Here is a 452,332-nt window from a genome sequence, read left to right on the forward strand (position 1 = left end):
TCAGTGCGTGAGTCCGCCCGTCGCGTGGCTGTCGCCTGTTTCGGCCGGGTAGAACTCACCGTCGAGGTTCAGATCCTGAAGCCTCAGACGCAGGCTGTCCTCAATGATGCGCACCTGATGGGGATCATCGATATCGTCTACTCCCAGCCAGACACCCGCGACGTTTTGATCGTGGGTGCCCTCGCTGAGCATGTCGTGGGTGACCGCCTGGCTTGCACGCCAGAGGCACAACTCATCTTCGGCATGGCCGCCTTCGGTCAACGCGACCGGCGAAGCCAGCCAGACTTCCTTGTAGGGCCGCAGGTCGGCCTCGGCGAGTTCTTGCAACGTGATCACTGTCTTCATGTCATTGGCTCCTGGTCAGTGCATAACGTGTGACGTACGCCGGGGGAGAGCGTTCCCGAGATCTTTGCCCGCCGGACGAAATGGCCGTTGAACCGAGCGCCGGCTCCGGTGGTCGATCAGAGACTGCGTGATCCATCCTCTGCCGGAGACCCGCAATGGCCTGACTTCAGACGCTGCGCGACATGATCCGTCGGCCATCGCTCAAAGGACTTCAGGTCCTGCCCCACGAACGGGCGGCGCTGCTGCTGGGCTTTGCCTTCCACTTTTGTGTGCTCGCCAGTTATTACCTGGTGCGCCCGTTGCGCGACGCGCTGGGGCTGGAAGGCGGGGCGGACAAGCTGCAATGGCTGTTCAGCGCGACATTTATCGTGATGCTTGTGGCCGTGCCGGTGTATGGCGCTGCGGTCGCCCGGCTGCCGGCCACCCGGTTCGTGCCGCTGGTGTATCGGCTGGTGGCGCTGTCGATGGTGATCTTCGGCGTGCTGATCGCACAGCACTGGGCGACCGTGTGGGTCGGTCGGGTGTTTTTTGTCTGGATCAGCGTCTACAACCTGTTCATCGTCACGGTGTTCTGGAGTGTGCTGGTCGACCGTTTCTCCAACGAGCAGGGACGCAGGCTGTTCGGCTGCATCGCGGCAGGCGGCACATTGGGCACCTTCATTGGCCCTCTGCTGGCCGCGACCATGGCGACTCGGCTCGGACCACTGGCACTGACGCTGGCAGCCGCCGTGTTGCTGGAGATTGCCGTGCGCTGTTACCGCCGCCTGCTCGACAAGACCCGGCCGCCTGCGTCGACGGCACAGAGCGGTTATCAACGACTCGGCGAGGAAAACCGCCGGATGGGCGGAGGTGTGCTGGCCGGCGTGACGTTGATTATCCGGTCACGGTACCTGCTGGGCATGGTGCTGTTCATGCTGTTGCACACCAGCGCGGCGACCCTGTTGTATTTCGAACAGGGTCGGATCGTCGCCGACCGCTACGCCGACGTGGCGACGCGTACGCAGTTTTTCGCCTACGTGGACCTGACCGTGTCGGTGTTGACGCTGGTGTTTCAATTGCTGCTCACGGCGCCGCTGATTCGCCTGGTCGGGATCGGCGGCGCGCTGGCCGCCATGCCGATTGCGACATTGCTGGCGTTTGCCGCCATGGCCCTGGCGCCGGTACCGACCAGCGTCGCGCTGGCTCAAGGGCTGCGACGTGCGGTGGAATTCGCCATCGTGCGCCCGGGGCGGGAAGTCCTGTGGACCGTGGTCAGCCGTGAAGAAAAATACAAAGCCAAAAACGTCATCGAAACCCTGATCTATCGTGGCGGCGACGCAGCCAGTGGCTGGCTGTCGGTAGGCCTTGCGGCCCTGGGCGCAGGGTTCGGGCTGCTGGCGCTGCTGATCGTGCCCTTCGCCGGCCTGTGGGCCTGGCTGTCGGCATGGCTGGCGGCACGACAGGAAGACAAGCGGCGCGACGCCGAGGAGAGGACACTGCCATGACCCGTTCCAGCCTGTTCACCCGAAGACAACTGCTTACACTGGCTGCTGGCGTGTCGGCGGCGCTGGCCTTCGACCGTAACGTTCTGGCGGCCCAGACGCCGCAAAACACCGGCCCCACGGGGCAGCCCGCCAGCCAAGGAGACGCGAAAATGCTCACACGAAACATTCCTTCCAGCGGCGAAGCGCTGCCGATGATCGGTCTTGGCACCTATCGCGGCTTCGATGTCGAGCCGGGCAGTGAAGCGTACAAACTACTGCCGGCGGTGGTTGACCAGTTGTTTCTGGCGGGTGGCACTGTGCTCGACAGTTCGCCCATGTATGGCCGCGCCGAGCAGACGACCGGGGAGCTGCTGTCGATTCATCAGCCGCGTTCACCGGCGTTTCTCGCGACCAAGGTCTGGACGCGTGGGCGCGACGCCGGCATCGAGCAGATGGAGAAATCGTTCCGGCTGTTGCAGACCGACCAAATCGACCTGATGCAGATCCACAACCTGCTGGACTGGAAGATCCATCTTCCGGTCTTGCGCGAGTGGAAGCAGCAGGGGCGCATCCGCTACATAGGCATCACCCATTACACGTCATCGGCGTATGCCGAGGTGGAGGCGGCGCTGAAAGCCGAAGCGTTCGATTTTCTGCAGATCAACTACGCGCTGGATGACCGTGCAGTGGAGTCGCGGCTGCTGCCGCTGTGCCGGGAGCGCGGAGTGGCGGTGATCTGCAATCGCCCGTTTGGCGGCGGCGGGCTGCTGGGGCGTTTGCGCGGCAAACCGCTGCCGGGTTGGGCGGCGGAAGTCCAGGCCAGCAGTTGGGCTCAGCTGGCGCTGAAGTTTCTGATCGCTCACCCGGCCGTCACTTGCGCGATTCCGGGGACGGGCAATCCGAAGTACATGAAGGAAAACGCTGGCGCGGCGATCGGCCCGTTATTGACCGATGCGCAGCGCCAGCAATTGATTGCGTTGGTGGGTTGATGCGCTGTCTGGATTGGCAGCCGCTAACTGTAGGAGTGAGCCAACTGTCTTTAACAGCGCCTCGATCAACGGCGTAACAGCCGACGCCTTCCCGGCTAAAGCCGGTCCTACGGAAAGGTTGCGGCGCCTGTAGGACCTGCTTCAGCCGGGAAGAGGCCGGTACATCCGCCGGCTATGCAGTGGCTGGAAATCAGCCTTCGCGAGCAAACTCGCTCCTACAGGGTGTGTGTCGAGTCAGAGAGCTCGGGAATGCCCGGAGATTCTTGTAGAGGGTGCTCGCGAAGGTGAGTGTCGGTCGACATCAATGCCGCTGATCGCATTCGCCAACGTCGTAGCCTCCGACAGCTCCTACAGGTGACTCAAGACGAGCGGTACCTCAGCGTTTGACCGGCGCGGGCAGGGTCACCAGTTTCACGTATTCATCCCAGAATCTCGGCTGATCCACCGCGAACACCACCTTGGCCTTCTGCGTACCGACCGGCGCGCCTTTTTTGTAGCCCATCGAACGGCCGTAGTCGGGGCCGAAGTGGGTGTCGACATCGACCCACAGATCCTTCGATTCAGTCACCAGCTCGGGGTGCACCAGGAACAGTGCAGGCAGGCTGTCCCAGGTGAAGCTCTGATGATTCGGATCCTTGTCGAACTCAGGCCCCAGCACGGCTTTGTACAGATCGGGGATCACGCCTTTTTGCGACACGATCCGCGTGTACACCGACGCGCCGAAGACGACCTTTTCGCAGACGTCGTTGGGAAAGATGACATGCTCGATGGGCGAGCGCAGGACGATCTTGGCCGCCTCCGGATCGAACCACCAGTTGAACTCGGCCGCGGGCGTCGTGTTGCCGGGGATCTCGATGGCGCCGCCCATGTACACGATGCGTTTGATCAGCGGCACGATGTCCGGCGCGCTGCGTATCGCCAGGGCAATGTTGGTCAGCGGACCGACCGCGAGGATGGTCACCTGATGAGGGTTTTTCCTGACGCTGTCGACGATGAACTGCACGGCGGTCGCGTCACGCAGCCGGGTGTGCGTCGCCAGACCATCCGGCGGTGCGGTCAGCTGAGAAGCCGAGGTTGGCCGTGGGTGCTTGAACGCGCCCGGCCAGCCTGCGCCAAACAGCGCTTTTTCCTGCTCGTACGTGGCGTAGTCGTGCAGCAGCGGGTAGGCCGCGCCGGAATACACGCCGATCTCCTTCTCGACGCCCATGCGTTCGACCGCCTTGAGCGCATCGACCTGTTCCTGATCGACCCAGGCATTGCCGCTGACCAGCGTCATGCCCAGCAAGTCGATGCGTTTTTGCGCGTGCAGTTGCGCCAGCATGATGAATGCCTGGCCATCATCGTTGAGCACGTTGAAATCGGTGTCGAAGATGACCTTTTCCGCCGCATGGACGGAGGTCGCTGACAGCCCGAGGCTGACAGCCAGGGCACAACTTTTCAAAAACGCATGCATGCTCGGTTTCCACCGTTGTTATTGGACGAACGTGATTCGCACTGTAGGAGCGTGGCTTGTGTCTGGGCCGCATCCGGACGATCGGCTGCGCAGCAGTCGTAACGTCAGGCGGCTCGTTTCACCTGATACACCGCATCTGACGGATTCACGACGACTGCGTCGCCGATCGCGGGGCAAGCCACGCTCCTACAGGGTTTGTGTCTGTTTACCGGTTCACCAGCTTGGCCGGCAGCGCCACGACCAGCAGGCTGCTGAGAATCAGGCAGCCGGCGAAGAACCACAAGGCGCCCGCGCTGCTGCCGGTGACATCGATGGCGATGCCCATCATCGAGTTGCTGACCAGCCCGGCGATGTTGGCCAGTGAACAGGCGAGCGCGAAGCCGGTGGCAGCTGCCCGCCCCTTGAGGAAGGTCGCCGGCAGGCTGAAGAACACCGGCACGGCACCGATGATCGCCGCTGAGGCGATGGCGAACAGGACAACGGTCGCGACCACGTTGTGGGTGAAGAACGGGCTCGCCGCCATTGCCACCGCGCCGATCCAGAACGGCACAATGATGTGCCAGCGACGCTCGCGGCGACGGTCCGAACTGGCACCGATCATCAGCATGCCGATCAGTGCCGCGACACTCGGCAGCGCGGTCAGCACGCCGATGTGAAAGGTGTCGGTGACCCCGGCGTTCTTGATGAAGGTCGGCATCCAGAAGCCCATGGCGTAGGCACTGAGCAGGATCGAGAAGTCGATACCGCCGAGCATCCAGACTTTCAGGTTGAAGAAACCGTCGCGGAAACTGTGCTTGCTGTCCTTGCCTTCGGCGTCGTCCAGGCGCAGCTCGCCTTCCAGCAGGTTCTGTTCGGAAGCGTTCAGCCACTTGGCGTCTTTCGGCGCATTGGGCAGGGCCCAGAACGTCAGCACACCGAGCAATACGCTGGGCACGCCTTCGATGAGGAACAGCCATTGCCAGCCGCGCAAGCCTGCGGCCTGATCGAAATGGCCCATGATCCAGCCGGACAACGGACCGCCAATGACGCTGGACAGCGGCAGGCCGATCATGAACAGCGCGATGATGCGTCCGCGCCGGTAGGTGGGAAACCAGGTGGTCAGGTAGAACAGCACGCCCGGCAGAAAGCCCGCTTCGGCAGCGCCGAGGAAGAACCGCAAAATGTAGAACTGCATCGGCGTGCTGACGAACAGCGTGCAGGCCGACAGCAGGCCCCAGGTGATCATGATGCGCGCGATCCAGATTTTCGCGCCGACCTTTTCCAGCACCAGATTGCTGGGGACTTCGAACAGGATGTAACCCACGAAAAACAGCCCTGCGCCCAGGCCGAAGGCGGTTTCGCTGAAGTGCAGCTGATCGAGCATCTGCAGTTTGGCAAAGCCGATGTTGATGCGGTCCAGGTACGCGGCCAGGTAGCAGAAACACAGGAACGGGATGAGCTTCCAGGTGATCTTGTGGTACAGCGCTTTGATCGGGTCCGCGACAACGGTCGCGGGAGTTTCTATGTTCGCAGAGGGCATGGGTGTCTCCTGGCGGTTCTATGACCGTTGAGCGCGACAGCGGCTGATGGTGCCTGCATTTGCAGCGATCTCAAATGGCCTGTTGTGATTTTTGTTTGCCGCACATCCAGTACTTTGGCAAGCACCGGACGGCGACTTCCAAAGGCAGTGTCAGAAGACTGGACGTCGCTTCGCCGGTCCATGGCAAAACAGTGTCCAGTAAGTGCGCGTTCAACCTGCGCGACCAGCGCTCTCTGGCGTGGTTCTGACGGCGGAATGTCCGTTTCTGCCGGGTTTGCGTATTACGTCGATTGTGTAGGAGCGCGTTATTTCCTGAACTGTTCGACAGCTTCCTGCTTGCTCACCACGTCGCCATATTTACTGTCGATATCGAACAGATTCGCTTCATGGGGATCAGGGTGGCGGTCGCCGACGCATTCACGCACCACGATGGTCCGGAAGCCGTGTTGTACCGCATCCACTGCCGTCGCCCGGATACAACCGCTGGTCGAGCAACCGGCCAGCACCACGGTGTCGATGCCTTGTGCGTGCAGCATCGATGCCAAGGAGGTGCCGAAGAACGAACTGGCGTATTGCTTGCTGATCACCACTTCCTCTGGCAGCGGCAGCACTTCTTCACAGAATGCGGCCAGTGGATTGCCCTCGACCATGTCCTTCATGACCGGGGCTTTTTTCACCCACATGCCGCCGTCGGCGAAATGCGCTGGGTGATAGCGAATGTTGGTGTGCACCACCGGGATGCCGTGCTGCCGCGCACAGGCCAGCAGCTCCACGCTTTGTGCCACGGCGCTGACCACGCCCGGTGCGAACAGCGGCGCGCCCGGCTGGGTGTAGCCCTGCATGAAGTCGATCATCAGCAAGGCGGGCTTTTGCCCGAAACCGATGCGGTTGCCCCACACGCCCTGATAGTTGGCGTCTGCGCTTTGTTGGTTGCTCATTCTGTTCTCCTCTCAAATGCCAAGGCTGACCCCTGCAGGAGCGGGGCAAGCCACGCTCCTGCGGTCGAGATGGCCTCACGCCAACGGGCTGCCCAGAAAATCCCCAAACGCGGCAAGGAAACCCGGCAGGTTGTCCCACGGAATCATGTGCCCGGCGTCTTCGACCCGAGTGATCCGTATGCCGGGCAGCCGTTGCTGGATTTCAGCCTCGTCCTCGGCCTGAATCACACCGCCGCGAGTGGCGACGATCAGCAGGGCAGGGACCGGCACGTGCGGCAGGTCCTGATGAAAATCGACGTCATGGAAGTCGTTGAAGGCGCGCACGATCGCAGGCTCGTAGCAGGTGTGCAGCCACTCGGCGCGCAGCTGCAGCTGATCCTCGGTCCAGGTCGGGCAGAACGCGCGCATGTCATCGGCGCTCATGCCGTTCTGGGACTGACGGATCGAATCGACGTACCACGGCAATTTCGAGGGGTATTCGCGACGGCCCGGTCCTGACACCGGCGGGTCGATCAGCACCAGGCTTTTCAGGCCTTGCGGGTTGCGGACCGAGACGCGCACGGCAAAGCGCGCGCCCATGGAGTGCCCGACCAGGTGGTAGCTCGCCAGGCCCATGGCCTGGGCGAACGCACTGATGTCGTCGGCGCAGGTGTCGACGCTGTAATCCAGGTCCGGGCCGGTCGAAGACAGCCCTCGGCCTCGAGCGTCGAGCACGTAAGTGTCGAACGATTTGCCCAGATGCTCGGCCACGAAGCCCCAGGTGATCGCCGGACTGGTGATGCCTGGAATCAGGACGAGCGCCGGTTTGCCCGCGTGCTGCTCGCCGCCGTAGCGCAGATAGTGCTGGCGGATGCCATTGGCCTGGACGTTGCCGCCGTGGATGAACGTGCTCACGCTGCCACCCCCGATTTCAGGTCCTGGGCGTACAGGTCATAGCCGTAGACCCAGGCTGGATCTTCCTGCGTGCGCAGCCAGGTGTTGGCGTTGGACACCGCTTGCACGCGCGAGGCGCGCTCCTTGCGGTTGGCTTCATAAAGGCCGAACGCGGTGCGGTAGTCGCTCAGGCCGGTTTCCTGCAGGCAGCGTGTCAGCATGGCGGCGTCTTCGATGGCCATGCCCGCGCCCTGAGCCATGTGCGGCTTCATCGGGTGGCAGGCATCGCCCAGCAGCACCAGGCGGCCACGACTCCACAGCGGCAGCGGGTTGCGGTTGAGCAACGGCCATTTGGTCACGCTTTCGGTGGATTCGATCAGCGCTTGCACAGTGGGGTGATAGCCGGCAAACGCTTCGTACATTTCTTCCTGGCTGCTGTCGACCCAGTTGCCCTGGAAATCCCATTCGGCATGGGGCACGCCGGTCACGTAGTAGTACTCATCGCGCTTGCCGGTGGTGTGGTAAACCATCATGTGGCGGTCTTCGCTCCACCATTTCACGCAGTTTTCGAAATTCAGGTTGTACTTGGTCAGCACGTCGCTGCGGATCAGCGCGCGGTGGGCGACCCAGCCGCTGTACAGCGGTTTTTCCTGGCCCAACAACACTTCGCGGATCTTGGAATTGATGCCGTCGGCGCCGATGACAATGTCGGCGTCGGCGAAGGTGCCGTCGGCGAAGTTCAGGCGCACGCCATGATCGCGCTCTTCAAGGGCGGTGAGGCACTTGCTGAAATGCACGCTGCCCGGTGCCAGGGTCGACATCTGCAATGCATGCAGATCGCCGCGATGAACGGTGATGTACGCCGCGCCGTATTCTTTCAGCGAAAACTCGCCCAGCGCGATGCGCGACATGTAATCGCCGGTGGCGCCGTCGCGGCTGAACCAGAAGTCCGGGTGCGAGCCCATGTCACTCAGCTGCTGCTCGATGCCCATGCGGCGGAAGATTTTCATGATGTTCGGCCCCATGTGAATGCCCGCGCCAATGCGCGAGAACTCTGAAGCCTGCTCGTAGACGTCGACTTGAAAACCCGCTTTCTGCAACAGCGTGGCTGCAGCAGCCCCACCCAGACCGGCTCCGACGATGGCGATTTTTTGCATAGTTGGCATGGCGCGCTTCCTTCGTGTTTCGTGAATCTCTGGTGAGTACATGTCGACGACGGCGCGTCGTCATGCTGCGTTTTTTAAGTGTATACGCTGAATTTTTCAAATGTGAACAGGTATTTCAAAAAAGACTCAGCGACGTCGCAAATAGGCATGTCACCCTTCGTAACCCGCTGAATTCAACGTATGTGTGCATCGGTAACGAATTGGCGCAGCTATTGCAGACTGCCTTCAATTGATGTCTTATCACTTTTAATTAGCGTGTACGCTTTAAAAAATGCACTAGAGTGAAGCGTGATGCCTTTCAATGGTGCACTTGGCGTCACGCAGAAAGATCAGCCCGAACCACCAGGAGATCAGAGATGCCGGTTAGCGATTGCGAATTGACCCAGATGTTCGAGCATGTGCTGAAACTGTCGAAGGTGGACCCGACCCAGAGTGTCGCCGTCCTCAAGAGTCACTATTCAGACCCGCGCACCGTGCGCGCCGCCATGGACGCCGCGCAGCGCCTGGGCGCCAAGGTCTACGCGGTTGAGCTGCCCTCGTTCAATCACCCCAAAGCCATGGGCAACGACATGACGGCGTACTGCGGCGACACCGCGATGACCGGCAATCTGGCGGCACAACGCGCGCTTGAGGCAGCCGATCTGGTGGTCGACACCATGATGCTGCTGCATTCGCCCGAGCAGGAGCAGATCCTCAAGACCGGCACTCGCATTCTGCTGGCTGTCGAACCCCCGGAAGTGCTGGCGCGCATGCTGCCGACCGTCGCGGACAAAGAGCGCGTGCTGGCGGCAGAACAGGTGTTGAAAGCGGCGCGTTCGATCCACGTGAAGTCCCGAGCGGGCAGCGATTTCCGCGCGCAGCTGGGACAGTATCCGTCCGTCACCGAGTACGGTTTTGCCGACGAGCCGGGGCGCTGGGATCACTGGCCCAGTGGTTTTCTGTTCTCCTGGCCGAACGAGGAGACCGCCGAGGGTACGCTGGTCATCGATGTCGGCGACATCGTTCTGCCCTTCAAGACCTACTCCCGCGAGCAGATCACGCTGGAGATCGAGAAGGGCTTCATCACCGGTATTCATGGCGGTTTCGAGGCCGAATACCTGCGCGACTACATGAAGTATTTCAACGATCCCGAGGTGTACGGCATTTCCCACATCGGCTGGGGATTGCAGCCTCGCGCGCAGTGGACGGCCATGGGCCTGCATGACAAGAACGACGGCATGTGCATGGACGCCAGGGCGTTCTATGGCAATTTCCTGTTCTCCACCGGGCCGAATACCGAAGTGGGTGGCAAGCGTAAAACGCCGTGCCATCTGGACATTCCGCTGCGCCATTGCGACATCTATCTGGATGACCTGGCGGTGGTCCTGGGCGGTGACGTGGTTGCGCCCGAGGCCTCGAAGGCCTGAGACGTTTCTCCTTCATACCAGGATCTGAATCCTGTGAAGCCGGTCCTACGGACGCTGCAAGTTTTTCGTAGGACCGGCTTTAGCCGGGAAGGCGTCGAATGTTACGCCGTTGATCGACGAGGAGGTGAAAACAGTTGGCTCCCTCCCACCGTTTTGACTTGGGTTGACCTGAGGGCTCCCTTTAGCCCGGCGCAACCGTTAATGTAGCCGCCATCTCCCCGGATCCGCCAAACGAGCCCCTCCGTGTCTACCGACCAATCATCCAAAAACAATCAGTCCTACACCTTTTCCGAACAGGTCGGCCACTTGCTGCGCAAGGCGTACCAGCGGCATCTGGCGATCTTCCAGCAGAACGTCGGTGATTCGCAGCTCACTGCCGTGCAGTTCGTGACCCTGTGCGCGCTGCGCGATCACGGGCCCAGCTCGCAGACGGAGCTGGTCAAGGCGACAGCGGTCGATCAGGCGACCATTCGCGGCATCGTCGACCGGCTGAAGGCGCGGGACCTGATCAGCCTCGATCCTGATCCGCAGGACCGGCGTAAAGTGATCTGCAGCCTCACCGACAGTGGCCTGCAACTGGTGCAGGAGACCGTGCCCCGCGCCGCGCAGATCACCGAGCTGACCCTGAGCAAACTCAATCCCGCCGAACGCGTGGCGGTGCTTTATCTGCTGCGCAAGCTGATCGACGAGCCGGACGAGTAATCCGGTCCGTTGAACAACCTGTAAATACGGGTGGGCGGTCGCGTTCGCGAAGACCGTAGAGCAGCCCCTGATGATGATGAATCGACAGGGCCGACCTCTTCGCGAATAAGCGGCTCCCACAGGCTCGTCTGCACTTCCCTCCGATCATTTCGCGCCCTCCATTTTGGCACTGGCACGCTTCCTGCTCTCTTTTCATGAAGTGAACACTTCATCAAATGCCAGGGAGGGCGGGTAACGAATGGGGAAGGCAATATGAGCGAGCAGCTCCTGGCGGCTGAGAAGACCGTGACACTCAAGGTCAACGGTCAGACTTCGTCCGTCACGGCGATGCCTGACACGCCGCTGTTATTGATCCTGCGTAACGACTTGCACCTCAATGGCCCCAAATATGGCTGTGGTCTGGGCGAATGCGGTGCCTGCACGGTGATTGTCGATGGCGTGGCGGCGCGCGCCTGCGTCTTCCCGCTGGCAGGCGCCGAAGGCCGGGAAATCACCACGCTGGAGGGCATCGGCTCCCGCCAGTGCCCGCACCCGGTGCAGCAGGCGTTCATCGATGAGCAGGCCGCGCAATGCGGCTACTGCATGAACGGCATGATCATGACCGCCAAGGCCTTGCTCGACCGCAATCCGCACCCGACCGAGGCGCAGATTCGCAATGAGCTGTCGGCCAACCTGTGTCGTTGCGGCACCCACATCGAAATCCTTCGTGCGGTCATGCGTGCCGCGCGCCATTCGCTTTGAACGGAGCGACCTCCTTGAATCAGCCCACGACTGCGCCCACCCCCACCCGCGACGAACTGCTGGCCAGAAACGGCGTGCTGCTTGTCGTTGACGACATCCTGCCGCCCTCCGGCCCGGTCGCCAAAGGCGGCACCCCCACAGTGAAGCCCAAGGAACTGGGGCTGTTCATCGCCATCGATCAGGACAATACGGTTTACGCCTTCAACGGCCATGTCGATCTGGGTACCGGCATCCGCACGTCCCTGGCGCAGATCGTCGCCGAAGAGCTCGACCTGCAGATGGATCAGGTCACCATGGTCCTGGGCGACACCGAGCGCGCGCCCAATCAAGGCGCGACCATCGCCAGCGCCACGTTGCAGATTTCCGCCATCCCGCTGCGCAATGCCGCCGCCGAGGCCCGCCGCTACCTCTTGGAGCAGGCCGCGCAGCGCTGGGCTGTCAGTGCCGATTCTCTGGTTGTGGAAAGCGGCGTGATCAAAGCCGCCGACGGGCGCAGCGCGAGATTTGGCGATCTGCTGATCGATCGACACGTCGAATTGCGCATCTCCGGCAACGCGCCACTCAAGCGTCAGGAAGACTACAAGCTGGTGGGGCAGGGCGCCGCGCGGGTCGATATCCCCGGCAAAGCCACGGGCGAGCTGACCTACGTTCACGACATGCGCTTGCCCGACATGCTGCATGGTCGGGTGGTGCGGCCGCCGTACGCCGGCCACGACACCGGCGATTTCGTCGGCAACAGCCTGCTGGAAGTCGATGAGTCGTCCATCGCCCATATTCCCGGCATCGTGCGTGTGGTGGTGATCCGTGATTTCGTCGGCGTGGTGGCGATGCGCGAAGAGCAGGCAGCCAAAGCTGCGCGCGAGCTGAAAGTCCGCTGGAAAGCCTGGCAGCACAAGCTGCCGGACATGAGCGACGTCGAGCAGGCCATTCGCGATAACCCGAGCATCCAGCGCGTGGTGCTGGACAAGGGCAATGTCGAGCAGGCGCTGGCCGATGCCAGTGAGCGCATGACCCGCACTTACCTGTGGCCCTACCAGATTCACGGCTCGATCGGACCGTCCTGCGGGCTGGCGGACTACCGCGAAGACGGCATCCGGGTATGGTCCGGCACGCAGAATCCGCACATGTTGCGGGCGGATCTGGCGTGGTTGCTGGAATACCCCGAGGAACGGATTGAAATCATTCGCATGGAAGCGGCCGGTTGCTACGGGCGCAACTGCGCCGACGATGTGTGCGCCGACGCCGTGCTGTTGTCCAGAGCGGTGGGCCTTCCGGTCCGGGTGCAACTGACCCGCGAGCAGGAACACGTGTGGGAGCCGAAGGGGACGGCGCAGTTGATGGAAGTCGATGGCGGGCTGACCGCCGAGGGCGGTATTGCCGGCTACGACTTCACGACCAGTTACCCGTCGAACAACTCGCCAACGCTCGCGCTTTTGCTGACCGGGCGGGTCGACCCGGTGGCTGCCATGTTCGAGATGGGCGACCGGACCTCGATCCCGCCCTACGAGATCGAGCACATGCGCGTCACCATCAATGACATGGCGCCGATTGTCCGGGCGTCATGGATGCGCGGCGTCTCGGCGCTGCCCAACACCTTCGCCCACGAATCCTACATCGATGAACTGGCCTTCGCGGCCGGCGTCGACCCGGTCGAATATCGTCTGCGTTACCTCAACGACGACCGCGCCAGCGAGCTGGTCAAGGCGACCGCCGCCCGTGCGGACTGGACGCCACGCACCCAGCCGATGCAGACCCCGGAAGACGACGGCGTGCTACGCGGGCGCGGGTTTGCCTACGCCCGTTACATCCACAGCAAATTTCCCGGCTTCGGCGCGGCGTGGGCGGCGTGGGTCGCCGATGTCGCGGTGGACAAAAACACCGGTGATGTGTCGGTGACCCGCGTGGTGATCGGGCACGACGCCGGAATGATGGTCAACCCGGCAGGCGTGCAACATCAGATCCATGGCAACGTCATCCAGTCCACCAGTCGCGTGCTCAAGGAGCGCGTGACGTTCGAGGAGTCGACCGTCAGCAGTCAGGAATGGGGCGGCTATCCGATCCTGACCTTCCCGGAAGTGCCCAAGGTCGACGTCGTGATGATGCCGCGCCAGACCGAGCCGCCCATGGGCGCGGGCGAATCGGCGTCGGTGCCCAGCGCGGCGGCGATCGCCAACGCCGTCTATGACGCCACCGGTATTCGCTTCCGCGAGCTGCCGATCACTGCCGAACGCATCCTGGCCGCGATGAAAAGCGCCGGCGACGAGGCCAGCGTCCAGCCGCCCGAATCGCCCAAGGCCAAGCGCTCCAAATGGTTGTTCGGTTCATTGTTTGCAGCATTTGGCGCAGTGTTGGGCGTGGCGGCGACGGCGCTGCCGTGGCGCGCGGAAATTGCCCCGATTGCCCCGCCAGCCGCCGGCACCTGGTCGGCGGCGACGCTGGAGCGCGGGCGATTGCTGGCCTCGGCTGGCGATTGTGCCGTTTGCCACACGAGCGCGGGTGGCGTGACCAATGCCGGCGGTCTGGCCATGCAGACACCTTTCGGCACGCTTTACAGCAGCAACATCACGCCCGACCCTGAAACGGGCATCGGTAACTGGTCGTATCCGGCATTCGAGCGGGCAATGCGTGACGGCATCAGTCGCGATGGCAAACATCTGTATCCGGCGTTTCCCTACACCGCGTTCCGAAATATCGACGACGCCGACATGCAGGCGCTGTACGCGTACCTGATGTCGCAGACGCCGGTGAAGCAGGTTCAGCCCGCCAATGCCCTGCAGTTCCCGTTCAACATGCGACCGTTGATGGCCGGCTGGAACGCGCTTTTTCTGCGCAAAGGCGAGGTTCAGGCCCAGCCACAACAAAGTGCGCAATGGAATCGCGGGCAATATCTGGTCAACGGCCTGGGCCACTGCGCCGCCTGCCACTCACCGCGCAACCTGATGGGAGCGGAGAAGGGCGGCGCCTCCTTCCTGGCAGGTGGCATGGTTGACGGCTGGGAGGCACCGGCGCTCAACAGCCTGTCGAAAGCGCCGACGCCGTGGACGGAGGACCAATTGTTCAATTACCTGAGTACCGGCTATTCCGATGCCCATGGCGTGGCCGCCGGACCGATGGGGCCAGTGGTTTCGGAGCTGGCGAAGTTGCCCAGGACCGACGTGCGCGCGATGGCGGTGTACCTCGCGTCCTTGAACGGCTCCGCCGAGGCTGCGTCGACAATGCCTGCGCCGACAGCGGCTGCGCCGACAATGCCTGCGCCGACAGTAACCGCACAAAAAGTGACTGTGGCGACGGTCTCCCCGCAGTCGCTGAGCAATGGCCAGCGCGTTTTCGAGGGTTCCTGCCAAGGCTGTCATGCCGATGGTCTGGGGCCGAAACTGTTCGGCGTCAGCCCGTCGCTTGCGACCAACACCAACGTGCACAGCGCGCTGCCGGACAATCTGATCAAAGTCATTCAGCAAGGCATCGCCAAACCGGCAACAGCGGACCTGGGTTACATGCCCGGCTTCAAGGACAGCCTGTCGAATACCCAGATCAGCGATCTGGCGGCGTACCTGCGCACTCGGTTCGCGCCCAATGAGCCGCAATGGACGGGGCTGCAGGACAAGGTGGCCTACCTGAAGGCCAATCCCGGCATCCACTGACAGGCATCGAGCGCTTGCAGGCATGGCTCGCAATGCAATCGACGAGGACCCCAGTTGTACAACCGGCGAATGCGATTGCGCTGCTGCAACGCGTTCGCCGGTTCTGTCGAGTGTGCAGGCGCTGAGGTCGAGTGCGACGGCCGAATGCGCCGCGCTCTTGCCGTTGCCGGGTGTCATGCCTGGGCCGGCAACACCATCACCCCACGCACCACCAGATCCTGGATGAACGCCAGCCAGTCCTGCCGCTCGCCCTGGCTGGCCATGTCCTGACCCAGAAACGAGGTGAGGGTGTGCAGGTTCGAGTTATAGAAGTAGCACAGCGAGGCGATCATCAGGTAGACATGCTTGATGTCCACATCCTCCCGGAACAATCCCTGTTGCTGACCCGCTTCGATGATCGGTCTGAGCACGCCGACGGCTTCGCCTGACAGGCGCCGCAACTCGCTGGACTGTCGGGCGTGCTTGCCTTTGTGCAGGTTCTCGATGCTCAGAATCGCGACGAATTCCGGATGAGTCACGTAGTAGTCCCAGACGAATGCCACCAGTTGCCGCAGGGTCGCGACCGGTGTCGACGGGTTCAGCTGCAGCGTGCTTTCGGTGCGGTTGAACTGCTCGTAGGTGTGCTCCAGCACTTTGACGAACAGTTTCTCCTTGCTGCCGAAGTAGTAATAAATCATCCGGTCGTTGGACTCGGCCTCGGCCGATATCTTTTCGATTCGCCCGCCGGAGTAGCCGTCGCGGGTGAACACGGCGATGGCCGCTTTGAGGATGCGCGCTCGCGTCTGATCGGCCTGTTGCGCGCGGATACCAGTGTTTTTGCTCATGATCGTTACAGAATCCGGTACAGCAGGCGTTCGACGCGCACGCGGCTGACGCGCCGCAGAAAGGTGCGTACGCCCAGCGGGTACTCACTCAACGTGTCGAGTTCGTCGAACTTGCCGACGCGATGGGTGTTGCGCATCAGCAGCTCGATCTCCTGAGCGCGCGGCTTGAGCCATTCGCCTTTGGGATCGTCGATCAGCACGGCGTTTTCCAGGTCCAGCTGGAAGGCGCGGGGGTTCAGGTTGTTGCCTGTCAGCAGTGTGTAGCGCTCGTCGGACCACAACCCTTTGAGGTGATAGGTGTTATCGCCGTGTTTCCACAGGTGAATGTTCAACTGATGCCTGGCGATCGCCGTCTGATGCTTCTGCATGAAACGACGCAGGCTGATTTCGTACAGATAAGGCAGCGCGGAAATGACCTTGAACGGCTCGTCCGGATCGATGAAGAAGTCGTTGGCAGTCTTGTCGCCAATGATGATGTCCACTTTGACGCCGCGCTTGAGGGCCCGGTTGATCTCGCGCTTGATCACCAGCGGCATGTTGAAATATGGCGTGCACAGCGTCAGCTGATGCCGGGTTGCGGCGATCAGGTCGCACAGCGTCTTGCTCAGCGGGTTCTTGTTGCCGATGCCCAGCAGCGGGATCAGGCGCAATTCGCCATTCTCGCGGATGCCGTCGTTGACGTCATAACTGGCGCGCTTGAGGCGCTGGCGGAACTGGCGGATTTCCCCGCGCAGGCTGCGCGAGGCGGGCGGGTTGGGCAGGTCCAGCCGGTGCACGGCCTCGGACGGCAGGATTTCCTGTTGCACCAGACGCAGAAACGAATCGGCCAGGCCCTTGTTTTCCAGCAAGTGATACCGATCGAGCCGGTATTTCGCCAGCTTGTGCAGGTAAACGTTGTTGATACTGGCACCGCTGTAGATCACGCAGTCATCGATGATGCTGCCCTTCAAATGCAGCACGCCGAACAGCTCGCGGGTCTGCACCGGCACGCCGTAGACCGGCACTTCCTGTTCGTGCTCGAGGTTTTGCGCCTGATACCACGCCGAATTGCCGGCCTGCTTGCCCGCGCCGATCAGCCCGCGCTGCGCGCGAAACCAGTCCACCAGCACGACGATGTCCAGCGCAGGCCTTGCCGCTTTGGCGGCGTAGAGGGCGTCGAGGATTTCCTGACCGGCTTCGTCTTCCTGCAAGTACAGCGCGACGATGCAGATGCGCCGGGTCGCTGCGGCAATCTTTTCCAGCAGCGTGCGCCGATAGTCAGCCGCACTGGGCAGAAGGGTAATCGCCGCGCTGGAGGATTCGAAACCGCGCAACGCCGCAAGGGTAGAACGTCGGAAGGGAGCCCGCATAAGCCTCTCGATGGGTCGGATCAACAGCGCACGAGCTTACACCAGCGCGCGCCTTGTGGTGGTTTTGGCAGCGGCTTCGTTGACTTGTTCAGGGAAATTTCAGGAACCCGGAGGGCAATGGCGCAGCGGCGCGCAGGGCTGCACACCGGTTGCAGCGCGCTTGCCCGCAGTGGCCCGGGCCGCCGACGCATTTCGGTCGGTGGCGGCCCAGCCTTCGTGGGCAAGAGCTGTCCTGCAGATAAACGGCAATCGGATTACACCTTCAACACCAGTTTCCCGCTGTTCTCACCCTTGAACAGCATCTGCAGCGTTTCCGGAAACGTTTCAAGGCCGTCGACGATGTGTTCTTTGCTCTTGAGCTTGCCCTGGGCGAGCCAGCCGGCCATTTCCATGCCCGCCCGGGCGAAATGCTCCGTATGGTCCATGACCACGAAACCTTCCATTCGCGCGCGGTTGACCAACAGCGACAGGTAGTTGGCCGGGCCTTTGACGGCTTCCTTGTTGTTGTACTGACTGATCGCGCCGCAGATCACCACGCGCGCCTTCAGCGCCAGTCGCGTGAGGACGGCATCCAGAATGTCGCCGCCGACGTTGTCGAAAAACACGTCGATGCCTTTCGGGCATTCGCGTTTGAGGGCGGCGTGAATGTCTTCGCTCTTGTAGTCGATGGCGCCGTCGAAGCCGAACTCGTCGATGAGTGTCTGGCATTTTTCCCGGCCGCCCGCGATACCGATCACCCGGCAGCCTTTGATTTTGGCGATCTGCCCGGCAATGCTGCCCACCGCACCTGCGGCCCCGGAAATCACCACGGTGTCCCCGGCGTTCGGCTGCCCCACCTCCAGCAGCGCGAAATACGCCGACATGCCGGTCATTCCCAATGCCGCCAGATACACCGGCAAGGGCACCCGCTTGGGGTCGACCTTGTTGAAGCCCTTGGGCTCGCCGACGAAGTAGTCCTGCACGCCCAGCACGCCCTGGACGTAGTCGCCGACCGCAAACCCGGGGTGATTCGATTCGATTACCTTGCCCACGCCCAGCGCCCGCATGACCGCGCCCAGTTCAACCGGGGCAATGTACGATTTGCCCTCGTTCATCCAGCCACGCATGGCCGGGTCAAGTGACAGGTACTCACTTTTCACCACGATCTGCCCTTCAGCCGCTGTCGCCACTGGAACGGTCTGAAAGGTGAAGTCGTCGCGGCTCGCGGCGCCGACGGGGCGTCGGGCGAGGAGAAACTGGCGGTTGTTCAAGGCGGTCATGATGGTTCTCGATCAAGAAGAGAAACGCCAGTGATAGACGCGCATGTCGCGCCGGGCAAGTAAAGACGTTGCAGCGAATGCGCCCCGATCCATCTCGATGATGTGATTGGCGCTCTACATCACTGCGGTGCATGCACCTTTAACCGGGCCCTTGATAGTGCTGACGGGCGGCGCAAGGCACTGGCTAAACTGCCGCTGTCCGGCCTCGCGCCATCCCTCTTTATATAAGTACAAAAAGGACGACTCCATGAGCATGACGTTTTCCGGCCAGGTTGCCCTGGTGACCGGCGCCGCCGCAGGCATTGGACGCGCCACCGCGTTGGCGTTTGCCGAGCAGGGCTTGAAAGTGCTGCTGGTCGATCTGGACAGCGATGGCGGAGAAGGAACGGCCCGTTTGATTCGTCAGGCCGGAGGCGAGGCGCTTTTCCTGCGCTGCGACGTGACCCGTGAAGCCGATGTGCAACAGATGATGAGTCAGGCGGTGAGCGCGTTCGGCCGGGTGGACTATGCGTTCAACAACGCAGGCATCGAGATCGAGAAAGGGCGGCTGGCCGAGGGCAGCGAAGCCGAGTTCGACGCCATCATGGGCGTGAACGTCAAAGGCGTCTGGTTGTGCATGAAGTACCAACTGCCGGTCATGCTGGCTCAGGGCGGCGGGGCCATCGTCAACACTGCATCGGTGGCCGGGCTGGGCGCGGCGCCAAAAATGAGCATCTACGCGGCCTCGAAACACGCAGTCATCGGTCTGACCAAATCCGCCGCCATCGAATACGCAAAGAAACACATTCGGGTCAACGCGGTGTGCCCGGCGGTGATCGACACCGATATGTTCCGTCGCGCTCACGAAGCCGATCCGCGCAAGGCTGAATTTGCGGCCACTATGCATCCGGTGGGACGCATCGGCAAGGTCGAGGAAATTGCCGCGGCCGTGCTCTATCTGTGCAGCGACGGAGCGGCCTTCACGACTGGGCATTCACTGGCAGTGGACGGCGGCGTGACGGCGTTCTGATTCAGGCGTCCAGTGCCTTGAGCAGGGTTTTGCCGACATTGAGGATCTCTGCGGTCATGTCCTCGTCCTTGACTGCGCGGGCCAGGCCGATGGCGCCTACCAAGGTGCACATCGCCATCACCGCCTGCGCGCGCTTTTTGGCCGACTGCTTTGCGCTGCTCAGGCTGGCCAGTGTCGCGAATTCTTTTTCAAGCCCCTGAGCGTACATCTCGCGGACCGGATCGCTGCTGCGGGCGACATCATTGACCAGCGCGGCGAACGCACAGCCCGATCCCGGATCGTTCAGGTGTCGTTCGCTCAGGTAACGCTCCACCAGATCGCTCATTGTCAGCGTGGAATCCGGTTCGGTGTATTTTTCCAGAGCACTGGCCCGCTTATCGAAGGCGCATTGCAGGGCCTCTTCAACGAGTTTTTCCCGGGATTCGAAGTGTTTGTAGAATCCGCCGCCCGTTCGACCCGCTTCCTTCATGAGGTCGGCCACCCCGATGCCGTTCAGCCCGACTTCGCGGAAGCGTGCGGCGGCGAGGTCGACGATGTGTTCATGAATGGCAGCCTTCTCGGCCTGTGAGCGCGACATGAGAACCTCCGCTGACAACGTTCTGAGCGATATGGCGATCGATCATACGCCAAATGTGGCACGTCCATGCGGTGGATTGGAGGGCGTACGACATCCTGTTCCGGTACCTCATCCGCTCGCGCAGTAATCAGCTAAGCTGCACTGGCTGTCTACCTTCAGGGAGCTTCGATGGATCATCTGTGGTTCGCCTATCCACTGATCAGCGCCTCGCTGTTGCTGATCATCGACCTGCTGCTCTGGCAATGGCTTCACCCCCGATTTCTGCGGCGCAAGCTCGTGTGCCGGCTGGTGCTGTTCGTCCTCTTCAGCATGGCCCTGCTCGACGGCGGCCTGAGCCCGCTTTATCAGGTGCCGATGGACTGGTCGGTGCCGCGCCATGTGTTGGGTACGCTGCTGACCATTGCCTGGTGGCTGTTCGGCGCACGCACGCTGACCGTGCTGGCAGTGGTGGTGATGGAGCCGCGCATCGGTGGCAAAGGCCATCTGCTTCAGGACGTGATGGGCGCGATCATCTTCCTGGTGGCCGCGGTCGCTGCGGCAGGGTATGTGCTGGATCTGCCGGTCAAGGGCTTGCTGGCGACGTCCGGCGCAGTGGCGATCATCTTCGGTCTGGCGGTGCAAAGCACCTTGGGTGACGTGTTCTCCGGGATTGTGCTCAACGCCACCAAACCGTTCCGTGTCGATGACTGGATTCGCGTCGACGATATCGAAGGCAAGGTGATCGAAATCGACTGGCGCTCCACCCATCTGCTGACGTCCGAAGGCAGCATGGCGGTCATCCCCAACTCCATGGCGGCCAAGACCCGCATCGTCAATTTCAGCCGCCCGGATCATTTTCATTCGGTCACGCTGTCCATCGAGCTCTCGACCCGTCTGCGCCCCAGCCTGGTGCTGGACTCGCTGGACAAGGCGCTGCAGGGCTGTCGCGAGCTGCTGGCCCAGCCCAAGCCCTCGGCGATCGTGGTCAAGTCCGGCATGCGCACGGTCGAGTACGAGGTCACCGGCTACGTCAAATCCCGTGACCGACGCTCGGCGGTGCGCAATCAATTGTTCGATCTGATTCACCGGCAGCTGGCGTCCACTGAAACCCGGCAGGAACAGTTGCGCCCTGCTTCCCGGCAGTCTCAGGTGCTCAATACCGTCGGCGCCTTGCGCATGCTCAGCGACGCGGACCGCGCTCAGCTTGAGCAACACATGCGTCTGGCCGCTTATACCGCCAAGGAGATCGTGCTGGCCGAAGGCGTCGTCCCTGATGCGCTGTTCATCATTGAATCAGGCGTGGTGTCGGTTTCCCTGCTGCGGCCTGAGGGTTGGCTGGAACTGGGACGGATGGGGCCCGGCGAGTTGCTCGGCGAGGGCGGTTTCGTGGACGCCTCGCCGACACAGGCGCGCTTCTGCGCTTACACCGATTGCATGATTTACCGGATCGAAAAGGCCGACCTGGAGCCTTGGCTGGCCGAACATGGGGAATTGCTCGGCGCGTTGGCGGGGCTCGCGAAATTCCGCGCCAAGGCCCGTGCTTCGATGCTCGAAACCAAACCGGCGGTGGTCGATCCGAGCGGATTCCTCAGTTGGTTGCGCAAAAGCGTCAAGCGCCTGGAAATCACTCGCGGCCCGCGCCCGCCCGACAGAATGAGTTGAGATGTCCGACACCCTTCGTGACAGATTCGTCGCCCCGGATCGTTCTGGCCCGACCGCACGCAGCGGCACCGCCCTCTGGATTCGACGCAACGAGTGCTCTACATTGCCTGTTCATTTAAACGCCAGCCGAGTTGCCCACATGCCCGCATCCCCTCCGACCCTGCATCCTCAAGTCCTGCGAGCTGGCGACGCGGTAGCGCTGGTCTCGCCGGCAGGGCCGGTGGCCGAGGCTCGGGTTCAGGCCGCTGTGCGCGAGCTGACGGCGTGGGGATTGCGCCCTCGGGTTTACCCGCACGCACTGGACAGCACGGGATTTCTCGCAGGCAGCGATGCCGACCGGGTGGCGGATCTGAACGATGCGCTCGCCGATCCGGACATTCGTGCCGTGTTGTGTAACCGGGGCGGCTATGGCGTGCAGCGCATTCTCGAGCACGTCGATTACGATGCCGTGCGCCGCGACCCGAAACTGGTGGCGGGCTTTTCCGACATCACGGCGTTGCACGGCGCACTCTGGAACCGGACCGGCCTTGTCACCGTTCACGGCCCGGTGGCCGCGCAACTGGAGCGAGGCGGCGTTTTCGCCAGCACCCTCAAGCAAGCGCTGATGACCACTCAACCCTCGGTGATCACGGCCGACGCAGACGAGCCCACCTTCAGCGTGCGCACCCGTGGCGTTACCGAAGGCATTCTGCTGGGCGGCAACCTGAGCATGCTCTGCACCTGCGTCGGCACGCCGTTCATGCCCGATCTGCGCGATGCGATCCTGCTCATCGAGGATGTTGGCGAACTGGCATACCGGGTCGATCGGTTACTGACACAATTGCGCAACTGCGGAATCCTCCAGCAGGTGCGCGGTATTGCGGTCGGCCAGTTCAGCGAGCCCGGCCACGGCAATAATCCGGTGCGGCCTCCAGATGTACTCAGTGAGCGGCTGGGCGACCTGGGGATCGTGCTGTTGGGCGGACTTTCCATCGGTCACGGCGATCGCAATCTGGCCGTGGCACTGGGCACTCACGCGGTGCTGAATGCCGACGAAGGCACGCTGACCGTTTCAGCGGCGGCCCGCTGACCGACGCGGATCGAGCGATCAGGCGGCCTCACCGTCGAGCCTGAACGGCGCACGAACTGTCACCGCAGGCCGGTTTCGCTCCTTCCTGGCGCGTTACTGAATGACGCAACAGGCCGCTGATACGGGGCCGTCGCGCTCGCTATGCTTTGCTGTCTGCTCTAGATACGGCGGTCACCATTCTGGAAGCGACGCTGGCGTAGCTATTTGCCATTATTCCGACGTCAAAGACTTGTTTTGCAGCTGACCCATTGCGAATCTGCACGAAAATTGAATGGCCGTGCTGAGCTGGCCTCATTGTGTGCGCCTTCAGCTGTCGAGCGGGGATTGAGCGATATGATTTCGGCCGTGAAAACGCGTTTTGCCAATCTGGGTATGGCCAAGAAGCTGGCCATCGGGTTCGTGCTGGTCCTGCTGTTGACCGCCCTTGTCGCCGCCATCGGCGTCTGGTCGTTGCGCTCGATCAGCGTGCATTTCGACAGCCTCAAGGACATGACCGCGCTCAACACCGGGCTCAACCGGGTTCGCCTGCTGGAGCAGGATTACGCCCTGCACAGCGATCCGAAGGTCGTCGATCAGTTGCACGCGGGGCTCGATGGTCTGAATGCTCAGGCCGAGCAGCTCAAAGCCAGCTCTGCCGTGAATCAGCAGGTCATGGGCGAGGTCCAGCAGGCGCTCGCGGCGTATCGCAAATCCTTCGATGAATTCGTCAGCATCAGTCAGAGCAAGGATCTGGCGCTGGAAATGGCCAGTTGGTCGGTGTCCAGCGTCGCCAACAATCTTGACGTCCTGCAGGCCGGGCTCGCGGATGACGGAGCCTACGGCCTGAAAGATTCGCAAGGCCAGCAGGGCGGGGAATTCATCGAACAATCGAATCAGGTCAGCCAGATTTCCAAATTGATGATGCAGGCCATGGACGAAGCCCGCGTGCGGCTGGACAAGAGCCGCAAGACCGGTTCCGGTGAAGAGGCCAAGACAGGCCAGATCGAACAGGCGGTTCAGGCCCAGGAACTGGCCGAACAGCTCAAAGGCGTAATCAAGGACGCCGGCTACCTGACCGTGCTGACCGAGGTGGGCGGGCATATCACCAACTTCAGCGACAAGCTCAACGAGTACACCGGGCTGCTGGACAGTGAAGCCAAGGTTTCTGCGCAACTGGCGACCAACGCCAAAACCGTCGTGCAGCAGGTCAATCAGGCTTACGATGCGGAAGATCAGTCGATGCTGGCGGAGCTTCAGGCCAACTCGCTGAAAATCATCGGCTCTTCGGTCCTTGCATTGTTCGTCGGTCTGATCGCCTCGTTTGTCATCACCCGCCTCATCGTCGCCCCGCTGCGCAGTGTGATCGCCATCGCTCAGCGGATCGCTTCGGGTGATTTGAGCGGCACGGTTCAGGTCACCCGCAAAGACGAAATCGGCCAGCTGATGCAGGCCATGCAGCAGATGGGCGCCGGCCTGAGTGGCATCGTCAGCGGCCTGCAGGCGGGAATCGAACAACTGGCGACGTCGGCGCACTCGTTGTCAGCCGTGACCGAGCAGACCAATCTGGAAGTCAGCACCCAGAAAGAGGAAACCGAGCAGGTGGCCACGGCCATGAATCAGATGACCGCCACCGTTCACGACGTGGCCCGTAATGCTGAGGAAGCGGCGCTGGCAGCACAGACCGCTGACACCAAGGTCGACAGCGGCCAGGCGGTGGTGCGCCAGAGCATGCAGCGCATTGAGCAGCTGGCGTCTTCGGCGAACTCGGCCAGTCACAGCATCGAAAACCTCAGTGCCGAGATCCAGAACATCGGCAAAGTGCTGAGTGTGATCAAAAGTGTCGCGGAGCAGACCAACCTGCTGGCCCTCAACGCGGCCATCGAAGCCGCGCGGGCAGGCGAGCAGGGCAGAGGCTTCGCGGTGGTCGCCGATGAAGTGCGGGCGCTGGCCAGGCGCACTCAGCAATCGACCGAAGAAATCGAGCGGTTGGTGACCAGCCTGCAATCCGGGGCGCAAGCCTCGGTGGCGCAGATCCAGAACAGCGGCGAGCTGGTGAAGCTGGCCGTGAGTGATGCGTTACAGACCGAGAGCGCCCTGGGCAGCATTGCGGCAGCGGTTTCGATGATCCAGCAGATGAATCAACAGATCGCCGCCGCCGCCGAAGAACAAAGCTCAGTGGCCGAAGAGATCAACCGCAGCGTCACCAGCATCCGCGCCAGCGCCGATCAATCGGCCCTGGCCATGCAAGGCAACGCCGCATCCAGCATCCAGCTCGCCTCACTGGGCATGGAATTGAAAGGCATGGTAGGGCATTTCAGGCTGTAATAACGCCTCGCCTGAGCGCGGCATGTCACGCCTGCTGGGCAGGCCAGTAACCGGCAGCCAGACCTGCAGACGCGGTGTCTGCCCTCACTTGCGATAATTCAGAATCAGCAACGTCAGAACCCCTGCCACGATCCCCCAGAACGCCGAGCCGATGGAAAACAGCGTCAGCCCCGACGCGGTGACCATGAAGGTGATCAACGCGGCTTCGCGCTCTTTCGGCTCGTTCATCGCCACCGTCAGGCCGTTGATGATCGAACCGAACAGTGCGAGCGCGGCGATCGACAGCACCAGTTCCTTGGGAAACGCCGCAAACAGCGCCGCCAGCGTGGCGCCGAACACGCCGGCGATGGCGTAGAAAATTCCGCACCAGATGGCCGCCGTGTAGCGTTTGCTGCGATCTTCGTGAGCGTGCGGGCCGGTGCAGATCGCGGCGCTGATGGCTGCCAGCGTGATGCCGTGAGCGCCGAATGGGGCAGTGAGGATCGAAATCAACCCGGTTGCACTGATCAGCGGAGAAGCGGGGACGTGGTAATCGTCTGCGCGCAACACCGCGATGCCGGGCATGTTCTGCGAGGTCATGGCCACCACGAAGAGCGGAATGCCGATGCTGATCGTAGCGCCCAGGGAAAACGAAGGCGTCGTCCAGACCGGCACCGCAACTTCCAGCGTGAACCCGTTGAAGTCGAGCATGCCGAGCATGGCCGACAGCGCCACGCCGACCAGCAAGGTGACCAGCACGGCGTAACGCGGCGAGAAGCGCTTGACGATGAGGTAGGTGAAAAACATCCCCAGCACCATGCCGGTGCGGTGCTGCGCGGCGATGAAAATCTCGCTGCCGATCTTGAACAGGATGCCGGCGAGCAAGGCCGCGGCCAATGAGGTCGGCAGGCGTTTGACCAGTTTTTCGAAGGTGCCGGTCACGCCGCAGATGAACACCAGCAGCGCGCTGGTGATAAAGGCGCCGATGGCCTCCGGATACGCCACATGGCCGAGGCTGGTGATCAGCAACGCCGCGCCCGGCGTCGACCACGCCACAGTTACCGGCGAGCGGTAGCGCAACGATAAACCGATGCTGCAGATCGCCATGCCGATGAACAGCGCCCAGATCCAGGAGGAGATCTGCGCCGGCGTCAGGGCGGCCGCCTGTCCGGCCTGAAAGATGAGCGCCAGAGAGCTGGTGACGCCCGTCATCATGGCGATGAATCCGGCGACGATGGCCGAAGGCGAAGAGTCGGCCAGTGGTCGCAGCGGCGTGTGTGTCGCGTCAGTCATTCGGTGTTCCTGCAAGCGGCGGTTGGATCAGAATGGCTAGCCTATACGCAGTTGTTACCGTTCGTTGCGATACAGCCATACGCGCAATAATCGGCACAGTTGCCAGGCCCGGGTGCGTCGCCCGCACAGGCCAATCACCGGACCGCTGCGCGATGTGAATCCGTTACTCGGGGCAGAGCGACGCGACGGTGATCATTTCACCGCATGCCCCAGTGCCTGATTGACCGCCAGCCAGCCGTCCACCGCCTCCCGGCCAGCTTCGGCGAAGACCTTCTGCAGCAGCTTCACCTGTTCGCGCCGCAGCGATTCCTCGAACCTGGCGCCTTCGGCCGTCAGTTCCAGCAGCCGCTTACGCTTGTCGTCCTCGGGCGCGACGCTGAGCACCAGTTCCATCTCGATCAACTGCCGCAGCGGGGTATTCAACGCCTGTTTGCTCACGCCCAGTACACCGAGCAGTTCCTTGACGCTGAGGCCCGGATAGCGCGCGATGAAAAACACGATGCGCTGGTGCACCCGACTCAGGCCGCGCCGATCAAGCATCTCGTCGGCTTTGGCGGTGAACGCCTGATAACCGAAAAAAAACGCTTCCATGGCAATTTGCTGCGTCGCCGCATTTTTAAGGTCAAGCATATTGACGTATCCGTATGAGTCGTCGTAATTTTGGTCAACCAGTTTGACGTATTTCCGATTATGTCCGCCAGCGGTGATCACATGCCTTTTTCCGAACGCGTTACCCGACTGAAGAGTTCTCTGATTCGCGAAATCCTGGCCGCTGCCCAGCGTCCGGAAATGATGTCGTTCGCAGGCGGTCTGCCGGCTGAGACCATGCTGCCGCACAGCGATTGGTCGGGCATGCCGCGCAGCATCGGCCAATACGGCATGAGCGAGGGCGAGCCGCAATTGCGTGAAGCGCTCGCCGCGCAGGCACGCGCGCTGGGCATCCCTTGTGAGGCCAGCCAGGTGATGATCGTCAGCGGGTCGCAGCAGACACTGGACCTGGCGGCGAAACTGTATATCGACAGGGGCACCGAGATTCTTCTGGAGGGCCCGACGTACCTTGCGGCGCTGCAGATTTTCCAGCTGTTTGGCGCCGATTGCCTCACCGTCCCGTTACTCACCGACGGCCCGGACCTGAAAATACTGCGCGAGCGCCTCACGCGTCACGCGCCTTCATTCGCCTACCTGATCCCAACCTTCCAGAACCCGTCTGCCGTGCGTTACAGCGAGCAGGCGCGGGACGCCGTCGCAGCACTGCTGGACGAGTTCGGCGTCACGTTGATCGAGGACGAACCCTATCGCGAGTTGAGTTTTGACGGCGCCAGCGCGCGGCCTATCGTCAGTCGTCTGAAAAAGGCCAGCTGGATCTACACCGGAACCGTGTCCAAGACGCTGATGCCTGGCCTGCGCGTAGGGTTCCTCATCGCCACGCCCGATCTGTTTCCGCACCTGCTCAAACTCAAGCAGGCGGCCGATCTGCACACCAATCGCGTTGGTCAGTGGCAGGCGTTGCAATGGATCGGCAGCGAGCAGTACCAGCAGCACCTGCTGGAATTGCGCGGTTTCTACCGCATCCGTCGAGATCAGTTCGAGGCGGCGCTGCAGCGTCACTTCAGCGGCCTTGCCGAGTGGAACTCCCCGCAGGGCGGCCTGTTTTTCTGGCTGACGCTCAAACAGAAAATCGACACGCGCACCTTACTCGACAGCGCGCTGGCGCAGAACGTTGCGTTCATGCCCGGCGAGCCGTTTTTCACCGATCCGGACGCCAACCCCGGTTACCTGCGGCTGAACTTCAGCCACATCGATCCGCAACGGCTCGACGAAGGCCTGAGACGTCTGGCGGCGGTCATCACAGACGCGCAGGCCGCCCAGGCAGCCTGATACATTACGCACACGCAGCAGCGGGCACGTTTGCACGAACGAAGGGGAGAGCAACAGATGTACAAGGTTTACGGCGATTACAACTCGGGCAACTGCTACAAAATCAAATTGATGCTCAGCCTGTTGGGCGCGGCGTACGAGTGGGTGCCGATCGACATTCTCAAAGGCGAGACCGAGACCGAAGCGTTTCTGGCGAAAAACCCGAACGGCAAGATCCCGGTTCTGGAGCTGGAAGACGGGACGTGCCTGTGGGAATCCAACGCGATTCTGAACTTCCTCGCCGAAGGTACGCCTCTGCTGCTGACCGAGCCGCGTCTGCGCACGCAGATGCTGCAGTGGCAGTTTTTCGAGCAATACAGCCACGAGCCGACCATCGCCGTTGCCCGTTTCATCCAGTTTTACCTCGGCCTTCCCGAAGAGCGTCTGGAGGAATACCGCTCGCTGCACAAGCGCGGTTACAAAGCCCTGAAAGTGATGGAACAACAACTGCAACGCACGCCGTTTCTGGTGGGCGAGCATTTTTCCATCGCCGATATCGCACTGTACGCCTACACCCACGTCGCTCATCAGGGGGGCTTTGACCTGACTCAATTCCCGGCCATCCAACACTGGCTCGAGCGTGTTCAGCAGCAGCCAGGCTACGTCGGCATGCTGGATTGAGTGTCGGCGCAATTAAAAAGCCGGTCCTGGCAGCAGTGACCGGTTTTTTTATGTCTGAGTACCGTGCAAGCAAAAAGGGTCGTCCGGTATCGGCCAGACGCTCAATGATGAAAAGGGAGATTGCAATGCGCTTCATGATGATAGCGGTGGGCACGTTCATGGCGCTGGGCATCGGCTGTTCTGCCCAGGCGCAGGATTGTGATTCGACTCAGGCGGCGATGAACCAGTGCGCGAGCCAGCAGTACGCAGCGCTGGACAGCGAGTTGAACGCTCAGTACAAGGCGCAGATGGCGTTTCTCACCAGCCCGGCGAAGAAGAAGGCTCTGCAGGATGCGCAGAAGAAATGGATCGCCTTTCGTGACGCCGATTGCGCGTACCAGGTGGGCAAGCGTGAGGATGGCGGCAGCGTGTGGCCACTTGCGCAGGCGCAGTGCCTGACCGAACAGACCCGGACGCGCGTCGAGCAGTTGAAAGCTTATACGGCATGTCGGCAGGAAGGCTGCCCGAAATAAGCGTCGATGACGGCTGTCATGGCAGCGGCGTCGATCGACAGCCGCTACAGGGTTTAAGCCGCGCGAGTGCTGTCAGACTGCCGCGAAGCGCTTATCGAGGTAGTCGATGATCGCCTTGGATTCATACATCCAGACGGTCTGGCCGGCTTCTTCGATCCGCAGGCAAGGCACTTTGATCTTCCCGCCTTCTTTGAGCAGGGTCTGACGGTCGAGCTCGTTGTTCTTCGCGTCGCGCAGCGCCACTGGCACGTTAAGGCGGCGCAGCGTGCGGCGGGTCTTCACGCAGAACGGGCAGGCGTGAAACTGATACAGCGTCAGGTCCTGTGCCGACGCGTCGACGGCCGCCTGCGCTTGCGGCGAACGCTTTTTCTTGCCGGGACGGGTCAGGAAATCCACCAGAATGACGACCTGGCCCAGGCCGACTCTCAATGCCTTCATCAACATGCTCAAACCTCATTCGGCGATCATTACCGCCAGACGGCCGCAACGTCGGCTGCGGCCTTTCAGAAAGCCCGAATCACTTGATCAGGCTGAGGAACTCAGTGCGGGTCGCCGCGTTTTCGCGGAACTCGCCCAGCATCACCGAGGTGATCATCGAGGAGTTCTGCTTCTCGACACCGCGCATCATCATGCACATGTGTTTGGCTTCGATCACGACCGCAACACCCAGAGCGCCAGTGACCTGCTGAATGGCTTCGGCGATCTGGCGGCTGAGGTTTTCCTGGATCTGCAGGCGGCGGGCATACATGTCGACGATGCGCGCCACTTTCGACAGGCCAAGCACCCTGCCGCTCGGGATATAGGCCACGTGGGCCTTGCCGATGAAAGGCAGCAGGTGGTGTTCGCAGAGTGAGTACAGCTCGATGTCCTTGACCACCACCATCTCGCTGTTGTCGGAGCTGAACAGTGCGCCGTTGGTGACTTCTTCGAGGGTCTGCTGATAGCCGCGGCAGAGATACTGCATGGCTTTGGCCGCACGTTTCGGGGTATCGAGCAAGCCTTCGCGGGAAACGTCCTCGCCGAGTTGACCAAGGATCGCCGTGTAGTTCTGTTCCAGTGTCACAGGGGTGTGTTCCGTGTGGGTTCAAGAAAGGCAGGGGTGCTCGCCTGCAAAGGCGCACATAGTAGCGTAGCTGGGCGGGCAGGTGTATGGCGGGCGACCGACAAACCTGCGGCATCTCGACGCCGGGCTGTCTTGCAGGGACCTTTACCCAACCTTTACCCAGCCCATATGTCGAAATGTGTCGGCTCGTTGTCTGATTTAACGGGTGACAGATGCCCGGATGAAGAGAGTGAATATGATGTTTAGCCGAATCGCGAAAATCGCACTGGTGATCGCCCTGACGTCGTCGGTTTCGGGATGTTTCTTTGGCCCCGGCTGGGGACGCCATGGTGGTGGCTGGCATGACCATCGTTACTATGACGGCGGCCATTACGACGGCGGACGGGGCGGCTACGGCCCGGGTCCGGGTTATTACCGCCGCTGATCATCACAGACCGATCAGGTGTGGATGCCCTGATCTCAATCGAGCGCTGAACGCAGGCCGCGACTGGAGGGATTCCTCGTCGCGGCCTTTTTCATGGCATCGTTTCGTATCAACGGTGATACCGGCCGGGTACCAAATGACGACGCGGTTTGACGGGATCGCGCTGTCAGACTGGGCAGGTGATAAATGCCTGCCGTTGAGAGAGTAACGAGAATGTTGAGTCGTATAGCGAAGGTCGCGATGGTCGTCGCGGTCATGTCAGCCATGTCCGGCTGCTGGCCTTTCTGGGGTCCGGGCGGAGGTGGTCATGGCGGTGGGCACGGAGGCGGCGGTGGCGGTCATTACGAGGGTGGCGGCCCTGGCGGTGGCGGTGGCCCTGGCGGCGGCGGTCCGGGTCCGCGCTGATACCGGATCAGCGTCACATCCTGAGCGCTGCCGTCAACGGCGCTGCTCAGGATGCTGGGCGGATGCATCCGGAACGGGGTTGATCAGGCTCCCGAACGGTCCGGTCAGGCGGAATAACTTTGCCGCCTGATCGCATTCGCAATTGATGCCCAGCAGTCCTGGGCCGCGCCACCAACAGTTACTCGTCACGTCCATCCATCATGGTGCGCTTGAGCATCACGTAGACCGCGCCCGCGCCGCCATGGCGGGGGATGCAAGAAGTGAAGCCAAGCACCTGTTGATGCTGGCGCAGCCAGGTATTGACGTGGCTTTTGATCATCGGACGTTTGCCGTCCAGCCGGACCGCTTTGCCGTGGGTGATGCGCACACAGCGGATTTCCAGGCGGGTGGCCTCGGTCAGAAACTCCCACATCGTCTCGCGCGCCAGCTCCACACTCATGCCGTGCAAATCCAGGCTGCCCTCGAAGCTGATCTGACCCAGCTTGAGCTTGCGCATCTGGCCTTCCTGAACCCCGTCACGCGCCCAATACAGCGTGTCCTCGGGGCCTACGTCGATCACGAATTGGTCCGACAGACCGTCCACGGTAATCGTCGCATCGGAACGGACGGTCGCTGCCTGACGCAATCTGGCCAGATTCTTACGGTCTGTTTTGGGTTTGCCCACATCGGCGTGTTCAGTCTTGATGGGCTTTACGCCACGAATCTCGCTTCTGAACAGGGAAAAGTCGTCGTCTTGCATGTTGGTCTCCGCGAAGGACGCCAGTTTAACCAAGTCACGCCGCAATCGGCGCGACTAAAACGATCAAACGGCTGCGGATGCCGCAGGGCAGGGGTCAGTCGTGCTTCTTCATCAGGTGCGGGGACATGTTCAGCTCGCCTGCACGACGGCGGCGACGGCGACTGCGGCGCCAGAGCCAGACGCCGGCGTACAGCAGGAGAAGGCCGACGATGATGGTCACTACGGCGCCTGCCGGGCTGGCATTGAGCTCGCCGAGTGCAGCGGGGTGACCGATCAGGCTGGCCACGCCAGCCATGGCGAGCAGGATGCCCGCGGTGGCGAGAATTGCCGAGATTGCTGCGCCAAAGCGCATTCCCCAGTTGCTCTGGCCTTTCGGGCGCAGGCGACGGGCATCAAAACCATCGGATATTTTCATTCCGATTTCCTCTATGGGTATCGGCGCTCTGACCCGTCTGCGTAGGCGGGGTTCCCGCAGGGTCAGGATTCAAAGGTAAACACGACTGATTAATGGATAGGCGGTTATGTGAAAGGCATCACACAACCTGATGAGTGCATTTGTACGCTTTTTCTTCAGGAACTGCCGGAAAATGATGCGCCGGCCGGGCAATGGGCTGCGGATGGGTCGGATCAGTTCCTGAGGAAAGGTGTCGCGCTCAGATCAGGCTTTCGGTCTGCGTCAGCCTGGCGAAGTTGTCGTTCATGATTGCCATCTCCGCCTGCTGCACCAGCTCGGCCTTGATCACGCCGGTTGGCGTCGGCAGGTCGCGGGTCGCGCAGGCGTCTTCGACCAGCGTACAGCGGAAGCCGTAATCCTTGGCCGCTCGAACCGTGGTGCTGACGCTGGAGTGACTCATGAAGCCGCAGACCACCAGATCCAGACGACCGAGGTCTTCGAGCAGCCTGTGCAGGGTCTTGCCATCGTCAGTGGTCAAGGTGCCGTTCAGTGCGTTGGGCAGGCGTTTCTCGATGATGAGGTCCCCGGCCTGCGGCTGCAGTTCGGGCACGAACTTGCCGCGCTCGCCCTGCGGGTCGAACATGCCGCCGACCGTGCCCAGATGGCGGACGTGGATAATGGGCGACTTCGCGGCGCGGGCTGCGTCGACCAGTTTGACGATGTTATCGATGGCTTCCTGAACCCCGGTCAGGGCCAGCGGGCCGCTGAGGTATTCCCTCTGGGCATCGATGATGATCAGCGTGGCATTACTCAAAGTGGCCGCTGCGTATTCACGGCCACTGAGTTGAAACATGGTCTTGGGACCGTTGTTTGAAACAGACATCTGGGGCTCCTTCGAGTGGGGCTTTTGCCACATTGTCCACTGGCAGAGCGATTCTGTGAATCGTCATGCTCACAGACGTCGCTTTTTTCGCCGGGCTTAAAGCTGTCGAGCAGGTCGCGGTTACTGTCATATTGCCTGCAAATTGTACGAAAGGCTGTTGAAAATTTTCCGGGGTACGCCGGTGTCGGGTTCAGGCATCGTTTGTTGAAGGGATGGCTGCTAGAATCGCCCGTCGTTTTTTCAAGGAGTCTGCTGTGATCACTTCCCGCCTGCGCACCCTGCGCGATCATATCCGTTGGGCTGTCAGCCGTTTCCACGGGGAAGATCTGTTCTACGGCCATGGCACCGACAACGCCTGGGACGAAGCCCGCCAACTGGTTCTGGGGGCGCTGCACCTGCCTTGGGAAATCTCCGATAACTACCTCGATTGCAACCTCGAAGACGAAGAACTGGTGCAGGTGCAGCGCCTGATCAAACGCCGCATCGATGAGCGCGTGCCGACCGCCTACCTGTTGGGCGAAGCCTGGTTCTGCGGCATGTCGTTCATCGTCGACGAGCGCGTGCTGATCCCGCGCTCACCGATTGGCGAGCTGATCGAGCAGCGTTTCGAGCCGTGGCTGGCGAACGAGCCTGCGCGAATTCTCGACCTGTGCACCGGCTCCGGCTGCATCGGCATCGCCTGCGCGGACGTCTTCCCCGATGCCGAAGTGGCGTTGGCGGATCTGTCGTTCGAAGCGCTGGAAGTGGCGAACCAGAACATTGAGCGTCATGGTCTCGATGCGCGCGTCTACACGGTGCAGGGCGACGGCTTCGACGGTCTGCCAGGTCAGCGTTTCGATCTGATCGTGTCCAACCCGCCGTATGTGGATGCCGAGGATTTCGCCGACATGCCTGATGAGTATCAGCATGAGCCTGAGCTTGCGCTGGCCTGTGGCGATGACGGCCTGAACCTGGTGCGTCGGATGCTGGCGCAGGCGGCGGATCATCTGACCGAGAAGGGGCTGTTGATCGTCGAAGTCGGGAACAGTCAGGTTCACGTCGAAGCGCTGTACCCGGAAGTCGATTTCGCCTGGCTCGAGTTCCGCCGCGGTGGCCACGGCGTGTTCATGCTGACCGCCGGGCAGTGCCGCGAGCATCAGGCGCTGTTCGCTGCAAGGATTTGAGGCAGACCTGAACGTCTCGAGAGGGCTCGCTGGCGAATCGTGTATGTCAGGTCGTTGCCGACCTTGACGCCGCGTTCGCCAGCAAGCTGACCCCATCGAAACGATGGGGGATCGGGCTTACCGGTTGGTGGCGATCCAGATCAGCAACCCGGCCTGAAACACGGCGAAAGTCACCAGACAGGCGATGGTGAAGCGCAGACCGCTGTCATCCCGGCGGTATTTGCTGACCTTGTCTTCCGCTTTCTTGATCGTCACTTCCTGTTCCAGAATCTTCTGTTCGGCGGCCTGCAGCATCTGCGCAGCTTCGAGAATTTCCACGATCTGGATCTTGTCGGTGTTCCAGGTGTTGTTCAGATTGCCCACTTTGGCATCTTTGACGCTGCCCTTGAGGTGCTGCGCGTCGGCGTAGGCGACATCAAAGCCCTGGGTCTTGAGAAAGTGGTCCCGACGCAGGCGCGTGTCTTCGTTCAGCGCATCTTTGTTGGCCAGCGCTGTGCCTTCGATCTTGTATTCGGACCAGCGCTTTTGCGCCCAGTGGATGCCTTGCGCCAGCATGAAGCGACCCAGGCCACGGTTCCACGGCTCGATCTGCAAGCCCGATTCAGGGCCGACACGAACGGTGCGGTTGCTGTGGTCTACCCAGACGTCCAGGTGATTCTGTTCTTTGCGGGTTTTCTGACCCGGCAACTGGTAATTCATGCGCAGCAGGCTGAAATCCTTGCTGTGCCGCTCGGCCTTGCCAAATTCGACGAAGCGCAGCGGTCGTCCGCCGGTTGCGCGGTCGGTCGGCAGCGGGGCCAGACGCAGCATCGAGAAATGCTCGGCCTGCACCTCTTCCCACAAGACGGGGGAGGCTGCTTCAGCTTCTTTGGCGTCGGTCGGGGCGACCGGCTCGGCCACACTCATTGCTTCTGTCATCACGGCGATCCTGTTCTCGACATTGCTCGGCAAACACAATGCCAGCATCCCGATATCGGCCGTTTTCGACGAAGCTGAAGGGGAAAACCATGCAGAAACAGTTTGTTTTGCCCCGCAGCAGAGCCTTCGGGGCAGTTGGCTGCGGGGGCGATCGCGTGCGGGTGCAGTTCAGGCGGCGGGCAGGGCGCCGATGAACGTGAGAATCCGGTCGGTGACTTCGCTGGCCAGTGGCAGCTGCGGGTCCTTGTACGATGCCAACTGACGCTTCATGTCCATCGGCACGATGCGCAGCACGTGGTTCATGCCATCGATGATCGCCAGTTGCGAATCCGGCTTGGCCTGTTGAAGCAATTGCGCATCCCCGACGCCGACCTGCATGTCGTTGCGTCCCTGAATGATCAGCGTAGGGATTTTCAGACGGCCGAACGCTGCGGTCGGGTTCTGCCGGAACAGCGAAATCAGGTACGGCTGGACGCTCGGCCGGAACACCACTTGCAGCGGGTCAGGCACGTTGTCGTCGGTCTTGCCAGCCTTGATCTCCTCGATCAATTGCTCGCTGCGCGCCAGCAGAGGCGGCGGCAGACGGTATTGCAGTTGCTCGCGCACCACCTGATCGACCGGGCGGCCCGTCCCGGCAACGGAAATCAGCGCCACGGCGCCGGCGCGCTCGGCGGCCAGGGAGGCAACCAGCGCGCCTTCACTGTGGCCCATCAGAATCAACGGGCCCAGACGCGGATCGGACTTGAGTTTTGCGCTCCAGGCGACGGCATCGTCGACATACTTTTCTATGCTCAGATCACGCTCGTCCGGGGTGGCTGGCCGGCTGGCCGCCACGCCACGCTTGTCATAACGCACGCTGGCGATGTTGTGCCTGGCCAGGATCAGCGCCAGGCGTTTCATGCTGTCATTGCGTCCGCCATCGGTATTGTTGCCGTCGCGGTCGGTGGGGCCGGAGCCTGCAATGATCAGCACCACAGGCACCGGGTTCGGCGATTTGGGCAGCAGCAGCGTGCCGAAAAGCTCGCCGGTTCCGGTGTCCAGACTGATCGGGCGTTGCAGCACCACGGGTGTTCCAGCGTGGGCGAGGGAGGACAGCAGGGTCAGGCTCAAGATGATTGCTCGCAGCGGCCAGAAGCCGCGAATCAGGGGTAAGGCACTCAGCATCTCAAGACCATCATCAATAAAGTGTCAATTGGACGCGGCCAATCGAAGAAGGTTCGAGGATGAACTACGCGCGCAGGCTGCGTATACTGGCGCGCTTGAGTTATCGACTGTTTTTCGGAGCCTCCCGCATGTCCGGCAATACCTACGGCAAGCTGTTCTCTGTTACCACCGCCGGCGAAAGCCATGGTCCGGCGCTGGTCGCTATCGTTGATGGCTGCCCGCCGGGCGTCGAGCTGTCGCTGGAAGACCTGCAACGGGACCTCGATCGTCGCAAGCCAGGCACCAGCCGCCACACCACGCAGCGCCAGGAGGCTGACGAGGTGGAAATCCTCTCCGGCGTCTTCGAAGGCAAGACCACCGGCGCGGCCATCGGCCTGCTGATCCGCAACACCGACCAGAAGTCCAAGGACTACTCGGCGATCAAGGATCTCTTCCGCCCCGCCCATGCCGACTACACCTATCACCATAAATATGGTATCCGCGATTACCGCGGCGGCGGTCGCAGCTCTGCGCGTGAAACGGCGATGCGCGTTGCGGCCGGCGCGATCGCCAAGAAATACCTGGCGACCCAGGGCATCACGGTGCGCGGCTACATGAGCCAGCTGGGCCCGATCGACATCCCCTTCAAGACGTGGGACTCGGTCGAGCAGAACGCATTTTTCAGCCCTGATCCGGACAAGGTGCCTGAGCTCGAAGCCTATATGGATCAGCTGCGCCGCGACCAGGACTCGGTAGGCGCCAGGATCACGGTGGTCGCCGAAGGCGTCATGCCTGGCTTGGGCGAGCCCATTTTCGACCGTCTCGACGCCGAGCTGGCGCACGCGCTGATGAGCATCAACGCGGTCAAGGGCATCGAGATCGGTGCCGGGTTTGCCAGCGTTGCCCAGCGCGGCACCGAACACCGCGACGAGCTTACCCCTGAGGGCTTCGTTTCCAACAACGCCGGCGGGATTCTCGGCGGGATTTCTTCCGGCCAGCCAATCGTCGCCCACCTGGCCCTGAAGCCGACCTCGAGCATCACCACGCCGGGCCGTTCGATCGATGTCGACGGCAATCCGGTCGAGGTGATCACCAAGGGCCGCCACGATCCTTGCGTCGGCATTCGCGCCACGCCCATTGCCGAGGCGATGATGGCCATCGTGCTCCTCGATCATCTGCTGCGTCATCGCGGGCAGAACAGCGATGTGCGGGTGAATACGCCGGTTCTGGGTCAGCTGTAATGCTTTGGCCCGACGCGGCTGCCACGGGCTGTTGAACGTGGCAGCGTTGCCGTACTGGCGACTGTCCAGTTTCTATCTGTTCTATTTCGCCTTGCTCGGGGCCACGGCGCCGTTTCTGGCGCTGTACTTCGATCATCTGGGGTTTCCCAGCGCGCGCATCGGCGAGCTGATCGCCATTCCCATGCTGATGCGTTGCGTTGCGCCGAACATCTGGGGCTGGCTCGGCGACTACACCGGGCGGCGGCTGCCCATCGTGCGCTTCGGGGCGGTCTGCACGCTGGCCTGTTTTTCGCTGATTCTGGTCGACAAGTCCTACGCCTGGCTGGCGATGGTGATGGCCCTGCACGCGTTTTTCTGGCACGCGGTGCTGCCTCAGTTCGAGGTCATCACGCTGGCGCATCTGCAAGGGCAGACCTCACGGTACAGCCAGATTCGCCTGTGGGGCTCGATCGGTTTCATCCTGACGGTGGTGGGGCTCGGACGTCTGTTCGAGTGGTTCAGCCTCGATCTGTACCCGCAGGCATTGCTGTTCATCATGGCCGGCATCGTCGCGAGCAGTTGGTGGGTCCCGAACGCCCAGCCCGTCAACAGTGGCCCGCGCCAGGCCGGGGGCGGCTTCCTCCGGCAACTGCTCAGCCCCGGCGTACTGGCCTTTTATGGCAGCGTCGCGCTGATGCAGCTCAGCCACGGCCCGTACTACACCTTTCTGACGCTGCACCTCGAGCACATGGGCTACACCCGCGGCAACATCGGTATGCTCTGGGCCCTCGGCGTGGTCGCGGAGGTGCTGATGTTTCTGGCCATGAGCCGGATCCTGCAACATTTCAGCGTGCGCCGGGTGCTGATCGCAAGTTTCGTGCTGGCGTCGCTGCGCTGGCTTTTGCTGGGTAACCTGGCTGATCATCTGCCGGTTCTGATCATCGCCCAACTGCTCCATGCCGCCACGTTCGGCAGCTTTCACGCGGCTGCCATTCATTTCGTGCAGCGTAGTTTCGGCGCGCGTCAGCAAGGGCAGGGCCAGGCGCTGTATGCCGCTTTGTCCGGGACCGGCGGCGCACTGGGTGCGTTGTATTCCGGTTACAGCTGGAACTCGCTGGGCGCCGGCTGGACCTTCGCCATCGCCAGTCTGGCGGCCATGGCCGCCGCCATTCTGACTGCATCATGTTTGAAAGAGGACCGCGTATGAATCGCGAAACACTGGCCCGGGACATCATCGAAGCAGGCCGTTTTCTCTACGGTCGCGGCTGGTCGCCTGCCACCAGCAGCAACTACTCGGTGCGCCTGTCTCCGACCCAGGCGTTGCTCACGGTGTCCGGCAAGCATAAAGGGCAGCTCGGCCCGGACGATGTGCTGGCCACCGACCTGGACGGCAACAGCCTCGAACCGGGCAAGAAGCCGTCGGCGGAAACCCTGTTGCATACCCAGCTTTACAGCTGCAAGCCTGAAGTGGGCGCGGTGTTGCACACCCATTCTGTCAATGCCACGGTGCTGTCGCGGCTGACGGCTGGCGATCATCTGGTGTTCGAGGATTACGAACTGCAGAAGGCGTTCAGTGGCGTCGTTACCCACGAATCCCGGGTGGTGGTGCCAATATTCGACAACGATCAGGACATCGCGCGCCTGGCGCAAAAGGTCCAGCCCTGGCTCGATCAGCATCCCGATTGCGCCGGTTATCTGATTCGCGGCCACGGCCTGTACACCTGGGGAGCGAAGATGAGTGATGCTTTGCGCCAGATCGAGGCGTTTGAATTTCTGTTCGAGTGCGAGTTGAAGACGCTGTCAGTCCTCAATCGCTGATGCATCGCCGCTCTTTATTTGCCTGTATGAACGCGCCTGACCGGCCAGCAGAGCCGGCGCGCGCCGACCGAACCGAGGAACCCCGTCATGAGCAGTCTTAGCGTTTATCACGTGTCATCTCCTGAGTTGCCGAACAAGGTCCTGACCCACTTCGAAGACATCGCCTCGACCCTGGCCGAGCACGGCGTGGCATTCGACCGCTGGCAGGCAGCCACGCCCATCGCCCCGGGCGCCAGTCAGGAAGACGTGATTTCGGCCTACCGCACACAGATCGACAAACTGATGACCGAGCGCGGCTACGTCACGGTCGATGTCATCAGCCTCAACAGCGATCATCCGCAAAAAGCCGAATTGCGCGCCAAATTCCTCGACGAGCATCAGCATGGTGAGGACGAAGTGCGTTTCTTCGTGGCCGGACGGGGTCTGTTCACCCTGCACATCGGGGATTTCGTCTACGCCGTGCTGTGCGAAAAGAACGATCTGATTTCCGTCCCCGCGGGCACGCGCCACTGGTTCGACATGGGCGAGCATCCACATTTCGTCGCCATTCGACTGTTTAACAACCCGGAAGGCTGGGTCGCGAAATTCACTGGCGAATCGATCGCCAGCCAGTTCCCGCGTCTGGAAGACTGAGAATCCCATGGCCATCAAAGCAATTCTGACCGACATCGAAGGCACCACCAGTGCCGTGAGTTTCGTCTTCGACGTGCTCTTTCCTTACGCGAAGGCGCACTTGCCGGCTTATGTCCGCGAGCACGCCGACGAGGCGCAGGTGGCGGCGCAGGTGCAGGCGGTGCGTGAAGACAGCGGCGAACCTGGCGCCGATGTCGAGCGCGTGATCGAGATTCTGCTGGACTGGATTGCCGAGGATCGCAAGGCCACGCCGCTCAAGGCGTTGCAGGGCATGGTCTGGCAGCAGGGGTACCTCGCCGGGGAGCTCAAGGGCCACGTTTACCCGGACGCGGTCGAAGCGCTGCGGCGCTGGCACGCCGAAGGCTTCAGGCTTTATGTCTATTCGTCGGGATCGATTCAGGCGCAGAAACTGATTTTCGGCCGTTCCGAGGCGGGCGACCTGTCACCGCTGTTCAGCGGCTATTTCGACACGACCTCGGGTCCCAAGCGTGAAGATGCGTCGTATCGGACCATTGCGTCGGCCATCGGCGTTGCGGCTCATGAAATCCTGTTTCTCTCGGACATCGTCGAGGAACTGGACGCCGCCCAGGCAGCCGGAATGGCGACCTGCGGGCTGGTGAGAAGCGGTGGGTCGCTGGAAGGTCATGCCAACGTTGCCAGCTTCGCGGTGATCGATCCGACGGCGTTCTGACGACACGTTCTGTCAGTAGAAAATGAACGGCCAATGTTTCTGACATTGGCCGTTTTCGTTGCTGGAGGATAAAAAATGTAAGTACGTTTTTGTTCGTTTGTGGGAAGTTGCTTGTTTGCAAGTCAGGCATGCCTGTTTGTTTTGACCCTTGTGTTTAACCCCCACGGACTGTGTAACCCTTCGCCTGTCGGATCCTGACAGCTTTTCAAGACGCGCGGGTCGTGCATGACCTGCACCGTCGGGGAGGCTGGCATCTATTACAAATCAAAGGCCATTCAGGGACGCGAAATGACGTTTTTTAAACGGAGGGGAAGATGAAAAACGTGCAAACAGGGACGCTGAGCCCATTGATCCAGCAAATGGTCAGCAGCATCACTGAACAGGACGGCGACGCCGCCATTGCTAACGCACTGGACTGGCTCAGGGAAGAATGCCGCTGCGAGCGGGCCATGCTCTATCAGTACCGCAACGGCATGTTGCTCAGTTGCATCACCGCCAACGTGGACAGTTACTGGAAAGACCTTTACTGCCAGGGTCGGTTGATGATCGAAGATCCGGTCATACGCTGCTTTCGACACACATTGGGGTTTCTCGACTGGGAAGACGCTTTCAAGACCTACCCGCCGTCATCCGCCTACATGGCGGCCGTTGAAGATTGCCAGCTGTTGCCAGCGTTTTCCTATGGGTACAGCAGCCAGAATCGTGCGAATCAGGGCGTCATCACCATCTGCTCGCTTAACGGCATGGAGCGCCCGCTGTCCCATAACGACCGCTACCTGCTGACGAGTCTGGTGCCCATGTTGCATGTGGCGGGCAAGGGCAGGCAATTGCAGACGCGGGCATTGACGCCCAAGGAGCTGGAAATTCTCAAATGGGCGCGTGAAGGCAAGACGGCCTGGGAAATCGGCCTGATCAAGGAAGTGTCGGAGGCGACCGTCAAGCATCATTTCAAGAGCATCTACGCCAAGCTCGGCGTGACCAATCGCGCTCAGGCAGTGGGCGAGGCGCTGTGTCGAGGCATTATCACCTGACAAGGTGGCCCGTGCCGCGATGTCCTGGCCGCCACCGACTCATCATCCGGACGAAAAAAAACCGCGACGGCACGCATGCTGTCGCGGTTTTGAAAGGGATGCTTCAGGGCGTAGCTTCAGGGTGTAACGGGCAGCAGCTGTCGACTCAGCGAGTGTGGTAAGTCGGCAGGTCGAAGCGGTGCTGACTTTGCAGCATCGAAATGGCCGGCAGTTCACTGGCTTGTGCGGCGAGATCGCGGCGAATCGCGCTGATGACCCATTCGAGCTGAACTGGCGTGTGCAACTGGGCATAGGACACGGAGCGACGAATCTGTTTGCCCTCGTGGTTGCGCAACGACAGCAATACACCGCCGTCAGGACGCGGCTGGGTGGTGACTTCGAAATCGGAGAATACGGAAGCGAATTTTTCTTGAATGAAAGTCATGTCTAGCGGCTCCATTGCTCATGGGATAACAAGCTTGGAAGTACTAGTGCAGTGACTGTGCCAGTATTTGGCTTCAATAAAAATCGTTATAAATCAGTAAGTTACGAATTTTCAGATTTTTTTGTTTCGTGCAATTTGCATGAATGGCTGTTGGGCGTCCTGCATTTTGCGGGAGAAGAGGAGGGCAGTAAGGGGAAAATCGAGCGGTGTTGAAATCTCAGACAGCGTTATCCCGGATTTATTTCCGGACGCTACAGAATATTTCCACCGCGCCGACAGATGGCTATGTGCCGCAAGCGCGTCTCTTTTGACGAGCGAACATCGCTCAAAGCCAGTCTATAAAGGCGATCAATATTTATGCCCCGTCGCTGGTAGACCGAACTGGCATCGTGCAGTGACACGGAACTTGACCTCAGGCCCGGGTCTCTGAGATTTTCCGGCTCACATGATCGATCACGCGCAGGCCGTCTGCGCTACAGGAGTTACGCAATGTCTGAAGCACCTAACGTCCCCGGTTCCGCCACGCGCATGACCGACGAAGAGGCGCTGGAATTCGCCGAGCAGGTGTTCGACCGTGCGCGGGCCGGCGATGCCCAGATGCTGGATCGCTTGCTGGAGAACGGACTGACCCCCAATCTGCGCAACCACAAGGGTGATTCGCTGCTGATGCTGGCCAGTTACCACGGGCATCAGGATGCGGTGAAGGTTTTGCTCAAACACAAAGCGGACCCGGAGCTGCGCAATGACAATGGACAAAGCCCGATTGCCGGCGCCGCGTTCAAGGGCGATCTGGAAGTCGTCCGGATTCTGGTCGAAGGCGGAGCGGACGTTGAGGGCGCGTCCGCCGATGGTCGGACCGCACTGATGATGGCGGCGATGTTCAACCGCACGGCGATCGTCGATTACCTGATCTCCAAAGGCGCCAACCCCCACGTTCAGGACGCCAAAGGCGTCACTCCGTTGATGGCCGCTCAAACCATGGGCGCGACCGAGACCGCAGAACAGTTGACCCGGTTGGGCGTGTCAGGCGCCTGAAGCGATAGAGGCGCGCAGCATTTCCGGCTATTCTGCGCGCCTGTTTTTCGCCAGCGGACCACACGACATGAAAGCTTCACTCATCGAATTCATCAGCAAGATCAGCTCCGGCTGCATGAGCGACGAGGAAATCGAAAAAGTCGCCGATGAGGCCGCCCAGGCTTATGCCGACCCGCAAGGGTTTCTCGACGCCAACCCCGACATCAATTACGACGACACCTTTCCCATTCCCTTGGGCGAGTGGATCGTGGTGGGCAGCCTCCCGGAAACGGTGATGTTTCAGGCGGACACCTACATGGATCTGTTCAGTGAAATCACGGCGTCGTTCGGGCCCAATGTCACGTTCAACATCAAGCCCAAACAATTGGCCAAGGCCGAACCGCTGACCGCACTGAACCGAATCCAGATCCAGCTGGGCAGCATGAATAAAGAAATGGGCGGCTATGTGCTGATGAATCTCAGCGAGCCACTGGACGATGAGTTGCAGACGGTGCTGGTCTACGGCAATGACCGTGCGCGCGTGATGGAACTTGGCGTGGAGCTGGGCATTCTCATCGAACCGTCGCTCGAAGCGCTCAGAGCGCAGGAATGAAACGACAGGCACGGACTGCCTGATTGCGTTGAAAGCCGTGGGGGCTCAACGTCTGGCCCCCGGGCGACTTTTACTGCCGATTTTCAGACATCCAGGTTGGAGCCCGTGACGGGAGTCGACGGTTTCGCCTGCTTGAGGTCATCCACAACGTCCTTGCCCAGGTCCGAGACCGACTCCCAGGCCTGATCCATCGTGGTTTTCACTGTATCGGTGAGCTTGTCACGGGTCTGGCCGAACAGCTTGTCCTCGTGGCTGGTCTTGGGCAAGGCCGCGCCAATTGCGGCGCCCAGGGCAATGCCGATGGCGGCCAATGCCAATGGCTGCTCCTTGAGCATGTAATCGAGCGTGCCCTGCAGGTTGCGGCCCTGATTCAGAAGCGCATCCTGCGTGCGGTCAGCGGTTGACTTCAGCGTGTCGCGGGCATTCGAGGTGCCCGATGTCGCGCGCTCCTTGAGGTCACCCATTGTGTCACTCGCGCCCTCAGCCAGATGGCTGGCCTTTTCGCCGAGCTGGTGGGCCGATTGGCGCAGGTAATCTTTCGCACCGGTCAGCGAGTCACTGACGGCCGCAGCAGCGCCGCCTAACGTTTCGCCCACCTGACCGAGCACCGAAGGCCCGCTGCTGTGCGGGCGGTTGTTCTGACCGAGCATCAGCCAGCCGACGCCAACCGTGGCGAGAACGACCGGGACCGGGTTGTTTTTGATCGAGGTGCCGAGATTGGTGAAGAACTCGCCGCCGTTGTTCCGGGTGAACGCCAGCGCCTGGTCGAACAGCTGCCCCGGCGACAATTTGTTTTCCAGCGCATCGACAATGTTCTCGATATTGGCGCGCCGTGCGTCGATATCGCGCTCCAGCGTATCGGGGCTTCTGGGAACCTCGACATCGGGAACAGCGTCCTGCTCGAACTGCTCTTTGGTCGCAAAACTGCTTTCAGTGCTCATGAGACTTTCCTCTGAATAGCGTCTTTATCCTTGTTGAGGGCATGCATCGTGCGTTCAGGCGCGAGTTGGGACGGTTCGAGTTGTTTCTTGCCTGACTGCACCATCACGAAACCTGCGATCATCGCGACCGCCCCGACGATCAGGGCAGCCAGCCACGGGGCAACGTAGAGCGCCAGACCGTAGACGGCGGCCATGAGCAGAATCACCAGGCCTGCGAGCATGAATACCACGCCCCCGGCCACGGCTGCGGTCGCTGCTTTGGCGGTGTCGATGGAGGTTTTGATCTCGGCTTTGGCAAGCGCCAGTTCTTCACTGATCAGTGCGGGGACCTCATGCGCCAGTTGCCGCACGAGCCCGAGCACCGATTGCTCGCTGTCCGGGTTGCTGCCGCTGCTGCGCGGTACGTCTGGATTGATGGCCATCACAGCTCTCCTTTATTTGCGGGCTTGTCGGTGGACGTCTCGTCTGGCCTCGCCTGGGAGGCGTCGCGGTCGTTGTGATCGTCAAAACTGCCCATCTCGGCCCCCGATTGCTGAATCCCTGGCTCGTGGTCGGCGTCGGCGGTGGGCGCAGACGACATGCTCCAGCCGGGCGGGACCGACTGGCTGCGTATGACATCGTCGGTGTGCGGCGGGCGGACGGCGAGTTCTTCGTCAGCGGCGATTCTGGGGTCGAACGCGTCGTCTTCGGCATCGGCGCTGCGGGCTGTGGACTCAGGTGAAGAGGGCTGTGCCAGATCCGGTGTGCTGGCGCGCATGAAGCGCGAGAGGCCAAAGCCCAACGCAATGCTGCCCGTCAGAAACAGCGCCGGGTTATCGCGGGCCAGCCGCGACACCTGATGCAGCAGTTCATCGGCGCTTTTTCCGCGCAGGCTTCCGGCAAAGCTGCCCAGGCTGTCCGCGACATCAGTGATGTAATGAGACAGGCCCAATGTATCCTTGTCTTGCAGTTGTTCGGCCGCCGACGTCGCACTCCGGGCCAGATTTTCTATCTCGTCCGCCGCGCGCTGCCGATACTCGTCCAGATGTTCAGTCCCTTGTTCCCGCGCCGTGTCGAACAGTGCCTTGGCGTCGTCCTGCAGGGTGTGGAGTGCGTCATTGGGTGGCATGGAGCGCTGCTGCGCGCCGTCGCCGCCTTGGTTGATCGTGGGCATCTTAGTCACCTTCCTTCATAGAAAGAGATGCTCACCGCGGCTTCACTTCTGGCAGTTGCATCTCGCACGGCAGGAAATCTGCACGCTGTAAAGGGTTGAGCCGGGAGTAGAATCAGTAGTTCTGAAGGAGAGACGGACGGCGGCTGCATCTTTCGCAAGGGCGCTGCACACACCCGACGGAACCCTCATCGCGCCGCGCGACTCCTATCTGGGCAAGCCTTCAATAAGGAGCGACACCATGGGTTCCACCTTCAATGGTCTGGTTGGACTGATCATTCTGGCCCTCGACATCTGGGCCATCATCAATGTGTTGAAGAGCGGCGCCGAGACCGGCATGAAGATTCTCTGGGTGCTGTTGATCGTGCTGCTTCCGGTGCTGGGCCTGATCATCTGGGCAATCGCCGGTCCGCGAGGCAACGTTCGCATCTAGACGGTGGCAAGGATTCAGAACATCGACGCCTGATTGGCCTGTTGCGCAGTCAGGCGTTTTTCATGGGCGTCGCTGCGAGATTCGACCTGTCATGGCGGGCGACGTAGAATGCGCGCCTTTCTTGTGGGCGGCCCGCCGTCCTGTCATCAGCTTTAATCAGGGACCCATCCATGAGCGATTATCAAGAAACGTTGTACGAAGGCTACGGCCAACGCTTTCGCATGGAAAAAATGCTCCACGAAGTGCGCACCGAACATCAGCATCTGGTGATCTTCCAGAACCCGCGCATGGGCCGGGTGATGGCGCTCGATGGCGTGATTCAGACCACCGAAGCCGACGAATTCATCTACCACGAAATGCTCACGCACGTGCCGATCCTCGCCCACGGCCTGGCCAAGCGCGTGCTGATCATCGGCGGCGGAGACGGTGGCATGCTGCGTGAAGTCGCCAAACATGCGACCGTCGAGCACATCACCATGGTCGAAATCGACGGCACCGTGGTCGAGATGTGCAAGGAATTCCTGCCGAATCACTCCAAAGGTGCGTTCGAGGACCCGCGTCTGAACCTGGTGATCGACGACGGCATGCGCTTCGTCGCCAACACTCAGGAAAAATTCGACGTCATCATTTCCGATTCCACTGACCCCATCGGCCCTGGCGAAGTCCTGTTTTCGGAAAACTTCTACCAGGCCTGCCACCGCTGCCTGAACGAGGGCGGCATTCTGGTTACCCAGAACGGCACGCCGTTCATGCAGTTGAGCGAAGTTCAGACCACCGCCGGGCGCATGAATGGCCTGTTTGCCGACTGGCATTTCTATCAGGCGGCCGTGCCGACCTACATCGGCGGCTCGATGACCTTCGCCTGGGGCTCGACCAACACCCAGTACCGCAAGCTTTCCCTCGACACCTTGCGTCAGCGCTTTGCCGGCAGCGGCATCGTGACCCGCTACTACAACCCGGAAATCCATCTGGGCGCATTCGCGCTGCCGCAGTACGTATTGCAGGCCGTGAACAAACCGAGCAACGACTGAGGCTCGCGATGTGACGTTGATGCCTTCTGAATGGCTCAGGGGGCAGGACGCTTTGTAAGAAAATGTTTGAACATCATTGAAGCAACGGAATTTTCACCGGTTCTTCGGGAAAATTCCGTCGCTTGAAATCTGCCTGTCTCGCCATCGTTGCCGTCCGGCGCCCGTTCGCTCATGAAGAATGAACGGGATCGGTGGTAAACAGCCAGCGATCACGTAATATTTGCCCCCCGCGACCCCGTCCGGCGTTTCGATGTCACCGGGCGCGAAGGCTTTTGAACTTCAACCTGAATCCAACGGATCCCAAGACACATGGCCAACACGGACGCCCCGGCGCGCGCGCCGCAACCTACCGTCAGATCGCACCTGGCCTACACGCTATTGAGCGGTCTGGTGCTGATGATCCTGTACACCCTTTTGCGCATTGCGCTGCTGGTTTACAACCGTGAGGGGATTGGCGCGACGCCAGCCTCGACCTTCATCGAAGCGTTCGGCAATGGCCTGCGTTTCGACCTGCGTCTTGTGGTCTACATCCTGATTCCGCTGTTGCTGGCCCTGTTCAGCGCCCGCATGATGGCCGCCCGTGGCCTGTTCCGATTCTGGCTGACGCTGGTTGCCAGCCTGACCACGTTCTTCGGCCTGATGGAGATGGATTTCTACCGCGAATTCCACCAGCGCCTCAACGGCCTTGTGTTTCAGTACGTCAAGGAAGACCCGAAGACCGTTCTGAGCATGATCTGGTACGGCTATCCGGTCGTGCGCTATCTGCTGGCGTGGGCATTGCTGACCTGGGTGCTGAGCCTGGTATTCAAAGGCGTGGATCGCCTGACCCGTCCTCGTGGCGGTTTCAATGTTAGCCGTACCGGCAATCGCGTTGTCGCTCCGTGGTACACGCGCGTTGCCGTGTTCGTTCTGTGTCTGGTCGTGGCCGTGATTGCCGCTCGCGGCACGTTGCGTCAAGGCCCGCCGTTGCGCTGGGGTGATGCGTATACCACCGAATCGAATTTCGCCAACACCCTGGGCCTGAACGGCACGTTGACGCTGATCGCTGCGGCCAAGAGCCGTATGTCCGAAGATCGCGACAATATCTGGAAGGCGACGTTGCCGCAGCCTGAGGCTCAGCAGATCGTGCGCGACATGCTGCTGACCGACAACGACAAGCTGGTCGATGCCGATCGTGCAGCTGTCCGCCGCGATTTCACGCCGCCGCAAGCCAATACGCTGCCGATCAAGAACGTCGTGGTGATCCTCATGGAAAGCTTCGCCGGTCACTCGGTCGGCGCGCTGGGGGACGAATCGAACATCACGCCTTATTTCGACAAACTGTCCGAAGAAGGCCTGCTGTTCGACCACTTCTTCTCCAACGGCACGCACACCCACCAGGGCATGTTCGCCACGATGGCGTGCTTCCCGAACCTGCCGGGCTTCGAATACCTGATGCAGACGCCGGAAGGCAGCCACAAGCTGTCAGGCCTGCCGCAGTTGCTGAGTGCGCGTAAATACGACGACGTTTACGTCTACAACGGCGATTTCGCCTGGGATAACCAGTCCGGTTTCTTCAGCAACCAGGGCATGACGAACTTCATCGGTCGTAACGATTTCGTTAATCCGGTGTTCTCCGATCCTACATGGGGCGTGTCCGACCAGGACATGTTCGACCGTGGCGCGCAGGAGCTCAAGGATCGCGAAGCCAAGGGCAAGCCTTTCTATGCCTTGCTGCAGACGCTCTCCAACCACACGCCTTATGCGCTGCCGGCCAACCTGCCCGTTGAACGGGTCACCGGCCATGGCACGCTCGATGAACACCTGACCGCCATGCGTTACTCGGATTGGGCGCTGGGTCAGTTCTTCGAGAAAGCCAAGAAAGAGCCTTATTACAAGGACACGCTGTTCGTGGTCGTGGGCGACCATGGTTTTGGCAACAACGAGCAGATCACCGAGATGGACCTGGGTCGTTTCAACGTGCCGATGCTGATGATCGCGCCGGGCCTGCAGGACAAGTTCGGCAAGCGCAGCAGCATCGTCGGCACACAGATCGATATCGTCCCGACCATCATGGGCCGCCTGGGTGGCGAGACCGTTCATCAATGCTGGGGTCGCGACCTGCTGAACTTGCCTGCTGGCGATCTGGGCTTTGGTGTGATCAAGCCGTCAGGCAGCGAACAGACCGTTGCGCTGGTGACCGGCAACCGCATCCTGATCGAGCCAAAGGAAATGGAGCCGAAGGTCTACAGCTATGAGCTGGGCACCAAGCCCCACGCCGAAGTGATGCCCAACGCGGCGGATGTCGGCGAGTTGCGCAAGAAGCTCGACAGTTTCCTGCAGACCGCTACCAAGAGCCTGCTGGATAACACCGCCGGTGTGAAAGACGCAAAACCGCAGTAAACCTGCACAATGAAAAACGCCCCGGTCTCGGGGCGTTTTTTTTTGCCTTGGCGAACGATGAGTTCCCCGCAGGCACGAATTCATTCGCGATTGAATATTCAGGCGCTGAAGGTGCAGCGCCCGCACAACCCCTTCGCGAATACATCCGCTTCTACCCACACGTGCATGTCGGTAAGTCGCGCTATCAGAGGACCGAGAAGTTGTAGCTGAGAATCACGCGGGTTTCGTCGACGTCGCGGGCGAAGTTTTCGTAGTTGCTGCGGAAGGTTGCGTTGCGCAGGCGGATGCTCAGGTCTTTGAAGGTACCGGTCTGCATCACATACTTGACCTCGGTATCACGTTCCCATTCCTTGCCTTCGCTGTCGCTGCCAGCCACTTTAATGTTGTCGCCGTTGACGTAGCGGGTCATGAAGCTCAGGCCGTTGAAGCCGATCGCCTTGAAGTCGTAGTCGTAACGCAGTTGCCAGGAGCGCTCTTGAGCGGCAGCGAAGTCGTTGATCTGGATGTAGTTGACCAGATACGGGTTGGTGCCATCCAGGTAAGGCATCGACGTGTCGCCGATCATGGTCTGCCAGCCAACGGTCAATTTGTGGCCGGCCACAGCGTAGGCGAGCAGGGTGCTCAAGGCCTGGTTGTCGATCTCGCCGGCCCGGGCTGAGCCGTCATCATGGCTCTTGATGAAATGCACATCGGCGGAGGCCACACCCGGCCCGACCTTTTCGCTGCCGAGCAAGCCGACATAGTGCTGGTGATAGACGTTTTCCAGCGCCGCGTAGTGGTATTGCGCGGTGATGGCGGGCGTGACCTTGTAATCAACGCCGTACATGTCGAAATGGTTGCCCGTGATGTCGCTGGTGTAGCGCTTGTTCTTGCTGTTGAGGCGAATGTCCTGCGAGTCGGTCGAGTCCCGCGCGGTGTAATGATCCAGTCGCGAGGCCATGAACTTGAAGCCAGGCAGGTCTTCGGATGTCAGCATGCCGCCATTGAACATGGTCGGCAGCAGACGGCCATCGTTGTATTTGAGCAGCGGCAGGTCGGGCATCATTGCGCCGTATTTGAACACCGTCTGCGAGTAGCGCACCTTCGCCGCGGCGCCGAACTTGGCGTATTCGCCTTTGGATTTGCGTGGGTTGCGGCCGCTTGACGGCAACAGACCCGTGCCACTGCGGTCCGGGCTTGAGTCCAGTTGAAAGCCCGCCATGCCCAGCGCGTCGATGCCGAACCCGACAGGTCCTGTGGTGTAGCCCGACTGAAAGTTCAGGATGAAACCCTGCGCCGCTTCTTCGCGCTTGGACGCCCCTTGCGGATTGGAGCTGCTGCCATCCCGGAAATCACGGTTGAAATACATCGTGCGCGATTCGATGTTCGCCTTGCTGTCTTCCAGAAAACCTTCGGCGTAAACCGGGGCAGTGACGCTCGCGAACAATGACAGCGTGCCAAGACCGACAAGCGTGCGCGGGCGGGTGCGGCCAATAAGCATGAGGAACTCCAGATCAGGTGGGAATGACCGACGTTGAGCGTGCGCACGTGCGCGATCAGCAAGGCGGAGCATCGGATGGGCGCGCAGTATGGTGATTCGGGCTTTTTTAGCCCATTACACTTTTGTATAGCGCGCCCTCTCTGCAAGGCCCGATTCAGAGCAGTTTCGGCGCAGAAAACGAACAGATGCAGCGCGCGCTGGCAGTGATCATTCCCGTTGAACGTCACTGATACCGCAGGGTCAAGATCAGTAGGCCGTTTCCACGGCTCTCACTGAGGAGACATTGATGAAAGTCTGGACTATTTCGTTTCAGGATAAAGATGGCGTGCAGCAGACCCACGATCTTGAATCCGAGCAGCGTCCAAGCGAGGAGGAAGCTGCGCGGTATTTGCGCCCGATTCTGTTCCCCGTCGTCAGCGAGCTCGATCTGAACGATCTGGACGGTCGATCAAACGCCCCTACGGCGGAAGTCTTGAAAGAACAGAACGCTGTGCAAATCATTTCCATCGTCGAGGCATCATGAGTCAGCCTCGACGATCCATTACCGCCAATTGGCAACACGCCACCAATGGGCGTACTCTGCAATCGAGGCCGGTGAAGCACTTACCCGATTCTGTTCGCGTGGTGCCTGATTTGTAACAGCAGCATCGGCCTTGTCAGCGACATGCTTGAGTCCCGGGCAGCGGATGAACTGCTGCTCTACGCCGCGCAACAGCGGGCGTTTCGGGATCGTTGAAACTCTATCTATCGTTGCATAGGAGGACGTTTCATGAGCACGACCTATCAAGAAGACATCAGCAGTCACGTACTGCGCCGCATGAAAGAAGGCGGTTTCGACTTCGCCAGTATCCATCCAATCGAGTTCTACGCCATATTCCCGGACGAGGAACGGGCGCGTCAGGCGGCAGAAAAATTCCGAGGTGAATCCGTCAACGTCCAGCTCAACGCCCGGGAGGATGGGGCGTGGTACCTGGAGTTGAGCAAGTTGATGTATGCCACGTACGACGGCATAGGAGATTTCGAGCAGGACTTTCAAAGCGCCATCATCGGCCTCGACGGTGAGGTTGAAGGATGGGGCGTGAAGCAGGAGATCAAGCGACTGCACTGAGTGCTGGCCGCTTGCTCAGACGCACTGTGTGACGGTGAGGGTCGAACGAGCGCCGGGCAGCGGTCGAGGCCAGATAGATCAACTGGCGATCGACCGTTTCCATGCGAACGAATCGGCCCTCACGACTTTGCGTCACCCATCTGTTGAAGCATTCGGCAGGTGGGCGGCGGCAAAAACAGGGCAAAAAAAGCCGCTCGGGTGTGAGCGGCGTAAAGGGAATTTCGTGAATAGACGCGCGATGGCAGGAAACGCCCGGGTCCTCTGGACCACGTTCTCTGCGTTGATGGCGCGATTATCCGGAAACAAAATCCCGTCGGGAAATCAACTCTGGCTATGCTGCTAATAGATTTTTCGGCGGCAGGACGCTTCTCTATGAAGCGTAGGAGAATTGGTTAGAGCGCTTCTTGCACAGGAATGGTGCGCAAGCGTCTTCGAATTTATTCAACCAATTGATTTATAAGCGTTTATGCCGCTGGCACGGGCCTTGCGAAGACCCATGTGTCCATGGTGACAAGGAGTACGGCATGATCCGCACCTTTTATGATGAGATGTACGATGTAGACGGCGGTGTCCGTCCACATTATCGGGAATTCGCCCGCTGGCTGGGCGAAGCGCCGCCTGAGTTGCTCGCTCAGCGTCGACGTGAGGCCGATCTTTTGTTTCATCGCGCCGGGATTACTTTCACGCTGTACGGTGACGAGCAGGGAACCGAGCGACTGATTCCCTTCGATACGATTCCTCGCAGCATCCCCGCCAGTGAATGGCGCGTGGTCGAACGCGGCTGCATTCAGCGCGTCAAGGCGCTGAACATGTTTCTCGCCGACCTTTATCACGACCAGCGCATCATCAAGGCCGGCATCATCCCGGCCGAACAGGTGCTTGCCAACGAGCAGTACCAACTGGCGATGCAGGGCCTGAACCTGCACCGCGACCTGTATTCGCACATCTCCGGCGTCGATCTGGTTCGCGACGCAGACGGCACCTATTACGTGCTTGAAGACAATCTGCGCACGCCCAGCGGCGTGAGCTATATGCTCGAAGACCGCAAGATGATGATGCGGCTGTTCCCCGAGCTGTTCGCCGCCCAGCGCATCGCTCCGGTCGATCATTACCCGAATCTGCTGCTCGACACCCTCAAGAGCTCCAGCCCTCTGGATAACCCGAGCGTCGTCGTGCTCACGCCGGGACGGTTCAACAGCGCGTTCTTCGAGCACGCGTTTCTGGCGCGCGAGATGGGTGTCGAACTGGTCGAGGGCGCGGATCTGTTCGTGCGCGATGACCGTGTCTTCATGCGCACCACCGACGGGCCGAAAGCAGTCGACGTGATTTATCGCCGCCTCGATGACGCGTTCCTCGATCCGCTGGCGTTCAACCCCGAATCGATGCTGGGTGTGCCGGGCCTGTTGTCGGCTTATCGCTCAGGCAATGTAGTGCTGGCCAATGCCATTGGTACTGGCGTGGCCGACGACAAGTCGATCTATCCGTTCGTGACCGACATGATCCGCTTCTACCTCGACGAGGAGCCGATCCTGAAGAACGTGCCGACCTGGCAATGCCGCAAGCCCGAGGAGCTGTCTCACGTGCTGGCCAACCTCGGCGATCTGGTGGTGAAGGAAACCCAGGGTTCCGGCGGCTACGGCATGCTGGTGGGGCCTGCCGCCACTGCAGCCGAGATCGAAGCGTTCCGCGCGCGACTCAAAGCCAAGCCCCATGCGTACATCGCTCAACCGACCTTGTCCCTGTCGACCTGTCCGACCTTCGTCGAGAACGGCATCGCCCCGCGACACATCGACCTTCGCCCATTTGTCCTGTCTGGCCGCGAAACCCGCGTCGTACCGGGCGGACTCACGCGCGTGGCGTTGCGCGAAGGGTCGCTGGTGGTGAACTCGTCGCAGGGTGGCGGAACCAAGGACACCTGGGTGGTCGAGGATTAAGGATGCCTGCCAATGCTAAGTAGAACTGCCTCGGATTTATATTGGATGTCGCGGTACCTGGAGCGGGCCGAGAACCTCGCGCGGATGCTCGACGTCAGTTACTCGTTATCATTGATGCCCCAGGACGGGCGCGGCGACGGCTTGAATGAACTCGCCATGCCGCTGTTGATCACCGGAACGCTAGACGATTACCTGGAGCGCCACGGCGAGTTGCATGCCGAACGCTTGCTGCATTTCTTCGCCCTGGACGCAGCCAACCCCGCCAGCATCTTCAGTTGCCTGGCCGCCGCGCGGGCCAGTGCCCATGCCGTGCGTGGGCGGATTACCGCGGACATGTGGGAAAACATCAACGCGACCTACCTGGAAATTCGCGGCATCGCTGAACAGGGCCTCAGCCGTTATGGCATGAGCCGTTTCTGTGAGTGGGTCAAGGAGCGTTCGCACCTGTTCCGCGGCGCGACCTACGGCACCATCATGCGTAACGATGCCTTCCGTTTCATTCGCCTGGGCACCTTCATCGAGCGCGCCGACAACACCATGCGCCTGCTCGACGCCCGCTATGAAATGCTCGAGCTGCGCGGCCCGGCAGCCAATGCGGCAGCAGACAGTTCGGCGGCCGGTTATTACCAGTGGAGTGCGTTGCTGCGCGCGCTGTCGTCATTCGAGGCCTACACCGAGGTCTATCGTGATGCGCCGGGTGCGCGGCAGGTTGCCGAGTTGCTGTTGCTGCGGGCCGACATTCCCCGTTCGCTGCGCGCCTGCCTGGAAGAACTGGACATGATTCTGGCGAGTCTGCCGGGTGCCAATGGTCGTCCGGCGCAGCGTCTGGCGGCCGAACTCGATGCGCGGCTGCGCTACACCGGTATCGATGAAATCCTCGCGGAGGGGCTGCACGAATGGTTGAACGAATTCATTCCGCTGCTGGCCCAACTGGGTAACGTTATCCACACTTCTTATCTGGAGGCTGCATGAGACTCTCGATTAGCCACGAGACCACCTATCACTACGACGATCAGGTCCGCGCCAGCATCCAGTATTTGCGTCTGACCCCACACGACAGCGAGCGCCAGCAGGTGCTCAGCTGGCAACTGGCTTTGCCGCGTCCGGTGCGTGCGCAGATCGATCCGTTCGGCAATATCCTGCACGTGCTGACCATGGACGAGCCCCATGAGGCCATCGTCATCGGCGCGCGGGGCCAGGTTGAGATCGATGAAACGCGAGAGGCCGAGCATGAGAGCCAGTCTTCGCTGCCGTTCCTGCGCTTCACCCGTTTGACCGAGGCTGACGAAGCGATTCGCAGTTTCGCCGCCAAGGAAACGAAAAAACGCACGGATCGCAATGCCTTGATCGACTTGATGCAGGCGTTGAATCAGCACATCACTTACACGCCGGGCGCTACGGCCGTCGACACCAGCGCGGCGCAGGCCTTTGCCAACCGCGCTGGCGTGTGTCAGGACCATACCCACGCATTTCTCGCCTGCGCCCGCAGCTTGGGCGTGCCGGCGCGGTATGTGTCGGGCTACCTGTACAGCGACAGCAGCGAGCACCTGGCCAGCCATGCCTGGGCCGAAGCGTGGATCGACGACGCCTGGTACAGCTTCGATGTGACCAACCGGCTGGCGATTCCGGAGCGTCATTTGAAACTCGCGGTCGGTCTCGATTATCTGGACGCCTGCCCGGTACGCGGCATGCGTCGCGGCGGCGGTTGCGAACAGATGCACGCGAAGGTCGTAGTGTCGCCTTCGGCGCCGATTGCGGTGCCTGTTGCACAGCCCGTGGTGCAAATGCAGGTACAGCGGCAGTCCTGAATGCGATGAAGCGCTTCATTCCGTGGGAGTGGGCGCGCCTGCGAGGGCTGGTTTCCAGAGACTGCATCTCCACAATATGCACCGGCCTCTTCCCGGCTGAAGCCGGTCCTACAGACGCTGTGAGGTATTAGTAGGACCCGGATTTAGCCGAGAAGGACGGTCCTACAGACGCTGAGAGCTTCTCGTAGGACCGGCTTCAGCCGGGAAGGCGTCGGGTGTCATGCCGCTGATCGATGGCGTTGAAGGCATCTGGCTCACGCCCACATCAATTTCCGAGCTTCCCGAATTCCCTGGCCGACACAAATCCTGTGGGAGCGAGCTTGCTCGCGAAGGCGTCAGGCGATACGCCGCTGATCGAACGGGAGTTAAAGAAACCCGGCTCACGCTCTAACTCATGGGCTAGCTGCTGAACCTGTAACCTTTCTGGCAGCCATGTGCTTCAGATAACTCACCACCTGGCCCAATTCCTCATCCGACAGCACCTCTGGCGTGATCGCCGGCCTCTTCGCCTGTGGCCACTGGCGCAGGGCTTGCGGGTTGCGGATGTACAGCTTGAGATAATCGCCGGCGAAGTATTCGGTGGGGTTATGAGGAATGTTCAGGTCCGGGCCGAGCTGCGAATCCCCCGCACCGTTCAAGCGGTGGCACGCGAAACAGTTCTTCTGAAACAGCGCAAACCCCTTGTTCACCGGATCGTCCGCCGCAAGCTTCGCGTCGGGCAGCAGGGCCGGGAAGCGCTCGGCCACCGGACTCAGCAGGCGAATCCTGCCAACGGCGAAGGGCCATTGCTCGGGGCTGATCCGGCTGGCGGCAGGGTCGGTCCACACGAGATAAAACGGCCCTGCGCCGGGCTTGTCCTTGCTCAGCCCGGGCCAAGGGTGTGCGGGGTCTTCGATGGCCAGCCAGGCCCTCGACCCGCTCTCGTGCAGCAAGGGCGCGGCCGGTATTTCGGCCGCGAAGCCGTCGGTGGCGATCGCCTGGAGGTGCGCGTCGACGGGCACCCCTTTCAGCAGCGCAGCCATCGGCACAGCGCGATAGTGCATGGTTCGTTTGTAGGAAACATCGTCGGGAATGTCGATGTCTTGCGCTTGAGGGTGTTCGAGCAGTTGCGCTGTGCTCCACGTGCGCGAGCCATTGCCGAGGTCAATCGTCAACTGAGCGGCATGAACGGGCAGGGCAGTCAGGATGCTGGCCAGCATCAGAAATAAACGCAAAACCGGCTACTCCGCAGGATCGTCAGTGACGTCGTAGAGCGCGTTGTGCAACTCATCGTAGGAACCGCCGTTGATGATGCTGGTGTAACCGGCTTTCTTCAGCTGGTCCTGAGCCTTGCTGGCGCGGGCGTCGCTGGAACTGAAGATCACCAGCACCAGGTTGCGATCGGTCATGACCTGCTTGAGCTGATTGACCAGACGCCGGTCATCGACGCGCACGGCGTTAAGCACCGTCCCCGATTCGTAATCACTCTGGCTGCGAACGTCGATGGCAAGTTTGCCCTCCTTGATCGCTGCCACCGCCGCAGCCTGCTCAACCGGCCCGGCGTGTGCCGCTGCACTCAAGCCCAACGCAAAAACTGCCCACCACTGACGCATGTGTCCATCCCTCTGGCTGAATGCAGAAAGGGTGGCACAAATGCAATTCGCCGCAAGTCCTTGTGATGAGGTCAGCCAAACAATCGGGTCAGATTGGGCAAAATCAGCAGCAGCGTGGTGGCGAAAACGATGAGTCCGGCCTGACGTACTTTTGAGCGTTTGAACATGACGTATGCCTTTTCTTGTTATTCCTGAGCGACAAAAGCTCTCCGGCTTCGGCGATGGCAGAAGCGGGCAGCTGGCAAAGGTGAGTCAAAGAGCAGATGTCCCGATCAATGAATCGCGGACGGCGGGCGCTGAAAGAATCGGTTTTTATTGCGCCTCTGCTACAGACTTAACCTTAGAGCCCGCGTGCAGCGCGCCTTAGATCGCTTGGGTATTTCCCGTTTCACTCTACCTAGTGTAATAGGTATAAGGCGCAATGCCACCGCGCAGACATTCCCTTGCTAGACGCTTTCGGACTAAACGATTCACTTCCTGTAGCGAGCGACCGTTCGTCTGACCCCGAAATGTCCTACAAGCGGCTACCCTACAAGGCGGTCAAGGGCGCTGATCGTTTTGATCATTGCATCCGTGGACATGCCAGCTATGGTAACGGCGGCACGCAGCAGACCTATTTCCAGCAGGCCATTCGAGCAGAGCGCGAGGACAGGATGATCGAGGCGTTTATTTTCGATGCGCTACGCACACCGCGTGGCAGGGGCAAGGCCGATGGCGCGCTGCACAGCGTCAAGCCGGTCGACCTGGTGGCCGGGCTCTTGAAGGCGTTACAGGTGCGCTGTCATCTGGACACCAGTCAAGTGGATGACATCGTGCTCGGTTGCGTCACGCCCGTCGGCGATCAGGGCGCCGATATCGCCAGGACGGCCGCACTGGTTGCCGATTGGGCAATAGAGGTGGCCGGTGTGCAGGTCAATCGTTTCTGTGCCTCGGGACTTGAGGCGGTGAACCTTGGCGCCATGAAGGTCCGCTCCGGGTTCGAGGATCTGGTCGTGGTCGGTGGCGTCGAATCGATGTCACGGGTGCCGATGGGCAGCGATGGCGGCGCCTGGGTGCTGGACCCGCAGACCAACCTGCACACCCATTTCACCCCTCAGGGCATTGGCGCAGACCTGATCGCAACGCTGGAAGGCTTCACGCGCGAGGACGTCGACCGGTTTGCGCTGCAGTCCCAGCAGAAAGCCGCAATGGCCCGGGAACGAGGCGCTTACCGGCGCTCGCTGGTAGCGGTCCGCGATGCCAACGGCATGCTGATGCTGGATCATGACGAGTTCATTCGCGCCGACACCACGCTTGAAGGCCTGGGCAGGCTCAAGCCCAGTTTCGAAGCCATCGGCAAGCTGGGTTATGACGCCACGGCGTTGCGCGTCTACAGCCACGTCGAGCGCATCGAGCACGTGCACACACCGGGCAACAGTTCCGGCATCGTCGATGGGGCGGCGTTGATGCTGCTGGGTTCGGCGCAAAAAGGGCAGGCGCTGGGGCTGCGGCCGAGGGCGCGAATCGTGTCCGCTGCGGTGACCAGCACCGATCCCACCATCATGCTGACGGGGCCTGCGCCGGCGACGCGCAAGGCGCTGGCCCGGGCGGGGCTGAACATCGAGGACATCGACTTGTTCGAGGTCAACGAGGCCTTCGCATCCGTGGTGCTCAAGTTCATCAAAGACATGGGTGTCGACCCTGCCAGGGTCAACGTCAACGGCGGGTCCATCGCCTTGGGCCATCCATTGGGCGCCACCGGCTGCATGATCCTCGGTACGTTGCTCGATGAGCTGGAGGCGCGGCAGTTGCGCTACGGCCTGGCGACGTTGTGCGTCGGCGGCGGCATGGGAATCGCGACCATTATCGAGCGGGTCTGACCTGCCGACGCAGCCTTCGCAGCGCTTGCCGACGGCTGCCCCGGTTGAGCAACCCACATTCGAAACCGTTTCAGGAAGAACGACCGCATGACTGATGCCATCGCGTATGAAATCGGCCCCGACCAGATCGTCACGCTGACCCTGGACATGCCTGGCCAGCAGGCGAACACCATGAACGCTGTCTATCGGCAGGCGATGGGTGAAACCCTCGAACGGCTCCAGCGCGATCGCGACGACATCCTCGGCGTCATCATCAGGTCGGCGAAAAAAACCTTTTTTGCCGGTGGCGACTTGAACGAACTGATCCAGGTCGACACCTCGCGTGCCGCGTGGTTTTACCAGATGACGCTGGACCTCAAGGCCCAACTTCGTGCACTGGAAACCTTCGGCAAACCGGTGGTCGCGGCCATCAACGGCGCAGCGCTCGGCGGCGGCTGGGAGTTGTGTCTGGCGTGTCATCAGCGCATTGCCCTGAACGAAAAGCACGTGCGCCTTGGTCTGCCCGAGGTCACCCTGGGCCTGCTGCCCGGCGGTGGCGGAACCGTGCGTCTGGTGCGCATGCTGGGCCTTGAAAAAGCGCTGCCGTTGCTGATGGAAGGTCGCAACCTGAGCGCCGCGCAGGCGCTGAAAATCGGGCTGATCGATCAGATCGCCAGCGATGCCGACGACCTGATCGCCAAGGCGCGCGACTGGATCCGCGCCAATCCGGCGCCGGAAAAGCCCTGGGACCGACCTGGCTTTCAGATTCCCGGTGGCGGGGTCAGTCATCCTAAAGTGGCGCAGATGCTCGCCATTGCCCCTTCGATCCTGCGCAGCAAGACTCAAGGCTGCTACCCCGCGCCGGAAAAAATCCTGGCCGCGGCGGTGGAGGGCGCACAGGTGGATTTCTCGACGGCGGAGAAGATCGAAGCGCGATATTTCACTGAGCTGACCACCGGCCAGATCGCCAAGAACATGATCGGTTTCTGGTTCCAGCTCAATCAGGTCAATGCCGGGGAGTCGCGGCCCAAGGCGCCTCCGGTCTATCACATGCGCAAGGTGGGCATTCTCGGGGCCGGCATGATGGGCGGCGGGATCGCCTACGTGACCGCGCTGGCGGGCATCGATGTGGTGCTCAAGGACCTCAATCTGGCGGCTGCGCAAAAGGGCAAGGATTACTCAGTGCGCCTGCTCGACAAACAGGTGACGCAGGGACGGATGACCCCGGAGCAGCGCGATGCAGTGCTCGCGAGGATCAAGACCACTGGCCGCGACAGTGATCTGGAAGGGTGCGACCTGATCATCGAGGCGGTGTTCGAGGAGCGCGAGCTCAAGGCGCAGGTCAGCGCCGCTGCCGAGCAAGTGGTGGTACCGAACGCGGTCATTGCCTCCAACACCTCGACGCTGCCGATCACCGGGCTGGCCAGTGCGGTGAGTCGTCAGGAGCGTTTCATCGGCATGCACTTCTTCAGTCCGGTGGACAAGATGCGGCTGGTGGAAATCGTCAAAGGCGCGCGCACCAATGACATGACCCTGGCCCGTGCCTTCGATTTCGTGCAGCAGATCAACAAGACCCCCATCGTGGTCAATGATGCGCGAGGCTTTTTCACCTCCCGGGTTTTTGCCACGTTCACCAACGAAGGCATCGCCATGCTGGGCGAGGGCGTCAATGCCGCGATGATCGAAACCGAAGCGCGCAAGGCGGGCATGCCTGTGGGGCCGCTGGCGGTTTCTGACGAGGTGTCGCTAAGCCTGATGAGCCACATTCGCCAACAGGCGCGCAAGGACCTGGAAGCGCACGGCGAAACCCTCGTCGAGCATCCGGCAAATGCGGTGGTCGAGCTGCTGGTGAATGAGTTTCAGCGTGCAGGCAAGGCTGCCGGTGCGGGTTTCTATGACTATCCGCAGGACCAGCCCAAGCGCTTGTGGTCGCAGCTCAAGGCCAGATTCGAGAAGCCCGAGGCGCAGATCGGTGGCCAGGAAATTCGCGACCGCCTGCTGTTCATTCAAGCTATCGAAACCGTGCGTTGTCTGGACGAGGGCGTGCTGCGCTCGACTGCCGACGCGAACATCGGCTCGGTGTACGGCATCGGATTCCCGGCCTGGACCGGCGGCGCGCTGCAGTTTATCAATCAGTACGGCCGCAAGGATTTCGTCGCCCGCGCGCAGTACCTGGCGGAACACTACGGAGACCGCTTCGCGCCGCCTGCTTCGCTACTGGAAATGGCCCTGAACGGCAAACGCTTCCAGGCACGGTCTGTTGATTGAGGGCCGCGAACCGTCTGCACGCTTTGGACAGCCTCGGTTCAGCCTCGCGCAGCGTCACGACGCAAACGGGTCTTGCCTTGCTCCAGGCTTCAAGGCAGGCTTGGCTGTACGCATTTTCGCTTTGTCGCTTCAGGAATTTCTATGTCGTTACGCATCTGCATTCTAGAAACCGACGTTCTTCGCCCTGAACTGGTCGATCAATATCAAGGTTATGGGCGGATGTTTCAGTCGCTCTTCGCCCGTCAGCCGATTCCCGCCGAGTTTGTGGTTTACAACGTCATGCAAGGGGATTATCCGCCCGATGCCGAGCAGTTCGATGCGTACCTGATCACCGGCTCCAAGGCCGATTCATTCGGCACCGATCCGTGGATTCAGACCCTCAAGACTTACCTGCTCGACCGCTACAAGCGGGGCGACAAGCTATTGGGCGTGTGCTTCGGTCATCAGCTGCTGGCCCTGTTGCTGGGCGGCAAGACCGAGCGCGCGACGCAGGGTTGGGGCGTCGGCATCCATCATTACGACCTTGCCCCGGCCAAGCCGTGGATGACCCCGGCGATGGACAAGCTGACCTTGCTCATCAGTCATCAGGATCAAGTGACCGCGCTGCCGGAAGGCGCGACGGTGCTGGCATCCAGCGACTTCTGCCAGTTTGCCGCCTACCACATCAACGATCAGGTGCTGTGTTTCCAGGGGCATCCGGAATTCATCCACGACTATTCACGCACGCTTCTGGACATTCGTCAGGAAGCGCTGGGTGAGCAGGTCTACAGCAAGGGCATCGCGAGCCTTGAAGAAGACCACCACGGCACCGCAGTCGCCGAGTGGATGATGCGCTTTGTGGCCAATAAGCCTCAGGTGGCCTGATCGTTCGACGCGCGCCCCGTTCGGTCAGGGCGCGCAATGTCGGTCATTCGGGCCGTCACAGCCAGCCCGAGCGCTTGAAGCTCGCAAACAAGATCCCGCACCCGCTGACAATTACGCCCAGCACGACAAAGTAGCCGTAGTGCCAGCTCAGCTCCGGCATGTTCTGGAAATTCATGCCATAGATCCCGGCGATCGCGGTGGGAAACGCGAGAATCGCGGCCCAGGCGGCGAACTTGCGCTGGGTCAGGCTTTGTCGCGATGACTCCAGCAACAGGCCGATCTCGATGGTCTGGCTGGCGATGTCACGCAGGTTGGCGAGGTCCTCCATCTGCCGTTTGACGTGAATTTCCACGTCGCGGAAATACGGCCGCATGTTCTTGTCGATGAACGGAAAGCTGAGTTTCTGCAACTCCTCACCGATCTCTACCATCGGCGCCACGTAGCGGCGCAAACGCAGCAGATCGCGGCGCAGGCTGTGAATCCGGTGAATGTCGGCTTCGTTGAGTTCGGAGCTGAGCACGCTGTGCTCCAGTTCCTCCAGCTCGCAGTGGATGGCCTCGGTGACCGGCTGGTAGTTCTCGGTGACGAAGTCCAGCAGCGCGTAAAGCACGAAGTCTTCGCCGTGCTCCAGCAACAGTGGCCGCGCCTCGCAGCGTTGACGGACCAAGCCATAAGACTTCGAGTCGCCGTTGCGCGAGGTGATGATGTAACCCTTGCCAGCGAAGATGTGGGTTTCGATGAACTGCAGTCTGCCGTTCTCGCGGATCGGCGCGTACGTCACGATGAACAGCGCGTCGCCGAAGGTTTCGAGCTTGGGCCGGCTGTGGACCTCCAGCGCATCTTCGATGGCCAGTTCGTGCAGGTTGAACTGCTTTTGAAGCGTCGCCAGTTCCTGAGCACTGGGCTGCTCAAGGCCGATCCAGACGAAGTGTCCGGGCTTGGCCGCCCAGGCAGCGCCTTCGTCCAGCGTGATGTTGGTGACTTTCTTCCCGGCGGTATAGACGGCAGCCGCAACAACTCGACCCATGGTGATCTGCTTCTTCTTCTGAGGATTCGCTGCGCAGCTTAGCGCGCTCTCCAGTTCAGAGTCGGCGAATCTCAGCGAGTTCGAGGGTTTTGTGTCAGCTGTTCAGCTGCCGTTTGGGCGGCGGGCACCGGGTTGCGCAGTTGCACGTCCATCTGCTCGATGCTCGCGCGCATCTGGCTGTGGCACTGCTCGATCAGCGCCGGGATATCGTCGCCGGTCAGGCCGGTGGTGGAAATGGCCGGCAACGAGCGAATCATCACCTGGCCGCTGTCCCAGGCGTTCAGTTGCATGTCGCGCACGTAGGTGCTGACGCATACCGGAACGATGGGCACGCCGGCGTCGATGGCCATCTGAAACGCGCCCCGCTTGAACGGCAGCAGGCCCTTGCCCAGATTGCGGGTGCCTTCGGGGAATACCCAGATCGAGGTGTCCTGGTGTTGCAGGGTTTCGGTGGTCTGCCTGATCGAATGCCGAGCGCGCAGCGGGTTGCCGCGATCGATCAGTACATTGCCCGCTAGCCAGAACAGCTGGCCGAAGAAGGGCACCCACTTCAGGCTTTTCTTGCCGATGCAGACTGTGCGCGGCGGCACGATATTGCCGAGGATGAACAGGTCGTAATTGGACTGGTGATTGCAAATGATCACGCACGGGCGGGTGCGTTCGAAGTGCGGCGCCATCTGGGCCTTGAGGCGCAGGCGCAGAATCCACATGGCGGGCAGGGCGTACAGTCGCGCGCACAGACGGCTGTTGTCCGGGTTGAAAGGACGGCAGATGCCGATCAGCAGGCCCAGCAAGCCGGCAAGGACAAAGTGCAGACCCATCAGCGACATACGCAGAACGAACAGCATGCAGACCACCCTGGAAATAAAAGGTGGCGCAGTTTACGGATGTGCACTCAAATCGGCAATTGGCCGACGGACAGATGGTTTGACCGTGTTTAAGCAGATGTTTCCGAAGCGTCTCGGACAACGCATCTGGCCATTCCCCCAGGAGCTCAGCGCGCCTGCGGCTGCGGGTGGCAGTCGCTGGCCGTTGCCAACGCGCAGCGCCTGATCATCAGCACGCTGAGTCCTGCAGGAAAAGAAGGTCAGTCAGGCATCATTGAAACTGATGCTGGCGATCCAGTTCGATGGCCTTGTCCAGCGTCTCTAAGAAGTCCTTGCGCACCTTGAGTTTGGTTTGCTTGTGCGCCCTCATGTTGATCTTTTTCAGCTGCAGGGCGACGGTGCGGGCGGCGTCGGTCAGTTCTTCGGCTGTGACGACCTTGTCCAGGAAGCCCGCCTGCAGCGCGCCTTTGGGGTCAAACATCTCGCCATTGATCACGGAGCGACCAAAAGCGCTTTTGCTCAGTCGGTCGCGAGCCAGTTCGATTCCCGCGTGGTGCATGGTCATGCCGATCTGCACTTCGTTCAGTCCGATGCTGAACGGCCCCTCAATCCCGATCCGGTAATCCGCCGACAGCAGCAGAAATGCGCCTTTGGCCACGGCATGGCCGCTGCACGCGACAACGATGGGAAAGGGGTGCGATAACATGCGCCGCGCCAGGGTCGAGCCTTCGGCCACCAGATCCAGCGCGGCCTGAGGGCTGGAGGTCATGATTTTCAAGTCGTAGCCGCCCGACAGAATGCCTGGCTGGCCGGTGATGATGACGACGGCGCGGTCCTTCTCGGCCTGATCCAGAGCGGCATTGAATGCGGCAATCACGTCGTTGCTGATGGCGTTGACCTTGCCGTTGCTCAGAGTCAGTGTGGCGACGCCGTCTTCCAGTTGATAGGCGACCAGATCACTCATGGGGCGAGTCCTTTTTTGTTTTGAAGTGGCGCAGACGTTACTCACCCGTCGAGGCCAGGTAAAGCGTAAAGGGTGACCGATGAGTCAGGGATTCGGGCCGCGTGGAGGGCAGTGAAGGTCGCGGCCCGAAGTGGGGAGGGGGGTGGCTCAGACTTCGAGCGTGTTCAGCTCGCAGTACTCGTCCCAGTCCATGTCAAGCGCCTCGGCGGCCTCCTTGTGCACCGCCAGTCGCAGCGCTGCGACTTCGTCCTCGGATTTGTCGCTGAACCGCAAGGCCAGCTCCCAGGTTTCAAGGTTCACGGCTTCGGCTTCGTCTTCGAAGGCCCAGCGAATCTGGTCTTGCTGATCTTTCAGGCTCAGACCTGAGATTTCTTCCTGCAGAGCCGGGTTGGTCACGATGTATTTCGGCAGGGCAGCTTCGATCCATTCTTCTTTATTCATGTGAGGTAGATCTCCTGTGGTTCGAGCTGACGTTTTTCTGTTGTCGGGATTGTGACGCGAATCGCGATTGTGCTGGATGTGACCGATGCGCGCCACCCACAGGCGGGCCGTCGGTCGGTAGCGGAAATGAAAAGGCCTGCTCAGCGGCAGGCCCTGTCTTTATCTGCCCCGGGGATTCAGCCGATCGCCATGGGTTTCTTGTCGTTGCGATGAGCGTTTTCGCCCAGCAGCGGGTGCGGCCCGTGATCGCCATAAACGCCCACCGGTTCCGGGAAGGTGCGCAGCAGCGTTATGTACAGCAGCGCTGCCAGGCCCAGCGTAATCGGCAGGCTGATGTCGATGCCGCCGGCCAGGTTGCCGAGTGGACCGACGAACTGACCCGGCAGGTTGACGAAGCACAGGCCGACCGCCGCGCTGGGAATCCAGGCGCCCAGGCCGCGCCAGTTCCAGCCGTGCTCGAACCAGTAATGCCCGCCGCTCTGGCCGCGGGTGAACACTTGCAGGTCAGCCGGGTGATAAAAGCCACGGCGGATGATCAGTCCCAGCACCATGATGACGATCCATGGCGATGTGCAAGTGACGATCAACACTGCGAACGTGGACACGCTCTGCACCAGATTGAAGGCGAAACGTCCGATGAAGATGAAGGCGATGGCCGCGATCCCGATCAGAATCGTCGCCTGAGCGCGATTCAGCAGACGCGGGAACATGCTCGACATGTCCAGACCCGTGCCGTACAGCGAGGTCGTGCCGGTGGACATGCCGCCGATGATCGCGATCAGGCAGACCGGCAGGAAGAACCAGCTTGGAGACACCGCGAGCAGGCCGCCGACGTAGTTATTGTCGGTAATGTATTGCGGCGCCTGGGTGGCAACGATCGTGGCCGTGCACAGACCGAACAGGAACGGGATCAAGGTGCAGAGCTGTGCCAGAAACACCGAGGCCATGATGCGTTTTTTCGAGGTATGACGCGGAATGTAGCGTGACCAGTCGCCGAGAAACGCGCCGAACGACACCGGGTTGCTCATGGCCAGCAATGCCGCGCCGATGAACGCGGCCCAGAACCCTTCGCTGCCCTGACTGACGGTGCCGGCGAACCCTGCATCGAAGCTGCCGCTGAAGGCCACGATGCCCAAGAGAAACAGCAGGCTGGAAGCAAACACCGCGATCTTGTTGACCCACAGCATGAAACGGAAGCCGTAAATGCACACCACCAGGACCAGCACGGCAAATACGCCGTAGGCCAGCGCCAGCGTCAGGTCGTTTTCCGGCAGGCCGATCATCCGCTTGGCGCCGCCGATCAATGCATCCCCCGAGCTCCACACGGACAGCGAGAAAAACGCCACGGCGGTCAGCAGCGAAAGAAACGATCCGACGATGCGCCCGTGTACGCCGAAGTGAGCGCCAGAGGAAACCGCGTTGTTGGTGCCGTTGAGTGCGCCGAACAGGCCCATCGGCGCCAGGATGATCGAGCCCAACACGATGCCGAGGATGATCGACCAGACGCCTGCCTGGAAGGACAGGCCGAATAGCACCGGAAAGCTGCCGAGCACGGCGGTCGCAAAGGTGTTGGCGCCGCCGAAGGTCAGGCGAAACAGATCGATGGGAGAAGCGTCGCGTTGATCATCGGGGATCTGTTCGACACCGAATGTTTCGATGCTGGTGGTGGGGTGTGACATGAGATGTCCTGCACGCTGTCGTGTTGTTATGAGGCTGACACGGAATGTCGGCCCGTTTTTCGACCGGACGTCGCCCGGTCGTGGCATTGGCAGTGGTCGGCAGTCCGACCGTAAAAGGGATGTAGCGGTGGTTGGTGTTGGAAAAGGTCAGGCGGCGCCTCTTCGGGCACTCGCCGCGTGATTCAGCGGGTCAGTCCGCCATCGCCGACAAATGCTCATGGCAGGCAAGCCATCGCGTGCCATGCAGACGAAACACAATGGTTTCGCGCTCCTGATAGCGGCTCTCTTCGCTGCCGAAGCGTACATGTGTGGCCACATCGTGCATGAAAATAGCGACATCGCCTTGCAAGCTGATATTGACGTTGCTCGATTCACAGCCCAGCACCGCGAAGCCATCCGCCTGCCAGCCGTTCCATACCTGGCGATAGGCGGCGCGGGACAGCAGCGGGGCGGGAAGGGTGTAAAACAGGAACGTGGCGTCGTCGCTGAAGGCGGCGAAATAGGCTTCGGTGTCGTTGCTCGCGAAGGCTGCGACCAGCGCCTGCGCTGCCTGGCGGACCTGTTCTTCGCGGTGTTCGATGGGAGTCATGGCCGTCTCTTTGTTGTGGTTCTGGCGATGGGGCCTGACTTTAAGCAGCTCTCACATTCGGTAACATCGGTGCCGATAAAAACTTAGTTCAGAAAATCGAGAACTATGCCGCCGAGCAGAGGCAGGCGCCTGCGGCGATCGTCGCGGCCAAAGGCAGAGGTTCAATTGCCGCCGGATTTCACCAGGCCGCTCTTCACCGGCTGACGCACGCGCCCGCCGGAAGGGTCGAAGCAGGCGCTGTCGTAGCGAGGCGCCACGCAAGTGGAGGGCACGCTGGGTGGCGGCGGCCGGATGCTCTGCAGGCGGTCGGCGATTTCTTTTTCGTTGGTGATGATCAGCTTCCTGCGGCGACTGATCTGCAGAATCTCGGTCGCATTCTTGTTCAGGCGATAAGGGAAATCAGCGTCCTCCCACTCGCTGCCGATTCGCGCCGGACCCGCGCGTTGCACGGTGGTCTGGCCCACATAGGTCGGGCAGGGGCTGTAGCCGAAGCTGACCTTGCCCTCTTCGGTGACGCACTTGAACACTTCCCCATGGACCGCGGTGCAGAACACCAACGCCAGGACTGCGGATATCGTGGAAAACCTGCTCATCGAAACCTCCCTGTATGGCGCAAGGCTACCATTGCAGGGAGTCGCTGTCAGCGGTGCTTGACCGGCGTCAGTGGGTTTCGTGATTGGCTTTCTGCACCTTCGCCAGTGCGAGCGCCGCGAACATGTCGGCGTCGCCTTGCAGCACTTTGAGATGATCCTCGACATGGTCCAGGCTCGCGCGCTGGTCTTTCGAATCCACCAGTCGCGTGACCTCGCACAAAGCATTGGCCGTGACCCACAGGCTCTGTCGAAGCTGACCGATGATCTTCACCACGCTTTCCGAACTGTCGAAGTCCTCCTCGGCCGGCGACGCCGCCAGCACCGGCATCAACGGCACCTCCATTCGATTGGTTGACTCGATGCCAGTGACCACGCGGCTGATATCCACCCCGGCCGCCGCGATCCTGAACAGGTAATCCGCTCTGGGCAGACGCTGCCCGCTTTCATAATGACCCTGCGCATTGGCTTCGACGCCCCCAATGGCGCCCAGCGCGCTTTGCGTCAGTTTCAACCGCTTCCTTTCCTGCCTCAAACGTTTGCCGATACCGTTCATCAACCTTCTCCTGCGAAATTCGCACCCTGGTTATGGTTTTAATGGGGTGCGCAATGGTGGCGGGCGATCCAGTGAGGAACCTTCAGGTGCTCGTGATGCTTCACCTGTTGGAAACAAGGGGTAAACATAGACCTTCATACACTCAAGCGGCGAGTTTTCCGATGTCTTGCTACCGCTTGATGAATAAAAGCCCGACAGGATGAAAAATTCCGTCGCATTGGATAGGTGGCGCATTCATATGGATAGCGAGTAGCGGTTCGGCGATGGATTGGCTGTCGTGCAATCACCTTCGGGAGGACGAGAGGCAGGACGCGCGCAGCGTTGGAACAGACACGAAAGGGAAATGGAAACGAAAGTCTGGAAGCCAGAAACACAAAACCCCTGAATTCTCGAGGAATGTCAGGGGTTTTGTTTGCATCGAATATGGCGGTGAAGGAGGGATTCGAACCCTTGAAGGTGTCATGCCACGCCGCGCTACGCCGGTGATTGCTGGGGATTGCAAGTCCATGGCTGGCGTAAAACGGCGCGTTGCGGCGCCTGTTTTGCCCTAAATTTGCCCTAAGGCAATCCCGCCTTGCCGTCAGGCCGAAACCCCATCATCTGCGAGACCAGCCCGGCAAGGCTCTTGGTGTCGCCCGGAATCCACCGGCCGTAGTGCTTCTTCACCATTGTCGTATCGGTATGGCCCAATTGTCGAGCTACCCATTCGATGGGCACGTAGCTTGACAGTGCCTGGCTGGCAAATGTGTGACGACATTGGTTTGGCCCGCGGTGTCGAACGCCCACTGTTTTCAGATGGGCAGTGAACCACCGCAACAGGCTCGAAGCGTGCCACGGTTCGCCACTCTGCCCGTTGCGGAATACAAAGCGTACGTTTTCCCGCTTCACCGTGTTGTTGTCCCGCTGGATGACGTCCACGGCTACGGCAGGGAGTGCTCCGGTGATTTCGAATTGCTGGCGCAAGTACTCGATCGCCGGATCGATCAGCTCAACCCGGCGCAGTCGACTCTTCTCCTCGGAACTTTGTATTCCAAATTCACCCTGGCGCGTCTGACCATGACCGTCCCCTCAACCAGATCCACATCATCCCACTCGAGGGCGATTACTTCAGATGCCGATAACCCGGCTGATTAGTCGAACAGGCTCAGATTCACATCTTGCTGCCTCGCAGGTTTGACTTCGCTGATCGCCACCGGCTCTTCCTGGGAGAAGGGGTCGGCGCTGTCCTCATCCGCATCGCGCTCAATATTCTTGATACGGTCAAGCGGGTTGGATTTGATCACGCCGTCCGCGTAGGCGTCAGCCCAGGCGCCGCGAACCACCGTGAAGATGTCATTCACAGTTTTTGGAGAGAGACCGCCCTTCAGCAGCTTTGCCTGGAACAGTTCGATGTCGCTCTTGGAAATGTCCACGAAGCGGCGTTTTTCGAAATAGGCAGAGACGTGCTTGGCCTTGCTCCGATAGTTCTTGCTGGTGCTGCTCGCCTTTTTCGCTTCCATTACCTCGAGCCAGCGCAGACTGTCTCCATTGTTAACATCATCACTGAGTAACCAACCTCCTTACAGCTTCGTCGGCATCTTCGGCTGGATCGAGGAAATTTGGGTATTCTCGTAACTGCCTGTAGTCTCAACCGATCTGATACGGAGTGATGCCCTTTTATACATGTGGCACCGGTATCATTTCGATGGGGTTAGTCATGAGGTCAACCGCGGATGCTGCTTGCTAAGTAAGCTCAGTTCTCAATAATTTACTTAACGTTGCCCCAGTCAGTGAAGTTGGTACGGCGATTCTATATACGGTTTTTCACATACTCGCTCATCCGGCAGTCGGTCAGCTGTGCTGTGCTGATTGATAACTCAATGGGGCATAGCGCTAACTACAAGTGTATGGTCATGAATCAACAGCACTGCCGATTCCGTTCCCCAATAATGCAGCTAGGGCAGTATGGTGTTATGGATAAAGTTCGAGTCACTTAAAGTCTCGGTTAAAAGTCGTATGTTTATTAATATTCAATATCTGCCGTAGCGTTATGATTCATGATTATTCAACTTGCGATAGGCGTCAAGGGTGCCAAAAATTTGCAAACTTTAACGAGAGTTGCATCTGGTTTGGTAGTTCGGTTATTTGTCAAGATATACTCAAATTTCGGTTATGATCAGAGCTTGAATGAGGCGATGGGAGGTTAAGATTTTGATTGGTCAAACATATGTGGAAAGTTCTCGGATCTTGCTGCACGAATCCAGAGTTGCATCGGGGCTGCGAGGCGGTGCGAATCTAAAAGATAGCTAATTGAGAAAAGTTTATTTGCATTATAATTGATTACAATTGAACTGGATATATTGCATAGAAGCATGGATATCCTTGAGGTGAGTTGGGCTTTCGTTGTTCGGATCCGAATGGTCATGAGTTTTAGATTTGGGAATTTAATTCTTCTCATGGGTGAATAGTGGACGGATATTTTCAGGTCTTGCTGGAAGGAACGAGATGTCGCTATCGGTGTGGCACCTTGACGACGGGGTAAAAATAGTACAAAGTATGAAGGCGTATTGCTGTTTTATTTTAAAATGAGGTGTCGAAATGCATGATGATGTAGTCGATGCGTTAGCTGCTGAGTGGAAATCCGCTGGATTGAGGGAGGGGGATACTATCCTGGTGCATAGTAGCCTTTCGCGAACGTTGCGAAGAGTCATAAAGATGGGGGGCAGCGCTGATCCTAACATTGTTGTGAGAAGCTTTTTACGTGCGATTGGTGATGAAGGGACGTTAATCGTCCCGCTTTTTAATTTTGATTTCACCCAAGGTGTTCCTTTCGATATGCGACATTCGAAGAGCGCTATGGGTTCTTTTACTGAAGCTGTTCGTAAGTGGCCGGAGGCGGTTAGAACGGCTCACCCTATATATTCCTTTGCCGCGGTCGGCAGAAATGCTCTCTTGTTTCAGAATGTCGATAATTTTAGCGGGTATGGAACTGACTCGCCTTTTGCAATTCTTCACCGACTCGACGGAAAGATTGGTGTGATTGATCTTCCCGATCAACACAGCATGACTTTTTATCATTATGTGGAAGAGGCAAATAACGTTTCATATAGATATCATAAAAAATTCACTGGAGAGTGTACCGATCTTAACGGTCTTTCTTCAACTAAAACATACGGGCTATTTGTTCGTGATATCGAGCATGGTGTGCGGACTAGCGTGAATTCGATGGGAGAGCTTTTATGGGAGAAAAAAGCTTATAGCGGGTATCGCCCAGGCCAAGGATGTGGCTTAAGAGTCATCAATGCAAGCGTAGTTTTTGATGAAACCTCTAAAGTAATTCAGAGTGGGCAAGCAAAGGGATTGCTGTATGAAGTTAAATGACGGATTAACGGATGCGCAGGTCGGACAGTACTGTTATGATCTCGCCACTCAGCTGTTTCCAATATGTCGAAGTCTTACTGGCTCTGGAGTTAGGGAGACCTTGTCGATATTAGCAAGTCATATCGATGGTCTCGAATTACGGGAAGTCCCTAGTGGGACCGCTGCATTTGACTGGATTGTTCCAGACGAGTGGGAGATTAGAGCCGCCTATATAGCTGACGAAAGCGGCAACAAATTAGTAGACTTCAAAACGCACAATCTACATGTATTAGGTTATTCCGAGCCCGTTGACACAGTGCTGACTCTGGATGATCTGCAGGAACATCTGTATTCAATTCCAAACCAGCCTGATGCAATCCCTTATATAACCTCTTATTATTCACGGCGCTGGGGCTTTTGCCTTGCTCATAGTCAGCGGCGGACGCTTAAGCCAGGAAACTATAAAGTAGTTATCGATTCTACATTGAAGCCTGGAGTTTTAAATTATGCGGAGATTTTAATTCCGGGCGAGTCACAAGAGGAGGTTTTTCTCTCGACATATGTATGTCACCCTTCGATGGCAAACAACGAGTTATCAGGCCCAGTGGTAACTACCGCTTTAGTTAAGTGGTTGCTGTCTTTGCCGAGCCGGCGCTACACTTACAGAATTATTTTTATTCCAGAAACTATAGGCTCAATAGTCTATCTAAGCAAGAATTATCAGCATCTTAAAGATTACGTCGTGGCAGGCTTCAACGTGTCCTGCATCGGCGATGATCGTTGCTATTCCTATCTTCCGTCGCGTAACGGAAAGACATTGTCTGATCGAGCAGCGAAGCACGCGCTACGCTTCATTGATCCAGACTTCAAACACTATAGTTGGATGGACCGGGGTAGCGATGAGCGACAATATTGCTCTCCGGGCGTCGATCTTCCTATTGCCACTATAATGCGCAGCAAGTATGGTGAGTATCCCGAATATCACACGTCACTGGATGATCTTACGCTTGTTACGCCGTCAGGCCTGGCGGGCGGTTTTGCGGCTCTTCGAGATGCGTTGGAGATAATCGAAGGTGACACAACACTTCGTTGCACAGTTATGTGTGAACCACAGCTTGGGAAGAGAGGTTTATATCCAACCATCAGTACAAAAGATACCGGCCCTCAGGTCCGAACTATGATGGGCTTGATATCTTACTGCGATGGTGACTTGAGCCTCCTGGAGATAGCAGAGAAAATAGGCGAACCATTTAGAAAGCTGCAGGCCTTGGTCGGTCCTTTGTTAGAAAATGGCTTATTAGAGAAGGTTCGATAGCCCTTTATCTATTCGAGCTCCAAGTGCGGATTTTTTTGCGTGTAGAGGAAAACTATGACTTAGTATGAAGATCGCACGCTTCCGCGCCCAAGCCATGGGCCGAGGCCCGTAGAACAGGATTGGATGGACTCTCCCCTTCGCATAGTCAATCCGAAACTAGTTTGCGGACATGGATCTACATGGCGACGGCGAGTCTGGCTGGTAGCTGGTAGCTGGTAGCTGGTAGCTCTGGTGGCTGGTGTGGGGAGAGGTATGCCAACGTTTGCCGAAAGTTCTACCGGTTCGGCTGCTGAATTAAGAACGATATAATCTATCCCCTCCTCCTTGACGCAAAGCCGATCCCGGTCGTCGAGTTCGTAATGTGCCGTCTTGCTGCCGATCCGGCGATTGGTGGCCTATAGCCCGACCTTATTGGCAATGTGATTTACTATTACTACACTATATATTAGGGCCTCTGGCACGGGCTGCAAGGGCGATGCAGAATCTCAAGTTCGGCAGAGTATCTTTCAGGGCGTGCATTATCGAAGTGCAGTGTGGGCTGGTCAGTGTCACCTTCATTCGCGTGGCGCTTCCTGTCGTCGCGGTAATTTTGCATTGCGCTGGCATGCCAGTGCGTACGGCAGATTATCGTCACTAATGAATCCAGCCATCAAAGTGGATCTTGCTGCTTTAGCAATGCGGACGCTGCGCAGGCATAGGCAAACGCCGCCTTAGTGAAACACGTGATTGAATAGAAGGAACATATCAATGTGGAAAGCGATGTTCCGCTCTGTGCCGTTGAAGATAGCGCCCATACGTTGCGCATGGTGGGAACCGTAGTAGTGGCGGAAGCGTGCCGGTCTTTCCGGAGCCGCCAGCCCATGAGTGCATTCTTGATCGAATTTTCGGCAGCAGGTGGAAGCGCGTTCTTGGTCTCAGATCCAGCATATCGTCACTTAACCAGTGTTGAAGGCCACTCAGGTGTCCATAAAAGATGTTCTTCAGTAGGGCAAACTCACCGATTGTCACGCTCGGCTCGTAATAGTGACCGGGAACGTTAAGATGCCGGAGCACTGCAGTCTGCTGAGAGATTATGTCATGTAACAAACAGACTTGAAGCGAGCTCGAAAAGCTTTCGTGTTCAACTTCCCAATCCGTTCGCTAGCACCCTTCAATTCAGCGCGCAGCTTGTCCCGCTCGATCGTCACCTCGTTGTGAATGTCGATGAGCTTAGCCACATTCTTCCGGTATCTACTCAGCTCCTCCTGGAGCATCTGGCATTCCAGCTCGATGAGGTGGATGTGCTGGCGCATCATTTCCTCCTGAGTGGGAATGTCCGGCCAGTCCTCGGCTTCATAATCGATGTTGGGACAGTCCATGGGGAATATCTCGAATACTGGTTGGATATACAGTAATCGAGGGTGCGGGGTGATTGCTAGTCAGATTGACGAGCTGTCGTGGGATAGCGGCGCTGAGCGGCATGAGACGGCGTAGCGTCGCCCGTTTTTGCCCTAAATCTGCCCTAATTTATTTGCCGGAAACGAAAAAGCCCCGACTTTCTCTAGGAAAATCGGGGCTTTAGCGTGAATCGAATATGGCGGTGAAGGAGGGATTCGAACCCTCGATACAGTTTCCTGTATACACACTTTCCAGGCGTGCTCCTTAAGCCACTCGGACACCTCACCGTATCTCTTCAGACGTTCAGTCTGTCGAGGCGCGCTAATGTAGTCGAAAGTTCTGGCGAAGGCAAAACTTTTTTTCAGAATTTTCATGCGGTTAAGCAGAAATGCAGCAAGCCCCGGCTTCTTTGCGAAGTCCGGGGCTTTTTCGTTCCGGGTCAGCCTTGGTATCAGGCGCCGAAGCCACCGTCGATGGTCAGGCTCGCGCCGGTCACATAGCCCGCTTCCGGGCCTGCCAGGTAGGCGACCATGGCGGCGACTTCTTCGGACTTGCCGTAGCGCGGAACGGCCATGAGGCCCAGCAAGGTTTCGGCGAAGTCGCTGTTGGCAGGGTTCATGTCGGTATCGACCGGGCCGGGCTGTACGTTATTGATGGTGATGCCGCGCGGGCCGAGGTCGCGCGCCAGGCCTTTGGTGAGGCCGACCAGCGCCGATTTGCTCATGGCGTAGACACCACCGCCGGCAAACGGCATGCGGTCGGCGTTGGTGCTGCCGATATTGATGACGCGACCGCCTTCCTTCATATGGCGAGCGGCTTCCTGAGTGGCGATGAAGACGCTGCGCACGTTGATGGCCAGGGTTTTGTCGAAGTCTTCGAGGCTGAACTCGTCCAGCGGCGCGATGGCCAGCACGCCCGCGTTGTTGACCAGGATGTCCAGGCCGCCGAAGGTGTCGACGGTTTTGGCCACCGCGCTGCGAATGTCCTCGGCGCTGGCGCTGTCGGCCTTGATCGCCAGTGCCTTGCCGCCTGCCGCTGTGATGCTGTCCTGCAGGGCGCGGGCTTTCTCTTCGGAGCTTACGAAGGTGAAGGCGACGGCCGCGCCTTGTTCGACCAGACGTTTGACGATGGCTGCGCCGATGCCCCGCGAGCCGCCTTGAACCAGTGCTGTCTTGCCGATGAGGTTGGTGGGATGAGTCATGTCGATCTCCTGTTACCGTTGAGAGTGGGTGAATGGTTAAAGTATCTGCCCTGGATTACGTTCCCGGTAGCCAGTAATCGCTATAGTCTGTGTAAACCAGAAGTTGTGAATGCGAACCATGGAATATTTCAGCAGCCTCGAGTGTTTCGTGCGCAGCGCGGAGGTCGGTAGCTTTGCCGAAGCCGCCAGACGCCTGAGCCTGACCCCAGCCGCCGTAGGCAAGAGCGTGGCGAAACTGGAAGTGCGGCTGGGCGTGCGACTGTTTCAACGCAGTACCCGCAAGTTGACCCTGACGGAAGCCGGGCAGCGGTTTCTGGCCGAAGTCGGCAGCAGCCTGAACACCATCCAGCACGCCGTCGCCAATCTGGCCAGCGCGCAGGGCAGTCCGGCCGGGACGCTGAAAGTCAGTGTCGGGACGATATTCGGCTGCCTGTACGTGATGCCGCTGCTGGGTGAATTTCTGAGCCGGTACCCCGCGATCACACCCGACTGGCATTTCGACAACCGCCAGGTGGACCTCATCGGCGGGGGATTCGACGCCGCCATCGGCGGTGGCTTCGACCTGCCTCAGGGCGTGGTGGCGCGCAAGCTGGCCCCGGCGCACCGCGTCCTGGTGGCCTCACCCGACTGGATGCTGGCGAATGCTCACGTTTCACACCCGGACGATCTGAGCGAGTGCGACGGCATCCTGATCCGCTCGCCGCAGACCGGGCGGATCCGCTCCTGGCCCTTGACCCATCGCACTCAGGAGCAGACGCCGCTGCGGCTGAAGCTGCGCATGACCATGAGCGATTCCGAGGCCGCCTGCCGCGCGGCGGTGCAGGGTCTGGGCGTTGCGTTGGTGAGCATGCCCTTCGCCGTGCCTTACCTGCGCGCCGGTACGTTGCAGCGCGTGCTGCCCGACTGGTATGTCGAGGACGGGAACATCTGCATTTATTACAGTGAACACAAATTGTTGCCCGGCAAGACCCGGGCGTTCGTGGATTTCATCATTGAGCAGTTCGCCCGACAGGAGCTGGCGCGGCATTTCAGTGCCGTGTGAGGGGAGCGAGCGTGAGGAAAGAGGGATGCAATGAAGTTTGATAAAAAAGCCGCGCTGGTCATCATCGACATGCAGCAAGGCATCAATCATCCGAAACTGGGACGGCGCAACAACCCGGATGCCGAGCAGAACATGCTGGCGCTGCTTGAGGCCTGGCGTGACTCGCAGCGAACCGTCATACACGTCAGGCATTTCTCCCGCTCGCCGGATTCGGTGTTCTGGCCGCAGCAGTCCGGTGTCGAATTCCAGCCCGAGTTTCTGCCGCACGAAGGGGAAGGCGAGCTGCACAAGCAGGTACCGGATGCGTTCTGCCACTCGGCGCTGGAAGGCTGGCTGCGCGCGGACGGGATCCGCCAGGTCGTGATCGTCGGCGTCGTCACCCACAATTCGGTGGAGTCCACCGCGCGCACCGGCGGCAATCTGGGCTTTGACGTGTTCGTCCCGCACGACGCGTGCTACACCTTCGACGGCGCCGACTTCTTCGGTCAGCCGCGCCGTGCCGAAGACATTCACGCCATGTCGCTGGGCAATCTGCACGGCGAATATGCGCAGGTGCTGGGTACCGAGGACATCCTCCAGGCGCTGGCCTGACTGCGCACGGTCCGCGGGCGCACCTCAGGCAGGCGGCCGGTGAATGGCGCCTGCCCATGAGTCAAACGGGGCGCACCGTCTGCATTACAACGTGAAGCGCGCCATCTGCATGGCCAGATGATCGGCCTGCTCCGACAACTTCAGGCAATCCTCCCTGCACGTCTTGACGTCTTGCGCGGTGGACTGCGCAAGGTCGGCAATGCCTTGCACGTTGCGATTGATTTCCTCGGTCACGGTGCTCTGTTCTTCCGTGGCGGCGGCGACCTGATGGTTGCGATCGGTCAGCTCTTCGACGTGGCCGGCGATGGCATCCAGGGAATCCCCGGTACGCCGGCTGGCTTGGACACCTGTTCCGGTCGCGGCCTGTCCGGCACGCATCGAGGTGACTGCCTGATCGGCGCCGCTTTTCAGTTCGCTCATCATCTGGCGGATCTCCGAAGTGGCGGTCTGGGTGCGGCCGGCGAGCGTGCGAACCTCATCGGCGACCACCGCAAAGCCCCGGCCCATTTCGCCTGCTCGCGCTGCCTCGATGGCTGCGTTCAGGGCCAGCAGATTGGTTTGTTCGGAAATGCTGCGGATAACGCTGAGCACTTGATCGATGGTCGAGATCTGCGTGGCCAGATGTTCCACGGCGCCTGCGGCGATGCCGACGCCGTCGGACATGCTCTGAATGTGGTCGATCGACTCACCGACCACTTGCCTGGCTGACACCGCCTCCCGATGCGTATTGCGCGACACATCGGCCGCTGCCCCGGCATTGCGGGCGATTTCCTGCACGGTCAGGCCCATCTCATGAACCGCGGTGGCGACCATGTCCGTCATCTGCTGTTGCTTGAGGGCGCGGCTCGACGTGCTGTCGACAACCCGCGTGACCTCGACGACGTTGTGACGCAGTTGCTCGCTGGTTTTCAAGGCGTCGCCGATCAGTGCGCGCAGGCTTTCGATGAAGCGATTGAAGCCGCGCGCCAGATCGCCCAATTCATTTTCGCGTTTGTCGTCCAGCCGCCGGGTCAGGTCGCCCTGACCCGCGCCGATGTCCACCAGCGCATGGGTCACCTGACGAATCGGGCGCACGATACCGCGCGCGATCCACGCCACGAAACCGAGGAAGAACAGCACGACCGCGATGCTGATGGCGCAGATGAGCGTCAACGCATCCTTGGCCGGGCCGTAGACTTCAGCCATCGGCACCTCGCTGACCAGTGTCCAGCCCAGCGACGCGACTGGCTTGGCGACGGCGACGTAGTCCTGCCCGTCGCGCTTGAATTCCAGCGCCTGGCCGTTCTCGTTTTCGTTGAGCAACCTGCGGGCGGCAGGCTCGCCGACCAGTTGCGACAGGGCTTCACGGTCATTGAGATCGGCATTCGGATGCACCTTGATCCGGCCGTCCTGGCTGACGAGGTACACCTGGCCTTGTTTGCCGAAACGGAAGTCGCGAACCATCTGCGACAGCGCGCTCATGCCAAAGCCGAGCCCGGCCACGCCGACGACGTTGCCGTTGTGCACGATCCGCTGATTGATGAACAGCGTCGGCACCTTGGTCGTGGCGTCGATGTCGATGTCCAGCGAGCGCTGTTTGTTGCTGTCGAGGAAGCCGTAAAACCAGTTGTTCTCGGCCGGCCCGCGTTGCAGCGTGCGGTCGGCGCCTTTATTGGTGATGTAATGGCCGCTGTCCCTGGCGACGATGAATGTGGTCAGCGCGTTGTGCTGTTCTTTGATTTTCGCCAGATACCGGATAAAAGCCGGTTGCTGCGCGGCGTCTTCGCCATCACCCAGCCATTCGGACACCAGCGTATTGTCGGCGATGTCGCTGGCCGCCGTGAGGGGAGCGGCGAGCAGGCGTTCAAGGTCGTTGCGGATGGCCTCGACGCTGGCCGGCATGGCCTGCTGCAGCAGGTAGCGATCCGTGAGTCTGTTGAGCGCGAACGCATAGATGGCGATCACGATCAGGCTGCTGATCACCAGCGCAGCCCCCATGCTCAATGTCAGCTGCCACTGAATACTTTTTCGCCAGACAGGCATAGAAAACTCCGCAGTAAAGCGCACAACCACGATGGAACAGTGCCGCTGATCTGAGCACGAGCAATTACTGCGCCATTGAGTTGATCGGACGGTCAGGAAATTACCGGGGCTGCGGTGCTGGCCCTTTGATCTCCAGCGTTGCGACCGTTTGGCGGATCGCCCGACAAATAGTCAACGATCAGGTTGTGTACAAAGCGTGAGTACTTTTGGAACAATTCTTAAACGTCGTGCGCGAAAAAGTGGCGGCCGGGGCTGTCCGCCGCCGGGCGTGGGGCGGCGTCTACGCGTGATGCACACCTGCGCGCTTGAGCAGTTGCTTGCAGCGCTCTGATAAATGCACCACGCGCAGATGCTTGCCGGCCTTCTGGTAGCGCTCGCGCAGGGTTTTCAGCGCTGCGATCGCTGAATAGTCGACAAAGCTCAGGTGGCGACAGTCGAGGGTGACGTGATCGGGATCGTTAAGGTGATCGAACTGATCCAGAAACGGCGTGGTGGAGGCGAAAAACAGCGTGCCGTGCAGGTGATAGATCTTGCTGCCATCGGTTTCGACATGGCTGTCGGCGTACAGTTCACGCGCCTGCTGCCAGGCGAAGTTGAGCGCCGCAATGAGGATGCCGAACACCACGGCAGTCGCCAGATCCGTGAGCACCGTCACGATGGTCACGGCGATGATCGCAAGCACATCGTTGAGCGGCACTTTGCGCAGCACGCGCAGCGACGCCCAGGCGAATGTCTGCTGAGCCACCACGAACATCACGCCGACCAGCGCTGCCAGCGGGATGCGCTCGATCAGCGGCGACAGGAACAGCACGAACATCAGAATCATCACCCCGGCGACGATGCCTGAGAGGCGACCGCGGCCGCCTGAGCTGAGGTTGATGACGGTCTGGCCGATCATCGCGCAGCCGCCCATGCCACCGCAGACACCGGAGGCAATGTTTGCGACGCCCAGCGCCACGCACTCGCGATCCGGGTAGCCGCGGCTCTCCGTGATTTCGTCGGTGAGATTGAGGGTGAGCAGGGTTTCCAGCAGGCCAACCAGCGCCATCAGGATGGCGTAGGGCGCGATGATGCGCAGGGTGTCCAGATTCCAGGGCACGTCGGGCAACGCGACATCCGGCAAGCCGCCGGCGATGTGGGCCATGTCGCCGAGGGTGCGGGTAGGCAGGCCGAACAGAAACACCAGCAGGCCGACGCCGAGAATGGCCACCAGCGCAGGCGGCACTGCGCGGGTCAGGCGCGGCAGCAGATAGACGATGGCCATGGTCAGGGCGACCAGGCCGATCATCCAGTAGAGCGGGGTGCCGCTGAGCCAGGCGTCGCCGCTTTTGAAGTGCTCGAGCTGAGCCATGGCGATGACGATGGCCAGGCCATTGACGAAGCCGAGCATCACCGGGTAGGGGACCATGCGCACCAGCTTGCCCAGGCGCAGCACGCCAAAGGCGATCATCACCAGCCCGCCCAGCAGGACGGTTGCCAGCAGGTATTGCACGCCGTGCTGCACGACCAGCGCGACGATGACCACGGCCATCGACCCCGCAGCGCCGGAAACCATGCCGGGACGTCCGCCGAACAGCGCAGTCAGCGTGCAGATGATGAAGGCGCCGTACAGGCCCATCAGTGGGTTGAGGTGCGCGACCAGCGCGAAGGCGATGCACTCGGGCACGAGGGCGAACGAGGTGGTGAGGCCGGCGAGAACGTCGGCGCGCAAACGAGCGGGCTTCATGAAATACCTGGGGAGAAGGGCGCAAAGGGTGGGGATGTTACGGAATGTGAGCGAATCGGGCCAGCCAGACATGGGCCGTGCGCCCGCAACATAGCTGTCGGGGGAGGTGTCGCCTGCGACTGGATGGGTCATGCAGACAAGAAGCGCCACCTGTACCGGCCTCTTCGTGAGCAAGCTCACTCCCACAGGGATTTCCAGGCACACACAAATTCTCTGACCAGACACGAATCCCGTGGGAGCGAGCTTGCTCGCGAACTGACTTCCAGCCGCCAGATCTCCACCAAACACACCGGCCTGTTCCTTGCTGAAGCCGGTCCTACAAGCGCTACAAGCTTTTCGTAGGACCGGCTGAAACCGGATCTACAGATACTGCAAACTTTCCGTAGGACCGGCTTTAGCCGGGAAGGCGTCGGGTGTTACGCCGCTGATCTGACCAGACACAAATCCCCCAAGCGAGCTTGCTCGCGAAGACTGACTCCCAGCCGCCGGATCTCCACCCGACACACCGGCCTCTTCCCGGCTGAAGCCGGTCCTACAGGCGCTACAAGTTTTTTGTAGGGCCCGCTGAAACCGGATCTACAGAAACTGCAAACTTTTCGTAAGGACCGGCTTTAGCCGGGAAGGCGGCGGGTGTTACGCCGCTGATCAAAGGGAGCCCTACTGTGCCTTTACCCGGAAAATCTGCAGGGAAAAATTTCATCCCGGTGTCCAGTCAAGCGCGATTGTGTAACGATGTTTGGCTTGAATGATCACTGCCCACTGTCGAGGACAGACCACGGATGCTCGCCGCGCTCAGACATTACCCTGCCTCAGTCAATCTCCTGCTGTCGTCGTCGCTGTTTCTGACGTTGGGGAGGGCGATCACCTTGCCTTATCTGGTGATCTATCTGTCATCGAACTTCACACTGAGCATCAGCGACATTGGCATGGTGGTGGGCAGCGCCTTGATCGTCGGCTCGTTGCTCAGTCTGTACGGCGGCTATCTGACGGACAAATTATCCAGCTACCGACTGATCCTGTGTTTCACCGGATTTTTCGTGGCCGGCTTCGTCGGCATGTGCGTGACCGGGCAGCTGTGGCTGTTCTTCCTGTTTCTGGTGTCGTTCAACTTCGCCTATTCAGTCATCGACATCGTCGTCAAGGCCGCTTTCGGCAAGCTGCTGCCGGTGGCCGAGCAGAGCAAAGTGTTTTCGGTGCGCTACACACTGATCAACATCGGCTACGCCGTCGGGCCGTTCATTGGCGCAGGGCTGGCGCAGTGGAACATGAAACTGCCGTTCCTGACGTCGGCCGCGCTGGGGCTGGGCTTTTTCGTCGTGTATGCGCTCTACGGTGACCGCCGGCTCAGCTCGGCGGACCCGGCCAACGCGCCGGTTTCGTTCGTGGCGGTGGGCCGGATCCTGCTCAAGGATTACCGGCTGGTCTGCTTCACCGTAGGTGGCGTGCTCAGCGCAGTGGTGTTCGGCCAGTTCACGGCGTACCTGTCGCAATACCTGGTCACCACCAGCACGCCGGAATTCACTTATCAGGTCATCAGTTCGGTGGTCGCCGTGAACGCGGCGGTGGTCATTTGCCTGCAGTATTTCGTCGGCCGCTACATCAGTCACCAGTACCTCAACCAGTGGCTGACGCTGGGCTTCAGCCTGTTTCTGGCCGGCGTCGTGGGGTTTGCGCTATCCACGACCGTGCTGCACTGGTCGCTGGCGGTGGCGGTGTTCACCCTGGGCGAAATCATCGTGTTCCCCGCCGAATACATGTTCATTGATCGCATCGCGCCTGCTCATCTGCGCGGCATGTACTACGGCGCCCAGAACCTCTCCAACCTGGGCGGCGCGCTCGGCCCGGTGCTGTGCGGTTTTGCCCTGGCCACCCAGTCAGCGCACTTCATGTTCTATATGCTGGCGGGCTTTATCGTGGCAGGCGGCTGTTTTTATCTGCTGGGGGCGTCGTACTCCAGACGCCTCGAATCCTCTTCCCGTACGCGGTGACGTTTGTCGATGAGTGCGCTTTCTCCACTGGCAGCCTGGCAGCAGGCCGTCGACACGCAGGGGTTTCAGGCAGACGAGGCGCAGCGTCAGGCTGCCCGCGCGCTTGAGGCCTGCTGGCTGGCCTTGCGCGATGGCAACCGGCATGCGCCGCCGAAGGGCGTTTATCTGTGGGGCCCGGTGGGCCGTGGCAAAACCTGGCTCATGGACCGTTTTTACGAAGGCCTGCAGATCCCTGCGCGTCGCCAGCATTTCCATCACTTCATGCGCTGGGTCCATCAGCGTCTTTTTCAGCTCACGGGTGTGGCAAAGCCGCTGGATGTGCTGGCCCGGGAACTGGGCGAGGAGGTGAGGGTGCTGTGTTTCGACGAGCTGTTCGTCAATGACATCGGCGACGCGGTGATCCTGGGCGGCCTGTTGCGAGCGATGTTCGAGCAGGGCGTCGTGCTGGTCTGCACCTCCAATCAGCTGCCCGAGCAGCTGTATGCCACGGGGCATAACCGCGAGCGATTCGTGCCGGCGATCACTGCGATCAATCACTACATGCACGTGGTCTGCGTGGATGGCGGTGAGGATCACCGACTGCATCCGGGGCAGGCGCAGCAGCGTTACTGGGTCAAGGCCGGGCAGGGGCGCAGCGCACTGGTCGACGTCTTCGAACAACTGAGCAGTGGCGAGTCGGTGTCGATCCAGCCAGTGCCCCTTGGTCGGCGGCATCTGCCGGTGGTGCGCAGCAGCAAGACCGTGGTCTGGTGCCGTTACGCCGATCTATGCGAACAGCCGCTGGCTGCCATGGATTTCATCGAATTGTGCGACCGCTACACGGCCGTGCTGCTCAGCGAGGTGCCGGCACTGAGTGCGCCGCAGCGCGAAGGGCGTATCGCGCGCGGTACCGAAGATGGCGTGGAGCAGGTGGCCGCGGGGGATCGAGAACTGCCGCAGTTGTCACCCTACGACGACGGCGTGCGCCGCTTCATTGCGCTGGTCGACGAATGCTACGACCGCAAGGTGCCGCTCTACGTCGAGGCTGAGCTGCCGATGCAGGCGCTCTACACCGAAGGTTATCTGGCGTTCGCCTTTCGCCGCACGCTGAGCCGCTTGCAGGAAATGCAGCTGGCGCGCTTCGGGCGCTGAACCGCTGCCCGCGACCCGCTGACCAAGGCCGCCTTGCCCTCGGCACGTGCTGTCAGGCCTGGTTTCTGCGTCGCTGCACCAGCACATGTTTGGCCCCTTCGCCCACCAGTACCAGCACCGCCACCCAGATCGGCAAGTAGGTCAGCCATTCGTCGCGGCCAATGGTTTCGCCAAGCAGCAGGGCAACGCCGACCAGCAACACCGGTTCGACATAACTGAGCAAGCCGAACACGCTGAAGGCCAGCAAGCGGCTGGCGAGGATGTAGCTGACCAGCGCCGACGCACTGATCGCGCCGAGGATGGGGATCAGCGCATACAGCTTCGGCATCTGCTCAACCACCGACGGATTGCCCCGGCAGATGAACAGCAGCGCGGCAGGCAGAATCAGCAACATGTCCCACCAGAGGCCGCCCAGGTGGTCGGTCCTGATCCGCCGGCGCAGGACGAAATAGACTGGATAGCCCAGACACACCAGCAATGTTTCCCAGGAGAAACTGCCCAGCCGGAACAGTTCGTTGCCCACGCCGATCAGCGCGCAGCAGGCCGCGATTTTCTGCAGACGGGACAAGTGCTCGCCGTAGACCACGCGGCCTGTCAGGATCATCGTCAGCGGCAGGAGGAAATAGCCCAGTGACACCTCGAGGCTGCGGCCATGCAGGGGCGCCCACATGAACAGCCACAACTGCGCGCCGATCAATGCCGACGACAACACCATCGCACCCAGCAGGGCAGGCGTCTGGCGCACCCGCGCGGCGAGGCCGCGGGCGAGTTTCCAGTCGCCGCTGGACAGCATGAACAGCGTGATGCAAGGCAGGGTCAGCAGCATGCGCCAGCCGAAGATTTCTTCACCGCTCAATGGCTTCAGCAATGAGGTGTAGTAGTACATGACCGCGAAGAGGCAGGAGGCCATGACCGATAGTGCGACACCCTTGTACACGGGGGCTCCTTGGTTCGGTTCTTGTGGGAGAAAACGTCACCTGCTGTCAGGCTCTTTCGGCCTGCTTGCGGGAAACGGCGCACAGTCTATCCGAAGCGTTCGCGGCGGGCGGTCAGCTATCTGGTAAACACCAGATCGGCTGGCAGTAAACGATGCACGTTTGGCAGAGAACGAGACCGCGTGCCGATTGAGCGCGACCCCTGCCTGCCGGAGACTTGTCCTCAACGCGCCATGCCGGCGCGACCGATTGAGGAAGACCGCCATGAGCCAGGAAATCGCCGGTATCAAGATTCCCGACAGCGCACTTGCCCGCGCTACCACCGACTACATCCGCGATCAGGAAGACGATCTGTTGTTTCACCATTCCCGTCGCGTATTCCTTTGGGGAGCGTTGACCGGTGAGCGCAAAGGTTTGAAGTATGACGCCGAACAGCTGTACGTCGGCGCGATGTTCCACGACCTGGGCCTGGTGGAACAGCACCGCAGCCCGGACCTGCGCTTCGAAGTCGACAGCGCCAATGCCGCCCGTGCGTTCATGAAGCCGTTCGGCCTGTCCGAAGGCGACGTGGAGCAGGTCTGGTTGTCGATTGCGTTGCACACAACGCCGGGCGTGCCTGAGCATCTGCGGCCGAACGTGGCACTGGTGACGGCGGGTGTCGAAATGGACGTACTCGGCATCAAGTACGAGCAGTTCAGCGATGAGCAGCGCGAGATCGTCACCCATGCCCATCCGCGTGGCGAGGCGTTCAAGGAATGCATTATCTGTGCGTTTGCCAACGGTTTCCGGGCGAAACCGGACACCACGTTCGGCACAGTCAACGCCGACGTGCTGGTGGATGAAGACCCGACGTTTAAACCGCTGAACTTCGTCGACATCATCCGCAAGTCGCCGTGGAAAGCCTGATTTTCACGCGTCGATAAACCTGGGCAGTGAACGTGTTCGCGAACGCGGTGTGTCAGTCAGCGTTGCTGTGTCTGAATGACCGCCTTCGCGAGCGAGCGCTTGATCGCAGCTAGCGTTCGGCCTGATAACGTCGGGCCTGCCTGTAGGCTGTCACGCCCTTTGAGGCATTCCTGAGGGCAATTCCCGCGACATCCTTCCTTCGGCATCGCCACAACCTTTGTTACGCTTGTTTTTGCCGGCCCATGGCGGCAGGCAGGATTCATCAACGCAGCAAGGGAGCGGCAATGACCTCTATCAGCACCGCAGTGCCCGTTATTCCCGGGCGGCTGGAACAGTTCTCGACCCGCGTCGCCTTCTTCATCACCGGTTTCAGCATCTCTGCCTGGGCGCCGTTGGTGCCCTACGCCAAAAGCCGGCTGGGGCTGGACGATGCCAGCCTTGGCTTGCTCCTGCTGTGCCTGGGCATCGGCTCGATCCTTTCGATGCCGCTGGCAGGGGCGGCAACCGTGCGTTTCGGCTGTCGGCGCATCATCGTCGTGGTGGGCAGCATCGCTTGCCTGTGCCTGCCACTGCTGGCGACGTTGACCCACATGCCGTCGATGGTAGCGACATTGTTCATCTACGGCGCCAGCATGGGCGCGCTGGGTTGCGTCACCAATATTCAGGCGATCATCGTCGAGCGCGCCAGCGGCAAAACCATGATGTCAGGCTTTCACGGTCTGTTCAGTTGTGGCGGCATCATCGGTGCGGCCGGTGTGTCTGCATTGTTGAGCGTGGGCATGTGGCCGTGGCTGAGCATGACCCTGGTGGCGCTGTTCATCGCAGTCGCGTTGTACAAGGCCGCGCCGCATCTGCTCGCGTACGGCAGCGATGCCGGGGGACCTGCCTTCGCGGTGCCCCATGGCGTGGTCCTGTTCATCGGCTTGATGTGCTTCACGGTGTTTCTCACCGAAGGCGCGATGCTGGACTGGAGCGCGGTTTTCCTCAGTGCGCAGCGGGGCGTTGAAGCGTCTTATGCAGGATTCGGTTACGCCGTGTTCGCCTTGGCCATGGCCATCGGCCGGTTGTGCGGCGATCCGGTCGTGCGGCGCCTGGGCGTGCACCGCATCATTCTGTTTGGCGGCCTGTGCGCCGCCATCGGCATGGCCGTGGCGACGCTGGTTCCCACCTGGCAGGCGGCCTTGTGCGGCTACGCGCTGGTCGGGCTTGGCTGTTCGAACATCGTCCCGGTGTTTTACAGCGCCGTGGGGCGGCAGAAGACCATGCCCGAAAACGTTGCCGTTCCGGCCATCACGACGCTGGGTTACATCGGCATTCTCATGGGCCCGGCCGGCATCGGTTTCGTCGCCCACCTGAGCAGCCTGGGCGTTGCGTTCTTGATCATCGCCGTGATGCTGCTGGGTGTGGCGCTCAGTGGCCGCTACCTGAAAGTCTGAAGCGCAAACGGCGGCGGTGCCCGGTGACTCACGCCGGCACCATCGCGAAACCTACGCCGAAGCGGTTCCAGGCATTGATGGTGGCAACGGCCAGCGTGATGTTGGCGACATCCGCTTCGGAGTAATGGGCGAGCAGCGCTTCATACTGGTGTTGAGGCGCGTGATGGACCGGCAACAGCGTCAGGCTCTCCACCCAGGCAAGGACGACCTTCTCCTTTTCAGTGAAGAATTCGGTTTCTTCCCACACGCTGAGTGTCTGCAGGCGCGCTTCGGTCTCGCCGGCCTTGCGCGCGTCGTTGGCGTGCATGTTCACGCAATAGGCGCAGCCGTTGATCTGCGAAGCGCGCAGGCGGATGAGTTCCAGCAGCGAGTGGTCCAGGCCGGATGCGGCCAGCGCGGCCTCGAGGCCCAGCATGGCTTTGTAGGCTTGCGGCGACTTTTGCGCCCAGGCAATTCTCTTGTTCATGTCAGCGTCTCCGATGAAACAGTCAGGAAAGTTCGTAAGCGGTGGCGCTACATTACGCGGGCGAGCGCAGGGCTCGAATAGCCAATGGATCGGGATTGAGGGAGACCAATTGCGCTTTGCGTGGTCTTTAATCCGGGTCGACTGTCGACACGCTGTCACCCACACGACGGCCACACTGTAGGCCTCGCCGCGCCTGCCCTTCGGGTGGCATGCGGGCACAACGTCAGAAGGAGCGAGCCATGTTTGTCGGATTCCAGAAAGACCAGCGTCAGGTCAATGGCGTGCAGATTGCCTACCGCGTCGGCGGCAGCGGCCCGGGGCTGCTGCTGTTGCACGGCCACCCGCAGACCCATGTCATCTGGCACAAGGTCGCCGAGCGACTGAGCCAGCATTTCACGGTGGTTGCCGCCGACCTGCGCGGCTATGGCGACAGCAGCAAGCCTGCTGCCACCGCCGACCACGCCCCTTACGCCAAGCGCGAAATGGGCCGCGACATGATCGAGTTGATGCAGGCCCTGGGCTTCGCTGACTTTTCTGTGCTTGCCCATGATCGCGGCGCACGCGTCGCCCATCGGATGGGGCTGGATCATCCCGGCGTGATCCAGCGCATGGCGCTGCTCGACATCGCGCCGACGCTTGCGATGTACAGCCAGACCAATGAGGCCTTCGCTCGCGCCTACTGGCACTGGTTCTTCCTGATCCGCCCGGCGCCGCTGCCGGAGACGTTGCTGCAAGCCAATCCGGAACAGTATCTGCGCAGTGTCATGGGGACGCGAAGCGCAGGGCTGGCGCCGTTCACCGATGAGGCGTTCGCCGAGTACCTGCGCTGCGCCAGCCTGCCCGGCGCGGCCCGGGGTGTCTGCGAAGACTACCGCGCCAGCGCCGGCATCGACCTTGAGCATGACCGCGCCGACGTTGCCGCAGGCAATCATCTGCAACTGCCGCTATTGGTGCTGTGGGGCGCCGAAGGCACTGTCGGCAAATGCTTCGAGCCACTGAATGAGTGGCGCAAGGTCGCGACGGATGTGCGCGGTCAGGCATTACCGGGCGGTCACTACCTGGCCGAAGAGATACCGGACGAATTGCTGGCGAACGTGCTGCCGTTTCTGCTGGGGCATCAACGCGCCGGCGGGCTATAAAGACGACCGGTCTGGCCGCGGGTTCGGGCGCTGCCCGCGTTTGCCATCACGATGCCGCATCAGTCGCTCGCGCACATGGTCGTACGCCAGGTTGAACACCAGGGTGTACGGCAAAAACAACAGCAGCAGACCGATGTCCAGCACGAAGGCTTCTAGCAGACTGATCGACAGCCACCACGCGGCCAGTGGCACGACGGCGACGATTAGGCCGCTCTCGAACGACAGGGCGTGCAGCGCACGGACCTTGAGGCTCATCGCAAACCCGAAGCGTTCGCGCAGACGGTCGAACGCGGCGTTGAACAGCATGTTCCAGAGCATCGCGACGGTGGAGATCATCACCGTCATCGCGCCCATCTTGCCAAGCGACTGGCCGAGCACCCAGGCAAGGCCGGGTGCGAACACCAGAACGCCGATGATTTCGAACAGCAACGCGTGCAGCGCGCGCTCCCTGAGCGACTTTTTTTCAACGGCCGACGCGGCGACCTTACTGATGGGCATGAGTGCGGATTTCCTTGCTGGGCAGAGGTGCATTGTCGCGACGCGATGGACTAAAGTGAAAATCGTTACCATCGGAAAAACCGATGGAAGAGTGAGAGATGCAGCCATGAGCTATTCCCCCGAAGCCCTGGAAGCCTTCGCCCAGACCATTGCGATGGGTTCATTCAGCGCAGCGGCCAGGCGGCTGGGCAAAAGCCAGTCGACGATCAGCGAGGCGATTTCGCGACTGGAAATCGACCTGGGCGTCGAACTGTTCGACCGTTCGTCAAGGCAGCCGGCGCTCACCGAAGCAGGCAAAGCCCTGCACGGGCGTATCGAAGAAGTGCTCGCGGCGTCGGACAAATTACGGCGCGCCGCCGGACGCCTGGCCGAAGGCATGGAGCCCCGGCTGACGCTGGTGTTGTCGGACGCCAACCAGTTCGCCGAATTCGAGGCGCGCATGGCGGAACTCGATCAGCGCTTTCCCGAGCTGGAGCTTGAATGCGTGTTTGCCGAGCATGGCGACGCGATCAACCTGATCCAGTCGGGCCGGGCGTCATTGGGATTGCTCTCGGCGCAGGCCAGCTATCCGCCGGAAGTCGGCCACGCGACCATCGCCGAGCGCGCCGATTTCGGCCTGTTCGTCTCCCACCAGCACCCGCTGGCCAGCGAAGGCACGGTGGATTACCGGCAGCTGGCGCAGCACCGCGCGCTGCGATTGAACACCATCGTCGACGAAAGCATCCCGACCGATGATCTGCCCAGCGGCGCCCGCCGCACCTGGTCTGCGCCCAATTACCTGTTGTTGATGGACATGGCGATTTTCGGCTTTGGCTGGTCGGCTTTGCCACGCTGGCTGGTGCGCGGTTATGCCCAGGGACGACTCAAAGAGCTGCAGGTGCCCGGCTGGCCACGCAGCTCGGCGGTGGATGTGATCTGGTCGCGGCAGAAAAGCCTGGGGCCGGCGGGGGCGTGGTTGCTGGACACGTTGCTCGAAGGGCGTGGCGACTATTGAGCGTCCGGTGTCATGCAATGTGGATCGGCGATCTTGCTGCTCTTCTGAGCCGTAGCGGGGCAAACGTCCCGGCAATGCCCCGATTCGGCGCCCGCGACTGAACGTATTCAGACGTCTGCGGGCAAGCGCTCCCGCGCAGAATCGGGTTTCATCTGCGGCGCTGCCGTGCTCAATCTGAGGCCGGCAGCACAAACCCCGCCGGCATGTCCTGCGCGAACTCGTTCACCACCTCCCGCGTGAGCCCGATGATGTCTTCCACCAGCTCCATTCCCGCACCGGTGCGCCAGCTGGCGACGATGTCCATCACGGGTGGCAACGGCACGTTTTCGATGCGCGTCAGCACGCCTTGCGCCAGTTCGCCGTGCACCAGGGTGACGGGCAGGGCGCCAATGCCAAAGCCGTCGCGCACCAGCCGGGTGATGGCCGAGGCCGAATTCACGCAGTTGATTCGCGGAGTGATGATGTTGGCCGAGTGCAGCATATTCAGGATGTCCTGATGGGGCCTGGAGTTGCGCGAAAACGTGACGATGCGCTGCTGGGCAATGTCCTCCAGCGTCACGCCCGGGCGGTCGAACGCCGAGCCCGCCGGCACTACCCATTGCAGCGGATAGCGCGCCAGCACCGCGTTGCGCACGGTGTCGAACCGCAGCACGTCGGTCTGGAAAATGATGTCCTGATAGCCCTTTTCCAGTTGCGCACACAGGTTGCTGGCCGTTTCGGCGGTCAGCTCGATTTCCAGATTCGGGTAACATTTCATCAGCCGTGTTACCAGCGCGCTGAGCCAAGTGTGTATCACCGTATCCATCGCGCCGATGCGGATCCGCCCCCGCACCTGGCTGGGGTCCTTGATCGCCGCTTTCATGTTCTGCATCGTGTCCATGATGTGCTCGGCGTACTCCAGCACGCGCAAGCCTTCGGAGGTCAGCGACACGCCTTTGGAGTCCCGCACGAAAAGCCGCACGCCCATTTCATCCTCCAGTGCAGCGATCCGGCTGGAGATGGAAGCCTGGGTGCTGAACAGCTTTTCCGCGGTCAGACGAAAGCTTTTCAGCCGTGCGACCCAGACGAAGGTTTCCAGAAACTTGAGGTTCACCGAGCGATTTCCTTGAACGATTGAGCGTTGCCGACGGCCTGGTCGCAGAGCCATTCTGCCTGCTGTCGCCATCGGCATGGGAGCCGACGTGCGCTACGGACAGCAGGTTGCATGCCACCGCCCCAACAGAAAATTTTATGAGGCATAGCGGGTTTTTCCCGTTGGACGCAGCGTCCAGGCCTGCCGAAAGATGGTCGCAGGCAGGAGAGCGGCGGCCCGTTCGTGCAACCGGGTCAACGCATCACAACAACGAGAATTCCATCATGCAAACCGCTATCAACCTCTGGCCGCTGCTCGGCGTGCTGGTCATCGTCACAGGCTTCGTGCTGCGCTTCAATCCGATGTTGGTGGTGGCACTCGCAGCGCTGGCCACCGGACTCGCCGCGAGCATGCCGCTGGAAACCATACTGGCGACCATCGGCAGCGGCTTCATCAAAACCCGCACGCTGCCGCTGATCATCTTGCTGCCGCTGGCCGTGATCGGCTTGCTGGAGCGCCACGGCCTGCGGCTGCACGCGCAGAACTGGATCGCGCGTTTCACTCAGGCCACGGCCGGGCGTCTGTTGATCGCCTATCTGTTCGTGCGGGAAACCACGGCGGCATTAGGGCTGACCAGCCTGGGCGGGCATCCGCAAATGGTCCGTCCATTGCTCGCGCCGATGGCGGAAGGCGCCGCCGAGTCGCGCTTCGGCAAGTTGCCCGAGGCGCTGCGCATCAAGTTGCTGGCGCTGTGCGCGGCCACCGACAACGTCGGGCTGTTCTTCGGCGAGGACATTTTCGTGGCCTTCGGTGCCATCGCCCTGATGCACACTTTCCTGATCGGTTCGGGTATCGACGTCGACCCCATGCACATTGCTCTCTGGGGCATTCCGACGGCGATCTGCGCGTTCGTCATCCACGCGGTTCGCCTGCATCGTTTTGATCGACGCCTGAGCCGCGAACTGCAGGCAGCGTCGCAGACTGCTGCGACGGCGAAGGAGGTGACGCCATGATCATTTCCATTCAATACCTGTATTGGCTGGCGGGGGTGATCCTGGCCATCACCGCCTTCATGACCGCCACTGACCGCAGCAATCCCAAACGGTGGAGCACGGGGCTGTTCTGGGGACTGTTCGCCGTCGCGTTTCTGGCCGGAGAGCAGTTGCCGCCCGTGTGGGTCGGTGTCGGCGTGATCGTCATGGCGCTGATTGCAGGCTGTGGCGGCGTCGGTTCCGGTCAGCACGATAACCTGCCGGACAAGGCGCGACGCGAGAGCGCAGGGCGTCTGAAGAACAGACTGTTCATTCCGGCGCTGGCCATTCCACTGGTCACTGTCATCGGTGCGGTGCTGCTGAAGAACATCAAGTTCGGCGACGTCTTTCTGCTCGACCCGGCCAACAGCACGTTTGTCTCATTGGGTATTGGCAGCCTTGTTGCGCTGGCGCTCGCCTGCTGGCTGACCCGCGACACGCCTGTGCAGGCCATGCGTGAGTCAAGACGACTGACCGAAGCACTGGGCTGGGCGCTGGTGCTGCCGCAGATGCTCGCGATGCTCGGTCTGGTGTTCAACGATGCCGGGGTCGGCAAGGCGGTGGCGCACCTGGCGACGGCCTACATCAATCTGGATTTCCGTCTGGTGGCGGTGATGGTGTACGTGCTGGGCATGGCCTCGTTCACCATCGTCATGGGGAACGGATTCGCCGCGTTTCCGGTGATGACCGGCGGCATCGGCGTGCCGGTACTGGTGGGGATGTACGGCGCCAATCCGGCGGTCATGGCGGCCATCGGCATGTTCTCCGGTTACTGCGGCACGTTGATGACGCCGATGGCCGCGAACTACAACATCATCCCGGCGGCCCTACTGGAATTGCCCGACAAATACGCGGTCATCAAGGCGCAGATCCCAACGGCGCTGGCGATGCTGGTGGCCAATATCCTGCTGCTGTACTTCCTGATGTAGCGGAGGATCAGGTCGTCGTAGAACCTTCAGATGCGGTGCTTCGGAAAACGCACCGTCCAGCTTTGGCCCGGTCCCGCAACAAGCGGGGCGTCACCCTCTCAGCAGCGGCAGATCTGCGCGACTTGCGCCATCATCTGACTTCTGCGCAAACGATTGCGACCACCGGTTGTCTGTATTGACCAGCGGTCCCAACCTCTCTGAATCAGCGTTCCGAGCGGGCCAGACAGCGATGTCTGGCCGTTTTTGTCTGCGGGTGGCCATTGCCCTGCAAAATAGAGGTTGAATAGTCACAGAAAATGTTATTTAAATAACAAAAATAATAACGCCACGGCCGTTCACTCCTGGAAACGCCGCGCGTGAACAAGGTAAATACACACATGAACAAGATCGCGGTCATCGGCAGCAACATGGTGGATTTGATCACCTACATCGACCGGATGCCGGCGCAAGGTGAAACCCTCGAAGCGCCGAATTTCGCCATGGGTTGCGGCGGCAAAGGGGCCAACCAGGCCGTCGCGGCCGCCAAACTGGGCGCCGACGTACTGATGCTGAGCAAGGTCGGCGATGACATGTTCGCTGACAACACGTTGGCCAACTTCAAGCGTTTCGGCATCGACACTCAGTTCGTACAGCGGGTGCCGGACGTTTCCAGTGGCGTGGCGCCCATCTTCGTGCAGAGCGATTCGCACAACAGCATCCTCATCGTCAAAGGCGCCAACGCCCACCTCAAACCCGCTGACATCGACGCTGCCCAGGCCGCCTTGCGCGACTGCAAGCTGATCGTTCTGCAGCTGGAAATCGAGCTGGAAACCGTCTACTACGCCATCGATTTCGCCAAAGCCAACGGCATTCCGGTTCTGCTCAATCCGGCGCCCGCCGTCAAAGGCCTCAGCCGCGCGCATCTGGCACAGCTCGACTTCTTCATTCCCAACGAAACCGAGCTGGCGCTGATCACCGGCCACGTCGTCGATTCGCTGGAGTCCGCCCGTTCCGCGGCGCTGCAATTGGTCCAGGACGGTATTCGCCACGTGATCGTGACCCTCGGTGAAAAAGGCGCGCTGTACGTGGGCGAGGAGGGTGAGTTTCGCGTCGACGGCATCAAGGTCGATGCCCGCGACACCACGGGAGCCGGAGATGCCTTCATCGGTTGCTTCGCCCGTCACTGGAGCGAAAACGGTGACATGCGGCACGCCATGACCCAGGCAGTTGCCTACTCCGCCTGCTCGGTCACAGGTTTCGGCACACAAAGTTCCTACCCGGACGCTGCCTCGTTCGGGCGCTTTCTCGACACGCTGTAAATCACTCAAGCACTGCCTCGCCTGACCGGCCGGCTTGATCGGCGTGGCGGCGCAGGTTCGCACTTCACGGAGAACAACAATGACAAAGCCTGCGCTCCAACAATCCCCGGACGGGTTCTACCTGAACCGCACGCCCTGGTTTGCCTTCCTGCTGCTGTGCTGTTGCTTCGCCCTCTGGGCGGCCGCCGCGAGCATGAACGATGTGCTCATCGCCCACTTCAAGAAAGCGTTTCTGCTGAGTGATTTCCAGACGGCCTTCGTGCAGTCGGCGTTCTATCTGGGCTACTTCTTCGTGGCGATTCCGGCGGCCATGGTCGTCAGACGTTTCAGCTACAAGACCACCATCCTCATCGGCCTGTTGCTGTACATGGTGGGCTGCTCGCTGTTTTTCCCGGCGGCGTCCATGGCCAAGTACGGGATGTTTCTGATGGCGCTGTTCGTCATCGCCGCCGGCCTGTCGTTTCTTGAAACCGCCTGCAACACCTACTCGACGCTGATGGGACCTCGCGAAACCGGCACCCGTCGGCTGAATATCTCGCAGACCTTCCACCCGTTCGGCGCGATGGCCGGTGTCTATGTCGGCAGCTTCGTGATGTTCAAGGACACCGACGCCACCCGCGAACAGTTGACCCAGATGAGCGCCTCCGAAGCTGCGCTTCAGCAACTGGACATGATCCAGTCCACGCTGTTGCCGTACAAATGGATGATCGCGGTGCTGATCCTGATGTTCGTGCTGATTGCGTTCACCCGATTCCCGGCCTGCAAGGGCAATATCAAAGACGTCGCGAAAAAGAGCAGCATCGGCCAGAGCCTTTCTCGCCTGTGGCGCAATCCGCGCTTTACCTTCGGCGTGCTGGCGCAGTTCCTTTACGTCGGCGCGCAAGTGGGCGTGTGGAGTTTCACCATCCGCCTGGCGATGCAGATGGGCGGGATGAACGAGCGCAGCGCGTCGTGGTTCCTGCTGACCACCTTTGCCGCCTACTTCGTCGGCAAGATGATCGCCAACCTGCTGATGCGCAAACTGCACCCGGCCAAGGTGCTGGCCATTTACGGCGTGCTGACCATCGTGCTGCTGGCGTACACCATTCTGGTGCCGAACATCAGTGCGGTGTATGCGGCGGTGGGTGTGAGCATTTTCCTCGGTCCATGCTGGCCGACCATCTACGGCCTGACCATCGATGGCTTGGGCGAAGACACCGGTGTGGGCGGTTCTTTGCTGGTCATGAGCATTGTCGGCGGTGGTGTGATGCCGATTTTCCAGGGCCTGCTGTCCGACGCCACTCACGGCAACATGCAGATCGCCTACAGCGTGCCGCTGCTGTGCTTCGTGGTCATTGTTGCGTACGCCATCAAATGCATGCGTGACCCGCAACGCGAAACGGCGCCGGCCGGCGCGGTGACTGCATCATGACAGCCATCGACAAGCGCACGACGATCCCGCTGTTTCCCGAGCTGTTCACCGGGGATGAAAAGACCCTGCTGGAGTCCGCCGATTTTCGCGTCCTGGCCTGGACCTACCCCAGCGGCGTGAAGGCCCTGGCGCTGGAGAACAATCGCGGTCGGGTGGTGGTGCTGCCTTATCAGGGCCAGATGATCTGGTCGGCGGTGTTCGACGGCTGCGACCTGACCATGCGCAACATGTTCGATCAGCCACGGCCAAGTCCGACGGTCATTGGCACCTACGGCTGTTTCATGTTTCACAGCGGCCTCTTGCGCAACGGCTGTCCGACACCCGATGACGATCATCCGTTGCATGGCGAAATGGCTTGCGCGCCGATGGACAGCGCCTGGCTCGAGATCGGAGAGGACGCAGAAGGGGCTGTGTTGCGGATAGGCGGTGAGTACGAGTACGTGATGGGCTTCGGCGATCATTATCGCGCGCGGCCCAGCGTTACCCTGCGCGCGGGCTCGGCGCTGTTCGACATCGGCATGGACGTGCGCAACCTGGCCGGCAAGCCGATGGAGCTCATGTACATGGCGCACATGAATTATGCCTACGTCGAGAGTGGGCGTTTCGTCGAACCTCTGGGCGTTGAGCGTACGCGGGTGCGCAGCAGCGTGCCCGCCCACGTGAAGCCGACGCCGGCGTGGTCAGCCTACATGGCCGAGCTGAGCGAGGACCCGTCACGTCTGCAAACGCTGGACACGCCCGGGCTGTACGACCCGGAGATCGTCTGTTTCTTCGACGGCGTGAAGGCGGATGCGAAGGGCGACGCGCATTTCCTGCTCAAGCACGCTGACGGTCCGGCGTTCTACACCCGCTACCAGCCGGACCAGTTCAACCATGCCGCACGCTGGATTCTGCACAACGCCGATCAGCAGGTCGCCGCCTTCATCCTGCCCGCGACCTGCGAGCCGGAAGGGTACCTGGCCGAGAAAGCCAAGGGTAACGTCAGGCTGCTCGCAGCGGGGGAAAGTGCGTCGTTCAGTGTGAGAACAGGCTATCTGGCCGCCGGGGAAGTGCAACGGATCGAGGGCGGTTTGAAACGCTGAGGACGCCTTCCCGGCTAAAGCCGGTCCTACGAAAAGCTTGCAGGGTCTGTAGGACCGGCTTTAGCCGGGAAGAGGCCAGTATCGCCGCCGAAGATGCAGCGGCCGAAATGCAGCCTCGCGAGCAAGCTCGCTCCTACGGGTTTTGCGGATGTCCGGAAATCGGCAGCGCTGCAAAGCCCGGTGGGAGTGAGCTTGCTCACGAAGAGGCCAGTATCGCCGCCGAAGATGCAGCGGCTGAAACGCAGCCTTCGCGAGCAAGCTCGCTCCTGCAGGTTTTGCGGATGCCCGGAAATCGGCAGCGCTGCAAAGCCCGGTGGGAGTGAGCTTGCTCACGAAGAGGCCAGTATCGCCGCCGAAGATGCAGCGGCCGAAATGCAGCCTTCGCGAGCAAGCTCGCTCCTACAGGTTTTGCGGATGCCCGGAAATCGGCAGCGCTGCAAAGCCCGGTGGGAGTGAGCTTGCTCACGAAGAGGCCAGTATCGCCGACGAAGATGCAGCGGCCGAAACGCAGCCTTCGCGAGCAAGCTCGCTCCTACAGGTTTTGCGGATGCCCGGAAATCGGCAGCGCTGCAAAGCCCGGTGGGAGTGAGCTTGCTCACGAAGAGGCCAGTACCGCCGCCGAGATGCAGCGGCCGAAACGCAGCCTTCGCGAGCAAGCTCGCTCCTACAGGTTTTGCGGATGCCCGGAAATCGGCAGCGCTGCAAAGCCCGGTGGGAGTGAGCTTGCTCACGAAGAGGCCAGTATCGCCGACGAAGATGCAGCGGCTGAAACGCAGCCTTCGCGAGCAAGCTCGCTCCTACAGGTTTTGCGGATGCCCGGAAATCGGCAGCGCGGTCACATCACCAATTGCGCGCCGTATCCCTGAATCAGATCGCGATACGGTTTGGGCAGTTTTTTGTCGGTCACCACCACATGGAAGTTGTCCAGCGTCGCGAAATGCGCGGTGCGCACGGCATCGAACTTGGAGTGGTCGGCCAGCAGCATGCAGTGCCGGGCCTGGCGCAGCACCTTCTGTTTCACCTCGACCTCGTTGAAGTTGAAACACGTGACGCCGAATTCGTCACTGACGCCGGCGGCGGAAACGAACGCCCACGTCAGACGGATCCCGTCCAGAATGGTGGCCTCGCTGTGGTGCTCGAATACCTGGTTCTTGCGATGAAAGGTTCCGCCGCAAAGCACGATGCTGCAGTTGGGTTTCTGCTGCAACTTGAGCAGGACATTGAGCGAGTTGCACACCGCGGTGAATTCGAGCGCTTCGGGAATGAAGTCGATGACAAATGGAATCGTCGTCCCGCAATCGAAAAACACCGTGTCGCCCGGCTTGATGAACGCGGCGGCCAGCTTGCCGATGCGACGCTTTTCTTCGACATGGCGGGTGCCTTGCTCGGTGACTTTGTAATCACTGGCCTCGGACGGGTCGAACGCCAGCGTGATGTGGCCGCCGAGCAAATGAAATTTTTCGGGATGACGGCCCAGATCGCGACGCAGGGTCATCTCCGAGACGTCCAGCAAGGCCGCCATTTCGCGCAGGTGAATGGCCTTCTGGTCTTGCAGGGCCTGCTGGATCAACTTGATGCGGTCGGATTTTTTACTGTCCACGGGCGTTCCGGCTGTCAATTGAATGTGGTAAAAAAGTAACATTTACTGTTATATATACAACATAAGCGAAGGCATGTGTTCCCATGCCCATCGCCCGTCTCAGATTCTCTATCAGGAATGACCCGTCATGAAGATCGAACCCGCAGCACTTGCGCAGTATATAGACCATACGTTGCTGGCCGCTGACGCGACGCGCGAGCAGATCGCAACATTGTGCCGCGAAGCGCAAGAACACGGATTCTATTCGGTGTGCGTCAACTCGGGCTACGTGCCGTATGCCGCTTCGCTGCTGAGCGGGCAACCGGTCAAAGTGTGTGCCGTCGTTGGCTTCCCGCTGGGCGCCGGCCTGAGTGACACCAAGGCATTCGAGGCGCAGCAGGCGATTGCCGCCGGCGCTGGCGAGATCGACATGGTGCTCAACATCGGCGCGTTGAAAGACGGTCTGTTCGACGCTGTGCATGACGACATTGCGGCCGTCAGAAAGGCCTGTGGTGACGTGCCGCTGAAGGTGATTCTGGAAACCTGCCTGCTCGATGACGCGCAGAAAACCCGCGCCTGCGAAATCTGCCGCGAACTCGACGTGGCGTTCGTCAAGACCTCCACCGGCTTCAGCCGCAGCGGCGCCACACTAGAAGACGTCGCGTTGATGCGCAAGGTGGTCGGAGCCGGTGTGGGCGTGAAAGCCTCCGGCGGCGTGCGCGATTACGCCACGGCCGTCGCGATGATCGAAGCAGGAGCAACGCGCCTGGGCACCAGTTCCGGTATCGCCATCGTCAGCGGCGCCCCGGCGTCTGGTTCGGGTTACTGATCAGATCTGCCGAAGCTCGACCGGTCTTTCACAATTCTCACTGCAGGAATGAATTCATTCGCGATAAATGGGGCAGGCAAGAGGAGGCGTGTCGGCTGGCCTTGCCTATTCACGAATAAATTCGCTCCTGCAGGAGGCTGCACGCATCCCTTCCGGCAAACGGCACTGACCTGTGCGGGCAATGAATGGCAAACTGCCGGGGTATATTCATTTCAGCCCGGACACGCCCATGCCGCAACTCTCCCTCGCGCAATTCAAGGCTCGCTGGTTTTTCTGGCTGTGCATGGTGCTGATCGTGGTCGGTGTTCCGGTCGGTTGTTCGGCACTGCAGCACAAAGAGCGTGAGCTGGTGTTCATGATCGAGCCGGGGACGGCGAGTTGGTATCACGGCATTCCGGCAGATGTGCAGGAGCTGGAGCTCAAGGCGCCGTCGTTCGGTGTTTCGCAGAATATCCACGCATGGTGGTGGCTGGCGGACAAAAAGGACGCGCCTGCGGTGTTGTACCTGCACGGCTCGCGCTGGAACCTGACCGGGCAGTTCTTTCGCATCGAACAACTGCATGCGCTGGGGTTTTCGGTGTTGGCGATCGACTATCGCGGCTTTGGTCAGAGCAAGGGCCAATTGCCGTCGGAAGCTTCGGTGTACGAAGACGCCCGGATCGCCTGGGAACGTCTGAAACAGCTTCAACCCGACCCGCAAAAGCGCCTGATCTATGGCCATTCTCTGGGCGGCGCGGTGGCGGTCGACCTCGCCGCCGAGTTGGGTCGTGACGCACAGAAGGGGGACGAGCCGATCCAGGCCCGTGGCCTGATCATCGAATCCACGTTCACCAACCTTGCCGACGTTGCATCGTCCGTCGCCAGCACCCGTACATCGCTGCCGGTGCGCTGGCTGGTGTCGCAGAAATTCGACTCCATCGACAAGATCGCCGACATTCACATGCCTGTGCTGATCGTCCACGGCACGGCTGACCAGTTCGTCGCGCCGCGATTCAGCCAGGAATTGTTTCAGGCCGCGCAAGAGCCGAAGAACCTGCTGATGGTGCCCGGCGGCAACCACAACAACAGCATGAACATTGGCCGACAGGCTTACAGCCAGGCAATTCAGGCGTTGCTCAAGGAGCGGGCGCCAGCGGTGCATGCTGCGAATGCGACTGCCGACCCGGTCAAACAGCCGGGTTGAACGCAGGCGCAAGTTTTAACGCCGCTTCCCGGTCAACGGCCGGCGGACGAGCATTCACAACGGCGTGTTCAGATGGTATCTGTGTGCGCCTGCCCACCTTCGCTGACGAGCTTTCGACCATGGACAAGTACTCAAACGGAGAAGCCCACCTGACCCATTCCGATCGCGATTGGGTCATGCGCGCCGCGCCGTTGCCGCAGATGGAGCGGATCGAAGCGTACTTCCACGCTCATGGCTTCGAGATGCACCGGCACGACACCTACGCCATCGGCCACACGTTGTCGGGGGTGCAAAGTTTTCGCTACGGCAAGGAGATGGTCAACAACCTGCCGGGGCAGACCATGGTCCTGCATCCCGATGAGCCCCACGATGGACATGCGGGCACCGAGGACGGGTTTCGCTATCGGATGTTCTACCTTGAACCGGCGATGATTCAGCAGGTGCTCGGGGGCAAGCCGCTGCCATTCATCAAGGGCGGTGTGTCGGGCGATCCGCGTTTGTTCAAGGCGACCCAGGCGTTGCTGCAAGATTTGCAGAACCCCCTCGATCCGCTTGAGTTGGATGACGCAGTCTTTGACATCGCCGTGGCGCTGCAGGACGCCGCCGGCGTGCGCAAAGGGCGGCAGCGCGTCGATTACGTCAGCGCCGAACGCGCACGGGAATTGCTGATGGCCAGCCTGGAGCAGGGCGTGAGTCTGGATGAACTGGAGCAGGCCAGCGATACCGACCGTTGGCGCCTGTCGCGGGACTTTCGCGCTTTGTTCGGCACCAGTCCGCATCGGTACCTCACCCTCAGGCGTCTGGATCTGGTGCGCCATTCGATTTCCCTTGGCGTGTCGCTGACCGACGCTTCGGTCATGGCCGGTTTCTCCGATCAGAGCCACATGACCCGACACTTCGTGAAAACCTTCGGTTACCCGCCGGGGCGCTGGTTGAAAATGTTGGGGGTTCGCCAATCAATCCCTGCACCCCGCGCGACCTAGAGGAACCGGCTTGAACCAGGAAAGCGTCAGGTGTCGGGCCGCAAACTGATGGTGTACAAACCGGCCTGTTCCCGGCTGAAGCCGGTCCTACGGATCCGTCGCGCGATCTGGTAGGACTGGCTTTAGCCAGGAACGCGTCAGGCGTTACGCCGCAAAAGGTGATGTGGACACAAGGGCCTGTTCCCGGCTAAAGCCGGTCCTACGAACAATCGCGCACAGCCGGGCCATCGTGCAATAACGTACAAGACCTGCAGGCACGTGGTGCCCTAATTTGCCGGCTCCCCGAACCCTTGCGGAGCCACCTCGATGTCCACCTCTCAGCCCACGTACAGCCCCGTCAATTTTGCCCACAAATACAGCCTCTTCACCGAACAATGGCAGCCCAAGGTCGTCGCGCAGATGAACGACTACCAGTTCAAGCTGGCTCGACTGGAAGGGGATTTTCTCTGGCACAGCCATGCCGACACCGACGAAACGTTCATCGTGCTCGAGGGCTGCCTGCGCATCGATTTTCGCGACGGCTTCGTCGAGCTCAACGCGGGCGAGTTGTACGTCGTGCCCAAGGGCGTGGAGCACAAGCCCTTCGCCGCACAGGAAGTGAAGCTGATGCTGATCGAGCCCAGCGGGGTGATCAACACCGGCGACGACACTAATGAGCGCACTGCGCAGAATGATGTCTGGATCTGAGCCGTTGAGGCACACCGCCGCGCGGGCAGCCTCGGACGGCAGCACGGACCGCAGGTTTCTCTAGCCAGGCATCAACACCGCAATCAACGCCCTGACCACACCGGGCAGGGCGTCGAGTTCCCTCACCAGAATGCTGCGCTCACGCACCGCCCACGGTTCGTCCAGCTCGATGGTTTTGAGTTTCATCGTCCGGCTGTGTCGCACTGCGGCGGATTCGGGAATGATGCCGATGCCGACGCCGGCCTCGACCATCCGGCAGATCGCCTCGAAGCTCGACACCTGAATCCGCAGCGACAGATGTTGCCCGAGCCGCTCGACGTGATCGCGCAGGAAGCTGAGCAGCGTGCTGCCCTCGTGCAGACCGATGTGCTGAAACGCCAGGGTCTGCTTGAGCGTGACCTTCTTCTGCATGGCCAGTTCGTGACCTTCCGGGACTGTCAGTACCAGCCGGTCGGTGCTGAAGTGGATCACCTGCAATCCGGCCGCCTCGACAGGCCCGGCGATGATGCCCATGTCGGTGCTGCCATCCAGTACGCCGCGCACGATGTCCCGCGACAGGCGCTCTTGCAGGTCGACCGTCACGCCCGGCCGCTGCGCCAGAAAGCCCGCCAGCACTTCAGGCAGGAATTCGGTGACTGCGGTGGTGTTGGCGAAAATGCGGATGTGCCCGGCCGAATCGGTCCCGTAGCTGGTGAATTCGCTCTTCAGGTAATCCACCTGGCTCATGATCAGGCGCGCATGTTTGAGCAGGCGCTGACCGGCCGGGGTCAGCTCGACGCCGCGGCTGTCGCGGTACAGCAACCGGGTGTCGAGCTGGCTTTCGAGGGCCTTGATCCGCGCGCTGGCGGCAGCCGGAGAAAGAAAGGCGCGGCGGGCGCCCTGAGTCAGGCTCGGCGATTCACCGATATGAATGAAGAGGCGCAAGTCAGCCAGGTCGAAGTGCATGGTTGTGTCCGGACGTTGCAAGAGCGTTCAGCATACATGAACGCCGGCTTACGCAAATGCAAATTCACAGAATGCCAAGCCAATCCCATGATCTGCACATAACAACAAACGCAGAGGGTTCTCGCCAATGAGTGCTTCAGATTCGCCAGTGGATTTCAGTGCCTGGACAGGACGAACCGAAGAGGCTCACGACCACTTGAGCCATACCCTGATCAAGCGCATTGCGGCCACCTTCGGCGAGCCCACGCCGGCCAATGGCGACCCGTTGCCAGCCTTGTGGCAGTGGTGTTTTTTTCAGGAACCGGTGTTCGAATCGCAACTGGGCGCCGACGGCCATCCAGCCCGTGGCGGTTTTTTGCCTCCCGCCGACAACCGCAACCGGATGTGGGCGGGCGGTCGGGTGGAGTTCATCCAGCCCCTGAAAGTGGGTGCTGACGCCCATCGCCTGTCGACCATTGTGCACATCGAAGAAAAACACGGCCGCACCGGTGCGCTGCTGTTCGTCACGCTGCGTCACGACTATTCCCAGAATGGCCAGCTGTGCGTACGTGAAGAGCAGGACATCGTCTACCGCGAGCCCAATCCGCCCAAGCTCAGCAGCGGCGAAGCGCCTGCGCCGGGCGACTGGAGCGAAACCGTCGAGCCGACCCCGACGTTGCTGTTCCGCTACTCGGCCGTGACCTTCAACGGCCATCGCATTCACTACGACTATCCCTACGTCACCGAAACCGAAGGCTACCCGGGCCTGGTGGTGCACGGTCCGATGATCGCCACCCTTAACCTGCGTGCATTCATGCGCGCCCATCCCGAGAAACGCGTGCGGCACTTCGCCTATCGCGGCGTGCGTCCGCTGAACGTGCCGACGCCGTTCCGGGTCGGTGGCCGGATTGTCGAGCCGGGCAAGGCGCAGCTGTGGGCGGGCAACGATGCCGGCGTGGCGCAGAGCGCTGAAGTCAGCTTCGACTGACGCCTTCTTCTTTTATATAGCCAGGCCGGGGCATCGCCGCCGAGCCGCTGGTTGCGAGCAGACATGATGAATCCATACGAAAACGAAGACCTCAATGCCATCCGCGAAGGCGTGCGCGCGCTGTGTGCCGAATTCCCGGCCGAATACTGGCGCAAGATCGATGAAGAGAAAGGCTTCCCGGAAGCCTTCGTCAAGGCGCTGACCGAGGCCGGCTGGCTGTCGGCGATGATTCCGGAACAATACGGCGGCTCCGGCCTGGGCCTGGCCGAGGCGTCGCTGATTCTCGAAGAGGTGAATGCCTGCGGTGGCAACTCAGGCACCGTGCACGGCCAGATGTACAACATGTTCACGTTGCTGCGCCACGGCAGCGAAGCGCAGAAAAGCTACTACCTGCCCAAGCTGGCCAGCGGCGAACTGCGCCTGCAATCGATGGGCGTGACCGAACCGACCACGGGCACCGACACCACCAAGATCAAGACCACCGCCGTGAAGCAGGGCGACAAGTACGTCATCAACGGGCAGAAGGTCTGGATCTCGCGCATCCAGCATTCGGACCTGATGATTCTGCTGGCGCGCACGACGCCATTGGCCGACGTGAAGAAAAAGTCCGAGGGCATGTCGATCTTCCTCGTCGACCTGCGCGAAGCCATCGGCAAGGGCCTCACCGTTCAGCCGATCGCCAACATGGTCAACCATGAAACCAACGAGCTGTTTTTCGACAACCTCGAATTGCCCGCCGACAGCCTGATCGGCGAGGAGGGCAAGGGTTTCAAATACATCCTCGACGGGCTCAACGCCGAGCGCACGCTGATCGCTGCCGAGTGCATCGGCGACGGCCGCTGGTTCACCGAGAAGTCGGCTGCGTATGCCCGCGACCGCGTGGTATTCGGACGTCCGATCGGGCAGAACCAAGGCGTGCAATTCCCGATTGCCGAGGCGCACATCGAAATCGAGGCTGCGGACCTGATGCGCTGGCGTGCCTGCGAGGAATACGACAGCGGCAAGAATGCCGGGGCCGCGGCCAACATGGCCAAGTACCTGGCCGCCAAGGCTTCCTGGGAAGCCGCGAATGCATGCCTGCAGACTCATGGCGGCTTCGGCTTCGCCTGCGAATACGACGTCGAGCGCAAATTCCGCGAGACGCGTCTGTACCAGGTCGCGCCGATCTCCACCAACCTGATTCTTTCCTACGTCGCCGAGCATCTGCTCGAACTGCCACGCAGCTTCTGAGGACATCCCGATGAGTCATACCCAGGCATTGGCGGGCTTTCTCGCCGAGCTGACATACGAGCAGATCCCGGGCCACGTGCTCGACCGCACCGAAGACCTGTTTCTGGACTGGATCGGCTCGGCACTGGCCAGCCAGGGCGCCCGACCGATTCCGCTGTTCGAGCGTTATGCCGAGCGCATGGGCCCGGCCGAGGGCGCCTCCAGGATCCTGGTCAACGGCCGCGGTACGTCGGCGTATTTCGCTGCACTGGTCAACGGCGCTTCCTCGCACCTGGTCGAGCAGGATGACCTGCACAACAGTTCGGTGCTGCACCCGGCGACCGTGGTGTTTTCTGCCGCGCTGGCGGCGGCGCAGGATTTGCGCAAGTCGGGGCAGGACTTGTTGCTGGCGTCGGTGGCGGGGTATGAGGCCGGCATTCGTATCGGCGAGTTCATGGGCCGCTCGCACTACCGCATCTTCCACACCACGGCCACGGTGGGCACGCTTGCCGCCGCCGTTGCGGTGGGCAAGCTGCTGAACTTCAGCCAGGAGCAGTTCATCAACCTCTTTGGCAGCGCCGGCACTCAGGCCGCGGGTCTTTGGGAGTTCTTGCGGGACGCTGCTGACTCCAAACAGCTGCACACCGCCAAAGCCGCTGCCGATGGCTTGCTTGCCGCGTACATGACCGCAGACGGTCTGACCGGTGCGCGCAATATTCTGGAGGGCGATCAGGGCATGGCCGCCGGGATGTCGAGCGACAGTGATCCTGCGAAGTTGTCCGATCGTCTGGGTTCGCGCTGGGCGTTGGTCGAGACCTCGTTCAAGTTCCACGCCTCCTGCCGCCACACCCATCCGGCTGCCGATGCGTTGTTGCACCTGATGCAACGCGAAGGCCTGCGCCACGACCAGATTGCCAAAGTGGTCACGCGGGTTCATCAGGGGGCGATCGATGTGCTGGGTCGAGTCGACGTGCCGCAGACGGTGCATCAGGCCAAGTTCTCGATGGGCGCCGTGTTGGGCTTGATCGCCGTGCACGGCAGCGCGCAGTTGATCGAATTCCGCGATCGGGCGCTGACCGATACGGACGTAGCCGCGTTCCGCGAAAAGGTCACGATGGAACTGGACGCCGAGGTCGACGGTGCCTACCCGGCGCGCTGGCTGGGTCGGGTGATCGTGACCACCACCGACGGCCGCACCCTGACCGCTGCGATCGACGAGCCGAAGGGCGACCCGGGCAACACCCTGTCGCGCCCCGAGCTGGAAGACAAGGTGCAGCGCCTGCTGGCGTTCTCCGGCGCCCGCACGGCGGAGCAGGGCAAGGCCTTGATAGAACGCATCTGGCACCTGCGCGATGCGCTGGATCTGGCGGATTTGATTTAAGACATTGGCCTGATCGTTCCCACGCTCTGCGTGGTAACGCCGCCCCCGACGCTCGGCGTCCAAGGCAGTGACGCAGAACGTCACGGGATGCATGCCCACGCAGAGCGTGGGAACGATCAGACTGTGCAAGAGGTTAATGAACATGACTCAACACAATCCCCGTCCGCTGGACGGCATCACCGTGATCAGCCTGGAGCACGCCATCGCGGCGCCGTTCTGCACGCGACAGCTGGCCGATCTCGGCGCCCGCGTGATCAAGGTCGAGCGCCCTGGCGTTGGCGATTTCGCACGTGGTTACGACCAGCGCGTCGACGGTCTGGCGTCGCATTTCGTCTGGACCAACCGCTCCAAGGAGAGCCTGACGCTGGACCTGAAGCAGGACGAAGCCGGTGACATCCTCGAATCGCTGCTGGGTCAGGCCGACGTGCTGGTGCAAAACCTCGCGCCCGGTGCCGCAGCGCGCATGGGCCTGTCTTTCGAGGCGCTGCATGAACGTTTCCCGCGGCTGATCGTGTGTGACATTTCCGGCTATGGCGAAGGCGGCCCGTACGAAAAGAAGAAAGCCTATGACTTGCTGATTCAGAGCGAGGGCGGCTTCCTGTCGGTGACCGGCGGTCCCGGCGAAAACGAAATGGCCAAGGCCGGTTGCTCCATCGCCGACATCGCTGCAGGCATGTACGCGTACACCGGCATCCTCTCGGCGTTGTTGCTGCGGGATAAGACCGGCGAAGGCAGTCGCATCGACGTGAGCATGCTCGAAAGCCTGGTGGAGTGGATGGGTTATCCGATGTATTACGCCTACAACGGCGCACCGCAACCGCCGCGCGCCGGGGCGTCGCACTCAACGATCTACCCGTACGGGCCGTTCCCGACGGGCGGTGGCGGCACCATCATGCTCGGACTGCAGAACGAGCGAGAGTGGGCGTTGTTCTGCGAGAAAGTGCTGCTGAACAAGGCGCTGGCGACCGACGAGCGATTCTCGGCAAACTTCAAGCGCTCGGAAAACCGCGACGTACTGCGCCAGATCATCGTCGAGGGGTTCGCCGCGCTGAGCGTCGATGAAGTGGTGGCGCGCCTGGAAGACGCGCAGATCGCCAATGCCCGGGTCAACGACATGCATGGCGTCTGGGAGCATCCGCAGCTCAAGGCGCGAGACAGCTGGCGCGAAGTGGACAGCCCGTCCGGGCCGCTGCCGTCATTGCTGCCACCGGGTCGCAACGCGGCGTTCACCCCGCGCATGGATGGCGTGCCGGGGTTGGGCCAGCACACGGGCAGCATTCTGGACGAGCTGGGTTTCAGCGCCGAGGAACAGGCGCGGATGACTGCGGCCGGGGTGGTCTAGCCGACTCGCACATTCACCGCAGGCGCTGCCGGGGAGGCGCTCCACCTTGTCCCGCGATCTGTCGCGCAGCGGCAGCTCATGGGACAAACCACGCGCCTGCAAGTGAGGCGGCGCTGCTCAGTCACTGCTTATCGATCAGGAATTTTGCCCATGCCCCCATCCATCGTTCGCTCTGCGCTGTTCGTGCCCGGCAGTCGGCCCGAGCGTTTTGCCAAGGCGCTCGCAGCTGGCGCCGATGCGGTAATCGTCGATTTTGAAGACGCGGTCGAAGAGCCGCTCAAACGCCAGGCCCGCGATCATCTCGCCGCGTTCCTCAAGGCACATCCAAACGCCTCGGTGCTGGTGCGGGTCAACGCCCCGGATCACGCGGAACACGCTGCGGATCTTGCGTTCTGCACGCAACAGGCGGGCGTCGTCGGCGTGCTGCTGCCCAAGGTCGAGAGCGCCGCGCAGGTGGCGGCGGTCCGAAAAAGCGGCAAGCCGGTCTGGCCGATCATCGAAAGCGCAAAAGGCTTGCTGGCGCTGGAGCAGATCGCCCGGGCCGACGGGGTGGAGCGCCTGTCCTTCGGCGGCCTCGATCTGGCGTTGGACCTGAACCTCAACACAGGCACGGCGGCCGCCCGGATGTTCCTCGATCAGGCGCGCATGTCGGTGCAGCTGCACTCGCGCGGCGCCGACCTGCTGCCGCCGCTGGACGGCGTGCATCCTGCGATCAACGACCCGGACGGGCTGCACCGGAGTATCCGGCACGCCAGCGACATGGGCTACGGCGGCGCGCTGTGCATCCATCCCGCGCAGATCCCGGTGATTCATGGCGCATTGGCGCCGAGCGCCGACGATTTGAGCTGGGCACAGAAAGTGGTAGATGCCAGCAAGGCAGCCAACGGCGCCGGGGCCTTTCAACTGGACGGACAGATGATCGACGCACCCGTGCTGCTGCGGGCGCAGCGGTTGTTGGCGCTGGTTCGGGCGTGAGATGAAGACGCGCAGGCTGAACGCCGGTGCAGGCAATAGTGGCACTTTTTCATTAGCCTGCTAATTTTCTCGACACGCGCTGTCTGGCTCGCGGGTGCTGGAAAATCGTGCTGATTGGCTGGCGTTCAGCTTTGCCGAACGCTGGCTTACATAAAAGCTGATTCTACAAACACACCGCGTTGGGCATCGTAAGTTGGCGCTACGCTCAAGCTCTACCGACTGCTCCTACAAAAATAAGCTCCTACAACAATAAGAAGGTGATATCGATGTTGAAGCTGACCAAGGCGCTCTTCTGCGCCGCCGCAGTGTCCGTGGCCGGCATGGCACACGCTGATCCAATCGTCATCAAGTTCGCTCACGTCGTGGCGGAAAACACGCCAAAAGGCCAGGGCGCCTTGATGTTCCAGAAACTCGTTGCCGCCGATCCGGCCTTGAAAGACAAGGTAAAGGTCGAGGTGTACCCCAACTCCTCGCTGTTCGGTGACGGCAAGGAAATGGAAGCCTTGCTGTTAGGCGACGTGCAGATGCTTGCGCCGTCCCTCGCCAAGTTCGAGCAATACACCAAAAAGGTGCAGATTTTCGACCTGCCGTTCCTGTTCAACGACCTGGCTGCCGTCGACCGTTTCCAGCAAGGGCCGCAAGGCAAGGCGCTGCTGACCGCAATGGATGACAAGGGCATTCACGGTCTGGCGTACTGGCACAACGGCCTGAAGCAGTTGTCGGCGAACAAGAAGATGGTCGAGCCCAAAGATGCACGCGGCCTGAAATTCCGCGTCCAGGCCTCCAGCGTGCTGGAAGCGCAGTTCGTCGCGCTGCACGCCAACCCGCGCAAAATGAGCTTCGCCGAGGTCTACCAAGGCCTGCAGACGGGGACCGTCAACGGTACCGAGAACACCTGGTCGAACTACGAAAGCCAGAAGGTCAACGAAGTCCAGCCGTTCTTCACCGAATCCAACCACGGCCTGATCGACTACATGGTCATCACCAATTCCAAGTTCTGGAACGGCCTGCAGCCTGACGTGCGTGACGAGCTGCAGAAGATCATGGATCAGGTGACGGTGGAGGTGAACAAGCAGGCCGAAGCGCTGAACCAGACGGCCAAGCAGAAGATCATCGACTCCAAGACCAGCGAGATCGTCACGCTCACCCCCGAGCAACGCGCCAAATGGCGTGAAGTCATGAAGCCGGTCTGGGACAAGTTCTCCGAGGAGATCGGCCCGGACCTGATCAAGGCTGCGGACGACTCGAACAAGGCGCCTTGAGCCCTCGAGCGCTTTGATCCATCCAGGCATCGCCCCGCGCGGTTGATGCCTGCGGGGCCACCCGGTTGCGGGTGGTCGCCCTCTCTACGTTCGGAGAACTTTTATGCAATCGCTGACGCGACTCTGGGAGCACCTGGAGGAGGGCATGATCGCCTTTCTGCTGGCTGCCATGACGCTGGTGACTTTCGTCTACGTGGCGCTGAACAACATTTACACGCTGTTTTACACCCTCAGCGATCAGTGGGCGGTCAGCAGTGATTTTTTCGCAGGGATTGGCGATCACCTCATGGGTTACGCCCAGGGCATGACCTGGAGCGTGGCGCTGACCAAGGCCTTGTTTGGCTGGCTGATCTTCTTCGGCATTTCCTACGGCGTGCGCACGGCCGGGCATCTGGGCGTCGACGCGCTGGTCAAGCGCACCAGCAAACCGGTCCAGCGAGCGCTGTCGCTGATCGCGTGTCTGGCCTGCATGGCCTACGCCGCGCTGTTTCTGGTCGCCAGCTACAAATGGGTGTCGGCGCTGTTCGTGGCCGGCATCGGTGCCGAAGACCTGGACCGCTATGGCGTCAAGACCGCTTATATCGCGGTCATCGTGCCCATCGGTTTCACCCTCGTGATTCTGCGTTACCTGGAAATTCTCTACCGCATCTGGACCCACCGGCAGACAGGCCTGGGCCTGGCCGATGAGGCGGCGGAAGCGAGCAAGCTGGCCAATCCTGGTGAGGAGCAACACTGATGACGGTTATCTGTTTGTTCCTGTTGCTGTTCGTGTTCATGTTTCTGGGCGTGCCCATCGCGATCTCGTTGGGCCTTTCGGGCGCCGTATCCATTCTGCTGTTCAGCCAGGACTCGTTGAGCTCGCTGGCGATCAAGCTGTTTGAAACGTCCGACAGCTACACCTTTCTGGCGATTCCGTTTTTCCTCTTGTCGGGCGCCTTCATGACCACCGGCGGCGTCGCGCAGCGTCTGATCGACTTTGCCAACGCCTGCGTCGGCCACATCCGCGGCGGCCTGGCGATCGCGGCAGTGCTGGCATGCATGCTGTTCGCGGCATTGTCCGGATCGTCGCCTGCGACCGTCGCGGCGGTGGGCTCGATTGCCGTGGCCGGGATGGTGCGCTCCGGTTATCCGAAGGAATTCGGTGCCGGGATCATCTGCAACGCCGGTACGCTGGGCATTCTGATCCCGCCCTCGATCGTGATGGTGGTCTATTCGGCGGCAACCGAGACCTCGGTCGGCAAGCTGTTCATTGCCGGTGTGGTGCCCGGGATCCTGCTCGGCGTCATCCTGATGGTGGTGATTTACATCGTGGCGCGGGTCAAGAAGTTGCCGGCCCAGCCTCGGGTTTCCTTTCGTCAGTGGCTGACGACGGCGCGCCGGGCATTCTGGGGCCTGCTGTTGCTGGTGATCATCCTTGGCGGCATCTACAGCGGCATGTTCACCCCGACCGAAGCGGCGGCGGTGGCGGCGGTGTACTCGGCGTTCATCGCCCTGTTCGTGTACAAGGACATGAGCTGGCGCGACTGCCCGAAGGTGCTGCTGGAGTCCGGGCGGCTGTCGATCATGCTGATGTTCATCATCGCCAACGCGATCCTGTTCGCGCACGTGCTGACCACCGAGCAGATCCCGCAGCAGATCACCAACTGGGTGATTTCCGAAGGCCTGACCCCGATCGGTTTCCTGATCATGGTCAACGTGGTGCTGCTGGTGGCCGGCAGTTTCATGGAGCCGTCGGCCATCGTGCTGATCCTGGCGCCGATCTTCTTCCCGATCGCGACCAAGCTGGGCATTGACCCGATTCACCTGGGCATCGTCATGGTCGTGAACATGGAAATCGGTCTGGTGCATCCACCGGTCGGCCTGAACCTGTTCGTGACCTCGGCAGTGACCGGCCTCACCTTGGGCCAGACAATCCGTGCAGCCCTGCCGTGGTTGTCTATCCTGTTGTTATTCCTGATTCTGGTGACCTACGTGCCGTTCATCTCCCTGGCATTGCCGAACTGGCTGGGCATGCCGTAGCGACACCGATCCACCCCGAACTGTGAGCGCAGTGCCTTGGCCCTCGTCGACGTGAAGTCTTCGAGGGCTTTTTTACGGCTATTGCCTGGGTAACCGTTTCGCGCAGGGCTGCTTCCTCCCGAGAGTCAGCGCGGGCGAGTGAACCGGCGGGGGCGTGGCGTGGTCGGTTGATTCGTGACTGAAGGGCAAATGTCATTTGTGTCCCCTGTGCTGTTTGCTGGCGGCCGACATGGCGATACTCGCCAGTCTTTGTCAAACCGGATAATGGGCCCACGGATGGCCGTCGCGAGGTTATAACGATGATTGTGTTGCGCCGTTTTGCACTGCTGATGACCGCCGCTGCGTTGCTCGGCGGGTGCGGTGAATCTTCCAGGCTGCCGTTTCAGGCCGGTGTCGGTCCCAAGCCGCAACTGCCCGAGCCCACCACTTCACTGATCCCCACGCTCAAAGTGTCCAAAGCCGTGGGCTGGGCCGGCAACGACACGCCCAAGGCGCCGGAAGGTTTCAAGGTCAACGCGCTGGCCGACAACCTCGACCACCCGCGCTGGCTCTACAGCCTGCCCAATGGCGACGTGCTGGTTGCCGAGAGCAACAAACCGCCCAAACCTGAAGGCTCAAGCGATGGCGGCACCGGGGTGATGGCGTGGATCAAGCGCACCGCCTCGGGCATCGTCATGAGCCGCGTCGGGGCCGAAGCACCCAGCGCCAACCGCATCACGTTGTTGCGCGATGCCGATGGCGATGGCCGCGCCGAGGTGCACAAGGTCTTCATCAGCGGCCTGACGTCACCGTTCGGCATGGCGCTGGTGGGCAACGAGCTGTTCATCGCCAATGCCGATGCGGTGGTCAAAGTCCCGTACAGCGAGGGCCAGACGGAAATCACCGCCACGCCGGTCAAGGTCACCGACCTGCCGGCGGGCATCAATCATCACTGGACCAAGAACATCATCGCCAGCCGCGACGGCAGTAAGCTGTACGTGACGGTGGGTTCCAACAGCAACGTGGGCGAAAACGGTCTGGAAGCGGAGCAGGGCCGCGCGGCGATCTGGGAGGTCGATGTGAAGACCGGCCAGAAGCGCCTGTTTGCCAGTGGCCTGCGCAACCCCAACGGTCTGGCATGGAAGCCGGACAGCGACGAGCTGTGGACCGTGGTCAACGAGCGTGACGAGATCGGCAGCGATCTGGTGCCCGATTACCTGACGTCGGTCAAGGACGGCGCGTTCTATGGCTGGCCGTGGAGCTATTACGGCAACCACGTCGACACCCGCGTGCAACCGCCACGTCCCGACAAGGTGGCCCAGGCAATCGCTCCGGACTACGCGCTGGGCACCCATGTCGCACCACTGGGCCTGACCTGGTCTGACGCCCGCGGGATGCCGGAAAACTTTGCCGAAGGCGTCTTCGTCGGTGAGCACGGCTCGTGGAACCGCAATCCGCAGGCGGGTTACAAAGTGGTTTTCATCGGCTTCAAGGACGGCCAGCCGTCCGGCATGCCGATGGACTTCCTGACCGGATTCCTCAACGCCGACGGCGATGCGCAGGGTCGTCCGGTGGGCGTGATCCTCGACAAGCAGGGCGCCTTGCTGGTGGCCGATGACGTGGGCAACAAAGTGTGGCGCGTCAGCCGGCAGTGATGCCGCTGGCAACGGTCAGCCGGGCGCGTCGGTCATCTGGAAAACCGACGCGCACCGGCAACGCACAGAATCACCGCCACGGTCACGGCCAGCATGCCCATGCTCACCCGTTCATGCAGCAACGTGGCGGCCAGTGCCAGGCCGAAGAACGGTTGCAACAGCTGCAACTGTCCCACCGCTGCAATGCCGCCCTGAACCAGCCCGCGGTACCAGAACACGAAGCCGATCAGCATGCTGAACACCGACACGTATCCCAGGCTGAGCCAGGCGGGCAAGCTGACGTGGGTCAGTGAAACCGGTGCGGTGAACCACGTCAGCGTCAGCATCGACGGCAGCGCCAGCACCAGCGCCCAACAGATGACTTGCCAGCCGCCGAGGGTCCGCGACAGTCGGGCGCCTTCGGCATAACCCAGTCCGCAGACGGTGATGGCCAGCAGCATCAGCAGGTCGCCTGTCGCAGACGCACTCAGCCCTTGGCTCAGCGCATAACCCACCACCAGCGCGCTGCCCAGTGTCGAGAACAGCCAGAAGGCCGGACGCGGGCGCTCGCCACCGCGCAACACGGCAAAGGCAGCGGTGGCCAACGGCAACAGGCCGACGAAGACGATCGAGTGTGCTGAAGTCACGTATTGCAGCGCCAGCGCGGTCAGCAGCGGAAACCCCACCACGACGCCCACTGCGACGATGGACAGTGACAACAATTGCTGGCGGTGTGGGCGTTTCTCCTTGAGTAGCATCAGCATGCACAGCGCCAGCGCTCCGGCGATGGAGGCTCTGGCGACGGTCAGGAACACCGGGGCAAATTCCATCACTGCGATTCGCGTGGCGGGCAACGAACCGCTGAAGATCACTACGCCGATCAGTCCGTTGAGCCAGCCAGAAGAGGCGTTGGCGGGGCCGTGGTTGTGCAGCTTCGATGCTTGATCCATGTGCGTCTGATCCCTTGATGGCCCGATTCGACCGGTTGCGGTCTGCCGATGCTAGGGCGCAGAATCGATACAATCAAAAAATTGTCATGGATACATCGCCCATGCCCCGCGCCCGTTACAAGACCGTCGTTGACCGCTTTGCCGCCGACATTGCCTCCGGTGCCTTGCCGCCGGGCACGCGCCTGCCGACTCACCGGCATCTGGCGGAGCAGGAAGGGCTGGCGCTGGTGACCGCATCGCGGGTGTACGCCGAACTCGAAGCGATGGGGCTGATCAGCGGCGAAACCGGTCGCGGCACCTTTGTCCGGGAAACCGCGCTGCCGCTGGGGCATGGCGTCGATCAGCAGGCCGCTGCGGTGGGCGTGCTCGACCTCAATTTCAACTATCCCGCCTTGCCCGGGCAGGCCGAGTTGTTGCGCACCGGTTTGCGTCAATTGGCCTTGTCGGGGGATCTGGAAGCACTGCTGCGTTATCAGCCCCATGCCGGACGCAGTCACGAACGCGCCTGTTTTGCCCGCCATCTGACGGAGCGCGGACTGGCGGTGGAAGCCGAAGAAGTCCTGATCGTCAGCGGCGCGCAGCATGCCCTGGCGGCCACGGTGCTGGCGCTGCTCAAACCGGGCGACGTGGTGGCGGTCGATGCGCTGACCTATTCCGGGTTCAAGGTGGTCGCCGAAGCGCACCGGCTGGAACTGGTGGCCATCCCGATCACCGACCACGGGCCTGACCTGGACGGGCTGGAACAGCTTTGCCGGCGACGTCGGATCAAGGCGGTCTACACCATGCCCACGCTGCACAATCCGATGGGTTGGGTCATGGACCTGCCGTGGCGTGAGCGTCTGGTCTCGATGGCCCGCGATCACCGCTTGCTGTTGATCGAAGACGCGGCGTATGCGTTTCTGGCCGATCATCCGCCCGCGCCGCTGAAGACGCTGGCGCCGGACCTGACGGTTTACGTGTCGGGGTTCTCGAAAAACATCGCGACCGGGCTGCGGGTCGGCTACGTCGTGGCGCCGCTGAAATGGGTCCCGGCATTGGAACGGGCGATTCGGGCGACCACCTGGAATACGCCTGGCGTCATGACCGCGCTGGTCTGTGGCTGGATCGACGATGGCACGGTCCGGCGTCTGGAGGCGCAGAAGCGCCAGGACGCGAAAGCGCGTCAACGCCTTGCCCGGCAGGTGCTGGACGGCCTGCACATCGTCAGCCATCCGGCGTCTTACTTTCTGTGGCTGCCGTTGCCCGAAGAGGTGCGCGCCGATCAGGTGGCGATGGCGTTGCTGTCCGCCAACGTGTCGGTGTCGACCGCCGAGCCGTTCGCCGTTTCCGGCATTGTGCCGCACGCGATCCGGCTGGCGCTGGGCTCGCTCGAGCGGGACGCGCTGGAAGTCGCGCTGCATAAAGTCCGCCAGGCCATTGCCGAATTTGCCTATTGATCAGTCTGCTAAAGCATAGCGCCGGGCGGCTTTATTCGATTCTGGGTAAAGGTCTGTTTCCGCAGACATACCATTCGCGAAATCGATAGTTACCATCATCCTTCGCGAGTTCTTTTTTTTTCTGGAAGGAGGAGGATAGAGCCATACCGAACTGGCTTGAGAAGGACCCGACGCGATGAGAATTTCAACCCTGCTGACACTTGTCGCCGTACTGGCCGGTGGCTTTGCCGCCACTGCTCCTGCCTCTGCCGCAGACGAACAAGCCTGCCATTTCCAGCCGGTCGCCGACAGCAGCGTGGCACTCAAGCACTCCCAGAGCGTGGGCGTGATCTACAGCGAAAACACGGTCAGCACGCTGGAGTATCTGGAGCGCTATCACTCAGTCGCGTTGAAAGGCGTGAAAAATGGCGCCCTGGACGCCCGCATCCGCGATGCGTTCGTCAGCAGCTCCGACCCGAAACTGGCCATTGACTGGCTCAAAGCGTCGCTGCAGAAGGAGTTCGCTTCGGTCACCGTCTACGACAGCCTCGATGCGGTGGTGCAGGCGCACCCTGATGTGGTCGTCATGCTCGACACCTACAACCGTCTGGTGACTCAGCGCAACTCGCAGGTCGAAGCTCGCTTCGTCGCCAAGTTCTATGACGCCGATCTTCAGTACATCGGCAAGGCCGAGGGCCTGGGCGCCAAGGAGCTGTCTTCGGTGTGGGTCCACGACAAAGCGGCGCCCGAGATCGCCGCCCAGATCAACCAGCAGCGCGAGTTGCAGATCAATGCGCTGAAACAGTTCGACGCCTCGCTCAAGGCGCTGGTGACCACCGGCGCTACCGCCGAGGTCGCCAGCAACTGATCCCGTCACCTTCCGCGACAGGCCACACGTTGCGCTCATCGAGTTGAACGCCATCCTCCCGGCCTGCCGCGCCCGCTCCAACCCTCTTGTCGCTTTCAGTCCAGCCCGCTCACGCCTGGCGAGGCTGCGGTACTTTCGCGATCACTTTGATTTCAAAATCGAATCCATAGAGCCAGGTCACGCCAACGGCGGTGATCGTGGGGTAGGGCGCCTTGCCCCAGAACTCCGGCACCACTTCCCAGATCCTCTCGAAGGTATTCGCCGGGTCGACCATGAACACCGTGACATCGACCACGTCGTCGAAGGTGATGCCGGCCGCGTGCAGGATCGCGTTCAGATGGGTGAAAGCCAGCCGCACCTGCGCGTGCAGATCGGGCTCCGGCGAGCCGTCCTCGCGGCTGCCCACTTGTCCGGAGACGAACAGAAAGCCATCGGACAGGACCGCGGGGGAGTAGCGGTTGCGTTCATAGAGCGCGTGGCGGCCTGGCGGAAAAATCACGTTGCGCTGAGTCATGTGTTGCCTCCATCGATGGGCCGGCTGCGGCCCGCAATTGACGATGAAGCCACTGTAGGGACTTGAACCGGGCGGATAAACGCGCAACCTTAGTCAGCACTGTTTGGCAAACCCAAACAATCACTGATCTTCTGGAGCTTGAATGGACCGCTTCGACGCGATGCAGGCCTTCGTGCGGGTGGCGCAGACCGGCAGTTTCACCAAGGCCGCTGACACCCTGCACATGAGCAAGACCACCGTCACGCAGCTGATTCAGCAACTGGAAGCACGTCTGCGCGTCAAGTTGCTGAACCGCACCACGCGCAAGGTCAACGTCACCGCCGATGGCGCGGTGTATTACGAGCGCGCGGTACGTCTGCTGCTCGATCTGGATGACGCCGAAACCAGCCTGTCGGCCGCCGCTGCAGTGCCTCGCGGGCGTCTGCGTGTCGACGTGCCCAGTCCGTTCGCGCGGATGATCCTGATCCCGGCGCTGCCGCAGTTTCACGCCCGTTACCCGGATATCCAGATCGACCTGGGTGCCAGTGACCGGATGATCGACCTGATCGGCGAGAACGTCGATTGCGTGGTGCGCGGCGGCGAACTCACCGATGAGTCGCTGATGGCGCGCCACATCGGCGATCTGCAGTTGGGCGTCTACGCAGCCCCGGCTTACTTGCAAAGGGTCGGTTCGCCGGCGCACCCGCACGAGCTCGAAAACAGTGATCACCGGGTCGTCGGCTACCGTTGGGCGCGGACCGGCAAGTTGTACCCGCTGATCATGCAGCGCAACAACGAGACCGTGCAGGTGCAAAGCCGCTACGTGCTGTCGGTCGACGACGGCAACGCGTTTCTGGCGGCGGGGCTGGCAGGAATGGGCGTGCTCTGGCTGCCTGACTACATGGCGCGTCACCACGTGGCGAGCGGCGAACTGCTGCCGCTGTTCGAGGAATGGCGTCTGGACACCCTGCCGATGTACGTGGCATTTCCGCCCAACCGGCACATCAGCATCAAGCTTCGCGTGTTCATCGACTGGATCGTCGAGCTGATGGCCGATCGCGGACCGGGCGTTTCCGGGCATCAAGGTGCAGGTGACGCGTCCGGGCAATAAAAAACCGCTGCCACCCGGACGGGCGACAGCGGTTTTGTTACGGCCGCTTACTGGCTGTCTGGCAGCGCGTAGGCGATCACGTAGTCGCCACGGTCCGCCGACTGGCGAGCGCCGCCTGCGGTGATGACGATGTATTGCTTACCGGTTTTCGGCGAGACGAAGGTCATCGGGCCGCCCTGGCTACCGACCGGCAGACGGGCTTTCCAGGCTTCTTCGCCGTTGGCGCTGTTGAAGGCGCGCAGGTAGTAGTCCTGGGTGCCGGCGATGAAGATCAGGCCGCCTTGGGTGGAGAGGGTGCCCCCCAGCGTCGGCATGCCGATTGGCAGCTGCATGTGCATCTTGATGCCCATCGGGCCGGTATCCTGCACGGTGCCGACCGGCACTTGCCAGGCGATCTTGCGGGTCTTCATGTCGATGGCGGTCAGCGTGCCGAACGGCGGTGCCTGGCACGGAATGCCGGCGACCGACAGGAAGCGGTTCTTGTTCACCGCATACGGCGTGCCTTTGAGCGGCACGGCGCCCATGCCGGTGTTCAGCGCTTCACCGCCTGAAGAGGCAATCGCGTCTTTCTGTTGAGGTACCATCTGGCTCCACAGGCCCAGACGCATGTCGTTGACGAAGATGAAGCCGTGCACCGGATCGGTCGACAGACTGCCCCAGTTCATGCCGCCCAGCGATCCCGGGAAGCTCAGCGAAATGTCGGTGCCTGGCGCGGTGTACAGGCCGTCATAGCGCATCTTCTTGAATGAAATACGGCACAGCAGCTGATCGAACGGCGTGGCGCCCCACATGTCCGATTCGGTCAGGGTCTGCGCGCCGATCTGCGGCATGCCCACCGATTTGGGCTGAGTCGGCGAATACGGCTCGTTAGGGATGTTCGACGGCTTGACCGGCACTTCCTTGACCTCGGTCAGCGGTTGGCCGGTGTGACGGTCCAGCACGTAGATCTGACCGGCCTTGGTGCCGATGACCACTGCCGGGACCTTGCTGCCGTCAGCCTTAGTGAAATCGATCAGGCTCGGCTGCATCGGCAGGTCGAAGTCCCACAGGTCGTTGTGGACGGTCTGATAGACCCACTTCTGTTGACCGGTGGTGGCGTTCAGCGCCAGAACCGAGGCGCCGTAGGTGTGGTCGAGCTGGGTGCGTTCAACGCCGTAGATGTCGGTGGACGAGCTGCCCATCGGCAGGAACACGGTGTTCATCGCCGGATCGTAAGACATCGGCGCCCAGCTGTTCGGCGTGCTGCGCACATACGTCTTGTCACCCGCCGGAGCCTGCTTGTCTTCAGGATTGCCCGGGTCGAAGGCCCAGCGCATTTCACCGCTGACCACGTCGAAACCACGGATCACACCGCCAGGCATGTCGGTCTGCACGTTGTCGGCCACGCGGCCGCCAACGACCACGGTGGTGCCGGCCATCAGCGGCGCTGACGACAGTTGGTAGTACGAGTCCGGCACGTTACCCAGCCCGGCTTTCAGGTCGATCTGGCCATTGTCACCAAAGCCTTGGCACAGCTCGCCAGTGTCGGCGTCCACAGCAATCAGGCGCGCGTCGATGGTGTTGGTCAGCAAGCGACGCTGGCAGTTGGCGCCCGCAGGGACGGCAACCGGCGCGGCAGGCGTGCTGTCATCGGTAGGTTGCGCGACAGCGGCGGTGGCGTCGAAATACGCCAGGCCACGGCAGCGCTGCCAGACGGCGGATTTGGCGTTGGTTTCGTGCTTCCACAGCTCTTTGCCGCTGTCAGCGTCCAGCGCAATGATGTTGTTGTGCGGGGTGCAGATGAACACTTTGTCGCCGACCTGCAGCGGTGTCATCTGATCTTCGGCGCCATTGCCGTCGCTGATGGCGACGTCACCGGTGTGGTAAGTCCAGGCCGGAACCAGCTTGGAGACGTTGTCGCGGTTGATCTGATCCAGTGCGGCGAAGCGGCCGCCGCCTTCGTCGTTACCGTAGTGCGCCCAGTCTTTCTGCGCCTTGGCCGGATCGACTTTGGTCAGGGCCGGGCCATCACCGGTCGGCGCCACCGAGGCGTGAGGCTGGAACATGCCCCAGAAACCCGCGACCATGGCAATCGCCAGCACGCCGCCGAGCACATAACCACCGCGACCGCCCGCCAGGCCATTGGCCTTGCGCAGGGTCGGGTAGACCAGCGCCACCAGCAGGCTCAGCACGCCGAGGGCGAACAGGCGCGACACCAGCGGCCAGAAATTCAGGCCCGCATCGGCCACTGCCCAGATCACGGTCAGGATCATGGCGGCGGCGAACAGCCAGGCGCCCAGCAAGCGCTGCCTGAACAGCAGCGCGGAGCTGACGATCAATCCAAGACCGGCAAGCAGGAAGTACCAGCTGCCACCAAGCGTGACGAGGTAGCCGCCACCTGCTGCGAAAAGTAATCCAAATACCAACACGCCGAGCGCGACGACCCAGATGGGCCAGCGACTGGCGGATGCCGAAGGTCGAGACTTAGTCATGTTGCATGATCCTGCTGACACATGAACGTTCGCGAGAACGTCAAGAGTGGTGGGGACAACGTCGTTCGTGTCGATGGCCAACGGATGCGAGCAGTGGCGGCCATCTATCGTGTAATTAACCGGTTAGTTAATTTGCATAAAGATACCAAAAAAACCGTGCCCTGCGGCAAATTGTCCCCGGACACACGGGATAAACACTCTTGTGCGATTGGTAATAATGCGTTGCGTCTGTGGGCTTGACCGCTCTGGATCAGCGGTCTCGGGCCAGATAATCACGCAACCGCGCCTGCAGCCGATCGATCGCGTTGTCCATCGTCAGGTACGCCTCGATCGTCATGACCTGCCAGCGTTGGCCTTCATCGCCGAATATCACCTGGTCGAACACGCCGTCAGCCACATGGGCGACGAAAAACCAGGTGTCCAGCCCGTTGACACCCTGACCGGGATACAACCGCTTCCAGACGATGCTCACCGGGTCCAGGGCCAGGCCGAATTCCTCCAGTGTCTCGCGCAGCGCGCATTGCTCCGGGGTTTCATCGCCTTCACGGCCGCCGCCGGGCAGGTCCCAGAGATTGGGCCAGGGAATGGTGGGCTTGTCGTCGCGCAAATACGTCAGCAGTTCGCCGTCGCAGATGACGGCAATCTTCGCGCCGGAAAAAGGAGGGTGCGGGGCCATGGCAGCGCCTTCTGGAAAGTGTGCGGTTAACTTAGCACCGGCCCGCCCGTCATGTGGAACGATCACCCCGATTGGCTGCCCGAATCTTCAACCGCAACGAAGTTGATGTCACGTCAGTTCAGGCGAGGAGGGGAATGATGAGCAGCCAGGCCATCAGCGAGCGTTATCGTGGCTACATCGACTGTCTTAATCGGCAGGACTGGAAAGTATTGGGCGATTTCGTCGCCGAGGATGTGCAGTACAACGGCCAGCGCATCGGCCTGAGCGGTTACCGGCAGATGCTCGAAAACGACTTCCGCGCCATCCCGGATCTGCACTTCAACATCGATCTGCTGATCGCTGAACCGCCGCACGTGGCTGCCCGATTGAGTTTCGACTGCACGCCGGCGGGCGAACTGTTCGGGTTACCGGTCAACGGGCAGCGCGTACGTTTCAGCGAAAATGTGTTCTACGCCTTCGACGACGGCCGCATCGTCACCGTCTGGTCGGTGATCGACAAGGCCGCCATCGAGGCGCAATTGCCAGGCTGAGCGTCAGTGCAGGGCGCTGGCGCGGTTCTTCGCCACGTCTTCAGGCTTGATCTCAGCGTTGCTCTGGCCGAAACGGCGCAGGACGAAGGTGCTCACCGCTGCCAGTTCCGCATCGCTGTAGCTGCGTGCGAAGTAAGGCATGCGCTGATCGGCACGGCTGGCCAGCGGCGTATGGCCCTCGAGCAGCGTGGCGACGAGGTTTCTGCCGGACGGGTCGTTGACGGTTTTCAGCCCTGCCAGCCCGCCGGCCGGTGATTGCCGGCCGCTGCCATCAAGCCTGTGACACGCCACGCAGGTGTCATTGAACAGCTTCATGCCCAGCCCCTTCTGCAGCGCCGCGTCGTTGACCGCCATTGCCGGGCGCGCGATCCCTTCGGCGCGCGCAGGCGTGCTTTTGAGGTATACGGCGATGGCTTTCAAGTCGGCCGGGTCAAGCCAGCGCAAGCTGTGCTCCACGGCGTCGGCCATCGGTCCGCCTGCGCCGCCGAAGCCTGCCGCGTAGCCTTTGGACAGGTAGCTGACGATCGCCTCTTCAGGCCATGCGCCGATCCCGTACTGGCTGTCGGAACTGATGTTGTACGCCTGCCAGTTGCCCAGTTCGGCGCCCGCCAGCGAGCGGCCGGTGCTCATCGCCTGGAACAGGTTGCGCGGGGTATGGCACTCGCCGCAGTGGCCCGGGCCCTGTACCAGATAAGCGCCGCGGTTCCATTCCGCCGACTGTTTGGGGTCCGGTACGAAGCGTTCGTTGGAGGCGAAGATCATGTTCCAGAACATCATTCCCCAGCGCTGGTTGAACGGGAATGACAGTGTGTTTTCCGGGGGGGCCTGCCTGACCGGTTCGAGGCTGAACAGGTAGCCCTTGATCGCCAGAATGTCCTCGCGCGACATCAAGGTGTAGGACGTGTACGGGAAGGCCGGGTAGTAATGCTTGCCGTCCTTGCCGACGCCTTTCTGCAGAGCGTCGACAAACTCGTCGTCGGTCCAGTTGCCGATACCGGTTTCCTTGTCCGGTGTGATGTTGGGCGAATACAGGCTGCCGAACGGCAGCTTGAATTCGAGGCCGCCGGCGAACGGCTTGCCGCCGGGCACCACGTGGCAGGCCACGCAATCCGCCGCACGGGTCAGGTATTCGCCCTTGCTCATGGCCGGTGTTTCGCTCGCATGGACGCTGACAGCCAGACAGCTGGCCAGCAGTCCGAGCGCACGCTGGAAATATTTCATGATGCGCTCCTCAAACAGTGAAATAGCCGGAACGGCTCAGGGGCAGACGACGCTCGCGAACCCCGGTGGCCGCGAACAACGCGTTGACCAGCGCTGCCGCGGCCGGCACTGCGCCGGTCTCGCCCACGCCGCCGGGCGTTTCGACGCTGTCGACGATGTGCACCTCCACCGGTGGCGCGTCGCTCATGCGGATCTGCCGATACTCGTGGAAGTTGGTCTGCTGGACCTGGCCGTTTTCAATGAGGATTTCGTTGAACAGTGCCGCCGACAGACCGAACAGCGTGCCGCCTTCCATCTGCGAGGCCACCGAGGTCGGGTTGTTGGCAAAACCGCAGTCGATCACTGTGACCAATCGCTTGATGCGCAGGCCCTTGTCGCCCTGTTTTTCCAGCTCGACGACGGTGGCAACGAAGCTGCCGAACACCGCTGTCACCGCCACGCCACGTCCGGATCCGGCCGGCAGAGGCGTGTCCCAGTCAGTGAGTTGCGCGGCTCTGGTCAGCACCGCCTGCGCGCGAGGTTGCGATTGCATCAGCCCGAGCCGGTATTTCACCGGATCGACCTTGGCGTTATGCGCCAGCTCATCGATGAAGCACTCCAGTGCGTAGGTGCTGCGCAGCGGACCCACGCCTCGCCACCAGGAAACCGGGATCACTTGCGGGTCGTGGCGGATATACCGCACTTGCAGGTGAGGCAGGGTGTAGATCGGGTCCTTGGCCACTTCCACGGCGTCGAAATCGACCCCGTCCGGTGGCAGCCCGCCCAGGTATGCCGCCACCACCGAGGCACCCGCGATGCGATGTTCCCAGCCCACCGGGCGCAAGTCTTTGTCCAGCGCCGCGGTCAGCCGGTCAATGTAATGCGGACGATAACGGTCATGCGTCATGTCCTCTTCGCGGCTCCAGATCAGCTTGATGGGATAGCTCAACTGACGGGCGATATCGACCGCCTGAAAGATGAAGTCCGATTCCAGACGCCGACCGAATCCTCCGCCGATCAACTGGTTGTGGATCACCACCTTTTCCACCGGCAGGCCGCAGACCTTGGCGGCGCCCATCTGGGCAAGCCCCGGCGCCTGGCAGCCGACCCACAATTCGCATTCGTCGGGACGTACGTGGGCCACGCAGGTCATCGGCTCCAGCGGCGAGTGGGAAAGAAACGGCTGCTCATAAATGGCTTCGAAACGGCTGGACGCATTCTTCAGGGCATTGGCGATGTCGCCGGCCTGGTGGGCGAAGACGCCGTCGCCAGCGCTCGCCTCGAACAGCGATTTGTCCAGCTGCGCGGAGTCGAGACCGGCATGTGGACCCATGTCCCATTCGATGTTCAGCGCCTTGAGCGCCTGCTGGCACGCCCAGAAGTTGCTCGCGGTGACCGCGACGGCGTTGTCCAGGCGCACGATGTCGCGCACGCCGGGCACTTTGCGCGCAGCGTCCTCATTGCCGACAGTGCGCAGCTTGCCGCCCGATACCGGGCAGGTGAGGGTGGACGCGATCAGCATGTCTGGGACTTGCAGATCGATGGTGAATTTCGCGCTGCCGTTGACCTTGTGCGGCGTGTCCAGACGCTGGGCGGGTTTGCCCAACAGCTTGAACTCGGCGACCGGCTTGAGCGGGATATCGGTCGGCAAGGGCAGCGCCGCGGCGGCGTCGACCAGCTCGCCATAGCCCGCGCTCTGGTTGTTGGGCCCGATGACTCTGCCGTTCTCGGCACGGCATTGGCTGGGCGCGACGTTCCAGCGGATGGCCGCCGCCTGGACCAGCACGATGCGCGCACCGGCGCCGGCCTTGCGCAGCGGCTCCCAGGTGTAGCGCGTGGACGTAGAGCCGCCGGTGGCCTGGAAGGTCAGCAACGGGTCGGTGTACAGCGCAGCGTTGGGCGGCGCCTCGGCGATGGTGACCTGGCTGAGCGGGACTTCGAGCTCCTCGGCGACCATCATCGCGATGCCGGTCTGCACGCCCTGGCCCATCTCGATCTTGGGCGAGATGACGGTCACGGCGCCGGTCTGATCGACGCGCACGAAGGCGCCATAACCTTTTTCAGCGTTGTCGCCCAGATTCGCGCCCTTGATTGCGCCGGCCGCGAAGCTGCGCGACACCATCGGCGGCAGGTAGGTGCCGACGACCAGGCCGCCGAGCAATGCACCGCCCTTGAGCAGCCCTCGACGCGAGAGCATCGTGGCGGATGTTTGTGTATCGGACATGATGACTTCCTTCAGGCCTGACTGACGCTTTTGATGGCGGCACGAATGCGCGTGTAGGTGGCGCAGCGGCACAGGTTGCCCGACATGGCATTGACGATCTGTTCGTCATTGGCCTTGGGATGTTCCTGCAACAGCGCGACGGCCGACATGATCTGCCCGGACTGGCAGTAGCCGCATTGCACGACTTCATGTTCAAGCCAGGCTTTCTGTACGGCCTGGCCGACGGCTTGTTCGCCGACCGCTTCGATCGTGGTCACCTTGCGACCTGCAACCGCACTCACTGGCAATACGCAGGAGCGCACGGCCTGGCCGTCCAGATGCACCGTGCAGACGCCGCACTGCGCAATGCCACACCCGTATTTGGTCCCGGTCAGACCCATCACATCCCGCAGGACCCACAACAGTGGCATGTCGTCGGGGACATCCAGCTGGTGCTCCTGACCATTGATCATCAATTTCTGCATCGCAACCTCTGAAGGTCATCACGGTTGACGCGCATGGCTGGCAGAAGGGTCTTCTGTGGCCTGCGCAGGCTTCGGTTTGTTCTCGTTCGTCCCGTGCCAGGGCCGGGTCGTTATCGTTCTGTTCAGTGGGTTAACAGCACAACCGGTAAGGGTCTATTACTGGTATTGATGTAATCAACTTAGCCATCAATAGCGCTGATGGACCCTATCGATTTTAAACATTTATCATCTTCGAAGTTTCCAGCAAGAATGGGCACCAGAAGCAAACGACAAGACGCTTTGCTTACTTACTGAACATACCTACTTTCTGGAGATTCAAAATGAAATATTTAGCCTTCGCCGCTCTTTCGATGGTCAGTGTATTTGCATCGGCCAATGAAGTTGCCAGCACTTCTGTCAGCGCCCAGCCACTGAGCCAGGTCGAGCAGTATAACCGTCACAAAGGCATCGATGTTGCCAAAGTCATCAGCATCAAAAACGCCCAGGATCCTGAAAATGTCGATGGCCTGGTAAACTCCAAAATGGTCTATGTCGATGGCGCCGGTGTGACTCGCACTCTGGACTACACCATCATGGGCTACGGTCGTCAAAATGGTTGATCGTCACGGCCCTCAAGGCCCGCTGACGGATCGATCCCCCTGAAAAACGCTGCAGTCCATGCAGCGTTTTTTTTTGCCTGCACATCGCGTATGCCGGTCCGGGCGACCTTCAGATTCCCGATTTTCAGCGCAAGAACGAAAGTGCTGCTGCGTTCGACCGATTATCGCCCGCGCGATGCTGCTTACAATAGCACCCTGTTAGCGTCGACAACCCTAACCCATGGTATGAATTGACCCTGATGATCAATCGGGCCTAACTTCGCTCTGGTCACTACCGTTCAATCATTGCATCCCGTCATTTGCCCCTCTGACAAGGCAAATAACTTCCCTGCGCGTGCCTGTCAGGCAAAGCCACTATCAGGCAACGCAACTATTTAGATCCGCGCCTTAATTAAATGCGCCGAATCAGGAATGAATACCATGCACATGACCGACAACACTATTTTCATCACCGGCGGGGCGTCCGGGATCGGCCGCGGTCTGGCGGAGGCTTTTCACAAACTGGGCAACACCGTCATCATCGCTGGCCGTCGCAAGGCGCTGCTCGATGAAGTCACCGCTGCCAACCCGGGCATGCAGAGCATCGAGCTGGACATCAACGACCCCGCCAGCATCAACGACGTGGCGCAGACCCTGATCCAGCGTTATCCGGCGCTGAACGTGCTGGTCAATAATGCCGGCATCATGCCGTTCGACGACGCGGCGGGGCACATCGACGACGCGACGATGGTCGGCACGCTGACCACCAACTTCATGGGCCCCGTGCGACTGACGTCCGCATTGATCGAGCATCTGAAGTCGCAACCGCGTTCGGTGATCATCAACAACACGTCGGTGCTGGCCTTCGTGCCGCTGGCCGGTAATGCGGTCTACTCCGCAACCAAGGCGGCGCTGCACTCCTATTCGCTGTCCCAGCGCTTTACCCTGCGCGACACCACTGTGACCGTTCAGGAAATCGCGCCGCCATGGGTGAACACCGACCTGATCTACAAGGGCGATGATCCACGCGCCATGCCGCTCGATGCATTCATCGCCGAAACCATGGCGGGCCTGGCCACTGACACGCCGGAAGTGATCGTCGACGCCATTCGTCCGCTGCGTGACAACCCGGGCTCGCAGGAACACGGGTTGATTCATGGATTCAATCAGTCGCTGGTGGACAATCCGATTCCGGTAAGCTAATCCCTTATCAGGCGCAGGCTGCGTCGAACGCTCAACGTTCGACGCACGCTAGAAGCGCCGCCTCCGTCTCAGTCACGCATGGAATTCAGGATGGGCACCGCGAAAGCCTCAAAAGCCGCAACCGTTGAAGCCCCGGTGGTCTTTGTCGTCGATGACGACGATGTATTGCGCGGCGCGCTGGGCAGCCTGCTCAGATCGGTGGGTTACACCGTCGCCGAGTTTTCCAGTCCCCAGGCCATGCTCGATCACCCGCTGGTCGAGTCGGCCGGGTGTCTGCTGCTGGACGTGCGGTTACAGGGCTACAGCGGCTTCGATGTGCAGCTGGCGCTTTCGGAATCCGGCAGTGGCATGCCGATCATTTTCATGACCGGCCACGGCGATATTCCGATGTCGGTGCGGGCAATGAAAGCCGGCGCGGTGGATTTTTTCGCCAAGCCGTTTCGTCAGCAGGATTTGCTCGACTCGGTTGCCCGAGCGGTCGAAGACCATCGTCAACGCGTCGAGAAGCAGCGCAATCTGCAGCTGATGCGTCATCGCTTCGAGTCTCTGACGCCTCGGGAGAAACAAGTGATGCATGGCGTGGTGGATGGCCTGCTGAACAAGCAGATTGCCGGCAATCTCGAGATCAGTGAGATCACCGTCAAGCTTCATCGCGCCAATACCATGCGCAAGATGGGCGTCGGCACACTGGCCGATCTGGTCCGGGCGGGGCGGCAACTCGCGCTGTCGTGAATGCCCGCTTGCCGTCCTTCAAACCGCTTGTGTGCTGGCGGTTACACCGGGAAACGTCAGGGTAATTCGCGCGCCTGATCGGCCATCTTCTCTGTTCGCCAGACAAATCGTTCCGCCGATGCCCTCGATGATCGATCGGCAGATCGGCAATCCCATGCCCATGCCCGTCGGCTTGGTGGTGAAGAAGCTCTCGAAAAGTTTTTCCAGATGCTCGGGTGCGATGCCGGGGCCACTGTCGATGACGTGAACTTCAATCGTACCGTTGCGCAACTGCCTGCTCTGGAGTGTCAGTTCGCGCGTCGGCGAATTGGCCGAGGCCATCGCCTGGGCTGCGTTCATCAGCAGGTTGACGATCACCTGTTGCAGAAGCACGCGATCGGCGCGGACCATCGGCAGCGTCGGGGCCAGATTCAACACCGGTTCAACGGCATTCCTGGTCAGCTCGTGACGCGTGAACTGCAGCGATTCGCGAATCACATCATTGAGCGCCACTTCGACTTCTTCTGCTGGCCTGCGCAAGGCCATGCTGCGAATACGCTTGATCACATCATCGGTGCGCTGCGCGTCATCGACGATACGCCGAAGCGCAATCTCGACCTCCTTCAGATCGGGTTCCGGACGCAACAGCCAGCGCAGCCCGGCTTCGGCGTAAGTGGAAATCGCCGCCAGCGGCTGATTGATCTCGTGGGCGATGGAGGCGCTCATTTCGCCCAGGCTGGAAATGCGTGCGACATGCGCCAGCTCGGTCTGCATGACTTCCAGTGCGTGGCGCGCGGCGACCTGCTCGGAAAGGTCGATGATGCCGATCAGGATGATGCCCTTCGCAATGTTTTCCTTGGAGAAACACGCGGTGAACAGACACTCCAGCTCGCGGCCGTCGATGGTTTTCAGGCGCGTGACTTCGATGTTGTTGGGCTGTTTCGCAAGGGATTTGACGACACAGCGGGCGTAGGTCTGCAGGCTCGCGTCGGGCCAGTACCGGTCGACCGAGCCGAGCATTTCCTCACGGTCGCCACGCCCGAACAGCCTGACGCTGTGATCGTTGAGGTCGACGATCCGGGTGTTGCGCAAATACTCGCGAATCACTTCCGGGTGTTCAAGGAAGTAACTTTCCAGGTCCGTCACACCGGATTCGAGCAGGGCTTTGAGGCGCACGCCGACGCCGGTGAAGTCCAGCTCCCAGAATGAGGCCGCCATGGCCTGAAACAGGTTGCGGTAGCGGTATTCGCTTTCCTTCAGGCGCTGCTCGGTTTCTTTGGCCGAGGAGATGTCGTGGGCGGTTTCCAGAATACCAATCGGATTGCCGGCAGCGTCGCGGCGCAACGACCAGCGCGCATTGACCAGGCAGCGATTGCCCGAGCCGGTCGTGCGGTAAAGTTCGCCTTGCCATTGGCCGTCGGCGAGCAGTCGGGTGTAGGGATCTTCGTCGTTTTGCGCCGGCTCGCACTTGAGCATGGTCACCGCGTCGTTGCCCACAGCCTGTTGGGAAGGCCAGCCATAGAGCGACTCTGAAGCGGAGTTCCAGAAATGGATCGTTCCGCCCATGTCTCGTACGAATACCGAATCGTGAAACAGCTCGAGAACTTCGGCCTCCGCGCGAGTAATTGGTCGCGGCATTTTGCCTCCCTTGGGACTGCTTAAAAGATGCCGCAGTACACGCGGATCGGGCATGTCTTCCCCCTTAGGGATGTCGTGCTCCATCACAGGTGTCATTGTGTGGCGATAGAGGGCTGTGGCAGCCCATGTGCGGCCTTTATCCTTACGAGCGCATGATCGTCGAACAATACTAGCGGAGAAATATGCAAATCAGTGCAGCACCTGCACTGCGGCGACGAAAGTGAAACGTGACGCATTCGGGAAGGCGTCATCGGGGTGGGCTGGGCACTCGCGTTGAGCGGCTAGACATGGTTTTTGAGAAAATCGACGGCATTTTCCATGGTCTTCGCATCGCCGAGGATCCGCCGATGCCCCAGCCCTGTCGTGGTGACCAGGGCCGAGGTCGACCAAGCGCTGTGCAGGGCCAGCGACTGCGCCACCGTGACGATCCGGTCTTCGGTGTCGTGAATGATCAGCCCCGGATGGGACAGACGTGCGGTCAGCGCGGGAAGGTCGACCGAATCGAGCGGTACGCCGACGAAGGCCTGCGCCCAGTCGCGAAAGGCCTGGGTCTGTTTCTGATCCAGTCCGTGGGCGCGGGCAGTGCCCATGACCACCTGAGTCAGCGAGGTGGGGCCGCTGATGTGCACGCTGCCGCGTACCGACAGCCCGTTGGCGAATGCCCAGAGCGCCGCAGTCGACCCGGCCGAGTGGGCGATGACGCCGGCCACATCGTCCAGTTGCGAGGCGATGGCCAGCGCGGCGCGGCCCGCGTGGATCATGCTCGACACCGTTCCGGCGGACTCGCCATGGGCCGGGGCGTCGAACAATACGACGGAAAACCCGGCGTCGAGCAGCGGTTTGACGAAGCCCGCCAGGTGCGAGCCTCGACTGCACCAGCCGTGCATCAAGAGAATTCGCGGGCCCTTGCCGAACGTCCAGAACGCGACGTCATCACCGCCGACCGACAACGTTGCGTGCCGCCCTTTGCCGAGGCAATCAAGCTCCTGAGGCGAAGCCGGGACCCGGTCGGGAATGGCGAAGGCCTTGCAGGCCGCCGCGATGCTCGGGTCGGACGACAGCAGGTTGGGGGTCGTATTCATCAGTGAACCCTTCGAGCGCGCAGAGGCTGCTGATGTGTCATTGAGGTTTGGGGAAATCGACGACGGTATCGTTGATCCGGTTGAACACGTTGGTGAACGTGATGACCGCGATCGCCAGAGCGATGTGCACGACCTCTTCGCCGCTGTAGCCAGCTTCCAGAAGGGCATCCACCTGCGCCTGCGGCAGCGTCCCGGGATTGAGCGCCAGGTAGCGCACGAACGTCACCAGCGCATCGCGCCTGGCGTCGCCGGTCGACTGACCTTCGCGGATCTGGTGCAGGGCGTCGTTGGACAGGCCGACCAGTTTGCCGACCATGCTGTGGGCCGCCACGCAATAGTCGCAGCCGGCCAGTTCGCTGATCGTCACTTTCACGGTTTCCTGATCCTGCTTGCTCAGCGGACCGCCGGCCAGGACTTTGTCGACCGCCAGCATCGCCTTCAGCGCTTCTGGCGCCAGGGTGCCGAGGGTGGCATACGCGTTGGGAACCTTGCCCAGCGCCTGCTTGATGCTGGCGAAGACCTCGGCGGTTGCGCCGCTTGCCTGATCTGCCGAAACCGCTGTGAAACGTGCCATTGCCCGATCTCCTGAAGTTTGCCGTTGATTGCGTCGTGAAACTGTATGCAAAGGGCCCGGCTGAAACACTTGTACCAACGGAAGGTGGACCCTAGTCCTTCGTATGAGCAGCGCCGTTGCTGATCGGCAAAACCGCTGAGGCCTTGTCGATACTTGCGCCGTCGCGGCCTGGGGTTTCGTCGGGCGGGCGAGTGAACAGCGGCATTTCAAGCGACAGCGCAACGCAGCGGTCCTTGATCCAGCGATAAAGCTGGCGAATCGCAGGGGAGAACTGCTTGCGATGCGGGCAGATGAAATTCAGCGGAAACGCTTCGCTCAGATGATCGGTGCAGAGCACGACCAGCGCGCCGCTTTTCACGTCCGCGCTGATGTCCAGCCACGACTTGTACACGATGCCGTGGCCGGCCAGCGCACTGCGTCGGATGACGTCGGCGTCATCGCTGATCACGGGGCCTTTGACGGTCACCGACAGAACGCCGTCAGCAGTGGGAAATCTCCACTTGTCGTAGACCTTGCCGTTCAGTTCGTATTGCAGGCAGGCGTGGTGGATCAGATCGGCAGGGGAGTGCGGCTTGCCGTGTCGGGCGATGTACGAAGGCGACGCCGCCAGCACGCGGCGGTTGTCCGGAATGAGCGGCAAGCAGACATAAGTGGCGTCCTGCAGAGTGCCGTAGCGGATCGCCACATCCACCGGTTCGCGGTAGACATCCGCCAGTTTGTCCGACACCGAGAGGCGCAATCCGAAGCCTGGGTGGTTCTGCCGATATTCCAGCAGCCACGGCAGCAACACGTTGCGGCCCAGATCGGAGGAACAGGCAATCTGCAGCATGCCTTGCAACTGGTCTTCGTCGGTGCGAATGCCTTCATGCCCGGCGTGCAGCGCCTGCAGCGCTTCGCGGGCGAACGGCAGATAGAACTCGCCTTCGGCAGTCAGGCGCAGGCTGCGCGTTGAGCGGGCGAACAGGCGAATATCCAGCTCGCGCTCCAGGCGCTTGATCGCAGCACTCACCTGTGCCGGCAGCACGTCGAGCTTGCGCGCCACGGCAGAAAAACTGTCCTGCGAAGCGGCTTTTACGAAGATGTCGAGGTCATCCAGTCGGATCATGGGCGTGAATCTTCTCGTTCTGACGCATCTGCGCCAAGGTTGCGTGTGGCATGCTGGGCGATTACAGGTGGTTGAAAAAGCCATGCATGACGCCAGTAGCTTCACTGCAGCAGTGAAAACGAGAAGGCGAGAATGCGGGCTCACGGAAATAATCCTGAAACAGCCAGCAAAGAAGTAGCATAATAAACCGATTGGTTCACTATGTTTTTTGATTGCCGCTGATCTACGAGAGAGATGTCATGGGCAGACCCAGGAAATTCAGTCGGGAAACCGTCCTCGAAAAAGCCTTGCCGGTATTCTGGAAATACGGCTTTGCCGGCACGTCGCTGCAGCACCTCGAACAGGCGACCGGCGTCAACAAATCCGGGCTCTATTCGGAATTCAAGGACAAGCAGGATCTGTTCTTCAACGCCCTGGTGTACTACTACCAGAACCGCGGTGCGCTGGGGATCCTGGCGCAGGAGCCGCTGGGCTGGGCCAACGTCGAGCGCTTCCTGCGCCTGTGCGAGCCGCAGGAGAGCGGTTGTGTGGGCTGTTTCTCGGTCAATGCATTGCGCGAATTCGCCCTGCTTTCCGACGAAATCCGTCACGTCCTGGCGGAATGCCACCGACGCCTGCTTCCCGAAATCGCCGCGAATATCAGCGCCGAAAACCCTAAGCTGCCACCTCAGGTCATCGCCGACATCGTGATGACATTTTTCTCCGGGGTGTGCGTTGAAAGCAGCCTGCCAAAGGCTGAAAACAGCGATCCGGTGGGGCAATTCATGCAGGCCGTGCGGATGCTCTGAGCAACGCCCTAACCAAAAGTAGTTTTGAACTAATCGTTTGTATATGTTGCAGACTGCTGTTCACTCGATCTATATTGAACCGGTCGGTTCTAAACGGCGTGAGGTGGTCCTGCATTTGGCTGGTTAGCCCGTGCCGCTCGCGCCACACCCAATGAGCCTTTCAACCACAGCTTCGAGCTTCGCAGCCCGGCGACGGCGAAGCCTTGCCTGACAACAGGTATTCATCTGTAAGGAGAATCACCATGGCGTTGAAAATCCACCCGATCAACCTCGGCAATATGCAGCTTGATTCCAGTGGTCTGGTCATGTTCCGCAACCCCGGCCAGCAGGTGACTATTCCTGTGCTGGGCTTTCTGATCACCGGCGGTCAGGAGCCCATTCTGGTTGACACCGGCTCCCGCAGCGTCGAGCAATACGCGGCATTCGGGCTGCCGTACGAAGTCACGCCGCAGATGACGCTGGAATACCATCTCGCTCAGCACGGCCTGCGGATGCAAGACATCCGGCACATCCTGCACACCCACGCACACATCGATCATGTCGGCATGACCGATCTGTTCCCGATGGCGACGACGGTGGGCATCTCCCGCCGCGAACTGGAGTTTGCTGCGTCGGGCATCATGGGCCCGTTGATGTACACCGCTGCCGACACCAAGCACCTGATTGACCGCTTGCACACCCGAGGCGCGATTCGCCTGTTCGATGTCGATGGCACCTTCGAAGAAGAGGTCATCCCGGGCGTTGCCGTGCGACTGGCCGGCGGTCATACGCCCGGCTCATTGTCGATTCTGGTCGAAACCGATGAAGGCATGGCCAACATCTGTGGCGACATCGCGTACAACCTGCAAGACCAAATCATCGACCCGATTCTCGATCAGGCGGCCCACGAGCCGACCATTACCGCTAACCGTGCGATGTCGACGCTGGAAGAGAAAAAAGCCATCAAACGCGCGCTGGCCGACAGCAAATTTCTTCTGCCCAGCCATGACGTTCCGGCCCTGATCAGCGGTGGCAAGGTGGTGGGGTTAATGCACGACGCCATCTCCAACCCGCGCGCGGATGTCACCAAAGCCTGCGCCTATTCGCCGCTGATCGGGGCGTAAGGATGGCGTTCGTGGCCAGTGCGCCAGTCTGCCATTGGCGAGTGTTGCGTTTGAGCGTGGGCATGGCGATTTTCGCGTCTGGCGCCTGCCTGCTGATCAATCATCTGTGCTGAAGTGAGGCAAACATGAGCGATATCTCAGCCCAATCGGCGCCTGCTGGCGTGTTCCGGACGCAACAGCGTCTTTCGCCCCGCATGCGTTTCTACCTGTTGGCCTCGATCACCCTGTCTTTCCTGGCGGGTTCGAGCGTGCCGACGCCGATTTACCCGATTTACCAGAGCGAGTGGCATTTCTCCCCGGTGACGATCACCTACATCTTCAGCGTGTATTCGCTGTCGGTGCTGGTCGCGCTGCTGGTGGTCGGCAGGCTGTCGGACTACATCGGACGGCGGCCAGTGCTGCTGGTCGCCACGCTCGCGCAAATGCTCGCGATGTATCTGATGGGCACTGCCGACGGTCTGGGCGACCTGATCGATGGACGGGTGCTGCAAGGGTTGTCTACCGGCGCGGCTGTCTCGGCGGTCGGGGCCGGACTGATCGATATCGACCGACAGCGCGGGGCAGTCGCCAACGCCATCGCACCGGTCAGCGGCAGCGCGCTGGGTGCGCTGGTCGGCAGTGTTCTGGTGCAGTTTCTGCCGTTCCCCACGCACACGGTTTTCGCGGTACTGGGCGCCATCTTCATCGCTCAGTTCGCGGGGCTGCTGTTGATCAGGGACACGGTCACGGCGCGGTCGGGAATGCTGCGATCATTGATCCCGCAGTTTGCGGTCCCTGCGCAGGTACGCGGTGCCATGCTGGTCGCCTCGGCGGTGTTCGTCGCCGGATGGGCGCTGGCGGGCTTTTATGCATCGCTGGGTCCGGCACTGATCAGAACCGTTTTCGGTTTGCCCGCGTCGCTGATGGGAGGCGTGGCGCTGGCGGTGTTTTCCGGCAGCGGCGTGGTCGCCATTCTGGCCCTCAGAACGCGAACCGCGCGCGAGCTGTCCTGGGCCGGCAGCGCCGGTCTGCTGACCGGCATGGCGTTGTCGCTGGCCTCACTGCACGCGCAATCGGTGACGGTCTTTTTCTGTGGCGTAGCGCTGGCCGGGGCCGGATTCGGCACCGGTTTTCAGGGTGGCATACGCCTGGTCGTCGCCAAGGCACTCGCTCATCAGCTGACCGGCGTGCTCTCGGTGGCGTTCGTCTGCTGCTATCTGGGCATGGGCGCACCGGCAATCGCCGCCGGCTACGCGGTTGCCAGCGGAATCGACATCATCGCCACCGCCCAGGTGTTCGGATCCCTGGTGATCATGCTTGCGCTGCTGGCGATGTTCGGGCTTGTCATGTCGAGGCCAGCGCTGGCGAGTGAGCCCGTTTGATCGGGTTTCGGGACTGATCAGCGCTGAGCGTTGATGAAGTCGATGAACGCACGCAGCGGAGAGGGCAGGTAGCGTCGCCCGGGATAGTAAAGGAACGGTCCGGAAAAACGCTGCCACCAGGGTTCGAGGACAGGCTCCAGCGCGCCGCTGTCCAGGTAGGGACGCAGCCAGTCCTCGAACAGAAAGATAATGCCCAGACCATCGACAGCCGCCTGCACGGCCAGATCGACGGCCCCGCCGATCCTGACGATCAGCGGTCCTGATGGATCGACGCGGACGAGTTCGCCGTCTCGCTCGTATTCCCAGAGCGGCATCGCCCCGCTGGGGAATTTACCGCGCAGGCAACTGTGCTCGAGCAGATCTCTGGGGTGTTCGGGGCGTCCACGCGCAGCCAGGTAGGCCGGCGAGGCTGCGGTCGCGAAACGTTGAGTGCGTGGCCCGATGGGCACGGCGATCATGTCCTGTTCCAAACGCTCGTCGTAGCGGATACCGGCATCGCAGCCAGCAGCCAGCATGTCGACGAAGCTTTCTTCGGCCACCACTTCCAGACGAATGTCGGGGTGGGCTTGCAGGAAAGGCGTGATGAGCGTCGGCAACACCAGCCGCGCCGCGCTGACCGGCACATTGAGTCTGAGCGTTCCGGAGGGCCGGTCACGAAAATCGTTGACCACGTCCAGTGCCGACTCTACTTCGCCCAGTGCCGGCACGATGCGTTCCATCAGGCGCGCCCCCGCTTCGGTCGGCGCGACGCTGCGCGTGGTCCGGTTGAGCAACCGCACGCCCATGCGTGCCTCCATGCGTCGCACTGCATCGCTCAGGCTGGAGGCTGACTTCCCGCTCGCCCGCGCACCTTCCCTGAAACCGCCCGCGTTGACCACGGCAACGAAGGCCAGCAAGTCCTGAATGTCTGTCGCCATTGTTCGCTCATCCGTACAACCCGTGCCGATTGCACCTGATTACCTTGAAGGTGGTCAATGCCTATAGTGCTTGCACACACCGAAAACGAGGACATTACGCATGAACGAAGCGAGCAAGGCGGGCACTTTCCGGTTAGGCGACCGCACGGTCAATCGTATGGGCTATGGGGCAATGCAGCTTGCCGGCCCGCAAGTCTACGGGCCGCCGAAAGACCCACAGGCGGCGATCGCTGTCCTGCGCGAAGCGGTCGACAGCGGCATTAACCACATCGATACCTCTGATTTTTATGGGCCGCACGTCACCAATCGCTTGATCCGCGAGGCCTTGCATCCTTATGCGGACGATCTGGTGATCGTGACGAAAGTCGGCGCATCCCGTGGCGCGGACGCCTCTTGGAATCCTGCGCAGAGTCCCGCCGAGCTGGTGTCAGCGGTGCATGACAACCTGCGCAATCTGGGGGTCGATGTGCTGGAAGTGGTGAATTTCAGGGCCTGGGGCAACATGCATGCGCCCGGCGAGGGATCCATCGAAGCGCAGTTCACCGCGCTTGCCGAACTGCAACGTCAAGGCCTCATTCGTCATCTGGGACTGAGCAATGTCACCGCGCAGCAGGTCGTGCAGGCTCAGGGTATCGCGGACGTGGTGTGCGTGCAGAATCACTACAACCTGTCCCATCGCGATGACGAACAACTGATCGCTGAACTGGGCAGGCAGGGCATCGCCTACGTGCCATTCTTCCCGATGGGAGGCTTCACGCCATTGCAATCGCAGACCTTGTCCAGCGTCGCCGAGCGCCTGGGCACTTCACCCCTCTGCCTGGCGCTGGCCTGGCTGCTGCAACATGCGCCGAATATCCTCTTGATCCCTGGCACTTCATCGGTGACGCATCTGCGCGAAAACCTCACCGCCAGTGATCGGGTGATTCCCGCTGATCTGCTTGCCGAGCTTGAAGCAGCGTGAATGCCGCAGCGGGAACCCGGCGCGGGTTCCCGCCGGTAGCGAGGGTCAGTCCAGATCGGCTGCCGAATGCCGTTCCGCTACTTGCTGGCTTTCCTCGCCCCAGGTCCGGTTGACCCGCAGACCGCGAACCACCGCAGGCCGGTTGGCGATTTCCTCGGCCCAGCGCTGCACGTGGGTGTAGTCCTGCGCGGCAAGGAACTCAGCAGCCGAATAGACCGTATTGCGCACCAGCTGGCCGTACCAGGACCACACTGCAATGTCGGCGATGGTGTAGTGCTCGCCGGCAAGATAACGGCTTTCGCCGAGGCGTCGGTCGAGCACGTCCAGTTGCCGCTTGGCCTCCATGGTGAAACGGTTGATCGGGTATTCCAGCTTCTCAGGCGCGTAGGCGAAAAAGTGCCCGAAGCCGCCGCCCAGATACGGCGCGGCGCCCATCTGCCAGAACAGCCAGTTCAGCGTCTCGGTGCGACCGGCAGGGTCTTCGGGCAGAAACGCGCCGAATTTTTCTGCCAGGTACAGCAGGATCGAACCGGATTCGAACACCCGGATCGCCGGCTCGACACTGCGGTCCAGCAGTGCCGGAATCTTCGAGTTCGGGTTGATGTCGACGAAGCCGCTGCCGAACTGATCGCCCTCACCGATACGGATGAGCCAGGCGTCGTACTCCGCGTCCGTGTGCCCCAGGGCGAGCAGTTCTTCGAGGAGGATCGTGACCTTCACGCCGTTGGGCGTGGCCAGTGAATACAGCTGCAATGGCTGCTTGCCCACCGGCAATACCTTTTCATGGGTCGGCCCTGCGGTGGGGCGGTTGATGCTGGCGAACTGACCGCCGGAAGGCGCTTCGTATTTCCACACTTTCGGCAGGACGTAAGGGGCCTTGCTCATGAACGCTTCTCCTGAGGTTTGACGCGCCTGACGCTGAGCGTGCCGGCAGCGTATCGGATCATGAGACCGTTTCGTCCACGCGGTTGACCGCGGGGTCTGTCGCTGGCCTCGGGAAGGCGACAAATGTTTCACGAATTGTCATCAAACGACAAGACCTGTCTCCATCTGTTGCTCAGTGCACGCCAATGTGACCCTGCGACCGGCTGCCGGACATCAGCCTGGCGATCGCCGGCACGTTGTTTTTCGTGCCGTCGTCCGACGTCTTGGAAAGGGGAGATTGAAGGCGTCGGGGCGTGCGCCGCCCCGATCCTGATCAGGTCACTGGCTGGCGTTCGACAGCGGCGGCGTGCGTGGCGGGATCATTCGCTTGCTGCCCACCGCCTCGAATGCCGAGGCGAAACGCAGCAGCGCCGAGTCGTCGTAGGCGCGACCGGCAAAGGTGAGCCCGACCGGCATGCCGATGTCGGCCATCACGCCCATCGGCACCGTGACCGTCGGCACGCCCAAGTGCCTGATCGCCAGATTGCCGTTGGCGACCCAGACGCCGTTGCTCCAGGCGATATCCGCCGACGCAGGGTCGACATCGGCGTTGGCCGGGCCGACGTCGGCGACGGTGGGAAACAGCACGGCGTCCAGGCCCAATCGCTCCATCCATTCTTCCAGATCGATGCGCCGGGTTTTCTCAAGCCCGCGCAACCCATCGGGCAGCGTGTCGATCTCGTCCCACGGCGTGATCCCGCGCTCGGCCATCCTGACGTATTCGTCCATGCCGGCTGCCAGATCGCCCTCGCGGTTGGGCAGCGTGCCGGGGTCGTGAGGGAAGATCTTCGGACCGTCCACATCCACCAGCCGGTTCAGGTTCGGGTCGCCATTGGCCTGCAGGAAATCGTCGAAAGCCCAGGCGGTCAGGTCCCACAGTTCATGGTGCAGAAACGCTTTCGACACCAGACCGCGATTGAACACGGTCGGCGCGCCGGGACGATCGCCCTCGCAATTGGACACCAGCGGGAAATCCACATCGATCACCTCGGCGCCATGGGCCACCAGCGCCTTGCGCGCCTGCTCCCACAGATCGATCACCGACGCTCGGGTGTTGATGCGCTGCCCGGTCGGGCCGCCGATGCCGGGCGCGTCTGAGGTACCCGCCTCGGGATCGCCATTGATGTACATGCGCGGGATGCCGAAGCGTTTACCGGCGAGCGCTTCGCTCCCGGTGGCCAGCGCTGCGTAGGACTGAGGTCGCACGGAGGCAACCGACGGAATCGGCACCCAGGGCTGCAGGCGCCACAGGTCGCCGCGTTTGTCCGGGTCTTCGGCGACCACGACATCCAGCACTTCGAGCAGGTCGGCCATGGTTCTGGCGTAAGGCACGACGACGTCCATGGTCGGTGTCAGCGGCCAGTTACCACGTACCGAAATCACTCCGCGCGACGGCGTGTAGGCGCACAGGCCATTGTTCGACGCTGGCCCGCGTCCGCTGGACCAGGTTTCTTCGGCCAGGCCAAATGCGCAGAAGCTGGCGGCGGTCGCCGTGCCCGCGCCGTTCGAGGAGCCGGAGGCGAACGGTGCGGTCAGGTAGTCAGCGTTGTAGGGACTTTCTGCGCGACCATACACGCCGCGCTGCATGCCGCCGTTGGCCATCGGCGGCATGTTGGTCTTGCCCAGACAGATCGCGCCGCCTGCACGCAGACGTTCGATGGTGAAGGCGTCACGGCAGGCGACGAGTTTCGCGAACGCCGGGCTGCCGGAGGCCGCCGTCAGCCCTTTGACCAGGTAACTGTCCTTGGCGGTATAGGGAATGCCGTCGAGCGGGCCGAGGGTCTGGCCGCTGGCCCGGCGCGAGTCGCTGGCCCGGGCTTCGTTGAGCGCTTCAGGGTTGCGCACCACGACCGCATTGAGGGCGGTGGCGGTTGCCGGGCCATCGTAGGCGTCGATGCGAGCGAGGTAGGCCTGGACCAGTTCGACCGACGTGGTCTGACCCGACTCGAGCGCGGCACGCAGTTGGGCGATGGAGGCTTCGGTGACTTCAATCATGCGTTCACCCACGGCAGAGTGGCAGGGCGGAGGAGGGCGTCGGCCCGGGTCCCGAGGAACAGGGCGTCATGTGTCTCAAGGCGGTGTGTCATATCGCTTCCCGTTGCGCTGTGTTTCGCGCCTGTGCGTGTGACCCTTGCGTGGTGCGTGCAACAGGTCGGCAGGCTTGCGTTCAGATGGCGCCTATTATGCCTTCACCTTGCAGCTTGCGCATGACGCGGGCGATTGCCGCCATTCGCTATGGCAAAAGGCTTACACGACAGGGAGCCAACTCGCCCTGTACGCGCAGCCTCGAGAAGCTCAGTATTGGATCCATCGACCGAGGCGCTGGATGTGCTTCGCCGGTCACGGATGATCGCCCATTTGCCCGGAAGGCTACTGACAGGACGTTGGAATGGTGTTGATATAAAAGAACCCGCTCATGCGGGTTTTTTATTGCCCGCGATAAAGCGCCAGCGCAAAGGCAAGGGCGCTCGCCGGTGGTCTCATTTGACCGGCTCATGCTATTGAGCGGGCACCCTTCCTTTACGCGTTCGACAAGGTTTTTCGCCCATGGCCTGGCTTCAAGATCCATTCATCTGGACCGCCCTGGCACAGATCGTCCTCATCGATCTGCTGCTGGGCGGCGACAACGCAGTGGTCATCGCAATGGCGTGCCGTCGCCTGCCTCGCGAGTTGCAGACCAAAGCCATTTACGGAGGCATGCTGGGGGCGATCCTGCTGCGCATCGTCATGCTGTTCTTCGCCGTTCACCTGCTGGCGTTGCCCTTTCTGAAGCTGATCGGCGCCGCGCTGCTGTTATGGATCGGCATCAAGCTGGCGGCCAATCAGGAGGAGGGCGAAGAACAGATCGACGGCGGCACGCGGCTGTGGACGGCGATCAGGACCGTGATCGTCGCCGACGTCGTGATGTCGCTGGACAACGTACTGGCCGTGGCCGCAGCCGGTAACGGCAACGTGTATCTGGTGGCGGCGGGGGTCGTCGTCAGTATCCCGATCATCGTCATCGGCAGCCGTTTCGTGCTGGCGGTGATGGCACGCTTCAGCTGGCTGGTGATCGCCGGCGGCGGGCTGATCGGCTGGATCGCTGGCGGTATGGCGGTCAGTGACCCTTCGCTGCAGCCTTACCTGCCGGATGCTGCGTGGCTGCACTGGGCGGCCAGCGGGATCGCCGCCGTGCTCGTGGTGTTGACCGGCATCGGCCTGGGGCGCAGAAGTCAGCGCAACGTTGAGCAGGCCGAAGGCGACCCGGAGCGCAGCTGATCAGCGCTCGTCGGGCCTGCCAGGCGGGAGACAGGCTGCATTTGCGTTCAAGCCTGCTGCATTTGCGCCAGCGGGCCCTTGACGTGCCAGACCCTTCAGTGTGTATTCGGCACTCCTTCGACCATCAGGCGCTGAAATGACTTCCGATCACCGTTCCCACCGTCACGTCATCGGCATGTGGTTAATGGCCGGCGTGGCGCTGGTGTTTGCCAGTCATGACGCCATTTCCAAGACGCTGATATTCTCGCTCCCGGTGATCTTCGTGGCCTGGGCGCGCTACCTGGTGCATTCGGCGCTGGTGACCACGGTGATTTTGCGCAGCAAGGGTGAAAAGGTGTTCCACACCCGACGGCCATGGCTGCATTTGCTGCGGGCGGTCTGTCTGCTGGCCGACAGCCTGACTTTTCTGTTTGGCCTGACCCACGTCCCGATCGCCGAGTCCACCGCGCTGGTGTTTCTCGCGCCGGCCTTCGTCACGATCCTGTCGCCGTTTTTCTTTGGCATCAAGGCTGACCGTTTTCAATGGCTGTCGGTGGTGCTCGGGTTCATCGGCGTGCTGGTGATCATCAATCCGGCCAGCGATTCGTTCACGCTGTGGATGCTGTTTCCGCTGGCCACGGCGCTGTTTTTCGCGTTGTACCAACTGCTCACCCAACTGGCCAGTGAGACCGACAGCCCTTCGGTGTGCAGCTTTTACGTGGGTGTGTTCAGCACGCTGATCCTGAGCGTCATCGTGCCGTTTTACTGGGCGCATCCCGACTGGCTGCAAGTGGGACTGTTGCTGGTGCTGGGCGGGCTCGGCCTGTGCGCGCATTTCCTGATGGCGCAATCCTACCGGTTTGCGTCCTCGTCGGTGCTGGCGCCGCTGGGTTACCTGCAGATCATCTTTGCGACGATCTACGGCATCCTGCTGTTCGGCAATTACCCGGTCGCCAGTTCGGTGTTCGGCATCGGCCTGATTTTCATCAGCGGCCTGCTGGTGTATGGCAGACGCCAGCCCGCGGCGGCTGCGCAGTAGGGGACGGGCACCCAGGCCCGGCCATACGCCGTTCAGGCGTTTTCGTTGCCTGGACGGGTGAACGAATACCGGTCGATGTCGCGCCTCAGTTGCCAGCCCCGGTTATGCCAGTGGCGAGCGGCGGACTCATTGGTCTTCAGCACATCGAGGTGGCATTTATGCACGCCCTGTTCTTCCAGGCTGGCCAGGCAACGCTTGACCAGTGCATCGCCGATGCCCTGACGGCGAAACTGCGGGAGCACCAACAGGTGCTGCAAATACCCGCGTCGCCCGTCGTGCCCGCACATGACGCAGCCGCAGAGGCCCGATTCGGCCTCGGCGACGAAGCTCATGCCGGGATTTCGCTGCAGATATCGCATCGTTGCCTCGCGTGAATCCGCATCGCGCAGGGAGATGCCCGGCGTCTGGCGCATGAGGTCGATGACATCGTCGTAGTCGTCCATGGTCATGGTGCGGATCTTGATCATTGGCGCAGCCTGCATGAAGGTCGGCCGTGCAGATTAGCAGAGTGACCGAAAACCGGTCATGACGCGCCTGGCAGCGGGTTCGGCTCTGACTCGCCTTCGCTGAAAGACTCCCTCTATCACCGATCAATGCTCTGGCTATTAGAAGTCTGGCCGAAGGCGGCTAGTCTTGATGCTGCGTCGGCCGAAGTCCGACCGGTTCGAACCTGATAAGGAGATAAGAATGAGCTCAAGCTTGCTGCCTGGGTCGTGAAACCGGGTTTCGGCGATCATTTCGTCGATCCGCTGTGCTTCATGACCGGCCTGCCCGGACGATGTGCCGGCTGGCCCGCACTCTCTGCTACTGAGTTCACCCATGGTCGTCCTGGCTGCGCAGCGGCGGGCGCCAGGTGAACACGACCAAAGGTAGACCCATCATGGCAACAGAATCGAAATGCCCTTTCAATCACGCGGCCGGCGGTGGCACCACGAACCGTGACTGGTGGCCGAACCAACTGAACCTTAAAATTCTTCATCAGCATTCGTCCTTGTCCGACCCCATGGACGAGGCGTTTGACTACGCCAAAGAGTTCAAGAGTCTGGACTTCGAGGCAGTGAAACAGGACCTGCGCGAGGTCATGACCCGTTCCCAGGACTGGTGGCCGGCGGACTTCGGGCACTATGGCCCGCTGTTCGTGCGCATGGCCTGGCACAGTGCAGGCACCTACCGCACAGGCGACGGGCGCGGCGGCGCGGGGGCAGGGCAGCAGCGCTTTGCGCCCCTCAACAGCTGGCCCGACAACGTGAGCCTGGACAAGGCGCGGCGGCTGATCTGGCCGGTCAAGCAGAAGTACGGGCGCAAGATCTCCTGGGCCGATCTGATCGTCCTCACGGGTAACGTCGCGCTGGAATCCATGGGCTTCAAGACGTTCGGATATTCCGGCGGACGCCCTGATGTGTGGGAACCGGACGAAGACGTTTACTGGGGCGCGGAAACCACCTGGCTGGGCGGCGAGGACCGCTACGGCGCGCACAAGGATATGGAACAGCCCGGACATGGCGATCTGGTTGCCGAGCCGCAAAAGCATGGCGAGGAAGAAAGTCGCACCCTGTCCGGACCGCGAAACCTGGAAAACCCGCTCGCCGCCGTGCAGATGGGGCTGATCTACGTGAACCCCGAAGGCCCGGAAGGCGTGCCTGATCCGGCGGAATCCGCCAAAGACATCCGCGAGACCTTTGGCCGCATGGCGATGAATGACGAGGAGACCGTCGCGTTGATCGCCGGTGGCCACGCCTTCGGCAAGACCCACGGCGCAGGGCCCGCCGATAACGTCGGTCCGGAGCCGGAAGCGGCCGGGCTCGAAGAGCAGGGGCTTGGCTGGCGCAATTCGTTTGGCAGCGGCAAGGGCGCCGACACCATCACCAGCGGTCTGGAAGTGACCTGGACTTCAACCCCTACTCAGTGGAGCAACGAGTACCTGGAAAACCTGTTCGCCTTCGACTGGGAGCTGACCAAAAGCCCGGCCGGGGCGCATCAGTGGAAGCCGAAGGACGGCGCCGGTGCCGGGCAGATTCCTCATGCCCACGATCCTGCCAAGCGGCAGGAACCACGCATGCTGACCTCCGACCTGGCACTGCGTTTCGATCCGAAGTACGAGCAGATTGCCCGTCGCTTTCGCGACAATCCGGAGCAGCTCACCGATGCCTTCGCTCGTGCCTGGTTCAAGCTGACGCACCGCGATATGGGACCGCTGGCGCGCTACCTCGGCCCGGAAATGCCAGCTGAAGAATTGCTCTGGCAGGACCCGATTCCTGAGCGTGATCATGCCGTGGTGGACGACAACGATGTCGCCGCGCTGAAAAGCAAAATCCTCGCCGCCGGGCTTTCCGTCTCACAACTGGTGTCCACGGCGTGGGCGGCCGCTTCGACCTTCCGCGGTTCCGACAAGCGCGGTGGTGCCAATGGCGGGCGGCTGCGCCTGGCGCCGCAGAAAGACTGGCCGGCCAACCAGCCCGAGCAACTTGCTAGAGTGTTGGGCGTGCTCGAGGGCATTCAGCGTGAGTTCAACAGTGCGTCGAACGGCAAGAAAGTCTCTCTGGCGGACCTGATCGTGCTGGCAGGGAGTGCGGGGGTCGAGCAGGCTGCCCAGAATGCCGGCCACGCTGTCACGGTGCCGTTCACGCCCGGGCGCATGGACGCTTCGCAGGAGCAGACCGACGTGGAGTCGTTCGGTTTTCTTGAACCCATTGCCGACGGCTTCCGCAACTACCTGAAAGGGCAATACACGGTGTCGGCTGAAAAGCTGCTTGTCGACAAGGCGCAGTTGCTGACGCTGACCGCCCCCGAAATGACCGTGCTGCTGGGTGGGTTGCGGGTGCTCGACATCAACGTCGGGCAGAGCAGGCATGGGGTGCTGACCGACCGTACCGGGGCCTTGACCAACGACTTCTTCAAGAACCTGCTGGACATGGCCGTTGAGTGGAAAGCGACGTCAGACACCCAAGACACGTTCGAGGCAAGGGACCGCAAGACCGGCGAGGTCAAGTGGACCGGCACCCGGGTGGATCTGGTGTTTGGCTCTCACGCTCAACTGCGCGCCATCGCCGAGGTTTACGCCAGCGCAGACGCGCAAGACAAATTCGTCAAAGACTTCGTTGCGGTGTGGACGAAAGTGATGAATCTGGACCGCTTCGATCTTCACTGACATTGCCTTGAGGACCCAAGCCCGGTCACCGGCCGCCCTTGCATCGGCGCGCCGTTGACCGGGCTTTTTCATGGGGGACGAGTCGATCGGGTCCTGCCGAAAAGGGGCTATACGAGGTGAAAGTGTCAGTTCGGGTTCATCAGCTGGCTGATGCAGGTGCCGATGACTTTGCGGTTCTCTTCGATCGAACGCAGTGACTCTCTGACCGAGAAGGCTACAACCGAACCATTCTGGTCTTCGATCCAGTTGGCAATGCCCTGCAGGGCGTCGGTGAGGGCGCTTTGATTCTTCAACATGGCGTGAAGCAATGTCGGGGTGATTTCGCTGTTTTGCATAACCTGGTCCTCGTGCACTGACCGAATGCGTCAGAGAAGTGAATGATGTGCTGGAACGTTGTACCCACTGCGGCCGGCGTAACGGCAAAAGGCCATGGTCTTCTGTTCGAGCGTCGCCGCTGACGGAAATTCCAACTGTTTCAGCTTTTTTATGAAGTATCTCCTTCATGCCAAGCCGCAGATCCGGGCGCCAATGCTCTGGGCCGCGGGTGGCCGTCAAGCCGCTGCGTCGCCGCGGCCCGCGAGGGCGCAATGGTCATGTGCAAGCGCGCCTCCACGCCGATTCAGACACGCCGGCAGCTGCCCAGCGCTCATCTGATCCGTATTTTTTACCGTTAGCTGAATCTGTACTGAAACAGATGCGCGGCCGACAATGAGCTCAATGCCGGCCATCTCTTCAAGCCTGACCGGAACGCTGCACCTGGCTCGAATTCTTCTGTACCGCAAACTTCGTGTAGGAGGCCCCATGGCCAAGCTCGCAATTTTTCTGGTTGGTTTTCTGGCGTTGACTTTGATGATCGGTGTACTGGCGACCATCTCGCCGACTTGATCGGCGGGCTCTGGAGCGGATTGCACGCTTTAATAAGAACCATTATTATTCGCGCCCTCCGCCCCTCCACTGTCGCCGACCCATGACTCTCAAGCTGCCCCGTGGCAAAGGCTTTCTTGATCATTACGAAGAGCTCGTGGGCACGTGGACCCGTCGTCTGAAAAACCGTCATCAGGCAGAAGACCTGACCCATGACGCCTTCGTGCGGGTTCTGGAATCGGGGGCAGCGAGCGTCGAGCAACCACGTGCCTATCTGCACCAGACTGCGCGCAATATCGCCGTCGACACCTGGCGTCGAGAGGACCGGCGTTCGGAACTGGAGCGAGAATCCCACGACCATGCGGTCACCCAGGCAGACGACCCTGAAGCCTTCATGCATGCCATTCAGCTGGCGGATTCCATCGAGCGTGCGCTGGCCGAGTTGCCGCTCAACTGTCGCAAGGTGTTCATCTGGCAGAAGCTTGAAGGCCTGACGCAGCTTGAAATCGCCGAGCGACTGGGGCTGAGCAAAAACATGGTGGAAAAGTATATGATCCGCACGCTTCGCCATTTGCGCGACCGGCTGGATTCGTCGCTGCCATGAAGCATTGCCTGCGGGAACATGCCCGCCTTCTATCTGCCCGGGATTTTTCATGACGATGGACCGTGAGTGCGCATGCGGCGCAGATGCCGTGCGGGATCAGGCGGCCTTCTGGTTTGCCCGGTCGCGCGACGGTGCCCTCTCCCCGGAAGAGCATGCCGGCTTCCAGACCTGGCTCGCTCAGCATGACCAGCATGCCCATGAGTTCCGCTTGCTGCAGAATCTCTGGGGCGCGGTGGATCTGTTGCCCGATGCACGCCTTCAGGCGCTCTGCACAGCCGACGCGCCTGCAGCGTTGCCGGTGCCCTCAACGACGCGTCGATCATTCATCCGATACGCGGTCGCTGCCAGTCTGGTGGCGATGGTAGTGGCAGGGGGTGCGTACGTCGGCCTGAACCGGCAGCCTGATTACAGTGCCGAATTCGCGACGGTGACTGGCGAGCGGCGGCAGGTGGCGCTGCCCGACGGTTCAGTGCTCGATCTCAACGCGCGCACACGCATCAATGTGCATTTCTTCAACAAGCGCCGGCAGGTCGAACTGGTTCAGGGCGAGGCCATGTTCAGTGTCGAGCACGACACCTCGCGGCCATTCGTGGTGCAGACCGGCAACGGCACGGTAACGGTCACCGGCACTCGCTTCGATGTTCGACGCGATCAGGCGCGGACCTCTGTGGTCGTGGAATCCGGCACGGTCAAGGTCAAAGGCCGCGATGCGGAGCCGGGCAATCAGGTCACGCTCACGGCCGGACTGGGTTCAAGCATCGACGCCGCCGGCAACGTGACGCCGGCGGCTTCGGTGAACACGGCAGCGATTACCGCCTGGCGCAGCGGCAAACTGGTATTCGACAATGCCACGCTGAGTGACGTGGTGGCCGAGGTGTCCCGTTACCGGGAAAAACCGTTGCGGGTTGCCCAAGGAAAAACCGCCGGTCTGCGCCTGACCAGCGTGTTCAAGTCCGACGACACGGACGCGCTGTTGCGAGCCTTGCCAAGCATCCTGCCGGTCGCCGTCAGAACCCTGGCCGACGGCAGTCAGGAAATATTTTCGCGATAGATTCAGGTTTTTTCAGCGTCCTTCGTCTTCTTGTCCAACTGCGATTGCTTAGCATTCATAACAACGCAGATTCGCTCCGTATCTGGAACCTTCAGGACAAGACCCGACGTGAAAAACAACACACTCAATGCGCTTGAACTGGCCGTCAGCCGTGCGGTGGCAGGGCCGCAATCTTCCCGCTGGTTGCCCTGGGCGCTGGCGCTTGCGGTCGGCGCCAGTGCTGGCAACAGTTATGCCGAAAGTGCGCCTGCGGTCATTCATATCCAGGCGCAACCGTTGGGCGCGGCATTGAGTCAACTCGGACAGCAGACGTCTTTGCAATTGTTCTTCAGCCCTGATCTTGTCGTCGGAAAACAGGCACCAGCGGTCGATGGCAATCTGTCGCCCGAGCAGGCGTTGCGCTCACTGCTCAAAGGCAGCGGCCTGGACTACGAAATCTCCGACGACACCGTTGTGCTCAAACCTCAGGGGGCCAGCGCCTCGGCCACACCCGGCAATCTCGAAATTGCCCCCATGGAAGTGAACGTCGTCGGCGACTGGCTGGGCGACGCGGATGAGGCGGTGGTGCAGAACCACCCGGGGGCGCGAACCGTGGTGCGTCGCCAGGCGATGGTCGAGCAGGGCGCGCAGAACGTTGGTGACGTGCTGCGGCGTATCCCGGGTGTGCAAGTGCAGGAATCCAACGGCACCGGGGGCAGCGATATTTCCCTCAACGTCGGCGTCCGCGGGCTGACGTCGCGCCTTTCGCCGCGTTCGACTGTGTTGATCGATGGCGTGCCAGCGGCATTTGCGCCCTATGGTCAGCCACAGCTGTCGATGGCGCCGATTTCGTCGGGCAACCTGGACAGCATCGACGTCGTGCGCGGCGCGGGCTCTGTGCGGTACGGACCGCAGAACGTCGGCGGCGTCATCAACTTCGTCACCCGGGCGATCCCGGAAAAGCTTAGCGGCGATCTCAGCAGCACCATCGAGACCAGTCGTCACGGCGGCTACAAGAACATGGAAACCTTGTTTCTGGGCGGCACCGCGGACAACGGCCTGGGCGCGGCGCTGCTGTATTCCACGGTTAACGGGTCGGGCTATCGTTCGAGCAACAATGACAACGACATCGACGATGTGCTGCTCAAGACGCACTGGGCTCTGACCGAAGATGACGATCTGTCGGTAAATTTTCATTATTACGACGCCAAGGCCGACATGCCGGGCGGTTTGACCCAGGCGCAATACGACGCCAATCCCTATCAGTCCGATCGCGACTACGACAACTTCAGCGGCCGGCGCAAGGACGTTTCGATCAAGTACAAGCGCCAGATCGACGAGTCGACCCAGGCTGAAGTCCTGACCTATTACACCGACAGTTTTCGCGGCAGCAACATCGCGGCCCGTGATCAGCGCACGCTGGGTTCGTTCCCGCGCAGCTATCACACTTTCGGTATCGAGCCGAGGGTTTCCCACGTACTGGACCTCGGACCGACCACGCAGGAAGTCAGCGTGGGTGCGCGTTATCTGAAGGAAGCCATGCACGAGCAGGCGTCGCGACTGGGGCTGGTGAACAACACGCCCGTGGCGATTCCCGGATCAGACGGCCATGTCTATCAGGACCGCACCGGTGGAACCGAGGCGACGGCCTTGTACATCGATGACAAGATCGACATCGGCAAATGGACGGTCACGCCCGGCATTCGCTTCGAGCGCATCAGCACCGACTGGCATGATCGGCCGGTGCCCGGCACCAACGGCGTGCGGGTGCTGGAGAAAGATCGCAGCGTCAACAACAACGAGCCCTTGCCTGCGCTGAGCGTGATGTATCACCTCTCGGATGAGTGGAAACTGTTCGCCAACTACGAGACCTCGTTCGGCAGCCTGCAGTATTTCCAGGTGGCGCAAGGCGGCATCGGCAACGACACTGCCAACGGCCTGCAGCCGGAAAAGGCCAAGACCTATGAGCTTGGTACCCGTTACGACAACAGCACGTGGGGCGCAGAGCTGACGGCGTTCTTCATCGACTTCGACGACGAACTGCAGTACATCAGCAACGACGTGGGCTGGACCAACCTGGGCGCTACCAGACATCAGGGCATCGAGGCGTCGGCCCACTACGACCTGAGCGACCTGAATGCGCGCCTGCAGGGCCTGACCGCCAACGCCGGCTTCACCTATACGCGCGCCACGTACGAGGGCGATATTCCGGGTTTCAAGGGGCGTGACCTGCCGTTTTATTCGCGTCAGGTCGCGACGGTCGGGCTGCGCTACGAAGTCGATCGCTGGACCTACAACGTCGACGGCTACGCGCAATCCAGACAACGCGCGCCTGGCACCGGCACCAATGCGGACGGCAGCTTCAACGGCAACTACATCACCGAGCCCTCAGCTGACGGTCAGTACGGCAACATTCCCGGTTACGTCACCTGGAACCTGCGCGGCGCGTATGACTTTGGCAAGCAACTGTCGAACCTGAAACTCGCCGCCGGCGTGAAAAACGTCTTCGACCACCAGTATTTCACCCGCTCCAGCGACAACAATGCCGGCATCTACCTGGGCCAGCCACGCACGTTCTTCGTGCAGGCGAGCGTCGGGTTTTGACCCTCGTCACATGCAGTGACCAGAGCGCCTTCGGGCGCTCTTTTTTTTGCCGCTGCAGTGACCTTGATCACCCGCCGTTAACGGGCGTTGGGGTGGCGGCCGGGGCGTGCAGTGACATCTGCGCAGCTGCACGGTCACGGCACGTCAATGTCCAGCCGCTTCAGCCGCGAGGCCAGTGTCGTGGGTTTGACCCCCAGCAATTCTGCCGCGCCGCCTTTTCCGAACAGCTTGCCCTGCGCCGCCTTGAGCGCTGCGTGCATGTTGTTGCGCTCCAGGTCGCGCATCTGGTTTTCGGTGAGAAAGCCCTGTTCGAGCAGTGTCCCTTTGGAAAGGTTATCCGGGGTTTTCGGCTCATCCGGCAGGTCCAGGTTCAGGTCCGCGCCGGTTGAGGTGATCAGCGCGCGCTCGATCACATTCTGCAACTCACGAATATTGCCGGGCCAGGAGTAGTTCTGCAGCCGTTCGATATCACTGTTGCGCAGGCGCCGGCCTGGCATGTTCAGACGTTTACCGACCTGCTTGAGGAAATGCGCGGCCAGCGGCGCGATGTCCATCGGGCGGTCACGCAGGGCCGGTGACTGGATCGGAAACACGTTGAGGCGAAAGTACAGATCCTCGCGAAAATGTTTCGCCGCGACTTCCTGGCGCAGATCGCGGTTGGTGGCGGCGATGATCCGCACATCCACCTTGCGCGTGCGCTCCTCGCCGACGCGTTCGAACTGACCTTCCTGCAGAACCCGCAGCAGTTTGCTTTGCAGCTCCAGCGGAATCTCGCCGATCTCATCGAGAAACAGTGTGCCGCCGTCGGCGAGTTCGAAACGGCCGACCCGGTCGCGCACCGCGCCGGTAAAGGCCCCGCGGATATGCCCGAAGAATTCGCTCTCGAACAACTCGGTCGGAATTGCCGCGCAGTTCACCCGGATCAGCGGATGCGCGCTGCGCCGACTGGCCTGATGTATCGCCCGGGCGATCAGCTCCTTGCCGGTACCGGACTCACCGTTGATCAGCACGCTGGCATCGGTGGGCGCGACCACATCGATCTGTTTGATGATCTTCAGGATTGGCGCACTCTGACCGACGATTTCGCGGAAATTGTGCTCGATGTGGATTTCTTCCTGCAGGTAGGCGTTCTGCTCTTCGAGCCGGTGCTTTAGCACCTTCAGCTCTTCCAGCGCGGTCTGCAACTGGCTCTCGGTGGTGCGCCGCTCAGTGATGTCGCGAAACACCACGACGGCCCCGGCGATGCGCCCGTCGGAGATCACCGGCGTGCTGGTGAATTCCACCGGAAAGCAGCTGCCGTCGCGCCGCCAGAACACTTCCTGGCGGCCTTCATGCACCACGCCGTCATGCACCGCCTTGTAGATCGGGCATTCCTCGACCGGGTAATGGCTGCCGTCCTCATGGCTGTGATGATGGATGCGGTGGATGTTCTTGCCGAGCATGTCTTTGGGCGCCCAGCCGAGCATGCGCGCGCCGGCCGGGTTGACGAAGGTGGCCAGGCCATCGCTGTCGATCGCATAGATGCCATCACCCACGGAGCTGAGCAGCAACTGGTTGTCGCGCTCCGATTCCTGAAACAGATTGAGAATGTTGCGCCACTCGATCAGCCCGCCGCGCATGGTGCGTTCGGTGTGCGCCTGATCCTGCTGATACTTCTGCTGACTGGCCTCGCGCATTACCAGGATCAGTTGCGGGCTGCCTTTGATCTGCAGCGTGGTGGCCGACATTTCCAGCTCGATGCGCTCGCCGGTCTTGATGTTGCAACTCAGATCGTCGGTCCAGCCCCGGCCTTTGTCCATTACCGCCTGGGTGAAGACGATGAGATCCGCCAGTTGGTGACCGAACAGCTTGCTCACCGGCAGCGCCAGCAATTCCTGGCGGGGATAGCCCAACAGCTTGCAGGCGGCGATGTTGAGATCGCCGAAATGGTCGGAGAACGGGTTGAGGAGGGCGATGGCCTCGGCGCAGTGCTCGAAGACCATGTGCCGCGACGAATAAGCGAGGTCGGCCCAGCCGATCAGCGAATCGGGCTCGTTCATGACGAAATCTCGTGATTTGCGATTACGAATAATCGTATTTCTACGGGAATGCGTAATTTCCTGAAAGCATCAGAAATGCCCAGGAATAGCGGATCAGATGGCGATTTCTAGGAATATCAGGCGGTTACGCCTGCACTGCACATTCTTTTATTTTCTGGCACGGCGTTCGCTCTGGTCCTTGTGTCACCCGGTGATCGACCCAGACACCGAAAACACCTGAACCAACGGAGCGACGACATGCCAAGCGTAGACATCAACCACTATCAAGATGGCGACTTTCTGGTCAATTACGAAGAGAAGGTCTTCGAGGATGTCAAAGCCGAGCCGGGCGAAAAAGCCCTGCTGACCTTCCACACCATCGCGTTCGAAGGGTCGATTGGCCTGGTCAACATGCTTCAGGCCAAGCGCCTGCTGCGCAAAGGTTTCGAAACCAAAGTGCTGCTCTACGGACCTGGCGTGCAACTGGGTGTGCAACGTGGCTTCCCGACGCTGGGTGCCGAAGCGTTCCCGGGCCATCTGGCCGTGAACAACCAGATCAAGGCGTTCATGGCCGAAGGTGGCGAAGTCTACGCCTGCCGCTTTGCCTTGCAGGCGCTGTACGGCCAGACCGAAAAAGCCCTGATCGAAGGCATTCGTCCGATCAACCCGCTGGACGTCATGGACCTGCGTCTGCTGATGCGCCGCGAGGGCGCAATGATCATCGATACCTGGACGGCCTGACTTCCCGGTGATCGTTCCCACGGGGACCGTGGGAACGATCAACTGCACTGAGCCAGGTGGGAGCGAGCTTGCTCGCGAAGAGGCCGGTACATCCGCCGGAGAAGCAGCGGTTGGCATTCAGTCTTCGCGAGCAAGCTCGCTCCCACAAGTTGGGTGGTTGGAATTGATTCCCGAATCGCTGCAAATCCCGGTGGGAGCGAGCGTGCTCGCGAAGAGGTTCGCCACCGCGCTGAACGAAGTGGCCTCCAGCACTTTTAACGAAACAACAGGACAACCCCATGACCACCATCCGCGCCGCCGCCGTTCAGTTCAGCCCCGTGCTTTACTCTCGCCAAGCCACTGTCGACAAACTGTGCAGCACGTTGCTGGCGCTGGGGCGCGAGGGTGTGCAGTTCGCGGTATTCCCGGAAACCGTGGTGCCGTACTACCCCTATTTCTCCTTCGTTCAGCCGCCATTCGCGATGGGCAAGGAACACCTGCAATTGCTGGAACAATCGGTCACCGTGCCTTCCGATGTCACCCGCCAGATCGGCGAAGCGTGCCGGGAAGCGGGCATCGTCGCGTCGATCGGTGTGAACGAGCGCGAAGGCGGCACGATTTACAACGCGCAGTTGCTGTTCGACGCGGACGGCACGCTGATTCAACACCGCCGCAAGATCACCCCGACCTATCACGAGCGGATGGTCTGGGGGCAAGGCGACGGCTCCGGACTGCGCGCCGTCGACAGCGCGGTGGGTCGCATCGGCTCGCTGGCCTGCTGGGAGCATTACAACCCGCTGGCGCGTTATGCCCTGATGGCCGACGGCGAGCAGATTCACGTGGCGATGTTTCCCGGCTCTCTGGTGGGCGACATTTTTGCCGAGCAGATCGAAGTCACCATCCGCCATCACGCACTCGAATCCGGCTGTTTCGTGGTCAACGCCACGGCGTGGCTGGATGCCGATCAACAGGGCCAGATCATGCAGGACACGGGCTGTGCGCTGGGGCCGATTTCCGGCGGCTGCTTTACCGCCATCGTCTCGCCGGAAGGCAGATTGCTCGGCGAGCCCTTGAGAACGGGCGAGGGCTGGGTGATCGCCGACCTGGACCTGAAGTTGATCGACAAACGCAAACGCATGATGGACTCGGTCGGTCATTACAGCCGCCCCGAACTGCTCAGCCTGCTCATCGACCGCACACCCACCGCCAAGCTCCATGAACGCGCGGCCCACCCGATGATCCCTGCACGCGAGGAGCTCGACCATGCAGACCAATGAATTGCTCGCCGAACTGCAATGCCATGGCGTGCGCTGGCGGGCGGCGCAGAACGGCCTTTCCCGGCAGGGCGGCGCTGGCCCGTCGGACCACAAGGCGCTGACCTTCGGCGATCGGACCATGATGGTGCCGATCCTCAATCAGGCCTCCCAGAGCTCGCCGTATCAGGCGCAGCCGAGCGAGGACGGCAGCCTGGCGCTGATCTTCCGCGAAGGGTTGCAGGTGGGTCAGGTGAAGATGCCCGGCGTGCCGAACTTCTATGGGCTGAGCACCGCCGACGGCATTCCCTACTGGAAGATCGCCACCTTGCACAGCGCCGATGTGCTGGCGACCACCGTGCTGCAACACTGCATCCGCTTCAACGATCGCAGCACGTCGTGTCAGTTCTGCGCCATCGGCCAGTCACTGGCGGCGGGCAAGACCATCGCCCGCAAGCGCCCGCAGCAACTGGCCGAAGTGGCGAAGGCGGCCGTGCAGCTCGACGGCGTCAAACACATGGTCATGACCACGGGCACACCGCAGACGCCCGATCGCGGCGCGGCGATCCTGTGTGAATCAGCGGCCGCCGTGACCGCCGCGGTTGACCTGCCGATCCAGGCGCAGTGTGAGCCGCCGGACGATGACATCTGGTTCCAGCGCTTGCAGGACAGCGGCGTGGTGTCGCTGGGCATGCACCTGGAAGCGGTCACCGACGAGGTGCGCCAGCGCATCATGCCGGGCAAGGCAGAGGTGCCGCTGAGCCGCTATTTCGAGGCTTTCGAAGCCGCCGTCAAGGTGTTCGGGCGTGGTCAGGTCAGCACCTACATTCTGGCCGGGCTGGGCGACAGTGAAACGGCGATCACCGAGATGAGCGAGCGCCTCAGCGCGTTGGGCGTTTACCCGTTCGTGGTGCCATTCGTGCCCATCGACGGGACGCCGCTGGCCCATCACCCGAAACCCGACAGCGCGATGATGGCGCGCCTGTACCCGCAGATCGGCGCGAGCCTGCGTCGGCACGGTCTGCACTCGGAAAATATCAACGCGGGCTGTGCCAAATGCGGTGCGTGCTCGGCGCTGAAGAATCACGAATAGAACGTCGCCACGCCTGATAACAGGTGAGCCTGATGCGAACGGGTTTATCGGGTCGTTTCCTGTCGAAGGCACTGCGCTTCGCCAGCACGCTCGCTTGCACAGGAACGGGCCCGTACTTGAGACATTTGAATCTGGGAGACGGATCATGCAGAACCTGGCCTTTGCCCTCGTCGACAGCACGTTCGAGCCTTTTCGGGCTGGCGAACTGGTCGTCAAGCCTGCGACCGAAAACTGGGAAAAGCAGGCGTATTTCGCCCTGCGTCGCTCGGTGTTTTCCGATGAGCAACAACTGCTGCCGCAGGACAAGGACAGCCACGACTTCCAGGCGATCGCCATTGTCGCGCTGGCCAGCAGTTGCGGCATGGCCGATCAGGTGGTGGGCGCAGTTCGCATCTACCAGCCCGAACCCGGCCTCTGGTTCGGCGGGCGGCTGTGCGTGGCCCAGCCTTATCGCCGGCACAGCATGATCGGCAAGGCGCTGGTGAACGAGGCGGTATCGCGGGCCAAAGAGCTTGGTTGTCAGGTGTTCCGCGCAACCGTACAGGCGCCCAACGAAGGGTATTTCCAGGGGCTGCAGTGGCAGACGCTCGACCATCTGCAGTTGCTCGGCCAGCCCCACTGCCTGATGCAGGCGGATCTGGCGAGCTATCCGCTGATGCCGCGTCAGGTTTCGCTGCGCGCCTTGAGGGTCCCTCGCCATGGCTGACTCATTGGATTTGACTGCGCTGTTGCAGACGCTGCGCAGCACCCCGGCGATGCTGTCCAAACAGGCAATCCAGCAGCCGGCCGCTGTTCTGGGAGCGACGCCGAAAGCCCTTTCACGGGCCGAGCTCTATGCGCTGCCGGGCGACGACACCGCAGCGATTGCCTGCGGTGATCACTTTCAGTTGCTGGCGATCGAGGGCATGTTGCCGGGCTTCGTCAAGATGGCACCCTGGTTCGCCGGCTGGTCGGCGGTGATGGCCAATGTCAGCGACATCACTGCCATGGGCGGTCGCGCGACCGCGGTGGTGAACGCGTACTGGCACCACGACGACAGCGCAGCGCAGGAGATCCTCGCCGGGATCCGCGCGGCGTGCCAAGCCTACGGCCTGATGCTTGCCGGCGGCCACACCAGCCTTGCGCACGGCAATCCCACGGCGCTGGCGGTGGCGATCACCGGTGTCGCCAGCAAGCTGCTCTCGACCTTTCATGTCAGGCCCGGTCAGGTCATCGCCATGGCGGTGGATCTCGAAGGCTATTGGCATGCCGACAGCACGTACTGGAAAGCCTTCGAAGGCGTTCCCGCCGAGCGCCTGCGCAGCAAGCTCGAAGTGCTGCCGCGCCTGGCAGAAGCACAACTGCTGCAGGCGGCCAAGGACATCAGCAACGCCGGCGTGCTCGGCAGCCTGCTGATGCTGCTGGAAACCACCGGCTGCGGCGGCGATATCGACCTGCTGCAGTTGCCATGCCCGTCGGACGCCGGCGCGGATTTCGACTGGGCGCGCTGGCTGCAGGTGTTTCCCAGCTACGGCTTTCTCATGACGCTGGATGAGGCGGACTGGCCGAACGTGCAGGCCGCGTTCGCCTTCGAAGGGCTGCGCTGCGAGCGTATCGGTCACGTCACCGACACGGCCGAGCTCAGCGTTCAGCATGGCCTGCAGCGCCGTACGTTCTGGGACCTCAAGCAACAGCCGTTCACCGGATTCGGCTACGCCGATCTCGACCTCTCACCCTTGTCCGCTACCCAGGAGCACTGACATGCCCGCCGTCAATTTCAAGATTCGCTGGCCCAACGGCAAAGAAGCCGCCGGCTACTCGCCATCGACTGTGATCTACGAACACTTGCAGGAAGGCGCCAGTTACCCGCTGGCCGACTTTCTCGCCCGAATCGAAGGCGGCCTGAACAACGCCTCCGAGCGGGTGAAACAGGTCAAGGGGTTCTACTGCAGTTCGGCAATGGACACCCTCAGCATGCTCAAAGGGCAGGCTCATTATCAGGAAGACGGCCCAGTGCAGATCCTGAGCATGCGCACCGAAGGCGGCGGCCGGGTGACCGGTGCTGGCTGGAGTTCTTTTTAGTCTGCTTTTCAATCGGCTTTTCGATCTGAACCGGGCCTTGTGCGTACAGACGCTTTCCTCAGCCTGCGCATGAAGCCCTCGCCATTCCATCGATGTTTGCCCTACACAGTGCACCTCCCGGAGACCCCGACCATGCCCAGCTCAATCACTCCCCTCAAAATTCCTCACCACAGTGTGATCATCGTTGGTGGCGGGCAGGCCGGGTTGTCCGCCAGCTACTACCTGCAGCAGCAGGGCGTGGACCATCTGGTGCTGGAAAAACACAGCCTGACCCACACCTGGCGCAATCAGCGCTGGGATGCATTCAGTCTGGTGACGCCCAACTGGCAGTGTGCGCTGCCGGGGTATCGCTACAGCGAGGAGCATGGTGGCAAGGACCCTCACGGGTTCATGAAGAAGGACGAAATCAACGATTACCTCGCCGGCTTCGTCAACGCCGTCAACGCGCCGGTGCGAGAAGGCGTTGCCGTCAAGCGGGTGGTGCCGCGGGCGGCGGGTGGTTTCGAGGTGCACACGTCTCAGGGCGAATTCACGGCCGATCAGGTGATCTGCGCTTCCGGCGGCTATCACACGCCGATCATTCCGCGTCTGGCCGAGCGGCTCCCCGCCGGCATCACGCAGATTCATTCCGAGCAGTACCGCAACCCGCAGGCCCTGCCAGAGGGCAACGTTCTGGTGGTGGGGTCGGGGCAGTCAGGGGCGCAGATCGCCGAGGATCTGCACCTGGCCGGGCGCAAGGTGTACTTGGCCGTTGGCGACGCCCCGCGCTGCGCGCGCTTCTACCGTGGCAAGGATGTGGTCGACTGGCTGGCGCAGATGGGCTACTACCAGATCGGCGTCGACACCCATCCGTTGCGCGAAGGCGTGCGCGACAACACCAACCATTACGTCACCGGGCGTGATGGTGGCCGCGACATCGATCTGCGCAAGTTCGCTTTGGAAGGCATGGAGTTGTTCGGCCGATTGAATGATCTGCACGGCGAGACATTGCAGTTCTCGGGCAACCTGCGCGAGAGCCTGGACAGCGCCGATGCGGTCTATAACCGGATCAACGGCTCCATCGACAAATACATCGCCGAGCAAGGCATCGACGCGCCGGAAGGCGGGCGCTATGAGCCGGTGTGGACACCTGAGCAGGAACGCCACACCTTGAATCTGGCCGAGCAGGGTATCACCAGCATCATATGGTGCATCGGCTTCACGCCGGATTTCACCTGGGTCGAGGCGCCGGTGTTCAATGGTCGTGGTCATCCGGGCCATGTGCGCGGCGTGACCACGCAGCCGGGTCTGTATTTCCTCGGGCTGCCGTGGCTGTACACCTGGGGATCGGGGCGTTTCTCAGGTGTGGCGCGGGATGCGGAGTACGTGGTCGAGCACATCGTCGGCGCGGTTGAAGAGCGTAAGGTCGCCAATCGCTGAGTGCTGTCGGCGGCATGGACGCGGGGCGTCCTGTTATCGGCAGGGCGCCGTCTGCCATTCCTGAATGTCGCCGAGCTATCAGCTGTCAAGGATGGGCCGCCCTGAGTGCGCGAACCGCCGCTCATCTGCCAATGCCCGGTTTCACCCTTGACGATCATTTGTAACGGGACAATACTTCGCGCAGATTCATATAGATGACTAGATAAATACAAGAGCGAAGCGCCTCCATGAACCGTCTTTCGAGTGATGTCCGCCTGCCGCTTTACCAACGCCTGCGCGATCAACTGGCTGAGCAGATCGCCAACAACCGCTGGCGCCCGGGTGAAGCCATCCCCACTGAAGCTGCCTTGTCCAGCGAATATTGCCTGTCCACCGGCACGGTGCGCAAAGCCATCGACATGCTGGTCAACGAGCATATCCTGGAACGCCAACAGGGCCGAGGCACTTTCATTCGTCGGCCGCAGTTTCAATCTTCACTGTTTCGCTTCTTCCGCTTTCAGGGGCTGGCCGGTGAGCGTCAGGTGCCGGAAAGCCGCATTCTGTCCATCGAGCCGATGAGCGCGCCGTCTGCAGTTTCTCAGGCCCTCGGCCTGTCGCTGGACGCCCAGGTGATTCGCATGATCCGCCTGCGTCTGCTCGATGCGCAACCGGTATTGGCTGAAGAAATCTGGTTGCCGCAAGTGCAGTTCCAGACATTGCTGGAAACCGATCTGAGTCAGCACGGCCCGCTGCTCTATCCCATCTACGAAGAACTCTGCGGTCAGGTCGTGGCCTACGCCGAAGAGAGCCTCACCGCCGAGGCCGTCAATGATGTGCACGGGCGCCTGTTGCAGGTGCCGGCCGGCAGCCCGGTGGTGGTGATCGAGCGTCTGGCTCGCAATTACGCCGGTCAGCCTCTGGAATGGCGCCGCTCTCGCGGGCACGCCAGCCATTTTCGTTACAGCGTCGATATCAGATAGCCCGACATACCCTTTACCGTCGACCGCCGACCCGTGGGAGTGAGCCAGCTCAATCCCGCAGGGCAGCGAGCGGCCCATGCTTTCAAGCCAACCTGCCACCCAGAGCAGGCTCCACAACAACTGCCGCCTCACAACGTATAAGGACAAGAACCATGTTCAACTGGTATCGCCAAGTCACTCCTCGGGAGCGCAAGACGTTCTGGGCCTGTTTCGGCGGATGGTCGCTGGACGCCCTCGAAGTTCAAATGTTCGGCCTCGCGATCCCCGCGCTGATCGCCGCGTTCGCCCTGAGCAAAGGCGATGCGGGACTGATCAGCGGCGTGACGCTGATCACCTCGGCGCTGGGCGGCTGGGTCGGCGGCACGCTGTCGGACCGTTACGGCCGCGTGCGCACCCTGCAGTGGATGATCCTCTGGTTCTCGTTCTTCACTTTTCTCTCGGCGTTCGTCACCGGCTTCCATTCTCTGTTGATCGTCAAGGCGCTGCAGGGCTTCGGCATCGGCGGCGAGTGGGCAGCGGGCGCGGTGCTGATGGCGGAAACCATCAACCCCAAATACCGCGGCAAGGTCATGGGCACCGTGCAAAGCGCCTGGGCCGTGGGCTGGGGCCTGGCGGTGGGCGTGTTCACGCTGATCTACTCGTTCGTGCCGCAAGACATGGCCTGGCGAGTGATGTTCCTGGTCGGTCTGCTGCCTTCGCTGCTGATCATCTGGGTGCGTCGCAATGTCGAGGAGCCGGACAGCTTCCAGCGCCTGCAGAAAACCAATGCGATTCCGCAAAGCTTCTTCAAATCGCTGGCGGGCATTTTCCGCCCTGAGCTGCTGCGCGTCACGCTGCTCGGCGGCCTGTTGGGACTGGGCGCACACGGCGGTTATCACGCGGTGATGACCTGGCTGCCCACGTTCCTCAAGACCGAACGCAACCTGTCGGTGCTCAACTCCGGCGGGTACCTGGCCGTCATCATTTTCGCGTTCTGGTGCGGTTGCGTGGCCAGCGGCTTTTTGATCGACCGCATCGGCCGCCGCATGAACATCGTGCTGTTTGCCCTGTGCTGCGTGATCACCGTGCAGTGCTACGTGTTCCTGCCGTTGACCAACACCCAGATGCTGTTCCTGGGCTTCCCGCTGGGCTTCTTTGCCGCCGGCATTCCGGCCAGCCTCGGCGCGCTGTTCAACGAACTGTACCCGGCCGACGTGCGCGGTGCCGGGGTGGGCTTCTGCTACAACTTCGGTCGCGTGCTGTCCTCGGTGTTCCCGTTTCTGGTCGGGCACATGAGTGAATCGATGTCGCTGGGCTCCGCCATCGGCATCGATGCAGGCATCGCTTACGGGGTGGCCGTGATCGCCGCCCTGTGCCTGCCGGAAACCCGTGGCCGCAGCCTGGAAGACAGCGCCGCTGCCGCACAGGATTCGACCGGTCGCAAAGAGGCCGCCAGCGCCTGATGTTCCTTCCTGCGCGGCGGCCTGAGGCTTGCTTCAGGACGCCGCGCGATTTTCGATAGATGAGACCCATGTCCGAGACTTTTCCCTCGTCGATACTTGGCATCGACGGCCACGCACACGTATTCAGCAGGGAGCTGGATCTGACATCGGCAAGACGCTATTCACCCGACTACGACGCCACGCTGGCGATGTATCAAGGCAACCTGCGCACCCATGGCCTGAGCCACGGCGTGCTGGTCCAGCCCAGTTTTCTCGGCACTGACAACCGCTACTTGCTCGACGCCTTGCGTCAGGCGCCAGAACAGTTGCGTGGCGTGGTGGTGGTCGATCGCAGCGCAGACCGCGCCACGCTGCAGGAGATGGACCAGCTGGGCGTGGTCGGCATTCGTTTGAACCTGATGGGCAAGGCGCTGCCGGACTTTTCCGATCCGCAGTGGAAAACCCTCTTCAGCCACATCGCCGAGCTGGACTGGCATGTCGAGCTGCATCGCCATGTCGCGGACCTGCCGGGGTTGGTCCGCGCGCTGATGCCGTTCGGGGTGAAGATCGTGGTCGACCATCTCGGCCGGCCGGACGCTCGTCTGGGCCTGGACCAGCCTGGCTTTCGGGAACTGCTCGAACTGGCGCTGGGCGGTCAGCTGTGGATGAAGGTGTCGGGCATTTATCGCCTTGAAGGCGACGAGCGACAGAACCTGACCTTTGCCCGCGAAGCCTTGCCGCTGCTGGCGCAGAGCTTCGGCCCGCAGCGCATGGTGTGGGGCAGCGACTGGCCGCACACCCAGCACGAAGGCACGGTGAGTTACCGGACGGTGACGGAGCAGTTGCAAGCGCTGGAATGCTCGCCTCAGGTGATGCGTTCGCTGCTCATCGAGGCACCGCAGGTGCTGTTTGATTTCGCCCCGGTCGAGGCCTGATCAGGCGGTAATGCGCGGGGCAGGCGTCGGGCCGATCGGGGGCGCATCGTGCGGGAAGGCCAACCGTTCGGGCTTGCGCGGCCGGCGCTGGCGGATCAAGGGCGCATGAGCCGGTCATGACCGTCTCCGGGGCACTGGATCCTGATCCGTCTGGCGCTGGCGCCTTCCGGCACATTGCGCAGCAGGAACACGATCAGCAGGCCGTTTTCGAACGTCGCGCCCTGAACCTCAATGTGGTCGGCAAGATGGAACACCAGCCGAAACGCCCCGTGAGCGATGCCCTGATGCAGGTAGGTCGCACCTTCATCGCAGTGGGGGTTGCTTCCACAGACCGTGAGCACATCCTTTTCAAGCTTCAACTCAAGATCACTGGCGCTCAGCCCGGCCGCGGCAATCACGATCCGGTAATGGTCGCTGCCGTAGCGTTCGACGTTATGCGGCGGATAGCAAAGGGGTGTTTCGCTGTGCAGGGCAGATTCAAAGAATTCATTGAAGCGATCGAACCCCACGGATTGGCGGAACAGCGGCGCCAGTGCAGCAGTGGTGGCCATGTCAAAATCTCCTCAGCGTTTGCATGGTGATTAAGACGCGCGTCGTTTCTCGACGTCGCACTTAGCAGTTAGGCTCACCGGCTGGATTAATCAAGCGCCGCGCTGCAATCTCCCCTCAGATTTACGCTATCGGCGTGCAACATTCTGGCTATGCGCAGCCCAGGCGTGGCGCGTCGATTCCGTTGGGGCGTCTTGTGTACGCCAGCCACCGCCTAATGCGACGGCCAGACCGACACTGGCCTGCAACCGGCTGGTGTCCACCGCCTGCAAGCGTCGTTGTGCGTTCAGGGCGGCGGTCTGGGCGGTCACCACATCCAGGTAATTCACAGCGCCTGCCTGATAGCTGCTGGTCGCCATGCGTTCGGCGCTGTTCGCGGCATCCACCGCGGCCTGTTGGTCCTGCGATTCCTGCTGCAAGTCCTTCAGTTGACCCAGATTGTCTTCCACTTCACGCACCGCTTTGAGCACTTGGCTGTGGTACTGCGCGGCGGCTTCTTCAAACTCCGCCCTGGCCTGGCGTTCGTTGGCGCTGCGCCTTCCGCCGTCGAACAGCGGCATATTGACCAGCGGTCCCAACGCCCAGTACCGATTGGCCGCAGCGAGCAGATTGCCGCTGCCCTGGGTCTGCCCGCCGAGCAGTCCGCTCAAGCTGAAATCCGGATACCACGCCGCCTTCGCCACGCCGATAGTGGCGTTGGCGGCGAACACCCGACGCTCTGCCGCGGCGATGTCCGGACGTTGCTGCAGCAGATCGCCGGGCAATGCTTGAGGGATGTCAGGCAGTTTCAACGGCTGTGCGTCATGCACCAGCGTGAATTCACTGGGCAGCACGCCCACCAGTTCGGCAATCGCGTGTTCGCTGAGGTCGCTCTGGGCGTTGACGTCGTCCAGCTGCGCCTGCGCTTGCGCCAGCTGGCTTTGCGCGCGGGTCAGGTCAAGTTGCGAGGCAATCTTGCCTTCATAGCGATCCCGGGTCAGCTGCAGCGCCTGGCCATAATCGTCGAGCGACGCCCTGAGAATCTTCGCCTGTGCATCCAGCCCGCGCGCCTGAACGTAAAGCGTTGCGAGCTGGCGTTGCAGGCTCAGCCGCGCGACCGCCAGATCATCGGCAGACGCCTGAGCCTGTGCATCGCCTGCGGCGACCTGATTGCGGATCCGGCCCCACAGGTCCATGTCGAAGCTCAGGCTGAGACCGGCCGTGTCGCTGTTGTAGATCGAAGGCTGAGTGGTGCCGCGCAGTGGTCGGCGATCCGACTGGCGCTGACGCAATGGCGCGACACTGGCCCCGACCTGCGGGAACAGCCCGGCATGCAACTGACTGGCGTAGGCCTGTGAAGCATCGTAATGCGCCAGCGCCGCTGCCAGATCAGGATTCGCCGCGAGCAACCGCTGTTGCAGGTCGTCGAGCTGCCGGTCCTCGAACACCTGCCACCACTGGCGCTGGAGCTGGTCGGCGGGCTGTGCAGGGTGCCACGGGCCTGCGTCCTCCTTGTAATGCGCCGGCAGCGACACCGTTGGCGTCTGATAGGCGGGCGCCAGCGAACAGCCCTGCAGGGTTATGGCGATGATCAGGGCCAGACCTTCAAGCCTTGGGCGCATGCTCACCTCCGGCATCGGCCATGTGTACGGGGTCGTTCTCGCGCAAGGCGTCGGGCGGGTTGTCGATCACTTTGTCGGAGGCGTGCAGGCCTTGATCGATCAACAGCCGGTCGCCCAGGTCCATGGCGATATGGATGTCGCGCAGGTGCACATGGTCTGCTGCATCGAGGGTGGCGACCTGTGTGCCTTTGGCGCGGAAGATCAGTGCGCTGGCGGGAATGCTGACGCCCCGACCGCCGGCCGCCACGGGCAGGGTCGCGTCGGCATAATCACCGGGCAACAGCGAACCGTCCGGATTGTCGGCCACGAACTGCGCGAGCAGGGTGCCTGAGCGCGGATCGACCGCGGTGGAGTCGCCGAGCAGCGTGGCGTGGTACGTCACGCCCGGATGCTCAGGAACGCTCAGTTGCACCTGCATCGCGGGATGGATGACGCTGGCGTAATTCTGCGGGATCGGCACGTACAGGCGCAGGCGGCGCGTGTCGGCCATGCTGAACAGCGGACGGCCGCCGCCATCGTCAGCCTTGATCAACTGGCCGATGTCGGTGTTGCGCGCGGTGATCGTGCCGCTGAAAGGCGCGCGAATGGTTTTGTAAGCCGCGAGGTCCAACAGGCGCTGACAGTCTGCTTCGGCGGCCTGAACATCGGCCTTTGCCGCCGTGGCCGCGGACACCTTCTCGTCGACTTCCTGTTGTGACACCGAATGGGTTGCAAGCAGATGCTGCCAGCGCTCGGCGGTGGTCTGGGCGATCCGTGCGTTGGCCTGTTGTTGGGCCAGGTGCGCGCGGGTCAGCGCCAGTTGCTGATCCAGTTCGGGGCTGTCGATGTGGGCGAGCACCTGACCGGCCTGAACCTGCGCACCGATGTCGGCGCTCCAGTCTTTGAGGTAGCCGCTCACACGGGCGTTGATCGCCGCGTTGCTCCAGGCTTCGAGTCGCGCCGGCAAGCGCAGGGTATTTCCCTGAGCATTCTGCGACGGTGAGACCACGGTGACCACCGGCACCGACTGGCGCTCGGTCCAGTCCGCGACGGCGTGTTCGTGGCGGGTGCGCGCGGCCAGGCCGTTGGCGACCAGCAGCGCGGCCAGCGTCAGGCCGCCGATCCCGGTCAGCATGAGGCGTTTGCGCGTAGGGACGTGTTCAGACGACATGGGGTGTTTCTCCATCGATGGCGCTTGCCGGGGTGTCGGCGGATTGAGGTTTCGAGTGGCGGTGCACGAGGCTGAACACCACGGGCACGAACAGCAGCGTGGCCGTGGTCGCCAGAATCAGACCGCCGATGACCGCGCGTCCCAGTGGTGCGTTCTGTTCCTGGGAAAGCGCCAGCGGCAGCATCCCGATGATCATGGCCAGCGCGGTCATGCACACCGGGCGAAAGCGCGTGTAACCCGCTTCCAGTGCAGCGAGCAGGGCATCGCCATGTTCGGCCAGACGTTCCCGGCAGAAGCTGACCACCAGAATCGAGTTGGCCGTGGCCACGCCCATGCACAAAATGGCGCCGGTCAGCGCTGGCACCGACAGCGACGTCCCGCTGAGGAACAGCATCCAGACGATTCCGGCCAGCGCCGCGGGCAGGGCGGTGATGATCACGAACGGGTCGACCCACGACTGGAAGTTGACCACGATCAGCAGATAGATCAGCACCACGGCACCGAGCAGGCCGAGGCTCAAACCGCTGAAGGCTTCGTGCAGCGCGTCGATCTGACCGTGCAGGCTCACCACGGCGCCTTTGGGCCGAAGGTGCGCCATGCCGTCGATGACCTTCTGCACATCGGCGGCCACGCCACCCAGATCACGTCCCTGAACGTTGGCAAACAGGTCCAGCGTCGGTTCGATGTTGTAGTGGGTGACCACTGCCGGGCTGTCCACTCGCTTGATCGTCGCCAGCCCGCCGAGAATCTGCGACTGGCCGTCACTGCCGGTGATCGGCAAGGCTTCGAGGGTTGGCAGGCTGTCCAGCCGGTATTGCGGCGTGGCGGCGACCACCGAGTACGACACGCCGTTTTTCGGGTTGAGCCAGTACGTCGGCGCCACTTGCGAAGTCCCGGCCAGGGAAGCGCCGAGGCTGGTGGTCACGTCTTTCTCAGTGATGCCCAGCTGCTTGGCGCGCAGGCGATCCACGTTCACTTGCAGCGACGGGTAACCGGTGGACTGCTGAATGCGCAAGTCGGCGATCCCGGGAACATGCTCAAGCCGACGTTGCAGCTCCAGCGCATACGCGCGGTTGGCTTCGCCATTGGGGCCGGAGATCTTCACGTCCAGGGGCGCCGGATTGCCGAAGTTGAGAATCTGGCTGCTGATGTCCGCCGGCAGAAAGGCGAACTGGCTGCCGGGGAAGCTCTGCGGCAGGGCTTCGCGCAGGCGTTTGACGTAGTCGGCGGTTGGCGCGTGGCCTTCTTTGAGGGTGACCTGAATGTCGCCGTCCTGTGGGCCGATGGTGCCGCTGCTGCTGTAGGCCATGTCGATGCCGCTGAGGGGAATGCCGATGTTGTCGATCACCGTTTCCAGTTGATCAGCGGGAATGATCTCGCGGATGCGCTGTTCGATCCGGTCAAACGCCGCTGCACTTTCCTCGATGCGTGTGCCCAGAGGCAGACGCACATGCATCGACAGCGCGCCCGCGTCGGTGGCCGGGAAGAAGTCCTCGCCCAGGCTTGGCAACAGCGCAAAACTGGCGAGCACACAGGCGAGAAAACCGAGGAGGAAGACCGTGCGACGCTTCAGCGCCAGCCCAAGCAGGCCGTGGTAGACGTCACGAATCACCGAAAAGCGATGCTCGAACCCTTGCTGAAATCGCAGCGCGCTACGCAGGAAAAGGTTGTGCTGACGGCCGTGCTGATCGCCTTCGTGATGGTTGATGAACGCATCTTCCGGATGGTGGCCAGGGCCGCCTTCCAGCACATGGGGCTTGAGCAAAAACATCGCCAGCGTCGGCACCAGGGTGCGCGACAGCAGAAAGGAGCTGCCCATGGCGAAGATCACTGCCAGCGCCATCGGCCGGAACAGGTAACCGGCGATGCCCTGCAACATGAACATCGGCACGAAGACGATGCAGATGCACAGCAGCGACACGAACGCGGGGCCGACGATCTGCCGCGCGCCATCCATGATCGCGTCCTTCACCGCCTTGCCCTGTTCCAGGTGCCAGTTGATGTTCTCGATCGTCACCGTCGCGTCATCCACCAGAATCCCCACCGCCAGTGCCAGGCCGCCAAGGGTCATGACGTTGAGTGTCTGACCGCTGAGCGCCAGCAGTGCGATGGCCGACAGAACCGCCAGGGGGATCGAAGCCGCGATGATCAGCGTCGAGCGCCAACTGCCCAGAAACAGCAGGATCATCACGCTGGTCAGCAGTGCGGCAATGATGCCTTCGCGGGCAACGCTGCCGACCGATTCCTTGACGAATACCGAGGCATCGCCGAGCAGGGACGTCTTGAGCGCCGGCGGCAGGGTTTCGTTGATCAGCGGCAGCATGTTGCGGATGTCGTCGACAATCGACAGGGTCGAAATATTGCCGTTCTTCAACGCAGGCATGAGCACCGCGCGACGGCCGTCGACGCGCACGACGTTGGTTTGCGGCGGCGAGCCGTCACGCACGTGGGCAACCTGGCCGATGGTGATCAGCGCGCCGTCCACGGTCTTGATCGGCAGGTCGTTGAGTTCGTCGATGGCCTTGGGGCTGTTGTTCAGCAGCACGGTGTATTCGTCGCTGCCCATTTTCGCCGTGCCCACTGGAATGATCTGATTGCCCGCAGCCAGGGCATTGCCCACGTCTTGCGCCGACAGGCCTTTGGCCGCCAGCGCCTGCGGGTCGAGGTCCAGGGTGATCTGACGCTGTCTGCCGCCCATCGGCGTCGGCATCGCCAGCCCCGGCACGGCGCTGAGCGGCAGACGGATGCTGTTCTGCACCAGGTCGCGGATGCGCGCTTCCGACAGCGTCGGGCTGGAAAACGCCATCTGCAGGATCGGTACCGTCGAGGCGCTGTAATTGAGGATCAGCGGCGGCGTGATGCCGGCCGGCATCTGCTTGAGCACGGTCTGCGAGACCGCCGTTACCTGGGCGTTGGCCGTCCGGATATCGACGCCCGGCTGGAAGAAAATCTTGACGATGCCCATGCCCGGCAACGATTGCGACTCGATGTGCTCGATGTCATTGACCGTGGTGCTGAGCGAGCGCTCGTAGGTGTAGATCACCCGACCGGCCATGGCATCGGGCGACAGGCCGGCGTATTGCCAGACCACCGCGACCACCGGAATGCCGATGTCGGGGAACACATCGGTCGGCGTCTTCACGGCCGCCATCGGCCCGACGATACAGATGAAAATCGCCAACACGATGAACGTGTATGGCTTGAGCAATGCAGTCTTGACCAGCCCGAGCATGCCGGAAACCTCCCATTTCGAATCAGCGCAGTCTTGTTGCGCCGACCTAACAGGCAGCTTTCGAGCGAATGAACAAATAGTTAGTCCGGTGCACAAGGAGCTTTCATGGGGGATTCATTTGTTGTTCATGCGGGCGCCGCGCAGCCTTGGCCCCATCGAAATTCACCCTGCGCCACAGGGACTTTTTCAACTGCCGAGGTAGGTGTTCATGAAAGCCAGATCGTTGTTGTTTATCCCCATGTTAGGACTCGTCAGCGTGCTGTCGGCGTGTGCCGGGCCCATGCCCAAAGCCGACCCGAGCGAAGCATGGATCGGCCTGCAGGAAGAGCCTTCCGGGGTATTGATGGCCGAGGATCTGGACGGCAAGCGCCTGAATGACGGCCGCTATTTCCAAGTCAGACCCGGCGCCCACACCCTCGACCTGGACCTGATCGTGGAGCGGGGCGGGGACGACGGGCAAATGAATTGCGAGACGGGCATTCGCTTCGGCCAATTCAAAGCGGGCGAGCATTACACGCTGGTGGAATCGAGCCTGGGCGAAGAGTACCGGGTGAAGCTTGAAGACTCGCAGGGGCACCAGATTGGGCGCAGCAAGGATTTCACCTGTATGCCGGGGTGACCTGACGTTTTCTTCATCAGTTGTTTTGCTTGAGCCCATGGCGGGAACGTCATGGGCTTTTTGTGTGAATGATGCCCAGCGCGTCCTGTTTCGTTTTGTTGAGTCGGATAGGCGTGTCCAAGGCGATCACCAATAATCCCCACCGATTGACGCGTGATGAACTCAACGAAAGGAAGCTGAGAGCAATGGGGCCAGATGATCAGAGAATTGCAGATGAAGCGCTGCTATTCGCTAAAACACATAGAAGGGAGATTGCGAAGAGGCTGACGGATATTGCGATTTATGTGCCGGAAGAGTATCCGGTTTCGATATTTATGGCAGGCTCGCCCGGAGCGGGGAAGACAGAGGCTTCGTTGGAGTTTCTGGCCAGATTCGAAGCCAGATCGGTTCGAATCGACCCTGATGTGTTGAGGGCTGAGATACCTGCCTACACAGGAGGCAATTCGTATCTGTTCCAGCGTGCCGTTTCGGTTTTGGTGGACAAACTTCACGACCAGGTTTTGAAGCAAAATCAGTCGTTTCTATTGGACGGCACGTCGGCGAACTTCGAGACGGTAGCTCGTAATATTCGCAGGTCTTTGAAGAGGGGCCGATTCGTCCTGATTTTGTACGTTTATCAAGACCCTGGATTGGCGTGGAGATTCGTGACTGCAAGAGAGCAGGTAGAGGGCCGTAACATTCCTTTGAGCGAGTTTGTCCGACAGTATTTCAGCGCCCGCGACGTTGTGAACCGACTCAAGATAGAGTTCGGTCACGCAGTCACAGTCGACATTCTTATAAAAAATGAGAGCGGCTCAACACGCCTCTACAAGGAGAATATCCAGCGCATTGACGATCACGTACCTGAAATCTATGATCAATCCTCGCTTGAAAGGATGCTGGACGACATGAGGGATATCAATGAACCCGTCTGAAGAGAACGGCCAGGAGATGAAGAGGTCATTGTCCGACTTCGTGCGCAATGCGACCTCCGAAGAAAAGGAACGCGTCTATCAGGAGGTCATGAAAAAGGCGTGGGAGCGGCAAGATCGGATCATCGAGAAAGCCCGTAACATGTGACCTGAAATCAAAACGACAAAGCCGCCCCTGAGGCGGCTTTGTTGTATCACCCCAACGCCAGCACCTGCCGACATTCCAGCACCAGGCTTGCGCCGCCGGAGGGGCTGTTGCCGATGCGCAGTTTGAAGCCGTGCAGGTTGACGATCGCCGCGACGATGGACAGCCCCAGGCCGAAGCCGCTTTGCTGATTGCCTGTCTCGCTGCGGTAGAAACGCTTGAAAACCGCTTCGCGTTCGGCGTCGGGGATGCCGGGGCCGGTGTCCTGTACTTCGATGAACGTGGTGTCGCCTTCGGCCCGGGCGATGACCAGCACCTGACCGCCCGGCGGGGTGAATTTGATCGAGTTGCTGAGCAGGTTCGACAGGGCTTCGAACAGCAGCGCGCGGTCGCCCACTACCGGCGGCAGGTATTCGGCGACTTTCAGTTGCAGCGAGACGCGGCCTTCCTCCGCCAGCGGCAGGTAGAAATCATGCAGTTCCTGCAGTAACGGCAGCGGATCCAGCTGGCCGAAGGCCGAGCGACGCTGATGATCTTCCAGCTCGGAAATCCGCAACAGGCCGCGAAAGCGCGCCATCAATGTATCGGCGTCGGCGATGACCTGGGCCATTTGCTCGCCTTGCGCGGAGTCTTCCGGCGATTGCTGCTGAATCCGGTAAAGCTGCGCGCGCAGGCGGGTCAGGGGCGTGCGCAGGTCATGGGCGATGTTGTCGCAGACGCCCTTGACCTCGTTCATCAACCGCTCGATGCGGTCGAGCATGGCATTGACGATGTCGGCGAGCATGTCCAGCTCGTCGCGTCGATCGGACACCGGCAGGCGTCGGGTCAGGTCGCCGGTGACGATGGCTTCCGCGCTCGCCTGAATCGCACCGATGCGCCGCAGCGGCCGACGTCGCAGCAAATGCCAGCCCGCAGCGCCCGGGATGATCGTCAGTGAGATGCCCCACAGCAGCGCCCGCAGGATCAGCGTGGTCACGGCGAACAGCGAGCCGTTGTCGCGCACCAGCACCAGCCAGCGTTCATCGAGGGTGTGAATGGCCACCGCATCGCAGCTGGCACGGGGCAGATCGGGGTCGTCAGAGTCGATGCAGGTGTCCAGTTCCTGAATCTCGCCGGTGAGCTTCAGGCCCTCGGGAACCTCGCGGATCGGCCCGCTGATGGGTTTCAGGTCTTTGTCGAAAAGCCCGTAGGCGTCGACCGAGCGCATGTCGAACTTGTCGCTGGTGGCCAGTGCGTCATCGAGCTGCGCGCCTTCGAATCGGGAAAACAGCTGCTGGCGCTGCATCAGCGAATGGCGGGCGAGGGTGTTCAGATAACTGGTGACTTCCCAGTACAGCACCCCCATGAGGATGCTGCTCCAGGCCACGAACAGAAAACTGTACAGCGCCAGCAGTCGGCTGCTGGAGGAGCGCCAGCCCTTAGACGGGTTCGGCAATGACATAACCTGAGCCTCGAACGGTACGTATCAGCGGCGTCAGGGTAGGAGGATCGATTTTCTTGCGCAAGCGACCGATGTGCACATCGATGAGGTTGGTGCCGGGGTCGAAGTGATAACCCCAGACTTCCTCGAAAATCATCATGCGGGTGATGATCTGGCCGCTGTTGCGCATCAGGAATTCCAGCAGCTTGTATTCGGTGGGCAGCAGGTTCAGCGGCTGGCCGGCGCGGCTGGCTTCGCGGGTGATCAGGTTGAGCTCCAGATCGGCGACCCTGAGCATGGTTTCCGCCTGAGTAACGGGGTTGCTGCGGCGCAGCAGGACCTCGACACGAGCAGCCATCTCGTCGGATGCGAACGGTTTGGAGAGATAGTCGTCGCCCCCGGCGCGCAGACCGCGGACCCGTTCATCGACGTCGGACAGGGCGCTGATCATCAGGATCGGCGTGGCAATGCCCAGTGCGCGCATGGTGGTGACAATCGCCAGGCCGTCGACCTCCGGCAGCATGCGATCCAGGGTGATCAGGTCGTAATCTCCGCTCACCGCGCGCACCAGGCCTTCGCGGCCGTTGTCGACCCAATCCACCTGAAGCCCGTGGCTGCTTAACTCAGCCACGATTTCCTTGGCGGTGACGGCATCGTCTTCGATTGTCAGGATTCGGGTCATTGGATGTCTGAACCACGTAGTGACTGAAGGCCATATTTTGCCTTTAAACGTAGCCAAAATTTCTTAAAAATAATTTAAGAAGGGCGAAGGGCATTGTTTTCAGCTCAACACAAGGTCTTGCGACTCTGCGTCATACGCCCTTGCGTCCGTTGTCTTCCCGATCCTGCCCCGTGGCTTGCTTGCGCTGCGGCCCTTGCTTCTTCGGCGCGCCGCTCTCGCTGCGAATCTGCGCATGGCTGATCAACGCGAAGATGAAGCTGCCACCGATGATATTGCCGGCCAGGGTCGGGCCTGCGAACACCATCCAGAACTCCCTCCAGCTCAGCTCGCCGGCGAAGACCAGGTACGACACTTCCGCCGAACCCACGACGATGTGGGTGAAATCGCCCAGTGCCATCAGGTACGTGATCATCACGATGATCACGATCTTGGCGTTCTCCATCGACGCAATCATCCAGACCATCGTCGCGATCATCCAGCCTGAAATGATGCCCTTGGCAAACATCGTGTTCACATCGTTTTCCATGACCTTGCGGCCGATCTCGAGGAAAGCCGCGTCAGTCTTTGGATCGAATATCGGCAGATGGAGCATGACGTAGGCCACCAGCAGGGTGCCGCACAGGTTGCCCACCAGCACCACGCTCCACAGCCGGAACAGGCGACCGATATTGCTCAGGGTGAACTTGGTCATCACCGGTAGAACCGCCGTGATGGTGTTTTCCGTGAACAGTTGCTGACGTGCCAGGATCACCGCCAGAAAGCCTGCGCTGTAACCAAAGCTGGCGATGGCCTTGAAACCTTCGCCGTCGGGGAGTCTGGAATTGAGCAGCCCCATGGCCATCAGCGAAAGGCCCATGGTCAGACCTGCTGCCAGTGCCGACCAGAACAGCGCCGCGACGTTGCGCTCAAGTTCCTGATCGCCCTGCATGCGGATCGTCTCGTGCAGAACGGCGGCCCGGGGCGGCTGGTTTTCATCGATATCGCGTTCTTCTTCGGGCGTCAGGCCCGGGGTCTTGCCGTCTTGTTCAGTGTCCATGCTGCTTCTCTTGGGTAGTCTGGCGGTTTGCTGAGGGAGACGGTCAGTTTTTTCGGTGTACCTGCTGCGCCGTGCTGTTGGTTGAGACACAATCCGCTCCCCGTCGTTCGCCCCTGCGCGGCGGCCTTTTCATTGATTCGGGAGACCCCGCCGTGACCCTTCATATTCGAGACGCTAGCCGCGCCGATGCCGCCGTGATTCTGGGCTTCATCACCGAGCTTGCGATCTACGAAAAAGCCGAGCACGAGGTCAAGGCCAGCGTCGCCGACATCGAGCGCAGCCTGTTTGACGAGCCGTCACCGGCCAAGGCGCTGATTTGCCTGCTGGACGACCAGCCCATCGGTTTTGCGGTGTATTTCCTCAGCTACTCGACGTGGCAGGGCCGCAAGGGGCTGTACCTGGAAGACCTGTTCGTGTCTGCCAGCCAGCGCGGGATTGGCGCGGGCAAGCAACTGCTGCGGCATCTGGCGAAGATCGCCCATGACACCGGATGCGGTCGTTTCGAATGGAGCGTGCTGGACTGGAACCAGCCCGCGATCGATTTCTATAAATCGATTGGCGCCGAGCCGCAGGACGAGTGGGTGCGGTATCGGATGGAAGGGGAAGGACTGAAGCGGTTTGCGTCGGGGCAGGATTGACGAAGAGTTATCGTTTAAATCAGATCCTGTAGGAGCGTGGCTTGTCCCGCGAACGGCTGCGCAGCGGTCGTAAAACCTGTTTCCACGGTGTGTCTGATACACCGAGCAGTCTGGTTTTACTGCCACTTCGCGCCAGTTCGCGGGACAAGCCACGCTCCTACAAAGCAAGCGCGTTGATGTTCAAAAGCGGGTTCAGCCAGTCACATCAGCACTATCAATCCGCACCACACCCGCTGCCGTCAGGTCCTGCCACGCCTTTTCCAGCGACCCGCCGAGGTCGATCGCCTTGCACGCGTCAGCGATCACCCACGTGTTGAACCCGGCCGCTCGCGCATCCAGCGCCGACCACGCCACACAGAAATCCAGCGCCAGACCGACCACGAACACGCTGTCGATGCCGCGCTCCTTCAGGTAGCCGGCCAGGCCGGTCTGGGTGCTGCGGTCTGCTTCGACGAATGCCGAATAGCTGTCGATGCCGGCATTGCAGCCCTTGCGCAGGATCAGCTGGGCATGAGCGATGTCGAGGTCGGCGTGCAGCCGGGCGCCCTGCGTGCCTTGCACGCAATGGTCAGGCCACAGCGTCTGCGCGCCGTAAGGCAGGGTGATGGTGTCGAACGGGCTGCGCCCGGCATGACTCGATGCGAAGGAAATATGTCCGGCAGGGTGCCAGTCCTGGGTGATCACCACGTTGCGAAACTGCGCGCCGAGGCGGTTGATCAGCGGCACCAGCGCATCGCCCTCGGCCACCGCAAGCGCGCCGCCGGGCATGAAGTCGTATTGCATGTCGATGACCAGCAGCGCAGCACGCGGGTCGCCGGGCAACAGGTCGAGGGAAGTGGTCATCCTCTGAGTCCTTGAGCAGTGTCTGGAAACACCGCCATTGACGCACAGGCCCGCGCGGGCCGGTATTCACGTCAGTGGCGGCCGGTTCGTCAGGCGAAGACGCGGATCGGCTTGCCGGCATGCCAGGCCTGGATATCCTCGATCATCTGGCTGAAGAACATCTGGTAGTTGTTCTGAGTGACGTAGCCGACGTGCGGCGTTGCCAGCAGATTCGGCAGGCTGCGGAACGGATGGTTCTCGGGCAGCGGCTCGATACCGAAGACGTCCAGCGCCGCGCCGGCGATCTTCTTCTGCTGGAGAACTTCGATCAGGGCTTCTTCGTCGACAATCGGGCCGCGCGCGGTGTTGACCAGATAGGCCGTCGGTTTCATGCGATTCAAGGATTGCGCGTCCACCACACCGCGGCTGCGGTCGCTGAGCACCAGATTGACCGAAATCACGTCCGACTGCTCGAACAGTGCCTGCTTGCTGACGTAAGTCACGCCGTGCTCGGCAGCGCGCTCGGCGGTGAGGTTTTCACTCCAGGCGATCACCTTCATGTCGAACGCCTGAGCGTAACGGGCGATCTTCTGGCCGATGCTGCCCAGACCCACGATGCCCAGCGTCTTGCCGTACAGGTCGCTGCCGATGCCGATCTGCCAGTTTCCGGCGCGCAGCGAATTGGCCTCGTCGACGATGTTGCGGGTCACCGCCATGATCAGCGCCCAGGTCAGCTCGGGCGCTGCATATTTGTAGCTGTCAGTGCCCACGACCGTGATGCCCAGACGCGCTGCGGCCTTGAGGTCCAGCGCGGCATTACGCATGCCGCCGGTGACCAGCAGCTTCAGATCGGGCAGTTGGCTGAGCAGGGCGTCGTCGAAGATCGTGCGCTCGCGCATCACGCAGATCACATCGAAATCTTTCAGGCGGGCAACCATCGTCGCGGTGTCGGCAGGATAGTCGTGAAGGAACGTGACGTTGCCGATCGGCTTGAGGGCTGTCCAGTCCACCACGTCTTGTGCAACGGATTGCCAGTCATCGAGTACGGCAATTCTCAGCGCGGAATCCTGAGTCATCTATCTAGGCCTCGTTCAAAGAGCACATTGGATTTGTGGCGCTCACAGTACGCCTGAGCAGGAGTAGGAGCGAATTTTTTCGCGATGCGAGGGTGCAGGCAACAGGGGGATGCAAGTGCCCCGGCGTCTTGCGAAGTGGCTCAGTTGAACAGGCCGGCGGCAATGTTGATCGAGAACCCGAGTATCGAGGTGTTGAACAGGAAGCCGATCAGCGACTGCGCCAGCACCACTTTGCGCAGGCTTCGGGTGGCAACGCCGACGTCTGAAGTCTGCACGGCAACGCTGATCGTGAAGGAGAAGTAAAGGAAATCCCAGTAATCAGGGTTCTGCTCGCCGTCGGCGAAGCGCAGGGCGGCCTTTTCTCCGTTCCAGGTGTAGAACATCCGCGCATAGTGCAGGCTGAACACCACGCCGGTCAGCAGCCACGAACCGATAATCGTGAAGCCGGTAAACGCGTAATGCAGCGCCTTGTCGCTGGGTGTCATGCCCTTGATGCCGGCCAGCTCCAGAACGATGGCGGCCAGGCTCGCGAGCGCCGCAACGCTCACCACCATCAGCACCAGACCGGCGTTTTCGTCTTCGACTTCGGCGATGCGTCTGACGTCCTCGGCGTTGGATTTGAACGTGCGCTGCATGATCAGGATCATGTAGATCCACCCGGCCACGTTCCACGCAATCAGGCATTTGCTGGTCAGTGTGATGTCGGGTGCGATGAATGAAGCGGCGATCCCGGCGGCAATACCGAGCCCGGTGGCGATGGTCAGGCGAGGATGAGTCTGGGTCAGATGGGACATGGACGGCGTCGCAGCAGTGGAATGGGCAAACCATAGCATGCGGTGATGGCACCGGCGGGTGAAGAAAAACGGCGCGCAAGGGGTTACGCGCCGGTCGCCAGTCGGCAATTTACGTGGATCGGTTCAAGCGGGCGGGCAGGCCGGGTTCAGCGAACCAGGCATGGCTGCTTGTTGTTGAATTTCCAGTCTGGAACGAGGAACTGCATGGCCACGCTGTCATCGCGCGCGCCCAGGCCCATGCCTTTGTACAGCTCATGCGCCTTGGCCACCTGGTCCATGTCGATTTCCACGCCCAGCCCCGGCTTCTTCGGCACTTGCACGTTGCCGCCGATGATCTGCAACGGCGCTTTAGTCAGGCGCTGGCCGTCCTGCCAGATCCAGTGCGTGTCGATCGCGGTAATGTTGCCCGGCGCAGCGGCGGCCGCGTGGGTGAACATCGCCAGAGAGATGTCGAAGTGGTTGTTGGAATGCGAGCCCCAGGTCAGGCCCCATTCGTTGCACATCTGCGCCACGCGCACCGAGCCTTGCATGGTCCAGAAATGCGGGTCCGCCAGTGGGATGTCCACCGACTGCAACTGGATCGCGTGGCCCATCTCGCGCCAGTCGGTGGCGATCATGTTCGTGGCCGTGCGAAGGCCGGTGGCGCGGCGGAATTCGGCCATCACCTCGCGTCCCGAGTAACCGTTTTCCGCACCGCACGGGTCTTCGGCGTACGCCAGCACCTTATGTTGATCGCGGCACAGACGGATGGCCTCTTTCAGCGACCAGGCGCCGTTCGGGTCAAGGGTGATGCGCGCTTTCGGAAAACGCTCGGCCAGCGCGGTCACCGCTTCGATTTCCGCATCGCCGCTGAGCACGCCGCCCTTGAGCTTGAAGTCCTCGAAACCGTATTGCGCGTACGCAGCCTCGGCCAGACGCACCACGGCTTCCGGGGTCAGGGCCTCCTCGTGACGCACGCGAAACCAGTCGTTCTCGGCGTCGTTTTCCGTGCGGTAGGGCAGGTTGGTTTTGTTCTGGTCGCCGACGTAGAACAGGTAACCGAGCATTTTCACCTGGTCGCGTTGCTGGCCTTCGCCGAGCAGGGCGGCCACCGGCACCTCCAGGTGCTGGCCAAGCAGGTCGAGCACCGCCGCTTCGATGCCCGTCACTGCGTGAATCGTGATGCGCAGGTCGAACGTCTGCAGGCCGCGACCGCCGGCGTCGCGTTCAGCGAAGGTGCGGCGCACGTCATTGAGAATTTTCTGATAGTTGCCAACAGTGCTGCCAACGACCAGCGAGCGGGCGTCTTCCAGGGTCTGACGAATCTTCTCACCGCCTGGAATCTCGCCGACGCCGGTGTGCCCGGCGTTGTCCTTGAGGATGACAATGTTGCGGGTGAAATAAGGCCCGTGAGCGCCGCTCAGGTTGAGCAGCATGTCGTCATGGCCGGCAACCGGAATGACCTGCATCTCGGTGATGACGGGAGTGCTGCCGGAGTTCTGTGTGGTCATGGCTAAATCCTTAGTGGTACGTGAAGCCGTAGCAACGAGGTTTCAGGGATCAGGAATGGCTGGCGGTAGCGCTGACTTTTTCGACCGGCACGGCACCGGGCTTTGGCGTCGTGCGCACGGTGAATACCAGAATCGCGGCGATGATCGAGGTCGCGGTCAAGCCGTAGAGGCCGCCCTGGATGGAGCCGGTCTGCTGTTCGAGGATGCCGAAGGTGGTCGGCGCAACGAAGCCTCCGAGGTTGCCCACCGAGTTGATCAACGCGATGACGCCTGCGGCGATGCGTGCATCCAGGTAGCCCTGCGGGATCGGCCAGAACAGCGACGAAGCCGATTTGAAGCCCATGGCCGCGAAGCAGATGGCGATGAACGCGAAGACCGGGCCGCCGGTGGTGGACATGAACATCCCTGCGGCTGCGATCAGCAATGCCGTCGCGACCCATGCCTGCTGATGCTTCCACTTGGCCGACAACGAGGCGAAGCAGTACATGCAGACGATGGCGATGAACCAGGGAATCGAGTTGAACAGGCCGACCTGGAAGTCGCTCAGATCGCCCATTTTCTTGATGATGCTGGGCAGCCAGAACGTCGCGGCATAAATGGTCAGCTGGATAAAGAAATACATCAGGCAGAACAGAATGATCTGCGGATCCTTGAGCAGCTTGCCAATGGTCAGCTTGACCGGGCTTGCGGCCTCACGGGCACGCTGTTCGGCGTCGATGGCCTCGACCAGTGCGTCCTTTTCGGCGGCGCTCAGCCACTTGGCATCGTGGGGTTTGGAGTCCAGCCAGAACCAGACGAAGAAGCACAGGCCGACCGAGAACATCCCCTCGATGAAGTACATCCACTGCCAGCCGTGCATGCCCAGGCCTTCGATCTGCAGCAGCAGGCCGGAGAGCGGTCCGGAAATCAGCGAGGCGAATGCCGAGCCGCTGAGGAAGATCGCAATCGCCTTGCCCCGTTCGACGCTTGGCAGCCAGCGGGTGAAGTAATAGATCACCCCGGGGAAGAACCCTGCCTCGGCCACACCCAGCAGAAAACGCAGGATGTAGAAATGGGTTTCGGTCTGGATGAACGCCATGCCGGCCGCCACCAGACCCCAGGTCAGCATGATGCGGGTCAGCCAGATGCGTGCGCCGACCTTCTGCAAGAGGATGTTGGAGGGGACTTCGAACAGCGCGTAAGCGATGAAGAACAAGCCGGCGCCAAAGCCGTAGGCGGCGGCGCCGATGCCCAGGTCATGTTCCATGTGACTACGTACGAAGCCGATATTGACCCGGTCGATGTAGTTGACGATGAACATGATGACGAACAGCGGCAGGATGTGCCGTTTGACTTTCGAGACCGCCGACAGCAAGACGGAATCGTCCGCGTCATGCACCCGAGATGAGGATGTATTCACTCTGATTAACTCCCACTGATTATTTTTATGCGGGTTGGAGCTTCTGTGTGTGACAAGGTGTGTGCGCCTTGTTGTTAGTCATCATACAAGTAAGGGCGTCTTCCGCAACCGGTTTTACGGGCCTTGCAGGAATTTTTTTGTAGGAATAATCTTACTTGTCTGACAAGTTGGATGAGTGGCTCTCGGCGTTGAGAAGCCCTGATTTGCGGGGGTTGGGCCTTGTACCGAGCGCTAGCTGATCTTCGCAAGCGGCGGTTGAGCCAGCCGGTCGAGCCCGGAAAAATACAAGTGCGTCGGATGCGGTTCCGGCGCGAAATCTGCCACTGATCGGACAACCTCCATGCCGACGCCAGCTTCTGCTGCTCCGAAAAGACGCCAGCACAACCTCGCCACTGACCTGGTCACCGATCTGAGTCAGCGGATCCTGATGGGCAGCATCGCGCCGGGTGCCAAGCTGCCGTCCGAGAGCGAAATCGTCCGCGAGCATGGCGTCAGCCGGACAGTCGTGCGCGAAGCCATTTCCAAGTTGCAGGCTTCAGGGCTGGTGGAAACCCATCAGGGCAAGGGCACGTTCGTGTTGCCACGTTCGGAGCAGAGCGGCCTGCACCTGAAAATGGAGACCGTGTTCAGCGTGCGGCACATCATCGAGCTGCGCATGGGGCTTGAAACCCAGGCCGTTGCCTTGGCGGCACAGCGTCGCACTCAGGAGCAATTGGTGGCGATGCGCGCGGCGCTGGATGACTATCAGGATCTGCTCGCCAAGGAGGACAGCTGCGTGGAAGCAGACCGGCGCTTTCATCTGCTGATCGCCGAAGCGACAGGCAATCCTTATTTCGTCGAAATCCTGCAGAACCTCGGCAACGCCGTCATTCCGCGCAGCCGCATCGCCTCGAGCGAGCGCGCAGGGTCGAGCCTCACTCACCATGCTTACCTGGCGAACCTCGAACACGAGGCGATCCTGGCCGCCATCCGCCGCCAGGACCCCGACGCCGCACGCGCCGCGATGTGGACACACCTGAGCAACAGCCGCGAACGGCTGGCACCTGTGGAATAAGAGAAATCAGCCTTCCCGGCTAAAGCCGGTCCTACGGAAAGGTTGCCGCGCCTGTAAGACCGGCTTCAGCCGGGAAGAGGTCGGTACATCGCTGGCTATGCAGTGTTTGGAAATCAGCCTTCGCGAGCAAGCTCGCTCCCACGAAATGTGTGTCTGGTCAGAGAGCTCGGGAATGCCCGAGATCCTTGTGGGAGTGAGCTTGCTCACGAAGGCGTCGGTGATACCGCCGGATTATTCAGGACTTGTCCCCAGAACCCCAGCCATGACGCCCGTCTGCCATTCGAAATACGGGTTGTAGGTCAGGCGGGCGAACACTTTGCCCGGTTCGCGGTGGCCCCAGTCGGAGTACCACACGAGCTCGCCGTTCAGGCATTTGCGCATGGCTTCGGTTTCCTGGCCGTTCCAGCAGATCCTCTGGTTGCCGTCCTTGCCGTAGAGAGGGTCGTCCGGGGAGAACATCAGGCCCATGTGCGAGAACTGGGCGATGCGGTACGCCGGCAGGAAGTCATCGCGCACCAACACCCGAGGCGTTTTCGCCGCCGTGGCCGGGTTGTCGCCGTACCAGATGAGGCGGCTGTCGGGATGGTTGAAGCGTGTGTTGAAGGTGTCCAGCACGAAAGCGGTGTCGAGCACCGAGTCGTGCTGGGTGATGGCGACAAACACCGGCTTGTCGTAAGGCGCCTGTTTCAGATGCTTCTGCGCCAGCAGCGCGCTGCGATAGAACTGCGCGAAGCCATTGGTGGGCACGTTCAAGTAGCGCACCGGCGTTTGCATGGGTCGTACGCCGTCGTCGGGCTTGGCCAGCCAGGGGCGGAACCAGCCGATGTATTGCGTGAGCCAGGCGTAGGTGTTTTCGGGTTTGAACGCAGGAGAAAATAGCACCAACCCGGCGATTTCCGGGTGTTCATAGGCATAGTCGAGCACCAGATTGGCGCCGGTGGAGAACCCGCCCAAATACACCGTCGGGACCTCGCGCTGCAGAATCTGCGTCTGTTCGCGCACCACTTGCTGCCATTGCCCCAGCGTGACGTCGAGCATGTCGGCCGGCTTGCTGCCGTGCCCAGGCAACAGCACCGTGCGCACCAGGAAACCCTGTCGGGCGAGCTGCTGGCCGACATCGTTGAACGACCACGGCGAGTCGCCCAGGCCATGTACCAGCAAGATGCCGCGCGTGGGCGCTGCGTCGGGACGCCATTCGCGGGGCGCGTTCCACTCGATCTCGGCAGCATGATCGTCGGTCTGGAAGGTGCGGTTCTGCTGCATCCAGGCGATGGTCTGCTGGCGGTAGTCGGCGAAGCTCGCCTGACCCAGAGGCACCTCGCCGGAGGCGCAGGCCTGCAAGGTCAGGGCGCATAGAAGCAGTGCTGGACGGCAGAGAAGGGCGCGAACGGGCTTTGGCATAGGGGAACGGCTGGCTCGACATGTCGAAAAAAGATTTGGCACTGTGCCATGGCTGGCGTGCGCTGGGTATCTGCAGGCTCGCCATCGGGGCAGGAACTTCACGCAAAAATCAGGCAGACTCCGCTGACTTATAAAAATCATAGCGTGATGTGTATGAACGCCCAGTCACTGTTCTCAATGGAAGCACGCCATGTTCGCCCTTGATCATGCCCTGGCGCAGGACATCGTCGATCGTGCGATGGCGATCCTGCCGTGCAACGTCAACGTGATGGACTACCTGGGCATCATCATCGGCAGCGGTGAGGCGGAGCGTCTGTATACGCGTCACGAAGGGGCGCAGCTGGTGTTGGCCAACCGCCGCGTGGTGGAAATCGATTCGCATACCGCCAGACAACTCAACGGCGTGCGACCGGGGGTGAACCTGCCATTGATGCTCGATCATCAACTGGTGGGCGTGTTGGGCATCACCGGCGAACCGGACCAGGTGCGGGTGTACGCGGAGCTGGTGAAAATGACCGCGGAAATGCTCATGGAGCATCGGCGCCAGCAGGCCGATCAGCAATGGCGCCATCAGCGCAGCGAGGACCTGCTGTCGCGCCTGTTGCTGGGCGACAGCGCCGCGCACCTGATTGTCGAAGCCGAGCAACTGGGTCTGCAGCCACAGCTGCCGCGCCAGGCCGTCCTGCTTGAGCTGCCGCCGGAGTCCAGTCATGCCGGTCAGGTGGCCGCATGGCTCAACGGACGGTATGCCAACAGTTGGTGCGTGTCCTGCGAGCCGGGCCTGATCTACTGGTGCCGCGCTGCTGGCAAGGACCGTGACGATGCGTTGCTGCTGGAGCAGTTCGACGAACAGGGCTGGCCGATGCAACGCATGCTGACGGTCGAGCCTTCGACGGATCTGGCTACGCTGCGCAACGCCTGTGCCGCCGCCCGTGACCTGCTCGATTACGCCCGGCACATTCAGCCGCAGCTTAAATTGCTGCGTCTGGCCAGTCATCGCCTGGCCGTGTTGTTCTGGCGCAACCGCCATGACTGGCTGGCCGAAGGCGTCGCCGAACCGATCGCACGCCTGCAGGGCAATGTGCAGTTGCTAGATACGTTACGGGCGTGGTTCGACTACAGCGGCGAAAGTCAGGCCTGCGCCGATGCGCTGGGCATCCATCGCAACAGCTTGCGTTATCGCCTGGAGAAGATTGCCGAGGTCAGCGGTTGCGACCCGTATCGCACCGGCGACTTGCTGCGCTTGTACCTGGGCATGCAGATGGTGCCTCGCTGAGCCAGACGTACCGCGTCGAGAGGCGATTACAGGTCCATCGCCTCGACCACTTCGACCCGTCCTCGCACGCGCTTTATCCACCTGCGCGCAAGCCCCAGGGTTTTTTGTTCGGATGAACAACGCGCCGACACGCCGATTGTGCGAAGGTCAGGCGGAATGTCCTGAAGATAATGAGAAGATCGCGATCATCGAATAAGGAGAACAATATGAAAATCGTCATCGCCCCGGATTCCTTCAAGGACAGCCTGAGCGCCCAAGGCGTGGCGCAGGCCATCGCCAGCGGGCTGCGAGAAGTGTGGCCGCAGGCCAGTCTTGTCGAATGCCCCATGGCGGACGGCGGCGAAGGCACCATCGAAGCGGTACTGGCCGCCTGCGATGGCCAGTGGATGACGCGTCAGGTCAGCGGGCCGCTTGGCCAGCCGGTGCAGGCGCAGTGGGGCTGGCTGGCACAGACACGCACCGCGATCATCGAAATGGCCATGGCCAGCGGACTGCAGCTGTTGGCGCTCGAGGAACGCGATGCCACCGTGACCAGCACCTACGGCACCGGCGAGCTGATCAGCGCGGCGCTGGACGCAGGCGCGCAGCGCATTATTCTGGCGATCGGCGGTTCGGCCACCAACGATGCGGGCACCGGCATGCTTGCCGCGCTGGGCGCACGTTTCCTGGACCGCGACCACCAGGCCCTGCCAGCGGGTGGTCTGGCGCTGGCGCAAGTTGCATCCATCGATCTGCAGGGCCTGGACTCACGGGTTAAAGGCGTGCAGTTCGAGGTGGCCGCCGACGTCAACAACCCGCTGTGCGGGCCCCACGGCGCATCGCATATCTTCGGCCCGCAGAAGGGCGCGTCCACCGAGCAAGTACTGGCGCTGGACGCTGCGCTGGCGCATTTCGCCGAGTGCTCGAAGGAGGTGCTGGGCAAGGACGAGAGCGAATACCCCGGCAGCGGCGCCGCCGGTGGTATGGGCTTCGCGGCCAGGGCCTACCTGAACGCATCGTTCCGTCCGGGCGTTGAAGTCGTGGCGGACCTGACCGGGCTCGAAGCGGCCCTCGAAGGTGCCGATCTGGTCATCACCGGAGAAGGGCGTTTCGATGCGCAGACCTTGCGAGGCAAGACGCCGTTTGGCGTGGCCAGAATCGCCCGACGGCGCAACGTGCCAGTGATCGTGCTGGCCGGAACCCTGGGTGATGGCTACGCCGACCTTTACGAGCACGGCATCAGCGCCGCGTTTGCCCTGACCAGCGGCCCGATGACCCTGGATCAGGCCTGCCGTGACGCCGCCGTCCTGCTGCACGATCGTGCTCGGGATCTGGCGCGGGTGTGGGCGCTGGCCGCACGGTAAATCTGCGCAGCCACGCTGTCGGTCTGCCCGCAGGCATTGCTTAGCGGGAGGCCGGCGTGTCGTGTCTGGCCTCGTCGAGGAGCTGCCGGATCACCTGTTCCTGAGTGTCATAGCTGCCTTCGCCGAAATGGGTGTAACGGATCTGGCCGTTGGCGTCGATGAGGTAATGCGCTGGCCAGTACTGATTGTCGAAGGCTTTCCAGATCGCATAGTCGTTGTCGATGGCGATCGGGTAATTCAGGCCCAGCTTCGTCACGTTTTTTCGCACGTTGTCGACGACCCGCTCGAAGGGGTATTCCGGCGTGTGCACACCGATCACAACCAGGCCGTCCTTTTCGTACTTTTTTGCCCACTCGTTGACGTGAGGAATACTGCGCTGGCAGTTGATGCAGTCGAACGTCCAGAAATCCACCAGCACCACCTTGCCGCGCAGCGCCTCGTTGGTAAGCGGTGGTGAGTTGAGCCATTGCACCGCGCCGGACAGCGACGGCATCTGACCCTTGCTGCCGAGGTCTGGCACAGTGGCCGCCTTCACGTTCTCGACCACGTAATCGACGAGCTTCGGCACGCCGCTGAGCAATGTCTGCTCCACGCTCGCGGCACGTTGCGACGAGGTCCCGGCGAGCCACTGGCTTTCGGAGCCGGTGGCAATGACGCCCGCCACCAGCAGCGCGACAACGCCGGTGCCGCGCCGCATCCAGGTGGTGACCGGCAGCGACAGTTTCAGTCTGGACACCAGCCCGCGCCCGGCGAAAATCAGCGTGCCCAGCGAAACAGCGCTGCCCACTCCGTAGGCCAGCAGTAGCAGGCTGGTCTGGGCATTTGGCCCTTGCAGCATCGCACCGGTCAGGATGATCCCCAGCACCGGCCCGGCACACGGCGCCCAGAGCAGCCCGGTGGCGACCCCGATCATCAGCGACGCGGCAGGTCCGGACATGCGTCGGGTGGCCGGATCGAGACGATTGCCGAGCGCGACCAGCGGGCGCGTCAGCCAATGACCGACCCTGGCCGAAAGCAGTGACAGGGCGAACAGCACCAGCACCGCCAGCGCGAGGTGACGGCCGATGCCGTTGGCCGTCACCACCCAGTCGCTGCTGACCACCGCCAGGCTTGAGACCACGGCAAAGGTGATGCTCAAGCCGAGCAGCGTCAGGAAGATCGACGACGCCGAACGGTCGGCGCGGGCGAACAGAAAGGGTACGACCGGGAGGATGCACGGGCTGAGCACCGTTACCACGCCGCCCAGAAATGCGATCAGCAACATGTGGAGCTACCTGTAATCAAGTGAGGGCAGGCGTTTACGGCACTGCCCGAAAGGACACCGTGACGGGCGTGATCAATTGTCGTGACAGCCGCCGGAGAGGCTCTGGTAATTGAGCACCTGGGTCTGATCCATCGAGTCCAGGTAGGTCAGCTGCGACGTGACCACGGCGCAGGCCGGGCTGGTGGTTTCTTTGGAAGCGATGACTTTCTTGATGTCCAGATGAGTGCCGTAGGTGTACGTCTGCGGCGTGATCAGGTCTTGCGCCTGAGCCGTCAAGGCACCGAGGCTCAGGGCGGCAAACAGGGTGGCGATCGAAAGATTTTTCCAGTTCATGGCGTTCTCCAGTGCGTTCAAGAGGTGAGTTCGAGTGCGCTTGTGTGTCACTCGATGGAGCCTATTGAACGTCGTGGAGGTATCGCGGATGTGTCGCGAAACGGCCCGATTAAATCGCCAAGTGTCTGCCGGGGCTGCAGATACAGTGCGATACAAAAAGGCCGCGCGGCGATCACCGGTCCGGATCGTGCGCGGCCTGGGCCGAGTAGAGTGCCTGGCAGCTATCGGGCGGGAAGATCGACCGCACTGTCGCCGACGACCTTTCTGACCGGGCCGGTGATCCTGGCCGGCAGCGTCAGCTCGGCGCACAGTCCGCCGCCTTCGCGGTTGAACAGCTTCAACGTGCCTTGCAGGGTCAGCGCCAGTTGTTGCGCGATCGCAAGGCCCAGTCCTGTGCCGCCGGTTTCACGGTTTCGCGAGCTTTCCACGCGATAGAACGGCTTCACGACTTCAGCCAATTGATGCTCTGCGATCCCCGGGCCACGGTCCAGCACCTGGATGAGCATGCCGCCGTCGGGTCGGCTGTCGACGCGGATCTCCACCTGCGAACCGAATTTCAACGCGTTGTCCGTAAGGTTCACCAGCACCCGGCGCAGCGCGTGAGGGCGGGTTTCGATGGCGGCGCCGCTGCCGGGGGTAAACAGCACCTGCTTGCCGGTGTCGAGGTAATCGAAGACCAGGCTTTGCACGAACGCGTCCATGTCCACGCGCCGCCCCGGTTCGCTGGACCCGGCCATGCTCCGCGCGTAGGCCACGCCTTCCTGAACCAGATGCTGCATTTCAGTCAGGTCATTGCACAGCTTGTCCTTTTCCGCCGAGTCATCCATGAATTCGACCCGCAGCTTCATGCGCGTGATGGGGGTCTGCAGGTCGTGGGAAATCGCCGCCAGCAACTGCATGCGTTCTTTGACGTGGGTAGCGATGCGTTCCTGCAAGGTGTTGACGGCCACTGCCGCGTACACCACTTCGACAGGGCCTTCTTCGGCCAGCGGTTCTCCCTGACCGTTTGGATCGAGGCCATCCACGGCGCTGGACAGACGCGTGAGCGGGCGAATCACCGTGCGCACCGCCAGCCATGTGCAGCCCAGCAACAGCAGCAATTGCGCCACCAGCACGGCCGGAAGCCAAGGCGACAGCGGCGAGATGGAAGGGCGCACGTCGATGGTCAGCGGGCTGCCGTCCTTCAGGCGCAAATGCGCCTGATAGTGAGGGCGCACGTCTTTGATGGTGGTGAACGTCAGCGCGTAGTCGCGGCCCAGGGTCGCCAGCATCGAGCGCACCGACACCGGCGCCGTGCTCATGTCCATCGCCGAGCCCGACTGCCCCTCGTCGAGCTGATAGCGATAGTTAGGGTGTTCGAATCGTGGCAGCCAGGCGGCCCGCTCATCGGCAGGCAGGCGTTCGAGCACCGCGACCGACGTCGTGAGGTCCTGCTCCAGATTGCCCAGCATCATCGTCATCGCGCTCTGGTAGCGCTCGTAGAATTGCAAACCGAACGACAGCCCGTGAGCGACGACCAGGCTCACCAGAAAAATGAGCGTCAGTCGCGCGGCGAGCGTGCGCGGCCAGCGGGGCGTCTTCATGACGCGTCCCCGAGGATTTCGACCGGGTAGGTGAACACGTACCCCTCGCTGCGCACGGTCTTGATGTAAGCCGGGTCGCGGGCGTCGTCCAGCAGTCGCTGCCGCAGGCGGCTGACCAGCAGGTCGATGGATCGGTCGAAGAGGTCGGCGTCGCGACCCTGGGTGAGGTTCAGCAGTTGGTCGCGACTGAGTACGCGCTGGGGATGATCGAGGAACACCCGCAACAGGCGGTATTCTCCGCCGCTTACCGCGACGATGGTGCCTTCGCTGTCGAGCAAGTGGCGAGCCGTGGTGTCCAGGCGCCATTTGCCGAAAGCCAGCAGACGACCCGCTTCGCTGACGATCAGGTTGGGCGGCAGCATGCGCGTGCGCCGCAGCACCGCATTGATCCGCGCGAGCAGTTCGCGCGCCACGAACGGTTTGACCAGGTAATCGTCGGCGCCCATTTCCAGGCCAATGATGCGGTCGGTGTCATCGTTGCGCGCAGTGAGCATCAGGATCGGCGTCGCTTTGTGCTTGCCAGCGCGCAGTTCGCGGCAGAGCACCAGCCCGTCGTCGCCGGGCATCATGATGTCCATCACGATCAAGTCCACCGGCGTCGATTCCAGAAACGCACGCATCTGACGCCCATCGGCCACCACCGTGGTGCGCAGACCGTTTTTCTGCAGGTAGTTGCCCACCAGTTCCCTGATTTCACGGTCATCGTCGACGATGAGAATGTGATCTACGTGCTCCACCGGGCTCACCTCTGGCTGTTGTTATCACTCGACGTTTTAGAGACTTGCAGGGCCTGTCGTCAATCAGATCCGGAAGTCATTTCGCATTTATGTATCGTTTTGTATCTGGGCTCTGCGGGGATACACAACGTTGCTTTTCTGCAGGGTCGGCGACACATGCGCGATACCTCGCCAGCGCTTAATGAGCTCCATCGAGACGGGCCAGCCCACTCGAACCACCTCACTCATTGAACGCCTGGAGATCGCACCATGAACTGGAAAAACCTCAGCCTCGCTTCGCTGTTCGCGCTCTTGACCCTTGGCACTGCCGCCGCTCAGGCGCAGGACGTTGTCAAGGCGCACACCTACATGTACGGCGAGCACCTGGACATCGCCAAAGTGCTGTCGGTCAACGAAGCGTCGCCGTCCGTCTGCGGCATCGTCAAATCCCGCCTGACCTACCTGGATTCCGCCGGTGCGGCTCACGCCGTGGACTACCGCAGCATCAATCAGGACTGCGGACAGGACAACTGATCCCGACGCTCGCTGGTCCGGCAGCCACGCTGCACACCGGCGCCCGCCCGGGCCGTTTGCGCCCGTCGCTCATCGACTGACAGGACATCCATCATGTGTACAGTTTCGCCCACGTCTGTCTGGCCGCGCTGCCTGGCAACTTCCGTAAAAGCCGGCGTCCTCGGGTTCGCCATGCTGGCAGGTGGCAACGCCGCCTGGGCCGCTTCCTCAACGCCTGACGCTTCACCCACCGCCGCAACCACCGACGCGTCCGAGGCGATACGGCCTTATCGGATTCACGTCGACGAGGCCCGGCTGACCGATCTGCGTGCACGCATCGCGGCCACCCGCTGGCCGGACAAAGAGACCGTCAGCGACGTGTCCCAAGGCGTGCAACTGGCCCAGGTCCAGGCGCTGGTCAAGTACTGGGGCAACGGCTACGACTGGCGCAAGGCCGAGGCGAAACTGAACGCCTTGCCCGAGTTCATCACCACCATCGACGGCGTGGACATCCAGTTCATTCACGTGCGTTCGCATAACCCCAACGCCATGCCGCTGATTCTGACCCACGGCTGGCCCGGCTCGCAGTTCGAGTTCCTCAAGACCATCGGCCCGCTGACCGATCCTGTGGCCTACGGCGGCAAGGTGGAGGACTCGTTCGACGTGGTCATCCCGTCGATACCCGGCCATGGTTTTTCCGGCAAACCGACCGAAACCGGCTGGGGCCCCGACCGTGTCGCCAAGGCGTGGGACGTGCTGATGAAACGCCTGGGTTACAGCCATTACGTCTCCCAGGGCGGCGATCATGGTTCGGTCATTTCCGACGCGCTCGGCCGTTTGAACCCGCCCGGTCTGTTGGGCATACACCTGAACATGCCGGCCACCGTGCCACCTGAGCTGGTCAGGCCGATCAACAGCGGCGATGCCGCGCCGTCCGGGCTCGATGGCGCTGAACGCAAGGCGTTCGATTCGCTCAGCGGCTTCTTCGGTCGCAACGCCGCCTACGGCGCAATGATGGTGACCCGCCCGCAGACCATCGGTTATCTGCTGGCCGATTCGCCGACCGGCACCGCCGCATGGATGTACGAGAAGTTTGCGGCCTGGACCGACAGCGACGGTCAGCCTGAGAAGGTGCTCGGCCGCGATGAGATGCTCGATGACATCAGCTTGTACTGGCTGACCAACACCGGCGCGTCCTCGTCCCGGTTCTACTGGGAGAACAACAACAATAATTTCAGTGCTGCCGCCCAGAAAACCTCGGACATCAAGGTCCCGGTGGCCATCACGGTGTTCCCTCACGAGATCTATCAGGCGCCGAAAAGCTGGGCACAGCGCGCTTATCCGTCGCTTTCCTATTACAGCCAGGTGAGCAAGGGCGGCCACTTCGCTTCCTGGGAGCAGCCGCAATTGTTCAGCGAAGAACTGCGCGAGGCGTTCCGTCCGCTTCGTACCCGCCTCGACGCGTCCGGAACGCCCGAGTAACGCATCTTTATCTGATTTCAGCCCGTCGCTGCCACTGGCGGCTCGTTATGGAGAACTATCATGAGCATGACCTCGATGAACCCGAACGCCTCAGCCCGTCGTCGTCGGGTGCTGGTTCCGTCACTGATCGCGGCCGCACTGCTGCAACTGGGCGCGCTGGCAGCCGGCACTGCCCAGGCCAGCGCTGCCGAAGTACCCGCCGCCACGATCGACGCCATCAGGCCAGGCACCACGACTTCCTTCGGTGAACTCAAGCACGTCAAGGCCGGTGTGCTGGATGTTTCCTATGCCGAACTCGGCCCGGCCGATGGACCCGTTGTCATCCTGCTGCACGGCTGGCCCTACGATATTCACAGCTACACCGATGTCGCGCCGGCGTTGGCACAGAAGGGCTACCGGGTACTGATCCCGTCCGCCCGCGGTTATGGCGACACGCATTTTCTCTCGGCCAAGACCCTGCGCAACGGCCAGCCCGCCGCGCTGGCATCCGACCTGATTGCCTTCATGGACGCGCTGCACATTCAAAAGGCCGTGCTGGGCGGCTATGACTGGGGCGCGCGTACGGCCGACATCGTCGCGGCGCTGTGGCCAGAGCGGGTGAAAGCACTGGTGGCGGTGAGCGGCTATCTGATCGGCAGCCAGGAGGCGGGTAAGGCGCCGCTGCCACCTGCTGCGGAGTTGCAGTGGTGGTATCAGTTCTATTTCGCCACCGAGCGGGGCCGTCTGGGGTATGAAAAGAACACCCATGATTTCGCCAAACTGATCTGGAAGCTCGCCTCGCCGCAATGGGCATTCGACGACGCAACCTTCGACCGCAGCGCCGGTTCGCTGCAGAACCCGGATCACGTGGCCGTTTCGGTTTTCAATTACCGCTGGCGTCTGAACCTGATCAAGGGCGAACCCAAATATGAGGCGATCGAGAAGAAACTCGCGGCGTTTCCTTCCATCGGTGTGCCGACCATCACCCTCGAAGGCGACGCAAACGGTGCGCCGCACCCTCCGGCGGAGGCCTACGCCAAGCGTTTCACCGGTAAATACGAATACCGCCTGATCACCGGCGGAGTCGGCCACAACCTGCCACAAGAGGCGCCACAGGCCTTCGCCCAGGCGGTAATCGATGCCGATCATCTCTGAGCGGCTGACCAGGAGAAACAGCATGAAACCCAGACATCTGGCGTTGTGGTCCGGCGCGCTGGCATCGCTTGCGCTCACCCTCGGCGGCGTTGCAGCGGCCGACGCCGGTGCCGGTGCCGACGAAGTTTCACCGATCTATGGCGTGCACCTTCCTGAGGGGTATCGCAAATGGGAGCTCATCGCCCCGGCCCTTGAAGCGGCGCCACTGAACGAGCTGCGTGCGGTGGTCGGCAATGACATCGCGGTCAAGGCCTATCAGGACGGCACGCTGCCGTTCCCTGACGGCACGGTGCTGGTGAAGCGCGCCTGGAAGCACGTGCAATCGCCGGAGTTCGAGTCTGCCTCGATCCCCGGTGCCGCCACCACCGTTCAGGTCATGGTCAAGGATTCGCAGAAATACGCAGCGACCGGCGGCTGGGGCTTCGGCCGCTTCGTCAATGGCAAGCCGGTTGATCAGGCGCAGCACGAGACCTGTTTTGCCTGCCACCAGGCGCGCGTCCAGAACCACGATTTCGTCTTCACCCGCTACGCCCCATAACCCGATCCATAACGGAGTTCCCCATGAAAAAAATCATTGCTTCCATTGCCGTCGCGACCAGTCTTCTGGCGGGTGGCACTGCCTTCGCCCAGACTGAAAAACCCACGGTCGTGCTGGTCCATGGCGCCTTTGCCGACGCCTCCAGCTGGAACGGCGTGGTCGGCATCCTGGAGAAGGACGGCTACCGTGTCATCGCGGCCGCCAACCCGCTGCGCGGGGTCAGAAGCGACGCCGATTCGGTCGCCTCGATCCTCTCCAGCGTGCAGTCGCCGGTCGTGCTGGTTGGGCATTCCTACGGTGGCAACGTGATCAGCGCCGCCGCCAACGGCCATGCCAACGTCAAGGCGCTGGTCTACGTGAGCGCCTTCGCCCCGGATACCGGCGAGACGGTCGCGGGGCTCGCCGGCAAATTCCCCGGCAGCACGCTCGGTCCGACGCTGGCAGCGCCAGTCGCCTTGGCCGATGGCGGAAAGGATCTGTACATCCGTCAGGATAAATTCCGCGACCAGTTCGCAGCCGACGTTCCGGTCGCCGAGGCGGCATTGATGGCCGCCACGCAACGTCCGGTGACCGAAGCGGCACTGAACGAGGCCTCGGGCGTTCCGGCCTGGAAGCACATCCCGTCGTGGTACATCTATGGCGACAAGGACAAGAACATTCCAGCCCAGGCCATGGCGTTCATGGCGGAACGCGCGCACGCCAAGGCGGTGGAGGTGGTGAAAGGGGCTTCTCACGTGGTGATGGTCTCGAATCCGGCGCCCGTTGCGCACCTGATCGAACAGGCCGCTGCGAGCCAGTGATTCACGTATTGGCTATCCGCTCGGTGAGTGTTGCCGACAAGCGGGCGCTGAAAATCTGTAGGCGTGAGTTTGCTGGCGAGAGCTGATTTCCAACCACTGCTGGTATTGCGGATGAACGGCGTCTTCGTGAGCAGGTGTGCAGACGCAACCGGGGTCTGAGCAGTCAGGGAAGGCCGGCAGCAGGTCGTAATTGACCTGTCAGCTCAGCGAGGTGTCGCAGAGAAAGGGGAGAGGCCGCCGTTATTATTCTGGCCCGCGCGGGCGGGTTCAGGCGGCCTGTCTCTCACGGGCGGTGTTTACGGATCAGTTATCGCCCAGGCAGTTGTTACCGTTGGTTTCGTAGCGCAGGGTGTGGGCCTTGCCCATGTGATCGACGTAGCTCAAGTCTACCGGGCGCACGCCGCAGAAATTCAGGCTAGGCGTCTTGGTGACCTGCGCGATGTCCAGCTTGGTGCCGTAGGTGTAGTCCTGCACCTGCGGCATGTTTTTCATGTCGGCGTTGGCGGTCAGGGCAAAGCTGCTCAGGGCGGTCAGGGTCAGGGCGATCAGTGTGGTTTTCATAATGGCTTCCTTCATATCGGGGTAATGACTTTCTTGAGCCCGTATGACGAAGCCCGACTAGGGTTATTCCCGCCGGAACGAAAATAAATCCCGAGCGCCTGGAACACGCCGAGGCATGGCCGTACCGGCCTCTTCCCGGCTGAAGCCGGTCCTACAGACGCCCCAAGCTTTTCGTAGGACCGGCTTTAGCCGGGAAGGCGTCGAGTGTTACGCCCCTGATCGAAGGAGGCGACAGTTGGCTAACTCCCAAAAAGATCTGCGGGTATTCCCGAACTCTCCGGCCACACCCAACTCCCGTAGGAGTGCGCTTGCCCGCGAAGACTGGTTTCCAGCCGAAGCCTCTCCGGCGGACACACCGGCCAATTCGCGGGCAAGCGCGCTCCTACCAGGGTAATGCGGGGCTGGCTGGTATCGAGCCACGGCACTTCAGGCGGCTTTCACTTGCATGACCGGAATCGGTTTGCGCATCAGCGTGCCCACCAGGCCTGCCGCGAACAGTCCTGTGCATCCGGCGGTCCACAACACGGTCGCGAAGCCACTGACGAACGCTTGCTGCGCCAGCGGCTGCACCAGCTGCCGGGCGTCGCTGTCGAGCAGGTGCAGCGCGGCGCTCATGTCGCCGGCGACCACCCGCGAGGCGATGGACTGTGCCTGATCGAGCCAGAGGGGAGCGGCGAGATGGAGACTCGTCTGCAGCGCGCTCAATGTGTGGCTGGCGAGCAAGGCACCGTAGGCGCCGACGGCCAGCATGATTGCGCTGAAGCGCATGGTGGTGCTCATGCCCGATGCCATGCCGGTTCGCTCGCGGGGCACGCACGCCATGATGTTTTTCTGCGTGTCGCCGTTGAGCAGCCCGGCACCGGCGCCGGTGACCGCCATGGCCAGCGCGAAGGCCGGGTAACCGCCGACCCCGGTCGCCCAGGCGCACAGCAGATTGCCGATACCGACCAGGCTCAGGCCCAGCGCCATCATCGCCGCCGGCGACAGACTGCGCGACAGCGTCGGGCCCAGACGCGGGCACAGCAGCATGGTGATCGCAAACGGCAACATGCCCAGGCCCGAATCGATGGCGCTGAATCCCAGCCCGTTCTGCAGATAAAACGGCAGCAACGTCATCATCACCTGGGCGCAGCCGGCATAGGCAAACATGCCCAGCAAGGCGCCGATGAAACGTGGCGACCGGAACAGCTGCAGATCGACCATCGGCCGGCGCTGCACGCGTTCCACCAGAAAAAACAGCACCAGCAGCAGGCCACCGCCCGCCAGGCGGGCAAAGGTCAGCGGGTTGTCCCAGCCGATCCGGTTGGCCTCGATCAGGCCCCAGATCAGGCTCAGCAGACTGGCACTGAAAAACAGACTGCCCCAGGGATCGAGGCGCGCCGATTGTTCGTTGCGTGATTCGCCGATGTTGCGCACCACCATGGCCAACAACAGCAGCCCCACGGGCAGGTTGAGGTAGAAGATCCAGCGCCAGCCGATACCTTCGGCAATCAGCCCGCCCACGGTCGGCGCCGCCGTCATCGCGACTCCCATGCACGCGCCCCAGAATGCCCAGGCTTTGGCGCGCTCGGCTTCGTCGTGGAAGACGTGGCCGATGGTCGCCAGCGCCGAAGTCAGCAAAAGTGCCGCGCCGACGCCTTTGATGGCACGTGCGATGTCAAGCATCAGGATGTCCGGCGCGGCGCCACAGCCCAACGATGCAGCGATGAACAGCACCAGGCCCGTCAGCAGCATCTTCTTGCGTCCGAAGCGGTCGGCCAGACTGCCGGCGGGCAGCAGCAGCGCTGCAAAAGCGAGCATGTAAGCGCTGACCACCCATTCGATGTCGGCAAAGCCTGCCCCCAGATCCCTGGCGATGCTCGGCAGCGTGACCGCGACGATGTTGGTGTCGAGCACGATCAATGAACACACGCCTGAGGCGGTGAGCAGGGTCATGCGCGGGCTGGGCTGTGACATTCGATGACTCCGGTCAAGTATTAGGTTGCAGCTAATGAGCAGGTTCAGGTGCGAGATCCGTCGCCAGCGGCTTGGCAGTGGACAGAGGCGATGGGTCGGCTGACGTCGCGCCGCTACTCGGGCTGTCGGCTGAGCACAGAATATTCCGGGATGGCTTATGCTTCGTTACCTGCGCTCAGCATTCTCATTACCCATCAGGTAACGACTCATGGAAATCCGACATTTTCGCTATTTCCTCGCGGTGGCCCGGCATCGGCATTTCACCCGGGCAGCCGAGCAATTGGGGATCGCGCCGCCGACCCTGACCCGGCAGATCCAGGACCTCGAAAGTGCCCTCGGCACGCGGCTGTTCGTGCGCGAACAGCGCGAAGTCAGGCTGACCGATGCCGGCAAGGCGCTGCAGGTGGAGGCTGAGCTGGCGGTACGGCAATTCGAGACCGCGCAGTACAACGTGCAACGCGCCGGGCGCGGTGAGGCTGGCAAGATCGAACTGGGTTACGTGGCGTCTGCGGTGTTTTCCGGCGTGCTGCAGCAGCAGGTTGGCCAGTTTCGCCAGCGCTATGCGGACGTCGAATTCAGCATCAACGAATACCTGATGCCGACCTTGCCGCGCAGGGTCGAAGAGGGCCGCCTCGATGTCGGGTTCATCCGCTCGCCCATGAACCTGCCCGACTCGGTCATTGCGCTCAAACTGCTGACCGAAGGGTTCGCGTTGGCGCTGCCGGACAGCGCCTGGCTGTGCAAGCTCAAGTCCATCAATGCGGCGCACCTGCAGAACGAAACGTTCATTCTCCCGGAGCAGATTTCCGGGACGCTGGAGGTGGCAGCGCAGGGCGGTTTTGCGCCGACGCTTGGGCCGCAGCCGGGCGGGCTGGTGTCGGTCATTGCGCTCGTCAGTCTCGGGCAGGGCGTGGCGGTGGTGCCGGAGTCGGTCGTCGATCACATTCGCCTGCCCAACGTGGTGTACCGGCGCATCGATGACTGCCAGCCCACGTCTTCGCTGTCGCTGATCCACCGTCGCTACGAGAAGGCCCCGGCGGTCATTCGCTTCATCGACCACGTCAGGGAAACCCGGGCGTCTGGATGAAAAAGAATGCCCCGTCGGGCAATTTTGGATTTTCAGCCTCGCCTTGAGGGCGGACAATTGCCCTCACTTTTCGAACAACAAAGGGCGCGTCATGCAAAAGCCTCTGCAAGGGATTCGGGTCATTGAGCTAGGGCAACTGATTGCCGGGCCGTTTGCGGCCAAGATGCTGGGTGAGTTCGGTGCCGATGTGATCAAGATCGAACCGCCGGGCACCGGAGACCCGTTGCGCAAATGGCGCCTGCTGCACGAAGGCACGTCGGTGTGGTGGGCCGTGTCCTCGCGCAACAAACGCTCGGTGACGCTGGACCTGCGCGAGCCGGAGGCTCAGGAGGTGGTGCGCAAGCTGATCGCCGACGCCGATGTGCTGGTGGAAAATTTTCGGCCGGGCACGCTGGAAGGGTGGGGGCTTGGCTGGAAAGACCTGCATGCATTGAATCCACGACTGGTGATGCTGCGCGTCTCCGGGTACGGCCAGACCGGCCCGTACCGCGATCGTCCGGGATTCGGCGTGGTTGGCGAGGCAATGGGCGGCCTGCGGCATCTGTCTGGCGAGCCCGGTCGCACGCCGGTGCGCGTGGGGGTTTCCATCGGTGACTCGCTCTCGGCCTTGCACGGCGTCATTGGCGTGTTACTGGCGTTGCGTCATCGCGACCAGAACGGTGGCGAAGGCCAGGAAATCGACGTCGCGCTCTACGAGTCGGTGTTCAACATGATGGAGAGCCTGATCCCCGAGCACTCGGTCTTCGGCGCCGTGCGGGCACCGGCCGGCAGCAGCCTGCCTGGCATCGCACCCTCCAATGCCTATCGCTGCCGCGACGGCCGCTACGCGCTGATCGCAGGCAACGGCGACAGTATTTACCAGCGCCTGATGGCCTTGATCGAGCGGCCTGATCTGGCGAACGACCCGGCATTGGCCCACAACGACGGGCGGGTCAGGCAGGTCGAGCTGATCGATGTGGCCATTTCCGCCTGGGCCGCCAGCCTTGACCTCGATGACGTGCTCGCCAGGCTCACCGCTGCGCGGATCCCGGCAGGCAAGATCTACGACGCCGCCGACATCGCCAGCGACCCGCATTACCGGGCCCGCGACATGCTGCTCGACAGCCACCTCGATGACGGCACACCCGTGACCTTGCCCGGCATCGTGCCCAAGCTCGGCACCACGCCGGGCGGGGTCCAGCGTCCGGCACCGAGATTGGGCCAGCACACTGACGAAGTCCTCGAACAACTGGGCATCAGCGCCGAACAACGCGCCGCCTGGCGCGCCCGGGGACTGATCTGAAACGCGAATGGATCACGCGCGCCAGCTGCTGAAAGGGGCTGGCGCGTTGCACGTGGATGATTATGTCCCGTAGCAAGTGCGTGCCTCACGCCGGCACGCCATTTCGCAGATACACAGGCATGAGTTCACGCTCCCCACCCAACCCGCAGCCTCCTGGAGTCTTTTTTCATGATCGATCACCTCGACCATCTGGTACTGACCGCTGTCGATGCCGACGCCACGGTGGATTTCTACACCCGCGTACTGGGCATGCAGCTGGAGACGTTCGGCGCGGGGCGCAGGGCGTTCAGGTTCGGCGATCAGAAGATCAACCTGCACGTGCGGGGGCATGAGTTCGAGCCCAAGGCGCATGTGCCGGTGCCTGGCGCGCTGGACCTGTGCTTCATCGCGTCGATTCCACTGGAGCAGGTGATTGCCCGATTGAACGAGGCGCAATGGCCGATCATCGAGGGCCCGGTGGCACGCACTGGCGCGACTGGCCCGATTCGTTCGGTGTACGTCCGTGACCCGGACCTCAACCTGATCGAGATTGCCGAACCGGCCTGATCGTCGCGTTCTGGCGGCTCAGTTCAGTTCAGCTCAGCTCAGCGCAATGCTGCGGGAAGGCGCGGTCAATCGCGGGCGCCACGCCACGGTTTGAGCCACAACGCCAGGGCGACCAGCAGCATCGCGCCGTACGCGCAGCTCAGGCCCAGTTGCAGCCAGATGTTGCTCAGCGGGTGCAACACGGTCGCGGCCAACAGCATGATGGCGGCGCCGAGCAGCCATTGCTGACGCCACGGCAACTGGTTCAACAAGTCCTGTCTGCGCATCAACAGCAGGCCAGTGAGGATGGCGCCACACACGGCGGCCATGGCAATGCCGATCAGCCCGAAGAAAAACGGCAGCACCGCCAGCAGCACCGCGTTGAGCAGGCTGCCGGCCAGCTCGCATCGCAATGGCAGGCGCGTGTCGCCGGCGGCGTAGGCAAAGCGGGCGAGCAGGGCATTCCACGCGCCGAACATCAGAGGCACCGCGAACCACGCCAGCAGGCCGGGCAGCGGGCCGTCCGCTGCCTGATTGGGCAGCAGCAGCGCCACCAGCGCGCCGGCTGCGCCGATCAACCCAGCCACCGCCGGCAGCGTTAACAGGGTTGCGCTGCTCAGGCCCTTGCGCAGCAGGCTTTTGCGCTGATCGCCCTCGGTCCCGCTCATCAGGCCCAGCAGCACCTGATTCAGACTCATCAGAGCGATCAGTGGCAAGTTGATCAGTTTGCGCGCCAGATTGACCCAGGTGACGGCGCCTTCCCCTAGCAAGGAAGCGACCATGCGCTCCAGCAGCGCCAGGCCCTGGCTGGCAAGGTTGCTGCTCAACAACGGGCCGATGCGTTGCAGCAACTCCCGTCCCGCGCCGGGCTCCCGGCTCAGGCGCCAGGGTCTCCAGCCATCGCGCAGCAGACCCGGCAACAGCGCGGCGGGCATCAGCACGCTGCCCAGCAGACAGGCGCACGCCAGACCCGTCGGTGTCGCCTGCTGACGCAACAACGCCAGGTAAAGCACGGGCGGCAGGTTGAACAGCAGTGAACCCAGGCCCGCCAGCACGAATCGCGAACGGGCTTGCAGCGGCACGCACAGCAGGCCGTGCAACAGAAAACCGGGCGCCGACCACGCCAGCCATTGCAGCGAGCCGGCCGCCAGCGCGTAGCCTTGATCGTCCAGCCCCGGCCCGATCAGGCGCACCCAAAGTGGCGCGCCCAGGCTCAGCAACAGGCTCAACCCCAGCCCGCACAGCAGCAGGCGCGGCGCCAGTGCACCGAGCCATTGCTGCTGTTGCAGCGCCGAACGTTGTTGATACAGCGGCAATGCCGCGGCGCTGAGCAGGCCCGCCGCCAGCGCCATGCGCAACGCTTCGGGCAGAAACAGCGAGACCAGAAAAGCGTCGCTGCGTCCGCCCGCGCCCCAGGCCGCCACCAGCAGCCACTCTCGGGCGAAACCTGCGGCCAGCCCCGTGAGTGTGGCCAGCGTCAGCCAGAGCGTTGAGCCGAACACGCAGCCGCCTCAGTGGAACAAAGTGAACAGGCCTTTGCCGCCCACTTTGTAGTTGAGGCCGCGAACCCGTTCGCCCTTGATCTCGGCGTTCGGTCCGCCGACGATGGCGTAAGGCGGCACCGGTTTTGAAACCACCGAACCGCCGCCGACCACGGCGCCTTCGCCAATGTCAGCGCCGAAGGAGAGCAGGGCGCGGCTGGCAATCCAGGCGTAGTCGTGAATGTAGATCGGTCCGCCCACGGCCCAGAATTCCGGCGCCCTGAGATCGTGTCCACCGGCAATGATCAGTACATGCGAGGCGATGGTCACGTGATCGCCGATGATCAGCCCGCCGCGTGCGTCCAGCTGGCAATGCCAGCCGACGGTACTGTCGTCGCCGATGGTCAGCCCGTCGACGCCGAGCACTTCCGTGTTTCGCCACACCGAGGAACCCTTGCCGATCTTCGCGCCGCCCATGCGCAGCCAGAACAGCCTCAGGGTATGGCTCGGAATCTTGCAGATGAGGATGTTGTAGGCTTGCTCCCAGGTGCGCAGCATGCGGTCGCGCAGCGTCGGCCAATTGATGCCGTACAGGGGAATCAGCGCGCCGGGCGTCTCGTTGGCCAGCAGCCGGTAGAAGCGCCGGGCCAGCGGCTGCTCGATGCGCGGCTCGATGTTCAGGTAACTGATGAAGCACAGTGTCTTGTCTTTGATCTGGGTTTCGAAGCACACCTCGTTCGCCAGCATCCAGTCGTACGCGCTCTCCAGCTCCTCGGTGCTGACCCCCATTTTGCGTGCATATTCAGGCAGCGCCTGCCGCAGATTGTGCGAGTGCATCATGCGGTGTTTCATGTTCGTTCCCCCGAATCCAAAGTCGTGACCTGCGCCTTCAATCGCAGGCGCCGGGCTTCATGCAGACTGAGTCCCAGCAGCAGCCAGAACAGCGCAATCAGCACGGTGGTAAAACTGAAATAGTGGTCAAAGAAGCCGCTCAGCAGCGCGGCCATCACGCCGGTTCGAGCACCCAGCCACAGCGCGGTGTCGCGGTTGAGGATGACGATATTGCGCGGCAGGCGCGCTTCTTTCCACCAACTGACTGTCACGGCAACGAACAACAGCATGCCCGGCAGGCCCAGTTTGTAGATGTAGTTCAGCCACAGGTTGGAAATGCCCCACAGGCCGGTGCCCGGAACGGGCGGGTCGACCTTGAAGCCGATGCCCAACGGGAACATTTTCATCGCGTCCGGGAAGTGTGAGTACTCGTCGAACCGCACGGCAGTACTGGCGTCGTGGCTTGTAAACAGTCCGAGCAGACGATCCTGCAGCGGCGGATAAAACATCAGCAGCAGGGCACCGACGAACACGCCGGCCATCAACATTCGCCCCACATACGGCACGCGCTTGCGCGCCATCCAGCACATCACCAGCACCAGGCTTACCAGCGCCCCGCGCGAGCCCGTGAACAACAGACCGGCCAGCGCCAGCACCGCCACGGCGATGCCGAGCAAACGCACCAGGCCTTGGCGAGTGACGGCGATGCAGAACGCCAGCGGCAGCAACATGGCCATTGCGCCGCCGGAAATGTTCGGGTGCGTCCAGGGCGTCGACATCCGCGTCGAAAAGCCGGCCAGGCCTTCGTTGAGGCTGTCCAGATTGCTGTAACCCAGACTGCCGATGATCGAGATGATCGCCGTGGAATTGCCGTTCTTCAGGTACACCGGAATCGACAGCAGCAGCAACGCCAACGTCCCCAGCAACAGCGCCACGGTCATTTGCTCACGGGGTTTTTCGTCGGCCAGCAGGCGCGGCACCAGAAACAGCGGCGACAGGTTGAACAGCCAGCGCACCCAGTTGATCGGCCCGTTGCCCTCGGCGTTGACGGTCAATTGACCGACCACGAACGGCAGCGCGCTGAACAGCATCAGCGCAAGCATCCAGCGCTCGGTGCGCAGCAGGATCAGCGGGCGGTTGTACAACGCGAAGACCCGATGCGCCATCAGGCTGGCCCATACCAGCATCAGCAACGCTTCGGACACCGTGGTGCGGATACCGATCTGCACCGTAGCGTAAGGCAGAAAGGTCGCCAGCACGCCGAACAGCAGCAAGCCGCGCAACGGCCGGCGAATGACCGCCAGCAAGCCCGCGACGCCGATCAGCGCGGCCGTCACTTTCAGCGCCGGCAGCAGCCAGACCAGCAGACCGAACAGCACCGCAATGATCGCGCCTACGGGCATCGCCAGTGGCATCAGCGCAGCTCCTCCAGCAACTCGTTGAAACGCTGGCGGTACGCGTCGACGCCGTACCGCTGCGCCCAGGCTTGCAGCGGCGTGGGCTCCTCGCGCTCGGCCGTCGAGAGCACGCCCATCAGGCGCACCAGCGCTGGCAGATCCTGGGGCGAGAAGCGCGGGCTGTCGGGCGGGGTGACTTCATCCAGCGATGAACCGCTCGCCACAGCCACCGGCGTGCCCACGCCCAAGGCTTCGATAACCGGCAGGCCGAAGCCTTCGCCGTACGAGGGGTGCCAGAGCCGTTCGGCTTGCCGATAGACGTGATGCAACTGACCGTCGCTGATGCCGCTGACGATGTGCAGCCCCGGCGTTTCGCGCTGAGCGCTGCTCAGTCCTTCGCTGCCGCCCACCAGCACCAGATCGGGGGTTTTCGGGAATTGCCGACGCGCGATCTGCCAGGCCTCGACGAACCACGGAATGTTCTTGCGCGGCTCGCGGGTGCCGACGCACAGCCAGTAACGCTCGGGCAACGGCGAGTCGAGTTCGGCGGGCTCACTGCTGAACCCTTCGACCAGGTTGGGCAGCACGCGCACTTTGTCCCGCGCCTGCGGAAACAGGCGCACGGTTTCATCGGCGGTGAACTGCGACGGCGTCCAGATCCGGTCGGCCATCCGCACGGAATACCTGATCGAGAGGTTGTCGGTCTGGCGATAAATCATCGCCTTGAGCTTCGAGCCATGGGCGTTGGTCATGGTCAGCTGGAACAGGTCATGAAGCTGCAGGATGTAACGCAGTCCCGGCGGCTTGCGACCGATCGGCAGGCCCATGTTGAGATTGGCCAGGTACACCTCGACCTCCGCGTCGCGCAGGGCCTGGGGCAGAAACTGCGCCTCGAACCGCAGCCGTTCGGGCAGCCGATGGATTCCGTTCAGGGGCGTGAGCCGGCGCGGGCAGTGGGCGATGCGGCGCACCGGATGATCCTGCGGCGCCACGCTGAACAGCTGCAATTGCACGTCCGGCGCTGCGCGAAACGCTTCTTCCAGCGCAATGTTCTGACGGCCGATGCCGCTGTTGGGAAAGCCCGTGGCGGGGCGATAGTCCAGTCCTACACGCATGCGTGGGTTTCCTCCTGACGGTGAACCCGGGAATAGATGCCTTCCAGCTGTGCCGCCGACACGGACCAGTCGTGGTGCTCGCGCACGTAGGCGCGGCCCGCCTCGCCGATGGCGGTCAGCAGATGAGGCTGTTCGATGGCCTCGGCGAGCAGTTTCGCCAGACCGTTGGCGTCTCCGCAGCCCAGGTAATGCGTGCCGTTGACCACGTTCAGTCCTGAGCTGCCTTGTTCGGTGGTTACCACGGCCAGGCCCGCGGCCATGGCTTCGAGCACCTTGAGTTTGGAGCCTCCGCCTTCACGCAGGGGCGCGAAGAAAATCGCCGCTTCTCTCTGCACCGTGCGCAAGTCCGGGACGAACCCCAGCCAGTCGATGCGCGGATCGGCCCAGCGCTCGCGCCAGTGGTCGGGGAGGGCGTAGCCGCCGATGGTCAGGCGCACCATCGGGTCCAGGTGCCAGACCTTGGGCATGATGTGCTCCAGCGCCCATTCCATGGCATCCAGATTCGGCCCGTATTCGTAATTGCCGATGAACAGCAGCCGACGGCTGTAGCGATCCGGAACGACCTGCGCGTAGTAGTCGCAGTCCACGCCGTTGACCACCACGGCGGTGGCCCGCGAGGTCAGGCGCGCCAGGCCCTTGGCGTCTTCTTCGGTGACCGCGATCAGCTCGCGGGTCTGGCCGAACACACGCGCTTCCCATTGCCGATAGCGCCATTGATCGAACCGGGTAAACGGTCGCGCCCATTCCGGGAAGTGGTGATAACTGGCGGCACCCAGCCCCGATTCGACGTTGTGTTCGGTCATGATGAAAGGCTTGCCGGCCCGTTTGAGCGGCGCTTCGAACGGCTGGAAACTGTAGCTATGTTCGATCTGGATGACGTCCCATTCCTCGCGCAGCAGCGCCTCGAACTGCTGCTGCAGTTGCGGCGCGAAACCGTTGACCGTGGCGAGCATCGGCGGTCGTGCGAAGGCCACCGCCAGCAAGGTACGCAGGCTGCGCAGCGAACGTCGCGGGATGACGATCAGCCGCTCCAGCCACGGTTCCAGGGCCGCCCGGGTGTCATCGTCCAGTTCGGTTTTGGACTGCACCAGCAAGGTGATCCGGTGCCCGCGCGCGGCGAGGTTGCGCAGCAGGTGAAACTGCCGGGTCTTGCCGCCGCTCGTGGTCGGCCATGGCAGATAGGGCAATGTCCAGAGGATGCGCATGGCTACGGCTTCCACACCAGAATTTGCAGGGTAGGGGTCAACGCCACGTCCACGCCTTGCGCGCCGGTCAGCTCGCGCTGGTTGCCGGTCAGCGGGTCATACAGCGTGGCGCTCTTGATACTGGGAAACTTCATCTGCGCACCGCTGGCGCTCCAGGCCATCAGCAAGTGCGAGCCGTCCGGACGATTCCAGGCAATGGCGTACAGGTCATCGGGCACCGAAGAGGCAGGCGGCGGGTCGGCGGGTTGCAGGCTCGGGCCGGTCACCTTGAGGAAATTCTGCAGCGCGGTGTACACCGGTTTCGGCTCGCCGTTCAGGTCGACCAGGCCGTAGCCGCGGTCTCTGGGGCTGGCGCGTTCGTCCAGGTCGCTGAGGTTGAACAGGAAGATGCGCTGATAATCCAGCGCGCTCATCAAGGCCAGACGACGCAGGGTGTAGTCGGCCTGGCCGTTGACGCCAATGATACGCTGCATTTCCACCGGGCCGCTGTAGCTCGACCAGCCCCACTCGGTGGCCCAGACCTGTTTCACGCCCGCGTCATGCAGGCTCTTGTTCATCGCGTTGGCGCGCACCAGAAAGTCCCGGTCGGGAATCGAGTCGCCTTCCGGGTATTCGGAATACGGGTGATAGGCGGCGACGATGTCCTTGCTCGCCAGACCCTGATCGACCATCGATTGCAGCATGTAGCCGGTCGAGCCGCGCATCTGCCCGTAATAGGCCACCCCGGCGGTGACGATCGGCTTGCCCGGCAGCGCGCTGCGGATGGCGTCGGCGGTGGTGGTCAGCAGCTTGTAATAGGCGACCGGATCAGCCTGCGGCAGCCAGATGATGTTGGGCTCGTTCCACACCTGCCAATGGCTGACCTGCGGATAGCGCTGAGCCAGTGCCGTCATGCGCTGAGCGAAGATGCTGTTGTCGCGCGGCGGGTATTGATCGGTGTTGCTGGCGCCTTGCGGCGCGGTGCTGTCGAATGCCGCCGAACCCACCAGGTAGGCGACGGTGTCGTAATGGTGAGCGCTGGCGGTCTGCATCGCCGCATCCAGCGCGGCGAGGTTGTATTGGCCCTGCGCCGGTTCCAGGATGGGCCAGTGCAATGTCCAGCGAATCCAGCCCAGACCCAGCGCATCCAGACGCGTCATCTGCTTCTGGTAGGCCTGCGGCTCGAAGTAATGAAACTGCACGTTAACCCCGAGGAAATCCCGCCAGGTCACCGACCTCGGTGCCTTGAGCAGCGTTGCCGACCAGGCGGCACTGCTCAGGCCCATCGCGCTGAGTAAAGTCATGGCCAACAGCGTCTTGCCCTTCATCAGCGCACCTCGCATGCATGCTGGAACAGTGAGTGAAAACGTTCGGCGGTCTGACTCCAGACCCTTTGGCGTCCCAGTATCTGTGCCTGTTCGGCCCATGCTTCGGCCTTCTGCGGTTGCTCGCAGAGCCGCGCCAGGGCGTCGGTCAAGGCCTGAACATTGCCTTGCGGATAGATCTCACCGTTGCCGTGGGAGACTTCCTCGGCGAACGAACGGGCATCGGAAGTGATCACGCCGCGGCCGCAGGCGGTCGCCCAGGACAACGCGCCGCTGGTGCCGCGCAACGTGCCGAGAATCTTCAGTTTGCTCGACTCGCGATACGGCAGAACCATCACGTGATGAGCCTGAATCACGTGGGGAATGTCAGACGCGGGCAGGTCCAGATGCCAGTTGATCAAGTCGTTCAGGCCCAGCTCGCGAATGCGCTGACGCAATTGCTCCAGATAACTGCCGGAGGGGCCGAAGGCCATTTCCGGCTCGCTGCCGCCGGCCAGCGTCAGGCGCACGCGGGTGCGCAGTTCAGGTGCGTCGGCGAGCAGGCGGGCCAGCGCATCGAGCAAATCTTCGATGCCTTTGCCGCGGTAAATGAAACCGAAATAGAGCAGCTTCAGCGGTTGCAGGGCGGGCAGGGGCATCGGCGGGATCGGCAGGTTGCCGTGAGCGATCACGGCCATCTGTTCCTGACGCAAGCCCATGCGCTGTTGCAGGCAACGATTGCCCGCCTCGGTCAGTGTCACCAGACGGGTCATCTGGCGCGCCAGTTGCCGTTCCTCGTGCAGGCACAGCGGGTCGGCGAGCACTGTTGCGATCTCCGGCAGGGGCGAGCGCAACGACGCTGCCATCGACAAGGGCCACGGCAGCTTGTGTCGACGCCAGACCAGACGTTCGGGGTCGTGCACCGTTGCCGTCAGCGGCAGTCGCGGAAACCGCTCGCGCAGCGCTCGGAGCGCGTGAAACTCGGCCAGACGCCCGCCGCCGATTTCTGCATGCACCAGATCGATGCCTTGCCAGTCGGCGTCGGCCACACGCTGGCGGGCAGCGATCGGATCGTTGCCGATGCCCTGCAAGGGCGTTCGCACACGTACGCCCAGTTCTTCCAGCGCACGCTTGAGGTGGCCTGCGTAGTCAGCGATGCCATTCTGCTCCGGCGGCAGTGGCGCGAGGAGAGCAATCTGCATATCAGTGAGGGCTCCGCACGCGCGAGAGCCAATTCAGGACCCGCTCGGGAATTTCGAAGCGACGACGGTTGAGGATGATCCCGTCAACCCGCTTGAAGGCGGTGGTCAGCGTGGCCAGGGCGTTCTGCAGTTTTGGCACGGTGGAGGTTTCGGCCTGCACCACCAGCACGATCAGGTCGGCGTCGCGCAGGTGCACGAACGCCTGCTGATTGACGAAGAACGCGGAGGCGTCGATCAGCTGGATTTCGCCCGGCTCGGCGGGCCTGCCGTCACCGACCCGGACCGTGTGGCCGTGGTCCTCGAGCAGCTTGCGCAGATGCTCGACGACAAACGTCACGCCTTCGCCGGAATGCGCCGAGGTCAGACCGATGCTCAGCCCGCGTTCGGCCACCTGTTTGAGCGGCAGCACGCTGTACAACCGATACAGGCTGGCAGTGAACGCGCTGGTGCGATGAGGCTGAACGGTTTCCAGGTCCTGCAGACTGCTCCACAGCGGCACGCCGAACTGCGCCTCGATCTTGTCGCCGTCGTGGATGCGCTGGTCCAGCAGATAGAACAGGTACAGCGCCAGCATGCCGACGCCGAGGCTCAGCGGCACCGCCAGCAGGAGCATCAGCAGGCTTTTGGGGAAGACCCGGCTCGGATTGAGCGTGGCCTGTTCAATGATCGCGATGTTGCTGATGCGGCTCTTGTCCAGTTCACGGTCGATGCGCGCTTTTTCCAGGCTGTCGGTGTAGAGAACGTAGTTTTTCTCCTCGGCGTCCAGCTCGTTCTGCAAGCGCGAAATCTGCGGTTCCAGGGACAGCGCCTGTTGACGATCCTTTTCCAGCTGGGCCAGCTGAGCGTCCAGTTGCTGCAGTTGAATCAGCAGGCGGGTGTAGCTGGCCTGCTGGTCGTTGAGGATATTCTGCAGTCGGGTGAACAGCGGGTTAGGCGCAATGTTTTCGGTGCGCTGCACGGTCGGGTTCTGGCTGCTCCAGAGCTGTTTCAGGTTCTTGATTTCGTTGTCCAGGGCCTGCACCGGTGGCGCGCTTTCCTTGAACGAACGCAGCAGTTCCTGACGCTCGACTTCTTTGCTGTTGATGCGGTTTTCCAGATCCTGACGACTCGGATTGAGGGCCATTTCCTTGCCCGAACTGATGAGTCGCGTCTGCTGGTTGATTTGCTGCTGGATCTTGTCGATCCCGGCCTTGGTCGAGGCAATCGAGCGCGCCGTGTTGTTGCGCTCGGTGCGCAGGTCGTTCAAGCCTTGCGCGGTGTCGGCCAGTCGCTGGTTGATGCTGGTGCTGCCCACCTGATCGAGCAGCGCCTGAATCTGCTGCTTGTGCGACAGAATGTTGGCCTGCGTGTCCTTGACCTCCTGCTCGTAAAACGCATAAAGGCTGACCCGGCCGAGGGTGCGGGTGCGCTCGTTCTCGTATTGCTCGACCCAGTTCTTCAGCACGATCTGCGCGACTTCCGGGTCGTTCCAGGTGAACGTCAGCTCCATGACCGAGGAACCCGGGTCGTGACTGACCTTGAAATTCTTCTCCAGATCCTCGGCCAGACGCTCTTCAGGCGTGCGCTTTTCCACCAGACCGATCAGCTCCAGCGAGCCGCGGATGAACTCGACCACGCCACTGACCGTGGCGCGAATGACGCCTTTGACCGACGCCATGAAACCGGTCGGCTTCGGCGCGTTGGACAGCGCCTCCATGTACTGCTGTGCCACCAGCCGGGTGATAGGCCGGCCGGTCAGCATGCGTTCTTCGTCCAGCAGCGGATCGCGCAAGGCACTGGGCATGACGATGGACGGACGGTCGGCATACTCGATCGGCAGGGTGCTGGTGTCGCGGCCAGGCTTGACCAGCAGCAATGCCGTGGATTCATAGCGGTTGGGTAGCAGGAAAGCCCCCAGCACGATGATCGCGAAGGTCGCCACCACGGTAATCTGCACTTCGCGCCGGAAGATGAAAAACAGGCGCAAGAGATCGCGGAATGAGCGGATGCTTATCATGTCGGTAGTCCCTTCCGATTAATTGTTGTCGCGCAAGTTGTAATTCACGCCGAAGCCCAGCGATTTGGAGAACGGAATCAGCTGGTTGAAGTACAGATTCACGCCGTCGATCTTGTTGCCGACCGTAGATTTGGGAACGAACACGACGTCACCACGCTGTAGCAGCACGGGCGCCCGAGGCCCGCCGCTGCCGGCATACAGCAACTTGCTGTAATCGAAGAAATAGGTTTTGTAGAGGCCATCGTCGCCCTGACGCAACAGCGCCACCAGGCGTGCGTCGGCGTCCGGGTTGATGCCGCCGGCACCGACCAGCGCTTGCTCGAGGTTGGTGACCACGGCCACCGACAGGTTGCTCGGATTGCGCACCGCGCCGCCGACGAACACCGTGTTGCTGGGCGCCTGGCTGATGTTGATGGTCAGCGCGGTTTCCCGGTACACCGGCGCCAGCTTATCTTCCAGCACCTGGGTCAGTTGCGGAACGGTCAGGCCGGCCGCTTTGACCGAGCCAATGTAGGGGTAGGAAAAGGTCCCGTCGTTGAGCACCGGGAAGAGGGTCAATTCGTAGATCGAGTTGGCCGTGAACGCGGAAATCGACGGCGCTTCGCCTGTGTTGCGCACAATTCGCAGCGTGTCGCCTGCATGAATGCGTTCCGGTGGCAGCGGTTTGCCTGCCAGCGCCAGCCCTGCGTCCTGTGCCGCCTTGATTTCAGGCGAGTCGGGCAAGCCGATCCGTGCGGGCGTATTGCACGCGCACAACAGCAAGACGCTGGCCAGCAGCAGCGTGTTTTTCATTGGTCCGGAACTCCTGTCATGCATGAATACGGCTCCCTTGCGGGTAAAACAATCATGTCGGCGATACTGCCAAGTCCAATGTTAACGGTGTAACGGTGCAGAGTCTGGTCTTCGTTGGCCCCGCCATCTCTGAAGGGGCAGGGCGAATCAGCCGCTGCGCGCGGCCGTTTTCAGGGGCCGGACAGTTGTCAGACCTTGGCAGCGGGTACTCGGCCATAAACATCAGTGAAGCGCACGATGTCGTCTTCGCCAAGGTACTCGCCGCTTTGAACCTCGATCATCACCAGATCAATCACCCCCGGATTGACCAGACGGTGCGTGTGCCCCGGCTTGATGAACGTTGACTCGTTGGTGTCCAGCATGAATTCGCGCTCGCCGTTGGTGACACGAGCCATGCCGCTGACCACGATCCAGTGTTCGCTGCGGTGGTGATGCATTTGCAGCGACAGCGACGCCTGCGGCTTGACCACGATGCGCTTGATCTTGAAGCGCTTGCCTTCTTCCAGAACGGTGTACGTGCCCCAGGGGCGAGTCACCGTGTTGTGCAACAGGTACGCCGGATGACCCTGGCGCTTGAGCTCCTGAGCGATCACTTTGACTTCCTGACTGCGTTCGGCGTCGGCGATCAGCAGCGCGTCCGGCGTGTCGATGATGATCAGGTTGTCCAGCCCGACGGCGCCCACCAGACGCTTCTTGGAATCGATGTAGCAGTTGGTCACGTCGTGCAGCACGACCTGGCCGTTGCACTGGTTGCCGTTCGCATCGGCCGGCGCCAGTTCGCGAATCGCCTGCCACGAGCCGATGTCGCTCCAGCCCAGTTCGCACGGCACCACGGCGACCTTCTGCGAGCGCTCCATCAGGGCGTAGTCGATGGAAATATCCGGCGCCTTGGCGAACGTCTCGCTGTCCAGTTCCAGTTGCAGCTCGTTGCTGCCTTCTTTGCTGCTGCACTGGGACAGGCAGGTCCGCACTGCGGCGAGCACGTCCGGCGCATGGGTTTCCAGCTCACGCAGCAGCACGTCGACGCGCATGCAGAACATGCCGGCGTTCCACAAATGCAGGCCGCCGTCGATGTATTCCTGCGCAGTCGATGCGTCGGGTTTCTCGACGAAGCGCGCTACCTGATAGGCCTTGTCGCTGAGCGCCTGACCTTTTTCGATGTAACCGAAACCGGTTTCCGCGCGCGTCGGGATCAGACCGAATGTCACCAACCAGCCTTCATCGGCCAGCTTCTGCGCATCTTTAACGGCTTTGCCGAAAGCGGCCACGTCGTTGATCAGATGATCGGCCGGCAGAATCAGCAACTGCGCGTCATCACCCTGGCGAGCCTGGACGTGCAGCGCCGCTGCGGCAATGGCCGGGGCGGTGTTACGGCCGAACGGTTCCAGCAGGAAATCCAGCTGGATCTTGTTCTTGTTCAGCAGCCGGTAATCGTCGACGGTGCGGAAATACACTTCCCGATTGGTCACCGTCAGCAGGTTGTGAACGCCGTCCAGCGTGCTGGCGCGATTGAAAGTCTTCTGCAGCAGACTTTCGCCATCGGGCAGACGCATGAACGGTTTAGGCATGGCTTCGCGCGATACCGGCCAGAGCCGGGTGCCGGCGCCGCCGGCGATGATGCAGGGAATAAGGGTGCCCATCAGTAAGCCTCGCGGGAGAAAAGCACTGCAGGAACAGTGCGCAAAAGGATGTATAGATCGAACCAGACGGACCAGTTTTCGATGTATTCAAGATCGAACTCGACGCGCTTTTCGATCTTCTCCACAGTGTCTGTCTCACCACGATAGCCGTTGATCTGGGCAAGGCCGGTAATGCCTGGCTTGACCCGATGACGCGAGGTGTACTCCTTGACAGCTTGTTCGAACAAAATGCCGGCGGCCTTGGTGGCCGTGGCGTGTGGGCGCGGCCCCACCATGGACATGCTGCCCGCGAACACGTTGAACAGTTGCGGCAACTCATCCAGGCTGGTCTTGCGGATGAATCGCCCGACCCGGGTGACCCTGACATCGTTCTTGACGGTCTGTTTCTCGGCAGTCGCATCGGCCTGGTGGGTGTGCATCGAGCGGAACTTGCAGACCGTGATCAAGCGGTTGTTGTAGCCGTAGCGTTTCTGCCAGAACAGCACCGGCCCGCGTGAATCGAGTTTGATGGCAAGGGCGATCAGCGCCATGAACGGCGACAGCAACACGATCGCAAGCGTCGACAGCACCATGTCTTCAATGCGTTTGAACAGCGGCGACCAGCCCCGCAACGGCACGTCCGATGCGTTGAACATCGGCAGGCTGGCGACTTCGGTGATGCGGTTATGGGCGTGCCGGAACGCGACCATGTCGGGCACCAGCAGAACGTTGACCGGCAGGCGTCGCAGCTCGCGGATGATGTAATCCATGCGGTTCTCGGCGGTCCAGGGCAGGGCCACCAGCACCTGAGTGACCTTCTCCTCGCGGATCAGGGTTTCCAGATCGCGGGTGTTGCCCAGCATCGGCAGGTTGGCCACGGTCTTGGGCAGCCGACCGATGCGGTCATCGATGAAACCCCACACGCCGGAACGGATGTCCTGATTCTCCAGCAGGTACTCGGCCAGGCGCTGGCCGTTCTCGGTGGCGCCAAGAATCACGGCGTTCTGCAGGAAGAACCCGCGGGCCATCAGGCGTTTGAAAATCAGCAGCAGCAAGAGCCGTTCGGCGCAGAACATCGCCAGACTGACGACGAACCAGACCATCAGTTGTTCCTGGCTGATGTAGTCGAACAGGTCCAGCGCCTTGTGCATGAACAGCAAGACGCAGAAAGCCGACGACCACACGAACAGGATCATCTTGAAGCGTGTGCGGTTGCTGAAGATCGATTCGGAATACACCCCGAGTGCCTGAAACATCAGGACGCAGACGATGCCGAAAAAGATCTGCACCATCAAATAGCTTTCGGGGGCGGCGGAGGCGTCAGCCTGCCAATACGCGAGGATCAGGATGCCTGGAAGAATGGACGTCAGACCGTGAACCAGCCGTACAGCGAACAGGAAATATTCAACCAGACTGGTGCGGGTGAGCAACAGACTGTCAACCGGGTGCAGCCGCATAAAACGTCCTCACATCTTCGTTCCATGAATCCATGACGGGCCTACCCGATTGGCAATCGCACTCGGAAAAGTCAATATAATGACTCTTTTGCGGACTGCGGCGAAATAAGCCAATTAATTGTCGATTAAGCACTCTATCCCACTGTATTTCAATCCCACAAGCGAGGAAAAATCCTATTTTTTCCCGATCATTGTAGGACTACTCCCAAACGCAGTTAAGAGATTCCCTCAAATGAGTGCCATCATTAGTAAAGCCGATGAAACTGGCGATGTCATCGGGCCGGATTCAAAAAGGCAGATCGAGCCGCTGTAAACAGTCCGCAGGCCATGCGACCTACGACGCAGGCATCCCGTGGCTGCGGGGTTTTGGTCGGATTCTCGTCATCGGTAAAAAAAAATAATGATCGGGGCTTTTTCTGTACTGCCTGAGGTCAACATCTCACGCAAACGAATCGCACGATGATAAGGAAGGACATATGACGGAGCGCAGGGCTTTATTGATTCTTCACGGCAAACAGGCGCTCAACGAAGACGTGCGCAACGCCGTGGAGCGCAAGCGCAAACATGGCTGGACGCTGGACGTGCGGCTCACCTGGGAAGGGGGCGACGCGCAGCGGCTGGTCAAGGAGGCGCTGGCAGCGGGCCATCGGCAGATCATCGCAGGCGGGGGTGACGGCACCTTGCGTGACGTCGCCGAAGCGCTTGCACTGGCGGAGTCGGATGCCAGCCTGGTCATCTTGCCGCTGGGGACCGCCAATGATTTCGCGCGTTCGGCCGGCGTCCCGCTGGAGATCGAGCGCGCGCTCGACCTGCTGGACGTCCCGGCACGTACCGTCGATATGGGCGCGGTCGATGGCAACCTGTTCCTCAACATGGCCACCGGCGGCTTCGGCAGCCAGGTCACGGCGAACACCTCCGAAGACCTCAAGAAAGTGCTGGGCGGTGCGGCGTATCTGTTCACCGGTCTGACGCGTTTCAGCGAGTTGAAAGCCGCATACGGCGAGTTGAGCGGCCCGGACTTCCATTGGCAGGGCGATCTGCTGGCGCTGGGCATCGGCAATGGTCGACAGGCCGGAGGCGGGCATCCGCTGTGCCCGAACGCGCTGGCCGACGACGGCCTGCTGGACATCAGCATCCTGCCGGCGCCGCAGGAAATCGTCGGCACGCTCAAGAGTCTGCTCGAAGGGGGCCTGGGCATCGACAATCTGTTCATTCGCGCCCGCCTGCCTTGGGTCGAACTCAAGTCGTCGCAGGGACTGGACATCAATCTGGACGGCGAACCCCTCAGCGGCGAGCAACTGCGTTTCGAAGCCCGACCCGGTGCGCTGCGCATCCATTTACCCGCGCATTCGCCGCTGCTCGGGCAGGCAAAGCGCCTGGGTTGATGCAAGACGCCCCACCGGCTGTGCCGCAGGTCGGTCCGGGGTGGGGCGCAGTCAGTGGCGTGCGTTTCGCTCGCGGCGCGTGATGGGGTTCAATCGTCCAGACTGATGATCTGCTCGCGCACGCAGAACAGCACCAGACCCGCCACGTCATAGATCTGCAGGCGTTTCATGATCTGCGAGCGGTGGGTTTCGACGGTCTTCACGCTCAAGGTCAGGCCGTTGGCGATCTCCCGGGTGGACTTGCCTCGCACGATCAGGCGCAGGATTTCCAGCTGGCGAGCTGTAAGGTTGTGGTTCTCGACCGCTTCGACCTTGCTCGACTGCGCGCTGACCAGCGCTTGGTTGATCACCGTGTGCGCGATGGCCGGGCTCAGGTAGCGCTCGTCATTGCGCAATGCCTCCAGCGCCTGCTCGATCTCCGTCGCGGTCGCGTCCTTGAGCAGATAGCCATGTGCGCCGCCTTCCAGCGCCCGCATGATCATCTGCGGCTCGGTGTGCATCGACAGGATCAGCACCTTGCTGTCGGGCAGGGCGTGATGCAACCGCTCGAGTGCATCCAGACCGTTGCTGTCCTTCATGGAGATGTCGAGCAGAATGATGTCCGGCTTCAGCGCCAGGGTCATTTCCAGCAGCTGATTGCCGTCGCAGGCTTCGCCGATGACCTGATAGCCGGGGATGTCCGAAACCAGCGCACGAATGCCGGCACGGATCAGGGCGTGGTCATCGACAAGAAGAAGATTGCAGATCATGGGTGCTTACTTATGTCAGCGCGTCCGCGGGCTCGCGGGGCCCAGGGGAACAGCGCGTGAATGTGAGTGCCTTTGCCGGGCGCGCTGTCGACGGTCAGCTCGCCGCCCAGCAGACTGGCGCGCTCGGCCATGCCCGCCATGCCGCGCTGACCTTGCTGAGCAGGATCCTGAGCAGGCGAAAAACCTGCGCCGTCGTCGGAAATGCTCAGGGCCAGGCCTTCCGGCTGGCGCTGCAGGCGAACGAGCAGGTTCTTTGCCTGCGCGTGGCGGAGCATGTTGGTCACCGCTTCCTGAGTGATGCGAAAGGCCGCCACGGCCATTTCCTCGGGGATGCCCGCCAGTCGCTGGTGGCATTCCAGGCTCCACAGCACCTGCGTATCGGCGAGCGTGCGCAACAGGTGCGCGCGCAGGCTGGCCTCCAGTCCCAGGCTGGTCAGCTGACGGGGATTGAGGATCGCCGAAACGTCGCGGACCTTCGCCAGGGTTTCGTCCAGGATGCTGTTGAGCATGTCGCAGTGGGGCTGAAGCTCTTGCGGCGCGCGGCGTTGCAGCCAGTCGCTTTGCAATTTGGCGGCAGTCAGCATCTGCCCGATGTCGTCATGCAGTTCGCGACTCAGGCGATGACGCTCGGTCTCCTGCACCTGCAACATGTGGTCGGCCAGTTCCTGGGGCTGGAACTGGATGGTCTGATCCGGTCGAGTCATGGCGTAGCAGATGCTCAAGAATGCGGCGACGTTGAGCACCGTCAATAGCAGGGGCAGGCCGCCATTGAACAGATATACGAGGGTATTACCGACGGTCGTCGCCAGGCATAAAAGTGCGGCCCATCGAAACGCGCTGTTCGAGTTCATGCGCTGGAACTTGAAGAGGTTGCTGCTGCCATGCATAGCGGATGAAGCCATCGGATAGTTATAGCGGATACCTGAACAGTCATTGTCAGGTCACTTAAGGTGGTCGAGCGAGGGACGCGAGTCCGCCCACTTGTTACATGTGTCCAAAATCCCGAGATCGGTTTTCAACCAGATTAATGTTGTCGCAAACTTCCGCGCGTGTATCCGCGGTCGGCAATCTTACCTTAAATAACGCGTCGATTAAGCGTTAAGTGTGAATAAGATCAAGGAGATATTTGTCTGGTCAGTCAGGATTTATAACTGGAACGATAGTGCCACAAGTTTGCCGTCGATCTGTTGCAGACTTGTTATCGCCATACTTGCTCGAGGCGAACTTCAGTTTGCCGTGGGCAAGTTGGCAGGCGTCTGAAAGTCGCGGGAATGCCGCGCGAGCGTGCGGTGGTTTGCTTGCGTTGAACAGGCGCCGTGCCGGCGCATGTGCGCTCTGGCCTGAGGCTTCACACGATGCAGGGCGATGCCGGCCGTTGCGTCAGAGTGTGGTGGAGCGGTCCAGGCGTTCGCTCAGGGCGGGTTCTGTAGGCGTGACGGTCATCGGCGCTGACCACTCGACGGTGATCGAATGCCCGCTGTCGAGTTTGCCGATGCCGCAGTTGCAGCCGAACTGCTCGAGCAAGTCGCGTTGTTCGCCATCGTCCAGCGGCAGTGAGCCGTCAAGTGGATCGATGAGTTCGATTTGCCAGGACATCAGCGAGATGCACTGGCGCAGCGACAACAGCGCCTTGGGCTGAAGGCGTCCGGCGGCGCTGGCGAAATACAGCAGATAGCGCAGCTGCCGGGCGAAGCCGGCGACCGACTCGACGGCCGCAGTGTCTGCCTTGCCGGCAAGTTGCTGCAGCGTGGTGAGCAGGCATTCGATGGCGTCCCGGTCGTCGCTGATCAGTTCCAGATGACTGAGGCACTCGTCTGCGCGGCACATGAGGATTTGCGTTTCGCTGAGAAAATCACCGTGCAGCTGATGCCATTCATTGCCGTTCAGCATGTGAGATCACTCTTGATGGATTGCGATATCAGGTCGCGTGGGGCGAGTGGCCCAAAGTTAATGTTGAAGGCATCGGGAAGTCTGTAGGGCATTTCTGATTGTTGGCGAAGGCGAACAGCCGAGCGAGCGCTCGAAAGGAGGAGTGCAGCAGTGCCCCGCGCGATGGTCTGGGCGATCCGGTCCGTCTTCGATGCGGTTACGGGGGATTCGGGAGATTGCGCGAACACGACCACGTACCTGACTCCATTCATTCAATGAGAATGGCGTCACAATAATGGCTAATAGAAACCGGGAATATCAGGTTTGCCCTGATTGTGGTTAGGGATTACCCCTAGGGGAATGGATGAGTCCGGCGCAGCGCATCGGCAAAAAGCCATCATGACGCCGATATTCGGGCTTTGCGGATGCCAGCCAGTAAAGCATGATGTTAATGTGATATCAATAATGCCGAGCGGCATTATATCGACATTAAGGTCTGCACCGTCGCTGCCGATAACAGGTAGGCGGACTTACTTGAACCCTTGCTCCAGGAGCAACAGATGGCTGGCATTCTCGACACGGTAGACCAACGTACACAGCTGGTGGGTGAGAACCGGCTGGAAATCCTCATGTTTCGCCTGGCCGGCCGGCAACTGTTCGCGATCAACGTGTTCAAGGTTCAGGAAGTCCTGCAACTGCCCAAGCTGACCCTGATGCCGCAACGTCATCCGTTCGTGTGTGGCGTGGTCAATCTGCGTGGCCAGACCCTGCCAGTCATCGATCTGTCTCAGGCCATCGGCATGCGCCCGCTGGTGCCGGGCGCGTCTAGCACGATCATCGTGACCGAATACAACCGTTCCGTTCAGGCGTTTCTGGTCGGCGGCGTTGACCGTATCGTCAACATGAACTGGGAAGCGATCCTGCCACCACCGACCAGCGCCGGCCGCCAGCATTACCTGACCGCCATCAGCAAGGTCGACGATCAATTGGTGGAAATCATCGACGTGGAGAAGGTCCTCGCCGAAATCGTGCCTTACAGCGCCAAGGTTTCCCGCGACAAGCTCGATGATCCGGTGCTGGCGCGTGCCCGTGGCCGTGAAGTGCTGCTGGTGGACGACTCCAACGTGGCGCTTTCGCAGCTGCGTGACACCCTCGGCCAGCTCGGCGTGAAGATGCACGTGGCCAGTGATGGCCTCAAAGCGCTGAACATGCTCAAAGGCTGGGCGGACACCGGCGAGGTCATGACCGACAAATTGCTGATGGTCTTCACCGACGCCGAAATGCCCGAGATGGACGGCTACCGCCTGACCACCGAGATTCGCCACGACCCGCGTTTGCGCGGGCTGTACGTCGTGCTGCACACATCACTGTCGGGCAGCTTCAACGAATCGATGGTCAAGAAGGTCGGCTGCGACAACTTCCTCTCCAAATTCCAGCCCGACAAACTGGTCGATGTCGTGCGCGAGCGCCTGATGCTCGACAACTGACGTTCCAGCCCGGTCTGACAGGTTTGAGCCCCTTGCTGTATGGAGGGGCTTTTTTGTATCTGTACCGCGTCGAATCCGGCGCGCTCGTATAAAGTGTGGCGTTTTCACACTGTCATAAAGGACGCGTACATGCTTCATCTCAGCGCGCTGTATCGGTATCCCCTCAAATCCTGCAAGGCGGACTCGCTTCAGCAGGCCAGCTTCGACGAGTTGGGCATGACCGGGGATCGACGCTGGATGCTGGTGGATGAAAGCAGCGGTCGGTTCCTGACCCAGCGCGCCTTGCCGCACATGTCACAACTTTCGGTATTGTGGCATGCCGACGACGGCGTGACCCTTTCGGCGCCCGGGCATGAGCCTGTGCAGATCGCAGTGCCGCTGAACGTTGAAGACAACCTGCGCGGGGTGACGGTCTGGCGCGACACGTTGCGCGTGCCGGACGCTGGCGATGAGGCGGCGCGTTGGGTCAGCGCGTTTATCGGCAAGCCAACCCGGATGGTCCATGTGCCCAAGGAGCGGGCCCGCTTCATGCCATCCGGCTACGGCACAGTGGATGACCGGGTGGGTTTCGCTGACGGTTTTCCACTGCTGCTCATTGGCCAGTCTTCGCTGGACGATCTGTCGCAGAAAATCGGTCGTCCTCAGGAGATGCTGCGTTTCCGGCCTAATCTGGTCGTCGAAGGCGCGCCTGCATTTGCCGAGGACGGCTGGAAACGCATCCGCATCGGCGACCTCGAGTTCCGGCTGCTGAAGGCCTGTTCGCGCTGCATCCTCACCACCATCGATCCGGCGACCGGCCAGCGCAGTGAAGACCGCGAGCCGCTGAGCACGCTGAAAACCTATCGTGAACGGGAAGGCGAGGTGTGGTTCGGCCAGAACATGGTCAACGACGGGCCGGGCGTCATTGAGGTCGGGATGCCGGTTGAAGTGCTCGAGTGAAATGAGCGGCGCTGAGCGGAAGGTCGGCGTCGCGGCCGCGCTGAAGAGAGCTCAACAGCGCGGCCGGATGGGTTACAGGTCGTCGAAAAAACGTTCGTGCCAATCCACCAGCGGCTGCGGGGCGTTGAGTTTCTGGCCGTAGATCACCGCATAAGACAGCACGTTCTGGACGTACTGGCGGGTTTCATCGAACGGAATGCTCTCGACCCACACATCAAACGCCAGATGATTTGCGCCGCGCAGCCACTGCCGCACGCGACCTGGACCGGCATTGTAGGCGGCGGACGCGAGCACACGGTTGCCATTGAACTGCGCGTGGACCTGACTCAGATACGCCGCACCCAGTTGAATGTTCTTGTCCGGATCCAGCACCTGAGCGGGGGAGGCGAGCGGAATGCTGAACTTGCGTGCGGTCTCCTTCGCGGTCGCCGGCATCAACTGCATCAACCCGCTGGCGCCGACGCCGGAGCGTGCGTCGTCCATGAAAGCGCTTTCCTGACGCGTGATCGCGAACACCCAGCTGGAATGCAACCCGCGGATCTGTGCCTCGCGCACCAGTGTGTCGCGGTGGGCCATCGGGAAGCGGATGTCCAGATCGTCCCAGTACTGCGCCTGGCTGATGGTCCGGATCGCCGGGAAGTACCAGCGCATGTCGTACGCCAGCTTCGCCTGGGCGACCATCTCGTCGCGGGTGAAGCGGCGGGTCACGTGATACCACTCGCGGCGTCCGTTCACCACCTCGCCACGCTCGTAGAACTCCAGCGCACGCTGCACACCCGGTGTGTTGCGCACCTTGTTCATCGTCGCCTGGCTCAGCGGCAGCGGCTTGTTGTTCAGCATGTACGGCGTCTGGGTGCGGTCGGCGGCGAGGAAGCCGTAGAAGTCCCGTTCCTTGGAAACGGTCCGGTACAGGTTGGCCAGCAGTGGGCTGTTGGGTTGCGCCAGCTCCAGCGAGCGCGCCTGCCAGTAACGCCAGCGGTTGGTCGTCGCCAGCGTCTGCGGCAGGCGGCGGGTCAGTTCGTAGGCGTCGTTCCAGCGGCCCAGACGTAGCAGCAGGCGCAGGCGCCACTCGGTCACGGTGTCGTCGCGCAGGTCCGGATCGTAACGGGTCATCACTTCCAGCGCACGGCCGTCATAGCTGCGAGCCAGCGTCAGGCCGATTTCCTTGGCGATCTGGACTTGCTCCTCGTGGGAGAAATGCAGCATCGGCGAATAACTGTCCAGAAGCTCCATCGCCCGTTGCGGGTCCTGTTTGGCGAGGCGCCGCAAGCCCAGTCCGACGACATCGGACATGGCCTCGTCCGCGGGCATGAACTGCCCCTGGTTGTTGACCATTTCCGGCTTCTGCGCAACGGCGATGAGCAGACGACCTTGCGCCGCGAGGGTGGTCATGCTGTTGACCAACTGATTGGCCAGCGCATAGTTGCGCGCCTGAGCCGCCAGCTTGGCGCGCTGCCAGCGTTTCTGTTCGGTCAACTGGCCTTCGACCGCCCACTGCGTGAAAAACGCATCGCAGGCCGGAGGCAAGGTCTTGCCGGTCATCCAGGTTTTTTCGGCGTTCGCGTAGCCTTCCGAGCGCAGGTTATGGCTCAGCTGATACTGGCCATACAGGCAGTCGAGCTCGACGAAATTGAGCTTGGGATCGTAATACTGGACAAACGGCTGCCAGTCGCCTCGTGATGCCAGCAGGCGCAACCAGCGCAGCTTCATGAAATTGGCTTGAGGCAGATCGCCATGTTCGGCGAGGAATTTCTCGACTTCCTGATCGCTCGCGCTGTTCAGGCGAGCGGTGAGTTCGTCGTACGCCAGGTAAGGTTCAAGCGGGTAATCGGCCAGCGCACTGGCATAGGTGCGATACGGCCCGGCGTCGCCCTTGGCCAGCGCGCGTTTGGCTTGATCGTAATATTGACGTTGGGTGGTGATATCGACCGCTTGGACGGACTGGGCTGCGGTGGCCGACAGAAGCAGGCAGGACAAAAGGCTGAACAAACGACTGCGCATGAGACTTCCGTGCAGATGAACCGTGAAAAGTGTCGCTAGCTTAGCCTGTTGCCAGCGCTGGTTGAAGCGCTGGCGCGTGGGCGGTTACATATGTTTACTCCTGCGCCTCGACCACGCCTTGATCTTCACCCAGAAAGCCGCCGCTCTGGTGTTGCCACAGCCGTGCGTAGGTGCCGTTCCTGCCGAGCAATTGGGCATGGGTGCCTTGCTCGATGATGCGCCCGTCCTCCATGACGATGAGCCGGTCCATCGCCGCGATGGTCGACAGCCGGTGGGCGATGGCGATGACGGTCTTGCCCTGCATCATTTCGTCGAGGCTTTCCTGAATGGCGACTTCGACCTCCGAATCCAGCGCGCTGGTGGCTTCGTCCAGCAACAGGATCGGCGCGTTCTTGAGCATCACCCGGGCGATCGCGACACGTTGACGCTGGCCGCCGGAAAGTTTGATTCCACGCTCGCCTACCAGCGTGTCGTAGCCGGAATGCCCCTGGCGGTCGCTGAGCTGACTGATGAAGCCATCGGCCTGCGCGTTGGCCGCGGCGCGGCGGATCTGTGCATCGGTGGCGTCGGGGCGACCGTAGGCAATGTTGTCGCGGATCGAGCGGTGCAGCAGGGACGTGTCCTGTGTGACCATGCCGATGGCGCTGCGCAGGCTGTCCTGCGTCACCTTGGCAATGTCCTGGCCGTCGATGCTGATCCTGCCACCGTCCACATCGTAGAAGCGCAGCAGCAGATTGATCAGCGTGGACTTGCCGGCGCCCGAGCGACCCACCAGCCCGATTTTTTCACCCGGCCGGATCGACAGGCTCAGCCCGTCGAGCACCTGGCGCTCGCCGTTGTAGTTGAAACTCACGTTGTCGAAGGTCACCGCGCCGCCTGCGGGCTCCAGAACGCGGGCATCGGCGGCATCCTGCACCTTGGGGCCTTTGGTCAGCGTTGCCATGCCATCCTGAACGGTGCCGATGTTCTCGAACAGCGAGGTCATCTGCCACATGATCCAGTGCGACATCCCGTTGATACGCAGCGCCATGGCCGTGATCGCCGCCACCGCACCGGTGCCCACTTCGTCCTGATGCCACAACCACAGTGCATAGCCGCCCGCCGCCATGATCAGCCCGACCACCAGCGCCTGATTGACGATTTCGAACTGGCTGACCAGACGCATCTGGCGAAAACCGGTCTGTTTGAAATCCTCCATCGCGGCCCGCGCAAAATGCGCTTCCCGTCTGGAGTGGGAGAACAGTTTCACCGTGGTGATGTTGGTGTAGGCATCGGAGATGCGACCGGTCATCGACGACCGTGCGTGGGCTTGCTCCTGTCCGACCTTTCCCAGGCGCGGCACGAAGTACCCCATGGCTAATCCGAACAGCACGATCCAGGCAATGAACGGCAGCATGAGCTTCAGCGCGAAGCCACCCGCCAGCGCAATGATCGCGATGAAGTACACGCCGATCCCCGGCGCGATTTCGATAATGGTGAACAGCACCTCGCGCACCGCCAGTGCGGTCTGCATCACTTTGGTGGTCACCCGGCCGGAGAATTCATCGGAGAAGAACGACAGGCTTTGTCGCAACATCAGCCGATGAAAATCCCAGCGCAAACGAAGGGGCAGATTGATAGCCAGCACCTGGTGCTGCACCATCGTGCGCAGCGCCACCAGGCCGATGCTGGTGATCAGCACGATGCCGATGCCCCACAACACGCGGCTTTCCTGTCCGGCCGCTTCGCCGCCTGCCTTCCAGACCGAGAGCAGATCGACCACCTGGCCGAGGAAGGAAAACAGCCACGCTTCGTAGATCGACACTGCAGCGCTGAGCAGCGCAAGGGCGAGAATGTAGCGCCGCGCCCCTCGTGTGCAGGCCCAGAGAAACCGTGCCAGCCCGTCCGGGGGCGGCGGAACCTCATCAGGCGGAAAAGGGTCGAGCCATCGTTCAAAGATGCGAAGCATGGGGATTTCCGTAGACAGTCAGTGGAGGCAATTCTGCCATTGATCGGACAGTCTGAGTGGGGCAGCGCCCCGGCGAACCCGCCATTTCTCCCGCCGCGCCTGGGTGATCAGCGCGCTCAGGCATCCGTGGAGGGAATAAATCGCAGCACGCCAGAGATCGGATTACCCGCTGTTCCTTTTCTGTCTGAAGGGTGATTGACGCCATCGTTCACTGGAACTTCGGCAAAGTCGAAAGGGCTGACCCCGGCCAGGCACGCTGCATTGACGCCGAGCTGATCGGGATTGGAGCGCCGCCGGTGATGCGTGTAAATCCCGCATGTGCCGCAGAAATAGTGCTTGGCGGTGTGGGTATTGAATTGATAGAGCGTGAGGGCGTGCTCACCCGCGACGAGGCGAAAATTATCTTGAGTCGCCGTGACGACGACCGCTCCTCGCATACGGCAATAAGAGCAATCGCAACGGCGCGCAGTCGCCAGACCCCCGCTGAGCGTCACCCGGAACTGCACGGCGCCGCAGTGACAGGAGCCTTCGAATTCAGTCTGGTTATTGTCCATGATGATGCCTCGAGATAAGCCGGGACTGGATCGTATCAGCCCGTGATGAAGCAGTTGAAGAGGCAAGCCGCGGCACAGAAAACGTTTCGGCGTCACGGCGCCCGGCAGATTGCTGTACCGCCTCGCCAGTCTTCGGCAATGACCGGTTGTGACATGGTCACCCATGCCGGGCGACGCCGTTGCTCGGTGACACTTCGCCTCGTCCTCGTGGCCGGGTATGCTCGGCGTTTGTCTGCCAAGCGGTTGCTGAGGGTGGAAATGGATCAGGGTAACAATGAACGACCTGCCCAACAGGTGGTTTCCTCCTTGCAGCCCCAGGCTCACGAATTTCCGACCGACACCTCGGAGCGTCTGCAGCTTGCGCTGGACGCCGGTGCGATCATTGGCACCTGGGTGTGGGACATCACCCGCGATTGCGTCACCGCCGACGAACGATTTTCCCGGTCCTTCGGCTTGTCCGCCGAAAGCTGCAAGGCTGGCATTCCCATCGCCGAGGCCTTTTCTTCGATTCACCCTGACGACGTGGCGCGCGTGGCGGCCGACATCCAGGAAGCGATGGGGCGCGGCGGCGCGTACCGTTGTGAGTATCGCGTGCGCCAGGAAGACGGCCGTTATCGCTGGGTCGAAGCCAATGGCCGGGCAGAACTGAACGCCCAGGGACAACCCGTGCGCTTCCCGGGCGTGCTGATGGACATCGAGTCGCGTCGCGCCGCGGAAGCCGAGCGAGACCGAATGTCGGCGTTGCTGCGCACCTTTACCGCCGCGGTGCCGGGCGTGGTCTACGCCAAGGATCTTGAGGGGCGCATGCTGGTTGCCAACCATGGCACGACCGAGCTGATCGGCAAACCGCCTGAGTTCTATCTCGGCAAGACCGACCTGGAATTCCTCGAAGATAAAGATCAGGCGCGTCAGGTCATGGAGACAGACCAACGCATCATGCGCAGCGGCAAAGCCGAGCAGATCGAGGAGCGCGTCGACATGCCCGATGGCTCAGCCACGATATGGCTGTCGGCCAAGGCTCCGTTGCTTGACGCGGCAGGCGAGGTCATCGGTCTGATCGGGTCGTCGATCGACGTGACCGCACGAAAATCCGCCGAAACGGCGCTGCGTGATCTCAATCGCACGCTGGAGGCACGCATTGCCCAGGCCGTGGCCGAGCGCGAAGCGGCAGAAGCCGCACTGCGTCAGTCACAGAAAATGGAAGCCATCGGCCAGCTCACCGGCGGCATCGCCCACGACTTCAACAACCTGCTGGCGGGGATCACCGGCAGCCTGGATCTGATCAAGTTGCGCCTGCATCAGGGCCGCAGCGCAGATGTCGAGCGTTATGTGTCGGTGGCGTACGGCGCCGCCCAGCGTGCTGCGGCGCTGACCCATCGGCTGCTGGCGTTCTCCCGTCGACAGACCCTGCTTCCGGTGCACACCGATGTGCATGTCCTGATTGCGGAAATGGAGGAGTTGATCCGGCGTACCGTCGGGCCGACCATTGAGCTGGATGTCGAACTCATGGCGCAATCGAGCACATGCCTGGTGGACCCGGCGCAGGTGGAAAACTCCTTACTCAACTTGTGCATCAATTCCCGCGATGCGCTGCCCGCAGGCGGCAAAATCTCCATCCGCACCTGCAATCATGAATTGGAGGCGGGGCTTGGGCTCGACCCGGAACTGCCGCCGGGCATCTACCTGACGATCTCGGTCGCGGATAATGGCGCGGGCATGGGCCCTGACACGCTGGCCAAGGCGTTCGAACCGTTCTTCACCACCAAACCGGTGGGCGCCGGAACCGGGCTGGGGCTGTCCATGGTGTACGGCTTCGTCCGCCAGTCGGGTGGGCAGGTCAGCATTCAGTCGGACGAAGGCCGTGGCACGACCGTCTGCCTGCAACTGCCGTATCACCCGGCCGAGGTCGCGGCAGGCGCCGAGGTCGACTCTGAGTCTCTGCCCCTGACGGTTGCGTCGGGCGAGACCGTGCTGGTGGTGGATGACGAGCCGACGGTGAGGATGTTCGTCAGCGAGGCGCTGGGCAATCTGGGCTACGTGGTCGTTGAAGCCGCCGACAGTCAGGCCGGCTTGCAACTGTTGCAATCGGATGCGCCCATCGATCTGCTCGTCACCGACATCGGCCTGCCGGGTGGGATGGATGGCAGGCAGATGGCTGAAGCAGGACGGGGCAACAGGCCGGGTCTGCCGGTGCTGTTCATGACCGGCTACGCGCAGCCGCTGGTGCCGGATCAGCAACCGCTGGACCGATCGACGACGGTGCTGACCAAGCCTTTCGCGCTGGAAGAGTTGATTGCCCGCGTCGGCACGTTGCTGGGCCGGTCGTGACGGGCACATGAGGGTGAGCAGCACGGCGCTTATCCCGGACTGAACGGAGCGCCCGCATTTCCAGCCGGATCACGTCTGTCATCGACACGCCTGTCATCGAATAGCCCCCATCGGCCGGGTATCTCAGGTAGAATGCGCGCCCGGTTTTTGGAGAAGCTCATGACCCTGCTCAAATTCAGCGATGTGTCCCTTGCGTTCGGCGCCATGCCGTTGTTGGACAAGGTGTCCTGGCAGATCGCCCGTGGTGAGCGGGTCTGCATCATCGGCCGCAACGGCACAGGCAAATCCAGCATGTTGAAGCTGGTCAAAGGCGTGCAGTTGCCTGACGACGGCAGCGTCTGGCGCGCCCCCGGTCTGAAGATCGGCGAGTTGCCGCAGGAGCTGCCGGTGGCCGATGGCCGTACCGTGTTCGACGTGGTCGCCGAAGGCCTCGACGGTGTCGGCGCGCTGCTCGCCGAATACCATCACCTGAGCCAGAACATCGTCACCGCGGAGGACCTCGACAAGCTGATGCACGTGCAGTCGGACCTCGAAGCCCGTGACGGCTGGCGCCTGCAGCAACTGGTCGACAGCACCCTGAGCCGGCTTCAGTTGCCGGCCGACAAGACCCTGGCCGAGCTTTCCGGTGGCTGGCGCCGTCGCGTGCTCCTGGCCCAGGCGCTGGTCTCCGAGCCTGATCTGCTGCTGCTCGACGAACCGACCAACCACCTGGATATCGGCGCCATCGCCTGGCTCGAAGAAGCGTTGAAGGAATTTCAGGGCGCCGTTCTGTTCATCACCCACGACCGTTCTTTCCTGCAAAACCTCGCTACGCGCATTCTGGAACTGGACCGTGGCGGCCTGATCGACTGGAGCGGCGACTACGCCAGCTTCCTGGTGCACAAGGAAGCGATGCTGGCGGCGGAAGAAACCGCCAACGCGCTGTTCGACAAGCGTCTGGCGCAGGAAGAAGTGTGGATTCGCCAGGGTATCAAGGCGCGGCGGACCCGCAACGAAGGCCGCGTGCGTGCGCTCAAGGCGCTGCGCGTCGAGCGCAGCGAACGTCGCGAGCGCACCGGCAAGGCAAACATTCAGCTGGACACCGCCGATAAATCCGGCAAGCAGGTGATGGTGCTGGAGAACGTCAGCTTCGCCCACCCGGGTGGCCCGACGCTGATCAAGGACTTTTCGATGGTGCTGCAGCGTGAAGACCGCATCGGTCTGCTCGGCGCCAACGGCACGGGCAAGACCACCTTGCTCAAGCTGATGCTCGATAACCTCAAGCCCACCAGCGGCACGGTTGAAGTGGGTACGCGTCTGGACGTTGCCTATTTCGACCAGTTGCGTCATCAGCTCGATCTGGAAAAAAACGTGATCGACAACGTCGCCGAAGGTCGCGATTTCATCGACATCGACGGGCAGAGTCGCCACGTTCTCAGCTATCTGGGGGATTTCCTGTTCAGCCCGCAGCGTGCTCGCACGCCGGTCAAGGCGCTGTCCGGCGGTGAGCGCGCGCGTCTGCTGCTGGCCAAGCTGTTCAGCAAACCGGCCAACCTGCTGGTGCTGGACGAACCGACCAACGACCTGGACGTCGAGACCCTCGAGTTGCTTGAAGAGGTCTTGCTGACTTTCAAGGGCACCGTACTGATGGTCAGCCACGACCGGGCATTCCTCGACAACGTCGTCACCAGCACGCTGGTGTTCGAAGGCGAGGGCAAGGTGCGCGAATTCGTCGGTGGCTATCAGGACTGGCTGCGTCAAGGTGGCTCGCCGCGGCTGTTGGGCGTGACCGAGAGCAAGTCCGGCAAGACCGAACTGAATTCGGCGATCGTCGAGCCTGTGGCAGCGCCTGCCCCCGTACAGGAACCGGCGCCCGCTACCAAGAAGAAGCTGAGCTACAAGCTGCAGCGCGAGCTGGAAGCGCTTCCGGGCGAGATCGATGCCAAGGAGCAGCGGATCGCGGCTGTTGAGGCAGAAATAGCCGACCCTGGCTTTTACCAACGTCCGGCTACCGAAACCGCCAAGGTGCTGGCGTCCCTGGAGCAGCTGACCAAGGAACTCGACGCACTGGTCGAGCGCTGGGCCGAGCTGGACGAATAACTCAGTAACGTCGTGCAACAAAAAAAGCCCGGACCCCATCAAGGGTTCGGGCTTTTTGATGCGTCAGGAATTACTCGGCGCGTTTGACCAGACGCACGGCCAGTACATCGCACGGCGCGCCGTGCAGCACATCATTTGCAGTGGAGCCCAGCAGCAGTGACAAGCCGTGACGGCCATGGCTGCCCACGACGATCAGATCGACGTGATGCTCTTTGGCCAGGTTGTGGATTTCCTGACGAGGCTGGCCATAGGTCAGATGGCTGTCGCCGGTGTGTACATCCGGGTACTTCAGCTTGAGTGCTGCAAGCTTTTCCTTGGCCTGATCGAATTGCTGCTGCTGCAATTGCGACAGGTCCATGGGTACATCGCCGCCAAAGGCCATGGCCATAGGTTCGACAATGTGTACCAGCGACAGCTTGGCGTTGGTCCCCACGGCCAGCTTGATGGCCTTTTTGATAACCGGATCGCACTCTTCAGTGAGGTCCACGGCTACCAGGATATGTTCATAGGACATGGGATGTTCCTTCTGAGGTTTGCGATGGTTTTGATTATGGCTCTTTTCACGCGCCCCTGGCACGCCGTTATGCTTTGTTTGCCACATATCGCGGCAGGGGCATAGACATATGACGGTGTGGATAGTGCTGTCAATCATTGCCGTGGTGTTGAGCCCTCTGGTTTGGCTGCGCCCGTCGCGTTCGCAGAGCGGAAGAATGGCCATGCGCATGGAGGCGCGGCGCATGGGGCTGGCGATGCAGTTGATTCCGCAGGAATGGCCCCATTGGCTGCCGACCGAGCCACCAAGCCCGTGCGCCCAATACCACAGGCCGCGCACGGCACGTGATCCGGACGTCTGGGTGTACTGGCAGACGGCGCCCGGAACGTGGGTCAATCAGTGGCGTGAGCCTTGCGCCGATGCGCGTTTGCAGGCGCAATTCGAAACGTTGCCGGCGGACGTCTATAAGGTCGAAGCGGGCAAGCATCTGATCGCGCTGTACTGGGCCGAGAAGGGCGAAACCCAGGTGCTGGAGAGAATCGCTGCGGTGCTCAAGGCGCTGGCGTGAGGCCGCGCAAGAGCGCGGCAAATCGCAGGCATTAAAAAGCCCGATAGCAACATCGGGCCGGGGGTTGGCCAGGCAGGCCGATAATTCGTGACGCTTTGCGGTGCAGCGCCGCAAAAGACGTGCAAATTCGTTTCACGGCATTTCCGAAAACGACCCGTCTTGATGCGCAGTGCGCTGAATGTAGACCTTATTGGTGCATTTGTCTGCTGCGGATCCAATTATTTTTGACGTTTATACCTTTAGCCGTCGCCTCCACTGTTTAGTAGGCGTGCCGCGTCCCTGTGCTGATCACTGCGCTGAATGGCGCCTGATCACAGGTGTCTTTTACCTGCGATTTGCCGGTTTTGCCCGCTGTCTGCCGAATTGACAATTGTTGGAATATGGCTGAAGGTAGGCGCACCCAAATCAAACGGGCGTATGAATTGAGCGTTTGCCGTAGGAATGCTCTGACAGACGCTCGAATCGTGTCGACGGGGTGCCTGGCGTTTGGTGTCGCATGGCCGGAAAGGTCAGGTGATTCGCCGGATTTCAGCGTCTGACGCGTATTGTTCAGCTTCCATATCGTGGAGATCAGTTGATGATTTACGAAGGTAAAGCCATCACGGTTAAGGCTCTTGAAAGTGGCATCGTCGAATTGAATTTCGACCTCAAGGGTGAGTCCGTCAACAAGTTCAACCGCCTCACCCTCAACGACCTGCGTCAGGCTGTCGAAGCCATCAAGGCTGACGGCTCGGTCAAAGGCGTTATCGTCACCAGCGGCAAAGACGTGTTCATCGTCGGCGCCGACATCACCGAATTCGTCGACAATTTCAAGCTGCCGGACGCCGAACTGGTGGCCGGTAACCTCGAAGCCAACAAGATCTTCAGTGATTTCGAGGACCTGAATGTCCCGACGCTCGCTGCCATCAACGGTATCGCCCTGGGTGGCGGTCTGGAAATGTGCCTGGCGGCCGACTTTCGGGTGATGTCCGCCACCGCCAAGATCGGCCTGCCCGAAGTCAAGCTGGGTATCTACCCGGGCTTCGGCGGCACTGTTCGCCTGCCGCGCCTGATCGGCGTCGACAACGCCGTCGAGTGGATTGCCTCCGGCAAGGACAATCGCGCCGAGGATGCCCTGAAAGTGGGCGCCGTCGATGCGGTGGTCGCGCCGGAAAAGCTTCAGGAAGCGGCACTGGACCTGATCAAGCGCGCCATTTCCGGCGAGTTCGACTTCAAGGCCAAGCGTCAGCCCAAGCTGGACAAACTCAAGCTCAACGCCATTGAGCAGATGATGGCGTTCGAAACCGCCAAAGGTTTCGTCGCAGGCCAGGCCGGTCCGAACTACCCGGCACCTGTCGAAGCGATCAAGACCATTCAGAAAGCCGCCAACTTCGGCCGTGACAAGGCGCTGGAAGTCGAAGCGGCCGGTTTCGTGAAGATGGCCAAGACCTCGGCGGCCGAGAGTCTGATCGGCCTGTTCCTGAACGATCAGGAACTGAAAAAGAAAGCGAAGATTTACGACGAAGTCGCCAAGGACGTGAAGCAGGCGGCCGTGCTGGGCGCAGGCATCATGGGCGGCGGCATCGCCTATCAGTCGGCCGTCAAAGGCACGCCGATCCTGATGAAAGACATCCGCGAAGAGGCCATCGAACTGGGTCTGGGCGAAGCGTCGAAACTGCTGGGCAAACGCGTCGAAAAAGGTCGTCTGACCCCGGCGAAGATGGCCGAAGCGCTCAACGCGATTCGTCCTACGCTGTCTTACGGCGATTTCGGCAACGTCGACCTGGTCGTTGAAGCCGTCGTCGAAAACCCGAAGGTCAAACAGGCCGTGTTGTCCGAAGTGGAAGGGCAGGTTGCCGAAGGCACCATTCTGGCCTCCAACACCTCGACCATCTCCATCAGCCTGCTGGCCAAGGCGCTCAAGCGTCCTGAGAACTTCGTCGGCATGCACTTCTTCAACCCGGTGCACATGATGCCGCTGGTCGAAGTGATCCGTGGCGAGAAGTCCAGCGAAGTCGCCGTGGCGACGACCGTGGCCTACGCCAAGAAGATGGGCAAGAACCCGATCGTGGTCAACGACTGCCCGGGCTTCCTGGTCAACCGTATCCTCTTCCCGTACTTCGGCGGTTTCGCCAAGTTGGTCAGCGCCGGCGTCGACTTCGTGCGCATCGACAAGGTCATGGAAAAGTTCGGCTGGCCAATGGGCCCGGCTTACCTGATGGACGTGGTCGGCATCGACACCGGTCATCATGGCCGCGACGTCATGGCCGAGGGCTTCCCTGACCGCATGAAAGACGACCGCCGCTCCGCTGTGGACGCGCTGTACGACGCCAATCGCCTGGGCCAGAAGAACGGCAAGGGCTTCTACGTCTACGAGACCGACAAGAAGGGCAAGCCGAAGAAAGTTGTCGACGCTTCCGTGCTCGAAGTGCTCAAGCCGATCGTCTACGAACAGCGCGACGTCACCGACGAAGACATCATCAACTGGATGATGATCCCGTTGTGTCTGGAGACCGTGCGCTGCCTGGAAGACGGCATCGTCGACACCGCGGCCGAGGCTGACATGGGCCTGATCTACGGCATCGGCTTCCCTCCGTTCCGCGGCGGTGCGCTGCGCTATATCGACTCGATCGGTGTGGCTGAATTCGTTGCCCTGGCTGACCAGTACGCTGATCTGGGCGCTCTGTACCACCCCACTGCGAAGCTGCGCGAAATGGCCCGTACTGGCCAGCGCTTCTTCGGCTAAGTGCCCAACGAACAGGTGAGAATATGAGCTTGAATCCGAGAGACGTCGTGATTGTCGACTTCGGTCGTACTCCGATGGGCCGCTCCAAGGGCGGCATGCACCGCAACACCCGCGCCGAAGACATGTCGGCGCACCTGATCAGCAAATTGCTGGAACGCAACAGCAAGGTCGACCCGGCCGAAGTCGAGGACGTGATCTGGGGGTGCGTCAACCAGACCCTGGAACAGGGCTGGAACATCGCGCGCATGGCCTCGCTGATGACCCAGATCCCGCACACGTCCGCTGCGCAGACCGTCAGCCGCCTGTGCGGTTCGTCCATGAGCGCGCTGCACACCGCCGCCCAGGCGATCATGAGCAACAACGGCGATGTGTTCGTCATCGGTGGCGTCGAGCACATGGGGCACGTCGGCATGATGCACGGTGTCGATCCGAACCCGCACATGTCGCTGTATGCCGCCAAGGCATCGGGCATGATGGGCCTGACCGCGGAAATGCTCGGCAAAATGCATGGCATCACCCGTGAAGCCCAGGATGCGTTCGGCGTGCGTTCGCACAAGCTGGCGCATCAGGCGACCGTGGAAGGCAATTTCAAGGACGAAATCATCCCGATGCAAGGGTATGACGAGAACGGCTTCCTGAAGATGTACGACTTCGACGAAACCATTCGTCCGGAAACCACGCTCGAAAGTCTGGCGGCGTTGAAGCCTGCCTTTAACCCGAAAGGTGGTACCGTGACCGCCGGCACCTCGTCGCAGATCACCGACGGCGCGTCCTGCATGATCGTCATGTCGGGTCAGCGGGCGATGGATCTGGGGATCGAGCCAATGGCCGTGATCCGTTCGATGGCGGTGGCGGGCGTGGACCCGGCGATCATGGGTTACGGCCCGGTTCCGGCGACGCAGAAAGCGCTCAAGCGCGCGGGTCTGAGCATCGGAGATATCGACTACTTCGAGCTCAACGAAGCCTTCGCTGCACAGGCCTTGCCGGTGCTGAAAGATCTGAAAGTGCTCGACAAGATGGACCAGAAGGTTAACCTGCACGGCGGCGCCATCGCCTTGGGTCACCCGTTTGGTTGCTCCGGAGCCCGGATTTCCGGCACCTTGCTCAATGTCATGAAGCAGAAGGGCGGCACTTTGGGTGTTGCAACGATGTGTATCGGCCTTGGACAAGGCATCTCCACCGTGTTCGAACGCGTTTAACCGGTGTGAGTGTGCAAGCCGGGGCCATGTGCCCCGGCTTTTGTTTTTCTCCGGAAATGTTTTTTTGAAAGTTTTTTCGCGTCAATCCTCGAGGTCCGCACCATGCCGTTACAGCCAGGTCTCTACCGTCACTACAAAGGTCCCGAGTACCGTGTTTTCGGTGTCGCGCGCCATTCCGAAACGGAAGAGGAAGTGGTGTTCTATCAGGCGCTGTATGGCGAATATGGCTTGTGGGTACGCCCTTTGAGCATGTTTCTGGAGTCGGTCGAGGTTGACGGGGAGCAAGTGCCGCGCTTTGCTTTGGTCCAGGCCGAACCTGATCTTTTTTCAAGGGGATAAGGCGAGACCTTGCAGTAGCCTCTGCTTGACCTCACCTTACAGCCACTATATATAGCGGGGCCTCGACGGCTCCAACGTCTTTTTTCTCGCATTAGGAATTTTCCGATCCATGGGCAAATCGCTGGTCATTGTGGAATCCCCGGCTAAGGCCAAGACCATCAACAAGTATCTGGGCAGCCAGTACGTGGTGAAGTCGAGTATCGGCCATATCCGAGACCTGCCCACCAGCGGTTCGGCTAGCGCCGCCAAAGAGCCTGCTGCCAAACGTGGCAAGACTGCGTCCGAAGCACCTGCGCTGTCGCCCAAGGAAAAGGCCAAGCGCCAGTTGGTGGCACGCATGGGCGTCGATCCCGAACATGGCTGGAAAGCCAAGTACGAGATCCTTCCCGGCAAGGAAAAGGTGATCGACGAACTGCGCCGGCTGGCCAAGGATGCTGACACCATCTATCTCGCGACGGACTTGGACCGCGAAGGGGAGGCCATTGCATGGCACCTGCGCGAAGCCATCGGTGGCGACGATGATCGCTACAAGCGTGTCGTGTTCAACGAAATCACCAAGAAAGCCATTCAGGAAGCCTTTTCCCGCCCTGGCGAGCTGGACATCGATCGCGTCAATGCTCAGCAGGCGCGCCGTTTCCTCGACCGCGTCGTGGGTTACATGGTCTCGCCGCTGTTGTGGCAGAAGATCGCCCGCGGCCTGTCCGCCGGTCGTGTGCAATCGGTCGCCGTGAAGCTGGTGGTGGAGCGCGAGCGCGAGATCCGTGCGTTCATCCCGGAAGAGTACTGGGAAGTTCACGCTGACCTTGGCACCGCCAAAGGCGCCAACGTGCGATTTGAAGTGGCTCGCGAAAACGGCGAGGCCTTCAAACCGCTGAACGAAGCGCAGGCCATGGCCGCACTGGAGAAGCTCAAGTCTTCTTCCTACAGCATCGCCAAGCGTGAAGACAAACCGACCAGCAGCAAGCCGTCGGCGCCGTTCATCACGTCCACGCTCCAGCAGGCTGCCAGCAACCGCCTGGGCTTCGGCGTGAAGAAAACCATGATGATGGCCCAGCGTCTGTACGAAGCCGGTTACATCACCTATATGCGTACCGACTCGACCAACCTGTCGGCCGATGCCGTTGCGATGGCGCGCACTTACATCGAAAGCGAATTCGGCAAGAAATACCTGCCGGAATCGCCGAACGTCTACAGCAGCAAGGAAGGCGCGCAAGAGGCTCACGAAGCGATTCGTCCTTCCGACGTCAACACTCACCCGAGCAAGCTGTCGGGCATGGAGCGTGACGCCGAGCGCCTGTACGACCTCATCTGGCGCCAGTTCGTGGCCTGCCAGATGCCGCCGGCGCAGTACCTGTCCACCACGGTCAGCGTGACTGCCGGCAGTTTCGAGCTGCGCGCCAAGGGTCGAATCCTCAAGTTCGACGGCTACACCCGCGTGCTGCCGCAGATGAGCAAGCCCGGAGATGACGACGTGCTGCCGGACATGGCCCAGGGCGACACCCTGAAGCTGATCAAGCTCGATCCAAGCCAGCATTTCACCAAGCCGCCTGCCCGTTATTCGGAAGCGAGCCTGGTCAAGGAAATGGAAAAGCGCGGGATCGGTCGTCCTTCGACCTACGCGGCGATCATCTCGACCATCCAGGATCGGGGTTATGTCGCACTGCACAACCGCCGTTTCTACTCGGAAAAAATGGGTGACATCGTCACCGAGCGTCTGTCCGAAAGCTTCTCCAACCTGATGGACTACGGCTTTACTGCCGGCATGGAAGAGAATCTCGACGACGTGGCGCAAGGCGAGCGCGACTGGAAAAACGTGCTCGACGAGTTCTACGGTGACTTCAAGAAAAAACTGGAAGTCGCCGAGGCCAGCGACAGCGGCATGCGTGCCAACCAGCCGGTCATGACAGACATTCCGTGCAAGGTTTGCGGTCGTCCGATGCAGATTCGCACGGCGTCCACTGGCGTGTTCCTGGGCTGCTCGGGTTACAGCCTGCCGCCAAAAGAGCGCTGCAAGGCGACGGTCAACCTGACGCCGGGCGATGAGATCGCCGAAGACGACGAGGGCGAATCCGAATCACGCGTGTTGCGTGGCAAGCACCGCTGTCCGGTCTGCAGCACGGCGATGGATGCCTACCTGCTCGACGAGAAGCACAAGCTGCACATCTGCGGTAACAACCCGGATTGCGTGGGCTACGAGATCGAAGAAGGTAACTACCGTATCAAGGGCTACGAAGGCCCGAGCGTGGAGTGCGACAAGTGTGGCGGCGAGATGCAACTGAAGACCGGCCGCTTCGGCAAGTTCTTCGGCTGCACCAACTGCAAGAACACTCGCAAACTGCTGAAAAACGGAGAAGCGGCGCCGCCGAAGATGGACCCGGTCAAAATGCCGGAGCTCAAGTGCGAGAAGGTCGACGACACCTACATCCTGCGCGACGGTGCCTCGGGGCTGTTCCTGGCCGCCAGCCAGTTCCCGAAAAATCGCGAGACGCGTGCGCCGCTGGTGCTGGAAATCGTGCCGCACAAGGATGAGATCGATCCCAAGTACCACTTCCTGTGCGAAGCGCCGAAGAAAGACCCTGATGGTCGTCCCGCGGTGATTCGCTACAGCCGCAAGTCCAAGGAGCAATACGTGCAGACCGAAGTGGACGGCAAGCCGACGGGCTGGCGTGCGTTCTACGACGGTGGCAGCTGGAAGGTCGAAGACAAGCGTTGATCGCCTGACGTTGATCACACTGGCGAGCCCTGGCGCTTTGCGTTAAAAGAATCCCTCGGTGTGCGTAAGCGCCCCGAGGGATTTTATTGCCAGGCTTGCTCGTTCGCATTCATTGAAGTGGAGGCCACTGATATGGCTCACGAACTCTATACCCGCACCAATCAGAAGATTTTCTTCGCAGGCCTCGCCCTGGAGGCAATGGCCAAGGCCCGGGACAGCCGTGCCATGAATGCCCAGGGGCTGGAGCAGGCCGAACGCGAATCGGCAGTGTTTCACCTCTATGGTGCATTGCTGGGCTTGTGTCACGAGATCGCCGGGTTTTATCGCCTGCCCCAGGCGGGCACCTCTCGCGCAGAAGATTTGCTGACACCTCAGGTTCTGGAAGCCATTGCTATCCCGGAAATGGCCGAGCTCGTCGAACTGGCACAGCAGCGAGAAACATGGCTGGCACAATTGCTGGCTTCGTACAACGCGCTGTTTTTGCCACCCAGAGCGCCGAAGAAACCCAAAGGTGACGTGACCCAGCCACTGATCATTGCCGTCGCTGTGGAGGAAGACGCGGAACCGGAGCTGAGCCGCGAGGAGATGGAAAGCTGGCGTCAGCAACTGAAAGGGTTGGCAATTCGGTTCAGGGAAGGGCTGAGCGAGTGTTGAGGCCGCAGAGTGATCGATGGGCTAGGGCCTGAGTCATCAGGCTGTTACAATGCCCGCCTTTCGTGGAGAACTGTCCTGATGCCAACCTCTTTTCTGGAAATTGTCGAACTGCCTGACGGTCGCATCGAGCTGCGCCGAGCCGAGGATGAAGGGTCTCTTGTGACCTTGAACTTCTCCGAAGATGCCAAGGCGTTTCTGCAAGGCCAACACGTTGAAGTCGCCAAAGCGATGCTCAGTGTGGGTGTGCAGATGGCCGGTCGTCTGGCCGAGGGTGAGTTGACCAAAGAAGAAGAGGGACCTCGCGTCCTGCATTGATCCGCCAGGATTATCCTCTTGCGTTCATGTCTGTCGGCTTCTCGTCCCAGAGAAGCCCGGAAACATCCCCGAATCCTTCCTCACGCGGTTTGCCGGTTCAGCCCAGGCGGATGTTGAGACTCTGTGCGTCGCCGGTGCGTGCCGCGCTGATCAGTTGCTGACGAGCGCTGCCCGATATCGGATTGATCCAGCTGACCACGGTGTGGCTGCGGCCCAGGCGCAGCGCCTCGCGAGTCAGCTCCAGTGCGCTTTGCATTCCACGAGGATGCATCAGGATAATGCGTTCCCGGTTCAGGCCGGCATCGCGCAGCCATGCCTGTGTCACGCTCGATGGCGGCGCGATCAGCGTCAGCCAGCGGTCATGTTTGTCCTGGCTGAGTTCTCGCAGAATCGGTGCGAGCAGGTTCAGGCAGTTCCCGGCAGCGCCGCGCAATGACAATTCACTAAAGGCTTCCGGCTCACTGTTCCACGGCGTATCGACGACTTCGTCGAGCACCGGGATGTGAAGCCGTGGGACATCGAGCATTGTCGCGACAGGCGCCATGAATGCTTCGAACAAAGGCAGTTGTGCGTGTTGTTGCGGTGTCTGTGGGAACTGCATAAACGTTCTCCTTAGCGGCGAATCACGCCAACGCTCAACCCTTCGATGACCAGATCCTGATCTTTCAGGTTGACTTCGATAGGGGCGAATTCGGGGTTTTCGGCGATCAGCCAGACTTTGCTGCCTTCACGCTTGAAGCGCTTGACCGTGACTTCGTCACCAATCCGCGCCACGACGATCTGGCCGTTGCGGGCTTCACGGGTGGTGTGGACGGCAAGCAGGTCTCCGTCGAGAATCCCGACGTCCTTCATGCTCATGCCGTGTACGCGCAGCAGGTAATCTGCACTCGGATGAAAGAAGGCCGGGTTGATGGCCAGGGATTCTTCGATGTGCTGCTGGGCCAGAATCGGCGCGCCGGCGGCCACGCGGCCAATGATGGGCAGGCCGCTTTCTTCGGTCTTGGCTTCGAAGCCGGGAATGCGGATGCCGCGGGAAGCGCCCGGGGTCATCTCGATAGCGCCTTTGCGCGCCAGGGCCTTGAGGTGTTCTTCAGCGGCGTTGGGGGATTTGAATCCCAGTTCCTGAGCGATTTCCGCACGAGTGGGCGGGTAGCCGTTATCTTCGAGACAGCGCTTGATGAAGTCCAGAATTTCGGCTTGGCGTGACGTCAGTTTGATCATGTGCATCGCTCTGTCTTTTTATACAGTGACTGGGATTATATACAGTGATCGCGTCTTGGCAATCCTCCTTTTTATCGAGCGCGCTGGATGGTCTCGCAGGGGCTGGCTACAGGCCACGGTTTGTATGGTTAAATGGCGTGACTCATTGGACAGAAAACGAACCGTCAGGGTTGACAGGTGATCGACTGAAACGTATGTTTCAAACAAGTGTTTGTCAGGCGAATAACCATGGCCCAGTCGGAAACAGTTGAACGAATTCTCGATGCTGCTGAGCAGCTGTTCGCGGAAAAAGGTTTTGCCGAAACGTCGTTGCGCCTCATCACCAGCAAGGCGTCAGTCAATCTGGCAGCGGTGAACTACCACTTCGGCTCGAAAAAAGCCTTGATTCAAGCTGTGTTCTCGCGATTTCTGGGCCCTTTCTGCATCAGCCTGGATCGCGAACTGGAGCGTCGGCAGGCCAAGCCCGATCACAAACCCACGCTGGAAGAGTTGCTCGAGATCCTCGTCGAGCAGGCGCTGGTCGTGCAGCCCCGAAGCGGCAACGATTTGTCGATTTTCATGCGCTTGCTGGGCCTTGCTTTCAGCCAGAGTCAGGGCCACCTGCGGCGTTATCTCGAGGACATGTACGGCAAGGTGTTCCGCCGTTACATGTTGCTGGTCAACGAAGCCGCACCGCGTATTCCGCCTATCGAACTGTTCTGGCGCGTGCATTTCATGCTGGGTGCGGCGGCATTCAGCATGTCCGGGATCAAGGCATTGCGCGCCATCGCCGAAACCGATTTCGGCGTCAACACGTCCATCGAGCAAGTCATGCGCTTGATGGTGCCGTTTCTGGCGGCGGGCATGCGCGCGGAAACCGGCGTGACCGACACCGCGATGATCAACGCCCAACTCAAGCCGCGCAGCAAAAGTTCTGCGCCAGTCGCCGCCAAGGCCTGAGGCGCAGCCGACGCCGGGTGCGCCGGCATTTGCATCGCACCCGTCGATCCCTCACCATGCCGGCCTGGGCAATGGTTGTTGAAGGATCTTCATATGAGTTCTGGCCTGCAAGGCTCCCTGATGGTGGATATCGCCGGTACCTGGCTGACATCCGAAGACCGTCAGTTTCTGCGTCAGCCCGAAGTGGGCGGCCTGATTATTTTTGCGCGCAATATCGAGAGTCCACGGCAGGTTCGTGAGCTGAGCGCATCCATTCGCGCCATCCGTCCCGATCTGCTGCTGGCGGTGGACCAGGAGGGTGGCCGGGTTCAGCGTCTGCGCCAGGGCTTCGTGCGTCTGCCGGCCATGCGCGCCATCGCTGCTGCGCCCAATGCCGAACACCTTGCTGAACAATGCGGCTGGTTGATGGCCACTGAAGTGCTTTCTGTCGGCCTTGACCTGAGTTTTGCGCCGGTGCTGGATCTGGATTACCAGCGGAGTGCGGTCGTCGGTACGCGGTCGTTCGAAGGCGATCCGGAGCGCGCCGCGCTGCTGGCCGGCGCCTTCATTCGTGGCATGAATCAGGCGGGGATGGCGGCGACTGGCAAACATTTTCCGGGACACGGCTGGGCCGAGGCCGATTCTCACGTGGCGATACCGGTTGACGAACGCAGCCTGGAAACCCTGCGCGCCAATGATCTGATTCCGTTTGCCCGTTTGAGCAAACAGTTGGCTGCGGTCATGCCGGCCCACGTCATCTATCCCCATGTCGATCCTCAGCCAGCCGGGTTTTCCCGTCGCTGGTTGCAGGAGATTCTTCGCGGTGAGCTGGGTTTTGACGGCGTGATCTTCAGCGATGACTTGTCCATGGCAGGCGCGCATGTGGTCGGTGATGCGGCCAGTCGCATCGAGGCCGCGCTGACGGCTGGCTGCGACATGGGGCTGGTCTGCAATGATCGCGCGGCGGCAGAGCTTGCGTTGAGTGCCGCCCAGCGCCTGAAGATTTCACCCGCTGCCCGCGTCGCCAGAATGCGAGGCCAGGGCCTGGCGACCACGGAATACCGTCAGCATCCGCGCTGGCTGTCGGCGTTGAGCGACCTGCGCGCCGCACACTTGATCGATTAAGGAGTTGCCATGACTGTTTACGCAATTATCGGCGGCACCGGCCTGACGCAGCTCGAAGGCCTGACGATTCGTCAGTCGCTGCCGATGAACACGCCTTATGGCGCGCCGTCCGGTGAGATCCAGGTCGGCGACTATGCCGGGCGCGAGGTCATGTTCCTGGCCCGTCACGGCCACCCGCATCGCTTCCCGCCACACAAGGTCAACTATCGGGCCAATATCTGGGCATTGAAGCAGGCAGGGGCCGAAGCGATTCTCGCGGTCAACGCTGTGGGCGGTATTCACCCTGACATGGGCACCGGACATTTCTGTGTGCCTCATGACCTCGTGGACTACACCAGCGGCCGCGATCACACGTTTTTTGCCGACGACCTCGAGCATGTCACCCACATCGACTTCAGTTACCCCTACAGCGAGCCGTTGCGGGCGCGGCTGATCGCTGCGTTGTCTGCCGAAGGCTATCCGTTCAGCGATTCTGGCGTGTACGCATGCACGCAAGGCCCGCGCCTGGAAACCGTGGCGGAGATCGTCCGGCTCGAGCGTGATGGCTGTGACATCGTCGGCATGACCGGCATGCCCGAAGCCGCACTGGCACGCGAACTGGAACTGGATTACGCCTGTCTGGCGCTGGTCGTGAACCCGGCCGCCGGCAAGTCCTCCGCAGTCATTACCATGGCGGAGATCGAACAGGCGTTGCATGACGGCATCGGCAAGGTCAAGGCAACACTGGCTCGCGTCCTCGGCGCTGAATAGCAGCTGCCTTGAAGCGACCTCAAGAGGCCGGTCGCAGGGGCTGTGACCGGCCCCTGCCCAGTTGGCTCAGCGTGCGCGCAGTTGCAATCGCCCTTCATCGTTGAATTCGATCGAGTAGGCGTCATAGCTTTTCAGGGTGGGATGCGCGGTGTCCATTGCGTGGGAATGGGCCGCAGTGATCACCATCACTTTCGCACCCGCCGCCTCTGCGGCAGTAATGCCGGCGATCGCGTCTTCGAACACCAGACACTCTTCAGCGTTTACACCCAGACGTCGGGCCGCCAGTAAAAAGCAGTCTGGCGCGGGCTTGCCGTGGGCGACGTCTTCAGCGGCCACCATGACTTTGGGCAGTGGCAGACCAGCCGCCAGGATTCTGCGCTCGGCCAGTTTGCGCGGCGCCGAGGTCACCACCGCCCAGCGTTCAGCGGGCAGACTTGCGAGAAATGCCGCAGCACCCTCGATCGAGATCACGCCTTCGACATCATCGGTTTCCGCCTGAGCGAGCAGTTCGGCTTCGCGCTCGGGATCGACGCCGGGCAGGTTCAGGCGGCGCAGCGTGTCAATGCAGCGTACGCCGTGAATGGTGGGCAGAAGCTCGTCGACGTTCACGCCCTTATCGAGCGCCCATCGGGTCCAGACCCGCTCTGCGGCAGCGATCGAATTGGTCAGCGTGCCGTCCATGTCGAACAGAAAGGCGGCGAAGGTGGACTGCTCCAGCATGGGTACTCCTCGGTGACTGTTGCGTATGGCAACGATGCTAGCACGTGCCGCGAGCGCTGCCTTTGCCGGAGGCGTCGTGCCGAAGAGGGGCGGATTATGGGGAAGGGAACGCTTGCCTGCGAGAGCGTTTTGTCGTCGAGAGCAAGCCGGATTTCGTAACGGTTGTGCCTGCCGCTTGAGCCGATGATGACTGCTGCGGCTACGCTGGACAGACGCTGAAAGTCAACGCCATATCGTTCAAAAAGTTGTCCACGGAAAACGTGAATATCTCTGTGGATAAGTTGCTGTGAGGCAGTAAATCCAAGGCCTTACTCATAATGATCGTTTAATGATCAGTTCCGCCAATGGCGCCCATGCAGCCAGTCAATGGTCACAAATATGTTCTGTGCCAGCAGGAAGATGCCTGTGTTTGCGCCATCGATCCTGCGGCGTGACGTCTGGTGCTTTCCCGGCTAAAGCCGGTCCTACGGAAGAAGCGCATACGTCAGTAGGACCGGCTTTAGCCGGGAATAGGTCTGAGTGGGCACCATCGTTGGTGAGCCGTGACGATTGGTGCCTTCCCGGCTAAAGCCGGTCCTACGGAAGAAACGCATACGTCAGTAGGACCGGCTTCAGCCGGGAATAGGCCCGAGTGGGCGCCATGGTTGGTGAGCCGTGACGTTTGGTGCCTTCCCGGCTAAAGCCGGTCCTACGGAGAAACGCCCACCGTCAGTAGGACCGGCTTCAGCCGGGAATAGGCTAGGCGGCAGGGTCAGCGAAGGCTGACCGGAGGGGGCGAACTATTGATCGCTGTTGATCGGTGAACCGTAGATCTACGCAGCCAAGCGAAGCGGGGAGGGGGCAATCATTAAAGGAATGACAAAATTCAGGGCCCCGCCGACACGCATTTCCAGCGCTGCCGACGGGGCCGGCTTGAACACTTCACAAGCCTGATCAGCGACTCACGACTCAGCCCACTCAACGTCCGTCAGCCCCAGCTGTTCGGCTTTGGGCTTACTGACTTTCGGGACTTTGTCCGAGCGGTATTTCGGTATCTGCCCAAATCCTGCGTCTACAGATGCCCAATGCCATGCGGATGCGTTATCCATGGTTTCGGCGCTGATGTAGAAGCTTTTGTATTTGCCATGAAGCAGATAATCGATTCTGAAATGCTTGTACTGTGCCACTCTTGCTAACCTCCCTATCAGTCGCTCACATTCCACTGAGTCGCTGCCGTCAGGAAAATTCAGTCAAATAATCCTTTCAATGCCAAACGGTTACGTTTGGTACAGAAGAATGTGTGGCAACTTGAGGATGTGGACGAATGAGTGGGCGGTCGCTGGCTCATCAGAGGAGCCGATGAGCCAGCGAATCGTAGGTCACTTGGTCAGGAATTTGAAGACGGTGGTCTGGTTGTACGACTTGCCCGGATCCAGTCGAGTGGACGGGAAAGCCGGCTGATTGGGCGCATCGGGGTAGTGCTGGGTTTCCAGCGTAAAGGCGCCCCAGTGCGGATAAATCTTGCCGCCTTTGCCTTTCACCGTCCCGTCCAGGAAGTTGCCGGTATACAGCTGCACGCCCGGTTCGCTGGTGAACAGCTGCAGTCGGCGTCCGGATTTTGGATCGACCACATCGGCCGCCAGGTTGCCGACCTTGCCTTTGGTGTCCAGGACCCAGTTGAAGTCATAGCCGCCCTCGGTCGGCTCGGCGAACTTGAGCTGCGGGTGGTCTTCACGGATGCGCTTGCCAAACGCGACGGGTTTGAGGAAGTCCATCGGCGTGCCCGCCACAGGCGCCAGCTCGCCGGTCGGAATCAGCTTTTCATTGACCGGGGTGTAACGCGCAGCGTGCACGACGGCGACCTGATCGAGAATGTCGCCATTGCCGGCACCGGCCAGGTTGAAATAACTGTGGTTGGTCAGGTTCAGCACCGTTGGCTTGTCGGTGGTGGCGTGGTACTGGATGCGCAGCTCGTTTTTCTCGTTGAGGCTGTAGGTCACTTCCGTTTTCAGCGTACCGGGAAAGCCCATTTCGCCGTCCACCGAGACGTAGGTCAGCTTCACACCCACCCAGCCTTTGTCCTTGACCTGCTCAGCTTTCCACACCTGCTTGTCGAAGCCTTTAGTGCCGCCGTGGAGGGCGTTGGTCTTGTCGTTCTGCGGCACCTGGAAGCTCTTGCCGTCCAGGCTGAACTTGCCGTCCGCGAGCCGGTTGCCGAAGCGCCCGATGGTGGCGCCGAAGAACGAGGTGCCTTTGAGGTAGCCGTCCAGGTCATCGAAACCCAGCACGACGTCCTCGGCCTTGCCGTTCTTGTCGGGCACGAGCAGCGACTGGAGCGTGCCTCCGTAGGTGATGACTGTCGCCTGCATGCCGAGGCTGTTGCGCAGGGTGTATTTCTCCACCGTCGTGCCATCCGGCATTTTGCCGAAGGTGCCATGTTCGGCCGACAGGCCGGCGGCATTGGCCTGCAGGGCCGCGGCCAGCAGGGTCAGCCCGATAGCAGGTATAAGCGTCTTCCTCATTGCGTCCTTCCTTTTGTTGTTTTAGGAGCGTTGCGCATGCCAACGGGGCGACCGCACGCAGAGCAGCGTGTCTGCGAACGACGTTTACGCCAATTGGTCATACTATTTGACGATCAGCGAACCGAACGGATGAATATATAGAACAAAAAACTCGATTTAAAAATAAATTGTAATACTATTTGGAGAAGTTTCTGCTTGAGCGATTCGGTGAACAGGTTTAGTCCAGCTTTTCGGGCTTGTACAGCCGTTTGACACCTAATCATATGATCATTAGCCTCCAGTTCGCGGAAAGGCCGCGAGAAGGGGCGGATCAATGAGCAGCAGTTTTCACGCGTCGACAGTAGACCGCCTGGGGGCCTGGATTGCTCGGGGCAGCGTTGCACCGGGGCAGTCGCTGAAGGTGGAGGCGGCGTTGGGTGAGGAGTTCGGCGTCAGTCGGACGGTGATCCGCGAAGCCATCAAGACACTGGTGGCCAAAGGGATGCTGGAGGTCGGCCCGAAGGTCGGAACCCGCGTGTTACCGGCGCGCAGCTGGAACCTGTTCGACCCGCAGGTGGTCGGTTGGCTGGCGGCGACGGGATTGTCGAAAAGCCTGGTGATGGACCTGCTCGACCTGCGCCGTGCGATAGAGCCGATGGCCGTGCGTTGGGCCTGTGAACGTGCGACACCGCAGCAGATTGCCGAGATTCAGGCGGCGTACGTGCAGCTGGCGGCCAGTGTCGCCGACATGGGTGATTACAACCACGCCGATCAGCGTTTCCATGAGGCGGTGCTGGCGGCGAGTCATAACCAGTTTATCGAGCAGATGTTGCCGGCCCTGGGCGCGCTGCTGGCGATTTCGTTTGAAGTGTCCTCGGCGGTGCCGGGGGAGTTGGGCAGGACCCTGCCGCTGCACAAAGAGCTGGCGGATGCGATTGCCAGTCGTGATTCGGCGCGCGGTGTCTGGGCGTGCATGAGTCTGATCGAAAACGCTTGCGAGGTGATCTCTCGCTCGATGGCGCAGCAGTGAACGAATGAGTTGCAAGCGGGCCGTAAGGCCTGGAACAACAATAATAAAACAGGAACATTCCTATGAAGTGGCAGCCGGTCTGTGACCAGCGTTTCACATTGGCCGAAGGGCCGTTCTGGGACGACGCGCAAGCGGCGTTGTACTGGGTCGATATCGCCGGGTTCCGCGCCCTGCAACTGCATCGGCAAGAGGTGCGTCACTGGCAATTCAACGAGCCGGTGTCGGCGTTCATTCCCGCCTCTGCAGGCGATGCACTGGTGACGCTGGCCAGCGGCGTCTATCGCCTGAATCTGAATTCCCCTGCCAACCAGCCCGAACTCACGCTGTTGTGCGTCGCCGATCCGGTCGAAGGCAATCGTGCCAACGAAGCCCGTTGCGACGGTCAGGGCCGGCTGTGGCTGGGCACCATGCAAAACAACCTTGATGCGCAGGGCGGTGATCTGCCGCTCGAGCGCCGCTCGGGCGGCATCTTTCGCATCGATGGCGACGGGCGGGTCACTGCGCTGCTGAGCGATCAGGGCATCGTCAATACGATGCTCTGGCCAGCCGGCGGCGAGGCTCTGCTGTCCGCCGACAGTCTGGACGGTCTGATCTATCGTTACCCGATTCGCCCCGATGGCTCGCTCGGCGAGCGCGATATCTGGGCCCATGAACATCCGCGGGGAACACCGGATGGCTCAGCGCTGGACGCCGAAGGGTACGTCTGGAACGCGCGCTGGGGCGGCGGCTGCATCATCCGCTTCGCGCCCGATGGCCGCGTCGATCGCATCGTCGAGCTTCCCGTCAGCCACCCCACCAGTTGTGTCTTCGGTGGGCCGGACATGACCACGTTGTTCGTCACCAGCGCAAGACCTGCCAGCGGCGCCCTTGAGCTGGACGGCTGTGTGTTGAGTGCCGAAACCGGTATCAAGGGAACGCCATCGCAGCGGTTCTCTGGATGAACGCGGGGGCGCGTTGAAGGGGTGTGACACTCGGTTACATAGGCGTCATTGATAATATGATATGACTGTTTTCAGTCGATCGGCCCCCCTCACTCGGGTCGTCACGACAACCACTGCTGAACGCTGTAGCTATTCAATAAAAATAAGGAGTTAGCTATGTTGAGTCGCCACGGGATTCGTTCCCTGTGCTGTGCCGCTGTTGCCACCGCCATTGTCGGAATGACGGGCGGCGCGTTTGCCGCCGACAAGGTCAAGATCGGTTTTCTGGTCAAACAGGCTGAAGAGCCCTGGTTCCAGACTGAATGGCAATTCGCCGAGAAAGCCGGCAAGGATCACGGTTTCGAAGTGATCAAGATTGCCGTGCCGGACGGCGAGAAAACCCTCTCTGCCATCGACAGCCTGGCCGCCAACGGCGCCAAGGGCTTCGTCATTTGCCCGCCTGATGTCTCCCTCGGTCCGTCGATCGTTGCCAAAGCCAAGGCCAACGACATGAAGGTCATGGCGGTGGATGATCGCTTCGTCGATGCCAAAGGCAAGTTCATGGAAGACGTTCCTTACCTGGGCATGGCCGCTTTCGAGGTCGGTCAGAAACAGGGCGCGGCCATGGCCACCGAAGCGCAGAATCGCAAGTGGGACTGGAAGGAAACCTACGCGATCATTAATACCTACAATGAGCTGGACACGGGCAAGAAGCGCACCGACGGTTCGGTCGATGCACTGAAAAAAGCCGGTTTGCCGGAAGACCATATCCTCTTCACCCCGCAGAAAACCCTCGACGTACCTGGCAGCATGGACGCCACCAACGCGGCCTTGCCTAAACTGCCCAGTGGCGCGAAAAACCTCATCGTCGGCGGCATGAACGACAACACCGTGCTCGGTGGCGTACGCGCAACCGCAGGCGCGGGGTTTGCTCCGGCCAACGTCATCGGCATCGGCATCAACGGCACCGATGCCATCGACGAACTGAAGAAACCTGAAAGCGGCTTCTTCGGCTCGATGCTGCCAAGCCCTGACAAAGAGGGCTACAACACCGCCCTGCAGATGTACGAGTGGGTCACCACCGGCAAGGAGCCGGCGAAGTACACCGCCATGGATGACGTAACCTTGATCACCCGTGCGAACTTCAAGGACGAGCTGACCAAGATCGGTCTGTACAAGTAATCGTGGCGCACATTGGCCGGCCTGATCACACAGGCTGACATCTGCAAGGCCTCGCTTCACGCCCATGGCGCGGAGCGAGGAGGAGGGTGGTTCATGCAACAGGCATCAGCTCAACAACAACAATCGGGCGGCAGTCTGCGCTTCAACGGGATCGGCAAGACCTTCCCGGGCGTGAAGGCGCTGTCAGACATCAATTTCGAGGCTCGGCCAAGCAGCGTTCATGCGTTGATGGGCGAGAACGGCGCGGGTAAATCCACGCTGCTGAAAATCCTTGGCGGCTCGTACCAGCCCAACAGCGGCGACCTGCAGATCGGCGATCAGCACCTGGCATTCAAGTCCACCGCGGACAGCATCGCTGCTGGGGTTGCAGTGATTCACCAGGAGCTGCATCTGGTGCCGGAAATGTCGGTGGCGGAGAACCTGCTGCTGGGGCACATGCCCAATCGCTGGGGCATGGTCAACCGCCGCGCGATGACGCGCCGCGCCCGCGAGCTGCTCAAAGGCCTGGCCGACGAAATCGATCCGGGCATGCGCCTGGGCGACCTGTCTCTGGGCCAGCGGCAACTGGTGGAAATTGCCAAGGCCATGTCGCGCAATGCTCACGTCATCGCTTTCGATGAGCCGACCAGCAGCCTTTCGGCGCGGGAAATCGATCGCTTGATGGACATCATCGTCAAGCTGCGCGACGAGGGACGAGTCATTCTGTATGTGTCGCACCGCATGGAAGAGATTTTCCGGGTGTGTGACGCGGTGACCGTGTTCAAGGACGGGCGCTTCGTGCGCACCTTCGAAGACATGGCTGAGCTGGACCATGATCGTCTGGTGACGTGCATGGTCGGGCGCGACATTCAGGACATCTACAATTATCGCCCGCGCCAGCACCAGGGTCCGAGTCTGCGCGTCACCGGCCTGATGGGGCCTGGGCTGCAGGAGCCGGTCAGTTTCGCGGTCGAGAAGGGCGAAGTGCTGGGCTTCTTCGGGCTGGTCGGCGCCGGTCGTACCGAGCTGTTCCGCCTGCTTTCCGGGCTGACGCGCAGCCATGCCGGCGCCCTGCAACTGGATGGCAAGCCCCTTGAACTGCGATCCCCGCGCGATGCGATTTCTGCCGGCATCCTGCTGTGCCCGGAAGACCGCAAGAAGGAAGGCATCGTGCCGCTGTCCAGCGTCGCCGAAAACATCAATATCGGCGCGCGGCCTCGACATGTGCACCTGGGTTGCCTGATTCAGGGCAAGTGGGAGCGGGAAAACGCCAAAGGCCAGATCCGCTCGATGAACGTCAAGACGCCTTCACCGGAGCAGCAGATGCTGTTCCTGTCCGGCGGCAACCAGCAGAAGGCCATCCTCGGCCGCTGGCTGTCGATGCCGATGAAGGTATTGCTGCTCGACGAGCCGACCCGAGGCATCGACATCGGTGCCAAGTCCGAGATTTATCAGATCATCCACAACCTGGCGGCGGACGGCATCGCGGTCATCGTCGTGTCCAGCGATCTGATGGAAGTGATGGGCATTTCCGACCGCATTCTGGTCATGAGCGAAGGCGCGATCACCGGCGAGCTTTCTCGCGATGAAGCCAACGAGCAACGGTTATTGCAGCTGGCATTGCCGCGCACGCGCGGCTGACAGCGGGTGTTGACAGTGAAAAATAAAAACGAGGTGCGTATGTCTACCGAAACCAGCCTGACGGCTCCCCGCCAGGGCATGAACATGCGTCGATTCTTCGACGATTGGGCGATGCTCCTGGCCGCACTGGGCATATTTGTGCTCTGTGCCTTGCTCATCGATAACTTCATGTCGCCGCTCAATATGCGTGGCCTGGGGCTGGCGATTTCAACTGTGGGCATCGCGGCCTGCACCATGCTGTTCTGTCTGGCGTCCGGGCATTTCGACCTGTCGGTCGGTTCGGTGCTGGCCTGCTCGGGCGTCATCGCCGGGATCGTCATTCGTGACACCGAGAGCGTGTTCCTCGGCGTGTCGGCCGCGCTGGCCATGGGGCTGCTGGTCGGTCTGATCAACGGCATCGTCATTGCCAAGTTGCGCATCAACGCGTTGATCACCACGCTGGCGACCATGCAGATCGTGCGCGGTCTGGCGTATATCTTTTCCAACGGTAAAGCGGTAGGCGTGGGCGAAGAAGGCTTCTTCGTGTTCGGCAACGGGCAGTTGTTCGGCGTGCCGGTGCCGATCCTGATCACCATCGTCTGCTTCGTGTTTTTCGGCTGGCTGCTGAACTACACCACCTACGGGCGCAACTCGCTGGCCATCGGCGGCAACCAGGAAGCCGCGTTGTTGGCAGGCGTTCATGTCGACCGCACCAAGATCATCATTTTCGCCGTGCACGGGCTGATCGGCGCGCTGGCGGGTGTGGTGCTGGCCTCGCGCATGACCTCCGGCCAGCCGATGATCGGTCAGGGTTTCGAGCTCACGGTGATTTCTGCCTGCGTGTTGGGCGGGGTTTCGCTCAGCGGCGGCATCGGCATGATCCGCCACGTGATTGCCGGCGTGCTGATCCTGGCGATCATCGAGAACGCGATGAACCTGAAGAACATCGACACCTTCTACCAGTATGTGATTCGCGGCACGATCCTGTTGCTGGCGGTGATCATCGACCGGCTCAAACGCCGCTGACCCGCTCCGGGTAAGGGCGTACGGCCGTTCACGCGTGCCGTACGCCTGCCGATTTCCTCAGTCGGCCCTTTCTCCTCGGAACCCGCGCAACGCTCAGCCGTGCAGGCGTTGTTCGATCCAGTGCGCGAACCCCAACGTCGCCGTATCGCTCATCGAAGGTCCGATCAGTTGAATGCCCAGTGGCAGACCTTGCGGTCCGAATCCGGTCGGCAGTGCCACACTCGGCAAACCCAGCAGACTCCAGATACGTGAGAACAGCGGATCGCCAGTGGCGGTAAGGCCTGCATCGGCCTCGCCACACGCGCTGGGCGTCATCAGCAGATCGTATCCGGCAAAGCCACGTCCCAGTTGATGACGGGCCGACGCCACGTGCGCGCGATGGCTGACGGTCTGCTCGTAGGTCACGGCGGCGCCGCGCTCGAGCATTGCCCTGAGCCGTTCACTCAGCCATTCAGCATGATGCAAACGCTCATCGGCCAGCGCCTTGAAGGCCTCGGCGCACATCACTTCATCGTGCACCTCGGTCAGCGCGGCAACGGCGTCGGGCAGGCTGACATCGACCACAAACGCGCCAGCCCGGGCCAGACGCTGGACAGTGCCTTCGAATGCCTGCTGCGCCGCTGCGCTCGCGCTGTCCCAATGCGGCGTACGACAGACGCCGATTCGAGGTCTGCTGTCCTCGGGCAGATCACGCCAGGCCGCAGCGTTGGCCATCACCGAGGTCAGCAGCGCCACGTCCGCCACGCTGCGGCCAAAACCGCCTACCGTGTCCAGCGACTCACTGAGGCTTTTCACGCCTGCACGGGAAATCAGGCCGAAGCCGGGTTTGAAACCCACGATCCCGCAGTAGGCCGCCGGGCGAACGATCGACGCAGCGGTCTGCGTTCCCAGCGCCAGCGGCACCATGTTCGCCGCCACGGCAGCTGCCGAGCCACTGGAGGATCCGCCCGGTGTGTGCCCCGGATTGTGCGGGTTGCGAGTCGGCCCGGGGGTGAAGGTGGCGAATTCGGTGGTGACGGTCTTGCCTAACACGATGGCCCCCGCTGCTCTGCACAGGGCAACGGCGGCTGCATCGGTCACCGGCCGATGGTGTTGATAGATCGGCGAACCATACCCGGTCGGAAAGTCACGGGTATCAAACAGGTCTTTTACCCCCAGCGGCAGACCATGCAAGGGCCCGCGTATCGGACCCGCATCCAGTGCGCGGGCGTGTTCGAGGGCGCGCTCGGCGTCGATATGGCGCCAGGCCAAAACCTGGGGTTCTTGATCGCGGATACGTTCCAGGCAGGCGCCGAGCAGTTGCTGCGCGGTCAGTTCCCGGCGCTGGAGCCGTTTGAAGGCCGCGCTGGCGGTCAGCAGACTGGGGTCAGAAGGGGCAAGAGACACGGCGCGTTCCACATCGTTTGGAGAAAGCTGAATCATGCCGCAGGGATCGCCGGGCTGTACATCACCCGGCGCAGGTCATCAGCTCAGTTTCGAGGTAATGAAGATCAGCCGCACCGACGCCTGAGCCAGCGACTGGGCCTCGGCTTTCATGTTGTCGAGTTCGGCTTTTCCCTGTTCATCCAAGGTGTCGTTCGCGCGGGTTTCGATCAATTGCGCCATCTGATACAGCGCGTCGATCAGGCCATACAGATTGCGATGCAACTGATCGGTCACCTTGTGCAAATGGTGATCCACAACCGGCTTCAGCCCGGCGCCGTCACCCTCATTCGCGGCGTTCGTTTTGTCCGTGCGCACGCCGGTGAGCACATAGTTGAGATCGACACCGGCCTCGGCAATGCGCAGCAGGTAGCTGGTCTTGGGCGAGCGCGCCCCGCTTTCATAATTGCCTTGTGCGTTCGTTTCCACCCCTCCGATCGCGCCGAGGGCGCTCTGGGAGAGTTTAAGCCGGTTGCGTTCCTGCCTGAGCCGCACACCGATCCCTGACATGATGAAACTCCTTGATCACTGGCCGAGGCCTGATGATGCGTCTTGCAGCGTGGAGCTCGTAGCATCCCTTTTGCAGGGAGAATTCCAACGAGTGGTTGATGTAAACCAAATGAATAACGGCGTAAGGCGTTCGGACGATAACTCACATTCATTCGAATGTGGATCCATTTTGGTGCTATTTGTCAGACTTTTCTCAAATGGTTGTATGAAAGTGTTACGACTGAATGGATATTCATAAACGGCGCGTATAGCCGATGGGCAGGAGGCAAGGCGGGCCGCCACATTGCATGGCGGCCCGTCAGTTCAATCTTCAGGATCAGGAAGGGCAGCGCGAGGAGGGCTGGCGAGCCCAGTCAGTCGCGGTTCGAGCAATGATATCGGCCAGATTCGACACGGCTTTCTGATGGGCCAGCACCAGGTTTTCCATGCCGGTCCCCGCAGGCTCGCGGATGACGCTGCTGCAGGTCAGCGTCTGGCGTTTGGCCCCGGCGCCGCGCACGCTCAGGTTCCACACCACGTCGATCAGCGCGTATTGATTGAGCACCGACTCGAACCGCCGCACATCGGTGCGCACCGACAGCACCGGCTCGTCGCTCTGCTTGGGCAACCCGGCCAGATCCCGCGAGCCCAGGCGACGCTCCAGTTGTCCGGTCAGCGCGTCGTGAAACTCATCCCCGAGCGGGGCGCCCCAGCGTTCGTTTTCCAGAATCGCCAGGCTGCCGTCGCCCTGACGCACCACCAGCGGCGGCTGATCCACTTGCACGGCCATCAGGACCGGCTGCATCTCGAATTGAAACGGCGCCTGCGCAATATTGGCTGCAGGCTGGGTCGCAGGCGCGATGAGGGTGTAGTAGTGCGTCGGCGTCGAGGAACAGGCGCCCAGGCTCAACGCGCAGGCCAACGTCAGAAAGTGGTTACGCAGGGTCATTGCACAGGCTCCGGAGCGATTTCACGGGATGAGGAAGAACCTTTATACGAGCCGGGCGCCGCGTCGCCGCTGCGTCCCCGAATCAGCGATTCCGGGTGTCGGCTGAGGAAGTCGGTCAATACGCGCACGGAACGCGCGGTGCGCTGGACTTCCTCCATGGCCTGGCCCAGTTGCTGGCGCGCCGGGGAGTCGTCGGCGAATGTGTCGTTCGCGCTGCCAAGGGTTTTCTGCGCTTGCTGCAAGGTGCCACGCATCTGCGGCAACACTTCGCCATTGACCTGTTTCATGGTTTTCTGCAATTCGATCAGACTGCCATTGAGGTTCTTCGCCAGATCGTCGAGTGGGATCTTGCCCAGCTTGTCGACGAAGGCCTGCAACTGCTCCTGAAGTTTGTCGAAACTGCCGCCGACGGTAGGCACCTCAAGCGGCCGGGCCTTGGCGTTGTAGGCAATTTTCGGCGCCTTCGGATCGAAATCCATGGCCACGTACAACTGGCCGGTCAGCAGGTTGCCGGTGCGAACCTGCGCCCGCAGACCGCGTTCGACGAAGCGACCGATGATTCTCGACGTCTGCTCTTCTTCGTCGCCACCGCCAGCCTGTTGCCGAAGCTTGTCGTTGGCCGCGCCCAGTCGTTGCGGGTAAATCACAGCGCCGACCACGCCAGGGAAACTGCCGGTCGCCGGGTCATAATCCAGGTCCACCGACACCACGCGGCCGACGTTCACACCCAGGAAATCGACCGGCGCGTTGACCACCAGCCCGCGCAGGGACTGATTGAAGCGCATGCGGATGTATTTGGGTTCGCCGTCAGGTGGGGCGAGGGCGCTGGCCTGGTCATCGAACAGTTTGAACTCGGCGTTGCCCTCGGCAGGCTTGGCGTCAGGGCTGTAGTTGGGCTCGCGAAACGCAATGCCGCCCGAGATGATCGAGGTCAACGACTGGGTGGAGACCTTCAGGCCGGCGGCGCCCAGCGAGACATCGACGCCACTGGCGTTCCAGAAACGCGAGTCAGTGAGCACGAACTCATCGTTGGGCGAACTGATGAAGATTTCGATGTCCACGCCCTTGCCGTCCTTGGCCAGTTCGTAAGCCACCACCTGACCGACCTGAATACGGCGGAAGTACACCGGGGAGCCGATGTCCAGCGAGCCGAGGTCATCGGTGTGCAGGATGAAGCGCTTGCCGCGTTCGCCGAAGGTCACTGGTGGTGGGGTTTCCAGACCGGTGAAATTCTTCTCGGTCTTGTCCGAACTGCCCGCGTCGGCGCTGATGAATGCACCCGACAGCAAGGTGTCGACGCCTGACACGCCGTGGGCGCCGATGCGCGGGCGAACCACCCAGTACTGCGTGTCGGCGCGAGTGAATGGGGTGGCCGACTGATTCAGTTCGATGGTCGCCAGGATGTGCGTGCGGTCGTCGCTGAGCGCGATGTCGGTCACGGTCCCGATTACCACGTTCTTGTATTTGACCTGGGTTTTCTTCGCCTCCAGCCCTTCGGCCGTGAGGAACGACACCACCACCTTCGGGCCAACGTTGAGGAAGTCGTGGATCACCATCGACAGGCCGATGATGCCGGCCACGATCGGCACCAGCCAGACCAGTGATATACGCGCCTTGCGGGCCTTGACATGCGGGCGCGCGGGGGCTGACGGGGGGAGTGTGTTATCGGACATCTTCAACCTCTGCGTCCCAGATTAGCCGGGGATCGAAACTCATGGCGGCGAACATCGTCATCACGACCACCAGACCAAAAAACAGAATGCCAAGCCGGGGCTCGATGGTGCTCAAGCCGCGGAATTGAACGAGCGCGGCGACCAGCGCCACGACCAGCACGTCGAGCATCGACCAATACCCGATCAGTTCGATGAAGCGATACAGGCGCGAGCGCTCGCGCATGGCCCACTGGCTGCGGCGCTGGCACGTCACCAGCAACATGCCCAGCACCAGAAACTTGATGCAGGGCACCAGCACGCTGGCGATGAAGATCAGGATGGCGATGTCCCACGAGCCACCTTCGGCGAACTCGATGACCCCGCTCATGATGGTGTTCTCGCTGCTGCTGCCCAGCAATGTCGTGAACATCACCGGAAGCGTGTTGGCCGGGATGTAGAAAATCAGCCCGGCGAGCAGGAACGCCCAGGTGCGCCTGAGGCTGTCGGGCTTTCGCGGATGCACTGCCGATTCGCAGCGCGGGCAGGCCTCATCGCTCTCGGCGCAGACATAACTGCACACGTGGCACAGGGTGACCTTGTGTTCCCGCGCGAAGGGGATGCCGTTCATTCCGGTTCGACTCCCAGTTCGTCCCACAGTCGGCGAATGTCCTTGCCGGCGATCAGCACGATCAGCACCATCAACATGGCCATGGCCCACAGACCCACGCCCGGGTGGACATCCAGCATGCCCGCCAGCTTGATGATCGCCACCAGAATCCCCAGCAGACAGACCTCAAGCATGCTCCAGGGCCGCAAGTGTTCCAGGGTGCGCATGCAGGTTCTGAAGCCGGGTGCGATTTCTCCGCGATGGGCATGGGCCAGCACCCAGAACAGCAGGGCGATCTGCAACGCGGGGGCGAAGATGATTGCCAGCCCCGCTACCAGTGCGATCAGGGTGATCTGCCCTTGAGCCAGCGCGTGCACCGAACCCCACAACGTCACCGCGTTATGCAGGCCTTGCATGCTGATGCTGATGACCGGAAACACGTTGGCGAAAATGAACAGGATCCCGGCTGCGACGCTCAACGCCAGCAGTTGCTCGATGCTCATGCGATGACCGCGGTCGAGCACGGCGGCGCAGCGCAGGCAATACGCGGTCTCGCCCTTGTTCAGGGCTTGCGATTCGTACAGCGAGTCACAGTGCTCGCAGATGATCCAGCGCTGTGCTGAATCGGCGTGCGGGGGTGGGCTTTCGGTCATCGGCGCCGTTGTCGTTGAGGGAATGGACGTGTTCACGATAGATCGGCTTTGAGCATACGCATGCACAAAGGCGCTGCAGGCGACGATACGCCGTCGCGGCAGTGCCTGCCGGGTTTGCTTGGGACTGAGTTCATGAACAGCACGCTGTCTGGGTTGGCTTGAGAGATTGACCACAATGCCAGCATCGGGTTCGACGGCGGTTCGCCTGCTCGGCATCTGGGTGGCATGAGCACCGTTCGTAGCGCGCTGGCGTGACATCCCTGCGGCATGTGTCGCTGCAAACGCGACAAGTGTAGCGCGACAGCGCGATCAGCAGGAGGGCATCGTGCGGTTAATTATCTGAAACAAAAGGCTTTCTTCAGCGTGGCACAGCGCTTGCTCTCTCGCTCGACAGCCGGGGCAGCCAAGCGCCCGGTTCTAATAAGAACGGAGAGCCACATGAACCGATTTGGCCAGCATCCGCGCCTGCCCGGCGCCCCCACCCGACTCTTTTTCGCCGCCATTGCCCTGGGCGTCGCTTTCAGCCCGCAGACGTTCGCTGCACAGCCTGCGCAGGTTGATGGGGCGCGAATCAGCGCCGCCGATCAGGAACCGGGAAACTGGATGAGTCACGGACGCACGTACGACGAGCAACGCTTCAGCCCGCTGAAAAAGATCAACGACGGCAACGTCTCGGGACTGGGACTGGCCTGGACCTACAAACTGGACATCGACCGGGGTGTCGAAGCCACGCCGATCGTGGTCGATGGCGTGATGTACACCACGGGGCCGTTTTCGGTGGTGTACGCACTGGATGCCCGCGATGGCAAACTGCTCTGGAAATACGACCCGCACTCCGATCGCAGCCGCGCGGGCGAGGCATGCTGCGATGCCGTCAACCGCGGCGTGGCCGTCTGGGGCGGCAAAGTATTCGTCGGCGTACTCGACGGCCGCCTGGAGGCCATCGACGCGAAAAGCGGGCAGAAGGTCTGGTCGGTGGACACCCGCACTGATCCCGATCGCAGCATCACCATCACCGGTGCGCCGCGGGTGGTGAAAGGCAAGGTCATCATCGGTAACGGCGGTGCCGAATACGGCGTGCGCGGCTACATCACAGCCTATGACGCTGAGACCGGCAAGCAGGACTGGCGTTTCTTCACCGTCCCTGGCGATCCGAAACTGCCGCCGGAGAACAAGGCCATGGAGATTGCCAGCAAAACCTGGTTCGGCGACAAGTTCGTCGAGCAGGGCGGCGGCGGGACCGTCTGGGATTCGATGTCCTACGACCCGAAACTGAACCTGCTGTACATCGGCGTCGGCAACGCCTCGTCCTGGAACCCGCGTCTGCGTTCTGAAGGCAAGGGTGACAACCTGTTTCTGTCGTCCATCATCGCCATCAATCCCGACAACGGCGAATACGTCTGGCATTACCAGACTACGCCCGGCGATGCATGGGATTTCACCGCCACCGCGCACATCATGCTGGCGGACCTGAAGATCGATGGCAAAGACCGGCAAGTGCTCATGCAGTCGCCCAAGAACGGCTTTTTCTACGTGATCGACCGCAAGACCGGCGAGCTGCTGTCGGCGAAAAACATCGTCCCGATCAACTGGGCGAGCGGCGTCGACATGAAGACCGGCAGGCCGATCGTCGATGAAAAGGCCGCCGTCTACTGGCGTGACCCGGAAAAGAAAGCGCTGTTGGTGCAGCCTGCATTCTGGGGCGCCCATGACTGGCAGCCGATGTCCTACAACCCGCAGACGGGCCTCGTCTACATTCCCGCGCACATCATGTCGGCGCTGTATCAGGACGTCGAGGGCCAGCCGCCGCGCAAGAAATTCAAGAGCATGTATCAGTTGCAGGTCAACACCGGAATGATGCCGGAGGACCCGGACGGCCTGCGCAAACTGGCCGACACCTGGACCGGCAAGCTCATCGCCTGGGATCCGCTCAAGCAGGAGGCGCGCTGGGAAGTGCCGTATTCGACGATCTTCAACGGTGGCACGCTGAGCACCGCGGGCAACCTGTTGTTCGAGGGCACTGCGGACGGGCGGGTGGTCGCCTATTCGGCCGACAAGGGCAAGGTGTTGTGGGAGCAACCGGCCAACACCGGTGTGATGGCCGGCCCTGTGACGTATGAGGTGGATGGCGAGCAGTACGTGACGTTCATGGCGGGATGGGGGGGCGCGTTTTCGACCTTCGCCGGCGCGTTGTCATTGCGCGCCGGGGTCAAGCCCAACGCCCAGGTGCTGACCTATAAACTGGGCGGAACGGCGAAGCTGCCTGACCTGAAATATAAATACGCCGATCGCAAGGTCGATCCACCGGCCTTCACCGGCACCACCGAGCAAGTGGACAAGGGCCGCGCGCTGTTCAACGGCCATTGCGACACCTGCCATGGCATCAACGCGATCAGCGGCGGCGTGCTGCCGGATCTGCGCATGCTCAGCAAGGAAAATCATCAGATGTTCCTCGGCATCGTCTATGGCGGCCGGGTCAATGACGGCATGCCGTCGTTCGCCGAGGAGCTCAAGCCCGATGAAGTCGAGCTGGTGCACCAATACATCATCAAACGCGCCAACGACCTGAAGAAAGAAATGGCGTCGGCCAAGACCGCAGCGGCGCAGTAAACGCCCTACCTGTAGGAGCGTGACTTGTCCCGCGATTGCAATGTGTCGGCACCCCATTGCTGTCTGACACATCGCCATCGCGGGCAAGGCGGAGCGCCACCCCGGTCGCTCCTGCAGGGATCACATATCCAATCGATAAAAAGAGGCAACCCCCATGAGCAACCCGCTACCGATCTACCAAAGCTATATCGATGGCGCCTTCAGCGCCGGCGACAACCACATTCAGGTGTTCAATCCGGCCAACGGCGATCTGTTGGGCTCGGTGCCGGAAACCAGCTTGAGCGAGGTCGAGCGGGCCATCGCCGCCGCCCGCTTGGCGCAGAAAGGCTGGGCTCGCAAGCCGGCCAACGAGCGCGCCGGTTACCTGCGCCAGATTGCGACCAAGGTGCGCGAGAACGCCGACCGGCTGGCGCGAATCATTACCGCCGAGCAGGGTAAGGTGCTGGGGTTGGCGCTGGTGGAAGTGAACTTCACAGCCGATTACCTGGATTACATGGCCGAGTGGGGACGCCGTCTCGAAGGCGAAATTCTCACCAGTGACCGGCCTGGTGAAAACATCTTCGTGTTTCGCAAACCTCTGGGCGTGGTCGCGGGCATTCTGCCGTGGAATTTTCCGTTCTTCCTGATTGCCCGCAAGCTCGCCCCGGCGCTGATCACAGGCAACACCATCGTGATCAAACCCAGCGAAGAAACGCCGATCAACTGTTTCGAATTCGCCAAATTGCTCGCCCAGACCGATCTGCCCAAAGGCGTGGTCAACATCGTCTCCGGCAGGGGCGCTACGGTGGGTAACGCGCTCAGCGCCAGCGCCGGGGTGGACATGGTCAACTTCACCGGCAGTGTTGCCACCGGCCAGCGAATCATGGCTGCCGCCGCGCACAACATCACCAAACTCAATCTGGAACTGGGCGGCAAGGCGCCGGCCATCGTGCTGGCGGACGCTGATCTGGATCTGGCGGTCAAGGCGATCACTGCATCGCGGGTGATCAACACCGGGCAGGTGTGCAACTGCGCCGAGCGCGTCTACGTCGAGCGCAAGGTTGCCGATCAGTTCATCGAGAAAGTCAGCGCCTCAATGGCTGCGACTCGATACGGCGACCCGCTGGCAGAGGAAGGGCTGGACATGGGGCCGCTGGTCAACAAGGCCGGTCTGGACAAAGTCGCGCAGATGGTTGAAACCGCGGTGGGCGATGGCGCGCAGGTGATCACTGGCGGCGCGGTGGCCGACCGTGACGGCAAGGGCTTCCACTACCAGCCGACCGTGCTCGCCAATTGCCGTCAGGACATGGAAATCATGCGCCAGGAGATCTTCGGGCCGGTGCTGCCGATCCAGATCATCGATGATCTGGATCAGGCGATCGATTTGGCGAACGACTGTGAATACGGTCTGACGTCCTCGATCTACACCCGCGACCTCAGCGCGGCCATGCGCGCCTGCAACGAAATCGACTTCGGCGAAACCTACATCAACCGGGAAAATTTCGAGGCCATGCAGGGCTTCCACGCCGGCATCCGCAAGTCCGGGATCGGCGGCGCGGACGGCAAGCACGGCGTCTACGAATTCACCCATACCCACGTGGTGTACATCCAGATCTGAGGCGCTTTCATCCGGCCCGGTTGGGCTGCACGATCCGGTATTTTTTCATCTTGCGGTAAAGCGTTGACCGGGCGACGGCGAACTCGTCGGCGACCCCGGTCACGTTCCACTGGTGCCGGCGCAGGGCTTCCTTCAGACGCTGTTCTTCATCGTCTGCGGTGAGCCGTGCCAGCGGCAAGCGGTCGGGCAGGGCACTGGGTACGGCGTGGTCGAGTGCCGCCTGATCGACAATGTCCGCCGGCAGACACGTCGTGTCGATCAGCCCTTCGTCGGCGACTGCCACCGCGTAACGCAGCACATTGATCAGCTGGCGAATGTTGCCTGGCCAGGCGTACCGGCTTAACAACTTCAGGCTGACCGGGTCGATGCGGCAGGCTTGCCCGCCAGGCTGATCACGCAGCACCGAATCGATCAGCATCCGGATGTCGCTGCGCTCGCGCAACGCCGGCAGGTGCAGGGTCATGCCGTTCAACCGGTAGAACAGGTCCTCGCGAAAGGTCTTGCTGGCGATCATGCTGGCCAGGTTCTGATGGGTCGCGGAGATGACCTGGATGTCCAGCGGCATGGGCGTATCGGCGCCCAAGGGCGAAATTTCCCGCTCCGCCAAGACGCGCAGCAGGCGAGTCTGCAAATGCGCAGGCATATCACCGATTTCGTCTAGGAACAAGGTGCCGCCATTGGCGATTTCCAGCTTGCCTTTCATGCCTTTCTTGCTGGCGCCGGTAAAGCTGCCGCTGCGATAGCCGAACAGTTCGCTCTCGATCAGGGTTTCCGGAATGGCTGCGCAGTTGAGCGCCACGAACGGCCCGGCCCGCCGTTGGCTGGCGAGGTGAATCGCGCGAGCGAAGGCTTCTTTGCCGGTGCCGGTCTCGCCGTTGATGAGGATCGGCAGGTCCTTGTCCAGCACCTTGCGCAAGCGCGCCACACTCTGCTGCAGGCGCAGGTCGGCACCACTCAGCCGCTCCAGCGTTGGCGCGCAATGATGCATCTGCGCAGGCCGCGGCTCCGGCGACCGGGCAGGCTGAACCTTGACCGGCATGCGCAGGCCGACCTCCAGCAAGCGCTGGCCGCTGCGCAGACGCGTGGCATTGGCGCCGCCGTTGCACAGTCGCAGCAGTTGTTCGACGTCTACCGGCAGCAGCGCGCTCAATGCTTGCCCCAGCAGCGGGCCGTCGCCGTGGTTCTGATGCTCGACGAACGCCGCACGGTTAGCGCCGATCACCCGGCCCTGGTCGTCCAGCGCCAGCAATTGCTCGTTGGCCAGGTCGCTGATGTCCTCGCAGGGCTTGATCATCAGCGTCAGGGTGTTGCGGTGGCTGTGGCGGAAGTAGGCGTTCTCGATCATCCGCGCGTACATGATCACCAGTTGCAGTGTCAGGTATTGCGCCTCTTTCGGACCGTTGCTGTTCAGGCAGGACGCGTTGAGGCAGCCGCGCACCTGGCCCAGCGAATCGAAGATCGGCGAGACCGAACAGCTCAGGCGATCGTTTTCCCGCAGAAAGTGCTCATCGCGATGAATGATCAACGCGCTGCCCGAGGCCAGGCCGGTGCCGATGCCGTTGGTGCCGACCAGCGATTCATCCCAGCGCGAACCTACGATCAGGCCCGAATCAGCGTAGGCGCTGCCGGTGGTGGGCACCCGCGAGTCGAGCGCGATGCCGTGTTCGTCGCTCAGCAGCACGGCGAATCCGGCCTGACCCACGCGCTTGGCCAGGCCGCTGACGCCTTGGCCGGCGATGGACATGTAATCGTGGTGGAATTCCTGATGGCGATGAATTTCGGCGGCGCTGAGGATCACCTTGTTGGCCCGGCCTGCCGGCTTCAGACCGTGCTCGACCACGCTGCGATACCAGGACTGCACGATCAGGCCATCGGATGGCAGGCTGCGGTCGGCAAAGTAATCGCCGACGAACGCTTTGAGATCAGCAGGTCCGGTGGCTGAGGTCTGCAACGACATAGATGACTCTCCTGATGCGGCTGCGACCATGAGGCCTCAACGCATGATTATTGTTCTGTGTCCTCTGAGGACGGCCGCCGAGGCATTCGGGGCGGCAGGGATAACGCTCAGACTAGCGCCTGTGACGAAATATGCCTGTTACAAAAAATAATTCACGGCGCGCTCCGGGTACAGCGAATGCTGTACCCGATCGCCTGCGGCACGGCGCAGCCCGGGCCAGAGCGGCGGAGCGCGACACCCGGATCAGCGCGCTGCACGGCACCTGTTGCAAGGTCGCGACAGCTGTAGCGCGAGTGTCCCGCCGCGGCGCCGGGGCCGAGGCTGCGCGGGTCTTGCGGTGTCCGGACAACGGCGTATAACCGGAGCTGCCGGGCTGTTCCGGTCAATCGAGGAGGCATCGTCCATGTGGACCCGACCTGCGTACACCGACCTGCGTATCGGCTTCGAAGTCACTATGTACTTCGCCAGCCGCTGAGCATCGAGCCCCGCCCGTGCGCGGGGCTTTTCTTGCCATTTTCGGGCGTCAGAGCTTGGCCCAGAAATCCTCTGCGAAATCGCTCAGTGCGGTGTTGGGACGGAACAGGCGGATCTCGACGGGAATGTCCCAATGCTCGTCCAACGCCCGAACCAGCTTGCCGTTGGCCACTTCCGCCTCCGACAAGGTTGCGGGCAGCCAGGCGAAGCCTTTTCCTTCCTGAGCCATGGACAACAGCACCGCCGCCAGGTGGGAGCTGAAAACAGTGTTCAGCGTCGGCGGCCGGTCTTCCTTGCGCAGCCGCGCGGCGATGATCCGCCCCAGGCCCGACTCGGCCGTGTACGCCAGGTGTGGCGGCGCGATGCCTGGCGCCGCAGGTTCGCTGTTACGGGCGCGCAATGGCACCAACAGATCATGGCCGACGACCTTGGACTGAAACTGATCGGCGGCAAAACGCGGCGGCACGTCGGGATGCTGATGGCACAACAGAAACTGCACTTCGCCGCTCAGCAGCATGTGCTCGCACACGCTCATGTTGTCCGACAGCAGGCGGATCGCCTCCAGCGGCCCTGAGCGTTCGGCAGCGCGCACCCAGCCCGGAAAAAAGGTGAACGACAGCGAGTGAGTGGCGGCGAAATGCAAAGTACGCGCCTGCTTGCCTGCGACCTCGCGCGCTTCCTGACGCATCTGGTACAGGCGCCGGGTCATCTCCTGGGCATTGTCGAGCATGTGCCGTCCGGCATCGGTCAGCGTCGCGCCTTGGGTGGTGCGCTCGAACAGGTCGACGCCAACCCAGGTCTCGAGCGCGCGGATCCTGCGACTGAACGCCGGCTGGGTGACATGCCGAAGCTCGGCCGCCCGGGAAAAATTCCCGCTTTGCGCCAGTACATTGAAATCTTCCAGCCAGACCAATTCCATCGTGATGCCGTCCGCGCATTGAGTGCCGCGTTTTTAGCATTGGCCGCGACAAAAGGTCCAGCCCTAGAGTGGGCTCATCCAAGCGCTGCACCTCTTCACCTAAAACAACAGGAGTCACCCATGCGTATCGTCGATATTCGCGAGAAGACCGTTTCCATTGCCTCGCCGATTGCCAACGCCTACATCGATTTTTCCAAAATGACCTGCTCGGTGGTCGCCGTGATCACCGACGTGATTCGCGACGGCAAGCCGGTGATCGGCTACGGCTTCAACTCCAACGGTCGGTACGGGCAGGGGGCGCTCATGCGTGACCGCTTCCTGGCGCGCGTTCTGGAAGCAGACCCTGAAACGCTGATCGACCAGGAACACGACAATCTGGACCCCTTCGCCATCTGGAAAACCCTGATGACCAACGAGAAACCGGGCGGGCATGGCGAGCGTTCGGTGGCGGTGGGGACGATCGACATGGCGGTCTGGGACGCGGTGGCCAAGATCGAGGGCAAGCCGCTGTATCGCCTGCTGGCCGACCGTTACCGCAACGGCGTGGCCGACGACAAGGTGTGGGTGTACGCGGCCGGCGGCTATTACTACCCCGGCAAAGACCAGAGCAAGCTCAAGGCCGAGATGCAGAGCTACCTGGATCGCGGGTATGACGTGGTGAAGATGAAGATCGGCGCCGTGCCGCTGGCCGAAGACCTGCGCCGGATCGAAGCGGTGCTGGAAGTGGTGGGTGACGGCCAGCGCCTGGCGGTCGACGCCAACGGTCGTTTCGACCTCAAGACCGGCATCGCCTATGCCGAAGCGATCAAGCCGTACAACCTGTTCTGGTATGAAGAAGTGGGCGATCCGCTGGACTACGCGTTGCAAGCGGAACTGGCCAATCACTACGAGCTGCCGATGGCCACGGGCGAAAACCTGTTCTCCCATCAGGACGCGCGTAACCTGCTGCGCCACGGCGGCATGCGCCCTGACCGCGATTTCCTGCAGTTCGACTGTGCGCTGTCCTACGGTCTGGTGGAATACCTTCGCACACTCGACGTGATGAAGGACCTGGGCTGGTCGTCCCGTCGGGTCGTGCCTCACGGTGGGCACCAGATGTCCCTGAACATCGCTGCAGGCCTGCACCTGGGCGGCAACGAGTCCTACCCGGACGTGTTCCAGCCATTCGGCGGCTTTGCCGATGGTATCCGGGTAGAGAACAGCTACGTCGGACTGCCGGATATTCCGGGGGTGGGCTTCGAAGCCAAGTCCGCGCTGTATGCGGTGATGCGTGAACTGGGTGAGGGGGCGTAAACACACCGCTTCGCCCCTGCAGGAGCGCGCTTGCCCGCGATGCGGTGTGTCAGTCACCGGCGATGTGTCTGACACATCGCAATCGCGAGCAAGCTCACTCCCACAAGGGTATAGCGGCATGGCGTGGTCTGGCGTCAAGCACCGAACCGGTGGGAGCGAGCTTGCTCACTCCCACAAGGGTAATGCGGCGGGCGTGGTCTGGCGTCAAGCACCGATCCGGTGGGAGCGAGCTTGCTCGCGAAGATTGATCTCCAGACGCCGCATGCTCCACAGCATGTACCGGCCTTTTCCCGGCTCAAGCCGCTCCTGCAGACGCTGCAAGCTTTTCGTAGGACCGGCTTTAGCCGGGAACGCGTCGGTTGTTACGTCGCTGATCGAAAGGGCGTTAAAGACAGATGGCTCACTCCCACCCGTCCTCCATCGCTCAAGCAGTCCTTTCCCCTCATACAAAAACAACAGTGAGGCAATCCATGGAACAGGCTTCGACACGCTGGTATTCCCAGCTCTACGTTCAGGTGTTGATCGGTATCGTCATAGGTGGTGCCATCGGCTTCTTTCTCCCCGACATCGGCGCCAAGCTGCAACCGTTCGCCGACGGCTTCATCAAGCTGATCAAGATGCTGCTCGCGCCGATCATTTTCGGCACGGTGGTGGTGGGCATCGCCAAGATGGGCAGCGTCAAAGAAGTGGGACGCATCGGCGCCAAAGCGCTGATCTACTTCGAGATACTCTCGACCCTGGCGCTGGTGATCGGTCTGGTGGTGGTGAATATTCTCAAGCCCGGCGTGGGCATGAACATAGACATCAACACCATCAACGGCAGTGCCATCAGCGGCTACACCCAGGCCGCCGCGGCGCAGGGCGGGGTAGTCGAATTCTTCATGAACATCATCCCGACCACGCTGTTCGACGCGTTTGCAAAAGGCGCGATGCTGCAGGTGATTCTGGTCTCGGTGCTGATGGGCGTTGCACTGGTGCAGATCGGCGAACCGGTCAAGCCGCTGGTCAATGTCATCGACATGCTGCTGCAGAGCCTGTTCCGTGTGGTGGCGATGGTCATGCGCCTGGCGCCGCTGGGGGCCGGGGCGGGGATGGCGTTCACCATCGGCAAATACGGCATCGGCACGCTGCTGTCGCTCGGCCAGTTGCTGGTCGCGCTGTACGTCACCACGCTGCTGTTCATCGTGGTGATTCTGGGCTCGGTGGCACGCTGGTCGGGGCTGCCGTTGATGCAGTTCCTGCGGTATTTCAAGGACGAAATTCTCGTCACCCTCGGGACCTGCTCCACTGAAGCGGTGCTGCCGCGAATGATGGTCAAGCTGGAAAAACTCGGCTGCGAGAAATCGGTGGTCGGGATGGTTCTGCCGACCGGTTACACGTTCAATTCCGACGGCACCTGCATCTACCTGACCATGGCGGCGATCTTCGTCGCGCAGGCGACCAACACGCCGCTGACCTTGTGGGATCAACTGACGGTGCTGGGCATTCTGCTGCTGACCTCCAAAGGCTCGGCCGGGGTGGCCGGGGCGGGCTTCGTCACGCTGGCCGCGACGCTGTCGGTGTTCCACGGCATTCCCATGATCGGTCTGGTGCTGTTGCTGGGCGTCGACCGTTTCCTCAATGAAGCGCGCGCGGTCACTAACCTGATCGGTAACGGCATCGGCACCATTGCCATTGCCAAATGGGACGGTTCTTTCGACAAGGCCAAGGCGGCGCGCGAGATCGCTGCGATGAATGACCGTTCCGCGAAACCCGGCAAGCCCGCACCCTCGGTTGCCGATCCGCTGAGTGCGCCCCGCGTCGGAAAGTCGCAGGTCTGAGGCGCAAGGCTGGCGGCCGGCGCAGGGGAGCCGCCGGTCAGCTGTTCGCCGGCCAACCCGCGTGCGTCTGCAGTGATAGACTCTCGCCACTTCAGACGAGGAGCGACAGACGTGCGCAAGATGGCAATGATGGTGGCGGTGTTGATGCTGGCAGGTTGTGATGGCGGTAAGCCGGCTACGCCCGCCAAGGTTCCGGCGACCGATTCGGTCACAGAAGCCGCCACCCCGGCTTCGCCGCAATGGACCATTCGCGTCCATTTGAAGGAAGCCCTGAGCGACATGACCTACTGGCTGGTCGAGCACCATTACCCTTCGTACGTGGTCAAGGTCGATGGCAGGGAAGTGGTCATGATCGGGCCGTTCGAGTCGCAGGACGCCGCCGAGAAAGCCAAGACCGACATCGACGCAGCGCTGGTCAAAGGTCATCGGCTGTCACAGCTGGAAGTCATCCCGCCCAAGCCTTGATGCAGCGACTGCACGATGTAGCGCGACACCTTGCCATGGCTGTGACACCCTCGGTCAACGCGTTCGAATACTCGGGCGCGTAAACCAGGAATCGCCGTTATGGACGAGATTCAACGCCTGAGTGATTTGCTCAATGCCAATCAGCGTTACGAAGAGCAGAAGCAACAGCGTTTTCACGATGACCTCGTGCAGTGGAACGCCAGCATCGACGCGCTTTATCAGCAGGTCGAAGGCTGGCTCAAGCCCTTGATCGAAGAGGGTCAGACCCGCTTCGAATACGATCCGCATCAGGCCCAGAGCAAGGGCTATCCTGACGATAACTCGCCGTTCAGAAGCCGCCGACTGACCTTTTCACTGGCCGCGCATCGGGTCACGTTCGTACCGGACGCCATGGGACCGGCAGGGCAGGTGAGTGTGTCGGTCAACGGGCTGAGCCTGCACGGACAGGAGAAATATTCGTTACACCTGGAAGCCGAACGGCAGGTGTGGATGCTGAAGAAGACTGTCGGGGTCAAGGATTCGGAACCCCAGACGTTTACCGCTGATTACTTCGCCCGACTGCTGCAAGGCGTGGTGCCGCAGCGGCGTTGAGCGGATCGGTAATGTAGCAGGGGAAGGCGGCAAATGCCGAAGGCCGTTGCCACGGCCTTGGGCAAATGCGATATCGGCGTGCCGACTCAGCGACGGCCCAGCAGCAGGCCGACGATCAGGCCGAAGCCAGCGGATACGGCGACGGTCTGCCACGGGTGGCCACCGATGTAAGTTTCGGTCGCTTCGACCGCGGGCTTGGTGCGCTCACGCACATTGCTTACCGAGTCCAGTGCCTGTTTCAGCTTCAGGCTCAGTTGCGCGCGCACGGTCTCTCCCTCTTCGCCAACCAGCGCTGCGCTGTCCTTGAGCAGTTTGTCGGACTCTTCGATGAGGGCCGCCAATTCGCTGAATGCCTGATCCTTGATCTGTTCGGCGGCGTTCTGGGCAACAGTTTTACGAGCCATGGCAATTTCCTTTCAGTTGATAATGGCAGTGAGCAATGGAGTCGCCGGGGCGAGAAAAAGTTGCAGGACATTTCGGACGGAGCCGAAAAAGTGCGACGAATGTCGTCGGGCAACGCCCTCGTCGGGTGTAAGATGCTGACGCTTTTGAGCCCGTACGCGGCTCGGTCATAGCGTTTCGTTTTTGCACACGAGGTAACCGTCATGAGTTTCAACCTGGCCAACAAGTCCCTTGCCGAACGCGCCGCCATCGAGGACGAAAAATCCCGTCTGTTCGAGCTGTGGCAGAGCAATCTGGGCAAGGCCAAGGGCGACGCGGCCCGCTTGATGGGCGAGCGCGCCAAGCGCAAGGGCAAATGGTCGGAGTGGGTGCGCGCCGAGCTCGACGCCATGTCGCCGCCTGAATACGCCAACATGGTCCGCGCAGAAGTCAATCGTCAGGTCGCCGCCGCGCGGGGCTGATGCCCACGGCTGCCTGCGGCTGAATGTGCCGTTGGCGGCCCTGTCAGCCGCGCCCGGCAGGCATCACCAGCTTCCGCTTGCCGGTTGCGGCAGGCTCAGCGTGCCGCTGTCATAAAACCGCATCGTTCCGAGCAAGCCGCCCGCCAGCTTGCCGTGCAATTCATACGGCAAATTGTCGAGGCGCTGCTGCTCGGTCAGCCCGACGGCCTGGCGCAGCGCGGCAAACGCTGACACCGTGACCGGCACCGTCAGCACGCCTTCGGAGAAACGGCCGATGGTGCCTTTCTGATCGCTGACGCCCGACGCCAGCAGTTTGCCGTTCACATCCAGATTCAGCGCCACGCCGTCGTACTCGATGTCGGTGTCGTTCGGGTTCTGCAGGCGCAATTTGACGGCGAAGCGGATCTCAAGATCCTGGCCCTGCAAAGGCTCGATACCCACCACGTTGATGTTCAGCGGGTCACGATTGGGGAACAGCGCGCAGGCGCTCAGCGCCAGGATCAGCAGGCCGGCGAGCAGGGTTCGGATCGGGCGTAAGGGCATCGGACACTCCAGTGAAGCGGGCTGGCCGGGGTGCGGTGCACCCCACTCAACAGCTTAGCGGTTCAACTGTGCGACCTCGCGGGCGCTGAGAGGTTCTGCTGGCGCAGGGAGCGCCGGGTCCTGCAAAACCTTGACCGTAGAGGCCTCCGGGTCGAACTCGGTGAGCTCCTCTTCCTGATGTTCTTCGGGCAGGAAAATGTTCAGCACGATGGCGCAGAACGCCCCGACCGTAATGGGCGATTCGAAGATGTTGTGCAGCGCTTTCGGCAACTCGCGCAGCACCTCCGGCACGGCGGCGACGCCCAGCCCCATGCCAAGTGAAATGGCCACGATCAGCATGTTGCGCCGATGCAGGCCAGCCTCCGAGAGAATCTTGATGCCGGCAACGGCCACGGTGCCGAACATGATCAGGGTGGCGCCCCCCAGAACCGGCTTGGGCATCAGTTGCAGCACGGCGCCGATGACTGGGAACAGGCCGAGCAGCACGAGAATGCCGGCGATGAAAAACGCCACATAGCGACTGGCGACGCCGGTCAGCTGGATGACGCCGTTGTTCTGCGCGAAGGTCACCATCGGCAGGCTGTTGAACATGGCCGCCATCGCCGAGTTGAGGCCATCGGCGAGCAGCCCGGATTTGATCCGGCGGATGTACACCGGGCCACTGACAGGCTGTTGCGAGATCATCGAGTTGGCGGTGAGGTCGCCAGCCGCTTCCAGTGGCGATACCAGAAAGATCACGGCAATCGGTATGAACGCCAGCAGGTCAAAGGAAAAACCGTACTTGAACGGCACCGGCAGACTCATCAACGGCACCTGCGGCATGTGCGCGAAGTCGATGCGCCCCATGTACCAGGCCACAGCGAAGCCAAGGGTCAGGCCGATGATGATCGCGCTCAGCCGCAGCAGCGGGATATTGAAGCGATTGAGCACCACGATCGTGGCCAGCACCAGGCCCGCCAGCCCCAGATTCGCCGCCGAGCCCATGTCGCTGGCGCCGAACCCGCCGGCCATGTCGGTCATGGCGACCTTCAGCAGCGAGAGGCCCATGAGGGTAATGATCGTGCCGGTCACCACCGGAGTGATCAGCTTGCGCAGCTTGCCGATGAACTGACTGAGCGCCACTTCGATGAAGGCTGCGCAGAAGCACACGCCGAAAATGGTCGAAAGCACTTCTTCAGTGCCGCCGCCACGGCTCTTCACCAGGAAGCCGGCGCTGAGGATGACGCTGAGAAAGGAAAAACTGGTGCCTTGCAGGCAGAGCAGACCAGAACCGATCGGCCCGAAGCGCCTGGCTTGCACGAAGGTGCCCAGCCCCGAGACGAACAGCGCCATGCTGATCAGATAGGGCACCTCACTGTCCAGGCCCAGCACGCTGCCAACGATCAGCGTGGGCGTGATGATGCCGACGAAGCTGGCAAGCACGTGCTGCAGCGCCGCGAAGATCGCGGCGGTGAAATGCGGTCGGTCGTTGAGGCCGTAGATCAGATCGGTCGGGCGTGAGGCGCGAGTTGACGCGGAGCTGCTTTGCGGTGTGGTCATGGTTAGCCTGCCAATTGTTTTTATTCGCTCGTGGGCTTTGCAGGTGACGCTGGACTGACCGGAAGACAGAACTTAACTATTAGGTCAGGTTTTGCGACTCTACAACATGTCCACAGCATGAAAAACAATTTATTGAAAAATTGTGTACAAAATAACGGCATGGGTCAGCCAGAACGCCCGTCGTAAAAAGGGCGCGAAGGATGCCAGAAAATGTTTCGCGGGTCTGCGTCGGGCGCTTATTCTGTTGCCTTTGAACCTGACGTCGGCGATCGGCGTCCAACTCGGCGGGTTGTATTGGGCAATACCAGGTCCTGACGGGTCCATCTCTCGACAAGGAGGTTTCAACTGGGGCGTAAAGATCTTCATGAGCACTGCACAGCAATTTCCGTTGACTGATCTGCAAGTCACGTTGATTTCCCGAGCGCTTGCTGACCGCAGGCGATATCAGATTCTCGTTCAGATCGGCGCCAGCGATGAGCCGGTGCCGTGCGCCGCGCTGCTCAAGGTGCATCCGGTGAGCGCGGCGACGGTTTCCCATCATACGAAGGAGCTCGAGCGCGCCGGCCTGATCGCCACGCTGCGCGAAGGCAAGTACGCCAGTTTTCTGATCCAGCGCGAGGTGCTGCACGCGTACGCTCGGCAACTGATGCACATTTGAGCGCGCGCCAGGCGCACACTTGCACTGCCGCACACCGAGGTTGACCGATAGCGGCATATGCCCGTAAATTGGACGGCCTTTTTCCCTTCTCCTGCCTCACGCCAGGCGCATCCGGAGCTTGTTTATGTACCCAGACGTTCAGCTGTTCATCGATGGTCAATGGCGCGCCAGTGAAGACGGTCGCACCCTGGCCGTCATCAACCCGGCCACGGGCGAAACCCTGGGCAGCGTCGCCCATGCCGGGATCGCCGATCTGGACAAGGCGCTGCTCGCCGCCGAGCGTGGTTTCGAAACCTGGCGCAGCACGCCGGCGTACGACCGCTACAAGATCATGCAGAAGGCCGCCAATCTGCTGCGCGAGCGCGCTGACAGCATCGCCAGCATCATGACCCAGGAGCAGGGCAAGCCATTGGCCGAAGCGCGCATGGAAACCCTCGCCGCCGCCGATATCATCGACTGGCTGGCCGAAGAGGGCCGCCGCGCCTATGGCCGACTGGTGCCATCGCGCAACGTCTCGGTCGAGCAGAAAGTCATCAAGGAACCGGTCGGCCCGGTCGCCGCCTTCACGCCGTGGAACTTCCCGATCAACCAGGTGGTGCGCAAGTTGTCCTCTGCGCTGGCAGCCGGTTGCTCGATCATCGTCAAGGCGCCGGAAGAAACCCCGGCCTCGCCTGCCGAACTGATCCGTGCGTTTGTCGATGCCGGCGTGCCGGCCGGTGTCATCGGCCTTGTGTACGGCGACCCGGCGCAGATTTCCAGCTACCTGATCGCCCATCCGACCATCAAGAAAGTCACCTTCACCGGCTCCACTCCGGTGGGCAAGCAGCTCGCCGCACTGGCGGGTCAGCACATGAAGCGTGCGACCATGGAACTGGGCGGCCATGCCCCTGCGCTGGTCTTCGACGACGCCGACATCGACCTCGCCGCCCGTGTGCTGGCAGGCGCCAAGTTCCGCAACGCCGGTCAGGTCTGCGTGTCGCCGACGCGCATTCTGGTGCAGCGCGGGGTGTTTGACGCGTTCGCCGAGAAATTCGTTGGCCTGACCCATGAGGTCAAGGTCGGCAATGGTCTGGAGCAGGGCGTGACCATGGGCCCGGTGGCCAATGAGCGGCGCATTCCGGCGCTGTCGGCCTTGATCAAGGATGCCAGCGACAACGGCGCCACGGTTCACACCGGCGGCAAGGCGGTCGAGGGGCCTGGCTACTTCTTCGAGCCCACCGTGCTCAGCGGCCTGACCACCGAAATGCGCATCATGAACGAAGAACCGTTCGGCCCGGTCGCGCTGCTGGTGCCGTTCGACACCGTCGAAGACGCCGTCAAGGAGTCCAACCGCGTGCCGTTCGGTCTGGCGTCGTACGCCTTCACCACCTCCATGAAAACCGCGCACATCCTCAGCACCCGCATCGAGGCCGGCATGCTCTCCATCAACCACCAAGGCATTGGCCTGGTGGAAGTGCCATTCGGCGGCATCAAGGATTCCGGCTACGGCTCCGAAGGCGGCACCGAAGCCATCGAAGCGTACCTGAACACCAAACTGGTCACCGTGTTCAACCTGTAACACCCGGACCTTGCTGAAACAAAAGCCCACCTTCCGGTGGGCTTTTGCTTGATGGGCGTTTAGTAGTGGCTGGAAATGCCCTCTTCGTGAGCAAGCACGGGCCTCTTCCCGGCTAAAGCCGGTCCTACAGACGCTGCAGACTTTCGTAGGACCGGCTTTAGCCGCGAAGGCGTCGGTTATCAGACCGTTGATCGAAGGGGCGTTATAAACAGTTGGCTCACTCCCACCTGTTTCGCGGCGTGACGCAGCTCGCCAAAACACCACATAACCCCTGTAGGAGCGAGCTTGCTCGCGATGGCTTCATTTCAGCTCCCAAATTTCTACCAGCAGAAACACCCTCATCGCGAGCAAGCTCACTCCTACCTGTTTCGCGGCGTGACGCCGCTCGCCAAAACACCACAAACCTCGTGGGAGCGAGCTTGCTCGCGAAGGCTTCATTTCAGCCACCCAATTTCTACCAGCAGAAATGCCCTCATCGCGAGCAAGCTAACTCCTACCTAATTAGCGGTGTGACGCAGTTCGCCAAAACACCACAAAACCTCTGTGTGGAGCGAGCTTGCTCGCGATGACTTCATTTCAGCCACCCGATCTCTTCCAGCAGAAACGCCCTCATCGCGAGCAAGCTCACTCCTACCTGTTTCGCGGCGTGACGCCGCTCGCCAAAACACCACAAACCTCGTGGGAGCGAGCTTGCTCGCGATGGCTTCAGTTCCGTCACCCAATTTCTACCAGCAGAGACACCCTCATCGCGAGCAAGCTCGCTCCCACCTGTTTCGCGGCGTGACGCTCAGCCAAACACCACAAAACCTCGTGGGAGCGAGCTTGCTCGCGAAGGCTTCAGATCAGCCGCCCAATATCCACCAAGAGAAACGCCCTCATGGCGAGCAAGCTCAATACCACCTGTTGCCCGGTGCGAGACGGCTCCGTGAAATGTCGTCTTATGCTGAGCCGTGAGTGTGTTCATTCAGGGTGTGCCAGCCAGACCGCGTCCCATAGCGGGTAGTCGCCCACACGCCTCACCAGCCCAGCCCTCAAGGGGTTGGCAATGATGTAACGCGCAAATCTCAGCAACGCCTCCTCGTGGCGAACGGCTGTGTCATGGTAGCCGGATTGCCAGAGGCTACCTTGAAGCCCCGCGCGCTTGTTTACCGCTATCGCCGTCTTTGATTTCACCCTTTGCACCGTCTGACAAAGCGAACCGGTACCAAGCGCGACCAGCCAGTGAAAATGATCAGGCATGACCACCCAGGCCAATGAGTCAGCCATGCCTGATTCCTCTGCAGCCCGCAGCTCATCGACCAACAACCTTCCAGTGCGCCAGTCGGCAAAGTCAGTGCGGTGTTGCGCAAGACGTGATGTCACAAGATAAATTCTTCCGGGTTCTGAAAACCTCCCGGTGCGCAGGCTGCGCGAGTGCGGTTGTTCGGCCATTCCCTGACTCCCTGCTAAAGGCTGCCCATAAATCTAGCCAGCGGCCGGGTCGGTCGAGCGGGAGTGTGTTGCCTGATGTTGTGCGTGCTTCTGTACAGTCTATGTCGCCCGCACGGGCCAATTCGCGAGCAAGCTCGCTCCCACCTGTTTCGCGGCGTGACGCCACTCGCCATAACACCACAAAACCTCGTGGGAGCGAGCTTGCTCGCGAAGCCTTCAGTTCAGCCCCCAAATCTCCTCCAGCAGAAATGCCCTCATCGCGAGCAAGCTCACTCCTACCTAATTAGCGGCGTGACGCAGCTCGCCAGAACACCACAAAACCTCGTGGGAGCGAGCTTGCTCGCGAAGGCTTCAGTTCAGCCGCCCAATCTCCACCAGCAGAAATGCCCTCATCGCGAGCAAGCTCACTCCCACCTGTTTCGCGGCGTGACGCCGCTCGCCAAAACACCACAAACCTCGTGGGAGCGAGCTTGCTCGCGATGGCTTCAGTTCCGTCACCCAATTTCTACCAGCAGAGACACCCTCATCGCGAGCAAGCTCGCTCCCACCTGTTTCGCGGCGTGACGCTCAGCCAAACACCACAAAACCTCGTGGGAGCGAGCTTGCTCGCGAAGGCTTCAGATCAGCCGCCCAATATCCACCAAGAGAAACGCCCTCATGGCGAGCAAGCTCAATACCACCTGTTGCCCGGTGCGAGACGGCTCCGTGAAATGTCGTCTTATGCTGAGCCGTGAGTGTGTTCATTCAGGGTGTGCCAGCCAGACCGCGTCCCATAGCGGGTAGTCGCCCACACGCCTCACCAGCCCAGCCCTCAAGGGGTTGGCAATGATGTAACGCGCAAATCTCAGCAACGCCTCCTCGTGGCGAACGGCTGTGTCATGGTAGCCGGATTGCCAGAGGCTACCTTGAAGCCCCGCGCGCTTGTTTACCGCTATCGCCGTCTTTGATTTCACCCTTTGCACCGTCTGACAAAGCGAACCGGTACCAAGCGCGACCAGCCAGTGAAAATGATCAGGCATGACCACCCAGGCCAATGAGTCAGCCATGCCTGATTCCTCTGCAGCCCGCAGCTCATCGACCAACAACCTTCCAGTGCGCCAGTCGGCAAAGTCAGTGCGGTGTTGCGCAAGACGTGATGTCACAAGATAAATTCTTCCGGGTTCTGAAAACCTCCCGGTGCGCAGGCTGCGCGAGTGCGGTTGTTCGGCCATTCCCTGACTCCCTGCTAAAGGCTGCCCATAAATCTAGCCAGCGGCCGGGTCGGTCGAGCGGGAGTGTGTTGCCTGATGTTGTGCGTGCTTCTGTACAGTCTATGTCGCCCGCACGGGCCAATTCGCGAGCAAGCTCGCTCCCACCTGTTTCGCGGCGTGACGCCACTCGCCATAACACCACAAAACCTCGTGGGAGCGAGCTTGCTCGCGAAGCCTTCAGTTCAGCCCCCAAATCTCCTCCAGCAGAAATGCCCTCATCGCGAGCAAGCTCACTCCTACCTAATTAGCGGCGTGACGCAGCTCGCCAGAACACCACAAAACCTCGTGGGAGCGAGCTTGCTCGCGAAGGCTTCAGTTCAGCCGCCCAATCTCCACCAGCAGAAATGCCCTCATCGCGAGCAAGCTCACTCCCACCTGTTTCGCGGCGTGACGCAGCTCGCCAAAACACCACATAACCCCTGTAGGAGCGAGCTTGCTCGCGATGGCTTCATTTCAGCTGCCAAATTTCGACCAGCAGAAACGCCCTCATCGCGAGCAAGCTCGCTCCCACCTGTTTCGCGGCGTGACGCAGCTCAGCCAAACACCACAAACCCCCTGTAGGAGCGCGCTTGCTCGCGATGGCTTCATTTCAGCCACCCAATCTCCACCGGCAGAAACGCCCTCATCGCGAGCAAGCTCACTCCTACCTGTTTCGAGGCGTGACGCAGCTCAGCCAAACACCACAAACCCCCTGTAGGAGCGAGCTTGCCCGCGAATGCTGCAGTTCAGCCACCCAATTTCTACCGGCAGAAACACCCTCATCGCATGCAAGCTCACTCCCACTCATACCGCGCATCTTCCAGCGACGCGGCTGTTCTGCGTTACTGCGCTCTGCGCAGCAATCCGCTGAACTCCCGGCGCCTGGCCTGACTCTGAACCCAAAGATCACTCCGATCATCGGCGCAAGGATCAGGCATGGCTATCACCGGCGTTCAATCCGAAACGGAGCAGGCCAAGGGCAGGCTGTTTGAGACCGATCTGCCGGCGCGGCTGGACCGGCTGCCTTGGGGTCGGTTTCATACGTTGCTGGTGTTTGCCCTGGGCATCACCTGGCTGCTCGATGGTCTTGAAGTCACGCTCGCGGGTTCCGTCTCCGGGGCGCTGAAGGAGAGCCCGGTGCTGCGCCTCACGAATGCGGACATTGGCCTGGCGGGCGGTGCTTATATCTGTGGCGCGGTGCTGGGTGCGCTGTTTTTCGGCTGGCTGACCGACCGGCTGGGGCGCCGCAAGCTGTTCTTCATCACGCTGGCGCTGTACATCAGCGCGACTGCGGCCACGGCGTTTTCTTTCAGCCTGTGGAGCTTCATGCTGTTCCGCTTTCTGACCGGAATGGGCATCGGTGGCGAGTACACGGCCATCAACTCGACGATTCAGGAGTTCACCCCCGCGCGCTTTCGCGGCTGGGTGGACCTCACCATCAATGGCACGTTCTGGATCGGTGCGGCGCTGGGGGCGGGCGGGTCGATCCTGTTGCTGGATCCCGGCTGGATCGGCGCGGACCTGGGCTGGCGTCTGTGTTTCGGGATCGGCGCGGTGCTGGGACTGGTGATTCTGCTGATGCGACTGTGGCTGCCCGAAAGCCCGCGCTGGCTATTGATTCATGGCCAGAGCGAAGAAGCACGGAGCATCGTCGAGAACATCGAGCGGCGTTTTCGCGAGCAGGGTCATGCGCTGCCCGCGCCCAGCGGCCCACCTTTGCGTCTGCATGCCCGAGATCACACGCCGCTGCGGGAGATCTTCGACACGCTGTTCAATACCTACCGGCAACGGGCGCTGGTCGGCATGACGCTGTTGACCGCTCAGGCATTTTTCTACAACGCCATTTTCTTTACTTACGCGCTGGTGCTGACCGAGTTCTATCAAGTGCCGTCGGCGTCGATCGGCTGGTACGTGCTGCCGCTTGCGCTGGGCAACTTCTGTGGGCCGCTGTTGCTGGGGCGGTTGTTCGACGTGATCGGCCGCCGCGTGATGATCAGCCTGACGTACGCCGTCTCGGCGATTCTGCTGTGCATCAGCGGGTACCTGTTCGAGCAGGGCGTGTTGAACGTGCCCCAGCAGGCGATTGCCTGGATGATCATTTTCTTCTTCGCCTCCGCGGCGGCCAGTTCGGCGTATCTGACCGTCGCCGAGACCTTTCCGTTGGAGATCCGCGCGCTGGCCATCGCGGTTTTCTACGCGTTCGGCACGGCGCTGGGCGGCATCGTCGGCCCGACGCTGTTCGGCAGGCTGATCGACAGCCATGAGCGCGGCCCGGTGTTCATCGGCTATCTGATCGGCGCGGCGTTGATGTTGCTGGCTGCGGCGGTGCAGGCGATCTGGGGCGTCTCTTCGGAGCGCAAATCCCTGGAGCAGGTCGCACGGCCGCTGTCTCAGGCGAGTGATTGACAGCGCGTTCTACCCGACGCCATCGCACAGGGGGCTCCAGCGCAGCGGATGCGCCAACCTCGCTGGCTTTGGCGCAGGTGCTTTTCCATGGATGGGCAGTCAGGTGTGTGCCGCACAGCGGACTGGTCAGTTTTCTTCAATACCCCTGCAACGCCCGCCGATTAAGGTTCTCGCTCATCCAATGAGCAGAGAGTTGCAGCAATGAACCTGATGATTTCCATGGCGGCCTTCGCCCTCGCGGCATCTATTTCTCCGGGGCCGGTGAATGTGGTGGCGCTCAGTTGCGGGGCGCAGTTCGGTCTCGCGGCGAGCTTGCGCCATGTGACGGGTGCCACGGTGGGCTTCGTCTTGCTGCTGGTGTTCACCGGTTTCGGGCTGCACGAAGTGCTCGTCCGATACCCCATGCTCACCGATTTCATTCGCTGGGCGGGCATGGCGTTTCTGATCTATCTGGCGTGGAAACTGGCGATGGACGACGGCCAGTTGCAGATCGGCAAGCCCACGCGTCGGCCATCGTTGCTCAGGGGAGCCGCCATGCAATGGCTCAACCCCAAGGCCTGGCTGGCAGCAGTGGCGGGGATGGGTGCATTCGTGGCCGATGGCGAAGCGCGGCTGATCGGCCTGTTTGCGCTGATCTACCTCATCGTCTGCTATTTGTCGGTGGCGTGCTGGGCGTACGCCGGGGCGTTTCTGGGTCCTTACTTGCGCAGTTCCCGGCGCATCCGCGTGTTCAATCGCAGCATGGCGACCTTGCTGGCTGGCTGCGCCGTATCACTGCTGTACGTGTGATCACTGGCGATATTGCCCGGGCGTTGCTGCCAGATGCTTTTTGAACACCCGCTGAAAATGCGCCTGATCGGCAAATCCGCTGCGCTGAGCGACGGCGGCAATCGGCTCGCCCTTGAGCAGTTGCATCTGGGCGTGCTGGATGCGCCGGTTGAGCAGGTACGCATGGGGCGTCATGTGGAAGTGCTGCTCGAAGGCGCGAATCAGATAGGCCTCCGACAGATTGGCGGCCTGACAGATGTCTTCCAGCCGGATCGGCTGCAAGAAATGGGCGTTGATGTAATGCGCGGCGCGTTCGATCCTGGCGCCGGCCTTTCTCACCGGCGGCCGACCCCCACCCAGACGCTCTTGCATCTGCGTGAAGAAGGCGATGGCTTGTTCGTGGCGCGCCATGGTCTGGGCGTGCGGATCGATGAGCACGCGGTGCAGGCGCAGCAGCGCATTGAACAGCTGCGGATCGTCGCAATGAGTGGCGGCTATCGGCTGAAAGCTCTGGTCTTCGCTGACGCCGCACGCGTGCTGGATCCGGCCCAGCCAGGCGGCATCGACGTACAGCATGATGTAAGACCACGGCTGGTCGTCGATAGGGTTGCAGGCGTGGACATCGCCGGGATTCATCAGCACGACCGTGCCGGTGGCGATGGTCTGACAGGTCTTTTCGTGCAGGTAGGTGCTCTGTCCGGCAGTGATCGCACCGATGGAGAACACCTCGTGCGAGTGACGCGCGTAACAGACCTTGCGGCCGTCGGCGATCGAGCGGGCCTGAATGAAAGGTAACTGCGGGTCCCGCCAGAACACCGGTGTCTCAGCGTTGATCACCGGGTTCTGAAGGGCCATGTCAGATCATCCTCTGGCGTGTTTGCAGCTGTGGAAAATGTCCAGCGCGGGCTGGTATTCAGTGGTGTCGACACCGAGCAAGCCTAGCACCGAATGAAACATGTAGTCATGGCTCAGGTCCGGCTGATTCTGCTTGGCCGCCAGGCAATTGCGATCGATGCTGGCATCTTCCAGCGTCTGCTTGCCGAACCACATCACCATCGGCACGTGGGTCTGAGCTTGCGGGGCGATGGCGTACGGCGCGGCGTGCAGATAAATGCCGTTTTCGCCCAGTGATTCACCATGGTCGGACACGTAGATCATCGAAGTGTCGACCTTGTCCTGATTGCGCTTGAGCAGTTCGATGGTCTGCGAGAGGAAGTGATCGGTGTACAGAATCGTGTTGTCGTAGACGTTCTTCAGCTCATCCGAGGTGCAGCTGCCCAACTGATTGGTATGGCAGACCGGCGTGAAGCGTTCCATCGCCTTGGGGTAACGGTCGTAGTACTCCGGGCCGTGGCTGCCGTCGGAATGCAGGACAATGATCGCGTTGTCCTTGAGGGAGTCGATGTAGTCCTGCAAGCCGACCAGCAGCGATTCATCCAGGCAATTCTGGCCGTCGCAGAACGCGCTCGGCTGGTTTTTCGGAATGTCGCTGTGCGGCACGCGCAGGCAGGTGCCCTTGCAATCGCTGTTGTTATCCAGCCACACCACCTCAAGCCCTGCGCGCTGCAGCATGTCCAGCAGGCCTTCATAAGTCTTGCCCTTCTTGTCGCTGTAATCGGTGCGCGGGAATCGCGAGAACATGCACGGCACCGACACGGCCGTGGACGTGCCGCAGGAAGCGACATGGGTGAAATTGAGAATGTCCTGTTGCTTGAGCTCCGGGTTGGTTTCCCGCCCGTAGCCATTGAGCGAGAAATGATCGGCGCGCGCCGTTTCACCGACCACGAAAATCATCAGGCTCTTTTTCGGTCGCTGTTGCGCTTCGGGGCTGAGCACCGAATCGGCGCCGACCGTCTGGATCTGCACCGTTTCCTTGATCGCTACCGTCTGCTTGGTCAGCTTGCCGAGGGCGTAGAGGTAGTTGGTCGGGTTGATGAAGTGAGTCAGCTTGTCTTCGTCGCGAAAGATCGGCGCGTAGGTCGAATAGAACGGACCCACGGCGGCAGCGATCAGCAGAATGCAGCCGATGCACACCAGCACCTTGTTGACCAGCCCCGGCAAGACCCGGCGATAGGTCACTGGCAGCCACCAGATCAGCGCGATCGGCAGTGCGCCGAGCAGACCCAGATAAAGAAACAATTTGCCACTGAGCAGTGCCTTGGCTTCACCGGGGTTGGTCTCGAGCACGTTCTGCATCATCACCGTGTCGATGCTGATGCCGTAATCGTTCATGAAGTACGCCGCTGCGGCGGAGCCCAGGGCGACCAGACTCAGCACGGGTTTGAGCGTGGGGCGGAACGAGAACGGCATCAGCAGCAAGGTGATCGCCGCCCAGAGGAACAACCCGAACGACACGTAGAATGCGACGGCCTTGAGGCCTTGCAGCTGAGTCAGCCCCAGCAGTGCGTGCCAGGTGGCGAGGTTATAGAAGGCGACAAGACAGAGCGAAAACAGCATGACGAGGCGGGTGGAGGTGACGGGTCTGACCAACGAACGCATTTCCATATAAGCGACTACTCGACGCAGGCCTGGCACGCGTTCCGGTGGTCGTATCCGTACGGCGGCACGTCTGGAACGCCCGTTATAAGCAGGCAGATTGATAAGAGGGCGGAATTTCGGGCGGAGTTTTTCAGACCGATTGTGAATACTTTGTGAACGAAGTGTAGACAGTCTGTCAGACCTTCCATTTTTTTTCAGCGGCGGGCATTGCGCGTCGAAACAGGTTTGCTAGCCTGCGAAAATCCACAACCGGTTAGCACGTCACACGGTATTCACGAGTTAGATGGAGGAGGTTTGATGAAGCTCATCGGTATGCTGGATTCGCCGTATGTCCGGCGGGTCGCAGTCAGCCTCAAGCGTCTGGGGATCGCGTTCGAGCACGAATCGGTGTCGGTCTTTCGCGGGATGGAACGGTTCAGCGAAATCAACCCGGTGATCAAGGCGCCGACCCTGGTCACCGACGACGGCGTGGTGCTCATGGAGTCCAGCCTGATCCTCGATTACGTCGAATTTCTGCAAGAGCCCGGCGAGGGCCTGATGCCTGCCCAGCCCGCTCAACGCGTGCGCACACTGCGCCTGATCGGGGTTGCCTTGGTGGCCTATGAAAAAGCGGTGCAGATCTATTACGAGCGCAACCTGCGGCCTGCCGACATTCAGCATGCGCCCTGGGTTGAGCGGGTAAGTGCGCAGTTGAAGACGGCCTGCGCCGAGCTTGAGCGGGAGCTTGAGCGCCAGCCGCTGCCCGCGGACGCCGACATCGGGCAGGACGGCATCAGCATCGCGGTGGGTTGGTCGTTCATCCAGCTGGTGGTGCCGGATCAGGTCAGCCCCGCCGATTACCCGCTGCTGGCGCAGTTCAGCGCCCGCGCGGAAACGCTGGAGGTATTCAAGTCGCTGCCGATGGTTTGATCTTACTGGGCGAGCAGCTTCGCCACGGTGCCGTCGTCTTTCAACTGGGAAAACGCTGCCGCGATCCGTTTGACGGTGTCTTCCGGGGTCGCTGCGCTGAGTGCGACGTAAAGGCCTTTGGACAGCTCGTCGAGGGTGTAAACGGCTTCCAGCTCCTCGAAGGCGACGTTCAGGTCCTTGCACTGCTCCCGTGCTTCTCGTTCAGGCAGCGGCACCAGCGCCACCTGGCCGCTGAATAGCTTGCGCAAGTTGTCCAGATTGGTCGCCGAGACCACCATCTTGTTGAAACCCTTGCTCTCCAGATACTCCTGGCGCGAGTCGTCCCGCACCACGCCGACGCTGTAGTGTCTGGCGTCTTCCAGGGTTGCGACCGCGATGTCCTTGCGAGCGCGCAGCTTGTAGAACATCGGCATGACCTGATCCAGTTCGCCCACCCATTTGAACAACGGCTCGCGTTCGCTGCTGCGGATGATGGGGTAAATCAGTACGTTGGGTTCCAGACGCGCAATGTCGTAGGCGCGTGCCCACGGGTACAGGGCCATGTGGTAATCGGTAATGCCGGCCGTGGCGAGGGTCTTTTCGACGATCTCGCTCGCCACGCCGCTGACCTTGCCGTTCTCCAGCGAACTGTAGGAAGAGTCTTCGGTGACCACCTGCAGCGTCGCCGCGCTGGCCTGAAGGCAGATCCATGCCAGCAGGCTGACGGTCAGAACCGTGCAGTGGCGTTGAATATTTCCCATGTCACTTCCTCTCCCTGATCAGATCTCGCAACGATTACGGCCCTGGCTCTTGGCCCGATACAGTGCGCGGTCGGCACTTTGCAACAACTGGTCGAAGCGCTCCATGGCCGCCGTGTCGAGTTCGGCGACGCCGACACTCAACGTGACGAACGGCGAGACAGGCGACGCGCCGTGTGGCAATTGCCGGTCGACCAGCAGCCCACGCAAGCGCTCGGCCGACGCCAGCGCCTGCGCCGCGTCCTGACCGGGCAGCAGCACGGCAAATTCTTCTCCGCCCAGCCGGGCGACCAGCTCGCCCGAGCGGGAAAACAGCGCGCTCATGGTCAACGCCACTTCCCGCAGGCACTGATCGCCCATCGCGTGGCCATGGGTGTCGTTGTACAACTTGAAAAAATCGACGTCGCACATCAGCACCGAAAACGGCAATCCGTGGCGCAGCGCGCGGTTGAATTCCAGTTCCTTGAGTTCGTCGAAGTGCCGGCGGTTGGCAAGGCCGGTCAAGGGGTCGAAGCGGGTCAGCGCTTCCAGGCGGATGTTTGCCGCTTTCAACTGCGCCGTGCGTTGCTCTACCAGCTCGGCCAACTGATCGCGGCTGGCCGCCAGCGCGATCTCATCGCGGGCCTGGCGCTCGAGGTGGTTGGCCAGTTTGTCTTGCAGGTCGTTGACCCCGGCTTCCAGCAGGTCCAGTTCGTCACCGGCCTTGCCGCGGCGTTCCAGCGACAGGTGCGTCTTGAGGTTCTGCGGCGTCAGTTGTTCCAGATGCCGGGCGATGCGCCGCACGTGCAGCGTCACCGAGCGGTTGAACATGCCCATGATCAACCCCGCCAGGGCGAGCGACTGGATGATCTGCGTCAGCATGATGATGCCGACCTCTTTCCACAGGCGTCTCCAGAGCAGGCTTTCGTCGCCCTCGATCGTCAACTCGCCGACCACCTCGCTGGCGCCCGCGTAAGGACTGACGGTCAATTGCCGGCGCAGGGCGGGGGCCAGCACCGATCCGGCGTGCCCCGCATGCTGGCGCTCGACCACCTCGGGCGCACGGCCCGGACGCAGGATGCGCAGCTCCACCCGACCCACCGGCGCGGCCGTCGCCACACTGTCGATTTGCGCCTGCAGGGCTTCACTGTCCATCTCCCAGACCGCTTTGGACAACGTGCCTTGAAACACCTGATCGATCAGGCTCAGTTCGGCGGTCATGTTGGCAAGGTTGGTGTTCCAGGCGAACCAGGTTCGCACCGTGACCGTCGCCAGGGTGAACAGGATGCAGAACGCCAGCGTGGCCAGCACCAGTCGGCGCGCCAGCGAGCCGCTGCGCGGGCGCGCCTCGGTGGTCTGGGTCAGGTTCGATTCGGACTCCGCAAGCATGCTCAATCCCATTTACGCGCGATGGCGTCGTAGGTGCCGTTCTCACGGATCGCCTTCAATCCGTTCTGAAACAGTTGCACGGTCGCATCCGACGTTCCGGCACTGAACGCCATGTTGAACCCTCCGGTTTCTTCCAGCGCCTGCACACGCAAGGATTGCACCAGCGTGCGCTCTGGGTCGTCACCGACCTGGCGGGCGAGGTAATAAGCATTGAGTTCGTCGGAGATCCACAGGTCGACGTGACCGGTCTGCAGCTTCTGATAGTTGAGTTCGTAGCGGTTGCTGGACTGCAATTGCTGACCGACGACGAAGCGATTGGCGATCAGGTATTGCTCGCCGACGTCTTCGTTGACCGTCGCGGTCTGCCAGTCGCGGGCGTCCTCCAGGTCCATGAGGCTGACCGGGTGGTTGGCTGAGGAATAGATGAACCAGCGCGAGGCCGCGATAGTGCCGACCCATTTGAACAGGTGTTCACGTTCCGGCGTACGCGTGATGGAGTAAATCAGCACGTTCGGGTCATGCAGGGCGAGATCGTAAGCCCGCGCCCACGGCATGGATTGAATGGTCGCCTGCACGTTCACCTGCTTGAGCACCGCCTGCACCACCTCGGTGCTCATGCCGGTCAGAACGCCGTCGCGGGTCATGTTGTAGGGCGGCAGCTCCTCGGTGACCACGCGTATCGGCTCGGCCAGCGCGCCACCCGCGCCCGGACTGACACACAGACACAGGCCCAGCGCGCGCAAAAGCACGCTGCCGATGGTGTGAACGAGCGATTTAAGTGTCATGGACGGCTACCTCAGCGACTGCAGTAGCGACTGTTTTCCGATCCCAACAGGACGGATCAACATGACCAGACTGCCTTGCACATCAGGATATCGGCTGAAAAATCCGCCACTTGAGACGGTTATCTGCCGTTCATCCTGTGGTTGAGGAGTGGGCCGCTGGCGCCGCGGCAAGTCTATAAACAGGACCTGACTGAGCCTGTGGCGTTCTGCCACACCAGCACACGCGGCATTTTTTGATCTGGATCAACGGTCTCGGACTTGGCTGTAGGAAAAATACCCTGCACCCCGACGAGTCCTCAACATGCCCGGTCCCCTCGCGTTCCTCAAACACCCGCTGGCGAAAGAAATCGGTCTGATCCTGTTGATCAAACTCGTCCTGTTGATGGGAATCCGCTGCGTCTGGTTCGACGCGCCGGTCGAGGTCAAGGATGACGGGGTGCAAGCCGGCCTGCATGTATTGGGCGCCCCTCCCGTATCTCCTGAGAAGAACCCAAAATGATTTCGGAATCAGTCGTCGACCTCTCTCGGCTGCAGTTCGCGATGACCGCGCTGTACCACTTTCTGTTCATACCCCTGACGCTGGGCATGACGTTCCTGCTGGCGATCATGGAGTCGGTCTACGTCATGACCGGCAAACAGGTCTACAAGGACATGACCAAATTCTGGGGCAAGCTGTTCGGCATCAACTTCGCCCTGGGCGTGACCACCGGCCTGACCATGGAGTTTCAGTTCGGCACCAACTGGGCGTACTACAGCCATTACGTGGGCGACATTTTCGGCGCGCCGCTGGCGATCGAAGGGCTGATGGCGTTCTTTCTCGAATCGACCTTCATCGGCCTGTTCTTCTTCGGCTGGGACCGGCTGAGCCGCGTGCAGCATCTGTCGGTCACCTGGCTGGTGGCGATCGGCTCGAACATGTCGGCGCTGTGGATTCTCATCGCCAACGGCTGGATGCAGAACCCCGTCGGCGCGGAGTTCAACTTCACCACCATGCGCATGGAAATGACCAGCTTCAGTGACCTGGTCTTCAACCCGGTGGCGCAGGTAAAGTTCGTTCACACCGTGGCATCTGGCTATGTGACCGGTGCGATCTTCGTCCTGGCGATCTCCAGCTGGTACCTGCTCAAGGGCCGCGACACGGGATTTGCGCGGCGCTCGTTCGCCATCGCGTCGGCGTTCGGCATGGCGTCGATCCTCTCGGTGATCATCCTGGGTGACGAGTCCGGCTATGAGATCGGCGATGTGCAGAAAACCAAGCTGGCCGCCATCGAAGCCGAGTGGGAAACCGAACCTGCGCCAGCCGCCTTTACGCTGTTCGGCCTGCCGAACCAGGAAACCCAGCGCACCGATTACGCGGTCAAGATTCCGTACGTGATGGGGATCATCGCCACCCGCTCGGTGGACAAGCAGGTCACCGGTATCAAGGATCTGGTCAGCGAGCATCAGGGCCGCATCCGCAACGGCATGGTCGCCTACGACCTGCTGGGCAAACTGCGCGCCGGTGACAAGAGCCAGCAGACCCTCGATGCCTTCAACGAGGTGAAGAAAGACCTCGGTTACGGCCTGTTGCTCAAGAAGTACACCGACAACGTGGTCGACGCCAACGAGCGGCAGATCAAACAGGCGGCGCTGGACTCCATCCCGCACGTGGCTTCGATCTTCTGGACTTTTCGCGTGATGGTGCTCAGCGGCTCGCTCATGTTGGCGCTGTTCATCTGCGCGTTCTGGGCATCCGCCCGCAAGAACGAGTCGAGCAAACGCTGGTTGCTCAAGTGGGCGCTGTTCAGCCTGCCGCTGCCGTGGATTGCCACACAGACCGGCTGGTGGGTGGCCGAGCACGGCCGTCAGCCTTGGTCGATCGGTGAGGTGCTGCCGGTTCACCTCTCGGCGTCGACGCTGTCTTCGGGAGATGTGATCGGCTCGATCGTGGCGCTGGTGACCTTCTACACCTTGCTGCTGGTGATCGAAATGTACCTGATGATCAAGTTTGCCCGCCTGGGCCCGAGCAGCCTGCACACCGGTCGTTACCACTTCGAACAGCGCGACAGCGACTTGTCCGCACCTGCCCAACAACCGGCGCTGGCCTGAGGAACACACGATGTTCGATTACGAGACACTCAAACTGATCTGGTGGGTGCTGGTCGGCGTGCTGCTGATCGGCTTCGCCCTGACCGACGGCTTCGACCTGGGCGCGGCCATGCTGATGCCTTTCGTCGGTCGCACCGACAACGAGCGGCGAGTGGTCATCAACACCATTGCGCCGCACTGGGAAGGCAATCAGGTCTGGCTGATCACGGCCGGTGGCGCGCTGTTCGCGGCCTGGCCGCTGGTGTACGCCGCAGCGTTCTCAGGGATGTACTGGGCGCTGTTGCTGGTGTTGTTCGCCTTGTTCGTGCGCCCGGTGGGCTTCGATTACCGCAGCAAACTGGACAACACCCGCTGGCGGCAAAGCTGGGACTGGGGGCTGTTTGCCGGCGGGCTGGTGCCGTCGCTGGTGTTCGGCGTGGCCTTCGGCAACCTGCTGCTGGGGGTGCCGTTCCGCTTCGATGAAAACCTGCGCTCCAGCTATCTGGGCAATTTCTGGCAGTTACTGAGTCCGTTTGGCCTGCTGGCCGGTGTGGTCAGCCTGAGCATGCTCGGCCTGCATGGCGGCACCTGGTTGATGATGCGCACCGAGGGCGCGGTTGGCCGTCGTTCACGTCGCGCTTCGCAGTTACTCGCGCTGGTGTTTCTGCTGTCGTTCATCGGGGCGGGCGTCTGGCTGCTGCTCGGTGGCATTCAGGGCTTGAGCATCACCTCGGCGTTCGATGCCGGCGCAGCGCTCAACCCGCTGAGCAAGACTGTCGATGCCGACAACCACGGCTGGATGGCCAACTATCACCAGCATCCACTGACGGTCATCGCGCCGCTGCTGGGTGTGTTCGGCGGCCTGCTGGCCTTGCTCGGCGCCAGTGCGGGGCAGGGGCGCACGGCGTTTCTGGGCAGCAGCCTGGCCATCGTCGGCGCGCTGTGCACGGCGGGCTTTGCGCTGTTTCCGTTCGTCATGCCGTCCAGCCTCGACCCGGCTTCCAGCCTGACGGTGTGGGACGCCGTATCCAGCCATAAAACCATGGGCATCATGCTGGTCGCCGCGTTGATCTTCGTGCCGCTGATCCTCGCTTACACCCTTTGGTGCTACGCCAAGATGTGGGGCAAGGTCACCACCGCCCACATCGATCACGACCCTCACGGCCTGTACTGAGCCGACCCTCGGACAAGGAGACCTTCTCATGTGGTATTTCGCCTGGATTCTCGGCGTGTTGCTGGCCTGCAGCTTCGGCATCATCAATGCGTTGTGGCTTGAGTCAGCCGACAGCAACGCGCTGGAGAACGGACGTGACAACTGATGTGCTGAACGCACCGTTCCGACACGCTCTGGGCAGGGCACTGTCCCTGCTTCTGGCGATTCCGTTGAGCCTGGTGCTGATGATTCATCCCGCGTCGATGCTCGATGCCAGCGGCCATTATTCCCACGGCATGCTGATGCTGATCATGTGGGGCGTGGCCGGTGGTTATGTCCACGGCGTCGGTTTCGAACCGCGGGCGCTGGCCTGGCGGGTGGCGTTTCACCCGCTGCTGGCCTGGGGGCTGATGGGCCTGGGCGTTGCCGTCCTGGCCCAGGCGCGTCAGTGGGTCTGAGCCTTCGCCGCTTTCACCGCAGGGACGATGGACAGGGCAATCAATGCAGCCACTGCGCAGAGCAGCCCTGAAATGAAAAACGCCGGCAGGTACGTGGCAAAGTGGCTGCGTGTCCAGCCGGCACCGAAGGCTGCGAATGCCGCGCCCAGTTGATGGCCGGCGAACACCCAGCCGAACACGATGTTGGCGCGTTCTGCGCCGAATTTCTGCGCGGTCAGTTTCACCGTCGGCGGCACGGTCGCGATCCAGTCCAGGCCGTAGAGCAGGGCGAAGATCGACAGGCCGAACACTGTGAAGTCGAGAAACGGCAGCAGCACCAGCGACACGCCCCGAAACCCGTAATACCAGAACAGCAGCCAGCGGTTGTCGAAGCGATCCGACAGCCAGCCCGAGCCAATGGTGCCGAAAAAGTCGAAGATCCCCATCACCGCCAGCATGCCCGCCGCCGTGGTCGCGGCCAGGCCGAAGTCGCCGCACATCGTGATGAAGTGCGTCTGAATCAGGCCGTTGGTGCTGGCGCCGCAGATGAAGAAGGTCATGAACAGCACCCAGAAGGTCCAACTCTTCGCCACCTCGCGCAGCACGCTCAAGGGTGTCAGCAGCAACTGAATGAAATCATGGGTGCTGGTGGTGGCGGGCTGGATCTCGGTCTCGCCGTACAGCGGCAGTTGCAGGTCGGCGGGCCGATTGCGCATCAGCGCCAGTACGGCGACGCCCGCAATGATGATCGCCGTGCAGATGCAGGCCAGTGCGGTACGCCAGCCAAAATGCTCGGTGAGATTGGCCAGCATCGGCATGAACACCAACTGACCTGTCGCGGAACTGGCCGACAGCAAGCCCATGGCCAGACCCCGATGCCGAAAAAACCAGCGGGTGGCGACGGTCGCGCCGAGCACCATGGCGGTCAGACCGGTGCCGAACCCCACCACCACGCCCCACAGCAGGACCAATTGCCAGAATTGCGTCATGAACAGCGACAGCACCATGCCGCTCGCCACCAGCGTCAACGCCGTCAGCACGACTTTGCGCACGCCGAAATGGTTCATGAACGCCGCAGCAAACGGACCGACCAGGCCAAACAGCGCGAAGCGTACCGCCAGCGCGGAGGAAATCTCGGCAGTGTCCCAGCCGAATTCAGCTTCCAGCGGCCTGATGAAAACCCCCGGCGCGCCCACTGCGCCCGCCATCACCAGCATGGTCAGAAAGGTAACGGCCAGGACGACCCAGCTGTAGTGAATGCGGCGACGAGACAGCGTTGCCGCCAGGACGGACGAGACCATGAGTGTTCCCCGAAGCAGGTAGAGAGTGCCAAATCAAGAGTATGGACGTACGCCAATATGAGGTCGTATCCAAGGCACCCTCGTCAAGGACTTATTTCAAATTGTTTCGAATTCAGGACTCGGTTCGCAGGTTGACTAAACAGAGAAGCGGGCCGCGGCGCAGGTGCGCATGCCAGGAAATCCAACGATCGTTTCAGTAGCTGAAATGCTCGATTGCGTTTTCTGGTTATTCACAGCAGTAACGGTAAAGCGCAGCATCGGCTCCAGTTCTTCCAACCAACCCAATCTGGAGCGCCATCATGAATGCAATCAACTTCTATCACTTCCCGCTTTCCGGCCACTCCCACCGTGCACAACTGATGTTGTCACTGCTGGGCCTCAAGCCAGAGGAGCACTTTGTCGACCTGGCCAACGGTGCCCAGAAAGCCCCGGAATTCCTGGCGCTGAACAAGTTCGGCCAAGTGCCGGTGATCGACGACAACGGCGTGGTCATCGCCGATTCGACCGCCATTCTGGTGTACCTCGCCAAGACCTACGATCCCTCCGGCAAGTGGCTGCCGGCCGACCCGGTCATCGCGGCTGAAGTCCAACGCTGGCTGTCGACGGCGTCGGGCCAGATCAACAACGGTCCGGCCAGAGCACGGCTGATCACGGTATTCGGTGCCGCCTTCGATCCGCAGGACACCATCGAACGCGCCCACGCCATCCTGAAGATCATCGATGAGCATCTGCAAGGTCGTGAATTTCTGGCCGCAGATCATCCCACCATCGCCGACGTAGCCGCCTACAGTTATATCGCCCATGCGCCGGAAGGTAACGTTTCGTTGAGCCAGTACCCGAACGTCCTGGCCTGGCTTGACCGCATCGAAGCGCTGGAAGGCTTCGTGCCGATGCCGCGCACTGCCGCCGGCCTTCAAGCCTGAGCACCTTCGCTACCCACGCTCGGCCCTGACGGCGCCGCACTGCTTCATCCGAGGAGGTTGTGCCATGAATGACATCGCATCGAACAAACCATCACCCTGGCACGACGGCGAGCGGGCGCTGCAAGCGACCATCGGCGTGGCCGAGCGGATGGAGGCTCAAGGCAAGCGTGTCATTCGTGACTACATGCCCGACCAGCACCGCGAGTTCTACGAGCACCTGCCGTATCTGCTGGTCGGGGCCGTGGATGCGCAGGGCTGGCCATGGGCGAGCCTGATCGACGCCGATGCCGGCTTCATCGATTCGCCGGATCCGCGCCGCCTGGACATTGCCCGTTTGCCGGACGCCGATGACCCGATGGGCTCGGCGTTCGCTCCCGGCACCGCATTGGGCATGCTCGGCATCGATCTGCACACCCGGCGCCGCAACCGCATCAACGGGCACATCACTGAAGTCGGTGAAGACGGTTTTTCGGTGGAGGTCGAGCACTCTTTCGGCAACTGCCCGCAATACATTCAGTTGCGCGAGCTCAAGCAAGTCGCTCTGCCCTACGTGGCCGAGCGTGCGCCGGTGCAACGCATGACTGCACTGGATGAAGCAGCGGTGGCGACGATTCGGGGCGCCGATACCTTTTTTGTCGCCAGTTACGTGGACCTTGAAGGCGAGCAGCCACATCGCTCGGTGGATGTTTCTCATCGCGGCGGTCAGGCCGGGTTCGTCAGGGTCGAAGGCGACGTGCTGACGATTCCGGATTTCGCCGGCAACCTGCACTTCAACACGCTGGGCAATTTCAAGCTCAATCCCAAGGCTGGCCTGGTCTTCATCGACTTTGCCACAGGGGATCTGCTGCAACTGGCCGGACGCGTCACCTTGATTCTCGACGGCCCGGAAATCGCCGCGTTTCAAGGCGCCGAGCGGCTCTGGCAAGTGCAGGTCGAGGCCGTGGTTCGGCGGCCTGCGGCCCTGCGCTCGCGCTGGGAGTTTCAAGGGTTTTCGCCCAACAGTCTGATGACCGGTGACTGGCAGCAGACTGCTGCCCGGCTGCAGGCCGACGCGTTGCGCGATCAATGGCGGCCGCTGCGGGTGACGCGCATCGAGGATGAAAGCGCCGGCATCCGCTCGTTTTACTTCGAACCTGCCGATGGCGCCGGCCTGCCGGCGTTCAAGGCCGGGCAGCATCTGCCGTTGCGCCTGAACCTGGCGGATCAGGCCAGGCCGCTGATCAGGACCTACAGCGTATCCAGCGCGCCGTCCGATGATTTTTTCCGCATCAGCGTGAAGCGTGAGGGCCTGGCTTCGGCGCATCTGCATGATCGGGTGCGGGTGGGCGATGTGCTGGAGGCGCGTGCGCCGCAGGGCAGCTTCGTCGTCGATCCGCAAGAGCCCAGGCCGCTGGTGCTGCTGGGAGCAGGCATTGGCGTGACGCCCATGCTGTCGATGCTGCGCGAGGTGATCTACGAAGGCAAACGGACGCGGGGAGGGCGGGCGACATGGTTCATTCAAAGTGCACGTCGTCTGGTGGATCTGGCGTTTCGCGAGGAATTGGACACACTGATTGCCGAGGCTGGAAACCAGCTGACCGCCTTGCGCGTGCTCAGCCAGCCGGAAAGCGGGGCCCGCGCAGGTGAAGACTTCCACGCGACAGGGCGGATTGACCTGGACCTGCTCAAAGCGCTGTTGCCGTTCGACGATTTCGACTTTTACGTCTGTGGGCCGACCAGCTTCACCCAGGCGTTGTATGACGGCTTGCGGGCCATGCACATTCGCGATGAACGGATTCACGCCGAAACCTTCGGGCCCTCCAGCCTCAAGCGCACCCGTGACGAGCAAACGAGCGCCGTGCAGCAACCGCCCGCCGCCACGACATCGGTGCCGGTGCTGTTCGAAAAGTCCGCCAAGGAAGCCCGTTGGCAACCCGAGGGCGGCAGTCTGCTGGAGCTGGCCGAAAGCCGTGGCCTGAACCCTGAATACAGTTGCCGCGGCGGTTCATGCGGCACCTGCAAGACCCGGCTCGTCAGTGGCCAGGTGCATTACCCGGTCCCGCCGGCCGAAATGCCGGACAGCGACCACGTGCTGATCTGCTGCGCAGTCCCGGCCCAAGGGCCGTTGGTGCTCGATCTGTAAACATCCATGCGTGTGCAGGACAGGTTTGAGGAGTCGCCGAAATGAGTGAATGGCCAGCGTTCGAGAAAGAAGACAGCCCGGTTTCGTTTCAGACCACCGAGCAGGAGATTTCATGGCTGCTGCCGCAATCGCTGGCCTCGCTGGCGGGCGAACTGGCGGCGAGCCACGAAGACCACGAAAACCCCGCCACCGCCCGGCTGATTACCTGGGTGCTGTCGGTGTCCAGCTTCCATCGGCAGCGGCAGTAAAGGCTCCGGCCGGTCTGGGAGTGGCACGGTAATCCGCCAGGAACGCCGACGCCGGGGTTGCAATACTACGGCGGGAAATCTGATGATGAGCGGCGATTTTTCCCTCTCATCTCCAGGATTCAAGACATGAAAGTCAGCGCCCGTAACGTGTTCAAAGGTGTCGTCAGCAAGATTCAGGACGGTTCGGTCAATGCCGAAGTGGCGTTGACGTTGCCAGGCGGCGAAGAACTGGTTGCCGTCGTCACCTTGCAAAGCGTCAAGAGCCTGGGCCTTGCCGTCGGCAAGGAGGCGGTGGCGTTGATCAAGGCGCCTTGGGTGATGCTGATGACCGACGCCAGCGGCTTTCGTGTGTCGGCGCGCAACTGCTTGGAAGGCAAGGTCACGCGGGTGAGCGATGGCGCCGTCAACGCCGAAGTGGTGATCGCCTTGGCCGGCGGAACCGAAGTCTATTCTATCGTCACCCGCGAGGCCGTGACTGAGCTGGGTCTGGCGCCAGGCGTCAGCGCCACGGCGGTGATCAAGGCCTCGCACATCATCCTCGGCGTGCCGGCCTGATTGAAATGATCACCGAGGTGCAGTGGTGTCCGTGGAAGGCGGCCACCCGTTCCGGTGATCGGCTCGTTCATCTGCCATTACAAGGACGTAAATTTTGATTACACGCAGAACCCTGATCGGCGCGACGCTGTTGGTCGGCCCCTCATTGTTGATGATCCCTTCACTGGCTGGCGGCGCCGGCCTTTCCCTCGAACAGCGACTGGCGGCACTGGAGCGCCGGCATGGCGGACGCCTTGGGGTCGCCATCTTCGACACCGCCAGCCAACGCATGATCAGCCATCGCGGCGATGAGCGTTTTGCCCTCTGCAGCACCTTCAAATGCCTGGCCGTTGCCTGCGTGCTGGCGCGCGTCGATCGCCAGCAGGAAGACCTGTCGCGCCTTCTGGTCTATGGCAAAGAGCAATTGGTGCCGTATTCGCCGACGACGGAAAAACATGCCGATGGCGGCGGCCTCAGCGTCGGTTCGGTGTGTGAGGCAGCGATCACGTTGAGTGACAACACGGCGGCCAACCTGCTGCTGGACAGTCTCGGCGGCCCGCAGGCGCTGACCGCATGGCTGCGGTCGATTGGCGATCCGGCCACTCGCCTCGATCGTCGCGAACCCGAGCTCAATGAAAACCGCCCGGGCGACTTGCAGGACACCACCACGCCTCACGCCATGCTGCAAACGCTGAACCGGCTGGTGCTCGGCGACGTCCTGTCGCCGGCTTCGCGGGATCAGCTGATTGCCTGGCTGGTGAACAACAAGACCGGCGACGACAAGCTGCGCGCCGGTCTGCCCGAAGGATGGCGGGTGGGTGACAAGACCGGTTCGAACGGCAGGAATGCCAGCAACGATGTGGCGGTGATATGGCCGCCGCGTCGTCCACCACTCTTTGTGACGGTCTACTGCAGCGACGCGAGGGGGAGCAGCGACCAGCTCGATGCGCTGATCGCCGATGTTGGCAGGCTGGTGGCAACCGTTTAAGCGCCGCTCGTTCCCGAAGCGACGCCATGCCGACGCACGAACAGCGGCTTACGGAATCAGCCGCTGTGCGCGCAGTTCATCGAAGACATCGAAAAACGCCTGATCGCTGGCCTGAAACTCTTTGAAGCCCAGCGCGCGGCTTTTCGACATGTCGGTCACCACTTCAATCGGACGACCGAGGTCGGCATCGGTGTGCCAAGGCGAAATCAGGCGGCTGATGTCGGCTTCTTTCAGGTCGTTCTCACGCACGATGTCGGCCCAGGCAGCCTGGTCGTCGGCCATCTGTTTTTCCAGCGGCGACACGTCGGCCGGGAAATCCGCCGGGTGAAGCCCGAAGTAACCGGCGATCTGGCCCCACATCCACTTCCAGCGAAACACATCGCCGTTGGTGACGTTGAACGCCTGATTCGCCGCTGCCGGGGTGGTCGCCGCCCACAATTGCTGTTTGGCCAGCTGACGGGCGTCGGTCATGTCGGTGAGGCTGTCCCACTGCACCCGCGAGCCGGGGAACACGAACGGCCGGCCGGTGGCTTTGCAGATCGAGGCATACACCGCAAGGGTGGTCGCCATGTTCATCGCATTGCCCACCGCAACGCCGGTGATGGTGTGGGGACGGTGCACGCTCCAGGTAAAACCGTCGCGCTCGGCGGCCGCGAACACTTCGTCTTCCTGGGCGTAATAGAAGTTCTCGACGTCCAGACGGCCTTGTTCTTCACGGAACGGCGTTTGTGGCAGCGAGCCTTTGCCGTAGGCCTCGAACGGGCCCAGGTAGTGCTTCAGGCCGGTGACCAGCGCGACGTGCTGGACGCTTTTCTGTGGGCTGAGGGCGTTGAGCACGTTACGCACCATCGCAGCGTTAACCCTGATGTTCTCCGCCTCCGTCGCCTGACGCGACCACGTGGTGATGAACACGTGAGTGGGCTCGATGCCGGCGAGTGCGTTTTCGAGCGCGGCCGGATCCTGAAGGTCTGCGGCGACCGGAATGATGCCCGGTGCCTGCTCCGGGTGGCGGGAGAGGGCGGCGACTTGCCAGCCGTTGTCGAGCAACAGTCGAGTGGTTGCGCTGCCGACGATGCCGCTGGCACCGACGACCAAGGCCGTTTGAGTCATGAATGTCTCCTTGAACGAAAGGCAGTGAATCGGGAAGGGCCGCAACGGTAAAACCCAAGAAGCGGCCTGACGATGGTTGCTGATGTTTCAGAACCCCATCGTCGTCCAGAGGTTCAGCCGGATCCGTTCAGCAGGCGTGAGCGATCAGCCCACCAGCAGCGCCGTAATGTACATGCCGAGGGCGAAGACGATGTGCCCGACGATGTTCTGCAGGCGCGCCACGTTCGGTTGCGGTGCCCGGTTGCAGGCCACCCCGACGCCCATGCCCGGCTGCAGGATGTACCAGCCGGCCGCCACGGTGACCAGCCCGACGATCAGCGCCGGTGTGAACGTCGGTGAATGGGCCCACTGTACGCCCCAGATCAGCAGCAGTGCCGCGGCGAAGACGATGCCGACCACGTAATGCATGACCCAGCCAATGGCCAGTTCGTTGTGGACCTGTGGCGAATCGCCGATACCGTTGCGATGGACGAACTGACCGTTGCGCATGCTGGCGAACCAGCGTCCGACCAGATGCCACGGGGGCGTCGGCAGACCGAGCACGGCTTTTAGCAGGCGCGCCCAGAGGTCCAGCAACGCAGTGCCGCCAATGCCGATGAGAACGGCCAGACTGATGAATTCGAACATGACTCTCCTTGGGCGTGGTCTGTGATCAATGCGGTCGCAGTGGCGGCCCACGTTAGCAGAGTTGCTCACGGCGAGGCGCTCGGCGCTGCGGCCTGCAGCAAAATGTAGCGCGTGTCGGCGTCGCCGTCATGGCATTCGGGGCGCGCGAGGCCTGGCGTGCATCGCTCCCTGGGACAGCGCGCCGCTTCAGCCCTCGAGCCCAACGCGCCGGCGCATCTCGGCGGTGATGGTTTGCTGCACTTGATCTAGGTCCGCCCACGGATCGGTGTCGAGCTCACCCAGCCGCTCATGGATGTTGTGGATGTTCCAGACGTTCGCGCCTTTGATCTCCAGCAGTTCTTCCCGAAAGATCGGCACCGACACCGGCAGACCCTCGCGGGTGCGAGGCGAGTACGCGCAGATGGTGGTGGCGCCCAGCCCGTTGCGCAGGTAGTCGATGAAGATGCGGCCCACGCGGTTCTTCGGCCCGGACACCGCAGAGAACCGATCAGGCAGCAGCTTGGCGATGTGTTTGACGATGGCATGGCTGAACGTCTTCACCGCGTCCCAGTCGTCCTTGGGCGTCAGCGGCACGACCAGGTGAATGCCTTTGCCACCACTGGTCTTGAGGAAGCATTCCAGGCCCAGTTCGTCCAGCACGGCGAGCGTGAGCTGGGTCGCTTCCACCATGCTTTTCCACGGCAGCGCCGGATCCGGGTCCAGATCCAGCACGAAGCGGTCGGGACGTTGCAGATCGCCTGCGACGGCATTCCAGGTGTGCAGTTCGATGGTGCTCATCTGCACCGCACCGATCAGCGCTTCGAGCGTGTTCAGCAGCATCACTGGATGGCCCGTGTATTCTTTGCCCATGGTCTCGACCCCGGGAATCGCCAGGCGATCGGCGTTCTTCTGGAAGAACAACTCGCCGGTGATGCCTTCCGGCGCCCTGACCAGCGCGACTGGCCGCTGGGCCAGTTGCGGCATCAACCAGTCGCGAATGCCGATGTAGTAATCGGCGAGATCGCGTTTGGTCGCACCGCTGGTGGGATCGATCACCCGCTCGGGATGGGTCAGCCTTATCTTGCCTGAGGTGGCCGGCGCTTCGACGGGAGGCGTAGGCCTGGCGACGCGCGGCTTGGCAGCTTTGCCCTTGGCGGCCTTGCCTTCAGTGACCGGGGCAGGGCGCTCTTCGGTAATCGACCGCGCGGGCTTGTCGGTGCGCAGGCCATGAAACACGGCGTGCCTGACGGACCCCTCTTTGGTGATTTCGGCGAACGCGACTTCGGCCAGTAATTGCGGCTTGAGCCAGTGCGCGCCCTTGGCTTCGAAACCCGCGGGCGGATTGACCACTGCCGCCTGGCGAATCTCCAGCGGCAGTAACTGCTGGTAGAGGGTGTTGAGCGTGTCCTCGTTGAAGCCGGTGCCGACCTTCCCGGCGTAGCGCAATTCGCCGCTGTCGGCGTCGTGCAGTCCCAGCATGAGGGCGCCGAACTTGCTGCGCGCGCCCTTGGGGTCGGTGTAGCCCACCACGACAAACTCCTGCCGTCGTTTGCACTTGAGCTTGATCCAGTCGTTGCTGCGACGCGAAACGTAGGGGCTGCCGACACGTTTGCCGATCAGCCCTTCCATTTTCATCTGGCAGGCGCTGTTGAGCAGCGCGTCCGGTGCCTCGCCGAAATCTTCGGAAAACCTCAGAACCTCATCCTCACTGCTCTCCAGTACCTTCGCCAGCGCCGCACGACGCTGCTCCACCGGCACTTCACGCAGGTCCATGCCGTTGAGGTACGGCAGATCAAACAGGTAATACACGATGTTACCGCTGCGCCCGGCTTCGAAGGCGTTCTGCAGCGCCTGGAAATCCGGCACGCCCTCGTCGTTGGCGACGACCATTTCGCCGTCCAGCCAGGCCGACTCCAGTCCGAGGCTGGCAATGGCCTCAGCCTGGCGCGGCAGTTTGTGGGTCCAGTCATGGCCGTTGCGGGTAAACAGCTGCACCTTGCCGTTGTCCACTCGCGCCATCACCCGATAGCCGTCGAACTTGATTTCGTAACGCCAATCGCCTTCCGGCGCCGACTCGACGAGTGTCGCCAGTTCCGGCTTGATGCTGTCGGGAAGCGCAGTGGCGCGCGCTTCGGACAACACCGTGCCGGCTTTCTTCTTGCGTGGGGCCGGCACCTTGGTCACCGGCTTGGGATCGGCCGCTTTGGCCCCGCGTTTGCGGGGCACCAGGGTGCGCTCACTGAGCACGCTGTCGGGCAGCGCCTGGACGATGTCGAACTCCGATTCAGGGCGTGAGAACTCGTCCTGATGCTTGATCAGAAACCATTGTTCCTGCTTGCCCGGAATGTGCGTCTTGACCAGGTTCCAGACGCCGCTGAGTTTTTCCCCCTGCAATTCGAACTTCAAGCGGCCCTTGGCAAACGCTTCTGCCGGCTCGGACAGCGGTTTCCAGATGCCCCGGTCCCAGACAATCACATCGCCTGCGCCGTAGTGGCCTTCAGGAATGCTGCCCTCGAACGTGGCGTAGTCGATTGGATGGTCTTCCACGTGAACCGCCAGGCGCTTGGCCTTGGGGTCCAGCGACGGCCCCTTCGGAACGGCCCAGCTTTTGAGCGTGCCGTCGAGCTCCAGTCGGAAGTCATAGTGCAGCCGGGTGGCGTCGTGTTTCTGAATGCAAAATTGCAGCGCATGCGCGTCCCCGCTCTTTGTCGACGTGCGTTTGCGGGCACTTTTCGGACGTTGCTCACCCGAAGGTTCCGGCGTGGCATCGAAGTCCCGCTTGCGGTTGTATTCCTGAAGTGCGTCGCTCATGTCTCAATCCCTCGCCTGAACGGGCGTTCAACTGCAGTACTAATGAGCGTACAAATGTCCGGCGGTTCCGACCGATGGATCGAAGGTCTGCAGCGCTGACTTGTGCATTCAAACGCCTGCATCAAGAACAAAAGTAAGTCCGACTAAGCGGCGTTTGAATCGTTCGCTGTTCATCATCGAGCGGTCGTCGAAAAGTCGAACTTATGCCTTTCGTCGGCTTGCCCGTAAACGGCGAGAACAGACAACACAGGTCGTCAGTCGAGTTAACTAGCAGGCCGCAGTGTTCGCCCGCGTTCAACTTTAACTACCTACGTCACACGACGAGGAATCGACCATGGCTAGAACAACCGTTGACGATCTGTTTATTCATGAACTGTCGGATGTCTACAGTGCGGAAAAACAAATCACCAAGGCATTGCCGCGCCTGGCTCGGGCTTCGACCAATCCCATGCTTGCAGAGGCGTTCACCTCGCACCTGGAAGAGACTCAGGGCCAGATCGAACGCATCGATCAACTGGTCGAGCAGGCTGGGCTGAAACTCAAGCGCATGAAGTGCGTGGCGATGGAGGGGCTGGTCGAGGAAAGCAAGGAACTGCTCGAGGAAATCGAAAAGGGCGAAGTGCTCGATGCCGCGCTGATCGGCGCCTGCCAGAAGGTCGAGCATTATGAGATCGCCAGTTACGGCACCTTGATCGCGATGGCTAAACACCTGGGCATGACCGAGGCGGCTGATTTGCTGGCGCAGACGTTGGCCGAGGAAAAAGCAGCTGACGAGAAGCTGTCGGCGATTGCCGAGCAAGGTGGCAATCAGGCGGCGACCCTGGCCAAGAAATAAAAGTGTGCTTTCGTTGGTTCATTGGCTTCACCGCGAATCGGTTGCCGTTAGTTGATTGTACGTTTGCGGCTGGCGAAACACTCGATTGAGTTTAATCGTCCGCTTAGTACCATTGGTCGGTATTAAGCCCGGTGTTTTTAACTTTTTCGATGTGTCCGTCGGTCGCAACTTTTGAGGTCTGGCTGAATTGCAACTGTGGCCAATCCTCTGATGATATGAGCGTTGCACTAAACCTCTTTTAAACCGTCCGCGATAGTTGTGCGCGTTGTTATCGCCTGAAAACAAGTTGAACCCGATCTTAGCCTAAGAAGGAATGAACCATGTTTCTGCATAACAAAAGACTGCAATACACCGTCCGTGTCGCCGAACCCAACCCTGGCCTGGCCAACTTGCTCCTCGAGCAATTTGGTGGCGCGCAGGGCGAACTCGCCGCCGCGACCCGCTACTTCACTCAGGCGTTGGCAGAAGAAGATCCAGGTCGCAAGGACCTTCTGCTGGACATCGCGACAGAAGAATTGAGCCACCTGGAAATCATTGGCTCGATCATCGTCATGCTCAACAAGGGCGCCAAAGGCAAGATGGCCGAAGGCGTTCAGGAAGAGGGCGAGCTCTATCGCGACCTCAACGGCGCGGGCAATGACTCGCACATCACCAGCCTGCTTTACGGTGGCGGTGCGCCACTGGTGAACTCGGCCGGGGTGCCGTGGACGGCCGCGTACATCGACACCATCGGTGAGCCGACAGCGGACTTCCGCTCGAACATCGCCGCCGAAGCGCGGGCCAAGATCGTCTACGAGCGCTTGATGAACGTCACCACTGACCCTGGCATCAAGGATGCGCTGGGCTTCCTGATGACCCGTGAAATCGCTCACCAGTTGTCGTTCGAGAAGGCGCTGCATTCCATTCAGCCCAACTTCCCGCAAGGCAAGCTGCCGGGGATGCCGGAGTTCAGCCGCACCTACTTCAGCATGTCCAACGGCGAGCCGAACGTTCGCGGTCCATGGAACAGCGATGCCGAGTTCGAGTACGTCGAGAACCCGCATCCGGCGGTGGATGGCGGCGACGGCACCGCTTCGGTGACCTTGAGCGAGGACGAGTCGGTCACGCTGACCATGATGAAAGAGCGCACCAAATCCGACCTGGGTGCCGATCCGGTGACCGGTGCCGATCTGGGCTCAGGTTATGGTCAGGGCGTCGAGTCTCAGACTGACCCTGTCTTGTAACTACCCAGGGGCCGCAGCGTGATGCTGCGGCCTTTTCTATTTCCGATAGCGAGGATCCGACCCATGGCACCCAGCGCCCGTAACCGCCAAAACCTGGTACCGCAGACCGATGACCGAGTGGCCGACGAGTTTGATCGCAGTGCCCGCAGCTTCGAGTCTCAGGCTACGGCTCTGACTCGCGGTCTGCACACGGCATTGTTCATTCAGAAATTCAAGAAGGGTCTGCTGCGTTCATAGCAGTGCGTGCGTTCTTGGCCCGCGTCATGCGCGGGCTTTTTTTTGCCCGGATTCCGCCTGACGCTCGATCAGCTCACTTCGCCAAGCAGCGCCTGATACCAGGCACTGTAGGGCGTGTTGTCGACCTTGAAACGGTTGAAATCCGGGGCGCCATCTTGCCACCACACCGGGCCGCGTTCGCCGAGCGCGATCTTCGCGGCGTTGACCCGAAGCCGGGCTGCCTTGAGGGCCGCGTCGTCTTGGGCATGTTTCGCGGCCTTCACCGCCTGCCGCGCGGCCATCAGATCATGGACGCGCTGTTGTCGGTCATCGGCGCAAAGGGAGGGGTTGGAGCAACGCCACAGACGGCCACTGACCACGAAGTAGCGGCCGTCCGGCGTAGTCGGGTATTTCACGGGCGCGCCTTGGCTCAGCGCCGTTTGGTGACGGTCAGCACCACGGCGGCGATTCGCTCGGCTTTGCGGTAGGTCTCGGTGTCGAGTTCTTCGCCAAAAACGTCAGGGTCCATCTCGCGGTATGACCACGCCAAATCCTCCCGATCGATGAGAGGACGCGCCTGTTGCAGAAACAGATCGACCCCCTCGACGCTTGGCGCGCCGGTGTACAGCACCAGACTACCGCCGGGCGTCAGCCGTTCGATGGCCTGCGCCATGATGCGCACCGACAATTCCGAGCCCAGGTGCTCGCCGCCATGGCGATAGGCACGTTGCTGGGTGTCTTGCATGTACGGCGGGTTTGCCACGATCAAGTCGAACTCGCCCGTGGTGCTTGCCAAGATGTCGCTGTGATAGGCCGACACATTGTCGGTGCCGGCCAGCGAAGCATTTACCGCGGTAAAGCGCAGCGCCGTCGGATTGATGTCCACCGCAAGCACTTGGGCATCGCGACGCGCCCTGGCAATGAGGATAGCGCCGACGCCGCTGCCGCAGCCGATGTCCACGGCAGTGCGGATCGGGTGCGTCGACGTGCGCAGATGTTCCTCGATTGCCTGGGCGAAGCGATAGGTATCCGGCCCGAAAAACACCGAATCATGGGCGACGGTGGGGAAGCTTGAATGTACGAACAGCAGACCGTCCAGGCTCGACCAGCGCACGTCGCTGACCCACAGGCCGGCGTGCGCGCGCAGTACGCCACTGGCAAGCAGGGGCTGAATGCGTTCGTCAGGCAGCAGCCCGTTTTCGAACGAGCGGCTCCAGCCAAAAATGTCCCGCAGGCTGCGCGCCGTGCGGTTTTCCTCACGCTGATTGACGCGCTCATGGGTCAGCGGCGTAACGGTCACGAACCTATAGTCCTCCGCCTGCAGGTACTGACCCAATTGCAGCAGCGCCAGATCGCGGGTTTCGTTCAAGCGCTCCGCGTCCACGACATCGGCGGTGTCCAGGGTCGGTTCGAGGGTGTAGGTCTGATTCATCGTGTCAGGCTTCCATGGGAAAGGTGCTGGGCAAAGGTTCGGGTCGCGGCCAGCCCGTCGGGCGTGGGGTGCGAATCGGGAGCGATCAGCGCAATCAGCCTCTCCATCGGCTGCACGGTGGCCACCTCAGGCTTGATGTCGGGGGCGACGGCAGGAGTTGCCGCCATGGCCTTGCGGCGGAAGCGCGTACGGAACGGGTTGGCCTGACGCGCCGGGTCGCCGGGCTGCCACTCGCCTGCGATCCAGTCCCGAAGCAGCTGCATCTCATAGCCGTTGAACACGCCGAACATCACCGAACCGGGACCGTCGATCAATTGCCAGAAGCGGCTGTCCTGCGGATCCTGGTTACGCTTGATCCAGCCGCGATTTTCCAGTGCGGTCAGAAACTCCCGGCTCTGGCCGGGGGTGGCGAGCCACTCGTTCACTGTGCGGCCTTCCAGTCGGCAGTAATCGGAATGCATGTGCTGGCCGAAGGTGCTTTTGGCTTCGAGCATGGCAACCACTTCCTGCTCCAGGTCGAACGCTTTGATGACATCGCACGAGCCCTTGCCCAGGTCGTTGAGCAGATAACCGGCGCGCAGCCGCTGCAGAAACGTCGAACGGCTTTCGTCGGTGGGCAACAGGTCCAGCACCGCTTGCACAGCCTTGTGCGCATGACCGGTGCTGGCATTGTCGATGGTGACGTGCAGGGTGAAATAGTACGGGTCGATGCCCAGCTCGCTGAGTTCGAACGAGGTGATCAACAGGTGCAGCGGCAGTTGTTCATAACCCAGGTTGTAGCCGATCACCTCGGGCAGGAATTCGTCCGACAACTGGCCCAGCGCCAACTGGATCGTGCCCTGCAGATACAGCTCATCGGCCAGCGGCGCATCGGCGGCGCAATCATTCTCGATGAGCAGATTGCGGTAGAGCAGCACATGGTTCATGGCCGGATCGCCGTCACCCAGTTCTTCAAGGTAGGTGCGAATCAAGCCGTGGTAACGCCAGTCGTCGGCATGCTTCACGCTGCCATACAGCCAAGCACCGTCCACCAGCTTGCTCGGCGCAACATGCTGCAGGAAGTACAGCGCGTGGGCCTTGTTGGTGAAGAATGAGCGGCCCTTGCCCGCACGTCGGTCATCCAGATACTGCCCGTAGCGCTCCGCCACTGAACGACTGTTCTCGCTGACCCAGTCGGGGAGGGCGTCGAGGTCGTTGGGCAAGTTGCACGGCAGGCCTATGGCCTGATCGAGCTGCCGATGAAGGAATCCACGCACAGCGTCCTGACTGACTTCAGCAGGCGTGCGCAGAAGGCTGGTGTAGAGCGAATGGACCGACGCCTGCGGCGCCTGGGCGGTGGCAGAGCGCTCGGAAAGGAGCTGTAACGATGTCATGGGTGACCTGCTGACTTTTCTTGATATGTACGTCAGAGACAGGCCTGTGGCGATAATTCAAAAGAGTTTGAAAGAGGTCGATGACCGACACGCCGGACGGACAGCGACCTCCTGCCGAGCGACCTCAGCACGCGACGTGTTTCGTGCACAGGATCGCTGGACGGACGGGTTATTTCTGCAGGTCGGTCGGCAAGTAAGACTTGTCCATGATCGCAGCCCAGTCGACGTTGCCTTGCAGTTCACCATTGAGGCGCAGGGCGTCGGCCATGCGTTCCAGCTCGGTGAGGTTGAAATCGCCCTCGCTCCACATGTGCGGGTCAATCATGTTGTCCACCGCTTCTTTGGCGATGGCCGGCTCGAGCTTGAAACTCTTGGCCAGAATGTCGGCGGCCTGTTGCGGGTTGTCGTAGATCGCCTTGACGCCCATTCGCCGGCCTTCGATGATCGCTTTCAGCTTGTCGGGATGGGCCTTGGCGAACTCCCGGGTGGTGATGCCAACGGAGGTGGTCATCGGCGGCAGCAGATCGCTGGATTTATAGAGCGTGTCGTACTGGTTCTTGCGAATGATCGACAGGGGCTCGATCAGTACCGCTGCGTCCACGGCTTTCTGATCCAGCAATGTGAGGCCGTTGACGTAACCGCCGGACGCAACGCGGGTGACACTGCCGGCGTCGACGCCTTTGGCTTTGAGTGACATCAGCAGGAGCATTTCCGACACGCCTTTGGGCGAGGTGATTGCGACCTTCTTGCCCGTCAGCTGACTAATGTCCTTGATCGGTGAGCCCTTGACGGTAACCACCGAAGATTCGGCAACGGAGCGCGTGCCAATGTTGACGATCACCAGGTCCAGCCCCTGACGCTGAGCGGCGAGGGCGGCGGCCACTGCCACTTCACCATAAGGCGTATCGCTGGCCAGGATATTGCGCACGGTGGTGCCGCCACCGCCTGAACCCAGAATGCCAGTGATGTCGATACCGGCTTTCTTGAACAGGCCGTTTTCCATCGCCACCGCGTACGGCAATCCGTACAGACTGGTGCCCCACTGGGTCACCGATATTTCATCGGCGCGTGCGAATGACGCCACCAGCGATAACGCTGCCAGGCCGATGGCGGCAAATGTTCTGGTTGAGCGAAAACGGGATTGCTGTGCGGTCATTCTCGAAACTCCTAATAGCATCGGATGCTTGGGTCATGGCAAGAAATGAGGCTGAGCGTGAGTTCTTTTAGTTTCTGTACGCTATTAAAGGTCTCGGAGCAAAATGCAGGCCAAATCTGCGTTGAGACTGAGCACGAAGTTTTAGTTATTACAACTGTTTGATTTAAAAATGAAAGTTAAGCGATATGTTATGGGGCGCCGATATTCGGCGCACCCGGCGCCTATAAAGGAAACAAGCGTATACATTGTTTTGTGCGCCATATTGGCTCTTTCGGCGACGGTGGGCGGCGTCCTGCTTTGGTGCGAGTCGCCCGGATTCAGCACTACGCTGGAGCGAGTAGTGTGTACCTGATAAAAGTTGGGCCTTGCGGGAGATCCAAAGTTGTCGGCTTAGCCGATAGATGCCTGTCTAATTGAACATTTAATCAATAAATAAATTCATATAAATCAATCGTCTTATTTCATTAAGACCATACTTCAAAGTGGCAGGAAGCTTTCTGGCGTCTATCTTGCTATGTCATTCATATCTAGCGTATGCGTTGTAATTTGAACGCTTTCAGCCTTGTCAGGCTCAAGTCTCACCAGCCGATCTGGAGGAGTGAAGAATGACGTTTGCATTGAAAGGCGGGTCGGTTGAACCGTTGCGGGTGGCCCCGGATACTCGCACACCGCATGTCACCTTGAGTCAGGTGACTCGTTCATTCAAAAAGGCTGGCACCAAAGAGATGTTTGCCGCGCTGGGGCCTATCGATCTGACCTTGAACAAAGGCGAGTTCTTCTCCGTGGTGGGGCCTTCGGGCTGCGGCAAGTCAACGCTGATGGATGTGCTGTCGGGCCTGGCGCGGCCGACCTCGGGTGAAGTGATGTTCGAGGGCAAAGTCATCACCAACGTGCCGGATGGCGTGGGCGTGGTGTTTCAGGAAGACGCCTCGTTCCCTTGGCTCACCGTCCACGACAACATCGCCTTCGGCCTGCGCCGCAGCGGCGTCGAGGGCGCCGAGGTCGAGCGCCGGGTTGCCTACGCACTGGGCTTCATGGGGCTGCGGGATTTTGCCGGCGCGTACCCGGCGCAATTGTCCGGCGGCATGCGTCAGCGGGTCTGCATCGCGCGCACGCTGGTCATGCAGCCGCGGCTCATTCTGATGGACGAGCCCTTCGGCGCGCTGGATCAACAGACGCGTCTGCTGATGGGCGACGAACTGCTGCGGCTGTGGCGTGAAACCGGTGCCACCGTTCTGCTGATCACCCACGCGCTGGACGAGGCCGCAATGCTCTCGGACCGGGTGGGGGTCATGTCATCGCGGCCGGGACTGTTCATCGACATGGTCGAAACCGGCTGGGACCGTGACCGCGACAGCCGAGTGGTGTCGACGCCACGCTTCGGCGAAATCAATGCGCGGCTGTGGGACAAGCTGCGGGTCGAAACCATGAAGGTCATGGGCGCCCGGCATTGACCCGCTTCGGCGATTTTCGGAGGACGTCGATTTGAACATCGAAAGCGTACTGCGCGCCCTGTTGGTCGCAGGCTTCATCGGCTTGATCGAGTTACTGTGCCGCACCCATGTCATCCCCCAGAGCGTGTTGATCGCGCCGTCGCAGATGCTCACCCATCTGGTCTCGGTCGTCTCGGCCGGCGTGTATGGCAAAGACATTCTGTTCAGTTTCACCAACATCGCCGTGGCAGCGCTGCTGGCGATCGTCAGCGGGTTTCTGGTCGGGCTGGCGGTGCATTCGATGCCGCGCTTGCGTGCCGCCCTCGAGCCACTGCTGGCGAGCTATTACGCGGTGCCGACGTTCATCTTCTACCCGGTGTTCATCGTGGTCTTCGGCGTCGGTCACGGCTCGATCATCGCCATTGCCGTGCTGCTGGCAGTGGTCGCGATGATCACCGCGACGCTGACCGGACTCGACCGCATTCCCGGCGTCCTGCGCAAGAGCGCGGCGGTGATGCGCATGTCGCGCCTGCAGACCGCCTGGCGCATCGAGCTTCCTGCGGCGCTGCCGTACCTGTTCGGCGGGGTCAAGCTGGCAGTGGCGTATGCGTTCATCGGCGTGATCGCTTCGGAGTTCATCCTTTCCGGGTCCGGCATCGGCTACGCCATCGCGTTCGCCTACAACAACTTCGAAAGCGACAACATGTACGCCCTCATGTTGCTGGTGTTGATCAGCGTGACGTTGATCAACGCGGCGCTCAACTACTTCGACCGTCGCTTGCAAGCGCGTCGTCAACGGTGACCGGCATGCAGAGAATTCTTCCGACGGTTCTTCTGGTGGTGGCGTTGATCGCTGCCTGGCAAGTGCTGCATCTGGTGATCGGGGCCGGTGCGCTGACCTCGCCGTGGATGACCGTGTCCCATCTGGTCTCGATGATGGCCACGGGCGATCTCTGGTCCAATGTCGGCGCAACCGCCAAGGCGTTCGTCTACGCCATGGGCCTGGCGCTGATCGGCGGCATCGTGCTGGGCGTGCTGCTGGGCGTGAATCGCCTGGCCGGGGCTGTCGCCGAGCCGATCCTGCTCAACCTGTACGCCATTCCCAAAGTCACGCTGTACCCGCTGGTGCTGCTGTGTTTTGGCCTGGGGCTGTCATCGAAGGTGGCCTTCGGCGTGATGCACGGGCTGATCCCGATTCTGCTGTTCACCATGAACGCCATCCGGCAGATGCGCCCGGTTTACCTGCGCACCGCTGGCACCCTGCGCCTGACGCCCATCCAGTCGCTGGTCCACGTGCTCTTGCCGGCGATCCTGCCGGAGGTCGTCGCCGGCGTCCGGCTGGGCTTTGCGCTGACCCTGCTGGGCGTGCTGATCGGCGAAATGTTCGCCTCCCAGCGCGGCCTTGGCTACATGGCGGTCAACGCGATGGGGTTGGGCGATATCCCCACCATCATGGCGGTCGCCCTGTTGATCACGATCATCGCAGTCACCTGCAACAGCCTGATGCTGATGCTCGACAAGAAGCTGCAGCACCGCTAACCGACTCTCACACCGAACTGTATCCACACATAGGGGTAACCACGATGTACGACGTATTCCAGACTGACCGACTCATCGACCTTTGGCTGACCGAAGACATCGGCTATTGCGACCTGACCGCGCAAGTCATGATCGAGCCGGAGGAAACCGGTGCCTTCTACATGAACGCCCGGGAAACCCTGATCGTTTCCGGTATCGAGATCGCTGCCCGTGTGTTCAAGCGCTACGATCCGACGCTGGAAGTGATCGTGCGGGTCAAGGATGGTGAGAAGATCGAAGCAGGCACCGTGATGATCGACGTTCGCGGTAATGCACGCAGCGTGCTGACCGCCGAACGCACCGCGCTGAACATCGTCCAGCGCATGTCCGGGATTGCCAACGAGACCGCCAAGTATGTCGCTGCCGTGGCCGGCAGCAAGGCGCGCCTGATCGACACCCGCAAGACCACGCCGGGCCTACGCATGCTGGAGAAGCACGCGGTCACCTGCGGCGGCGGCCTGAATCACCGTCTGGGGCTGGACAACGGAGTGATGATCAAGGACAACCACATCGCGGTGTGCGGCGGCATCACCCAGGCGGTGCAGCGGGCGCGCCGGCAGTTGCCGGTGCTGACCAAGCTGGAAGTGGAATGCGACAGCCTGACCCAGGTGGCCGAGGCGCTGGAAGCGAACGTTGACGTGATCATGCTCGATAACATGAGCGTGGCCGACATGACCGAAGCGGTCAAAATGGTCAACGGCCGCACCAAACTCGAAGCATCCGGCGGCATCAATCTGTCTACCATCGGCGCGATCTCGAAAACCGGCGTCGATTACATTTCGACCAGCAAGCTCAATCAGGCGGCGGTGTGCGTCGACATCGGTCTGGACGAGGCGGAGTAAGGCACATGGCGCAGGGCATCTTCTTCTTTGTCGTCGGCCCCAGTGGCGCCGGTAAGGATTCATTGATCGAAGGCGCCCGCGCCCACCTCGGTGAGACCGGCCGTTATGTGTTCGCCCGCCGCACCATCACCCGTCCCACGGGGGCGCCGGGCGAGGACCATAACGGCGTCACCGACGACCAATTCAGATCGTCCGTGAGCGCCGGGGAGTTTCTGATCACCTGGGAGGCGCACGGGCTTTCATACGGCTTGTCGACCGATCTGCTGACGGCCCTGAGCAACGGTCGCAATGTCATCGCCAACGGCTCGCGCAAAATGATCCGCGAACTGGCCGGTCTGGTGCCCAGGCTGGTGGTGGTGGAGGTCACGGCCAGCGTCGACGTGCTCGCTGCGCGGATCCTCGCCCGAGGGCGCGAGACTGCACTGCAGGCCCGGGCGCGGGTCATGCGGCAAGTCGAGCCGCTGCCGGTGGATATCGAAACCCTGCGCGTGAGCAACGACGGCACCCTCGAACAAGGCATCACCCGCTTCATGCACGCCCTGGCCAACGCCTCCCAGCGTTTGCGCCTGCGCCGGGTGCCGGTGTCCACCGGCCTGGAACGCGTCGCTTACCTGCCGATGCACAGCGCGGTGCTTTCGGCGGCCGATTACCTGGGCGGTTCAAAAGTGGATTTGCTTGTGGACGGTAAATCCTTGAGCGTGCAGATCCACGGCCTGGACAGCGCCACCTTGCTGGCCGCCGACGAAATAGGCCTGAGCGAAGAGGCCTTTGCGCACTGGAATGTTGCCGAGGGCGCCGAAATTGCCCTGCGCCGGACACCTTCGCCAGCCAGTCGCCAGGCGCTGATCAAAAAGGTCCAGGGCCATGAGCTGGGCGAGGCCGAGTACGACATGCTGCTGCGCGACATCATCGAGGGACGCTACACGGACGGCGAAATCAGCGCCTTTCTGGTCAGCGCCACCCGCGGCCTGTCAGACGCCGAGGTCATTGCGCTGGCGAAAGTGCGGACCCGCTTCACGCCCACGCTGCACTGGGATCGTCCGATCGTGGTCGACAAGCATTCCATGGGCGGCGTGCCGGGCAGTCGCATCACGTTGCTGGTGGTGCCGATCGTGGCCGCCCACGGCATGGCGATGCCCAAGACCTCTTCGCGGGCGATCACGTCGGCGGCCGGCACGGCAGACGCCATGGAGGCGGTGGCGCGGGTGGACCTGACGGTCGAGGACGTGCAGCGCTGTGTCGAGCAGGCTGGCGCGTGCATTGCCTGGAACGGCCGGCTCAACCATTCGGTGGTCGACGACGTGATGAACGCCATCACCCGACCACTGGGCATCGACTCCAATCGCTGGTCGGTGGCCTCGATCCTGTCGAAAAAGCTCACCGCCGGATCCACCCATGTGGTCGTCGACATTCCCTACGGCCCACGCACCAAGCTCAAGACCCAGGCACACGCCCGCGAGTTGGGCGATCTGTTCGAGCGCGTCGGCGCCGGGCTCGGGCTGACGGTCGTTGCATTTGCCACCGACGGCAGTCGGCCCATCGGACGGGGCATCGGGCCGTCACTGGAAGTGCGAGATGTGCGTCAGGTGCTGGATAACGACCCGACGGCGCCGCAGGATCTGCGCGACAAGGCGGTGTTTTTCGCCGGGCAGATTCTGGCCTGGGACCCGGCCGTGGGCAGCGTCGAAGCCGGTCGCGAGCTGGCGGCATCGCTTCTGAGCAGCGGTGCAGCGCGCGCCGCATTCGAGCGGATCATCGATGCGCAAGGCCGAAAAACCCCGGCGCTGCCCGGCAAGATGACGTACGCGGTGCATGCCAACGCTGAGGGTCGGGTCACCGAGCTGGACGGCTGGCGCATCGGCGAAATCGCCCGTCGTGCGGGTGCGCCACTGGACAAGACCGCCGGTATCGACCTGTCTGTCAGGCAGGGCGACAACGTGACAAAAGGGCAGGTCCTCTACGTGATTCACGGCTCCAACGCGGCCGATCTTGAGTCTGCCAGCGTGCTGGCGCAGATGAGCAGCGGCGTGACCATTGCGCCGACGCGGTGAGTCGGCACGCGGGTTGCACGCGTCAGAGGCTGACAACGGAGATGAATGTATGCGTGAACAATTAGCCGCGACCCGGCGTTGGGTGGTCCATGTCGAGAGTCGCTTGATTGGCGGCGCAGGCGGCCTGAATCACGAGGCCGTGCAGCGCCTGGCGGCACAGTTGGCGTCCTTGCGTCAGCGCGGCATCGAAGTGGTCGTGGTGTCGGCCGGCGCCGCCGCCTGTGCAGGCTCGAGCCAGGCCGCGCCGTTGCCGCTGCACGAGACCCAGGCACTGGCGGCCATCGGACAGATCCGGTTGACCAATGCCTGGGCCGACGCCTTGCAGGGCGTCGGATTGCAGTCGGCGCAGATCCTCCTGACTCAGGACGATCTGTCCCATCGCAAGCACTACCTCAACGCCCGCAGCACAATGCAGGTGCTGCTGGGCATGGGCGTGATTCCGGTGGTCAGCGAAAACGGCACCATTGCCAGCCACGGCATCCGCGCCGGCGACACCGACAGCCTTGGCGCGCTGGTGGTCAATCTGGTGCAGGCCGATGCCTACGTCATGCTCACCGAACTTGAAGGTTTCCTGACCCTGGCAGCGGACGCCGCGCACACGCTGATCGACCAGGCCAGTGCAGGGGATGCGGCACTGGATCGCTGCGCCCACGACATGACCGAGCGCTTCGGTTACGACGTGCGTTCGTGGCTGCGTTCGGCGCGTCTGGCGGCGCGCTCCGGGGCACACACGATCATTGCCGACGGTCGTCGACGCGGTGTGCTCGAGGCCATCGCGAGCGGCGCGTCGGTGGGCACCTTGCTGCTCTCGGACACCCATCCGGCGGCCTCGCGCGGGCGCTGGCTATCCAATCAATTGCCGATGCGCGGGGTGCTTGAGCTGATCGCCGGCTCCTACGCTGGAATAACCCAGGAGGGCGGCGTCACGGCGTTGATGATCCTGCGTGTGGAGGGCGTGTTCCAGCGCGGGGATATGGTGATCTGCCGAGGCCCGGACGGTGCCGAGCTGGCAAGGGGGCTGGTCAATTACAGTGCTCAGGAGATCCAGCGTCTGCGCGGGCAGTTCGTCGAGGCGTTTGCGCGACAGATCGGCTATGTCGCCGAGCCGGACATCATCAGCCGCGAAAACCTGGTGGCATTCGCGGCCAACTGAGCAAGCGGCTGAACCTCGCACGGTTCGGGCCCGCCACCGCAGATATGACGCGGTGGCGGCGCTGGATCACTTGGGCAGGAAGGTGCCATCGCGCAGGCTGCGCTCGATGTCTTCCAGGCTGCGCCCGCCGGTCTCCGGCACCAGAAAATAGATGAACACCCACGCCAGCGCGTTCAGACCGGCGTACACCCACATGGCGCCACCGACGCCCAGCCAGTGGGTCATCGTCAGGGCGGTGCCGGTCAGCAGCAGGTTGGAACCCCAGAGCATGGCGGCATGCAGGCCGATGGCCTGATCGCGGATGGCGATCGGGTAGATTTCCGCGCCGGTCAGCCAGCCGATCACCTGAATGCCGCCGGCGTTGAAGACCATGAAAACGATCAGGCAGCCGATGATCCACCAGGCCTGAGTGTCGCCCGCCAGATTGAAATGCAGCACCGCACCCAGCACCAGCAGACTGACCACCGCGCCCGGAATCATCGCCAGGCTCAGGGTGCGCCGGCCAGTGTGATCGACGATCATCTTGCCGACGAAGGTCATCACCAGATACGTCACCGCAACCCCCAAGGCCGACCACAGCGCAGCCGAAGCGCCAAAGCCTGCGTTCTTGAGGAAGGTGGGGGTGTAATAGATCATCATCTCAATGCCGCTCAGCTGGGTGAACGCGGCAATCCCAAGGCCTGCGACCAGCGCCGGCCTGACCCAGCGTTCCTTCAGCGCGGCCCAGCCGACGTTAGGCAACTGGTCACGCTTTTCCACGACTTCCTGAATGTCGGCGATCTCTTCCTTGACCTCGCGGCGAGTCTCGCGCACCAGCGACAGGGCTTCAGCCGCGTCGCGGCGACGGTCGTTCTCCACCAGCCAGCGCGGACTGCCCGGCAGCTTGCTCATGCCCAGCAGCAACAGCAGCGACGGCACCAGGGCAATGCCTATCATCCAGCGCCAGTCGAACAGGTTCTGGCCGGCCACGCCGACAATGGCTGCCAGCAGAATGCCGACGCCGATGGAGACGTTGAAATAGGTCACCAGCCGCCCACGTTTGTCCGAAGGCGCCAGTTCGGCGATGTACGTCGGTACGATCTGGGTCGAGCCACCGACCGCGAAACCCAGCACCAGTCGCGCCGCAGCCAGGCACCAGACGTTGGGCGACAGCGCGGCGGCGAGCACGCCGATGCAGTAGATCGCCGCGACGATCATGATGGTGGTGCGTCGGCCACGGCTGGCCGACAGGCGAGTGGAACAGATCGCGCCGATCACCGCGCCGAGCAGAATCGCTGCGGTCACCCATTCCTGAGCGCGATAGTCGAGCTGGAAGTCATTGGCAATCTGCGGCAGGGCGCCGGAGATGATCCCCGTGTCATAGCCGTACAGGCCGCCGGCGATCGCGGCGACGGTCGCAATGACGGCCATGTAGGTCTGCGGTTTGAGGCCTGTACTGGAGGCCGTGTCAGCGGTCGTGGTCATGGGTCATCCTTTGCTCAGCGATCGTCTGCGCAGAAGGCGTAGACGATGGTGGCACGGTGATGCGTGCCTTGAGGGGATTGACCATTAACCTGCTGAAACGGTTCCGTTGCGGTGGCAGCGGGGTTTTTCAGCGCTCGGCGTATTCAAGAACGGGCGAAGGCCGGTGACATCGCAGACGCCGGCCCTCGCATGCATTTACCAGCGACCGTTACCACGCGAGTGGTCGTAGCCGCGGTCATATCCCCTGTTGTAGCCGCGGTCATGGCCATGGTTGTAGTAGCCGTGGGGCGGCGGTGGGGCAAAACGGCGATATTCCACGCGTTGCACCGGCACGTAGGCGACAGGCTGGTAGCGCGGTTGATAACGCGGCTGTGGCCGGTAATCGTGACGGTGCGATGAGTGGCCGCCGGAACTGGCAATCACCGTCGCGAGGACTGCGCCTACGGCTGCTCCGGCGATGACGGGCACGACCACATCGCGCTCGTTCGCGGATGCCGTTCCTGCGGCAACCAGTAAACCGGACAGGATCAGGGCTTGGGTCATCTTCGAAAGCATGGGTGTCTCCTTTGGCGAGAAAGTGGGTTCGCCATAGACGTATGAAACACCGGATTCGTGTAAACGCAGGTCTGGAACAGGTAAAGGTTGAGTAAATCGGCCTGCTGATCGTGGCTAGACTGGACAGGTCAACCCTGTTCGGAGATCGACTCATGAACAATAAAAATACCCTCTGCCTCTGGTACAACGGCGACGCCCAGGAAGCCGCCCGGTTCTATGCCCAGACCTTTCCCGACAGCGCGGTCGGCGCCGTGTATCTGGCGCCTGACGACTTCCCTGCCGGCAAGAAGGGTGACGTGCTCACTGTCGAGTTCACGGTGATGAACATCCCGTGTCTGGGCCTCAACGGCGGACCGGAATTCACTCACAGCGAGGCGTTTTCGTTTCAGGTCGCGACCGAGGATCAGGCCGAAACGGATCGGCTGTGGGACGCCATCGTCGGCAACGGCGGCAAGGCCAGCGTCTGCGGCTGGTGCAAGGACAAATGGGGACTGTCCTGGCAGATCACGCCTCGGGTGCTCACCGCTGCCATTGCCGATCCCGATCCCGCCGTGGCCAGCCGTGCCTTCAAGGCGATGATGCAGATGACCAAGATAGACATTGCCGCGATTGAAGCCGCGCGCAAAGGCTGACGTTTCAGCGCGGAGTCGGTGCGCGCCTTGCACGACTGGTACGGGGAGGGCGTACCCGTCGTGCGAATCACCCAGCTGAACCTCGGGGCACTGAAAAAAGGGCGCGGGCAGGCCCGCGATAAAATAAACGAATCGATTTGATATTTTTTTCACATTGACTGGTTATAGTGGCTGCCCCGTTGGGGAGTAGCCTGCACTGGACCCACCGTCCAGAGCGTTCGCGTCAACATTCTCGGCAGCAGCCGTGGCGCGAACACCGTTTGGTTGGCGAGACCGACGATGCATCCATGCCTAAGGCCGGGCGTGTGGTTGCGTCGTTGACTCATAGCCCGACCGGACGTAAACCGTGAATCCTTTTTCCCTCGTATTCCTGGCGCTCGCCATGTCCACCGATGCGTTCGCAGCCGCGATCGGCAAAGGTTCCAGCCTGCACGAACCACGCCTGTCCGAAGCACTGCGCACCGGCCTTATCTTCGGTGTGATTGAAGGCATCACGCCAATCGTGGGTTGGGGAATCGGCCAGGCCGCGAGCCGTTTCGTCGAGAACTGGGACCACTGGATCGCCTTCGTACTGCTGCTCCTGCTGGGGTTGCACATGATCTATAACGGTCTCAAACACGAAGAGGCCGAAGAGGAAAAGCCCGACCAGCACTCGTTCTTCATCCTGGCAATCACGGCATTCGCCACCAGCATCGATGCACTGGCGGTCGGCGTCGGGCTGGCATTCGTCAACGTGAACATTGTCGTCGCCGCGCTGGCGATCGGTGCCGCCACCACCGTCATGGTCACGATCGGCGTGATGCTCGGCCGCGTGCTCGGCAACGTCGTCGGCAAGCGCGCGGAGATCGTCGGCGGCATCGTGCTGATGTTGGTCGGCGCCACCATTCTTTATGAGCATCTGTCGGCAGCTTGAAGCCCTGCGCATCGACGGCCCTGGAACAAAAACGCCCCGCCAGCGGATCAACGCTGAGCGGGGCGTTTGCGTCGGGCGCGTCGAGGTTCAGGCGTTGGCCGGGTTCATCACCAGCACGGCACGCAGGCGGACCTTGGCCGACATCATCAGGTCGTAGGCTTCGCGAGCCCGCTCGAGCGGGAACGTCTCGATCATTGGCCGGATCGCCTGCAGACTGGCGAAGGCCAGCGTCTGCTCGTTGTCGGAAACCGTGCCGGTCAGCGAGCCGACGACGGAACGCGCGCCGAAGATCAGGTCGGTGGCGTTGACCGTGATCGGATCAGGCGGCACGGCTACCACGATCAGTTCCCCACGTGGCGACAGTCCCGAAATCGTTTCGGCCATGCCCTTGCCGCTGGGCGCAGTGCCCAGCACCACCTTCGCGCCGCCCAACGCGCGCAGCGCATCGGCGACATTTTCCTGAGTGGAGTCGATGTATTGATGTGCACCCAGCGACTGCGCCAGGTGCGCTTTGTCCGCGCCGCGCGCGACGGCAACCGTGTGGAAGCCCATTTTGCGAGCGAACTGCACGCCCAGATGACCCAGTCCGCCCAGGCCCTGAATCGCCACCACGTCACCCGGCCGTGCCTTGGAATTGCGCAGCGCATTGAATGTGGTCAGGCCAGCGCACAGCAGCGGCGCGGCTTCGGCGGCGTCGAGTTCCTCCGGAACACCCACCAGCCCGCGGGCTTCGGCCAGCATCACTTCGGCGTAGCCGCCGTCGACGGTGATGCCACTGATGACCGGGTTATGGCAGTTCACCGGGTCGCCCTGTCGGCAGGACGGGCAACTGCCGTCTTCGCCTGCCAGAAAGCCCACGCCCACGCGCTGGCCGACGCTCCAGCCCTGAACGCCTTCGCCCAGTGCATCGATGCGACCGACGACTTCGTGTCCAGGCACACGCGGGTAGCTGATGCCCGGGAACTGGCCTTCCACTGTCGCGCTGTCGGAGTGGCAGACGCCACAGGCTTCAACACGAATGCGGACCTGACCGCGACCCGGATCCGGGATCGGCCGTTCGACCAGTTCCAGTTGGCCAGGGGCGGTTGCGACGATGGCGCGGTATGTCAGAGAGGTTGTCATGGGTCACCTTTATTCAGAATCAGAGCCGACGAATGCGCCGATGTGGCGTGCCACGGCGCGGGGAAACTGGAGTTGCGGACCGTGTCCGGCGCGCGGGAAAGTGATGAGTTGCAGGGTCGGCAACTGGCCGCTCAGCGCGTGCCAGTTTTCGACCGGGAAGGCGATGTCATGGTCGCCGCCAACGTGCAGCACTGGCACGGTCGTGTTCTTCAGCAGTTGCAGGATGGCGTCCACAGGGAATACCGGGTTCTTCGGCCCCTCACCCAATTGCGCGCCTGCCCACTCAAAAGGCACGGCCGGACTTGCGTCCTCGCGGGGTGCGGACAGACGTTCCCAGGAGCGCTCGGCGGCAGCCTTGGAGGAGGCCGATGAAGGCTCGAAAAACAGACTGACGAAGTCGTCGAAATCGTTGTCTCTCTTGGCCAGCTCGTAGAACAGCGCCTCGCCCGGTTTGACCAGTTGGCCGGGCGGCGTGGTTGCCAGCAGTACCAGATGACTGACCAGTTGCGGTGCCTGGGCCAGAACGATCTGCGCCGCAATGCCGCCCACCGACCAGCCGCCGATCACCACTTTGCCCAGGCCCAGCGCCATGATCAGTTCGATGACATCCTTGGCCAGTGACGCGGGGCTGTAGCTGCGCTCGCCGGTGGACTGACCCAGGCCGCTGTAGTCAAACACCGTGACCTGAAAACCCTGATTCGCCAGGCTGTCGAGAAACAGCGGGTCCCATGAATCCATCGTCCCGCGGAATCTCACGCAGAGCAGCAGCGGCGTGCCGCTGCCGAAGGTCCGATAAGCGAGTGTTCTGCCGCTGATTTCGATGAACCGGGTTGTGGCCTGAGTGCTCAACGAATGTTCGGTCATGGTGAAGTCGTCCGTTCTTGTTGAATGTCATGGGTGTGCGGTGGAAATGACGCCAGGTTCTTCGCTTGCAGTAAGCGTTACTTCAATAAGCCTATGATTAAAAAGGAAAATATGTTAAGCGATGCGCGCGTTCGCGAAACTTTATGAGCGCGATACATAGCGATGCAGCAGTGCGTTAGTTATCTGCCCTGTACGCGTTCTCAATCAATCAAGTGCCTGACAATCACTCTATCCCATCGTATTTATCTCCTCGCCTATACATTGGAGTAGGTTTTTTCAAGGTGGGTAGCGGTCGGGCAATCGCGCGTACCATTTGAAATGGCGGGCGTTGCCCGCCAGAATCGCCGCCGATCCGGTGCAGGGCGTCGGGCGCGAGAGGTGAAGGAGCGGCGGTTGAACGAACAGACATTGTCCAGACGGCTGGAGCGCGTCGCGGCGCTGGTGCCGGCGGGCGCACGGCTTGCCGACATCGGCTCGGATCACGGCTACCTGCCGGTTGCCTTGGTGTTGCGCGGCGTCATCGCGAAAGCCGTGGCCGGGGAGGTGGCGTTAACGCCTTTCCACAGCGCCCGGCGCGTGGTGCGCGACAACGCGCTGGAGGCGGCAGTCACGGTGCGTCTGGCAGACGGTCTGGCCGCGATCGAGCCGGATGACCAGATCACCGCGATCAGCCTGTGCGGCATGGGCGGGGAGACGATTCGCGACATTCTCGAGGCCGGCAAAGCCCGCCTCACTGGCAGCGAACGCCTGATCCTTCAGCCAAACGGCGGCGAACAGCCGCTGCGCTGCTGGTTGATGGAAAACGGCTACCGGATCGTGTGGGAGGAAGTGCTGCGGGAGAATCGCTTCGACTACGAAATGATCGTCGCCGAGCGTCAGGGCCACGTTGCCTACACCGCACAGGAGCTGTACTTCGGCCCTGTGCAGCTGCAGGCGCGCAGCCCGGCGTTTCTGGAGAAATGGCGGCGCGTGTTGCGCCTCAGGCAACGCACCCTTGAGCAATTCGCCCGGGCCCGCGTGGCGGTGCCCGAGGTAAAACTCAACGAACTCCAGGCCCATGTTCGCTGGATCACTGAGCTGCTGGGCTGAACCCTTGAAGGGGCGCGACCCGGCCGCGGGCCTCAGTTGATGCGCGGGTGCTGCTGGACCAGCTCCTTGCGCTTGGCTTCGAGTTCGGCGATCTGCGCGTCGATGTCCTCGATTTTCTGCTCGATATTGTCGTGATGTTCCTGCAACAGTTCCTTCGCTTCCTCGATGTCCGAAGCCGCAGGCGCCGCGCCACGTAGCGGCTTGTTGGCGGTTTCTTTCATGGTGATGCCGGTGACGAAGCCGATGACCGCGATCACCATCAGGTAGTAGGCGGGCATGTACAGGTTGTCGGTGCTTTCCACCAGCCACGCTGCGGCGGTCGGCGTCAGGCCGGCGATCAGCACCGACACGTTGAAGGCACTCGCCAGCGCGCTGTAGCGGATGTGGGTCGGGAACATCGCGGGCAGCGTCGACGCCATGACGCCGATGAAGAAGTTGAGCACCACGGCGAGTATCAGCAGCCCGGCGAAGATCAGGCCGATCTTGCCGCTGATGATCAGCATGAATGCCGGGATCGCCAGGATGAACAGGGCGATGCTGCCGATCACGATGAAAGGCTTGCGGCCAATCTTGTCGCTGACGAAGCCGATCAGCGGCTGAACGAAAAGCATGCCGACCATGATCGCGATGATGATCAGCACGCCATGGTTTTCGCTGTAGTGCAGGTTGTGCGACAGGTAACTGGGCATGTAAGTCAGCAGCATGTAGTACGTGACGTTGGTCGCCACGACGATGCCGATGCAGGTGATCAGGCTGCGCCAGTGCTTGGTCGCCACTTCCTTGAACGACACTTTCGGTCCGCCTGAAAGGCCTTCACGGTCGCCTTGTTCCAGCTTCTCCACATGCTGCTGGAACGCCGGGGTTTCTTCCAGCGCGTTACGCAGATACAGGCCGAGCATGCCCAGTGGCAGCGCAAGGAAGAAGGGCAGACGCCAGCCCCATTCCTGGAATTGATCCTCGCCGATGACAGTGGAAATCAGCACGACCACTCCGGCGCCGAGCACGAAACCGGCGATCGAGCCGAAGTCCAGCCAGCTGCCGAGGAAACCGCGCTTGCGGTCCGGGGCGTATTCGGCGACGAAAATCGAAGCGCCGGTGTATTCGCCGCCCACCGAAAAGCCCTGCGCCATCTTGGCGAGCAACAGCAGAATCGGCGCCCAGATGCCGATCGATGCGTAGGAGGGGATCAGTCCGATGGCTGTCGTACTCAGAGACATGATCACGATGGTCGCTGCGAGGACTTTCTGTCGTCCGTATTTGTCGCCCAGTGCGCCGAAGAACAGGCCGCCCAGCGGCCGTATCAGGAAAGGCACCGAGAAGGTCGCCAGTGCCGCGATCATCTGCACGCTGGGGTCGGCGCCGGGGAAGAAAACCTTGCCGAGCACGTAGGCGACGAAGCCGTAAACACCGAAATCGAACCACTCCATCGCGTTGCCCAGCGCGGCGGCAGTGATCGCCTTGCGCATCTTGCCGTCGTCGACGATGGTGATGTCTTGCAAGCCGATAGGGCTGACTTTTTTCTTGCGTAATTTCATAGGAACACTCTGTCGCTGATCTGTCGTGCTGCCTTCCGCAGAAGCCGAACCTGCGCCGGTCGGAACACCCCGGCTGGTCGATGCCATTGTTTTGGTAGCACGCTGTTTTCGATCAGATACGAGAGCAGGGCAAAAAATTCACTGTGGTCCGAGATTTTCATCGCGTTGAGACAGGGACAAACGATCCGGGTTTTTCGGTTGTGTCGCTGTCCGGCGGCGACCGGCGATGACCGGAGACAACGGGCAAGGGCAGGGCCCGCCGTGGTATTCTTGCGCCCCGGTTACAACTCCTGTGGAATCCCCCGTGAAATTCATTCACCAGCGCGAGCATCTCAATGAAGACGACATTGTGGTGATCGAATGTTCGAACACCTGCAACATCCGCCTCATGAACGACGCCAATTTTCGCAGTTTCAAGAATGGTGGGCGACACACCTACCATGGTGGCGCGTTTGATCGCTTCCCGGCGAAAATCGTCGTGCCGAGCACCGGCTTCTGGAACATCACCCTCGACACCGTCACCCAGCGCGCCATCAGCGTCACGCGCAAACCCAACATCAAGCATTCGATCAAGATCATCCGCCGGTCCGCTTCGCGTCTGCAGAGCTGAGCGAACCGGGTTGCGCCTGTTGCGCGGGGGCGGGGCGGGGGCAGGGAGTATCGGCGATATCGATAGTGAGCATCACGCTTTACGAGTTCAGTTTCGGCGCCTGAACTGGACAATGGCCTGTATATGAAGACCCTGCCCGAACGGCAGAATTTTTGACAGGACACCGCCCATGCGCACTGTATTCGCCTCCGCCGCCTTGATTGCCTGCTCGCTGCTGGCAGGCTGTGCGACCGCTCCCAACGAGCCGACGCTGACCCTGGAAACCAGCAAGTCTCCCGAACAGTTCGCGGCGTGCGTCGTGCCTAAGTTGCAAGGTCATTCGATGAGCCCGATCCTGTCCCAGCCTCAACGGCATTACCGGATCACCGTGCCAAGTACCGTCGCGGCGGACAACGTCATCGAGGCCTACAAAGCCTCAACCGGCGGGAAGATTTTCGTCTACGAACGCAGCTTGATGGCTTCCGGCTTCGGCCGTGCCGCCAAGGAATGCGTGTGATCCTGCAGCACCCGACGATGCTTGCCGGCTGAAGCCGCCACAGGCTTTGGGGGTGGGGCCGAGCATGCGGACGGTCTTGGCCGCGCTGGCCGATCAGAAATCTTCTTCGCTGATCCGGATGGACAGCAATGTGTTGCTGGCGATGAGGTTGTCGAACGCTGGCTGAAACACCTGCGCAAGACTGGCGAGCATCGAGTCTTCACTGCTCCAGGCGCCCCGGATGGTCCAGCGTCCCGGATCAGGCTGATGGGCCTGCAGCTGGCAGTCCACGCACCCTTCGATACTCCGAGCGCGCCGCACTGAATCCTGCATCAACTGCGCACACCTGGCCGAGAAACCTGGACGGGTCTGAATCAATACGACTCTGGATGACACGTGAGCATTCATGGTGATCCCCTGAAGGCAGCTGGCGCGGTTGGAGTCGGGCGAATGAAGGCGTCGCACGACAGTGATGGGACTGGGATCATGATCCGGCAGCCGCCCTGCCGCTGCCATAGTCGATGCGCATAGGCGATACAGACCTTCGTATAAGCGGCCCGAAACAGGGGAGTTGATGGCGCACTGCCGGCGGTCATGGCCGCGCCGCACGATGGCGCCGCGCGGGCCGGCGAGGGGCAGGTCGGGTCAGCGGGCGTCGTCTGAGGTCACTGGATCGGCAGGCGCGAAAGCCTTCGCCGCAGCAACGGTGTCCAGCGATTCGCGCAGCAGCTGGATCTTGCCCTCGTGGGCCACCAGCCGTCCGGCGTACGACTGCAGGTACAGGCGGCCCGTTGCCGGGACCAGCGCCTCGACGTCGTATTCGGCGAAGGCCTGATCGGGCGTGTCGATCAGAAAGCGCACGCGCTTGAAGCGGAAATCCGGGACTTTAGCCAGCAGCGAGGCAATGAACGCTTCGATCTGAGCGGGTCCTTGCACGCGATGGGTGATGCCCAGCGATTGAAGGTAGGGCAGTTCGAGCACGCCATCGTCTGCGAACAATGCCGCGGCGGCGCGTGGGTCTTGAATGGATTCCAGGTACATCTGCAGCAGTTGGACGGCGTTTTTCATGATCATCTCCTTGAGCCAGTCGGGTCGTGTCGGCCGCGGTGTGGGGCCGACAGGCGTCAAGGTACGGAAAACGCGAGTTGTCAAAAATAGAAACTATGGCAACTCATCGTTTCATTTATGAAAGGCCGAGTGGGTGCCGTACGATGGCGCGCGATCAACGGGGCCAGCGCCACGCCGGTGCCGAGAGGTGCTCGGCGAAAAAGTCGGACAGCGCCTTGATCTTCGCCGGACGAGTCCGCGCCGAAGGTGTGACGAAGTACAAGCCGCCGCGAGTCATGCTCCATTGCGGCAAGAGCGCCTCCAGCCTGCCGTCGGCCAGGAATTCGCTGGCCATGAATTCCGGCAGTTCGGCGACGGCCATCCCTTCCAGCAACATGGGGATCAGCGCATCCGAGTTGGTCACCCGCAGTGGACCGTTCGGCACCACGTCTTCCTCAGTACCGTCTTCATGGGTGAAGCGCCAGACCTGGCTGCGCGCCCGGTACGCATAACTGAGGCAAGGCCGGCTCGCCAGTTCCCGCGGATGCGCGGGGCGCCCGTGAGCCTTGATGTACGCGGGGGACGCCACGAGAAACTGAGTGACGGCACAGAGCCGGCGGGCAACCAGCGAAGAATCGGGCATCACGGCGATGCGCAACGCTGCATCAAAACCTTCCGCGATCAGATCGACCGTCGCGTCGGACAGGTGCAGGTCCACCGACAGTTCCGGGTACTGGCGCACCAGTTTCGGCATGAGCGGCGCGACCCAGCGCAGGCCGAACGACATGGGCACCGCCAGGCGGATCAGCCCGCGCGGCTGCACCGACAGGTCCTGCGCTTCGCTTTCGACTTCTTCGGCCTGGCGATAAATCTCTCCGGCCTTGGTCGCCATGCTCGCGCCGAACTCGGTCAGCGCCAGTTGCCGGGAAGTGCGATTGAACAGCCGTCCGCCCAGGCGTTCCTCAAGTCGCGCCACGGCTCTGGACACGGTCGGCACCGAGACACCCATAAGCCGGGCTGCGGCGGCGAACGATCCTTCTTCCGCCACCTTGGCGAACATCGCTAAACCTTCGAAATCAGGAAGTTTGCTCATTTCATTTCTGCAACGATGGATTGCGGACAATTCTATTTTGAAATGTTTCAGCCGTCGATAAGCTTCTCCCACATCGCAACCACTTACTGACGAAAACTGGAGAAACATCATGGCTCGCAAACTCGAAGGCAAAATCGCACTGGTCACCGGCGGCACGACCGGCATCGGCCTGGCCACCGCTCAACGCTTCGCCGCAGAAGGCGCATACGTCTACATTACTGGCCGCCGCCAGGCCGAACTCGACAAGGCCGTTGCGCTGGTCGGCAACGCCACCGGCGTACGGGTCGACTCGACACGTCTGGAACAGCTCGATGCCCTGTACGAGCAGATCTCTGCCGAGCAAGGACGCCTCGACGTGCTGTTCGCCAACGCAGGCGGCGGTTCGATGCTGCCCCTGGGCGAGATCACCGAAGCGCACTACGACGACACCTTCGACCGCAACGTCAAGGGCGTGCTGTTCACGGTGCAGAAAGCGCTGCCGCTGCTGGCAACGAACGCCTCGGTGATCCTGACCGGCTCCACCGCCGGCAGCTCAGGCACCGCCGCGTTCAGTGTCTACTCGGCTTCGAAAGCCGCTGTGAGGGCCTTCGCCCGCAGCTGGATCCTGGACCTGAAGGACCGCAACGTCCGCGTCAACACCATCAGCCCCGGCGCCACCAAAACCCCGGGCCTGGTTGACCTGGCCGGCCCCGATGCCGCCCAACAGCAAGGTCTGCTCGACTACCTCGCCTCGCAAGTGCCGATGGGCCGAGTCGGCAACCCCGAAGAAATCGCCAGCGCCGCGCTGTTCCTGGCCTCCGACGACGCCAGTTTCGTCAACGGCATCGAACTGTTCGTCGATGGCGGCCAGGCTCAGATCTGAGACAACCCGCGAGGCGGCGCCCGGCGCCGTCCTGCCCAGACTTTTCGGGGACACACACATGAAAACAGCCGCATTTGCAGCACTCGCATTGACCCTTGCCTTCACCACCGCGCACGCCGCGACGCCAGCCACCGCAAGCCCCGTGACGCCTTCGCTGCAAGCGTCGTTGATCGATCACGTCGGCATCAACGTGCCGGACATCGACGCGGCGACGGCCTTCTTCAACGAACTGGTGGGCGCGAAAGTCATCTCCGACGTCCGCCCGGGCGCCATTCCCGCTGAATGGAAAGCCAGTTTCAACTGGCGTGAGTCCAGCGAGCTGCAACGCTTCACCATGCTGCAGCTCAACGGCGGTTCCAAGATCGAGCTGTTCCAGTATCAAGGTCCGCAGATCGACCATCAGCCACCCCATGAAGACGATATCGGCGCGACCCACATTGCCCTGCGCACCACCGATATCGACCGCAGCCTGGCCGTCGTCAAAGCCCGAGGCCTCAAGGTGCTCAACGAGCCGATCACCAATCCCGACGGCATCCGCTGGTTCTACGTGCTGACGCCATGGGGTTCGCAACTGGAACTGGTGTCGCTTCCGGCCGCCAGCTGAACCGGGCTGCTTGCCCACCACCCATTGGCTGCGGTGCATCCGAAAAACCGCGTATGCCGGGGTTGCTGCCGCTTCGCGCCAGTTCGCGGGACAAGCCACGCTCCTACGGTTGCGAGCGAGTGGAATCATCCAATTGATGGCGGATGTTTTCTTTTGGCGTTGCGGCAGGTGTGGGAGCGTGGCTTGTCCCGCGATCGGCGACGCAGTCGTCGTGATTCCGGTGGCCTCGGTGTACCTGAAAAACCGCGTTCGCCACTTCGCGCCGCTTGCTCGGCAGTGCCTGCTGGCGGGTGTGGGCGCGCGCCGAGAAAGATCGAACGCCTGATGCCGTGCGCACTCGAAACAGGGCAGATGGTTTGATTGTCGCCCGACTGTTCTGGCTTGCCGGCCCCGATGCGGGTCGAGAGGCTGCTCGACCAGCCCATACGCATTCTCCAGCGCGTCGCCCGCAGGTCATCTGGCTGCGAACGTCGAGCGACAAAACCCGGACCTGCACATTCCTGACAGCCATGCCTGGCAAGGAACCCCTCATTTTTTGGCCTGTGTCCGACGGTCGATCGAAGCAGAAGAGAATCCCATGCGCCCACAGACCTCGTTCATTTTTGACCTGGACGGCACGCTGACAGACAGCGTTTACCAGAACGTAGCGGCCTGGAAAGAGGCGCTCGACGCCGAAGACATTCCGTTGGCGATGTGGCGCATCCACAGGAAAATCGGCATGAGCGGCGGGTTGATGCTCAAGTCGCTGTCCCGCGAGACGGGCCTGGACATCAGTGAAGAACAGGCCCAGCGCCTCAGTGACAGGCACGCTGAAGCCTACGAGCGGCTGCAGGGCCAGATTATCGCGCTGCCGGGCGCCAAAGCGTTGTTGCAGTCACTGGGCAACGACAATCTGAAGTGGTGCATCGCCACCAGCGGCGGGATGGACACCGCGAAAATCAACCTCAAGGCGCTCGGTCTGGAGATCGGCGACGTCGACCTGATCACCCGCGACGATGTGAACTACGGCAAGCCCGATCCTGACCTGTTCCTGGCGGCGGCGAAGCGCATGAACGTGGACATCGAAGAGTGCCTGGTCATCGGCGATGCGATCTGGGACATGCTCGCCGCCAGACGTTGCAAGGCGACCGGCATCGGCTTGCTCTCCGGTGGGTACGACATCGGCGAGCTTGAGCGGGCAGGGGCGTTGCGCGTGTATGAAGACCCGCAGGACTTGCTGGACCATCTGGACGAGATCGCGTCTCGCCCCTGATGGCCTCGTGCCGGATAAGTGGCAGCGTACACGCCCGTTGACAGTGTCAGCCTTCGGTTGAGTCGGCCGGGCTTTGACCGGCCTCTTCGGCGAGCTTGGCCCGGTCGGCCTTGCTGATATATCTGGGCTTGCGCGGCGCCAGTTTGGCGTTGGCCTTTTTGGCGTGCGCTTCCAGCAGTTGCTTGATCTTCTTGCGGCGATTCATGGCGTGTTCCCGGCTTGGCAGGAGGCGATGATATCAGTTGGCACGCAGCCTCGAAAAACACCTACAACGTGAATCGGCTGGTCATGGTCTTGAGTTGCGATGCCAGCCTGGACAGATCATGGCTCGCCACGCTGGTTTGCTCGGCGCCCTTGGACGTCTGCTGCGACAGGTCGCGGATGCGCACCAGATTGCGATCGACCTCGCGAGCCACTTGCGCTTGCTGCTCGGCGGCGGTGGCGATGACGATATTGCGCTCATTGATGATGCCCACGGCGACCGTGATCTGATTCAGCGCTTCATCGGTACGGCCAGCGCGCTGCAAGGTGTCGGTGGTCTGCTCGGCGCTGGATTGCATGGCATCGACGGTCTCGCGGGTCGATTGCTCGACCTTGCCGATCAGTGCTTCGATTTCACGGGTCGACTGTCCTGTGCGATGGGCCAGGGCGCGAACCTCGTCGGCGACCACGGCGAACCCTCGGCCAGCGTCGCCGGCCCTCGCGGCTTCGATGGCAGCGTTGAGCGCCAGCAGGTTGGTCTGCTCCGCCACCGAGCGAATCACGTCCAGCACCTTGCTGATTTCAACCGTCTGCTGGGCCAGGCTCTGGACGCGTTCGGAGGTGGTGTTGACACGGGTCACCACCGTGTTCAGGGATTCGATGGTCTCGCTCAGTTCATTCTGGCCTTGCTGTGCGGTCTGCGAGGAGGCCTTCGATTCGTTCGATGTCGAGACCGCATTGCGCGCCACTTCGTCGATTGCCGCGCTCATCTGGTTGAACGCCGCTGCCGCCTGATCGATTTCCTGATTCTGCTGGCGCAGGCCTTCGCTGCTTTGCGCCATCACCTGACTCATTTCCTCGGCGGCGCTGGACAGCTGCTCGGTGGACTGGGTGATTTCGCCGATCGTGTTGCGCAGGTTGTTGCGCATCACGCTCAGAGACTGCAGCAGTTGCGCCGGCTCGTCAGAGCCGCTGTTGTCTATTTCGCCGCTCAAATCATTCGCCGCGATGCGCCGTGACGTCGCCAGTGCGACACTCAGTGGCCTGTTGATGCTCAGGCTGAAGCGCCAGCTCAGCACGAGCGAGGCAGCCACCGCCAGCCCGATCGCGATCAGCGCCACCAGCCGCGCCTGACTGTAGGCTTGCGCCGCCTCCAGTGCGGCGTCGTGGGCGTGCTCGCGTTCAAGCCGGTTCAGCAGTTCCGTCTGTTCATTGAAGGTGGTCCCGAACGCTGCCATCGAACGAAGCTGGGCCGCTGCGTCATCCGGGCGACCGGCCTCCATCATGCTCAGCTCTTGCGCCACGCCGCTTTTGTATCCTTCATAGGCTTGGGACAGCTTGCCCAGCGCCTCTTGCTTGGCGGGGGTATCGGCGCTGTTCCGGTAGGCGGCGAGATTCTGGTCGATCAGCTTCTCAAGACCCGCGATGGTGTTGGCCGCGGCAAGATGATCGGCCTTGGAGGTGAAGGTGTGTGACTGATAGGCCGTGATGCGCAAGCGCGAAACGTTGACCCCCAGCTCATTGCTCAGGTTGATGGCCGGAATGGAACGGGTTTCCATCTCTGTCACGGCCTGACGGATCGTGCTCATCTGGGCCACGCAGAACAGGCCAAGGGCGACGAGCATCAAAATGATTGCGATGAAGCACAGGAGGGTCCGGGCCTGGATTTTCAGTTTTCTCAGCATTGGGGCATTCTCGCCAGCAGGCATTACGGTGACACGCCCGAGAGGGCCCGCGGGTGGCGACCATCCATTGCATCTCGGAAGCGGAGTTGTACGGGAAATATTTTCTGTACAAGATTTGTAGAGCTTCGAGGCAAAGATGGCAGGTTGGTTCAGGGCTGTTGAGCGAAATGCGGCGAATGGCCATCATTTGTCGCAAACGCGCATATGGACGTCGCATCTGGATTATTTTTTTGCGTTGAGTGCTTCAGTTCGGCGGGTTTGCCTCAAGAAATTGCCTTGAGGCAAAGCCGTGGAAGTGCTGTTGGAGGTCAATCAGCTCTGGCAGAACCGGATCCGGTTACCAAAAGGATCGTAGACCTCAAGCACCTGTCCCCAGTCTTGCTCAACGATGTCCGGACGCCCGTATCCGTAGCGCCGGGCCTGCAGCTCGTCGCGCAGGCGCTCGATATTGCGCATCGGTACGAAGATCGTCGCACCAGGGCTCGCGTCGCCATGATGCTCGGAAAGATGCAGGAGCAGAGCGCCCCGGCTTATCCCCAGATAAAGCGGCATGCCGGCTTCGAAACGATGCTCGAATTCGACGCTGAAACCGAGAAAATCCAGGTAGAACTCCCGTGCCTTGGCTTCATCGAACATGCGCAGTATCGGAATGGTTTTGTCGAACGTGATGGCCCCGGTTGAATCGTTGCCGGGTAGCATCGCCGATGCAGTGTTCCAGTCCTTGTAGCCCAGTTGATGCGCCACCGTTTCCAGCGCAGCCGCGTGAGTGAGCGTTTGCTCGCGCGCCGCCAGCGAGGCGCGCAGCCCTTTGGCCATTTGTTTGGCCTGTTCGATCGATACCATCGTAGCTCCCTGGGTCAAGGCATATGGGTGCTCGCGTTGCCAGACCTCGACGCTTGAGAGATGCGACAGGAACGGGAAGAACAACAATGCTTTCACCTTTGCGTACGCAGCGAGCGGCGGGCAGCATCGGCCCGGTGTGATCATACACAAAGCTATCCGGCAGGTGGGTTTGCGGGCTCTCTTGACGATCTTGCATAGCGCAATCCTCCTGAATACTTGCCCAATCCTCTGACCTTGCAGGGGTGTGGATAGGAAACGCTTCGCGCGCGAGCTAGAGTTCGTTGATCAGGCGCCCATCACCACGAGCGCTGCCAGTCCTGGCCAGCCGTCGCTTCATGCGTCGAGCATCGGCCGGCGCTCCGGCGCAGCGCCCAGGCGTGACATCGAACAACTGCGTAATGGGACTGTCGAGGCGATCGCGCCAGGATAAACGCACCTTGAGCCACCGGCGGTACGATGCATGGCCGCCCGGAAAAACTAGAAAAAGCACATCAACCGATGATCAGCGGGTGAGCCATGGAACTACGAATCAACCAGAAAACTTACCAGGTCGACGCCGACGCCGACACGCCCTTGCTGTGGGTGATCCGCGATGACCTGGGCATGACCGGCACCAAGTACGGTTGCGGGCTGGCGCAGTGCGGTGCGTGTTCCGTACTGGTGGATGGCAATGTCGTGCGCTCGTGTGTCACGCCGGTGGCCGGTGTGGTGGGACGCGAAGTCACCACCATCGAAGCCATCGAGTCCGACGAGGTCGGCAAACGCGTGGTGGCCACCTGGGTCGAGCATCAGGTCGCTCAATGCGGCTACTGCCAGTCCGGGCAGGTGATGGCGGCGACCGCGTTGCTCAAGCACACGCCGCAGCCCAGCGCCGCCGAGATCGATGCGGCGATGATCAATCTGTGCCGCTGCGGCACGTACAACGCCATTCACGCCGCTGTGCATGACCTTGCCGGTCACAGTGCGAAGGGGGATGCATGATGAACGCGCCACTGGACGCCATCGAGCAGCTCATCGGCCAGAATCTCAACGATCCGGTCAACCTGTCCCGTCGTCGTTTCCTCAAGGGCAGCGCCGTGGGCGCGCTGGTGCTGGGGTTCGGTTTGCCGCTGGGCGCCACCCGGGTGCAAGCGGCCGCGGCGGCACCCGCCGAGCGCGGAACGCAGGTGCCTGCCTTCCTTGAAATTCGTCCGGACAACACCGTGCGCCTGCTGTCGCCGTTCATCGAAGGCGGGCAGGGCACCTTCACCGCGATGGCGCAGATTGTCGGTGAAGAGCTCGACGCCGATCCCGCCACCTTCCTCGTTGAGTGCGCGCCGCCGGGCGACGCCTATTACGTGATGGAGAACGGAATGCGCATCACCGGCGGCAGCATGTCGGTGCGGATGAGTTATCCGACCATGCGCCGGTTAGGTGCCTTGGCCCGGGCGATGCTGCTGCAGGCCGGCGCCCAGGCGCTGAACGTACCGGTCAGCGAACTCACCACAGAGCCCGGCAAAGTGGTGCATGCCGCCTCCGGCCGCTCCATTGCCTACGGCGAGTTGTCGGAACGGGCGATGGATCTGCCGGTGCCCGATCCGGCCAGCGTGCAATTGCGTGATCCCTCCCGCTTTCGCTGGATCGGCAAACCGGTCAAGCGTCTGGACGCCTACGACAAGTCCACCGGCAAGGCGCTGTACAGCATCGATCTGAAGGTCGACGGCATGCTGCATGCCGCCGTGCAACATGCGCCGCGTCTGGGCATGACGGTTGGAGGTCTGCGCAACGAAGAGCAGGTCAAAGCCATGAAGGGTGTGCATTCGGTGCATCGTCTGCCCGGCGCCGTTGCCGTGGTGGCTGAGCGCTGGTGGCATGCCAAGCGCGCCGTTGAAGCGGTGCAGGTCGACTGGCTGGAGGCTGCTGCCGATTCGACAGTGCGCGCCATGCCTGCGGACTTTTCCACCGAAGAGTACTTCAAGCGTCTGGCCGCGGAAAAAGGCCCTGCCCGTGACGATGAAAACGAAGGTGATGTCGCCGCGGCGCTGGCCAACGCCAAGACCCGCATCGAAGCCACGTACCACAACCAATATCTGCATCACGCCCAACTGGAGCCGCCATCGGCCCTTGCACGCTTTGACGCCAACGGTTCGCTGGAAATCTGGCTGCCCAATCAGGCGCCGGAAATGTACCGTGCCGACATCGCCAAACGCACCGGTCTGGACCCTTCGCAAATCACGCTGCATTCGCCGCTGTTGGGCGGGTTCTTTGGTCGGCATTTCCTCTATGACTCCGCCAATCCTTATCCTCAGGCCATCGCTCTGGCCAAGGCGGTCGGGCGCCCGGTCAAGCTGATCTGGAGCCGTGAGGAAGAGTTCCTGCGCGACGTGCTTCGTCCGGTCGCTGCGGTGAATTTTCGCGGCGCGCTGGACAACGACGGCTGGCCGGTCGCAATCGAGGCGGTCAGTGCCACGGAAGGACCGACCGAGTCTCTGGCGGGCAAGCAAGGCGATAAGATCGACCCGACTGCGCTGGAGGGCCTGGCCGGCAAGTCATACGCCATTGCCAACAAGCGCATCGCCCAGATTTACGTCAAGGGGCCGGTGCCACTGGGCTACTGGCGCTCGGTGGGCAACTCGTTGAATGATTTCTTCTACGAAGCCTTTCTCGATGAACTCGCCGACAAAGGCGGCAAGGACCCGTTCGAACTGCGCCTGCACTTGCTGCGCGACAACAAGCGTCTGACGACCTTGCTCAACGCGGTGGGCAACTTGTCGGGGGGCTGGAAGCGCGGGCCGTTTACCGCCGAAGACGGCAGCAAACGGGCGCGCGGAGTGGCCATGGCATCGCCGTTCGGCACTCAGACCGCGGTGATTGCCGAAGTGTCGATCGAGCAGGGCCAGGTCAAGGTGCATGACATCTGGCAGGCCATCGATCCGGGCAGCATCGTCAATCCGGCCATCGTCGAGGCGCAGGTCGCCGGCGCCGTGTCCCTTGGCCTGTCGCAGGTGCTGCTGGAAGAGGCGGTGTACATCGACGGCAAACCGCGCGCGCGCAACTACGACCTGTATCCGATTTTGCCGCCCTCGCGGATGGCGCGGGTGCATGTGCGGATTGTCGAGAGCGGGGAAAAGATGGGCGGCATCGGTGAACCGCCGTTGCCAGCGGTGGCACCGGCGGTCGCCAACGCCGTGGCGGCACTGACCGGGCAGCGGATTCGCAGCATGCCCTTGAGCCGATACACCTTTACCTGACCTGCGCCGGAGTACTCATGAATAACAGCCGATTCGCAAGAACCGCTGGCTGGCTGGCGCTGCTGTGCCTGGTCGCGGCAGGCCTGCTGGCCTGGTACGTCACCCGCGAGCCTGCCTCGTCCCTGGAAAACGATCAGGTCGCGGCCGCCGACCTGGCTCCGGCGCTGGTCGCCCGGGGCGAATACGTGGCACGGCTCGGCGACTGCGTGGCCTGCCACAGCGTGCCGGGCGGCGCGCCTTTCGCCGGTGGTCTGGAAATGGCCACGCCGCTGGGGGCGATTCACACCACCAACGTCACCCCGGACCGCGAGACCGGCATCGGCGCTTACAGCCTGGCCGACTTCGACCGCGCCGTGCGTCATGGCGTGGCACCGGGCGGACGACGCCTGTATCCGGCGATGCCATACCCGTCTTATGCCAAGCTGAGTGACGACGACGTGCGAGCGCTGTATGCCTTCTTCATGAAGGGCGTGGCGCCGGTGCAGCAGGTGAACATCCAGAGCGATATCCCCTGGCCGTTGAACATGCGCTGGCCGATTGCTTTATGGAACGGCGTCTTCACCGAACCTGCGCCGTATGCGGCGAAACCTGGCAAGGACGCGCTGTGGAATCGCGGTGCCTACATTGTTCAGGGGCCGGGCCACTGCGGCAGTTGCCACACGCCGCGCGGGCTAGCGTTCAACGAGAAAGCGCTGGATGAATCCGGCACGCCGTTCCTTGCTGGCGCCTTGCTCGATGGCTGGTACGCGCCGAGCCTGCGCAACGACCACAACACCGGGCTGGGCCGCTGGAACGAGCCTGAGATCGTTCAGTTCCTCAAGGCCGGGCGCAATCAGCATGCGGTCGTTTTCGGCTCCATGACCGAAGCATTCAACAACTCCACGCAGTTCATGAGTGACGAGGACCTGACGGCCATTGCGCGTTACCTCAAGTCGCTGCCGGGCGACCCGGGGCGCGACGGCAGCCCCTGGCAGTACCAGGCAACCTCAGTTGCGGCGCGTCCGGATTCGCCCGGCGCACACACCTACGTGACCCGCTGTGCGTCGTGTCACGGTGTCGACGGCAAGGGGCAGTCCGAATGGATGCCGCCATTGGCCGGCTCCACGTCGGCACTGGCCAAGGAAAACGCATCTGCAATCAACATCACCCTCAACGGTTCGCAGCGCATCGTCGCAGCCGGCGTACCCGACGCATACCGGATGCCGGCGTTTCGTGAGCAGCTGTCGGATCAGGAAATCGCCGATGTCCTGACCTTCGTGCGCGGCACATGGGGCAATCAGGGCGGGGCAGTGGACGCGCAGGCCGTCGGCAAGCTGCGCGAGCGGACCGACCCGGCCAGCAGCACGCCCATCATTTTGCAGATGCGATAAGGAGCCGCACCATGGAAAGCATCGATTTGCTGGTCCTGCGCACGGCCCGTGACTGGCTGCGGGCCGGGGAGCGCGTGCTGCTGGCGACGGTGGCGCGGACATGGGGATCCTCGCCGCGGCCGGTGGGTTCGATGATGGCCCTGCGCAGCGACGGCCGGGTCGCCGGCAGCGTTTCCGGGGGCTGCATCGAGGATGACCTGATTCATCGCTACACCACTGCCCACGGCGGTCCGGGCATGACTGACGGACCGCCGCAAGTGGCGCGCTACGGCGTCAGTGCCGACGAAGCCCACCGCTTCGGCTTGCCGTGCGGCGGAACGCTGGAATTGATTTTCGAATTCAGCCCGTCGTGGCAAGCGCTGGATGAACTGCTGGTTCACCTCGACGCCGGGCGCCTGGTGCGTCGCCGTCTGGACCTGGCGAGCAACGCAGTGACGCTTGAACACAGCGTCACGCCCGAGCAATTCGCCTTCGACGGCCAGGTGATGCTCAATACGCTGGGGCCCGGGTATCGCCTGCTGATGATCGGTGCCGGAGCGCTGGCTGAGTATCTGGCGACCATGGCCTTGTTCAACGGCTTCAAAGTGGCGGTCTGCGATCCTCGCCCCGAGTACGTGCAGACCTGGTCGGTCAGCGGCGTGGAGCAGATCGTCGGGATGCCCGATGACGTGGTGCGGGCGTTTTCCGCCGATCTGCGCACCTGCATCGTTGCGTTGAGCCACGATCCGAAACTCGATGATCTGGCCTTGCTCGAAGCGCTGCAAGGGCCGGCGTTCTACATCGGTGCCATCGGCTCGCGGCGCAACAGCCAGCAGCGACGCGAGCGCCTGATCGAGCACTTCGGCGAAACCGAGGCGTCGCTTCAGCGCCTGCGTGGCCCGATCGGCATTTACATCGGCAGCAAGACGCCGGCAGAAATCGCCGTCAGCGTCATGGCTGAAATCCTGGCGGCGAAAAACGGCGTCGAACTGCCCCACGATGTCAGCGTGAGTCAGGCGAAAGTCGCGCTCGAAACACAGGAACCGACTTACTCCAGCGCAACCCAGTGATCGGTCGCCACCGCCGTGAACCGCTGCGGTGGCGCCACGAAGCCTGCCTGCTTGATCGGGTCGGGCCGCTCCAGCTCCTTGAGCAGGCTTTTGAAGTCGCGGCGTCGACCCACTTCCGGCACTGGCACGGCCGCAAGCAGGCGCCGGGTGTAAGGATGCTGCGGGTTGTGCAGGACCTGATCGCGCGCGCCGATCTCGACGATACGACCGCCGTACATCACCGCGACCCGATGGCAGATCCGCTCGACCACGGCCATGTCGTGGGAAATGAACAGGTAACTCAGGCCATGCTCGGCGCGCAGTCGTTCGAGCAGGTCCAGCACCTGGGCCTGCACCGACACATCCAGCGCCGACACGGATTCGTCGGCGATGATGACTTTGGGGTTGAGCGCCAGGGCGCGGGCGATGCAGATGCGCTGCCGCTGCCCGCCGGAAAACTGATGTGGATAGCGCTCCATCGCCTCTGACGGCAGGTCGACCTGCTGCAGCAACTGGGCGACACGTTCGCGGCGCTGCGGCTCAGGCAGGTGATCGTGGATCAGCAACGGCTCGCCCACCAGATCGAAGATGGTCTTGCGCGGATTGAGCGCGGCGTAGGGGTCCTGGAACACCATCTGCACGTCGCGGCGCACCTTTTGCAGCGCCTCGCCCTTCAGCCCGTTGAGCTCCTGACCCATCAGCCTGACGCTGCCCTGGTAGCTCAGCATGTTCATCAACGCCTTGCCGGTGGTGGATTTTCCGCAGCCGCTTTCGCCCACCAGCCCCAGCGTTTCACCCTGGCGCAACTCGAAATTCACGCCTTCCACCGCGTGCACGGTGCGCGGCGCCTCGAACCAGCCATGACGCAGGGCGAAGCGCACGTTCAGGTCTTTCACCGCAAGCACCAGCGGCGACTCGCCCAGTTCCGCAGGTGGCGGGGCGCTGCCGAGCACGGGGACGGCCGCGAGCAGTTTGCGGGTGTAGGTTGCCTGCGGGGCGGTGAATACCTGATTCAGGGTGCCGCGCTCTTCCATGCGGCCCTGATTCATCACCACGACTTCGTCGGCCATCTCCGCGACCACGCCCATGTCGTGGGTGATCAGCAGCAGACTGGTCGCGAACTGCTGCTGCAGTTCGCGCATGAGTTCCAGAATCTGCGCCTGGATGGTCACGTCCAGCGCTGTGGTCGGCTCATCGGCGATCAACACCTTGGGCTGACAGAGCATGGCCATCGCAATCATGACCCGCTGGCGCATGCCGCCGGACAGCTCATGGGGATACTGGGTCAGGCGCTTGTCGACCTGCGGCATGCGCACCGCATCGAGCATCTCACGGCAGCGTCGATGCACATCGGCGCGGCTCATCGGCTCATGTCGACGCAAGGTTTCGGCCAGTTGCCGGCCCACGGTCAGCAGCGGATTGAGCGAGGTCATCGGCTCTTGAAAGATCATGCCGATCTGCTTGCCGCGCAAGCGCTGCATTTCGCGTTCCGACAGGCTCAGCAGGTCGCGGTCCTCGAACAGGATGGCGCCGCCCGGTACGCTGGCCGCTTTCGGCAACAGCCCCATGATCGCCAACGACGACAGCGACTTGCCGCTGCCCGACTCGCCGGCGATGCACAGCGTACGGCCGGGGTAGAGCGCAAAGCTCAGCTCCTCGACCACTCGACGGCGCGAGGCACCGCCGCCGACGTCAATGCTCAGTCGCTCCACCGACAGGCTGGGCAGGTCGTTTGGCATCAGTTGAATACCACCTTTGGAAAGTAGAACGACACCACCCAGTTAGGCAGGTCGACGATCTCGCTGATGCGCAGGTCGCCGCACACCGAACAGAGCATGTAGGCCTGCTCGGCGGGCATCCCGTGCTCCCCGCACAGCCAGTCGATGGTGTTGGCGACGGCCTGGCGCGCGGCCTGCATCAGGTCCGCTCCTATGCCGGTGAAGGCCTCGTAGCCTGCGCTGTCCAGATGACCGGTGACCGGGCCGGGCGTGCTGAAACGCGGCGTGGCCAGCGGTGTCTGCTTGATCAGGTCGAGCTTGACCACCACGTCCATGGCGCTCTCGATGGCGGTGCCGCAGACTTCGCCGTCACCTTGGGCGGCATGGGTGTCGCCGATGGAAAACAATGCGCCGGCCACTTCGACCGGCAGGTACAGCACGCTGCCCGCGGCCAGATCACGGATGTCCAGATTGCCGCCCACCCGACGTGGCGGCACGATGGAGTGCAAGCCTGGCTCGGCGGGCGCCACACCCACGGTGCCGGCAAACGGTTTGAGCGGCACCTTGGCGAATTCGCCGAAGGCGGCGGGCGCGAGGGTCTGGGTGTCGTAGTGCCAGAGCGCCAGGGCCGGCGTCTGAAACTGATCGGCGAGCAGGCCGAAGCCTGGAATGTTGGCGGTCCAGCCGAAGCCGCCTGGCTTGAAGCTGTCCAGGGTGATTTTCAGCACGTCGCCGGGTTCGGCGCCCTCGACATAGATCGGGCCGGTCACCGGGTTGATCTGGTCGAACGGCATCACGCTGACGTCGGCCACCTGCGATTGTGCGGTGAAGTAGCCGTTGGACGAATCCCTGCAGTTCATCTGCAGGGTCGTGCCGGGCGCCACCCGCTCGACGGGGGTGAAACGATGATCCCAGCCGAAGTGGCTGTTGACGCTGTGAATGGTCTTGACCAGGCAGTTCTGGCACATGTGTGCGTTCCTCATGGCAATGGGGCGATGGCCCGTTCCGCAGCGAAGTGCGGGACAGGCCAAGGGCGATCATTTCACCCAGATGTAGTCGTAGTTGACCGGCACGTGCACCGGATCGACGTACAGCGCGTCGTCGCCGCCCATGCGCTTGGAACGCACGGTGAAGCGCTGCTCGTTGAAGATCGGCACCCAAGGGGCATCTGCCATCACATCGGTGAAGATCTTCTTCCACGCTTCGGTGCGCTCGGCCTGCTGTTCCGGACGCGCCATCGCATCGGCCTTGGCTGCGCGTTCATCCAGCGCCTTGTTGCAGTACAGCGCCCAGTTCCAGCCACCATCGACTGCGCCGCTGCACCCCAGGATCGGTCCGTAGAAGTTCGAAGGATCCGGGAAGTCGGCGATCCAGGCCATGCCGCCGGACCACACCATCGGCGCCTGATCTTTCGAGCTGCCCGCGGCGATCACGTTGGCCTGGGCCAGCGATTTGATCTGCACGCGGATGCCGACCTTGGCCAGGTCCTGCTGGATGGACTGGGCGATGCGCGGCTGCGGATCGGTGTTCATCACGTAGAGTTCGGTGTCGAAACCCTTGGCGAGACCTGCGTCGGCAAGCAGCTTCTTCGCGCCTTCGACGTCGTACGGCAGCCCCTTGTATTGCGTGTCATAACCGGGCATTGCCGGCGGCAACGGCTGGTTGGCGGGCACCGCGCGGCCGTTGATGATGCGCACGATCCGCTCCTTGCTGATCGCCATGTTGATCGCCTGCCTCACCTTGAGGTTGTCGAACGGCGGCAGCGTGGTTTTCAGCGTCACGTAACCGGTCTGCAACTGATTGCCGGTGACCAGCAACGGCTTGGACGCGGGATCGTTCTTGAATTGCAGGAACTGCGCGGGCGGCACGCCGTCGCCGGCGATATCGACCTCGCCCTTGTTCAGGCGCAGCAGGGCGACGGTGGGGTCCTGGCCGATTTCGAAGGTGATCTTGTCGACGTACGGCAGGCCCTTCTGGAAGTAGTTCGGGTTTTTGATCAGCTCAAGCTTCTGCCCCAGTTTCCATTCGCCCAGGCTGAAGGCGCCGCTGCCCATCGGGTGCTTGCCAAAGTCGGCGCCCCATTGCTCGACCGCCTCTTTGGGGACGACCGAGGCGAAGTTGATCGCCATGATGTGCAGGAACGTCGCGTTCGGCGCGCTGAGGGTGATGGTCAGGTGCTGATCGTCGATGACCTTGACGCCGCTGAGCGTCTGACTCTTGCCGGCGGTCATGTCGTCGTAGCCGACGATCGAGCTGAAGAAACCGGCGCCAGGGCTCTGGGTCTTGGGATTGACGGTGCGTTCCAGTGAGTATTTGACGTCATTGGCAACCAGCTCACGGCCGTTCTGAAACTTCACGCCTTTGACCAGGGTGAAGCTGTAGACCAACCCGTCCGCCGACACGCTGTAGTCCTCGGCCAGGCTTTTGACCAGTTCGGTGGTGCCCGGTTTGTAGTCCATCAGGCGGCCGAACAGGCTTTTGATCATCGACCAGTTCTGCCAGTCATAGCCGATGGCCGGGTCCAGCGTCGCGACATCGTTCTGATACGTCACCACCAGATCGCCTCCGCTCTTGGGCGTTTCGGCCCACAGCGGCGTGGTGAACAGCGTGGCCGCCACGGCCAGGGTCAGCGCTTTGATTTTCATTCTTGTGCCCCGTTGTGTTGATGGATTCAGTGCTGCTTGATATCGATGCGCGGGTCCACCAGCGGGATCAGCAGATCCGCGAGCAGGTTGCCCAGAACGATGGCCACCGCAGAGAGCGTGGTCACCCCGACGATGACTGGAATGTCGACTTGCTGAATGGACTGCCAGGCCAGCTGGCCAATGCCGGGCCAGCCGAAGACTGACTCCACCACGACCAGACCGCCCATGAACACGCCGATGTCGATGCCGATCATGGGAATCACCGGCACGATGGCGTTGGGCAGCACGTGCACGAAGATCACCCGCGCCCGGCTCAGGCCCTTGGCCCGGGCTGTGCGAATGAAGTCCTGATGCAGCACGTCGATCATCGAGGAGCGGACCATGCGCGAGTACCAGCCGCTGCCCAGCAGTCCCAGGGTCAGCGCCGGCAGCATCAGGTGGCTGGCCCCGCCGTAGCCGCCGAGCGGGAACCAGCCCAGTTGCACCGCGAAGAAATACAGAAACAGCATCGCAGCGATGAATTGCGGGGCCGAGACACCGACGAAGGAAAACGCCATCAACAGCTTGTCGGCGAAACTGTCCCGCTTGAGGGCAGCGAGCATGCCCAGGCTGATACCGATCAGCAGTTCGAAGCCGATACCGGCGGCCATCAGTTCCAGAGACGGTCGCAGGCGGGCACCGATCAACTCGCTGACGGCGGTGCGCTGGATATACGAGCGGCCCAGATCGCCTTGAAGCAGATGCCCCAGATACCCGACATATTGCTGATAGAACGGCTGATCCAGACCCAGCTGCGCGCGGATGGCCGCCACGACTTCTGGCGTTGCGCTGCGCCCGGCGATCTGCCGCGCGGGGTCGGCGGGCAGCAGGAACAGCAACAGGTAGGTGATGAAGGTCACCCCCAACAGAATCAACAGCGCATAGCCGACCCGGCGGCAGATGAACGGCAGCATCAGCGGCGCCCCTTGAGTGTGGGGTCGAGTTCGTCGCGCAGGGCGTCTCCGACCAGATTGAACGCCAGTGACAGCAGGATGATTGCCGCGCCCGGAATGAACACCAGCCAGGGGGCCGAGGTGAAGTAGGTCTGGCTTTCAAAAATGATGTTGCCCCAGCTCGGCGTGGGCGGCTGCACGCCCACGCCCAGATAAGAGAGCGTGGCTTCGAGCAGGACGGTGGTGGAAATCCCCAGCGTCGCCCATACCAGAATGGTCGGCAGCAAATGCGGCAACAGGTGGGAGAACAGGATGCGCAGCGAGCTGGCGCCCAGCGTGCGCTCGACGGCGACGAAATCCCGCGCGCTCAGCGCCACGGTCTCGGCATAAATGACCCGGGCAATCTGCACCCAGTTGACCATCGCGATCACCATCGCGACGATCCACACACTGGGTTGAAAAATGGCCGACAAGGCAATCGCCAACAGCAGGGCAGGGAAGGCCATCATCAGGTCGGTCAGGCGCATCAGTGCACTGCCCAGCCAGCCCCGCACGAAGCCTGCGGTCAGGCCCACCAGCGTGCCGATCAGCACCGCCAGACCGTTGGCCAGCACGCCGATGAACAGCGAGGTCCGTGCGCCGAAGATCAGGCGCGACATCAGGTCCCGGCCAAGCAGGTCAGTGCCCATCCAGTACGGCGTGGCAGGGGCCAGCGGCGCCCCTTCCATCGACAGGCCCTCGACGAACTGCTCGTCCGGGTCGAAGGGGCTCAGCCACGGCGCAAGCACGGCCAGCGCAATCACCGCCACGATGAACAGCAGCGACACCGCCACTGAAGGCCGGCGCAGCAACGCCTTGAGTGTGTTCATGCGCGGCCCTCGTCGCGGGTCGCCAGGACATCGACACACAGGGCCTCGATGGGGCGATTGAGCTGCATCGACAGGCTGCGCAGCCGTTCATAGGCGGTTGCCTCGTCGATGTGCTGCGTCACCATCAGGCGGGCGAGCGCCTGGCCGAGCAGCGGTCGCATCGCCAGGCGCTCCTGCAGCACGGCAAGCTGTTCGGCATCGGCCCGTTGCCGGTTGCGCAGTCCCACCGCCATCATCAGGGTCGTGTAGACCGAGCCCTGGCTGATGGGTTTGTTGAGCAACGCGGTGGCGCCCAGCTGCAGCGCCCGCTGTATCTGCGACAGGGTTTCGTGGGCGGTGAGGGCCACGATCGGAATACCGGCGGCATCCAGCGTCTTCACCGTCGCAGGACTGGCGAAGTGCTCGATCTCGATGATGGCGGCGAAGCAGCCCTGGGTGTCGCAAGGGGCATCGCGATGCAGCGCCTGCGCCTGAATGCCCAGCCGCTGCAGGCTTTTGCCCAGGCTGGCCTGACTGCGCTCGTCGCAGTCGATCAACAGCAAGTGCCCCTGATCGAGGGCAGGAAACGCTCGTGCTTTCATTTGACGATCCTCAGGCGCGCCGGCTTTCCGTTGTGTCGTTCGACCACGCTGGCGTGTAGATCGGTGACGGTCAGATAGGGGTCGGCTGCCACGGGAGCGGAGGCCGAGTGCAGAAGCTGAAAGCGCCCATCGCGCAGCTCCGCGATGTGACTGGCCAGGGCGCTGTGGTGATTGCGCGCCGACAGGCTCACGGTGCCGAGAACGCTGTCCATGGGATGGTTGAACAGGTGTTCGCAGATGGCCGCGGGCGAGGCGTCGGCACAGGCTTGCAGCGCCTGCGCGAACAGCCACAACGCCGAGTATGCGCTGGTGTAATAGTGCGAGCAGTGACGTGGCCCGTGGCGCTGTTGCCGAAGGCAGAAATCCGGGTTCAGGGTCTCGAAAAACGGGCCGCACGACAGCAGCCGCAAGGCATGCATCGGGCCAACCGCATCGAGTTCGGCCTCGGTCAGGTTGCAGCTGAGCACCGGCAGGCGCAGCCCGTGTGCCTCGCAGGCCTGATCCAGCTGCTGAAGGAAAGCGTACGAGGACTCGCCCACCAGATTGTTGAGCACGAACGAGGGCCGTTCGCTCATCAGCGTGTCGATCAGCGTCTGGAACCCGGTCGCGCCCAGATGCCAGTATTTTTCACCCAGCACCTGAGCGCCGTTGGCTTCCAGCAGTTCCCGGGCGATGCGGTTGCTCTCCCAGCCCCACACGTAATTGGAGCCGAGCAGAAATGCCCGCGTGCCGAAATGGCTCAGGGCGTAATGCAGCAGCGGCAGCAGCGTCTGATTGGGGCAGCCGCCCAGATACAGCACGTTCTCGCTGCTTTCGTAGCCTTCGTACGGGCTTGAGTACCAGAGCAGCGCGTTGTGCTGATCCAGGTCGGGAATGATCTCCTTGCGGCTCGCCGACAGGGTCGTGCCGAAGATGTGCCTCACGCCGGCGCCGAGCAGTTGCTCGACTCCGCTGCCGTATGCCGCCGGCTCGCCCAAAGGATCGGCGCAGATCGCCTCCAGCCTGAAACGGTGTTGCTCGTCGGCATTGATCTCCGCGAGTGCATCCTGCAGCCCGAGCAAGGCGCTGCGGCCCATGCGCCGATAGGTGCCTTCGGTGGACAGCAGAAAGCCGACGCAGACGGCGGGACGAGGATCGGACATGACGTTCATCCATAAAAAAAGCCTGATCGACCCGGCGAAAGGTTGATCAGGCTTCGATACCTGGCGCATTCGATGGCGCAAATGTGGGCGAGACTTAAGGAGCGGACTCCAGCTTGCCGATGTGGCAAGAACCATGAAATAAGCATGCCAACTGTCAAACGCGCTACGTCGCGCTACGTCGCGCAACCGGGGCAGCGATCCCTTGCGGGGTGAGCGCTCCAGGTTGGGGCAATGCGTCTCGACGCGGCCTCAAAGCAGCGCAGCGACGCCAGGGATCGCTGCAAGGCTTCGCGGACTGCGATTCAAACGAGGTCTTCAGGCTGCAGGGTCAGGATGATCTTGCCGACGTTTTCCGATGACTCCATGCGGCGATGCGCGTCGGCGGCGCGGGACAGCGCAAAGGTGCTGTCGACGACCGGCTCAAGGCTGGCACCTCCTTCGAACCGATCGAGCCAGTGTTCGCGGAAGCGTTTGATCATGGCGTGCTTCTCAGGCTGGGTGCGCGATTTCATGACAGTGCCGATGATCTGCAGATGCCGGTAAAGGATCTGCTCCAGCGTGACTTTCACGCTGCCGCCACCGCCCAGGATGCCGACCTGAATCAGGCGGCCGCCCTTGGCCAGTGAGGCAATGTTGCGCTCGAAATACGGCTCGCCGACGAAGTCGATGATCACGTCGACACCCTGGCCCTCTGTTGCCTGTGCGATGACCTCGGCAAAATCCCGGGTCTTGTAGTCGATCGCGACATCGGCGCCCAAGTGCTCGACCCGCGACAGTTTGCTGCCCTCGGTGGTGGCGAACACCGTGGCGCCGGTGGCGTAGGCGAGCTGCACCGCGGCGGAACCGACCCCGCCCGCGGCGGCATGAATCAGCACGCGATCGCCGGCCTTGAGCCCTGCCAGGTGCATCATCGCCTCGTGGGCGGTGACGAACACTTCCGGAATGGCCGCTGCGTGGACGTAGTCCAGTCGCGCCGGAACAGGCATCGCCATGCGGTAGTCGATCCGCGCCAGTTCGGCATAGGCGCCGCCCCCCACGACGCCCATCACCCGATCCCCGACCTGGTAACCCGCGACGCCGCTGCCGGTCTCGACCACTTCGCCAGCGATTTCCAGGCCGATGATCGGTGAGTCGCCGAAGTCGGGGTGTCCGTAGCCGCCGGTGCGATGCGTCAGGTCTGCGCGGTTCACGCCCGCCGCATACACACGCACCAGCAGATCGGTCGGGCGCACCTCGGGCCTTGGCGCGTCGCGCAGTTTCAGCACGTCGGCATCGCCGAAGTCTTCGATGATGATGGCTCTCATGGCTGTTGCTCCGATTCGGTGAGGGTGGCGTTGGCGATGGCAGACGCGGTGATGGCTGCAGGAAATCCTGCGTAGAACGCCAGGTGCGTGATGACGGCAGACAACTCCCGTTGGGTGACACCGTTACTCAGCGCGCGGCGCAGGTGCGCCGGCAGCTCTTCGGCATGTCCCCCGGCAATCAGCGCCGCGACGGTGATCAGGCTTCGGTCACGCAAGGACAGCTCCGGGTCGCTCCATATCTGCGGGTACAGCGTCGCGTCGACGAACTGCGAGAGTTTCGGGGTAAACGCCCTGGCGGCTTCGCGGGGGCTGCTGAAATTGATGTTCGACATGTCCGCGTCCTCAGATCTGGCTGATGAATTTGTGGGTCAGGTAATGCTCGATGCCTTCGATACCGCCTTCCGAGCCGTGTCCGCTTTCCTTCACGCCGCCGAAGGGAAGTTCGGTGGCGACGATGCGGTACTGATTGATGCCGATCATGCCGGCCTCCAGGCCGTCCGCCACGTCGATGGCGGTGCGTGCGCTGGACGTGAATGCGTAGGCAGACAGGCCGTAGGGCAGGCGGTTGGCTTCCTCGAGACCGTCGGCCAGTGCGTCGAAGGGCATCAGGATTGCGATGGGACCGAAGGGCTCTTCATGCATCACCCGAGCGTTCATGGGCACGTCGGCGAGCACCGTCGGCTCGAAAAAGAAGCCCTGGCCTGGCAGCCGTTCGCCGCCGGTCAACACGCGGGCGCCCTTGGCGACGGCATCGGCAATGAGCTCTTCCATCTTGGCCAGCTGGCGCGGGTTGGCGAGGGGGCCGACCTGAACGTGCGGGTGCAGGCCGTTGCCGATTCTCAGCGCCTGGGTGGCGGCCACGAAGTGCTCGACGAAACGCGCGTAAACGCTGCGCTGGATCAGAAAGCGCGTGGACGAGATGCACACCTGGCCGGTACCGCGAAATCGGTTCGCGACACCCTCGACCGCTGCTTTTTCCACGTCGGCGTCGTCGAATACCAGCACCGGCCCATGTCCGCCGAGCTCCAGCGTGATCGGCTTGACGCCTTCCGCCGCCCGGGCGGAGAGCAGCCGGCCGATCGGTACCGAACCTGTGAAGGTGACCTTGCGGATGATCGGTGAAGCGATCAAATGGCGGGACACTTGATCCGGCACGCCGAAAACCACTTGCAGCACTCCTTTCGGCAACCCGGCGTCGTCCAGGGCGCGGGCCAGCGCCAGCGCCGTGGAAGGGCTCTCCTCGCCGGGCTTGAGGATGACGCTGCAGCCTGCGGCCAGCGCTGCGGATAATTTGCGCGACGGGGTAATGGCCGGAAAATTCCAGGGTGTGAACGCGGCCACCGGGCCGATCGGCTGACGTTTGACCATTTGCAGCACGCCCGGACGGTTAGCCGGCACGACGCGACCGTCGATGCGCCGCGCGCTCTCGGCGAACCACTCGAAGTACTCGGCGGCGCGGGTGACTTCATCCATGCTTTCGCCCAGCGGCTTGCCTTCCTCAAGCGTCATTTGTGAGGCAATGTGCGGCGCACGCTCCAGGATCAGGTCGGCGGCACGCTTGAGTATCTTCGCGCGCTGATCAGGCACCGTCCGGCGCCAGACCTGAAAGCTAGCCTGGGCAACCTGCAACGCACGGTCCAGGTCGTCGGTTGTGGCCAGCGGCACACGGCCGATCTCGGTTTCGGTGGCCGGGTTGACGACGGCGGCGGTTTCTCGGCCTTGGGCACCGATCCATTCACCCGCGATGAAAAGGTAGAGCGAGTCGTAAGGCGTATTCATGGGACTGGATTTCCTGTGTGGTCGAAAATTCGTGTCAGGTATCGCGCGCCGACGCAGGCGGGCTGTGTGATCCAGTCTAGGGAGAAGGCCGTGTCCGATTTAGCGGGCGGGAAGGGAATCACTGTTGTGCGCAGAGGTAATATCGAAGGCCGTCCGAGCGATTGCGCCGCGGATGACGGGTCGCCATCATGAGCGGACGTCGCCGGCGATCGGCCGCCCGGGCAGTGCCAGACGGGAAGTGCGGGCACGGGAACATCCGGATCAGATGAAATGTTGCGTCGTCGCTTTGAGCGGCATCGGCAAAAGGAGGGCAGGAGTGGACAAGCTTTCAAACATGTCTGTGTACGTCAAAGTCGTGGAGATGGGCAGCTTTACCGCCGTGGCGAATCATCTCGATTCCACCGTCGGCAACGTCTCGCGCGCCGTCTCGGCGCTCGAAAACATGCTGGACGCCCGCTTGCTGCAACGGTCCACCCGGCGCTTGTCCGTGACCGACGCGGGCCGACGGTTTTATGAGCGTTGCACCGCGATCCTCGCCGATGTCGAGAACGCCGAAGCGGAAGCCAGCAATTCGCTGCTCAAACCCAAAGGCACGTTGCGGGTGCACTGCGTACCGGGGTTGGCGCGTCAGTTGGTGACCTGCGCGATCCTGGAATACCGCCGCGAATACCCGGAAGTGGCGGTGGATCTGCTGCTCTCCCAGCGGATGCCCAATCTGCTTGAAGACCAGCTCGATGTGTCGATTCTGATCGCCCGGGCACTGCCGGATTCGGCCTATGTCAGTCAGAAGATCGGGGTCAGCCACTGCGTGCTGGTGGCGTCGCCCGACTACCTGGCCAGACACCCGGCCCCGGTGGTGCCGGACGATCTTGCCGCGCATCAGTGCCTGCTGCTGGGCACCGTGGATTATGTGCGGGACCAATGGCAGCTCAAGAGCAAGGCCGGCACCGCGACGTTCACGCCTGCCGGAGCCAGCTTGAGCGTGAACGACATGGACGCCATGGCGGTCGCGGTTCGCGAGGGCGCAGGAATCGGTCTGCTCGCCGGATTTTCGGCGATCGACGACCTGCGTTCCGGAAGGCTCGTGCGGGTGTTGCCCGATTACCACACCTACGAGCGCAACGTGTATGCGGTCTACACCTCCCGGCAGTTCGTGGACGCCAAAATCACCCGCTTCATCGAAACCCTGAAAGCACGGGTAGGCAGCCAACTGGCGGCGACTGCACACGCGTTGGTCGGCGAATGAAGCGGCGGTCAGTGCGCACCTGAATACCTGGCGTCTGCGCACGTTAGGTCCGGCGTCGATACTGCTTTATGCTTGCGGCCCAGATTCGTCTCCTCCACTTTCTGCCATCGAGAGCGCCAATGCCGGAGCCCTGTGCGACGTTCACCCAAGGCTCCATTGCGCGGCACGTGCTGACCCTGGTCAGTACCAGCGCGCTGAGTCTGCTCGCCGTGTTTCTGGTGGATATTCTGACCCTGGCCTACGTTGCACGGCTTGGCGATCAGCGCTTGCTGGCTGCGGTGGGGATGGCCAAAACCCTCATGTTCCTCAACGGCGCGTTCGTGTCCGGGGTGATCATCGCCGCCGGTGCCTTGTTGTCCGAACGGATCGGCAAGCATGCACGTAAGCGACTGGCGCGGCTGGTCACCCATCTGTTGCTCATGGCCGTGCTGGCGTCGGCGCTGATCGCGGGCGTGGAATACGTCTGTCTGGGGGCGCTGGGCCGATGGTTCGGCGCGGTGGGTGAGGTCGATCAGGCGTCCCGATCGTTCATCGCGATGAGCCTGACGTCCTGTGTGCCGATGGCGCTGGCGCAGATGTCCGCGCAACTGCTCAAGTCCCAAGGGCACCCACGCACCGCGCTGGCGGTATTGCTGTCCGGAGCGCTGACGCTGGCGATGGCCGATCCTCTGTTCATCTTCGCACTGGGCATGGGTATTCAAGGGGCGGGCCTGTCCTGTCTGGTCGCCGCGACGCTGTCTGCGCTGGTCGGGCTGGTCTGCGTGCGGCGGTATCTGGGGGTGTCCACGAGGGTGCGGTTCAGGTTGTTCAGCCTGCACACACGTCGCACGGCGCGCGTCGCGATTCCGGCCATGCTCGCCAATCTGGCGATGCCGGTGGGGATTACCTACCTGATGGTGACCCTCGCGACGCTGGGCACTTCGGTGCTGGCGGGGATGGCGGTCATCGACCGGTTTCTGCAGCTGGGTTACTGCCTTTACTTCGCCTTGCCCACCGCCCTGGTGCCGGTGCTGGCACAGAATCTGGGGGCCGGGCGCGATGACCGGGCCGCGCGGGCGGTCGGCTTTACACGCCGGTTAGTGGTCCTCTATGGTGTGGCGCTGTGGCTGATCCTGGCGGCGTCGGGGCCGATGATCGCAGATTATTTTCAACTGGCCGATGCCGGCCGCGAGATGTTTCTGGCCTTCTCCCGCTATGGCGCCGGGCTGTGGATTGTGTTTGGTCTGGACTTCGTCGCTCAGTCGACATTTCTGACCATGGGCGGCGCGTGGTGGGTGCCGGTGTTTGGCTGGTTGCGCGGCACCGCAGGCACGCTGCCCTTCGTTTATTTCGGCGCACAGTGGGCCGGCGGTGTCGGTGCTTTGAGCGGCATGTGGCTGGGCAATGCGTCGGTGGCGTTGCTGGCGATCATCACAGCGTGGCTGCTCACCCGGCGGTTCTCGCGCCTGCGCGCCAACAGTCTGAATTGAATCACTGCGTCTGCCGGCAGGGCAGGTGGCAACACTTACAGGTCATGGAGTCGTTATGTCGGTAATGGATGAGCAGCACGAACCGGTCGAGCCGCCTGCGCCCCGGCGTCGCCGCGCGCCCAAGGGAGAAATGCGCCGAATGGCCCTGCTGGATGCGGCCACGCAAGTCTTTGCCAGAGACGGCTATCTGAATGCGTCGATGCGCGATGTCGCAGACCTCGCCGGCATCACCACGGTCGGCCTGCTGCATCACTTTCCCAACAAGACCGCGCTGTTGCAGGCCTTGCTCGACCGGCGCGAGCAGCGGGTGGTGGAGCGCTTCAGCGAACTGGAAACCGAGCCGACGCTGGAAGGATTTCTGCGCTTTCTGCGCATGAGCATGGGGTTTAGCGTGGAAGATGCTCAGGAGTGTCAGGCTGCGCTGATGATCAACGTCGAGAGCCTGTCCGAGAAGCATCCGGCGTTCAGTCGCCATCAGGAGAATTTCGACAAAGTCCATCAGCACGCCCAGGCGCATCTGGAGTCATTGAAGAACGGCGGGGAAATACGCGGGGATGTGGACGTTTCGGCCCTGGCCCAGGAGCTGTTTTCGCTCATGGACGGTTTGCAGATCCAGTGGCTGCGCGGTCGGGCGTCCGTGGATGTGATGGGCGTCTTCGACAATTACCTGCGCCGTCTGGCGCAGGACATCAGGCCGGGGAAACAGGCTCATCCCTGAGCCTGCGAGTCTTCAGTAAGCCTGCGCCGCCGAAACCTGCACGGCCTTGCGCAGCGGGGCGGGCAGCGGGTTGCTGTCGCGGGTGGTCAGTTGCTCAGGATAAAGCGTGGTCAGCGTCTGGCTCAGCGCCAGGTCGCCGGAGTGGGTACCCACGCGAATCTTGAACTTGCCGGCATCGACGTTCCAGCTGTCGGTGCTGTCCACGTAATAGGCAAGCGAACGTGAATCGAGCGGGATGCTGACCGTCTTGCTCTCACCTGGCTTGAGGTACACCTTGGTGAAACCCTTGAGCTCTTTCTCCGGACGATCGACCGTCGGCTTGACCGGCTGCACGTACAGCTGCGCCACTTCGTAGCCCGCCTTGTCGCCGGTGTTGGTCACGGTGAACTTGACGTTCACGGTCGCGCCCGGCGTCAGCACGTTGCTCGACAGCTTCAGGTCGCTGTAGCTGTAAGTGGTGTACGACAGACCGAAGCCGAACGGGTACAGCGGCTTGGTGTGATTCTTGTCGTAGGCACGGTAGCCCAGGTACAGGCCTTCCTTGTACGTCATCTCGGTCAGCGCGTTGTCGCCACGGTACTGGCTCGGATCCGGGTACGAGGCATAGCTGGCGTTGTCTTCGATCTGCTTGTCGATGGTGACCGGCAGCTTGCCCGACGGGTTGACCTTGCCATACAGAATCTCGGCCAGCGCCTGACCGCCTTGCTGGCCAGGGAACCAGGCTTGCAGGGTCGCGCCGACTTTTTTCGCCCACGGCTGCATGTTGGCAATCCCGCCGCCGTGCATGACCACGATGGTGTTGGGGTTGACCTTGGCCACGGCGCTGATCAGGTCCGCCTGCTGGTCGGGCAGATCGAAGCCATGGTCAGAGCCTTCGCCTTCGTTCTCGGACGTGCTGCCGGTGGCGATCACTACAGCGTCATAGTTGGCAAGGTCCGCCGGTGGTTTGAGCGCCGCCCAGCTCATCTGCACGCCTGTCAGGCCGCCCAGCGCAGGGATGAAGTTGCCCTGAATGCGTTGGTATTCCAGTTTCACGGAATAGGCTTTGCCGGCTTTGAGCGATGACGTCTTGCCCGAGGTTACCAGCGCGTTCACGACGTCGGAGGAGTACGGCACGCCGTCGCTTTGCAGCACCAGTTCATCGTTCACCCACAGTTTGTACGGGCCATCGGCGCGCACTTTGAACACCTGCGGACCGGACACGGTGGGTTTGATGGTCGAGGTAAAGCGCGCCGAGAACGCGCCCGCCGTCGGGTTGAAACCGGACACAGTGGTGGTGCCTGCATCGGTGACGTTGGTGCTGGTGGTCCAGTTCAGGTTGATGCCCGGCTCGACGCGGGTCAGCGCCGGATCACCGGAAAAGCCGGTGTTGGCGAAGTACTCGGCTTTCACGCCGGCGTTGTTGATGTCGTTGCGGCCAGTGGACGGCTGATACCACACCGAGCTCTTCGGATCGAGGCTCAGCGCAGGCAGGTAGGTGACATTGGCGCTGCTCGATGCCAGTTGCTGCAGGCCGCTGAGTTCGGTCACGTAGCTGTCGGGCGGCGAGTTGGCGGTGCCGAACGGGGACGCCGGGGCTTCATGGGCCCAGTCACCGATGACGGCGATTTTCGCCGAACGCGCCAGTGGCAGCAGGGGCTTGCCGGCGGAAGTGTTTTCGTTGCGCAGCAGCACCATCGCTTCGCGCGCGGTATTCAGTGCCGCCTGGGCGCCGTATTCGGTGTGCTCCAGGGTCTGGGCGGTGTTGAGGTGTTCCTGCAGACCGTAGCTGACGATGCCGCGCAGGTTGCGCTTGACCTTGTCATCGATGACGTTTTGCGTCAGCTGGCCACTCCACAGGTAAGGCATCAGGTTGGCTTCGGTGAATTGCAGCCCCGACGGCATGTCGATGTCAGTCCCGGCCCATGCACCCTTGAACGCGTCATGAATGGCGTTGAAGTCGCTGATGACCATCCCCTGATAGCCCCATTCGCCCTTGAGCACGTCGGTGATCAGGTGATGGTTTTCGCAGGCGTAGTCGCCGTTGATCTTGTTGAAACCGCACATGATCGAGGCGACGTTGGCGTTCTTCACCATCGACTCGAACCCAGGCAGGTACAACTCGCGCAGGGTGCGTTCGTCGACCTTGACGTTGACGGCCTGGCGATTGGCTTCCTGTTCGTTGCCCACGTAATGCTTGCCGCTGGCCTGGATGCCTTGTGCCTGAATGCCGTTGACCACGGCAGGTGCGAGCACCGCGCCGAGGAACGGGTCTTCACCGCTCATGTACTCGGCGGCGCGACCGCCAAACGGCGTGCGGTAAAGGTTGACGCCCGGCGAAAGCATCTGCTGGCCGCCGGAGATACGGGTTTCGTAGGCGATGGCCAGGCCGAATTCCTTGGCGCGGTTGATGCTCCAGGTCGCCGCCAGTGCCGACTGCGAAGGGTATTGAGCGCCAAAGGTGGCGTTGTTGACGTGCACGCCCATCGAGGAGTCGTAGGCGACCGTGCCTTTGATGCCCCACTTGAGCAACGGCGGGATCATGTGGCCGTCGTTCACGCGGGTGAAATTGATCTTCTCCGAGGTGCTCATGTTGTCGAGGATCGAGCTGACGCGCGCCTCGACTTCGTTGCCGGTGGCAGGCGTCACGGCCGCCAGCGCAAGGTTGGCCTGGGCGACACCGAAGGCCAGCAGGCTCAGGTTCAGGGTGTGGCGAAAAACGGCGAGGGCAGGGGATTTCATGGTTGCTGCTCCTGCGCCGGGGCGTCATCGGTGGCAACCGGGGTATCGATGACAGCAGCGGTGCCTGCGTCGGTGCGCTTGCTCAGTTGAGCAACGCCGCTGATCTGATCGCGTTTCGCCTCGATCTGTTCACGCTGGTGTTGCAGGGAGGCAGCGTCCGTCGCGGCGGAAGTTGAATCCGCGGCCAACACAGAGAAACTCTGGGCGCACAAAAACAGTGTGCCCATGACAGGCAACAGGAGTCGATTCATCTTTATATCTTCTCGATAAAGGGCGGAATAGGTAGCCGATCGCTCGTCGATAAAACAAGCGTGCATGGGCGACCGGATACTAAGTCCGGATGATGCCTTTAAAAGTTCACTGCCGGCAAAGTTATTTTTGTGAAAGCCGATCAATGTGGAATAACCGACCGTTGGTGCCGTTAAAAGCGTCGGGTGCTCTTCGCGTTTCCAAGGGAAATATCTGAATTATTGGTTGATTATTGCTATAACTGACAGGAACTTGGGTTATTATTGCTGAATGCAGCAATCTAAGGGTTTGAAATTGCTATTTAGTAAACATAATTGCAGTTAGGTTTTGTGACCTGATAAGCTATGTCGGCGTTAAGAAGGATTACTTAAAGCGTCTCTTTTAATTAGCTATTTATCCGACGTTAGTTGCTGCCGCTTTGAATAAAAGTGTCCGGCACGGTTGTCGTCGACTTTATTTGTCTTGAACGTGCTCGCGCTGTTTGATCAGAGCGTTCATTAGTGGCTTATTGCCCCGAATACCCAATGTCGAAACAGTGCATGCATATCCCGTTGCAGGCCAGTGTCTGTGACTGGCTGGCGGAACATACTGGCATCAAAGTGGCTGATATCAGCCGCGCGAGAAAGTTGTGCCTGGCCGAAAGCGGCACCGACGACGATATCCTCAGTACCTTGATTCGCCTGGGGGCGGTGCGGGACGAAGAGGTTGCACAGGCGTATGCGACGCTGATGGCGGTGCCGCGCCTGTCGCTGGAGCAACCGATCGAGCCGTTGACTGAGCGGGCCTGCAGCGAGCGGTTTCTGCGTCATTACGGCGTGGTGATGTTCGAGTCTGACTCATCACAGGTCTGCGTCGCCGCCGCTGCCCCGGTCTCGGGCTATGCGCTGGACGCGCTGCGCTACCGGGCCGGGCAGCCGCTGTCGTTGATGATCGCCACGACGGCTGAGGTCAACGGTCTGATCGAGCGTTTCCATGGCGAGGGGCGGACGGCGATGGATGCCCTGATCGAGTCGCTGGATGTCGACGGCGAGGCACTGGAGGACATCGAGCATTTGAAGGACCTGGCGTCGGAAGCGCCGGTCATCCGTCTGGTCAATCTGATTCTGCACAAAGCGGTGCAAGCGCGGGCTTCAGACGTTCACGTCGAGCCTTTCGAAGACCGCCTGCAAGTGCGCTATCGCATCGACGGCGTCCTGGTGCAGGGTGAAGCGCCGCCGTCCGGCCATGCGGCGGCGGTGATCTCGCGGCTCAAGATCATGGCCCGGCTGGACATCGCCGAGCGTCGTCTGCCTCAGGACGGCCGCATCATGCTGCGCATGCAGGGCAAGGAGCTGGACTTGCGGGTGTCCACCGTGCCCACCCGTTTCGGTGAGTCGGTGGTCATGCGCCTGCTCGACCGCGAAACCGTCGGTTTTGATTTTCCGACGCTGGGCATCGAGGGGCCACGGCTGGACACGTTGCTCGATCTGCTGGAGCGTCCCCACGGCATTGTGCTGGTAACGGGGCCGACCGGCTCGGGCAAGACCACCACGCTGTACACCGCACTGTCTCGGCTCAACACCGCCGAACGCAAGATCATTACCGTCGAAGACCCGGTGGAATATCAGTTGCCGGGGATCAACCAGATTCAAGTGAAGCCGGCCATCGGCCTGGATTTTCCCGGCGCGCTGCGCTCCATCGTGCGTCAGGACCCCGACGTGATCATGATCGGAGAAATGCGCGATCTGGAGACCTGCCGCATCGCCATTCAGTCGTCGCTGACCGGCCATCTGGTGCTGTCCACCCTGCACACCAACAGCGCCGCGGCGAGCATCACGCGCTTGCTCGACATGGGTGTGGAGCATTACCTGATCGCCTCGACCTTGCAGGGCATCGTCGCCCAGCGTCTGGTGCGCCGACTGGATCCGCAGACCCGCGTGGCCTTCGAAGCACCGCCGGAACTGATCGCCCGCCACCGGCTGGACCAGTACACCGATCAGCGCCCGATCCTGTTGTATCGCCCGGACGCCAACAGCGTCGGCGGCGGTTATCACGGGCGCAGCGCGATCACCGAGTTGCTGGTGATGAATGACGAGCTGCGGGGCCTGCTCATGCGTCAGGCCGATGCCGCGACGCTGGAACAGGCAGCGCGACGTAACGGTCTGGTCACGCTGTTCGAAGAGGGCCTGCGGCAGGCGCTGGCCGGCACCACGTCGCTGGAAGAAGTGCTGCGCGTGGCCCGCGATGAGTGATCTGCGCAGCTTTCGTTACCGAGCATTGGACGCCGATGGTGCTGCCCACAGCGGCACACTTGAGGCCGCCACCGAGCAGAGCGCCGTCAGCCAGTTGCAGGCCCGTGGATGGCTGGTGCTGAACATCGAAGCCGGCAGTCAGCGCCAGGTGCGGGTCACTCACGCGCTGAACGGCGCTGCGCTGGTCGGCTTTACCCAGCAGCTGGCGACGCTGCTGAGCGCGGGCCAGCCGCTGGAACGCTCGTTGGACATCCTCATTCGCCAGACTCAGGCGCCGCGGACGCGGGCGCTGTTCGAGCGCATTCGCGAGCAGGTCAAGGCCGGCAAACCTTTTTCGCAGGCGCTCGAAGAAGAGGGCGGGCAGTTCTCCACGCTCTACGTGAGCATGGTGCGCGCCGGTGAAGCGGGCGGGGCGCTGGAGAGTACGCTCAGTCAGCTCAGCGACTATCTGGAACGCAGTCAAATGCTGCGTGGCGAGGTCATCAACGCCCTGATTTATCCGGCTTTTCTCATCGTCGGCGTACTGGGTTCGCTGGCTTTGCTGCTGGCGTATGTGGTGCCGCAATTCGTGCCGATCTTCCGCGATCTGGGCGTGCCGATTCCGCTGATCACCCAGGCGATTCTCGCGCTGGGCGAATTCCTCAGCGCGTGGGGGCTGGCGCTGTTGGCCGCGATCATTGCCGTGATCTGGAGCAGCGCCGTTGCCCTGCGCAGCCCGGCCCGACGTCAGCGCCACGACCGTCGCCTGCTGGGCCTGAAGATCATCGGCCCCCTGCTGCAACGCGTCGAAGCCGCCCGTCTGGCGCGCACCCTCGGCACCTTGCTCGGTAACGGCGTGGCGTTGCTGCAAGCATTGCAGGTGGTGCGTCAGGTGTGCAGCAACCGTGCGCTGGTCGCCCAGGTCGAGCAGGCCACCGAATGGGTCAAGGGCGGCGGCACCCTCGCCAGCGCCTTTGGCCAGCAGCCGCTGCTGCCGGAGCTGGCGATTCAGATGATCGAGGTCGGCGAACAGTCCGGCGAGCTCGACCGCATGCTGCTCAAGGTGGCGCAGGTATTCGACGTAGAAGCCAGACGCGGCATCGACCGGATGCTCGCTGCGCTGGTCCCGACCCTCACCGTGGTCATGGCCGTAATGGTCGCCGTGATCATGCTCGCCATCATGCTGCCGCTGATGAGCCTCACCAGTAACATTTGAAGGAAATCGCCATGAAAACCATGAAATCGACCCGTCGTCAGGGCGGTTTTACCTTGCTGGAAATGCTCGCAGTGATCGTGCTGCTTGGCATCGTGGCGACCATCGTTGTGCGTCAGGTGGGCGGCAACGTCGACAAGGGCAAGTACGGCGCGGGCAAGGCGCAACTTGCCAGCCTGAGCATGAAAATCGAGAGCTACGGCCTGGATGTCGGCTCGCCGCCCGCCAATCTGCAGGCGCTGCTGACCAAACCTGCGAATGCGACCGGCTGGGCCGGCCCGTACGCCAAGGCCTCGGACCTCAAAGACCCGTTCGGCCATCCGTTCGGCTATCGCTTTCCGGGCGAGCACGGCAGTTTCGACCTGATCTTTTTCGGCCAGGACGGGCAGCCGGGCGGCGACGGCTACAAGGCCGACCTGGGCAACTGGGAATAACCGCGCCCATGCAAAACCCGACGCGTGCCCGTGGCTTCACCTTGCTTGAGATGCTGGTGGTGATCGTGCTCATCGGCGTGGCCGCGGGGCTGGCGGGATACGGCCTGCAACGCGGGCTGCACAGCGCCGACGAGCGCCAGGCGCTGGGGCAAGTGGTCAATGCCCTGCGTGCGGCTCGCGTGCAGGCGATCGTCACCGGGCAACCCGCCCGCGCGCGTTTCGACTTGCGCCTGCGGACCGTACAGGCCCCAGGCAAACCCGTCAGACACTGGCCGCAAGACTGGACGGTGCAGGTACAGACCGCTGAAGGCCTGGGCGCCGCCTTCGAGTTTTACCCGGACGGCGGGGCCAGCGGCGGCCACGTGTCGATTGCCCGGGACCAGCGCCGGTGGCGGGTGGACATCAACTGGCTGACGGGCGCTGTGACCCTGCGCGACGTGCCATGACCTCAACTCAGCGCGGTTTCACATTGCTGGAAATGCTCGCGGCGCTGGCGGTCCTGGCGCTCTGCGCAAGCGTGCTGCTCGCGGCGTTCGGTCAGAGCGCGCGCGCCTTACAGCAAAGTGCCCGCAGCGATCGGTTGAGTCAGGCGGCGCGTTCGTTGATGGATGAACTGGACAGCTCACCGCTTGTACCAGGCCGTCGTCAGGGCCGTTGGGATGAGGTGCAGTGGACGCTGGAGGTCAGCCCGGAGCCGTCGCTGGCCGGCGCCGCGCGACTGTTGCGGGTCGATGTGCTGTTGAAGACCGACGGCCGCGAAACCCGCTTCAGCACCCAGCGTGTTCAGGCTGCGAGTGCGCTGCCATGAGACGCAAGGGCATGAGTCAGAAGGGCTTTACGCTGCTGGAAATCCTGGTGGTGCTGAGCCTGCTCGGCCTGCTGATGGGATTGATCGGCACCGCGCTGGTCGGCGCCAATCGCGCATCCGCCAAGGCCGGACGCTTCGCAACTAAATTGGATGAGGTACGCGCCGCGCAGGCTTTCCTGCGGCGTTCCATTGGCCAGGCATTGCCGCTCACCGAAGGCGACGCTGCGGCGAAACCGGAGCGGTTCATCGGCCATCGGCAGTCGATGAGTTTCTACGCGCCGCTTCCGGACTCGGTGGGCGGCGGCATTTATCGGCAGCGGCTGAGCCTGGAACGCCAACGTCTGCGCGTGGATCTGGCACGCCTGGACGGGGCTGCGCTGCATCGGTTGGGTGAGCCGCAGCTGTTGTTGTCCGGGGTCGAGGCGCTGGCGTTCAGTTACCGAGGGCTTGCACCGCTGGGCAAGGACAGCGGCTGGCTGAGCGAGTGGCCGTGGCCCGAGCGCTTGCCGCGGACGGTGCGCATTGAAGCGCGGTTGGCCGGCGGCGCGTCGTGGGTCACTGAGCAAGTGCGATTGCGGCTGGACCTGGCAAGCGAGCCATCGCCATGAACGTTCAGCGCGGCGTTGCATTGCTGATGGTGTTGTGGGTACTGGCGGTGCTCAGCACGCTGCTGGGCGCGCTGGCCGCCACGGTGCAATTGCAGAACCGGCAGGCGCAATGGCAGGTGGCGCACACGCGCGCGATGTTCGCGGCCGAGGCCGGTTTGAGCCAGGCCGTCATGGCCTTGCAGGCCCGTGATCCCAAGGCGCGCTGGACGGCCGATGGCGTCCTCCATGAGCTGCGTTTCGATGAGGCTCAGCTGTCAGTCAGCGTGTACAGCGAACGCGGCAAGCTGGACCTCAACGCAGCCTCGACCCAAGACGTCGGCCGCCTGCTGACGTTCTGCGGCGCCGATCCACAGGCCCTCGCGTCGTCGCTGGAAGCCCTGACGCGCCAGCGGCTGGACCCCGTGCCGCTGCGCACCCTCGAGGAGTTTCGGCAGATGCCGGGCATGAGTTACGCATTATTTCGCTGCATGGCGCCCTGGATCACGGTCTGGTCCGGGCAGGCGCAACCGGATCCGGGTTTCACCCCCGTGCCGCTGGCCAAGGCATTGGGCCTGCCCGTGGTGCGTTCGCCGGGTGCCGATCCCGGCCAGATGTTCACCGTCGTCAGTCAAGCGCTTCTGCCAAACGGCGATCGCGCGACCTTGCAGGCGACCCTGATGTTGACCTCGGTAAAGGAGGGCGCCAGGCCGTTTCGCGTCCTGCGCTGGCAAGAATGAAAGCAGTGTTGAATACCCCGCTGAAGCGGCTGGCCGAGTGGGCGAGCCGCCTGGAACATCATTGGCACGTCAGCCGCTTTCGTGGCTGGCTGCGTGCGTGGCTTGACGAGCTGCACGACTTGCTGCCGGCGTCCGTGCGCAGTCGTCTGGCCTCGGGCGCAGCGATTCAACGCATCGGCTGGCCCTTGCCTTCAGTGAGGGCGACGGGGCGTGCGGTGCTGGTGCTGCCCTTCGCCGACGTCATGGCGCAGCGCATCAGCCTGCCTGCGGCGGCAACGGTCGATCTGCAGCGCGTCATGGCTTTCGAAATCGATCGCTACACGCCGTTCAGCGCCGAGCAGGTGCATTTCAGCGCTCGGGTCATTCAGCGCACGGCGGACCGGGCTTTGGTGCTGCTGGTGGCGGTCGATCGCGAGCGGCTCATGTCGATGATCGAGGCGTGCCAGCGGACGGGCCTGGAGTTGCATGCCATCGATGCCGAAGACGCGCGCGGCGAAGCGCTGGGCGTCGACCTTCTCCCGACGCCGATGCGGCCTGCGCCCTCACGCACGGCGCGAACGCATCGCGTGTTGTTGCTGAGCGGCGTGCTGCTGATCGTCGGCCTGATGCTGACTGCGCTCGACCGCCGCCAGACGCTGGTCGAACGCATGAGCCAGGAAGTCGCCGGGCAACGTCAGCAGATGGCCGGGCTTGAGGCGTCGCGTCGCGAGCTCACTGACACTCTGGGCGCGTCCGGTTATCTGGCCCGCTTGAAGACGGCGCGGCCGAGCCTGACGGTGCTGCTGACCGAACTCAGCCAGTGCCTGGGCGACGACACCTGGCTGGAACAACTGGAAGTTCGCGACAGTGGTGACATCAGCCTGAGCGGGCAGAGCCGTCAGGCCAGCGCGCTGATCAATCGGGCGCGCGACTGCCACAGCGTGCAGGACGCGCACTTTCAAGGGGTGATCCAGCCGGATACTCAATCGGGCAAGGATCGATTTTCCCTCGCTGCCCGGCTTCGACAGGAGGCCTCCGATGCGCCGACCCCTTGATCGTAATGCACGCCGGATCGCCGCCCTGAGCGTGCTCGCGCTGTTGTTGTGGGCCGGCTGGTCGGTGCTGATCGACAGCTGGTTCGCGACGCCCATGGCCGACCTCGATCAGCAACTGCAGGTGTTGCAGACCCAGCATCAACGGTACGCGGCGGCGCTCGCCCAGGCGCCCGCGGTGCATGCCGAGCTCGAGCGCGCACGTCAGGACCCGGCCAGTCGCCGCAGCCTATTGCCCGGCGATGACCCGAGTGCAGTCGCCGCCGACCTGATGCAGGTCGCCGTAGACCGGATCAAGCCCGTGGCCGCGTTGGGGCCGGGATGCGACGTCACCCAGCGCGTGCCGATCATTCCCGAGCAGGACAGCGCTCAGGCCTATCGACAGGTCAAGGTCAGCCTGACGCTGGAGTGCGGCACCGAGCCGCTGATGCAACTGCTGCACAGCTTCGAATATGGCCAGCCGTCGCTGTTCGTCGAAGCCCTGAATGTCAGTCGTGCCGTCAATGCGCAACCCGTGGGCACGGCGGGCCGACTGAAGGTCCAGCTGCTGTTGCGCGGCTATCTGACGGCAGCGTCCGGGAGGCCGACGGCATGAGCCTCGATCGCAACACATGGGCGCTGCTCGTGCTGAACGGCCTGTTGGCCGGCGCGCTGGCCTGGTTGTGGCTTGGCGGCGAACCTGACCTGCAGTGGGCGCAGCCCGATGCGCCGCCGCCTGCACCGATCAGGTCCGCCAGCGTCCCGCCGTTGACCGATCTGTCGCCCGGCGCGCGCGAGGTCGCATGGCAACACCCGCTGTTCAGTCCCGATCGACAAGCGGACGTCAGCAAAGCCGGCCCGGACGCCGAGCAGTTGAGCGGGGTTCGCCTCACCGGCGTGGTGGTCGACGGCCAGACGCGCTGGGCACTGCTGCGCCTGGCCAGTCAACGCAATCTGAAACTCAAGCAGGGTGAAGCGCTGGACAGTGGCTGGGTGTTGCACCAGGTCGACGCCGGCAGTGCCACCTTCCAGCGCCAGGGACAGGCGTACACCTTGAATCTGCCAGTGCCGCGCCTTCCTGCGCCCGGCGCGGCCTCCCTGATGACCCTTCCACACGTAACGGCACCATGACTGATATGTTTCGCTGCACTCCGATGACCGCGCGCTTGCGCCCCCCGACCCTGGGACTGACCGCTGCGTTGCTGCTTGCAGGTTGTGCCGTGCCTTCGCGCGACCCTGGCAACGACCCTGATCTGCTGCGCGAAGCCCTGAACGGCACAGGCTCGCAGCGCAGCGAATTGCCTGTGGCAGCGCCTGCCCAGGTCACGTCGGACCCGCCTGGACCGGACACATCCACTAGCGCGCGGCGCCAGATCATCGTCGGCAATCAGCGGTTCATTCATCCGCAGAACTCGGGGCCATCAGCAGCAAGCGAGACGCCAGGCGAGATCGTCTTCAACTTCACCGATCAGCCCATCGAAGCGGTGATCAACACCGTGATGGGTGACCTGATGCACGCCAACTACAGCATCGCCCAGGGCGTGAAGGGCAACGTCAGCTTCTCCACCTCCCGGCCGGTCAACCCGCAGCAGGCGTTGTCGATTCTGGAAACCCTGCTGTCGTGGACCAACAACGCGATGATTCGCCAGGGCGACCGCTATGTGATCCTGCCCGCCGCGCAAGCCGTCGCGGGCAAGCTGGTGCCGCAAATGCCGGTCGCCGAGCCCGCGCCGGGCATGTCGGCGCGGCTGTACCCGCTGCGCTTCATCGCCGCGACCGAAATGCAGAAATTGCTCAAGCCATTCGTGCGAGAAAATGCGTTCCTGCTGGTGGATCCGGGCCGCAACGTCCTGAGCCTGGCGGGCACGCCGGAGGAACTGGCCAACTATCAAGACACCATCGACACCTTTGATGTGGACTGGCTCGAGGGCATGTCCATCGGCGTTTATGGCCTGCAACACGCGTCTGTGTCCGAGCTGATGCCGCAGTTGCTGAAGCTGTTCGGTCCTGACAGCGGCACGCCGCTGGCCGGGATGATCAAGTTCATGCCTAACGAGCGGACCAATTCGGTGGTGGCGATCTCGGGCCAGCCTGCGTACCTGCAGGAGGTGGGCAACTGGATCAAGACCATTGACGATGGCGGCGGCAACGAGCCGCAGATGTACGTGTACGACGTGCGCAACATGAAGGCGTCGGATCTGGCCAGGTACCTGCGGCAGATCTACGGCAACGGTGCGATCAAGGACGACGCCGCTGCCAAAGTCGCGCCGGGCCTGCGCACCACATCGCTGTCCTCGCTCAACGGCACCCGCGGCGGCGCGGGCAGCAATCAGGTGCTCGGCGGCCTGAGCACCACCCGTGACAATGCGACCCGGCAGGATCCGGCCGATGCCGAGGCCGAGCCAACTGACGACGCTGATAATGAGCAGAGCGGTGACGACGCCGCTGACGCCAGCAGCGCTGGAAGCGGCCAGAAAACCCTGGAAGAGAGCGTGCGTATCACGGCGCAGAAGAGCACCAATCAGTTGCTGGTGCGCACCCGTCCGGCGCAGTGGAAGGAGATCGAGTCGGCCATCAAGCGCCTCGATAATCTGCCGCTGCAGGTGCAGATCGAGACACGTATCCTCGAAGTCCGATTGAGCGGCGAACTGGACCTCGGCGTGCAATGGTACCTGGGTAAACTGGCGGGCAATTCATCCAGCACGACAGTGGCGAACACCGCCGGCAGTCAGGGTGCACTGGGCAGTGGCGGGGCCGGCCTGGGCGCCACCGATTCGCTGTTTTACTCCTTCGTCAGCAACAACCTGCAAGTGGCGCTGCATGCCCTGGAAACCAATGGCCGCACCCAAGTGCTGTCGGCTCCGTCGCTGGTGGTGATGAATAACCAGCAGGCGCAGATTCAGGTGGGCGACAACATCCCCATCAGCCAGACCACGGTCAATACCAGCAACTCCGACACCACGCTGAGCAGCGTCGAGTACGTGCAGACCGGCGTCATCCTCGACGTCACTCCACGCATCAATCCGGGTGGTCTGGTGTACATGGACATTCAGCAGCAGGTCAGCAATGCCGACACCACCGGCGTGACCACGGCGCAGCCCAATCCGAGCATCTCCACGCGTTCGGTCTCCACTCAGGTTGCGGTACAGAGCGGCCAGACGGTGCTGTTGGGCGGGCTGATCAAGCAGGACAACGCCGAATCGACCTCCAGCGTTCCGGGCCTGGGCAATATTCCCGGTCTGCGCTGGCTGTTCGGCAGCACCAGCAAATCGAAAGATCGCACCGAGCTGATCGTCCTGATCACCCCACGCGTGGTGGCAGGCGCCCAACAGGCACGCCAGGTCACCGACGATTATCGCCAGCAAATGCAGTTGATAAGGCCTTGAGCCGAGCGTCTGGAAGGGGAGCCTCGTTCGCGCCCGTGCCGGGCAAGCGAGCGGCTGACGCTAGCCGGGCGGGCTGCCCAGCTCGTGGGCGATGAATCTTCCGGCAGTCTGCGCCACCTCGATCAGACGCTTGCGCGGCATGCCGGAGCAGGCGGCTGCCGATAACCCGCGAAGGGTGATGGTCAGGTAGTCGCTGAGGCATTGGGCTTTGTCGGGCAGCGCCTGATCCAGGTACTCGCGGATCACCTTGATCCCTTCGTTGGCCAGGGCCTGGGCCATTTCGCGGGCGACCTCATCATCTGCGCGCAGGCCTTCGGTGATCATGCAGCCGCGCAGAACGTTGTCCTTTGCGTACTGTTTCGCCGCCGCGACGAACAAGCCTGCCAAGGCGTCAGGCACCGTTCTGTCCGGTGCGAGCAGTTTGTCCAGGGGCAGCGCGTTCTCGCTGGCATAGCGCAACATCGCTTTCTCGAACAACTGTGCCTTGCTGCCATAAGCGGCGTAGAAACTGGGCGGCTTGATGTCCATGGCCTCGATCAGATCCGACAGACTGACCGCGTCAAAACCGTGCTCATGGAACATCGCCTGAGCGATGGCGACCCCGGCTTCTCTATCGAAAGCAGGGCGGCGTTGGCGGATTTTGTCAGTCATGGTGGCCTCATCGGTAATGCCGGCAGTGTAACGAGCGCTATATCCAAGGGCAATCAGCGTGCCGATGCATGACGATCTATGTAGCGACCGTTAAATAAGTTGCGTCCTTTTGCCGATCTATGTAGTGTCCGCTATATAAATCGAATTCGTCAGCGATACTCAAAGGGGCACACTGCAATGCAATTTCAGGACAAAGTCGTACTCGTCACCGGTGGTTCTTCCGGCCTGGGCCTGGCCATCGCGCAGGAGCTGGCAGGTCAGGGTGCCGTGCTGGTGATTACCGGACGCCGGCAAGAGCAGCTCGATGCAGCCCTTGCCAGTCTTGGGGATCGGGCGACGGCGATCCCCGCGGATGTCGCGAATGCGGCGGATCTCGCTGAGTTGTTCAAGCAGATCGAGTCGCGCCATGGCCGCATCGATGTGCTGGTCGCCAACGCGGGCATGGGCGAGCTGGCCCCTCTGGGCAGCATCACCGAGGCGCATTTCGACCGCGTCTTCAACACCAATGTGCGCGGCGTCACCTTCACCGTTCAGGGCGCGCTTGCGCTCATGGGCAAAGGTGCGAGCATCGTGATCATCGGTTCCACCGCGTCGATCAATCCCGGTCCCGGCCTGAGCGTATATGGCGCGACCAAAGCGGCGCTCAGGGCGTTGGTCCGCAGCTGGATCGTCGACATCAAGGGCTCGGGAGTGCGTATCAACCTGCTCAGTCCAGGTCCTGTCGACACCGAATCGTTGCGCAACATGCTCGCTGAACACGCCGACAGCGTGATCGAGTCGCTGAGCGAGAAGAGCACGATCGGCCGCATCGGTCAGGCACGCGAAATCGGCTCGGCAGTGGCCTTTCTGGCGAGCGATGCCGCCAGCTACATCAACGGTGTGGAGCTGTTCGCCGACGGCGGGGCTTCGCAGATCTAGCGCTTTGATCAGGTCCCGCTGCGTCGACCGCACGGCCTGAACCCCATCTCATCGATCACCCCTTTTTCGGCGCGTTATGCGATCGCCCGGCGTCCTGCTGCGTGCCGAATTCATGAAACGACAGACCTGGAGTCTCTGCATGACCGATACCATCCACAGTCCCGACCTTCTCAAACGCCTGGCGGCCGAAAGCGCGATCCATCGTCTTCAGGCCCGCTACATCCACCACCTGGACAGCGGCGATTTCACTGGCGTCGCCAAGGTGCTGGAGCATGCCGTGCTCCACGTGCTGGGGAACGAGGCCACCACCGTGGAGGGGCTGCTCGCGTTTTTCCAGGCCGGTCTTCAGGTTCACGGCGACGGGACGCCCGCCACCTGGCATTCGATCACCAACGTGCTGATCGATGTCGAGCCGTGCGGCGAACGCGCGAGCTCGGCGAGCTATTACACCGTGCATCAGCAGGTTGACGGTTTTCCCTTGCAGCCCATCTGCGCGGGCAAATACCTCGACCAATTCGAGCTGCATGAAGGGGAATGGCGGTTCACCCGCCGTGAAGTGACGCTGCGCTTTGCCGGCGACCTGCAGCACCACGTCAAGGGAGCGCAAAGCGAGGCGGTGGCGCAGCACCCCTGAGCCGACGGGATTGAGCCCGGCCCGCACGATGGGCCGGCGTCAATGCTCCACGTCGCACTCGCCCGGCTGCCACGAGCGTCCGCCGGGTACGAGTACCCTCAATCAGCATCAAGGAATCACAGCGTGAATCAACAACGACAGGCGCTCGTCACCGGCGCCAACAAGGGCATCGGTCTGGCCATCGCCAAGGGGCTCGCCGAAGCCGGCTTTTTTGTATGGATCGGCGCGCGGGATCGGGCTCGGGGCGAGCAGGCCGTCGCTCAGTTGCGCGACGCAGGGCTGGATGCTGCGCTGCTTGAGCTGGATGTCGCGAACGCGTCGAGCGTGCATCGCGCCGCAGCGACGCTGGCCGCCGACATCTGCGCTCTGGACATCCTCATCAACAACGCCGGCATCGTGATCGACATGACCAAAGCGCCCAGCGAGGTGCGCATGGAGGACATGAAAGCGGTTTACGAGGTCAATCTGTTCGGCGCCGTTCGGGTCACCCAAGCCTTTCTGCCGCTGTTGAAGGCGGCCGATCAAGCCCGGATCGTGATGATGAGCAGCGGTGTGGGTTCCCTGGCCCTGATTACCGACCCCACTTCGATTTACTCCAGCGTGAATCTCCTCGATTACACCTCGTCGAAGGTTGCGCTCAATGCCGTCACAGTCTCCTTTGCCAAAGAGCTGGAACCGTTGGGTATCAAGGTCAATGCGGTCGAGCCTGGGCATGTGCGCACCGACCTGAATGCCAACTCGGGTTTCCTGACGCCAGAGCAGGGCGCCGAGACGGCGATCAGGATGGCATTGATCGGCGCTGACGGTCCGACAGGCGGATTTTTCGGGGCTCACGGGCGCCAGCCCTGGTAATCACGGCCTGCGTTGAGACAGCGGATGCCTGACTTTCGTCGGTCGGGCTGAACATGGGAAATTCTGGATATGTACAGTCTAACTGTATATATTCTTCGCCAGACAGTGTTAAGGCGGGAGAACCCCATGTCAGCAGTGAATAAAGCGGTCGTTCGTGCGTTCAATCGTCAGGTCATCGAGCAGTGCGATCGTGAGGCTTTCGAAGCGTTGGTCGCGGAAGATTTCGTGAATCACTCGGCTGCCGCTGGCCAGCCCAATGGCCGGGAAGGGCTCTGGCACACTTTCGCCAACGTGCTTCATCCCGGCCTGTCTGAATTGCAGGTCGAGGTGCTCGACCAGGTCGCCGAGCAGGACAAGGTCACGACGCGCAAGCGCATCACCGGGCGGCACAGTGGAGGGCTTCTCGACGTGCCGGCGACCGGTCGAACCGTGTCCATCGATGTCATCGACATCGTGCGGATCGAGGAGGGGCGATACGTCGAGCACTGGGGGATCAACTCGCTGCCCGGCGTACTGGCGGGGCTGCGCTCAGCGTGATTCGTCGCTTTGATTCGCCAGGATCAATTGCTCGAGAATCCTGACAGCCTCGTCGAGGGTGTACAGCTGCGCGGCGCTGGCCTTTTCCTTGAGCTGACGAGCGAGCCAGTCGCTGCGCTGTTGGCGACTGCGTTGCAGCGTATCTCGCCCCTGATCGGTCAGCTGTATCAGCTGTTTTCGGGCGTCCAGCGGATCCGGCGCACGGGAAACCTGGTGCTGGAGTTCAAGCTGCGCCACCACCAGGCGCATGCTCTGATGTTTGACGTGACGCTGCGCGGCCATCGCGCTGATGCTGCTTGGACCAAGACGGTCGAGCAGTCCCAGCGTCTCTGCTTGCGCCGAGGAGGGCGTGTTGGCTGCGCTTCGCACCTCGCGAACCAGGTTGCCGATGACGCGTCTGAGTGCTTCGGCGACATGATCGGCATCTGGCGCAGCGACGTGAGGGTCGCATGAGGGTGGCGCGGTCGAAGAGGGCAAAGCGGTATCTCGTGGGTGACGGGTGCGCACGAGCATACCTCAGTGCGCATGCTCTGCAGTACGCCCGCGATGAGCGCTGTCAGGACAATGGCGCAATGGCTTGCCCGTCAGCGGGCAGTCCATCGGCGGCTCGCTGGCAGCGCCGAACGCTATTGTGCGTGCGGCAGTGACTCGATGAATGCTTTGAGCGGTTCAGCATAAAACTTCGCGTACCCGGTCGTACTGTGGCCGCGGGTTTCCGGGCTTTCCGGAATCAGCAACAGGCGCGCGTGCGGCAGTTGCTTCAACGCAAGGTCCAGGGTTCTGGTCTGTGGCGGATTGCGCTCGTCATCGGCACTGTTGATCAACAGCAAGGGCGCCTTGATCCTGTTCAGGTACGGGGCGGGGTTGTAGTCGGCGGACGATTGCCACTGGTAGATGAAGTCGTTGGCGTCGCCGGGAGGCGGCTGTCTGAGCCTTTCTTCAGCCTGTTTCTCGGCGAGGGCGTGGGTGGGAGCCACGGCATACCAGCCCAGATCGCCGCCGCTGGTGCCGACACTGAACAGGGCGTTGGCCAGACGCAGGGAAGGTGGCTGCGTGGTGTAGTTGCCGTTGTCCCAGGCGGGGTCCTGCTTGATCGACTCGACCAGCAGCTTGCGCATGATCCAGTTGCGCGACGCCATTTCCGAAGGCTGTGAGGCCATCGGCACCAGGCCGTCCATCATGGTGGGATACTCCGTGCCCCACAGCCAGGTCTGCATGCCGCCCATGGAGTTTCCGATGACCAGGCGCAGGTGCTTGATGCCCAGGCCTTCGGTGATCAGCCGGTATTGGGCGTTGACCAGATCGGTGTAGTTGTAGGCGGGGAACTTCATGCGCAAACCATCCGAGGGTTTGCTCGATTGCCCGATGCCAATGCCGTCAGGCGAGATGATGTAGTACCGCGTGGCGTCCAGCGCCTGTCCCGGGCCGAACAGCTCACCGGCAAAGTCTTGCTTCAACACGTCGCTGCCGGGTCGATTGGTCCCGTGCAGGTACAACACCGCCGGATTCTTCGGGTCGCCAACGGTGACGTAGTGCATTTTAAGGTTGGGGAGCGTTTCCCCGGTGTGGAAGGTGAAACTCTGCGCGACCCAATCGCCCTGATTGCCCGGAAAATCGGCGGCACTTGCCAGCGAACAGCCGAGAGCGAGGGGAAGAAGCGCGAACGGATGCAATGACATTGGCCCGACCTTTATTGTTGTGTGCCGGTAGTTTAGTCGGCGGCCGGCAGTCGTGGAGGCGGTAGCCTGTGCGTGTCGACAGCGCGATCACGGATCGCCCTGTCGACAGCAAGCGGGTCAGAAGCGGAATGCCTGACGGCCGATCAGCAGCCAGTGGCCTTTCTGTTTCTGCCAGATCTGGAAGTTTTCGATCTCGGTCGGCACTTCCACGCCGCTGTTCACGGCCTGAGCGGAGAAGTGGTTACGCACCAGTGCGACGTCGCCGTTCAGCTTGATCGTCTGGTTGAGCATCTGCAGGGTTTTGAAGCCGCTGCGACCGGTTTCGATATCGGCGATGAATTCCTGCTTGTTCTGAATCTTGCCGCTCGAGTGCCCGTAGGTCACGTTGTCCGAAGTCAGCGCGTTCAGCGCCTTGATGTCTTTGTGCAGCATGGCTTGAGTCATGTTGTCGACGGCCTTGGCCACATCCTGCTCGTCGGCTGCGGGGGCTGCCATGGCAGAACCCGAGAGCAGACATAGAAACGCCACCACCAATTTGAACTGAGTCATCGATACTTCCTTTTTATTGTAAGCGGACGCGTGACGCGTCCGGTCTGTGTCCACGGCGAGTCCGTGAAACGGGGTCAAGCTCGACCGATCAAAGATCAGTGATCTCTTTATGGCGCGGCACCAGGGCCTTCATCACACACCACGCCACCAGGTAAGCCAGGGCGCAAATGGCGAACATGATCATGTAGCCGGTGTGAATGTCGTTGATCGACTTGTAGTAGTCGAACACCCAGCCGCCGATCTTGGTCATGACCACACCGCCGAGTCCGCCGGCCATGCCGCCGATGCCGACGACCGAGGCCACGGTCTTCTGCGGGAACATGTCGGACACGGTGGTGAAAATGTTGCAGGACCAGGCCTGGTGCGCGGAGGCGCCGATGCCGATCAGCAGCACGGGCACCCAGAAACTGATGTAGCCCAGGGGTTGCGCCAGCAGCACCAGCAGCGGGAACAGGGCGATTACCAGCATCGCTTTCATCCGGCCGTCATAAGGCTTGTCGCCGCGGGCCATGAAGTAGCTCGGGAACCAGCCGCCGCCGATGCTGCCGACCATGGTCATGCTGTACAGCACGAACAGCGGGATCACGATGGCCTGGCCTTTCATGCCGTACTGCGCCGACAGATACGTCGGCAACCAGAACAGGAAAAACCACCACACGCCGTCAGTCATGAACTTGCCGAAGGCGAACGCCCAGGTCTGGCGGTAGGTCAGCAGCTTGAACCACGACACTTTTCTGGCCGGCGTACCTGGTGCAGCCTTGACCTGCTCGCTCTCGTCACTGCGGATGTAGGCCAGTTCTTCGGCGGTCAGTCGCTTCTGCTGATCAGGCTTCTCGTACAGCGCCATCCACACGCCCAGCCAGACAAAACCCAGCAGGCCGATGACGATGAATGCCGATTCCCAGCCCCACATCGCAGCGATCAACGGCACACAGATGGGTGCCGCGATTGCGCCGACGTTGGCGCCGGAGTTGAAGATGCCGGTGGCGAAAGAGCGCTCTTTCTTCGGGAAGTATTCGGCGGTGGCCTTGATCGCGATCGGGAAGTTACCCGCTTCACCGATTGCAAGGATCGCCCGGGACAGCATGAAGCCGGCGATGGACACCGGAATCGCCGCGAAACCCAGCGCCGTGGTAATCGCACCGATGCCCTGGCCCAGCGGCACTGCGAAAGCGTGCATCACCGCGCCCGTGGACCATACGCCGATGGCGACGATGTAGGCGGTCTTGGTGCCGATCTTGTCGACGACGCGACCGGCGAAAACCATCGCGATCGCGTAGACGAACTGGAACACCGAGGCGATGTTGGCGTAGTCGGTGTTGCTCCAGCCAAATTGCGTGGACAGGTCAGGGGCCAGCAGGCTGAGCACCTGCCGATCCAGGTAATTGACCGTGGTTGCGAAAAACAGCAACGCGCAAATCGTCCAGCGGTATTTGCCGACCGTGCGGGTGGCCGCCTGGGTGATGCTTTGCGGATGTGTGGACTCGTTCAGGTTCATGGCATCACTTTTATTCTTGGAGGGGTGATGCTCTCTCGGCCGGTCTGGCGAGAGCGCACGCGTACGTCTCCGAGGCGCAGGGCCTGGAGTCAGACGTCTAACAAGTACTGAATCGTGCAGAGAGGGAGCGTTGGGGCGGGCCGGACGTACCGTGGCTGAACAGAATCAGCGACGTGCCGAGAGGCCGGGTATTGGAGAATGTGAGTGAGCAAGTCGAATTCATGATGGTGACCGACATTTTTATTTTTAGAGGTGACCCGACGTTAAATCGTCTGTCGTCGTACAACGCTATAGTTATAGCGAGCGTTTGATCTGCCTGTCAATCTCTAAAAAGGGCGCTCAGACGCCTGCAACGTCCAGGCGCACGCCCGACGTTTCGGACCCTGCAACACGTCGCGCAAAGATCAGTTGACTAATGTGCATATGCACATATGATGGTCGACATGAAAGAAATCACTGGCCCGGATCTCTGCCACTGCCTCGCCGCTCGGCGCAATGCGAGGTACCTCACACGACTTTATGACCGACACCTGGCTGCGGCGGATTTGTCGGTGTCGCAATTTTCGCTGCTGGCGATGCTGGCGGAATACCCGCAAATTTCGGTATCGGATCTCACCGAATTGATGGTGATGGAACGCACGACCCTGGTGAGAGCCCTTAAACCCCTGCAGCTGGCAGGATTCGTTCATAGCCGCGCCGAGGGGCCACGCGCTGCGTTACGTCTGGCTCTCTCTTCGGACGGGCAGTCGAAGCTGCGCGAAGCCGAGCATTATTGGCAATCGGCTCAGACAGAGCTTGAGCAACAGGTCGGGACGGATCGCGCGGCGTCCGTGAGAGCCTCGCTGCTGGCGGTGGTGCCGGGCATTTGATGTGCCGGAGCCGGGATACGAATAACCGGAACCCGTGACCTGGCCTCCGGAGCCAGGCATCCAGTTCCACGCGCAGAATCCGCTGCGTCGTCCTGATGTGACCGGTGATCAGATCAATCTGGCTGCCTTTAAATCTCGCTTTGCTGACCCTCATGAATCCGCAGGCTGTCCCACAGGCCCATCATCTGCGTGACGGCGGCATCCAGCGCGGCGTGTGGAATACCGTCGCGGGCCAGTGTCGACAGGCCCAGCAGAAAGCTGTCGAACGCGGTGGCAAGCGTCTGGGGCGTCACGGTCGCAGGCAACTCGCCTGTGGCGATGGCGCGCTCGATGCACTTCACGATACCCGCGCGGTTCTTGTTCCTCGCCTGGGCGAGCGGCTCGGAGATCGCTTTGCTCTCGTCAGAGCACGCGCTCATCAGGCCCAGTGACACCAGACAGCCGCTGGGATGATCCGGCTCACACTGCATGGTCGCTGAGCGGCGCAGGGTGAGTTCGATCGCGTCGCGTGGCGGCAGGGTCTCCTCGAACAGGCTGTCGGTGACCCGGCCGTGAGTGGTCAAGTATCGCGCCATCACCTCGCTGAACAGGGCCTGCTTGGAGCCGAAAGCGGCGTAAAAGCTGGGCGCGGTGATGCCTCCGCCCATGTGCGCCTTGAGCAGGCTGAGTGAGGTCGCATCGTATCCATGCTCCCAGAACAGGTGCATGGCCTGAGTGATTGCCAGGTCGCGGTCAAAGGTGCGGGGGCGTCCCATCTGCGCCATGTCGGGTCTCCTTCAGTGGTACTTAAATACTAATCGATACATAAGTCGTTGACCAGACGAGCACCGGTCCCTATATTTATACCGATCAGTATATTAGTAGGTGATCGAATGACGCACGATGAGAAACAGAGCGCCACGCTTCCCTTGGGCGCGTTGCTGGCACTGGCGATGACGGGATTCATCTGCATTTTGACCGAGACATTGCCTGCCGGTTTATTGCCGGAGATCGGGCGCGGGCTGGAAGTCTCCGCCTCGCTGACCGGGCAGTTGGTCACCGTGTACGCGCTCGGCTCTTTGCTGGCGGCCATTCCGCTGACCATCGCCACCCAACGCTGGCGCCGCAGGACGGTGCTGCTGCTGACGATTGTCGGCTTTCTGATCTTCAATTCCGTCACGGCGCTGTCTTCCAGCTATTGGCTGACACTGGTCGCACGATTTTTCGCCGGTGTCTCTGCGGGGCTGGCCTGGAGCCTGATTGCCGGTTACGCGCGGCGCATGGTGACGGTGCAACTGCAGGGCCGCGCGCTGGCCGTGGCCATGGTGGGAACACCCATTGCCCTGTCGCTGGGTGTGCCGATGGGCACCTGGCTGGGCGGATTGATCGGCTGGCGCATGGCGTTCGGCTTGATGTCCGGACTGACCCTCTTGCTGATCGTCTGGGTGCTGGTCAAAGTGCCCGATTACCCTGGCCAGTCCTCCTCTCAGCGCATGGCGTTGCGACAGGTTTTCCTCACGCCCGGCGTGCGCTCGGTGCTGGGTGTCGTCTTCACCTGGATGCTGGCTCACAACATTCTCTATACCTACATCGCTCCCTTCATTTCCGGGGCAGGGCTGGCGGATGACGTGGATCGGGTATTGCTAGCATTCGGTCTCGCGGCGCTGGCGGGTATCTGGATTACCGGGCGGCTGGTTGACCGTCATCTGCGATCGACCGTGTTGGCCAGTCTCGCCGCGTTCGCAGCGGTCGCGGTGTTTCTGGGGCTGTTCTCAAGCGATGCCCTGGCCGTCTACGTGGGCGTCTTGATCTGGGGCCTGACCTTTGGCGGCGCCGCCACCCTGTTGCAGACCGCGCTTGCCGACTCGGCCGGCAAGGGCGCTGATGTGGCGCTTTCCATGAACGTGGTGGTCTGGAACAGCGCGATCGCAAGCGGCGGGTTGCTGGGTGGCGTGTTGCTCGGTCAGTGGGGAATCAGCTCGGTTCCCTGGGTCTTGCTGATCTTGTTGCTGCTCAGTCTGACCATCGCAACGCGAGCGCGCGTCCATGGCTTTGCCGCGGGTGAAAGGCAGTCCGGCGAAATGGTCGTAGGCCATTGACCTGAAGCGACGCGCGACGCCCGCCATGCAGGCGGGCGGCACTAGCGTGAAGCCAGGGGAGGAACGGTCAGCGGTTCCTCATCCATCGCTCGTCTCGGCAGGTCTGCATCCAGATAGAACTCGTCCAGTTGCGGAGGCGCGACCTGGGTACCAGAGAGCATGGCGTGGACTTGTCCGCGGTGATGAATCTGGTGCTGAAACAGGTGCAGCAACAGCCGATCGACCCGCTCCAGCACGATCCCCTCGGGTCGCACCACTTCTGCGCTGCGGGCCAATGATTGCTCATCCAGCCGCTCGCAATACGCCACCAAGCGCGCATCGGTGGCGAACTGAAGCTGCGCGGTCTGAGGGAGCGTCAGCCCGGCGGGAAGATCCCTGCGCTGACCCTCCAGATCAAATTCCAGCGCAGCCAGATAGAACAGGTCCACCTCCACGATATGCAGCAAGGTTTTTTCGATTGAGGGAAAGAAACTGGTGCGCCTGCCCACATATTCCTCGTGGCTCAACCGCAGACACGCCGACAACAGCCGCCGGTTCGACCACTGATTGTTTTGCGCCTGGGCGAGGAAGGTGTTCATGGGTAAACGCCTGCATCCTGCCGCGGATCAGCCTTTGACAACTTTGAGCAATTGTTCGCTCGCCTGCGCTGCAACGGCGCCTGCTTGCATGTCTGCCCAATCTGCAAAGTCTGTATGGGCGGCAACGAACGCATCCCACTGTTCGTCTGCTACAGATTCGAAGTCTTCGATGGTATGCACGTCATAGCCGGCCGACTCGCAAAAGGTGATGAAATCCGGACTTTGGGAATGTCTGGACATGAATGCCGGGTTGAGCAAATCCAGCAGCAAGGAACGTCGGGTTTCTGCAAGTCGCTTGGCGGCTTCCGTCAAGCTTTCATAATGAACGGTGTCTTTGGTTTCCATGGTTCACTCCTGCTATAGCCGTAGGACTTTTCTGATCTGCAGGGTTGACCTCGCGACTTCTGGATTGGTTCGAGGGGGCGGACAGGACGCACGATGGCTGGCAAGAGGGAGGGGCTTCACTGAGCTTATGAACGTCTTGAAGGCTGGACGTATGGGCTGTGTACGTTGATCGATGAAGCTGACATCGAGGATTGGGAAGATCAAGATTTCTGAGAAACGGCCGATCAGTCAGCGGTGTGCCTTATGGTCCGGCTCGGAAAGTGGAGGCAAACGGTGAAAAAGAGTGAGCTCCCCACCAAGACCTGCGCCTGCTGCCAGCTGCCGTTCACCTGGCGCAAAAAATGGGCGCGGTGCTGGGACGAGGTCAGGTATTGCTCGGAGCGCTGCCGACGTGCAGGAAGACATCACAGGTAAATGACGGATGAGAGCGGAATCAAGCGACGCACCGGAACGCATTACTCGAAAAAACCGCAGGCGCGGCATGCCGAATCTGCTTGCGTGTCTGGCAGTGGGAAGTGTTGTCGTGGTCAGCGCGTTTCTGTGGGCAAGCCGGTCAGAGTCTCATCGCCGCATCACTTCAACGGAGCCCGAAGTCCGAGCAGTGGTGACAGAGGCGAACAGCGGCGCTGTCATAAGGAGCACGCCAGCCTCGTTGAGCGCCGAGGCATTCCCCGCAGATCGACAGACCAGCTTCAATGATCAGAACTTTGTCCCGGCTGGCGCTCACAACATCGTCACCTTCCATCACAGCCCGGGTGACAGCCCTCGGGTTGAGGCGCCGGCGAAGGTGAAGCTGACCATTGTCCGTCAAACGCCCAGCATGAGAGATCGGGCTTGCTGGCCTTATCGGCAAGGGAGCATCGAGGCTCGCAACTGTCGACTGTCAGTGGGTCTCAAGCATCGAGACTAGGGCTGAATCAACGCTCGCGCTGCTTCCTGCCTAGCCGAAGACTCGTGGCCACCAGTCGATCTTAAAGATGCGACGGGCTGAGTGGGAACGAGTCATCATTCTGAAACGCAACCGTCAAATACCGCCTGTGCATCAGGAACCGGAACGACGCGGTCGACCACACACCTCTTTGAAAAGCATCGCCGGTAGCAGCGATGCATCCGTATAACCAGAGAGGACTTCACCATGCGTGTGTCTGGCCAGCAAACCCCCGGTTCTTCACACTCCATGGAACTTCAAGAGCGGTCAGGTTCGGCCGCTGCGACCGACCACGCTCGCGTGGGGCAAGGTCATCCCCAACCCGGGCAGGTTGCTGCGGCAGGTGTGAATGAAACCCGTGAAATGAGGCATCTGCTCACGGACTACATGAGCCGCCAGTTTGCGCCTTATCGAGAGCGTCTGGATGCAGAATCGCCCCATCGGGTAGAAATCGATCGGATCATCGAGAGCCGAGTCAACAAACTGATGGAAGAGAACATCTCGTTCGAGGAGCTTCGAACGGTGATGGACAAGGCGAAGAAGATGGACCGCAACGCCTCGGTCGTATCGGGCACGGTTGGCGGCTTGCCGTTTGCCTTGGCGTCGACGCTGCAGGCCGCCATTCCCGCCATCACCGGCATCGGTGCAAACATTCAGAATCCGGTGGCGAAAGCGGCAGCTCAAGGGGCGATCGGACTCGCAACGGCGTCGGTGATGGATCAGGTCGGCGGCGCTTCCATGAAGAAACTTCGAGAAGATGCGTATTACCTGCAAGCGCCCGGGGACAAACTGCATGCGTCGTTGAACGCCGCGCTGGAGACGATCGACACCAAAGCGAACCTGGCCATCAAAAACGGATTGGAGGCGCAGACGTTCACGTTGCGAAATGCGGGCAGGTGGATCGCAGGTCCGGTGGCCGCCGCTTCAAATCCTGCGGCTGAGCCCATTGTCGATACCGTCCTGGCCATTACGGGAGGGTTGGCCGCTGGCGCCGGTACCGGTTATGCCGCACACACGCGTCGCACCGAGCAGTTCACCAGTGGCCCGGCGCTGCTGTTGGGGCGCAGAGATGCCGAGCCCAAAGAGGACCTGAATCAGGAAACCGAGTGGTTCGACACGTTGCAAGCATTGCGGCGCGCAAACACCATGACTACGCCTCTCATCAATGCCGGAGGGCGTCTGGCCGATGCGGGCCGCACACTGTTCACCGATCCGCTCGGGGCGGTGTCGAGAACGGCGAAAGGCACGTTCACCGCGTCTGGTGCAGCCAACGTCAGCACGTTGACCGGTGGCTTCGCCGCGCTGGAAGCCGCCAAAGGCGCTGCGGTAAACGCGTTGAGCGAACACCCTGTCTTGGGTTCGGCTGCAAAACACGCCATCAATACAATAGGCGGCGCCGCAGTTTTCGGTGCCAATGCTGCAAGCGTCGCTGTCGCAGACAAGCTGGTTGAGGATCTGATGTCGCCCGGTGCAACAACTGCCGAACCGGCGGCGGGCGAGACTCAGACCGCCCAGTCAGTGCGAGAGGAAACGGACGGGACACCAGACGACGCATCAGGCCGTCTCAGCAGACGGTCCACTCAGCCATCCCGGCAAGCGGGATCTGAAGCGAATTCGCTGGCACGCACCAGCCTCACCGGCAACCGGATCATGAACGCCGAGAACTCGGCACCTCACTCGATCAAGTCTTCAGCAGGCAGTGTGCGGGCAAGCCTCGACGGCGAGCACGCGCAACCCGCGATCACCGGCGGCCCTTCAAGCCAGACAGAGCGGCCGGGCTCGCCGTCTTCGAGGCCATCCGCCGAGCGCCCGGCTCGACCTTCAGTGCAAACAGAAAATCTGTCGGACGACGACGCCTCCAGCTATTACACCGCGGCAGGGGATTCATCCGATGACGACGAATCCGTCTACTTCACTCCGCCACAAAGCCCGGTTTGATCGGGCCGGATGATCAGGTTCGACACCGTGGCCGCAGTCGTCCGGAACGGGCTGCGGCTATGGCGTCTTGGCACAGCCGCCATGATGGCATGCGTCTGGACTATTGATGGGAGTACAGGTTCGCGGCGATGGCGAAGCCTTTGGCTCTGAAAACAGCGCTGCCTTCTCCGGGATTACCGTCAATGCGACAATTCTGACGAATGTATCTACCCTCTGAGTGTTCATTCCCCCGCCAGGAAGGCGTCAGCGATCACTCAAGGAGCATACGGCGATGCGTAAATCTGAGGTCGCTAACTACTGGCATCCCGCTCCGCAAAAATCCGCGCCATCTCCGCCGCATTCTCAGTCCCCCACGTACACAACGGAATGATCGCCTGCGCCAAACTGCCACCAAGTGGCGTCAGGGTGTAATCAACACGTGGAGGCACTTCCTGATAGTCCGTTCGTGCCAGCACGCGATCGGCTTCAAGGTCTTTTAGCGACTGGATCAGTACTTTGTCACTCACGCCCGGTATCAGCCGTTTCAACTCGCCATAGCGCTTTGCGCCGTCTCGCAGGAAAAAAAGGACCAACGGTTTCCACTTGCCCGAGATGACGCGCAGCGTGGCGTTGAGCCCACATCCGGTGTCGCAGATTTCAGGTGAGGTCGTCATTTTTTAGGTACTTACCAAAATGTGCATACTTGTCGTTAGGTTATCAGCCCCGCATCCTGATTTCCAAGCGAGCCGTTCCCCGGCTTGAACTTGATTTCAACGAAGGATGCACGACATGACCCGATTGAATGGCAAAACCGCAGTGATCACCGGTGGCGCAACCGGCATTGGCCGCGCCGCTGCAAAACGCTTTATCGAGGAGGGCGCTTTCGTGTTCATCTTCGGTCGTCGGCAAGACGCACTCGACGCGGCGGTGGCCGAGCTTGGCCCAAACGCCCGCGCCGTGAAAGGCTCGGTGTCTGAGCCTGCCGACCTTGATCGGCTTTACGCTGCCGTGAAAGCCGAGCGCGGCACCCTCGACATCGTCTTCGCCAATGCGGGTGCAGGCAGCCCGCTACCCCTCGGCAGTATCACTGCCGAGCACATTGACGACACGTTCGACACCAATGTGAAAGGGACGATTTTCACCGTCCAGCAAGCGCTGCCGCTGATGGGCGAAGGCGGTTCGATTATCCTGACCGGGTCGAGCGCGGGCACCACCGGCGCCCCGGCCATGAGCGCCTACAGCGCCAGCAAAGCGGCCGTGCGCAACCTTGCGCGGTCCTGGGCCGAAGACCTTAAAGGCACCGGCATCCGGGTTAACGTCCTGTCACCCGGTGCGACGGCCACTGAACTCGCCAAGGCTGCGCTGGGGGAAGAGGGCCAGAAAGCCTACGCGTCGATGACCCCGCTTCAGCGCATGGCTGATCCCGCAGAGATCGGAGCGGCCGCAGCGTTTCTTGCCTCGTCGGACAGCAGCTTCATGACTGCCAGCGAAGTCGCCGTCGACGGCGGGCTGGCGCAACTTTGATCCACTGCGCCCGACGGGATTCCTCATCCGATCGTCGAAGCCGTCGGGCCTTGGAGAACCCTGGAAAAACCCATGATCGACTGCACGCTCCACAAAAAACCGGACGAGCCACTGCAACAACATTCGGATTGGGATATCGCTCTGTTCACGTTATGGCCGCGACAACTGGCCTCATCCCAGCTCGCTCGCAAGGTGTTGCGCTACCCAGTCCGAAAACGCCCGCGTCTTGTTGGGGGTGCCTGAGGTGGCTGGCGTGATCACATAGACGGCCCCCCGGTCATCCAGTTGCCAGTCCGGAATGACCTCCACGAGGCTGCCTTCCCTGAGGTGGGCATCGACGTACCAGCGTGTCGAGTGCAGAACACCCAGTCCCTCCAGTGCGGCTTCTATCAGCAGTTCAGGTTCCTCGGAAGCAAGAAGGCCGCGAACGGATACGACTTCCCGACGCCGTCCTGGCTGAGTGAACGCCCAACGGTAGGGATTGCTGTTGCGGGTGTTGCACAGGCAGGGAACCCCGGCGAGGTCTTGAGGCGCCTGAAGGTGGGGATATCGCATCAGAAAGGCCGGTGATGCACAAATGACCCGGCGACGCTCTGCCACCTTGCGTGCAACCAGTCGAGAGTCGGCTAATACGCCCAGTCGGATGGCAAGGTCGTAGTGCTCGCCGATCAGGTCAACGAAGCGGTTACTCGTATCGGCTTCGATCGTGACCAATGGATGTGCACGAAGGAACCCCACGATCAGCGGCGTCATCCAGCGTCTGGCAAAACTGCCAGGCAACGAGATCCGCAGATGCCCGCGTACTTGGCCGTCGACCTGCTCTGCCGCTTCCCGGCCCGCAGACTGGAGCCCGTCGAGCAATGGCCTTATCCGCGCAAGATAGCGTTGACCGGCTTCAGTGAGCGCCACTTTGCGGGTGCTGCGGTCGGCGAGACGCACGCCCAGGCGGGCTTCCATCGCACTCAACCTGCGGGACACCGCAGTGGCATCCCGACCTATCTGTCGACCCGCCGCTGAAAACGATCCGGTGTCGGCCAAGGCAACAAACGCCGAAAGCTCATTCAAATCGGAGAAAAAAGATTCCTGCATTTTTCACATCTATGAACGGTAGGATCTTCGTATTCTGTCTCAAAACGCAGCATTTCATAATGTCCTCCTGTCATTTCTGGAGAGCCTTATGAAAGCCATACAGTTAACTGCCCCGTCACTTGATGCGTTCTTGCCCGTCGAACTGGCCGACCCTGCTCAACCGGGGCGCGGAAGGGTGCTGGTCCGCATCAAAGCCGCGAGTTTGAATTTCGCCGACATCGCGGTCGTTCATGGTCAGTATCCCGGTGCGGTGTATCCGAATATTCCCTTGGCTGATGGCGCCGGTGAGGTGGTGGCAGTAGGCGAGGATGTCTGGCAGGTCAGGGCGGGGGATCGTGTGGTCATCCACATCAAACCTCACTGGATTGCAGGCCGCGCCACGGCTGAACTGGCCGGTCCGATGAGGGGCGCCACCGTCCGTGGTTCGCTGGTGGAAGTCGCGGAGCTGGATGCCGCAACCGTGGTGAAGATTCCGGATTACTTGAGTTGGGAAGAAGCGGCTTCGCTGCCCATTGCCGCCATGACAGCCTGGCGCGCGCTCGACACTGCCAACATAGGTCCGAGTTCGACGGTGGCCTTGCTGGGCACCGGGGGCGTGTCCATCTTTGCCCTGCAACTGGCCAAGGCTCGTGGCGCCCGGGTCATCATCACTTCGTCGTCCAACGAGAAGCTGGAACGCGCCCGAATGCTTAAGGCTGATGAAACATTCAATTATCGAGAAAGCCCGGACTGGGACCGATTTGTCTTGGATCGAACGGCAGGGCAGGGCGTGGATCTGGTGATCGATCCTGTGGGAGGCCAAGGCTTCGAGCGGTCGTTGGCCGCTGTTCGCCATGGGGGAACTGTGGCGGCCATTGGTTTTCTGGACGGCGCTGCGCAGCCCGCCAACCTGATGCCTGTGATTTTCAAGGAAATTCGCGTGCAGGGCAGTAATGGCGGCTCAGTCGCCGACCTGGCGTCGGCGATTAGGGCTATCTCTGCCCACCGCATCAGGCCTGTGGTCGATCAAATCTTCGAACTGGACCAGTTGAAAGCGGCCTATGAGCGGATGGGGGCGGGCGCACACTTTGGCAAAATCGCCGTTCGCACCGGCTGGTAGGCGGGGTGGGCAGTTCGGCGGCTGCCATGCACACCGACCGGCTTACCGATCAGTGTGCCCACACCTGCAATCCTTGGCTGGCCGACAGGCTGAGACTGTGAGGGAGGACTGCCAGGAGATACCGGCCTGATCCCTTTCCGAAGAGAGGCCAGCCGTCACTCAGAACACCGACCACCCGATCCGCGAACTCAGCAACTCCAGAGCCGCCATGCCGGCGAGGGAGTTGCCCGCCGCGTTCAACTCTGGTGACCACACGCAGACGGTGAACTGTCCCGGCACGATGGCCACAATCCCACCACCCACGCCACTCTTGCCGGGCAGTCCCACGCGGTAGGCGAAATTTCCGGCTTCGTCATACAGCCCGCTCGTGGCCATGATCGAGTTCACTTGTTGAGTCTGGCGTCGGGTCAAAATCTGCTCGCCGCTGTGCTTGCAAAACCCGTTGTTGGCCAGGAAGCAGAACGCTCGGGCCAGATCGAGGCAATTCATTCGCAGCGCGCAGTAGCTGAAATAACTGCGCAGCACGGCCTCGACTTCGTTTTGGAAGTTGCCGAATGACTGCATCAGATACGCCATGGCCGCGTTGCGTGCGCGGAACTGGTATTCCGAATCCGCCACACGGGCATCCATCAGCACGTGCGGATTGCCCGATAACCGTCGCACGAAATCGCGCATCGACAACGTCGGCGCGGCGAAGCGCGACTGGTTGATATCGCAAATCACCAACGCTCCCGCATTGATGAACGGATTGCGCGGACGCCCGCGCTCGAACTCCAGCTGGACCAGCGAATTGAACGGCTGACCCGAGGGCTCATGACCCAGCCGCTCCCAAATGGCTTCACCCGAGTGGCCGATGGCCTGAACCAGGCTGAACACCTTGGAAATGCTCTGCACCGAAAACGGCACCAGCGCGTCACCCGCACAGTGATAGCTGCCATCGTTGCCATACACGGCAATGCCCAACTGCCGCGCGGGCACATCGGCCAGCGCGGGAATGTAATCAGCCACTTTGCCCTTGCCGATCAAGGGGCGCACTTCGTCGAGAATCTCGTTCAACAGCGTTTGCATGGAAAGCCCTGTTATCAGTCCCCGACGACAGCACGGGGTCGAGTTCTTGACGAAGGGTGAGAGGGAGAGATCACAGGTTTTGTGTGAAGGTGAGAGGGGCTGTTTCCAGAGTGGATGCGGGCAGCGCACACATTGGGTTGGTTGGATGTATGCGTTTTGGGAATAGGGGCGATCTTCGTGTGTGGCGGCTATCGACCCATAGCGGACATCTTTAGCTTGGGCTGCTTCGCAACCCACCGGCGGTGGGTCCGATTCTCGGCCTCCACTCTTAGAAACCCCGTAGATTAGCGTCTACGGTTTTTTATTGAGCGGCATAAAGTATGCTCTACAGGCATCTTATGTCGTCCCTAAAATATTTTTTGTGTAATAGGCATTCACAGTGGTGGGATTGTCGTGCATCATGCGAACGAGCCTAGGTTACAAAATTCTGTAGTTTTAATGGAAGTGAGAAATATATCATATGGATAAGAAGAGTAGTCAAACTGCTGACGGAGTGGTAAAGCTTCTGTACGGAATTGTTTGTAGCGCTGTCGTAGTAGTGTTTGCTGTGTTTTCTTTTTACTTTTACAAATTTGGTGCCTACTCTTTAAGTGCGGACCGTGGTGATTGGGGCACGTTTGGCGACTATTTAGGTGGTACCCTCAATCCGATTCTAAGTTTTTTTGGGTTGATCGCCTTGCTTTTAACCATCGTGTTGCAAGGGAAGGAGTTGGAGTTAACAAGGCGAGAGCTACAGCGTTCCGCAGAGGCGCAGGAGCGCACGCAAGAAGTGCTTGATGAGCAGTCTAATACGCAGATAAAACAACAGTTTGAGGGCACTTTTTTTGCACTACTTGATCAGCATAATCGCTTATTGAGTGATATCAGCAAATCAAGCGTTCTGTATGAGTCGATAATAGAAAAAACGCTTTTGAACGCTACCGCAACTGGAGTGGGTATTGCTGACGGTGGTGATCAGCATTATTTTATTTTTCGGAAAGTAATTAACTATATTAATATAACTAGGGAGCTCCTAAAGTTTAACTTTTATAACGCCCCTGGTGGTGATATTGGCCCATCCTATATAGGTAATCTTGAACAGGCTCCCTATCCGACACGAAGTGAGCGGGTATATGCGGACATTGTCAAGGCTCATCTGACTGATGAGGCTGCTATTCTTATTTCAATTTATGGGGCTTATGAGGCTAGGTTAGATGACCCTCTGGGATCTTTGTATTCACTCGTAAAAAGATATGATATAGCCCAAGAAATTCGAATCCTGCCGGATAGTCCCTTTCTTGAAATCCTGCTTGAGATTAACGGCGAATACCAAGACGAGTATTCCTAACCCCTATTTTTCTTGGTCCAAACTATTCTTGAGTTCCTAAAAAGCCGCGCCATAAACCGCATTCCACACTACCGAAAAGGGGACAGATTTATTTTTCTATCACTGTCCGCTTTTGGCCGAAAGCAGTCGCTCATTCCCCGCTCACGGCTCGTCAAATCGGGGCGCAGCCATCACGCACCTCAACCCATTGAAAGCTCGTGATACTGTCGATTGAAGTAAATCAAACTGCGTGCCTCTTCGCTGACCCTGATCGACACAACCTCGCAGATCATGATGTCGTGTGTCCCCACTTCGGTGATCTGGCTGAGTCGGCAATCGAACGACACGCTGGCGTCTTCCAGAGACGGGCTCCCCGAGGGCCCCGTCGACCAGTCGCCTGCCGCAAAGCGTTCATCCATGGGCGTCTTGCCACCGAACAGGTTGGAAATATCCTGATGCCCCGCGCCGAGGACGTTCACGCACAGCACGCCGTTGCCCTTGAACGTCTGGTAGACGGAGGCGCTGCGGTTGAGACAGACCAGCAGGGTAGGCGGCTCGTCGGTCACGCTGCACACGGCAGACGCGGTGAACCCTGCGCGCCCAGCCTGGCCGTCGGTGGTGATGATGTTTACGGCCGCACCCAGGCGCGACATGGCGTGGCGGAAATCGGTTTTGCTGAGCATGACGTGATCTGCCTTGGGAGTGATGTTGCGCGTAGCGGCAAGTGAGCTGTGCATGAGCGGATACCTGGTTCAAAAGGGTCAGAGCAGGGTGCAGGCCTGATCGAAGTCCAAGCGCGGCAGGCGGTCGTACAGTCGAGTTGTGTCGCCATGGCCCAGGTTAATGATGAAGTTCACGGTCCAGGTGGAGTGACTGAAAAATGCCTCGTTCACCTGTTTCGCGTCGAAGCCTGACAAGGCGCCGGCATCCAGTCCCAATGCCCGGGCTGCCAGCATCAGGTAGGCACTCTGCAACGACGCATTACGAAAGGCCGTTTCATGGGCTGCCTGAGGGCTGTGGGTAAACCAGCTTCTGGCGTCGGCGTGGGGAAACAGCATCGGCAGGTGGTTGAAAAACGCGGTGTCCCAGGCTGCGATGACCGTGACCGGGGCGGTCATGGTTTTCTCCAGATTGCCCTTCGACAGCGCTGGCGCCAGGCGCTCTTTTGCCTCGACGGTGCGCAGGAATACAAAGCGGCCGGGGGAGCAGTTCGCCGAGGTCGGGGCCATTTTCAGCAGGTCATACAGGCGACGCAGAACGCCATCCGGCACCGCTTCATCAGTCCAGCCATTGTGGGTGCGCGCGTCGGTAAACAGCAGGCGCAGCGCTTCGTCGGTCAATCCAGGTTTCATGATGTTCCTCTGGGAATCGACGGGCCGACAGGGGCGCGACCCGTTTCAATGTGCCGGTCACACGCGAGCGATGCGGCCTTCGATGGGGTGGTGCGGGTCCACCGGGCCCAGCGTCGAACTCTTGCCGGGGGACACCAGCGCGTCGCAGAAGTGTTCGTCCTCCAGCGTCCACGGGCACGCCATCGCGGCGAGCGCGTCGTCCCATTGTTCGAACGTTCTCGGGCCTACCAGTGTGCTGGTGATATGGGCGTTACGCATGACCCAGGTCTGGGCCAGATGCGCAGGCTTGCGCCCGGTCTGTTCGGCATAACTCACCAGCTTTGCTGCGACAGCCAGCGATTCCGGACGCCACTCGGCTTCGAGCATGCGCGGGTCGGCGCGGGCGATGCGGCTGTCGGCCTCGGGGGCTGCCCCCTCGCGGTATTTGCCGGTGAGAATGCCCCGCGCCAATGGGCTGTAGCAGACGCTGCCGACCCCGTAGTGCGTCGCTGCCGGCAGGATTTCAACCTCGGCTTCGCGGTTCACCAGGTTGTACAGCGGCTGTGACGCCACCGGGCCGCAAATGCCGGCTTCGCGGGCCAGTCGCACGGTTTCCGCCAGGCGCCAGGCTTTGAAGTTGGAGACTGCGAAATAGCCGATCTTGCCTTCACGAATCAGGTCGGCGAAGGCCAGTACCATCTCGTCGAGCGGCGCGTCGAAATCCGCTTTGTGCATGTACAGGATGTCGATGAAATCGGTACCCAGGCGCTTGAGCGAGCCATGGGTCGCTTCACGAATCCACTTGCGCGACATGCCACTCTGATTAGGCAGATTGCCCATGGGGTTGCCGACTTTGCTGGCCAGCACCCAGCGATCACGCTGATGGGCCAGGGCGCGGCCAACGGTACGTTCCGACTCCCCCTTGTTGTACATGTCGGCAGTGTCGATGAAGTTGACGCCGTGATCAGCCGCGCTGGCGATGATCCGTTGCGAGGTCGCTTCGTCGGCGGCACCACCGAACATCATGGTGCCCAGGCACAGTTCGGAAACCTTGAGGCCACTGCGGCCCAAATAGCGGTATTGCATGTCAAACACCCTCACTCACAAACACAGATGCAGATCGCTCAAAGACCCGCGAGCAACCGCTGCGGCGCCAAACGCTACTCAGGACGGGATCACCGCAGTGCTGGCGATCTCGACCAGAAACTCTGGCTTGACCATTTCCAGCTTCACGCAGAAACGAGCCGGCAAGAGCTTGGGGAAGTAGGTGACATAGATCTCGTTGAAGGCGTGGTAATCCTCCAGATTGCGCAGGAAAATCTGGTTCATGGTGACGTGGTCCATGCTGCTGCCTGCGGACTCCAGTACCACCTTGATGCTGTCGAGCACGCGCCGGGTCTGCACTTGGATATCACCTTCGCCGACCAGACTGCCGTCAACCGGATCGGTGGACAGCATGCCGGCGACATACACGTGGTTGCCGGCCTTGATGCCCCAGTTGAGGTGGTTGAGGCCGGTGGCGGTTTTGCCGATGATCCAGCCGTCCGGGTTGATTGCCTGATTCATGTGTCACTCCTGATTGAGGTGTCGAAACGTGGGTTGAATACGGTTGCCGATGGCCGGTGATCAATGTGCCGCGCCGCGTAAGAACGGTTTGCCCAGATCACCCGGTGCAGCGCCCGCGCGCCCCATGACGATCCAGGCGACGAGGGCGACCACGAAGGGCGTGGCCATCAGCAGTGGGGTGGCGATCTGAATGCCGAGGTATTGCCCCTGAAATTGCAGGGCTTCCAACAGGCCCAGGGCAATTGCCACCAGCAGCGTGCGCAGGGGCATCCAGCGGGCGAAGATCGCAATCGCGATAGCCAGATAGCCGCGCCCGGCGGTCATGTCGTCGATGAATGTGCCGCCCGACGCGATGATGCACAGGTAGGCGCCGCCCAGACCTGCGAGCATTCCAGTGAACAGTGCCGCGCCGAAACGCAGCCCCAGAACCGGCTGTCCGGCAGCGTCGAGGGCCGAAGCGTTTTCGCCCGCCGCTCGCAGCAACAAACCCGATCGGGTGAAGCGGAACATCAGCCACAGCGCCACGGCCAGCAGCACCGCCACGTAGAACACAGGGCTTTGGGAGAACAACGCACGGCCCACTACGGGCAGATCGGAAAGCCACGGCAGCTTCATCATCGTCACCGCGCGCAGCGACCCTGTCGGCGGCGTATCGACCAGTACCATTTGGCGGATCAGCGACGTGACGCCCATGGCCAGCAGGTTGAAACCAATGCCCATGACGATCTGGTTGGCTCGGGCCAGCACGGTACCCAACGCCAGCACCGCTGCCGCGAGTGTCCCGCCGAGCATGCCGATAGCCAGGGCAGCGACAGGCGAACCGGTCATGGCAAGGCCCACCGCCGACGCAACGGCGCCGAACAGCATCAGACCTTCCAGCCCGATAGTGAAAACACCCGCGCGTTCCGACACCAGTTCGCCCAGCGCCGCGAGCAAGACCGGCACACTCATGCGAACACCCGCGGCCAGAAACAGCGCAATCGTTACCGAGTTGAGGTCCATACCGGCTTTCCTTTGGTGAGCATGACGCCGCTGATCACGGCCAGAAGAAGGATCGGCAAGCCGCTGAGTACGTCGGCCAGCGCCGCGGGAATCGACAGCGAACTTTGCAGGCTCAGGGCGGCGCTGTTGATTGCGCCGAAGTACAACGACACGATCACTGCGCCGAAGGGTTCAAGGCCCGCGAGGAAGGCTACGGCCAGACCTTCGAAACCCAGCCCCGAAGAGAAGCCGTCGATCAGGCGGTACTGCACGCCCAGCGCCTCGAATGTGCCCGCCAGTCCGCCGATGGCGCCGGACAACGCCATGCTCGACAGCACCATGTGACCCGCTGACTGTCCTTGCAGACGCACGAAACCGGGGCTTTGGCCGCTGGCGCGCAGCTTCAGGCCGAAGGCGGTGTGTTGCAGCAAAACCCAGATCGCCAGGGCAATGACAACCGCCAGAATCACGCCCAGGTGCAGGCGAGTGCCGTCGATCAGCGGCACAAAGATGCCTTCCCGGGGCAGTTGTGCCGACATGTTGAAGGTCGACCCGACGGGGCGCATCGGCCCCTGAACCAGGTACTTCACGAAGTAGATGGCGACGAAGTTCATCAAAAGCGTGACGATGATCTCATCGGCGCCGCGCCACAGTTTCAACACAGCAGGGATCAACCCCCACAACGCACCGCACAGTGCGCCACTGACGATCGCCAGCGGCATCAGCAACGGGCCGATATTGCCAAACGCGAGGAATGGCAACATGGCACCGATCGCGCCCATCTGCAGCTGGCCCTCACCGCCAAGGTTGAACAGGCCGCCACGGATGGCAATCAATGCGCCGAGCGCGACCAACAGCCTGGGTGTCATGAACACCAGCGTGTCGGCCACGGCGCGCGCATCGCCGAACGCCCCTTCACCGGCAACACGCATCGCTGACAGCACGGGAAAACCAAGCAGCGCGATCAAGGCCACACCCAGGATCAGTGAACCTGCAAATGCGCCGAGGGTGACCCGCAGCGAAAGGGGAAGGCTGAGTTTCGCCAATAGTCGGCGCTGCGCCGCCGTATGTGAGGTGAGTTCAGGCATGGGCCGTCTCCAGAACACGTGAGTGAGGTTGCCGACCCAACGTCATCAGCGGTCCGATCGCTGTGAGGGACATGTCGGCGCCGTTGACTTCACCGGTCACTCGCCCGCCGTTGACCACCAGGATGCGGTCTGACACGCGGATCAGTTCTTCGATGTTCGAGGAGATGACCACCACGCAGGTGCCATTGTCGGCGGCGTGTGCCAGGCGCGTCAGAACCGCTTCGGCCGCGGCCACATCAAGGCCTCGCGTCGGCTGATAAACAACGACGACGGAGGCCGCCTGATCCAGCGCGCGAGCCAGCACGATTTTTTGCTGATTGCCCCCCGACAGCGACCGCGCCGGTGTGGCGTGGGATTGCGTGCGAATGTCGCTGAGCTCGATCATCACCTTGGCCTGTTCGCCAATGGCGCCATGATCCAGCAGCCCGCCGTGACGGAATTCGCCCAGCATGATGCGTGAGTAGAGCAGGTTCTGAGCCACTGAAAGGTCGAGCGAAAGACCCTCGTGATGACGATCCTGGGGCACCAGCGCCACGCTGATCTCCTCAGTGCTGAATCTGAGCGACCCGCTGTCCGGCTGACGCTGCCCGGCCAGCAGATCGAACAGCTCGGTCTGGCCATTGCCTTCGACACCTGCCACCCCGACGACTTCGCCTGCACGCAGCGTCAGGTCGATCTGATGCAGGCCCGGTGAGCCGCTGGAGGGACGCAGCGACACCTCACGCAGTGCCAGGCACTCAGCGCCGGGCGTACGCTCTGCCCCGATCCGGGCTGCGTTGGACACGGCATGCCCGACGATGCGTTCAACCAGTTGAGCCGAGTCTGTATCAGCGATCAGTCCAGTGCCGTTGGTACGGCCACGCTTGAGCACGGTGTAGCGGTCAGTGTTGGCCAGCACCTCGTCGACGTTATGGGTGACCACGGCCACGGCGGTGCCTTGGTCACGAACACGCCGCAGCGTGGCGTACAAGTTGTCGATTTCGGCCGGCGTCAGGATCGTCGAAGGTTCGTCGAGCAACAGCACACGCGTTTCGTTGACCAGCGCCTTGAGGATCTCGACCCGCTGCTGCAAGGCCAGCGGCAATTGCCCGACCACGGCGGCGGGGTCCAGGTCGACGCCAAAGCGTTCGATGAAGGCACGAACGTCAGCGTGACAGCGAAACGCACTGCGCCTGGCGCCCTTGGCGACCAAGGCCAGGTTTTCGCTCACAGTGAACGGCATGACCAGCTTGAAGTGCTGGTGAACCATGCCGATCCCGTTGGCGATGGCATCGGCGGGGCGCCGGTGGACGACCTCGCGGCCTTCCATCAGCACGCCGCCCTCGGTGGGCGCGTGAACACCGTAAAGAATGTTCATGAGCGTCGATTTGCCAGCCCCGTTTTCACCCAGCAGGGCGTGGATTTCACCCGTGTGAAGGGCGAGCGACACGTTGTCCAGCGCAAGAAAGCCATTGGGGTAACGTTTGGAAACGTGGTCGAGCTGTATGATCGGGACTGGCATGATCGTCACTCTTCAATCTTGATCTTGCCGGCCTTCAAGTCGTCCATGACTCTCGCGACCTTGGCTTGAACACTCGCATCGACGTGGGCAAACGGCATGACCAGCGTCCAGCCGTTGGACGCCAGGTTTTCGGTGACAATGCGATTGCCAAGCTTGCCTGCGGCGTAGTCATTGCCGATGTCGGCGTAGGATTTTCTGAAGTTCATCACCGTCGAGGTCATGACCGAGTTGGGATAGGCCTTCGACTGATCGCCGTACGAGCCGATGGTCAGCGCGCCTTCTTCATCGGCGGCCTGCTGGACCCCTGCGTCAGCGGTGTCAGCGGAAGGAATCACGAAGTCGGCGCCGCGAGCGATCAGGCCGGTGGCAATTTCCTTGGCCCGTGCCACGTCCACGAACGAGCCGACATACGCTGAATCCACCTGGACCTTGGGATTGACGTACGTCGCGCCCTTCTTGATGAACTGAATTGTGCGTTCAGCCGAGGGGATCGGCTCGCCAGAGATCACCGCGATGTGTCCCGATTTGCTGGCCGATGCCGCCAGCGCACCGAGCACGAAGCCGTATTCATCCCAGTCCACCGACCACGCCGAGTAGTTGGGCAGGTTGGCGGTGGAGCCTTCATAGGAATAAAGCACGAACTGGGTATTCGGGTAGGACGGCGCGACCTCCTTGATGGCCGCAGAGTAACCGGACGAGTGCGCGACGATCAGTTTCACGCCGTCGGAGGCCAGTTGCCGCAGCGCTGCGGGCGCCGCTTCGTAAGAGGTGTTTTCCAGGTAGCTGGGCTTGAAGCCGTCTTTGTCGGCCATGGCCTTGAAGCCTGCGTAACCTGCGCTGTCCCATGTGCCTTGCGTAACGGTCTGAGTGAACAACGCGGCCACGCGCGGGGCGTCGGCGGCATGGGCCAATGAGCTGAAGCCCAGCGTGGTGGCGGCGATCGCTAAAATGTGATGAACGTTCATGTCGAAACTCCTGGTCGCACCGCGACGATTGGCAAAGAGGCTGGCTTGAAGAATCTGTTCAGTCCGGCGGCAGAATCAGGGTCACGTCGATCTCGGCGAGCAGGTCTGCATCGGCGAGCCCGGCCACCACCACGAACGTGCTGGCGGGCAAGTCGTAGCCTTCGAAGAACGCCGAACGGGCGCGATGCAATGCAGGGATCGTTTCCCGAGACAACGCATAGGTGTTGAGCTTGACCACCGCCTCCGGGCCGACCCCGAATGCAGCGAGAGCCAGGCCGATGTTTTCCCAGATCTTCCTTGCCTGGGCGTCGATGTCGCCTTTACCGACCACGTTGCCGTCAGCGTCCCAGGCCACCTGGCCGGTCAGGAACACCGGTTGTCCGGCTCGGACCACTGCATGGTTGTAGTAGGTCTGTTGCTTGAGGCCTTCGGGATTGCAGGGACCGGTCTTCATCCGCGTGCCGCCTTTTGGTGGGCGCGTGCGTTGGTCTGCACGCCGTTGAGTTCGAGCACTTCCAGCACCTCGGTGCCCACCACTTTCAGGTCATCGATGAAGTCGGGGACGATCACCGTCACGCCGTCGAGCTGCGCGCCCTTGATGATTTCAGCGAGCTTGTTGCCGATGGTTTCCGGCGAGCCGACGAGGGCGGCACGGGTCATGGAGTTGCGTTGTTCGCCTTGGGAAACGAAACGCTGAGCCATGGTGTTTTGCTTGAAGCTCTTGTCGCCGGAGTATTCGCGGGTCTGATTGTCCAGCGCGATGGTGTCGACGCCGGAGTCATAAAGGGCCACGCGTTCACGGGCTTCGGCATCGGTGGCACCGGGGACAATGGTGAACAGGCCGTAGGTCTTGAAGTCCGGTTTGCCTTGTTGGGCGGCCAGTTCCTTGGCCCGCAGACCGGTCTTGATGAAGTCGTCGTGATCGGAGCCCAGCATGAAACTGCCGGTGCAGTGCTGCATGGTGAACAGAAAGCCGCGATCCGAGGCGCCTGCGCAGATGATCGGCGGCGGCGTGATGGGTTTCGGGTTGGACATGCAGTCGGTCAGTTCGTAGTGCTTGCCCTTGTGGTCGACACGGTCCTCTGTCCACAAGCGCTTGAGCACGGTCAGCCACTCTTCGGCCATTTCATAGCGCTCGGAATGGTCGAGGTCTTTCCACAGGCCCATCTGGCCCTGGTCGGTGGGGTTCGAGCCGGACACGATGTTCAGGCCGAACCGGCCCTTGGAAATCTGATCGAGCACTGCCGACATCTTGGCCACGACGGCCGGGTGAAACACCATCGTATGCACCGTGCCCCAGACGCCGATTCGGCTAGTGGCTTCGGCGAGACCGGCCATGGTGGTCATGCTTTCCAACGTGATGTCCCAGTGTTGCGAGGGGCCGCCGTAACCACGCCACTTGGCCATCGACAACGCAAAATCAAATCCCAGCGTTTCGGCCAGAATCGTGACTTGCTTGTTGTAATCGTAGGTCGCGGGTAGCTGCGGGCTGGTGGTGGAGGTGATCCAGCCGCCGTTGCCGACGGGCAGAAAAACACCGAACTCCACGCTTTTGCTGTCGTTGTCGGACATGGTGAACTCCTTGAATCAGAGGGCTGAAGCTTCGGTCTGCGGGAAACCGACGCGAGACAAAAAATCGGAGAGGAGGCCGTTGAACGTTGCCGTTTCGGTCTCCGAAAAACTGTGGCCACCTTTGGGCACGATGCGCAGTTCGGCGCCGCTGATCGCTTCGGCCAACAGACGTGACTGATAGGGCGGGGTGAGGATGTCGTCGTCGGCGCAGGTCACCAGTGTCGGAATGCGAATCATCGAAAGCTGTGCGGTCGCATCGTGGGCCATGATTGCGTCGATACGGCGCAGCACGATTTCCCGGGCCGGGAAGTTGGCCACCGACGCCAGAAGGCCCGGCGACAGCGATTCAGCGTTGGCGCGAATGTGCTCGGGCGGGTAGAGGAACAGCGCGCTGCCGTGGACGTACTCTTCCAGCGATGTGCCTTCCAGAAGGGTGCGGCGCATGCGGAAGCACCAGTTGAAGTGCGCGTCGGATTTCGACCAGCTGGCGTACAGGACCATGCCGGCCAGCAACTGCGGCTCACGGGCAGCGAGCAATTGTCCGATCGCGCCACCGGTCGAGTGACCGATCAGCACCGGGCGATCCAGTTCAAGTCCCTCGATCAATGCTTGAAGGTCATCGGCGAGCGTCTTGATGCTGTAAAGCTCGTCCGGGTGGTCGGATTTGCCGGCGCCGCGCTGGTCGTAGGTCACGACAGTGAAGTGCCGGGCAAACCGTTCGACCTGAGGTGCCCAATAGCCGCCTGCACCACCCAGCCCGGAGACGAACACCAGCGCGGGCCCGCTGCCTTGAATCTGGTAGTGGGTCTGGATTCCATTGGTCAACATGCTCGGCATCTGGCTTCCCCTGGTCAGCTTGGTTGCGAATGTCATTGGCTGATGTTCGCGGATGACTATTTATTGCACGGGGGTTCAGGCGGCACGTAACTGCGAATGCTGCATGCCATGTTGCCCAAATTCGAACACCCTCATGCTTCGCTGGTCAGTGGGAAGCGGCTCTTGAGGAATTTGAGGAACGCGTTGGTGGCGTAGCTGGGGACCCTTTCCTGATGCACGCAAACCGCCGAACGCACGTTTCTGAACGAGTCGAGGTCGATAGGAATGGCTTTGAGCAGCCCGGCATCAATCTCCCGTCGTGCGGAAATTTCCGGTCCGATCGTCACGCAGGCGCCGAGCACAGCCGTGGCTCGCAAAATATCCAGATTGTTGGCTTCGACGATGATGCGCGGCTTGAGTTGACGTGCCTCGGGCGTGCGGTCGAACAGCTGGCGCAAACCAAAGCTGGGGCGAGGGAGGGCGAGGGGACGCTTGCACAACTGCTGCATCGTCACAACGGCTTCGCCGGCCAGCTCGTCGTGCCTGGAGACCAGACAAACCACGGGTTCCTTGCGTTCGGCGACCACGCTGATTTCAAAGCGCAGCTCGGGGTTGTAGATGATGCCGATGTCGGTCTCATCGCGGATCAAGGCCTCGACGATCAGATCGCTTGAGCAGGTGGTCACCTGAAAATCGATGCGTGGGTGCAGTTGCAGGAAGGCTGCAATTGTCTCTGGCAGGAAGCTCGACAGCACGCCCTCCATGGCGTGAATCTTCACTTCGCCCTGATCCAGTGAGCGAAACGCAGCGATGCCCTCGCGTACACGCTCCAGGTCGCGAAACAGGGTTCGGGTGTAACGCTCCAGCATGACGCCTGCAGCCGTCAGTTCCACACCCGTATTGGTGCGCTCCAGCAGCGGTGTGCCCAGTTCATGCTCAAGCAGGGCGATCTGCCGGCTGACGGCGGAGGGGGTGACGTGCAAGCGGTCAGCGGCGCGCCGGATGGCTTTCGATTGCACGACTTCGTTGAAGTAGCGGAAGGCGGTGAAGTTCAAGGCTTTCTCCAGGTCGGCCCTGGAACGCGGGTGCATCTGCCGTTGTGATCTGGTCAACAGGCAAGGCGAACCGATTCGGTGCCCTGCCTCGATCAGGCCATGCAGCACGTTACCCAGGGGGACGAATGGGACGGCAGGCCGAAGGTCCTTGGCCGGATGCTGAGCAGCTCAGCATCGGTGTCTATGCACAAGCCGTGCCCTGACTGCCAGGTTCTGCGCGTTCGGCTGAGGTGATGCGTGCTCAAGCCGGTCGACCGTCAGATCGCTCGCGCTTGCTATGTCCAGGGCCAGGTTTGAATCCCCAGGTCCGAACGCTTCCAGCTCGTTCGACGTTACCGATTCCCGGTATCGCTGCCCTCACATCGCCATGTTAAAAAATGGTAATGATCCGTCTCTGCGGCGTGGAAGCGGCGCTATCTGCTTCGATGAGCCTTTCCTGGTGTGAATTCATGTTAAATAAATTGACTGAAATGTGAAAATGGCATTATGGTCCTCCACCTCGGCAACAAATAATCCAATAACGACGCTTGTGCCAAGGCAGTGCCCGGCACGACAAGCTCTACTCCGAGGTCTACCGATGAATTTCGAGTTACTGTTTGCGAATCAGTCGGCCCCCGTTCGCTATGCCCTGACCGGCGCGAAAGGTGGTTTCTCCCGCACATTGCTGGCACAAACGCTGAAAATGCCAAGGCTGCAGGCAGCAGCGCTGTGCGACCTTGACGTCGACGGCCTGCGCGCGCTGTGCCTGGAGCTGGGTTTCGCCGCCGAAAGCCTGATCCACTGCGCCGATGCTGCCGCTGTTGCCGCGGCGCCCACAGACGCCATCGTGCTGGTAGCCGATATCGAACTGTTGGCCGACGCAACCTACGACATTCTGGTCGAGGCCACCGGCAACCCGGCCGTGGGTTACCGCGCGGCGCGTCGCGATATCGAGGCCGGTCGCCACGTGGCCATGGTCAGCAAAGAAGTCGATTCGGTCTCCGGTATCAGCCTGTCGCGTCTGGCCGCCAGGCACGGCGTGGTTTACACCACCGCGGACGGCGATCAGCCAGCCAACCTGATCGGCTGGGTGAGCTGGGCACGGGTGCTGGGGCTGGAGATTATCGCGGCAGGTAAGTCGAGCGAGTACGATCTGATTTTCGATCCAAAGACCGGCAGCATTACTCAACTCGACCAGACGATCGCTGCCCCGGCCATGGGCGACCTGCTGCAATTGGGTGACGACATTCCGGCCACTCTGGCGGCGCGACGCGCGGCGCTGAACGGCTTGAAGACGTCGGCGACTGCTGACTACTGCGAAATGTCCGTGGTAGCCACCAACACCGGCCTGATTCCTGACGTCGAGCTGATGCATTACCCCATTGCCCGCACCAGTGAGCTGGCCGACATCTACGCCCTGCGGGAAGACGGCGGCGTGCTAAGCAAGCCTGGTGTGATCGAAGTGTTCAACGTGCTGCGCTTGCCCGATGAAGCCAGTTTTGCCGGCGGCGTTTTCGTGATCGTTCGCACGCACGACCAGCCCACCTGGCAATTGCTCGCGCAGAAAGGCCATGTGGTCAGCCGCAATGGCCGCTATGCGTGCATGTACCTGCCGTATCACTTCATGGGTGTTGAAACGCCCATCACGCTGCTCAACGCTGTCCTGCACAAGCGCGCGTCCGGGACCGACAAGCCTAGCCAATGCACCGTGCTTGCAGGCCGCGCCACCGTGGACATCGCTGCCGGCACCGTGCTGAACATGGGCGGCCATCACCATGACGTGACCGGCGTTCAAGCCGTGCTGCTGGCGGCCGCTGACGCGGGCGACGATGTCGCGCCCCTGTATCTGGCAGCCCATGCCACTGCCGCTCGGGATATCAAGGCCGGGTCCTTGCTGACCCTCTCCGACCTCAGCGGTCAGGACGCCGAACTGCACCGCGCATGGTGCGATGGCCGTCAGCCCGTCTGAAGCCGGGCGCCCGCTCGGCGGGCGCCCCCATCCGGCTCAGCACCTCACCTTGAAAACGTGCAAACAGGCTCAACAAAAACATGAATAGTGAACTGTTTATATTTTCGATGGCGGCCGGCGCCATTGTCGTCCTTATCGTTCTGATTACTCGACTCAAGCTCAATCCGTTTCTCGCCCTGACCTTGACCGCCATTGCCCTGGGCCTGCTAAGCGGCGTCAGCTCGGCGGAAACCGTGGACAGTTTTGCCAAGGGCTTCGGCTCGGCGCTGGCCAAGACCGGCCCTGTGATCGGCCTCGGCACCTTGCTTGGCGGCATCCTGCTGGGCTCCGGTGGGGCGGATCGCATCGCCAATGCCTTCATCGGCCAACGCCCGGTTCAATATGCGCCTTGGGCAATCTGCGCCGCGGCTTTGCTGATCGGCATGCCGCACCTGTTCGACGTCAGCTTCATCATGCTCGCGCCGCTGGTGTATACCGTCGCCAAGCGCACTAACAGTCACCTTCTCTACATCGGCCTGCCCTTGGCGGCCGGGCTGTATGTCTCCCATGGCTTGCTGCCGCCCCATCCGGCGCCGACCTTGGCCGTCGCGGCATTTCACGCGAATACCGGGCTGACGATTTTCTATGGTTTGCTGATCGCCATTCCGGTCGCCGTCATCTGCGGGCCCATATTCACCAAACTCGTCAGCCCCTGGTTCGGCCCCGCTCCAGACTTGACGGCCGGCCCTGTGGGCGCGCGGGAAGTCGCCGAAGGTCAGCCTCAGGCGTCGCTGGTGGCTTCGATCATCGCGGTGCTTCTGCCCCCAGGGCTGATGTTGATCGGCACCTTGGGCATCGCTTTCAACCCCAAAGGAAGCGAGCTGTTCGGTTTCTTCAATGCCCTCAACAACCCGATTCTGTCGCTGCTGGTCGCGGTGATTTTCGCCTTCTTCGCGCTGGGGTTGCGCTCGGGCTTCAGCCTCAATCAGGTGCAGAAGATGGCCGGACAGGGCCTGGCTCCGCTGGGTGCGATCGTGATGATTCTGGGGGCCGGTGGCGGTTTCAAGGAAATGCTCACCGCGACCCACCTCGACGCGCTGATTACCCATCACGCCTCCGGCTGGGCGGTCAACCCATTGATCCTCAGTTGGGGCATCGCTGCGTTGCTGCGCATCTGCCTGGGCTCGGCCACGGTCGCCACGGTCGCGGCGACAGGCATCGTCGCGCCGCTGGCGCTGGCCCATCCGGAGCTGTCGCCGGAGTTACTGGTGCTGGCAACGGCCTCGGGCGCGGTGATGCTGTCTCATGTCAACGACTCGGGATTCTGGCTGTTCAAGGAATATTTCCAGCTGACGGTCGCGCAGACGTTCCGTACCTGGACCTTGATGCTGTGCCTGCAGTCCCTGCTGGGCCTGGTCGGCGTGCTCGTCATCCAGGCGGTCATCGGGTAATCGACGTGGGTGCTTGCCTCGAGCTCCAGAGCTCAAGAACTCAAGAGCCCAAGAGCGCAGGAATGCTGGCGAACGCGACGAATTCCCCGATCCTTGGCGACAGTGGGAATGAAGTTACAGCGCCTGCGCGAAGGCTTCGGCAAGCTCCCGCTCATTGCCGATGCCCTTGTACACCCATTCCGGCCTAACGCTGGCATGCCTGGCTGGAATACAACTTTCATATCGGCAGTTGTAAACACTCGACCGGATCTCATCCAAGGCTTTACGATCCGGCGATGACCTGTCGCACATGAGGGCCCCATGACCAAGAGACCATCGTTGGAAGCACGGCGTGAATTCGGGAAATTTCTTTCTGCGGGACGGGCCCGTCTGGACCCCAAGGATTTCGGCCTGCCTGAGGGGCCTCGTCGCACTCCGGGCCTTCGTCGGGAGGAAGTCGCGGTCCTGGCCGGTGTCAGTGTCAGTTGGTACACCTGGCTGGAGCAAGGTCGGGATATCCAACCGTCACCTGACGCCCTGAGGCGTATTTCCAAAGTTCTCAAGCTCGATCACGTCGAGTCTTCGCATCTGTTTGCGTTGTCTGCACTTGAAGCGCCTGCCCCGGCGGCAGGCGGCGGCATCACTCCAGGGCTGGAAATGCTGGTGCGCGCGATCAATCCTGTCCCTGCTTATGTGCGCAACTCCCGACTCGACATTCTGGTCTGGAACGACGCTATCGCTGATTTGCTCGTCGACTACGGCTCATTGCAGCCTCATGAGCGCAACACCCTGCGTCTGTTGTTTCTGTACATCCCGTATCGGACATTGATTCTGGATTGGGAGCAAATGGCCCGCGGAATGATCAGCACCTTTCGCGCCTCCCGGGCACTCGCTCAAGACAAGGCGCCGTTCGACAGTCTGGTCGAAGAGCTCTCGGCCCAGAGCCCGGAGTTTCGAGAGTGGTGGCAGGAGACCGAAGTCAAGGGCTTCGACGAAGGACGCAAGCGGTTGCTGCATCCAGTCAGCGGCTATATCGACTTCACCTACGTGGCGCTGACGCCGGAAGGCAGGCCAGATCTTTCGCTTGTGACGTACATCCCTCGTCACCATGCCTATGACTCTGACTCATAGGATAACAACACGCCTTATTGGCCTTTGCGAACATCCCTAAAGTGGCGTTCATCGCAGCGCACACCGCGTTGCAGCGATACTTTAGAGGTGATCCCGATGACCGCAATGAATCCCGCTTCGACTGCACCCGCCTTTGCGACTTCGCGTAATCCGGCAACGGGTGAACTGATCGCGACGTATCCTTTCCAGACGCCGAGTGAGGTTGAACAGCTGCTGGATACCAACGCGGCTGCCTTCCGCCTGTGGCGTGCCACCCCGATGCGCGAGCGAGTCACAGCTTATCGTCGCCTGTCCGCCACCCTGCGAGACCGTTCGGATGTGTTTGCGGCCTTGATCACCGCCGAAATGGGCAAGACCCTGGCTTCAGCTCGGGCGGAGGTGGAGAAGTGTGCCGCGACGATCGAATGGATTGCCGACAATGGTCCCGCGATCCTGGCTGATGAGCCCGTGAACGTCGAGGGCGATGATCAGGTTCACGTTTCGTTCCTGCCGATCGGAACCATTCTGGCCGTGATGCCCTGGAATTTCCCTCTGTGGCAGGTGATTCGTGCTTCGGGTCCGATCATGCTTTCAGGCAACGGTTTCCTGCTCAAGCATGCCCCTAACGTGATGGGCTCTGCGTACGCCTTGCAAGAGGCCTACGAGGCCGCAGGTTTCCCGAAAGGACTGTTCGCTAATCTCATCGCGGACAACGATACAGTGGCTCGCACGATCGAAGATCCGCGTATCGCAGCGGTCACCCTTACAGGCAGCATGCGCGCCGGGTCGGCCGTGGCGGCCACTGCCGGCAAGGCGCTCAAGAAGAGTCTGCTCGAACTGGGCGGCTCCGACGCTTTCATCGTTCTGGCAGACGCCAATGTCGATCTGGCCGTCAAAGCCGCCGTCGAAGCCCGCTTCCAGAATGCCGGCCAAGTTTGCCTGGCGGCCAAGCGCTTCATCATCGAGCAGCCGATCGCGGAGGCATTCACCCGCAAATTCGTGGCAGCTGTCCGGCAATTGAAGGTCGGAAACCCACTGGACAGCGAGAATAACGTCGGGCCAATGGCGCGCGGCGATCTGCGGGACGAGCTCGATGGCCAGGTTCAGCGCACCATCGCCGCCGGTGCCACCTTGCTGTTGGGAGGCAAAAAAATGGACGGCCCTGGCAACTTCTACGAACCCACGGTATTGGCCAACGTTCTGCCGGGAATGGCCGCATTCGACGAGGAAACCTTTGGACCGGTCGCCGCAATTACCGTCGCTGAAAATGCCGAACATGCCATCGCGCTGACCAACACCAGTGACTACGGCTTGGGCGGCAGCCTGTGGACACAAGACCAGGCCCGCGCCCAGCGCATTGCCCGCCGACTGGAAACGGGTGGGGTTTTCATCAACGGCTTCCCCGCCACGAATGCGCGCATCCCGGTGGGCGGAGTGAAGAAAAGTGGCTACGGCAGAGAGCTCTCGCATTTTGGGCTGCGCGAGTTCACCAACGCGCAAGCCGTCTGGGCCAAAACCGTCGACTGATACGCCTGTCAACTTCCTCATTCTGCAGAGAGATCTTCATGACCAATCGTATTGCAAGCCCGATCCTGCAGCCTGTCACCTTGGGTGGGTTGCAACTCAAGAACCGCATCGTGATGGCGCCCATGACCCGCAGCCGCGCAGATGACAATGGCATACAGCCTGATTATGCCGCCGAATATTATGCCCAGCGCGCAGATGCAGGCCTGATCGTTACGGAGGCGACCAACATTTCGGCCCAAGCGCGCGGTTATACCCGTACGCCAGGCATTTGGACTGATGACCAAATTGCGGCCTGGAAACGGGTTACTCAAGCCGTACATCAGCGCGAAGGCAAAATATTCCTGCAACTGTGGCATACGGGGCGCATGTCGCACCCCGATATGCACGCCGGGGGTTTGCCCGTCGCGCCCTCTGCCATCAAGCCACACGGACAGATTCGCGTACATGAAGGCATGAAGGATTTCGTTACGCCTCGTGCGCTCAGGACCGATGAAATTCCGCTGATCGTCGAGGACTATCGCCGGGCAGCTGAGAATGCCAAAGCCGCAGGTTTCGATGGAGTGGAAATTCACTCGGCCAATAACTATCTGCTGGAACAATTCGTTCGCGACAGTACCAACGTTCGGACCGACCGTTACGGCGGCTCGCTGGAAAATCGCCTTCGCTTCCCGCTGGAGGTCGTCCAGGCTGTCATCGACGTGTGGGGCGCCGAACGAGTGGGCATTCGCATTTCGCCAGTCACCACTACGCCGGGCGAAACCCCGCTGGACAGCGACACCATGCGCACGTTCGGCACCTATGTTGCCGCGCTGTCAAACCTTGGGCTCCTGTACATCCATGAGATCGAAGGCGTCACGCAGCAGAGTCGAGAGGAGGTCAGCGGTGTCAGCTTTGCCGCGCTGCGACAGGCGTTCCGCGGTGCCTACATCGCGAACAATCAATACACACTGGATCTGGCCGAGCAGACGCTGGCAGCCGGCGATGCTGACTTGTTCAGCATCGGACGCCCGTTCATTGCCAACCCTGATCTGGTCGCGCGGCTGGCCAGCGGCGCGCCTTTGGCAGAAGCACCCAAAGCCTACTGGTATGGTGGCGACTCGACCGGCTATTCGGATTGGCCAGCGATGAGTTGAGTGTTCCGCTCAATTCACAGTTGCCCACTCGCTCCCGGTGCCGTCGCTTCTGCGACGGCATTTTCATACGTGGGGCTATCACTTGCAGCCTGGATTGCGAGGCGTCGGCAGAGACGCTGAAGCCTTGGGGGCTTGGGGTGGACGGGGTGGCCTCTCGCCGTAACGCGAGCCTTGAATTTCAACGCATTGACGATCCAATCGCCTGAAGCTCTTTCATTCGCACTTTCTGCCCTTCACAGGATGCTGTTCCCATGGAGGACAAGGCGACCAGGACTCCACCAGCTTATCGATGAAGAGTCGAATTTTTGGAGACAGATGCCGCTTGCTAGGGTAGATCACCCGAATAGGCTCTGCGGCCTCTGCGTATCCAGCGAGCAATTGAACAAGTTTGCCGCTCCTCAAATCGTCGTTAACCACGTAGGAAGGAAGCGTCGCGATACCCAGGCCAGCGACAGCTGACTGGTGCAATGACTCAGCACTGTCCATCTGCAACCTTCCACCATGAGTAACGGACACGGAGCTGCCATTCACGCGAAAATTCCAGGGAAGCAATCTCCCACCGCTCACGAAATGCAGGCACTGGTGCTCGGATAGATGCTCAGGCGTTTCAGGCGTGGCATGTTCAGCCAGATACTTGGGTGAGGCGCAGGTAATCATTTGCTGGTAGGCCACAGTGCGCGTTAGCAACCGAGAATCTTCCTTCGGTGGCCCGATGCGCATTGCCAGATCAAATCCCTCATCGATCAAATCCACCAGCCTGTCCGAAAAGGCGATATCCACGCTCAGGGAGGGCCAATCCTTGAGACAGCACTCAATATGCTGAAGGACATGAAGTCTGCCCAACGCAACCGGCAGACTCATCCGCAGTCGCCCACTGGGTGTCGAACGACGAAACGCGAGAGCATCTTCCACGTCATCCAGATCCTGGAGAACGCCCACGCAGCGCTCATAAAGAACCTGGCCGTCATCGGTCATGCTCAAGCTGCGCGTGGTGCGATTCAGTAGACGTACCTGTAGACGAGTCTCGAGCCTGACTATCGACTTTCCCACCGCAGAGCGCGTGAGGCCCAGTTGCTTTGCCGCCGCCGTGAAGCTTCCAGCGTTTACCGAGCTTACGAACGCGGCGATGTCATTCAGATTATGCAGTTCCATGGGGTCTCGGTAGTCTCAACGTTCGGGCGGCCTTGCACCTGTTATGGGGAACCCTATTCCCCAATACTGAGCATAGTATCTCAATTAGCTAATCCACTCCCTGCGATCAATTGAGGTCATATGAACACCAAAGTCCAAGCAGCCGTCCAGACCTGGGCCAACAGCCTTAGCGATCTGGTGCCCGTTCTTAAAGGAATCGATACCACCACCAAAATGAGCGATATCCGCGACGCTTACGCAAAAATGCTCGCGCAAAATCCCGCGCCAGTTGGCGTTGAATTCGAAGCAGTCGACATGGGTGGCGTACCCGGCACGCTGGTTACCCCGGACGAAATCAAGACGGACGCAGTGGTGATGTACATCCACGGCGGCGCCTACATTGTAGGTCGTCCAGACGGCTACCACGGCATCGGCGGCAACTACGCGAAAATGCTCGGTGCTCGTGTGTACATGCCGGACTATCGCCTTGCCCCTGAGCACAAGTTTCCAGCCTCCATTGACGACACGTTGCGCGCCTACGAGTGGCTGCTTGAGCAGAAGATTCCAGCTAACAAGATTGCGTTTTCTGGCGAGTCAGCTGGCGGCGCGATGGTTGTCAGCGTCATGGTCGCGGCGAAATCGAAAGGGCTTCCATTGCCTGCGGTTGGCTCTTCCATCTCGCCATGGGCAAACCTTGAACACACCGGTGCTTCCATGAGCAACCGTGAAGGTCTGGATCCTCTGAACTCCAAGCCTGTTCTGGACATTCTCGCCAGATCATTCCTGGGCAATACATTGGCCAATCACCCTCTGGCCTCGCCTGTTTTTGCGGACGTCACGGGGCTTCCACCCATCCTGGTGCAGATCGGCGAGAACGAGTTGATGCTGAGTGATGCAATGCGCCTTGCAACTCACCTCGCGGATAATCGCGTTCGCGTCAATCTGGAAGTATGGCCTGCGATGTTCCATGCCTGGCACTTCTACGCCACCATGCTGCCAGAAGGGCAGCGGGCTATGGAGAGTTCCGTTCGCTTCATCGAGGCTGGCTTGGCCGAATCTAACCGCTGAAGCCCGGAACAACCGCGATAGCTTTCTGGTTGTCGCGGTTTTGCTCATTCTGTTGGTCATGCCAGCCATTGGAAAAAAATCCACCGGCGGTGGTCATAAATCTTCAAGCGTCGACTGCGAAGCGCAGGGCTTCTGGAAGGTTCATCCCATGGCTGCTGGCGGGATAATTGATGTCAGTGGATGACCCCAAAGATCGGGACACCTTTGGCGTGGACTTGGATAAATCAGGGACAAAGATGTTCAGCAACTATCAGATTATTACCCTCCCAGCGCTGATCTCAGTGGTACTTCTACTCACCGGCTGTCCGCCACCAGCATCGTTCACTCAGTGGGAACGCGCTTCGACCTCGGTAGAGGGCGTCAAAGCCGCAATGGCAGAGTGTGGAGACCCGGTAGGCGGGTCAAAAAAACATTTCACACGAAACGAAGAGGTGCTTCATTTTCAGTGTATGCAGCGCCTCGGTTTTACTCGTAAAGACGGAATTGAGTACTGCGACATATTGAAGACTACGCCTGCCTGTGTCGAAGAAAGGCAGGGCCGTCCGCTCAGTTTGTCGCAGCTCGAGGGCTTACCGTTTGTCGAAGATGAAGCATTTCATCCCATCAAGCCTCATTCAGGCCGGGACGAACGCATGCAGATCTCGTGGCGTAGAGCGGGAGCGTCACTTCATTTCTCTGCCCAACTGGCCAATGACAGTGAAGCACTGCCGGTGATGTACGCCTGCGGCTATCCAAAACCACTGGGGTCAAATCCAGATGTCGCCAGCATCGGACGCACAGCCATAGTGCAACGCTGCATGATCAATCATGGCTTTGAGCCTAAAACCGAAATCATGCTGGTTTGCCGGGCTTACCCACAAGTGACGGGGTGTGCGCTGACAGAGCCTCGTAGTGATCCGGAGATTTGAAGGGTGCCAAGCAGTGAACTGCGACCTTTAGCCGTTCCACGATCCGGTGAAGCAGCAATCGCTGTTTCGGCCGCTTGGCGGCGGCGTCGAGTTTGGTGACAAAAGCATCGACGCAGCGGAGGGACGCCTGACATCCCTCCGCGAGAGCGCCGCAGTGATTGCTCACGACGGGCTGCCATGCAGAGGCGCCAGGCTGATCAGCCATTCGCCCTCATTCACGATCGGGTGGTTGACGATCATCAGCACGAGCCCGTCATAAGCGGCCACCAGCTCTGCCTGTGGCTCGCCGAAGATGTCCTTCAACACCCCAAGACGCTGGCCCTCGGCGACGTGCTGACCTGCCGAAACGTCCAGATAGAGCCTGGCGCTGATCGGTGCCTCGACTTTGAAAAAGTTGTGCACGACAAGGTTTCGACGTTGTTTGGCTAGCTGCGCAACGTTTGCAGTCAATCCAAGAACGCGACCAATGTTCACCACGCCTTGATAATGAAATTCGATGCACGCTGCATCGAACACGCCGTTGGCACCCCCTTCAGCCATCACGGCATGGCGCCCCAGCCACGGCAGTTCATTGGTCGCGCGGCCGCGATTATTGGTCTGATCCGCCACGAATTCGACGATGCTGTCTGCATCGAACTGATGGGCCAGCGCACGGGTCTGCGCATCGAACTCGGCATCGCCGGTCAACTGGCACATCACGAACTTCGCCACGTCTTCGCGCAGGTCACCGCCATGCAGGTCGATGAACACGTTGGCGTCTTTCGCCCACTCATGCAGCACCTGATGGATCAGCACCTGGCTGAACGACCCCTCAAGGTCCCCCGGCGAGAGGAAATTGATGTTCTTGCCGTCCACCGGGCAGACGAATTCCGAGTGCTCGAACAGCCCCGGAATGTTCAGCACCGGCAGGATCGATACCGACCCTTGTAGCAGCGATTCAGCGAAGTGATCCTTGAGCCGCAGCGCCGCTTCCATGGCGTCCACTTCATTGGGATGCATGCCGGCAATGATCGCGACGTGAGGGCCGGGGAGGGCTGCGTGGATGTCGAAGTAGGGCAACGCCAGATCCCTGATCAGTGGATGGCTGAAGCTGAGCGTGCCCCAACTCAGGTTTCCGCTTTGGCCGAGGATGTGTTTGGTTAGCGCGGTCATGAGGATCGCCTCTTATCGGATGGGGATCAGTGCTGAATGTCGTGTTTCCCAAGGGTGATCATGATTCGATGCGCTCGCGAAGAGCGTGTTCCAACAGGTCGAGCGTACCCGCGAAATCGTCCCAGCCGCGAGGTTGCATCATTTCATCTGTTGAAACGATGCATTGCCGGCACCGTGGCTTCTGATCAAAAGCGGATACATGGATGATTCAGCCAACGCCGATTTGCTCATTCAGCGGCAGGTTCGGCACATCCATCGACGTTCCTGTTCAGGAGCTACAGACATGTCTCTTCGCGCAACAACTTACTTGGCTTTAATGCTCTCACTGGTGTTTGGACTGGAGCAGGCAGTCGCCGATTCTTCAATAAAGAGTTCGCCTCAAATGGCTTACCGCGACGTTGTGGTGGACGGGGTGAAGATTGCTTACCGCGAAATAGGTGATCGCAACGCTCCCGCGGTGCTGCTGTTACACGGCGTCCCCAGTTCCTCGCGGATGTACGACGCACTGATGCGACGCTTGGGTGATCGATTCCACCTGATCGCGCCGGATTACCCAGGCTTTGGCAACAGTGACGCACCGCCACCCGGCCAGTTCAGCTACACCTTCGATCATTACGCGCAATTGATGGAGCACTTCACTGACACCGTAGGCATCAAGCGGTACGCGCTGTTCATGCAGGATTACGGCGCACCGGTGGGCATGCGCCTGGCCATGAGCAGACCTGACGCAGTGACCGCGATGATCTTCCAGAACGGCAACGTTTACACAGAAGGTCTGGGCAAGATGTGGGAGACCCGGAAAGCCTACTGGGAAAACCGTTCGGCCCACGAAGCCAAGCTTCAAGCCGCGCACCTGTCGGTCGAACTGACGCGAGCGCGTCATATCGGAACCGACCCCGATGTCAGTGCCTACGATCCCGACCTCTGGCAGGACGAAGTGGCCTTCCTCAACCGTCCTGGTGAGGCCGCCATTCAGATGGAACTGATCTACGACTATCGCACCAACCTTGCGGCGTATCCGGCCTGGCAGGCCTGGTTGCGCAGCCACGCGCCTCGCACGTTGGTGCTCTGGGGCAAGTACGATCCGGCGTTCATCGTCGAGGGCGCCCACGCCTTCAAACGAGACCTTCCCAGCGCGCAAATCGAAATTCTCGACGCCGGGCATTTTGCGATGGACACCCGACTGGAAGAGGTGGTTGATCGTTCAGCCCGGTTTTTGACTCAACCGTGAGTTCATACCTGAAGCCCGCGAGCTTGGGTCTAGTCGCGGGCGGCTAAAGCGATGGCTTCGCGTGCCAGGTCGACATCCGGCATACGGTAGTGCTGCTCTTCGATCTCTGCGAGGCGCGAGGGTACGATCTCGGTGCTGCTGACACCGTAGAGCTTCTGAAAATTCATGATGAGCGGTTGCCACTTTGCCGGATCGATCCGGTTTTCATGACCCTGCATGAGCAAATCGGGATGCACGTGAACACGGGTTATGCGCACCTCGAAGGCTGAGATCAGGCCCTGGACCTGGGGATCATCGTCCATTATGCCGTGACGCATCATGACGACTGCTTCCAGTTGAACAGGGCACTCAAGCACGCGCGGTGGGGCGACGGTCTGCGAGGCAATCGGGGTCAGTCCGGCCACTTCGAACTTGTGAGGCTCGTACGAATACCCGAGGCGCTGCTTCAGCTCGGGAATCGTCTGGGTGCCCGTCAAACGCGCCAACTTATTAACCGCATCGGCTTGCGCCGGCGACGCCAGGTTCAATACGCATTGTCCGGTCCGGATCATGTTCTGCGGCGTCTTCGATGCGGTCTGAAGGCCTAGCATGCACCGCCATCCGAGCCACCAGGCAGAAGACATGGGCGCCAGATTCGCTGTCCCGTCTTCGTTCTGCGTGCTGATCAGAACCACGGGCGTGCCGAAATAAAGGATCGAGGGTTCGATGGTGACATGAGGATCAATCATGGTGACTCCTTGGGTTAGGGAGTGCCCAATTTGACGTCGACCAGGCGATGAGAAACTCCGTTTCTTGCCATCGAACCAAAGCGCGACCGATCTGAATGCCCGCCGGCGTGGTGCATAGGCGTGTCTGGAACGACCACCGGAGCACCGGCTGATTTAAATTCCCCGAAAATTCCTGTAATACAATACGATTGCTATCGACGGGTCGCATCATGAGGATCGGCCCGCAGGTTTAACGTGGCTCTCATCCAAGGAGGGTCGCCATCAAGGCATTTACAGGTCTTCAGGAAGTCAGCATGAAAGTACTACGTCAGGCATCGTCCTTGCGGCATCAAGTGCAGGATGCACTGCGCAATGAAATCATCTCGGGGCGTTTCAAACCCGGCGATCGTCTGGTCGAGCAACAGCTGTACACCGCGCTCGACGTGAGCCGCACGTCGTTGCGCGAAGCATTGCGGCAGCTCGAAGCTGAAGGCCTGGTGGAGCAGGTGCCTCATCGCGGCGCGTATGTCGCGTCGGTGGATGCCAAAGATGCGGTGCAAATCTATGACGTGCGTGGTGCGCTGGAAGTCCTGGCGGTGCGCAACTTCGTCCGTTACGCCACCGACGAAGACGTGGGCGAACTGAGCGAGGTCTTCGACGAGTTCGCCGAACAGTCGCGCACCACCAGCGTCGATGGCACGGCCTTGCTGGACATCAAACGGCGCTTCTACCACGTGCTCCTCGACATCGAACAAAGCCGCGTCGTCGGCGGCATGCTCGAACAACTCAACAACCGCGTCAGCCTTCTGCGCGCCTTGTCATTGGGCCGCGAAGGGCGCATGCCTCACACCCTCGCCGAACTCAAGGAAATCGTCCGCAACATTCAGCTGCGCGACGAAGAAGGCGCCTGCGCTGCAGCGTTGCTTCACGTCGAGAACGCGTCGAAAAACGTTCTTGAGTTGCTGGCAGCGACAGGAGTGCATGCTGTCGAGTGACGGCTCGCCGCCGGTTGTCGACAGCATGTGCTGCGGCGATATGACGAGCGCTGCAGCAGCAGCGCCATTCACACGACCTTGATGGTCACCTGTTCATCGCAACGCCGAATACTCCGTCGGCGCCATGAACTGCACCTCGATCCGCTCAACGATGATCGCCTGCGCCTCAGTCGCCGCGCGCTTGGCAATCCACTCGGCGTCCGCCTGGAACGCATTCCACTTCGTCTCGCGCTCCGCCAGGCTCTCCCATTGCAACAAATAGGTCAGCGACTGGTTAGTCGCCCCCGTCAGGTTGGTCCAGAAACCGACCTGCCTGATCCCGTACTTCTCGAAAAATCCCAGCGTCGTGCTGGTAAACCGGTCGTGCAATGCCGGCAGACGGCCGGGAGCACAGTGATAGGTGCGCAATTCAACGATCATTTTCCTTCTCCTGTTAAGGGCTGCTGACAACGGATGCAAGCAGGTGCCGCTGGTAAGAAAGCGTAAATTAGCCTATTGACCGATTGTATGACAGTCCTATAGTTTTGTTTCACCTGCTGGTGATCGTCACGCAGGAATTGCTGACGCCGCCTCGACGCCATTGACAAGAACATAAAAATCAAAGGGCACGAACATGACGCAACCGCAACGTATCGGCTTCATCGGACTGGGCATGATGGGCACTCCGATGACGGCCTGTCTGGCCAAAGCCGGATTCGAACTGTTTCTAGCTGACGCCGACGCCGGCCGTCTGCATGAGGTGCAGACGACGCTGAATGCCAGCGCCCTCACCGCTGAAAACGCCCGATCCCTCGACATCCTCATCACCATGCTGCCGAACTCGAACATCGTCGAGAACGTGTTGCTGGGCGAAGGCGGCTGGGCCGCATCCCTGGCGCCCCAGGCGGTGGTCATCGACATGAGTTCTTCGGAACCGGCACGATCCCGTGAGCTGGGGCAGCAGCTCAAGACACTCAACCTGCACTACCTCGACGCGCCGGTTTCAGGCGGGGTAAAGCGCGCCGTAGACGGCAGTCTGGCGATTCTGGTGGGTGGCGATGCCGACGTCATGCAGCGTTGCCGCCCGGTGCTCGACGCCATGGGCAAGAACATTCTGCACATCGGCGAGGCCGGTTCCGGTCATGCGGCCAAGGCGCTGAACAATTTCGTGTCGGCAGCGGGCTTGATGGCCACGGTGGAGGCGCTGCATGTCGCCAAACGCTTCGGCATCGACCCCGGCGTCATGGTCGACGTGCTCAACGCCTCGAGCGGCGGCAGTAACACCTCGCTGAACAAAGCCAGGCAATTCATGCTCAGCGGCACCTTCGGCTCCGGCTTTTCGATGCAACTGATGAACAAGGATCTGAAAATCGCCAAGGGGCTTTCGGACGCGCTGGATTACCCGATGATCTTCGGCCAGAGCGCGATCAAGGTCTGGAACGACGTGGCGCAGGATGCCACGCCCACCACCGACCACACCGAGATGTACCGCATGCTGGCCAAGGAAGGCGAGTGAAGGAGCCCGATCCCATGTCAAACGCTGACAGGTTTTACATCGACGGGCGCTGGGTCGAACCGGCGTCGCCCTCATGGTTCGACGTCATCGACCCGGCCACCGAAACCGTGGTCGAGCGCCTGGCGCTGGGGGATGTCACCGACGTCGACCGGGCCGTGGCTGCCGCTCGCAGAGCGCTGCCCGAATACGCCCAGACATCCGTCGCCGAGCGCATCGCGCTGCTGCAACGCATCGTTTCGATCTACGAGCGTCGTCAGGAGGAGTTCGCCCAGGCGATGCGCGTCGAGATGGGCGCCCCCATCACGTTTTCCCGCAAATTTCAGGTGCCGCGCGGCTGGCTGCACCTCAATCAACTGATCGACGTGCTGCAACGCTTCCAGTTCGAGGAAACCCAGGGCACCACCTTGATCCGCCACGAACCCGTCGGTGTGTGCGGCCTGATCACCCCGTGGAACTGGCCGATCAACCAGATCGTGGTCAAGGTCGGGCCGGCCCTTGCCGCGGGTTGCACCATGGTCCTCAAGCCCAGCGAATATTCGCCGCTGAGCAGCCTGCTGTTCGCACAAGTGCTGGACGAGGCGGGCGTGCCACCCGGCGTGTTCAATCTGGTCAATGGCGACGGGCCGGGCGTGGGCGCGGCGCTGTCGGCACACCCGGACATCGACATGCTCTCGTTCACCGGTTCGACCCGCGCGGGCGTGCTGGTGGCCAGATCGGCCGCCGATACGGTCAAGCGCGTGGCCCAGGAGCTGGGCGGCAAGTCGGCGAACATCCTGCTGGACGACGTCGACCTGCAGGACGCCGTGACCCGTGGTGTCGCCGCCTGTTTCACCAACAGCGGCCAGTCGTGCTCGATCCCGACGCGGATGCTGATTCCGCGCCACCTGATGGACGACGCGATCCAGATAGCCAGGGCTGCCGCAGAAGGCTACAGCGTCGGACCCACGACGGATGAAAACACCCAGCTTGGCCCGCTGGTCAATCGGGCGCAGTTGCGTCGGGTGCAGGCGCTGATTCAAAGCGGCATCGACGAAGGTGCGCAGTTGGTGACCGGTGGGGTTGGACTGCCGCCGGGCATCGACAAGGGCTACTACGCCAGACCAACCGTATTTGCCAACGTGGCGCCGGACATGACCATCGCGCAGGAAGAAATCTTCGGGCCAGTGCTGTCGATGATTGCTTACGACAGTGAAGCGCACGCACTCGCCATCGCCAACGGCACCCACTATGGCCTGGCGGCGTACGTGCAATCAGCCGATCAACAGCGTGCGCGTCAGGTGGCGCGCCAGTTACAGGCCGGCAGCGTGCATGTGAATTACCCGCCCGCCGATTTCGCCGCGCCGTTCGGGGGCGTGAAGCGCTCCGGTAATGGCCGCGAGTGGGGCGAATACGGCTTGCGCGAGTACCTGGAAGTCAAATCTGTAGTGGGCTACGGCAGTTGAGCCGAGCGATCGCATCACGGCACGGCTGAAAAAAAATTTGCCTGTTTCAACTGTATGACAATCAGTCGATCGTACGACAAAGGTGAGAAGAACATGAGTGATAACGCGAGTAACAACGAACGCTTCGACCAAGGCTTCAACAATCGCAAGGAAGTGCTGGGCGATCGCCATGTCGAGAAATCATGGGCCGCGGCCGACGACTTCAACCGGCCCATGCAGAAGATGGTCACGGAGGTCTGCTGGGGCGAGATCTGGGGCGACCCGACCCTCTCGTTCAAGACCCGCAGCATCATCAACATCGCGATGCTGACTGCCATGAGCCAGCACCATGAACTGGGCATTCACGTGCGCGGCGCCTTGCGCAACGGTGTGACCCGGGAAGAAATCCGCGCCGTGCTGATGCAGGCCGCGGTGTACTGCGGCGCGCCACTGGGCCTGGCGGCCTTCCGTGTGGCGTCCGAGGCGATCAAGGCGTACGAGGCCGAAACCGCCAGCTGAACGTTCCACCTCCATGCTTGCGTCCGACAATAACTATAAGGAAAACGTCATGAGCACCTACGCCCCAGCCAGATCGGCGGCTGAAACCGAACAGTCGATCGAGAAGAAGAGAAGGAACGCCATCAAGGGCGCGTTTTTCTCCGAATACATCGACATGTTCGACATCTACTTGCCGGTGGTGGTGTTGTCCCCGGTGTTGTTCTATTTCCAGCCCGCGCAACTGTCGCCCGGCATGGCGGCGATTCTGGCCTCGCTGGTGTTCATCACCACGCTGCTGGGCCGCCCCATCGGCGCCTTGCTGTTCGGCATGATCGCTGACAAGACCGGGCGGCGCATGGCGTCGATCTACTCGGTGTCCGGCTTCGGCGTGGTCACGCTGCTGATCGCGCTGCTGCCCGGTTATGAAAGTATCGGCATTGCGTCGTACTGGTTGCTGGTGCTGCTGCGTTTCGTCGACGGCATTTTTCTCGGCGGCGGGTACACCGGTGCGATGCCGCTGGCGATCGAGTATTCGAAAAAGCATCAACGCGGGTTCGTTGGCGGCTTGATCATCGCCGGCTTCCCGTTGGCCTACGTCAGCATCAACCTGGTGGCGATGCTGATGTTCATGCTGTTCCCCCTCGACGGCCCCGGCTCGCCTTACGTGCAATGGGGCTGGCGCATTCCGTTCGTGATCGGTGCCGTGCTGGCGGGTGTGTTGGCGCTGTATTACGTCTACGCGGTGTCGGAGTCGGAAATCTGGGAAAGCGAAGCGGGCAACAAACCCCGCGAGAAGCTGCCGCTCACCGATCTGCTGCGGGGCAAGAGCGGGCGCAACCTGCTGCAAGTGCTGCTGATGATGACCGGCTTCTGGCTGACCCAGAACATCATCACAATCTTTCTGCCCACCGGCCTGCTGCGCAACACCTTGCACCTCTCGGGCATGGAGGTCACCGGTACGCTGCTGATCGCGTATTCGGTGCTGTTCTTCAGTTACATCGCGTCCGGCATGATCGGGCAGAAGATCGGCCGCCGGCGCTTCTTCATCATTCTCGGTCCGATCATCGCCACGCTGGGCGCCGCGATCATGTACGTCCTGGCCAACGTCCAGGGGCTCACGCTGCCGGTGATCATCACGCTGGTCTGCGTGCTTTCGGTGCTGGTGACCGCGCCGTGGGGCGTGATCGTGACCTACATCAACGAGCGGTTCGTGACCGACGTGCGCGCCACCGGTTTCGGTGTCGGGTTCAGCCTGTCAGTGATCATCCCGTCGTTCTACGCCTTCTACATGGCCTGGCTCGGCGAGTTCATGCCGTTCACCGTGACCCCGGCCGTGCTGCTGGTGATCGGCGGCGTGATCGCGACCATCGGCGCCTACATGGGGCCGGAAACCAAAGACGTGGATTTCTAGAATTCTCTGCACGTGAGGAGCGCTGTCGTGAATAGCAAAACCGTAGGTTTCATCGGTCTGGGCAACATGGGCGGGCGCATGACGCACTGCCTGGTGAACGCCGGGCTGAGCGTGCTCGGCTATGACACCGACGCCGAGCGGGTCAGGGCCGCTGGCGCACAGGTAGCGCAATCGCTTGCCGAGGTGGCGGCCGAGGCCGGCGTGGTGCTGCTGTCGCTGCCGGACAGCAAGGTGGTGGAGGCCGTCGTCGAAGGGCCGAACGGACTCCTGTCGCAGTGCCGCGAGGGGCAAGTGATCGTTGATTTGAGCACCGCGGCGGCGAGTTCGACGATGCGCCTGCACGGGCTGTTCGCCGAGCGCGGCGTGCAGTACGTCGACGCCGGGATTTCCGGCGGCGCGGCGGCGGCGGAAAAGGGCGCGCTGACCTTGATGGTCGGAGGCGACAGCGCGACTGTCGATGCCCTGGCCTGGGTGTTCAAACCCATCGCCAGCAAGGTGTACCTGATGGGCGAAAGCGGCGCCGGCCACACCACCAAACTGCTGAACAACTTCCTCAATGCCGTCAGCCTGGCGGCCACGGCCGAGGTCATGGTCGCGGGCAAGAAGGCGGGCCTCGACCTGCATCGTTTGCTCGACGTGTTGAACAGCAGCAGTGGGGTGAATTTCGCCACGCTCAACCGCTTCCCGCACATCGTCGATGGCAACTACCTCGAAGGCGGCCTGACCGGCAAGTTGATGACCAAGGACGTGGTCCTGTACCTCGACCGCGTCCGCGAACTGGGCGTCGCCTCGCTCAATGCATCGGGTCCGCTGGCCAGCTTCGGCCTGCAAACGGCGCTCGGCTACGGCGACCTGATCAGCAACCGCGTGGTGGACGCCATCGGCGACCTGTCCGGTGGAGTACGCCTGCACGAATCGGCCACAACGAACAACAAAGGAGACAAGGCATGAAGGTTTTTCACGGCGCTGTGGAAGGCGCGATTTCCGAACAGCGTGGCGCGACGTTTACCGGCGTGGTCTGGGCCGACCCGGTCATGCCCACTACGGATGGGGTGACCATCAACAACGTCTCGTTCAACCCCGGGGCGCGCACTTACTGGCATTACCACGAGCAGGGGCAGGTGCTGTACGTGACGTCGGGCAGCGGTTGGATCTGTCTGGAAGGCAGCGAGCCACAGCCCATCCGTCAGGGCGACACCGTATGGATCGGACCCAATGAGCGGCACTGGCACGGCGCCAATACCACCAACTTCATGGTCCACACCGCCACCTCCATTGGCAAGACCGTGTGGCAGGAAGCGGTGGCGGATGTGGATTATCTGCGTGGGGCGGATTGAGTAGTACGGGCTGTTCACTGTCGGAGCGTGGCTTGTCCCGCGATCTGCCGGGGACCGGCAGCCAACCCTGGGCACGCGATCTGACTGATACGACCGGGTCGCATGGTTTCACGACCGCTTCGCGGCCGATCGCGGGACAAGCCACGCTCCTACGCCTGCGCCAGAAGCAGAGTGAGGTGTGATTCAAGCTTTTGATTCTGGCCGGAGGCCGTAGGAGTACCGGGGTAGCGCTCCACCTTGCTCGCGATCTGGCGCGCAGCGGCAGCAACATCAGGCAAACGTGGAGCGTCAGACACACCGCATGCGACCGCCAACAGAACATTGAGGAGACAGAAGCACCATGAGCCTCACCGAAAAACAACAACAGGCCAAAGCCGCGTTTGAACGTTACGGCACCTGGAATGCCGGCTGGGACAGTCTGCTGCGTCTGGACCCCGGCTTTGTCGAAGCCTACGCCGGTTTCGCCTCAGTGCCGTGGCAGAAGAATCACCTGCCAGACAAGGTCAAGTCGTTCATTGCCCTCGTCGCCAGTGCCAACGCCACGCACCTGTTCCAACCCGGCATTCAGGAACACATTCAGGCGGCCATTCAGCACGGCGCGACCCGCGAGGAGCTGACCGAGGTGCTGGAACTGATCAGCACGGTCGGCATTCACGCCTCCAACGTCGGCGTGCCGGTGTTGCTGGAAGTGCTGGAAGAAGAGGGCATGCGCACCGGCCCGCAACTGCTGGATGCGCGGCGCGAAGCGCTGAAAGCGAGCTTCATCGAAAACCGGGGCTATTGGCATCCGTCCTGGGAGGGCTTGCTGGAACTGGACCCGGACATGTTCGAGACCTACGTCGAATTTTCCTCGGTGCCGTGGCGCACCGGCGTGCTGGAGCCCAAGGTCAAGGAGCTGATGTATTGCGCGTTCGACGCTGCCGCCACGCACCTCTACGTGCCCGGCCTCAAGCTGCACATGCGCAACGCACTGCGTTACGGCGCAACGAAAGAGGAGATCATGGAAATGCTGGAGATCGTCAGTGTCATCGGCATCCATGGCGCCCAGCTGGCCGCGCCGCTGCTGGAGCAGGCGCTGGATGCGCCGCGCAATCATCCTCGATAACGCTGCGCCCCGGATTCCTATAACAATAACGAAGAGGAACGCACATGAACGCAGCATCCAGCATTGGTCTGCGCCTGGATCGGCTGTCACTGTCGGGCTTTCACTACCGTTTGCTCGGTCTGATCGCGGCCGGGATGTTTTTCGACTCGTTCGACATTTACATCGCCGGCTCAGTGCTCGCCGCACTGATCAACAGCCATGAATCGACACTGGCGCTGAACGCCACCTTCGTCTCGGTGACGTTCATCGGCATGATGGCGGGGGCGTGGCTGTCGGGCGTACTGGGCGATCGCTTCGGGCGTCGATTCACCTATCAGTTCAACCTCGGCATCTACGGCTTCGCCTCGATTGCCGCCGCGCTGGCCCCGAACATGTACTGGCTGATCTTCTTCCGACTGGTGATGGGCGTCGGCATGGGCGCCGAGATCGTCGTGGGTTACGGCACCCTCAGCGAATTCATCCCCGCCGCCTGGCGCGGTCGCTTCGGCACCATTCTCAACCTGATCATCAACACTTCGCTGTTTCTGGCGGCCTTCCTCGGATGGCTGATCATTCCCCGTTTCGGCTGGCGCTGGATGTTTGCCATCGCCGGGGTGGGAGCGTTGATCGTCTGGTTCCTGCGCAAAAACATGCCCGAATCGCCACGCTGGCTGGCGTCCCAAGGGCGGCAGGCAGAGGCCGAAAAGATCGTCGCCACCATCGAAGCGCGGTGCGGCGTGACCCCCGGCAGTGCCCCGCCCGTGCAGATCACCTCGACCGTCGACACCTCGCCAGCCCGGATACGCGACCTGTTTTCCCGGCGGCTGCTGACCCGCACGATCACGGGCATCAGCGTGCTGGTCGCGCTGTTCACGGTTAACTACGCATTCGTCAGCTGGATCCCGACCTTTCTGGTGCAGCAGGGCCACAGCGTGTCCAACTCGCTGGGCCTGACCACGCTGATGTTCGCCGGCGGGCCGCTGGGTTCGCTGATCGCCTTCGCGCTGGCCGAGCGACTGGGGCGCAAATGGGGGATCGTCCTGTTTTCGCTGGTGGGGATTGGCTTCGGCGTCAGCTATCCGTTCGCCGAATCGGAAACCGCGATCATCGCTGCCGGCTTCGCCATCACCGCCTGCATCTACGTCCTGTCGTCGTTGAGCGTGGCCAGTTACGTGCCGGAGCTGTTTCCCACCGAGCTGCGCCTGCGCGGTGCCGGGTTGTGCAACGCCATCGGGCGCGGCGTGAACATCCTCGTGCCGTACGCCATCGCATCGGTGTTCGCCGGTTTCGGCATTGTCGGGGTGATCACGCTGATCGTCGGCACCCTGCTGTTGCAAGCCGTGATTGTCGGGTCCATCGGCCCGGAAACCAAGAATCGGTCCCTGGAAGACATCGCCACGGCGCCGCTGCCGGTGGCTGCGTCCGAGGCAATGCCGCAAGAAATCAAGCCCTGAATCCCGACCTTATCTGGAGTTTTCCCATGAACACGCCATCGACCGTCAGACCGAACTGGACCGACCCCGAAGTGATCGTGGTGCGGTACGGCACCCGGCAGACCACTAAAAGCGAGTGCTATTACAACTTCCGCGCCTACCGCGAACCGGATGCGGAGATGACCATGGACTATTTTTTCTGGATCTTCCGCAGCGCCGAGCAGACCATCGTCATCGACACCGGTTTCAGCCCGGAAGCGGCCATCGCCCGTAAACGGCAACCCGTCGTCGCGCCCGCGGATGCATTGGCCCGGCTCGGCATCGACCCCAATGACGTCAAATTGCTGGTGCTGACTCACGCCCATTACGACCACGCCGGGAACCTGGGCCTGTACCCCAACGCGAACATCGTCATGTCGCGCAAGGAGTTCGAATTCTGGGGTACCGACATGGGCAAGCGCCCGCAGTACGGCCACCACATCGACCCGCTCGACATCGAACGCATTCAGGCGCTGCACCGCGAAGGCCGCATCACACTGCTCGACGCGCCGCAGAACACGCTGATTCCTGGCATCGAACTGTACGAACTCGGTGGCCACACGCCGGGGCAGATGGCCGTGGTGGTGGAAATGCCTGAAGGCCCGGTGATCCTCGCCTCGGACGCCATTCACTATTACGACGAACTGGAGCAGGACCGGCCGTTCGCGGTGCTCGATAGCCTGGCGGACATGTATCGGGGTTACGAACGCATTCGCGAATGGTTGCAGCGTCCCGGGGCGGTGGTAATTCCCGGTCATGACCCAGACGTGATGAATCGCTTCGCGCCCGTTGACGCGAGCAATCCTTCGTTCGCGGTGCGCATCGACGCCCACGGAGCCGGCGTATGAAGGGGCGCACGGCACTGGTGACCGGGTCATCGGACGGCCTCGGGCTGGCGATGGGCAAAGGCCTGGCCGCAGCGGGGTACGACGTGGTCTTGCACGGTCTGGCTGCGCCTGACACGGTGCGCCAGGCGTGCGAGGACCTGATGCGCGCCCACGATGTGCAGGTGCGCTATGTGCGCGCGGACCTGTCCACGCCAGCGGGTGTCGAGGCGTTGATCGCATCGGCAGGGCGGGTCGACGTGCTGGTGAACAATGCGGTGATTCGACATTTTGCCCCACTTGAAGAGTTCCCCCTCGCGCGTTGGGATCAGGCCCTGGCGGTGAATGTCACGGCGGCGTTTCTGGCGATTCAGCGGGTGTTGCCGGGCATGCGCGAACGCCAGTGGGGGCGGATTTTCAATCTGTCGTCCGCCTACGGTTCGCGGGCCATCGCCAACCGCATCGATTACGTGACCACCAAGACCGCGCTGCTGGGCCTGACCCGCGCCGTGGCGGTGGAAACTCAGGGCCAGGGCATCACCTGTAACGCCGTGTGCCCTGGCTCGGTGCTGACCCCAAACATCGAAAGCCGACTGACCGCGCTGATGGCTGAAAAGCAGCTCGACCGCCAGACCGCGACCGTGGAATTCCTGCACGGCAAACAGGCCACCGGGCGCTTCATCGAGGCCAGTCACGTGGCCGATCTGATCGTCTATCTGTGCAGCGAATCGGCCAGCTCGATCACCGGCGCGACGCTGCCGGTGGACGATGGGTGGATGGCGGGATGAGCCGTGCAAACCAAAGCGCCCGCAGTGGTGACAGCGTCTAACTTCAGAAAATGGATACCCCATGACTCAAACCCTTAGCCATCAACTTGCGGACTTCATCGAACGTGCGACCTGGTCGGACATTCCCGCCCACGTACGACACGAAGCCCATCGCGCGCTGGTCAATTATTTCGCAGTGTCTCTGGCAGGCTGCAGCGACCCGGACGTGGCCAAGGCCGCCACGCTGTTTTCGCGCTTCAACGCGGGTGACGAGGCTCACGTCATAGGTCGCGCCGAGGTCATGGACATGCTCAACGCGGCGTCGCTGAACGCCATGAGCGCCAACGTTTTCGACTACGACGACACGCACATTCCGACGATTCTGCACCCCACGGCGCCCGTGGCCGCAGCGCTGTTCGCCCTGGCGGAAACCCGCGTGATCAGCGGCGAGCAACTGCTGTTGGCGTTCGTGCTGGGCGTCGAAGTCGAATGCCGCATCGCCATGGCCATTTCCCCCGAACACTACCGGCGCGGTTGGCACATCACCTCGACCTGCGGCGTGTTTGGCGCGGCTGCCGGCGTCGGCAAGGTCTTGGGCCTCGATGCCCGGCAACTGGTGTGGGCGTTCGGCAACGCCAGCGCACAGGCCAGCGGGCTGGTGGAAACCCTCGGCAGCGCGGCCAAGAGCATCGGCGTCGGCAACGCCGCGCGCAATGGCCTGCTCTCGGCCTTGCTGGCGCAAGACAGTTTCGCCGGGCCAGATCAGCCGCTGGAGGGGGAGCGGGGCTTTCTGAACGTCTTCGGCGAGCAGCCACGGCTGGACGAAATCAACACCAGTCTGGGCGAGCGCTGGGCCTTGTCGGCCAACACCTACAAGCCTTATCCCTGCGGTGTGGTGCTCAACCCGGTCATCCAGGCCTGCCTCGAACTGGCGCGGGATCGCACTTGGGCGCTCGAAGACATCGAACGCATCGAACTCACGGGGCATCCGTTATTGCGTCAACGCACGGATCGGCCCGACATACGCCTGGGTCGACAATCCCAGGTCAGCGCGCAACATGCCGTGGCCGTCAGCCTGGCGACGGGCAGGGCGGGGCTGGCCGAATTCAGCGACGCAGCGGTCAGTGATCAACGGCTGCGCGCGCTGTACGGGCGCTTGCAGTTCGTGGACGACGCCGATTATCCGGTGGAGTCGGCACAGGTGCGGATCGTCTTTCACTCGGGCTCGGTCCTCACCCGAACCCTCGACGTTTCCCTCGGCAGCCTCGACGCGCCGCTCAGTGATCATTTTCTCGAAGACAAACTGCGCGACCTCGCGGCCTACGGCCGTTCAGGGTGCGAACCGCAACCGTTGATAGACGCGTTGTGGAAACTGGAACACTCAAACGATGCCGGTGCGCTGATGCGCCTGGCGAGTCTCTGACAGGCAGGAAACCATCATGAGCAATCAACCACTGGGCTTCGTCGGCGTCGGCGTCATGGGGCGGCCGATGGCGCGCCGACTTCTGGAGCAGGGCCATTCGCTGGTGATTTACGACAAGGATCAAGGCGCGCTGGATGAGCTCGGCGCCCTGGGTGCGCGGGTCGCGGGCAGCGTTCGGGAAGTGGCCGACAGCGCCGAAATCGTCTTCACCAGCCTGCCGAGCCCGGCGATTTTCAAGGCCGTGGCACTGGGCGCCGACGGGATCATCGAGGGCAATACGGTGCGCATTCTGGTGGACCTCTCCACCGTAGGCTCCCGGGCCGAGCAGGACGTCGCCGAAGGGTTGGCGGCGAGAGGCATCGACACCGTTGACGCGCCTGTCAGTGGCGGCGCAGCGGGCGCGAACAAGGGCACGCTGGCGCTGATGGTCGCGGGCAAACCGGCGGCAGTCGAGCGAGTACGTGGGCTGTTCGACGTGTTCGGCAAAGTGTTCATCGTCGGCGAACTGCCGGGGCAGGGACAGTTGCTCAAGCTGCTCAACAACATGCTCTCGACCACCGCGTTCGCCATCACCAGCGAAGCCTACGTCGCAGGCGTGAAAGGCGGCCTGGACCCCGAAGTCATGATGGCGGTGATCAACGCGGGCAGCGGCAAGAACGGCGCGACGATGGACAAATTTCCCAGGCACGTTTTGCCCGGCACGTTCGACTTTGGCTTCCCGATTTCAAGCGTGTGCAAGGACGTCGGCCTGGCCGTCGAGGAATGCCAGGCGCTGGGCGTGCCGATGTGGCTGGGCAACGCGGCGCGTCAACTGTGGAACGTGGCCGCACAGCAGGACGGCGGCGGACGCGACCTCACCGAGCTGGTACGCACCGTGGAGGGTTGGTCGAATCGCTGAGCCTTCTGCGCGATGGGCATTGAGGGGCTTGGTTTGCGGCGGGAGCGAGGGTCGTCGCTCCCAGGCATCGCCCAGGTGCCGCGGCAGATGACAGTGACCTCAGGTCGCGTGCGATCGCACAGCGTTTATCAGTCGCTCGGTCACGAAGTTTTCAACATCTCCCTCAGTGGCGCCTGCGTCAAATGCAGCACAGCAGGCCGACGTATCTCCGTCGACCAGGCGGTAGACGGCGATGACACTGCCCGGTCCGCATCCTGTGTGTCCACAGAGAGACAGTCCGCCGCCGACTGATCCTTTCATGACGCCCAGGCCGTAACCCGGGCCGATCCAGGGTCGTCCATCGATCGGGCCGCCCAGCGCTCGTGCTGTTTGCATCTGCTCGAGCAACTCGCGGGAAATCAGATTTGCGTGGAAAAGTCGATCCAGGAACAGTGCTGCGTGCGCCACAGAACCGATGAGCAATCCGTGGTAAACCCAGGCGGGATCGTAATCTGCGGGGATTCCGGGCACCGTCGTTTGCAGGTCTGCCTGCGTTCTCGCAAAGCGGACGTCAGACAGACCGAGAGGCGTCAGTGCTCGCTCAGCCACGGCTTCCTCAAGGGGCAGGTCAGTCAGCTGTTCGATAAGCCTGCCAATCAGCAAATAGCCCACGTTGGAGTAGCGCCAGCCCGTCCCGGGTTCGTATCGAAGGCGAAAGCCGTCAAGGCGTTGCATCATTTCATCTGCCGACCACGCGCGTTCTTTATTCGCAACGGCGGCGTGATACTCCGCAAGTTCGCCGTAATCGGCCAGGCCCGCCTCATGCCGCAGCAACTGGCGCAACGTAAAACGCTGGCCGAGAACCTCCGTATCCAGTTCAACAAACCCGTCACGCACCAGTGAAAGCGCTGTAACAGCCAGAACCGTCTTCGTGAAACTCCACCATGGAACCAACGCTTCGGATGGTTCGGGTGTGGCCGGCTGGCCCTGCAGCACTAGAGAAGTGAGCATGGGTGTCCTTGTGGTTGAGTGGGTTGGCGGCTGGACGGGATATGTTGGATGCTCGCTGAATTGAGCTCAATACGACTCGCTTTTCGGCTCGGCACTATCCACGCTGAGTGCTGATCTGTTTAGACAACGATATGCTGGGGGTAAATCTGCACGACCCCTTCACGTAGGCTGATCTTCAAGACCTTCTCATCAAGCACGCTATAGCTCGTGACGGAAACGTTCAGGAGCCTTTAGCATCCAGGTCGCAGTGATCGCACTTGGTGAACATGTGCAGAGAAAGCCGCATGCCCTCTGTTGTTAAATGTCCTCTTCCAACACTTCGTTCTTTCTTGATGTGTCATATGCAAGTTGCGCTCTTTCCAGCGCGGGACCGTAGGCAAGCGACCAGTTGTAAAGGGCGGCGAATGGTTCGCGTAGTGAGCAGCCAAGGTCGGTAATGGTGTACTCGACGCCGATTGGCCGCGTCGGCAGCACTTTTCGACTGATGAGGCCGTTGCGCTCCAGACGCTTCAATGCGTCAGCCAACGCCTTGTGGGTAATGCCATCAAGCCGGCGCTTGAGATCGTTGAACCGTGCCGGTTGCGTGCAAAGGACACTCAGGATCAGCACCGTCCACTTATTGGCGATATGTTCGAGAATAGGCCGCGTCGCGGTGACATCGAGCGGCAGTTCGAGAACGTCTTTGGACATGGGTATACACCTCGATATCTAAGCACCATCAGGTGCGTTCTTGTGATTAGATATAAGAATGATAGCTTGTTCGTCATCATTCACGATGGGAGGACGTATGAGCACTCTTTCAGACAAAATTGCCGTAGTGGTCGGTGGCCATGGTGGTATTGGTGGTGCCATCGCAGAACGATTCGCGACGGAAGGGGCGACCGTTTACGCCACAAGTCGTCGCGCCGAAGAGGGAGGCGTCGAGCTTGGTGCCGGCAGGCTGTACCCTCGTCGCGTCGATGCTTCCGACTTGACGGCGCTCGCTGCCTTCTTCGAGGCGGTGAGCAGTGAGGCAGGACGGGTGGATGTGCTCGTCGTCAACGCCGGTATCTCCGAGTTCGCGACACTCGATGACATCAGCGAGGATCATTTCGACAGGACGTTCGACCTCAACGTGCGTGCGCTGCTTTTTGCCGCCAAGGCCGCAACGGCGATCATGCCGGATGGTGGTTCAATCGTGCTGGTAGGCTCAATTGCCGATGCGATCGGCACCAAAGGCTATGGCGTCTATGGAGCGACCAAGGCCGCCGTACGCTCATTCGCGCGAACCTGGGCCAATGAGCTGGCTATCCGTAACATCCGCGTCAACGTGGTGGCCCCGGGGCCAACCGACACCGCCATGATGGCGGCGGCGTCCGAGGAGGTGCGCGAGACGCTGACGAAGCTGATCCCGCTCGGACGCATGGGGCGGGCAGATGAAATAGCCTCGGCCGCGCTGTTCCTTGCAAGCGACCAAAGCAGTTACATCACCGGAGCCGAGCTGCCGGTCGACGGTGGCATGGCTCAGGTCTGACCTGCGCCGCCTGTCGAACGATATGGCCCGTCCCTTCGCAAGCGCTCGGCGTCCTCGGCAGCGCCCTGGAGCGGGCTCCGTGCCGGGGACCGAGTCGAGCGTTGCGCCACGTAGGGCACGAAGGGCGATTTTCATCCAGATCTCCGACCAGTGTGGTTCGTCAATACCGGCGTTCGATGGGGATTTCAGCCAGCCAAGGCTGCGTGTTGCAGTTGGACGGGGCATCCTGGGCATCAGCTAAAACCGCCCGGATCTGCTCAGCGGTGAGTGGTGTCGGAAGAAATTGTCGGGTGGCTCTACGTTCACGGACCACCGCTTCAAATGCTCGGCATCCTTCGGTCATATTGAGAGTCTCCGTTTCGTTCTATCGCTATACAGCGAGAAGCAGGCACGGTCGGAACACAGTGTGCGAACCCGACCGATAAGCCGCTACATCGGCCTCTCAGGACCGATCAATCTGCTGCATATGCATGTCTGACATACGCTCACCATGCACTGTCAATTTGGAATACTGCTGTTCCATCGCGAGAAGGTCATTGCTTGTCAATTCGATGTTCAGCGCACCCAGGTTCTCAGTCAGGTGATCGACTCTGCGGGTGCCGGGGATCGGAACAATCCAAGGCTTCTGAGCAAGCAGCCAGGCAATGGCGATTTGGGCCGGCGTGCCGCCTTTAGCAGAAGCAACGCTCCTCAAAATGTCCACAACCGGCATGTTCGCCTTCATGTTTTCAGGAAACATGCGCGGGAACGGCCCTCGGAAATCGGTCTTGGAATCGAACTTGGTATGCGCATCCATTTTTCCGCTCAGATAGCCTTCCCCGAGCGGAGCCCATGGAACGAAACCTATTCCCAGTTCCTGGCAGGCGGCGAGCACGCCGTTGTGCTCAGGGTCTCGATGGAAGAATGAATACTCTGTCTGGATGGCTGACACGGGCTGCACGGCATGAGCCCGGCGTATGGTTTTCGCGCTGGCCTCCGACAGGCCGAAATGCAGAATCTTGCCTTCGGCAATGAGATCCTTGATCGCGCCGGCGACGTCCTCAATCGGTACATTGGGATCGACCCGGTGCTGGTAATAGAGGTCGATACGGTCGGTCTGCAACCGTTTGAGCGATTCCTCTACGACCTTTTTGATGTGTTCTGGACGGCTGTTCAAGGCAATAGTGCCGTCGATAGCAAAGCCAAATTTGCTTGCGATCTTCACTTGGTCACGGAATGGCTTGAGCGCTTTGCCGACCAGCTCTTCGTTAGTGTAGGGGCCATATACTTCAGCGGTGTCGTAGAAGGTGACGCCGTTTTCGAAGGCTGTACGAAGGGTATGGATGCCCTGATCGATATCCGCAGGAGGGCCGTAGTTCGCACTGATGCTCATGCAGCCTGCCCCAATGGCGGAGACTTCGAGGTCACCGAGATGACGTTTGGTCATTTTTAGATTCCTTTTGCGAGGTGTTTTCGAGTCCTGCGTATAGCCTTCCGGGGTAGATGAGCCTGCCCATGCAGAAGCACCGACCGCCAACACAGCGCCGGCAAGCGTGGCCTTGGTCACGAACTGGCGACGACCGATTGAACCGAAGACGTCTGCGTTGGAGACCGGCTTTTTGCTGTCCATGAGAACTCCTGGGTGAGTGAATTTGCGATCTGCAAATTAGTGGGCAGTGAAACCGCCATCGACGGGCAACGCACTCGCAACGACGAAGCTGGCTGCCGAGCTGCACAACCAGAGCACGGCAGCTGCAATCTCGTCCGGCTGACCTAAACGCTCAATCGGTTGGTCGCGTTTAACGCCTTCCATCGCTTCTGGAGAGCGCTCAAGGAGATCCGTAAACATTGGGGTGTCAATCACGCCTGGGCACACGGCGTTCACTCGAATTCCGCGAGATGCATATTCGACGCCAGCGCTTTTGGTGAGGCCGATAACCCCGTGTTTCGTGGCGTGATAGGCGGCGCGATCAGCCTGTCCCACCAGTCCGCCCAAAGATGAGCAGTTCACGATGGCGCCGCTGCCCTGACGTTCCATTTGGGCCAGTTCGTGTTTCATGCAAGCCCACACACCGCGCAAGTTGATCGCGTTCAGGCGGTCGAAAGACTCGGCGGTCTCGGCGGTCAATGCGCCGGAATGACCGGCGATACCCGCATTGTTGAAGGCCATGTCCAGCCGGCCGTAGGTAGCCACAGTGTCCTCGACCATCTTGGCCACCTGTGTCTCGTCGGCTACATCGCAAGTGATAGCCTTGACTCTGTATCCAGCAGCGACCAGTTTGCTGGCCTCGCTCTGCAGCAAAGCTTCGTTGATGTCCGCCAACACAACGCTCGCCCCGGCTTTTGCAAAAGCTTGTGCAGCAGCTAAACCGATGCCTGCGCTCGCGCCGGTTACCAGTGCTACCTGTCCGTTGAAGTCGTAAACCGGATTCATGTGAGTGACTCGAACTGAATGTGAAACCAATCTAGCAGCGCCCCCCACAAATGATTAGGGGGTATGATCGGAATGGACCTATATCAGTTTGGTATCAATTATGCGGGACACCGTTAATGACCTGGTTGCATTCCTGACGGTCGCGCGCGAACGCAGCTTCACCAAAGCGGCGGCCCAGTTAGGCACCTCTCAGCCAGCGCTGAGCCGGACGTTGAGGCGGCTCGAAGAGCAGTTGGGAGTGCAATTGCTGACTCGCAGCACGCGAAGCGTGTCACCCACAGAGGCGGGCGAGCGATTGCTGGGCTCGATAGGCCCCCATTTCGAAGGCATTGAGGCTGGGCTGGCCGATCTCTCCGAATTAAGCGGGAAACCCGCTGGGACATTGCGGATCACCTCGGTAGAGCATGCCTCTGCGACGATTCTGGTTCCTGCGGTCAGCAAGCTGATGCTGAACTATCCCGAGATCGCGGTCGAAATCAATAACGACTACGGCTTGATCGATATCGTCGAGCAACGCTACGACGCAGGGATTCGTTTGGGCGAGCAGGTGGCCAAGGACATGATCGGCGTACGTATAGGTCCTGATTTCCGGCAGGCTGTGGTGGGTTCACCTGCCTACTTCAAGCGCAGGCCCAAGCCTGTTACGCCTCATGACCTCACCCTGCATGTCGGAATCAATCTTCGCCTCCCGACATCAGGGGGCCTCTGGTCTTGGCCCTTTGAAAAGGGCGGACGTGACGTGAGAGTTCGGGCGGAGGGTCAGATGGTCTGCAATACAGTCCCCATGATGCTGGACTTCGCGTTAGCTGGAGTCGGGCTGGCGCACCTGCCGGAGGATGTCGTCCAACAACAGGTTCACGACGGCCGTCTCGTACGTGTTCTGGAAGACTGGTGTCCGGTCGTCACGGGGTATCACCTTTACTATCCGAGTCGCAGACAGCCTAAGCCTGCATTCAAACTTCTGCTCGAACTGTTGCGAGCAAACGTCTGACTGACTGCTTCTGGCCGATAGCCGACACTCCAGTTTTCTCATGTTCAGTTCCGGACTTGGGTCAACTGCCGTAAGCTCAACGCCAAAATCAGCCCGCCGCACAGACGGTCAATCCTTTTTCGCGCTTTCTGATACGCCGAGGTGGTCCTGGACTGCGACAACGCCGACCTAATACCGCAACGTCATATTGCTGCATCTCTTCTTCCTTGATTAGTCGGTGCTTGCCCGGCCTACATTGTCGATGACAGCTGATGCTAACCAATGGGCCAGATAAAATTCATGCGGTTTGCCGTTTGAGCCTTCCTTTTCGACATGCATCGATTGGCCAATCAAGCCGGGGTCTTTATCGGCGGCGCCGGATCTCAAACGCTGGCAGGGCCCCGTCTACACCATCACTTCATTGAACCCGGATCAATTTCAAGTTCTGCCACCACTTGTTCGATAAAGCTGCGCAGCTTGGGCGGCATACGCCGGTCGCTCGCATACAACAGGTGAACCGGTCGTGCTGGTGTCTGGAGCTGGGGAAAGAGGCGTACCAGGCGACCTTCACGAATATCGTCTGCGAGCATGATCTCAGCCCCCACGATAATGCCCAAACCGTCGCAGGCCGCAGCACGCTGTGCGCGTGCATCGTTGACTTGAAGCCGACTTTGCCGGGCGAGCTGTTGCAGATTTTCTCCACCCAGCATTCTCCACTCGCCTGACACCGTCGCGGGCCAGGCGTTTGATCCCAGGCAATGATGACCGGTGAGGTCGTCGGGCGACAGTGGGGTGCCGTGCTCGGCGAGGTAACTTGGGGCGGCGCAGGCAATCAGCCGGTAGGGGGCCAATGGACGAGCGATCAGGCTGGAGTCGTCGAGCTTCCCGATGCGGATCGCGACCTCGAAGTCATCATCGACAAGATCCACGAAGCGGTCATTGAGCGACAGTTCTACCTTTACCTCCGGATATCGACGCAGGTAGCGGTTCAACAGTGGCATCAGACAGTAGGTCCCGTAGGTCACAGGGGCGCTGATGCGCAACCGGCCGCGTGGCGCTTCTGTGTAGTTCTCGGCCACGGCGTCGGCGGCTTGGGCTTCGGCCAGCACGCGCTTGCAGCGTTCGTAATACTGCTGGCCGATCTCGGTCAGGCTTTGCCGACGTGTCGTGCGATTCAGCAACTTCACGCCCAGACGCTCTTCAAGAGAGCTGACATGTTTGCCAGCCATCTGCGAAGACATGCCCAGAGCTTCTGCGGCCGCGGAGAATGAGCCGCTGTCTGCGGCTTTGATGAACACGGCCATGCTTTGCAATTGGTCCATTATTCAGTACTCATGGTTTCGACTCTCGCAATCTAAAGCCAATATTTAATCCGTCCAATTTCAAATAGCATCCTGACTATCGAGCTGATGGGCAAGGGCCTTTCAGCAATATCTGGCTGGAAAGCAGGAGTTGAGCAATGCGAATCGGCATTATCGGAGCGGGATTTATCGGTCGGGCAATCGCTGCCCTCGCCATGAAAAATGGGTGCGAGGTCATGCTCAGCAACTCGCGCGGGCCCCATACATTGACCAGCACTGTCGCATCGCTGGGATGTCAGGTCGGAACGGTCGAGCAGGCCGCAACCTTTGGCGACCTGGTGTTACTCGCTATTCCTTTTGGCCGCTACTCAGAGCTGCCAGTACAGGCGTTTACCGGCACGATCGTGCTGGATGCTGGTAACTACTATCCCCAGCGTGACGGTCAGATCGCCGAACTGGACAACCATGAAAGCACCACCAGCGAGATATTGGCGCGGCATCTCTCCGGTGCCAGGGTGGTCAAGGCATTCAACGCCATTCTGGAGCGCGATCTCATTGCACATTCACATCCGGACAGTTCGATGTGGCGCCGGGCATTGCCGATTGCGGGTGATGACGCGGACGCCAAGCGTAGGGTCATCAATCTGCATGAGCGGTTCGGGTTTGATGTGGTCGATGCGGGCGCCCTCGCAGAAGGTCATCGTTTCGAGCGGGCTCGTCCGGCCTATTGCCGGCCGCTGGACATCGCTGGCCTGCGCGAAGCCTTGGCCGACGATGGGCCCGATCAGCCTCAAGGTGCATGGAGAATGTGATGAAGACTGTGGCGCGAAGGTCTGAGCGAGTTGGACAGACTGCACGTAAAGAATCTTCCAGGCCTAAGGTCGCGCCCGTTAGATTCTGGACGATGGCCAAAAACCTCAGAGGTTATTGATCTGGACTATGTGGGTCGCGTGAGCGTCGTCTGTTCGAGTGAAGCCGCAGCGCAGATAAAAAGCGCTCCCCTCTGAGGTGTCGGTGTACAGACGCACACTTTCAAAGTGCAACGCGGCGTGGGCAAGCAATGCGCTTACCAGTCTGCGGCCAACCTGCTGCCCGCGCGATGCAGGCGCCACATACACACGTCGCAACCTTCCTGTACGGTCATGCGTAAACGGATCAACAGACAAACCTGCAATGCCCACCAAGCGCTGGTTCAGATAGGCCGCCATGAGGGCTTCGCCGGGCGCATCGAAGCGATTGGTGCCGGAATTCCATTCTGAAATCAGTCTGGTGAGAAACCTGAAGCCTTCTGCAACTGCCTCTTTCTCAAGGTTAGCCATTTGTGGCGGCAGGTGTATGAGTTGTTGAAGGTTCATGGGGTCAGTCCTCCTTGAATTGGTGCGAAGTCTTCTTTGCCAAGAAATCTTGATGGGCGGGCAGTAGACGCTCAAATGGCAGCTTTCGACCCAAAGCCGGACACACTTGACCAAGGAGGCAGTCCCCTGACGCCGCCAAATCAAAGCTCAGATGCGGCTTTCACAGCGCGCACATAGGGTGCTGAGCTGAATATAAATGGGCCGACGTCGGCGATTATCCGAGGTTCGTCATATCCATTTTCGTAAGCAAATCCCTCCCATATGATCCCGCCACTGAAACTGCGAATTTGCACTGAGTAGGCTCCGCATCCTATGTCTCCGCACTCGGGGCAGATGTAAATGACCACCCGACAGTGCTCTGCCTGTGGCAGGTCGCATCGAATCAGGTTGTCGGCAAATTGGAGACTCTGCTCTGGATAACCTGACACGAAACCACTCATGTAGTCAGAGTGCCCACCGTCAGCCGTCACCAGAATGTCCAGTAACGAACGCCCGTCGATTTGGAAATCAGCAAAGCTACGCTCAACACTGGTACAGCCGTTCGATGCGCTTCCAGGGCGAATCGCATCCTGAAAAGTCATGATGTTGTGCGGCATACCTTGCTCCTTGCTTCAAGATAATCATGATTACACACACATTAGGCTTGAGTGCGGCTAGACCGAAGGGAACTCGCGGATGTCTGCTTCTGGCCGATAGCTGACTGTCTGATTGGAAAGGCCGAGCTGGAAGGGCTGATAGGCAGCCAGTACGCTTGATTCCCTCTAATGATAGGAACCTGAAATGGGAAATGACTCCTCGTTACAGATCGACGCGCCGCTTATGAGGAGTTCGTCCGGCTTTGGAGTCAAGGAGGCTTCGAGCATCAGCGACTGGGCCAAGCGTTTTACAACCACTTCAATCTACACAAACTCACCGATCAGGTCGGATTACACGATCTTTATGAGGCTGACGGTGATAAAGCCTCACGCTTGATCTCAAGGCTTTTCCACTATCATTGAGTGACAGCAATCGATCCATTGCAGTCGTTCAGTTATTGGTTTCCATAGCTCGCGGTCCAGCTGTTCCAAGCATCTTCGTTTCGCGCATAGACAGAAATAGGCAGGAAATTCCGTTGTTTTGGGAAAGTGTTGGACACGAATTCTCCGGACAACGAAATAGCGGGGCTGAGCGCCGCTACGACATTTGTCATAACGACGCTGGCACATTCCCGCTCCCCATCCGTCGGATCACCGTCGAACTCGAATCGCCCACGCAGTCGCCCATCATCAGCGATATCGAACGACACGGACCTCAGGCGTGGGGGAATTTCACCCAGCAAGGCGCGCTGCGCCACGAGACGAACTTCGGATTCGGTTGGAAAAGCTGTCGTTTGCATGACCGATAACTCATATAGATTGTTGATGTCTGCTTCTGGCCGATAGCCGCCGGTGCGAAGTAGCGGCAGCATCAGAGGGCGATTGTCGTGTGCGTTTCGAAAACCACGTGGTTCCACACTGCTCTCAAGCGTCGGTGGAATTCATGGAGCATTCTCGCTGATACACTGCTTTTTGTTCTGACAATTGCCAATCGGCTGGAGTGAAATGGATATCAGAGAATTTTGCCTCGCTCATAAATTTGATATGGGCAAGTGTTCGGTCGCGTCAGGCGGTGGTAGTTTTGGATTGGCTGACCTTGAGACCTCACCGGTCGAGTTTCTATCGCTGGCGGAGGACGATTTTGAACGGGGCGGATTGGCGGCTCTTGTCAACGCTACGGCCAATGCAAAACGTGCCATTGTCAGCCAACTAGATCAATTGCTGACCTCTTTTGGCTATCCGTCATTCAGATGGAACGTGCCGAAGAAGATTGAACGTCTTAGGGCTTTGGGACTACTCGCGCCGAGTCTGTTGCGAAAAGTCGTAGATATGCGAAATGTTCTTGAGCATGAGTACGTAACTCCCGAGATTGGAAGCGTTGAAGAAGCGTTGGATATCGCGAGTCTATTTGTAATGTCCGCATCGGCGATGTTCATTCCATTTGAAGACGTCTTGGAGTTTTCACGTCCTGAGTCAGGTGTGAGGGAGGGGGCGGTCACACATATCACTGCGGGATTGAACCGAAAGGCTGGTAGGGTTTACTACACAGTTTACGCATACGAACCTGGCGAGTATGCGGGGCGTTGCGTTGGTCAGTGTGAGATAGAATCAGGGCATGTCATGTTCGAAGCTATGGTTAAGCTTTCTGCATCGATGATGCTTCGATACAAGGTCAACCAGGCGCTCAGTGATTTTGAGAGAGCCGTTACGTAACCATGAGTGCTCGTGAAATTGGGGCGGCGCCCTGAGTGGCAGCTTTCGACCCAGAGCAGCCGCTCACTCTTGATTGGACTGCGTTCAACAAACCGAACAGCCTGAATCTACCCTCTCTGATATAAGGACTTTCGCTCATGAAAAATATTCAAATCATCGACGGCGCACTCAATTGCGTCTACGACATCTTTTCCTGTGATGAAGCATCATTTAACACCTTGTTTCCTGCGGGCACGGATATCGCGTTCTCATCGGAAATATGGGAAAGAGAAGAAGACGTTGAACTTGAATCTATTTTCCGTAGGCTCTGGGAAAGTCCCGTACCCAAATCCCAAGCGATGGGCATCCATGGGATTATCTTTTATGGGCTCGACGACAAAAAACAGTATTACCCAAGCCGCCGGGATGAGGATGCTATGAACCCAGATGGTTCAGCCATTCGCGCCGGTGGCCGTACATCCGATCTGGCTCAGCCCTAGGACAGCTGGGTCCTGGAGGACGGCTTCCCACCCAGATCGGGTATATCGCTGAGGGTCATGGGGTCAGTAGTCCGAGGCGGTGTGCTTCAAGGCTCACACTCATTGGTTTGTCTTTCAGCACTGGCTTATGCCCAAGCAGGGCAATGGCCTGCTCAAGGCTGTCGTTTGAAGGTACGAGCAGCGCTTGAAGGCTATCAGGGTTAATCACTCCCCAGTTCGACAAATCATGGCAACCGCTACCGGCGCATATTGCCTGATAAATGATTCGGCTAGCATGATTCGCATCGGTGTCGCATTGACCGCCCACGAAGTCCACATTGCTATACCGCAAGATTGTTGAGCGTGGGCCTCGTTCAACTCGGAGGATAACGTCTGCGCCTTCTGTAGAGCGCAATGGCATGGTCGTATCCACCGCGATGGTGACAGTTGCGCCACCGCACTGAAATTGTTCTTGTGCAAATGCGGGTAATGAAAGGATGGCCATGGCAATTGAGAGGGCTGCAATCCGTAGCATGAAAAGAACTCAGTTGTTTGATGAGCAAATCTTATCAGCGCGTTGAGAACTAATGAATTGGATAGATCTTCGCTTTCAGAGACAAGACGGTGACCATTCCTCGCCTTAGCTGCTTGCTCCAAAGCACGGCCGTATTCTCGGTGAATCTTGGACCGAACGCGCTCCCGGCCCACCGCACTCAAAAACCACCGATAACAACCACCCCAGCCACTCACCCACGCTTCAAACCTGCGCCCCAAGCTCGTGTGCAGTGTGTCAACGCAACCCCTTCGCCTCGAACAGCTCGACCAGCCATTCCACGAAGACCCTGACGCGGGCGCTGAGGTGTCGGTTGGGGGAGTAGACGATGTAGATCGGGTTCGGCTCCAGCGACCAGTCTTCGAGCAGTGGTATCAGCGCGCCGGACTCGAAATGCGGTTCGGCCATGAACATCAGCGTCTGCAACACGCCCATACCCGCGAGCGCGGCGGCGAGCAGGGCGTTGGAGTCGTTCACCGAGACAAAGTAATGGGCGTCCACCGAGATGCGCTCCTCGCCTCTGACGAATTCCACCGGCAGGCGTCGTTGGGTGCCGGCAAAAAAGTAGCGAACCATCTGGTGGTTCGTCTCAAGGTCGGTCGGGTGCAGCGGTGTGCCGTGGCTGGCCAGATAGGCCGGCGTCGCGCAGGTGACGAACTTGAGGCTGCCCAGGCGTCTGGCGATCAACGATGGATCGCTCAGGGTGCCGCCGCGAATGACGCAGTCGACCCGATCACCGAGCAGGTCGACGGGCCTGTCGCTCACGCCGATGTCCAGCTGCAATTCCGGGTAGCGCTTCTGGAATTCCGGCAACGCCGGCAACACCAGCATGGTCGCCATGGTCGAGCCCATGTCTACTCGCAACCGCCCGTGGGGGCGAGCCTGGGTGCTCACCAGGTCCGACTCCGCCTCCAGCCACTGATCTACCACCCGCACCATGCGCTCGTAATACGCGGTGCCGTCATTGGTCAGCGAAATGCGCCGCGTGGTGCGGTTGAGCAGCTTGACGCGCAAGTGGGCTTCCAGCGACTGGATGTGTTTGGTGACGGTGTTGCGTGGCAGGCTCAACGCTTGCGCTGCCTTGACGAAGCTGCCTGCCTCGACCACCTGAATAAACGCTTTGACTGCCGTGAAATAGTCCACGTGATGATTCGCCTTTCGAGATAGAGTCAGCAGGCATTAGCCCGTTTAAAGGAACAGTGGTGTCCTTTTTAGCTAATTTATCCCGCGCTGGCTATCTCATACATTGGCTCCACCGAAACGAAGCCCGCCATTCCGGCGGGCTCCAAGTGGAGATCAGACAGATGACTCAGCAACTGCAAGGCAAGGTGGCATTGGTCACCGGCGGCTCTCGCGGCATCGGCGCCGCCATCGCAAAACGTCTCGCCGCAGAAGGCGCTCATGTCGCGTTCAGCTACGCGAAATCCGCCGAGCAGGCGCAGCAAGTGGTCGCCGACATAGAACGTCATGGCGTGCAGGCGCTGGCCGTTCAGGCTGATCAGGGCAACCCGGCGCAAGTGACTGCGCTGGTGAGGCAGGTCCATCAGCATTTCGGTCGCCTGGATGTCCTGGTCAACAGCGCTGGCGTCTTTGTCACCGGCCCCGTTGGTGATCCCGACGCCGACATCGCAGCGTTCGACCGTCAGCAAGCCGTCAATATCGGTGGCGTCGTGACTGCTGTGCGCGCGGCAGTCGGCCTGATGAGCGACGGCGGGCGGATCATTTCGCTGGGTACCACCGGCGCCGATCGCGTGCCTTTTCCCGGCGCAGCCGATTATGTCGCGACCAAAGCGGCCGTTGCGGCCTACACCCGTGGCTGGGCCCGGGACCTGGGGCCCAGGAACATAACCGTGAACGTCGTCCAGCCGGGCGCGATCAACACCGAGATGAACCCTGAAACCGCCGACCATGCACCGTTCCTTGCCGGCCTGGCCGCATTGGGTCGCTACGGTCAGCCAGAGGACATCGCCGCTGCCGTGGCCTTTCTCGCTGGGCCCGAGGCGTCCTACATCACCGGCGCGACCCTCAATGTCGATGGCGGCCAGAGCGCCTGATCGACTCCTGAGCCCATGATCCGGTCAGCAGTGCCGCCATTCATCGCGCGGCACCGCTCGATCCCAGGCTTGGGTTTTCACTGACAACATTTCCATCGCCGAGGCGGCCATGACTCAACGCATCCGGATTTACCAGCAAGGCGCACCCGCAGTCCTTCATTACGAAACCTTCGACCTGGAGCAGCCCTCCCGTGAGCAGGTGCTCATCCGTCACGAAGCCATCGGCGTCAATTTCGTCGACACGATGTTCAGGGATGGTACGTTCAAGGTGCCGCTGCCGTTCAGCATGGGCGTAGAGGCGGCAGGTGTCGTCGAGGCCGTCGGGCGCGACGTGCAGCACCTGAAAGCGGGTGATCGCGTGGGTTATTTCTTCGCGTTCGGTGCTTACGCAGATCGCCGGGTGATCGACGCCAGCGCATTGATCAAGCTTCCCGACGACATCGCCAGTGAACAGGCCGCCGGGCTTCTGTCCAAGGGGCTCACGGCGTGGGCGCTGCTCAAACACGCGCACAGGGTCAAGGCCGGCGAAAGCGTGGTCGTGCATGGCGCCTCCGGTGGGGTCGGCAGTTTGCTCGCACGTTGGGCGAAATCGCTGGGCGCCAGGGTCATCGCGACCGTGGGGTCCGCCGGCAAGGCAGACATTGTCGAGGGCTGGGGACTCGATGCGGTGTTACGTTCGGATCAGCCGGATCTGGCTGGACAGATCAACGCCGCCAACGGCGGGCCTGGCGTCGATGTGGTGTACGACCTGATCGGTCGGCAGACGCTGGACGCTTCGATCAGCGCCCTGCGTGACGGCGGCGACCTCATTCACGCCGGTAATGCGTCGGGCGGCATCACTACGGACCCCGCGCGGCTGTCCGCACGTAACATCCGATACCTCCAGCCCTCAACGCCGCACTACGTCAACGCGCAAAACCAGGGCATGGCTGCATCGGAATTGTTCGAGCGATTTCGGGAGGGTGCGCTGGGCGATCTGGAGCTCGCTCGCTATCGACTGGATGAGGCGGCATTGGCTCATCACGCCATCGCGGCGCGCAAGCATACCGGCTCGATTGTGTTGATCCCCTGAGGCTGACCCGCGCGCCGCTCATCCGCCCCTCTGTGCAAATGACCCGGCGCTGCCACAACCTGTTTACTCACGATTACGACCCAACCAAAAGGAAACACCATGACCTCTTCAACTCAAGCAAAAACGACTGCCGAGCCTGACTACGACGCGCTCCTGCGCGCCAACCTGACGCGGGTGTTCAACGAGCGGGATCGTGCCCTGCGCGAGGCTGCCATCGCTGAGCTCTTTTGCGCCGAGCCGACACTGTATGAGCCGGCCGGGATCGTCACCGGTCAGACCGCGATTTCGGACGTCGCCGGCGCGCTGCTGGAACAGTTCGGCGCTGATTTCTCGTTCGCAGCCACTGGCATCGCGGTGGGGCATCATGGCCTGGGTTACCTGAAATGGCAGGCGGGCCCAGCCAACGGGCCGGTCGTTGTCAGCGGTGTCGATGTGGCAGAAGTCAGCGACGGCAAGATCACCCGGCTCTGGGTGCTGCTGGATGCACCGCAGGCGTGAGGGAACGGTGGTGACGATGCGCATCAAGGCCGTCCGCGCAGGTCACCACGGCCGTCGAACGGTGGGCAGCGAGATGAAGAACGAGGCGCCGCTCGCATTGTTTTGCGCCCAGATCTTGCCGTCATGAGAATCGATGATCGACCGGCAGATCGACAGGCCCATGCCCATCCCGCTTTCCCGCGTGGTGAAGAAGGGCGTGAACAGCGATGGCAGCATGTCGGGCGCGATTCCCGGCCCGCAATCCGCTACTTCGACGATCACCTCGTAGGGCGTGACGAAAGTCCGGACGTGCAGCATTCGCCGCTTCTGTTCGATGCCGCTCATGGCCTGCCGGGCATTGACCAGCAGATTGATCAACACTTGCTGCAGTTGAATGCGGTCTGCCGACACCCATGAGTCCTCCGCCGTCAGGTCCAGATGGGGACGAATGTGGTTGTGGGCCATTTCGTACTGCAACAGCGCAAGGGATTCCCTGACAATCTCGTTGATCGGTTCGGGGCGCCGGATCGGGTCGGATTTACGCGCCAGCGCCCTGACGCGACTGATGACTTCACTGGCCCGGTGTGCGTTGTCGTTGATCCGCTGCAGACCCCGGATGGCCTCGGCGATGTCCGGTTGCGGCCGATCCAGCCAACGGCGACAGCCATCGGCGCTGCTGATGACGGCGGTCAGCGGCTGATTGACTTCATGAGCGATGGACGCCGTCAGCTCACCCAGCGTTGTCACCCGGCACATGTGGGTCAACTGCGCCTGCGTCCGGTACAGCATCTCCTCAGCCTGCATCCGCTCGGTGACGTCCATGACGGCGCCAAGGTATTCGACGCGATCGTCCTGCACGAACAGTGCGGTGGCCACCATGTGGATGTGCTTGATGCGGCCGTCCGGCATGAGCAGGCGGTGGCGTATCTCGATTTGCGGCTCGCGCTGCGCTGCCAGGTTGAAAACGTGATGAATCAGTCCGTGATCTTCCACCGGCGTGCGCGCCAGGATCATTGACTTCGATACCGGAATATTGATCGGGTACTCGAAAATCCGCGCGCTTTCTTCTGACCATGCCATGAGTTCGGTCACACCGCTGAACGTGACGCTGCCGGTCTGGCTCAGGCACTGGGCGCCGGTCAGGTAGATCTGGTGCTGGCGCAGATGATCGGACGCCTGCTTGGCCCGCGCCGCGAGAAACCCGATGGCCGATAATGCCGTCAGACACCGCACGAAACTGGTGAAGGAATCCCAGTCCTGATAACCGTGGTCGACGAAAAACATCACCACAATCGTCGCCATGCACAGCAGCGATACGCCGATGACGGTGCGGATCGTGAAGACGTTGGCGGCCATCAACAGCAGCGTCACGTAGATCACCGTTGCGGCAATGTCGCGGTGGTGAGGGGCGGTGTTGATCACCGCGATGCCCGCAGTCACCACCAGGCCGATGGCCCAGATCAGCCAGGTTTCGTAGCGACTCTTACTGACGTGGATTAGAGGACCCGAATTCGCATGGCCATTGAGCGCAGTGATGGCGCGGGACGTGAACGGGTTGAACCCCCTGGAAGTGCGTTGCCTGAACGATTCATTTTCACGCATGGCGCTGGGCTGTTCCTTTCAGTTGGGGGTGTCGACAAGCACTCAAATGCCCGGTGCGCCAACGACGTGGGCTGCGCGCCGATGGATGACCCGGACCTTCGATCGTTGATTGCGCCTGCGTCTAGGAAGGCTGAGTGTCGAGACGCAGTTTCAGGGCTTCGGCCATGCGCACCAGTTCCGCGAAGGTTTTGGCGTTCATTTTTCGCATGACATTGGCGCGATGAATCTTCACTGTGATCTCGCTCAGGCACACTTCGCTGGCGATCTGTTTATTCATCAGCCCAGAGGCGGCCAGTGCCATGACTTGCCGTTCGCGCGCGCTCAATGTCCGGAAGTGATTGATCAGTTCGGTGTGGCCTTTGCTGGTTTCGCGCTGTTCGGCATCCTTGCGCAAGGCCAGGCTGACGGCGTCCAGCAGGTCCTGCTCGCGGAACGGCTTGGCCAGAAAATCCACCGCACCGGCTTTCATGGCTTTAACCGTCATCGCGATGTCGCCATGACCGGTCATGAACACGATCGGCAGCGTCTCTCGGGACTTCACCAGTTCGTTCTGGAAGTCCAGGCCGCTGATGCCTTGCAGCCTGACGTCCAGTACCAGGCAGCTGGTGACGTCGGGTCTTTTGAACGTGAGGAAATCGGCCACTGAAGCAAACAGCTCGACTCGCCAACCGATGGAGCGCAGTAAGCTGCTCAGGGACTCACGTAACAACGGGTCGTCATCGACGATGTAGACGCAGGCCGTCTCGCTGGTCATGGTGCTAGTCATCTGACTGGTCATCTGAAAGGTGCCCTTGGGTCCGGTGCCGCGGTTGGAAATGCTCTTGCCGGGGACGTGCAAACAGGTGCAAAACCCGATCAAGTCTAAGAGAGCCGATGCGCCAGGCAAACGACATAAACCCCGGAATTCCTGCCAATTCCCGGCAGCCCGTTTAGCCGTCAGCGTTGCGCCGACGATCCAGGCCTCTTCCCGGCTGAAGCTTGTCCTGCGCGCGCCGCTTGCTCGGCCTGCAGTCGAGATCGGCGAGGGTTGATGACGCTCGGCCAGGGCTGGGTTTTGTTCACCCGACGCCTCAAAAACATGCCTTGGTATGAGTGCCCGCAAGGGCTGGACGACCTACCGTGTTCGTTGTCCAGACATTCGATGAGGTCGCCATGAAGATAAAACTGATTCCGCTAGCCGTTTGCCTGGGGGTATCGCTCACCGCCCATGCCGCCGATTTCGCGCTTACCAGTCGCGACATCGCCGACAACCGCTCGCTGACCCGTCGTGAAGTGTTCAACGGGTTCGGCTGCGAGGGTGGCAACATATCGCCCGAGTTGTCATGGCGTCATGCGCCCGAAGGTACGAAAAGTTTCGCCGTGACGGTCTACGACCCGGACGCCCCGACCGGGAGCGGTTGGTGGCACTGGACGGTGTTCAATCTGACGGCTTCAACCCACGGCCTGCCAAGCGGGGCCGGTGCCCATTTGCCCGTCGGGGCAGTGCAGGGGCGCACCGATTATGGTCAGCCGGGATTTGGCGGCGTGTGCCCGCCAGTGGGCGACAAACCTCATCACTATCAATTCACGGTCTGGGCCTTGAAGGTGGAAAAACTCCCGCTGGATGAACAGGCCAGTGGCGCGCTGGTGGGCTACATGCTCAACGCGAACGTGCTCGGCAAGGCGACGATCACGCCCACTTACGCGCGCCACTGACACCGGCTCAAGCGGCAAGACGACCGGGGCGCTCCGCTGTTTGTGGACCCGGTCGCGGATGCGTTGTCCGGCTGGCGCGTGATCGCGCAGTCGTCCCTTCGCTCGTCGCCCACGCCGTTTCATCCAGCTGGCAGTCATCGCTGCAGGGATGACGCGGCGATTGCGGCAACACCCTCGCACTCACTACACAAGCCCGCCAATCCAATGAATACTGATGTGCGCGTGTGTCCGCGCCTACCTTTTGTTTCCAGGAGACATCCCTCATGACCAGTTCTGCGCTCTCGGCGCCGTTCAGTCGTCCTCGCACGGTGTTGTTCGTGGCCTATCCGCAGGTCGGGCTGCTGGACCTGACGGGCGCGCAAACGGTCTTCTGGGTGGCGAGCAGGGCGGTGAAAGCGCTCGGTTTGCCGGGTTATCACTGTCCGACGGGCAGCATCGCGGGCGGTATCACGCCCACGGCCGAGGGCGTCGCGGTCGACACCCGAACACTGTCCTCGCTGGTCGATGAGCCGGTGGACACGATCATCGTACCGGGCTCGCCGGAAATCCTCACCGCGATGGAAAACAACCCCGACGTGATTGACTGGATCGCGCAGCACGCGCCCCAGGTGCGGCGCACCGCGTCGGTGTGCAGCGGGGCGTTTCTGCTGGCTCAGGCCGGGCTGTTGAACAGCAAGCGGGCTGCGACGCACTGGGCGATGTGCGACATGCTCAAGGCGCGCTTTCCTGCCGTCGAAGTCGATCAGGACGCCATTTTCATCCAGCAGGGCATGATCTGGACCTCGGCCGGCGTCACTGCCGGTATCGACCTGGCACTGGCGCTGGTCGAAGAGGACTGCGGGCGCGACATCGCCATGAAAGTCGCCCGTGAATTGGTGGTGTTCATGAAGCGTCCAGGCGGCCAGTCGCAGTTCAGCGAGATGCTGCAGTCGCAGATGAACGATGGCGACACCTTCGCCGGGTTTCATGTCTGGCTGACCGAAAACCTGCGCCGCGAAGATCTGGACGTCGAGACGCTGGCGCGCCAGGCCAACATGAGCGCGCGCAATTTCAGTCGGGTCTACAAGCAGAAGACCGGCCGCAGCCCGGCCAAGGCGCTGGAGGTTTTTCGCCTCGAAGCCGCACGTCGGCTGCTGGAAGATTCGGACCGCAGCATCTCCCAGATTGCCTGTGCCTGCGGGTTCGGCGACGAGGAGCGGATGCGCGTGACGTTCCAGCGTCATCTGGCGATTTCGCCTCGGGACTACCGCGTGCGTTTCTCTCGCTGAAGGCTCTGCAACGGGCTTCCTGGCGCAGGATCGATGTCTGCCATCGTGCTGGCAGAATTTCAGGGTTTTATGTCGTTTACCCGTTTCTCCTACGCTCCTAGCATGCGTACAAACAGCCTGGAGCACAAAACGATGAAACAACAAATTCTGGTCATTGGCGCTGGATTCGGTGGGGTATGGAGCGCGTTGAGCGCTGCGCGGCAGTTGGACCTCAATGATCGTCAGGACGTGCAGATCAGCGTCCTGGCCCCTCAGGCCGAATTGCACATCCGACCGCGTTTCTATGAAGCCGATGTGCACGAGATGAAAGCCGAATTGCACGCGCTGTTCGATTCCACGGGAATCAAATTCGTGCAGGGCACCGCAGACAAGATCGACCCGGTCGGCAAAACGGTCGAATACGTCGAAGCAGGCGGCAGTCGCCAGTCGTTGCCTTACGACCGGTTGGTGCTGGCGACCGGCAGCCACGTGTTGCGTCCGAACCTTGAGGGCGTCGCGGAGCACGCGTTCGACGTCGATACCCTCCAGGCAGCAGCCCGGCTGGAGGCGCACTTGCACGCGCTGGCCGGGCAGCCGGATTCCATCGCCCGCAACACCGTGGTGGTGTGTGGCGGCGGGTTCACGGGGATCGAAACTGCGACGGAAATGCCGCATCGACTGCGTGCAGTGCTGGGCGAGGAGGCGAACGTTCGGGTCATTGTGGTCGAGCGCGGTGCGAAAATCGGTGCGGCGTTTGGCGAAGGCATCAGCCCGTCCATCGCTCAGGCCAGCGAGGCGATGGGCATCGAGTGGTGCCTGGGCGCGACCGTCGCCGCCGTCGATGGCGGGGGCGTGATACTCGATGACGGTCGCCGCATCGAATCGCACACCGTGATCTGGACCGTGGGTTTCCGTGCAAGCCCGCTGACCGCGCAGATTCCGGGGGAGCGTGATCCGTTGGGACGCCTGTATGTGGACCACAACCTGAAAGTGGTCGGACAGCCGGACATCTATGCAGCGGGGGATACCGCGTACGCCGCGACCGACGATCTGGGCCACTTTGCCGCGATGTCCTGCCAGCATGCGATCTCGCTGGGGCGGCACGCAGGCAACAACGTCGCTGCCGAGCTGATTGGCGCGCCGACCCGACCCTACAGCCAGCCCAAATACGTCACCTGCCTGGACCTGGGCGAGTGGGGCGCGGTGTACACCGAGGGCTGGGATCGTCAGGTCAAGCTGATCAAGGATGAAGCCAAAGCGCTCAAGCGTCAGATCAACTCGGTGTGGATCTATCCACCGGTGGCTGACCGGACGTCTGCGCTGGCGGCGGCAGATCCCTCGATCCCCGTGGCTTGACCGCACACATCGTGTACTGGCCTGTCCCGGTTCTTCCGGGACGGGCTTTGTTCGTGGAAGGCCGGGAGACGCCATGCTGGACATTCCGCAACTCTGCACGCTGATTGCCGGGTTCGCATTACTTGCGGCTGACCTGCTGGTGTGGCATCTGACGCCCGCCGTTCGCATACTGCGCCGAACCCTGGTGCGCATTACGCTCTTGCTGCTGTTTTCCTGGTTGATCATCGCCGCAGGCGTCAGCCCGCTGCAGCCCTCGCCTTGGCCTGACGATGTGGCGCTGAACATGCTGAGCACGGTGCTCGCCGTCTTGTGGTGGTTTTTCGCGGCGCGCACGCTCACCGTTGTGCTCAGCGCGATGTTCTTCAATCGCGGCGAACATGCCGCGCGCCTGTTTCAGGACATTCTGGGCGCGGGGATTTTCCTGGTCGCGATCGTCGCCGCCGCGGGTTACGTCATGCAGTTGCCGGTCAAGGGGCTGCTGGCGACGTCCGGGGGCATGGCGATCGTTGCGGGTCTGGCGCTGCGCAGCACCCTGAGCGATCTGTTCTCCGGCATCGTGCTCAACACCACCAAGCCCTATCAGGTCGACGATTACGTGCAGATCGACAGCATCGAAGGGAAGGTCGTCGACATCGACTGGCGCGCGACCCACCTCATCACCTCTCACGGCAGCATGGCGGTGATTCCGAACTCGATTGTGGCGAACGCCAAGGTCCTCAATTTCAGTCGTCCAGTGGACATCCATGGCGTCAGCATCACCCTGCAGGTCTCGGCACACGTGCGCCCCGGTCGGGTGATCGAGGCGCTGGAGCGAGCTTGCCAGGGCACGCGTCAGTTGCTCGCATCGCACCCTGCCAAAGCATCGGTGAAAAGCTCAGGCGCCGAATTCATCGAGTACGAAGCGCGAGGTTTCATCGCCTCGTTGAGCCAGCGCACCGAGGTCTGCAATCACCTGTTCGACCTGGCTCACCGGCACCTGGAAGCGGCGGGGATACAGCTTGGCAGTTCGGCCGGCGGGGCAGGCGCGCAGGGTTCGGAAACGCAGCGCTGGAATCGGCAGCGGTGGCTGCTGGAGGACGGGAAAATCTTCCGCTCCTTGAGCACCATTCAGCGTGACCAACTGGCTCAGGACATGCGCGTCATGGAATGCCCTGCCGGACATGTGGTGCTTGAGCTGGCCGAGGTTTCCGACTTCCTGATGGTGATCAGCACTGGCGTGGTCTCAGCGTCCATACATGACGGCGAGCGGCTGATCGAGGCGGCGCGCATGGGCCCCGGCGAGGTGCTGGGCGAGGAGGGGGTTCTGACAGAAGGGCGCTCGCGGGCGCAGTTTCGTTGCCTGACTGGTTGCGTGCTGTTGCGCATCGACAAAGCCACGTTGCGCGGGTATCTGGAGCAGGGCGACGAATTCAAGGCGGCGTTGAACAAGCTGCAGGTGTTTCGACAGGGCGTGCGGCAGTCGCTCTTGTTGCAAAAGCCGGTCGAGATCAAAAAGGGCGGTTTTCTGCGTTGGCTCAAGAGCGCCTGAAGGCGCAACGGCATTGATTGCAACATTCCGACCGGCGCATGTCCAAGCGCCCGATCCGCATCTAGACTCCCGGCTAAAGCCGGTCCTGCGGGTTGGCACTCCACCCAGCCCAGTGGATGCACGCAATGTTTTTACAAAATCGGGGCTCCAATCGGTCCCCCAGAGTGCACGCAATGTTTCAGTAGGACCGGCTTCAGCCGGGAAGAGGCCGGTGAGTACGCTGGGATTCTGCGGTGTAACGCCCGACGTCTTTCCGGCTAAAGCCGGTCCTACGGGTTGGCACTCCACCCAGCCCAGTGGATGCACGCAATGTTTTTGCACAATCGGGGCTCCAATCGGTCCCCCTGAGTGCACGCAATGTTTTAGTAGGACCGGCTTCAGCCGGGAATGGGCCGGTGAGTACGCTGGGATTCTGCGGTGTAACGCCCGACGTCTTCCCGGCTAAAGCCGGTCCTACAGGTTGGCACCAGCCGGGTGAAAACTGCGTGTCCATTTCATCGACCTCTACAAGCAGCCCGAAACGATGGCCGAGACATTTCCAATCGATCAATTGATTCAGGCGCGACGCTCGAAGCGGGGCTATCTCGAAAAGCCCGTGCCGCTCGACACCGTCAGGGAGATTCTTGACGTCGCGCGCTTCGCGCCAAGCTCCAGTAACAGCCAGCCATGGCGCTGCATCGTGCTGACCGGTCGCACCCTGGGCCGCGTGACCGACAACGCCGTGCAGCTATATCGCTCGGCGCCGGAAAGCCTTGCCCCCGAATACCTGTTTTTTCCCGCTGAGCTTCACGAGCCTTATGCGCAACGGATCAACTCATTCCGTAACCAACTGGGTGACGCCCAAGGCTGCCCGCGCACGGAAAAGGCCGTTCGGATGCTCAACCTGGAGCGTCAGTATCGGTTTTTCGATGCGCCGGTCGGGATCATCTTCACCATGGACCGCAAGCTCGAACGGGCGAACTTCATCTGCTACGGCTGTTTTCTGCAAAACATCATGCTGGCAGCCAAGGCGCGAGGACTCGACACCTGCCCCCAGCAGATCTGGGCCCTGCAACATTCAATGCTGCGCCAGACGCTGGATATTCCGGCCGACCACATGGTCATCGCAGGGATGTCGTTGGGGTGGGCTGACCCTGATCTGTCGGAAAACCGCCTGGAGACGCCACGAAGCGTACTGAGCGAAGTGGTGACGTTCTTCGACTGATTTCGCGGTTGCCAAAAAGTGTCATGCGCAGCCCTGATTGAGGATGAAAAATATATACCCAAGTGTGGTTCCGGGCCTTGCCGGCCGCGGCGCAGACTTTCTCCACGAGCGATTCGGCGCTCCCGTGGCGACCCGTGTCGCCGCCCTTGAAAGTCCGCAAAATGCTAAAGGAGAACCACCATGGCAACTTACCTCAATCATCCCGCGCCACACGCATCGGCATCCCTGCAAGGCAGTGTTGCCCGGCTACCGGCACCGGACGAGGGGCGCATCGGTCAGGCGGGTTTCGAAGAGCTCGTGCCCTCCCGTTACGCGCTGCGGATCGGCGAGATCGACGTGATGGTGGTCAGCGACGGCGTGCTGCCGTTGCCTACTCAGACCATGTCCACCAACGTCGAGCCGGCGGAGCGCGCCGCCTGGTTCAAAGAGATGTTCCTGGGGCCGGACGCCTTCGACTGGGCACTGAACGTTTTGATCGTGCGCAGCGGTGAAAAGGTCATCCTCGTCGATGCGGGGCTGGGCGGGCAATTCCCCGGATTCCCCCGCGCCGGACAATTCCCCAAACGTCTGAAGGCCGCTGGCATCGAGTTGTCCTCGGTGACGGACGTGATCATCACCCACATGCACATGGACCACATCGGCGGACTGCTCGTCGAAGACGTGAAACGCCAGCTGCGTCCGGACATACGCATTCACGTGGCGGCAGCCGAGGTTGCGTTCTGGGAGGCGCCGGACTTCACGCACACGTCCATGCCGGAGCCGGTGCCGGAGGTTTTACGATCCACCGCCAGGCAATTCATCAGTCAATACGGCCGCCATGTGCGCACGTTCGAAGACGCATACGAAGTGGCGCCGGGCGTGGTTGCCAAGGTCACCGGCGGCCATACGCCAGGGCACTGCGTGGTCTACGTAGACTCCTGCGGACAACGACTGACCTTCGCCGGTGACGCTGTGTTTCCCGTCGCGTTCGAGCACCCTGACTGGCAAAACGGTTTCGAACACGATCCAGAGGAGTCGGTGCGCGTGCGTGTTCGTCTGCTGCGAGAGGCGGCGGCCAGTGGCGAACTGTTCGTTGCGACCCATCTTCCATTTCCCTCGGTCGGCCGGATAGCCCACGACGGCGACGCCTTCCGTTGGGTCGCTGGCTTCTGGGACTACTGATCACTCAGCCGGGCTCGATTCAGCTTCCGGTACTCGGTCGATAACGTGAGACGCCCGCACTGAAACTCAGTCAGTGAAGCGCCTGATTCAGGTATCGCCTGCTGACGTCGATGTTGGCCGGGGAAAGCGGACGTTGGATACCGCTATCGGAATGACGCATGCCAGTGCGAGCAGCGAGCCCAGTGTGAAAGCGCTGCCTATGCCAAGGCGGTCGACCAGCTCGCCCCCGGCGAACGATCCCGCCGCCAAGGCCACGTGGTAGACCGTCACCATCAGCGCCGACCCGATTTCGAAACGTTCCGGCGCGACGCGAAAGGTCCAGATCTGGATACAGGTCTGGATCGACGCGAAGGCTGTCCCCCATAACACTGTCGCCGCTACGCTCGCCAAGGGTTCGGCGCAGGTGATCAATGCGACAAAGGACTCGGGGGCGAGTGGACTCCATGCCCCCGATGATGGCGTCGCTCAGGCCATCGGGACCGGGTTGTCGACGAAAGATTGATTGAGTGCGTGAACCATCGCGTGCTCCTGGGAGCCGGGGTTGTCCCGAGCCGCCTGTATCGACGCCACCACCACTTCCGGAATGTCCGTGGCGAGTCCTGCCATGGTTTGTTCGATATAAGCGTCCAGCGGCATGGCTCGCGGGTCGTCGCTCTTGTGGATCAGGTCGGTGTTAACCCACGGTGGCGCGATTTCCTGAACGCTCACGGAGGTGTCGCGCAACGCGAACCGTTGAGAAAGCGCGTAGGAGTGCAGAGCCGCTTTCGTCGCGGAATAGACCGCGTTGCTGGCCAGCGGTACATACGCCACCACGGACGTGTTGTGAATGATGACCGAACGGGGTTGGGATTTGAGCTGATCGATCAATGCGCTGGTCAATCGGATCGGCCCAAGCAGATTGGTGGCGATGATCGCGTCAGTGGTCTCATCGTTGATGCGCCCGGCTGCATCATCGAACGGCATGATCCCGGCGTTATTGATGACGACGTTGAGTGACGGATAACGCTCGATCAGTGTCTTCGACACTTGCGCAATGCTGGCGGGATTGCTGATGTCCAGTTCGATTGCATCCATGCCGGGATTGGCGCGAGTGACTTCATCGAGTAACGCCTTGCGGCGGCCGGCGATAATGACTTTGTTGCCCAACTTGTGAAAAGCCTCTGCCAGACCACGGCCGATGCCTGAAGTACCGCCTGTGATGAAAACAGTGTTGTCGGTCAGTTTCATGAAGTTATGCCTTAAGAGTTGAGCGGACGAGCGAGTGCGCACTGTGGCACTCGCTCGTCAACGAGGTCAGTCGAAATGGATAAGCTTGTCAGTGTAAGTTGCGTTGTTCAGCGTCTACGGCAATGACGGAAGTTCAATCGAGAAACAGTGGAAGTTTCGGCAGCTTTTGGTTGTCTTTCGGCTCATGCTGAATCACCAGCGTGGCATGGGTGCTGGCAATAATGTCGTCAAGCTTCTTGCCCGAGCTTATCGTTTGATCGTGATTGTAATTCCACGTCGGTACTTGATGGCGTTCATGGTTCTCGGTGAAGTGCCACTGATCACCCGAGAGGATATACGGGCCGGCGGTCTTCAAGTTCAGCAACAGCGCCATGCTTCCAGGCGTATGGCCGGGCGTCTGGATGGTCTTGAGTGTACCGTCACCAAACAGGTCGACATCGCCATCGATGACCCTGACCCGCTCACGTTTTTTACCCGAAATATGCGAACTGAACAGGTCCTCCATGATGTAGTGCTCGGAGGCCACCTTGGTGTCGGCCATTGCCTCAAGCTCTGCGCGCTGAATGATCAACGTGGCGTTGGGGAAATCATTGACCTGGCCTGAGTGGTCGAAGTGAGCATGGGACACCGCGACGTATTTGATGTCGTCCGGGCGAAAGCCCAGATCGCCGATTTGATCGACAGTGGTTCGGTCCAGTTTGGTGGTGAACGAACCTTCGGTGAGCGGGCCGGCCAGATATTTCTTAGGCAATCCGGTGTCCCACAATACCCAGTCTTCACCGTGCTTGATCAGATAGCAGGACATGACGATGTCATAAGACTGCCCTTTATAAAGACCGGTATCAGACATCAGTGATTTGTCGCCGAGGGTCATATGCCCGCAGTCGAGTCGGTACATCTTGAGTTCAGGCGCAGCGGCATAAGTTTGTCCCATGGCGATCAGGTACAACGCGCCGGCAGCTGCTAATGACAGAAAACGCTTCATGAGTAATATCCTGCTCGTTACGAAACATTGAAAAGAGTGAAGTCGTTAAAGACACCGTGTCGGCGACACCGCTGTCATCAGCGGTTATCCGAGAAGTTCAGCATGTCTCAAAGAGTGCGCGGTTACTGCGCTGCATAAGGGGCGTAATCGATATAGCCTTTTGCCGTTCCGACATAGAACGTTTACCGGTCCGGTATTGTCAGCGGCCAACCATTTTTGAGTCGCGCGACAAGATCGGGGTTGCCGATATAAGGTTGCCCGAAGGCGGCGAAATCGATCAGTTCCGCGTCAACAAGGTCTTGGGCCCGCTCCAGTGTCATGTCACCTGCAAGAATGAGTGCGGTGTTGCCCAATGCCGCCTTGCAACGCTTGAGCAAGTTGCGCAGCGACTGTTCCTGTTCGGCGCCTTCGCCGCCATTCAGGAAAAAATGAGACTGATCCATGACGTGAACATAGGCCAGGCCGCGCTCGCTCAAGCCGGCACACAATGCCGCGTAAGTTTCATCGATCTGCGGATAGACCGGCATGTCGTAGAGCTGGCCGTAGGGAGAGATGCGATAACCCACCTTGTCTGCGCCGATGCGTGCACTGACCGCATCGACCACTTCAAAGGCGAAGCGCAGGCGATCCTCCAGGTTCTGCGCTGAGTAGCGGTCGGTGCGATCGTTGACCAGAGGATTCATGAACTGCTCGAACAGATAGCCGTTTGCGCCGTGGATTTCGACTCCGTCAAACCCTGCCGTCATCGCATTTTCGGCGGCCTGTGCGAACTGCTCGACAATCTCCGCTACCTCTTCGGTCGCCAATGCTCGGGGCGTCGAAGTCTCGACGAATCCGGTTTTGCCGTCCTCGGTATAGGCATAGACCGTGGCGCCTTTGGCAGGCTTGTCGGTCGA

Annotated in this window: 427 protein-coding genes, 1 tRNA gene, 1 pseudogene and 1 riboswitch (1 of these 430 cut by a window edge); of the genes and pseudogenes, 231 read left to right on the top strand and 198 right to left on the bottom strand. The window is 61.5% G+C overall.

What is annotated here, in order from left to right; genetic code table 11:
• Positions 1-345, bottom strand: a complete 345-nt coding sequence (locus AAGQ88_RS08625; protein WP_093467031.1) for a hypothetical protein — start codon at positions 343-345, stop codon at positions 1-3.
• Between the two features lie 182 nt (positions 346-527).
• Between AAGQ88_RS08625 and AAGQ88_RS08630 the strand changes: the two genes are divergently transcribed.
• Together AAGQ88_RS08630 and AAGQ88_RS08635 are read left to right on the top strand one after the other, a co-directional pair.
• A complete protein-coding gene (locus AAGQ88_RS08630) occupies positions 528-1,829 on the top strand; it encodes an MFS transporter (RefSeq protein WP_342654995.1) in 1,302 nt (433 codons plus the stop codon).
• A gap of 149 nt (positions 1,830-1,978) precedes the next feature.
• Positions 1,979-2,797: an aldo/keto reductase gene (locus AAGQ88_RS08635; RefSeq protein ID WP_342655765.1), complete on the top strand. Its 819-nt coding sequence runs from the start codon at positions 1,979-1,981 to the stop codon at positions 2,795-2,797.
• A gap of 376 nt (positions 2,798-3,173) precedes the next feature.
• Here AAGQ88_RS08635 and AAGQ88_RS08640 read toward each other — a convergent pair whose 3' ends face one another.
• The 5 genes from AAGQ88_RS08640 to AAGQ88_RS08660 all read right to left on the bottom strand — a co-directional run bounded on the left by AAGQ88_RS08640 (position 3,174) and on the right by AAGQ88_RS08660 (position 8,746).
• Complete coding sequence (locus AAGQ88_RS08640; protein ID WP_342654996.1) at positions 3,174-4,250, bottom strand: nucleoside hydrolase; 1,077 nt, start codon at positions 4,248-4,250, stop codon at positions 3,174-3,176.
• Between the two features lie 205 nt (positions 4,251-4,455).
• Positions 4,456-5,769 carry an MFS transporter gene (locus tag AAGQ88_RS08645; RefSeq protein ID WP_342654997.1) on the bottom strand — a complete coding sequence of 438 codons (1,314 nt, stop codon included), beginning with the start codon at positions 5,767-5,769 and terminating at the stop codon, positions 4,456-4,458.
• 305 nt (positions 5,770-6,074) lie between these two features.
• Positions 6,075-6,707, bottom strand: coding sequence for an N-carbamoylsarcosine amidohydrolase (locus AAGQ88_RS08650; protein WP_285425756.1), 633 nt, complete (start codon positions 6,705-6,707; stop codon positions 6,075-6,077).
• Between the two features lie 75 nt (positions 6,708-6,782).
• Complete coding sequence (locus AAGQ88_RS08655) at positions 6,783-7,601, bottom strand: alpha/beta hydrolase (RefSeq protein ID WP_285425755.1); 819 nt, start codon at positions 7,599-7,601, stop codon at positions 6,783-6,785.
• Complete coding sequence (locus AAGQ88_RS08660) at positions 7,598-8,746, bottom strand: FAD-dependent monooxygenase (protein WP_342654998.1); 1,149 nt, start codon at positions 8,744-8,746, stop codon at positions 7,598-7,600. Before AAGQ88_RS08660 ends, AAGQ88_RS08655 begins: the two co-directional genes overlap by 4 nt.
• Positions 8,747-9,102: 356 nt before the next feature.
• Between AAGQ88_RS08660 and AAGQ88_RS08665 the strand changes: the two genes are divergently transcribed.
• The 4 genes from AAGQ88_RS08665 (at position 9,103) to AAGQ88_RS08680 (ending at position 15,236) form a co-directional block, all read left to right on the top strand.
• Complete coding sequence (locus AAGQ88_RS08665; RefSeq protein ID WP_342654999.1) at positions 9,103-10,152, top strand: 2,5-dihydroxypyridine 5,6-dioxygenase; 1,050 nt, start codon at positions 9,103-9,105, stop codon at positions 10,150-10,152.
• A 243-nt stretch (positions 10,153-10,395) separates the two neighbouring features.
• Positions 10,396-10,854, top strand: coding sequence for a MarR family transcriptional regulator (locus tag AAGQ88_RS08670; RefSeq protein WP_285425752.1), 459 nt, complete (start codon positions 10,396-10,398; stop codon positions 10,852-10,854).
• Positions 10,855-11,106: 252 nt separating this feature from the next.
• Positions 11,107-11,595: a (2Fe-2S)-binding protein gene (locus AAGQ88_RS08675; RefSeq protein ID WP_285425751.1), complete on the top strand. Its 489-nt coding sequence runs from the start codon at positions 11,107-11,109 to the stop codon at positions 11,593-11,595.
• 14 nt (positions 11,596-11,609) lie between these two features.
• A complete protein-coding gene (locus AAGQ88_RS08680) occupies positions 11,610-15,236 on the top strand; it encodes a molybdopterin cofactor-binding domain-containing protein (RefSeq protein ID WP_342655000.1) in 3,627 nt (1,208 codons plus the stop codon).
• Between the two features lie 173 nt (positions 15,237-15,409).
• Here AAGQ88_RS08680 and AAGQ88_RS08685 read toward each other — a convergent pair whose 3' ends face one another.
• The 3 genes from AAGQ88_RS08685 to AAGQ88_RS08695 all read right to left on the bottom strand — a co-directional run bounded on the left by AAGQ88_RS08685 (position 15,410) and on the right by AAGQ88_RS08695 (position 18,668).
• Positions 15,410-16,063, bottom strand: a complete 654-nt coding sequence (locus tag AAGQ88_RS08685; protein WP_342655766.1) for a TetR family transcriptional regulator — start codon at positions 16,061-16,063, stop codon at positions 15,410-15,412.
• A 2-nt stretch (positions 16,064-16,065) separates the two neighbouring features.
• Positions 16,066-17,409 carry a CDP-diacylglycerol--serine O-phosphatidyltransferase gene (gene pssA, locus AAGQ88_RS08690; RefSeq protein WP_342655001.1) on the bottom strand — a complete coding sequence of 448 codons (1,344 nt, stop codon included), beginning with the start codon at positions 17,407-17,409 and terminating at the stop codon, positions 16,066-16,068.
• Between the two features lie 254 nt (positions 17,410-17,663).
• Positions 17,664-18,668, bottom strand: coding sequence for an NADP-dependent oxidoreductase (locus AAGQ88_RS08695; protein ID WP_342655002.1), 1,005 nt, complete (start codon positions 18,666-18,668; stop codon positions 17,664-17,666).
• Positions 18,669-18,915: 247 nt separating this feature from the next.
• Here AAGQ88_RS08695 and AAGQ88_RS08700 point away from each other — a divergent pair, with 247 nt between their 5' ends.
• Positions 18,916-19,677, top strand: coding sequence for an SDR family oxidoreductase (locus tag AAGQ88_RS08700; RefSeq protein WP_285425746.1), 762 nt, complete (start codon positions 18,916-18,918; stop codon positions 19,675-19,677).
• 1 nt (position 19,678) lies between these two features.
• Here AAGQ88_RS08700 and AAGQ88_RS08705 read toward each other — a convergent pair whose 3' ends face one another.
• Positions 19,679-20,254, bottom strand: coding sequence for a TetR/AcrR family transcriptional regulator (locus tag AAGQ88_RS08705; RefSeq protein WP_093467073.1), 576 nt, complete (start codon positions 20,252-20,254; stop codon positions 19,679-19,681).
• 168 nt (positions 20,255-20,422) lie between these two features.
• On the opposite strand from AAGQ88_RS08705, the gene AAGQ88_RS08710 reads away from it, so the two are divergent.
• The 3 genes from AAGQ88_RS08710 (at position 20,423) to AAGQ88_RS08720 (ending at position 25,268) form a co-directional block, all read left to right on the top strand.
• A complete protein-coding gene (locus AAGQ88_RS08710) occupies positions 20,423-21,895 on the top strand; it encodes a mechanosensitive ion channel domain-containing protein (RefSeq protein WP_342655003.1) in 1,473 nt (490 codons plus the stop codon).
• Between the two features lie 139 nt (positions 21,896-22,034).
• On the top strand, positions 22,035-22,964 hold the full coding sequence (locus AAGQ88_RS08715) for an LD-carboxypeptidase (RefSeq protein WP_342655004.1): 930 nt from the start codon (positions 22,035-22,037) through the stop codon (positions 22,962-22,964).
• 333 nt (positions 22,965-23,297) lie between these two features.
• On the top strand, positions 23,298-25,268 hold the full coding sequence (locus AAGQ88_RS08720; protein ID WP_342655767.1) for a methyl-accepting chemotaxis protein: 1,971 nt from the start codon (positions 23,298-23,300) through the stop codon (positions 25,266-25,268).
• Positions 25,269-25,352: 84 nt separating this feature from the next.
• Here AAGQ88_RS08720 and AAGQ88_RS08725 read toward each other — a convergent pair whose 3' ends face one another.
• Both AAGQ88_RS08725 and AAGQ88_RS08730 read right to left on the bottom strand, forming a co-directional pair.
• Complete coding sequence (locus tag AAGQ88_RS08725) at positions 25,353-26,540, bottom strand: benzoate/H(+) symporter BenE family transporter (protein WP_342655005.1); 1,188 nt, start codon at positions 26,538-26,540, stop codon at positions 25,353-25,355.
• A 192-nt stretch (positions 26,541-26,732) separates the two neighbouring features.
• The gene (locus tag AAGQ88_RS08730) at positions 26,733-27,170 is read right to left on the bottom strand and encodes a MarR family transcriptional regulator (protein WP_093467085.1); all 438 of its coding nucleotides are present in this window, start codon (positions 27,168-27,170) and stop codon (positions 26,733-26,735) included.
• Positions 27,171-27,251: 81 nt separating this feature from the next.
• On the opposite strand from AAGQ88_RS08730, the gene AAGQ88_RS08735 reads away from it, so the two are divergent.
• The 3 genes from AAGQ88_RS08735 to AAGQ88_RS08745 all read left to right on the top strand — a co-directional run bounded on the left by AAGQ88_RS08735 (position 27,252) and on the right by AAGQ88_RS08745 (position 29,590).
• Positions 27,252-28,418 (top strand): PLP-dependent aminotransferase family protein, encoded by a 1,167-nt coding sequence (locus tag AAGQ88_RS08735; protein WP_342655006.1) that lies wholly within the window; start codon positions 27,252-27,254, stop codon positions 28,416-28,418.
• 57 nt (positions 28,419-28,475) lie between these two features.
• The gene (locus AAGQ88_RS08740; protein WP_285425740.1) at positions 28,476-29,078 is read left to right on the top strand and encodes a glutathione S-transferase family protein; all 603 of its coding nucleotides are present in this window, start codon (positions 28,476-28,478) and stop codon (positions 29,076-29,078) included.
• Between the two features lie 125 nt (positions 29,079-29,203).
• The gene (locus AAGQ88_RS08745) at positions 29,204-29,590 is read left to right on the top strand and encodes a lysozyme inhibitor LprI family protein (RefSeq protein WP_342655007.1); all 387 of its coding nucleotides are present in this window, start codon (positions 29,204-29,206) and stop codon (positions 29,588-29,590) included.
• 72 nt (positions 29,591-29,662) lie between these two features.
• Here AAGQ88_RS08745 and AAGQ88_RS08750 read toward each other — a convergent pair whose 3' ends face one another.
• Entirely contained in the window at positions 29,663-30,034 is a 372-nt protein-coding gene (locus AAGQ88_RS08750; protein WP_342655008.1) for a glutathione S-transferase N-terminal domain-containing protein, read from the bottom strand.
• 73 nt (positions 30,035-30,107) lie between these two features.
• Entirely contained in the window at positions 30,108-30,653 is a 546-nt protein-coding gene (folE, locus tag AAGQ88_RS08755; protein ID WP_342655009.1) for a GTP cyclohydrolase I FolE, read from the bottom strand.
• Positions 30,654-30,888: 235 nt separating this feature from the next.
• Here folE and AAGQ88_RS08760 point away from each other — a divergent pair, with 235 nt between their 5' ends.
• Positions 30,889-31,077 carry a hypothetical protein gene (locus AAGQ88_RS08760; protein ID WP_306470498.1) on the top strand — a complete coding sequence of 63 codons (189 nt, stop codon included), beginning with the start codon at positions 30,889-30,891 and terminating at the stop codon, positions 31,075-31,077.
• Positions 31,078-31,290: 213 nt separating this feature from the next.
• Positions 31,291-31,482, top strand: coding sequence for a hypothetical protein (locus AAGQ88_RS08765; protein ID WP_342655010.1), 192 nt, complete (start codon positions 31,291-31,293; stop codon positions 31,480-31,482).
• A gap of 178 nt (positions 31,483-31,660) precedes the next feature.
• On the opposite strand, the gene AAGQ88_RS08770 is transcribed toward AAGQ88_RS08765, so the two are convergent.
• The 3 genes from AAGQ88_RS08770 to AAGQ88_RS08780 form a co-directional block, all read right to left on the bottom strand.
• Positions 31,661-32,221: a Smr/MutS family protein gene (locus AAGQ88_RS08770; protein WP_342655011.1), complete on the bottom strand. Its 561-nt coding sequence runs from the start codon at positions 32,219-32,221 to the stop codon at positions 31,661-31,663.
• A 94-nt stretch (positions 32,222-32,315) separates the two neighbouring features.
• Positions 32,316-32,636 (bottom strand): hypothetical protein, encoded by a 321-nt coding sequence (locus tag AAGQ88_RS08775; RefSeq protein ID WP_285425736.1) that lies wholly within the window; start codon positions 32,634-32,636, stop codon positions 32,316-32,318.
• A gap of 238 nt (positions 32,637-32,874) precedes the next feature.
• Positions 32,875-33,498, bottom strand: a complete 624-nt coding sequence (locus AAGQ88_RS08780) for a cysteine hydrolase family protein (RefSeq protein ID WP_342655012.1) — start codon at positions 33,496-33,498, stop codon at positions 32,875-32,877.
• 254 nt (positions 33,499-33,752) lie between these two features.
• On the opposite strand from AAGQ88_RS08780, the gene prmB reads away from it, so the two are divergent.
• Positions 33,753-34,661, top strand: coding sequence for a 50S ribosomal protein L3 N(5)-glutamine methyltransferase (gene prmB, locus AAGQ88_RS08785; RefSeq protein WP_285425734.1), 909 nt, complete (start codon positions 33,753-33,755; stop codon positions 34,659-34,661).
• A gap of 117 nt (positions 34,662-34,778) precedes the next feature.
• On the opposite strand, the gene AAGQ88_RS08790 is transcribed toward prmB, so the two are convergent.
• Positions 34,779-35,579, bottom strand: a complete 801-nt coding sequence (locus AAGQ88_RS08790) for a hypothetical protein (protein ID WP_342655013.1) — start codon at positions 35,577-35,579, stop codon at positions 34,779-34,781.
• Positions 35,580-35,747: 168 nt separating this feature from the next.
• The gene (locus tag AAGQ88_RS08795) at positions 35,748-36,743 is read right to left on the bottom strand and encodes an alpha/beta fold hydrolase (protein WP_342655014.1); all 996 of its coding nucleotides are present in this window, start codon (positions 36,741-36,743) and stop codon (positions 35,748-35,750) included.
• 128 nt (positions 36,744-36,871) lie between these two features.
• On the opposite strand from AAGQ88_RS08795, the gene aroC reads away from it, so the two are divergent.
• The 6 genes from aroC to AAGQ88_RS08825 all read left to right on the top strand — a co-directional run bounded on the left by aroC (position 36,872) and on the right by AAGQ88_RS08825 (position 42,115).
• Positions 36,872-37,963: a chorismate synthase gene (gene aroC, locus AAGQ88_RS08800; protein ID WP_285425730.1), complete on the top strand. Its 1,092-nt coding sequence runs from the start codon at positions 36,872-36,874 to the stop codon at positions 37,961-37,963.
• A 37-nt stretch (positions 37,964-38,000) separates the two neighbouring features.
• Positions 38,001-39,149, top strand: a complete 1,149-nt coding sequence (locus AAGQ88_RS08805; protein ID WP_342655015.1) for an MFS transporter — start codon at positions 38,001-38,003, stop codon at positions 39,147-39,149.
• A complete protein-coding gene (locus tag AAGQ88_RS08810; RefSeq protein ID WP_342655016.1) occupies positions 39,146-39,760 on the top strand; it encodes a methylthioribulose 1-phosphate dehydratase in 615 nt (204 codons plus the stop codon). The genes AAGQ88_RS08805 and AAGQ88_RS08810 overlap by 4 nt, the downstream gene beginning before the upstream one ends.
• 87 nt (positions 39,761-39,847) lie before the next feature.
• A complete protein-coding gene (locus tag AAGQ88_RS08815; protein ID WP_093467119.1) occupies positions 39,848-40,393 on the top strand; it encodes an acireductone dioxygenase in 546 nt (181 codons plus the stop codon).
• A gap of 7 nt (positions 40,394-40,400) precedes the next feature.
• Positions 40,401-41,084 (top strand): acireductone synthase, encoded by a 684-nt coding sequence (gene mtnC, locus AAGQ88_RS08820; RefSeq protein WP_342655017.1) that lies wholly within the window; start codon positions 40,401-40,403, stop codon positions 41,082-41,084.
• A 314-nt stretch (positions 41,085-41,398) separates the two neighbouring features.
• Positions 41,399-42,115 carry a LuxR family transcriptional regulator gene (locus AAGQ88_RS08825; protein WP_285425725.1) on the top strand — a complete coding sequence of 239 codons (717 nt, stop codon included), beginning with the start codon at positions 41,399-41,401 and terminating at the stop codon, positions 42,113-42,115.
• A gap of 145 nt (positions 42,116-42,260) precedes the next feature.
• Here the strand turns inward: AAGQ88_RS08825 and AAGQ88_RS08830 are convergent, their stop codons facing one another.
• Entirely contained in the window at positions 42,261-42,539 is a 279-nt protein-coding gene (locus AAGQ88_RS08830) for a DUF3509 domain-containing protein (RefSeq protein ID WP_093467128.1), read from the bottom strand.
• 489 nt (positions 42,540-43,028) lie between these two features.
• On the opposite strand from AAGQ88_RS08830, the gene AAGQ88_RS08835 reads away from it, so the two are divergent.
• Positions 43,029-43,574 carry an ankyrin repeat domain-containing protein gene (locus tag AAGQ88_RS08835; protein ID WP_342655018.1) on the top strand — a complete coding sequence of 182 codons (546 nt, stop codon included), beginning with the start codon at positions 43,029-43,031 and terminating at the stop codon, positions 43,572-43,574.
• Positions 43,575-43,641: 67 nt separating this feature from the next.
• Positions 43,642-44,166, top strand: a complete 525-nt coding sequence (locus tag AAGQ88_RS08840) for a hypothetical protein (RefSeq protein WP_342655019.1) — start codon at positions 43,642-43,644, stop codon at positions 44,164-44,166.
• An 83-nt stretch (positions 44,167-44,249) separates the two neighbouring features.
• Here AAGQ88_RS08840 and AAGQ88_RS08845 read toward each other — a convergent pair whose 3' ends face one another.
• Genes AAGQ88_RS08845 through AAGQ88_RS08855 form a run of 3 tightly spaced genes read right to left on the bottom strand, consistent with a single transcriptional unit; the run spans position 44,250 to position 46,260 of the window.
• Entirely contained in the window at positions 44,250-45,107 is an 858-nt protein-coding gene (locus AAGQ88_RS08845) for a DUF3618 domain-containing protein (RefSeq protein WP_342655020.1), read from the bottom strand.
• Complete coding sequence (locus AAGQ88_RS08850; protein ID WP_093467139.1) at positions 45,104-45,529, bottom strand: phage holin family protein; 426 nt, start codon at positions 45,527-45,529, stop codon at positions 45,104-45,106. Before AAGQ88_RS08850 ends, AAGQ88_RS08845 begins: the two co-directional genes overlap by 4 nt.
• Positions 45,529-46,260: a hypothetical protein gene (locus AAGQ88_RS08855; RefSeq protein WP_342655021.1), complete on the bottom strand. Its 732-nt coding sequence runs from the start codon at positions 46,258-46,260 to the stop codon at positions 45,529-45,531. Before AAGQ88_RS08855 ends, AAGQ88_RS08850 begins: the two co-directional genes overlap by 1 nt.
• 238 nt (positions 46,261-46,498) lie before the next feature.
• Between AAGQ88_RS08855 and AAGQ88_RS08860 the strand changes: the two genes are divergently transcribed.
• The 3 genes from AAGQ88_RS08860 to AAGQ88_RS08870 all read left to right on the top strand — a co-directional run bounded on the left by AAGQ88_RS08860 (position 46,499) and on the right by AAGQ88_RS08870 (position 50,103).
• Positions 46,499-46,690: a PLDc N-terminal domain-containing protein gene (locus tag AAGQ88_RS08860; protein ID WP_024688144.1), complete on the top strand. Its 192-nt coding sequence runs from the start codon at positions 46,499-46,501 to the stop codon at positions 46,688-46,690.
• A 170-nt stretch (positions 46,691-46,860) separates the two neighbouring features.
• Entirely contained in the window at positions 46,861-47,721 is an 861-nt protein-coding gene (gene speE, locus AAGQ88_RS08865; RefSeq protein ID WP_342655022.1) for a polyamine aminopropyltransferase, read from the top strand.
• A 309-nt stretch (positions 47,722-48,030) separates the two neighbouring features.
• Positions 48,031-50,103 carry an LTA synthase family protein gene (locus AAGQ88_RS08870; protein WP_342655023.1) on the top strand — a complete coding sequence of 691 codons (2,073 nt, stop codon included), beginning with the start codon at positions 48,031-48,033 and terminating at the stop codon, positions 50,101-50,103.
• A gap of 184 nt (positions 50,104-50,287) precedes the next feature.
• On the opposite strand, the gene AAGQ88_RS08875 is transcribed toward AAGQ88_RS08870, so the two are convergent.
• The gene (locus AAGQ88_RS08875; RefSeq protein ID WP_342655024.1) at positions 50,288-51,583 is read right to left on the bottom strand and encodes an OprD family porin; all 1,296 of its coding nucleotides are present in this window, start codon (positions 51,581-51,583) and stop codon (positions 50,288-50,290) included.
• A gap of 286 nt (positions 51,584-51,869) precedes the next feature.
• Here AAGQ88_RS08875 and AAGQ88_RS08880 point away from each other — a divergent pair, with 286 nt between their 5' ends.
• The 5 genes from AAGQ88_RS08880 (at position 51,870) to AAGQ88_RS08900 (ending at position 56,433) form a co-directional block, all read left to right on the top strand.
• The gene (locus tag AAGQ88_RS08880; RefSeq protein ID WP_093467157.1) at positions 51,870-52,106 is read left to right on the top strand and encodes a hypothetical protein; all 237 of its coding nucleotides are present in this window, start codon (positions 51,870-51,872) and stop codon (positions 52,104-52,106) included.
• A gap of 246 nt (positions 52,107-52,352) precedes the next feature.
• Entirely contained in the window at positions 52,353-52,691 is a 339-nt protein-coding gene (locus AAGQ88_RS08885) for a ribonuclease E inhibitor RraB (protein WP_093467160.1), read from the top strand.
• A 524-nt stretch (positions 52,692-53,215) separates the two neighbouring features.
• Positions 53,216-54,625 carry a circularly permuted type 2 ATP-grasp protein gene (locus AAGQ88_RS08890; RefSeq protein ID WP_093467163.1) on the top strand — a complete coding sequence of 470 codons (1,410 nt, stop codon included), beginning with the start codon at positions 53,216-53,218 and terminating at the stop codon, positions 54,623-54,625.
• Positions 54,626-54,637: 12 nt separating this feature from the next.
• Positions 54,638-55,597: an alpha-E domain-containing protein gene (locus AAGQ88_RS08895; RefSeq protein WP_093467166.1), complete on the top strand. Its 960-nt coding sequence runs from the start codon at positions 54,638-54,640 to the stop codon at positions 55,595-55,597.
• Positions 55,594-56,433: a transglutaminase family protein gene (locus AAGQ88_RS08900; RefSeq protein WP_093467169.1), complete on the top strand. Its 840-nt coding sequence runs from the start codon at positions 55,594-55,596 to the stop codon at positions 56,431-56,433. Before AAGQ88_RS08895 ends, AAGQ88_RS08900 begins: the two co-directional genes overlap by 4 nt.
• A gap of 392 nt (positions 56,434-56,825) precedes the next feature.
• Here AAGQ88_RS08900 and AAGQ88_RS08905 read toward each other — a convergent pair whose 3' ends face one another.
• Positions 56,826-57,647, bottom strand: coding sequence for a cytochrome c (locus AAGQ88_RS08905; RefSeq protein WP_342655025.1), 822 nt, complete (start codon positions 57,645-57,647; stop codon positions 56,826-56,828).
• 6 nt (positions 57,648-57,653) lie between these two features.
• Entirely contained in the window at positions 57,654-58,025 is a 372-nt protein-coding gene (locus AAGQ88_RS08910; protein WP_342655026.1) for a rhodanese-like domain-containing protein, read from the bottom strand.
• Positions 58,026-58,678: 653 nt separating this feature from the next.
• Between AAGQ88_RS08910 and AAGQ88_RS08915 the strand changes: the two genes are divergently transcribed.
• The 3 genes from AAGQ88_RS08915 to AAGQ88_RS08925 all read left to right on the top strand — a co-directional run bounded on the left by AAGQ88_RS08915 (position 58,679) and on the right by AAGQ88_RS08925 (position 62,995).
• On the top strand, positions 58,679-59,884 hold the full coding sequence (locus tag AAGQ88_RS08915) for an acetyl-CoA C-acetyltransferase (RefSeq protein ID WP_342655768.1): 1,206 nt from the start codon (positions 58,679-58,681) through the stop codon (positions 59,882-59,884).
• 87 nt (positions 59,885-59,971) lie between these two features.
• A complete protein-coding gene (locus AAGQ88_RS08920; protein WP_342655027.1) occupies positions 59,972-62,131 on the top strand; it encodes a 3-hydroxyacyl-CoA dehydrogenase NAD-binding domain-containing protein in 2,160 nt (719 codons plus the stop codon).
• 141 nt (positions 62,132-62,272) lie between these two features.
• Entirely contained in the window at positions 62,273-62,995 is a 723-nt protein-coding gene (locus AAGQ88_RS08925) for an amidotransferase (protein ID WP_285425713.1), read from the top strand.
• A gap of 55 nt (positions 62,996-63,050) precedes the next feature.
• Here AAGQ88_RS08925 and AAGQ88_RS08930 read toward each other — a convergent pair whose 3' ends face one another.
• The 10 genes from AAGQ88_RS08930 to AAGQ88_RS08975 form a co-directional block, all read right to left on the bottom strand.
• Positions 63,051-64,022, bottom strand: a complete 972-nt coding sequence (locus tag AAGQ88_RS08930) for a magnesium and cobalt transport protein CorA (protein WP_342655028.1) — start codon at positions 64,020-64,022, stop codon at positions 63,051-63,053.
• Positions 64,023-64,093: 71 nt separating this feature from the next.
• Entirely contained in the window at positions 64,094-64,870 is a 777-nt protein-coding gene (locus tag AAGQ88_RS08935; protein ID WP_342655029.1) for a 1-acylglycerol-3-phosphate O-acyltransferase, read from the bottom strand.
• Between the two features lie 250 nt (positions 64,871-65,120).
• A complete protein-coding gene (locus AAGQ88_RS08940) occupies positions 65,121-65,813 on the bottom strand; it encodes a crotonase/enoyl-CoA hydratase family protein (RefSeq protein ID WP_342655030.1) in 693 nt (230 codons plus the stop codon).
• A gap of 147 nt (positions 65,814-65,960) precedes the next feature.
• Complete coding sequence (locus tag AAGQ88_RS08945; protein WP_093467192.1) at positions 65,961-66,254, bottom strand: DUF6388 family protein; 294 nt, start codon at positions 66,252-66,254, stop codon at positions 65,961-65,963.
• A 176-nt stretch (positions 66,255-66,430) separates the two neighbouring features.
• On the bottom strand, positions 66,431-67,933 hold the full coding sequence (locus AAGQ88_RS08950) for a cytosine permease (protein WP_342655031.1): 1,503 nt from the start codon (positions 67,931-67,933) through the stop codon (positions 66,431-66,433).
• A gap of 190 nt (positions 67,934-68,123) precedes the next feature.
• A complete protein-coding gene (locus AAGQ88_RS08955) occupies positions 68,124-68,522 on the bottom strand; it encodes a nuclear transport factor 2 family protein (protein WP_342655032.1) in 399 nt (132 codons plus the stop codon).
• Between the two features lie 161 nt (positions 68,523-68,683).
• Entirely contained in the window at positions 68,684-69,115 is a 432-nt protein-coding gene (locus tag AAGQ88_RS08960) for a DUF4124 domain-containing protein (protein WP_342655033.1), read from the bottom strand.
• Between the two features lie 67 nt (positions 69,116-69,182).
• Entirely contained in the window at positions 69,183-69,668 is a 486-nt protein-coding gene (locus tag AAGQ88_RS08965) for a helix-turn-helix transcriptional regulator (RefSeq protein WP_285425706.1), read from the bottom strand.
• Between the two features lie 558 nt (positions 69,669-70,226).
• Positions 70,227-70,631, bottom strand: coding sequence for a tyrosine-type recombinase/integrase (locus tag AAGQ88_RS08970; RefSeq protein ID WP_342655034.1), 405 nt, complete (start codon positions 70,629-70,631; stop codon positions 70,227-70,229).
• A 167-nt stretch (positions 70,632-70,798) separates the two neighbouring features.
• On the bottom strand, positions 70,799-71,167 hold the full coding sequence (locus AAGQ88_RS08975) for a phage integrase N-terminal SAM-like domain-containing protein (RefSeq protein ID WP_342655035.1): 369 nt from the start codon (positions 71,165-71,167) through the stop codon (positions 70,799-70,801).
• Between the two features lie 1,078 nt (positions 71,168-72,245).
• Here AAGQ88_RS08975 and AAGQ88_RS08980 point away from each other — a divergent pair.
• Positions 72,246-73,028 carry an AAC(3) family N-acetyltransferase gene (locus AAGQ88_RS08980; RefSeq protein ID WP_342655036.1) on the top strand — a complete coding sequence of 261 codons (783 nt, stop codon included), beginning with the start codon at positions 72,246-72,248 and terminating at the stop codon, positions 73,026-73,028.
• A complete protein-coding gene (locus tag AAGQ88_RS08985) occupies positions 73,015-74,322 on the top strand; it encodes a DUF4910 domain-containing protein (protein ID WP_342655037.1) in 1,308 nt (435 codons plus the stop codon). The genes AAGQ88_RS08980 and AAGQ88_RS08985 overlap by 14 nt, the downstream gene beginning before the upstream one ends.
• A 1,070-nt stretch (positions 74,323-75,392) precedes the next feature.
• Here AAGQ88_RS08985 and AAGQ88_RS08990 read toward each other — a convergent pair.
• From AAGQ88_RS08990 to AAGQ88_RS09000, 3 genes are all read right to left on the bottom strand, one after another.
• Entirely contained in the window at positions 75,393-75,680 is a 288-nt protein-coding gene (locus tag AAGQ88_RS08990; protein WP_342655038.1) for a hypothetical protein, read from the bottom strand.
• Between the two features lie 216 nt (positions 75,681-75,896).
• Positions 75,897-75,986, bottom strand: a tRNA-Ser gene (locus AAGQ88_RS08995).
• 164 nt (positions 75,987-76,150) lie between these two features.
• Positions 76,151-76,900 carry a 3-oxoacyl-ACP reductase family protein gene (locus AAGQ88_RS09000; protein WP_285425705.1) on the bottom strand — a complete coding sequence of 250 codons (750 nt, stop codon included), beginning with the start codon at positions 76,898-76,900 and terminating at the stop codon, positions 76,151-76,153.
• 118 nt (positions 76,901-77,018) lie between these two features.
• Between AAGQ88_RS09000 and AAGQ88_RS09005 the strand changes: the two genes are divergently transcribed.
• Entirely contained in the window at positions 77,019-77,942 is a 924-nt protein-coding gene (locus AAGQ88_RS09005) for a LysR family transcriptional regulator (protein WP_285425704.1), read from the top strand.
• A gap of 30 nt (positions 77,943-77,972) precedes the next feature.
• Positions 77,973-78,533 carry a cysteine hydrolase family protein gene (locus tag AAGQ88_RS09010; protein ID WP_342655039.1) on the top strand — a complete coding sequence of 187 codons (561 nt, stop codon included), beginning with the start codon at positions 77,973-77,975 and terminating at the stop codon, positions 78,531-78,533.
• Positions 78,534-78,617: 84 nt separating this feature from the next.
• On the opposite strand, the gene AAGQ88_RS09015 is transcribed toward AAGQ88_RS09010, so the two are convergent.
• Positions 78,618-80,555 (bottom strand): methyl-accepting chemotaxis protein, encoded by a 1,938-nt coding sequence (locus AAGQ88_RS09015; protein ID WP_342655040.1) that lies wholly within the window; start codon positions 80,553-80,555, stop codon positions 78,618-78,620.
• Between the two features lie 280 nt (positions 80,556-80,835).
• On the bottom strand, positions 80,836-82,281 hold the full coding sequence (locus tag AAGQ88_RS09020) for a SulP family inorganic anion transporter (protein WP_342655041.1): 1,446 nt from the start codon (positions 82,279-82,281) through the stop codon (positions 80,836-80,838).
• A 779-nt stretch (positions 82,282-83,060) separates the two neighbouring features.
• Here AAGQ88_RS09020 and AAGQ88_RS09025 point away from each other — a divergent pair.
• Together AAGQ88_RS09025 and zapE are read left to right on the top strand one after the other, a co-directional pair.
• A complete protein-coding gene (locus tag AAGQ88_RS09025; protein WP_342655042.1) occupies positions 83,061-84,269 on the top strand; it encodes an MFS transporter in 1,209 nt (402 codons plus the stop codon).
• Positions 84,270-84,278: 9 nt separating this feature from the next.
• Positions 84,279-85,400 carry a cell division protein ZapE gene (gene zapE, locus AAGQ88_RS09030; protein WP_342655043.1) on the top strand — a complete coding sequence of 374 codons (1,122 nt, stop codon included), beginning with the start codon at positions 84,279-84,281 and terminating at the stop codon, positions 85,398-85,400.
• A 52-nt stretch (positions 85,401-85,452) separates the two neighbouring features.
• Here zapE and rarD read toward each other — a convergent pair whose 3' ends face one another.
• Positions 85,453-86,337: an EamA family transporter RarD gene (gene rarD / locus AAGQ88_RS09035; RefSeq protein ID WP_093467228.1), complete on the bottom strand. Its 885-nt coding sequence runs from the start codon at positions 86,335-86,337 to the stop codon at positions 85,453-85,455.
• A gap of 262 nt (positions 86,338-86,599) precedes the next feature.
• On the opposite strand from rarD, the gene AAGQ88_RS09040 reads away from it, so the two are divergent.
• Positions 86,600-87,241 (top strand): HD domain-containing protein, encoded by a 642-nt coding sequence (locus AAGQ88_RS09040; protein WP_342655044.1) that lies wholly within the window; start codon positions 86,600-86,602, stop codon positions 87,239-87,241.
• Positions 87,242-87,525: 284 nt separating this feature from the next.
• Complete coding sequence (locus AAGQ88_RS09045) at positions 87,526-88,677, top strand: MFS transporter (protein ID WP_342655045.1); 1,152 nt, start codon at positions 87,526-87,528, stop codon at positions 88,675-88,677.
• A gap of 28 nt (positions 88,678-88,705) precedes the next feature.
• Here the strand turns inward: AAGQ88_RS09045 and AAGQ88_RS09050 are convergent, their stop codons facing one another.
• Positions 88,706-89,143 carry a carboxymuconolactone decarboxylase family protein gene (locus AAGQ88_RS09050; protein WP_285425696.1) on the bottom strand — a complete coding sequence of 146 codons (438 nt, stop codon included), beginning with the start codon at positions 89,141-89,143 and terminating at the stop codon, positions 88,706-88,708.
• Between the two features lie 239 nt (positions 89,144-89,382).
• On the opposite strand from AAGQ88_RS09050, the gene AAGQ88_RS09055 reads away from it, so the two are divergent.
• Positions 89,383-90,282 carry an alpha/beta hydrolase gene (locus tag AAGQ88_RS09055; RefSeq protein ID WP_342655046.1) on the top strand — a complete coding sequence of 300 codons (900 nt, stop codon included), beginning with the start codon at positions 89,383-89,385 and terminating at the stop codon, positions 90,280-90,282.
• On the opposite strand, the gene AAGQ88_RS09060 is transcribed toward AAGQ88_RS09055, so the two are convergent.
• A complete protein-coding gene (locus AAGQ88_RS09060; RefSeq protein WP_342655047.1) occupies positions 90,277-90,780 on the bottom strand; it encodes a multidrug/biocide efflux PACE transporter in 504 nt (167 codons plus the stop codon). The two genes, AAGQ88_RS09055 and AAGQ88_RS09060, sit on opposite strands and share 6 nt — an antisense overlap.
• Before the next feature lie 106 nt (positions 90,781-90,886).
• Between AAGQ88_RS09060 and AAGQ88_RS09065 the strand changes: the two genes are divergently transcribed.
• On the top strand, positions 90,887-91,774 hold the full coding sequence (locus AAGQ88_RS09065) for a LysR family transcriptional regulator (protein WP_342655048.1): 888 nt from the start codon (positions 90,887-90,889) through the stop codon (positions 91,772-91,774).
• 169 nt (positions 91,775-91,943) lie between these two features.
• On the opposite strand, the gene AAGQ88_RS09070 is transcribed toward AAGQ88_RS09065, so the two are convergent.
• On the bottom strand, positions 91,944-92,867 hold the full coding sequence (locus tag AAGQ88_RS09070) for a LysR family transcriptional regulator (protein ID WP_342655049.1): 924 nt from the start codon (positions 92,865-92,867) through the stop codon (positions 91,944-91,946).
• Positions 92,868-93,130: 263 nt separating this feature from the next.
• On the opposite strand from AAGQ88_RS09070, the gene AAGQ88_RS09075 reads away from it, so the two are divergent.
• From AAGQ88_RS09075 to AAGQ88_RS09095, 5 genes are all read left to right on the top strand, one after another.
• Positions 93,131-93,859, top strand: coding sequence for a DUF969 domain-containing protein (locus tag AAGQ88_RS09075; RefSeq protein WP_342655050.1), 729 nt, complete (start codon positions 93,131-93,133; stop codon positions 93,857-93,859).
• Positions 93,856-94,806, top strand: a complete 951-nt coding sequence (locus AAGQ88_RS09080; protein ID WP_342655051.1) for a DUF979 domain-containing protein — start codon at positions 93,856-93,858, stop codon at positions 94,804-94,806. Before AAGQ88_RS09075 ends, AAGQ88_RS09080 begins: the two co-directional genes overlap by 4 nt.
• Positions 94,807-95,183: 377 nt before the next feature.
• Positions 95,184-96,104 carry a ribokinase gene (gene rbsK / locus AAGQ88_RS09085; protein WP_285425690.1) on the top strand — a complete coding sequence of 307 codons (921 nt, stop codon included), beginning with the start codon at positions 95,184-95,186 and terminating at the stop codon, positions 96,102-96,104.
• Between the two features lie 79 nt (positions 96,105-96,183).
• The gene (gene fucP, locus AAGQ88_RS09090) at positions 96,184-97,515 is read left to right on the top strand and encodes an L-fucose:H+ symporter permease (protein ID WP_285425689.1); all 1,332 of its coding nucleotides are present in this window, start codon (positions 96,184-96,186) and stop codon (positions 97,513-97,515) included.
• Positions 97,512-98,597, top strand: coding sequence for an aldose 1-epimerase family protein (locus tag AAGQ88_RS09095; RefSeq protein WP_342655052.1), 1,086 nt, complete (start codon positions 97,512-97,514; stop codon positions 98,595-98,597). Before fucP ends, AAGQ88_RS09095 begins: the two co-directional genes overlap by 4 nt.
• A gap of 835 nt (positions 98,598-99,432) precedes the next feature.
• Here the strand turns inward: AAGQ88_RS09095 and deoR are convergent.
• Positions 99,433-100,197: a DNA-binding transcriptional repressor DeoR gene (deoR, locus tag AAGQ88_RS09100; protein ID WP_093467267.1), complete on the bottom strand. Its 765-nt coding sequence runs from the start codon at positions 100,195-100,197 to the stop codon at positions 99,433-99,435.
• Between the two features lie 127 nt (positions 100,198-100,324).
• Here deoR and deoC point away from each other — a divergent pair, with 127 nt between their 5' ends.
• The 4 genes from deoC to AAGQ88_RS09120 all read left to right on the top strand — a co-directional run bounded on the left by deoC (position 100,325) and on the right by AAGQ88_RS09120 (position 103,858).
• Entirely contained in the window at positions 100,325-101,005 is a 681-nt protein-coding gene (gene deoC, locus AAGQ88_RS09105; protein ID WP_342655053.1) for a deoxyribose-phosphate aldolase, read from the top strand.
• A 229-nt stretch (positions 101,006-101,234) separates the two neighbouring features.
• On the top strand, positions 101,235-102,188 hold the full coding sequence (locus tag AAGQ88_RS09110) for an alpha/beta hydrolase (protein WP_342655769.1): 954 nt from the start codon (positions 101,235-101,237) through the stop codon (positions 102,186-102,188).
• A 176-nt stretch (positions 102,189-102,364) separates the two neighbouring features.
• Positions 102,365-103,171: an AraC family transcriptional regulator gene (locus AAGQ88_RS09115; RefSeq protein ID WP_342655770.1), complete on the top strand. Its 807-nt coding sequence runs from the start codon at positions 102,365-102,367 to the stop codon at positions 103,169-103,171.
• Between the two features lie 306 nt (positions 103,172-103,477).
• Positions 103,478-103,858 carry a cupin domain-containing protein gene (locus AAGQ88_RS09120; RefSeq protein ID WP_342655054.1) on the top strand — a complete coding sequence of 127 codons (381 nt, stop codon included), beginning with the start codon at positions 103,478-103,480 and terminating at the stop codon, positions 103,856-103,858.
• Between the two features lie 60 nt (positions 103,859-103,918).
• Here AAGQ88_RS09120 and AAGQ88_RS09125 read toward each other — a convergent pair whose 3' ends face one another.
• Positions 103,919-104,803 (bottom strand): LysR family transcriptional regulator, encoded by an 885-nt coding sequence (locus AAGQ88_RS09125; RefSeq protein ID WP_093467298.1) that lies wholly within the window; start codon positions 104,801-104,803, stop codon positions 103,919-103,921.
• Between the two features lie 127 nt (positions 104,804-104,930).
• Here AAGQ88_RS09125 and AAGQ88_RS09130 point away from each other — a divergent pair, with 127 nt between their 5' ends.
• From AAGQ88_RS09130 to AAGQ88_RS09170, 9 genes are all read left to right on the top strand, one after another.
• Positions 104,931-105,770: a MaoC family dehydratase N-terminal domain-containing protein gene (locus AAGQ88_RS09130; RefSeq protein WP_285425683.1), complete on the top strand. Its 840-nt coding sequence runs from the start codon at positions 104,931-104,933 to the stop codon at positions 105,768-105,770.
• Between the two features lie 66 nt (positions 105,771-105,836).
• On the top strand, positions 105,837-107,000 hold the full coding sequence (locus tag AAGQ88_RS09135) for an acyl-CoA dehydrogenase family protein (RefSeq protein WP_342655771.1): 1,164 nt from the start codon (positions 105,837-105,839) through the stop codon (positions 106,998-107,000).
• A 10-nt stretch (positions 107,001-107,010) separates the two neighbouring features.
• Positions 107,011-108,360 (top strand): MmgE/PrpD family protein, encoded by a 1,350-nt coding sequence (locus AAGQ88_RS09140; RefSeq protein ID WP_342655055.1) that lies wholly within the window; start codon positions 107,011-107,013, stop codon positions 108,358-108,360.
• 142 nt (positions 108,361-108,502) lie between these two features.
• On the top strand, positions 108,503-109,702 hold the full coding sequence (locus AAGQ88_RS09145) for a CaiB/BaiF CoA-transferase family protein (protein WP_342655056.1): 1,200 nt from the start codon (positions 108,503-108,505) through the stop codon (positions 109,700-109,702).
• Between the two features lie 150 nt (positions 109,703-109,852).
• Positions 109,853-110,677, top strand: a complete 825-nt coding sequence (locus AAGQ88_RS09150) for a CoA ester lyase (RefSeq protein WP_342655057.1) — start codon at positions 109,853-109,855, stop codon at positions 110,675-110,677.
• Between the two features lie 266 nt (positions 110,678-110,943).
• Positions 110,944-111,939 carry a TRAP transporter substrate-binding protein gene (locus AAGQ88_RS09155; protein ID WP_342655058.1) on the top strand — a complete coding sequence of 332 codons (996 nt, stop codon included), beginning with the start codon at positions 110,944-110,946 and terminating at the stop codon, positions 111,937-111,939.
• A 103-nt stretch (positions 111,940-112,042) separates the two neighbouring features.
• Positions 112,043-112,675 carry a TRAP transporter small permease gene (locus AAGQ88_RS09160; protein WP_093467313.1) on the top strand — a complete coding sequence of 211 codons (633 nt, stop codon included), beginning with the start codon at positions 112,043-112,045 and terminating at the stop codon, positions 112,673-112,675.
• Positions 112,675-113,958, top strand: a complete 1,284-nt coding sequence (gene dctM / locus AAGQ88_RS09165) for a C4-dicarboxylate TRAP transporter large permease protein DctM (RefSeq protein ID WP_285425678.1) — start codon at positions 112,675-112,677, stop codon at positions 113,956-113,958. Before AAGQ88_RS09160 ends, dctM begins: the two co-directional genes overlap by 1 nt.
• A 299-nt stretch (positions 113,959-114,257) precedes the next feature.
• Positions 114,258-115,592, top strand: a complete 1,335-nt coding sequence (locus AAGQ88_RS09170) for a sorbosone dehydrogenase family protein (RefSeq protein WP_342655059.1) — start codon at positions 114,258-114,260, stop codon at positions 115,590-115,592.
• 32 nt (positions 115,593-115,624) lie between these two features.
• On the opposite strand, the gene AAGQ88_RS09175 is transcribed toward AAGQ88_RS09170, so the two are convergent.
• On the bottom strand, positions 115,625-116,521 hold the full coding sequence (locus AAGQ88_RS09175) for a DMT family transporter (RefSeq protein ID WP_342655060.1): 897 nt from the start codon (positions 116,519-116,521) through the stop codon (positions 115,625-115,627).
• Positions 116,522-116,622: 101 nt separating this feature from the next.
• On the opposite strand from AAGQ88_RS09175, the gene AAGQ88_RS09180 reads away from it, so the two are divergent.
• Both AAGQ88_RS09180 and AAGQ88_RS09185 read left to right on the top strand, forming a co-directional pair.
• Positions 116,623-117,957, top strand: coding sequence for a PLP-dependent aminotransferase family protein (locus AAGQ88_RS09180; RefSeq protein ID WP_342655061.1), 1,335 nt, complete (start codon positions 116,623-116,625; stop codon positions 117,955-117,957).
• A 175-nt stretch (positions 117,958-118,132) separates the two neighbouring features.
• Positions 118,133-118,804 (top strand): ATPase, encoded by a 672-nt coding sequence (locus AAGQ88_RS09185; protein ID WP_342655062.1) that lies wholly within the window; start codon positions 118,133-118,135, stop codon positions 118,802-118,804.
• 109 nt (positions 118,805-118,913) lie between these two features.
• Here AAGQ88_RS09185 and AAGQ88_RS09190 read toward each other — a convergent pair whose 3' ends face one another.
• Positions 118,914-119,318: a RidA family protein gene (locus AAGQ88_RS09190; RefSeq protein ID WP_285425674.1), complete on the bottom strand. Its 405-nt coding sequence runs from the start codon at positions 119,316-119,318 to the stop codon at positions 118,914-118,916.
• Positions 119,319-119,460: 142 nt separating this feature from the next.
• Here AAGQ88_RS09190 and AAGQ88_RS09195 point away from each other — a divergent pair, with 142 nt between their 5' ends.
• Positions 119,461-120,408: a LysR substrate-binding domain-containing protein gene (locus tag AAGQ88_RS09195; protein ID WP_342655063.1), complete on the top strand. Its 948-nt coding sequence runs from the start codon at positions 119,461-119,463 to the stop codon at positions 120,406-120,408.
• Positions 120,409-120,455: 47 nt separating this feature from the next.
• On the opposite strand, the gene AAGQ88_RS09200 is transcribed toward AAGQ88_RS09195, so the two are convergent.
• Positions 120,456-122,879: a glucose/quinate/shikimate family membrane-bound PQQ-dependent dehydrogenase gene (locus tag AAGQ88_RS09200; protein ID WP_342655064.1), complete on the bottom strand. Its 2,424-nt coding sequence runs from the start codon at positions 122,877-122,879 to the stop codon at positions 120,456-120,458.
• A 250-nt stretch (positions 122,880-123,129) separates the two neighbouring features.
• On the bottom strand, positions 123,130-123,555 hold the full coding sequence (locus AAGQ88_RS09205; RefSeq protein WP_285425671.1) for an NUDIX hydrolase: 426 nt from the start codon (positions 123,553-123,555) through the stop codon (positions 123,130-123,132).
• Positions 123,556-123,692: 137 nt separating this feature from the next.
• On the opposite strand from AAGQ88_RS09205, the gene AAGQ88_RS09210 reads away from it, so the two are divergent.
• Positions 123,693-124,085 carry an ester cyclase gene (locus AAGQ88_RS09210; RefSeq protein WP_342655772.1) on the top strand — a complete coding sequence of 131 codons (393 nt, stop codon included), beginning with the start codon at positions 123,693-123,695 and terminating at the stop codon, positions 124,083-124,085.
• Positions 124,086-124,088: 3 nt separating this feature from the next.
• Here the strand turns inward: AAGQ88_RS09210 and AAGQ88_RS09215 are convergent, their stop codons facing one another.
• From AAGQ88_RS09215 to AAGQ88_RS09225, 3 genes are all read right to left on the bottom strand, one after another.
• Entirely contained in the window at positions 124,089-125,228 is a 1,140-nt protein-coding gene (locus AAGQ88_RS09215; RefSeq protein ID WP_342655773.1) for a cytochrome c, read from the bottom strand.
• 88 nt (positions 125,229-125,316) lie between these two features.
• Positions 125,317-127,509, bottom strand: coding sequence for a molybdopterin cofactor-binding domain-containing protein (locus tag AAGQ88_RS09220; RefSeq protein ID WP_342655065.1), 2,193 nt, complete (start codon positions 127,507-127,509; stop codon positions 125,317-125,319).
• Between the two features lie 11 nt (positions 127,510-127,520).
• A complete protein-coding gene (locus AAGQ88_RS09225; protein WP_285425668.1) occupies positions 127,521-127,973 on the bottom strand; it encodes a (2Fe-2S)-binding protein in 453 nt (150 codons plus the stop codon).
• Between the two features lie 320 nt (positions 127,974-128,293).
• Here AAGQ88_RS09225 and AAGQ88_RS09230 point away from each other — a divergent pair, with 320 nt between their 5' ends.
• The 3 genes from AAGQ88_RS09230 to AAGQ88_RS09240 all read left to right on the top strand — a co-directional run bounded on the left by AAGQ88_RS09230 (position 128,294) and on the right by AAGQ88_RS09240 (position 130,486).
• Positions 128,294-128,572 carry a DUF2790 domain-containing protein gene (locus tag AAGQ88_RS09230; RefSeq protein WP_285425666.1) on the top strand — a complete coding sequence of 93 codons (279 nt, stop codon included), beginning with the start codon at positions 128,294-128,296 and terminating at the stop codon, positions 128,570-128,572.
• A gap of 420 nt (positions 128,573-128,992) precedes the next feature.
• Complete coding sequence (locus tag AAGQ88_RS09235; RefSeq protein ID WP_342655066.1) at positions 128,993-129,754, top strand: SDR family NAD(P)-dependent oxidoreductase; 762 nt, start codon at positions 128,993-128,995, stop codon at positions 129,752-129,754.
• Between the two features lie 90 nt (positions 129,755-129,844).
• Positions 129,845-130,486 carry a response regulator gene (locus tag AAGQ88_RS09240; protein WP_342655067.1) on the top strand — a complete coding sequence of 214 codons (642 nt, stop codon included), beginning with the start codon at positions 129,845-129,847 and terminating at the stop codon, positions 130,484-130,486.
• Between the two features lie 18 nt (positions 130,487-130,504).
• On the opposite strand, the gene AAGQ88_RS09245 is transcribed toward AAGQ88_RS09240, so the two are convergent.
• The 4 genes from AAGQ88_RS09245 to AAGQ88_RS09260 form a co-directional block, all read right to left on the bottom strand.
• Entirely contained in the window at positions 130,505-132,103 is a 1,599-nt protein-coding gene (locus tag AAGQ88_RS09245; protein WP_342655068.1) for an ATP-binding protein, read from the bottom strand.
• A gap of 281 nt (positions 132,104-132,384) precedes the next feature.
• Complete coding sequence (locus AAGQ88_RS09250; RefSeq protein WP_342655069.1) at positions 132,385-133,185, bottom strand: hypothetical protein; 801 nt, start codon at positions 133,183-133,185, stop codon at positions 132,385-132,387.
• 37 nt (positions 133,186-133,222) lie between these two features.
• Positions 133,223-133,759, bottom strand: a complete 537-nt coding sequence (locus tag AAGQ88_RS09255; RefSeq protein WP_342655070.1) for a carboxymuconolactone decarboxylase family protein — start codon at positions 133,757-133,759, stop codon at positions 133,223-133,225.
• Between the two features lie 91 nt (positions 133,760-133,850).
• Complete coding sequence (locus AAGQ88_RS09260) at positions 133,851-134,864, bottom strand: LysR family transcriptional regulator (protein WP_342655071.1); 1,014 nt, start codon at positions 134,862-134,864, stop codon at positions 133,851-133,853.
• Positions 134,865-135,103: 239 nt separating this feature from the next.
• Here AAGQ88_RS09260 and AAGQ88_RS09265 point away from each other — a divergent pair, with 239 nt between their 5' ends.
• The 3 genes from AAGQ88_RS09265 (at position 135,104) to AAGQ88_RS09275 (ending at position 138,116) form a co-directional block, all read left to right on the top strand.
• Positions 135,104-135,652 carry a TetR/AcrR family transcriptional regulator gene (locus AAGQ88_RS09265; protein WP_342655072.1) on the top strand — a complete coding sequence of 183 codons (549 nt, stop codon included), beginning with the start codon at positions 135,104-135,106 and terminating at the stop codon, positions 135,650-135,652.
• Between the two features lie 242 nt (positions 135,653-135,894).
• Complete coding sequence (locus AAGQ88_RS09270) at positions 135,895-136,755, top strand: N-acyl homoserine lactonase family protein (protein ID WP_285425659.1); 861 nt, start codon at positions 135,895-135,897, stop codon at positions 136,753-136,755.
• A 125-nt stretch (positions 136,756-136,880) separates the two neighbouring features.
• Entirely contained in the window at positions 136,881-138,116 is a 1,236-nt protein-coding gene (locus AAGQ88_RS09275) for an MFS transporter (protein WP_342655073.1), read from the top strand.
• Between the two features lie 17 nt (positions 138,117-138,133).
• Here the strand turns inward: AAGQ88_RS09275 and AAGQ88_RS09280 are convergent, their stop codons facing one another.
• On the bottom strand, positions 138,134-139,033 hold the full coding sequence (locus AAGQ88_RS09280) for a LysR family transcriptional regulator (RefSeq protein WP_342655074.1): 900 nt from the start codon (positions 139,031-139,033) through the stop codon (positions 138,134-138,136).
• Between the two features lie 100 nt (positions 139,034-139,133).
• Between AAGQ88_RS09280 and AAGQ88_RS09285 the strand changes: the two genes are divergently transcribed.
• Entirely contained in the window at positions 139,134-139,994 is an 861-nt protein-coding gene (locus AAGQ88_RS09285; protein WP_342655075.1) for an aldo/keto reductase family oxidoreductase, read from the top strand.
• Positions 139,995-140,039: 45 nt separating this feature from the next.
• Here the strand turns inward: AAGQ88_RS09285 and yghU are convergent, their stop codons facing one another.
• Positions 140,040-140,879 (bottom strand): glutathione-dependent disulfide-bond oxidoreductase, encoded by an 840-nt coding sequence (gene yghU, locus AAGQ88_RS09290; protein WP_342655076.1) that lies wholly within the window; start codon positions 140,877-140,879, stop codon positions 140,040-140,042.
• Positions 140,880-141,197: 318 nt separating this feature from the next.
• Complete coding sequence (locus tag AAGQ88_RS09295; protein ID WP_342655077.1) at positions 141,198-142,913, bottom strand: amidase; 1,716 nt, start codon at positions 142,911-142,913, stop codon at positions 141,198-141,200.
• Positions 142,914-143,465: 552 nt separating this feature from the next.
• Between AAGQ88_RS09295 and AAGQ88_RS09300 the strand changes: the two genes are divergently transcribed.
• Both AAGQ88_RS09300 and AAGQ88_RS09305 read left to right on the top strand, forming a co-directional pair.
• Positions 143,466-144,176: a TerC family protein gene (locus tag AAGQ88_RS09300; RefSeq protein ID WP_342655078.1), complete on the top strand. Its 711-nt coding sequence runs from the start codon at positions 143,466-143,468 to the stop codon at positions 144,174-144,176.
• 136 nt (positions 144,177-144,312) lie between these two features.
• Entirely contained in the window at positions 144,313-145,194 is an 882-nt protein-coding gene (locus AAGQ88_RS09305) for a DMT family transporter (RefSeq protein WP_342655079.1), read from the top strand.
• Positions 145,195-145,226: 32 nt separating this feature from the next.
• Here the strand turns inward: AAGQ88_RS09305 and AAGQ88_RS09310 are convergent, their stop codons facing one another.
• A complete protein-coding gene (locus AAGQ88_RS09310; protein ID WP_342655080.1) occupies positions 145,227-145,661 on the bottom strand; it encodes a GNAT family N-acetyltransferase in 435 nt (144 codons plus the stop codon).
• Positions 145,662-146,074: 413 nt separating this feature from the next.
• On the opposite strand from AAGQ88_RS09310, the gene katG reads away from it, so the two are divergent.
• Positions 146,075-148,342 (top strand): catalase/peroxidase HPI, encoded by a 2,268-nt coding sequence (gene katG, locus AAGQ88_RS09315; RefSeq protein WP_342655081.1) that lies wholly within the window; start codon positions 146,075-146,077, stop codon positions 148,340-148,342.
• Between the two features lie 125 nt (positions 148,343-148,467).
• Here katG and AAGQ88_RS09320 read toward each other — a convergent pair whose 3' ends face one another.
• A complete protein-coding gene (locus AAGQ88_RS09320) occupies positions 148,468-148,677 on the bottom strand; it encodes a hypothetical protein (protein ID WP_285425649.1) in 210 nt (69 codons plus the stop codon).
• A gap of 382 nt (positions 148,678-149,059) precedes the next feature.
• On the opposite strand from AAGQ88_RS09320, the gene AAGQ88_RS09325 reads away from it, so the two are divergent.
• The 4 genes from AAGQ88_RS09325 to AAGQ88_RS09340 all read left to right on the top strand — a co-directional run bounded on the left by AAGQ88_RS09325 (position 149,060) and on the right by AAGQ88_RS09340 (position 153,444).
• Positions 149,060-149,227, top strand: coding sequence for a hypothetical protein (locus AAGQ88_RS09325; protein WP_342655082.1), 168 nt, complete (start codon positions 149,060-149,062; stop codon positions 149,225-149,227).
• An 82-nt stretch (positions 149,228-149,309) separates the two neighbouring features.
• Complete coding sequence (locus tag AAGQ88_RS09330) at positions 149,310-149,810, top strand: sigma-70 family RNA polymerase sigma factor (protein ID WP_285425648.1); 501 nt, start codon at positions 149,310-149,312, stop codon at positions 149,808-149,810.
• Positions 149,811-149,859: 49 nt separating this feature from the next.
• Positions 149,860-150,861, top strand: coding sequence for a FecR family protein (locus tag AAGQ88_RS09335; RefSeq protein WP_342655083.1), 1,002 nt, complete (start codon positions 149,860-149,862; stop codon positions 150,859-150,861).
• A 156-nt stretch (positions 150,862-151,017) separates the two neighbouring features.
• Positions 151,018-153,444, top strand: coding sequence for a TonB-dependent siderophore receptor (locus tag AAGQ88_RS09340; protein WP_342655774.1), 2,427 nt, complete (start codon positions 151,018-151,020; stop codon positions 153,442-153,444).
• 134 nt (positions 153,445-153,578) lie between these two features.
• Here AAGQ88_RS09340 and AAGQ88_RS09345 read toward each other — a convergent pair whose 3' ends face one another.
• Positions 153,579-155,483: a sigma 54-interacting transcriptional regulator gene (locus AAGQ88_RS09345; RefSeq protein ID WP_342655084.1), complete on the bottom strand. Its 1,905-nt coding sequence runs from the start codon at positions 155,481-155,483 to the stop codon at positions 153,579-153,581.
• 237 nt (positions 155,484-155,720) lie between these two features.
• Between AAGQ88_RS09345 and AAGQ88_RS09350 the strand changes: the two genes are divergently transcribed.
• From AAGQ88_RS09350 to AAGQ88_RS09395, 10 genes are all read left to right on the top strand, one after another.
• On the top strand, positions 155,721-156,203 hold the full coding sequence (locus AAGQ88_RS09350) for an MSMEG_0572/Sll0783 family nitrogen starvation response protein (RefSeq protein WP_062387355.1): 483 nt from the start codon (positions 155,721-155,723) through the stop codon (positions 156,201-156,203).
• 278 nt (positions 156,204-156,481) lie between these two features.
• Positions 156,482-157,459 (top strand): Nit6803 family nitrilase, encoded by a 978-nt coding sequence (locus AAGQ88_RS09355; RefSeq protein ID WP_342655085.1) that lies wholly within the window; start codon positions 156,482-156,484, stop codon positions 157,457-157,459.
• The gene (locus tag AAGQ88_RS09360; RefSeq protein WP_342655086.1) at positions 157,446-158,528 is read left to right on the top strand and encodes an MSMEG_0568 family radical SAM protein; all 1,083 of its coding nucleotides are present in this window, start codon (positions 157,446-157,448) and stop codon (positions 158,526-158,528) included. Before AAGQ88_RS09355 ends, AAGQ88_RS09360 begins: the two co-directional genes overlap by 14 nt.
• A gap of 145 nt (positions 158,529-158,673) precedes the next feature.
• A complete protein-coding gene (locus AAGQ88_RS09365; protein ID WP_342655087.1) occupies positions 158,674-159,234 on the top strand; it encodes an MSMEG_0567/Sll0786 family nitrogen starvation N-acetyltransferase in 561 nt (186 codons plus the stop codon).
• On the top strand, positions 159,227-160,267 hold the full coding sequence (locus AAGQ88_RS09370; protein ID WP_342655088.1) for a sll0787 family AIR synthase-like protein: 1,041 nt from the start codon (positions 159,227-159,229) through the stop codon (positions 160,265-160,267). The genes AAGQ88_RS09365 and AAGQ88_RS09370 overlap by 8 nt, the downstream gene beginning before the upstream one ends.
• Position 160,268: 1 nt before the next feature.
• Positions 160,269-160,589, top strand: a complete 321-nt coding sequence (locus tag AAGQ88_RS09375) for an MSMEG_0570 family nitrogen starvation response protein (protein ID WP_342655089.1) — start codon at positions 160,269-160,271, stop codon at positions 160,587-160,589.
• 132 nt (positions 160,590-160,721) lie between these two features.
• Entirely contained in the window at positions 160,722-162,008 is a 1,287-nt protein-coding gene (locus tag AAGQ88_RS09380; RefSeq protein ID WP_093467411.1) for an MSMEG_0569 family flavin-dependent oxidoreductase, read from the top strand.
• 227 nt (positions 162,009-162,235) lie between these two features.
• Complete coding sequence (locus AAGQ88_RS09385; protein ID WP_342655090.1) at positions 162,236-162,967, top strand: GntR family transcriptional regulator; 732 nt, start codon at positions 162,236-162,238, stop codon at positions 162,965-162,967.
• A 152-nt stretch (positions 162,968-163,119) separates the two neighbouring features.
• Positions 163,120-164,409: an MFS transporter gene (locus AAGQ88_RS09390; protein ID WP_285425636.1), complete on the top strand. Its 1,290-nt coding sequence runs from the start codon at positions 163,120-163,122 to the stop codon at positions 164,407-164,409.
• A 68-nt stretch (positions 164,410-164,477) separates the two neighbouring features.
• The gene (locus AAGQ88_RS09395; protein WP_342655091.1) at positions 164,478-165,323 is read left to right on the top strand and encodes an amidohydrolase family protein; all 846 of its coding nucleotides are present in this window, start codon (positions 164,478-164,480) and stop codon (positions 165,321-165,323) included.
• Between the two features lie 95 nt (positions 165,324-165,418).
• On the opposite strand, the gene AAGQ88_RS09400 is transcribed toward AAGQ88_RS09395, so the two are convergent.
• The 4 genes from AAGQ88_RS09400 to AAGQ88_RS09415 form a co-directional block, all read right to left on the bottom strand.
• Complete coding sequence (locus tag AAGQ88_RS09400) at positions 165,419-165,874, bottom strand: Hsp20 family protein (protein WP_285425634.1); 456 nt, start codon at positions 165,872-165,874, stop codon at positions 165,419-165,421.
• Positions 165,875-166,000: 126 nt separating this feature from the next.
• The gene (locus AAGQ88_RS09405) at positions 166,001-167,473 is read right to left on the bottom strand and encodes an efflux transporter outer membrane subunit (RefSeq protein ID WP_342655092.1); all 1,473 of its coding nucleotides are present in this window, start codon (positions 167,471-167,473) and stop codon (positions 166,001-166,003) included.
• Positions 167,457-168,623 carry an efflux RND transporter periplasmic adaptor subunit gene (locus tag AAGQ88_RS09410; RefSeq protein WP_342655093.1) on the bottom strand — a complete coding sequence of 389 codons (1,167 nt, stop codon included), beginning with the start codon at positions 168,621-168,623 and terminating at the stop codon, positions 167,457-167,459. The genes AAGQ88_RS09405 and AAGQ88_RS09410 overlap by 17 nt, the downstream gene beginning before the upstream one ends.
• Positions 168,613-171,855 (bottom strand): efflux RND transporter permease subunit, encoded by a 3,243-nt coding sequence (locus AAGQ88_RS09415; protein WP_342655094.1) that lies wholly within the window; start codon positions 171,853-171,855, stop codon positions 168,613-168,615. Before AAGQ88_RS09415 ends, AAGQ88_RS09410 begins: the two co-directional genes overlap by 11 nt.
• A 208-nt stretch (positions 171,856-172,063) precedes the next feature.
• On the opposite strand from AAGQ88_RS09415, the gene AAGQ88_RS09420 reads away from it, so the two are divergent.
• The 3 genes from AAGQ88_RS09420 to AAGQ88_RS09430 all read left to right on the top strand — a co-directional run bounded on the left by AAGQ88_RS09420 (position 172,064) and on the right by AAGQ88_RS09430 (position 173,533).
• Complete coding sequence (locus AAGQ88_RS09420) at positions 172,064-172,474, top strand: hypothetical protein (protein ID WP_342655095.1); 411 nt, start codon at positions 172,064-172,066, stop codon at positions 172,472-172,474.
• Between the two features lie 113 nt (positions 172,475-172,587).
• Positions 172,588-173,388, top strand: coding sequence for a zeta toxin family protein (locus AAGQ88_RS09425; protein ID WP_342655096.1), 801 nt, complete (start codon positions 172,588-172,590; stop codon positions 173,386-173,388).
• A complete protein-coding gene (locus AAGQ88_RS09430) occupies positions 173,375-173,533 on the top strand; it encodes a hypothetical protein (RefSeq protein ID WP_342655097.1) in 159 nt (52 codons plus the stop codon). Before AAGQ88_RS09425 ends, AAGQ88_RS09430 begins: the two co-directional genes overlap by 14 nt.
• A 46-nt stretch (positions 173,534-173,579) precedes the next feature.
• On the opposite strand, the gene AAGQ88_RS09435 is transcribed toward AAGQ88_RS09430, so the two are convergent.
• The 3 genes from AAGQ88_RS09435 to AAGQ88_RS09445 form a co-directional block, all read right to left on the bottom strand.
• Positions 173,580-174,971: a HAMP domain-containing sensor histidine kinase gene (locus AAGQ88_RS09435; RefSeq protein ID WP_342655098.1), complete on the bottom strand. Its 1,392-nt coding sequence runs from the start codon at positions 174,969-174,971 to the stop codon at positions 173,580-173,582.
• Complete coding sequence (locus AAGQ88_RS09440) at positions 174,949-175,632, bottom strand: response regulator transcription factor (protein WP_093467438.1); 684 nt, start codon at positions 175,630-175,632, stop codon at positions 174,949-174,951. The genes AAGQ88_RS09435 and AAGQ88_RS09440 overlap by 23 nt, the downstream gene beginning before the upstream one ends.
• A gap of 130 nt (positions 175,633-175,762) precedes the next feature.
• Positions 175,763-176,668: a formate/nitrite transporter family protein gene (locus AAGQ88_RS09445; RefSeq protein ID WP_342655099.1), complete on the bottom strand. Its 906-nt coding sequence runs from the start codon at positions 176,666-176,668 to the stop codon at positions 175,763-175,765.
• A 152-nt stretch (positions 176,669-176,820) separates the two neighbouring features.
• On the opposite strand from AAGQ88_RS09445, the gene AAGQ88_RS09450 reads away from it, so the two are divergent.
• Positions 176,821-177,306: a GNAT family N-acetyltransferase gene (locus AAGQ88_RS09450; protein WP_285425625.1), complete on the top strand. Its 486-nt coding sequence runs from the start codon at positions 176,821-176,823 to the stop codon at positions 177,304-177,306.
• A gap of 192 nt (positions 177,307-177,498) precedes the next feature.
• Here AAGQ88_RS09450 and pncA read toward each other — a convergent pair whose 3' ends face one another.
• The 5 genes from pncA to AAGQ88_RS09475 form a co-directional block, all read right to left on the bottom strand.
• A complete protein-coding gene (gene pncA, locus AAGQ88_RS09455) occupies positions 177,499-178,149 on the bottom strand; it encodes a bifunctional nicotinamidase/pyrazinamidase (protein WP_342655100.1) in 651 nt (216 codons plus the stop codon).
• A gap of 89 nt (positions 178,150-178,238) precedes the next feature.
• Entirely contained in the window at positions 178,239-179,204 is a 966-nt protein-coding gene (locus tag AAGQ88_RS09460) for a D-2-hydroxyacid dehydrogenase family protein (protein WP_342655101.1), read from the bottom strand.
• Between the two features lie 140 nt (positions 179,205-179,344).
• On the bottom strand, positions 179,345-179,998 hold the full coding sequence (locus AAGQ88_RS09465) for a DUF1345 domain-containing protein (protein ID WP_285425622.1): 654 nt from the start codon (positions 179,996-179,998) through the stop codon (positions 179,345-179,347).
• 146 nt (positions 179,999-180,144) lie between these two features.
• Positions 180,145-181,488 carry a glucarate dehydratase gene (gene gudD / locus AAGQ88_RS09470; protein ID WP_342655102.1) on the bottom strand — a complete coding sequence of 448 codons (1,344 nt, stop codon included), beginning with the start codon at positions 181,486-181,488 and terminating at the stop codon, positions 180,145-180,147.
• A gap of 49 nt (positions 181,489-181,537) precedes the next feature.
• Complete coding sequence (locus AAGQ88_RS09475; RefSeq protein ID WP_342655103.1) at positions 181,538-182,887, bottom strand: MFS transporter; 1,350 nt, start codon at positions 182,885-182,887, stop codon at positions 181,538-181,540.
• 340 nt (positions 182,888-183,227) lie between these two features.
• On the opposite strand from AAGQ88_RS09475, the gene AAGQ88_RS09480 reads away from it, so the two are divergent.
• Positions 183,228-183,941: a FadR/GntR family transcriptional regulator gene (locus AAGQ88_RS09480; protein WP_342655104.1), complete on the top strand. Its 714-nt coding sequence runs from the start codon at positions 183,228-183,230 to the stop codon at positions 183,939-183,941.
• Positions 183,942-184,172: 231 nt separating this feature from the next.
• Here AAGQ88_RS09480 and AAGQ88_RS09485 read toward each other — a convergent pair whose 3' ends face one another.
• Positions 184,173-185,342, bottom strand: coding sequence for an alpha/beta fold hydrolase (locus AAGQ88_RS09485; RefSeq protein WP_342655105.1), 1,170 nt, complete (start codon positions 185,340-185,342; stop codon positions 184,173-184,175).
• 190 nt (positions 185,343-185,532) lie between these two features.
• On the opposite strand from AAGQ88_RS09485, the gene AAGQ88_RS09490 reads away from it, so the two are divergent.
• Together AAGQ88_RS09490 and AAGQ88_RS09495 are read left to right on the top strand one after the other, a co-directional pair.
• Positions 185,533-186,618, top strand: a complete 1,086-nt coding sequence (locus AAGQ88_RS09490) for a sugar diacid recognition domain-containing protein (RefSeq protein WP_342655106.1) — start codon at positions 185,533-185,535, stop codon at positions 186,616-186,618.
• Positions 186,619-186,824: 206 nt separating this feature from the next.
• Entirely contained in the window at positions 186,825-187,961 is a 1,137-nt protein-coding gene (locus AAGQ88_RS09495) for a glycerate kinase (protein WP_342655107.1), read from the top strand.
• Positions 187,962-188,001: 40 nt separating this feature from the next.
• Here the strand turns inward: AAGQ88_RS09495 and AAGQ88_RS09500 are convergent, their stop codons facing one another.
• The 4 genes from AAGQ88_RS09500 to AAGQ88_RS09515 form a co-directional block, all read right to left on the bottom strand.
• Positions 188,002-189,225, bottom strand: coding sequence for a cytochrome c biogenesis protein DipZ (locus tag AAGQ88_RS09500; RefSeq protein ID WP_342655108.1), 1,224 nt, complete (start codon positions 189,223-189,225; stop codon positions 188,002-188,004).
• A gap of 72 nt (positions 189,226-189,297) precedes the next feature.
• Positions 189,298-189,558 carry a DUF2790 domain-containing protein gene (locus AAGQ88_RS09505; protein ID WP_342655109.1) on the bottom strand — a complete coding sequence of 87 codons (261 nt, stop codon included), beginning with the start codon at positions 189,556-189,558 and terminating at the stop codon, positions 189,298-189,300.
• Positions 189,559-189,779: 221 nt separating this feature from the next.
• Entirely contained in the window at positions 189,780-191,141 is a 1,362-nt protein-coding gene (locus AAGQ88_RS09510; protein WP_342655110.1) for a HAMP domain-containing sensor histidine kinase, read from the bottom strand.
• Entirely contained in the window at positions 191,138-191,878 is a 741-nt protein-coding gene (locus tag AAGQ88_RS09515) for a response regulator (protein ID WP_093467480.1), read from the bottom strand. The genes AAGQ88_RS09510 and AAGQ88_RS09515 overlap by 4 nt, the downstream gene beginning before the upstream one ends.
• A 249-nt stretch (positions 191,879-192,127) precedes the next feature.
• On the opposite strand from AAGQ88_RS09515, the gene AAGQ88_RS09520 reads away from it, so the two are divergent.
• The 5 genes from AAGQ88_RS09520 to AAGQ88_RS09540 all read left to right on the top strand — a co-directional run bounded on the left by AAGQ88_RS09520 (position 192,128) and on the right by AAGQ88_RS09540 (position 196,324).
• A complete protein-coding gene (locus AAGQ88_RS09520) occupies positions 192,128-192,391 on the top strand; it encodes a DUF2790 domain-containing protein (protein WP_285423339.1) in 264 nt (87 codons plus the stop codon).
• A 93-nt stretch (positions 192,392-192,484) separates the two neighbouring features.
• Positions 192,485-193,852, top strand: coding sequence for an epoxide hydrolase family protein (locus AAGQ88_RS09525; protein WP_342655111.1), 1,368 nt, complete (start codon positions 192,485-192,487; stop codon positions 193,850-193,852).
• A 60-nt stretch (positions 193,853-193,912) separates the two neighbouring features.
• Positions 193,913-194,986 (top strand): alpha/beta hydrolase, encoded by a 1,074-nt coding sequence (locus AAGQ88_RS09530; protein ID WP_342655112.1) that lies wholly within the window; start codon positions 193,913-193,915, stop codon positions 194,984-194,986.
• A gap of 22 nt (positions 194,987-195,008) precedes the next feature.
• Complete coding sequence (locus tag AAGQ88_RS09535; protein ID WP_342655113.1) at positions 195,009-195,524, top strand: cytochrome P460 family protein; 516 nt, start codon at positions 195,009-195,011, stop codon at positions 195,522-195,524.
• 23 nt (positions 195,525-195,547) lie between these two features.
• Positions 195,548-196,324, top strand: a complete 777-nt coding sequence (locus AAGQ88_RS09540; protein ID WP_342655114.1) for an alpha/beta hydrolase — start codon at positions 195,548-195,550, stop codon at positions 196,322-196,324.
• A 303-nt stretch (positions 196,325-196,627) separates the two neighbouring features.
• Here the strand turns inward: AAGQ88_RS09540 and AAGQ88_RS09545 are convergent, their stop codons facing one another.
• Both AAGQ88_RS09545 and AAGQ88_RS09550 read right to left on the bottom strand, forming a co-directional pair.
• On the bottom strand, positions 196,628-196,885 hold the full coding sequence (locus AAGQ88_RS09545) for a DUF2790 domain-containing protein (protein ID WP_093467498.1): 258 nt from the start codon (positions 196,883-196,885) through the stop codon (positions 196,628-196,630).
• A 426-nt stretch (positions 196,886-197,311) separates the two neighbouring features.
• On the bottom strand, positions 197,312-198,841 hold the full coding sequence (locus AAGQ88_RS09550; RefSeq protein WP_342655115.1) for an MFS transporter: 1,530 nt from the start codon (positions 198,839-198,841) through the stop codon (positions 197,312-197,314).
• A 208-nt stretch (positions 198,842-199,049) separates the two neighbouring features.
• On the opposite strand from AAGQ88_RS09550, the gene AAGQ88_RS09555 reads away from it, so the two are divergent.
• From AAGQ88_RS09555 to AAGQ88_RS09565, 3 genes are all read left to right on the top strand, one after another.
• The gene (locus AAGQ88_RS09555) at positions 199,050-199,928 is read left to right on the top strand and encodes a LysR substrate-binding domain-containing protein (RefSeq protein WP_342655116.1); all 879 of its coding nucleotides are present in this window, start codon (positions 199,050-199,052) and stop codon (positions 199,926-199,928) included.
• Between the two features lie 91 nt (positions 199,929-200,019).
• Positions 200,020-201,210 carry a CaiB/BaiF CoA-transferase family protein gene (locus AAGQ88_RS09560; RefSeq protein WP_342655117.1) on the top strand — a complete coding sequence of 397 codons (1,191 nt, stop codon included), beginning with the start codon at positions 200,020-200,022 and terminating at the stop codon, positions 201,208-201,210.
• Between the two features lie 168 nt (positions 201,211-201,378).
• Positions 201,379-201,756 (top strand): VOC family protein, encoded by a 378-nt coding sequence (locus AAGQ88_RS09565; RefSeq protein WP_342655118.1) that lies wholly within the window; start codon positions 201,379-201,381, stop codon positions 201,754-201,756.
• 65 nt (positions 201,757-201,821) lie between these two features.
• Here AAGQ88_RS09565 and AAGQ88_RS09570 read toward each other — a convergent pair whose 3' ends face one another.
• From AAGQ88_RS09570 to AAGQ88_RS09620, 11 genes are all read right to left on the bottom strand, one after another.
• Complete coding sequence (locus AAGQ88_RS09570) at positions 201,822-203,237, bottom strand: lipid II flippase MurJ (protein ID WP_342655119.1); 1,416 nt, start codon at positions 203,235-203,237, stop codon at positions 201,822-201,824.
• 9 nt (positions 203,238-203,246) lie between these two features.
• The gene (locus AAGQ88_RS09575; protein ID WP_093467528.1) at positions 203,247-204,068 is read right to left on the bottom strand and encodes an acyltransferase; all 822 of its coding nucleotides are present in this window, start codon (positions 204,066-204,068) and stop codon (positions 203,247-203,249) included.
• Entirely contained in the window at positions 204,065-205,462 is a 1,398-nt protein-coding gene (locus tag AAGQ88_RS09580) for an O-antigen ligase family protein (RefSeq protein ID WP_342655120.1), read from the bottom strand. Before AAGQ88_RS09580 ends, AAGQ88_RS09575 begins: the two co-directional genes overlap by 4 nt.
• Positions 205,462-206,559: a glycosyltransferase family 1 protein gene (locus tag AAGQ88_RS09585; protein ID WP_342655121.1), complete on the bottom strand. Its 1,098-nt coding sequence runs from the start codon at positions 206,557-206,559 to the stop codon at positions 205,462-205,464. The genes AAGQ88_RS09580 and AAGQ88_RS09585 overlap by 1 nt, the downstream gene beginning before the upstream one ends.
• The gene (locus AAGQ88_RS09590) at positions 206,550-207,764 is read right to left on the bottom strand and encodes a glycosyltransferase family 4 protein (protein WP_342655122.1); all 1,215 of its coding nucleotides are present in this window, start codon (positions 207,762-207,764) and stop codon (positions 206,550-206,552) included. The genes AAGQ88_RS09585 and AAGQ88_RS09590 overlap by 10 nt, the downstream gene beginning before the upstream one ends.
• A 2-nt stretch (positions 207,765-207,766) precedes the next feature.
• Positions 207,767-209,071 (bottom strand): beta-xylosidase, encoded by a 1,305-nt coding sequence (locus AAGQ88_RS09595; protein ID WP_342655123.1) that lies wholly within the window; start codon positions 209,069-209,071, stop codon positions 207,767-207,769.
• Positions 209,071-210,249, bottom strand: a complete 1,179-nt coding sequence (locus AAGQ88_RS09600; RefSeq protein WP_342655124.1) for a glycosyltransferase — start codon at positions 210,247-210,249, stop codon at positions 209,071-209,073. Before AAGQ88_RS09600 ends, AAGQ88_RS09595 begins: the two co-directional genes overlap by 1 nt.
• Before the next feature lies 1 nt (position 210,250).
• A complete protein-coding gene (locus AAGQ88_RS09605; RefSeq protein WP_342655125.1) occupies positions 210,251-212,245 on the bottom strand; it encodes a GumC family protein in 1,995 nt (664 codons plus the stop codon).
• 18 nt (positions 212,246-212,263) lie between these two features.
• Entirely contained in the window at positions 212,264-213,037 is a 774-nt protein-coding gene (locus tag AAGQ88_RS09610) for a polysaccharide biosynthesis/export family protein (RefSeq protein ID WP_093467550.1), read from the bottom strand.
• A gap of 188 nt (positions 213,038-213,225) precedes the next feature.
• Positions 213,226-214,677 carry a mannose-1-phosphate guanylyltransferase/mannose-6-phosphate isomerase gene (locus AAGQ88_RS09615; RefSeq protein WP_342655126.1) on the bottom strand — a complete coding sequence of 484 codons (1,452 nt, stop codon included), beginning with the start codon at positions 214,675-214,677 and terminating at the stop codon, positions 213,226-213,228.
• Positions 214,677-216,113: an undecaprenyl-phosphate glucose phosphotransferase gene (locus AAGQ88_RS09620; RefSeq protein ID WP_285423359.1), complete on the bottom strand. Its 1,437-nt coding sequence runs from the start codon at positions 216,111-216,113 to the stop codon at positions 214,677-214,679. The genes AAGQ88_RS09615 and AAGQ88_RS09620 overlap by 1 nt, the downstream gene beginning before the upstream one ends.
• Positions 216,114-216,589: 476 nt before the next feature.
• On the opposite strand from AAGQ88_RS09620, the gene yegS reads away from it, so the two are divergent.
• Complete coding sequence (gene yegS / locus AAGQ88_RS09625; protein ID WP_342655127.1) at positions 216,590-217,498, top strand: lipid kinase YegS; 909 nt, start codon at positions 216,590-216,592, stop codon at positions 217,496-217,498.
• 89 nt (positions 217,499-217,587) lie between these two features.
• Here the strand turns inward: yegS and AAGQ88_RS09630 are convergent, their stop codons facing one another.
• The 3 genes from AAGQ88_RS09630 to AAGQ88_RS09640 form a co-directional block, all read right to left on the bottom strand.
• On the bottom strand, positions 217,588-218,247 hold the full coding sequence (locus AAGQ88_RS09630; RefSeq protein ID WP_285423361.1) for a response regulator transcription factor: 660 nt from the start codon (positions 218,245-218,247) through the stop codon (positions 217,588-217,590).
• Positions 218,244-219,098, bottom strand: a complete 855-nt coding sequence (locus AAGQ88_RS09635; RefSeq protein ID WP_285423362.1) for a sensor histidine kinase — start codon at positions 219,096-219,098, stop codon at positions 218,244-218,246. Before AAGQ88_RS09635 ends, AAGQ88_RS09630 begins: the two co-directional genes overlap by 4 nt.
• Before the next feature lie 529 nt (positions 219,099-219,627).
• Entirely contained in the window at positions 219,628-220,137 is a 510-nt protein-coding gene (locus tag AAGQ88_RS09640; RefSeq protein ID WP_285423363.1) for a hypothetical protein, read from the bottom strand.
• Between the two features lie 539 nt (positions 220,138-220,676).
• On the opposite strand from AAGQ88_RS09640, the gene AAGQ88_RS09645 reads away from it, so the two are divergent.
• Together AAGQ88_RS09645 and AAGQ88_RS09650 are read left to right on the top strand one after the other, a co-directional pair.
• Complete coding sequence (locus tag AAGQ88_RS09645) at positions 220,677-221,603, top strand: chemotaxis protein CheV (RefSeq protein WP_093467569.1); 927 nt, start codon at positions 220,677-220,679, stop codon at positions 221,601-221,603.
• A gap of 129 nt (positions 221,604-221,732) precedes the next feature.
• On the top strand, positions 221,733-222,542 hold the full coding sequence (locus AAGQ88_RS09650; protein ID WP_342655128.1) for an MOSC domain-containing protein: 810 nt from the start codon (positions 221,733-221,735) through the stop codon (positions 222,540-222,542).
• 72 nt (positions 222,543-222,614) lie between these two features.
• On the opposite strand, the gene AAGQ88_RS09655 is transcribed toward AAGQ88_RS09650, so the two are convergent.
• The 3 genes from AAGQ88_RS09655 to AAGQ88_RS09665 form a co-directional block, all read right to left on the bottom strand.
• Positions 222,615-224,543, bottom strand: coding sequence for a transglycosylase SLT domain-containing protein (locus AAGQ88_RS09655; RefSeq protein WP_342655129.1), 1,929 nt, complete (start codon positions 224,541-224,543; stop codon positions 222,615-222,617).
• A gap of 94 nt (positions 224,544-224,637) precedes the next feature.
• On the bottom strand, positions 224,638-226,491 hold the full coding sequence (locus tag AAGQ88_RS09660) for an ABC transporter ATP-binding protein (protein ID WP_342655130.1): 1,854 nt from the start codon (positions 226,489-226,491) through the stop codon (positions 224,638-224,640).
• Positions 226,492-226,607: 116 nt separating this feature from the next.
• On the bottom strand, positions 226,608-227,045 hold the full coding sequence (locus tag AAGQ88_RS09665) for a GFA family protein (protein WP_342655131.1): 438 nt from the start codon (positions 227,043-227,045) through the stop codon (positions 226,608-226,610).
• 258 nt (positions 227,046-227,303) lie between these two features.
• Between AAGQ88_RS09665 and AAGQ88_RS09670 the strand changes: the two genes are divergently transcribed.
• Both AAGQ88_RS09670 and AAGQ88_RS09675 read left to right on the top strand, forming a co-directional pair.
• Complete coding sequence (locus AAGQ88_RS09670; protein WP_342655132.1) at positions 227,304-229,373, top strand: PAS domain-containing protein; 2,070 nt, start codon at positions 227,304-227,306, stop codon at positions 229,371-229,373.
• 159 nt (positions 229,374-229,532) lie between these two features.
• Positions 229,533-231,452, top strand: coding sequence for an ATP-binding cassette domain-containing protein (locus tag AAGQ88_RS09675; protein ID WP_342655133.1), 1,920 nt, complete (start codon positions 229,533-229,535; stop codon positions 231,450-231,452).
• Positions 231,453-231,522: 70 nt separating this feature from the next.
• Here AAGQ88_RS09675 and AAGQ88_RS09680 read toward each other — a convergent pair whose 3' ends face one another.
• Positions 231,523-231,966, bottom strand: coding sequence for a universal stress protein (locus AAGQ88_RS09680; RefSeq protein WP_285423370.1), 444 nt, complete (start codon positions 231,964-231,966; stop codon positions 231,523-231,525).
• 109 nt (positions 231,967-232,075) lie between these two features.
• Here AAGQ88_RS09680 and AAGQ88_RS09685 point away from each other — a divergent pair, with 109 nt between their 5' ends.
• The 7 genes from AAGQ88_RS09685 (at position 232,076) to AAGQ88_RS09715 (ending at position 240,458) form a co-directional block, all read left to right on the top strand.
• Positions 232,076-232,513 (top strand): hypothetical protein, encoded by a 438-nt coding sequence (locus tag AAGQ88_RS09685; protein WP_342655134.1) that lies wholly within the window; start codon positions 232,076-232,078, stop codon positions 232,511-232,513.
• Between the two features lie 577 nt (positions 232,514-233,090).
• Positions 233,091-235,238, top strand: coding sequence for a fatty acid oxidation complex subunit alpha FadB (gene fadB, locus AAGQ88_RS09690; protein WP_285423372.1), 2,148 nt, complete (start codon positions 233,091-233,093; stop codon positions 235,236-235,238).
• A 23-nt stretch (positions 235,239-235,261) separates the two neighbouring features.
• A complete protein-coding gene (gene fadA, locus AAGQ88_RS09695) occupies positions 235,262-236,437 on the top strand; it encodes an acetyl-CoA C-acyltransferase FadA (RefSeq protein ID WP_342655135.1) in 1,176 nt (391 codons plus the stop codon).
• A gap of 102 nt (positions 236,438-236,539) precedes the next feature.
• Complete coding sequence (locus AAGQ88_RS09700; protein WP_285423374.1) at positions 236,540-236,776, top strand: DUF1653 domain-containing protein; 237 nt, start codon at positions 236,540-236,542, stop codon at positions 236,774-236,776.
• Positions 236,777-236,885: 109 nt separating this feature from the next.
• Positions 236,886-239,489: a type I DNA topoisomerase gene (gene topA, locus AAGQ88_RS09705; protein ID WP_285423375.1), complete on the top strand. Its 2,604-nt coding sequence runs from the start codon at positions 236,886-236,888 to the stop codon at positions 239,487-239,489.
• A gap of 132 nt (positions 239,490-239,621) precedes the next feature.
• Positions 239,622-240,143 carry a DUF6586 family protein gene (locus AAGQ88_RS09710; RefSeq protein ID WP_342655136.1) on the top strand — a complete coding sequence of 174 codons (522 nt, stop codon included), beginning with the start codon at positions 239,622-239,624 and terminating at the stop codon, positions 240,141-240,143.
• Positions 240,144-240,221: 78 nt separating this feature from the next.
• On the top strand, positions 240,222-240,458 hold the full coding sequence (locus tag AAGQ88_RS09715; protein WP_093467610.1) for a hypothetical protein: 237 nt from the start codon (positions 240,222-240,224) through the stop codon (positions 240,456-240,458).
• Between the two features lie 97 nt (positions 240,459-240,555).
• Here the strand turns inward: AAGQ88_RS09715 and sulA are convergent, their stop codons facing one another.
• Both sulA and lexA read right to left on the bottom strand, forming a co-directional pair.
• Entirely contained in the window at positions 240,556-241,059 is a 504-nt protein-coding gene (gene sulA / locus AAGQ88_RS09720; protein ID WP_342655137.1) for an SOS-induced cell division inhibitor SulA, read from the bottom strand.
• 11 nt (positions 241,060-241,070) lie between these two features.
• Positions 241,071-241,679, bottom strand: a complete 609-nt coding sequence (gene lexA / locus AAGQ88_RS09725) for a transcriptional repressor LexA (protein WP_093467923.1) — start codon at positions 241,677-241,679, stop codon at positions 241,071-241,073.
• A 228-nt stretch (positions 241,680-241,907) separates the two neighbouring features.
• Between lexA and AAGQ88_RS09730 the strand changes: the two genes are divergently transcribed.
• The 3 genes from AAGQ88_RS09730 to AAGQ88_RS09740 all read left to right on the top strand — a co-directional run bounded on the left by AAGQ88_RS09730 (position 241,908) and on the right by AAGQ88_RS09740 (position 244,472).
• Complete coding sequence (locus AAGQ88_RS09730; RefSeq protein WP_285423378.1) at positions 241,908-242,618, top strand: TetR/AcrR family transcriptional regulator; 711 nt, start codon at positions 241,908-241,910, stop codon at positions 242,616-242,618.
• 105 nt (positions 242,619-242,723) lie between these two features.
• A complete protein-coding gene (gene nagZ / locus AAGQ88_RS09735; protein ID WP_285423457.1) occupies positions 242,724-243,722 on the top strand; it encodes a beta-N-acetylhexosaminidase in 999 nt (332 codons plus the stop codon).
• A gap of 9 nt (positions 243,723-243,731) precedes the next feature.
• Entirely contained in the window at positions 243,732-244,472 is a 741-nt protein-coding gene (locus tag AAGQ88_RS09740) for an S-methyl-5'-thioinosine phosphorylase (RefSeq protein ID WP_285423379.1), read from the top strand.
• A 66-nt stretch (positions 244,473-244,538) separates the two neighbouring features.
• Here the strand turns inward: AAGQ88_RS09740 and AAGQ88_RS09745 are convergent, their stop codons facing one another.
• The 3 genes from AAGQ88_RS09745 to AAGQ88_RS09755 form a co-directional block, all read right to left on the bottom strand.
• A complete protein-coding gene (locus AAGQ88_RS09745; protein ID WP_342655138.1) occupies positions 244,539-245,192 on the bottom strand; it encodes an HAD-IA family hydrolase in 654 nt (217 codons plus the stop codon).
• Between the two features lie 941 nt (positions 245,193-246,133).
• Positions 246,134-246,358, bottom strand: coding sequence for a DUF6555 family protein (locus tag AAGQ88_RS09750; RefSeq protein WP_093467628.1), 225 nt, complete (start codon positions 246,356-246,358; stop codon positions 246,134-246,136).
• A 192-nt stretch (positions 246,359-246,550) separates the two neighbouring features.
• Positions 246,551-247,693 carry an aldose epimerase family protein gene (locus AAGQ88_RS09755; protein ID WP_342655139.1) on the bottom strand — a complete coding sequence of 381 codons (1,143 nt, stop codon included), beginning with the start codon at positions 247,691-247,693 and terminating at the stop codon, positions 246,551-246,553.
• Between the two features lie 313 nt (positions 247,694-248,006).
• Between AAGQ88_RS09755 and AAGQ88_RS09760 the strand changes: the two genes are divergently transcribed.
• From AAGQ88_RS09760 to araH, 5 genes are all read left to right on the top strand, one after another.
• A complete protein-coding gene (locus tag AAGQ88_RS09760; protein WP_285423382.1) occupies positions 248,007-248,702 on the top strand; it encodes a FadR/GntR family transcriptional regulator in 696 nt (231 codons plus the stop codon).
• 62 nt (positions 248,703-248,764) lie between these two features.
• Positions 248,765-249,643, top strand: coding sequence for an SMP-30/gluconolactonase/LRE family protein (locus AAGQ88_RS09765; RefSeq protein ID WP_342655140.1), 879 nt, complete (start codon positions 248,765-248,767; stop codon positions 249,641-249,643).
• Positions 249,644-249,799: 156 nt separating this feature from the next.
• Positions 249,800-250,804, top strand: a complete 1,005-nt coding sequence (locus AAGQ88_RS09770) for a substrate-binding domain-containing protein (protein ID WP_342655141.1) — start codon at positions 249,800-249,802, stop codon at positions 250,802-250,804.
• Positions 250,805-250,897: 93 nt separating this feature from the next.
• Positions 250,898-252,424: an L-arabinose ABC transporter ATP-binding protein AraG gene (araG, locus tag AAGQ88_RS09775; RefSeq protein ID WP_342655142.1), complete on the top strand. Its 1,527-nt coding sequence runs from the start codon at positions 250,898-250,900 to the stop codon at positions 252,422-252,424.
• Positions 252,425-252,463: 39 nt separating this feature from the next.
• A complete protein-coding gene (gene araH / locus AAGQ88_RS09780; protein ID WP_285423387.1) occupies positions 252,464-253,429 on the top strand; it encodes an L-arabinose ABC transporter permease AraH in 966 nt (321 codons plus the stop codon).
• Positions 253,430-253,522: 93 nt separating this feature from the next.
• On the opposite strand, the gene AAGQ88_RS09785 is transcribed toward araH, so the two are convergent.
• The 6 genes from AAGQ88_RS09785 to AAGQ88_RS09810 all read right to left on the bottom strand — a co-directional run bounded on the left by AAGQ88_RS09785 (position 253,523) and on the right by AAGQ88_RS09810 (position 259,201).
• The gene (locus tag AAGQ88_RS09785) at positions 253,523-254,815 is read right to left on the bottom strand and encodes an amidase (RefSeq protein WP_342655143.1); all 1,293 of its coding nucleotides are present in this window, start codon (positions 254,813-254,815) and stop codon (positions 253,523-253,525) included.
• A 78-nt stretch (positions 254,816-254,893) separates the two neighbouring features.
• Complete coding sequence (locus tag AAGQ88_RS09790; RefSeq protein ID WP_342655144.1) at positions 254,894-255,361, bottom strand: XRE family transcriptional regulator; 468 nt, start codon at positions 255,359-255,361, stop codon at positions 254,894-254,896.
• 316 nt (positions 255,362-255,677) lie between these two features.
• Entirely contained in the window at positions 255,678-256,289 is a 612-nt protein-coding gene (locus tag AAGQ88_RS09795) for a PqiC family protein (RefSeq protein WP_285423391.1), read from the bottom strand.
• On the bottom strand, positions 256,286-257,962 hold the full coding sequence (locus AAGQ88_RS09800; protein WP_285423392.1) for an MlaD family protein: 1,677 nt from the start codon (positions 257,960-257,962) through the stop codon (positions 256,286-256,288). The genes AAGQ88_RS09795 and AAGQ88_RS09800 overlap by 4 nt, the downstream gene beginning before the upstream one ends.
• Positions 257,952-258,569: a paraquat-inducible protein A gene (locus AAGQ88_RS09805; RefSeq protein ID WP_342655145.1), complete on the bottom strand. Its 618-nt coding sequence runs from the start codon at positions 258,567-258,569 to the stop codon at positions 257,952-257,954. The genes AAGQ88_RS09800 and AAGQ88_RS09805 overlap by 11 nt, the downstream gene beginning before the upstream one ends.
• Positions 258,566-259,201 carry a paraquat-inducible protein A gene (locus AAGQ88_RS09810; RefSeq protein ID WP_285423394.1) on the bottom strand — a complete coding sequence of 212 codons (636 nt, stop codon included), beginning with the start codon at positions 259,199-259,201 and terminating at the stop codon, positions 258,566-258,568. Before AAGQ88_RS09810 ends, AAGQ88_RS09805 begins: the two co-directional genes overlap by 4 nt.
• A 438-nt stretch (positions 259,202-259,639) precedes the next feature.
• Between AAGQ88_RS09810 and AAGQ88_RS09815 the strand changes: the two genes are divergently transcribed.
• Positions 259,640-261,811 carry a PQQ-dependent dehydrogenase, methanol/ethanol family gene (locus AAGQ88_RS09815; protein ID WP_342655146.1) on the top strand — a complete coding sequence of 724 codons (2,172 nt, stop codon included), beginning with the start codon at positions 259,640-259,642 and terminating at the stop codon, positions 261,809-261,811.
• A gap of 154 nt (positions 261,812-261,965) precedes the next feature.
• Positions 261,966-263,408 (top strand): aldehyde dehydrogenase, encoded by a 1,443-nt coding sequence (gene aldA, locus AAGQ88_RS09820; RefSeq protein ID WP_342655147.1) that lies wholly within the window; start codon positions 261,966-261,968, stop codon positions 263,406-263,408.
• A 7-nt stretch (positions 263,409-263,415) separates the two neighbouring features.
• On the opposite strand, the gene AAGQ88_RS09825 is transcribed toward aldA, so the two are convergent.
• On the bottom strand, positions 263,416-265,365 hold the full coding sequence (locus tag AAGQ88_RS09825) for a sigma-54-dependent Fis family transcriptional regulator (RefSeq protein ID WP_342655148.1): 1,950 nt from the start codon (positions 265,363-265,365) through the stop codon (positions 263,416-263,418).
• Between the two features lie 403 nt (positions 265,366-265,768).
• Here AAGQ88_RS09825 and pqqA point away from each other — a divergent pair, with 403 nt between their 5' ends.
• A complete protein-coding gene (gene pqqA, locus AAGQ88_RS09830; protein WP_093467926.1) occupies positions 265,769-265,840 on the top strand; it encodes a pyrroloquinoline quinone precursor peptide PqqA in 72 nt (23 codons plus the stop codon).
• Positions 265,841-265,888: 48 nt separating this feature from the next.
• On the opposite strand, the gene AAGQ88_RS09835 is transcribed toward pqqA, so the two are convergent.
• Positions 265,889-266,758, bottom strand: coding sequence for a LysR family transcriptional regulator (locus tag AAGQ88_RS09835; RefSeq protein ID WP_342655149.1), 870 nt, complete (start codon positions 266,756-266,758; stop codon positions 265,889-265,891).
• A gap of 120 nt (positions 266,759-266,878) precedes the next feature.
• Between AAGQ88_RS09835 and AAGQ88_RS09840 the strand changes: the two genes are divergently transcribed.
• The 4 genes from AAGQ88_RS09840 to AAGQ88_RS09855 all read left to right on the top strand — a co-directional run bounded on the left by AAGQ88_RS09840 (position 266,879) and on the right by AAGQ88_RS09855 (position 270,927).
• Positions 266,879-268,051, top strand: a complete 1,173-nt coding sequence (locus AAGQ88_RS09840) for a mandelate racemase/muconate lactonizing enzyme family protein (protein ID WP_342655150.1) — start codon at positions 266,879-266,881, stop codon at positions 268,049-268,051.
• Positions 268,052-268,521: 470 nt separating this feature from the next.
• Complete coding sequence (gene dctA, locus AAGQ88_RS09845) at positions 268,522-269,871, top strand: C4-dicarboxylate transporter DctA (RefSeq protein WP_342655151.1); 1,350 nt, start codon at positions 268,522-268,524, stop codon at positions 269,869-269,871.
• Between the two features lie 111 nt (positions 269,872-269,982).
• The gene (locus AAGQ88_RS09850) at positions 269,983-270,336 is read left to right on the top strand and encodes a hypothetical protein (RefSeq protein ID WP_285423401.1); all 354 of its coding nucleotides are present in this window, start codon (positions 269,983-269,985) and stop codon (positions 270,334-270,336) included.
• Between the two features lie 99 nt (positions 270,337-270,435).
• Complete coding sequence (locus AAGQ88_RS09855) at positions 270,436-270,927, top strand: hypothetical protein (RefSeq protein ID WP_342655152.1); 492 nt, start codon at positions 270,436-270,438, stop codon at positions 270,925-270,927.
• 86 nt (positions 270,928-271,013) lie between these two features.
• Here the strand turns inward: AAGQ88_RS09855 and AAGQ88_RS09860 are convergent, their stop codons facing one another.
• Complete coding sequence (locus AAGQ88_RS09860) at positions 271,014-271,331, bottom strand: DUF883 domain-containing protein (protein WP_342655153.1); 318 nt, start codon at positions 271,329-271,331, stop codon at positions 271,014-271,016.
• A gap of 201 nt (positions 271,332-271,532) precedes the next feature.
• Between AAGQ88_RS09860 and AAGQ88_RS09865 the strand changes: the two genes are divergently transcribed.
• On the top strand, positions 271,533-271,790 hold the full coding sequence (locus AAGQ88_RS09865) for a hypothetical protein (protein WP_093467695.1): 258 nt from the start codon (positions 271,533-271,535) through the stop codon (positions 271,788-271,790).
• A gap of 63 nt (positions 271,791-271,853) precedes the next feature.
• Here the strand turns inward: AAGQ88_RS09865 and AAGQ88_RS09870 are convergent, their stop codons facing one another.
• Together AAGQ88_RS09870 and AAGQ88_RS09875 are read right to left on the bottom strand one after the other, a co-directional pair.
• A complete protein-coding gene (locus tag AAGQ88_RS09870; RefSeq protein WP_342655154.1) occupies positions 271,854-272,333 on the bottom strand; it encodes an LEA type 2 family protein in 480 nt (159 codons plus the stop codon).
• A gap of 54 nt (positions 272,334-272,387) precedes the next feature.
• Positions 272,388-273,872, bottom strand: coding sequence for a nucleobase:cation symporter-2 family protein (locus AAGQ88_RS09875; protein WP_342655155.1), 1,485 nt, complete (start codon positions 273,870-273,872; stop codon positions 272,388-272,390).
• A 364-nt stretch (positions 273,873-274,236) separates the two neighbouring features.
• Between AAGQ88_RS09875 and AAGQ88_RS09880 the strand changes: the two genes are divergently transcribed.
• The gene (locus tag AAGQ88_RS09880; protein ID WP_285423408.1) at positions 274,237-274,530 is read left to right on the top strand and encodes a helix-turn-helix domain-containing protein; all 294 of its coding nucleotides are present in this window, start codon (positions 274,237-274,239) and stop codon (positions 274,528-274,530) included.
• Between the two features lie 124 nt (positions 274,531-274,654).
• Entirely contained in the window at positions 274,655-276,088 is a 1,434-nt protein-coding gene (locus AAGQ88_RS09885) for an NAD-dependent succinate-semialdehyde dehydrogenase (RefSeq protein WP_342655156.1), read from the top strand.
• 960 nt (positions 276,089-277,048) lie between these two features.
• Here the strand turns inward: AAGQ88_RS09885 and AAGQ88_RS09890 are convergent.
• Both AAGQ88_RS09890 and AAGQ88_RS09895 read right to left on the bottom strand, forming a co-directional pair.
• The gene (locus AAGQ88_RS09890; RefSeq protein WP_342655157.1) at positions 277,049-277,519 is read right to left on the bottom strand and encodes a transposase; all 471 of its coding nucleotides are present in this window, start codon (positions 277,517-277,519) and stop codon (positions 277,049-277,051) included.
• Positions 277,520-278,259: 740 nt separating this feature from the next.
• A complete protein-coding gene (locus AAGQ88_RS09895) occupies positions 278,260-278,730 on the bottom strand; it encodes a transposase (protein ID WP_342655157.1) in 471 nt (156 codons plus the stop codon).
• Positions 278,731-279,684: 954 nt separating this feature from the next.
• Here AAGQ88_RS09895 and AAGQ88_RS09900 point away from each other — a divergent pair.
• Both AAGQ88_RS09900 and AAGQ88_RS09905 read left to right on the top strand, forming a co-directional pair.
• Positions 279,685-281,154 (top strand): MFS transporter, encoded by a 1,470-nt coding sequence (locus AAGQ88_RS09900; RefSeq protein WP_342655158.1) that lies wholly within the window; start codon positions 279,685-279,687, stop codon positions 281,152-281,154.
• 201 nt (positions 281,155-281,355) lie between these two features.
• On the top strand, positions 281,356-281,943 hold the full coding sequence (locus AAGQ88_RS09905; protein ID WP_342655159.1) for a LysE family translocator: 588 nt from the start codon (positions 281,356-281,358) through the stop codon (positions 281,941-281,943).
• On the opposite strand, the gene AAGQ88_RS09910 is transcribed toward AAGQ88_RS09905, so the two are convergent.
• The gene (locus AAGQ88_RS09910) at positions 281,944-282,777 is read right to left on the bottom strand and encodes an AraC family transcriptional regulator (protein WP_342655160.1); all 834 of its coding nucleotides are present in this window, start codon (positions 282,775-282,777) and stop codon (positions 281,944-281,946) included. It lies immediately after the preceding gene.
• Between the two features lie 6 nt (positions 282,778-282,783).
• Complete coding sequence (locus AAGQ88_RS09915) at positions 282,784-284,427, bottom strand: phosphoethanolamine--lipid A transferase (RefSeq protein ID WP_342655161.1); 1,644 nt, start codon at positions 284,425-284,427, stop codon at positions 282,784-282,786.
• Between the two features lie 291 nt (positions 284,428-284,718).
• Here AAGQ88_RS09915 and AAGQ88_RS09920 point away from each other — a divergent pair, with 291 nt between their 5' ends.
• Positions 284,719-285,330 carry a glutathione S-transferase gene (locus tag AAGQ88_RS09920; RefSeq protein ID WP_342655162.1) on the top strand — a complete coding sequence of 204 codons (612 nt, stop codon included), beginning with the start codon at positions 284,719-284,721 and terminating at the stop codon, positions 285,328-285,330.
• A 2-nt stretch (positions 285,331-285,332) separates the two neighbouring features.
• On the opposite strand, the gene AAGQ88_RS09925 is transcribed toward AAGQ88_RS09920, so the two are convergent.
• From AAGQ88_RS09925 to AAGQ88_RS09935, 3 genes are read right to left on the bottom strand one after another with little or no spacing between them, the layout of a single operon-like run.
• The gene (locus AAGQ88_RS09925) at positions 285,333-286,070 is read right to left on the bottom strand and encodes a transporter substrate-binding domain-containing protein (RefSeq protein ID WP_342655163.1); all 738 of its coding nucleotides are present in this window, start codon (positions 286,068-286,070) and stop codon (positions 285,333-285,335) included.
• Positions 286,071-286,088: 18 nt separating this feature from the next.
• Positions 286,089-287,435, bottom strand: coding sequence for a diguanylate cyclase (locus AAGQ88_RS09930; protein ID WP_342655164.1), 1,347 nt, complete (start codon positions 287,433-287,435; stop codon positions 286,089-286,091).
• Positions 287,436-287,437: 2 nt separating this feature from the next.
• The gene (locus AAGQ88_RS09935; RefSeq protein ID WP_285423417.1) at positions 287,438-288,220 is read right to left on the bottom strand and encodes a transporter substrate-binding domain-containing protein; all 783 of its coding nucleotides are present in this window, start codon (positions 288,218-288,220) and stop codon (positions 287,438-287,440) included.
• 301 nt (positions 288,221-288,521) lie between these two features.
• Here AAGQ88_RS09935 and cydP point away from each other — a divergent pair, with 301 nt between their 5' ends.
• The 5 genes from cydP to AAGQ88_RS09960 are packed head-to-tail and all read left to right on the top strand — an operon-like array spanning position 288,522 to position 291,898.
• Positions 288,522-288,719 (top strand): cytochrome oxidase putative small subunit CydP, encoded by a 198-nt coding sequence (cydP, locus tag AAGQ88_RS09940; protein ID WP_093467755.1) that lies wholly within the window; start codon positions 288,522-288,524, stop codon positions 288,717-288,719.
• Positions 288,716-290,308 (top strand): cytochrome ubiquinol oxidase subunit I, encoded by a 1,593-nt coding sequence (locus tag AAGQ88_RS09945; protein WP_342655165.1) that lies wholly within the window; start codon positions 288,716-288,718, stop codon positions 290,306-290,308. Before cydP ends, AAGQ88_RS09945 begins: the two co-directional genes overlap by 4 nt.
• A 10-nt stretch (positions 290,309-290,318) precedes the next feature.
• Positions 290,319-291,461 carry a cytochrome d ubiquinol oxidase subunit II gene (gene cydB / locus AAGQ88_RS09950; RefSeq protein WP_093467761.1) on the top strand — a complete coding sequence of 381 codons (1,143 nt, stop codon included), beginning with the start codon at positions 290,319-290,321 and terminating at the stop codon, positions 291,459-291,461.
• Positions 291,462-291,489: 28 nt separating this feature from the next.
• Positions 291,490-291,606 (top strand): cytochrome bd-I oxidase subunit CydX, encoded by a 117-nt coding sequence (gene cydX, locus AAGQ88_RS09955; protein ID WP_285423420.1) that lies wholly within the window; start codon positions 291,490-291,492, stop codon positions 291,604-291,606.
• Positions 291,596-291,898 (top strand): cyd operon YbgE family protein, encoded by a 303-nt coding sequence (locus tag AAGQ88_RS09960; protein ID WP_285423421.1) that lies wholly within the window; start codon positions 291,596-291,598, stop codon positions 291,896-291,898. The genes cydX and AAGQ88_RS09960 overlap by 11 nt, the downstream gene beginning before the upstream one ends.
• On the opposite strand, the gene AAGQ88_RS09965 is transcribed toward AAGQ88_RS09960, so the two are convergent.
• Complete coding sequence (locus tag AAGQ88_RS09965; RefSeq protein WP_342655166.1) at positions 291,886-293,178, bottom strand: MFS transporter; 1,293 nt, start codon at positions 293,176-293,178, stop codon at positions 291,886-291,888. The genes AAGQ88_RS09960 and AAGQ88_RS09965 overlap by 13 nt on opposite strands.
• A gap of 299 nt (positions 293,179-293,477) precedes the next feature.
• Here AAGQ88_RS09965 and AAGQ88_RS09970 point away from each other — a divergent pair, with 299 nt between their 5' ends.
• From AAGQ88_RS09970 to bla, 5 genes are all read left to right on the top strand, one after another.
• A complete protein-coding gene (locus tag AAGQ88_RS09970) occupies positions 293,478-294,101 on the top strand; it encodes a glutathione S-transferase (protein ID WP_342655167.1) in 624 nt (207 codons plus the stop codon).
• A gap of 64 nt (positions 294,102-294,165) precedes the next feature.
• Positions 294,166-296,223, top strand: coding sequence for a pyridoxamine 5'-phosphate oxidase family protein (locus AAGQ88_RS09975; RefSeq protein WP_342655168.1), 2,058 nt, complete (start codon positions 294,166-294,168; stop codon positions 296,221-296,223).
• 41 nt (positions 296,224-296,264) lie between these two features.
• Complete coding sequence (locus AAGQ88_RS09980; protein ID WP_285423425.1) at positions 296,265-296,471, top strand: hypothetical protein; 207 nt, start codon at positions 296,265-296,267, stop codon at positions 296,469-296,471.
• Between the two features lie 126 nt (positions 296,472-296,597).
• Complete coding sequence (locus AAGQ88_RS09985; protein WP_342655169.1) at positions 296,598-297,026, top strand: TOBE domain-containing protein; 429 nt, start codon at positions 296,598-296,600, stop codon at positions 297,024-297,026.
• Between the two features lie 94 nt (positions 297,027-297,120).
• Positions 297,121-297,993, top strand: coding sequence for a class A beta-lactamase (gene bla, locus AAGQ88_RS09990; protein WP_342655170.1), 873 nt, complete (start codon positions 297,121-297,123; stop codon positions 297,991-297,993).
• 48 nt (positions 297,994-298,041) lie between these two features.
• Here the strand turns inward: bla and AAGQ88_RS09995 are convergent, their stop codons facing one another.
• From AAGQ88_RS09995 to ligD, 3 genes are all read right to left on the bottom strand, one after another.
• A complete protein-coding gene (locus AAGQ88_RS09995) occupies positions 298,042-299,103 on the bottom strand; it encodes an SDR family oxidoreductase (RefSeq protein WP_342655171.1) in 1,062 nt (353 codons plus the stop codon).
• 144 nt (positions 299,104-299,247) lie between these two features.
• Positions 299,248-299,730 (bottom strand): DUF2938 domain-containing protein, encoded by a 483-nt coding sequence (locus AAGQ88_RS10000; RefSeq protein WP_342655172.1) that lies wholly within the window; start codon positions 299,728-299,730, stop codon positions 299,248-299,250.
• 186 nt (positions 299,731-299,916) lie between these two features.
• Entirely contained in the window at positions 299,917-302,520 is a 2,604-nt protein-coding gene (ligD, locus tag AAGQ88_RS10005) for a DNA ligase D (RefSeq protein WP_342655173.1), read from the bottom strand.
• A 334-nt stretch (positions 302,521-302,854) separates the two neighbouring features.
• Here ligD and AAGQ88_RS10010 point away from each other — a divergent pair, with 334 nt between their 5' ends.
• From AAGQ88_RS10010 to AAGQ88_RS10020, 3 genes are all read left to right on the top strand, one after another.
• Positions 302,855-303,355, top strand: a complete 501-nt coding sequence (locus tag AAGQ88_RS10010; protein WP_093467791.1) for a ferritin-like domain-containing protein — start codon at positions 302,855-302,857, stop codon at positions 303,353-303,355.
• A gap of 320 nt (positions 303,356-303,675) precedes the next feature.
• Entirely contained in the window at positions 303,676-304,578 is a 903-nt protein-coding gene (locus AAGQ88_RS10015) for a manganese catalase family protein (protein ID WP_342655174.1), read from the top strand.
• A 63-nt stretch (positions 304,579-304,641) separates the two neighbouring features.
• Positions 304,642-304,815 (top strand): hypothetical protein, encoded by a 174-nt coding sequence (locus AAGQ88_RS10020; RefSeq protein WP_285423431.1) that lies wholly within the window; start codon positions 304,642-304,644, stop codon positions 304,813-304,815.
• A 68-nt stretch (positions 304,816-304,883) separates the two neighbouring features.
• On the opposite strand, the gene AAGQ88_RS10025 is transcribed toward AAGQ88_RS10020, so the two are convergent.
• The 4 genes from AAGQ88_RS10025 to AAGQ88_RS10040 form a co-directional block, all read right to left on the bottom strand.
• Entirely contained in the window at positions 304,884-305,210 is a 327-nt protein-coding gene (locus tag AAGQ88_RS10025) for a hypothetical protein (protein WP_342655175.1), read from the bottom strand.
• 14 nt (positions 305,211-305,224) lie between these two features.
• A complete protein-coding gene (locus AAGQ88_RS10030; protein ID WP_342655176.1) occupies positions 305,225-306,226 on the bottom strand; it encodes a class I SAM-dependent methyltransferase in 1,002 nt (333 codons plus the stop codon).
• The gene (locus AAGQ88_RS10035; protein WP_342655177.1) at positions 306,223-307,599 is read right to left on the bottom strand and encodes an iron-containing redox enzyme family protein; all 1,377 of its coding nucleotides are present in this window, start codon (positions 307,597-307,599) and stop codon (positions 306,223-306,225) included. The genes AAGQ88_RS10030 and AAGQ88_RS10035 overlap by 4 nt, the downstream gene beginning before the upstream one ends.
• A 169-nt stretch (positions 307,600-307,768) precedes the next feature.
• On the bottom strand, positions 307,769-308,755 hold the full coding sequence (locus AAGQ88_RS10040) for an ABC transporter substrate-binding protein (protein ID WP_342655178.1): 987 nt from the start codon (positions 308,753-308,755) through the stop codon (positions 307,769-307,771).
• 605 nt (positions 308,756-309,360) lie between these two features.
• On the opposite strand from AAGQ88_RS10040, the gene AAGQ88_RS10045 reads away from it, so the two are divergent.
• Genes AAGQ88_RS10045 through proB form a run of 6 tightly spaced genes read left to right on the top strand, consistent with a single transcriptional unit; the run spans position 309,361 to position 315,812 of the window.
• Entirely contained in the window at positions 309,361-310,209 is an 849-nt protein-coding gene (locus AAGQ88_RS10045; protein ID WP_342655179.1) for an ABC transporter ATP-binding protein, read from the top strand.
• Between the two features lie 31 nt (positions 310,210-310,240).
• Entirely contained in the window at positions 310,241-310,990 is a 750-nt protein-coding gene (locus AAGQ88_RS10050; RefSeq protein WP_285423437.1) for an ABC transporter permease subunit, read from the top strand.
• 5 nt (positions 310,991-310,995) lie between these two features.
• A complete protein-coding gene (locus AAGQ88_RS10055; RefSeq protein ID WP_342655180.1) occupies positions 310,996-311,727 on the top strand; it encodes an ABC transporter permease subunit in 732 nt (243 codons plus the stop codon).
• A 44-nt stretch (positions 311,728-311,771) separates the two neighbouring features.
• A complete protein-coding gene (gene nadC, locus AAGQ88_RS10060) occupies positions 311,772-312,608 on the top strand; it encodes a carboxylating nicotinate-nucleotide diphosphorylase (RefSeq protein ID WP_285423439.1) in 837 nt (278 codons plus the stop codon).
• A gap of 5 nt (positions 312,609-312,613) precedes the next feature.
• Positions 312,614-314,659, top strand: coding sequence for a phosphonate metabolism protein/1,5-bisphosphokinase (PRPP-forming) PhnN (gene phnN / locus AAGQ88_RS10065; RefSeq protein WP_342655181.1), 2,046 nt, complete (start codon positions 312,614-312,616; stop codon positions 314,657-314,659).
• A gap of 49 nt (positions 314,660-314,708) precedes the next feature.
• On the top strand, positions 314,709-315,812 hold the full coding sequence (gene proB / locus AAGQ88_RS10070; RefSeq protein WP_342655182.1) for a glutamate 5-kinase: 1,104 nt from the start codon (positions 314,709-314,711) through the stop codon (positions 315,810-315,812).
• Positions 315,813-315,878: 66 nt separating this feature from the next.
• On the opposite strand, the gene AAGQ88_RS10075 is transcribed toward proB, so the two are convergent.
• Both AAGQ88_RS10075 and AAGQ88_RS10080 read right to left on the bottom strand, forming a co-directional pair.
• Entirely contained in the window at positions 315,879-317,276 is a 1,398-nt protein-coding gene (locus AAGQ88_RS10075) for a sugar porter family MFS transporter (RefSeq protein ID WP_342655183.1), read from the bottom strand.
• Between the two features lie 195 nt (positions 317,277-317,471).
• Positions 317,472-317,831, bottom strand: coding sequence for a hypothetical protein (locus tag AAGQ88_RS10080; RefSeq protein ID WP_342655184.1), 360 nt, complete (start codon positions 317,829-317,831; stop codon positions 317,472-317,474).
• Positions 317,832-317,983: 152 nt separating this feature from the next.
• On the opposite strand from AAGQ88_RS10080, the gene AAGQ88_RS10085 reads away from it, so the two are divergent.
• Together AAGQ88_RS10085 and mntP are read left to right on the top strand one after the other, a co-directional pair.
• Entirely contained in the window at positions 317,984-318,463 is a 480-nt protein-coding gene (locus AAGQ88_RS10085) for a VOC family protein (protein WP_342655185.1), read from the top strand.
• A gap of 174 nt (positions 318,464-318,637) precedes the next feature.
• Positions 318,638-318,811, top strand: a riboswitch (yybP-ykoY riboswitch).
• The gene (mntP, locus tag AAGQ88_RS10090; protein WP_342655186.1) at positions 318,810-319,376 is read left to right on the top strand and encodes a manganese efflux pump MntP; all 567 of its coding nucleotides are present in this window, start codon (positions 318,810-318,812) and stop codon (positions 319,374-319,376) included. It overlaps the preceding riboswitch by 2 nt.
• Before the next feature lie 87 nt (positions 319,377-319,463).
• Here mntP and AAGQ88_RS10095 read toward each other — a convergent pair whose 3' ends face one another.
• Positions 319,464-320,498: an alcohol dehydrogenase gene (locus AAGQ88_RS10095; RefSeq protein ID WP_285423446.1), complete on the bottom strand. Its 1,035-nt coding sequence runs from the start codon at positions 320,496-320,498 to the stop codon at positions 319,464-319,466.
• Positions 320,499-320,507: 9 nt separating this feature from the next.
• Positions 320,508-321,362, bottom strand: a complete 855-nt coding sequence (locus AAGQ88_RS10100; protein WP_342655187.1) for an alpha/beta hydrolase — start codon at positions 321,360-321,362, stop codon at positions 320,508-320,510.
• Between the two features lie 393 nt (positions 321,363-321,755).
• On the opposite strand from AAGQ88_RS10100, the gene AAGQ88_RS10105 reads away from it, so the two are divergent.
• A complete protein-coding gene (locus AAGQ88_RS10105) occupies positions 321,756-322,451 on the top strand; it encodes a tRNA (adenine(22)-N(1))-methyltransferase TrmK (protein ID WP_342655188.1) in 696 nt (231 codons plus the stop codon).
• Between the two features lie 32 nt (positions 322,452-322,483).
• On the opposite strand, the gene proP is transcribed toward AAGQ88_RS10105, so the two are convergent.
• Positions 322,484-323,986 (bottom strand): glycine betaine/L-proline transporter ProP, encoded by a 1,503-nt coding sequence (gene proP / locus AAGQ88_RS10110; RefSeq protein WP_342655189.1) that lies wholly within the window; start codon positions 323,984-323,986, stop codon positions 322,484-322,486.
• 304 nt (positions 323,987-324,290) lie between these two features.
• Here proP and AAGQ88_RS10115 point away from each other — a divergent pair, with 304 nt between their 5' ends.
• Both AAGQ88_RS10115 and AAGQ88_RS10120 read left to right on the top strand, forming a co-directional pair.
• Complete coding sequence (locus tag AAGQ88_RS10115) at positions 324,291-324,596, top strand: DUF1883 domain-containing protein (RefSeq protein WP_285423450.1); 306 nt, start codon at positions 324,291-324,293, stop codon at positions 324,594-324,596.
• Positions 324,597-324,765: 169 nt separating this feature from the next.
• Complete coding sequence (locus AAGQ88_RS10120; protein ID WP_342655190.1) at positions 324,766-325,092, top strand: hypothetical protein; 327 nt, start codon at positions 324,766-324,768, stop codon at positions 325,090-325,092.
• A gap of 93 nt (positions 325,093-325,185) precedes the next feature.
• On the opposite strand, the gene AAGQ88_RS10125 is transcribed toward AAGQ88_RS10120, so the two are convergent.
• The 3 genes from AAGQ88_RS10125 to AAGQ88_RS10135 all read right to left on the bottom strand — a co-directional run bounded on the left by AAGQ88_RS10125 (position 325,186) and on the right by AAGQ88_RS10135 (position 327,211).
• A complete protein-coding gene (locus AAGQ88_RS10125; protein ID WP_342655191.1) occupies positions 325,186-325,479 on the bottom strand; it encodes an antibiotic biosynthesis monooxygenase in 294 nt (97 codons plus the stop codon).
• 237 nt (positions 325,480-325,716) lie between these two features.
• Entirely contained in the window at positions 325,717-326,139 is a 423-nt protein-coding gene (locus AAGQ88_RS10130) for a nuclear transport factor 2 family protein (protein ID WP_342655192.1), read from the bottom strand.
• A 154-nt stretch (positions 326,140-326,293) separates the two neighbouring features.
• Entirely contained in the window at positions 326,294-327,211 is a 918-nt protein-coding gene (locus AAGQ88_RS10135; RefSeq protein ID WP_342655193.1) for a LysR family transcriptional regulator, read from the bottom strand.
• 109 nt (positions 327,212-327,320) lie between these two features.
• On the opposite strand from AAGQ88_RS10135, the gene AAGQ88_RS10140 reads away from it, so the two are divergent.
• The 3 genes from AAGQ88_RS10140 to AAGQ88_RS10150 all read left to right on the top strand — a co-directional run bounded on the left by AAGQ88_RS10140 (position 327,321) and on the right by AAGQ88_RS10150 (position 329,929).
• Positions 327,321-328,073 carry an SDR family oxidoreductase gene (locus AAGQ88_RS10140; RefSeq protein ID WP_342655194.1) on the top strand — a complete coding sequence of 251 codons (753 nt, stop codon included), beginning with the start codon at positions 327,321-327,323 and terminating at the stop codon, positions 328,071-328,073.
• A gap of 58 nt (positions 328,074-328,131) precedes the next feature.
• Entirely contained in the window at positions 328,132-328,677 is a 546-nt protein-coding gene (locus tag AAGQ88_RS10145) for a VOC family protein (RefSeq protein ID WP_342655195.1), read from the top strand.
• Between the two features lie 577 nt (positions 328,678-329,254).
• Positions 329,255-329,929 carry an HAD family hydrolase gene (locus tag AAGQ88_RS10150; RefSeq protein WP_342655196.1) on the top strand — a complete coding sequence of 225 codons (675 nt, stop codon included), beginning with the start codon at positions 329,255-329,257 and terminating at the stop codon, positions 329,927-329,929.
• 46 nt (positions 329,930-329,975) lie between these two features.
• Here AAGQ88_RS10150 and AAGQ88_RS10155 read toward each other — a convergent pair whose 3' ends face one another.
• The 3 genes from AAGQ88_RS10155 to AAGQ88_RS10165 all read right to left on the bottom strand — a co-directional run bounded on the left by AAGQ88_RS10155 (position 329,976) and on the right by AAGQ88_RS10165 (position 332,658).
• Entirely contained in the window at positions 329,976-330,134 is a 159-nt protein-coding gene (locus AAGQ88_RS10155; protein ID WP_285424532.1) for a DUF2986 domain-containing protein, read from the bottom strand.
• 61 nt (positions 330,135-330,195) lie between these two features.
• Complete coding sequence (locus tag AAGQ88_RS10160) at positions 330,196-331,815, bottom strand: methyl-accepting chemotaxis protein (RefSeq protein ID WP_342655197.1); 1,620 nt, start codon at positions 331,813-331,815, stop codon at positions 330,196-330,198.
• 312 nt (positions 331,816-332,127) lie between these two features.
• Positions 332,128-332,658 carry a glyoxalase superfamily protein gene (locus AAGQ88_RS10165; protein ID WP_342655198.1) on the bottom strand — a complete coding sequence of 177 codons (531 nt, stop codon included), beginning with the start codon at positions 332,656-332,658 and terminating at the stop codon, positions 332,128-332,130.
• Between the two features lie 516 nt (positions 332,659-333,174).
• Between AAGQ88_RS10165 and AAGQ88_RS10170 the strand changes: the two genes are divergently transcribed.
• Genes AAGQ88_RS10170 through AAGQ88_RS10185 form a run of 4 tightly spaced genes read left to right on the top strand, consistent with a single transcriptional unit; the run spans position 333,175 to position 338,307 of the window.
• Complete coding sequence (locus AAGQ88_RS10170; RefSeq protein ID WP_093458033.1) at positions 333,175-333,639, top strand: (2Fe-2S)-binding protein; 465 nt, start codon at positions 333,175-333,177, stop codon at positions 333,637-333,639.
• Positions 333,639-335,888: a xanthine dehydrogenase family protein molybdopterin-binding subunit gene (locus AAGQ88_RS10175; RefSeq protein WP_342655775.1), complete on the top strand. Its 2,250-nt coding sequence runs from the start codon at positions 333,639-333,641 to the stop codon at positions 335,886-335,888. The genes AAGQ88_RS10170 and AAGQ88_RS10175 overlap by 1 nt, the downstream gene beginning before the upstream one ends.
• Before the next feature lie 17 nt (positions 335,889-335,905).
• Positions 335,906-337,258 (top strand): cytochrome c, encoded by a 1,353-nt coding sequence (locus AAGQ88_RS10180; RefSeq protein ID WP_342655199.1) that lies wholly within the window; start codon positions 335,906-335,908, stop codon positions 337,256-337,258.
• A gap of 11 nt (positions 337,259-337,269) precedes the next feature.
• A complete protein-coding gene (locus tag AAGQ88_RS10185; RefSeq protein ID WP_285424537.1) occupies positions 337,270-338,307 on the top strand; it encodes an XdhC family protein in 1,038 nt (345 codons plus the stop codon).
• Here the strand turns inward: AAGQ88_RS10185 and AAGQ88_RS10190 are convergent.
• From AAGQ88_RS10190 to AAGQ88_RS10235, 10 genes are all read right to left on the bottom strand, one after another.
• The gene (locus AAGQ88_RS10190; RefSeq protein WP_342655200.1) at positions 338,286-340,025 is read right to left on the bottom strand and encodes an ABC transporter ATP-binding protein; all 1,740 of its coding nucleotides are present in this window, start codon (positions 340,023-340,025) and stop codon (positions 338,286-338,288) included. The two genes, AAGQ88_RS10185 and AAGQ88_RS10190, sit on opposite strands and share 22 nt — an antisense overlap.
• A complete protein-coding gene (locus tag AAGQ88_RS10195; RefSeq protein ID WP_342655201.1) occupies positions 340,025-340,972 on the bottom strand; it encodes an acetamidase/formamidase family protein in 948 nt (315 codons plus the stop codon). Before AAGQ88_RS10195 ends, AAGQ88_RS10190 begins: the two co-directional genes overlap by 1 nt.
• A gap of 69 nt (positions 340,973-341,041) precedes the next feature.
• Positions 341,042-342,649 carry an ABC transporter substrate-binding protein gene (locus AAGQ88_RS10200; RefSeq protein ID WP_342655202.1) on the bottom strand — a complete coding sequence of 536 codons (1,608 nt, stop codon included), beginning with the start codon at positions 342,647-342,649 and terminating at the stop codon, positions 341,042-341,044.
• Positions 342,650-342,675: 26 nt separating this feature from the next.
• Positions 342,676-343,602 (bottom strand): ABC transporter permease, encoded by a 927-nt coding sequence (locus AAGQ88_RS10205; RefSeq protein ID WP_093458040.1) that lies wholly within the window; start codon positions 343,600-343,602, stop codon positions 342,676-342,678.
• Complete coding sequence (locus AAGQ88_RS10210; RefSeq protein ID WP_342655203.1) at positions 343,602-344,450, bottom strand: ABC transporter permease; 849 nt, start codon at positions 344,448-344,450, stop codon at positions 343,602-343,604. Before AAGQ88_RS10210 ends, AAGQ88_RS10205 begins: the two co-directional genes overlap by 1 nt.
• The gene (locus tag AAGQ88_RS10215; RefSeq protein WP_342655204.1) at positions 344,447-345,031 is read right to left on the bottom strand and encodes an ANTAR domain-containing protein; all 585 of its coding nucleotides are present in this window, start codon (positions 345,029-345,031) and stop codon (positions 344,447-344,449) included. The genes AAGQ88_RS10210 and AAGQ88_RS10215 overlap by 4 nt, the downstream gene beginning before the upstream one ends.
• Positions 345,028-346,173 (bottom strand): transporter substrate-binding protein, encoded by a 1,146-nt coding sequence (locus tag AAGQ88_RS10220; protein WP_342655205.1) that lies wholly within the window; start codon positions 346,171-346,173, stop codon positions 345,028-345,030. Before AAGQ88_RS10220 ends, AAGQ88_RS10215 begins: the two co-directional genes overlap by 4 nt.
• A 302-nt stretch (positions 346,174-346,475) precedes the next feature.
• Positions 346,476-347,477, bottom strand: a complete 1,002-nt coding sequence (locus tag AAGQ88_RS10225) for an NAD(P)H-quinone oxidoreductase (RefSeq protein WP_285424544.1) — start codon at positions 347,475-347,477, stop codon at positions 346,476-346,478.
• Complete coding sequence (locus tag AAGQ88_RS10230; protein ID WP_285424545.1) at positions 347,474-347,809, bottom strand: carboxymuconolactone decarboxylase family protein; 336 nt, start codon at positions 347,807-347,809, stop codon at positions 347,474-347,476. Before AAGQ88_RS10230 ends, AAGQ88_RS10225 begins: the two co-directional genes overlap by 4 nt.
• 10 nt (positions 347,810-347,819) lie before the next feature.
• Positions 347,820-349,256, bottom strand: coding sequence for an NAD-dependent succinate-semialdehyde dehydrogenase (locus AAGQ88_RS10235; RefSeq protein ID WP_342655206.1), 1,437 nt, complete (start codon positions 349,254-349,256; stop codon positions 347,820-347,822).
• A gap of 316 nt (positions 349,257-349,572) precedes the next feature.
• Between AAGQ88_RS10235 and AAGQ88_RS10240 the strand changes: the two genes are divergently transcribed.
• From AAGQ88_RS10240 to AAGQ88_RS10250, 3 genes are all read left to right on the top strand, one after another.
• Complete coding sequence (locus tag AAGQ88_RS10240) at positions 349,573-350,502, top strand: LysR family transcriptional regulator (RefSeq protein WP_342655207.1); 930 nt, start codon at positions 349,573-349,575, stop codon at positions 350,500-350,502.
• Positions 350,503-350,621: 119 nt separating this feature from the next.
• The gene (locus tag AAGQ88_RS10245) at positions 350,622-351,971 is read left to right on the top strand and encodes an MATE family efflux transporter (RefSeq protein WP_342655208.1); all 1,350 of its coding nucleotides are present in this window, start codon (positions 350,622-350,624) and stop codon (positions 351,969-351,971) included.
• Positions 351,972-352,035: 64 nt separating this feature from the next.
• The gene (locus AAGQ88_RS10250; RefSeq protein WP_342655776.1) at positions 352,036-352,689 is read left to right on the top strand and encodes a TetR/AcrR family transcriptional regulator; all 654 of its coding nucleotides are present in this window, start codon (positions 352,036-352,038) and stop codon (positions 352,687-352,689) included.
• A gap of 12 nt (positions 352,690-352,701) precedes the next feature.
• Here AAGQ88_RS10250 and AAGQ88_RS10255 read toward each other — a convergent pair whose 3' ends face one another.
• A complete protein-coding gene (locus AAGQ88_RS10255; RefSeq protein ID WP_342655209.1) occupies positions 352,702-355,410 on the bottom strand; it encodes a glycoside hydrolase family 3 C-terminal domain-containing protein in 2,709 nt (902 codons plus the stop codon).
• A complete protein-coding gene (locus AAGQ88_RS10260; protein ID WP_342655210.1) occupies positions 355,407-355,805 on the bottom strand; it encodes a hypothetical protein in 399 nt (132 codons plus the stop codon). Before AAGQ88_RS10260 ends, AAGQ88_RS10255 begins: the two co-directional genes overlap by 4 nt.
• Before the next feature lie 393 nt (positions 355,806-356,198).
• Here AAGQ88_RS10260 and AAGQ88_RS10265 point away from each other — a divergent pair, with 393 nt between their 5' ends.
• From AAGQ88_RS10265 to gspD, 11 genes are read left to right on the top strand one after another with little or no spacing between them, the layout of a single operon-like run.
• Positions 356,199-357,890, top strand: coding sequence for an ATPase, T2SS/T4P/T4SS family (locus AAGQ88_RS10265; RefSeq protein ID WP_342655211.1), 1,692 nt, complete (start codon positions 356,199-356,201; stop codon positions 357,888-357,890).
• Between the two features lies 1 nt (position 357,891).
• Entirely contained in the window at positions 357,892-359,085 is a 1,194-nt protein-coding gene (gene gspF / locus AAGQ88_RS10270; RefSeq protein ID WP_342655777.1) for a type II secretion system inner membrane protein GspF, read from the top strand.
• 20 nt (positions 359,086-359,105) lie between these two features.
• Positions 359,106-359,516: a type II secretion system major pseudopilin GspG gene (gene gspG, locus AAGQ88_RS10275; protein WP_342655778.1), complete on the top strand. Its 411-nt coding sequence runs from the start codon at positions 359,106-359,108 to the stop codon at positions 359,514-359,516.
• Between the two features lie 8 nt (positions 359,517-359,524).
• Complete coding sequence (locus tag AAGQ88_RS10280) at positions 359,525-359,962, top strand: GspH/FimT family pseudopilin (RefSeq protein WP_342655212.1); 438 nt, start codon at positions 359,525-359,527, stop codon at positions 359,960-359,962.
• Positions 359,959-360,324, top strand: coding sequence for a prepilin-type N-terminal cleavage/methylation domain-containing protein (locus AAGQ88_RS10285; protein ID WP_342655213.1), 366 nt, complete (start codon positions 359,959-359,961; stop codon positions 360,322-360,324). Before AAGQ88_RS10280 ends, AAGQ88_RS10285 begins: the two co-directional genes overlap by 4 nt.
• Positions 360,321-360,932: a prepilin-type N-terminal cleavage/methylation domain-containing protein gene (locus tag AAGQ88_RS10290; RefSeq protein ID WP_342655214.1), complete on the top strand. Its 612-nt coding sequence runs from the start codon at positions 360,321-360,323 to the stop codon at positions 360,930-360,932. Before AAGQ88_RS10285 ends, AAGQ88_RS10290 begins: the two co-directional genes overlap by 4 nt.
• Positions 360,929-361,648 carry a type II secretion system minor pseudopilin GspK gene (locus tag AAGQ88_RS10295; RefSeq protein ID WP_342655215.1) on the top strand — a complete coding sequence of 240 codons (720 nt, stop codon included), beginning with the start codon at positions 360,929-360,931 and terminating at the stop codon, positions 361,646-361,648. The genes AAGQ88_RS10290 and AAGQ88_RS10295 overlap by 4 nt, the downstream gene beginning before the upstream one ends.
• Positions 361,649-361,656: 8 nt before the next feature.
• Positions 361,657-362,682 (top strand): type II secretion system protein GspL, encoded by a 1,026-nt coding sequence (locus AAGQ88_RS10300; RefSeq protein WP_342655216.1) that lies wholly within the window; start codon positions 361,657-361,659, stop codon positions 362,680-362,682.
• Positions 362,666-363,274 (top strand): type II secretion system protein GspM, encoded by a 609-nt coding sequence (gene gspM / locus AAGQ88_RS10305; RefSeq protein WP_342655217.1) that lies wholly within the window; start codon positions 362,666-362,668, stop codon positions 363,272-363,274. Before AAGQ88_RS10300 ends, gspM begins: the two co-directional genes overlap by 17 nt.
• Positions 363,271-363,789, top strand: coding sequence for a hypothetical protein (locus AAGQ88_RS10310; protein WP_342655218.1), 519 nt, complete (start codon positions 363,271-363,273; stop codon positions 363,787-363,789). The genes gspM and AAGQ88_RS10310 overlap by 4 nt, the downstream gene beginning before the upstream one ends.
• A gap of 5 nt (positions 363,790-363,794) precedes the next feature.
• Complete coding sequence (gene gspD / locus AAGQ88_RS10315) at positions 363,795-366,044, top strand: type II secretion system secretin GspD (protein ID WP_342655779.1); 2,250 nt, start codon at positions 363,795-363,797, stop codon at positions 366,042-366,044.
• A gap of 60 nt (positions 366,045-366,104) precedes the next feature.
• Here the strand turns inward: gspD and AAGQ88_RS10320 are convergent, their stop codons facing one another.
• A complete protein-coding gene (locus AAGQ88_RS10320) occupies positions 366,105-366,695 on the bottom strand; it encodes a TetR/AcrR family transcriptional regulator (protein WP_342655219.1) in 591 nt (196 codons plus the stop codon).
• Positions 366,696-366,872: 177 nt separating this feature from the next.
• On the opposite strand from AAGQ88_RS10320, the gene AAGQ88_RS10325 reads away from it, so the two are divergent.
• From AAGQ88_RS10325 to AAGQ88_RS10340, 4 genes are all read left to right on the top strand, one after another.
• Entirely contained in the window at positions 366,873-367,613 is a 741-nt protein-coding gene (locus AAGQ88_RS10325) for an SDR family oxidoreductase (RefSeq protein ID WP_342655220.1), read from the top strand.
• Between the two features lie 139 nt (positions 367,614-367,752).
• On the top strand, positions 367,753-368,247 hold the full coding sequence (locus AAGQ88_RS10330; protein ID WP_342655221.1) for a nuclear transport factor 2 family protein: 495 nt from the start codon (positions 367,753-367,755) through the stop codon (positions 368,245-368,247).
• A 123-nt stretch (positions 368,248-368,370) separates the two neighbouring features.
• Positions 368,371-369,099 (top strand): SDR family oxidoreductase, encoded by a 729-nt coding sequence (locus AAGQ88_RS10335; RefSeq protein WP_342655222.1) that lies wholly within the window; start codon positions 368,371-368,373, stop codon positions 369,097-369,099.
• Positions 369,100-369,225: 126 nt separating this feature from the next.
• A complete protein-coding gene (locus AAGQ88_RS10340) occupies positions 369,226-369,636 on the top strand; it encodes an ester cyclase (protein WP_342655223.1) in 411 nt (136 codons plus the stop codon).
• On the opposite strand, the gene AAGQ88_RS10345 is transcribed toward AAGQ88_RS10340, so the two are convergent.
• The 4 genes from AAGQ88_RS10345 to AAGQ88_RS10360 form a co-directional block, all read right to left on the bottom strand.
• Entirely contained in the window at positions 369,628-370,113 is a 486-nt protein-coding gene (locus AAGQ88_RS10345) for a MarR family transcriptional regulator (RefSeq protein ID WP_342655224.1), read from the bottom strand. The two genes, AAGQ88_RS10340 and AAGQ88_RS10345, sit on opposite strands and share 9 nt — an antisense overlap.
• A 149-nt stretch (positions 370,114-370,262) precedes the next feature.
• A complete protein-coding gene (locus AAGQ88_RS10350; protein WP_342655225.1) occupies positions 370,263-371,315 on the bottom strand; it encodes an alpha/beta fold hydrolase in 1,053 nt (350 codons plus the stop codon).
• 117 nt (positions 371,316-371,432) lie between these two features.
• The gene (locus AAGQ88_RS10355; RefSeq protein WP_285424567.1) at positions 371,433-371,864 is read right to left on the bottom strand and encodes a nuclear transport factor 2 family protein; all 432 of its coding nucleotides are present in this window, start codon (positions 371,862-371,864) and stop codon (positions 371,433-371,435) included.
• An 88-nt stretch (positions 371,865-371,952) separates the two neighbouring features.
• A complete protein-coding gene (locus AAGQ88_RS10360; RefSeq protein WP_285424568.1) occupies positions 371,953-373,362 on the bottom strand; it encodes an MFS transporter in 1,410 nt (469 codons plus the stop codon).
• A 431-nt stretch (positions 373,363-373,793) separates the two neighbouring features.
• On the opposite strand from AAGQ88_RS10360, the gene AAGQ88_RS10365 reads away from it, so the two are divergent.
• A complete protein-coding gene (locus AAGQ88_RS10365; protein WP_342655226.1) occupies positions 373,794-374,231 on the top strand; it encodes a MarR family transcriptional regulator in 438 nt (145 codons plus the stop codon).
• 128 nt (positions 374,232-374,359) lie between these two features.
• On the opposite strand, the gene AAGQ88_RS10370 is transcribed toward AAGQ88_RS10365, so the two are convergent.
• Positions 374,360-374,995 carry a TetR/AcrR family transcriptional regulator gene (locus AAGQ88_RS10370; RefSeq protein ID WP_342655227.1) on the bottom strand — a complete coding sequence of 212 codons (636 nt, stop codon included), beginning with the start codon at positions 374,993-374,995 and terminating at the stop codon, positions 374,360-374,362.
• A 108-nt stretch (positions 374,996-375,103) separates the two neighbouring features.
• On the opposite strand from AAGQ88_RS10370, the gene AAGQ88_RS10375 reads away from it, so the two are divergent.
• Positions 375,104-376,309 (top strand): MFS transporter, encoded by a 1,206-nt coding sequence (locus AAGQ88_RS10375; protein WP_342655228.1) that lies wholly within the window; start codon positions 375,104-375,106, stop codon positions 376,307-376,309.
• A gap of 41 nt (positions 376,310-376,350) precedes the next feature.
• Here the strand turns inward: AAGQ88_RS10375 and AAGQ88_RS10380 are convergent, their stop codons facing one another.
• The gene (locus AAGQ88_RS10380) at positions 376,351-376,887 is read right to left on the bottom strand and encodes a DinB family protein (RefSeq protein WP_342655229.1); all 537 of its coding nucleotides are present in this window, start codon (positions 376,885-376,887) and stop codon (positions 376,351-376,353) included.
• Positions 376,888-376,914: 27 nt separating this feature from the next.
• Positions 376,915-377,232: a hypothetical protein gene (locus AAGQ88_RS10385; RefSeq protein ID WP_285424574.1), complete on the bottom strand. Its 318-nt coding sequence runs from the start codon at positions 377,230-377,232 to the stop codon at positions 376,915-376,917.
• A 273-nt stretch (positions 377,233-377,505) separates the two neighbouring features.
• Here AAGQ88_RS10385 and AAGQ88_RS10390 point away from each other — a divergent pair, with 273 nt between their 5' ends.
• Positions 377,506-377,646 carry a DUF2256 domain-containing protein gene (locus AAGQ88_RS10390; protein ID WP_285424575.1) on the top strand — a complete coding sequence of 47 codons (141 nt, stop codon included), beginning with the start codon at positions 377,506-377,508 and terminating at the stop codon, positions 377,644-377,646.
• 721 nt (positions 377,647-378,367) lie between these two features.
• A complete protein-coding gene (locus AAGQ88_RS10395; RefSeq protein ID WP_342655230.1) occupies positions 378,368-380,098 on the top strand; it encodes a hypothetical protein in 1,731 nt (576 codons plus the stop codon).
• Between the two features lie 290 nt (positions 380,099-380,388).
• On the opposite strand, the gene AAGQ88_RS10400 is transcribed toward AAGQ88_RS10395, so the two are convergent.
• Entirely contained in the window at positions 380,389-380,751 is a 363-nt protein-coding gene (locus tag AAGQ88_RS10400) for a helix-turn-helix domain-containing protein (RefSeq protein WP_342655231.1), read from the bottom strand.
• Between the two features lie 115 nt (positions 380,752-380,866).
• Between AAGQ88_RS10400 and AAGQ88_RS10405 the strand changes: the two genes are divergently transcribed.
• A complete protein-coding gene (locus AAGQ88_RS10405) occupies positions 380,867-381,601 on the top strand; it encodes an SDR family oxidoreductase (protein WP_342655232.1) in 735 nt (244 codons plus the stop codon).
• A gap of 171 nt (positions 381,602-381,772) precedes the next feature.
• On the opposite strand, the gene AAGQ88_RS10410 is transcribed toward AAGQ88_RS10405, so the two are convergent.
• Positions 381,773-382,690, bottom strand: coding sequence for a LysR family transcriptional regulator (locus tag AAGQ88_RS10410; RefSeq protein WP_342655233.1), 918 nt, complete (start codon positions 382,688-382,690; stop codon positions 381,773-381,775).
• Positions 382,691-382,778: 88 nt separating this feature from the next.
• Here AAGQ88_RS10410 and AAGQ88_RS10415 point away from each other — a divergent pair, with 88 nt between their 5' ends.
• Positions 382,779-383,789, top strand: coding sequence for an NAD(P)-dependent alcohol dehydrogenase (locus AAGQ88_RS10415; protein ID WP_342655234.1), 1,011 nt, complete (start codon positions 382,779-382,781; stop codon positions 383,787-383,789).
• A gap of 159 nt (positions 383,790-383,948) precedes the next feature.
• Here the strand turns inward: AAGQ88_RS10415 and glsB are convergent, their stop codons facing one another.
• Positions 383,949-384,857, bottom strand: coding sequence for a glutaminase B (glsB, locus tag AAGQ88_RS10420; RefSeq protein WP_342655235.1), 909 nt, complete (start codon positions 384,855-384,857; stop codon positions 383,949-383,951).
• A gap of 460 nt (positions 384,858-385,317) precedes the next feature.
• On the opposite strand from glsB, the gene AAGQ88_RS10425 reads away from it, so the two are divergent.
• Positions 385,318-386,184 (top strand): hypothetical protein, encoded by an 867-nt coding sequence (locus AAGQ88_RS10425; RefSeq protein WP_342655236.1) that lies wholly within the window; start codon positions 385,318-385,320, stop codon positions 386,182-386,184.
• A 179-nt stretch (positions 386,185-386,363) separates the two neighbouring features.
• Here AAGQ88_RS10425 and rutF read toward each other — a convergent pair whose 3' ends face one another.
• From rutF to AAGQ88_RS10485, 12 genes are all read right to left on the bottom strand, one after another.
• Positions 386,364-386,846, bottom strand: a complete 483-nt coding sequence (rutF, locus tag AAGQ88_RS10430; protein ID WP_342655780.1) for an NADH-dependent FMN reductase RutF — start codon at positions 386,844-386,846, stop codon at positions 386,364-386,366.
• A gap of 78 nt (positions 386,847-386,924) precedes the next feature.
• A complete protein-coding gene (locus AAGQ88_RS10435) occupies positions 386,925-387,515 on the bottom strand; it encodes a malonic semialdehyde reductase (RefSeq protein ID WP_342655237.1) in 591 nt (196 codons plus the stop codon).
• 57 nt (positions 387,516-387,572) lie between these two features.
• A complete protein-coding gene (locus AAGQ88_RS10440; protein WP_342655238.1) occupies positions 387,573-388,580 on the bottom strand; it encodes an aldo/keto reductase in 1,008 nt (335 codons plus the stop codon).
• 78 nt (positions 388,581-388,658) lie between these two features.
• The gene (locus tag AAGQ88_RS10445) at positions 388,659-389,060 is read right to left on the bottom strand and encodes a Rid family hydrolase (protein ID WP_342655239.1); all 402 of its coding nucleotides are present in this window, start codon (positions 389,058-389,060) and stop codon (positions 388,659-388,661) included.
• 60 nt (positions 389,061-389,120) lie between these two features.
• A complete protein-coding gene (locus tag AAGQ88_RS10450; RefSeq protein ID WP_342655240.1) occupies positions 389,121-390,062 on the bottom strand; it encodes an ABC transporter permease in 942 nt (313 codons plus the stop codon).
• Positions 390,044-391,129, bottom strand: a complete 1,086-nt coding sequence (locus AAGQ88_RS10455; RefSeq protein ID WP_342655241.1) for an ABC transporter permease — start codon at positions 391,127-391,129, stop codon at positions 390,044-390,046. Before AAGQ88_RS10455 ends, AAGQ88_RS10450 begins: the two co-directional genes overlap by 19 nt.
• Positions 391,122-392,630: an ABC transporter ATP-binding protein gene (locus tag AAGQ88_RS10460; RefSeq protein ID WP_342655242.1), complete on the bottom strand. Its 1,509-nt coding sequence runs from the start codon at positions 392,628-392,630 to the stop codon at positions 391,122-391,124. The genes AAGQ88_RS10455 and AAGQ88_RS10460 overlap by 8 nt, the downstream gene beginning before the upstream one ends.
• Positions 392,631-392,635: 5 nt before the next feature.
• Entirely contained in the window at positions 392,636-393,595 is a 960-nt protein-coding gene (locus AAGQ88_RS10465; RefSeq protein WP_342655243.1) for a BMP family protein, read from the bottom strand.
• 58 nt (positions 393,596-393,653) lie between these two features.
• Positions 393,654-394,049 (bottom strand): RidA family protein, encoded by a 396-nt coding sequence (locus AAGQ88_RS10470; protein ID WP_342655244.1) that lies wholly within the window; start codon positions 394,047-394,049, stop codon positions 393,654-393,656.
• Positions 394,046-395,167, bottom strand: a complete 1,122-nt coding sequence (locus tag AAGQ88_RS10475) for an LLM class flavin-dependent oxidoreductase (RefSeq protein WP_342655245.1) — start codon at positions 395,165-395,167, stop codon at positions 394,046-394,048. The genes AAGQ88_RS10470 and AAGQ88_RS10475 overlap by 4 nt, the downstream gene beginning before the upstream one ends.
• 15 nt (positions 395,168-395,182) lie before the next feature.
• Positions 395,183-395,995, bottom strand: a complete 813-nt coding sequence (locus tag AAGQ88_RS10480; protein WP_342655246.1) for an alpha/beta fold hydrolase — start codon at positions 395,993-395,995, stop codon at positions 395,183-395,185.
• Positions 395,996-396,135: 140 nt separating this feature from the next.
• A complete protein-coding gene (locus AAGQ88_RS10485) occupies positions 396,136-397,038 on the bottom strand; it encodes a LysR family transcriptional regulator (RefSeq protein WP_342655247.1) in 903 nt (300 codons plus the stop codon).
• A 577-nt stretch (positions 397,039-397,615) separates the two neighbouring features.
• Here AAGQ88_RS10485 and AAGQ88_RS10490 point away from each other — a divergent pair.
• From AAGQ88_RS10490 to AAGQ88_RS10510, 5 genes are all read left to right on the top strand, one after another.
• Positions 397,616-398,986, top strand: coding sequence for a hypothetical protein (locus tag AAGQ88_RS10490; protein WP_342655248.1), 1,371 nt, complete (start codon positions 397,616-397,618; stop codon positions 398,984-398,986).
• Positions 398,987-399,066: 80 nt separating this feature from the next.
• Positions 399,067-400,416, top strand: a complete 1,350-nt coding sequence (locus AAGQ88_RS10495; RefSeq protein ID WP_342655249.1) for a gluconate:H+ symporter — start codon at positions 399,067-399,069, stop codon at positions 400,414-400,416.
• Positions 400,417-400,716: 300 nt separating this feature from the next.
• Positions 400,717-401,526, top strand: coding sequence for a helix-turn-helix transcriptional regulator (locus tag AAGQ88_RS10500; RefSeq protein ID WP_093458053.1), 810 nt, complete (start codon positions 400,717-400,719; stop codon positions 401,524-401,526).
• 105 nt (positions 401,527-401,631) lie between these two features.
• The gene (locus AAGQ88_RS10505; protein WP_342655781.1) at positions 401,632-403,032 is read left to right on the top strand and encodes an NAD-dependent succinate-semialdehyde dehydrogenase; all 1,401 of its coding nucleotides are present in this window, start codon (positions 401,632-401,634) and stop codon (positions 403,030-403,032) included.
• A 38-nt stretch (positions 403,033-403,070) separates the two neighbouring features.
• Positions 403,071-404,165, top strand: coding sequence for an alkene reductase (locus AAGQ88_RS10510; protein ID WP_342655250.1), 1,095 nt, complete (start codon positions 403,071-403,073; stop codon positions 404,163-404,165).
• Between the two features lie 213 nt (positions 404,166-404,378).
• On the opposite strand, the gene AAGQ88_RS10515 is transcribed toward AAGQ88_RS10510, so the two are convergent.
• Entirely contained in the window at positions 404,379-405,317 is a 939-nt protein-coding gene (locus tag AAGQ88_RS10515) for a LysR family transcriptional regulator (protein WP_342655251.1), read from the bottom strand.
• Positions 405,318-405,437: 120 nt separating this feature from the next.
• Between AAGQ88_RS10515 and AAGQ88_RS10520 the strand changes: the two genes are divergently transcribed.
• On the top strand, positions 405,438-406,364 hold the full coding sequence (locus tag AAGQ88_RS10520; protein WP_285424596.1) for an alpha/beta hydrolase: 927 nt from the start codon (positions 405,438-405,440) through the stop codon (positions 406,362-406,364).
• Positions 406,365-406,534: 170 nt separating this feature from the next.
• A complete protein-coding gene (locus AAGQ88_RS10525) occupies positions 406,535-407,272 on the top strand; it encodes a hypothetical protein (RefSeq protein WP_342655252.1) in 738 nt (245 codons plus the stop codon).
• A 162-nt stretch (positions 407,273-407,434) separates the two neighbouring features.
• On the opposite strand, the gene AAGQ88_RS10530 is transcribed toward AAGQ88_RS10525, so the two are convergent.
• Positions 407,435-408,424 (bottom strand): succinylglutamate desuccinylase/aspartoacylase family protein, encoded by a 990-nt coding sequence (locus tag AAGQ88_RS10530; RefSeq protein ID WP_342655253.1) that lies wholly within the window; start codon positions 408,422-408,424, stop codon positions 407,435-407,437.
• Between the two features lie 382 nt (positions 408,425-408,806).
• Between AAGQ88_RS10530 and AAGQ88_RS10535 the strand changes: the two genes are divergently transcribed.
• A complete protein-coding gene (locus AAGQ88_RS10535; protein ID WP_342655254.1) occupies positions 408,807-409,655 on the top strand; it encodes an alpha/beta hydrolase in 849 nt (282 codons plus the stop codon).
• Positions 409,656-409,684: 29 nt separating this feature from the next.
• Here AAGQ88_RS10535 and AAGQ88_RS10540 read toward each other — a convergent pair whose 3' ends face one another.
• Positions 409,685-410,383, bottom strand: a complete 699-nt coding sequence (locus AAGQ88_RS10540; protein ID WP_342655255.1) for a flavin reductase family protein — start codon at positions 410,381-410,383, stop codon at positions 409,685-409,687.
• Positions 410,384-410,676: 293 nt separating this feature from the next.
• Between AAGQ88_RS10540 and AAGQ88_RS10545 the strand changes: the two genes are divergently transcribed.
• Complete coding sequence (locus AAGQ88_RS10545; RefSeq protein ID WP_285424601.1) at positions 410,677-411,357, top strand: GntR family transcriptional regulator; 681 nt, start codon at positions 410,677-410,679, stop codon at positions 411,355-411,357.
• A 93-nt stretch (positions 411,358-411,450) separates the two neighbouring features.
• On the opposite strand, the gene AAGQ88_RS10550 is transcribed toward AAGQ88_RS10545, so the two are convergent.
• A complete protein-coding gene (locus tag AAGQ88_RS10550; protein WP_285424602.1) occupies positions 411,451-411,777 on the bottom strand; it encodes an NIPSNAP family protein in 327 nt (108 codons plus the stop codon).
• Positions 411,778-411,970: 193 nt separating this feature from the next.
• On the opposite strand from AAGQ88_RS10550, the gene AAGQ88_RS10555 reads away from it, so the two are divergent.
• The 12 genes from AAGQ88_RS10555 (at position 411,971) to AAGQ88_RS10610 (ending at position 423,987) form a co-directional block, all read left to right on the top strand.
• Positions 411,971-412,852, top strand: coding sequence for an NAD(P)-dependent oxidoreductase (locus AAGQ88_RS10555; protein WP_342655256.1), 882 nt, complete (start codon positions 411,971-411,973; stop codon positions 412,850-412,852).
• A 14-nt stretch (positions 412,853-412,866) separates the two neighbouring features.
• Positions 412,867-414,294, top strand: coding sequence for an aldehyde dehydrogenase family protein (locus AAGQ88_RS10560; protein ID WP_342655257.1), 1,428 nt, complete (start codon positions 412,867-412,869; stop codon positions 414,292-414,294).
• Between the two features lie 93 nt (positions 414,295-414,387).
• Positions 414,388-414,792, top strand: a complete 405-nt coding sequence (locus AAGQ88_RS10565) for a carboxymuconolactone decarboxylase family protein (RefSeq protein WP_285424606.1) — start codon at positions 414,388-414,390, stop codon at positions 414,790-414,792.
• Positions 414,793-414,841: 49 nt separating this feature from the next.
• Positions 414,842-416,182: an MFS transporter gene (locus AAGQ88_RS10570; protein WP_285424607.1), complete on the top strand. Its 1,341-nt coding sequence runs from the start codon at positions 414,842-414,844 to the stop codon at positions 416,180-416,182.
• 27 nt (positions 416,183-416,209) lie between these two features.
• The gene (locus AAGQ88_RS10575; protein ID WP_342655258.1) at positions 416,210-417,133 is read left to right on the top strand and encodes an NAD(P)-dependent oxidoreductase; all 924 of its coding nucleotides are present in this window, start codon (positions 416,210-416,212) and stop codon (positions 417,131-417,133) included.
• Positions 417,130-417,519: a cupin domain-containing protein gene (locus AAGQ88_RS10580; protein ID WP_285424609.1), complete on the top strand. Its 390-nt coding sequence runs from the start codon at positions 417,130-417,132 to the stop codon at positions 417,517-417,519. The genes AAGQ88_RS10575 and AAGQ88_RS10580 overlap by 4 nt, the downstream gene beginning before the upstream one ends.
• Before the next feature lie 340 nt (positions 417,520-417,859).
• The gene (locus AAGQ88_RS10585) at positions 417,860-418,624 is read left to right on the top strand and encodes a carboxymuconolactone decarboxylase family protein (RefSeq protein WP_342655259.1); all 765 of its coding nucleotides are present in this window, start codon (positions 417,860-417,862) and stop codon (positions 418,622-418,624) included.
• Between the two features lie 44 nt (positions 418,625-418,668).
• Positions 418,669-420,057, top strand: coding sequence for an MFS transporter (locus tag AAGQ88_RS10590; protein ID WP_342655260.1), 1,389 nt, complete (start codon positions 418,669-418,671; stop codon positions 420,055-420,057).
• Positions 420,058-420,083: 26 nt separating this feature from the next.
• Positions 420,084-420,923, top strand: a complete 840-nt coding sequence (locus AAGQ88_RS10595) for an N-acyl homoserine lactonase family protein (protein ID WP_342655261.1) — start codon at positions 420,084-420,086, stop codon at positions 420,921-420,923.
• Entirely contained in the window at positions 420,920-421,687 is a 768-nt protein-coding gene (locus AAGQ88_RS10600; RefSeq protein ID WP_342655262.1) for an SDR family NAD(P)-dependent oxidoreductase, read from the top strand. Before AAGQ88_RS10595 ends, AAGQ88_RS10600 begins: the two co-directional genes overlap by 4 nt.
• Positions 421,688-421,748: 61 nt before the next feature.
• Complete coding sequence (locus tag AAGQ88_RS10605; RefSeq protein WP_342655263.1) at positions 421,749-423,089, top strand: MmgE/PrpD family protein; 1,341 nt, start codon at positions 421,749-421,751, stop codon at positions 423,087-423,089.
• Positions 423,090-423,105: 16 nt separating this feature from the next.
• Positions 423,106-423,987: an NAD(P)-dependent oxidoreductase gene (locus AAGQ88_RS10610; protein ID WP_342655264.1), complete on the top strand. Its 882-nt coding sequence runs from the start codon at positions 423,106-423,108 to the stop codon at positions 423,985-423,987.
• Positions 423,988-424,086: 99 nt separating this feature from the next.
• On the opposite strand, the gene AAGQ88_RS10615 is transcribed toward AAGQ88_RS10610, so the two are convergent.
• The gene (locus AAGQ88_RS10615; protein WP_342655265.1) at positions 424,087-424,977 is read right to left on the bottom strand and encodes a serine hydrolase domain-containing protein; all 891 of its coding nucleotides are present in this window, start codon (positions 424,975-424,977) and stop codon (positions 424,087-424,089) included.
• Between the two features lie 297 nt (positions 424,978-425,274).
• Positions 425,275-425,667 carry a helix-turn-helix domain-containing protein gene (locus AAGQ88_RS10620; RefSeq protein WP_285424618.1) on the bottom strand — a complete coding sequence of 131 codons (393 nt, stop codon included), beginning with the start codon at positions 425,665-425,667 and terminating at the stop codon, positions 425,275-425,277.
• Positions 425,668-425,764: 97 nt separating this feature from the next.
• Between AAGQ88_RS10620 and AAGQ88_RS10625 the strand changes: the two genes are divergently transcribed.
• Positions 425,765-426,490, top strand: a complete 726-nt coding sequence (locus tag AAGQ88_RS10625; protein ID WP_342655266.1) for an SDR family oxidoreductase — start codon at positions 425,765-425,767, stop codon at positions 426,488-426,490.
• Between the two features lie 442 nt (positions 426,491-426,932).
• On the opposite strand, the gene AAGQ88_RS10630 is transcribed toward AAGQ88_RS10625, so the two are convergent.
• Both AAGQ88_RS10630 and AAGQ88_RS10635 read right to left on the bottom strand, forming a co-directional pair.
• Positions 426,933-427,916: an aldo/keto reductase gene (locus tag AAGQ88_RS10630; protein ID WP_342655782.1), complete on the bottom strand. Its 984-nt coding sequence runs from the start codon at positions 427,914-427,916 to the stop codon at positions 426,933-426,935.
• 219 nt (positions 427,917-428,135) lie between these two features.
• Positions 428,136-428,903: an SDR family oxidoreductase gene (locus AAGQ88_RS10635; RefSeq protein ID WP_342655267.1), complete on the bottom strand. Its 768-nt coding sequence runs from the start codon at positions 428,901-428,903 to the stop codon at positions 428,136-428,138.
• Positions 428,904-429,003: 100 nt separating this feature from the next.
• Between AAGQ88_RS10635 and AAGQ88_RS10640 the strand changes: the two genes are divergently transcribed.
• On the top strand, positions 429,004-429,894 hold the full coding sequence (locus AAGQ88_RS10640; protein WP_342655268.1) for a LysR family transcriptional regulator: 891 nt from the start codon (positions 429,004-429,006) through the stop codon (positions 429,892-429,894).
• A gap of 392 nt (positions 429,895-430,286) precedes the next feature.
• Here the strand turns inward: AAGQ88_RS10640 and AAGQ88_RS10645 are convergent, their stop codons facing one another.
• Positions 430,287-431,195: a LysR family transcriptional regulator gene (locus tag AAGQ88_RS10645; protein ID WP_342655269.1), complete on the bottom strand. Its 909-nt coding sequence runs from the start codon at positions 431,193-431,195 to the stop codon at positions 430,287-430,289.
• Positions 431,196-431,332: 137 nt separating this feature from the next.
• On the opposite strand from AAGQ88_RS10645, the gene AAGQ88_RS10650 reads away from it, so the two are divergent.
• The gene (locus AAGQ88_RS10650) at positions 431,333-431,986 is read left to right on the top strand and encodes an NAD(P)-binding domain-containing protein (protein WP_342655270.1); all 654 of its coding nucleotides are present in this window, start codon (positions 431,333-431,335) and stop codon (positions 431,984-431,986) included.
• A 105-nt stretch (positions 431,987-432,091) separates the two neighbouring features.
• Here AAGQ88_RS10650 and AAGQ88_RS10655 read toward each other — a convergent pair whose 3' ends face one another.
• Positions 432,092-432,529, bottom strand: a complete 438-nt coding sequence (locus AAGQ88_RS10655) for a GNAT family N-acetyltransferase (RefSeq protein WP_342655271.1) — start codon at positions 432,527-432,529, stop codon at positions 432,092-432,094.
• Between the two features lie 140 nt (positions 432,530-432,669).
• The gene (locus AAGQ88_RS10660) at positions 432,670-433,125 is read right to left on the bottom strand and encodes a hypothetical protein (RefSeq protein WP_342655272.1); all 456 of its coding nucleotides are present in this window, start codon (positions 433,123-433,125) and stop codon (positions 432,670-432,672) included.
• Positions 433,126-433,341: 216 nt separating this feature from the next.
• Here AAGQ88_RS10660 and AAGQ88_RS10665 point away from each other — a divergent pair.
• Positions 433,342-433,527 (top strand): annotated as a pseudogene (locus AAGQ88_RS10665) (hypothetical protein); the annotation flags it as partial.
• 32 nt (positions 433,528-433,559) lie between these two features.
• On the opposite strand, the gene AAGQ88_RS10670 reads toward AAGQ88_RS10665, so the two are convergent.
• The gene (locus tag AAGQ88_RS10670) at positions 433,560-433,976 is read right to left on the bottom strand and encodes a hypothetical protein (protein ID WP_342655273.1); all 417 of its coding nucleotides are present in this window, start codon (positions 433,974-433,976) and stop codon (positions 433,560-433,562) included.
• A 133-nt stretch (positions 433,977-434,109) separates the two neighbouring features.
• Here AAGQ88_RS10670 and AAGQ88_RS10675 point away from each other — a divergent pair, with 133 nt between their 5' ends.
• Complete coding sequence (locus AAGQ88_RS10675) at positions 434,110-434,817, top strand: hypothetical protein (protein WP_342655274.1); 708 nt, start codon at positions 434,110-434,112, stop codon at positions 434,815-434,817.
• 137 nt (positions 434,818-434,954) lie between these two features.
• Positions 434,955-435,296: a hypothetical protein gene (locus tag AAGQ88_RS10680; RefSeq protein ID WP_342655275.1), complete on the top strand. Its 342-nt coding sequence runs from the start codon at positions 434,955-434,957 to the stop codon at positions 435,294-435,296.
• Between the two features lie 55 nt (positions 435,297-435,351).
• Here AAGQ88_RS10680 and AAGQ88_RS10685 read toward each other — a convergent pair whose 3' ends face one another.
• Both AAGQ88_RS10685 and AAGQ88_RS10690 read right to left on the bottom strand, forming a co-directional pair.
• Positions 435,352-435,810, bottom strand: a complete 459-nt coding sequence (locus tag AAGQ88_RS10685; RefSeq protein ID WP_285424631.1) for a hypothetical protein — start codon at positions 435,808-435,810, stop codon at positions 435,352-435,354.
• A 255-nt stretch (positions 435,811-436,065) separates the two neighbouring features.
• On the bottom strand, positions 436,066-436,971 hold the full coding sequence (locus tag AAGQ88_RS10690; protein ID WP_342655276.1) for a LysR family transcriptional regulator: 906 nt from the start codon (positions 436,969-436,971) through the stop codon (positions 436,066-436,068).
• Between the two features lie 161 nt (positions 436,972-437,132).
• On the opposite strand from AAGQ88_RS10690, the gene AAGQ88_RS10695 reads away from it, so the two are divergent.
• From AAGQ88_RS10695 to AAGQ88_RS10705, 3 genes are all read left to right on the top strand, one after another.
• A complete protein-coding gene (locus AAGQ88_RS10695) occupies positions 437,133-437,882 on the top strand; it encodes an SDR family oxidoreductase (RefSeq protein WP_342655277.1) in 750 nt (249 codons plus the stop codon).
• A 109-nt stretch (positions 437,883-437,991) separates the two neighbouring features.
• Positions 437,992-438,954, top strand: coding sequence for a quinone oxidoreductase (locus tag AAGQ88_RS10700; protein WP_342655278.1), 963 nt, complete (start codon positions 437,992-437,994; stop codon positions 438,952-438,954).
• Between the two features lie 99 nt (positions 438,955-439,053).
• Positions 439,054-439,452 (top strand): nuclear transport factor 2 family protein, encoded by a 399-nt coding sequence (locus AAGQ88_RS10705; protein WP_285424635.1) that lies wholly within the window; start codon positions 439,054-439,056, stop codon positions 439,450-439,452.
• Between the two features lie 42 nt (positions 439,453-439,494).
• On the opposite strand, the gene AAGQ88_RS10710 is transcribed toward AAGQ88_RS10705, so the two are convergent.
• On the bottom strand, positions 439,495-441,033 hold the full coding sequence (locus AAGQ88_RS10710) for an ATP-binding protein (RefSeq protein ID WP_342655279.1): 1,539 nt from the start codon (positions 441,031-441,033) through the stop codon (positions 439,495-439,497).
• Positions 441,034-441,154: 121 nt separating this feature from the next.
• Complete coding sequence (locus AAGQ88_RS10715) at positions 441,155-441,799, bottom strand: response regulator (RefSeq protein ID WP_342655280.1); 645 nt, start codon at positions 441,797-441,799, stop codon at positions 441,155-441,157.
• A gap of 386 nt (positions 441,800-442,185) precedes the next feature.
• Between AAGQ88_RS10715 and AAGQ88_RS10720 the strand changes: the two genes are divergently transcribed.
• From AAGQ88_RS10720 to AAGQ88_RS10745, 6 genes are all read left to right on the top strand, one after another.
• Positions 442,186-442,728, top strand: a complete 543-nt coding sequence (locus AAGQ88_RS10720) for a kinase inhibitor (RefSeq protein WP_342655281.1) — start codon at positions 442,186-442,188, stop codon at positions 442,726-442,728.
• Between the two features lie 263 nt (positions 442,729-442,991).
• On the top strand, positions 442,992-443,996 hold the full coding sequence (locus AAGQ88_RS10725; RefSeq protein WP_342655282.1) for a helix-turn-helix domain-containing protein: 1,005 nt from the start codon (positions 442,992-442,994) through the stop codon (positions 443,994-443,996).
• Between the two features lie 132 nt (positions 443,997-444,128).
• Positions 444,129-445,331 (top strand): NAD(P)/FAD-dependent oxidoreductase, encoded by a 1,203-nt coding sequence (locus tag AAGQ88_RS10730; protein WP_342655283.1) that lies wholly within the window; start codon positions 444,129-444,131, stop codon positions 445,329-445,331.
• A 73-nt stretch (positions 445,332-445,404) separates the two neighbouring features.
• Complete coding sequence (locus AAGQ88_RS10735) at positions 445,405-446,859, top strand: mechanosensitive ion channel family protein (protein WP_342655284.1); 1,455 nt, start codon at positions 445,405-445,407, stop codon at positions 446,857-446,859.
• Between the two features lie 523 nt (positions 446,860-447,382).
• Positions 447,383-448,063 (top strand): nitroreductase family protein, encoded by a 681-nt coding sequence (locus tag AAGQ88_RS10740; RefSeq protein WP_342655285.1) that lies wholly within the window; start codon positions 447,383-447,385, stop codon positions 448,061-448,063.
• Positions 448,064-448,243: 180 nt separating this feature from the next.
• The gene (locus AAGQ88_RS10745) at positions 448,244-449,224 is read left to right on the top strand and encodes an MBL fold metallo-hydrolase (protein ID WP_342655286.1); all 981 of its coding nucleotides are present in this window, start codon (positions 448,244-448,246) and stop codon (positions 449,222-449,224) included.
• An 87-nt stretch (positions 449,225-449,311) separates the two neighbouring features.
• Here AAGQ88_RS10745 and AAGQ88_RS10750 read toward each other — a convergent pair whose 3' ends face one another.
• From AAGQ88_RS10750 to AAGQ88_RS10765, 4 genes are all read right to left on the bottom strand, one after another.
• Positions 449,312-449,635, bottom strand: a complete 324-nt coding sequence (locus tag AAGQ88_RS10750) for a hypothetical protein (protein ID WP_342655287.1) — start codon at positions 449,633-449,635, stop codon at positions 449,312-449,314.
• 54 nt (positions 449,636-449,689) lie between these two features.
• Positions 449,690-450,451, bottom strand: coding sequence for an SDR family NAD(P)-dependent oxidoreductase (locus AAGQ88_RS10755; RefSeq protein ID WP_342655288.1), 762 nt, complete (start codon positions 450,449-450,451; stop codon positions 449,690-449,692).
• 133 nt (positions 450,452-450,584) lie between these two features.
• Entirely contained in the window at positions 450,585-451,436 is an 852-nt protein-coding gene (locus tag AAGQ88_RS10760; RefSeq protein WP_342655289.1) for an N-acyl homoserine lactonase family protein, read from the bottom strand.
• 182 nt (positions 451,437-451,618) lie between these two features.
• On the bottom strand, positions 451,619-452,332 hold the 3' portion of the coding sequence (locus AAGQ88_RS10765; protein ID WP_342655290.1) for an alkene reductase. It continues 354 nt past the right edge of the window; the window shows 714 of its 1,068 coding nt (coding positions 355-1,068); the start codon falls outside the window, past its right edge — the gene reads right to left on this strand; the stop codon is at positions 451,619-451,621.

The organism is Pseudomonas sp. F3-2 (assembly GCF_038804275.1).
Classification (GTDB): Bacteria; Pseudomonadota; Gammaproteobacteria; order Pseudomonadales; family Pseudomonadaceae; genus Aquipseudomonas.

Bases quoted from the DNA above. Each gene is read 5' to 3' on its own strand.
- AAGQ88_RS09770 (WP_342655141.1), top strand. From the start codon at position 249,800: ATGTTGAGTCGCCACGGGATTCGTTCCCTGTGCTGTGCCGCTGTTGCC.
- AAGQ88_RS09420 (WP_342655095.1), top strand. From the start codon at position 172,064: ATGAAAGCCAGATCGTTGTTGTTTATCCCCATGTTAGGACTCGTCAGC.
- AAGQ88_RS10660 (WP_342655272.1), bottom strand. From the start codon at position 433,125: ATGCCGCACAACATCATGACTTTTCAGGATGCGATTCGCCCTGGAAGC.
- AAGQ88_RS08955 (WP_342655032.1), bottom strand. From the start codon at position 68,522: ATGACTCCCATCGAACACCGCGAAGAACAGGTCCGCCAGGCAGCGCAG.
- AAGQ88_RS09370 (WP_342655088.1), top strand. From the start codon at position 159,227: ATGGCTGACTCATTGGATTTGACTGCGCTGTTGCAGACGCTGCGCAGC.
- AAGQ88_RS09745 (WP_342655138.1), bottom strand. From the start codon at position 245,192: ATGCTGGAGCAGTCCACCTTCGCCGCCTTTCTGTTCGACATGGACGGC.
- AAGQ88_RS10220 (WP_342655205.1), bottom strand. From the start codon at position 346,173: ATGTCCGATCCTCGTCCCGCCGTCTGCGTCGGCTTTCTGCTGTCCACC.
- dctM (WP_285425678.1), top strand. From the start codon at position 112,675: ATGACGGTTATCTGTTTGTTCCTGTTGCTGTTCGTGTTCATGTTTCTG.
- AAGQ88_RS08825 (WP_285425725.1), top strand. From the start codon at position 41,399: ATGAAAAACGTGCAAACAGGGACGCTGAGCCCATTGATCCAGCAAATG.
- AAGQ88_RS10720 (WP_342655281.1), top strand. From the start codon at position 442,186: ATGAAGATAAAACTGATTCCGCTAGCCGTTTGCCTGGGGGTATCGCTC.
- AAGQ88_RS10585 (WP_342655259.1), top strand. From the start codon at position 417,860: ATGAGCCTCACCGAAAAACAACAACAGGCCAAAGCCGCGTTTGAACGT.
- AAGQ88_RS09920 (WP_342655162.1), top strand. From the start codon at position 284,719: ATGAAGCTCATCGGTATGCTGGATTCGCCGTATGTCCGGCGGGTCGCA.
- AAGQ88_RS10100 (WP_342655187.1), bottom strand. From the start codon at position 321,362: ATGACCGAACATTCGTTGAGCACTCAGGCCACAACCCGGTTCATCGAA.
- AAGQ88_RS10285 (WP_342655213.1), top strand. From the start codon at position 359,959: ATGACCTCAACTCAGCGCGGTTTCACATTGCTGGAAATGCTCGCGGCG.
- AAGQ88_RS09815 (WP_342655146.1), top strand. From the start codon at position 259,640: ATGAACCGATTTGGCCAGCATCCGCGCCTGCCCGGCGCCCCCACCCGA.
- AAGQ88_RS09415 (WP_342655094.1), bottom strand. From the start codon at position 171,855: ATGCTCGGGCTGGTCAAGACTGCATTGCTCAAGCCATACACGTTCATC.
- AAGQ88_RS10255 (WP_342655209.1), bottom strand. From the start codon at position 355,410: ATGAAATCCCCTGCCCTCGCCGTTTTTCGCCACACCCTGAACCTGAGC.
- AAGQ88_RS09220 (WP_342655065.1), bottom strand. From the start codon at position 127,509: ATGTCCGATACACAAACATCCGCCACGATGCTCTCGCGTCGAGGGCTG.
- rutF (WP_342655780.1), bottom strand. From the start codon at position 386,846: ATGCTCAGCAAAACCGATTTCCGCCACGCCATGTCGCGCCTGGGTGCG.
- AAGQ88_RS09565 (WP_342655118.1), top strand. From the start codon at position 201,379: ATGATCGATCACCTCGACCATCTGGTACTGACCGCTGTCGATGCCGAC.
- rbsK (WP_285425690.1), top strand. From the start codon at position 95,184: ATGAACAAGATCGCGGTCATCGGCAGCAACATGGTGGATTTGATCACC.
- AAGQ88_RS08760 (WP_306470498.1), top strand. From the start codon at position 30,889: ATGATGTTTAGCCGAATCGCGAAAATCGCACTGGTGATCGCCCTGACG.
- AAGQ88_RS08835 (WP_342655018.1), top strand. From the start codon at position 43,029: ATGTCTGAAGCACCTAACGTCCCCGGTTCCGCCACGCGCATGACCGAC.
- AAGQ88_RS10730 (WP_342655283.1), top strand. From the start codon at position 444,129: ATGAAACAACAAATTCTGGTCATTGGCGCTGGATTCGGTGGGGTATGG.
- AAGQ88_RS09490 (WP_342655106.1), top strand. From the start codon at position 185,533: ATGTTCGCCCTTGATCATGCCCTGGCGCAGGACATCGTCGATCGTGCG.
- AAGQ88_RS09210 (WP_342655772.1), top strand. From the start codon at position 123,693: ATGAGCAGCCAGGCCATCAGCGAGCGTTATCGTGGCTACATCGACTGT.
- AAGQ88_RS10760 (WP_342655289.1), bottom strand. From the start codon at position 451,436: ATGAAGCGTTTTCTGTCATTAGCAGCTGCCGGCGCGTTGTACCTGATC.
- nadC (WP_285423439.1), top strand. From the start codon at position 311,772: ATGTACGACGTATTCCAGACTGACCGACTCATCGACCTTTGGCTGACC.
- AAGQ88_RS09810 (WP_285423394.1), bottom strand. From the start codon at position 259,201: ATGACCGAAAGCCCACCCCCGCACGCCGATTCAGCACAGCGCTGGATC.
- AAGQ88_RS08895 (WP_093467166.1), top strand. From the start codon at position 54,638: ATGCTAAGTAGAACTGCCTCGGATTTATATTGGATGTCGCGGTACCTG.
- AAGQ88_RS10640 (WP_342655268.1), top strand. From the start codon at position 429,004: ATGCGGGACACCGTTAATGACCTGGTTGCATTCCTGACGGTCGCGCGC.
- AAGQ88_RS09170 (WP_342655059.1), top strand. From the start codon at position 114,258: ATGATTGTGTTGCGCCGTTTTGCACTGCTGATGACCGCCGCTGCGTTG.
- araH (WP_285423387.1), top strand. From the start codon at position 252,464: ATGTCTACCGAAACCAGCCTGACGGCTCCCCGCCAGGGCATGAACATG.
- AAGQ88_RS09700 (WP_285423374.1), top strand. From the start codon at position 236,540: ATGCCGTTACAGCCAGGTCTCTACCGTCACTACAAAGGTCCCGAGTAC.
- AAGQ88_RS10385 (WP_285424574.1), bottom strand. From the start codon at position 377,232: ATGGAAACCAAAGACACCGTTCATTATGAAAGCTTGACGGAAGCCGCC.
- fadB (WP_285423372.1), top strand. From the start codon at position 233,091: ATGATTTACGAAGGTAAAGCCATCACGGTTAAGGCTCTTGAAAGTGGC.
- AAGQ88_RS10625 (WP_342655266.1), top strand. From the start codon at position 425,765: ATGAGCACTCTTTCAGACAAAATTGCCGTAGTGGTCGGTGGCCATGGT.
- AAGQ88_RS08875 (WP_342655024.1), bottom strand. From the start codon at position 51,583: ATGCTTATTGGCCGCACCCGCCCGCGCACGCTTGTCGGTCTTGGCACG.
- AAGQ88_RS10500 (WP_093458053.1), top strand. From the start codon at position 400,717: ATGACCAAGAGACCATCGTTGGAAGCACGGCGTGAATTCGGGAAATTT.
- AAGQ88_RS08975 (WP_342655035.1), bottom strand. From the start codon at position 71,167: ATGGAAGCGAAAAAGGCGAGCAGCACCAGCAAGAACTATCGGAGCAAG.
- AAGQ88_RS09525 (WP_342655111.1), top strand. From the start codon at position 192,485: ATGTGTACAGTTTCGCCCACGTCTGTCTGGCCGCGCTGCCTGGCAACT.
- AAGQ88_RS10010 (WP_093467791.1), top strand. From the start codon at position 302,855: ATGGCTAGAACAACCGTTGACGATCTGTTTATTCATGAACTGTCGGAT.
- AAGQ88_RS09605 (WP_342655125.1), bottom strand. From the start codon at position 212,245: ATGATAAGCATCCGCTCATTCCGCGATCTCTTGCGCCTGTTTTTCATC.
- sulA (WP_342655137.1), bottom strand. From the start codon at position 241,059: ATGCAGTTCCCACAGACACCGCAACAACACGCACAACTGCCTTTGTTC.
- AAGQ88_RS09610 (WP_093467550.1), bottom strand. From the start codon at position 213,037: ATGAAAAACACGCTGCTGCTGGCCAGCGTCTTGCTGTTGTGCGCGTGC.
- AAGQ88_RS10020 (WP_285423431.1), top strand. From the start codon at position 304,642: ATGGCACCCAGCGCCCGTAACCGCCAAAACCTGGTACCGCAGACCGAT.
- AAGQ88_RS09645 (WP_093467569.1), top strand. From the start codon at position 220,677: ATGGCTGGCATTCTCGACACGGTAGACCAACGTACACAGCTGGTGGGT.
- AAGQ88_RS10295 (WP_342655215.1), top strand. From the start codon at position 360,929: ATGAACGTTCAGCGCGGCGTTGCATTGCTGATGGTGTTGTGGGTACTG.
- AAGQ88_RS08675 (WP_285425751.1), top strand. From the start codon at position 11,107: ATGAGCGAGCAGCTCCTGGCGGCTGAGAAGACCGTGACACTCAAGGTC.
- AAGQ88_RS09965 (WP_342655166.1), bottom strand. From the start codon at position 293,178: ATGGTCTCGTCCGTCCTGGCGGCAACGCTGTCTCGTCGCCGCATTCAC.
- proP (WP_342655189.1), bottom strand. From the start codon at position 323,986: ATGAAATTACGCAAGAAAAAAGTCAGCCCTATCGGCTTGCAAGACATC.
- AAGQ88_RS10055 (WP_342655180.1), top strand. From the start codon at position 310,996: ATGCAGAGAATTCTTCCGACGGTTCTTCTGGTGGTGGCGTTGATCGCT.
- glsB (WP_342655235.1), bottom strand. From the start codon at position 384,857: ATGCAAACGCTGTTGAACGAGATTCTCGACGAAGTGCGCCCCTTGATC.
- AAGQ88_RS10120 (WP_342655190.1), top strand. From the start codon at position 324,766: ATGCGCACTGTATTCGCCTCCGCCGCCTTGATTGCCTGCTCGCTGCTG.
- AAGQ88_RS10620 (WP_285424618.1), bottom strand. From the start codon at position 425,667: ATGTCCAAAGACGTTCTCGAACTGCCGCTCGATGTCACCGCGACGCGG.
- AAGQ88_RS09005 (WP_285425704.1), top strand. From the start codon at position 77,019: ATGGAATATTTCAGCAGCCTCGAGTGTTTCGTGCGCAGCGCGGAGGTC.
- AAGQ88_RS10400 (WP_342655231.1), bottom strand. From the start codon at position 380,751: ATGACGACCTCACCTGAAATCTGCGACACCGGATGTGGGCTCAACGCC.
- AAGQ88_RS10155 (WP_285424532.1), bottom strand. From the start codon at position 330,134: ATGAATCGCCGCAAGAAGATCAAGCAACTGCTGGAAGCGCACGCCAAA.
- AAGQ88_RS09375 (WP_342655089.1), top strand. From the start codon at position 160,269: ATGCCCGCCGTCAATTTCAAGATTCGCTGGCCCAACGGCAAAGAAGCC.
- AAGQ88_RS09325 (WP_342655082.1), top strand. From the start codon at position 149,060: ATGCCGGCCATCTCTTCAAGCCTGACCGGAACGCTGCACCTGGCTCGA.
- AAGQ88_RS10140 (WP_342655194.1), top strand. From the start codon at position 327,321: ATGGCTCGCAAACTCGAAGGCAAAATCGCACTGGTCACCGGCGGCACG.
- AAGQ88_RS10085 (WP_342655185.1), top strand. From the start codon at position 317,984: ATGAACAATAAAAATACCCTCTGCCTCTGGTACAACGGCGACGCCCAG.
- AAGQ88_RS09125 (WP_093467298.1), bottom strand. From the start codon at position 104,803: ATGCACTTCGACCTGGCTGACTTGCGCCTCTTCATTCATATCGGTGAA.
- dctA (WP_342655151.1), top strand. From the start codon at position 268,522: ATGGAACAGGCTTCGACACGCTGGTATTCCCAGCTCTACGTTCAGGTG.
- AAGQ88_RS08915 (WP_342655768.1), top strand. From the start codon at position 58,679: ATGATCGAGGCGTTTATTTTCGATGCGCTACGCACACCGCGTGGCAGG.
- AAGQ88_RS09530 (WP_342655112.1), top strand. From the start codon at position 193,913: ATGAGCATGACCTCGATGAACCCGAACGCCTCAGCCCGTCGTCGTCGG.
- AAGQ88_RS09360 (WP_342655086.1), top strand. From the start codon at position 157,446: ATGCAGACCAATGAATTGCTCGCCGAACTGCAATGCCATGGCGTGCGC.
- AAGQ88_RS10360 (WP_285424568.1), bottom strand. From the start codon at position 373,362: ATGAACCTGAACGAGTCCACACATCCGCAAAGCATCACCCAGGCGGCC.
- AAGQ88_RS10175 (WP_342655775.1), top strand. From the start codon at position 333,639: ATGAACGCGCCACTGGACGCCATCGAGCAGCTCATCGGCCAGAATCTC.
- AAGQ88_RS09095 (WP_342655052.1), top strand. From the start codon at position 97,512: ATGACAGCCATCGACAAGCGCACGACGATCCCGCTGTTTCCCGAGCTG.
- AAGQ88_RS09025 (WP_342655042.1), top strand. From the start codon at position 83,061: ATGCTCGCCGCGCTCAGACATTACCCTGCCTCAGTCAATCTCCTGCTG.
- aldA (WP_342655147.1), top strand. From the start codon at position 261,966: ATGAGCAACCCGCTACCGATCTACCAAAGCTATATCGATGGCGCCTTC.
- phnN (WP_342655181.1), top strand. From the start codon at position 312,614: ATGGCGCAGGGCATCTTCTTCTTTGTCGTCGGCCCCAGTGGCGCCGGT.
- AAGQ88_RS10555 (WP_342655256.1), top strand. From the start codon at position 411,971: ATGACGCAACCGCAACGTATCGGCTTCATCGGACTGGGCATGATGGGC.
- AAGQ88_RS10365 (WP_342655226.1), top strand. From the start codon at position 373,794: ATGATGGTCGACATGAAAGAAATCACTGGCCCGGATCTCTGCCACTGC.
- AAGQ88_RS08775 (WP_285425736.1), bottom strand. From the start codon at position 32,636: ATGAAAATATCCGATGGTTTTGATGCCCGTCGCCTGCGCCCGAAAGGC.
- AAGQ88_RS09485 (WP_342655105.1), bottom strand. From the start codon at position 185,342: ATGCCAAAGCCCGTTCGCGCCCTTCTCTGCCGTCCAGCACTGCTTCTA.
- AAGQ88_RS08940 (WP_342655030.1), bottom strand. From the start codon at position 65,813: ATGAGTGATCTGGTCGCCTATCAACTGGAAGACGGCGTCGCCACACTG.
- AAGQ88_RS10320 (WP_342655219.1), bottom strand. From the start codon at position 366,695: ATGACTGACAAAATCCGCCAACGCCGCCCTGCTTTCGATAGAGAAGCC.
- AAGQ88_RS09520 (WP_285423339.1), top strand. From the start codon at position 192,128: ATGAACTGGAAAAACCTCAGCCTCGCTTCGCTGTTCGCGCTCTTGACC.
- AAGQ88_RS08660 (WP_342654998.1), bottom strand. From the start codon at position 8,746: ATGCCAACTATGCAAAAAATCGCCATCGTCGGAGCCGGTCTGGGTGGG.
- AAGQ88_RS09135 (WP_342655771.1), top strand. From the start codon at position 105,837: ATGAATCCATACGAAAACGAAGACCTCAATGCCATCCGCGAAGGCGTG.
- AAGQ88_RS09555 (WP_342655116.1), top strand. From the start codon at position 199,050: ATGGAAATCCGACATTTTCGCTATTTCCTCGCGGTGGCCCGGCATCGG.
- AAGQ88_RS09215 (WP_342655773.1), bottom strand. From the start codon at position 125,228: ATGAGCAAGGGCGAATACCTGACCCGTGCGGCGGATTGCGTGGCCTGC.
- mtnC (WP_342655017.1), top strand. From the start codon at position 40,401: ATGGCCATCAAAGCAATTCTGACCGACATCGAAGGCACCACCAGTGCC.
- AAGQ88_RS09445 (WP_342655099.1), bottom strand. From the start codon at position 176,668: ATGGACACTGAACAAGACGGCAAGACCCCGGGCCTGACGCCCGAAGAA.
- AAGQ88_RS09560 (WP_342655117.1), top strand. From the start codon at position 200,020: ATGCAAAAGCCTCTGCAAGGGATTCGGGTCATTGAGCTAGGGCAACTG.
- AAGQ88_RS10550 (WP_285424602.1), bottom strand. From the start codon at position 411,777: ATGATCGTTGAATTGCGCACCTATCACTGTGCTCCCGGCCGTCTGCCG.
- gudD (WP_342655102.1), bottom strand. From the start codon at position 181,488: ATGACCACACAGAACTCCGGCAGCACTCCCGTCATCACCGAGATGCAG.
- AAGQ88_RS09270 (WP_285425659.1), top strand. From the start codon at position 135,895: ATGGCGTTGAAAATCCACCCGATCAACCTCGGCAATATGCAGCTTGAT.
- AAGQ88_RS09160 (WP_093467313.1), top strand. From the start codon at position 112,043: ATGCAATCGCTGACGCGACTCTGGGAGCACCTGGAGGAGGGCATGATC.
- AAGQ88_RS09635 (WP_285423362.1), bottom strand. From the start codon at position 219,098: ATGAACTCGAACAGCGCGTTTCGATGGGCCGCACTTTTATGCCTGGCG.
- AAGQ88_RS09905 (WP_342655159.1), top strand. From the start codon at position 281,356: ATGAACCTGATGATTTCCATGGCGGCCTTCGCCCTCGCGGCATCTATT.
- AAGQ88_RS09495 (WP_342655107.1), top strand. From the start codon at position 186,825: ATGAAAATCGTCATCGCCCCGGATTCCTTCAAGGACAGCCTGAGCGCC.
- AAGQ88_RS09510 (WP_342655110.1), bottom strand. From the start codon at position 191,141: ATGAAGACGCCCCGCTGGCCGCGCACGCTCGCCGCGCGACTGACGCTC.
- AAGQ88_RS09655 (WP_342655129.1), bottom strand. From the start codon at position 224,543: ATGCGCAGTCGTTTGTTCAGCCTTTTGTCCTGCCTGCTTCTGTCGGCC.
- AAGQ88_RS08700 (WP_285425746.1), top strand. From the start codon at position 18,916: ATGAGCATGACGTTTTCCGGCCAGGTTGCCCTGGTGACCGGCGCCGCC.
- AAGQ88_RS10525 (WP_342655252.1), top strand. From the start codon at position 406,535: ATGTCAGTGGATGACCCCAAAGATCGGGACACCTTTGGCGTGGACTTG.
- AAGQ88_RS09790 (WP_342655144.1), bottom strand. From the start codon at position 255,361: ATGTCAGGGATCGGTGTGCGGCTCAGGCAGGAACGCAACCGGCTTAAA.
- AAGQ88_RS08810 (WP_342655016.1), top strand. From the start codon at position 39,146: ATGAATCGCGAAACACTGGCCCGGGACATCATCGAAGCAGGCCGTTTT.
- AAGQ88_RS09995 (WP_342655171.1), bottom strand. From the start codon at position 299,103: ATGACTCAAACGGCCTTGGTCGTCGGTGCCAGCGGCATCGTCGGCAGC.
- AAGQ88_RS10245 (WP_342655208.1), top strand. From the start codon at position 350,622: ATGCCGGAGCCCTGTGCGACGTTCACCCAAGGCTCCATTGCGCGGCAC.
- AAGQ88_RS10190 (WP_342655200.1), bottom strand. From the start codon at position 340,025: ATGCCAAACGACCTGCCCAGCCTGTCGGTGGAGCGACTGAGCATTGAC.
- AAGQ88_RS09685 (WP_342655134.1), top strand. From the start codon at position 232,076: ATGACGGTGTGGATAGTGCTGTCAATCATTGCCGTGGTGTTGAGCCCT.
- AAGQ88_RS09740 (WP_285423379.1), top strand. From the start codon at position 243,732: ATGACTGTTTACGCAATTATCGGCGGCACCGGCCTGACGCAGCTCGAA.
- yegS (WP_342655127.1), top strand. From the start codon at position 216,590: ATGACGGAGCGCAGGGCTTTATTGATTCTTCACGGCAAACAGGCGCTC.
- AAGQ88_RS10560 (WP_342655257.1), top strand. From the start codon at position 412,867: ATGTCAAACGCTGACAGGTTTTACATCGACGGGCGCTGGGTCGAACCG.
- AAGQ88_RS09590 (WP_342655122.1), bottom strand. From the start codon at position 207,764: ATGCGCATCCTCTGGACATTGCCCTATCTGCCATGGCCGACCACGAGC.
- AAGQ88_RS10035 (WP_342655177.1), bottom strand. From the start codon at position 307,599: ATGACATCGTTACAGCTCCTTTCCGAGCGCTCTGCCACCGCCCAGGCG.
- AAGQ88_RS08795 (WP_342655014.1), bottom strand. From the start codon at position 36,743: ATGCTGAGTGCCTTACCCCTGATTCGCGGCTTCTGGCCGCTGCGAGCA.
- AAGQ88_RS09935 (WP_285423417.1), bottom strand. From the start codon at position 288,220: ATGACACTTAAATCGCTCGTTCACACCATCGGCAGCGTGCTTTTGCGC.
- AAGQ88_RS09600 (WP_342655124.1), bottom strand. From the start codon at position 210,249: ATGCAGATTGCTCTCCTCGCGCCACTGCCGCCGGAGCAGAATGGCATC.
- fucP (WP_285425689.1), top strand. From the start codon at position 96,184: ATGACAAAGCCTGCGCTCCAACAATCCCCGGACGGGTTCTACCTGAAC.
- AAGQ88_RS09580 (WP_342655120.1), bottom strand. From the start codon at position 205,462: ATGCCACTGGCGATGCCCGTAGGCGCGATCATTGCGGTGCTGTTCGGT.
- aroC (WP_285425730.1), top strand. From the start codon at position 36,872: ATGTCCGGCAATACCTACGGCAAGCTGTTCTCTGTTACCACCGCCGGC.
- AAGQ88_RS09615 (WP_342655126.1), bottom strand. From the start codon at position 214,677: ATGGGCACCCTTATTCCCTGCATCATCGCCGGCGGCGCCGGCACCCGG.
- AAGQ88_RS09255 (WP_342655070.1), bottom strand. From the start codon at position 133,759: ATGGCACGTTTCACAGCGGTTTCGGCAGATCAGGCAAGCGGCGCAACC.
- AAGQ88_RS09365 (WP_342655087.1), top strand. From the start codon at position 158,674: ATGCAGAACCTGGCCTTTGCCCTCGTCGACAGCACGTTCGAGCCTTTT.
- AAGQ88_RS10615 (WP_342655265.1), bottom strand. From the start codon at position 424,977: ATGCTCACTTCTCTAGTGCTGCAGGGCCAGCCGGCCACACCCGAACCA.
- gspM (WP_342655217.1), top strand. From the start codon at position 362,666: ATGCGCCGACCCCTTGATCGTAATGCACGCCGGATCGCCGCCCTGAGC.
- AAGQ88_RS10535 (WP_342655254.1), top strand. From the start codon at position 408,807: ATGGCTTACCGCGACGTTGTGGTGGACGGGGTGAAGATTGCTTACCGC.
- AAGQ88_RS10725 (WP_342655282.1), top strand. From the start codon at position 442,992: ATGACCAGTTCTGCGCTCTCGGCGCCGTTCAGTCGTCCTCGCACGGTG.
- AAGQ88_RS10210 (WP_342655203.1), bottom strand. From the start codon at position 344,450: ATGAACACACTCAAGGCGTTGCTGCGCCGGCCTTCAGTGGCGGTGTCG.
- AAGQ88_RS10265 (WP_342655211.1), top strand. From the start codon at position 356,199: ATGCATATCCCGTTGCAGGCCAGTGTCTGTGACTGGCTGGCGGAACAT.
- AAGQ88_RS10215 (WP_342655204.1), bottom strand. From the start codon at position 345,031: ATGAAAGCACGAGCGTTTCCTGCCCTCGATCAGGGGCACTTGCTGTTG.
- AAGQ88_RS09585 (WP_342655121.1), bottom strand. From the start codon at position 206,559: ATGCGTGTAGGACTGGACTATCGCCCCGCCACGGGCTTTCCCAACAGC.
- AAGQ88_RS10580 (WP_285424609.1), top strand. From the start codon at position 417,130: ATGAAGGTTTTTCACGGCGCTGTGGAAGGCGCGATTTCCGAACAGCGT.
- AAGQ88_RS08885 (WP_093467160.1), top strand. From the start codon at position 52,353: ATGAGCACGACCTATCAAGAAGACATCAGCAGTCACGTACTGCGCCGC.
- AAGQ88_RS09835 (WP_342655149.1), bottom strand. From the start codon at position 266,758: ATGGAATTGGTCTGGCTGGAAGATTTCAATGTACTGGCGCAAAGCGGG.
- AAGQ88_RS09460 (WP_342655101.1), bottom strand. From the start codon at position 179,204: ATGACTCAGGATTCCGCGCTGAGAATTGCCGTACTCGATGACTGGCAA.
- AAGQ88_RS08770 (WP_342655011.1), bottom strand. From the start codon at position 32,221: ATGCAAGACGACGACTTTTCCCTGTTCAGAAGCGAGATTCGTGGCGTA.
- AAGQ88_RS10130 (WP_342655192.1), bottom strand. From the start codon at position 326,139: ATGAAAAACGCCGTCCAACTGCTGCAGATGTACCTGGAATCCATTCAA.
- AAGQ88_RS08650 (WP_285425756.1), bottom strand. From the start codon at position 6,707: ATGAGCAACCAACAAAGCGCAGACGCCAACTATCAGGGCGTGTGGGGC.
- AAGQ88_RS08780 (WP_342655012.1), bottom strand. From the start codon at position 33,498: ATGTCTGTTTCAAACAACGGTCCCAAGACCATGTTTCAACTCAGTGGC.
- AAGQ88_RS08735 (WP_342655006.1), top strand. From the start codon at position 27,252: ATGCCTTTTTCCGAACGCGTTACCCGACTGAAGAGTTCTCTGATTCGC.
- AAGQ88_RS09345 (WP_342655084.1), bottom strand. From the start codon at position 155,483: ATGAACGAGCCCGATTCGCTGATCGGCTGGGCCGACCTCGCTTATTCG.
- AAGQ88_RS09110 (WP_342655769.1), top strand. From the start codon at position 101,235: ATGCCGCAACTCTCCCTCGCGCAATTCAAGGCTCGCTGGTTTTTCTGG.
- AAGQ88_RS08740 (WP_285425740.1), top strand. From the start codon at position 28,476: ATGTACAAGGTTTACGGCGATTACAACTCGGGCAACTGCTACAAAATC.
- AAGQ88_RS08725 (WP_342655005.1), bottom strand. From the start codon at position 26,540: ATGACTGACGCGACACACACGCCGCTGCGACCACTGGCCGACTCTTCG.
- AAGQ88_RS09200 (WP_342655064.1), bottom strand. From the start codon at position 122,879: ATGACTAAGTCTCGACCTTCGGCATCCGCCAGTCGCTGGCCCATCTGG.
- AAGQ88_RS10340 (WP_342655223.1), top strand. From the start codon at position 369,226: ATGTCAGCAGTGAATAAAGCGGTCGTTCGTGCGTTCAATCGTCAGGTC.
- AAGQ88_RS10380 (WP_342655229.1), bottom strand. From the start codon at position 376,887: ATGAACACCTTCCTCGCCCAGGCGCAAAACAATCAGTGGTCGAACCGG.
- AAGQ88_RS09185 (WP_342655062.1), top strand. From the start codon at position 118,133: ATGAGAATTTCAACCCTGCTGACACTTGTCGCCGTACTGGCCGGTGGC.
- AAGQ88_RS10350 (WP_342655225.1), bottom strand. From the start codon at position 371,315: ATGTCATTGCATCCGTTCGCGCTTCTTCCCCTCGCTCTCGGCTGTTCG.
- AAGQ88_RS10495 (WP_342655249.1), top strand. From the start codon at position 399,067: ATGAATAGTGAACTGTTTATATTTTCGATGGCGGCCGGCGCCATTGTC.
- AAGQ88_RS08745 (WP_342655007.1), top strand. From the start codon at position 29,204: ATGCGCTTCATGATGATAGCGGTGGGCACGTTCATGGCGCTGGGCATC.
- pssA (WP_342655001.1), bottom strand. From the start codon at position 17,409: ATGCGGGCTCCCTTCCGACGTTCTACCCTTGCGGCGTTGCGCGGTTTC.
- AAGQ88_RS10515 (WP_342655251.1), bottom strand. From the start codon at position 405,317: ATGGAACTGCATAATCTGAATGACATCGCCGCGTTCGTAAGCTCGGTA.
- AAGQ88_RS10135 (WP_342655193.1), bottom strand. From the start codon at position 327,211: ATGAGCAAACTTCCTGATTTCGAAGGTTTAGCGATGTTCGCCAAGGTG.
- AAGQ88_RS08730 (WP_093467085.1), bottom strand. From the start codon at position 27,170: ATGCTTGACCTTAAAAATGCGGCGACGCAGCAAATTGCCATGGAAGCG.
- AAGQ88_RS09060 (WP_342655047.1), bottom strand. From the start codon at position 90,780: ATGCCCATCAGTAAGGTCGCCGCGTCGGCCGTTGAAAAAAAGTCGCTC.
- AAGQ88_RS09045 (WP_342655045.1), top strand. From the start codon at position 87,526: ATGACCTCTATCAGCACCGCAGTGCCCGTTATTCCCGGGCGGCTGGAA.
- AAGQ88_RS08965 (WP_285425706.1), bottom strand. From the start codon at position 69,668: ATGAACGGTATCGGCAAACGTTTGAGGCAGGAAAGGAAGCGGTTGAAA.
- AAGQ88_RS08715 (WP_342655004.1), top strand. From the start codon at position 22,035: ATGCCCGCATCCCCTCCGACCCTGCATCCTCAAGTCCTGCGAGCTGGC.
- AAGQ88_RS08985 (WP_342655037.1), top strand. From the start codon at position 73,015: ATGAAGTTAAATGACGGATTAACGGATGCGCAGGTCGGACAGTACTGT.
- AAGQ88_RS10180 (WP_342655199.1), top strand. From the start codon at position 335,906: ATGAATAACAGCCGATTCGCAAGAACCGCTGGCTGGCTGGCGCTGCTG.
- gspD (WP_342655779.1), top strand. From the start codon at position 363,795: ATGTTTCGCTGCACTCCGATGACCGCGCGCTTGCGCCCCCCGACCCTG.
- AAGQ88_RS08925 (WP_285425713.1), top strand. From the start codon at position 62,273: ATGTCGTTACGCATCTGCATTCTAGAAACCGACGTTCTTCGCCCTGAA.
- AAGQ88_RS10705 (WP_285424635.1), top strand. From the start codon at position 439,054: ATGACCTCTTCAACTCAAGCAAAAACGACTGCCGAGCCTGACTACGAC.
- AAGQ88_RS10505 (WP_342655781.1), top strand. From the start codon at position 401,632: ATGAATCCCGCTTCGACTGCACCCGCCTTTGCGACTTCGCGTAATCCG.
- AAGQ88_RS09260 (WP_342655071.1), bottom strand. From the start codon at position 134,864: ATGATCCGACTGGATGACCTCGACATCTTCGTAAAAGCCGCTTCGCAG.
- AAGQ88_RS09980 (WP_285423425.1), top strand. From the start codon at position 296,265: ATGAGTGAATGGCCAGCGTTCGAGAAAGAAGACAGCCCGGTTTCGTTT.
- AAGQ88_RS09320 (WP_285425649.1), bottom strand. From the start codon at position 148,677: ATGCAAAACAGCGAAATCACCCCGACATTGCTTCACGCCATGTTGAAG.
- AAGQ88_RS08695 (WP_342655002.1), bottom strand. From the start codon at position 18,668: ATGACCGCCTTGAACAACCGCCAGTTTCTCCTCGCCCGACGCCCCGTC.
- AAGQ88_RS10200 (WP_342655202.1), bottom strand. From the start codon at position 342,649: ATGAAAATCAAAGCGCTGACCCTGGCCGTGGCGGCCACGCTGTTCACC.
- AAGQ88_RS10530 (WP_342655253.1), bottom strand. From the start codon at position 408,424: ATGACCGCGCTAACCAAACACATCCTCGGCCAAAGCGGAAACCTGAGT.
- AAGQ88_RS10125 (WP_342655191.1), bottom strand. From the start codon at position 325,479: ATGAATGCTCACGTGTCATCCAGAGTCGTATTGATTCAGACCCGTCCA.
- zapE (WP_342655043.1), top strand. From the start codon at position 84,279: ATGAGTGCGCTTTCTCCACTGGCAGCCTGGCAGCAGGCCGTCGACACG.
- AAGQ88_RS09000 (WP_285425705.1), bottom strand. From the start codon at position 76,900: ATGACTCATCCCACCAACCTCATCGGCAAGACAGCACTGGTTCAAGGC.
- AAGQ88_RS10145 (WP_342655195.1), top strand. From the start codon at position 328,132: ATGAAAACAGCCGCATTTGCAGCACTCGCATTGACCCTTGCCTTCACC.
- AAGQ88_RS09235 (WP_342655066.1), top strand. From the start codon at position 128,993: ATGCACATGACCGACAACACTATTTTCATCACCGGCGGGGCGTCCGGG.
- AAGQ88_RS09575 (WP_093467528.1), bottom strand. From the start codon at position 204,068: ATGAAACACCGCATGATGCACTCGCACAATCTGCGGCAGGCGCTGCCT.
- proB (WP_342655182.1), top strand. From the start codon at position 314,709: ATGCGTGAACAATTAGCCGCGACCCGGCGTTGGGTGGTCCATGTCGAG.
- AAGQ88_RS09865 (WP_093467695.1), top strand. From the start codon at position 271,533: ATGAGTTTCAACCTGGCCAACAAGTCCCTTGCCGAACGCGCCGCCATC.
- AAGQ88_RS08845 (WP_342655020.1), bottom strand. From the start codon at position 45,107: ATGAGCACTGAAAGCAGTTTTGCGACCAAAGAGCAGTTCGAGCAGGAC.
- AAGQ88_RS09540 (WP_342655114.1), top strand. From the start codon at position 195,548: ATGAAAAAAATCATTGCTTCCATTGCCGTCGCGACCAGTCTTCTGGCG.
- AAGQ88_RS08665 (WP_342654999.1), top strand. From the start codon at position 9,103: ATGCCGGTTAGCGATTGCGAATTGACCCAGATGTTCGAGCATGTGCTG.
- AAGQ88_RS09080 (WP_342655051.1), top strand. From the start codon at position 93,856: ATGATCATTTCCATTCAATACCTGTATTGGCTGGCGGGGGTGATCCTG.
- AAGQ88_RS09435 (WP_342655098.1), bottom strand. From the start codon at position 174,971: ATGTCATTGCCGAACCCGTCTAAGGGCTGGCGCTCCTCCAGCAGCCGA.
- AAGQ88_RS08765 (WP_342655010.1), top strand. From the start codon at position 31,291: ATGTTGAGTCGTATAGCGAAGGTCGCGATGGTCGTCGCGGTCATGTCA.
- AAGQ88_RS09040 (WP_342655044.1), top strand. From the start codon at position 86,600: ATGAGCCAGGAAATCGCCGGTATCAAGATTCCCGACAGCGCACTTGCC.
- AAGQ88_RS08710 (WP_342655003.1), top strand. From the start codon at position 20,423: ATGGATCATCTGTGGTTCGCCTATCCACTGATCAGCGCCTCGCTGTTG.
- AAGQ88_RS09505 (WP_342655109.1), bottom strand. From the start codon at position 189,558: ATGAACTGGAAAAATCTTTCGATCGCCACCCTGTTTGCCGCCCTGAGC.
- AAGQ88_RS10015 (WP_342655174.1), top strand. From the start codon at position 303,676: ATGTTTCTGCATAACAAAAGACTGCAATACACCGTCCGTGTCGCCGAA.
- AAGQ88_RS09640 (WP_285423363.1), bottom strand. From the start codon at position 220,137: ATGCTGAACGGCAATGAATGGCATCAGCTGCACGGTGATTTTCTCAGC.
- AAGQ88_RS08830 (WP_093467128.1), bottom strand. From the start codon at position 42,539: ATGACTTTCATTCAAGAAAAATTCGCTTCCGTATTCTCCGATTTCGAA.
- gspG (WP_342655778.1), top strand. From the start codon at position 359,106: ATGAAATCGACCCGTCGTCAGGGCGGTTTTACCTTGCTGGAAATGCTC.
- AAGQ88_RS10670 (WP_342655273.1), bottom strand. From the start codon at position 433,976: ATGCTGCCGCTACTTCGCACCGGCGGCTATCGGCCAGAAGCAGACATC.
- AAGQ88_RS09765 (WP_342655140.1), top strand. From the start codon at position 248,765: ATGAAGTGGCAGCCGGTCTGTGACCAGCGTTTCACATTGGCCGAAGGG.
- ligD (WP_342655173.1), bottom strand. From the start codon at position 302,520: ATGAGCGACGCACTTCAGGAATACAACCGCAAGCGGGACTTCGATGCC.
- AAGQ88_RS10205 (WP_093458040.1), bottom strand. From the start codon at position 343,602: ATGCTGCCGTTCATCTGCCGCCGGGTCGGCTATGCGCTGTTGATTCTG.
- AAGQ88_RS08990 (WP_342655038.1), bottom strand. From the start codon at position 75,680: ATGGACTGTCCCAACATCGATTATGAAGCCGAGGACTGGCCGGACATT.
- topA (WP_285423375.1), top strand. From the start codon at position 236,886: ATGGGCAAATCGCTGGTCATTGTGGAATCCCCGGCTAAGGCCAAGACC.
- AAGQ88_RS08790 (WP_342655013.1), bottom strand. From the start codon at position 35,579: ATGACAGAAGCAATGAGTGTGGCCGAGCCGGTCGCCCCGACCGACGCC.
- AAGQ88_RS09230 (WP_285425666.1), top strand. From the start codon at position 128,294: ATGAAATATTTAGCCTTCGCCGCTCTTTCGATGGTCAGTGTATTTGCA.
- AAGQ88_RS10045 (WP_342655179.1), top strand. From the start codon at position 309,361: ATGACGTTTGCATTGAAAGGCGGGTCGGTTGAACCGTTGCGGGTGGCC.
- AAGQ88_RS09440 (WP_093467438.1), bottom strand. From the start codon at position 175,632: ATGACCCGAATCCTGACAATCGAAGACGATGCCGTCACCGCCAAGGAA.
- AAGQ88_RS09120 (WP_342655054.1), top strand. From the start codon at position 103,478: ATGTCCACCTCTCAGCCCACGTACAGCCCCGTCAATTTTGCCCACAAA.
- lexA (WP_093467923.1), bottom strand. From the start codon at position 241,679: ATGATCAAACTGACGTCACGCCAAGCCGAAATTCTGGACTTCATCAAG.
- AAGQ88_RS09240 (WP_342655067.1), top strand. From the start codon at position 129,845: ATGGGCACCGCGAAAGCCTCAAAAGCCGCAACCGTTGAAGCCCCGGTG.
- AAGQ88_RS10645 (WP_342655269.1), bottom strand. From the start codon at position 431,195: ATGGACCAATTGCAAAGCATGGCCGTGTTCATCAAAGCCGCAGACAGC.
- AAGQ88_RS09620 (WP_285423359.1), bottom strand. From the start codon at position 216,113: ATGCGGCTGCACCCGGTTGACAGTCTGTTGCTCACCCGCACCAGTCTG.
- AAGQ88_RS10680 (WP_342655275.1), top strand. From the start codon at position 434,955: ATGAAAAATATTCAAATCATCGACGGCGCACTCAATTGCGTCTACGAC.
- AAGQ88_RS09670 (WP_342655132.1), top strand. From the start codon at position 227,304: ATGGATCAGGGTAACAATGAACGACCTGCCCAACAGGTGGTTTCCTCC.
- AAGQ88_RS08945 (WP_093467192.1), bottom strand. From the start codon at position 66,254: ATGAATAAAGAAGAATGGATCGAAGCTGCCCTGCCGAAATACATCGTG.
- yghU (WP_342655076.1), bottom strand. From the start codon at position 140,879: ATGAGCAAGGCCCCTTACGTCCTGCCGAAAGTGTGGAAATACGAAGCG.
- AAGQ88_RS09630 (WP_285423361.1), bottom strand. From the start codon at position 218,247: ATGATCTGCAATCTTCTTCTTGTCGATGACCACGCCCTGATCCGTGCC.
- AAGQ88_RS09150 (WP_342655057.1), top strand. From the start codon at position 109,853: ATGCCCCCATCCATCGTTCGCTCTGCGCTGTTCGTGCCCGGCAGTCGG.
- AAGQ88_RS10595 (WP_342655261.1), top strand. From the start codon at position 420,084: ATGAACACGCCATCGACCGTCAGACCGAACTGGACCGACCCCGAAGTG.
- AAGQ88_RS10165 (WP_342655198.1), bottom strand. From the start codon at position 332,658: ATGGTATCGATCGAACAGGCCAAACAAATGGCCAAAGGGCTGCGCGCC.
- AAGQ88_RS09280 (WP_342655074.1), bottom strand. From the start codon at position 139,033: ATGGCGACAGACATTCAGGACTTGCTGGCCTTCGTTGCCGTGGTCAAC.
- AAGQ88_RS10290 (WP_342655214.1), top strand. From the start codon at position 360,321: ATGAGACGCAAGGGCATGAGTCAGAAGGGCTTTACGCTGCTGGAAATC.
- AAGQ88_RS09855 (WP_342655152.1), top strand. From the start codon at position 270,436: ATGGACGAGATTCAACGCCTGAGTGATTTGCTCAATGCCAATCAGCGT.
- AAGQ88_RS08930 (WP_342655028.1), bottom strand. From the start codon at position 64,022: ATGGGTCGAGTTGTTGCGGCTGCCGTCTATACCGCCGGGAAGAAAGTC.
- AAGQ88_RS10465 (WP_342655243.1), bottom strand. From the start codon at position 393,595: ATGAACGTTCATCACATTTTAGCGATCGCCGCCACCACGCTGGGCTTC.
- AAGQ88_RS08950 (WP_342655031.1), bottom strand. From the start codon at position 67,933: ATGTCACACCCCACCACCAGCATCGAAACATTCGGTGTCGAACAGATC.
- AAGQ88_RS09985 (WP_342655169.1), top strand. From the start codon at position 296,598: ATGAAAGTCAGCGCCCGTAACGTGTTCAAAGGTGTCGTCAGCAAGATT.
- AAGQ88_RS10655 (WP_342655271.1), bottom strand. From the start codon at position 432,529: ATGAACCTTCAACAACTCATACACCTGCCGCCACAAATGGCTAACCTT.
- AAGQ88_RS10635 (WP_342655267.1), bottom strand. From the start codon at position 428,903: ATGAATCCGGTTTACGACTTCAACGGACAGGTAGCACTGGTAACCGGC.
- AAGQ88_RS09760 (WP_285423382.1), top strand. From the start codon at position 248,007: ATGAGCAGCAGTTTTCACGCGTCGACAGTAGACCGCCTGGGGGCCTGG.
- AAGQ88_RS09410 (WP_342655093.1), bottom strand. From the start codon at position 168,623: ATGTCGTCTGAACACGTCCCTACGCGCAAACGCCTCATGCTGACCGGG.
- AAGQ88_RS10475 (WP_342655245.1), bottom strand. From the start codon at position 395,167: ATGTCCGACAACGACAGCAAAAGCGTGGAGTTCGGTGTTTTTCTGCCC.
- AAGQ88_RS10280 (WP_342655212.1), top strand. From the start codon at position 359,525: ATGCAAAACCCGACGCGTGCCCGTGGCTTCACCTTGCTTGAGATGCTG.
- AAGQ88_RS09945 (WP_342655165.1), top strand. From the start codon at position 288,716: ATGATTTCGGAATCAGTCGTCGACCTCTCTCGGCTGCAGTTCGCGATG.
- AAGQ88_RS10410 (WP_342655233.1), bottom strand. From the start codon at position 382,690: ATGCAGGAATCTTTTTTCTCCGATTTGAATGAGCTTTCGGCGTTTGTT.
- AAGQ88_RS09175 (WP_342655060.1), bottom strand. From the start codon at position 116,521: ATGGATCAAGCATCGAAGCTGCACAACCACGGCCCCGCCAACGCCTCT.
- AAGQ88_RS09840 (WP_342655150.1), top strand. From the start codon at position 266,879: ATGCGTATCGTCGATATTCGCGAGAAGACCGTTTCCATTGCCTCGCCG.
- AAGQ88_RS10185 (WP_285424537.1), top strand. From the start codon at position 337,270: ATGGAAAGCATCGATTTGCTGGTCCTGCGCACGGCCCGTGACTGGCTG.
- AAGQ88_RS09075 (WP_342655050.1), top strand. From the start codon at position 93,131: ATGCAAACCGCTATCAACCTCTGGCCGCTGCTCGGCGTGCTGGTCATC.
- AAGQ88_RS10160 (WP_342655197.1), bottom strand. From the start codon at position 331,815: ATGCTGAGAAAACTGAAAATCCAGGCCCGGACCCTCCTGTGCTTCATC.
- deoC (WP_342655053.1), top strand. From the start codon at position 100,325: ATGAAGATCGAACCCGCAGCACTTGCGCAGTATATAGACCATACGTTG.
- AAGQ88_RS08860 (WP_024688144.1), top strand. From the start codon at position 46,499: ATGGGTTCCACCTTCAATGGTCTGGTTGGACTGATCATTCTGGCCCTC.
- speE (WP_342655022.1), top strand. From the start codon at position 46,861: ATGAGCGATTATCAAGAAACGTTGTACGAAGGCTACGGCCAACGCTTT.
- AAGQ88_RS08870 (WP_342655023.1), top strand. From the start codon at position 48,031: ATGGCCAACACGGACGCCCCGGCGCGCGCGCCGCAACCTACCGTCAGA.
- AAGQ88_RS10445 (WP_342655239.1), bottom strand. From the start codon at position 389,060: ATGAATCAGGCAATCAACCCGGACGGCTGGATCATCGGCAAAACCGCC.
- AAGQ88_RS08635 (WP_342655765.1), top strand. From the start codon at position 1,979: ATGCTCACACGAAACATTCCTTCCAGCGGCGAAGCGCTGCCGATGATC.
- AAGQ88_RS10685 (WP_285424631.1), bottom strand. From the start codon at position 435,810: ATGCTACGGATTGCAGCCCTCTCAATTGCCATGGCCATCCTTTCATTA.
- AAGQ88_RS08630 (WP_342654995.1), top strand. From the start codon at position 528: ATGATCCGTCGGCCATCGCTCAAAGGACTTCAGGTCCTGCCCCACGAA.
- AAGQ88_RS10040 (WP_342655178.1), bottom strand. From the start codon at position 308,755: ATGACCGCACAGCAATCCCGTTTTCGCTCAACCAGAACATTTGCCGCC.
- AAGQ88_RS09205 (WP_285425671.1), bottom strand. From the start codon at position 123,555: ATGGCCCCGCACCCTCCTTTTTCCGGCGCGAAGATTGCCGTCATCTGC.
- cydB (WP_093467761.1), top strand. From the start codon at position 290,319: ATGTTCGATTACGAGACACTCAAACTGATCTGGTGGGTGCTGGTCGGC.
- AAGQ88_RS09500 (WP_342655108.1), bottom strand. From the start codon at position 189,225: ATGTTGCTGATCGCATTTCTGGGCGGCGTGGTAACGGTGCTCAGCCCG.
- AAGQ88_RS09660 (WP_342655130.1), bottom strand. From the start codon at position 226,491: ATGCTTCGCATCTTTGAACGATGGCTCGACCCTTTTCCGCCTGATGAG.
- AAGQ88_RS09925 (WP_342655163.1), bottom strand. From the start codon at position 286,070: ATGGGAAATATTCAACGCCACTGCACGGTTCTGACCGTCAGCCTGCTG.
- AAGQ88_RS10745 (WP_342655286.1), top strand. From the start codon at position 448,244: ATGGCAACTTACCTCAATCATCCCGCGCCACACGCATCGGCATCCCTG.
- cydX (WP_285423420.1), top strand. From the start codon at position 291,490: ATGTGGTATTTCGCCTGGATTCTCGGCGTGTTGCTGGCCTGCAGCTTC.
- AAGQ88_RS10700 (WP_342655278.1), top strand. From the start codon at position 437,992: ATGACTCAACGCATCCGGATTTACCAGCAAGGCGCACCCGCAGTCCTT.
- AAGQ88_RS10195 (WP_342655201.1), bottom strand. From the start codon at position 340,972: ATGTGCCAGAACTGCCTGGTCAAGACCATTCACAGCGTCAACAGCCAC.
- AAGQ88_RS09300 (WP_342655078.1), top strand. From the start codon at position 143,466: ATGGCCTGGCTTCAAGATCCATTCATCTGGACCGCCCTGGCACAGATC.
- AAGQ88_RS10080 (WP_342655184.1), bottom strand. From the start codon at position 317,831: ATGCTTTCGAAGATGACCCAAGCCCTGATCCTGTCCGGTTTACTGGTT.
- AAGQ88_RS10755 (WP_342655288.1), bottom strand. From the start codon at position 450,451: ATGAAACTGACCGACAACACTGTTTTCATCACAGGCGGTACTTCAGGC.
- AAGQ88_RS08720 (WP_342655767.1), top strand. From the start codon at position 23,298: ATGATTTCGGCCGTGAAAACGCGTTTTGCCAATCTGGGTATGGCCAAG.
- AAGQ88_RS10235 (WP_342655206.1), bottom strand. From the start codon at position 349,256: ATGAATACGCCTTACGACTCGCTCTACCTTTTCATCGCGGGTGAATGG.
- AAGQ88_RS09335 (WP_342655083.1), top strand. From the start codon at position 149,860: ATGACGATGGACCGTGAGTGCGCATGCGGCGCAGATGCCGTGCGGGAT.
- AAGQ88_RS10510 (WP_342655250.1), top strand. From the start codon at position 403,071: ATGACCAATCGTATTGCAAGCCCGATCCTGCAGCCTGTCACCTTGGGT.
- AAGQ88_RS10590 (WP_342655260.1), top strand. From the start codon at position 418,669: ATGAACGCAGCATCCAGCATTGGTCTGCGCCTGGATCGGCTGTCACTG.
- AAGQ88_RS09535 (WP_342655113.1), top strand. From the start codon at position 195,009: ATGAAACCCAGACATCTGGCGTTGTGGTCCGGCGCGCTGGCATCGCTT.
- fadA (WP_342655135.1), top strand. From the start codon at position 235,262: ATGAGCTTGAATCCGAGAGACGTCGTGATTGTCGACTTCGGTCGTACT.
- AAGQ88_RS08850 (WP_093467139.1), bottom strand. From the start codon at position 45,529: ATGGCCATCAATCCAGACGTACCGCGCAGCAGCGGCAGCAACCCGGAC.
- AAGQ88_RS09910 (WP_342655160.1), bottom strand. From the start codon at position 282,777: ATGGCCCTTCAGAACCCGGTGATCAACGCTGAGACACCGGTGTTCTGG.
- AAGQ88_RS09755 (WP_342655139.1), bottom strand. From the start codon at position 247,693: ATGAGGAAGACGCTTATACCTGCTATCGGGCTGACCCTGCTGGCCGCG.
- AAGQ88_RS09860 (WP_342655153.1), bottom strand. From the start codon at position 271,331: ATGGCTCGTAAAACTGTTGCCCAGAACGCCGCCGAACAGATCAAGGAT.
- AAGQ88_RS09680 (WP_285423370.1), bottom strand. From the start codon at position 231,966: ATGTCCTATGAACATATCCTGGTAGCCGTGGACCTCACTGAAGAGTGC.
- AAGQ88_RS09465 (WP_285425622.1), bottom strand. From the start codon at position 179,998: ATGTCCCATCTGACCCAGACTCATCCTCGCCTGACCATCGCCACCGGG.
- AAGQ88_RS10230 (WP_285424545.1), bottom strand. From the start codon at position 347,809: ATGTCGAACATCAATTTCAGCAGCCCCCGCGAAGCCGCCAGGGCGTTT.
- AAGQ88_RS10600 (WP_342655262.1), top strand. From the start codon at position 420,920: ATGAAGGGGCGCACGGCACTGGTGACCGGGTCATCGGACGGCCTCGGG.
- AAGQ88_RS09400 (WP_285425634.1), bottom strand. From the start codon at position 165,874: ATGGCCACCACTGCTGCACTGGCGCCGCTGTTCCGCCAATCCGTGGGG.
- AAGQ88_RS09595 (WP_342655123.1), bottom strand. From the start codon at position 209,071: ATGAAGGGCAAGACGCTGTTGGCCATGACTTTACTCAGCGCGATGGGC.
- AAGQ88_RS10480 (WP_342655246.1), bottom strand. From the start codon at position 395,995: ATGTTGACCAATGGAATCCAGACCCACTACCAGATTCAAGGCAGCGGG.
- AAGQ88_RS10610 (WP_342655264.1), top strand. From the start codon at position 423,106: ATGAGCAATCAACCACTGGGCTTCGTCGGCGTCGGCGTCATGGGGCGG.
- AAGQ88_RS09430 (WP_342655097.1), top strand. From the start codon at position 173,375: ATGAACCCGTCTGAAGAGAACGGCCAGGAGATGAAGAGGTCATTGTCC.
- AAGQ88_RS10565 (WP_285424606.1), top strand. From the start codon at position 414,388: ATGAGTGATAACGCGAGTAACAACGAACGCTTCGACCAAGGCTTCAAC.
- AAGQ88_RS09195 (WP_342655063.1), top strand. From the start codon at position 119,461: ATGGACCGCTTCGACGCGATGCAGGCCTTCGTGCGGGTGGCGCAGACC.
- AAGQ88_RS10605 (WP_342655263.1), top strand. From the start codon at position 421,749: ATGACTCAAACCCTTAGCCATCAACTTGCGGACTTCATCGAACGTGCG.
- AAGQ88_RS10000 (WP_342655172.1), bottom strand. From the start codon at position 299,730: ATGTTCGAATTCATCAGTCTGGCCGTTCTCATCGGCATTGGCGGCACT.
- AAGQ88_RS09020 (WP_342655041.1), bottom strand. From the start codon at position 82,281: ATGAAGCCCGCTCGTTTGCGCGCCGACGTTCTCGCCGGCCTCACCACC.
- AAGQ88_RS09900 (WP_342655158.1), top strand. From the start codon at position 279,685: ATGGCTATCACCGGCGTTCAATCCGAAACGGAGCAGGCCAAGGGCAGG.
- AAGQ88_RS10395 (WP_342655230.1), top strand. From the start codon at position 378,368: ATGCGTGTGTCTGGCCAGCAAACCCCCGGTTCTTCACACTCCATGGAA.
- AAGQ88_RS09730 (WP_285423378.1), top strand. From the start codon at position 241,908: ATGGCCCAGTCGGAAACAGTTGAACGAATTCTCGATGCTGCTGAGCAG.
- AAGQ88_RS10150 (WP_342655196.1), top strand. From the start codon at position 329,255: ATGCGCCCACAGACCTCGTTCATTTTTGACCTGGACGGCACGCTGACA.
- AAGQ88_RS10460 (WP_342655242.1), bottom strand. From the start codon at position 392,630: ATGCCAGTCCCGATCATACAGCTCGACCACGTTTCCAAACGTTACCCC.
- AAGQ88_RS09140 (WP_342655055.1), top strand. From the start codon at position 107,011: ATGAGTCATACCCAGGCATTGGCGGGCTTTCTCGCCGAGCTGACATAC.
- AAGQ88_RS10405 (WP_342655232.1), top strand. From the start codon at position 380,867: ATGACCCGATTGAATGGCAAAACCGCAGTGATCACCGGTGGCGCAACC.
- AAGQ88_RS09480 (WP_342655104.1), top strand. From the start codon at position 183,228: ATGCCGACGCCAGCTTCTGCTGCTCCGAAAAGACGCCAGCACAACCTC.
- AAGQ88_RS10545 (WP_285424601.1), top strand. From the start codon at position 410,677: ATGAAAGTACTACGTCAGGCATCGTCCTTGCGGCATCAAGTGCAGGAT.
- AAGQ88_RS10440 (WP_342655238.1), bottom strand. From the start codon at position 388,580: ATGCAATACCGCTATTTGGGCCGCAGTGGCCTCAAGGTTTCCGAACTG.
- AAGQ88_RS10470 (WP_342655244.1), bottom strand. From the start codon at position 394,049: ATGAAGACCGGTCCCTGCAATCCCGAAGGCCTCAAGCAACAGACCTAC.
- AAGQ88_RS09795 (WP_285423391.1), bottom strand. From the start codon at position 256,289: ATGACCCTGCGTAACCACTTTCTGACGTTGGCCTGCGCGTTGAGCCTG.
- AAGQ88_RS10250 (WP_342655776.1), top strand. From the start codon at position 352,036: ATGGATGAGCAGCACGAACCGGTCGAGCCGCCTGCGCCCCGGCGTCGC.
- AAGQ88_RS09065 (WP_342655048.1), top strand. From the start codon at position 90,887: ATGAGCTATTCCCCCGAAGCCCTGGAAGCCTTCGCCCAGACCATTGCG.
- AAGQ88_RS09285 (WP_342655075.1), top strand. From the start codon at position 139,134: ATGAACGAAGCGAGCAAGGCGGGCACTTTCCGGTTAGGCGACCGCACG.
- AAGQ88_RS10095 (WP_285423446.1), bottom strand. From the start codon at position 320,498: ATGACAACCTCTCTGACATACCGCGCCATCGTCGCAACCGCCCCTGGC.
- AAGQ88_RS10330 (WP_342655221.1), top strand. From the start codon at position 367,753: ATGACCGATACCATCCACAGTCCCGACCTTCTCAAACGCCTGGCGGCC.
- AAGQ88_RS09305 (WP_342655079.1), top strand. From the start codon at position 144,313: ATGACTTCCGATCACCGTTCCCACCGTCACGTCATCGGCATGTGGTTA.
- AAGQ88_RS09870 (WP_342655154.1), bottom strand. From the start codon at position 272,333: ATGCCCTTACGCCCGATCCGAACCCTGCTCGCCGGCCTGCTGATCCTG.
- AAGQ88_RS10520 (WP_285424596.1), top strand. From the start codon at position 405,438: ATGAACACCAAAGTCCAAGCAGCCGTCCAGACCTGGGCCAACAGCCTT.
- AAGQ88_RS09130 (WP_285425683.1), top strand. From the start codon at position 104,931: ATGAGTGCTTCAGATTCGCCAGTGGATTTCAGTGCCTGGACAGGACGA.
- AAGQ88_RS08840 (WP_342655019.1), top strand. From the start codon at position 43,642: ATGAAAGCTTCACTCATCGAATTCATCAGCAAGATCAGCTCCGGCTGC.
- AAGQ88_RS08900 (WP_093467169.1), top strand. From the start codon at position 55,594: ATGAGACTCTCGATTAGCCACGAGACCACCTATCACTACGACGATCAG.
- AAGQ88_RS08910 (WP_342655026.1), bottom strand. From the start codon at position 58,025: ATGCGTCAGTGGTGGGCAGTTTTTGCGTTGGGCTTGAGTGCAGCGGCA.
- AAGQ88_RS09930 (WP_342655164.1), bottom strand. From the start codon at position 287,435: ATGCTTGCGGAGTCCGAATCGAACCTGACCCAGACCACCGAGGCGCGC.
- AAGQ88_RS09885 (WP_342655156.1), top strand. From the start codon at position 274,655: ATGTACCCAGACGTTCAGCTGTTCATCGATGGTCAATGGCGCGCCAGT.
- AAGQ88_RS09055 (WP_342655046.1), top strand. From the start codon at position 89,383: ATGTTTGTCGGATTCCAGAAAGACCAGCGTCAGGTCAATGGCGTGCAG.
- AAGQ88_RS09380 (WP_093467411.1), top strand. From the start codon at position 160,722: ATGCCCAGCTCAATCACTCCCCTCAAAATTCCTCACCACAGTGTGATC.
- AAGQ88_RS09395 (WP_342655091.1), top strand. From the start codon at position 164,478: ATGTCCGAGACTTTTCCCTCGTCGATACTTGGCATCGACGGCCACGCA.
- AAGQ88_RS09390 (WP_285425636.1), top strand. From the start codon at position 163,120: ATGTTCAACTGGTATCGCCAAGTCACTCCTCGGGAGCGCAAGACGTTC.
- AAGQ88_RS10570 (WP_285424607.1), top strand. From the start codon at position 414,842: ATGAGCACCTACGCCCCAGCCAGATCGGCGGCTGAAACCGAACAGTCG.
- AAGQ88_RS09265 (WP_342655072.1), top strand. From the start codon at position 135,104: ATGGGCAGACCCAGGAAATTCAGTCGGGAAACCGTCCTCGAAAAAGCC.
- AAGQ88_RS09385 (WP_342655090.1), top strand. From the start codon at position 162,236: ATGAACCGTCTTTCGAGTGATGTCCGCCTGCCGCTTTACCAACGCCTG.
- AAGQ88_RS10715 (WP_342655280.1), bottom strand. From the start codon at position 441,799: ATGACTAGCACCATGACCAGCGAGACGGCCTGCGTCTACATCGTCGAT.
- AAGQ88_RS08705 (WP_093467073.1), bottom strand. From the start codon at position 20,254: ATGTCGCGCTCACAGGCCGAGAAGGCTGCCATTCATGAACACATCGTC.
- AAGQ88_RS09275 (WP_342655073.1), top strand. From the start codon at position 136,881: ATGAGCGATATCTCAGCCCAATCGGCGCCTGCTGGCGTGTTCCGGACG.
- AAGQ88_RS09805 (WP_342655145.1), bottom strand. From the start codon at position 258,569: ATGAACGGCATCCCCTTCGCGCGGGAACACAAGGTCACCCTGTGCCAC.
- AAGQ88_RS09665 (WP_342655131.1), bottom strand. From the start codon at position 227,045: ATGGACAATAACCAGACTGAATTCGAAGGCTCCTGTCACTGCGGCGCC.
- AAGQ88_RS08815 (WP_093467119.1), top strand. From the start codon at position 39,848: ATGAGCAGTCTTAGCGTTTATCACGTGTCATCTCCTGAGTTGCCGAAC.
- araG (WP_342655142.1), top strand. From the start codon at position 250,898: ATGCAACAGGCATCAGCTCAACAACAACAATCGGGCGGCAGTCTGCGC.
- AAGQ88_RS09155 (WP_342655058.1), top strand. From the start codon at position 110,944: ATGTTGAAGCTGACCAAGGCGCTCTTCTGCGCCGCCGCAGTGTCCGTG.
- AAGQ88_RS09350 (WP_062387355.1), top strand. From the start codon at position 155,721: ATGCCAAGCGTAGACATCAACCACTATCAAGATGGCGACTTTCTGGTC.
- AAGQ88_RS09310 (WP_342655080.1), bottom strand. From the start codon at position 145,661: ATGATCAAGATCCGCACCATGACCATGGACGACTACGACGATGTCATC.
- AAGQ88_RS09915 (WP_342655161.1), bottom strand. From the start codon at position 284,427: ATGGAAATGCGTTCGTTGGTCAGACCCGTCACCTCCACCCGCCTCGTC.
- AAGQ88_RS09895 (WP_342655157.1), bottom strand. From the start codon at position 278,730: ATGGCCGAACAACCGCACTCGCGCAGCCTGCGCACCGGGAGGTTTTCA.
- AAGQ88_RS09115 (WP_342655770.1), top strand. From the start codon at position 102,365: ATGCGCGCCGCGCCGTTGCCGCAGATGGAGCGGATCGAAGCGTACTTC.
- AAGQ88_RS09330 (WP_285425648.1), top strand. From the start codon at position 149,310: ATGACTCTCAAGCTGCCCCGTGGCAAAGGCTTTCTTGATCATTACGAA.
- AAGQ88_RS10710 (WP_342655279.1), bottom strand. From the start codon at position 441,033: ATGCGTGAAAATGAATCGTTCAGGCAACGCACTTCCAGGGGGTTCAAC.
- AAGQ88_RS09015 (WP_342655040.1), bottom strand. From the start codon at position 80,555: ATGCCTGTCTGGCGAAAAAGTATTCAGTGGCAGCTGACATTGAGCATG.
- AAGQ88_RS08880 (WP_093467157.1), top strand. From the start codon at position 51,870: ATGAAAGTCTGGACTATTTCGTTTCAGGATAAAGATGGCGTGCAGCAG.
- AAGQ88_RS10075 (WP_342655183.1), bottom strand. From the start codon at position 317,276: ATGACCACGACCGCTGACACGGCCTCCAGTACAGGCCTCAAACCGCAG.
- AAGQ88_RS10375 (WP_342655228.1), top strand. From the start codon at position 375,104: ATGACGCACGATGAGAAACAGAGCGCCACGCTTCCCTTGGGCGCGTTG.
- AAGQ88_RS09650 (WP_342655128.1), top strand. From the start codon at position 221,733: ATGCTTCATCTCAGCGCGCTGTATCGGTATCCCCTCAAATCCTGCAAG.
- AAGQ88_RS08935 (WP_342655029.1), bottom strand. From the start codon at position 64,870: ATGCTGTTCGTTCTGCGTATGTCGCTGATGGGTCTGCACTTTGTCCTT.
- AAGQ88_RS09890 (WP_342655157.1), bottom strand. From the start codon at position 277,519: ATGGCCGAACAACCGCACTCGCGCAGCCTGCGCACCGGGAGGTTTTCA.
- pncA (WP_342655100.1), bottom strand. From the start codon at position 178,149: ATGACCACTTCCCTCGACCTGTTGCCCGGCGACCCGCGTGCTGCGCTG.
- AAGQ88_RS10225 (WP_285424544.1), bottom strand. From the start codon at position 347,477: ATGAGAGCCATCATCATCGAAGACTTCGGCGATGCCGACGTGCTGAAA.
- AAGQ88_RS09800 (WP_285423392.1), bottom strand. From the start codon at position 257,962: ATGTCCGATAACACACTCCCCCCGTCAGCCCCCGCGCGCCCGCATGTC.
- AAGQ88_RS08890 (WP_093467163.1), top strand. From the start codon at position 53,216: ATGATCCGCACCTTTTATGATGAGATGTACGATGTAGACGGCGGTGTC.
- AAGQ88_RS09975 (WP_342655168.1), top strand. From the start codon at position 294,166: ATGAATGACATCGCATCGAACAAACCATCACCCTGGCACGACGGCGAG.
- AAGQ88_RS09550 (WP_342655115.1), bottom strand. From the start codon at position 198,841: ATGTCACAGCCCAGCCCGCGCATGACCCTGCTCACCGCCTCAGGCGTG.
- AAGQ88_RS10740 (WP_342655285.1), top strand. From the start codon at position 447,383: ATGGCCGAGACATTTCCAATCGATCAATTGATTCAGGCGCGACGCTCG.
- katG (WP_342655081.1), top strand. From the start codon at position 146,075: ATGGCAACAGAATCGAAATGCCCTTTCAATCACGCGGCCGGCGGTGGC.
- AAGQ88_RS08960 (WP_342655033.1), bottom strand. From the start codon at position 69,115: ATGAGCAGGTTTTCCACGATATCCGCAGTCCTGGCGTTGGTGTTCTGC.
- AAGQ88_RS09675 (WP_342655133.1), top strand. From the start codon at position 229,533: ATGACCCTGCTCAAATTCAGCGATGTGTCCCTTGCGTTCGGCGCCATG.
- AAGQ88_RS09880 (WP_285423408.1), top strand. From the start codon at position 274,237: ATGAGCACTGCACAGCAATTTCCGTTGACTGATCTGCAAGTCACGTTG.
- AAGQ88_RS09825 (WP_342655148.1), bottom strand. From the start codon at position 265,365: ATGTCGTTGCAGACCTCAGCCACCGGACCTGCTGATCTCAAAGCGTTC.
- AAGQ88_RS08855 (WP_342655021.1), bottom strand. From the start codon at position 46,260: ATGCCCACGATCAACCAAGGCGGCGACGGCGCGCAGCAGCGCTCCATG.
- AAGQ88_RS08920 (WP_342655027.1), top strand. From the start codon at position 59,972: ATGACTGATGCCATCGCGTATGAAATCGGCCCCGACCAGATCGTCACG.
- AAGQ88_RS09295 (WP_342655077.1), bottom strand. From the start codon at position 142,913: ATGATTGAAGTCACCGAAGCCTCCATCGCCCAACTGCGTGCCGCGCTC.
- AAGQ88_RS10540 (WP_342655255.1), bottom strand. From the start codon at position 410,383: ATGATTGATCCTCATGTCACCATCGAACCCTCGATCCTTTATTTCGGC.
- AAGQ88_RS09225 (WP_285425668.1), bottom strand. From the start codon at position 127,973: ATGCAGAAATTGATGATCAATGGTCAGGAGCACCAGCTGGATGTCCCC.
- AAGQ88_RS09180 (WP_342655061.1), top strand. From the start codon at position 116,623: ATGCCCCGCGCCCGTTACAAGACCGTCGTTGACCGCTTTGCCGCCGAC.
- AAGQ88_RS09245 (WP_342655068.1), bottom strand. From the start codon at position 132,103: ATGCCGCGACCAATTACTCGCGCGGAGGCCGAAGTTCTCGAGCTGTTT.
- AAGQ88_RS10370 (WP_342655227.1), bottom strand. From the start codon at position 374,995: ATGGCGCAGATGGGACGCCCCCGCACCTTTGACCGCGACCTGGCAATC.
- AAGQ88_RS09190 (WP_285425674.1), bottom strand. From the start codon at position 119,318: ATGACTCAGCGCAACGTGATTTTTCCGCCAGGCCGCCACGCGCTCTAT.
- AAGQ88_RS10735 (WP_342655284.1), top strand. From the start codon at position 445,405: ATGCTGGACATTCCGCAACTCTGCACGCTGATTGCCGGGTTCGCATTA.
- AAGQ88_RS10170 (WP_093458033.1), top strand. From the start codon at position 333,175: ATGGAACTACGAATCAACCAGAAAACTTACCAGGTCGACGCCGACGCC.
- AAGQ88_RS10415 (WP_342655234.1), top strand. From the start codon at position 382,779: ATGAAAGCCATACAGTTAACTGCCCCGTCACTTGATGCGTTCTTGCCC.
- AAGQ88_RS09545 (WP_093467498.1), bottom strand. From the start codon at position 196,885: ATGAAAACCACACTGATCGCCCTGACCCTGACCGCCCTGAGCAGCTTT.
- AAGQ88_RS08640 (WP_342654996.1), bottom strand. From the start codon at position 4,250: ATGCATGCGTTTTTGAAAAGTTGTGCCCTGGCTGTCAGCCTCGGGCTG.
- AAGQ88_RS09405 (WP_342655092.1), bottom strand. From the start codon at position 167,473: ATGCGCCCAAGGCTTGAAGGTCTGGCCCTGATCATCGCCATAACCCTG.
- AAGQ88_RS10695 (WP_342655277.1), top strand. From the start codon at position 437,133: ATGACTCAGCAACTGCAAGGCAAGGTGGCATTGGTCACCGGCGGCTCT.
- AAGQ88_RS08980 (WP_342655036.1), top strand. From the start codon at position 72,246: ATGCATGATGATGTAGTCGATGCGTTAGCTGCTGAGTGGAAATCCGCT.
- AAGQ88_RS10310 (WP_342655218.1), top strand. From the start codon at position 363,271: ATGAGCCTCGATCGCAACACATGGGCGCTGCTCGTGCTGAACGGCCTG.
- AAGQ88_RS08625 (WP_093467031.1), bottom strand. From the start codon at position 345: ATGAAGACAGTGATCACGTTGCAAGAACTCGCCGAGGCCGACCTGCGG.
- AAGQ88_RS09010 (WP_342655039.1), top strand. From the start codon at position 77,973: ATGAAGTTTGATAAAAAAGCCGCGCTGGTCATCATCGACATGCAGCAA.
- AAGQ88_RS09145 (WP_342655056.1), top strand. From the start codon at position 108,503: ATGACTCAACACAATCCCCGTCCGCTGGACGGCATCACCGTGATCAGC.
- AAGQ88_RS10030 (WP_342655176.1), bottom strand. From the start codon at position 306,226: ATGAATCAGACCTACACCCTCGAACCGACCCTGGACACCGCCGATGTC.
- AAGQ88_RS09875 (WP_342655155.1), bottom strand. From the start codon at position 273,872: ATGACCACACCGCAAAGCAGCTCCGCGTCAACTCGCGCCTCACGCCCG.
- AAGQ88_RS09355 (WP_342655085.1), top strand. From the start codon at position 156,482: ATGACCACCATCCGCGCCGCCGCCGTTCAGTTCAGCCCCGTGCTTTAC.
- AAGQ88_RS09970 (WP_342655167.1), top strand. From the start codon at position 293,478: ATGAATGCAATCAACTTCTATCACTTCCCGCTTTCCGGCCACTCCCAC.
- AAGQ88_RS10490 (WP_342655248.1), top strand. From the start codon at position 397,616: ATGAATTTCGAGTTACTGTTTGCGAATCAGTCGGCCCCCGTTCGCTAT.
- AAGQ88_RS10425 (WP_342655236.1), top strand. From the start codon at position 385,318: ATGGATAAGAAGAGTAGTCAAACTGCTGACGGAGTGGTAAAGCTTCTG.
- AAGQ88_RS09710 (WP_342655136.1), top strand. From the start codon at position 239,622: ATGGCTCACGAACTCTATACCCGCACCAATCAGAAGATTTTCTTCGCA.
- AAGQ88_RS10455 (WP_342655241.1), bottom strand. From the start codon at position 391,129: ATGCCTGAACTCACCTCACATACGGCGGCGCAGCGCCGACTATTGGCG.
- AAGQ88_RS10650 (WP_342655270.1), top strand. From the start codon at position 431,333: ATGCGAATCGGCATTATCGGAGCGGGATTTATCGGTCGGGCAATCGCT.
- AAGQ88_RS09050 (WP_285425696.1), bottom strand. From the start codon at position 89,143: ATGAACAAGAGAATTGCCTGGGCGCAAAAGTCGCCGCAAGCCTACAAA.
- AAGQ88_RS09250 (WP_342655069.1), bottom strand. From the start codon at position 133,185: ATGAATACGACCCCCAACCTGCTGTCGTCCGACCCGAGCATCGCGGCG.
- AAGQ88_RS08645 (WP_342654997.1), bottom strand. From the start codon at position 5,769: ATGCCCTCTGCGAACATAGAAACTCCCGCGACCGTTGTCGCGGACCCG.
- AAGQ88_RS10355 (WP_285424567.1), bottom strand. From the start codon at position 371,864: ATGACTCAGTTCAAATTGGTGGTGGCGTTTCTATGTCTGCTCTCGGGT.
- AAGQ88_RS10435 (WP_342655237.1), bottom strand. From the start codon at position 387,515: ATGAAACCTGGATTGACCGACGAAGCGCTGCGCCTGCTGTTTACCGAC.
- cydP (WP_093467755.1), top strand. From the start codon at position 288,522: ATGCCCGGTCCCCTCGCGTTCCTCAAACACCCGCTGGCGAAAGAAATC.
- AAGQ88_RS08750 (WP_342655008.1), bottom strand. From the start codon at position 30,034: ATGTTGATGAAGGCATTGAGAGTCGGCCTGGGCCAGGTCGTCATTCTG.
- AAGQ88_RS10450 (WP_342655240.1), bottom strand. From the start codon at position 390,062: ATGGACCTCAACTCGGTAACGATTGCGCTGTTTCTGGCCGCGGGTGTT.
- AAGQ88_RS10325 (WP_342655220.1), top strand. From the start codon at position 366,873: ATGCAATTTCAGGACAAAGTCGTACTCGTCACCGGTGGTTCTTCCGGC.
- AAGQ88_RS10675 (WP_342655274.1), top strand. From the start codon at position 434,110: ATGGATATCAGAGAATTTTGCCTCGCTCATAAATTTGATATGGGCAAG.
- AAGQ88_RS10630 (WP_342655782.1), bottom strand. From the start codon at position 427,916: ATGACCAAACGTCATCTCGGTGACCTCGAAGTCTCCGCCATTGGGGCA.
- AAGQ88_RS09715 (WP_093467610.1), top strand. From the start codon at position 240,222: ATGCCAACCTCTTTTCTGGAAATTGTCGAACTGCCTGACGGTCGCATC.